The organism is Paenibacillus sp. FSL H7-0940 (assembly GCF_037979415.1).
Classification (GTDB): domain Bacteria; phylum Bacillota; class Bacilli; order Paenibacillales; family Paenibacillaceae; genus Paenibacillus; species Paenibacillus amylolyticus.
Genome location: NZ_CP150280.1, coordinates 115,343 through 576,715, shown reverse-complemented (window position 1 = coordinate 576,715; position 461,373 = coordinate 115,343). Strand labels below are relative to the sequence as shown.

General features: G+C 45.7%; 368 protein-coding genes, 9 tRNA genes, 3 rRNA genes, 2 pseudogenes, 1 riboswitch and 1 other annotated feature (2 of these 384 only partly in view). Of the genes and pseudogenes, 83 read left to right on the top strand and 299 right to left on the bottom strand.

Translation table 11 applies throughout. From position 1 onward, the window contains the following. The 5 genes from MHB71_RS02430 to MHB71_RS02410 all read left to right on the top strand — a co-directional run. On the top strand, positions 1-868 hold the end of the coding sequence (locus MHB71_RS02430; RefSeq protein ID WP_076318806.1) for a carbohydrate-binding protein. 1,073 nt of this gene lie to the left of the window's left edge; the window shows 868 of its 1,941 coding nt (coding positions 1,074-1,941); its start codon lies off the left edge, out of view; the stop codon is at positions 866-868. Between the two features lie 33 nt (positions 869-901). Continuing rightward, positions 902-2,965, top strand: a complete 2,064-nt coding sequence (locus tag MHB71_RS02425) for a family 43 glycosylhydrolase (protein WP_340028770.1) — start codon at positions 902-904, stop codon at positions 2,963-2,965. Positions 2,966-3,086: 121 nt separating this feature from the next. After that, positions 3,087-3,320, top strand: coding sequence for a helix-turn-helix domain-containing protein (locus tag MHB71_RS02420; RefSeq protein ID WP_340030119.1), 234 nt, complete (start codon positions 3,087-3,089; stop codon positions 3,318-3,320). Positions 3,321-3,574: 254 nt separating this feature from the next. After that, positions 3,575-8,545 (top strand): discoidin domain-containing protein, encoded by a 4,971-nt coding sequence (locus MHB71_RS02415; protein ID WP_340028769.1) that lies wholly within the window; start codon positions 3,575-3,577, stop codon positions 8,543-8,545. Between the two features lie 174 nt (positions 8,546-8,719). Continuing rightward, positions 8,720-9,439, top strand: a complete 720-nt coding sequence (locus MHB71_RS02410) for an SDR family NAD(P)-dependent oxidoreductase (RefSeq protein WP_036617480.1) — start codon at positions 8,720-8,722, stop codon at positions 9,437-9,439. A gap of 79 nt (positions 9,440-9,518) precedes the next feature. Here the strand turns inward: MHB71_RS02410 and MHB71_RS02405 are convergent, their stop codons facing one another. After that, complete coding sequence (locus MHB71_RS02405) at positions 9,519-10,547, bottom strand: hypothetical protein (protein ID WP_340028768.1); 1,029 nt, start codon at positions 10,545-10,547, stop codon at positions 9,519-9,521. A 257-nt stretch (positions 10,548-10,804) separates the two neighbouring features. On the opposite strand from MHB71_RS02405, the gene MHB71_RS02400 reads away from it, so the two are divergent. Together MHB71_RS02400 and MHB71_RS02395 are read left to right on the top strand one after the other, a co-directional pair. Next, positions 10,805-12,880, top strand: coding sequence for a methyl-accepting chemotaxis protein (locus MHB71_RS02400; RefSeq protein WP_180361896.1), 2,076 nt, complete (start codon positions 10,805-10,807; stop codon positions 12,878-12,880). Positions 12,881-12,974: 94 nt separating this feature from the next. Further along, entirely contained in the window at positions 12,975-14,147 is a 1,173-nt protein-coding gene (locus MHB71_RS02395) for an aminotransferase class I/II-fold pyridoxal phosphate-dependent enzyme (protein ID WP_036617475.1), read from the top strand. Positions 14,148-14,436: 289 nt separating this feature from the next. Here the strand turns inward: MHB71_RS02395 and MHB71_RS02390 are convergent, their stop codons facing one another. The 4 genes from MHB71_RS02390 to MHB71_RS02375 form a co-directional block, all read right to left on the bottom strand. Continuing rightward, on the bottom strand, positions 14,437-16,485 hold the full coding sequence (locus tag MHB71_RS02390; RefSeq protein ID WP_076252758.1) for an iron ABC transporter permease: 2,049 nt from the start codon (positions 16,483-16,485) through the stop codon (positions 14,437-14,439). Then, complete coding sequence (locus MHB71_RS02385) at positions 16,482-17,483, bottom strand: iron-siderophore ABC transporter substrate-binding protein (protein ID WP_036617469.1); 1,002 nt, start codon at positions 17,481-17,483, stop codon at positions 16,482-16,484. The genes MHB71_RS02390 and MHB71_RS02385 overlap by 4 nt, the downstream gene beginning before the upstream one ends. 175 nt (positions 17,484-17,658) lie before the next feature. After that, the gene (locus tag MHB71_RS02380) at positions 17,659-18,201 is read right to left on the bottom strand and encodes a CueP family metal-binding protein (RefSeq protein ID WP_340028767.1); all 543 of its coding nucleotides are present in this window, start codon (positions 18,199-18,201) and stop codon (positions 17,659-17,661) included. Between the two features lie 170 nt (positions 18,202-18,371). Continuing rightward, positions 18,372-20,222, bottom strand: coding sequence for an AraC family transcriptional regulator (locus MHB71_RS02375; RefSeq protein WP_179086490.1), 1,851 nt, complete (start codon positions 20,220-20,222; stop codon positions 18,372-18,374). Between the two features lie 204 nt (positions 20,223-20,426). Between MHB71_RS02375 and MHB71_RS02370 the strand changes: the two genes are divergently transcribed. Beyond that, complete coding sequence (locus tag MHB71_RS02370) at positions 20,427-21,401, top strand: ABC transporter substrate-binding protein (RefSeq protein WP_340028765.1); 975 nt, start codon at positions 20,427-20,429, stop codon at positions 21,399-21,401. A 649-nt stretch (positions 21,402-22,050) separates the two neighbouring features. On the opposite strand, the gene MHB71_RS02365 is transcribed toward MHB71_RS02370, so the two are convergent. From MHB71_RS02365 to hcp, 5 genes are all read right to left on the bottom strand, one after another. Further along, positions 22,051-23,082: an NAD(P)/FAD-dependent oxidoreductase gene (locus tag MHB71_RS02365; RefSeq protein ID WP_340028763.1), complete on the bottom strand. Its 1,032-nt coding sequence runs from the start codon at positions 23,080-23,082 to the stop codon at positions 22,051-22,053. Next, positions 23,083-24,099, bottom strand: a complete 1,017-nt coding sequence (locus MHB71_RS02360) for an ABC transporter substrate-binding protein (RefSeq protein ID WP_340028761.1) — start codon at positions 24,097-24,099, stop codon at positions 23,083-23,085. It abuts the gene before it with no gap. Positions 24,100-24,201: 102 nt separating this feature from the next. After that, complete coding sequence (locus MHB71_RS02355; RefSeq protein WP_340028759.1) at positions 24,202-25,827, bottom strand: helix-turn-helix domain-containing protein; 1,626 nt, start codon at positions 25,825-25,827, stop codon at positions 24,202-24,204. A gap of 228 nt (positions 25,828-26,055) precedes the next feature. After that, entirely contained in the window at positions 26,056-27,465 is a 1,410-nt protein-coding gene (locus MHB71_RS02350; RefSeq protein ID WP_340028757.1) for a PTS transporter subunit EIIC, read from the bottom strand. Between the two features lie 297 nt (positions 27,466-27,762). After that, positions 27,763-29,055, bottom strand: a complete 1,293-nt coding sequence (gene hcp, locus MHB71_RS02345) for a hydroxylamine reductase (protein WP_340028755.1) — start codon at positions 29,053-29,055, stop codon at positions 27,763-27,765. A 309-nt stretch (positions 29,056-29,364) separates the two neighbouring features. Between hcp and MHB71_RS02340 the strand changes: the two genes are divergently transcribed. Continuing rightward, the gene (locus MHB71_RS02340) at positions 29,365-32,016 is read left to right on the top strand and encodes a cation-translocating P-type ATPase (protein ID WP_253502319.1); all 2,652 of its coding nucleotides are present in this window, start codon (positions 29,365-29,367) and stop codon (positions 32,014-32,016) included. A 63-nt stretch (positions 32,017-32,079) separates the two neighbouring features. Here the strand turns inward: MHB71_RS02340 and MHB71_RS02335 are convergent, their stop codons facing one another. Next, positions 32,080-32,463, bottom strand: coding sequence for a VOC family protein (locus MHB71_RS02335; RefSeq protein ID WP_340028754.1), 384 nt, complete (start codon positions 32,461-32,463; stop codon positions 32,080-32,082). A 289-nt stretch (positions 32,464-32,752) separates the two neighbouring features. Here MHB71_RS02335 and MHB71_RS02330 point away from each other — a divergent pair, with 289 nt between their 5' ends. Further along, on the top strand, positions 32,753-34,093 hold the full coding sequence (locus MHB71_RS02330) for an MFS transporter (protein ID WP_340028752.1): 1,341 nt from the start codon (positions 32,753-32,755) through the stop codon (positions 34,091-34,093). A gap of 149 nt (positions 34,094-34,242) precedes the next feature. Here the strand turns inward: MHB71_RS02330 and MHB71_RS02325 are convergent, their stop codons facing one another. Beyond that, positions 34,243-34,899 carry a DUF2625 family protein gene (locus MHB71_RS02325; RefSeq protein ID WP_340028751.1) on the bottom strand — a complete coding sequence of 219 codons (657 nt, stop codon included), beginning with the start codon at positions 34,897-34,899 and terminating at the stop codon, positions 34,243-34,245. A 102-nt stretch (positions 34,900-35,001) separates the two neighbouring features. Between MHB71_RS02325 and MHB71_RS02320 the strand changes: the two genes are divergently transcribed. Beyond that, positions 35,002-36,489, top strand: a complete 1,488-nt coding sequence (locus tag MHB71_RS02320; RefSeq protein ID WP_340028750.1) for a DUF5123 domain-containing protein — start codon at positions 35,002-35,004, stop codon at positions 36,487-36,489. A gap of 138 nt (positions 36,490-36,627) precedes the next feature. Here the strand turns inward: MHB71_RS02320 and MHB71_RS02315 are convergent, their stop codons facing one another. Both MHB71_RS02315 and MHB71_RS02310 read right to left on the bottom strand, forming a co-directional pair. Then, complete coding sequence (locus MHB71_RS02315; RefSeq protein WP_315371476.1) at positions 36,628-37,611, bottom strand: sensor domain-containing diguanylate cyclase; 984 nt, start codon at positions 37,609-37,611, stop codon at positions 36,628-36,630. A gap of 25 nt (positions 37,612-37,636) precedes the next feature. After that, positions 37,637-38,443 (bottom strand): alpha/beta hydrolase, encoded by an 807-nt coding sequence (locus MHB71_RS02310; protein WP_340028746.1) that lies wholly within the window; start codon positions 38,441-38,443, stop codon positions 37,637-37,639. A gap of 219 nt (positions 38,444-38,662) precedes the next feature. Between MHB71_RS02310 and MHB71_RS02305 the strand changes: the two genes are divergently transcribed. Both MHB71_RS02305 and MHB71_RS02300 read left to right on the top strand, forming a co-directional pair. Continuing rightward, positions 38,663-39,877: an MFS transporter gene (locus MHB71_RS02305; RefSeq protein ID WP_036668642.1), complete on the top strand. Its 1,215-nt coding sequence runs from the start codon at positions 38,663-38,665 to the stop codon at positions 39,875-39,877. Beyond that, positions 39,870-40,433, top strand: a complete 564-nt coding sequence (locus tag MHB71_RS02300; RefSeq protein WP_340028744.1) for a TetR/AcrR family transcriptional regulator — start codon at positions 39,870-39,872, stop codon at positions 40,431-40,433. Before MHB71_RS02305 ends, MHB71_RS02300 begins: the two co-directional genes overlap by 8 nt. Positions 40,434-40,518: 85 nt before the next feature. Here the strand turns inward: MHB71_RS02300 and MHB71_RS02295 are convergent, their stop codons facing one another. After that, positions 40,519-42,153 carry a nucleoside hydrolase-like domain-containing protein gene (locus MHB71_RS02295; protein ID WP_340028742.1) on the bottom strand — a complete coding sequence of 545 codons (1,635 nt, stop codon included), beginning with the start codon at positions 42,151-42,153 and terminating at the stop codon, positions 40,519-40,521. 333 nt (positions 42,154-42,486) lie between these two features. Here MHB71_RS02295 and MHB71_RS02290 point away from each other — a divergent pair, with 333 nt between their 5' ends. Genes MHB71_RS02290 through MHB71_RS02280 form a run of 3 tightly spaced genes read left to right on the top strand, consistent with a single transcriptional unit; the run spans position 42,487 to position 44,430 of the window. Then, positions 42,487-43,137 carry a hypothetical protein gene (locus MHB71_RS02290; RefSeq protein WP_100529230.1) on the top strand — a complete coding sequence of 217 codons (651 nt, stop codon included), beginning with the start codon at positions 42,487-42,489 and terminating at the stop codon, positions 43,135-43,137. A gap of 34 nt (positions 43,138-43,171) precedes the next feature. Further along, on the top strand, positions 43,172-43,729 hold the full coding sequence (locus tag MHB71_RS02285) for a DUF1697 domain-containing protein (RefSeq protein ID WP_340028741.1): 558 nt from the start codon (positions 43,172-43,174) through the stop codon (positions 43,727-43,729). Positions 43,730-43,782: 53 nt separating this feature from the next. Continuing rightward, on the top strand, positions 43,783-44,430 hold the full coding sequence (locus MHB71_RS02280; protein WP_076252783.1) for an Imm50 family immunity protein: 648 nt from the start codon (positions 43,783-43,785) through the stop codon (positions 44,428-44,430). Positions 44,431-44,552: 122 nt separating this feature from the next. Here the strand turns inward: MHB71_RS02280 and MHB71_RS02275 are convergent, their stop codons facing one another. The 3 genes from MHB71_RS02275 to MHB71_RS02265 form a co-directional block, all read right to left on the bottom strand. Then, the gene (locus MHB71_RS02275) at positions 44,553-44,996 is read right to left on the bottom strand and encodes an Hsp20/alpha crystallin family protein (protein ID WP_036617413.1); all 444 of its coding nucleotides are present in this window, start codon (positions 44,994-44,996) and stop codon (positions 44,553-44,555) included. 191 nt (positions 44,997-45,187) lie between these two features. After that, a complete protein-coding gene (locus MHB71_RS02270; protein WP_340018072.1) occupies positions 45,188-46,390 on the bottom strand; it encodes an MFS transporter in 1,203 nt (400 codons plus the stop codon). A 111-nt stretch (positions 46,391-46,501) separates the two neighbouring features. Next, entirely contained in the window at positions 46,502-47,461 is a 960-nt protein-coding gene (locus MHB71_RS02265) for an AraC family transcriptional regulator (RefSeq protein WP_340028739.1), read from the bottom strand. A gap of 322 nt (positions 47,462-47,783) precedes the next feature. On the opposite strand from MHB71_RS02265, the gene MHB71_RS02260 reads away from it, so the two are divergent. Beyond that, entirely contained in the window at positions 47,784-49,370 is a 1,587-nt protein-coding gene (locus MHB71_RS02260; protein ID WP_340028737.1) for a stalk domain-containing protein, read from the top strand. A gap of 134 nt (positions 49,371-49,504) precedes the next feature. Here the strand turns inward: MHB71_RS02260 and MHB71_RS02255 are convergent, their stop codons facing one another. From MHB71_RS02255 to MHB71_RS02245, 3 genes are all read right to left on the bottom strand, one after another. Next, positions 49,505-49,711, bottom strand: coding sequence for a hypothetical protein (locus tag MHB71_RS02255; protein ID WP_036668655.1), 207 nt, complete (start codon positions 49,709-49,711; stop codon positions 49,505-49,507). A gap of 145 nt (positions 49,712-49,856) precedes the next feature. Beyond that, the gene (locus MHB71_RS02250; RefSeq protein WP_340028736.1) at positions 49,857-52,100 is read right to left on the bottom strand and encodes a carboxylesterase family protein; all 2,244 of its coding nucleotides are present in this window, start codon (positions 52,098-52,100) and stop codon (positions 49,857-49,859) included. Between the two features lie 725 nt (positions 52,101-52,825). After that, positions 52,826-54,739 carry an AraC family transcriptional regulator gene (locus MHB71_RS02245; protein WP_340028735.1) on the bottom strand — a complete coding sequence of 638 codons (1,914 nt, stop codon included), beginning with the start codon at positions 54,737-54,739 and terminating at the stop codon, positions 52,826-52,828. Positions 54,740-54,967: 228 nt separating this feature from the next. On the opposite strand from MHB71_RS02245, the gene MHB71_RS02240 reads away from it, so the two are divergent. Continuing rightward, complete coding sequence (locus MHB71_RS02240) at positions 54,968-56,620, top strand: alkaline phosphatase (protein WP_340028733.1); 1,653 nt, start codon at positions 54,968-54,970, stop codon at positions 56,618-56,620. 165 nt (positions 56,621-56,785) lie between these two features. Then, positions 56,786-57,151, top strand: coding sequence for a VOC family protein (locus MHB71_RS02235; RefSeq protein WP_036617391.1), 366 nt, complete (start codon positions 56,786-56,788; stop codon positions 57,149-57,151). Positions 57,152-57,269: 118 nt separating this feature from the next. Here MHB71_RS02235 and MHB71_RS02230 read toward each other — a convergent pair whose 3' ends face one another. From MHB71_RS02230 to MHB71_RS02215, 4 genes are all read right to left on the bottom strand, one after another. After that, a complete protein-coding gene (locus MHB71_RS02230) occupies positions 57,270-58,478 on the bottom strand; it encodes a GNAT family N-acetyltransferase (protein WP_340028732.1) in 1,209 nt (402 codons plus the stop codon). 187 nt (positions 58,479-58,665) lie between these two features. Continuing rightward, positions 58,666-60,153 carry a methyl-accepting chemotaxis protein gene (locus MHB71_RS02225; RefSeq protein ID WP_340028730.1) on the bottom strand — a complete coding sequence of 496 codons (1,488 nt, stop codon included), beginning with the start codon at positions 60,151-60,153 and terminating at the stop codon, positions 58,666-58,668. A 301-nt stretch (positions 60,154-60,454) separates the two neighbouring features. Continuing rightward, on the bottom strand, positions 60,455-61,483 hold the full coding sequence (locus MHB71_RS02220; RefSeq protein ID WP_340030118.1) for a pectate lyase: 1,029 nt from the start codon (positions 61,481-61,483) through the stop codon (positions 60,455-60,457). Between the two features lie 303 nt (positions 61,484-61,786). Continuing rightward, positions 61,787-62,629, bottom strand: a complete 843-nt coding sequence (locus MHB71_RS02215) for an AraC family transcriptional regulator (protein ID WP_340028728.1) — start codon at positions 62,627-62,629, stop codon at positions 61,787-61,789. A 114-nt stretch (positions 62,630-62,743) separates the two neighbouring features. Here MHB71_RS02215 and MHB71_RS02210 point away from each other — a divergent pair, with 114 nt between their 5' ends. Next, entirely contained in the window at positions 62,744-64,729 is a 1,986-nt protein-coding gene (locus MHB71_RS02210) for a beta-galactosidase (RefSeq protein WP_340028727.1), read from the top strand. Positions 64,730-64,852: 123 nt separating this feature from the next. Here the strand turns inward: MHB71_RS02210 and MHB71_RS02205 are convergent, their stop codons facing one another. From MHB71_RS02205 to MHB71_RS02175, 7 genes are all read right to left on the bottom strand, one after another. Continuing rightward, on the bottom strand, positions 64,853-65,995 hold the full coding sequence (locus MHB71_RS02205; RefSeq protein ID WP_340028726.1) for a DUF4179 domain-containing protein: 1,143 nt from the start codon (positions 65,993-65,995) through the stop codon (positions 64,853-64,855). Next, a complete protein-coding gene (locus MHB71_RS02200; RefSeq protein WP_235431599.1) occupies positions 65,985-66,533 on the bottom strand; it encodes a sigma-70 family RNA polymerase sigma factor in 549 nt (182 codons plus the stop codon). The genes MHB71_RS02205 and MHB71_RS02200 overlap by 11 nt, the downstream gene beginning before the upstream one ends. A gap of 172 nt (positions 66,534-66,705) precedes the next feature. Then, on the bottom strand, positions 66,706-67,107 hold the full coding sequence (locus MHB71_RS02195; protein ID WP_047843898.1) for a hypothetical protein: 402 nt from the start codon (positions 67,105-67,107) through the stop codon (positions 66,706-66,708). Between the two features lie 36 nt (positions 67,108-67,143). After that, positions 67,144-67,470, bottom strand: coding sequence for a hypothetical protein (locus MHB71_RS02190; protein WP_338706745.1), 327 nt, complete (start codon positions 67,468-67,470; stop codon positions 67,144-67,146). A gap of 14 nt (positions 67,471-67,484) precedes the next feature. Further along, complete coding sequence (locus tag MHB71_RS02185) at positions 67,485-68,201, bottom strand: SMI1/KNR4 family protein (RefSeq protein ID WP_340028725.1); 717 nt, start codon at positions 68,199-68,201, stop codon at positions 67,485-67,487. Further along, the gene (locus MHB71_RS02180; RefSeq protein ID WP_340028723.1) at positions 68,161-68,841 is read right to left on the bottom strand and encodes a hypothetical protein; all 681 of its coding nucleotides are present in this window, start codon (positions 68,839-68,841) and stop codon (positions 68,161-68,163) included. Before MHB71_RS02180 ends, MHB71_RS02185 begins: the two co-directional genes overlap by 41 nt. Before the next feature lie 28 nt (positions 68,842-68,869). Next, positions 68,870-69,337, bottom strand: coding sequence for a DUF6386 family protein (locus tag MHB71_RS02175; protein ID WP_340028721.1), 468 nt, complete (start codon positions 69,335-69,337; stop codon positions 68,870-68,872). Between the two features lie 188 nt (positions 69,338-69,525). Between MHB71_RS02175 and MHB71_RS02170 the strand changes: the two genes are divergently transcribed. Beyond that, on the top strand, positions 69,526-69,903 hold the full coding sequence (locus MHB71_RS02170; protein WP_036617371.1) for a PilZ domain-containing protein: 378 nt from the start codon (positions 69,526-69,528) through the stop codon (positions 69,901-69,903). 75 nt (positions 69,904-69,978) lie between these two features. On the opposite strand, the gene MHB71_RS02165 is transcribed toward MHB71_RS02170, so the two are convergent. Beyond that, positions 69,979-71,322 carry a uracil/xanthine transporter gene (locus tag MHB71_RS02165; protein WP_235431600.1) on the bottom strand — a complete coding sequence of 448 codons (1,344 nt, stop codon included), beginning with the start codon at positions 71,320-71,322 and terminating at the stop codon, positions 69,979-69,981. Positions 71,323-71,371: 49 nt separating this feature from the next. Beyond that, the gene (locus MHB71_RS02160; protein WP_036668679.1) at positions 71,372-71,959 is read right to left on the bottom strand and encodes an ankyrin repeat domain-containing protein; all 588 of its coding nucleotides are present in this window, start codon (positions 71,957-71,959) and stop codon (positions 71,372-71,374) included. Positions 71,960-72,143: 184 nt separating this feature from the next. Here MHB71_RS02160 and MHB71_RS02155 point away from each other — a divergent pair, with 184 nt between their 5' ends. Beyond that, positions 72,144-73,049 carry a LysR family transcriptional regulator gene (locus MHB71_RS02155; RefSeq protein ID WP_036668680.1) on the top strand — a complete coding sequence of 302 codons (906 nt, stop codon included), beginning with the start codon at positions 72,144-72,146 and terminating at the stop codon, positions 73,047-73,049. Positions 73,050-73,118: 69 nt separating this feature from the next. Here the strand turns inward: MHB71_RS02155 and MHB71_RS02150 are convergent, their stop codons facing one another. From MHB71_RS02150 to MHB71_RS02125, 6 genes are all read right to left on the bottom strand, one after another. Beyond that, positions 73,119-75,026 carry a beta-glucoside-specific PTS transporter subunit IIABC gene (locus MHB71_RS02150; RefSeq protein ID WP_340028719.1) on the bottom strand — a complete coding sequence of 636 codons (1,908 nt, stop codon included), beginning with the start codon at positions 75,024-75,026 and terminating at the stop codon, positions 73,119-73,121. Positions 75,027-75,154: 128 nt separating this feature from the next. After that, positions 75,155-76,006: a PRD domain-containing protein gene (locus tag MHB71_RS02145; protein ID WP_036668684.1), complete on the bottom strand. Its 852-nt coding sequence runs from the start codon at positions 76,004-76,006 to the stop codon at positions 75,155-75,157. Positions 76,007-76,240: 234 nt separating this feature from the next. Continuing rightward, the gene (locus MHB71_RS02140; RefSeq protein WP_200868526.1) at positions 76,241-77,671 is read right to left on the bottom strand and encodes a glycoside hydrolase family 1 protein; all 1,431 of its coding nucleotides are present in this window, start codon (positions 77,669-77,671) and stop codon (positions 76,241-76,243) included. A 42-nt stretch (positions 77,672-77,713) separates the two neighbouring features. After that, complete coding sequence (locus MHB71_RS02135) at positions 77,714-79,396, bottom strand: S-layer homology domain-containing protein (protein ID WP_340028718.1); 1,683 nt, start codon at positions 79,394-79,396, stop codon at positions 77,714-77,716. Positions 79,397-79,531: 135 nt separating this feature from the next. Continuing rightward, a complete protein-coding gene (locus tag MHB71_RS02130; RefSeq protein ID WP_340028717.1) occupies positions 79,532-80,989 on the bottom strand; it encodes a glycoside hydrolase family 1 protein in 1,458 nt (485 codons plus the stop codon). Positions 80,990-81,277: 288 nt separating this feature from the next. Next, positions 81,278-81,571, bottom strand: coding sequence for an MbcA/ParS/Xre antitoxin family protein (locus MHB71_RS02125; protein ID WP_340028716.1), 294 nt, complete (start codon positions 81,569-81,571; stop codon positions 81,278-81,280). 147 nt (positions 81,572-81,718) lie between these two features. Between MHB71_RS02125 and MHB71_RS02120 the strand changes: the two genes are divergently transcribed. The 3 genes from MHB71_RS02120 (at position 81,719) to MHB71_RS02110 (ending at position 84,477) form a co-directional block, all read left to right on the top strand. Next, a complete protein-coding gene (locus MHB71_RS02120) occupies positions 81,719-82,783 on the top strand; it encodes a suppressor of fused domain protein (protein WP_340028715.1) in 1,065 nt (354 codons plus the stop codon). A gap of 26 nt (positions 82,784-82,809) precedes the next feature. Continuing rightward, positions 82,810-83,571, top strand: a complete 762-nt coding sequence (locus tag MHB71_RS02115) for a LuxR C-terminal-related transcriptional regulator (RefSeq protein ID WP_340028714.1) — start codon at positions 82,810-82,812, stop codon at positions 83,569-83,571. Positions 83,572-83,697: 126 nt separating this feature from the next. Next, positions 83,698-84,477 carry a hypothetical protein gene (locus MHB71_RS02110; RefSeq protein WP_047843906.1) on the top strand — a complete coding sequence of 260 codons (780 nt, stop codon included), beginning with the start codon at positions 83,698-83,700 and terminating at the stop codon, positions 84,475-84,477. A gap of 114 nt (positions 84,478-84,591) precedes the next feature. Here the strand turns inward: MHB71_RS02110 and MHB71_RS02105 are convergent, their stop codons facing one another. After that, positions 84,592-86,343, bottom strand: a complete 1,752-nt coding sequence (locus MHB71_RS02105) for an ABC transporter ATP-binding protein (protein ID WP_244988058.1) — start codon at positions 86,341-86,343, stop codon at positions 84,592-84,594. Positions 86,344-86,493: 150 nt separating this feature from the next. On the opposite strand from MHB71_RS02105, the gene MHB71_RS02100 reads away from it, so the two are divergent. The 3 genes from MHB71_RS02100 to MHB71_RS02090 all read left to right on the top strand — a co-directional run bounded on the left by MHB71_RS02100 (position 86,494) and on the right by MHB71_RS02090 (position 91,381). Beyond that, positions 86,494-87,936 (top strand): ABC transporter permease subunit, encoded by a 1,443-nt coding sequence (locus MHB71_RS02100; RefSeq protein WP_338706768.1) that lies wholly within the window; start codon positions 86,494-86,496, stop codon positions 87,934-87,936. 36 nt (positions 87,937-87,972) lie between these two features. Continuing rightward, positions 87,973-89,484, top strand: a complete 1,512-nt coding sequence (locus tag MHB71_RS02095; protein WP_340028713.1) for an ABC transporter permease — start codon at positions 87,973-87,975, stop codon at positions 89,482-89,484. A gap of 76 nt (positions 89,485-89,560) precedes the next feature. Further along, on the top strand, positions 89,561-91,381 hold the full coding sequence (locus MHB71_RS02090) for an ABC transporter substrate-binding protein (protein WP_340028712.1): 1,821 nt from the start codon (positions 89,561-89,563) through the stop codon (positions 91,379-91,381). A 61-nt stretch (positions 91,382-91,442) separates the two neighbouring features. On the opposite strand, the gene MHB71_RS02085 is transcribed toward MHB71_RS02090, so the two are convergent. The 3 genes from MHB71_RS02085 to MHB71_RS02075 form a co-directional block, all read right to left on the bottom strand. Continuing rightward, positions 91,443-92,084: a sugar O-acetyltransferase gene (locus MHB71_RS02085; protein WP_340028711.1), complete on the bottom strand. Its 642-nt coding sequence runs from the start codon at positions 92,082-92,084 to the stop codon at positions 91,443-91,445. A gap of 61 nt (positions 92,085-92,145) precedes the next feature. After that, entirely contained in the window at positions 92,146-93,153 is a 1,008-nt protein-coding gene (locus MHB71_RS02080) for an ROK family protein (RefSeq protein WP_340028710.1), read from the bottom strand. Positions 93,154-93,699: 546 nt separating this feature from the next. Continuing rightward, complete coding sequence (locus MHB71_RS02075) at positions 93,700-94,074, bottom strand: hypothetical protein (RefSeq protein ID WP_340028709.1); 375 nt, start codon at positions 94,072-94,074, stop codon at positions 93,700-93,702. A 95-nt stretch (positions 94,075-94,169) separates the two neighbouring features. On the opposite strand from MHB71_RS02075, the gene MHB71_RS02070 reads away from it, so the two are divergent. Then, a complete protein-coding gene (locus MHB71_RS02070) occupies positions 94,170-94,370 on the top strand; it encodes a hypothetical protein (RefSeq protein ID WP_026080945.1) in 201 nt (66 codons plus the stop codon). A gap of 265 nt (positions 94,371-94,635) precedes the next feature. Here MHB71_RS02070 and MHB71_RS02065 read toward each other — a convergent pair whose 3' ends face one another. The 3 genes and pseudogenes from MHB71_RS02065 to MHB71_RS02055 form a co-directional block, all read right to left on the bottom strand. Further along, positions 94,636-95,094 (bottom strand): GNAT family N-acetyltransferase, encoded by a 459-nt coding sequence (locus MHB71_RS02065; RefSeq protein WP_047843914.1) that lies wholly within the window; start codon positions 95,092-95,094, stop codon positions 94,636-94,638. Positions 95,095-95,121: 27 nt separating this feature from the next. Next, positions 95,122-95,372, bottom strand: a pseudogene (locus tag MHB71_RS02060) (hypothetical protein). A 255-nt stretch (positions 95,373-95,627) separates the two neighbouring features. After that, positions 95,628-96,365 (bottom strand): cyclase family protein, encoded by a 738-nt coding sequence (locus MHB71_RS02055; RefSeq protein ID WP_127550034.1) that lies wholly within the window; start codon positions 96,363-96,365, stop codon positions 95,628-95,630. A gap of 200 nt (positions 96,366-96,565) precedes the next feature. Between MHB71_RS02055 and MHB71_RS02050 the strand changes: the two genes are divergently transcribed. Further along, positions 96,566-97,201, top strand: coding sequence for a type 1 glutamine amidotransferase family protein (locus MHB71_RS02050; RefSeq protein ID WP_340030117.1), 636 nt, complete (start codon positions 96,566-96,568; stop codon positions 97,199-97,201). On the opposite strand, the gene MHB71_RS02045 is transcribed toward MHB71_RS02050, so the two are convergent. Beyond that, on the bottom strand, positions 97,185-98,111 hold the full coding sequence (locus MHB71_RS02045; protein WP_340028708.1) for an NADP-dependent oxidoreductase: 927 nt from the start codon (positions 98,109-98,111) through the stop codon (positions 97,185-97,187). The two genes, MHB71_RS02050 and MHB71_RS02045, sit on opposite strands and share 17 nt — an antisense overlap. Before the next feature lie 196 nt (positions 98,112-98,307). Here MHB71_RS02045 and MHB71_RS02040 point away from each other — a divergent pair, with 196 nt between their 5' ends. Next, on the top strand, positions 98,308-99,186 hold the full coding sequence (locus tag MHB71_RS02040) for a PhzF family phenazine biosynthesis protein (protein ID WP_340028707.1): 879 nt from the start codon (positions 98,308-98,310) through the stop codon (positions 99,184-99,186). 69 nt (positions 99,187-99,255) lie between these two features. Here the strand turns inward: MHB71_RS02040 and MHB71_RS02035 are convergent, their stop codons facing one another. The 5 genes from MHB71_RS02035 to MHB71_RS02015 all read right to left on the bottom strand — a co-directional run bounded on the left by MHB71_RS02035 (position 99,256) and on the right by MHB71_RS02015 (position 103,726). Further along, on the bottom strand, positions 99,256-100,203 hold the full coding sequence (locus MHB71_RS02035) for an alpha/beta hydrolase (RefSeq protein WP_340028706.1): 948 nt from the start codon (positions 100,201-100,203) through the stop codon (positions 99,256-99,258). A 110-nt stretch (positions 100,204-100,313) separates the two neighbouring features. Then, positions 100,314-101,030 carry an expansin EXLX1 family cellulose-binding protein gene (locus tag MHB71_RS02030; RefSeq protein ID WP_036668609.1) on the bottom strand — a complete coding sequence of 239 codons (717 nt, stop codon included), beginning with the start codon at positions 101,028-101,030 and terminating at the stop codon, positions 100,314-100,316. Between the two features lie 517 nt (positions 101,031-101,547). Continuing rightward, positions 101,548-102,753: a cation:proton antiporter gene (locus MHB71_RS02025; RefSeq protein WP_076216431.1), complete on the bottom strand. Its 1,206-nt coding sequence runs from the start codon at positions 102,751-102,753 to the stop codon at positions 101,548-101,550. 3 nt (positions 102,754-102,756) lie between these two features. Continuing rightward, on the bottom strand, positions 102,757-103,263 hold the full coding sequence (locus MHB71_RS02020) for a cation:proton antiporter regulatory subunit (RefSeq protein WP_036617317.1): 507 nt from the start codon (positions 103,261-103,263) through the stop codon (positions 102,757-102,759). Next, positions 103,253-103,726 (bottom strand): GreA/GreB family elongation factor, encoded by a 474-nt coding sequence (locus MHB71_RS02015; protein WP_340028705.1) that lies wholly within the window; start codon positions 103,724-103,726, stop codon positions 103,253-103,255. The genes MHB71_RS02020 and MHB71_RS02015 overlap by 11 nt, the downstream gene beginning before the upstream one ends. A 388-nt stretch (positions 103,727-104,114) precedes the next feature. Between MHB71_RS02015 and gdhA the strand changes: the two genes are divergently transcribed. Further along, on the top strand, positions 104,115-105,500 hold the full coding sequence (gdhA, locus tag MHB71_RS02010) for an NADP-specific glutamate dehydrogenase (protein WP_179087907.1): 1,386 nt from the start codon (positions 104,115-104,117) through the stop codon (positions 105,498-105,500). 155 nt (positions 105,501-105,655) lie between these two features. Next, entirely contained in the window at positions 105,656-106,510 is an 855-nt protein-coding gene (locus MHB71_RS02005; protein WP_076252817.1) for a pentapeptide repeat-containing protein, read from the top strand. A 160-nt stretch (positions 106,511-106,670) separates the two neighbouring features. Here the strand turns inward: MHB71_RS02005 and MHB71_RS02000 are convergent, their stop codons facing one another. The 6 genes from MHB71_RS02000 to MHB71_RS01975 all read right to left on the bottom strand — a co-directional run bounded on the left by MHB71_RS02000 (position 106,671) and on the right by MHB71_RS01975 (position 111,304). Further along, complete coding sequence (locus MHB71_RS02000) at positions 106,671-107,654, bottom strand: diaminopimelate dehydrogenase (RefSeq protein WP_076252818.1); 984 nt, start codon at positions 107,652-107,654, stop codon at positions 106,671-106,673. Positions 107,655-107,859: 205 nt separating this feature from the next. Continuing rightward, positions 107,860-108,438, bottom strand: a complete 579-nt coding sequence (locus MHB71_RS01995) for a hypothetical protein (protein WP_340028703.1) — start codon at positions 108,436-108,438, stop codon at positions 107,860-107,862. A 32-nt stretch (positions 108,439-108,470) separates the two neighbouring features. Further along, positions 108,471-108,617, bottom strand: a complete 147-nt coding sequence (locus MHB71_RS01990; RefSeq protein ID WP_017687030.1) for a hypothetical protein — start codon at positions 108,615-108,617, stop codon at positions 108,471-108,473. A gap of 47 nt (positions 108,618-108,664) precedes the next feature. Continuing rightward, positions 108,665-109,648, bottom strand: a complete 984-nt coding sequence (locus MHB71_RS01985; RefSeq protein WP_340028702.1) for an alpha/beta hydrolase — start codon at positions 109,646-109,648, stop codon at positions 108,665-108,667. Between the two features lie 233 nt (positions 109,649-109,881). Next, positions 109,882-110,637 carry an exodeoxyribonuclease III gene (locus MHB71_RS01980; RefSeq protein ID WP_340028701.1) on the bottom strand — a complete coding sequence of 252 codons (756 nt, stop codon included), beginning with the start codon at positions 110,635-110,637 and terminating at the stop codon, positions 109,882-109,884. A 109-nt stretch (positions 110,638-110,746) separates the two neighbouring features. Continuing rightward, positions 110,747-111,304: a GNAT family protein gene (locus MHB71_RS01975; protein ID WP_340028700.1), complete on the bottom strand. Its 558-nt coding sequence runs from the start codon at positions 111,302-111,304 to the stop codon at positions 110,747-110,749. A 131-nt stretch (positions 111,305-111,435) separates the two neighbouring features. On the opposite strand from MHB71_RS01975, the gene solA reads away from it, so the two are divergent. Continuing rightward, complete coding sequence (solA, locus tag MHB71_RS01970; protein ID WP_340030116.1) at positions 111,436-112,569, top strand: N-methyl-L-tryptophan oxidase; 1,134 nt, start codon at positions 111,436-111,438, stop codon at positions 112,567-112,569. A 133-nt stretch (positions 112,570-112,702) separates the two neighbouring features. Here the strand turns inward: solA and MHB71_RS01965 are convergent, their stop codons facing one another. The 8 genes from MHB71_RS01965 to MHB71_RS01930 all read right to left on the bottom strand — a co-directional run bounded on the left by MHB71_RS01965 (position 112,703) and on the right by MHB71_RS01930 (position 125,610). Continuing rightward, positions 112,703-114,547, bottom strand: a complete 1,845-nt coding sequence (locus tag MHB71_RS01965; RefSeq protein ID WP_340028699.1) for an RICIN domain-containing protein — start codon at positions 114,545-114,547, stop codon at positions 112,703-112,705. Positions 114,548-114,588: 41 nt separating this feature from the next. After that, positions 114,589-115,929 carry a glycoside hydrolase family 43 protein gene (locus tag MHB71_RS01960; RefSeq protein ID WP_340028698.1) on the bottom strand — a complete coding sequence of 447 codons (1,341 nt, stop codon included), beginning with the start codon at positions 115,927-115,929 and terminating at the stop codon, positions 114,589-114,591. A gap of 440 nt (positions 115,930-116,369) precedes the next feature. Further along, entirely contained in the window at positions 116,370-119,408 is a 3,039-nt protein-coding gene (locus MHB71_RS01955; protein ID WP_340028696.1) for a beta-galactosidase, read from the bottom strand. A gap of 306 nt (positions 119,409-119,714) precedes the next feature. Then, entirely contained in the window at positions 119,715-121,211 is a 1,497-nt protein-coding gene (locus MHB71_RS01950; RefSeq protein WP_340028695.1) for a glycoside hydrolase, read from the bottom strand. A gap of 90 nt (positions 121,212-121,301) precedes the next feature. Then, the gene (locus MHB71_RS01945; protein WP_036617294.1) at positions 121,302-122,147 is read right to left on the bottom strand and encodes a carbohydrate ABC transporter permease; all 846 of its coding nucleotides are present in this window, start codon (positions 122,145-122,147) and stop codon (positions 121,302-121,304) included. Then, positions 122,140-123,027 carry a sugar ABC transporter permease gene (locus MHB71_RS01940; protein ID WP_340028693.1) on the bottom strand — a complete coding sequence of 296 codons (888 nt, stop codon included), beginning with the start codon at positions 123,025-123,027 and terminating at the stop codon, positions 122,140-122,142. Before MHB71_RS01940 ends, MHB71_RS01945 begins: the two co-directional genes overlap by 8 nt. A 101-nt stretch (positions 123,028-123,128) precedes the next feature. Further along, the gene (locus MHB71_RS01935; RefSeq protein WP_340028692.1) at positions 123,129-124,400 is read right to left on the bottom strand and encodes a sugar ABC transporter substrate-binding protein; all 1,272 of its coding nucleotides are present in this window, start codon (positions 124,398-124,400) and stop codon (positions 123,129-123,131) included. Between the two features lie 181 nt (positions 124,401-124,581). Continuing rightward, positions 124,582-125,610, bottom strand: coding sequence for a LacI family DNA-binding transcriptional regulator (locus MHB71_RS01930; protein WP_340028691.1), 1,029 nt, complete (start codon positions 125,608-125,610; stop codon positions 124,582-124,584). A 278-nt stretch (positions 125,611-125,888) separates the two neighbouring features. Here MHB71_RS01930 and MHB71_RS01925 point away from each other — a divergent pair, with 278 nt between their 5' ends. Both MHB71_RS01925 and MHB71_RS01920 read left to right on the top strand, forming a co-directional pair. Then, positions 125,889-126,263 carry an iron-sulfur cluster biosynthesis family protein gene (locus MHB71_RS01925; protein ID WP_237177085.1) on the top strand — a complete coding sequence of 125 codons (375 nt, stop codon included), beginning with the start codon at positions 125,889-125,891 and terminating at the stop codon, positions 126,261-126,263. A 537-nt stretch (positions 126,264-126,800) separates the two neighbouring features. Beyond that, a complete protein-coding gene (locus tag MHB71_RS01920) occupies positions 126,801-127,394 on the top strand; it encodes an IS3 family transposase (RefSeq protein WP_340028690.1) in 594 nt (197 codons plus the stop codon). Between the two features lie 65 nt (positions 127,395-127,459). Here MHB71_RS01920 and MHB71_RS01915 read toward each other — a convergent pair whose 3' ends face one another. The 3 genes from MHB71_RS01915 to MHB71_RS01905 all read right to left on the bottom strand — a co-directional run bounded on the left by MHB71_RS01915 (position 127,460) and on the right by MHB71_RS01905 (position 131,759). Next, on the bottom strand, positions 127,460-130,531 hold the full coding sequence (locus MHB71_RS01915; protein WP_340028689.1) for an S-layer homology domain-containing protein: 3,072 nt from the start codon (positions 130,529-130,531) through the stop codon (positions 127,460-127,462). Positions 130,532-130,941: 410 nt separating this feature from the next. Further along, positions 130,942-131,346 (bottom strand): Ig-like domain-containing protein, encoded by a 405-nt coding sequence (locus MHB71_RS01910; RefSeq protein WP_179088709.1) that lies wholly within the window; start codon positions 131,344-131,346, stop codon positions 130,942-130,944. A gap of 95 nt (positions 131,347-131,441) precedes the next feature. Further along, positions 131,442-131,759, bottom strand: coding sequence for a hypothetical protein (locus tag MHB71_RS01905; RefSeq protein ID WP_340028688.1), 318 nt, complete (start codon positions 131,757-131,759; stop codon positions 131,442-131,444). Positions 131,760-131,958: 199 nt separating this feature from the next. Between MHB71_RS01905 and MHB71_RS01900 the strand changes: the two genes are divergently transcribed. The 6 genes from MHB71_RS01900 (at position 131,959) to MHB71_RS01875 (ending at position 138,571) form a co-directional block, all read left to right on the top strand. Next, positions 131,959-133,638, top strand: a complete 1,680-nt coding sequence (locus MHB71_RS01900) for a PucR family transcriptional regulator ligand-binding domain-containing protein (protein ID WP_340028687.1) — start codon at positions 131,959-131,961, stop codon at positions 133,636-133,638. Positions 133,639-133,880: 242 nt separating this feature from the next. After that, positions 133,881-134,657, top strand: a complete 777-nt coding sequence (locus MHB71_RS01895; RefSeq protein ID WP_036617567.1) for an ABC transporter ATP-binding protein — start codon at positions 133,881-133,883, stop codon at positions 134,655-134,657. Further along, positions 134,657-135,529, top strand: coding sequence for an ABC transporter permease (locus MHB71_RS01890; RefSeq protein WP_340028686.1), 873 nt, complete (start codon positions 134,657-134,659; stop codon positions 135,527-135,529). Before MHB71_RS01895 ends, MHB71_RS01890 begins: the two co-directional genes overlap by 1 nt. Positions 135,530-135,563: 34 nt before the next feature. Beyond that, positions 135,564-136,595, top strand: a complete 1,032-nt coding sequence (locus tag MHB71_RS01885; RefSeq protein WP_339194994.1) for an ABC transporter substrate-binding protein — start codon at positions 135,564-135,566, stop codon at positions 136,593-136,595. Positions 136,596-136,788: 193 nt separating this feature from the next. Then, on the top strand, positions 136,789-138,165 hold the full coding sequence (locus MHB71_RS01880; RefSeq protein WP_340028685.1) for an amidase: 1,377 nt from the start codon (positions 136,789-136,791) through the stop codon (positions 138,163-138,165). Between the two features lie 19 nt (positions 138,166-138,184). Beyond that, on the top strand, positions 138,185-138,571 hold the full coding sequence (locus MHB71_RS01875) for a Rid family hydrolase (RefSeq protein ID WP_340028684.1): 387 nt from the start codon (positions 138,185-138,187) through the stop codon (positions 138,569-138,571). Between the two features lie 100 nt (positions 138,572-138,671). On the opposite strand, the gene MHB71_RS01870 is transcribed toward MHB71_RS01875, so the two are convergent. Beyond that, positions 138,672-140,729 carry a methyl-accepting chemotaxis protein gene (locus MHB71_RS01870; RefSeq protein WP_340028683.1) on the bottom strand — a complete coding sequence of 686 codons (2,058 nt, stop codon included), beginning with the start codon at positions 140,727-140,729 and terminating at the stop codon, positions 138,672-138,674. 276 nt (positions 140,730-141,005) lie between these two features. Here MHB71_RS01870 and MHB71_RS01865 point away from each other — a divergent pair, with 276 nt between their 5' ends. After that, complete coding sequence (locus tag MHB71_RS01865) at positions 141,006-141,431, top strand: hypothetical protein (protein WP_340028681.1); 426 nt, start codon at positions 141,006-141,008, stop codon at positions 141,429-141,431. 155 nt (positions 141,432-141,586) lie between these two features. Here the strand turns inward: MHB71_RS01865 and MHB71_RS01860 are convergent, their stop codons facing one another. Then, positions 141,587-142,750, bottom strand: a complete 1,164-nt coding sequence (locus tag MHB71_RS01860) for an iron-containing alcohol dehydrogenase (RefSeq protein WP_036674351.1) — start codon at positions 142,748-142,750, stop codon at positions 141,587-141,589. Between the two features lie 97 nt (positions 142,751-142,847). Between MHB71_RS01860 and MHB71_RS01855 the strand changes: the two genes are divergently transcribed. Further along, entirely contained in the window at positions 142,848-143,804 is a 957-nt protein-coding gene (locus MHB71_RS01855; protein ID WP_340028680.1) for a phosphotransferase, read from the top strand. A gap of 170 nt (positions 143,805-143,974) precedes the next feature. Here MHB71_RS01855 and MHB71_RS01850 read toward each other — a convergent pair whose 3' ends face one another. The 4 genes from MHB71_RS01850 to MHB71_RS01835 all read right to left on the bottom strand — a co-directional run bounded on the left by MHB71_RS01850 (position 143,975) and on the right by MHB71_RS01835 (position 148,941). Then, a complete protein-coding gene (locus MHB71_RS01850) occupies positions 143,975-144,853 on the bottom strand; it encodes a TatD family hydrolase (RefSeq protein ID WP_036617253.1) in 879 nt (292 codons plus the stop codon). Next, complete coding sequence (locus tag MHB71_RS01845; protein WP_340028679.1) at positions 144,840-148,007, bottom strand: GNAT family N-acetyltransferase; 3,168 nt, start codon at positions 148,005-148,007, stop codon at positions 144,840-144,842. The genes MHB71_RS01850 and MHB71_RS01845 overlap by 14 nt, the downstream gene beginning before the upstream one ends. A gap of 299 nt (positions 148,008-148,306) precedes the next feature. Beyond that, a complete protein-coding gene (locus MHB71_RS01840) occupies positions 148,307-148,642 on the bottom strand; it encodes a type II toxin-antitoxin system PemK/MazF family toxin (protein WP_076252839.1) in 336 nt (111 codons plus the stop codon). Further along, entirely contained in the window at positions 148,639-148,941 is a 303-nt protein-coding gene (locus MHB71_RS01835; RefSeq protein ID WP_017687001.1) for an AbrB/MazE/SpoVT family DNA-binding domain-containing protein, read from the bottom strand. The genes MHB71_RS01840 and MHB71_RS01835 overlap by 4 nt, the downstream gene beginning before the upstream one ends. Before the next feature lie 710 nt (positions 148,942-149,651). On the opposite strand from MHB71_RS01835, the gene MHB71_RS01830 reads away from it, so the two are divergent. Continuing rightward, positions 149,652-150,257: a DedA family protein gene (locus tag MHB71_RS01830; RefSeq protein ID WP_211082661.1), complete on the top strand. Its 606-nt coding sequence runs from the start codon at positions 149,652-149,654 to the stop codon at positions 150,255-150,257. A gap of 198 nt (positions 150,258-150,455) precedes the next feature. Here MHB71_RS01830 and MHB71_RS01825 read toward each other — a convergent pair whose 3' ends face one another. The 8 genes from MHB71_RS01825 to dcm form a co-directional block, all read right to left on the bottom strand. Beyond that, positions 150,456-151,655 (bottom strand): MFS transporter, encoded by a 1,200-nt coding sequence (locus MHB71_RS01825; RefSeq protein ID WP_340030115.1) that lies wholly within the window; start codon positions 151,653-151,655, stop codon positions 150,456-150,458. A 308-nt stretch (positions 151,656-151,963) separates the two neighbouring features. Beyond that, positions 151,964-153,001, bottom strand: coding sequence for an ROK family protein (locus tag MHB71_RS01820; RefSeq protein ID WP_340028676.1), 1,038 nt, complete (start codon positions 152,999-153,001; stop codon positions 151,964-151,966). Between the two features lie 199 nt (positions 153,002-153,200). Beyond that, entirely contained in the window at positions 153,201-153,470 is a 270-nt protein-coding gene (locus MHB71_RS01815) for a hypothetical protein (protein WP_340028675.1), read from the bottom strand. Positions 153,471-153,577: 107 nt separating this feature from the next. Then, positions 153,578-153,880, bottom strand: a complete 303-nt coding sequence (locus MHB71_RS01810) for a hypothetical protein (RefSeq protein WP_340028674.1) — start codon at positions 153,878-153,880, stop codon at positions 153,578-153,580. Further along, complete coding sequence (locus MHB71_RS01805) at positions 153,873-154,859, bottom strand: PD-(D/E)XK motif protein (RefSeq protein WP_340028673.1); 987 nt, start codon at positions 154,857-154,859, stop codon at positions 153,873-153,875. The genes MHB71_RS01810 and MHB71_RS01805 overlap by 8 nt, the downstream gene beginning before the upstream one ends. Before the next feature lie 16 nt (positions 154,860-154,875). Continuing rightward, complete coding sequence (locus MHB71_RS01800) at positions 154,876-157,038, bottom strand: Z1 domain-containing protein (protein ID WP_340028672.1); 2,163 nt, start codon at positions 157,036-157,038, stop codon at positions 154,876-154,878. A gap of 16 nt (positions 157,039-157,054) precedes the next feature. Next, positions 157,055-158,650, bottom strand: a complete 1,596-nt coding sequence (locus tag MHB71_RS01795) for an ATP-binding protein (RefSeq protein WP_340028671.1) — start codon at positions 158,648-158,650, stop codon at positions 157,055-157,057. Between the two features lie 97 nt (positions 158,651-158,747). Continuing rightward, positions 158,748-160,058, bottom strand: a complete 1,311-nt coding sequence (dcm, locus tag MHB71_RS01790) for a DNA (cytosine-5-)-methyltransferase (RefSeq protein ID WP_340028670.1) — start codon at positions 160,056-160,058, stop codon at positions 158,748-158,750. Between the two features lie 684 nt (positions 160,059-160,742). Here dcm and MHB71_RS01785 point away from each other — a divergent pair. The 3 genes from MHB71_RS01785 to MHB71_RS01775 all read left to right on the top strand — a co-directional run bounded on the left by MHB71_RS01785 (position 160,743) and on the right by MHB71_RS01775 (position 162,875). Continuing rightward, positions 160,743-161,354: a TetR/AcrR family transcriptional regulator gene (locus MHB71_RS01785; protein ID WP_340028669.1), complete on the top strand. Its 612-nt coding sequence runs from the start codon at positions 160,743-160,745 to the stop codon at positions 161,352-161,354. A gap of 197 nt (positions 161,355-161,551) precedes the next feature. Continuing rightward, on the top strand, positions 161,552-161,968 hold the full coding sequence (locus MHB71_RS01780) for a hypothetical protein (protein WP_340028668.1): 417 nt from the start codon (positions 161,552-161,554) through the stop codon (positions 161,966-161,968). Continuing rightward, entirely contained in the window at positions 161,919-162,875 is a 957-nt protein-coding gene (locus MHB71_RS01775) for an amidohydrolase family protein (protein ID WP_340028667.1), read from the top strand. Before MHB71_RS01780 ends, MHB71_RS01775 begins: the two co-directional genes overlap by 50 nt. A gap of 251 nt (positions 162,876-163,126) precedes the next feature. On the opposite strand, the gene MHB71_RS01770 is transcribed toward MHB71_RS01775, so the two are convergent. Together MHB71_RS01770 and MHB71_RS01765 are read right to left on the bottom strand one after the other, a co-directional pair. Further along, a complete protein-coding gene (locus MHB71_RS01770) occupies positions 163,127-163,924 on the bottom strand; it encodes a hypothetical protein (RefSeq protein ID WP_340028665.1) in 798 nt (265 codons plus the stop codon). Between the two features lie 25 nt (positions 163,925-163,949). Beyond that, positions 163,950-164,525 (bottom strand): papain-like cysteine protease family protein, encoded by a 576-nt coding sequence (locus MHB71_RS01765; protein WP_047843954.1) that lies wholly within the window; start codon positions 164,523-164,525, stop codon positions 163,950-163,952. 508 nt (positions 164,526-165,033) lie between these two features. Between MHB71_RS01765 and MHB71_RS01760 the strand changes: the two genes are divergently transcribed. From MHB71_RS01760 to MHB71_RS01750, 3 genes are all read left to right on the top strand, one after another. Next, positions 165,034-165,327, top strand: a complete 294-nt coding sequence (locus tag MHB71_RS01760) for a DUF554 family protein (RefSeq protein ID WP_340028664.1) — start codon at positions 165,034-165,036, stop codon at positions 165,325-165,327. After that, positions 165,317-165,598 carry a DUF554 family protein gene (locus MHB71_RS01755; protein WP_340028663.1) on the top strand — a complete coding sequence of 94 codons (282 nt, stop codon included), beginning with the start codon at positions 165,317-165,319 and terminating at the stop codon, positions 165,596-165,598. Before MHB71_RS01760 ends, MHB71_RS01755 begins: the two co-directional genes overlap by 11 nt. Positions 165,599-165,752: 154 nt before the next feature. Then, the gene (locus MHB71_RS01750; protein ID WP_340028662.1) at positions 165,753-166,790 is read left to right on the top strand and encodes an alpha/beta hydrolase; all 1,038 of its coding nucleotides are present in this window, start codon (positions 165,753-165,755) and stop codon (positions 166,788-166,790) included. Here the strand turns inward: MHB71_RS01750 and MHB71_RS01745 are convergent. Further along, entirely contained in the window at positions 166,787-167,380 is a 594-nt protein-coding gene (locus MHB71_RS01745) for a YdeI family protein (protein ID WP_340028661.1), read from the bottom strand. The two genes, MHB71_RS01750 and MHB71_RS01745, sit on opposite strands and share 4 nt — an antisense overlap. A 261-nt stretch (positions 167,381-167,641) precedes the next feature. Here MHB71_RS01745 and MHB71_RS01740 point away from each other — a divergent pair, with 261 nt between their 5' ends. After that, the gene (locus MHB71_RS01740) at positions 167,642-167,863 is read left to right on the top strand and encodes a hypothetical protein (RefSeq protein ID WP_100529170.1); all 222 of its coding nucleotides are present in this window, start codon (positions 167,642-167,644) and stop codon (positions 167,861-167,863) included. Positions 167,864-168,429: 566 nt separating this feature from the next. On the opposite strand, the gene MHB71_RS01735 is transcribed toward MHB71_RS01740, so the two are convergent. The 4 genes from MHB71_RS01735 to MHB71_RS01720 form a co-directional block, all read right to left on the bottom strand. Beyond that, complete coding sequence (locus tag MHB71_RS01735) at positions 168,430-168,906, bottom strand: EVE domain-containing protein (protein WP_340028660.1); 477 nt, start codon at positions 168,904-168,906, stop codon at positions 168,430-168,432. Positions 168,907-168,932: 26 nt separating this feature from the next. Further along, the gene (locus MHB71_RS01730) at positions 168,933-169,469 is read right to left on the bottom strand and encodes a DinB family protein (RefSeq protein WP_340028659.1); all 537 of its coding nucleotides are present in this window, start codon (positions 169,467-169,469) and stop codon (positions 168,933-168,935) included. Between the two features lie 67 nt (positions 169,470-169,536). Then, positions 169,537-170,484: a YafY family protein gene (locus tag MHB71_RS01725; RefSeq protein WP_340028658.1), complete on the bottom strand. Its 948-nt coding sequence runs from the start codon at positions 170,482-170,484 to the stop codon at positions 169,537-169,539. A 216-nt stretch (positions 170,485-170,700) separates the two neighbouring features. Then, positions 170,701-174,240 carry an S-layer homology domain-containing protein gene (locus MHB71_RS01720; RefSeq protein WP_340028656.1) on the bottom strand — a complete coding sequence of 1,180 codons (3,540 nt, stop codon included), beginning with the start codon at positions 174,238-174,240 and terminating at the stop codon, positions 170,701-170,703. Positions 174,241-174,850: 610 nt separating this feature from the next. Here MHB71_RS01720 and MHB71_RS01715 point away from each other — a divergent pair. Beyond that, positions 174,851-175,810 carry a hypothetical protein gene (locus MHB71_RS01715; protein ID WP_340028655.1) on the top strand — a complete coding sequence of 320 codons (960 nt, stop codon included), beginning with the start codon at positions 174,851-174,853 and terminating at the stop codon, positions 175,808-175,810. A 13-nt stretch (positions 175,811-175,823) separates the two neighbouring features. Beyond that, a complete protein-coding gene (locus MHB71_RS01710; protein ID WP_340028654.1) occupies positions 175,824-176,168 on the top strand; it encodes a hypothetical protein in 345 nt (114 codons plus the stop codon). 130 nt (positions 176,169-176,298) lie between these two features. Here the strand turns inward: MHB71_RS01710 and MHB71_RS01705 are convergent, their stop codons facing one another. Then, on the bottom strand, positions 176,299-176,760 hold the full coding sequence (locus MHB71_RS01705; RefSeq protein WP_036617203.1) for a MarR family transcriptional regulator: 462 nt from the start codon (positions 176,758-176,760) through the stop codon (positions 176,299-176,301). A 136-nt stretch (positions 176,761-176,896) separates the two neighbouring features. Here MHB71_RS01705 and MHB71_RS01700 point away from each other — a divergent pair, with 136 nt between their 5' ends. Next, positions 176,897-177,775 (top strand): SDR family NAD(P)-dependent oxidoreductase, encoded by an 879-nt coding sequence (locus tag MHB71_RS01700; RefSeq protein ID WP_340028652.1) that lies wholly within the window; start codon positions 176,897-176,899, stop codon positions 177,773-177,775. A 69-nt stretch (positions 177,776-177,844) separates the two neighbouring features. Here the strand turns inward: MHB71_RS01700 and MHB71_RS01695 are convergent, their stop codons facing one another. The 27 genes from MHB71_RS01695 to MHB71_RS01565 all read right to left on the bottom strand — a co-directional run bounded on the left by MHB71_RS01695 (position 177,845) and on the right by MHB71_RS01565 (position 237,956). Then, positions 177,845-178,672, bottom strand: coding sequence for a sugar phosphate isomerase/epimerase family protein (locus MHB71_RS01695; protein WP_340028651.1), 828 nt, complete (start codon positions 178,670-178,672; stop codon positions 177,845-177,847). Positions 178,673-178,818: 146 nt separating this feature from the next. Next, the gene (locus MHB71_RS01690; protein WP_340028649.1) at positions 178,819-180,141 is read right to left on the bottom strand and encodes an LLM class flavin-dependent oxidoreductase; all 1,323 of its coding nucleotides are present in this window, start codon (positions 180,139-180,141) and stop codon (positions 178,819-178,821) included. Then, a complete protein-coding gene (locus MHB71_RS01685) occupies positions 180,123-181,319 on the bottom strand; it encodes an MFS transporter (protein WP_340028648.1) in 1,197 nt (398 codons plus the stop codon). The genes MHB71_RS01690 and MHB71_RS01685 overlap by 19 nt, the downstream gene beginning before the upstream one ends. A gap of 154 nt (positions 181,320-181,473) precedes the next feature. Continuing rightward, positions 181,474-182,253: a hypothetical protein gene (locus MHB71_RS01680; RefSeq protein ID WP_340028646.1), complete on the bottom strand. Its 780-nt coding sequence runs from the start codon at positions 182,251-182,253 to the stop codon at positions 181,474-181,476. A 238-nt stretch (positions 182,254-182,491) separates the two neighbouring features. Continuing rightward, positions 182,492-186,178 carry an amino acid adenylation domain-containing protein gene (locus MHB71_RS01675; RefSeq protein ID WP_340028645.1) on the bottom strand — a complete coding sequence of 1,229 codons (3,687 nt, stop codon included), beginning with the start codon at positions 186,176-186,178 and terminating at the stop codon, positions 182,492-182,494. Between the two features lie 37 nt (positions 186,179-186,215). Further along, a complete protein-coding gene (locus tag MHB71_RS01670) occupies positions 186,216-187,088 on the bottom strand; it encodes an ABC transporter permease (RefSeq protein ID WP_047843969.1) in 873 nt (290 codons plus the stop codon). Beyond that, on the bottom strand, positions 187,085-188,065 hold the full coding sequence (locus MHB71_RS01665) for an ABC transporter ATP-binding protein (RefSeq protein WP_017686951.1): 981 nt from the start codon (positions 188,063-188,065) through the stop codon (positions 187,085-187,087). The genes MHB71_RS01670 and MHB71_RS01665 overlap by 4 nt, the downstream gene beginning before the upstream one ends. An 87-nt stretch (positions 188,066-188,152) precedes the next feature. Then, positions 188,153-189,427 carry an ACP S-malonyltransferase gene (gene fabD, locus MHB71_RS01660; protein ID WP_340028644.1) on the bottom strand — a complete coding sequence of 425 codons (1,275 nt, stop codon included), beginning with the start codon at positions 189,425-189,427 and terminating at the stop codon, positions 188,153-188,155. Positions 189,428-189,457: 30 nt separating this feature from the next. Further along, positions 189,458-190,528, bottom strand: coding sequence for an HAD-IIIC family phosphatase (locus tag MHB71_RS01655; RefSeq protein WP_047843971.1), 1,071 nt, complete (start codon positions 190,526-190,528; stop codon positions 189,458-189,460). Between the two features lie 58 nt (positions 190,529-190,586). Then, the gene (locus MHB71_RS01650) at positions 190,587-190,820 is read right to left on the bottom strand and encodes an acyl carrier protein (protein WP_340028643.1); all 234 of its coding nucleotides are present in this window, start codon (positions 190,818-190,820) and stop codon (positions 190,587-190,589) included. Positions 190,821-190,855: 35 nt separating this feature from the next. Then, complete coding sequence (locus tag MHB71_RS01645; RefSeq protein ID WP_340028641.1) at positions 190,856-191,707, bottom strand: 3-hydroxyacyl-CoA dehydrogenase family protein; 852 nt, start codon at positions 191,705-191,707, stop codon at positions 190,856-190,858. 27 nt (positions 191,708-191,734) lie between these two features. Beyond that, positions 191,735-200,701: an SDR family NAD(P)-dependent oxidoreductase gene (locus tag MHB71_RS01640; RefSeq protein WP_340028640.1), complete on the bottom strand. Its 8,967-nt coding sequence runs from the start codon at positions 200,699-200,701 to the stop codon at positions 191,735-191,737. A 4-nt stretch (positions 200,702-200,705) separates the two neighbouring features. Further along, positions 200,706-208,451, bottom strand: coding sequence for an SDR family NAD(P)-dependent oxidoreductase (locus MHB71_RS01635; RefSeq protein WP_340028639.1), 7,746 nt, complete (start codon positions 208,449-208,451; stop codon positions 200,706-200,708). A 28-nt stretch (positions 208,452-208,479) separates the two neighbouring features. Next, complete coding sequence (locus tag MHB71_RS01630) at positions 208,480-220,422, bottom strand: amino acid adenylation domain-containing protein (protein WP_340028638.1); 11,943 nt, start codon at positions 220,420-220,422, stop codon at positions 208,480-208,482. Positions 220,423-220,435: 13 nt separating this feature from the next. Continuing rightward, positions 220,436-224,287 (bottom strand): SDR family NAD(P)-dependent oxidoreductase, encoded by a 3,852-nt coding sequence (locus tag MHB71_RS01625; RefSeq protein ID WP_340028637.1) that lies wholly within the window; start codon positions 224,285-224,287, stop codon positions 220,436-220,438. Between the two features lie 20 nt (positions 224,288-224,307). Beyond that, positions 224,308-226,872 (bottom strand): non-ribosomal peptide synthetase, encoded by a 2,565-nt coding sequence (locus MHB71_RS01620; protein WP_340028636.1) that lies wholly within the window; start codon positions 226,870-226,872, stop codon positions 224,308-224,310. A gap of 23 nt (positions 226,873-226,895) precedes the next feature. Then, the gene (locus MHB71_RS01615; protein WP_047843975.1) at positions 226,896-227,603 is read right to left on the bottom strand and encodes a thioesterase domain-containing protein; all 708 of its coding nucleotides are present in this window, start codon (positions 227,601-227,603) and stop codon (positions 226,896-226,898) included. An 88-nt stretch (positions 227,604-227,691) separates the two neighbouring features. After that, positions 227,692-228,498 carry an AraC family transcriptional regulator gene (locus MHB71_RS01610; protein WP_340028635.1) on the bottom strand — a complete coding sequence of 269 codons (807 nt, stop codon included), beginning with the start codon at positions 228,496-228,498 and terminating at the stop codon, positions 227,692-227,694. Between the two features lie 74 nt (positions 228,499-228,572). Then, entirely contained in the window at positions 228,573-229,379 is an 807-nt protein-coding gene (locus MHB71_RS01605; protein ID WP_340028634.1) for an aminoglycoside phosphotransferase family protein, read from the bottom strand. Positions 229,380-229,523: 144 nt separating this feature from the next. Further along, the gene (locus tag MHB71_RS01600; RefSeq protein WP_340028633.1) at positions 229,524-230,720 is read right to left on the bottom strand and encodes an acyl-CoA dehydrogenase family protein; all 1,197 of its coding nucleotides are present in this window, start codon (positions 230,718-230,720) and stop codon (positions 229,524-229,526) included. Positions 230,721-230,812: 92 nt separating this feature from the next. Continuing rightward, positions 230,813-231,094 (bottom strand): phosphopantetheine-binding protein, encoded by a 282-nt coding sequence (locus tag MHB71_RS01595; RefSeq protein ID WP_076252870.1) that lies wholly within the window; start codon positions 231,092-231,094, stop codon positions 230,813-230,815. Positions 231,095-231,368: 274 nt separating this feature from the next. Beyond that, positions 231,369-231,806, bottom strand: a complete 438-nt coding sequence (locus tag MHB71_RS01590; RefSeq protein ID WP_340028632.1) for a GNAT family N-acetyltransferase — start codon at positions 231,804-231,806, stop codon at positions 231,369-231,371. 245 nt (positions 231,807-232,051) lie between these two features. After that, positions 232,052-232,951 carry an ROK family protein gene (locus MHB71_RS01585; RefSeq protein ID WP_340030114.1) on the bottom strand — a complete coding sequence of 300 codons (900 nt, stop codon included), beginning with the start codon at positions 232,949-232,951 and terminating at the stop codon, positions 232,052-232,054. 28 nt (positions 232,952-232,979) lie between these two features. After that, positions 232,980-234,452 carry a glycoside hydrolase family 32 protein gene (locus MHB71_RS01580; protein ID WP_340028631.1) on the bottom strand — a complete coding sequence of 491 codons (1,473 nt, stop codon included), beginning with the start codon at positions 234,450-234,452 and terminating at the stop codon, positions 232,980-232,982. A 25-nt stretch (positions 234,453-234,477) separates the two neighbouring features. Further along, positions 234,478-236,085, bottom strand: coding sequence for an ABC transporter substrate-binding protein (locus MHB71_RS01575; RefSeq protein ID WP_101314522.1), 1,608 nt, complete (start codon positions 236,083-236,085; stop codon positions 234,478-234,480). A gap of 55 nt (positions 236,086-236,140) precedes the next feature. Further along, a complete protein-coding gene (locus MHB71_RS01570) occupies positions 236,141-237,022 on the bottom strand; it encodes a carbohydrate ABC transporter permease (protein WP_036617174.1) in 882 nt (293 codons plus the stop codon). 16 nt (positions 237,023-237,038) lie between these two features. Further along, positions 237,039-237,956, bottom strand: coding sequence for an ABC transporter permease subunit (locus tag MHB71_RS01565; RefSeq protein ID WP_340030113.1), 918 nt, complete (start codon positions 237,954-237,956; stop codon positions 237,039-237,041). Between the two features lie 488 nt (positions 237,957-238,444). Between MHB71_RS01565 and MHB71_RS01560 the strand changes: the two genes are divergently transcribed. Further along, positions 238,445-239,521 carry a LacI family DNA-binding transcriptional regulator gene (locus MHB71_RS01560; RefSeq protein ID WP_101314524.1) on the top strand — a complete coding sequence of 359 codons (1,077 nt, stop codon included), beginning with the start codon at positions 238,445-238,447 and terminating at the stop codon, positions 239,519-239,521. Positions 239,522-239,635: 114 nt separating this feature from the next. On the opposite strand, the gene MHB71_RS01555 is transcribed toward MHB71_RS01560, so the two are convergent. The 14 genes from MHB71_RS01555 to MHB71_RS01490 all read right to left on the bottom strand — a co-directional run bounded on the left by MHB71_RS01555 (position 239,636) and on the right by MHB71_RS01490 (position 249,983). Beyond that, positions 239,636-240,454, bottom strand: coding sequence for a purine-nucleoside phosphorylase (locus MHB71_RS01555; RefSeq protein WP_036617166.1), 819 nt, complete (start codon positions 240,452-240,454; stop codon positions 239,636-239,638). A gap of 165 nt (positions 240,455-240,619) precedes the next feature. Next, positions 240,620-240,790, bottom strand: a complete 171-nt coding sequence (locus MHB71_RS01550; RefSeq protein ID WP_155985153.1) for a hypothetical protein — start codon at positions 240,788-240,790, stop codon at positions 240,620-240,622. A gap of 202 nt (positions 240,791-240,992) precedes the next feature. After that, entirely contained in the window at positions 240,993-241,994 is a 1,002-nt protein-coding gene (locus tag MHB71_RS01545) for an endo-1,4-beta-xylanase (protein ID WP_340028629.1), read from the bottom strand. A 238-nt stretch (positions 241,995-242,232) separates the two neighbouring features. After that, a complete protein-coding gene (locus MHB71_RS01540; protein WP_083677505.1) occupies positions 242,233-242,580 on the bottom strand; it encodes a hypothetical protein in 348 nt (115 codons plus the stop codon). Positions 242,581-242,716: 136 nt separating this feature from the next. Beyond that, the gene (locus tag MHB71_RS01535) at positions 242,717-243,589 is read right to left on the bottom strand and encodes an aminoglycoside phosphotransferase family protein (protein ID WP_340028628.1); all 873 of its coding nucleotides are present in this window, start codon (positions 243,587-243,589) and stop codon (positions 242,717-242,719) included. Positions 243,590-243,622: 33 nt separating this feature from the next. Then, positions 243,623-244,051 (bottom strand): GNAT family N-acetyltransferase, encoded by a 429-nt coding sequence (locus tag MHB71_RS01530; protein ID WP_340028627.1) that lies wholly within the window; start codon positions 244,049-244,051, stop codon positions 243,623-243,625. Between the two features lie 42 nt (positions 244,052-244,093). After that, the gene (locus tag MHB71_RS01525; RefSeq protein ID WP_340028626.1) at positions 244,094-244,573 is read right to left on the bottom strand and encodes a DinB family protein; all 480 of its coding nucleotides are present in this window, start codon (positions 244,571-244,573) and stop codon (positions 244,094-244,096) included. 30 nt (positions 244,574-244,603) lie between these two features. Next, positions 244,604-245,140, bottom strand: a complete 537-nt coding sequence (locus tag MHB71_RS01520) for a GNAT family N-acetyltransferase (protein WP_340028625.1) — start codon at positions 245,138-245,140, stop codon at positions 244,604-244,606. Positions 245,141-245,677: 537 nt separating this feature from the next. Beyond that, positions 245,678-246,160 carry a hypothetical protein gene (locus MHB71_RS01515; RefSeq protein WP_076212245.1) on the bottom strand — a complete coding sequence of 161 codons (483 nt, stop codon included), beginning with the start codon at positions 246,158-246,160 and terminating at the stop codon, positions 245,678-245,680. Further along, positions 246,160-246,681 (bottom strand): cysteine hydrolase family protein, encoded by a 522-nt coding sequence (locus MHB71_RS01510; protein WP_340028623.1) that lies wholly within the window; start codon positions 246,679-246,681, stop codon positions 246,160-246,162. The genes MHB71_RS01515 and MHB71_RS01510 overlap by 1 nt, the downstream gene beginning before the upstream one ends. Positions 246,682-246,711: 30 nt before the next feature. Further along, positions 246,712-247,134, bottom strand: coding sequence for a hypothetical protein (locus MHB71_RS01505; protein ID WP_340028622.1), 423 nt, complete (start codon positions 247,132-247,134; stop codon positions 246,712-246,714). A gap of 41 nt (positions 247,135-247,175) precedes the next feature. Next, positions 247,176-247,721 carry a GrpB family protein gene (locus MHB71_RS01500; RefSeq protein WP_340028621.1) on the bottom strand — a complete coding sequence of 182 codons (546 nt, stop codon included), beginning with the start codon at positions 247,719-247,721 and terminating at the stop codon, positions 247,176-247,178. Between the two features lie 100 nt (positions 247,722-247,821). Next, positions 247,822-248,376, bottom strand: a complete 555-nt coding sequence (locus tag MHB71_RS01495; RefSeq protein WP_340028620.1) for a hypothetical protein — start codon at positions 248,374-248,376, stop codon at positions 247,822-247,824. Between the two features lie 116 nt (positions 248,377-248,492). Beyond that, a complete protein-coding gene (locus MHB71_RS01490) occupies positions 248,493-249,983 on the bottom strand; it encodes a glycoside hydrolase family 43 protein (RefSeq protein WP_340028618.1) in 1,491 nt (496 codons plus the stop codon). A gap of 180 nt (positions 249,984-250,163) precedes the next feature. On the opposite strand from MHB71_RS01490, the gene MHB71_RS01485 reads away from it, so the two are divergent. After that, positions 250,164-251,066 carry an ArsR family transcriptional regulator gene (locus tag MHB71_RS01485; protein WP_340028617.1) on the top strand — a complete coding sequence of 301 codons (903 nt, stop codon included), beginning with the start codon at positions 250,164-250,166 and terminating at the stop codon, positions 251,064-251,066. A 108-nt stretch (positions 251,067-251,174) separates the two neighbouring features. Here the strand turns inward: MHB71_RS01485 and MHB71_RS01480 are convergent, their stop codons facing one another. The 11 genes from MHB71_RS01480 to MHB71_RS01430 all read right to left on the bottom strand — a co-directional run bounded on the left by MHB71_RS01480 (position 251,175) and on the right by MHB71_RS01430 (position 259,087). Continuing rightward, positions 251,175-251,324, bottom strand: coding sequence for a hypothetical protein (locus MHB71_RS01480; RefSeq protein ID WP_165790026.1), 150 nt, complete (start codon positions 251,322-251,324; stop codon positions 251,175-251,177). A gap of 34 nt (positions 251,325-251,358) precedes the next feature. Next, positions 251,359-252,099, bottom strand: coding sequence for a metallophosphoesterase family protein (locus MHB71_RS01475; protein WP_340028616.1), 741 nt, complete (start codon positions 252,097-252,099; stop codon positions 251,359-251,361). Continuing rightward, positions 252,096-253,040 (bottom strand): GNAT family N-acetyltransferase, encoded by a 945-nt coding sequence (locus tag MHB71_RS01470; protein ID WP_340028615.1) that lies wholly within the window; start codon positions 253,038-253,040, stop codon positions 252,096-252,098. The genes MHB71_RS01475 and MHB71_RS01470 overlap by 4 nt, the downstream gene beginning before the upstream one ends. Positions 253,041-253,460: 420 nt before the next feature. Beyond that, positions 253,461-254,090, bottom strand: coding sequence for a hypothetical protein (locus MHB71_RS01465; RefSeq protein WP_340028614.1), 630 nt, complete (start codon positions 254,088-254,090; stop codon positions 253,461-253,463). Between the two features lie 39 nt (positions 254,091-254,129). Then, the gene (locus MHB71_RS01460; RefSeq protein ID WP_076319906.1) at positions 254,130-254,831 is read right to left on the bottom strand and encodes a DUF1361 domain-containing protein; all 702 of its coding nucleotides are present in this window, start codon (positions 254,829-254,831) and stop codon (positions 254,130-254,132) included. Between the two features lie 41 nt (positions 254,832-254,872). Beyond that, entirely contained in the window at positions 254,873-255,301 is a 429-nt protein-coding gene (locus MHB71_RS01455; protein WP_047844486.1) for a GNAT family N-acetyltransferase, read from the bottom strand. A gap of 17 nt (positions 255,302-255,318) precedes the next feature. After that, a complete protein-coding gene (locus MHB71_RS01450; RefSeq protein ID WP_340028612.1) occupies positions 255,319-255,774 on the bottom strand; it encodes a GNAT family N-acetyltransferase in 456 nt (151 codons plus the stop codon). A 26-nt stretch (positions 255,775-255,800) separates the two neighbouring features. Next, a complete protein-coding gene (locus MHB71_RS01445) occupies positions 255,801-256,211 on the bottom strand; it encodes a GNAT family N-acetyltransferase (RefSeq protein WP_047843998.1) in 411 nt (136 codons plus the stop codon). Positions 256,212-256,339: 128 nt separating this feature from the next. Next, entirely contained in the window at positions 256,340-257,566 is a 1,227-nt protein-coding gene (locus tag MHB71_RS01440; RefSeq protein WP_340030112.1) for an amidohydrolase, read from the bottom strand. A 219-nt stretch (positions 257,567-257,785) separates the two neighbouring features. Further along, complete coding sequence (locus MHB71_RS01435) at positions 257,786-258,340, bottom strand: methylated-DNA--[protein]-cysteine S-methyltransferase (RefSeq protein WP_340028610.1); 555 nt, start codon at positions 258,338-258,340, stop codon at positions 257,786-257,788. A 42-nt stretch (positions 258,341-258,382) separates the two neighbouring features. Then, positions 258,383-259,087: a DNA alkylation repair protein gene (locus tag MHB71_RS01430; RefSeq protein WP_340028609.1), complete on the bottom strand. Its 705-nt coding sequence runs from the start codon at positions 259,085-259,087 to the stop codon at positions 258,383-258,385. Positions 259,088-259,277: 190 nt separating this feature from the next. Between MHB71_RS01430 and mgtE the strand changes: the two genes are divergently transcribed. Further along, positions 259,278-260,648 carry a magnesium transporter gene (gene mgtE / locus MHB71_RS01425; protein ID WP_340028608.1) on the top strand — a complete coding sequence of 457 codons (1,371 nt, stop codon included), beginning with the start codon at positions 259,278-259,280 and terminating at the stop codon, positions 260,646-260,648. A gap of 70 nt (positions 260,649-260,718) precedes the next feature. Here the strand turns inward: mgtE and mmsB are convergent, their stop codons facing one another. The 6 genes from mmsB to MHB71_RS01395 all read right to left on the bottom strand — a co-directional run bounded on the left by mmsB (position 260,719) and on the right by MHB71_RS01395 (position 269,116). Further along, positions 260,719-261,882: a multiple monosaccharide ABC transporter permease gene (gene mmsB / locus MHB71_RS01420; RefSeq protein WP_036674453.1), complete on the bottom strand. Its 1,164-nt coding sequence runs from the start codon at positions 261,880-261,882 to the stop codon at positions 260,719-260,721. Further along, positions 261,851-263,416 carry a multiple monosaccharide ABC transporter ATP-binding protein gene (gene mmsA / locus MHB71_RS01415; protein ID WP_339283958.1) on the bottom strand — a complete coding sequence of 522 codons (1,566 nt, stop codon included), beginning with the start codon at positions 263,414-263,416 and terminating at the stop codon, positions 261,851-261,853. The genes mmsB and mmsA overlap by 32 nt, the downstream gene beginning before the upstream one ends. A 21-nt stretch (positions 263,417-263,437) precedes the next feature. Further along, the gene (gene chvE / locus MHB71_RS01410) at positions 263,438-264,523 is read right to left on the bottom strand and encodes a multiple monosaccharide ABC transporter substrate-binding protein (RefSeq protein ID WP_047844004.1); all 1,086 of its coding nucleotides are present in this window, start codon (positions 264,521-264,523) and stop codon (positions 263,438-263,440) included. A 318-nt stretch (positions 264,524-264,841) separates the two neighbouring features. Next, positions 264,842-266,092, bottom strand: a complete 1,251-nt coding sequence (locus MHB71_RS01405) for a response regulator (protein ID WP_200904569.1) — start codon at positions 266,090-266,092, stop codon at positions 264,842-264,844. A gap of 56 nt (positions 266,093-266,148) precedes the next feature. After that, entirely contained in the window at positions 266,149-268,017 is a 1,869-nt protein-coding gene (locus MHB71_RS01400) for a sensor histidine kinase (protein ID WP_047844005.1), read from the bottom strand. Between the two features lie 91 nt (positions 268,018-268,108). Next, a complete protein-coding gene (locus MHB71_RS01395) occupies positions 268,109-269,116 on the bottom strand; it encodes a substrate-binding domain-containing protein (protein ID WP_340028607.1) in 1,008 nt (335 codons plus the stop codon). 206 nt (positions 269,117-269,322) lie between these two features. Here MHB71_RS01395 and MHB71_RS01390 point away from each other — a divergent pair, with 206 nt between their 5' ends. Then, the gene (locus MHB71_RS01390; protein WP_047844006.1) at positions 269,323-269,904 is read left to right on the top strand and encodes a LysE family transporter; all 582 of its coding nucleotides are present in this window, start codon (positions 269,323-269,325) and stop codon (positions 269,902-269,904) included. A gap of 19 nt (positions 269,905-269,923) precedes the next feature. Continuing rightward, positions 269,924-270,700 carry an AraC family transcriptional regulator gene (locus MHB71_RS01385; RefSeq protein WP_047844007.1) on the top strand — a complete coding sequence of 259 codons (777 nt, stop codon included), beginning with the start codon at positions 269,924-269,926 and terminating at the stop codon, positions 270,698-270,700. Positions 270,701-270,827: 127 nt separating this feature from the next. Here MHB71_RS01385 and MHB71_RS01380 read toward each other — a convergent pair whose 3' ends face one another. Beyond that, the gene (locus MHB71_RS01380; RefSeq protein WP_340028606.1) at positions 270,828-271,400 is read right to left on the bottom strand and encodes a hypothetical protein; all 573 of its coding nucleotides are present in this window, start codon (positions 271,398-271,400) and stop codon (positions 270,828-270,830) included. A gap of 169 nt (positions 271,401-271,569) precedes the next feature. Between MHB71_RS01380 and MHB71_RS01375 the strand changes: the two genes are divergently transcribed. Beyond that, complete coding sequence (locus MHB71_RS01375; RefSeq protein ID WP_340028604.1) at positions 271,570-272,238, top strand: phosphatase PAP2 family protein; 669 nt, start codon at positions 271,570-271,572, stop codon at positions 272,236-272,238. A gap of 164 nt (positions 272,239-272,402) precedes the next feature. Here the strand turns inward: MHB71_RS01375 and MHB71_RS01370 are convergent, their stop codons facing one another. Continuing rightward, entirely contained in the window at positions 272,403-273,836 is a 1,434-nt protein-coding gene (locus MHB71_RS01370; protein WP_076252895.1) for a glycoside hydrolase family 1 protein, read from the bottom strand. Positions 273,837-274,181: 345 nt separating this feature from the next. On the opposite strand from MHB71_RS01370, the gene MHB71_RS01365 reads away from it, so the two are divergent. Both MHB71_RS01365 and MHB71_RS01360 read left to right on the top strand, forming a co-directional pair. Beyond that, entirely contained in the window at positions 274,182-275,123 is a 942-nt protein-coding gene (locus tag MHB71_RS01365; RefSeq protein ID WP_076319896.1) for a YafY family protein, read from the top strand. Between the two features lie 73 nt (positions 275,124-275,196). Then, positions 275,197-276,012 (top strand): class I SAM-dependent methyltransferase, encoded by an 816-nt coding sequence (locus tag MHB71_RS01360; protein ID WP_340028603.1) that lies wholly within the window; start codon positions 275,197-275,199, stop codon positions 276,010-276,012. Between the two features lie 99 nt (positions 276,013-276,111). On the opposite strand, the gene MHB71_RS01355 is transcribed toward MHB71_RS01360, so the two are convergent. The 3 genes from MHB71_RS01355 to MHB71_RS01345 all read right to left on the bottom strand — a co-directional run bounded on the left by MHB71_RS01355 (position 276,112) and on the right by MHB71_RS01345 (position 279,161). Continuing rightward, positions 276,112-276,906 (bottom strand): hypothetical protein, encoded by a 795-nt coding sequence (locus tag MHB71_RS01355; RefSeq protein ID WP_340030111.1) that lies wholly within the window; start codon positions 276,904-276,906, stop codon positions 276,112-276,114. Positions 276,907-277,005: 99 nt separating this feature from the next. Beyond that, positions 277,006-277,422, bottom strand: a complete 417-nt coding sequence (locus MHB71_RS01350) for a hypothetical protein (protein WP_340028602.1) — start codon at positions 277,420-277,422, stop codon at positions 277,006-277,008. A gap of 458 nt (positions 277,423-277,880) precedes the next feature. Continuing rightward, positions 277,881-279,161, bottom strand: a complete 1,281-nt coding sequence (locus tag MHB71_RS01345; protein ID WP_340028601.1) for an XRE family transcriptional regulator — start codon at positions 279,159-279,161, stop codon at positions 277,881-277,883. Between the two features lie 202 nt (positions 279,162-279,363). Between MHB71_RS01345 and fabV the strand changes: the two genes are divergently transcribed. Further along, positions 279,364-280,557 (top strand): enoyl-ACP reductase FabV, encoded by a 1,194-nt coding sequence (gene fabV, locus MHB71_RS01340; RefSeq protein ID WP_036617082.1) that lies wholly within the window; start codon positions 279,364-279,366, stop codon positions 280,555-280,557. 146 nt (positions 280,558-280,703) lie between these two features. On the opposite strand, the gene MHB71_RS01335 is transcribed toward fabV, so the two are convergent. The 16 genes from MHB71_RS01335 to MHB71_RS01260 form a co-directional block, all read right to left on the bottom strand. Beyond that, a complete protein-coding gene (locus MHB71_RS01335) occupies positions 280,704-281,951 on the bottom strand; it encodes a crosslink repair DNA glycosylase YcaQ family protein (protein WP_340028600.1) in 1,248 nt (415 codons plus the stop codon). Between the two features lie 150 nt (positions 281,952-282,101). Continuing rightward, positions 282,102-282,326, bottom strand: a complete 225-nt coding sequence (locus MHB71_RS01330) for a hypothetical protein (RefSeq protein ID WP_340030110.1) — start codon at positions 282,324-282,326, stop codon at positions 282,102-282,104. A gap of 69 nt (positions 282,327-282,395) precedes the next feature. Beyond that, positions 282,396-282,992: a restriction endonuclease gene (locus MHB71_RS01325; RefSeq protein WP_340028598.1), complete on the bottom strand. Its 597-nt coding sequence runs from the start codon at positions 282,990-282,992 to the stop codon at positions 282,396-282,398. A gap of 962 nt (positions 282,993-283,954) precedes the next feature. Then, entirely contained in the window at positions 283,955-284,788 is an 834-nt protein-coding gene (locus MHB71_RS01320; protein WP_340028597.1) for a methyltransferase domain-containing protein, read from the bottom strand. A 186-nt stretch (positions 284,789-284,974) separates the two neighbouring features. Further along, positions 284,975-285,100, bottom strand: coding sequence for a class III lanthipeptide (locus MHB71_RS01315; protein WP_340028596.1), 126 nt, complete (start codon positions 285,098-285,100; stop codon positions 284,975-284,977). 36 nt (positions 285,101-285,136) lie between these two features. Next, complete coding sequence (locus MHB71_RS01310) at positions 285,137-285,265, bottom strand: class III lanthipeptide (protein WP_340028595.1); 129 nt, start codon at positions 285,263-285,265, stop codon at positions 285,137-285,139. Positions 285,266-285,301: 36 nt separating this feature from the next. Further along, positions 285,302-285,430, bottom strand: coding sequence for a class III lanthipeptide (locus MHB71_RS01305; protein WP_340028595.1), 129 nt, complete (start codon positions 285,428-285,430; stop codon positions 285,302-285,304). A gap of 36 nt (positions 285,431-285,466) precedes the next feature. Continuing rightward, positions 285,467-285,595: a class III lanthipeptide gene (locus MHB71_RS01300; protein ID WP_340028594.1), complete on the bottom strand. Its 129-nt coding sequence runs from the start codon at positions 285,593-285,595 to the stop codon at positions 285,467-285,469. A gap of 36 nt (positions 285,596-285,631) precedes the next feature. After that, the gene (locus MHB71_RS01295; protein WP_340028594.1) at positions 285,632-285,760 is read right to left on the bottom strand and encodes a class III lanthipeptide; all 129 of its coding nucleotides are present in this window, start codon (positions 285,758-285,760) and stop codon (positions 285,632-285,634) included. A gap of 36 nt (positions 285,761-285,796) precedes the next feature. Beyond that, positions 285,797-285,925 carry a class III lanthipeptide gene (locus MHB71_RS01290; protein WP_340028594.1) on the bottom strand — a complete coding sequence of 43 codons (129 nt, stop codon included), beginning with the start codon at positions 285,923-285,925 and terminating at the stop codon, positions 285,797-285,799. Between the two features lie 18 nt (positions 285,926-285,943). Then, on the bottom strand, positions 285,944-288,565 hold the full coding sequence (gene lanKC / locus MHB71_RS01285; RefSeq protein WP_340028593.1) for a class III lanthionine synthetase LanKC: 2,622 nt from the start codon (positions 288,563-288,565) through the stop codon (positions 285,944-285,946). A 493-nt stretch (positions 288,566-289,058) separates the two neighbouring features. Continuing rightward, complete coding sequence (locus MHB71_RS01280; protein ID WP_340028592.1) at positions 289,059-289,709, bottom strand: ABC-2 transporter permease; 651 nt, start codon at positions 289,707-289,709, stop codon at positions 289,059-289,061. Then, positions 289,710-290,561, bottom strand: coding sequence for an ABC transporter ATP-binding protein (locus tag MHB71_RS01275; RefSeq protein WP_340028591.1), 852 nt, complete (start codon positions 290,559-290,561; stop codon positions 289,710-289,712). Positions 290,562-290,639: 78 nt separating this feature from the next. Next, positions 290,640-291,917 (bottom strand): pitrilysin family protein, encoded by a 1,278-nt coding sequence (locus MHB71_RS01270; protein WP_340028590.1) that lies wholly within the window; start codon positions 291,915-291,917, stop codon positions 290,640-290,642. Between the two features lie 5 nt (positions 291,918-291,922). Next, positions 291,923-293,197, bottom strand: a complete 1,275-nt coding sequence (locus MHB71_RS01265; RefSeq protein ID WP_340028589.1) for a pitrilysin family protein — start codon at positions 293,195-293,197, stop codon at positions 291,923-291,925. A gap of 550 nt (positions 293,198-293,747) precedes the next feature. Beyond that, positions 293,748-294,050, bottom strand: coding sequence for a YfzA family protein (locus tag MHB71_RS01260; RefSeq protein ID WP_340028588.1), 303 nt, complete (start codon positions 294,048-294,050; stop codon positions 293,748-293,750). 714 nt (positions 294,051-294,764) lie between these two features. Here MHB71_RS01260 and MHB71_RS01255 point away from each other — a divergent pair. After that, complete coding sequence (locus tag MHB71_RS01255; RefSeq protein WP_340028587.1) at positions 294,765-296,036, top strand: hypothetical protein; 1,272 nt, start codon at positions 294,765-294,767, stop codon at positions 296,034-296,036. Between the two features lie 80 nt (positions 296,037-296,116). On the opposite strand, the gene msrA is transcribed toward MHB71_RS01255, so the two are convergent. The 6 genes from msrA to MHB71_RS01225 form a co-directional block, all read right to left on the bottom strand. Continuing rightward, entirely contained in the window at positions 296,117-296,632 is a 516-nt protein-coding gene (msrA, locus tag MHB71_RS01250) for a peptide-methionine (S)-S-oxide reductase MsrA (RefSeq protein WP_076319887.1), read from the bottom strand. A 178-nt stretch (positions 296,633-296,810) separates the two neighbouring features. Next, positions 296,811-297,068, bottom strand: a complete 258-nt coding sequence (locus MHB71_RS01245; RefSeq protein WP_017686880.1) for a GlsB/YeaQ/YmgE family stress response membrane protein — start codon at positions 297,066-297,068, stop codon at positions 296,811-296,813. Between the two features lie 307 nt (positions 297,069-297,375). After that, positions 297,376-298,680: an AAA family ATPase gene (locus MHB71_RS01240; protein WP_340028586.1), complete on the bottom strand. Its 1,305-nt coding sequence runs from the start codon at positions 298,678-298,680 to the stop codon at positions 297,376-297,378. Next, complete coding sequence (locus tag MHB71_RS01235; protein ID WP_340028585.1) at positions 298,680-300,143, bottom strand: RtcB family protein; 1,464 nt, start codon at positions 300,141-300,143, stop codon at positions 298,680-298,682. Before MHB71_RS01235 ends, MHB71_RS01240 begins: the two co-directional genes overlap by 1 nt. 502 nt (positions 300,144-300,645) lie before the next feature. Further along, positions 300,646-301,464, bottom strand: coding sequence for a TerC family protein (locus tag MHB71_RS01230; RefSeq protein ID WP_036617064.1), 819 nt, complete (start codon positions 301,462-301,464; stop codon positions 300,646-300,648). Between the two features lie 277 nt (positions 301,465-301,741). Beyond that, entirely contained in the window at positions 301,742-302,053 is a 312-nt protein-coding gene (locus MHB71_RS01225; RefSeq protein WP_036617062.1) for a DUF3817 domain-containing protein, read from the bottom strand. A 214-nt stretch (positions 302,054-302,267) separates the two neighbouring features. Between MHB71_RS01225 and MHB71_RS01220 the strand changes: the two genes are divergently transcribed. Next, positions 302,268-303,371, top strand: a complete 1,104-nt coding sequence (locus tag MHB71_RS01220) for a glycosyltransferase family 4 protein (RefSeq protein ID WP_340028584.1) — start codon at positions 302,268-302,270, stop codon at positions 303,369-303,371. A gap of 20 nt (positions 303,372-303,391) precedes the next feature. On the opposite strand, the gene MHB71_RS01215 is transcribed toward MHB71_RS01220, so the two are convergent. From MHB71_RS01215 to MHB71_RS01150, 14 genes are all read right to left on the bottom strand, one after another. Beyond that, positions 303,392-303,754, bottom strand: a complete 363-nt coding sequence (locus tag MHB71_RS01215; protein ID WP_076252914.1) for an HIRAN domain-containing protein — start codon at positions 303,752-303,754, stop codon at positions 303,392-303,394. Positions 303,755-303,796: 42 nt separating this feature from the next. Beyond that, complete coding sequence (locus MHB71_RS01210) at positions 303,797-304,768, bottom strand: transcriptional regulator (protein WP_036617058.1); 972 nt, start codon at positions 304,766-304,768, stop codon at positions 303,797-303,799. 274 nt (positions 304,769-305,042) lie between these two features. Further along, positions 305,043-305,561 carry a hypothetical protein gene (locus tag MHB71_RS01205; RefSeq protein ID WP_340028583.1) on the bottom strand — a complete coding sequence of 173 codons (519 nt, stop codon included), beginning with the start codon at positions 305,559-305,561 and terminating at the stop codon, positions 305,043-305,045. A 162-nt stretch (positions 305,562-305,723) separates the two neighbouring features. Next, a complete protein-coding gene (locus tag MHB71_RS01200) occupies positions 305,724-306,353 on the bottom strand; it encodes a 50S ribosomal protein L25 (protein ID WP_036617054.1) in 630 nt (209 codons plus the stop codon). 279 nt (positions 306,354-306,632) lie between these two features. After that, positions 306,633-309,509 (bottom strand): type I pullulanase, encoded by a 2,877-nt coding sequence (pulA, locus tag MHB71_RS01195; protein ID WP_340028582.1) that lies wholly within the window; start codon positions 309,507-309,509, stop codon positions 306,633-306,635. A 487-nt stretch (positions 309,510-309,996) separates the two neighbouring features. Further along, positions 309,997-312,045 (bottom strand): type I pullulanase, encoded by a 2,049-nt coding sequence (gene pulA, locus MHB71_RS01190; RefSeq protein ID WP_340028581.1) that lies wholly within the window; start codon positions 312,043-312,045, stop codon positions 309,997-309,999. 169 nt (positions 312,046-312,214) lie between these two features. Then, positions 312,215-315,481, bottom strand: coding sequence for a DUF5704 domain-containing protein (locus MHB71_RS01185; RefSeq protein ID WP_340028580.1), 3,267 nt, complete (start codon positions 315,479-315,481; stop codon positions 312,215-312,217). Between the two features lie 429 nt (positions 315,482-315,910). Beyond that, on the bottom strand, positions 315,911-317,182 hold the full coding sequence (locus MHB71_RS01180) for an S-layer homology domain-containing protein (protein ID WP_340028579.1): 1,272 nt from the start codon (positions 317,180-317,182) through the stop codon (positions 315,911-315,913). Between the two features lie 347 nt (positions 317,183-317,529). Beyond that, entirely contained in the window at positions 317,530-319,041 is a 1,512-nt protein-coding gene (locus MHB71_RS01175; RefSeq protein ID WP_340028578.1) for an extracellular solute-binding protein, read from the bottom strand. Positions 319,042-319,259: 218 nt separating this feature from the next. Continuing rightward, positions 319,260-320,372 (bottom strand): glycoside hydrolase family 88 protein, encoded by a 1,113-nt coding sequence (locus MHB71_RS01170; RefSeq protein ID WP_340028577.1) that lies wholly within the window; start codon positions 320,370-320,372, stop codon positions 319,260-319,262. A 24-nt stretch (positions 320,373-320,396) separates the two neighbouring features. Then, the gene (locus MHB71_RS01165) at positions 320,397-321,896 is read right to left on the bottom strand and encodes an extracellular solute-binding protein (RefSeq protein ID WP_036674498.1); all 1,500 of its coding nucleotides are present in this window, start codon (positions 321,894-321,896) and stop codon (positions 320,397-320,399) included. A 62-nt stretch (positions 321,897-321,958) separates the two neighbouring features. Next, positions 321,959-322,831: a carbohydrate ABC transporter permease gene (locus MHB71_RS01160; protein WP_036617041.1), complete on the bottom strand. Its 873-nt coding sequence runs from the start codon at positions 322,829-322,831 to the stop codon at positions 321,959-321,961. A gap of 45 nt (positions 322,832-322,876) precedes the next feature. Next, positions 322,877-323,830, bottom strand: a complete 954-nt coding sequence (locus MHB71_RS01155) for a sugar ABC transporter permease (protein WP_017686861.1) — start codon at positions 323,828-323,830, stop codon at positions 322,877-322,879. A gap of 282 nt (positions 323,831-324,112) precedes the next feature. Continuing rightward, entirely contained in the window at positions 324,113-326,449 is a 2,337-nt protein-coding gene (locus MHB71_RS01150) for a helix-turn-helix domain-containing protein (protein ID WP_340028576.1), read from the bottom strand. A 527-nt stretch (positions 326,450-326,976) separates the two neighbouring features. Between MHB71_RS01150 and MHB71_RS01145 the strand changes: the two genes are divergently transcribed. Together MHB71_RS01145 and MHB71_RS01140 are read left to right on the top strand one after the other, a co-directional pair. Then, positions 326,977-328,980, top strand: a complete 2,004-nt coding sequence (locus MHB71_RS01145; RefSeq protein ID WP_340028575.1) for a DNA mismatch repair protein MutS — start codon at positions 326,977-326,979, stop codon at positions 328,978-328,980. 139 nt (positions 328,981-329,119) lie between these two features. After that, positions 329,120-329,371 (top strand): cysteine-rich CWC family protein, encoded by a 252-nt coding sequence (locus MHB71_RS01140; RefSeq protein WP_340028574.1) that lies wholly within the window; start codon positions 329,120-329,122, stop codon positions 329,369-329,371. Positions 329,372-329,431: 60 nt separating this feature from the next. Here the strand turns inward: MHB71_RS01140 and MHB71_RS01135 are convergent, their stop codons facing one another. The 5 genes from MHB71_RS01135 to gcvH form a co-directional block, all read right to left on the bottom strand. Next, the gene (locus tag MHB71_RS01135; RefSeq protein ID WP_340028573.1) at positions 329,432-330,577 is read right to left on the bottom strand and encodes a mannitol-1-phosphate 5-dehydrogenase; all 1,146 of its coding nucleotides are present in this window, start codon (positions 330,575-330,577) and stop codon (positions 329,432-329,434) included. Continuing rightward, entirely contained in the window at positions 330,574-331,008 is a 435-nt protein-coding gene (locus tag MHB71_RS01130; protein WP_017686856.1) for a PTS sugar transporter subunit IIA, read from the bottom strand. The genes MHB71_RS01135 and MHB71_RS01130 overlap by 4 nt, the downstream gene beginning before the upstream one ends. Continuing rightward, a complete protein-coding gene (locus MHB71_RS01125; RefSeq protein ID WP_340028572.1) occupies positions 331,005-333,107 on the bottom strand; it encodes a BglG family transcription antiterminator in 2,103 nt (700 codons plus the stop codon). The genes MHB71_RS01130 and MHB71_RS01125 overlap by 4 nt, the downstream gene beginning before the upstream one ends. Positions 333,108-333,145: 38 nt before the next feature. Next, a complete protein-coding gene (locus tag MHB71_RS01120; RefSeq protein ID WP_076319876.1) occupies positions 333,146-334,600 on the bottom strand; it encodes a PTS mannitol transporter subunit IICB in 1,455 nt (484 codons plus the stop codon). Between the two features lie 419 nt (positions 334,601-335,019). Then, a complete protein-coding gene (gene gcvH, locus MHB71_RS01115) occupies positions 335,020-335,412 on the bottom strand; it encodes a glycine cleavage system protein GcvH (protein ID WP_047844042.1) in 393 nt (130 codons plus the stop codon). 343 nt (positions 335,413-335,755) lie between these two features. Continuing rightward, positions 335,756-335,878: riboswitch (glycine riboswitch) on the top strand. Positions 335,879-336,198: 320 nt separating this feature from the next. Here gcvH and gcvT point away from each other — a divergent pair. The 3 genes from gcvT to gcvPB all read left to right on the top strand — a co-directional run bounded on the left by gcvT (position 336,199) and on the right by gcvPB (position 340,258). Continuing rightward, positions 336,199-337,335 (top strand): glycine cleavage system aminomethyltransferase GcvT, encoded by a 1,137-nt coding sequence (gene gcvT, locus MHB71_RS01110; protein WP_253502784.1) that lies wholly within the window; start codon positions 336,199-336,201, stop codon positions 337,333-337,335. After that, complete coding sequence (gcvPA, locus tag MHB71_RS01105) at positions 337,332-338,687, top strand: aminomethyl-transferring glycine dehydrogenase subunit GcvPA (protein ID WP_340028571.1); 1,356 nt, start codon at positions 337,332-337,334, stop codon at positions 338,685-338,687. The genes gcvT and gcvPA overlap by 4 nt, the downstream gene beginning before the upstream one ends. Before the next feature lie 80 nt (positions 338,688-338,767). Next, complete coding sequence (gene gcvPB, locus MHB71_RS01100; protein WP_100529258.1) at positions 338,768-340,258, top strand: aminomethyl-transferring glycine dehydrogenase subunit GcvPB; 1,491 nt, start codon at positions 338,768-338,770, stop codon at positions 340,256-340,258. Between the two features lie 237 nt (positions 340,259-340,495). Here the strand turns inward: gcvPB and ptsP are convergent, their stop codons facing one another. The 8 genes from ptsP to MHB71_RS01060 form a co-directional block, all read right to left on the bottom strand. After that, a complete protein-coding gene (gene ptsP / locus MHB71_RS01095; protein ID WP_036617013.1) occupies positions 340,496-342,208 on the bottom strand; it encodes a phosphoenolpyruvate--protein phosphotransferase in 1,713 nt (570 codons plus the stop codon). Beyond that, positions 342,201-342,476 carry an HPr family phosphocarrier protein gene (locus MHB71_RS01090; protein ID WP_036617010.1) on the bottom strand — a complete coding sequence of 92 codons (276 nt, stop codon included), beginning with the start codon at positions 342,474-342,476 and terminating at the stop codon, positions 342,201-342,203. The genes ptsP and MHB71_RS01090 overlap by 8 nt, the downstream gene beginning before the upstream one ends. 77 nt (positions 342,477-342,553) lie before the next feature. Further along, positions 342,554-344,605 carry a glucose-specific PTS transporter subunit IIBC gene (gene ptsG / locus MHB71_RS01085; protein ID WP_074096186.1) on the bottom strand — a complete coding sequence of 684 codons (2,052 nt, stop codon included), beginning with the start codon at positions 344,603-344,605 and terminating at the stop codon, positions 342,554-342,556. 287 nt (positions 344,606-344,892) lie between these two features. After that, a complete protein-coding gene (locus tag MHB71_RS01080) occupies positions 344,893-345,747 on the bottom strand; it encodes a PRD domain-containing protein (RefSeq protein WP_047844046.1) in 855 nt (284 codons plus the stop codon). Between the two features lie 165 nt (positions 345,748-345,912). Continuing rightward, positions 345,913-347,469, bottom strand: coding sequence for a flotillin family protein (locus MHB71_RS01075; RefSeq protein WP_339186013.1), 1,557 nt, complete (start codon positions 347,467-347,469; stop codon positions 345,913-345,915). Positions 347,470-347,532: 63 nt separating this feature from the next. Then, positions 347,533-348,069 carry a protease gene (locus MHB71_RS01070; RefSeq protein ID WP_340028570.1) on the bottom strand — a complete coding sequence of 179 codons (537 nt, stop codon included), beginning with the start codon at positions 348,067-348,069 and terminating at the stop codon, positions 347,533-347,535. A 278-nt stretch (positions 348,070-348,347) separates the two neighbouring features. After that, positions 348,348-349,511, bottom strand: a complete 1,164-nt coding sequence (locus MHB71_RS01065; RefSeq protein ID WP_047844049.1) for an iron-containing alcohol dehydrogenase — start codon at positions 349,509-349,511, stop codon at positions 348,348-348,350. A gap of 92 nt (positions 349,512-349,603) precedes the next feature. Next, positions 349,604-350,191 (bottom strand): MSMEG_1061 family FMN-dependent PPOX-type flavoprotein, encoded by a 588-nt coding sequence (locus MHB71_RS01060; RefSeq protein WP_340028569.1) that lies wholly within the window; start codon positions 350,189-350,191, stop codon positions 349,604-349,606. Between the two features lie 239 nt (positions 350,192-350,430). On the opposite strand from MHB71_RS01060, the gene MHB71_RS01055 reads away from it, so the two are divergent. Then, a complete protein-coding gene (locus MHB71_RS01055; protein ID WP_340028568.1) occupies positions 350,431-352,464 on the top strand; it encodes a leucine-rich repeat protein in 2,034 nt (677 codons plus the stop codon). A gap of 59 nt (positions 352,465-352,523) precedes the next feature. Here the strand turns inward: MHB71_RS01055 and MHB71_RS01050 are convergent, their stop codons facing one another. The 3 genes from MHB71_RS01050 to MHB71_RS01040 are packed head-to-tail and all read right to left on the bottom strand — an operon-like array spanning position 352,524 to position 356,309. After that, entirely contained in the window at positions 352,524-354,122 is a 1,599-nt protein-coding gene (locus MHB71_RS01050; protein WP_340028567.1) for a UDP-glucose--hexose-1-phosphate uridylyltransferase, read from the bottom strand. Between the two features lie 14 nt (positions 354,123-354,136). Further along, complete coding sequence (gene galE / locus MHB71_RS01045; RefSeq protein ID WP_017686840.1) at positions 354,137-355,126, bottom strand: UDP-glucose 4-epimerase GalE; 990 nt, start codon at positions 355,124-355,126, stop codon at positions 354,137-354,139. A gap of 1 nt (position 355,127) precedes the next feature. Next, positions 355,128-356,309 (bottom strand): galactokinase, encoded by a 1,182-nt coding sequence (locus tag MHB71_RS01040; protein ID WP_340028566.1) that lies wholly within the window; start codon positions 356,307-356,309, stop codon positions 355,128-355,130. Positions 356,310-356,462: 153 nt separating this feature from the next. Here MHB71_RS01040 and MHB71_RS01035 point away from each other — a divergent pair, with 153 nt between their 5' ends. Beyond that, the gene (locus MHB71_RS01035) at positions 356,463-357,437 is read left to right on the top strand and encodes an AraC family transcriptional regulator (RefSeq protein WP_340028565.1); all 975 of its coding nucleotides are present in this window, start codon (positions 356,463-356,465) and stop codon (positions 357,435-357,437) included. Between the two features lie 80 nt (positions 357,438-357,517). On the opposite strand, the gene mgrA is transcribed toward MHB71_RS01035, so the two are convergent. From mgrA to MHB71_RS01005, 6 genes are all read right to left on the bottom strand, one after another. After that, a complete protein-coding gene (gene mgrA, locus MHB71_RS01030) occupies positions 357,518-358,525 on the bottom strand; it encodes an L-glyceraldehyde 3-phosphate reductase (protein ID WP_036616991.1) in 1,008 nt (335 codons plus the stop codon). A 78-nt stretch (positions 358,526-358,603) separates the two neighbouring features. Continuing rightward, entirely contained in the window at positions 358,604-359,344 is a 741-nt protein-coding gene (locus tag MHB71_RS01025; protein ID WP_340028564.1) for an NAD-dependent protein deacylase, read from the bottom strand. Between the two features lie 42 nt (positions 359,345-359,386). Beyond that, a complete protein-coding gene (locus tag MHB71_RS01020) occupies positions 359,387-360,154 on the bottom strand; it encodes an HAD family hydrolase (RefSeq protein WP_340028563.1) in 768 nt (255 codons plus the stop codon). Between the two features lie 63 nt (positions 360,155-360,217). After that, complete coding sequence (locus tag MHB71_RS01015; RefSeq protein WP_340028562.1) at positions 360,218-360,982, bottom strand: alpha/beta fold hydrolase; 765 nt, start codon at positions 360,980-360,982, stop codon at positions 360,218-360,220. A gap of 94 nt (positions 360,983-361,076) precedes the next feature. Continuing rightward, positions 361,077-361,742, bottom strand: a complete 666-nt coding sequence (locus MHB71_RS01010; RefSeq protein WP_017686833.1) for a bifunctional 2-keto-4-hydroxyglutarate aldolase/2-keto-3-deoxy-6-phosphogluconate aldolase — start codon at positions 361,740-361,742, stop codon at positions 361,077-361,079. Between the two features lie 88 nt (positions 361,743-361,830). Continuing rightward, positions 361,831-362,796 (bottom strand): sugar kinase, encoded by a 966-nt coding sequence (locus MHB71_RS01005; RefSeq protein WP_340028561.1) that lies wholly within the window; start codon positions 362,794-362,796, stop codon positions 361,831-361,833. A 222-nt stretch (positions 362,797-363,018) separates the two neighbouring features. Between MHB71_RS01005 and MHB71_RS01000 the strand changes: the two genes are divergently transcribed. The 3 genes and pseudogenes from MHB71_RS01000 (at position 363,019) to ilvD (ending at position 366,428) form a co-directional block, all read left to right on the top strand. After that, positions 363,019-364,059, top strand: a complete 1,041-nt coding sequence (locus MHB71_RS01000) for a fucose 4-O-acetylase (RefSeq protein WP_340018256.1) — start codon at positions 363,019-363,021, stop codon at positions 364,057-364,059. Between the two features lie 123 nt (positions 364,060-364,182). Then, positions 364,183-364,425: pseudogene (locus tag MHB71_RS00995) on the top strand (general stress protein); the annotation flags it as partial. A gap of 317 nt (positions 364,426-364,742) precedes the next feature. Further along, positions 364,743-366,428 (top strand): dihydroxy-acid dehydratase, encoded by a 1,686-nt coding sequence (gene ilvD / locus MHB71_RS00990; protein ID WP_036616973.1) that lies wholly within the window; start codon positions 364,743-364,745, stop codon positions 366,426-366,428. Positions 366,429-366,509: 81 nt separating this feature from the next. Here ilvD and MHB71_RS00985 read toward each other — a convergent pair whose 3' ends face one another. After that, entirely contained in the window at positions 366,510-367,913 is a 1,404-nt protein-coding gene (locus tag MHB71_RS00985; protein WP_340028560.1) for a polysaccharide deacetylase family protein, read from the bottom strand. Between the two features lie 174 nt (positions 367,914-368,087). On the opposite strand from MHB71_RS00985, the gene MHB71_RS00980 reads away from it, so the two are divergent. Next, positions 368,088-369,284, top strand: a complete 1,197-nt coding sequence (locus MHB71_RS00980) for an AI-2E family transporter (protein ID WP_340028559.1) — start codon at positions 368,088-368,090, stop codon at positions 369,282-369,284. On the opposite strand, the gene MHB71_RS00975 is transcribed toward MHB71_RS00980, so the two are convergent. From MHB71_RS00975 to MHB71_RS00905, 15 genes are all read right to left on the bottom strand, one after another. Then, positions 369,263-371,074 (bottom strand): penicillin-binding protein 2, encoded by a 1,812-nt coding sequence (locus tag MHB71_RS00975; protein ID WP_340028558.1) that lies wholly within the window; start codon positions 371,072-371,074, stop codon positions 369,263-369,265. The genes MHB71_RS00980 and MHB71_RS00975 overlap by 22 nt on opposite strands. Positions 371,075-371,196: 122 nt before the next feature. Continuing rightward, positions 371,197-373,485 (bottom strand): methyl-accepting chemotaxis protein, encoded by a 2,289-nt coding sequence (locus MHB71_RS00970; protein WP_340028557.1) that lies wholly within the window; start codon positions 373,483-373,485, stop codon positions 371,197-371,199. A gap of 234 nt (positions 373,486-373,719) precedes the next feature. Beyond that, entirely contained in the window at positions 373,720-375,048 is a 1,329-nt protein-coding gene (locus tag MHB71_RS00965; RefSeq protein ID WP_340028555.1) for a U32 family peptidase, read from the bottom strand. A 17-nt stretch (positions 375,049-375,065) separates the two neighbouring features. Beyond that, positions 375,066-375,995 (bottom strand): peptidase U32 family protein, encoded by a 930-nt coding sequence (locus MHB71_RS00960; RefSeq protein ID WP_340028554.1) that lies wholly within the window; start codon positions 375,993-375,995, stop codon positions 375,066-375,068. Positions 375,996-376,009: 14 nt separating this feature from the next. Further along, on the bottom strand, positions 376,010-377,050 hold the full coding sequence (mltG, locus tag MHB71_RS00955; protein WP_340028553.1) for an endolytic transglycosylase MltG: 1,041 nt from the start codon (positions 377,048-377,050) through the stop codon (positions 376,010-376,012). A 75-nt stretch (positions 377,051-377,125) separates the two neighbouring features. Next, positions 377,126-377,440, bottom strand: coding sequence for a DUF1292 domain-containing protein (locus MHB71_RS00950; protein WP_047844066.1), 315 nt, complete (start codon positions 377,438-377,440; stop codon positions 377,126-377,128). Then, complete coding sequence (locus MHB71_RS00945) at positions 377,441-377,740, bottom strand: DUF1292 domain-containing protein (protein ID WP_017686820.1); 300 nt, start codon at positions 377,738-377,740, stop codon at positions 377,441-377,443. 12 nt (positions 377,741-377,752) lie between these two features. Continuing rightward, complete coding sequence (gene ruvX, locus MHB71_RS00940; protein WP_036616953.1) at positions 377,753-378,169, bottom strand: Holliday junction resolvase RuvX; 417 nt, start codon at positions 378,167-378,169, stop codon at positions 377,753-377,755. Positions 378,170-378,297: 128 nt separating this feature from the next. Then, positions 378,298-378,558 (bottom strand): IreB family regulatory phosphoprotein, encoded by a 261-nt coding sequence (locus MHB71_RS00935; protein WP_036616950.1) that lies wholly within the window; start codon positions 378,556-378,558, stop codon positions 378,298-378,300. A gap of 242 nt (positions 378,559-378,800) precedes the next feature. After that, positions 378,801-381,431 carry an alanine--tRNA ligase gene (gene alaS, locus MHB71_RS00930; protein ID WP_340028552.1) on the bottom strand — a complete coding sequence of 877 codons (2,631 nt, stop codon included), beginning with the start codon at positions 381,429-381,431 and terminating at the stop codon, positions 378,801-378,803. Between the two features lie 435 nt (positions 381,432-381,866). Further along, the gene (locus tag MHB71_RS00925; protein ID WP_340028551.1) at positions 381,867-382,934 is read right to left on the bottom strand and encodes an AI-2E family transporter; all 1,068 of its coding nucleotides are present in this window, start codon (positions 382,932-382,934) and stop codon (positions 381,867-381,869) included. A 296-nt stretch (positions 382,935-383,230) separates the two neighbouring features. Then, positions 383,231-383,440 (bottom strand): hypothetical protein, encoded by a 210-nt coding sequence (locus MHB71_RS00920; protein ID WP_017686815.1) that lies wholly within the window; start codon positions 383,438-383,440, stop codon positions 383,231-383,233. Between the two features lie 10 nt (positions 383,441-383,450). Then, positions 383,451-383,972 (bottom strand): PRC-barrel domain-containing protein, encoded by a 522-nt coding sequence (locus MHB71_RS00915; protein ID WP_017686814.1) that lies wholly within the window; start codon positions 383,970-383,972, stop codon positions 383,451-383,453. Positions 383,973-384,136: 164 nt separating this feature from the next. Further along, positions 384,137-385,288, bottom strand: coding sequence for a cysteine desulfurase family protein (locus MHB71_RS00910; RefSeq protein WP_340028550.1), 1,152 nt, complete (start codon positions 385,286-385,288; stop codon positions 384,137-384,139). 157 nt (positions 385,289-385,445) lie between these two features. Then, the gene (locus MHB71_RS00905; RefSeq protein WP_017686811.1) at positions 385,446-385,865 is read right to left on the bottom strand and encodes an Rrf2 family transcriptional regulator; all 420 of its coding nucleotides are present in this window, start codon (positions 385,863-385,865) and stop codon (positions 385,446-385,448) included. A gap of 321 nt (positions 385,866-386,186) precedes the next feature. On the opposite strand from MHB71_RS00905, the gene mnmA reads away from it, so the two are divergent. Further along, a complete protein-coding gene (mnmA, locus tag MHB71_RS00900) occupies positions 386,187-387,311 on the top strand; it encodes a tRNA 2-thiouridine(34) synthase MnmA (RefSeq protein ID WP_340028549.1) in 1,125 nt (374 codons plus the stop codon). Positions 387,312-387,442: 131 nt separating this feature from the next. Here mnmA and crcB read toward each other — a convergent pair whose 3' ends face one another. From crcB to MHB71_RS00880, 4 genes are read right to left on the bottom strand one after another with little or no spacing between them, the layout of a single operon-like run. After that, a complete protein-coding gene (crcB, locus tag MHB71_RS00895; protein ID WP_340028548.1) occupies positions 387,443-387,802 on the bottom strand; it encodes a fluoride efflux transporter CrcB in 360 nt (119 codons plus the stop codon). Then, positions 387,799-388,200, bottom strand: a complete 402-nt coding sequence (locus MHB71_RS00890; protein WP_340028547.1) for a CrcB family protein — start codon at positions 388,198-388,200, stop codon at positions 387,799-387,801. Before MHB71_RS00890 ends, crcB begins: the two co-directional genes overlap by 4 nt. 33 nt (positions 388,201-388,233) lie before the next feature. Then, positions 388,234-389,541: a replication-associated recombination protein A gene (locus MHB71_RS00885; RefSeq protein WP_340028546.1), complete on the bottom strand. Its 1,308-nt coding sequence runs from the start codon at positions 389,539-389,541 to the stop codon at positions 388,234-388,236. Positions 389,542-389,583: 42 nt separating this feature from the next. Further along, positions 389,584-390,474, bottom strand: a complete 891-nt coding sequence (locus MHB71_RS00880; protein WP_340028545.1) for a LysR family transcriptional regulator — start codon at positions 390,472-390,474, stop codon at positions 389,584-389,586. Between the two features lie 136 nt (positions 390,475-390,610). On the opposite strand from MHB71_RS00880, the gene MHB71_RS00875 reads away from it, so the two are divergent. Beyond that, on the top strand, positions 390,611-391,354 hold the full coding sequence (locus MHB71_RS00875; protein ID WP_340028544.1) for an SDR family NAD(P)-dependent oxidoreductase: 744 nt from the start codon (positions 390,611-390,613) through the stop codon (positions 391,352-391,354). Then, complete coding sequence (locus tag MHB71_RS00870; RefSeq protein ID WP_340028543.1) at positions 391,351-392,253, top strand: EamA family transporter; 903 nt, start codon at positions 391,351-391,353, stop codon at positions 392,251-392,253. The genes MHB71_RS00875 and MHB71_RS00870 overlap by 4 nt, the downstream gene beginning before the upstream one ends. A 124-nt stretch (positions 392,254-392,377) precedes the next feature. Here the strand turns inward: MHB71_RS00870 and MHB71_RS00865 are convergent, their stop codons facing one another. The 12 genes from MHB71_RS00865 to MHB71_RS00810 form a co-directional block, all read right to left on the bottom strand. Then, a complete protein-coding gene (locus MHB71_RS00865; RefSeq protein ID WP_340028542.1) occupies positions 392,378-394,558 on the bottom strand; it encodes a UvrD-helicase domain-containing protein in 2,181 nt (726 codons plus the stop codon). A gap of 225 nt (positions 394,559-394,783) precedes the next feature. Beyond that, entirely contained in the window at positions 394,784-396,562 is a 1,779-nt protein-coding gene (locus tag MHB71_RS00860) for an ABC transporter ATP-binding protein (RefSeq protein WP_340028541.1), read from the bottom strand. Between the two features lie 73 nt (positions 396,563-396,635). Then, a complete protein-coding gene (locus MHB71_RS00855; RefSeq protein WP_340028540.1) occupies positions 396,636-397,934 on the bottom strand; it encodes an NCS2 family permease in 1,299 nt (432 codons plus the stop codon). A 244-nt stretch (positions 397,935-398,178) separates the two neighbouring features. Next, positions 398,179-398,937 carry a tRNA threonylcarbamoyladenosine dehydratase gene (locus MHB71_RS00850; RefSeq protein ID WP_076320351.1) on the bottom strand — a complete coding sequence of 253 codons (759 nt, stop codon included), beginning with the start codon at positions 398,935-398,937 and terminating at the stop codon, positions 398,179-398,181. An 18-nt stretch (positions 398,938-398,955) separates the two neighbouring features. Beyond that, positions 398,956-400,734 (bottom strand): aspartate--tRNA ligase, encoded by a 1,779-nt coding sequence (gene aspS, locus MHB71_RS00845; protein WP_036616911.1) that lies wholly within the window; start codon positions 400,732-400,734, stop codon positions 398,956-398,958. Positions 400,735-400,947: 213 nt separating this feature from the next. Continuing rightward, positions 400,948-402,201 (bottom strand): histidine--tRNA ligase, encoded by a 1,254-nt coding sequence (gene hisS, locus MHB71_RS00840; RefSeq protein ID WP_036616908.1) that lies wholly within the window; start codon positions 402,199-402,201, stop codon positions 400,948-400,950. Positions 402,202-402,801: 600 nt separating this feature from the next. Continuing rightward, positions 402,802-404,070 (bottom strand): SEC-C metal-binding domain-containing protein, encoded by a 1,269-nt coding sequence (locus MHB71_RS00835; RefSeq protein WP_340028539.1) that lies wholly within the window; start codon positions 404,068-404,070, stop codon positions 402,802-402,804. A gap of 632 nt (positions 404,071-404,702) precedes the next feature. Next, positions 404,703-405,149, bottom strand: a complete 447-nt coding sequence (locus MHB71_RS00830) for a hypothetical protein (protein WP_036616903.1) — start codon at positions 405,147-405,149, stop codon at positions 404,703-404,705. Between the two features lie 104 nt (positions 405,150-405,253). Continuing rightward, on the bottom strand, positions 405,254-405,760 hold the full coding sequence (locus MHB71_RS00825) for a type 1 glutamine amidotransferase domain-containing protein (protein ID WP_036616900.1): 507 nt from the start codon (positions 405,758-405,760) through the stop codon (positions 405,254-405,256). Positions 405,761-406,026: 266 nt separating this feature from the next. Next, entirely contained in the window at positions 406,027-406,194 is a 168-nt protein-coding gene (locus MHB71_RS00820; RefSeq protein WP_017686784.1) for a hypothetical protein, read from the bottom strand. A 76-nt stretch (positions 406,195-406,270) separates the two neighbouring features. After that, the gene (gene dtd / locus MHB71_RS00815; RefSeq protein ID WP_076320348.1) at positions 406,271-406,732 is read right to left on the bottom strand and encodes a D-aminoacyl-tRNA deacylase; all 462 of its coding nucleotides are present in this window, start codon (positions 406,730-406,732) and stop codon (positions 406,271-406,273) included. Between the two features lie 12 nt (positions 406,733-406,744). Then, complete coding sequence (locus tag MHB71_RS00810) at positions 406,745-408,922, bottom strand: bifunctional (p)ppGpp synthetase/guanosine-3',5'-bis(diphosphate) 3'-pyrophosphohydrolase (RefSeq protein ID WP_036616894.1); 2,178 nt, start codon at positions 408,920-408,922, stop codon at positions 406,745-406,747. Positions 408,923-409,295: 373 nt separating this feature from the next. Between MHB71_RS00810 and uraA the strand changes: the two genes are divergently transcribed. Next, entirely contained in the window at positions 409,296-410,612 is a 1,317-nt protein-coding gene (uraA, locus tag MHB71_RS00805) for a uracil permease (protein WP_340028538.1), read from the top strand. A gap of 153 nt (positions 410,613-410,765) precedes the next feature. On the opposite strand, the gene MHB71_RS00800 is transcribed toward uraA, so the two are convergent. The 6 genes from MHB71_RS00800 to MHB71_RS00775 all read right to left on the bottom strand — a co-directional run bounded on the left by MHB71_RS00800 (position 410,766) and on the right by MHB71_RS00775 (position 417,277). Beyond that, positions 410,766-411,278: an adenine phosphoribosyltransferase gene (locus tag MHB71_RS00800; protein WP_017686780.1), complete on the bottom strand. Its 513-nt coding sequence runs from the start codon at positions 411,276-411,278 to the stop codon at positions 410,766-410,768. 37 nt (positions 411,279-411,315) lie between these two features. Next, positions 411,316-413,724, bottom strand: a complete 2,409-nt coding sequence (recJ, locus tag MHB71_RS00795; protein WP_076252963.1) for a single-stranded-DNA-specific exonuclease RecJ — start codon at positions 413,722-413,724, stop codon at positions 411,316-411,318. 40 nt (positions 413,725-413,764) lie between these two features. Then, complete coding sequence (locus MHB71_RS00790) at positions 413,765-414,724, bottom strand: cation diffusion facilitator family transporter (protein WP_340028537.1); 960 nt, start codon at positions 414,722-414,724, stop codon at positions 413,765-413,767. Positions 414,725-414,797: 73 nt separating this feature from the next. Next, a complete protein-coding gene (secF, locus tag MHB71_RS00785) occupies positions 414,798-415,706 on the bottom strand; it encodes a protein translocase subunit SecF (RefSeq protein WP_340028536.1) in 909 nt (302 codons plus the stop codon). After that, on the bottom strand, positions 415,696-416,946 hold the full coding sequence (secD, locus tag MHB71_RS00780) for a protein translocase subunit SecD (RefSeq protein WP_051447453.1): 1,251 nt from the start codon (positions 416,944-416,946) through the stop codon (positions 415,696-415,698). The genes secF and secD overlap by 11 nt, the downstream gene beginning before the upstream one ends. A 91-nt stretch (positions 416,947-417,037) precedes the next feature. Beyond that, positions 417,038-417,277 (bottom strand): post-transcriptional regulator, encoded by a 240-nt coding sequence (locus MHB71_RS00775; RefSeq protein WP_036617497.1) that lies wholly within the window; start codon positions 417,275-417,277, stop codon positions 417,038-417,040. Positions 417,278-417,504: 227 nt separating this feature from the next. Between MHB71_RS00775 and spoVB the strand changes: the two genes are divergently transcribed. After that, positions 417,505-419,127 (top strand): stage V sporulation protein B, encoded by a 1,623-nt coding sequence (gene spoVB / locus MHB71_RS00770; RefSeq protein WP_127551042.1) that lies wholly within the window; start codon positions 417,505-417,507, stop codon positions 419,125-419,127. A 3-nt stretch (positions 419,128-419,130) separates the two neighbouring features. Here the strand turns inward: spoVB and MHB71_RS00765 are convergent, their stop codons facing one another. Beyond that, a complete protein-coding gene (locus MHB71_RS00765) occupies positions 419,131-419,889 on the bottom strand; it encodes a DUF421 domain-containing protein (RefSeq protein WP_338706897.1) in 759 nt (252 codons plus the stop codon). Between the two features lie 183 nt (positions 419,890-420,072). Between MHB71_RS00765 and MHB71_RS00760 the strand changes: the two genes are divergently transcribed. Beyond that, positions 420,073-420,465: a TIGR04086 family membrane protein gene (locus tag MHB71_RS00760; RefSeq protein ID WP_036616878.1), complete on the top strand. Its 393-nt coding sequence runs from the start codon at positions 420,073-420,075 to the stop codon at positions 420,463-420,465. Between the two features lie 125 nt (positions 420,466-420,590). Here MHB71_RS00760 and yajC read toward each other — a convergent pair whose 3' ends face one another. The 47 genes from yajC to MHB71_RS00525 form a co-directional block, all read right to left on the bottom strand. Beyond that, positions 420,591-420,902: a preprotein translocase subunit YajC gene (gene yajC / locus MHB71_RS00755; RefSeq protein WP_074096232.1), complete on the bottom strand. Its 312-nt coding sequence runs from the start codon at positions 420,900-420,902 to the stop codon at positions 420,591-420,593. A 67-nt stretch (positions 420,903-420,969) separates the two neighbouring features. Beyond that, positions 420,970-422,106, bottom strand: coding sequence for a tRNA guanosine(34) transglycosylase Tgt (tgt, locus tag MHB71_RS00750; protein WP_036616872.1), 1,137 nt, complete (start codon positions 422,104-422,106; stop codon positions 420,970-420,972). Between the two features lie 35 nt (positions 422,107-422,141). Continuing rightward, entirely contained in the window at positions 422,142-423,170 is a 1,029-nt protein-coding gene (gene queA, locus MHB71_RS00745; protein ID WP_340028535.1) for a tRNA preQ1(34) S-adenosylmethionine ribosyltransferase-isomerase QueA, read from the bottom strand. Between the two features lie 6 nt (positions 423,171-423,176). Next, positions 423,177-425,264: a SpoIID/LytB domain-containing protein gene (locus MHB71_RS00740; RefSeq protein ID WP_340028534.1), complete on the bottom strand. Its 2,088-nt coding sequence runs from the start codon at positions 425,262-425,264 to the stop codon at positions 423,177-423,179. 105 nt (positions 425,265-425,369) lie between these two features. Beyond that, positions 425,370-426,380, bottom strand: coding sequence for a Holliday junction branch migration DNA helicase RuvB (ruvB, locus tag MHB71_RS00735; RefSeq protein WP_340028533.1), 1,011 nt, complete (start codon positions 426,378-426,380; stop codon positions 425,370-425,372). Between the two features lie 55 nt (positions 426,381-426,435). Continuing rightward, positions 426,436-427,050, bottom strand: a complete 615-nt coding sequence (gene ruvA / locus MHB71_RS00730; protein WP_036616866.1) for a Holliday junction branch migration protein RuvA — start codon at positions 427,048-427,050, stop codon at positions 426,436-426,438. Further along, positions 427,047-427,550, bottom strand: coding sequence for a crossover junction endodeoxyribonuclease RuvC (gene ruvC / locus MHB71_RS00725; RefSeq protein WP_076252971.1), 504 nt, complete (start codon positions 427,548-427,550; stop codon positions 427,047-427,049). The genes ruvA and ruvC overlap by 4 nt, the downstream gene beginning before the upstream one ends. Before the next feature lie 306 nt (positions 427,551-427,856). Beyond that, positions 427,857-428,549 carry a BofC C-terminal domain-containing protein gene (locus MHB71_RS00720; protein WP_076320342.1) on the bottom strand — a complete coding sequence of 231 codons (693 nt, stop codon included), beginning with the start codon at positions 428,547-428,549 and terminating at the stop codon, positions 427,857-427,859. A 202-nt stretch (positions 428,550-428,751) separates the two neighbouring features. Then, positions 428,752-428,825 (bottom strand) — tRNA-Pro (locus MHB71_RS00715). Positions 428,826-428,832: 7 nt separating this feature from the next. Further along, positions 428,833-428,911, bottom strand: a tRNA-Leu gene (locus MHB71_RS00710). Between the two features lie 16 nt (positions 428,912-428,927). Continuing rightward, a tRNA-Arg gene (locus tag MHB71_RS00705) sits at positions 428,928-429,004 on the bottom strand. 6 nt (positions 429,005-429,010) lie between these two features. Next, positions 429,011-429,085, bottom strand: a tRNA-Gly gene (locus MHB71_RS00700). Between the two features lie 23 nt (positions 429,086-429,108). After that, a tRNA-Asp gene (locus MHB71_RS00695) sits at positions 429,109-429,186 on the bottom strand. A gap of 27 nt (positions 429,187-429,213) precedes the next feature. Continuing rightward, positions 429,214-429,287, bottom strand: a tRNA-Met gene (locus MHB71_RS00690). A 17-nt stretch (positions 429,288-429,304) separates the two neighbouring features. Next, a tRNA-Val gene (locus tag MHB71_RS00685) sits at positions 429,305-429,380 on the bottom strand. 6 nt (positions 429,381-429,386) lie between these two features. Then, positions 429,387-429,458: transfer RNA gene (locus tag MHB71_RS00680), tRNA-Glu, on the bottom strand. A gap of 4 nt (positions 429,459-429,462) precedes the next feature. Continuing rightward, a tRNA-Asn gene (locus MHB71_RS00675) sits at positions 429,463-429,538 on the bottom strand. 83 nt (positions 429,539-429,621) lie between these two features. Further along, positions 429,622-429,738: ribosomal RNA gene (rrf, locus tag MHB71_RS00670) — 5S ribosomal RNA — on the bottom strand. Between the two features lie 78 nt (positions 429,739-429,816). After that, a 23S ribosomal RNA gene (locus MHB71_RS00665) occupies positions 429,817-432,742 on the bottom strand. A gap of 311 nt (positions 432,743-433,053) precedes the next feature. Further along, positions 433,054-434,606, bottom strand: a 16S ribosomal RNA gene (locus MHB71_RS00660). The 16S, 23S and 5S rRNA genes sit together here with 9 tRNA genes alongside, the layout of an rRNA operon. Before the next feature lie 546 nt (positions 434,607-435,152). Then, positions 435,153-436,781 carry a LysM peptidoglycan-binding domain-containing protein gene (locus tag MHB71_RS00655; protein WP_340028532.1) on the bottom strand — a complete coding sequence of 543 codons (1,629 nt, stop codon included), beginning with the start codon at positions 436,779-436,781 and terminating at the stop codon, positions 435,153-435,155. A 195-nt stretch (positions 436,782-436,976) separates the two neighbouring features. Further along, the gene (gene ilvE / locus MHB71_RS00650) at positions 436,977-437,861 is read right to left on the bottom strand and encodes a branched-chain-amino-acid transaminase (RefSeq protein WP_017692630.1); all 885 of its coding nucleotides are present in this window, start codon (positions 437,859-437,861) and stop codon (positions 436,977-436,979) included. A gap of 144 nt (positions 437,862-438,005) precedes the next feature. Further along, entirely contained in the window at positions 438,006-438,881 is an 876-nt protein-coding gene (pheA, locus tag MHB71_RS00645; protein WP_340028531.1) for a prephenate dehydratase, read from the bottom strand. Then, on the bottom strand, positions 438,878-439,846 hold the full coding sequence (gene thrB, locus MHB71_RS00640; protein WP_340028530.1) for a homoserine kinase: 969 nt from the start codon (positions 439,844-439,846) through the stop codon (positions 438,878-438,880). The genes pheA and thrB overlap by 4 nt, the downstream gene beginning before the upstream one ends. Beyond that, positions 439,843-440,913, bottom strand: coding sequence for a threonine synthase (gene thrC, locus MHB71_RS00635; RefSeq protein WP_036673546.1), 1,071 nt, complete (start codon positions 440,911-440,913; stop codon positions 439,843-439,845). The genes thrB and thrC overlap by 4 nt, the downstream gene beginning before the upstream one ends. Positions 440,914-441,028: 115 nt before the next feature. Then, entirely contained in the window at positions 441,029-442,315 is a 1,287-nt protein-coding gene (locus MHB71_RS00630; RefSeq protein WP_017692626.1) for a homoserine dehydrogenase, read from the bottom strand. A 58-nt stretch (positions 442,316-442,373) separates the two neighbouring features. Continuing rightward, positions 442,374-442,811 carry an ACT domain-containing protein gene (locus MHB71_RS00625; protein ID WP_017692625.1) on the bottom strand — a complete coding sequence of 146 codons (438 nt, stop codon included), beginning with the start codon at positions 442,809-442,811 and terminating at the stop codon, positions 442,374-442,376. Positions 442,812-443,040: 229 nt separating this feature from the next. Further along, the gene (gene obgE / locus MHB71_RS00620) at positions 443,041-444,351 is read right to left on the bottom strand and encodes a GTPase ObgE (RefSeq protein WP_036673545.1); all 1,311 of its coding nucleotides are present in this window, start codon (positions 444,349-444,351) and stop codon (positions 443,041-443,043) included. Positions 444,352-444,368: 17 nt separating this feature from the next. Next, the gene (locus MHB71_RS00615) at positions 444,369-445,166 is read right to left on the bottom strand and encodes a Spo0B domain-containing protein (RefSeq protein ID WP_235193928.1); all 798 of its coding nucleotides are present in this window, start codon (positions 445,164-445,166) and stop codon (positions 444,369-444,371) included. Between the two features lie 90 nt (positions 445,167-445,256). Then, positions 445,257-445,568, bottom strand: a complete 312-nt coding sequence (gene rpmA, locus MHB71_RS00610; RefSeq protein ID WP_017692622.1) for a 50S ribosomal protein L27 — start codon at positions 445,566-445,568, stop codon at positions 445,257-445,259. Positions 445,569-445,591: 23 nt separating this feature from the next. Further along, positions 445,592-445,921, bottom strand: a complete 330-nt coding sequence (locus tag MHB71_RS00605; protein WP_036605912.1) for a ribosomal-processing cysteine protease Prp — start codon at positions 445,919-445,921, stop codon at positions 445,592-445,594. A 14-nt stretch (positions 445,922-445,935) separates the two neighbouring features. Then, entirely contained in the window at positions 445,936-446,247 is a 312-nt protein-coding gene (gene rplU, locus MHB71_RS00600; RefSeq protein ID WP_017692620.1) for a 50S ribosomal protein L21, read from the bottom strand. 14 nt (positions 446,248-446,261) lie between these two features. Further along, positions 446,262-446,346: a sequence feature (ribosomal protein L21 leader region), on the bottom strand. Positions 446,347-446,402: 56 nt separating this feature from the next. Then, entirely contained in the window at positions 446,403-447,653 is a 1,251-nt protein-coding gene (locus MHB71_RS00595; RefSeq protein WP_036605911.1) for an Rne/Rng family ribonuclease, read from the bottom strand. Positions 447,654-447,759: 106 nt separating this feature from the next. Next, positions 447,760-448,620, bottom strand: coding sequence for a M50 family metallopeptidase (locus MHB71_RS00590; protein ID WP_076329937.1), 861 nt, complete (start codon positions 448,618-448,620; stop codon positions 447,760-447,762). Beyond that, positions 448,613-449,464 carry a M23 family metallopeptidase gene (locus tag MHB71_RS00585; RefSeq protein WP_076320302.1) on the bottom strand — a complete coding sequence of 284 codons (852 nt, stop codon included), beginning with the start codon at positions 449,462-449,464 and terminating at the stop codon, positions 448,613-448,615. Before MHB71_RS00585 ends, MHB71_RS00590 begins: the two co-directional genes overlap by 8 nt. Before the next feature lie 149 nt (positions 449,465-449,613). After that, positions 449,614-450,408: a septum site-determining protein MinD gene (gene minD, locus MHB71_RS00580; RefSeq protein WP_017692616.1), complete on the bottom strand. Its 795-nt coding sequence runs from the start codon at positions 450,406-450,408 to the stop codon at positions 449,614-449,616. Between the two features lie 3 nt (positions 450,409-450,411). Beyond that, positions 450,412-451,074, bottom strand: a complete 663-nt coding sequence (gene minC, locus MHB71_RS00575; protein ID WP_017692615.1) for a septum site-determining protein MinC — start codon at positions 451,072-451,074, stop codon at positions 450,412-450,414. A 74-nt stretch (positions 451,075-451,148) separates the two neighbouring features. Next, complete coding sequence (gene mreD / locus MHB71_RS00570) at positions 451,149-451,682, bottom strand: rod shape-determining protein MreD (RefSeq protein WP_036605906.1); 534 nt, start codon at positions 451,680-451,682, stop codon at positions 451,149-451,151. Then, positions 451,682-452,554 (bottom strand): rod shape-determining protein MreC, encoded by an 873-nt coding sequence (gene mreC / locus MHB71_RS00565; protein WP_340028529.1) that lies wholly within the window; start codon positions 452,552-452,554, stop codon positions 451,682-451,684. The genes mreD and mreC overlap by 1 nt, the downstream gene beginning before the upstream one ends. Positions 452,555-452,739: 185 nt before the next feature. Then, complete coding sequence (locus tag MHB71_RS00560; protein ID WP_017692612.1) at positions 452,740-453,774, bottom strand: rod shape-determining protein; 1,035 nt, start codon at positions 453,772-453,774, stop codon at positions 452,740-452,742. A 183-nt stretch (positions 453,775-453,957) separates the two neighbouring features. Beyond that, positions 453,958-454,647, bottom strand: coding sequence for a DNA repair protein RadC (radC, locus tag MHB71_RS00555; protein WP_036673540.1), 690 nt, complete (start codon positions 454,645-454,647; stop codon positions 453,958-453,960). Positions 454,648-454,684: 37 nt separating this feature from the next. Beyond that, the gene (locus MHB71_RS00550; RefSeq protein WP_174806459.1) at positions 454,685-455,326 is read right to left on the bottom strand and encodes a Maf family protein; all 642 of its coding nucleotides are present in this window, start codon (positions 455,324-455,326) and stop codon (positions 454,685-454,687) included. 64 nt (positions 455,327-455,390) lie between these two features. After that, positions 455,391-455,633 carry a DUF4321 domain-containing protein gene (locus tag MHB71_RS00545; protein WP_036605903.1) on the bottom strand — a complete coding sequence of 81 codons (243 nt, stop codon included), beginning with the start codon at positions 455,631-455,633 and terminating at the stop codon, positions 455,391-455,393. 145 nt (positions 455,634-455,778) lie between these two features. After that, entirely contained in the window at positions 455,779-457,008 is a 1,230-nt protein-coding gene (locus MHB71_RS00540; protein WP_340028528.1) for an SPOR domain-containing protein, read from the bottom strand. A 116-nt stretch (positions 457,009-457,124) separates the two neighbouring features. After that, positions 457,125-458,444, bottom strand: coding sequence for a UDP-N-acetylmuramate--L-alanine ligase (gene murC, locus MHB71_RS00535; protein WP_047841184.1), 1,320 nt, complete (start codon positions 458,442-458,444; stop codon positions 457,125-457,127). Positions 458,445-458,500: 56 nt separating this feature from the next. Continuing rightward, positions 458,501-459,877, bottom strand: coding sequence for a folylpolyglutamate synthase/dihydrofolate synthase family protein (locus MHB71_RS00530; RefSeq protein ID WP_076253344.1), 1,377 nt, complete (start codon positions 459,875-459,877; stop codon positions 458,501-458,503). 78 nt (positions 459,878-459,955) lie between these two features. Then, positions 459,956-461,373 carry the 3' portion of a valine--tRNA ligase gene (locus MHB71_RS00525; protein WP_340028527.1) on the bottom strand. The gene runs 1,249 nt beyond the window's last position, so 1,418 of the gene's 2,667 nt are visible here — the last part of the coding sequence; its start codon lies off the right edge, out of view — the gene reads right to left on this strand; its stop codon occupies positions 459,956-459,958.

Below are 461,373 nucleotides of genomic sequence, written 5' to 3'. Positions count from 1 at the left end.
AATCCAGGAAGTTCAGGGGAATATGACAGGTGTACCTCAGACCACTAACCTCAACCCGTATGTCCGCGTGGAAGCCGAAACCATTGGCTGGCAAGCAGGAATTAACACTGAACCGAGTCAAGCGAGCGGTGGACCTGTAGCCAATCAGAATGTCACTAATATTCATAACGGGGATTGGATCGCGGTCGGCAATGTTGATTTTGGCTCAGCTGGAGCCTCCAAGTTCAAGGCCAATGTCGCTTCTACCGGAAATGGCAACATCGAGGTTCGACTGGACAGTCCGACAGGCCCACTAGTTGGAACACTTAACGTAAGTTCAACTGGCGGTTCGCAAACTTGGCGCGAGATGGAGACCAATGTTACCAATGCTACAGGGGTGCATCGTTTGTATCTGGTGTTTACAGGCTCGGGCAATGGAAATCTGTTCAAACTGGACTACTGGCAGTTCACATCCGGTTCGGGCGGCAACCCTAACCCTAACCCAAATCCTAATCCCAATCCAAACGTTACGCGTTACGAAGCCGAGAATATGACTCTTGGCGGCCAATACGCTGGCGTAATCAGTTCCCCTTTTAATGGAGTCGCTCTTTACGGGAACAATGATTATGCAGCATACAATCAATATTTTGCATTCCCAACCCATCAATTCTCTGTCCGCGGCGCTTCCAACAATAATAATACAGCCCGCGTTGATCTGGTCATCGGGGGTGTAACCGCTGGTTCTTTCTACTTCACGGGAACGGAGCCGACCGTTCAAACCCTCACCGGCATCACTCACGGTACAGGCAATCAGGAAATCAAGTTGGTCGTAACAACGGATAATGGCACTTGGGATGCTTACATTGATTATCTGGAGTACTCGCTTTAATTCATAGGACATGATCAATTGGGAGGATAGAATATGTGGAAAAAAATCAGTGCTCTTCTACTCGCTCTTCCTTTGCTTATAACATCATTCCCTTTGACAAGTCCGGCAGCTTCGGCCGCAACGTTCAGCAATCCGGTTATTTACGCGGATGTTCCTGACAGTGACGTCATTCGGGTAGGCAATGCATTTTATATGACAAGCACAACGATGCATATGAATCCGGGAGTCCCGGTCATGAAGTCTTATGATCTGGTCAACTGGAGCATCGCAAACTATGTATACGATACGCTTGGAAACGGGGATATACAGAACCTGAACAATGGACAAAACGAGTATGGGCGTGGTTCCTGGGCGAGCAGCTTGCGGTACAACAACGGTATATATTATGTGGCCTTTGGCTCGCTTTCTACGGGCAAGACGTATATTTACCAAACCAGCAATATTGAAACAGGGCCATGGACACCTTACACATTGAACAGTTATTACCATGACCCCTCCCTTTTGTTTGACGGGAATCGAACCTTTCTTGTTCATGGCAGTGATAACATCAGTATCGTTGAGCTGACACCTGATGCCAAAGCCGTTAAATCCGGCGGGCTCAATCAGGTCCTGATTCCAAACGCAAGCAGTGTTGCCGGCTCCAACATGATTGTAAAGGCAGAAGGAGCACACATTCAGAAGATCAATGGTATGTACTATGTATTCCTGATTGCCTGGCCTTCGGGTGATGGTCGCATTCAGCTTGCCTATCGTGCAAACACATTGACAGGTCCATACACAGGTAAAGTTGTACTCAGAGACTCGGGAATCGCCCAAGGAGGCATCGTGGATACCGCATCCGGCGCTTGGTACGGCTTGCTGTTTCGTGATAGCGGAGCCATTGGGCGCATCCCCTATCTTGTTCCAGTAACGTGGTCGGATAACTGGCCTGTGTTTGGGGTGAACGGCAAGGTTCCCCTTAACATGAATATGCCCGTTGAAGGTCAGCCTGCTGCCAAAATCTACGGGTCCGATGAGTTCAACGCAACCACATCAGGCACACCCTCAGTAACGCAACTGTTAGTGAACGGCGGCTTTGAGGAAAGTAGCATTCAGCCCTGGACCAGCAACAATACGGCAACCATCAACTTAACGAATGCCGAAGCATTCAGCGGTACAAAAAGCCTGCTCGTCAGCGGCAGACAGCAGACAGCAGGCGGAGCCAAACAGATGGTTACAGGCAAGCTGGTACCGGGAGGAACATACTCTTTTTCGGCAAAGATCAAATACACTACTGGTCCTGCAACCAAAACGTTCAATCTTAGCATCCAGAACGGTGCAAGTTATACCGGAATTACCATTATGGGCAGTGCGACGTTAACTCGCGGACAGTGGGGTACCATTCAAGGTACGTATACCGTTCCGTCAAATGCAGACCTGTCCCAAAGCTTTATTTTTGTGGAAACACCGTATAACTCGAATCCGGACCCGACCAATGATTTGATGGCGTTTTATGTAGATGACGTCTCCCTGACGAGCAATTCATCTTCCGGTACATCCAGTCTCGGTACTTTCTGGCAGTGGAATCATAACCCTGATGCTGCCAACTGGTCCCTGCTCCAGCGGCCCGGTTTCATGCGGTTAACCGCAGGCAAAATCAGCAAAAACCTGTTAGAAGCCCGCAACACCCTGACACAACGAACCTTTGGTCCAAAAAGCACGGGGATGACCGCTTTGGATACAGCCGGCATGAAGGATGGTGATTATGCTGGACTTGCTGCTTTTCAGGCCAAATATGGTTTTGTCGGCGTAAAAAAGACGGGCAGCACCAAATCCATCGTTATGGCTAATGCCAGTTCCGGCACCATGACTGAAGTAGCAACTGTGCCATTAAACCAGAACAGAATCTATCTACGCGTCATCTGTGATTTTACGAACCAAACCGACAAAGCCTACTTCGCTTATAGCCTGAATGGCAGCAACTGGACAACCATTGGCAATACACTTCAAATGTCTTACACCCTGCCACACTTTATGGGATATCGGTTTGCACTATTCAATTATGCAACGAAGTCTACCGGAGGATATGCAGATTTCGATTATTTCCGCGTAGAATAAATGTAGTTTTATTCGGTTATTAATGTTTCGTTTATTGATCAGGACCTGGACTTCACCATGTGTGAGCCAGGTCCTTTTCAGTACATTTCTTATGAAGAGTTTCAGCTTTTAACTTTTAAAAATCCCGGAACAAGTGTTAATTCAACAATTGTGCGAGCTGGAGCGGGACGGCCTTGTCACCAGACATGTCTACCAACAGATGCCTCCCAAAGTAGAATATGGACTTACAGAATATGGCGTTACCGCCAACACCATCGTGGATGTCATGTGTGCTTGGGGGAGGGACAATATTGCTCACAGGCAACAACGGGGCGAAGATATCGTATTGTTGGAGAACAACGATTACGAATCTTGATTTCACAGTTGCACATTCCCCATACATTATGTAGGACATATGTCTCTTTTTCCACGAAAACGATTAAAAAACCTTTATATTCCAGACAAAATGATCGATATACAAAATGGGGCACCTGAATATCCCGTGTTGAGCATTGGATTCATATCTCACAAAAGCAACATGGGAAACAAAATGATACATACGGTAGCGAGAAAGAGAAGAAGAGAAGCTCTGTCTGGTGAGATGGCAAGGGCTAACAAAGGAGTAGTCATATGAAGGTACGAACGAGTCAAAGAGGAAAAACACGCAACATCTACATGAACTTGCTGTTATCTGTTCTGTTGTTGATTAGCAGCATCCCGCTGTGGCCGGTCTCAAAAGTGAACGCCGCTGATGAGGAACATCATCTGTTATCCCTGAACCGGCCTGTGTACAGTTCCTCATCTCTGGGCGGCAATACGGCAGATCTTGTGGTTGACGGCAACAAAAACAGCCGCTGGGAAAGCATATGGCAGCAAGATCCGCAGTGGATCTATGTTGACTTAGGCACGGTGGCCTCCATCTCGGGCATCTCCATCCAGTGGGAAAATGCGTATGCTTCCGCCTTTGATCTGGAAGTATCCAACGACGAGGTCAACTGGCAGTCTGTTTACTCGACAACAAAGGGGCAAGGCGGCCTGACAGAAATTGAGGTCACAGCGGAGGCACGATATGTGCGCTTGTTCAGTCATCAAAGAGCACAGCCAGCCTATGGCGTCTCTGTATACGAATTCAATGTATATGGGACGGGCGGAGCAAATCCACCTCCCAAACCATTAGCAATGAACCTTGCACTAGGACAACCGGTTACAGCATCTTCGGAAGAAATTGATGAGCCCAGCCGTTCAGCCGAGGATAAAGCCAAAATGGAAAAAGGGAATTACGAAGCACGGAATGTAACGGATGGCCGTCCGGATACACGCTGGTCTTCCATCTACAAGGATCAGGAATGGATTGTTGTAGACCTTGGACTAGTCCGGGAAATCGGGAACGTATCCCTACAATGGGAAAACGCTTTTGGACGTGCATACGATATTCAAGTATCAAATGATGCAGACCAGTGGACTACATTATACCGGGAACTGCACAGCGACGGTGGACGGGATGAGATTCCGGTATACGCCGAAGCACGGTATGTGAAATTAGCCGGACTTGGCAGAGGAACAACCAACGGATACTCCCTGTACGCATTCGACGTCTACGAGTATATCGAAGGCGATGCCAAACCTGTGCATACAATTCCGAATATCCCTGAACCGTCCTCGGTAAAGGTGGGTTCCGGCAGTTACGCTGTAAATGACATCACCATGCTGCAGCCGAAAAACCCGAAAAATCGCACGGCTGACATCACAGCGCCCCTCCCTTCCAATGACTGGTGGCAGTCTATTCTTGTATCCGATCTGGGGGATGGCAACAGTTTGGTCACACTCCCGCTTAAAAGCAGATATACCAAACAAGGACTTCAACTTCTGAATCCCGGAGCTGGTTACGTTTCGGCTGATGGCGGTTCTATGGACGCTGACGGTGAACCGGATCTGATCATGAGCACCAGCAATATGAACCCGGCGGAGGTAAATACCAAGGTGGCGGGATATGGGGATTATTCCGCAACGATCATCATGAGCGATGATGACACAGCCAAAATGAATACCACGTTTGTGAAAGGTTCCCCTTTCCTGTACAACACCTTCGATAACCCGGATACCATTATTGTTCGTTCTCCCAACATCACACGTCTCTTCGATGATCAGAACCGTGAAATTGTTCTGAATGATGGAGAATCGCTGACGGCCGATCATATCGGTGTTGAAGTAACCAATCAAGACAGAGCGCCCACGCCTCAGACCTTTACAAGAAACTACGGGATCTTTGCACCTGAAGGAACCGTATTTATGAAACTTGGCAATACGCTCAAAATCAAGCTGGGCCAGAGCGAAAACTATCTGTCACTGGCTACCCTGCCGTCCGCGGCAGAACTGTCTTATTATTACCGGCATGCCTACGCCTTTGTAACCGATACAACAGTGGACTACAATTATAATGAGAGCACTTCACTGGTAACGACTACCTTCAACTCGGTAACCCGGACGAAGCGGGCAGGCTTTTCATCCGAGACACTGATGGCCTTGTTGCCGCACCAATGGAAACTAGCGACTACTCCGGTTACGGAGCTTGCTTACCCTTCCATTCGCGGCATGATGAAAGTAAGTGAAGGCAATACGTTTACGACACAAGATCGATTCTATGGCATTATTCCGCAATTTGTGGAGCCAGATGATCCAACCTACTCGCGTGCACAATTAATCAGCTATCTGGATCAGCTTGACGCGGATACGGCAGGCAATCTGATGAGCGAGGATCCTTACTGGCAAGGGAAAAAGCTTCATCCGCTTGCGCTGGGTGTGCTCATCAGCGACCAGATAGGAGATACGGTACGACGAGACAACTATCTGTCCCTGCTTCGAACCATTTTGACAGATTGGTATACCTATTCGCCGGACGAACCTTTGCACTCGTATTATTTTTATTATTCGGATGAATGGGGAACCATCTTCCCTTACGGTAGCGGATTCGGTGTTAATACCGGATTGACAGATCATCATTTCACCTACGGTTATTACGTTTTTGCATCGGCTGTACTGGCCACATATGACAAAACATTCTTGCAAGATTACGGCGACATGGTTGAGCTTCTGATTCGGGACTATGCCAATCCTTCACGGACAGATGATCAGTTTCCATGGCTTCGCAATTTTGATCCGTACGCTGGTCACTCCTGGGCAGGTGGTTACGCCGATAATCGCAGCGGGAATAACCAGGAGGCCGCAGGAGAAGCGCTCTTTAGTTGGGTCGGCCAATATATGTGGGGTGAGGTGACAGGCAACAAAGCCTATCGCGACACCGGGATCTGGGGCTTCATGACCGAAGAGAAAGCTGCCGAGCAATACTGGTTTAACTATGACGGGGATAACTGGCTGGAGGATTACCAACACGCTACGGTAGGTCATGTGTACGGCAGCGCCTACCTGTATGGAACGTACTTCTCTAATGAGGCGGAGCATATTTACGGTATTCACTGGCTGCCGCCAGCAGAATGGATGACCTATTATGGACGTGATCCGCAGAATACTAAGGCTCTCTACAATGGTCTCATTAAGGACCTGGGTGGTCAGCAGGAACGCACATGGCAGCATATTATCTGGCCATTCCAGTCCATTGGAGACCCGCAAGGTGCTCTAGCCAAATGGAATACGAGTGAGATGCAGCAAAATGAAGTCTTTAACGCGTACTGGTTCATGCACAGCATGGCTTCTACGGGAACACGCACGATGGATATATGGGCAGATGATCCGGCAGCAACCGTGTATGAAAAGGACGGCGTCTATACAGCGCAAATCTGGAATCCGTCCGACACTGTCAAAACCGTTCATTTCTACAATGCCCATGGCGCTTTGGGTTCGGCTACCGTGTATGCCAAAGCGCAAGTAAAGGTTAACCCGCTGGAACATTCCGTCGTTAAACAGCCGGATGCCTCTCAGGGTGTAGTCTATCTCGATCGGAGCCAATGGAGCATTACGGCATCCTCCAGTTCGGAGCCGGTAGAGCACATGGTGGACGGTGATCTGACTACACGCTGGTCATCCGGACAGATTCAGAAGCCCGGCGATTGGCTGCATATCGATCTGGGTGGCGAACAGTTTATGGATACGGTATTCATGAACTCCGGCAACAACGGCGGTGATTATGCTCACGGGTACGAAATCTACGTATCCAAAGATAACGAGAACTGGAGCGAGCCTATCGCAGAGGGAGCAGGAACATCTCCAAGTCTGTCCGTTGATTTGGGCATGCAAACCGCCCGTTATGTCAAAATTGTATTGACTTCCTCTGCAGACAGCTGGTGGTCGATCTCTGAACTCAAGCTTGCCCGATTTGGCAAACTTGAAGCAACACCAGAGCTCCCACAGCCCGTACCGCCTCCAGATCGCTCTTCATGGATCGTAACCGCCTCCTCTACTCAAGGAGCAGATGTTACAGCCAATATGCTGGACGGAAGTTCAGATACACTATGGACAAACGGTAGGAAGCAAACCAAAGGACAATGGATTACCATTGACCTCGGCCAAAAGAGTTTTTTCGATGCCATAGAATTGGACCCGGGCCATGCGAAAGAAGACTATCCGAGACAGTATCGGATTTATGTCTCGGATGACGGTGAACACTGGGGCACATCCATTGCGGGCGGCGAAGGCACGCCTGGACGCATGTCCATCACCTTCCCTGAACAGCAGGCACGTTATGTGAAAATGGTACAGATCGGGGATTCCGATCAATGGTGGTCGATCTCCGAGTTGTTTGTTCATCATAATGGAACGGGCAAACAAAAGAGGCTGCTGCCAGATGGCTGGTCCGTGACAGCTTCCTCCGGAGACGATGCAGCGGCTATACTCGACGGCTCGGACCAAACACGCTGGACCTCCGGTCAGACTCAAACAGGCGGCGAATGGATTCAGCTTGATCTGGGAGCCTCGCAGCCAGTGAATCGGATTGTGCTGGACAGCGCGCACAGCCGGGAAGACTTTGCTCGCGGTTATGAAATATATACTTCTCTGGATGGAGAGCATTGGGGAAAAGCCTTGGCTTCGGGTGAAGGATCAGATGCGCTACTTTCTATCGCTTTTACACCGCATGAGGCACGTTATATTAAGGTCGTACAGACAGGTACCGATTCTCATTGGTGGTCCGTGGCTGAATTAGAGGTCTATACCGCTGATCAGACACCTTGGATATCCGGGGAACAGGATCATCTGCTACCTGTTGAACTGGATCGAACATCATGGACAGCGACTGCCTCCACCTCTGAAGATGTTGCGGCGATGCTCGACGACGATCTGAATTCACGCTGGACCTCTTCATCTGGTCAACATGCCAATCAATGGGTCCAGATTGATCTGGGAAGCAAGCAGAGCTTCAGCCGCTTGACAATGGACTCAGGCAGCAGCAGCAACGATTATGCTCGCAGCTTCCAGTTCTTCACTTCTGAGGATGGCGAACGTTGGGAAGGGGTTACGGAAGCACTGGGAACAGGACCTGTCATCTCACATACGTTCTCCAAACAAACGGCGCGATACATCAAAATTGCCTTGACCGCGGACACTCCCGAGTGGTGGTGGTCCATCGCCGAGTTAAAACTTTACCATTAATGTTATCATGATCTCTCCAACCATCTCTCTCCCGTCCTTGCGGGGCAGAGGTGGTTTTTCTTGATAAGGATGAAGCATACCTCATGTAAACTTCATGTTCCATATATCACCTTTATAGTAAGATATAGATTAATGTAAATATTATTAATTTCTAATCGATAAGGAGGGCTTTATTTGAAAAATATAATTGTCTTTGGTGCAAGCAAGGGATTGGGCGATGCATTTGTCAGAGGTGTGCCACAATCCGGTGATAAGGTCTGGGTGGTCTCCCGCAGCAAGCCGGAAAGTCTGTCCGTGGAGGATGGCGTCGAGCGAATATGGATTCAGGCTGATCTTTCCGAGCTTCAGGCCGCAGAGCAAGTTGCCAGCCAACTTCAAGGCGAGACGTTGGATGTGCTTATTTATAACGTGGGGATCTGGGAAAAGGAAGGATTTGAAGAGCACTACACGTTTGATAAGGATGAACCCGCAGATATCAGTCAGCTGATCCATGTGAATGTGACTTCTACAATTGTATGTATACAGGCTTTACTGCCTCAGCTCCGCCAGTCTGAAGCAGGCAAGATCATCCTGATTGGTTCAACAGCCGGTTTGAGCAATGCAGGCAGCAGCCAGGTTTCTTTTGTCGCCTCCAAATTTGCCATACGGGGTATTACGGAAGCTCTAAGAGAACATACGAGGAATGACCGCATCGCGGTGACATGCATCAACCCGGGAGAACTGGCGGCAGAAATTCCGTATGAAGACGGGATGGAACGTGCACTGGCCGAGTATGATGGGACCCGCATTCCCCTGCAGGATATGGTCTCCATCGTTCGATGTATCATCAGCTTGTCCAAAGCGGCCTGCGTAAAAGAGATCAACATGCCTGCATTAACGGATACGAACACCTAGATAGCAATGACATCTACACGCCTCGATCGGTCCGTTCACCGGAGTGCGCTCTGTATACACATGCTGGACAGAAGCCCGTTTACATTAATACATGCGATAAGTGCGCAATACCTATAGAATTCAGACGTTCATGCTCAGGGATATTTTCATATAACAAATGGGATTTTCCGGCCTTGTCCAGGTGATCACGCATAGCTGCAATTCGTCCTTTGTTAACATCAATAAAACGAAAATCGATTTGGCGCAAATGCTCCAGCCCGGTCAGTCCAGCAAACGAATCCGCCTTGAGCGCCGTATTAATCTCTTTCAGTTCAATAGACTCCAAAGCACGGGCTGTCCATAGATGTGTCGTATCCCGCCACGATTTCATATAGTCCAGTTCGAGCTGTCTGAGAGAGGTCATATGGGAAAAGTCGCATAACTGCTCCAGCTTGGGCAATGACAGATGCAGATATTCCAGCCCGCGCATCTGTTCGAGTCCCTGAATACTCGTCAGTTTGCGAACAGAGCTGAGCTTCAACATCGAGATGGTCGACTGTGTCAATACATCCAGTCCGCCTTTTAACTCGCAGTGATCCAGAGACAGATACTGAAGCATGGGCAATTCCGCTAACACATCAACACTTTCGACCGTGCAGTTCAGAATGAGCGTATGCAGTTGAAGACATGCCGCAATGGAAGCAAATCCGTTGAATTTGCCACGCAGTTCAAGAAAGGTCAATCGTTTGTAGTGTTTAATAAAATCGAGCCCAGTCGCCTTTGCAGGTGAATTCAATCTTAAGAACTGCAGTTGCTCCATCGCACCCAGAATCGTCAAATCCTGTGCCTGCGAAAGATCAAGCTGCAAGGCAGACACATGTTTCAACTGTGCCAGTCGCCCCAAAAATCCGGATGAATATACCCCTTTAGGGTCCATATGTGATATGTGTAGAATCAGATCCGGCCGGGCAGAAAATACTTTGGCATCGAGCTCGGCAAGGTCCTCGTATGTATCCGCGTCAACGCGAAAATGAACCGTTGCTCTGCGACGCAACAGATGCACCGCCTGGTGCATCTTTTCGGCATTCCATGGAACCCCCTGTATTGAAGCATGCCATAACTCACTCACAGATAATCCCCCTTTTCCATCCATAGTTCCAATTCATTCCATTATAAACAAGATCGCCCGGATGAACCACTACCGATCCCGTTTTTTCATTCCTTTCCTCTTTTTTCATCCCTCCCCTTTCACCCTGCTCATACTCATGCCTTTCCTTTCCGTCGCTTTCAGGATTATTCGACAGAAATCTACATAAAACTATAGATTAAGCCGACATATAACTTAGGCGTTTTGAGCTTTTTATTAATCATCTGGGGAGATGGAATATGTCGAACATGTTGAACAAGTGGGGGAAAACGGGAGCACGGACATCCAGTATGGCAAATACGTTGTCCATTGTGCTGCTGATCATTATCGTAGTTGTCTTTGCCGTGCTGGGAACATTTATGTTTGCAAGCACACGAAACATTCTGGTGAAACAGCAGGAATCCATGCTCCAGACCAAGACACAAGCCATTGTTAGTGAATTTGATGCACTATTCAAGGAAAAAGGTGCACTGGTCAAGCAAATGTCCACCAACACATTATTTCAGCAATACATAGAAACAACAGCATCTGCTGCGGATGCGAAAAGTTCAACCTACGCTGCGGAAACACAGGCGACACTCGCCGCTATCGTTAAGGCAGAGCCTTCGTTTGCCGATGCCTGGGTCGCGGGTCTGGATGGAAAAGGCTTTTGGATTCAAAATGATGGTGTCGTATCTGCACCGGACTTTGATATCCAATCACGTCCATACTACAAGCCGGTTACCGACGCAGACGGACTTTATTTCTCCGATCCGTACATTGATATTGCAGCAGGCGATGTACTCATGGGTATCTTTTATCCGATCAAAGACGAAAACAATACCACGATCGGCTTTGCCGCAGCGGATATTGCATTCAAGGATATCCCGGCGATTATGGAGAGTTATTCCCTTGGAAGCACGGGCTATTCCATGTTGCTGTCCAAGAGCGGGGAAATTCTGTACCATCCGGATCAAGAGAAGGTATTAAAGGAGAACATCCTGAACAGTACGGGGGACATGGGAGACATCGGCAAGAAAATGCTTGCGGGTGAAAACGGCGTACAACTTATGAACGACAATGGGGAACGTCGATATATCGGCTACGCTACCAGCAAAGATACGGGATGGTCCGTTGGTCTGACTATATCCGAAGAAGAAGTTCTTGCGGAATTAAAAACATTCACGTGGATTACACTTGGCGGTTTTGCTGCAGCCACCCTTCTGCTTGTGATTATCTGTTACATTACCCTTCGCCGTCTGTTACGCTCCATACCACAGCTGCTGGCCAAGATTAAACAGATTGAACAAGGTGACCTGACTGTCAAACTGGATATCAAATCTAATAATGAAATTGGACAGATCGCCACCGGCTTGAATTCCATGGTGCAGAAAATTCAGGGCATGCTGCAAATGGTCGGCAGCTCGGCGCAAATCCTGAACCAGTCGTCGAATGATCTGCAAGCCATCTCCTCACGAACGGCTGTGACCATGAATGACACATCAACAGCCATCAACGAGATTGCCAATGCTACGAATTATCAGTCCATCGAAACGGAAAATATCTTACGCAAAACAGGCTCATTATCCAGCCAAATTGATGAAATTGCTACCGATGCGCAGGCTATGGGAACGGTCGTGCAGACATCTGCTGATCAAAGCAGCCAAGGACTTGCGGTCGTGGAACAATTATCGAAATGGTCCGAGGAAAACCACCTGTCCACCCAAGCAATGTCCTCTATTATCCAGGAGATTGACCTGAGTCGGAATGAAATATCCAGTTTTGTGGATACAGTCAAACAGATTGCCTCTCAAACGAACCTGCTCGCCCTGAATGCCTCCATCGAGGCTGCACGTGCTGGCGAACATGGAAGAGGATTTGCCGTCGTTGCCGAAGAGGTCCGCAAACTTGCAGAACAGACGGCTCAGGCAACAGAGGAAATCAACAAAAAGGTGAATGTTATTGAAGAGAAAACAACCCTGTCGGTTGAACATACCATGCGCGGTATGAAGATTGCGGAGGAGAATGCCAAATCCGTAGAAGATACCAAACATGTTTTCTTCAGTATTAACAAAGACCTGAAAGATCTACAGCAACGTATGATGCAGATTACCACTAATACCGCCAATGTACACAAACACAAAGATGAGATATTCCAGGCACTGGAGATTATCTCATCCACCACAGAGGAGAACTCGGCATCGACGGAAGAAGTAAGCGCCAGCACGCAGGATCAGCTGGATAGTATCGAACAGGTAGCGGATCTGTCGAAACAGTTGAACCAGCTATCTGGCAAACTGCAAGACGAACTAAGTCAGTTTAAAGTAAAGTCATGATCCGCAAGCTTTCCCCTGCTCTTCTCTTTTAGTCGCTGTCCATTTATTATTAATGAATATGCGTACGAAGAGGATTGGAGGCTGAATCATCATCATGAACTTTGCCAAACGAATGGATCATTTCAACGAAGGAATTTTCACCAGGTTGCTGGAGATCAAACGCCGCAGACTGGAGAACGGTCAGCCCGTTATTGATCTCAGTGTGGGTACGCCGAATATCCCACCTGCGCAGCATATTATAACTGCACTATGCGAGGCCGCTGCTGATCCGGCTAATTATATATATGCTGTGAATGATCAGAGTGAGTTGCTGCAAGCTACAAGCGATTGGTACAAGCAACGCTATCAGGTCGAGTTAGACCCAGCAACACAGATCTGTTCCTTGCTCGGTTCACAGGAAGGGCTGGCACATATATCCCTCTCCATTGTCGATGAAGGTGATCTGGTGTTAGTCCCTGACCCCTGCTATCCAGTCTTTGCGGATGGACCGTTACTGGCAGGTGCAGAACTGTATTATATGCCGCAAAAAGAAGAAAACGGGTATGTTATTCAGCTTCAGGATATACCGGAAGATATCGCTCATCGAGCAAAATTCATGCTGGTCTCCTATCCTAACAATCCGACAACTGCGATGGCACCGGATCAGTTCTATCTTGACCTGATTGCCTTTGCCAAGAAGTATGATATTATCGTGCTTCACGATAATGCGTACAGCGAGCTCGTGTTTGACGGAAAGTCATGTGGAAGCTTCCTCGCATTCCCTGGCGCCATGGACGTCGGTGTGGAATTCAATTCCCTGTCAAAAACGTACGGACTGGCAGGAGCTCGAATCGGCTTCTGTGTGGGCAATGCAACCATGGTCTCCATGCTGAAAAAGCTAAAATCCAATATGGATTACGGGATGTTCCTACCGGTCCAAAAAGCAGCAATTGCCGCCATTACCGGTGATCAATCCGAGGTTGAACGGGTCAGAGCAATCTATGAACAGCGAAGAGACATCCTCTGTGATGGATTCAGCAATCTCGGTTGGCCCATCGCTAAACCTGAAGCAACGATGTTCGTCTGGAGCCGGATTCCGGCGCACTACGACAGCTCGGAGCAATTTGCCATGGATCTGGTTACACATGCAGGAGTCATCGCAACCCCAGGCAGTGCCTTTGGTCCTTCAGGCGAAGGTTACGTTCGATTCGCGCTTGTTCAGGATAATGAAATATTGCAACAAGCGGTACAATCCGTCGATGACAGCGGGATTCTGAAATCCAGCTAACGGGAGTACGATTCGAATGTGCTCAAGCAAAAAGTCCCCTCAAGGTCCACAGAGAGTAAGAGTTTCACGTTTGATAACGTGGTCTCTACTTCTTGTAGACGTGAGGGGATTTTGTCATTTGCAGATGAACTAGCCATTCATCGGGTAAGGTTATCTGTGGGTACCACGTCAGGTCCAATGATCCAATATCTATGCAACCGGGTTAAACAGGAACATAAGATCATGGCTGGAGGGTATACCGTGACAGCAAAAAGCCTGCTCGGGGAGCAGGCTTCAGGTTTGAACTTTTTTACACAGACTTGCGCCAGTTGGAACGATACATCAGATACAGGAAGTACGGCGTTCCGATGATCGCAATGAGTATGCCTGATGGAATCTCTGTCGGCGCCATAACGGTTCTGCCGATTGTATCGGCGAGCACCAGCATGACTGCACCCGCTAATGCGGATAGGAACATGGATCGTCTTAACTTATTCCCCGTCAGTAGCCGTACCATATGTGGTGCAATCAGACCGATAAAACCAACGGTTCCTACACAAGCAACCGCACCTGCTGCAAGTAATACACCCACTGTCATGGCCAATAATCGTGTACGACGTACTCCGAGACCAAGCCCGGATGCACTATTGTCGTCGAATACCAGCAGTTCGAATCTGCGTGCCAGCCACCAAGCCACCGGTACCAGAATAACTAAAAATAATCCGATAACCCTCACCTGTTCCCAGGTACGAGCATAGGTGCTTCCTGTCAGCCAGATATATCCGCTGCTACCGTAAACCGCACCACGGACAATCAGAATCTGAATACCTGCTCCAGCAATGGCAGACATTGCAATCCCCAGCAACACAACCGCCGAAGGGTTCAGTCCTTTCTTCCAGGCGAGGGAGAACACCACCACTGCAGCAATGGCTGCACCGATGATTGCCGCAATTGGCAGCAAGTATATCGGAAGACCCGGCCATAAGATGATGACCATCATCGCTCCAAGCCCTGCACCTGAGGACACACCAACAATTGAAGCATCTGCCAGCGGGTTACGTACCGCCATCTGAATGAGTACACCACTGATTGCCAGTGCAGCTCCTGCACCTGCGGCAACAAGTGTACGCGGAATCCGAAGCTGAATCAGCGCGGAGAACAGTCCATCCGATTGGAACAGACTTGGTAACCAATCGGCCAGGGGAATTCGCATACCGCCAAACATCGTACTGAGCAAGATAAGCACGACCGTTATGACTGAGAATAATACAGCCATCGGGCCAAATGCAAAGCGACGCGCAGCTCCTCCTGTGCTCATTGAAGTTGACATGCCTGATCCGTTTGCAGCCTTCATGCGTGTAAGAACAAGCCAGATGAGCCACGGTGCACCAATGATCGCCATAACAGCACCCGTTGGCAGTTCCATGCTGGAGTTATGCACCATCTTGGCGAGGACATCTGCTCCAACCAGGAGCGCTGCGCCCCATATGAACACACCGGGTAAAAGTAATCGATTAGAACGTACACCACTCAATCGAACCAGATGTGGTGCGACCAGTCCCACGAAGCCAATCGGCCCAATTACACTTACAATCACAGCGGCCAGCAATACAGCAAGAATTAACCCTACTGCACGAGCCAATGTAACCTTTTGTCCCAAGGAAGAGGCTGTTGATTCATCCAACTCCAGCATATCCCACTGTCTGGACAGGATTAACGCGAGAAGGGTAATACCAACCACCCAAGGCAAAGCATAAAACACACCACTCCAGTCATTCTGGACAAGTGTTCCGGAGCCCCAAAGGAACAACCCTTGTGTCTCCATGGAGAAAAAAATATGTAATGCACTCGTAAATGAACCAAGCACCATCGATACAATCATACCGGACAACGCAAGTCGAACCGGGCTTGATGTTCGTCCGCCGCCCATGAAATAAGCCGCAAATGCTGCCAGCAAACCACCTAGTGCTGCGAAAAGAAAAGGCGACTGACTTAACACGCCTGGAAAAGCGATAGCTCCCAGCACCACCACAAAGTACGCTCCTGCATTAATGCCCAGCGTATCTGAAGCAGCCAATGGATTACGAGTAATCGTTTGCAGCAAAGCGCCCGCAACAGCCAGTGCGCCACCCGCAAGAATACCGATCACTGTACGCGGCATGCGCAAGTCCCAAACCATATTGTGCTCTAATGAATCCTGTCTACCTGTAAGAGCGTCCCAAACGACATGCAAAGGAATGGAAGCTTCTCCATAACACAGACTTACAAAAAAAAGCACGATGAGAGCGGTTAGACCGCCCCCATATATGCTTATTGTGCGCCAATTCATAGCTGGCTTAGATCCTTGAACCGAACTCATTTGGTAATCGCCTCGACTACCCCATCAACCAATACTTTGGAGGAGATCGGTCCACCAAATGTCCATGTTGTACTATCAAGTTGATATGTGCGTTTTTCCTTCACAAAGTTCAGTCCGTTCCATACCGAGTTATCTTTCATGGCTGTGCCAAAGACGTCATCGTCTGGTTGTGTAATATAAATGAAGTTACTGTCCTTTACATCGGTTAAGGATTCAATACCTACTGTAGAGAAGCCATAGTTCTCAACTTTATCCGGCTTCCATTCGTTAACCAGTCCGATTTTGTCCAATGTACCAATCACAACCGAGTTATCGGTAAACATACGCAGGCTGACTGCATTTTGATATGTGAACGCTTGTGTCAGTGCAAAGTTGAAGTTTTCTTTCCCCGCAGCAGCCAGTTTTTCTTTGGCTTCTACATAGTGTTGATCGAGATCACTAAGAACTTCTTTTGCTTTGTCTTCTTTACCGAGAGCTGTTGCAATGTTATTAAAGATCTCTGTCATCTTGTCATAATCATAGCCGTCACCATCATACGGATCATATTCAATCGTTGGAGCAATCGCGTTAAGCTGATCGTAGACCGCCGTGTTATTATCTGCATTAGCAATGATGAGATCTGGCTTCAATGCAGCAATAGCTTCCAGATTTGGTTCACTGCGTGTTCCGATATCCGTTACACTGTCATCCAGTGCTGCTTCGGATGTTACCCACACTTTATAGTTAGCGTTATCTGCGTTACCTACTGGTTGAACACCCAAGGCAACAACATCTTCCGTATATGTCCATTCAAGCGTAACGACACGTTCTGCTGGCTTGTCCAGCTTAAGCTCTCCACGTTTATGCTTCACGGTAACAGGACCTGCTGTCTCTTCAGCCGGAGCACTACCCGAGCCACTACCTTGACTTGTATCAGTTGTAGTCGTGGTTTTACCACAACCCGCCAAAACCAGCACAAAGGCCAGCATAATCAACAGTCCATTCAACCCTTTTTTCATATCTCTTTTCTCCCCTGTTAATATGTATTTATATGATAACAATTATCATTATCACTATTGGATTATGCCGTAGGAATGGATTTTTGTCAATGGAAAGTACCTTATTCCCATTCTTTTATGAAATAAAAAAGGAAAGGATAGCTCAAAAGGCATCCTTCCCTTCTATTGATTGCTGTTAACTCAACTGCATCGTAGTGATGCATGTATTATCATTTTCGTATGTAGACAATTGCGTTTCTGCAACCTTTCCATCTCCAACAATACGAATCAGATAGGTTCTGTCTCTAGGCACCCAAAAATCCATAAATCCGTTTGCACCAGACTTCATCACTGCATCTTTCATAAAAGTGTTGCCTTGAGAATCGTGAATGGTAACACTGAATTCCTTATTGCTCATTTCCCCCTGACAACCGGTCAAGCTATGAATTGCACAGGGATGGGTCTGGTCCACATAGGGTGCAATGGAAAGGAAAAATTCATTTTCAGGCAAATCATATGTAATGGTTTTTTCATCTTGATCGGTGACGATTAACTGTTTGGCATTAATGGAGGCAGATTCCGGTGTTTCTTTTCCTGTGCTGATATCTTCCACCAATTTTCGGATGTTGGGCGCATTGGCTGTACCCGCCTCTTCCTTGCCCGTATTGCTTGCAAACAGATAGGTTCCGATTACAATCACAACTACAACACTTGCAATGATCCACATTTGTTTTTTCATTTGGAGTCCATCTCCTCGTCCGTTTTCATCAAGTATAATGGAGAACAAACCATCATGGACTTAAACATCGAGAAATTCACCAGATATTCACATATATGGTTCGCTCATTTCGGGATATGCATATATGATATCTGGTCGATAAGTCTTACAGTTCATTGCGTGAGCGACAATTAATATGCCATAATCCGGTCTGCCATTTCCTCGGCTTGAAGTACCGCAGACAACGGGTCGGATAGAAAATATCTATTCCAGTCAAGGCTAATAATCCGGCAGTGATCTGTCTCGATGGACTTCTGCCATGGTTTGCCTGAAGCTTGATCAAGTCCGTGTCTTGGACCATTATCCAACACCAACAGGTAGTCCTCCAGGTACCCACCTACCGCACTCCGCGCAATATCCAGGTATTCCAGGCCCGGCTCCAATAGTTCCTGGCGAACCTTGCCTGCTGGCTTCAAGTTCAGTAACCCGTAGGCTGCCTTACCTCCACGAGTTCCCGTATTTCCCACAAGGGTAATATGTTCTCCCCAGTTCGGATCAATGACGGTAAATGTCTTCTCTGCGGAGACCTTGCCCGGGATCGTTTGCTGCAAAGTATGTACTCTCCGCCCGTATTCCTTAATCCATGTTTCGGCTTCTGTCTGGCGATTCAGAATACGTCCCATCTCTCGAATCTCCTCCGCGACAGAGCCGTAACCAGTCTCTCCATAGACCACCGTAGGTGCAATTCTGGCATAGGAAGCGTAGGCAGCAGGATTCCAGGTGATAATCAAATCGGGCTCCAGTTCAAGCACTTTTTCGAGCGAGATAAAATTATGATTGCCGATATCCTGTACTTGATCATAGATATAAGGCTCCAGCATTTGGTTACTTTCAATGAGTGAATGCGGCGCTCCAAGAGGCGTCACTCCCAATGCCAGCACTTCTCCCAAATTCCAGTCCACGACAACACGGCTAGGCTTGGTCGGTATCGTAATCTCGCCCATGCTTGTGGCAAGTTTTCGAGTTCTGGCTCTTGGTACCTCGGGCGCTGGGGGCTTCCTCACTTGGACTCCTTGTAGATCTATAATCTTCTGTTTTGGCTGGTTTTTGTCAGCTTCAACTATAGGTACCGTTCGTTCGCTCCATCCCGAATAATGACTTTCCAGAACGGCAAGTGGTTGGAATGTTTGCAGGGCTACATCTGGAGCACTGCACTCTCGACGCTTTCTGTAAAACTCAGGAGATACACCATAATGTTTCTTGAAATAACGACTTAGCGTGTAGCCGTTCTCATAGCCTACTCTCTCCGCGATTTCCTGTAAGGTCCCATTCGTGCTCACCAGTAGTTTTAATGCCTGTTCCATCCGAATCTGTGACAGCACACGGCTGGGACTCGTATTTAATTGAAGCTGAAACAATTGGTTCAGATACCTTGGACTACAATTCAGCATTTCAGCTACCTGTTCTATCTTAAGTGGTTCTCCGTAGTGACGTTTCATATAATGCACCGCCTGATCTACCCGATCCAGCTTAGCATCGTTAAACCTCTGCTCCTGCATTTGTTTCAGCATCTCGGCGAGCCATTGGTAGAACAACGCCTTGGTTTGAATCCGGCCTGCTGACTGTAGTTCATTCCATTGTCTGTACATCAACTGCATAATCTCAATTAATGGTATCGGATCTATTGGTTCAAAACCAAAACTTACTTGCAAAGACTCCACCCCAGTATATGTTTGGGATCTTTCAGTCTTTGGCTTCTCTGACTCTGGTGACGAATACGACAACACATGTATTTCCATCGGCTTCTTAGCCAGACAATCCAGACGCGTTCCTTTGGAGGCGTGCAGAATATATGTCCCTTTGATGTGATGCATTGCCTGACCGAGCCAAATCTTTCCCTTGCCATTCGTAATTAATAAAAAAGCATTCGAGGGAAGCGTCCACGTATTAGGATCTTCAGTGATGTTAACGGTAATGATTCGAATATCCAGTAATCGGATCGTTATATGCTCCCATAATGCCCCGTATTCTTCTATGTTCATCGTCATGGACCTTTCTTTGTGTTTCCTCGTTACTACTTCCAAAGCTTCGCCTCATCATATATGATAATCATTCTCAATTCAACCTGTCGATTGAGTTCTGAAATGGTTATGCTTTCGCTTCCGAATCGGTTATTGTGAAATCGCAAGATTCCCTCTACAGTTATATTAAATGAAAATCATTATCAATTAGAAAGAGGGTTTGTCATGTTGTTTAAGAAAGCTTGGTATCGTATGGCCCTGCCTGTTTTGCTGATCATGGCCATTTTCATTAGTGGTTGTAACCAGAAAGAGACGATGAAACCTGGGGCGACAGATACAGGAAACACCACACCGCAAACAAGAACACTCTCCACGATGATGGGAGACGTTACAGTTCCCCTCAACCCGGAGCGGGTTGTCGTTGACTGGAATATAGGACATGTTCTGGCTGTCGGCGTAACACCTGTTGGTGTGCCGAGCAGCCTGCTGGATTATGGAATGTTCCTGCGTGACAAACTTGTGGATAGCGCGGATTTGGGTAACCATAGTGAGGTTTCACTTGAGAAAATGGTAGAGCTGGAACCGGATCTGATTATCACATGGGACCAGGAGAAATTTCAGACCTATTCCAAAATCGCTCCGACTGTCGTATTCGTACCCGATCAGTATGATTCCATGGAAGCAGAAGTGACAGCCATGGGCGAGATTCTGAACCGCGAAGCAGAAGCCATAGCGTGGAACGAATCATTTAAACAAAGGATCGCAGCAGCTCAGGCCAAAATTAAAGGTGTCATTCCGGATGGTGCCACCTTCACCGTTGCCGATTTTAACTTTTTGAAGAACCCAGCCATTATCGGCAACAGCGCCAACCGTGGTGGAAGAGCAGCCTATGAATTGCTTGGACTAACTCCGGCACCCAAGGTAAAATCAGATCTTCTGGACCAAGGCAAAGAAAATCTGGAAGCTAGCGCGGAGGTCTTTGGAGAGTATGTAGGTGATTACCTGCTGATGATGGTTACAGAAGGCACGAAAGATCACTCCCTGTTGCCTACCGTCTGGGACAATCTGCCTGCGGTGCAGAACGACCATATCTACAAACTGGATATTCATAAATATTTCACTGCTGATCCCTATACCTCCATTCTACAAGCCGAAGAGATCGCAGATCGACTCGCAAGTGGACAGACTGAGCTGAATTAGCGCGAGTTTTCAATTCTAGTGAGACCCGAAACCGAACCTGAACGTGTTCAGCGTAGGCAAGCGCACTGAATCCTGAATGTATGAGAACGTGCCCTTCAAGTGCGAGCAAGCGATCAAGACGTCGTGAAAGCAGATTTTCTTCCTTACAATGAAAAGCTTCGCTTTGGGCGACATTCAGAGTCGTTCTCTCGGCTCGCCGCCGGTTAGATCAAAACATGGAGCGAGCGCTAACGAATCTGAGGCGTCTTATTCAACGATTTGAAGCGCCTACAGAAACCTAAAGAACTTGAGACACTCTATATCCGATTAACAAGCCGTTTTCAGTGTTTTTATAAGGGGATTTTGGTAGATAACGTGTCTGAGGTTCCTTACAATTTAATAAGAGGAGCCGAAGGCCAAATAAGATGTCCTGAGTTCCTTAGAAAATCATCTATCCATTCGCCAAGATCGGCAGTCTGGAGATTCAAGACCGTTTATCCATCTCAGCGTATCCTTATTGATAATAGTGACATGTTCAACCAAATAAAACAGCGCCACCTCGTTCTGGTGGGCGCTGTTTGTGTAAACTTTTTTTGAAGCCCGAACAATTTCGAGGAGATCTCGAACTTGTTCGGGCTCTTCAGATTGCCTTCCATTCACGCAAACCTATCTACGTATTGGAGAGAGCTTTGTTTTTCTCATAAAACCGGGCATTGTGAGAAGATACCCCTGCCATATCGGAAGCAGCAGGTTCCAGATACGTCTTGGCACTGTTGACTGCGAGCACCGCATCGTTAAAAGCACCTGCGATCAGCCTGACTTTGCTTCCATAAGTGATAAAGTCACCCGCTCCAAATATGCCTGGAATGTTGGTACGCATGCGCTGATCAACGGATACGCCGTAATCTTCCCGCGCCAGTCCCCATTGCACAAGGTTACCAAAATCACGATCATACCCATGGCTTACAACAACTTCATCCACTTCAACATGTGTGATCTCACCGGTTTCTACATGGGCCAACTCGACACGATCTATTTTGTCACCTGCACCGTATAAGCGTGAGATGCTAAATGGCGTCATGACGTTGGCTTGAGCTTTCATCTGAGCAACTGGCGACTCGTGTCCGGTAAACTCATGACGTCTGTGTGCTACCGTAACTTCACTTGCGATCTTGCCCATTTCATTCGCCCAGTCAACTGCGGAATCGCCACCACCCGAGATCAGAACACGCTTCCCGGCAAATCGGGACAAGTCGGTTATCGTATAGTGCAGATTTGACAGCTCATACCGATTAGCACCCTCGACATCCAGCTTTTGCACCTGAGTCATACCTCTGCCCGCACATAACAGGATGGTACGTGTGTAGTGACGTTCGCCTGTTTTGGAAATGAGTACAAATACACCGTCCTCAAGTCGTTCCAGCTCAGCAATTTCCTGACCAAATACAACCGTTGGATCGAACGTTCTCGCTTGTCTCTCCAGCGATTCAATCAGTTTCTCACAGCGAATCGGATCAACCCCTCCCACATCCCAGATCAGCTTCTCCGGGTACGTACGCATGAATCCACCCAGTTCCTGTTTGGCTTCGATGATCTTGGTACGCATGGCTCTCATGCCACTATAAAAGGAGGCGTACATTCCAGCAGGTCCCCCACCAACGATGGTAATATCATAAATATCCAGTTGAGGCTCTACAGTCATCTATGGCACCAACTTTTCAACAACATAGTCCATCAATTTTACAGATCCAATCGGACCCACACCCGATACGAATTGGCTTGTCTTCAACGGGAAGACATGATCATTCTTCACAGCCTCCAGATTCGACCACACTTGACTTGCTTTCAGATCTTCCATAGATTTCTTCGTGTCATAACCTACGAGGGTTCTGTCTTCCAGGAAAATATAATCCGGATTCATCTCAGGCAAGAATTCCAGAGAGAACTGGCTAAACCAATCTGTAGAATCTTTAATAGCATCAGGACTATTCAGACCAAGAATATCATAGAAGAAAACACTGCTACTTCCTCCTTTGGGACCCATGAAACGGTAACGATTGTGCTCCACCCGGAGAACCAATACGGTCTTTTCTCCCAAGGCTGCCGCGATTTTCTCTTTCGCTTGTGAGGCTTTCTCATCGAATTCAGCCAGTACTTTGGCAGATTCTTCGTTCTTGTCAAATATGGCAGCCAGCTTTGGCATAGCACGTTTCATTTCACTGTTGGCATCAAGTGCCACTGTAGGAGCTATTTTGGACAATTCATCATATACGCCCTGTTCCATTCCTTCGCCAGCTGCAAGGATCATATCCGGTGACAACGCAAGCAACTGCTCATAATTATATTGATATTGCTCGACTTCAATGATTTGGACCCCGTGTTCTTTCAAATAATCAGGGCGGTATTCCGCTTCAACTTCTGGAGTTAACAAAACGATTTGGGGTGTAACACCCATTTCAATCAGATACTCGGCATAAATCGAATCAAACACAACCAGATTTTGAGGATGAGTTGGAATCGTTACTTCTCCAAACTGATCCTTCACCACCTTAGTCCCACTTTCAGTCGCTGTTTCTTCTGCAGTACTCGCTGCTCCTTCAGTTGAAGCCCCTGCTGTTCCAGCTGTAGCATTCTCTTCCTTGGTTCCACCGGAACATGCCGCCAACATCATACTGATCACCAACAGCATGATGCCCAACCCTTTAAATCTTCGTGACATGATATACTTCGCCCCTTATGTATATTGATAATGATAATTATTATCAAATATTATCAAATAAGAAGTGTTGCTTCCATAGCATATCGTGCGTATTCAGTTGGATTATTGTGCTCTCTCATGAAAAGATTCCGCAAAATGGCGAATGATCTGATTAAGAATCAGAGTGTGTCCCGTTATTCCGTGACCGTCTACCCACAGGTGAGTATCTACGTAAAATACCCGATTATTTTTCACAGCCTTCAGCTCGTTCCATTGCGGACTCTCCCATAGTTTCCTCATATTCTCTTCAGCACTGAAGTGCTGCATGATCCGCTTCTCCACAAACAGATAATCGGGATTGGCTTGTGTGAGCAGTTCAAGCGAACAAGGGTTAAACCATGCTGTACCTGAATCCAGTGCTTGCGGCAGTGTTAATCCAAGCTGTTCATATAACAAATGTGATACCCCGTGTGAATGCCCACCCAGATATCGATAACCAAACGCTTCTACCCTCAGCAGCATGACAGTGGACGCGGATTGGATGAAGGGTTGCAACTGTCGCTTAGCTACGCTGACTTCGTGTTTCATCTGCTGATGCAGTCTATAAGCCTCATCTTCTTTATAAAACCAGGCTGCCAATTGATCGAGCATTGGTTCTACATCTTGATGAAGTCCGGTTAGAATCGGTGCAATTGTGCGCAGTTCCCTTTTGACCTCTTCCGTCAATACGTTTCCTATCAACATCTCCGGTTGAAGCTGTCGAACAAGTTCTATCTCCACCTCATACTGTGTTACCTCCAGCATCTCTACTCCATACGCTGTAAATTGTTCATGGTGATGTGGGGACAGCAGGATTGGGGTGACCACTACGGCATGGGGGATGACACCCAGATGAATCATAATTTCTGCACAGATTGGAGAAAGTGACACCATCTTGCGCTGCGTCATCGTCTGCCTATATATCTTAGGTGATACGCCAGTCAACTGTTTGAAGCGTCGGCTAAAATAATGAGCATCTTCAAATCCAGACTTTTTGGCAATATCCTGTGAGGTTGCAGCGGTTAATATCAGTTCTTCCTGCGCGCGATAGATCCGGTAGTGGGCCAGATAATCCAGAGGTGGCTTACCATATCGCTCACTAAATTTGCGGGAGTAATGCCATGGACTGATTCCGGCAATCTGAGCTAACTGTGTACGTGTAATGACCTGATCATAATGCTGCTGCATGTAGTCAATGGAGCGAAGTATACCGTGTTCCGGCTTCAACTCGTTATCCGGCTGTTTCCGATATAGATTACTTAACAACTCATATAACAAATGCTGATTGCCAACCCTTTCTGCACTCTGATCCGGTGTATGCACTTCACTCCAATGCTGAATGATACTTGCCAGACTTCCACCGGACAGTTGCACTTTCTGATACGCCTCTCCTGACGGTAACCGCCATTCGAACTTCTCAGCTTCCCGTCTATCATGCAGCACAGAATATGTATCGAACTGAACATGCCAGCCTGCCAGATCCAGGTTGCCACCTTCAATGACCTCCATTACAGAGTTCTCTTCAAGCGCAATTAATTCTCCATAGGAGACGTGAACTCGGTGTCCATTTATATTCCAGATCGCTTTTCCATCAATGATAAATATCAAGGTGTGACTAGGAAAGTGATGCAGCTCGCCTTTCGTTATCCATGCGTTGCTTAGTGCATTCGTTGACTTCCATTGAGCAATCCATTCCATGTTGTCAGACATAGGTTATCCTTTCAAAGGGATTAGTAATCCAGATTTATAGGTTTCACTATATCAAAATACATGACAACTCCATTACCAACAAGCTATGGCTTGAATAAAATGGTGGACAGCTATTATACATCTCATAATTAATTTAATCAGTAAAAACACAACAAAAAAGCCCGTACCATCCGGTACAGGCTCTTTCTTACAACTTTAATGCTACTTTTCAATGCTACGTTTTACGTATTAAGCAAGGCTAGCTTTCGGTGACCCCTGTCCCCGTTTCTGTCCTTTTCCTGCCATCCAATACGTTAGTCCACCTGAGACACCAAATGCAATAACCACACCAATGCAAGTGTGTAACAGATTCAGGCCACCCTCTTCGATGAAGAGCGGGAGGCTGACCAAGCTCGGATTCCCCACCATAGCAAATGCCTTGACAGATAACAATCCGAAATATAGTCCACCCGCAGCTCCACCCAGCAATGCCGCATAGAAAGAGGATCTTTTTCTCATGTTGACCGCATACAATGCAGGCTCTACCACTCCAAGGAGGGCGGTTCCAGTAGCCCAGAAAGCCAGGCTTCTTGATGTTGGCTCTTTCGAGCGGATTCCGTTTGCAAGCGCGGCCCCCGTTTGTCCAACAATCGCCACTAACATGGCAGCAATCACCATAGAACCACCATTCATAACCATTTCATTAATGATGATGGCAATCAGCCAGTAGTGTAATCCTATAATTAACATCAGTGAGAAGACAGCTCCCAGTAACATCACCGACAAAACTGGAGCATTAGCTACTAGTGAATTCAATGCCTCCGGCAGATATTCATCAATCCAGGTGCCGACTGGACCAAGTATCATCAATACTAGCGGAACAAGAATCAGTAACGTCAGGAATGGAGCAACCATCCCTTTGAAGAATTTTGGACTCCATCGTTCAATGACTCTTTCCAGGCAGGCCGCTGCACAGATCGTGAGAATGACCCAGATGGGCGTAGAGTAAAAAGCAGGCTGGGACACAAGTGGCAAACCCAGGAAATGCACCTCTTTTTCCCCTGACATCAGCATGGTCATCTCCGGATAAAACATGAGTCCGCCAATAGATGCTGCAACATAGATATTACTCTTCAACCGATACGCTGTGCTGATTGCTACCAATATAGGCAGTACATAAAATACACTGTCTCCAATGATCCTGAAGATCGTAAAGGTCTGGCTGTCCATCAATGCTGAAGAGTCGGCAGAACTGTACGTATCCATTAACGCAATAATGGCGACTATAATTTTAATAACAGCGGCTCCGAGAATCGCAGGCATCAAGGGCCTGAATACATCGGATACAAAATGTAAGATCGAGAATCCGTTTTTCTTCGTGTGTCCCGCTTCCTGCAACGTTGTCCCTGTCGAATCCCAAGCGTCCATACCCAGTAACGTATTGTAGATCAGGGAAGATTCATCTCTTATTGTCAGATGACACTGCTCACCTGTTACCCGAATATTTGCTACAACATCTGCGGAGGTAAGTGCCGACATGTTCAATTGTGTACTTTCCTTCAGTGCTAGCGTCGTTGTGCCCTTATCGTGTTCTACGAGCTTGATGTTCTCCTTGCCACCTGCGAGTTTCAACCAATCTTCAATCTGTGTGTCATGCATTATGTACGATCTCCTCATATTACGGTAAACCCGTGTTTTGTGATGTGTTATGATCTAATATGCCTCTATCTATATACACATTTCCATGAAAAAACTTCAATAGGATAAAAAAACTAATTTCCCTTACATTGCATGTTCATTCATACAAGGTATATGGACCTATGAAAGTCGAAAAAGCAAAAAAGCCTACTCTTATGTAGGCTCTTATCCATCTGTACGTATGAGTCATACTCTTCATACTCACAACCGACATTCGCAGTCATCAGATGGCGATGCACGTAAATATACATCCTCATTCTATGACAGTGCCAACATCGCGTTCATATCTTCTTCTGCCGTTGTAATTAACTTCAGACCAAACATATCCACGAGTACATCCAAGACACCTTCCGATATGAACTCAGGCGGTTTTGGTCCAATTCGAATGTCCTGAATGCCAAGGCTGAACAGGCCAAGCAGGATCGCAACTGCTTTTTGCTCAAACCAGGACAGCACAATGCTGACAGGTAACTCGTTCACGGTACAGCCAAAAGCATCCGCCAAAGCCATTGCAATTTTCACCGTAGAACCGGAATTGTTGCATTGACCCAGATCGATATAACGCGGTATACCCGTGTCTCGAACCGTACCATAATCCACATCGTTGAAGCGGAACTTACCACAGGAAGTCGTCAGAATTACAGTATCATTCGGCAAGGATGTCGCGAGTTCACGATAGTAGTTGCCACCTTTCCCCGGCGCATCACAACCTGCAATAACGAAGAATCGACGGATATGACCGTCTTTCACCGCTTGAATAATCTCGGGCGCAAGCCCAATCACGGTCTCATGATGGTATCCTGTCGTTAAGACTTGCTCCGACTGTACATTAGCCGCAGGCAGAGACAATGCACGTTCAATCAGCGGTGAGAAGTCATCATCCATGATCTTAGCCACACCGTCCAGACCCGCCACTTCGTAAGAGTAAAAGCGGTCTGCATATGTGCCTTTGATCGGCATGACACAGTTGGTTGTTGCAAGAATAGCACCCGGGAATTGTTCGAAAAGTCTTCTCTGATCGTACCAGGCTTTGCCGATATTACCCTTGAGATGGGCGTATTTCTTCAACACCGGATAACCGTGTGCAGGCAACATTTCCGAGTGGGTATAGATGTTGATTCCTTTCCCTTCGGTTTGACGAAGCAACTCCTCCAATGCATACAGATTATGCCCTGTTACCACGATGCACTGTCCTTCAATCTGGTTCTGGCTAACCGTAATCGGTTGCGGTACACCAAAGCGGTCCGTGTGCGCACGATCCAGCACATCCATAATGCGGATTGCTGCATTACCTACCTTCATCGCCATCTCAAGATGTTCCTGTACATTAAAATTCGAGTTCGTTAATGTCATATATAATGCCTCATGTGTAATCCGATCCACCTCAGGATCATGATATCCCAACTGGCGCGCATGTGTCGCATAAGCAGCGATGCCTTTTAACGCAAAAATCATCGTATCCTGCAAACTTGCGATTGTTTCGTTTTTGCCGCATACCCCTACCACGGTACACCCGCCACTCGGCGTCTGTTCGCACTGATAACAAAACATATGGTTTCCCCTCCAAACTTAGATTAAACGCGGTTCGTTATGTAATAGCGTAACAGACCCTGATATGAGCTAGTGTGATGGTGCACACAGTTTCTGATCCAACATCTATATATGTTTCTCCAGACTATCATCCAAACTGGAAATAATAACATTCAAAAAAAGGCATATCTCGGATCATTATGAAAAATACTGTGTACAGCTAAAAACGTATAAATCCATAATCTTAAAAAAATACGAAAATGAAACGATTCTAGATTTTGCCCGTAAGGGTAATACACAGAGAAATCTAATATTCAAGGAGCTGGTCAATTGCAACATTACAGACACAGTGCGGAGGAAACCCTTCAGGATGTACAAAGTTCCTCCAAGGGACTTACGACCTCCGAAGCTGCCAAGAGAATTGAAACGGAAGGATATAACGAGTTAAAAGGTAAAGATGCAACACCCGTCTGGAAATTGTTCCTCGAAAATTTCAAAGATCCCATGGTCATCGTGCTGCTGATTGCAGCCGCGGTACAGGTTGTACTTGGACACCTGATTGAATCATTGATCATATTCCTGGTTATTTTGCTCAACGCGGTGATCAGTGTAGTGCAGACCAAAAAAGCCGAGAGTTCGCTTGACGCGCTGAAACAAATGTCTGCACCTGAAGCCAAGGTCATTCGTGACGGGCAGAAAAAAACCATTCCAGCGAGGGAACTCGTTCCCGGTGATATTGTTATGCTGGATGCAGGTGATTATGTCCCGGCAGACGGGCGTATCCTGGAATCAGGAAGTCTGAAAATCAACGAAGGCATGTTGACCGGAGAGTCCGAAGCTGCGGAGAAACACGCCGATACCATCCCGGATGAGGCTCCAATCGGAGATCGTCGCAATATGGCCTTCAGTGGCTCACTCGTCGTATATGGACGGGGTATGCTTGTCATTACAGGTACGGCTCTCAAAACCGAAATCGGCAAAATTGCCGAATTGATTGAAAATGCCGAAGCCAAGAACACGCCATTACAGCGCAAGTTGGAATCATTCAGCAAAAAACTGGGCTTTTTCATCCTAGGCTTGTCGATTCTCATCTTTGGCATTGAAGCGGGTCGTGTATGGTTGACCGAAGGTACGGAGAATATCGGACCATCCATCGTGAATGCACTGATGTTTGCTGTAGCTGTTGCAGTTGCTGCCATTCCTGAGGCGTTATCCTCCATTGTGACTATCGTATTGTCACTCGGAACAAATAAGATGGCCAAACAACATGCGATCATTCGCAGACTGCCTGCTGTTGAGGCGCTCGGTTCTGCCAGTATCATCTGTACGGATAAAACCGGAACGCTAACTCAGAATAAGATGACTGTCGTGGATTATTACATTCCCCATGGCACCAAGGACGAATTCCCCGATGATCCCGATCAGTGGTCGGAAGAGGAACGACGTCTGTTACATATTGCAGTGCTCTGCAATGATTCGAATATTAACCAGGAAGGCAAGGAACTGGGTGATCCAACCGAAGTGGCCCTCATTGCCTTCAGCAACCGGGTGAACAAGGATTACAATGAAATCCGTGACCAGTTCCCGCGTGAAGCTGAGCTTCCTTTTGACTCGGATCGAAAGCTCATGAGTACGGTGCATACCTTCGAGGGACAGACGGCTTTGCTGACCAAAGGTGGACCGGATGTGCTGTTCAGCCGCTGTAGTCATGTATTTATCAACGGTGAGGTTCAGCCCCTCACACCCGAGATTCGAACACAGTTCGAAGAAAAAAATGAGGCCTTCTCGAAACGTGCCTTCCGTGTGCTAGCCTACGCGTACAAAAAATTCGATGATAAAAACCAGGTCACCATTGATGACGAGCATGATCTGACACTTGTTGGTCTGACAGCGATGATTGACCCACCGCGTGAAGCGGTATACGGTTCTATTGAAGAGTCCAAAAAAGCGGGCATTCGCACCATCATGATCACTGGAGATCACAAAACGACGGCTCAGGCCATCGGTGTGGATATCGGCCTTGCCGAACCGGATGATCTCGCCATTACCGGTGCCGAACTGGACAAAATGTCTGATGAGGAGCTGGATCAACAACTTGAACACATCTCGGTTTACGCAAGGGTATCTCCTGAAAACAAAATCCGGATTGTTCGTGCTTGGCAACGTAAAGGCAAAGTGGCAGCCATGACCGGAGATGGAGTTAATGACGCACCAGCGCTGAAACAAGCCGACATCGGCGTAGCGATGGGTAGCGGAACAGATGTCGCCAAGGATGCAGCTGCCATGATTCTGACGGATGATAATTTTGTCTCCATCGTGAATGCGGTCAGTGTTGGACGGATGGTATTTGATAATATCAAAAAAGCCATCGCATACCTGTTCGCCGGTAACCTCGGTGCCATTATCGCCATTTTGTTTGCCTTGATCGTCGGCTGGGTTAATCCGTTTACTGCCCTTCAGCTGCTATTCATCAATCTGGTGAACGACTCCCTGCCTGCCATTGCTTTGGGTACAGAGAAACCCGAGCCAGATGTCATGCGGCGTAAACCGCGCGATATCAACGAAGGCATCTTCGCAGGCGGAACCCTGCAAGCTGTGATTACACGTGGTGTCCTGATTGGTGCGGCTGTTATTGTGTCCCAATATATCGGACTTGGCATCTCGGAGGAAATCAGTGTGGCTATGGCGTTCACAACCTTGATTCTGGCACGCAGTCTGCAAACTTTTGCAGCACGTTCCAACACACAGACCATCTTCCAAGTAGGCTTTATGACCAATAAATTCGTGCTTGGCTCCATTCTGGTATGTCTGTGTCTCTATGCAATCACACTAATTCCAGGTGTTCGCGGCGTCTTCGCCATCCCGGATACATTCGGCTGGAATGAGTTCCTGATTGCAGGCGGACTTGCTCTTGTCGCCGTCATTCTGATGGATGTCATCAAGTGGATTCGTAATCGCGGCAAACAAGTTACTGCGGCGTAAGATCTGCAGTTACAACATGCACAAACAGGCGCCCGTTATCGGAGCGCCTGTTTGTGTATCTAATTACCCCTGTTTAATGCCAAAAGCGATCCATCGTCCATCAATATCCTCGATCACAAACTCCTTGTTATTATAGTCTGTATGATTGAGGGCACGTACGATATTCACATCGGCGTTGATCAATTCCTGTTGAAGCTCTTCCTGGTTCTGGGTAATAAAATATGCATCATATCCATAGCCATATAATTCTCTGTTGGGTATAACTTTCTGTTCATTGCTTTGGGTTAAAATAATCTCGGTAAGATCACGATACAGGCAGATATGAGGTTCCGCGGCATCGAGATATTCGACGACCCGAAAGCCCATCTTTTCTTCATAAAACTGCGCGGTTCGCTTCATATCCAGCGTCGGAAATACGCTGTGGGACATTAATAATGCATGAGTCATGGGTATAATCTCCTTCATTTTCAATTCAACATGCTAATTACTTACATATCTAGTTACCTAACCGCTGATCCATCTGCTTATGTATGTTCAATGATCATTTTAGTTAAATTCAGGAAATCCGTCTATTGTTTATTATTAATATCTTTCTATGCTCATCACATCCGAATGAATTAGTATGACATTATTGCCATATGATAAATTTGGGTGTAAAATTATATATTGCTTTTCATCACATTTTCATCAAAGCTCAATCCGAATTCATATTCATACCCAAGACAGGAATGGTACCGTGAAAGATAAAATTGTCATGCCACTCTGGACGTGCTGCTTGTTTATCGTTGTGATGAACACCACCATGTTCAATGTTTCTTTGCCAGTCATTATTCAAGATCTACAGATTACCTCGGACCTGGGGTCTTGGGTCATCTCAAGTTATTCGATTGGTTACGCCCTGTCGACGGTGATCTACAGCCGATTGTCAGACCGTATCCCGGTACGCAAACTGTTAACGGTCGGGCTTCTGATCCTGGGGTTATCTTCATTGCTAGGGTTGTTCGCGCATAACTTTGCAATCCTGTTACTGACACGTATTCTGCAATCTGCGGGTGCAGGAGTTATGGCCGGGCTGGGTCTCGTCATTGCAAGTCGTTACATCCCGGTGGAACGACGCGGAGCTGCCATCGCGCTGATCTCATCAGGTAGCGCCATGGCTTTTGGACTTGGCCCCATTGTCGGCGGACTCATTAGCGAATACTGGGGCTGGAACGGACTTTTTGCCATAACGGTGCTTGTCTTGCTCGCCCTGCCTGTATTGCTCTATTTCCTTCCACGGGAAACAGTCAAAACAGATCAGCCGTTCGATGTGATTGGTGCCATACTAACCGTCATTAATGCCACTACACTTCTCGTCGCGATCACCCAGCAGTCCTGGTTGTGGTTTGCCATTGGCGTTATTTCACTTGTTGCACACCTCCTGTATATTCGGAAAGCGAGTCTTCCGTTTGTGAATCCACAAGTATTCCGAACGCCAGGATATACCCGGTTAATCCTTATCGGATTCTGCGTGCTGGTGGTGAATCTGGGTAATCTGTTTTTGATGCCGCTTGTGCTCGCTGATTTATATGGACGCTCTTCGCTCGCCATTGGTTTGCTGATTGCTCCTGGGGCAATCGTTGCAGCATTCTGCACCCGTTTCGTTGGACGCTGGATCGACCGTTATGGCAATATGCGATTTATGATCATCGGACACACCCTGCTCGCAGCGGTACTTGCTTTATTCATGCTCGGACTGGATCAGTCCGCCTTGATCATTACCAGTGGTTATCTCTTTTTCTCACCGGCACTGTCTGCCTCCATGGCTTCCCTGAATAATGAAGCGTCACGAGTGCTGCCCAAAGCCCAGATAGGTTCCGGTATGGGCATGTTACAACTGATTCAATTCTTCGGCGGTTCGGTGTCTGTAGCCGTGTGTGGGCTGCTGCTACACAGCATTCCGGGAGTCTCGGTCGAGCAAGCTTATCATGTGGTGTATGCTTGTCTGTTGCTCGTCTGCGTTTTTTCACTCGGGTTGACCATCTGGCATAGCAGAGCTTCACGCTCAAGCATTAAACCTGTTACATTGGACAATTGATGTTTAAAGTTCAGAACAAAAAGGCCCGCACCAAGCGCGAGCCTTTTTTAGTTTGGAACAGAAATGCCGTTTTTTTAAGTGGGTCACACAATGAACTTGAACTTACCGGCCGGTTACTTTCCTGATTTCATCCTCCAGCAACATGCTAACTATTTTCCGTCCAGTGCGAACTTCCAGGCCTCCATGATGCTAATTGGGGCTTTACTGCTGCTCTCGCCGTCACCTTCCTGCGTCCAAAGTGGTGGGTAATACGCAAATACTTGCCCTTTCTGGAGCTGAGACATATCCTCTTGCCAGCCTTTCCAGCGAAAGGTCCGATAGAACTGCTCCAGATTACCATTCGCCAGCCAGTTGATGAAACCTGAATATGCCAGTTCTGTCGATTCCCATTCGAGTGTATCCGGTGCAAAATAATATATGTGTCCCGTGCGGCCATACTTGCCTGTATCCAGTCCGAAGAAACCGCCTGCCGCATCATATGCAACGACCATCATACCTTCCAGCACATCTACCCAAGGTTGCTCACTCACACCATTCCAACTGGTGAGACTCCCAGATGTACTGTCACCACCCGCACCAAGCAGCGTGATCCAGCCATGGTCCAGTACAATACCTTCTGTCTCATAAGCAACAGCCCCCAAATAGGATTTGGTGCTTATTTGCAGACGATAAAGGGTATCCTCTCCAGCTTCTTGTTTTGCTGGAACATACACATATGTATTTTGCCCACTATCCAGGAGTTCCTTGAGTTCTTCCCATGCGTGATTCTCCCGATCTACTAATTCAGCTATCGTTAATGTATTCATGAGCAGTCTCCTCGCTGATTTTATAAGAGCATATCATGGGTTATTAACCCGTTCAAATCTGCTATAATCTATCTTCAAAGCTAAATTCAAGGGGGAAACGATTTGATTCGCGTAGTTATACTTATGATTCCGATTCTGATGGTGCTTGTATCCGGTTGTCAGAATCATACACCTGCCATGAAGGAATCCGTTTCTGTTCAAAAGTCTGATCCCCAGGTCATCCATTACATATCACCCCAAGGAAACGACTCGAATAAAGGAACCATTCAATCTCCGTGGAAAACGTTGCAGCACGCAGCCGACCACGCTTCGCCAGGAAGCACGATCTATTTGCGTGAAGGTGTCTATCATCAGAAAGTCAAAATCACCAAGAGCGGTAATTCTTCCGCTAATCCAACCCTATTTTCAAGTTATCCTCAGGAGCAGGTTATCATTGATGGTAAAGGTTTATCTGTCCGGGGCATTGAAGGGTTAATTGAAATTGAAAATGCCAGTTATATCACGATTCAGAATCTCGAAATTCGTAATTTCACAACCACACTTGGGGGCCAAGTTCCAACCGGGATCTATGTCCACGGAGCTGGTGAGCATATTCAACTGTTAGGCAACACCATACACGCGATCGCTAGTTACGCAACTCCTGAAGGCCCCGATTTACGGGGCAGGGATGCCCACGGTATTGCCATTTATGGCACAGAGCACCCTCAAGCTTTACGCGATATCATCATCAAGGATAATGAATTGTATGATCTTACACTTGGTTCAAGCGAGTCACTCGCAGTCAACGGTAATGTTGATACCTTTGCCATACAGGACAATATCATCCATGATTCCGATAATATTGGTATTGATCTGATCGGGTACGAGGGTACGTCCGAGGACGACACGTACGATCAGGCTCGGAACGGCATTGTACGAGGTAACGAAGTATACGATATTACGTCCAATAACAACCCCTCCTACGGTAAAGACCTGCCCAATGATACCAACTCGGCGGGCGGCATCTATGTAGATGGCGGGAAAGATCATATCATCGACCAGAACCGGGTATATCGGAGCGATATCGGAATTGAGATTGCCTCAGAGCATGCCGGACGTTCAACCAGCAACATTACCGTGCGTGATAACCTGATTTATTCCAACAGATTGACGGGTATTGCCATGGGAGGTTATGACGAGGAACGAGGAGCTACCGAGGATAGCAAGATTATGTACAATACACTTGTGGGAAATGATACCCTGAATGCAGGCAATGGACAGTTATTCATGCAGTCACGGACAAAGAACAATACGTTCATGCGTAACATTCTCGTATCGGGCAGCTCGGAAGTACTGATATACAACGAATATACTAGCAATACCGGCAATGTGTTTGACCATAATGTCTATTACTCACCAGGTGAGCAGCAAGATGCCCTGTGGGTTTGGAAAAATAAAGCTTATTCCGGCATCGCTGCCTACATCAAGGGATCTGGCAATGACGCACACTCCATATATGTGAACTCGGCATTTATGGATGAATCCAACGGAGATTTTCGTCCTCAGGCGAACTCTCCGGCTGAGGCGTATGGTTACCTTGCTCCGCGATAAATTAACCCTGAGTCTGCCATCTCAACGTAGTCAATCTTTTTCATGCAAATAAAAGGAGCCTGTGCATGTGGGATCATTTCCCTCATCATACACAGGCTCCTTTTTGCTTTCTTTTAATCTTTTGATGCAATCCAATTCTTAACTTTTTACCATCTGAGCTGCATGTGTCACCCGGTTTCGTCCTCCGGTTTTGGAGGCATACAGGGCGTTGTCCGCTCTTTGGAACAAGGTCTTTTCCGTATCTTCCTCTACTACAGTGGCCGCACCGATACTCACAGTAATGTTATATTCACCCCAGTCGGCTGAAGCAACCTGTGAACGATATCGTTCTGCAATACCGATCGCCTGCTCCTCTTCACAATCTGGAAGAATGACAACAAATTCCTCTCCACCGTAACGTGCAACCACATCCGTACTTCGCGATACCGTTTGCAGCAGCCCTGCCAGATTGCCGAGCACCAGATCTCCGATCGGATGTCCGTACGTATCATTAATGCTTTTGAAATGATCAATATCTACCACCAGAAGGGAGAAATAACGTTGTTTCTCCTGGAACATCATTAAACTTTCAAGCATTTTTTCCTGGAAAAACCTGCGGTTCTTCAATCCTGTCAACAAGTCGGTGGAGGCCAGTGTCTCCAACTGATCATTCACTTTGATTAACGCCTGCTCTTTAATTTTATATTCCTCATGCAGTCGTTCAAGCTCTTTGTTCGCTTCTTGCGTCGCTTGATACAGCTCCTGTAGCTTCGTTTTGGTATGCAAAATATCCTTCTCATGTTCGATTCGCTTACGCATGACTACAACGACACAATCTACCACGCTTTCCCCGTTACGTGTCTGACGAACACCGTTAAGCAGAACAGGAACAGCCTGCTGATCACGGGTACGGAACGTGAAGTACATCTCGTCCACATGTCCATATAACTGGATGTAGGGATAGAAATACGTATGGAAAAACACCTTGTTGCTTACCGACATGGTGGATTCAATATGTTGCCCTATGAGCTCATCGCGTTCATATCCAAGCATCGTAAGCATAGTTTGATTAATCGACTGTACGACGCCCGAATCAGAGATAGAGAAGTATCCACAGGGAGCCAGATCTAATTGTATATCCATGGAATAACTGCCTTTCTTCCGCGTTTTATGCGCTCGTTAAATAATCCTTAATCATTCGGATGGTTTCTTCCGGTTGACTCAGATGCGGATAATGTCCCTTGGCCGTCATCTGTTGCAATCGGCTATTCTTCAGATGAGCGTGTAAATAATCCCCTACTTCTATCGGGGCAATACTGTCATCCGAGCACTGAAGGATTAATGTTGGCACAGTTGCCTGCTCCAGATCAATACGACAGTCAGATAAAAACGTCACTTCGGCAAATTGTCTCGCAATATGCGGATCTCTGGAGCAGAAGCTTTTCTCCAACTCTTCCGTCAGCTCTTTCCGTTCCGGATTGTTCATCACAATGGGTGCCAGATAACTCGCCCACCCAATAAAATTCATCTGCATCATCTCAAGTAATTCATCGATATCATTCCGATCGAAACCTCCATAATAATTCGGAAGATCATTCACGTAACGTGGGGAGGGCCCTAACATTATAATTTTTTTGAAATATTTGGGGTTCTGAATTGATGCCAGCATACCAATCATACTACTGACGGAATGCCCGACAAATATGGTGTCCTTTAGTTCGAGCGCTTCCATAACTTCCAGCACATCCTGGGCGTATCCTTGAAGGTTGCTATATTTGATAGCATCATAATAGTTAATTTGAGATTCGCCAGATCCAACATAATCAAACAACACCACTCGGTAGTTCTCCATAAAACCTGGAATAATGTAACGCCACATATCCTGATCACATCCAAAACCATGAGCAAATACAATCGTTTGGCTACCCGAGCCAAGTACCTTAACATTATTTCTTACAAGTATATCAACCGTCATTGCATATCACCTCTCCGAGGTAGTATTCACTTGAATCATTTTATCTGATTAGTATACCGGAAAATGTTGGGATATGAATTAAAAATTATTAATAACTTCTCTCACCCATCAAAAAATCATGAACCCCTGCTCTGAATACGCGCTTTACAATCTGACGATCGTCAGGTAAAATCGGTTCAACATGTCGCGCGACAGAGATCAACATTACGGAGGAAAACCATGAGTACTTCAACACATAGCTCTACACCTCAGCAACTCTGGGGAAGATCATTCCTATTTATCATGTTAGCCAACGCATTATTGTTTATGGCATTTGAAATGTTGCTTCCCACCTTGCCTTTGTTTGTCTCAAGTCTTGGTGGCGAAGCCTCCCAAATTGGGCTTGTTACCGGCGTATTTATGTTTTCTGCCATCTTGATTCGACCCTTCACTTCTGTTTTAGCAGCTCGAATAGATAAAAAATATCTATTGATTATCGGCATCACTATCTGTGCATTAATGACAGGCGCATACTACCTATCGTCAGGTATTTGGATGATTCTTGTATTTCGAGTGATCCACGGATTCGGATTTGGTTTGGCAACGACATATTTTGCAACGATTGCCACTGAAAACATACCAAGAGATCGCCGGGGAGAAGGTATGGGGTATTTCGGCGTAGGGGAGACGGTCGCTATATCCATCGGTCCATTGATTGGAACAAGCCTGTTGTTTAGGTACGACTACCAGAGCCTGTTTATGGGAGGTATGTGCATTTTGCTGTTAGCTCTCCTAATGACAGTGTTTGTATCCAGAAAGCCGAAAACAGAAGGTAGTAGCGAGTCTATGCAAACTCATGTCCCTTCGGTGAAACTGATTGAAAAGAAGGTACTCTTCCCTTCCCTTCTCATTATGCTCGTTGGCATTGCAGCGGGTTCAATCATGTCCTTTGTGGCTTTATTTGCCGCCGAAAGAGGGTTCGAGAATATAGCCTGGTTTTTCTTCATCGTTGCCATCGCCAGCTTCGCCGTTCGACTGTTTTCGGGGAAAATGTTTGATCGATGGGGACCAGGTTCCGTGTTGTTACCTTCTGCCGTGTTTGCAATCGCGGGGCTACTGGTTCTGATTATCGCCCAGAGTGATGTGCAATTCCTGATCGCCGGTGCGTTATACGGCTTTGGTTTTGGTGCCATATTCCCGGCGATTCAGACCTGGTGTGTGAATCTTGTAGAAGAACATGAGCACGAAAGTGCGATGGCTTCCTTCTTTAACTTCTTTGACCTCGGAATTGGCGGTGGTTCGTTGATCCTGGGCGTTGTGGCTTCTGCATTTTCCTATACGGTGGTGTATGCTATCTCTATAGGCATTTTTGTGGTATATATCTTGTTATATTTGGTATACTCCCAAAAACAGCAGAGGTATACAGCTCGCCAACTGGAGGTAGACATTGAGTAAAAAACGAATCAAGGAAATTGCCATTCAACATTTTAATCGTCTGGGTTACGAGGGGACCAAGATGGCGCAGATTGCCGAAGAGGCAGGCATTCGCAAGCAATCCCTGGCTTATCATTATTCATCCAAAAAAGCGTTATTGCTGGAGTTATATGAGGAAGTTGTGCAGGAGGAACAACAGTTTGTACGCCAATTTTTCAGCGAGTCTGTTACCCAAACTTTGGATCAGCAGCTATATGCCTTTTTGCATGAACACAAAAATCGCTTTCTGACTCACCCAAACGTTGCTTTTATGTATATCTTGTCTTTTATCACACCGCTGGAGGTGCATGATTTTGTGCTAGCCCAGTATCGAACGTACCTCGGGACACTGAAGGAAGAGCTGGCAGCCGTATTTACCAGACATTCCGATATACGCCTGAGTCCGGAAGAAGCCACCGTAGCTTTTGTCACCGTGATGGATGGATTGGATGTACAGCTCGTGTATGAGACACGGCAATCCTATGAACAAGCTTTAACGATCACCTGGAATGTCTTCTGGTCAGGCATCCAGCGTTAACGGATCAATTACGATCAGACTACACAGATAAGAGAGGCGTCCCACCAGCCATGTTGATGACTTTTGGGACAGCCCCTCTATTTCTTTATTTCACAGTTAGGATCACACGTTGATAATGCTTCAACTGATGCTCTCCATCATCCTGTACTTCGGCAACGATATGAAGGGTATCACCCGATTTGGCATCGCCAGGAACGGTAAATGTCACCGCTTCAGTGTCACTGCCCTGTAATTTTATCGTATCCACCTGCTCATCCTTGGCAAGTTCACGATGCAATCCAAGCTGCAGGTCACCCGCCATTTCAGGCTGAACTTTGTTCGGTGTTACTTTGGAATCCTCATAAGTGTCCGCTTCGAAATATCTCCACCACGTATAGGTCAGTTGATCTCCATCCGGGTCTTTACCCTCCGCGTGAAGAGTCACTTCCTCCCCAGGACTAACACTTAGATCCACCCCTTCCTTAATCGTTAAAGACGGATTATGGTTGGCACCTTCGTAAGTGTCTGCAACTGCCCAGTCCGCACGTGCTGCAAAATCATCCTGCACATCGTCAAACCATCTCATCAGAGAGTATTCGGCTTCATAGCGTTTGGTGTAGGGATCGTAATCAAGCACATTGTTTCTAAACAGCTTGTCGTTCACAACGCCAAAGCGTCCACCCCAACCGCCGTAGGAAGGGTCTTCCATACTGCGCAGTCCATTATCAATCAGATAAAAGAAGGATGGAGAATCCCCCTCGGATATAAAATCGTATTTGTCATATTGCGGATTGTTCTTGAGATATTCGGCACTTCCACGCTGTTCTTCGGCCAGTTCGCCTTCGATCATCTTGCCGTCACCCATCGACGCATACATATCCATCAGCTTGCCATGTCCGTTCAGAATATTTTTGACCATCCAGTCGCCATGAAGCTTACTGTTCACTTCTTCAGCATGCATCTTCCATGCATAGGCAAAATGCCAGAAGTTCGATTGGTCGTTGAGAATGCGGATATCCGGCCAATTCTTCGCAATGTATTCGTTGTAGCTGTCATCCTGATCGAGGATGATGTACAGGACCAGTTTGTCACTGACTTTTTTGCGAATCGTATCCCACTCGGCCGTATCCTTGTACTGTTCCTCAATCGATTTTAGCGCTCTGGCCGTGGTATTGGTGCCCCCCCATGTCTGAACAATCAGGTCTCGGGAGTCATCATCGAGGAAAAGAGTTTCGAGGAACTCGGAACCTTCGGTTTCCTTCTCCATCTCCCCTTTATCGGAAATATTACCAATCTTGGTCATCGCTCGAAGCTGTTCCGGCTCCGGGTACCCATCCGCATGTTTGGATAAGTTCGGGTAGATCTCGCCATAGGCATCGATCATATCGTACACCCACTGTGTGCCTGTCCAGCGGAACGGCTTGATCCCTGCTTCCTCGTCTCCAGCATAATGATACACCGAGCTGGTCAGTACAATTCCGGCAAGGTCCATCTCATTCGAATATAAGAGGAAACGAATGACGGAGTTCATATCATCCACTTCACCGTCGGTTGTAATCACCGTTCTGCCTTTGGCAGCTTGGTTGTTTGCAGGTTCCTGGGTTTCATTCTCTGTCTGCTCTGTCGCCTGATTTGGTGTGTCACTCGCGGTTTGTGGCGCTTTGGATGCGCATCCACTAATTCCCAGGATGATACTGAGACAACCTGCGGCAAAACCGTTTAACCATTTTCTCTTGTTCATAATGCTCCCCTTTCTTCTGTACAGCGTGATGTTAGTTGGGTTGGAAATAAGTACGTCCTCTGTTTTTCTATCCTTAATATGGACCGTAGAATGCAAAAAAACCCGAACAACATTATGAATGGAACAAAGTCCACGCATAGTGATGTTCAGGTTTTGCCTGCCCGAAGCAGTAACAATCCTTATTTGAGTGAAAGTATATCATGTCCACTAATGAATGTAAACGTATTCAAATGTTTTTTTGAATTTATCTTTGATATAGTATAATGCTTATAGCCAAGAATCAAACGAATCGGCCTGTTATTATATCAATGTTATTAGGAGGACTCAGACATCATGCAACAACTGGATGCGGCCTTGAGCCGTTTGGTGGAACAGCAGGATTTATATAATGAAGCTTATGGACTTTTCAAAAATCATGATCTGCGTCCCCGCGAACAACATCACCAGCCGGAAGTGGATACACGAATACCTCTTTCTCCAGAACTTCAGTATCTGTACAGTCATTATGAAATGATGGATGCGGATGCGGAAGGTACACTCAAAATGAAAAATGCCGCCGTCGAAATCGGTGATGCCGCACTGATTTCCTTTGTCGCACCTGAACATCTGCTTCGTCAGCAACTGGGGTTCCGCTGGATTGGCATGAATGAACCTTATGAGGAGTCCTCCACTTGGCCAAAAACTCACGTTGTCATCGCAAACTTTAACGATGATCCGTTAATTGTAGATGTGGAAGCACCAAACTCTCCCGTATATGCCGCTTTTACAGGTGGAGAACCAAACCGTGTTGCTGATTCACTATCAGACTTTTTCAGTGCACTAGCCATCCTGATTGAAGCGGCGCGTACCTATGCCGGAGAAGTAAAAGATGAAGAAACCTATGAAACCAAGCCCGAGTATCTGGAGCAAGTGGAACCTTTATTGCAAGATCTGTTGGGAGAAGAGTATACTACTCATCTGTTCGAATATCTGTCCTTTTGTTAAAACGGTGAATTGAAGGAATTGGAGGGGCGCCCATATGATCTATGTGGCTTTGCTACGAGGCATTAATGTAGGCGGGAACAATAAAATTAATATGAAGCAGCTGAAAGAAACATTTGAACAAGCAGGTATGCTGGATGTCGTTACCTATATCAACTCTGGCAATATTATTTTTGCCGATCATCAGGAACGTGCCGATGCAAATAGGGAGATATCCCATGTGTTAGAACAGGCCATCGCCGCCGATTTTGGCTTACAGATCAGGGTAATGGTGCGGAATATAGATGAAATCCAAAGTGTTATTCAGACGCTGCCAACGGAATGGGCTAATGATGACACAGCCAAAAGTGATGTGATGTTCCTCTGGGATGAGATCAATGAGCCCTCCGTGCTGGACCAGCTGCCCATCAAACCGGGAATCGGCACACTAATCTATGTTCCTGGAGCGATTTTATATTCAGTCAGCAGAGAAGATGCGTCCAAAAGTGGCATGAACAAGCTTGTGGGATCCAAAGTATATGCCTATATGACGGTTAGAAATGTGAATACCACACGTAAGATATATGCCCTGATGCAAGCAGCAGCAGAGAAATAATACAGACAGGTGGAGATGATGCCACGCAGCTTGTGGCAATTGGAGGTAGTCTAATGAACAGAGCATGGACATTAAACGTCAGCGTCCGATCCGTAGAGCGGGAACCATTCTGGTATGCACCCCAGACTCCCTGGCAGATACAGGGACAAGGTTTTCGAGTGAAATTCTATACCAATAGGGCAATCGACTTGCTTGCTCAAGATCAACTGCTTGTTACCGTTGGTGAGGAAGGTACCGCGAACTGGGCTGCTTTTATCGGAACAGTCGTGGAATGCGAACCAGACTCTCTCCTGCTCTATACAAGTCCTCAGTACGAGGCACAGTTAATGGATATTCGGAGGTTGGAACGTGAATTTTCTCCTTTGGCTTCCATTCTCGGAGCGCAACATGTAATCGAAACTCTGGGCTATTTCCCTCCCTTCCATTATGACGAAATTACGGATGTGCAGCTGGAAACAGTCCAAAATATACAATCCCTCTCTCTTGTGCTAACGCATAATGCTGATAAGGAATGGGAACAGCAGGTGCACTTCCATTTTGAACATATTCAGCAAGAGATGTTCTCCCCTGTGGAGGCATCTAACGTTTGTTTACAGCTAAGTTTCACTAATGCAGCCGATCAGATTCGTGTTAACTTGGATGCCGTATCCGGCTTCTCCGCTACATTCCTATGCAGCACAATTCATATTCAATTCCATTAACCCGGTTATGTAAAAAATCCCTTCATGGGACAACATGACAAAACATCTTTACAGATGTTCTTCCATGCCTATTACCATAAAGGGATAGCTCAACTTCTTCAGCTACACATTTTGCATCTGGTTTAGTCAATCTGAATGCGTCTGCGAGATTGATCATCACCAGGACGTTTTGGAATCTCGAGCTTCAGCACACCTTCTTCCAATTTGGCCTTAATATGCTCCTCATCAATATGATCAACATAGAATCGCCGGATAAATTCGCCGGAACGGCGCTCCTGCCGTATGATTCGATTGGAGTCATCCTTCTGCTCCACTATATCATTGCGTTTGGCACGAATAATCAATTCATTACCTTGAACCTGAATGTCTATGTCCTCTTTGGCAATGCCCGGAAGCTCGGCTTCTACCGAATATTTGTCTTCTTCCTCACGAATGTCAGTCCGGAATGGCTGGGAGCCAGTTCCAAAAGGGGAGAGGAATGAGTTCTCAACCATGTCATTGAAGGATTTCAACATGTGTCCGAACGGGTCTTCATTTCGTTTACGAAACGGAATCAGATCAAACATGAAAATCATCTCCTTTTGTTTGGTTGGTTTATTGGTGTTGCTTACATTGATTATTATAATACCCTTGCAAATAAGGCTCAAAGTCCGTAAAAGACCAAAAAAAACGATTTTCTTTCATCATGGTTCACTATTTTAAAATAGATCCTTTTTTCTTTTATTTTGACCTTATTTGATCTTCTGACTTTGTCTGACTATAACGAATGAATGGGGTCCGTTACAGTATTGGATTCATTCTTCCTCATTCCCAGCATCATGATTGCCAGCAAGACAACCAGAACAGCTACGAGCATAAATGGAACATGTTTGTCCACCTGATAAAGTGTCGTTGTAAGTAAAGGCGTAATGACGGCGGATATCCCCTGAATCGCTGCTACCAATCCCGCTGCACCTCCCTGTTGTTCTTTGCTAACTGCCAGCGAAGCACCTGCCATGAACCCCGGCATCATCAGACCCGAACCCATGCCAAACAGGAAAAACGAGAAATAATACATGGATAACACATTGAAGATCAAAAACAGGATCATGCTTGCGATCAGGAAAAGGGACCCGAACAAAATCATTGGGCGTGGCTTCCATTTCAACCATTTCATCTGAATGACCTGCATGATCAACATCGCTGCTCCAGAGAACATGAGTCCAAACGAAACCATTCGGGCCGTCCCCGCTGAGGATAGAGCCAGTTGATCCTGAAAATAAAATCCCCCGACAACCTGTAGTGTCATGATACCCATCATCGTGACTAAGCCGGCAGCAAGGTACATTCGTAAACCACGTTGGAACGGGTTGACTTTAGGCGGTTCTGCCTGAATGACCGGTTTGGCTGCCGGGATTAACAACAAGGCAATAATAAACGCAGCTATCGCTATAAAAATGCCAAAATAAAGCGGCCAAAGCAGACCGATAAGCGTAAAAGCTCCTGCAATCGCAGGTCCAAATACAAGGCCCAGTCCATTCGCAGCACTGATAATCGCCATTCCACTTCCCCGCTCTTCACCTTCTGTCACATCACCTATATAGGCTTGGGCAGAAGACAGCACCGCCGGAATGAACATGCCGATCAGACTGCGCGTCACAATCAGAAGGGTTAACAGGAGCCCCCCTCCGATCCATGCATTTAATCCCCCGTACAATGCCAGTGCAAATAATGCACAGCTCACAGACATACCTATGAATCCAATCAATATGATGGGTTTTCTTCCTCTTATATCACTCCATCTGCCCCATACCGGAGCCATGACAGCCATCATAATGGACCCAAGCGAGATAATAAGACCGGAATGGCTTTCTTTCATGCCCAACTCGCGAATAAGTGGTGGCATAATGGGTGCAATTAGCATCAGACCCAACATGGCTGCAAATACGCTAAAAAAAATACTTCCTCTGATTCTATTCATGTTTGTACACTCCTCTATATTTCAGTACAGTACCCACTGTACCTGGAGTATACAAGGCTGAATGAATCCCCACTGCCTCTATACGGAACAATTCACGGCAAGACGGATTTATTAATAAATCTTTTTCATCTCGGAAGGCTTCACGCCGAATTTGCGATAAAATTGCTGCGAAAAGGCACTGACATTGCTGTAACCGACCGCAATCGCGGCCTCGGTGACGTTGTTATCCTGATTGCGCAACAACTTCATGGCGTTGTCGAGACGAACCTGACGCAAATATTCGAACACCGTGCTTCCGAAAAGTGCCTTGAATCCTTTTTTTAATTTAAAATCGTTAAGTCCTACTTGTCTGGACAATGCTAGCAAAGATGGAGGATCTACCATACAGGCCTCCATAATCTCCCGTGCCGTATGTAACTTCCGGATGTCCTCTCTGGAGAATCCCGCGGGGATTGGCGCCAAATCAAACAATTGGATCATAAATCGATTCAAGATCTCCAAGGCTGTCGCTTCCATCATTAAGGATGATCGATAACTATTGTTTAATTCTACAATCAGACTGTCAATCATCGTTCGTATCCGGTTATCCAATTGAAATACAATCGGCTTGAACACTTTTCGTCCCAACACCTGATTAAACGCAATCGAATTGAAACCGCCCAATTGTGCTGCTGCATAATTAAACAGAGAAACCGGAATCCCCAGCGAAAAAGACGTATACAGCTCCCTTGCCGGAGGATGGAACCACGCTTCGAAATCATGCATAAAAATAAGGGCCCCTTGCCCTATCGATAATGAATAATCCTGACCGGATATATCCACATGTCGCTCTCCTGACAAGGCAAATTGCAATTCCACGATGGGTGTCTCCGACGCAAAATACGTAGGATAAGGCTGATGATATTCAACCTGGGAATATAAAATCTCAATGCCACTGTATGTTGTCACTCTTTTGACCTTACCGCTACCCGCCTTGGGAGAGAGCAGATACGTGTGTTCATCTTGCTGACTGTAAGGTTCCTGGGTCAGGTAATGCTGATATACTACGCCTAATGCATCATCCGTGCGCATGGGTATTCACCTCGCCTATATCTTGATCAGACTTGTCAGTAAAGAAAGTCTGAATTAATTGATAATGATTCTCAATTATAATTTTAGCGTATTTTCTCCCGTTCGACCAGTCTTATATAGTATGAAGGTTCACTTCTGCTTTTTTCTTCATGTGGCAACATCATTTTATACACTAACTTACATATCCAATTTGGAAAAATATCTCTTATTTAACCTTTTACACAAATCGCAGACTTCTCTTACCTTACCTTAACATTAGCTCCCTATACTAAAACAATTGTATAACTCATTACACAAGAAACGATAAAGGGGATCTGGAACATTGAAAAAGAGAAATCAATGGCTCGCCGTTCTGTCGATGACTGCCATTCTTACCGCAGGAGCAACCAGCTACACATCCATGATTCATGCCGCTGACGCAACTAAACCCGCCAACGATCATGTCGTACTGCGCACAGCCATCCAAAATATGCAGGGTACGGTCACATGGAACGGAAGCAGTCGCAGTGTTGATATCCAGATCGCAGATACTAAAGTACAACTTCCTATAGGAACGTCATCAGCCACCATCAACGGTGTGAAAACTCCTTTGGACAGTAAAAGCTACATCACCAAAGGTACAACGTATGTATCTCCCCAAACACTAAAATTAATTACGGATCAACTGATCCTGAAACAAAATAAAACCGGTTTTGAACAGACCGCATCGTTTCAGATGCCTGGAGGAAAAGCAGAAATATCAGCCTCTACGCCAGATGGACAGCGCCTGCTCGTAACCGAAGCAGACAATGGCAGCATTTCCGTACTGGACATTGCTGACCTGAAAAACATCAATGTATTGAAAACGGTCAGCTTCCATGACCTCTCCGCCAAAGCTGAAGTCACAAGCGTAACCGTGTCCAAAGATGGCAAATATGGTCTTGCAGTTATTCGCACAGGGGATACGGACAGTGAAGCAAACAAAGGGTTACTTGCCATTGTGGATCTGACAACCTACAAAACCGTCAAAACGTATGAGCTGGGCATTGGTCCTGACTCGATTGCACTGTCACCTGACGGTCTGCATGCGGTTATAGCGATAGAGGATGAAGAGCTGAATAAAGCTGCGGATGAAATTGACTATGCCAACACCAAACGTCCGGGTAGCATTATGGTTGTATCTTTTGCTGGCGGGAACGTATTGGAGGGTGAGATCACCAACTTGCCAGTATCTCTGGACAATGTAGAAGGCGCCATCTATCCGCATGATCCACAACCAGAGTATGTTGCCATTAGTCCAGATAGTAAAACAGCAGCCATCACGTTACAGGAAAACAATGTCGTTGCCATCGTAGATCTGGAGACAAAAAAAATCAGCTCAATCTTCGCTTTGGGCACTACTTCACATCAAGCGGATCTGAAAGATGATGGTATCGTTCAGTTTAAAGAGACGTTGACCGCTCGTTATGAGCCGGATGGGATTGCTTTCTCGGCAGATGGTAAATACTTGCTGACAGCTAATGAAGGGGATTTGGGCAAGAATGAATTTGAGGATGGTGTAAAAGCAGGCGGACGTAATATCTCTGTCTGGGATCTGCAAGGCCAGCGGATGTACGATAGCCAGAACCTCATTGACCAGGCAACCGCTATGGTTGGCTTGTACCCGGATGATCGCAGTCCCAACAAAGGCAGTGAAGTCGAGAATCTGACCGTTGCTACTGTAGAAGGCAAAACGTATGCGGCTGTAGCTTCCGAACGGGCAGATGCCATTTTGTTCTTTGATCTTGCTGATCCGGTCAATCCGGACTACCTGGGTCTGATTCCTACAGCTGGAGAATCACCAGAGGGAATTCATCGTGTTAACGGACGCAGCCTGTTTGTGAGTGCAGATGAAAGTACTGGAACCCTTAGTTTTTTTGCCAAGAAATAGATCAAGTGTCCTTAGTATGTAAAGGCTGAAATGAGCGGTTTCACGTTGTATTGAGTAGGTGGGGGCGTAGAGCCCCTGTCCTCTCATACTATTGTACGCGCTATTCCACGTACCCACATATAATGCTGTAAAGGTTATCGACGCTTCATATTTTCCAATTCCCGCCTGTTCCGCTCGACTTCCTCTTGCAACACTCGTACTTCCATCCTTAATGCGGATACTTCCTCTTTGACGCCAGACCTCTTCATCACAAGATAGAAAACCAGATATAATACAAGACCAATCATAATAAAGAAAATTAATAGCGTTATAATACCTGCAATACCTATAGAGCTAATCATAACTTTACGTTTCCCCTTTCGACATTCTATTAATTTATATTTACAACAATACCATATTTAAGTATAACGAACAGTACAAAAAGCCAAGAGAGCATGCTCCCTTGGCTTACATTATATCTATATATACCTTCCTATCCAGTGATCCTTATTCCCAGAAGAAACGGCCTGCGAACACTTTTTCCGTCAACAGTTTATACGTTTCTTCAGGCAATTCTTTTTTCATCTTTGCCATAACGGCGTCTTTGCCTTGATTATATTGTGTGGACATGCCAATCTCTGCCGTTGTATTGCTTGCATCCAGACGCATGATTGGGGCTTGAGCATCTTTCGTCCAAGGTGTCCATGCCGCTAGATCAGGTGATCCACCCGTACCTGGATTGCCTGTGTACAGGAACTGCTTCAGATAAGCTGCCATCGCGGCGGACAACTGATCACGTCCTGGTTTGTTTGTATCGCTAAAGTACCCATCAGGGAAATAAGCAGCAATTCCGTCTGCGTGTCCTGTATAGAAGTCCATATCCGCACCATGTGGTGCGCCCAGTAACGTGAGCAAACGCTCAGAGATGACTCCAGGTTGTGTGCCCCATGCAAAACGATACGCATATACTGGTGGTTGACCTGCTTCACTCGTCAATTGCTCCGCTACACGCTCTGCATTAAAGCCTGCATAAGCTTCGCTACCATATTTCAACGCAGCAGCATATTGTTCCGCCTTGGTTTTATCAGTAAACAGAGTCTCATCCGTAATCGACGGAGAGAAGTTTGGATCACCGAAGGCAAAACCGGAGAACTCCGTTTCCAAGCTGCCGAGCAATACAGGTACTTTTTTATAATTGCCATTATTGATGGCGTCAAATCCTTCTTTTGGAATCACTGTGCCATCACGGAACAGATGCGGGAATGGGTCCATACGGATTGCGGTTGCACCAAACGCTGTGACCAGCTTGTCCGCAGGCAGTTCACGCAAATAGCTCTCCAGCTGTGCCTGAGATTGCTTGCCAATCCATGCTTTTGCTTCTTCTGCATTAGCCGCTTTCCCCTCTTGCACGAGTAGCTTCACAAGTACATCCTCGGATTTTTGCTCGCCTTCTTCCGGTGATGCTGTCGTCAATCCTCCGCTGAAAGCAACTGCTTTTTGATACAAACCTTTGCTAAGTGGCGAGATCAGCGTTGCCAGTACATCACGTGCACCAGCAGATTGTCCGGCCAATGTAACATTGCCTGTATCTCCGCCAAAACCTTCGATATTATCCTGTACCCACTCCAATGCACGGAATGCGTCAAGCAGACCATAGTTACCTGAGTCATTCAGGGCATTCCCTGTTTTCAGCGCTGCATTCTCGAAGAATCCAAGGGCTCCCAAACGGTAATTCACTGAGATGATAATGCTGTTGGTGCTCCGTGCAAGCTGTTCACCTTGAAAATCTTTACCTGATCCGGTCATATTCCCGCCGCCGTGCAGGAACACCATAACCGGAAGTTTCGAACTGGTTGTGTCGGGACGCCAGATATTAAGATACAACGAATCTTCGCTTCCCGCTGTAGTCTTGCCGGAGATCTGCAAGCTGTTCGCTGCAAATTCCTTAGCCGATCTGGTTCCTGTCCATGATTCCGGTTCTTGCGGGGCTTTCCAGCGCAGTTCCCCTACCGGAGGTGCCGCGTAAGGAACACCGAGCCAACCGAGCGTGCCATATTGCTCATAGGTTTTGCCATCAATTGTGCCATACTTGGTCTGTTGCACCGTTTGAGGTTTGAACGCTCCAGCTTCTTTATGTTTCAACCAACTCTGCTCCAAGGTTCCACTGCCATTCTTGAGCTGTATCTGCAAAGCCTGTGCGGTTGCCTCTGCCATTAGGCGGTTGGTAAGTTGACTCGCTCCCTTCCCTTGAAGCGCCATGATTCCTTTCCCAGCCGCATAGGTGGAAGCCGATCCCTGCTCATAATCCGTACCTGCTTCATATCCAAGCACCTTCAGCAGCATTTCGGCATAACCTTCCGCTGTAAGGGGTGCATTAGGTTCAAACTTCTCCGTTCCTGTTACGATCTCAGACACATACGGATGCTGCTTCAAGTAACCAACGACCGGTTGTAATACTTTGCCTGCCTGAGCCGCATCGTCATACGTTTCCGATCCCTGATAAGCGAGTGCTTCTTTCTCCAATCCGGACAAACGCAAGTAAAGTACTGCGGCCTGAATACGTGTTGCCTTTTTGTTTAGATAAGCTGCATTAACACCTTGACCGCTACCGCGAATAAGCTCGGATTGGATCAGCTTGTCCATCGCTGCTGAAGAAGAAGGTCCTGTATTGCCTGCTGCATAAGCTGGTAGAGCGGATACACATAACCCCAGAATTGTTGCTACAGCAATCGAACGTTTAATGGTTTTCATGTCATAAATCTCCTCGCTGTCGAATAGTGTGTGATGGGATAAGTGCATTGGAATGTCCATTTGAGTTGCGTATCTAAGAATCAGTATTCCAATGTCTGGATGAGTCTATATCTCTATTTATGAAAAAATTAAATCTGCTGCGCTCCTTTCTGCTCGAAATATCTGCTACGGCGCTTGCGGTCATGCCATCAGGCATTTTTTATATAAAAAAACCTGAACCGAAGGCAAACAGACATCGCTTTAGCGTGGTCTACTGCCCTCAATTCAGGTTTTGCCTGCAATCAGTAACAACCCTGAGGAATGAGGTTCATTCCATATGAAAATGTAAACGCAATCAATCGTTTGATGAACAAACAACCAACGAATGAACTGACACAGGTATTGCCCTAAACACGGTTACAATCCTGTTGTTATGGTGATGTTAGCACATAATGTAAGCGTTCGCAATATCTTTTTTTAATCGTCAATATATCTCTCTGAATGGGTAACATTAAAAACAAGCTCTGCAAGTTCCATATCATATCGAATCGGAACCTACATTGCTTCGGGTATCTGCCCAGCCAGAAGCCCATAAATATTGAGCATGGCGGTCGCTGTGCCCAGAGGTTGTAAGCTTTAATCATACAGAACCGCCGACATAACAAAACAGGCCATAGGCGCATCCACCTATGAACCTGCTCTGATATAACGTGATTTGCGTCAAATTTGTAGAATGAAATGTTTTTTTATTCCTGTAGCTTGCTCACTTGCTCAATCAGGCTATCCAGCCCCTTGTCGACCAGATAAGGTCCATAATTCCAATAGTTGCGAGAAACATTAATGATCCGATGATTTTTGATCGCAGGAATACTCTGATACACCGGCTCATTGAATAGCTCCATCATCTGCTCCATCTCTTCATCGTCCATCTGAGTGAAGAAGTAGTCTGCAGGTTTATCCGCCAGCTTCTCCAATGAGAGCACGGTTCCACCATCTGCATAGGCTTTGTACTGTTCAGGCATATCAAATCCGAAATCCTGGTATATCAACTTGCCCAATGTGCCGCCTTCTCCCCCAAGTAATACCTCCTTATTGTAGATAACGAAGGACATGGCCGTTGTTCCCGGTTCAATATTGATGTTCAGTTCATCCCGGATCCCATTCAATTTACTTTCGAAAGTAGCAATCCATCGCTCTGCTTCCTCTTTTTTATCCATAATCTCACCCATCGTTCTCAGGGTGTTGATGACATCTGGGTCACCGCCCCAGGCTACCGTAATCGTAGGCGCAATTTTCTCATAGGTGCCGATCACTTCCGTGCTTGTATAATCAGGTACGATGATCAGATCTGGCTCTAGATCCGAGACCACTTCTACGTTCCCCGTTCCTGATCCGATATCCGGTACATTAGCCATCTCTTCCGGGTACAGATCCAGTGTTTCCTTGTTGGCACCCGCCGGCTTCATTCCGAGTGGCAGCAAATACCCCCCATATGTGATCACAACCGGTTTGGCTGATTGGGCTGGAATCTCAACCGTTCTCCCCGATGCGTCGGTATACATTTTGGTTGCAGGCAGTGAAGCATCTTCATTTGCTGTTGACTGTGGATCAGCTCCTCCCCCGCAAGCTGCTAATAGCAGGGATAAACTAAATAATAAACTGACCGCCAAAGTAGGCTTAAAACGAACATTCAAGTCATTCACGCTCCAAGTGTTGTATTGATAATGATTATCGTTATTATCAATATAGCGTTGTGTGAGTTCTCCAGCAATGAACGATTCAGACTTCTTATTAGTACGATTTGAACCTTTAAACAGATGACTGTGCATTTTATATTGAGCAGGAGTTTCTCCCATCATTCGTTTGAAGATTCGGCTAAAGTAGTACAAATCTTTATATCCAACGCTCTCAGCCACATCACGAATCTGAGCCTCTGTCTCTGTTAGCAATACTTTGGCTTGGTTCATCCGGGTTTGGATGACGTATTCCATCGGACTACAACCGAATTTTCGCTTGAATACCCGTGCCAGATAATGACTGCTGTAATGAAATTGGGCCGCCATATCCTCCATGGACACGGGATGTGCGTAGTGCTCCTGAATGTATGCTGCAATCTGCTCGGCTAATTCTGGAGGATCAGCTATCTGATCACTCGCCTGCTTCCATTGACGAAACTGTTCGTATACAAACTGATACAACAGTCCTGTAACCTGCAACCTGTCCAATTCTTCGCTGCTTGCCCAGCATTCATGCATTCTCTCCATTATGGGAATTAGCAACAGCGGATATGTTGCTGCAAAATAATACTGCTGCGGGGAAAATTCATACTCTTGTTGTACGTTTTCTACTCTCGACGGGTCGGTACCAGTGGAGCTTGGCTGGGGTTTATATAAAATAAGATAATATTCCAAGGGGAGATCCAGACAATGGATATGTATAGTTGTGCCTTTGCCAACATGCAGAACCTGCGTCTGGTTGGACCTGAGCTTTTCTTTACCCAAATGAACAATGGCTTCTCCTCTGACCATCAGCAAAAAAGCATGGGCTGGCAAAACATACGGCTTAATTGCCTGTCCCGGCTTCAAGACCAGATGACGAATGTCCATGAGCTTCACCTGATTTTTATTCCACCACTGAATGGCTTCTGACCATTCTTTCATTACAAACCACCTCAAAGCCGATCATTAGACGAGGGGCATTCCCTAGCCCGATTTTCTCCTTAACATACAAGAGTGGTCCTCATTTTGTCCAGTTCACCTGAATTCCAGCATCCTTCACTAATCGTAAATTTTACATATAGTTAACCCATTTCATACGTTAGTTTAGCAATTGTTGTATACACTTGGTTTGGGATACCAACTATACATATATTCTAGGAGGATGCATTCATGTTAAACCGGTTTAATGTCCGTGCAGCCAAAATGATGCTCGCGGTGACAACAATTGTTACGGCTACACTCGGAGGAAGCAGTGCAGCGTGGGCTGTGGAAGATACCACCTCAACGACATCTGCATCACCGATTAAAAATGTGATTATTCTGATTCCTGACGGTATGGCTAACGATGCTACCGCTCTGGCTCGTTGGTATAAGGGCTCGTCCCTGACACTGGACTCCATGGCAAGCGGCATGGTTCGGACTCACTCCGCCGATGCGCCGATTGCCGACTCAGCTCCTGCCGGAACCGCTTTTGCAACAGGTTATAAATCTCATACCGGATTTGTTGGTGTACTGCCGGACAAGGCTACGATGCCAGGGCAAAAGGCGATTGCTCCTGGAGACGAAAGAAAACCTGTTGCTTCCGTACTGGAAGCATCCAAACTGGCGGGTAAAGCAACTGGCATTGTCGCTACATCCGAGATTATGCACGCCACACCAGCGGATTTCTCCTCTCACTATCCGGACCGTAAAAACTATGATGCACTCAGCAAACAGCAAGTCTATAATGGCATGGATGTTGTGTTGGGTGGAGGTAGCAAATATCTTGAGCCAGCCGGACGTAAAGACGGTGAGAATCTGATTTCGTCCATCAAGGCACTGGGTTACGATTACGTCACTACACCAGCTGCAATGAAAGCATCCGATTCGAACAAGCTATGGGGTATGTTCGCGCCAGCGGGCATGGCTTATAATATGGACCGTGATCTTGCAAAACAGCCAAGCCTTGCCGAGATGACATCCAAAGCCATTGAAGTTCTGTCCAAAGACAAAGACGGCTTTTTCCTGATGGTCGAAGGCAGTAAAGTGGACTGGGCAGCTCACGCCAATGATCCGATTGGCATTATCAGTGACGTGCTGGCTTTTGATGATGCCGTAAAGGTAGCCATGGATTTTGCCAAAGCCGATGGAGAGACTGCCGTTGTGGCTGTTACGGACCATGGTAATGGTGGACTCACCATTGGTAACAACGCAACTTCCGGCACTTATGACAAAGAGCCGTTGTCCACATTTATCGGACCTTTGAAAAAGGCCAAGCTGACAGGCGAGGGCGTTGAAGCGAAGCTGAATGCCAAGCGTACAAACATCAAAGCAGTGATGAAACAATATTATGGCATTATCGATCTTACTTCCGAGGAGATTGCTACCATTAAAGCGGCCGAGCCGGGCAGTCTTAACTATGCAATCGGTCCAATGATTAGCAAACGTGCAGGGATCGGCTGGACAACCGGTGGTCATACAGGTGGAGATGTTGTGCTGTACACGTATGCTCCGAACAATGACCGTCCATTCGGTGTAATCGACAACACGGATGTAGCAAAGTATATGGCACGTGTACTGGATCTGGATCTCGACAGCGTGAGCAAACAATTGTTTGTACCTGCCAAACAAGCATTTACGGCCAAAGGCGCGACGTACAAACTGGACCTGACGGACGCCAAAAATCCGAAGATTCTCGTTACAAAAGGCAACACCAAACTGGAACTGCAAATCTACAAAAATATTGCACTGGTGAACGGCAAAAAGACAACTTTGGAGGGTGTCATTGTGTATAACGGTGTAGAGGCATTTGTACCCCAGACGGCCGTTGATCTGATTCAATAATTCGTTAGAACTACTGGAACCACAAGGAGATTACACCATCTGGCTGCCGAATATTTCGGCAGCTATTTTATTGTTTACTGATAAGGAGTAGGTTCCTGCTAACACCTATCGTATAATGAACGTAACAAAAATACATATCATGCAAGAAAAAGGAGAGATTCACCCATGTTGATCAAATTAAACTGGATCACGCTGAGGGTCAGTAATTTGGAAGCTTCACTCGGGTTCTACCACGACATGCTTGGACTTCCAATTCAGCGCAGATTCGAAAGCCGTGGACGGCAGATTGCAATGCTCGGCATGGAGAATGAAGCCAAGCTGGAACTGATTGAGGGCAGTGAATCCATTCTTAAACCAGAGGCTGGCGTGTCGATCGGTTATGAGGTGAACTCGCTGGATGAAGCCATGGAAAGACTGGCAGAGCTGAATATTCCGATCGTGCGTGGCCCCATCCAGCCCAATCCGCATCTGCGGTTTATTTACATTACAGATCCAGATGGCTTCGAGGTGCAACTCTCAGAGCATGTCTAATTAGGCGAGAGCACATAATTGTGCGTATCACGATGATCAGTTGTGTGTGCAAGTGTGCAGTCAAATCAGATGCAAGCTCACACCTACATCGGGCAGCGCAAGCACGTTTTTTGTCTGTTTACAGCTTCATGCGGCGCATCAGCGGCACACCTACGCAATTCAACAACCGATCAAGCAGCAGCCAGCACCAGCGTCTGCCCCATGGAAGGTGGCGCTCATACACAGCCGAATATTCAAAATCCGCCACAGCACCGCGATTGCGCTTGAACTGCGCAGCCCCGGCGCTCTCATGTAACAGATGGCCGTTCTCGCGAGCCTGTCCGATCAGACAAGCTGATAACATGCGGTATAGTCCGACGGATTGGGGCACCGCTGTATCGTAACCGAACAGCGGCGTTGTCATAACTCCATTGCGGCAGAAATAACCCATGACCGCGTCCAGGCGCCCTTCCTTCCGCAATCCATAGAGCCTGAGTGTCCCTGATGCCATCGCAGCAGCAATGAACCGCTCAGTGAATTGCGGATTGTGATAGGAGTACTTTTCAAGGTATAACAGCTTGTACAACTCCGCGATTCGCGGAATATCTGCATCCGTCATATCTGATTCGGAAACGAATTCGTATCCATGCTTGCCCAATAATTCGTAATCCCGCTTCAACAGCCAGCGTGACTTCGAGTTTCCAAAATTCGGATCATGCGCTTGGTACAGGTAGATTTGTCGGCTCGGAATTAGTCGACACCCCACTTCCGTTAGCCTCGCCGTCAGATCGGGATGAAGTCCCTGACACAAGGAGCGAAATACAATGACATGTTCAGGGTATCGCTCTTGTACCGCTGCAAGCAAACATTCTGCTTGTTCACCGGACATGGCGGGATACAGATTGGTGGACAACAACCAGTTGTTCACATGCACAACTTTGTTGATCTGCGATTGCTTCATTCCCCAACCTATTAGACTGAGCAGCACAGAAAGACCTTTTTCCAACACGGGCTTCTGCAACATGGTCAATTCCTGCTTGGCGTAACTCACATAATGCGTATATGGCGAACAAACGTAAGCATTATCATACTCTGTATCATTCACCGTCAGCGGAATAACGAGATCATCAATCCGGGTGAGCAACAATGTCGTTTCCACATTGGACATAAAGCTTTGGGTTCCGTCCAGCATCATAGGTTCCAGATAGACTCTGGCATATCCGCCATCCTCCGTATCGGGCCAGTCCATGTCTTTGAACGATTGCTGATCATAAAAACGTACGCGTGCAGCCCTATTATCATTCTTAACCTCATATGTACTGTCATCACAGTCCAATCTATCTTTCATTCCTTTATCCTTCAACCTTCTACTCCCCCATGAGGTTACATCTTCTTTTAACTACCATTTACAGTTTCAGTTCTACGCTCTTCATACTCTACACATCACTGTATAGGAAAAAAATGTCGGCATCAAGCTGTTTGGCAGATGAAAAAAGCCCGTCCAGTACGCTAAATACGCACCGACAGGCCCTCAACTATTTATTATTAAAGTTTATTCCAACGGAAGAAGCCTGATGATCCGAGACCAATTCATTCAAGTCTACAATCAGTTGCTCCAATTCTCCAAAGCTCTCTACCATCTTCTGTGTCAGGTTACGTTGTTCTTCCATGCTCGCCAGAATCTCTTCTGTCGCTGCACTGGATTGCTCCGTTACACTCGAAATCTCGGAAACCTCATTCACAACTCTGGTGGAAGATTCCTTCATGGTCGCCGAACTAGTCTCGATATCTGTCGCTTGATTCAACACATGCTGAGAGTTGCTGTTGATCGTACGGAATACTTCCTCTGCCGTATGGACGCTATCTCTTCCTTGTTGTAACGATAGACGAATACGTTCGAATCGATCTGTCAGTGCCTGCGTCTGTCCTTTTAATCGAGAAAGGATGGTTCCGATATCACTTGCGGACTGACCCGAGTTCTCTGCCAACTTGCGAACTTCCTCTGATACAACAGCAAACCCGCGTCCATGCTCACCCGCACGAGCGGCTTCAATGGCTGCATTAAGCGCGAGCAGGTTGGTCTGACTCGCAATATCCGCTATGCTGTTCAGCATAAGCGTCATGGATTCACTTTCCTCGTTGAACTTTCGCATGTCATTTGCAGTTGTATTGATCGTTTCATATAGCTCTTGCATCTGAATGTTCAGCTGGTCCATCTGTGTGCTTCCAGTTTGTGTGCTCGTTGCCATACTTACGGACAACTCTTTCATCTGCTGCGAATACGAAGCAACGTCCTTGATATGCTGATCCGATACAGATAAGGATTCCGAGATCTCGGCCACACTGGTCGCCTGGAACTCAACACCTTTTGCAACCTCACTGAACCCAAGCGTCACCTCATTGGTGATAGAACCAGTCGCATTCACTTTTTCCTTCAATTGATCCGTATAACGTGATAAACCTTCGACCGATTCCTTCACACGCTCCAGCATGGTTTCCACTCTTTGCTTAGAATGCTCCACCTCATTCTGGCGTACTTCACTTTCATGGAAGAGCCTTTGATTCAGCTGTGAGACCAGCATCAGAATGGCCCCCGTGAGAGCGAATAGTCCCACATTAACGATATTACCTATTAGCTCAACAGAGTCAACGGTATTCATAACAAATAATTGAAGAACACTGTTGACTAGTAATACCGAAAATCCAACCACAAAAAATTTCTTGTTAGGAAATAACAGTAGAACTGCGGTTATGACCAAACTTAACGCAAAATTGACCGTTCCCCAACCGACATAGACTCCACATATTGTCAGTAATACGGTAATCAGCCATGGAATGAGATGAATATGTTTCTTTTTCGCATTAGCGTATGTAATCCAAACTACAAAGACTAGAGCTACTCCATTGGACACAAGTAACTTCGGCATCGTAAAGGCCAGCCCCATACCAATGGCAATAATAATCCACAAAATGATACCGATTAATTTGTTCCTTTTCCAAATAATTTCGTCCATACGATTCATGCTTACCCCGTCCTTTTATGTAGGTTAAATGTAAGTTGTAGGGCCTTTCTGTACTACATCTAGTAGTCTTTGGTCCTGCTTATGTGCAAATCGCAAATACGCAGCGCCTTAGCATAGTACATATTAACTTCATAAGTATGAAACCAGCGCTACTTTATGTATATCGGTATTCAACATTTAAAATGAATATGAAATGTAAAATGATATGTAAGCATATCATTTTACAAATAAAAAAGGCCTGTCTCATGCGTTATGGCGCACAAGACAGGCCTTTGGGTCGTGAAAGGATGTGCAGCAACTATTACTTTCCGAATACAAGTGTCGTATTGGAGGAGCCTGCATACTTGGTGACGAACTCACGCGCGTAGCTGGCACTCTCTACCTGATAACTGTAATTGGAGCTTGGTCTCCAGTTCGTTTTAGGAGAAGTCGGACTATTAAGCGCAGGTGTACTGCCCGTATCCGTAAACTCACCTTTTCCTTTGTCATCCAGGATGCCACCCTTTTCAGCGCCAGCACCAAAGTAGTTGTTTTCAGAATAAATCCGTGCTTTTTCACCAATTGTGATGGCCTGATTAAAGTTGTTTGCATAGTTGTTTTTGAGATGGAAGTAACCATATCTTAAAAGTCCAGGACCACGTACATATAAATTTTCGAAGTAATTATTGGACATCGTCACATGAGGTACGCCATTGTAACTGCTGTTACCATCATTCGGATGACCGAGGATGACGCCATACTTATGGTTCGCAAATTTAGAATTGCTAATCGTAATATAGTCGGCGCGATCACCAATATACAGAAGTTTGTCCAGATCACTACCGCCAGAGCTGTAGCTGTGACCAGCAAACGTCACATGATCAATCCAGTAATTGGAGCCTGAAGTGATATACATCTGGATATCATCATTGGCATTAATATTGGAAGCGTGTTCAAAAGTCAGATTTTGAAAAATCACATTGCTTGAACTGCTTGTGGATCTGAAATGAATATTCGTTAATGTATGTTTGCCAAAGGAACCTACAAGGGTCTTGTTCGCTCCAAATTCAACCTTTTGCAGCGTGGAGGAAGAAATATTCTGTTCAACGACGACAATCTTGGCTGTAGAGCCCGCCATATGTGTTCTCAAGTCATTGAGATTACTAACGTAAACCACCTGACCGTTCTTGCCACCTGTCGTAGCTGACTTGGATACACCATTTTCATTCTTGGCACTGCCTGCAAAACCAGTCAACCCGTTCGTACCTGTGTTTGGATAACTGGCCGCACCATATGTAGACGGGGCTGTGGAGACAGTTAACAACAATAGAGTTAGAGCGAGTAAAAGCATCGAAAATTTCTTCAAAATTTCACCATCCTTTATAATATTATCCTCAAAGACAACTCGATTATATCGTGTAACTTTGGCTGTGACAATACAATTATTGCAAAAAGACAACAATTATCATTTTTATGCAACAGCAGATCAGATATAGTGAAAAAACGTAAAACCAGGCATTCATTCACACAAAATAGAGCCGCTAATTAGCGGCTCTATTAACGAGTACTATGTGATCCAACTTGGAACTGATCTGCCCACGGATCAGTTCCTAAAGCCTCTGACGAAAACCCATCGCTTACAGATAATAATATGTCACGACTTCTGATAGCTGCGGCGGAAGGCGCCAGGTGTGATTCGTTCCAGCTTCTTGAAGATGGCTCCATAATAGCTGGTCGATTCGAAACCGATTTGACGAGCAATATCCTCCATCCCGCGCTGCACATTGTCGAGCAGCAGTTCCTTGCTCTTGTTGACTCTTACCTGATTAACATAACTAATGGGACGAATACCTGTCGTCTTTTTAAACAAATGACAGAAATATTCTGGTGTGACACAGATCAATCCAGCCAGCGTTGGCAAAGTGATCTCTTCAGCATAATGTTGTTCAATATAGTCCAGAACCGGTTTTAATCGCTCATACTGCTGCCCGACCGTATCGCTGCCCTCAACAGATACGCGTTGAATAATCTCTGTCAATAAGGTATAGAGAATGGCGGAGCAGGCGTAATTGCTTAATGTCTGCTCTTGTGGTGTTAAGGCAGCTTGCAGCAGCTCCCGCATTCGGGATAGAAGGTATTCAGGTTGTGCAAGTGTGTATACGCATGTGTTGACAATGCCCACGGTTTTAAACAAGTTTGCTGACCCGTTGCCATCGAAAATGATCCAGTCGACTTCCCAACTGTCGGATAGCGCATAGTATTCGTGCTTCTGTCCAGGGAATAACAGCATGCCCATACCTGGCTTGACGATATGTTCCGTTTCACTTAGCTTGAGCTTACCCACTCCGCTGCGGCATTGTATCCACTGATAATCCTCAATGCCTTGGTCTCGGCGGATATGCTCCTGTTCATGATGCAGGCCGATGCCAAGTAAATAAAAAGGGAGCAGCTTGTCTCGGGCAGATAACACCGGAAAATTACGATTGGGATGAGGCATACGACTAACTCTCCTAATCTTAATATTGTTATATCATATTAATTATTTAAGATATTCACTCGAATTAATATAACATATAATCGCAATATATTGATAAATAAAGGAGATCACAGGATGACAATTAAGATCGGAATTGATTATTATCCAGAGCAATGGACCCCGGAGTTATGGGAGAAAGATGCCATACTTATGCAACAGACAGGGGTTGCAGTTGTTCGAATGGCGGAGTTCGCCTGGAGCCGAATGGAACCGACTGAGGGTAATTATCAGTTTGAATGGCTGGATGCGGCTATAGAAGTATTCGCTTCGCGTGGTATGGAAATTGTGTTATGCACCCCCACCAATACCCCGCCAAACTGGATGACTACCCGTTATCCAGATGTGCTGCCCATGGATGAACAACGCCACATCATTCGGCCAGGAGTGCGTGGACATCGTTGCAACAACAGCCCTTCCTTGAGAATGCTGGGCTCCAAATTTGTGGAAGCGATATCACAGCGCTATGGTAAGCATCCCGCCGTCATAGGCTGGCAAATCGATAACGAGATGCACTACCAGGAATGCCATTGTGATACATGTAATCGTTCATTTGTCGCTTGGCTGCAAAAGCGTTATTCCAATCTGGAGGAGTTGAACCGGGAGTGGGGAACGGTCGTCTGGAGTGGTGAGTACAGCAGCTGGGCTGAGGTAACAACACCACTCGGTGCCAGCAAACCGATGAATCCTTCTTATCTTCTGGAGTACAAGCGGTTTTGTTCTGACAGCGTAGGCTATCTGCTGGGATGGCAGCTTGAGATTTTACGCCGTAACTGTCCAGATCAATTCGTGACGCATAACATGTGGCAATATCCGAATAGCCTGGACTATTATGATATGCACAACGAATTGGACTTCGTCTCTGTTGATTATTATCCGAATGAGCTGTATCGCGATTATGGCGATCGGTTTCCGAGGAACGGAGCGCTTACGCTGGACTTGGTTCGCGGCATCAAACGCCGGAATTTCTGGGTAATGGAACAGCTCAGCGGAGCGCAGGGCGCCTGGATGCCGATTCAGCGCACCCCGTATCCTGGACTGATCCGAGCTCGCTCCTGGCAGACAATCGCCCGCGGTGCGGATATGGTCGTCCATTTCCGCTGGCGGAGTGCAACCGTCGGAGCGGAACAGTTCTGGCATGGGCTGATCGACCACAGCAATGTTCATGGACGCAGGTTCAGGGAGTTTGCAGAGCTTACTCGCGAGGTGAACCGGTTAGGAGAAATGCTCGCCGACTCAACCATTGTTACCCAGGTTGCTATTCTGCATTCGCATGATCAGCACACAGCGCTTTCCCTTCAGCCGCAGGCGGAAGGGGGAATGCACTATATAGACAACCTTTCCTCTATGCATAATGCATTTCTGAAAATGGGTGTAGGTACAGACGTTATCAACTGGACCGAGGAGCTCGATGGGTACAAGCTGGTCATTGTCCCTTCCCTCTTCCTGTTAAGTGAAGAAGTAGCACAGCGACTGGAGCGATTCGCAGCTAAGGGTGGTACGGTTGTCCTTACCAATCGGACTGGCGTGAAGAACATGAGGAATGTATGTGAGATGCTGCCTCTTCCGGGGCTACTGGGTGAAGCGGCGGGTGTTGTCGTAAGTGAATATGATGCCATCGGCAACAGTGAGCATCGGATACGGAACGCGGAGGGCAAGACTTTCGCTGCGAAGCAATGGTGTGATCTACTGGAACTGCGAGGTGCAGAGCCGATCGCCTGGTATGACAACGACTTTTACGAGGGTGTACCGGCGATTACTGTCAATAAGCTTGGTGAAGGTGAAGTGTATTATGTCGGCACTTGGCCGGAGCCATCGTATTTCTATCAGTTGTTTGAAGACATATTGAAGGAAAAAGGGTTGACGCCCGAGATCCAGCTTCCGGAAGGTGTCGAGCTTTCGATTCGAACGAAGGGGGAGCAGAACTTCCTGTTCCTGATCAATTTGACGAATGAGCAACGAGAGATTACGTTGGACGTTCCTTATCATAGCTTGTTGACTAGCGAGAGATTGAATCAGAAGTTGACCCTTCCAGCTCTGGGAGTAGATATTCTAACTGTATAAGATCAGCAGCTTGTCATATTTAAGAAGGGATGTCTCACAAGGCTTACGACCTTGCGGGACATCCCTTCACTTACTTCACTAACGTCTACCAATTCGAATAAGAGTTATTCCAGTTAGTTCATCTTATTTGATTTTGATTTTCAGTTCATCCTTCTTGGCTTCTTGTAAATCATCGTAGACCTTATCTGGTTTGCCACGAAGTATTAATATCATTGACTCCGGATTGTCCAGCAGATTGCTGCTGAAAGAATACATCATTCCGTCTTCCGTTCCGCTCCCGCCTACCATGGATAACTTGGTCTGCTTCCCATTCCTGGAGATCGAAATGATTTCGATAGGCCAAACGATCTCGTTGAGCGACAACTTCGTTTTGTAGTCCATCTCTTGATCAGGTGCATGGACAAATTTGACCCGCGTTACTAGCGGAGACATCTCCACCTCCGACAATAAGACCTCATAGCCTCCAACGGTAAAGGTCCGATTAACGTTGATGATTTCCGTTTTGGGGATAGAGAATTTGGGATCCAGTGCAAAAGAAAGATTCATTTTTTTGGAATATTTATATTTCCGTTCCTTTTCCCCTTTTTCTGAATTTCCCACCACATCTGGAACAACGGAAGAAAGCTGGAACTGAAGATTCACTTGCTCAGGGAGCGGTTTATTTCGATTACGCTCAATTGTATTCCGGCCATAAATGGTATGCTTATCCTTCGAAAAATGCATACCTCCTATATTTCCGTTATCAAGGACATAACCTGTTCTTGCATCCGTCATCTTGGTATTGACTATCGAATAAATCTCTTGCGAAGCATCCGTTCTGGCGGTATACAATACCGTTATCCTGTTCTCATCTGCCAGAACCGCATTCACGGTAAACTGATATATGCCCGATGTAACCGTCCGATCCACGAGTTGCACATAATCATGATTTAGCGTTGAAGTAATCGTGGCACTATCCATATCCGAAGTTAGCAGGCCACGAAAGGGCTCTAGTACACCCCAATGGGTGACAGGCTCAGTATATGTTGCCGGTTGTTGCCCATAGTTTCCAAGCGGGCCCGTAAGAAACCAACCTGCAGCAAGGACCGTGACCAGCACTGCCGTAATCCATTTGACACGAACGATCCTACCTGATCTTTTTGTTCTGGCCTTTGCGATACCACGTTGAATCGCAGCAGTCGTGTCCGCCGGATTCCACTGCTGTTTCTCTCTTTTCACCTGATATGCGTCTGCAAGAAGTGCTTTCTCCTCCGGGTTAGTGGTCATGCCAATCCCTCCTGTTCTTCATCAACTTGCGCAACTGCTGGAGTCCCTTGTGCTGCCAGGTCTTGATCGTCCCTTCTGGTTTGCCAAGGATCGAGGCAATATCCGTCAGTGTCATGTCGTTATAATATTTCAGCAGTAGTACATGGCGATATTTCGGTTTCACCTTTTGCAAAAGAGATTCCATAGCGATTCGATTATCGTCAACACTAATCATCCAAGATGCCGGAATGCTGTCCTCCATATCCTCCTTCGCCAGAGGTGTCGCCCGCTTGCGGCGCCTCTGTTCATCGATGCAGACATAGATGAGAATCCGAATGATCCACGACTTGAACGCCTTCTCATTATTCAGCGTACGACGTTTGATCCAAGCCCGGCACGTCATCTCCTGCACAGCTTCCAGCGCATCTTGCCGGTTACGCAGGTAGCTATAGGCAATAGAAATGAGCGTATCTTGATGTTCCATAATGGATTGCACAAATGCCGTCTCGTCTTCGGTCTGCACATAGATCCTCTGGTTTATCTCTGCTTTTGTTTCCACCCCGCATCCCTCCTTCTCTCTCTTTCTGTGGTATAAGACGGGTGAGTGAAGCAAACGGTTTTTATTCATCAAAAAAAGCTCCGCCATCATCATGAGGGAGCTTGATTACATAGCACTTCTGCCGCAGGTATACTGAATTACGTACACGCATGACAATCCAAGATCAACTAACTTACAAGTTGCCGGTAACTTCGATCCCGTCAGCCAATTGCAGATGGTTCCTCACCCAAGCTGTGAACTGATTCAAAAACATCCGGAATTCCGGCTCTGCAACCACCTGTTGATCCAACTCTGATAAAATCCCCACCCACACTTCCTTTGTAATCGGATTCTCCCAGCAGGGATCAAATGTCTTCATCTCTTCTCCAGTTCGCGGGTCAGTTAAGGGAAATGCGCGATCCAATGCAGGACGAATGTAGTCAAAGTCTTCATTATATATGAACAGCATGTCTTCCATCTCTACTTCAACCGATTCTTCTATGTATAAAGGGGATAAAACAAAACCCACATTCCGCTGTGGACCTTGATACTGATAGATGAGCGCAGGAATTGTTTTCTTTGATTTTTTAGCCATATATGCTCCTCCTGTTTCAGGCAAATCTTCTACCGATCAGAGTTCAAACCAGATTAATCCACCACCAACCTGCCTGCTTTCTTGCTCCATCTGTTGCATCCAGCTCCGCCCCTCTTCACCCCAGATATGGAACAAACAGTAGATATACAATTCCCCATCCACAATCTCTTCTAAACCAGAGGCCTCTTCTATGCACACTTCAAGAGCTATAGGCCAGGAAGGATCTTCACGTTCCAATACAAAGCCTTTGGTTTGGTGTTCCAAACTATACATGTCGGTAAACGTTAATGCACCTGCCAGACGCTTCACAACTTCAGGTAAAATCACAGGCTCTGTTGCTCTGATTCCATATTCCCAGCCCATATGTACAACCTCCTTCAGACTTCGTTCGCTCCAGATTGTTGCTTTTGTCCATGTATTTGATGGATGGAACGATCCAACCACAACTCATACCAGTCCAGAAAATGCAGTCGATTCGTATTGCCCCAATACTGATCAGGATAGATTCCATTGCGGTTAGCCCGGTCATCAACCCAGATCTCTCCGTAGGAGGCTCCCTTAACAATTAGATTCATGGAGATGCCACAACCAAAATCACTGATGCGCAGCATACCTGCCGACCATTTTGGATCAAAATATTCATGTTCCAGCGCTTCCCATTCCTCTTCTTCCTTGCTGTCTTCGAACCAGTCATAGTTCCAGTTCCATGCTTCCGTGAATTGGAAAGGGTCGGAGACCGCGTTCAGCTCATCATCATAACCCAGCACAGCGTATACGCCGTCATTCGGGTTTTCCAAACCATAATAAGGCCCTCCACCACCCGTTCCCATATGAAGAAGCCATATCTTATAGTCCTCCGGCAACTCAATTCGCCATTTCTGTTCAAATTGCGCGATATCCTTCTGCGTCCACACAGATGCCATTTCATATTTATGGTTCTCTGCGCCAAACAGGTCCAGATCGGGGTCGAGACTCCGGAGAGTGATCAACTTTTCACGCATACGTTCCAATTGCATCTTGTACATGGCTTCCCCATCTCCCTTAGCTACTCTTTTACGTTTGTCCCACGGCGTACCCGCGTTGCTGTAACTCATCCAGTACGGCTGCCACATCTCGCTCAGGACACAACTGCTTAATCAGGCTGGCAGTCACCGGTTTTTCTTCATATACTTCAGCTATTACTTCCAACGGTAGATCCTCCAAGTCGTAGTACCCTTTGGCCCAATCAACGTAATCTTCCGAGTTCTTCTCTATATATCCAAGTAAAAATTCTGCACCACCTCTGGCGTCCGCTTTGTCTTCCTCGGTCATCGCCAGCTGAATCCAGTTACCAACCTTCCATGGCAAGTCGTCCCCTTCCTGCCATAGGCAAAAGGTCACATCCTCCATATCCAACGTTTCCTCATGATCTCGCAGTACAGCTATCAACGTCTCCGGTACTTCATCGTACATGCCCGGGTAGATCTCACCATCCTCACGAGCATGCGGGCTTAAAGGTGACTCATGATCGAATCCCTTGATCAACGTGCCTGAGTTCGTAAACAAGACATGCAGATGATCACCTGCGCCGTTATTGATGTTTCCCCATGCCACACCTGGCTGAAGTTTATCTTCATAATGATGAACGCGTAGCCATTCTTCCTGCGAAAAGATGATATCCAAAGCAGCGAGTATTCTCATTCGTTTACGCAGGGCATCTGTATTCATCATCGTTATCTCGTTCCAATCCTGCATATCAATCCCTCCTGTTCGTATATGTACACTATATCCGGATTAATTCATCCAGCGTGTTATTTCCCTGAATACTTGGTGTCATGACAATGGTGATCCGACTGGCTTCTCTGGAGACGATACACGCATAATTTCCCGGCTTTAACTGAAACAGAACCCCTTCACACGTCTCATCCGGCTCCAATTCACCCCCAGTGACATCATCAGCCGCTCCCAGATAGACGTGCCCAGACGGAACTTGCAGATGATGCACCTTTTCCCGTTCCGCTCCGTGATCTGGATCTGAATCCTCCTCTACATCCTCCAGGCTCCATTCCACCTCATACACTCCATCCGTACCCAGATTCAAGAACAGACAATGACCTGCATTCACCTCAGCCAGCTCATCCACTGGAATGGACCACCAGTCCGAAGTATCCTCAAGCCGATGTTTTAACGCTGCCAGATCATACAGGCACAATGTTGCCGTATCTGTAACCATTTGAAATGTACCTCTCATATTCACCCGTCCCTTCTGTCTGATCCAAGTCTGACCTCAGAAATATATTCCATCATTATATCAAGCCTGATACACGTGTAAAAGGAACCCATGGACCATCTCTGCTTGCGCAACTCTTCATTTCTCGCTCCAAATGGTCGATATAAGCATAACTGACTTTTTTTGAACCTGATGGAGGAAGCCAAGCCATGTCAATTAACAATAGAAAAGAACCCTTTCGATACACATTGAAGGAACCGATCCACTTTGAGATCTATATTCTCAGCATCAACGGGGTTAACGCGCCAGCCAAGCCCATTCAGGCTGAACTCTGTGACATCAGTCGATCCGGCTGTCAGCTGTCATTTCCGCTATCCCTTCCTGTAGAGAATAACGATATTCGGATTGGAATGAATATGCTGCTTTTTGAAGACCCTCTATATATGGAAGGCACTCTCCGCTGGGGTCAAGAAAAAAATACCTCATGGCACTATGGTGTTCAACTCGAAATGCAGGATGGGAACCAAGACCGTCTCTCTAGAGAGATGCGAATGCTTGCAGGACAAGGCAAAATTATCGTGAAATAGTTAAATAGCCTTAAAACCTGTAACAAAAACCAAAAAACAGCCCAATCAAATTGGACTGTCGCAAGATGAAACTCTTTATGCCGCTTTACTAACTGTCGCTGGTTGTTCCATTTTGGACCAGTTCACGGTTTTTTCAAGAACCAGTGAGACCAATACCCCAATGACGAGACCATTGCTTATGATCGGAATGAGGTACATGGGCAAGGTTTGAAAGGCCTCCGCAGGAATATTCATGACCGCAACTCCCGTGAGGACCGGCAGCGCTACACGATAGATCGTTTTAGAATTAAACGTCGTACCTTCAAGCGTTCTTAGTGCCGTGCCGAACATCTGAAGATAAGCCACGAACAAAACCGCACTGCCGACGCTTGGTGGTATTTGTGCAAAAAATGCTGTCACTGAAGGTGTAAGACCTATCACACATAACATCCCCGCTCCAATTATCAAGGCAGCACGACGCAGAATGCGAGTACTCTCCAGGAACCCGATCGATGATGCAAATAAACCAAAGGGCAGCACACCTACACAGGCTGACAACATCGTGAACAGACCCGTTAGCGCATAGGAATGCCTATACTGACGACTTGTTGTTTCTGTCCGGTATAGTTTCTCAACTGTGCTTAATGTGGTGATCGAATTCGTCATGTTCACCAGTCCCACGAAAAATGCAGTAATGACAATACCCGGTTCCCATCTGGGCGCTCCCCACGGAAACAGTTCGAGACCAGCCGGGGCCTGATTCGGCTGTCCGCTATGTTGTCCAGGAAACAATAGACTATAAGCGATCCAGCCTGCCACAATCCCAATCAGGATCGCGTAGTTCCCCAGTTTCCCCCTACCCTTTAATTGAATCCATGCCACCAAAAATGCAATGACAACGGACAATGCGGCAACAGGCAAATCGAATCGACCAAACTCCGTATATCCAATCATACCTTTGAAAAAATTCATCGTTAATTGAATCGTCATTAGAAACAACATGGCACTCTTCACCATAGGTGTAAACAGCTTTTGCAGCACTTGCGCTGCTCCCAGCCAACCCAGAATCACCATCGTTAGTCCCGCTAACAGAAAACCTGCAGCCAGTCCACCGCCAATACGCTCCAGACTCATACCGGCCGATGAAGCAGATACCGTCAAACTTAGCGTCAATCCCCACCATAATCCTGAAGGACCATCCATAATCGCATATCGATGACCAAATACGGCTTGAAGAATACACACTGCTCCGGTAAGGATAAATGCGTGCTGCATCGAGGCAGCGATGGCATCCGGAGACAGATGAAAATTATGTCCAATGGATAGCGGAACAACAACGGTATTGGTAAACAGGAAGAAAAACCACTGTATACCTGCCAAAATCAGTGATGATACGTCCTTCATATTCTTTTGTAAAAAATGCTCTTGATGTCTGTTCATTCGTTTGGAATATCCTTTCACTGTCTGTTTCATAAATGTATAAGTCTCTTCAGGCTTGGGTTAGTAGTCGTTCCATCTCGGCATACCGATTCCGGCTCGCATGTGCAAGCGGTGTAATCCCGTCCCGATCCGCGATCTTTGGATCTGCACCATATTGCAAAAGCAAGGCAACAATCTGCTGGTGACGCGGCCCACCATCTCCCAAAATGACCGCTTCCAGCAAGGCTGTCCACCCCAGGTTGTTGATATGGTTCACATCCACATCACTGCGTGTCAGCAGAAGCTCCACAATGTCCACGTGGCCCCGATCCGCTGCTGGGATAAGGGCTGTGCCGCCAAAACGATTCGTTAACCTCGTATCTGCACCTGCTGTGATCGCCAATTCGACCATGTCATACATACCCTCAGCACTCGCGTATAACAGCAGGTTGTCCAATCGTGCATCCCGAAGATTAATGTCGGCTCCGGCGTCCACTAACATCCTTGCCGTGTCTATCTTGTTACCGTGCACCGCAGCCAGCAGAGGTGTTCGCCCCAATGCATCCCGTTCATTCAACCGGCTACCCTGTTGTGTGATAAATCGAATGACCTCATCGGTATGGCCCGCTTGAGCAGCATCATGTATTGTTCTAACCACGTTGTTTTATCCTCCAATTCAAGGTCTTTCTCATGCAGTAATATTCATATAGAAACCAAACCCTGTTAGTCAGGTATGCAAATCTAATGTATGGTAACATAAGATCGTAGTATATTAAAAATACATGTTTTGTTGCCTTTCCATACGAATTACATATACATTGCAGGCGAAGGAGAACAACCACTTGGATATCAAACAATGTCGCTATTTCATTGCCATTGCTGAGGAGAAACAGATTACAGCAGCAGCCCGAAGACTTCACATGGCTCAGCCACCCTTAAGTCAGCAGCTTAAGTTAATGGAGGAAGAGCTTGGCGTAATTTTGTTTGAACGCAAAGGGCGTATGATGGAGCTAACGCAGGCGGGTCGCAGCTTCTATGATTATGCAGTTACCTTGACCAAATATATGGAGGAAGCTGTAATGGAGATGCAAAGTTTCCGTCACGGCATACGGGGCAAACTCGCCATCGGCATCAATACCATATCGGATCGCCTGATCCCGCAAGCACTGCAACAGTTTCGCACCACCCATCCACAGGTTACCTATAAAATTCAACAAAATGAATCTGCGCAATTATGCCGATTGCTGGAAGATGGCAAAGTTGAACTTGCCTGTGTACGCATGCCTGTACAGACTGAACGTTATGAGGTGCTGCATCTGCCACAGGAGCCCCTTTTCTATATTTCTTCAACACCGCTTGATAGTCCGACAGAGATGGGACCAGGAGTGGAGATGGGGACTTATTTTGAGCAGCTTACAGGTATCCCCCTACTGCTTCCAAGTACAGAGGGACTCGGCATGTTCGAGTTGATTCTGGACAAGTTCCGGGAGCATCAGGTTACCCCCTCCATCATGGGTGAGTGCTCAGACATTAATATGTTGCTCGAGCTGGTCCGACTCGGCTTCGCCAGTTCCATCGTGCCTCACACGGTACTACAGCTATATCACGAGCACCCATTCCACGTATATCGTATCCAGGATCAGCATTCCACGGTTGGCTCGGCGCTGGTCTGGTTGCAGAACCGTTATCTGTCCAAGCCTGCACAACACTTTGTACAACTGGTTCAGGGAATGCTTCCCGTGGTGTAAAAGGCTATAAGCAAAAAACAGCAGCTTTACCGGATTACATTCCGGTGAAGCTGCTGTTTCATTTTATGGTTAAGCTTTAGCTGTGAACAACAAGTCTTTTTCTTTGATCGTAGTGCGACCAGCAGACTCAATGGACTCATACTGATGCATGTTTGTAATAATGACTGGTGTAATCGTTGTGTAACCGGCTTTTTCGATCTGTTCCCGGTCAAACTCCATCAGTACATCACCTACAGATACCTTTGCACCTGCTTGAACTTTAGGAGAGAAGAACTGACCTTTCAACTTCACGGTATCAATCCCGATATGAATCAACATTTCTGCGCCTGTATCACTTACCAGACCAATGGCATGTCCACTCTTCGATAACGAGAACACGGTTCCGTTGATCGGAGATACGACGCGGCCTTCAGATGGTTGAATCGCGAATCCTTTACCCATAATCTCTTCAGAGAACGCAGGGTCTGGAACTTCGCTCAGCGGTTTAACTTCACCTGTGATCGGGCTGAATACTTGCTCATCTTGCGCTTTTGCTTCTTCAGTTACAGCAGCAGAAGTTGTTGCTGCTGGTGTTGCCGGCTCAGCTGCTGGTGCAGCTACTGGCTCCGATGCATTTTCTTCTTGGAACCCAAGAATGTACGTCAGTACTGCCGCAGCTACGATGGCAATCAAACCACCAGCCAGAGCATAGAGCAGTGTGCTAATTGCTGGACTGATAAATGCTGCCACACTCGGCAGACCTGCAAGTCCTGTAATAACGTACGATTTAACATTGAAGATACCCATGAACCCACCGGCAATCGCTCCCCCGATAAGGGCTGCAATAAACGGTTTTTTGAACTTCATGTTGATACCATACATCGCTGGTTCTGTAATCCCCATGATAGCCGTAAGACCTGTGGAATACGCGAGGGATTTGGTTTTGCTATTTCTCGATCTGAGACCTACACCAAATGCTGCGCCCCCTTGTGCCAAGTTAGCTGCAAACATCAGTGGAATGATAAAGTCGTAACCCAGTGTTGTCATTGAACCAACAACGATTGGCAGCAACGCATAGTGCATACCTGTAATGATCAGCAGTGACATCGTACCACCAATCAAGATACTTGCGAAGATGGACATGTTATCGAACAACCATGAAATACCACCGGACAAACCATTACCAAGAACCGTACCCAATGGACCTACTGTCATCAACGTCAGTGGAACCATAATTAATAGTGTTACTGTTGGAACAACCAAGAGTTTAAGTGAAGCATGTGTTACACGGTCAACGGCTTTCTCTACATAAGAAGCAATCCAGATGGCGAGAATGATCGGAATTACTGTGGAGGAATACGTTGCAGCAATGACTTTAATGCCTGCGAATGTCGAATCCCCTTCTGCAAGTAACGCGGTAATCGTTGGATGCATAATACCCGCGGCGAGTGCTGCCCCAATGTACATATTGCTACCCAGTTTACGTGCAGCACTGATCGCCAGAATGATTGGCAGGAAGTAGAATGCACCGTCACCGATTGCTGACAAAATGATGTAGGTCGAGCTGGTATCGGACAACCATCCCAGAGCTACCAGGATAGCCACGATCCCTTTGATCATACCAGCACCTGTAATCGCTGGCAGAATCGGTGTAAATATACCTGAAATGAAATCGAATAACGCACTTACCGGATTTCTCTTTTTCTTCTCCCCAGTTGAAGCGCTTGAGGTTGCATTATCTGCGTTTGGTGATTTGGACATGTTGCCAACGAGTGCGTTATACACGATAGGCACATCGTTACCGATGATAACCTGGAACTGTCCACCGTTTTCCATCACGCCCATAACGCCTGGTGTATTTTTTAGCGTCGCTTTGTCCGCTTTTTGGTTGTCATTCAGGTTAAATCTGAGTCTTGTCATACAGTGAGTGACTTGATCGATATTCTCTTCGCCACCAACAAGCTTCAAAATATCCTTGGACAATTGTTGTTTATCCATTGTGTTTTGCTCCTTTTATGTGTAATGAAGGTTAAAAAAAAACCTAAACACTGAATAATGACAAAGCAGAAAAGCTTATCATTATTCAACGTTTAGGTTTTGCCTTTTTAGCAGTAACAATCCCAACTTTATTCAATTGTTTGTTCATTTCTGACAACTCGTTCAATATGAATGGTCAGATACAGTATTTCTTCCTTGGACAACACCCGATTATAAATCTTACGCGTATAGTCGCTGATCCTTACTGCACATGCATGTGCTTCCGGATACTGCTTGCTCACCAAGTCATGAAGCGGGTTATCTTCTTCTTTATCTTCAATCGCCGTTCCTTGCAACACACGTTGGGCAAAGAACTTCAGATGAGTTAAAAACCGATAATAACTCAATGAATCTTCATCAAGTTCAATCACGAAGCTACGTCTTACGATGTTAAGTATGTCCTTAACGATGTTCGTAATACTGATCGTTTCCCTCATCTCACCGTTCATCTGGGCATTAACCAGATGCATTGCAATGAATGCGCATTCGTCTTCGGGTAGCAGGACACCTAATGTTTCCTCAATAATCTGTAGCGCCTTGAGTCCAATGGCATATTCCTTCCGGTACATGCGCTTGATCTCCCAGAACAATGCGTTACGGATCTGCAATCCTTGACGATGTCGATCAATGGCAAAATGAATATGATCCGTCAGTGAAATGTAGATGCTTTCATGCAGCTTCTCACCTAACACCGTCTCGGCATAACGGATAATCTCATCCGAGCACTCGACATATTCAACCGGGATATCAGACAGAAGCGTTTTAAGTTTCTGTGATACTTCCTTACTTTCAAGCGAGAATATTTTTTCGACGAGACTCTCGTCAATCGATTCACCAGTATGCTTTTTGAAGGCAATTCCACGTCCCATAACGACCAGTTCGTTTCCTCCCGGATCAATTACGGTAACTACGTTGTTGTTCAGCACCTTCTCAATTTTCATTTCTTCACATCACCTTGCACCGTCAAAGTAGTAAAAGGCAAAACCAAAGCAGGTCACGAAATATGCCCCACTTCTGGTTTTGCCTGATTGAACAGTAACAATCCAGTACTCATTAGCCTTAGGCCCATCTTACCATATAATTATCCATATGACAATGTTTTTGTGAAAGCGGTTAATGTGCGTTAATGTGACATCAAGAAGGTGCTTGCACAACTATGCTTATAGAACTAGTATTTACTCGTTGTTGTTCTTAAGACTTGCGCCATTTGTACTAATAACTTCCTTGTACCAATGGAATGATTTTTTCTTGTAACGATCCAATGTTCCTGAACCGTCATTGTTGCGGTCTACATAGATGAAACCATAACGTTTCTTCATCTCTGCCGTTGAAGCACTTACCAGGTCAATACAGCCCCATGACGTATAACCCATCACTTCTACGCCATCCTCAAGAGCTTCGCCCACCTGTACCAGATGGTCATTCAAGTATTGAATACGGTAATCATCGTTCACCGTTTTATTGCCATTTTCGTCCGTAATCAGCTCATCGACTGCGCCCAGACCATTTTCGACAATAAACAATGGTTTTTGATAACGGTCCCAGTATTTGTTCAAGGTTACGCGCAGTCCTTGCGGATCGATCTGCCAGCCCCACTCACTCGCTTTCAGATAAGGGTTTTGCACACCTGCGAACAGGTTTCCTTTTCCTTCGATACGTTTCTCGGGATCACCAGTCTCACAGATACTTACATAATAACTGAACGAGATAAAGTCTACGGTATGCTTCAGAATTTCAGCATCGCCGTCTTCAAACTTAATATTGATATTATTTGCTTTGAAATAACGATTAATGTATTTCGGATAATAACCACGTGCATGGATATCAGCAAAGATATCATTGCGCTGTTCCGCATGCATCGCTGCAACCACATCATCTGGGTTCGGAGTCAACGGATAGGTAGGCATGCTCAGGACCATACAGCCGATTTTGGCTTCAGGCATAATTTCATGACCCAGTTTAACAGCCAAGGCACTAGCTACCAATTCATGATGGATAGCTTGGTACAGATCCTGTTTGGACAGTTCTGCTTTTGGTGTATAGATGCCGCCACTCATGAATGGCTCCTCCAGGATGGAGTTAATCTCATTGAATGTCAGCCAGTATTTAACTTTGCCTTTGAAACGGTTGAACAGCACTGTTACATAACGCTCGTAGAAATCGATCATTTTACGGTTAACCCAGCCATCATATGTTTTGGACAAATGCAGCGGTGTCTCATAGTGAGAGATCGTTACGAGTGGTTCAATCCCGTATTTGTGGCACTCATCGAACAGGTCATCGTAGAATTGCAGACCTTTCTCATTTGGCTCCAATTCATCACCTTTAGGGAAGATACGGGACCAAGCGATAGATGTACGGAACACTTTGAAGCCCATTTCAGCAAACAGTTTAACATCCTCTTTGTAGCGGTTGTAGAAATCGATACCGATCAGTTTCAGGTTATCTTCTGTAGGTGCTTCCGTTCTAGGCGTTGTAATCCCGTGTGGCATTACATCTTGAACAGACAGGCCTTTACCATCTGTATTATAAGCTCCTTCAAGTTGGTTGGCTGCTACAGCGCCGCCCCATAGGAAGTCCTTCGGAAATGGTGTAGTCATATCAATCATTCCTCTCATTATTTATCATTATAAAGTTGTTTATTGAACTTAGTTTGTTGGCAATTGTTCCAATCGTTGTAGAATCAGCTCCAGCTGAGCACCTGTAACCGACTTCGATGACTCAAATTGATCTTTGGACATACCGGACATAATACCGGCTTTGGCACTATTTTGAACGGCTTCATAAGCCCAATGCTTATCATTCAAATCCTTGAACAATACTACAGTTGACTCGTCTGCATCATTCCAGCCGCGACTCGTCAAAATATGGTCTACGATCACTGCCATCTGTGCACGTGTTACTTCCTCTCCCGAGGCAAATATCTGATTGCTGACACCTTTCATCAATCCTGCCTTAGTCACTGTTGCGATGGCCTGACGAGCCCATTCAGGAGCAGAATCTGTGTACGGGTAAGCAGATTCGGATACTTCAGGAAGATTTAACTTGTCGGCAAGCACGAGGGAGATCTGCGCTCTTGTCACAGGCTCAGTTGGTTTTGTTCCATGCTCTATGTTACCTCCATCCTGTTCCCCTGAAGTTCCTTTGCTTAGTTGGAACAGGTCGGCAAGTACTTCTTTGTTGTCAAAAGCCGGTACCCATGACCAATGCTTCATGCCACCATACAGTCTTTGGCTATCCATGTATGCATCGTCATACAGCGTCATATTGACATGCTTGGCTCCAAGCTCAGTCAAAGCCTGATAAGCCAAAGAGCTTGTCCGGCTGTCAGTGGTTGGATCATTTTTGGCATGCATAATCCATACTGGGACATCCACAATATCTTTCAGTTCTTTTTTGAATGCTTCTACCGATCCGGTGTAATCCGCTACCGTATCCTTGGCCGCTACAATAATCGCTCCAGCAAACAGATCGGGATATTGTGTCAAGAAACGGAAGGCACCACCACCGCCACTGGAAACACCAGACAAATAGATTCGATTCCGATCAACTTCACCTTCAGCAACCAGCTTCTGGATTAACTCATATTGTGCAACAAAATATGCTTGCATTTTAGCCAGTTGTTCAGGGTTATCGTAAATTTTGAAACTGTAATTCTCGGGATACTGTACAGCAAGCACGGAAGTATCATACCCCGATTCTGTCCAGACTACTGCTCCACGATTAGCCGTAAGATGACTTCTACCATCCGTACCTACTTCTCCCCCGCCATGAAGCCATACGACAAGCGGTTGTGCGTTGGTGGAAGGACTACGCTTCAGACGGTAAGACAACGCTTCACCGTTGCTGCCCGTGTACGTACCTTTTTCAAAATCATCGACGGTTCGGGTAACAACCTTATCCACATTGGTCTCATCAAAAGATAGCTCTGGATACGTTTTGTTCGTAACCTTAAATTTTGAAATCATACCTCCAGGATATTTAAACGGCTCGACCTCCATATGGATGGTATGATCCTGAATCGTCAATTTTATCCCGTCATCTTCATACTCATTCTGTATGATCTCTTCCGCTTCATTTAAAGGATAGCCATCATAATTGCCAGTAATTTCGAAGTCTGAAGCTTTCAGATTCTGATATTTCTCCGGATTTGCTACAGTAATGTCAAAGGACTCTACCATCTCTCCAGGATCACCAACATAGGTATTGGCCTGGATTCGAGTAACCTGGTTGCTTTCCGCACCAACGGTTGCTGGCCAGATCACACTCAGACTTAGTGTCAGGGCAAGCATCCATCCCATACTTTTTGTGTTCATGTTCCATCTTTTCAAAAGATATCCCTCCATATGCAATGTTTGCAGCACATAAAAAAGCGGACAAACGCTAATCAGCAGGCCCTCAGGAACATTAAATTCCATTAAACACTAACTGTTATATCAGGTTTGCCCGCTCAGAAAATGTGAGAACTACAGTTGCTCACCATTACTGGAGATTACGTTTTTGTACCAGTCGAATGAATCCTTTTTGGAACGTTTGAGTGTTCCGTTACCTTCGTCATCCAGATCCACGTAGATGAAACCATAACGTTTGGACATTTCGGAAGTGGACATGCTCACAAGGTCAATCGGGCCCCATGCTGTAAATCCAATCAGATCGACGCCATCTTTGATGGCTTCTTTCATTTGTTCGATGTGTTTTTTCAGGTAATCCACACGATAGGAGTCATGGATCGAACCGTCTTCTTCAACACGGTCATATGCACCCAGACCATTTTCTACGATGAACAATGGTTTCTGGTAACGATCCCAGAAGTTGTTCAAGGTTACGCGCAGACCGATCGGATCGATCTCCCAGCCCCAGTCGGATGCTTCCAGATAAGGGTTTTTCACGCCGCCAGTCAGGTTACCCGATGTTTCTTCCTTGTCTGCAGATGCAGATTTGGTTACGGACATGTAGTAGCTGAAGGAGATGAAATCAACGGTATTGTTCAGCAAGGTCTCGTCATCGCCTGCTTCTTTTTGGATCACGATGTCGTTTTCTTCAAAATAACGAGCCATGTAGTTCGGGTATTTACCACGAGCATGCATGTCCGTGAAGAAGAGGTTAATCTGATTCTCGTGTTGAGCCAGACGAACATCTACCGGATTACATGTTGCTGCATAAGTTTCCATACGAGCAAGCATACAACCCACTTGGGAACCAGGCATAATCTCGTGAGCAAGCTTCGTTACCAATGCACTTGCTACAAATTGGTGATGCAGCGCTTGATAAGTGGTTTGCAGTTTGTTATCCACTTTATCGATCAGAATGCCGCCGCCAGTGTATGGGCTGAACAGCATTACGTTAATTTCATTAAACGTCAGCCAGTATTTCACTTTATTTTTATAACGGTTGAACACCGTTTCTGCATACCGAACATAGTGCTGGATTACTTCACGGCCAGCCCAGCCGTTATATTTTTGCGTCAAGCCAAGCGGTGTCTCATAGTGAGACAATGTAACGAGCGGCTCGATGCCATATTTCAACAATTCGTCAAATACTTCATCATAGAATTTCAAGCCTGCTTCATTCGGCTCTTGATCATAACCGTTCGGGAAAATACGTGCCCAGTGAATGGACAAACGGAATACTTTGAAGCCCATTTCAGCGAACAATGCAATATCTTCTCTAAAGTGATGGTAGAAATCGATACCAAAACGTTTCGGGAAACGTTCTTCAAATTTGCCGGAGAGGATCTCTTCGATTCGGGAAGAGGATATTTCCATAGCATGTCCGCCTGTACGCTTCTCTTTGGGAACATGAGCGATCATGTCCGCTGTGGAGAGGCCTTTGCCGTCCTTATCGAATGCACCCTCCAATTGATTGGCAGCTGTAGCGCCGCCCCATAGGAAGTTTTCGGGGAATCCTTTTTTTGCCGTGGTCATGAACAACAACCTCTTTTCGAAATTTATTTTGGTTTTTCCAGGTAAAAAACTGTAATTTAGAGCAGAAAACAAGAAAAACCTAAACTCAAGGTAAAATAGCACCAAAAAAGGAGCTTTCATTTCACCATCAGTTTAGGTTTTGCCTGTCTTCACAGTTACAATCCATCAAAAGATGTTATTGCATATTCTGTTGTGTTTGCTCTTGTAATGTAAGCGTAACATATCTATTTTGCAAAATCAACTTCACTGGATCAACTGATCGTTCACACACTCTCACCATCGAAAAAATTAACGTGGCATACGCATAATCGCTGCCCTTAATGCCTGCGCTCCCTCCTCCGTTTCCAGGTAAACAGCGGGACTTTGGTCCCCTAAAGCCGGGATATCTTTCGCCATCCATTCAAAAGCGTACTCCCCCATTTCACACAAAAGCACCCGACTTATATCTGCCGGAATCCCTTGTAATCGCGCACGTTCTACCCACGCGGGGTCCAACTTTTGTCCAAGTTCTTCAAACAGTTCGGAAAATGAGTCCCAGCTTGTATGATTAAACTCCTTTAAATAGATACCTTTCATACTCATGTAATTTCACTCCCTGGATTGCAATTAATAACACCGAAGTCCTATCTGACACAATTCATCCTTAAGCCGCTTGAATCCGTTTCTGTAACAGGTAGACTTAATTTTAAATGTTTTTCGGGGGAAAGAACAGTCAAGGAGGATTCAATAATGACTCAGGAAGAAAACACATCCGGTTGGGATGCGATTGATCAATCCATGCGTGAATTGTATGGGGAACAAGAGCCAAAACACTACGGCACTGCCCTTCCGTATATTCTTGGAGGTCCCGATCCACTCGATGGCATTAGCGTTTATGCTGTCGATGACCCTATGCCTCACTGGCATTTTGTTACCTACGGTTTCTCAGAATTATATGAAAAAGAGATGCATGATGCATCCAAAAGCGGGTATGGATTTGAAATCACCTTTCGTCTTACACGCAGTGAAGCAGAGACTGATCCGCCAGCCTGGGCGCTGAATCTGCTACAGAATGTAGGACGTTACGTGTTCAACAGCGGAAATATCTTTCAGCCAGGAGATTACATGGACGCCAATGGCCCCATCTGTCTGGAATCCGATACTTTGCTGACTGCTCTCTCGTTTATTGAAGATCCGGACCTACCCGCGGTCTCAACGCCTAATGGTTCAGTGCAATTTATTCAGATGGTTGGCATTACAGGTCGGGAACTGGAAATGATTCAAAGTTGGAATGCTCATGGCTTCCTGTCTGCCTCCTCCATGTTCATGCCCAAATATGTGACGGATCTGATGAGAAATTCGTACGCAGATATTCCTTCGGTTATACAAGCGGTTGAGGATGGAATGGAACAGGACGGGTCCAGCACAGCATTTTTATTCATACAACAACTGGCTTGGGAATCTCCTCGCAAAAAATTGCTGCAAAAATCGGTTCCGGCCAAACTCCAGCTTGGAGCCAAACAAGCCGTATTAGTTGGCACCATCCTTCGTAGCCGAATTTCGAAAGGTGCCTCTCTATCCTTGATCGGACCTGATACTAATATTCTGTTCGAAGCAGGAGAACAGCCAGCCGTATTGGAATCGGACAGACAAGTTACCCTGACGGTGAACAAACAAATTGTTGATGAGCTGGCAGAGAACCTTCGCCCGTTTGAAGGGACATTTGAGATAACTTCATTGGATCGTATTATCGTTCAGATTGTTAGAACAGAAATCAAAGACCAGGAAGGACACGTCATTCAAACGATTGGATGAGAACTGTGCAGCAAGGAGGAAACAACATGCCTGCCATTACATTTGCCTCACGACACGAAGAGTCTCCGAATTGCTCGCATGCAGCAGGAACGGCTCCGTTCGACTATTTACCAAAACCCAGTCTGGACAGGCTTCGTAAAATCAATCATTTCCTGATTCATGCATTCCAGAACAGTATCTCGGTTATCCAAGAGAATTTAACGGGCACTTATCTGTTTCTACTCACAGATAGCAACGGTGTGCTCCTCTCGATGAATTACAGTTCAGATCTTAAAGCTGTAGTAGAAGATTCCCCCATTCGTCCGGGCATGTTCTTCACTGCACAGAGCTGTGGAGTTAACGCCATATCTGTAACGATGGACAGCAACGAGCCTGTAGTGCTGCTGCCCGAGCAGCATGAAAGTCCTTATTTTCAAAGCTGGCATTGTTACGCCGCACCTCTGTTCATGGGATCGCAACATGTAGGTTATCTGGATGTGTCCACCATTAATGCAGATATGCAAGGTGAACTGATCGCCATTGCCAAGCTAATTCCAGCGTACATGCAGAACTGTTATCAGAGTCAACAGACTGCTGAAGTGTGCGACAAACCGGCGGTGGAGTTCACCGAGCGTCAGTTAACCATTCTGGAGATGATAGCCGGAGGCCTCACGGTAAAAGCCATTGCTTTGAAATTAAAGATCAAGGAATGCACCGTGAATCATCACAAAAAAGTGATTTTTAACAAATTAGGTGTGCAATCCAGCACAGAAGCTGTTTCAATTGCCAGCCGAATGTCTTATGTATAGAAGACCCCTATAGATTCCTATAGGTAGTATATGAGAACGTTTGTGCTACAATTTAGGAAGCAGGCAACATGTAGAGAGAGAGAGAGAGAGAGAGAAACAAACACACACACATTTCAGGAGGGTAATATGACAATTCCAAAAAAAGCTTCTTTATTCGCCATGCTCATTATGATTATGCTGGTTGCAGCCGCTTGCGGTGACAAAGCAGATAACACAGCCGAAACAGAAGAGACTACCCCGACAGAAACAACGACTGGTACTGATTCTGATACAGCGAATACAGAAGAAACAGAGAACACAGAACCAGCAAGCGAAGAGCCCAAAGAAACTGATAATTCCCAAGACGTTGAGCTGGGGACTACGGAAAAAGGTTCTTACACCAATGACTATTTCGGCGTATCTCTGAAATTCCCGGAAGCATGGGAGTTCCAGGATGCTGCAGGCATGAATGAGCTGACAAGTGCTTCATCCGAAGCGATTGCTGGTGATGATGAAACGAAGAAAAAACAAATTGAACTGTCTCAGACCAAAACATTGAATCTGCTTATGGCTTCAAAGTACCCATTGGACGGAGGTCAAGTTGGCCCTTCCGCTATGGCCATTGCTGAGAAAGTAAGCTTGTTGCAAGGCATTCGTACAGGTAAAGACTACCTGGAAGCAACCAAAAAATTCATGGTGGATAGCCAGTTCCCTTACGATTATAAGGAAATGACAACGGAAACCATCGGTGGTAAAGAGATGGATCTGATGCAAATCACGATGGATCCAGGTGACGGTTCAACCGTTACTCAAGATTACTATAGTACAATTATTGAAGGATATGCTTTCAACTTCATATTCACTTACGTGGATGATAAGACCAAAGCCGAGATTGATACCATCAAGAAATCGGTTCAATTCAAATAATCGCTTTTGATTACTGCCATTATACGAAGAACATATAACTCAACCCCGATAACGATCTGTGGAGATCATCGTCGGGGTTCTTTTGTCGATGAAACAGACTATATATTGCACTATCTAACTAGATATGGCTACCCAGTGCCCTTCCGTGACTTCTACCCACTTGGAATGTTCCAGATTATAACGGTCCTCTACTTCAACATTTTCTCTTGTTGTTTCTTTGACAACATGTCTCTTTTTCTTCGCTTCCACCGCCGGATCAGGCACGGGAATAGCAGATAGCAAAGCCTTGGTGTAGGCATGTTGCGGGTTGGAATAGAGTTCTTCACTCTCGGCCAGCTCTACAATTTTCCCATTATACATCACCGCCACTCGATCACTGATATGTTTAACCATGGACAAGTCATGCGCGATGAAGAGATACGTCAATCCGAGTCGCTGCTGCAACTCTTCAAGCAATTGTACGATCTGAGCCTGTATCGACACATCCAGTGCAGACAATGGCTCATCACATACGATGAATTCAGGTTCCACAGCCAGAGCTCGTGCAATACCGATCCGCTGTCTCTGCCCACCCGAGAATTCATGTGGATAACGCTGCGCATGGGTAGGATCAAGACCTACCATCTCCAGTAATTCCTCCACCCGCTTCTCTCGCTGAGCGGCATTACCTGCAAGTTGATGAATATCAAGCGCTTCTCCAATGATATCCATAATCCTCATTTTGGGATTCAGAGATGCATAAGGGTCCTGGAAAATAATCTGCATATGTCTACGCATCGTTTTCATCTCCGAAGCCGACAAACGATTGAGTGGGACTCCTTTAAACAGTACATCTCCACCTGTTGGCTCATGCAACCGCAGAATGGCTCGCCCCGTGGTTGATTTTCCGCTACCGGATTCCCCTACAACGCCAAGCGTCTCTCCTTGACGAATATGAAAACTGATATCATTAACAGCCTTTAAGGTATTGCCTTTCCCCAGATTAAAATGTTGTCTGAGTGATTTCACCTCAAGCAACGGCTGATCATCCTCCAGATCTCTCGGGACCAACGATACCGGTTTTGGCTTTTTCTTCTGATCCAGACGTGGTAATGCATTCAGAAGTCTGATCGTATACGGGTGTTTGGGATTAGCAAAAATCTCTGTTGTAGTCCCGGTTTCCACGATCTGCCCTTCTTTCATAACAACAACCCGATCACACATGCCTGCCACTACGCCCAGATCATGCGTGATCAGGATAATCGATGTGCCCAGTTGGTCCTGCATATCTTTCATCAAATTCAGAATCTGAGCTTGAATTGTAACGTCCAGTGCGGTTGTCGGCTCATCAGCAATGAGCAATTCAGGACGACAAGCAAGTGCAATACCGATCATGACCCGCTGGCGCATGCCTCCGGAGAATTCGTGCGGATACTGGTTGTAGCGGATTTCGCTGCGAGTTATCCCCACCCGCTCCATCATCGCGATCGCCTGTTTCTTGGCTTCCCTTTTGGATACCTTCTGGTGTTTGATCAGACTCTCGGAGATCTGTTTCCCTACTTTAATAGTCGGATTAAGAGAACTCATCGGGTCTTGAAAGATCATGCCAATATCACGCCCACGGATGCTCTCCATCTCTTTCTGCGTTTTATTCGCCAGATCGACCCCTTTGAACAGAATCTCTCCATTTTTCATCTGTGAAGGCGGCGATGCAAGCAGCCTCATAATGGAACGTGCGGTTACACTTTTTCCGCTGCCCGATTCGCCTACAATGCCCAGTGTCTCGCCTTTGCGCACTTCAAAACTCACTTCTCGCACTGCCTGAAACTCACTCTCTCCAGAATGAAAAGAGACCGATAGATCATTAACTTTCAATAAAGGTTCCATATCATCACCAGCTCTCATCCGTTTTTCCCATTCACTCATCTCATATGTATACCATTTAATTCCTTGACAATTGTTTAGACCCTAAATAATATATACTATATCAATCGGAATAATGCAATTTAAACCTGAATGAAAGGAGGCACGCTTGGTTTGAATCTTGCAGAAAGCAGCAGACTCTCGCGGTTGGTGCACAATTTAAGTTTTATTTATGGCAAAATGCTGCTTCATCCTTCCTACCGATATGTTCTGTTCATTCTTGGATTACCGATCAATCTGGTCGTGTTTCTAATATGGCGTTCGAATCGAAAAAATGACGGCTGGGTAGCTGCCAGGCAGACGGCTGAGCAAGAACTGCTCGCTTCTTCCTATCGGAACAAGATGAAGTTGGAAGTCGAAGAACAGCTGCGACGCAAACATCGTTTTTTCCAGCAGCAGGTCAGTGAGGAAGAATTCAGACGTCAGACCGAGGAATGGTTGGAAGAAACGGTTCAGAAAGAGTTGAAGGAGCGGACTTCTCGCATACTTCAGGAACAGGGAAGTCAACGTCTTACGATGGCCGATACATTCCACACCCTTATCGACAAACCGTGGTTTTTCGCGATATCCATTATTCCTGGCTGTCTGATGTATGGCATCCTCTTTTTGTATGGAAATCCTTATCTAAAGTACATATTTGAAAGAATACTGATGACGGTATTTGTCATTCTGGGCGTAGCCACACTCGTATTTACGATTTTGTATATGTCTCCGTTCAACCCGGCAGCTAACATTCTCGGAGAGACAGCAACGCAGGAACAGATTGCAGCATTCAATCAGGTGTATGGCTTGGATCAGCCTTATCTCACACAGCTCTGGAACAATATTAAGGGAGTTGCTCTCTTCGATCTTGGCAAGTCTTTTGCAGGAAATGAAGACGTAACAGCAACGATTGCAAGAAAGTTTCCAATTACATTGACGCTGGCGGTCATCTCCCTGCTATTAGCACTTGTCATTGCATTACCCATCGGTATCATCTCAGCGATTAAGCCTAATTCATGGTTCGATTATACGTTTATGTTCATCGCTCTGATTGGATTATCGATCCCGAATTTCTGGCAAGGACTTATTTTTATTCTGAACTTTTCGATCAAATTGCAGTGGCTTCCCGCCACCTTCAACCCGCAAAATTGGCTGTCGATCATTATGCCAACCATTGTGCTGGGCACAGGACTTACGGCTGCGGTGGCACGGATGACCCGGTCTTCTACACTGGAAGTCATTCATGAGGATTATGTGATGACTGCCCGTGCCAAGGGGTTAAGCGAACGTCAGGTCATGCTGAAACACGCTGTACGCAATGCATTGATTCCAATCGTTACTGTGGTTGGACTTCAATTCGGAGCCATGCTCGGCGGGGCAGCAGTGACGGAGAAAGTGTTTAATATCAGCGGTCTCGGCAGCTATATTGTGGATAAACAATTCATCCCCGATATTCCGAGTATCATGGGCGGAGTAATCTACACAGCAATTACGATCTCCATTATCAATGTAGCGGTTGATCTGCTGTACGCTTTTATTGATCCAAGAGTGCGCTCCAAGATGAAACAATATTAAAGTGTGTGTTGAACTACCTCTTAAAGCAGGTGTAATATGACAAACTCGTCCTTAACACAAGAAATGCGTTTCCGGCTTAAGTCTTCTCGAGAATACAGTCAGGCCAGCTTCGCTTGGATCACGTCCCTTCTCTTGACTGCCTTGTTGCTGTTCAACAGTTATGACTGGAGCGGGCAGACGTTCAAACCATTTCTGCTAACGATACTTGGGATCTATGTATTCTTCACACTGGTCCAAAGTGTCATCACCCTTCTGATTCGAAAAGACTTGATCCGTACGGGTACGATCTCTACTTTGACCCGCAGGTTAGCCTGGGTTCAGCTACTTGCCATCATTTCTGGCAATATATTTATCGTAACGGCAGCCTTTCATCTGATTCGAAAAGCCAGGAATGTGGAGTACACCTTTGCGGTATATATGCTGTTAACCCAGCTGTTCGTCATCGGTGTATCTGCGTTAAATGTTTTCAAACCTTATGTGGCTGATAACTTTTTGCCAGCCATGGCGGTGCTCATATTTATTCTGGTCATCGACCTGGTCGTACTGATTATCTTATCCCGATATAACGCGACCTCTACCCTCCCTCGCTGGATGATCGGTGTCAGTGTAGTACTGATTCTGACCTCGATCACAGGCAATGTATTTGCTCTATTGCTCGGCATCTCCATTATTGGGCGCATTCGCAGACAGGGGAAACAAAAATCAAACTTCTGGAATGATCTGTGGGAGCGACTTGCTCCAAATATGACTGCCATGTCCGGTTTGTTTTTTATCATTTTTCTGTTCTCGATATCGATTTGCAGCTTTTTGACCTTTGACTACAGCATGGCTGTGGAAAATAACTACTCGGCGCTGCTCCAACCGCCTTCCCTTGCGTATCCCTTGGGAACGGACGACTTCGGACGATGTTTATTTTCCCGGATTGTATTCGGTGCCCGGATCTCCTTGATCGTAGGATGCATGTCGACCATCATTCCTGTGTTGATCGGTGGAGTCCTCGGAGCATTCTCCGGTTTCTACGGAAGGCGTACGGATAACATCATCATGCGGCTGCTGGATATTCTCTATGCGATTCCGGGAATTCTGCTCGCCATTGCCATTATTGCGGCGTTCGGAGCCAATACGGTCAATCTCATTCTGGCGCTGAGTCTGGGTTCGATCCCAACTTACGCCCGTACCATGAGAGCCAGTGTGCTCTATGTATCTACTTTTGAATTTGTGGAAGCTGCACGTGCACTGGGGTACAACAATCGTACGATTATTTTCAAACACATTATTCCCAACTCCCTTGCGCCCATGATTATCAAATCCACACTCACGATTGGTGGAGCTGTTATTGCTACCAGCAGTTTGAGTTATCTGGGACTCGGCGTGGAGCCGCATATTCCGGAATGGGGTAACATTCTGAAGCTCGGCAGTACATACCTGGAGACCCACTCTTATCTGGCGATTTATCCAGGCTTGGCTATTATTCTGCTGGTTCTTTCGTTTAACTTTCTCGGTGACGGTCTGCGTGATGCGCTTGATCCCAAGCTGGAAAAGGCATAACTGATTCGTCGTTGAAATGAATGATATAGAAAAAAGAAATCACACATCACACATTCAAGATATGGAGGGTAATCCCATGAAAAAACGTACACTGATCTCATTACTATTAATTCTCGTCATTGTGATTTCCGGTTGCAGTGTAAAAACGAAAACCGAATCCCAGGCGGAGACCACACCAGCGGATACAACAGAAACTGCACAAAAACCGGCAGACATTGAACTGCTCGCCATGAGTTCTTCCGAAAATGATGTAAACATTGTCCGCGACCAACTGACTAAAAACGGCTTCAATGTGAAACTGAACCTGCAGCCGGATTACGGCAGCTTCAAATCCCAGCAGGATGCAGGGAATTATGACATTGCCTTGTCCAGCTGGACAACGGTAACGGGAAATCCCGATTATGCGGTGCGTTCCCTTTTCAAAACAGGTGGAGATTACAGTATCCTTGCGGATGGGGAACTTGATAAACTCATCGATCAGGCAGCTACTCAAACTCCGGATGAGTACAAAGACACGTACAAACAATTGGAAGATCGCTTGGTAACAGATCAAGCGTATATCGCGCCTTTGTATATTTCCCTGAAAAGTCAGGCTGTGAACCAAGACATTCTGAATGTCGACACCGTTCGTCTCTCCAAATCCCGCGCCATGGCTTGGGAACCGATTGAGTTCAAGGACAGCTCCAAAAATGCCACAGACCCCTTGATTCTGACGCAAAGTGCATCCGTACTGACTTCCCTTGATCCAATCAAAGGAAACGACGGCTCCATCAACCAGTTGAACACCAATATGTATGTACGTCTCGTTAACTTGACGGATGACGATCAGCTGACAGCAGATGGATCACTGTCCCATAACTTTAGTATTGCTGAAGGTAATTCGGACTACTACTTCATTCTCAGAGACGATATCAACTTTGCGAAAATTGATAACAAAAAAGCTGTAGATACAGGAGAACGTGTCGGTGCAGATGATGTGATCTTCTCCCTGGATCGTGCTAAAAATAAAGATTCCGTTCCGGATCACCGGACGTACAGTCTGCATGAACACATCAAAGAAGCTGAGGTTGTAACGGATCTGAGTGCATTACAATCCATTAAACAATCCAGCGGTAACGGCACAATCCTCGAAGCATTGGAACAAGGATTGGGCAGCAAAATTACAGAACTCGTGACGGACAAAACCAAAGCAGATAATAGCGCAGGTAAATATCAGGTCGTTAAACTGACCACAACTGAACCTTTCCCGCAAGTACTGAACTACCTGGCTCACCAATCTGCGGGTATCGTGTCCAAAAAACAGGTGGAGAGCATCAACACATATGATGTAGCTTCCTTTGACGTCAACAAAGATATTCCTTACGGTGATCAGAACACGGTGACTGAAGGCGCAGCATACAATAACACCCTTTATACCAGCGGACCTTATATTTTGTCTTATAAAAATGACTATGAAGGTGTATTTTTAAAAAATCCGGCCTACCGTAAAGGTACGGAAGATGAGCCAAAAATTGCTCAGGTTAACGTCCGATTCATCGCGGATGCAGACAGCGCACTCTCTGCTCTTCGCAGCAGTGAAATTCACTTATACTACGGTGTACCTGAAACCAAGTATGACATCATCGAAAATGACAGCAAACTGAAACTGCAAAGTCTGCCAAGTAACGCTGTCTCCTATCTGTTGTTTAACACGGCCAATCGTGAAGTTGCCAAGAGCAGTGACCTGAGAAAAGCCGTGCTGTACTCCATTAATCAGGATGAGATTTTGAGTTTCTACAAGAACAATAAACTCAAAGCATATTCCACAGTAAGCCCGCTTGTTCAGACCGGGAATGAATTGAAAGCTGATCCTGCAAAAGTAAAAGAATTCTTGAGTAACTACAACGCCTCCAAGTAAACGTACAACAAAAAAAGGTTGTCACCAGGATCATCTATTTGATCCTGATGGCAGCCTTTTGTCATTCTTCCAGCACACGGCAATCTGCCAGAACATCGGGATAGTTTCGCATGCTGTCTTCATCAGTAATTTTACGAATAACTTTGCATGGTACGCCTGCTGCAAAAGAATGCGGTGGAATATCACGAGTCACCACGCTACCTGCTCCGATCACACAGCCGTCTCCAATCGTTACGCCCCCGCACACTGTGACGTTTGCCGAGATCCATACATCGTTTCCAATCGTGACCGGTTTGGCATAACATAGTGACTTCACATCACCGTTCTGGTCCACCATCCGTCTCCGCTCGCTGGCAATCATGGGGTGAATGGGAGTAACAATCGTGACATTGGGTCCAAAACTGGTATAGTCCCCGATCGTCACTTGCGCGTCGTCTTGTATCGTCAGATTGTAATTACCGAAGAAGTGATCGCCTATTCGGGTATGCACACCATAATGAAAAAAGATGGGGCCTTGCATGAATCCGCCTTCTCCAATCTCTCCCAGTAGCTGTTGCAATATCTGATTCCTTTCCTCAGTCTGTTCTTCAAAGGTCTGGCTGTAACGCTGACTGAGATTATGGGCTCGCCTTTTGATGATCTTTAATTCCGGATCACTTGGACTGAACAACATGCCCTTCATGATTCTCTCTTCTTCACGCATCACGAATCCTCCTCTACAAGAGTTAGCTTATAAAATAAAAGCCACAGACATGACCTGTGGGTTATAAGGCTTCTGATAGAATGCCTGACTTCAACGCCTGAAGCACCATTCCCCTTAACCCAGCATCAAAATCATGTTGGAACGAATCCTGATGTACAATCTCGGGCAATGACGGCATGGGGTGATCCTTCCCGTACTGCTTCCACGCCAAATCCAGCTCTTCTCTCTCCACCCGTTCCTGATAAATGACAATCTGGTGCGGGGCAACGACGGCATTAATCGTTTGCAAGATATGACATACCTGCACTACAAAATCATCTTTGCTCATGTCACGTTTCCAATCAGGTGAATAAGGAAGATACTTGATCTCACCAAACATCCCGTTTTTCCCACGGATTATCTGTCCATTCAACATCATGCCCATACCCGGCGGATATCGGTTTGGAAAATAAATTCCTGCTACACTCTGTTCCTTCATATCCGCATGCTGTGTACAGTATCCGCTAATCGCTGCATTAACATCATTCTCCACGAGAACGTTCAGTTGGAACTCGCTCTCGATCTCCCGTATCAGATGTGAATGGATAAGCTCTTCATGACTGCTCACCGTGATGTCCCCATCCACGGCTTGCCCCGGAATACCGATGCCGATCATATCAATGGAGGGATACTCCTTAATGAAACACGCAATAAGTTGCAGCATATGCTGTTTATCAAAAGCAGGCAAGATACTCTCTTCCTTCAGCACAACCTTATTCTCCAGATTCATGACCGTTGCCGAAATCAACTCCTGGCCTTTCATCTCTTTGATGTAAAGAACCAAAGCAAGCTTAAAGTTATAATTATATCGATATGCCTGAGCAGGACGACCACCGTTAGAGGGAACCACTTTATCCTGGAACAACTCTCCGCCATCACATAATTCCTGAATCAGCGCATTAATGGTAACAACACTAAGATTGGTGAGTGAAGCTAATTGCGGTTTGGTCGCCGTCTCGATCTGCTGCATGACTTCACGCACATTGTTCAAATTGATGTATTTCATCATTGTAGCGTTGGCTTTTTTCATAACCCTCTCGTTTCTACTCTGGTTCAATTGAGCCAAAGCAATGGTATGGATGTCATTTCACACCATATCATAACATAATGCCTTACTTGAACACATGAGTTCCATCGTGCTGGCAATGGATCGGAATCGGCAGAACTACTTTGTTCACTCAAACAAATCATCCATTGACTTCACAGGCTTCACTTCCATCGGCTGCTTGGACAAGGCCATATTGGCATAGGTACCTGCCCATATTATAACTGCCATAATAACGTATACCATCCATACTTACCTCCCTGTTTCCTGCGGATTATGATTTTGCGATACTTATCATATGTGACTATTATTCTAATTAATAAATATACTTTATAAAGTATATTACGTAAGTATGCGAGGATAATAGTTCTTTGTCAATATGATTTAGATTTATCCGAGCCCTTTTCAGTCCAAGAAAATTGGAACGCATTACTACAACAACACGTATCATCTCGATGCTCATAAAAAATAACTGCCAAAAGAATCATTCAACGATTCTTTCGGCAGCCGTTTGTTCAACATACGAGCAGTTTATTTCGAATAGATTCGCTGTACCCCAGGCAATAAGGTCACAACTTGAATACCCACTCCCCATGCAAAATAGACCAAGTGAATAACAGAGACATCCTGAATCCAGTACACCTGCGCCATAATCCAAATGATGAGAGCAAACCCCGTATACAACGAAAAAGTCCAAGCCCAATAGCGGTCAGGATAGAGATTCAGTCTCTCTCCCAGCCCCCAATGAACGTAACAGATGAGCGAAATAGCAATTATTGTAGGCATCACGCCAAGTACCAGCAATAAGATGATCCCCGGGAACAAAAAACTGGCAAGAGGATTATACTCAAACCCTCTAGTACCATTCTCACACATGCCACGTATTGTTCCTGTGCTTCTTTTCACTATATAGATCTCGAAAATCATTCGTAATGGAAAAACTTGATAAAAGAACGTACGTTCGGTATAATGGGATTATCCTGAATAAGCGAGAGGCAGATATGGACGACAAATTTATTAAGGAATTACGCGAGATTAGTCGGGATGACAGACGAAGATCGGAATTTATGATTCAAGGTTTGAAGGAAACACTGCAAGAACGCAAAGAAGAAGGCATACTTAAGCGCTGGATACGGCGTAAGAAAACAGAGAAAAAAATCTCTCAAAGATTTAATCAAGATCCTCACTCGGATCAAAAGTAACAATATAAAAAGGAGGCGGAATACGCCTCCCTTGCTATTTACATAAGTGAATTATTTAGAATTCATTAGTTGTGACTTAACCCATAAGTTTGCCAAAGCACACATTTATGCTTCTAAATAAATCAAATCCTAGCTGAACTTGGTTCCTCTTAAGCTTACTTGCCTCTTGCCAGTTAGCTAAATGAAAAAAGAGCAGCCTGCCATCCTGCAGTCTGCCCCGTGCTTTATGAACTAACGTTTACCGTTAGCTTATAAGTAAGGGTCTCTATAGCTCTTTTACCATCTTCACAACTTCAATTTCATAATTTAAATGCTTATAGAAATTTACGGCACGAAGGTTATTGTTAAAGACATTCAGTATAAGCTGTCGATAGCCTTTTTGCCTTGACCACTCTTCTGCTTTGGTCATGAGTCCCTTGCCGACCCCTTTTCCTTCTCCTTGTGGAGAAACCGCAATCGCCACAATATAGCCTTGTTCTATATCGTTCAATTTATCTTTATGCGGCTGTACTTCAAGGAAACCCAGTAGCTCTCCTGTTTCATCTTCCGCCACAAAAATCTCCGTACCAGGAGAAAGATTGTCTACTGATTCTTGGGCTAGGCTGAGCTGTGATTCTTCCATTTTGTCTGGATCACGCCAGCTCATCAGCTCAAAGTCCATAAATCGTAAAGCCAGACTTACAATGAAATCTTTATCGGACTCTTGAAAAGCTCTAATCTGCATACACTTACCCCTTATATATAATATAAATTATGGAATACCTGTTCTAATCTTAATATTAATGCCGTTATTTCTCCCAAGCTCGACCAGTCGACCTTCAGGAACTTCATTCAAAATAAACTTTCCAAATTCACTAATCTCTTTTTTCTTTGCAAGAAGTACAGTAATCTGTTCAAGATGCTTCATAGTCTCGTTTAGATTATGTACTTGGAAATTTAACATCACTTTTTGTTCTGTTGGAAAATAACTGTCATTCTCGATAAAGACTGTACCTTTTTTATAACTTCAAGATTCTTAGTTCTCCAAAATACTCCTCCGAAACCTTATATCATCGTATCTAACTCCTGTCTATCATCAAATTTTTAGCTATCCGATTACATTAAATATTCGAGGTTTAAATTAAAATACCTTTTTCAACTATCCTGCCCGTTAGTTGAACTCAAGCAGACAGCCGACTATTTAGCCGGCTGTCTACTTGAGTATCATTATGAGTTCTGTGCCTGATTTATCTAATTCAGCTTTTGATCTACCCCGTATTACGGCAGAATGGCAAAGGATCGAACTGGAAAACCAGAAGCTTTCTCCGCTTTGGGTACAATATTGAAAATAACAGCGCCCTTGGCCGGCACCTGATCCAGGTTTGTTAACAGCTCAACTTGATATGTATCCTGGGCAAGTACATAATATTCTGCGAGAAGTGCTCCATTCTTCTGATAATCCACCGCTGAATCCGTGTCAAAGGTTTCATGACCGATCGCCTGTATTTTTCTTTCCTCAAATAAAAACATGAGCGCACTAACCGACCATCCGGGTGCATGACTGTTGCCCTTATCATCCTTGTTATCAAATGTTTCATGGTTAGGCCAGCGTTTGCTCCAATCGGTACGTAAGGCTACAAAGCTTCCAGCTTCAATCACGCCATGCTGTCTTTCAAATTCAAGAATATGCTCCACATCCAGTGTGAAATCCGGATTGTTCTCTACTTCGGCGGACTGGTCAATGACCACAAGTGGCAATACAAGCTCCTTCAAACCTAGTTCATCCAGATACCGGGTATCCCGAACGAAGTGGATCGGCGCATCAAGATGTGTCCCGTATTGACCCGGGAACTTGAAGCTCTGGGCAAAGAAACCTTGATCGTGATCAAACAGTGTATCGAATTGTGCTGCCTCAAAAGCTGAAAAATGTGGAGAGCCTGGACCAAACGTATGGGTCAGATCCACCCATTTCTTTTCTTTTAACAATTGAATGGCTTGAATGAGTTCGTTGGACATCCTAATCACCTCATGCACAAAATGGAATAAATTTCTCCTATTATATCTTATTCCACTACAATTGGGGAGCAGTCCCTATATTGGTTCTTAGGGCTGTTAATTTTCAAATTTAAAAACTTCACTGACCGTAGATGTCAGTGAAGTTAATTTATAATACAAGAGTAATCCATTCAATCATGAAAACAAAAGGAGCATGTATGATGCAAACAAAGAACGTATATCTATATGTATTTGATACGATGGCAGACTGGGAGGTAGGATATCTAACTGCTGAATTGAACTCGGGAAGGTATTTCAGGAAAGAGATTAAGCCTTTACAGGTCGTAACCGTAGGCGTGGATAAACATCCGGTAACTACCATGGGCGGATTGAACATCCTTCCTCATATTTCTATTGATGAATGTACATTGAAAGGTGACGATGTCATCATTCTTCCAGGAGGAAACACCTGGATGGATACCATCCATGATCCCCTATTGAAAAAAGTTGCTGCCTCTATAGAAGAGGGTACGGTTATTGCGGCGATTTGCGGTGCGACAGTTGCACTTGCAAAAATAGGGATACTGGATTCCAGACAGCATACAAGCAATGATTTAGAATACCTGAAGATGATATGCCCAGATTATACAGGAGAAACCTATTATGTAACGGAGCCTGCAGTAACCGATGGAAATCTAGTTACTGCATCTGGAATAGCTCCGTTAGAATTTACAATGCATGTGTTAAAGCTATTGAATGTCTTTGCACCAGAAACCTTACAGGCCTGGTACAATCTATATCAGACTCATGAGTCCAAATACTTCTACGAGTTAATGAATTCTATTGCACCTGAATAACCAGTTTCCCCCGGGTATGATGGGTTTCACTCTTCTCATGTGCTTCCCTTACTCCCTGTTGAGTTAGCGGGTATGTTCCATCAATAATCGATTTGAGCTTGCCTTCCGCAGCCAGTTCAGCCAGCTGATCCAGTTGATCCCCTTTGGGCTCCATCATGAAGACGTTGGCCGTTACTCCGGCTTCCTTGGCAAGCTTCTCATCCGGTTGTTCCACCAAAGATACCAGATGCCCGCCAGACTTTAACACCTTGAAGCTATCGCGCTGAATATCACCACCCATGGTGTCCAGCACAACATCATAATCGGAGAGAATCTCCGAGAAATCTTCTTTTTTATAATTGATAAAATGATCTACACCCAACGAACGAAGCAACGCTTCGTTTGATTCACTCGCCGTGGAAGCCACTTCAGCGCCGAGGGACTTGGCAATCTGAATGGCATACGTTCCCACACCACCTGCCCCAGCATGAATAAGTACCTTCTGTCCTTTGCCTAAACGTCCGTGATCCACAAGTGCCTGCCATGCCGTCATCGCCGCTAGCGGGATCGCTGCCGCTTCCTCGAAACTCAGTTGTTCCGGTATACGGGCAATAATATCCGCATCGACAGCAACATATTCTGCATAGGTTCCGAATTGACGCGGACGCGCAAATACCCGATCACCTTCTCTGAACCTCGTGACATTTGAGCCTGCTTCAGCCACAATACCGGCAACATCGCCGCCCAGAATCAACGGAAAATTCTCCGCTGCTTCTTTCATATAACCTTGTCTGATTTTGAAGTCTACCGGATTCACCGACGTGGCATACGTTTGGATTAATACCTGATTCACTCCACATGTTGGCTTGGCTACTTCTTGTTCCTTCAATTGTTCCGCTCCACCAAATTCCTCAATCACAATTGCTTTCATTAGAAATCCCAGCCTTTCCATTGATTATCGTTATACTCTCTCTCCCTTCATTACCCTTTCCCGGCGATCACTTGACCTATTCATTCAAAATTCACAGCAATCTGGGATTCACAAGCCCGTTCAACAATCGTGATATAATGTCGATTATCGATTACGTTAAATCTTAACCCAATAACTGAACAAGCGAGGTAACACGATGGAAGTAGAAGTAAGTACATTACATTCATTTGCGGACAAGGCTCATGGCGGAAACCCCGCAGGTGTTGTTTTACAAGCAGCGCATTTGTCTGAAACCCAGATGCAGGAGATTGCCAGACAAGTCGGTTTTTCAGAGACTGCGTTTGTCATGCCGTCGGATCAGGCTGATTTCAAAGTACGTTACTTCACCCCAAGTGATGAAATCGATCTATGTGGACATGCTACAATTGCTTTATTTTATCTAATGAAGACACAACATCTCGTTAATGTTGGTACATATACACTGGAGACACTGGCCGGTATTCTTAAAGTTGATATCGAAGTCAATGGAGAAGTCTATCTGTCTCAGACGTTGCCGGAGTTTGGGGAGATCGTGGATCGACAGCAGATTGCCGATTCGTTACGTATTTCTATGGAGGATTTGCATTCCGAGCTACCTGTACAGATCGTGTCTACCGGGTTACCCGATATCCTGATAGCTGTTAGGGATGTTGATGTTCTGACCAAAATCGACCCTGACTTCCAGCGTATCTCTGAAATATGCAAGGCTCATCATGCCGTAGGTTATCATGTGTTTACACTCGAATCAGATGCTGAGGACGTTCTGGCAGAATGCCGTAATTTTGCACCGCTTTATGATATACCGGAAGAGAGCGCGACGGGCACATCCAATGGTGCAATGCTCTGTTATTTATCCCAGTACAACCAGCTTTCAGATCCTCATCTTCACACGTACACGATCAGACAAGGGTATACCATGAACCGCCCCTCTGAGATCCGAGCCAGATTAACTTTGAACAGCTCTAATGAAATCACACAGATTCAGGTTGGCGGTAGTGCAATTCATATCAAAAACATTCAAATACACCTCCCTTAGTGGGAGGTGTTTTACGTACTTAGGATATGTAAACTATCTTATGCGAAGCAGTGTAGTAGCCAGTGTTCATCATTGAATTTGTTGTAAAAATCGTAGTACCGCTACCTCCAACTGGTTCAGCCCTGGCTGCTCTATAGGAAAATGGCCTGCCCCTTCCAAGATCACACATTCCTTGTCTACCACCAGACGATCAAAAAAAGATTGGCTGAACCTGATCGGTGTCATGGGGTCCAGTTCAGGGTGAACCAACAGGACCGGACACTGATTGAACTGTTCCGGGCTTACCTCCGGTTTTTTATTAAGGAATGTTCTTAATAATTCCAACGGAATACGTGTAGCTGCCGCTTGTGGATCATTCATAATAAGCCGGGTTAAGTCCTTGTTATTAGTAATCAGTTGCATTCGGGATACCTGTTTGACCGAAATACGTACATGATCCAGCAGACCAGGGAACAGATCCATCATCCGTTTTCCCGCCCGGCTTACCAGAAGATTCGGTGCAATCTGATCTCGCATTTTCGGATTACTCGTGTCTACAAATGTAGTTGCGATCAAACCCTTAACACGCTTACTGCGTGCACTGGTGTGATAGGCAAGCATACCTCCGATGCTACTTCCCAATACAACGATTGGCTTGCCATCTTTTTTGTGTTCCCGTTCGATGAGTGACACAAGCAGCTCTATCCAAAGTTCGTAGTTAATACGTGTACCAGACATTGCGTAACTTAACCCATACGGCGGAAGATCTGGCGATACCACCTCGTATCCATGTCGCTGCAACATGCGGGCATACGGAGCGAGCAACCTGCCATTGCCTCCCGCACCATGAATGAACAGAATTTTGATTGAAGACTCCGACGCAGGCAAGCGATCGATATGCAGATGAACCCCATTTGACTCCCACCATTCTTCCTCAGGAGCTGTATGCTCCCCTAACCTCACTTCTTCCGGGAAAAAGGCCTGATACTGTTTCCAATAGGGATGTGTTGTCTGATATGAAGGCAAACTTTTTTTCATACGTTACATTCTCCTCTTTTTGTATACAAAAAAAAGCCGTACAGTGTACGACTTTTCGTTAAGAATACGTCTATGACCATACTTCTTTTTATAACAACTCCGTATATCTGTCAATCGGGAAACTGTACATTGCCCGGTACGATATATGCACCACCTGACCCATCATTAGGCAGAGCCGGGATCGTGTCATTTAATACCTGACCGCGAATATCGGTAATACGAACGTTTAATTTTTCTTTGCCCAGTCCAGTTCCGAGGAAATGATTATAGTCTTGCTTTTCAAGATTGAGCCACGTGCCATCCTTCTGTTTCACTTCGAACTTCAGCACCGGATATTTGTGATTACGAACCTGAATGGCTGCCCACCACTGACTGCTGCCTTCCTTGATCCGATAAGAGACGTTGCCTTGAATTGGAGCTTTGACCACTTTCCAGCTGATATCGATTTTGCCTGCCTTTGGGTCACCGATCAAGTTAAAGGCATTCGGTGAGAGATCCAGCGCTCCGCTGGCGCCTTCTGGATAAAGGTCTGTTACATAGACGGTTGTTTTGCCTTTAGGACCCTGCACCTCGAGATAGGCTCCCGCTAAAGCGGCTTTGACACCGTTATAATTGAGTTGAAACGGATTAAGTGCAGTAATCTTCATGTCCGCCGGGATGGGATCAAGCAACACTGCACCTCCCGAGTAACCTGAGCCTGTATACGTCGCGTAACCCTGATATGTATCGTTCCATGCAGCAGATGCAGGCAGAGCAAATAATACGAGACTGAGCAACATCCCTGTACCGGCCCATTTTAACCGTTGAAATCTACTTTTCTTGTTCATGAGCTATTCCTCCTCGTCATTCTAACTTCTGTTACATTGAAACATAAGTTGAACTAAAGAATATTTACACTTGCCACTCCGATGACAGAATAACCTTCCGATCACTGTTATCCCCAGATTTTTTGATTCAATTTTACAAAGGTGAAAATCTGTTGATAAAGGCGAACGCTCCGCTTCTTCAGGTTTCTTCTGTCCTCTACGTTCTCGTGTAAATGATCCATTCAACTGCTAGATTTGAATATAACATTATTTTACATAATAACTTCTTATTTTCAATCCCTCTCAACTAAATCACATCTTTAGTCCTGCCCGTGGACTTGAACATTCACGACCACGCACAAGATATGGATACATACCATAATTTGGTGGAATGAGCATAATTACAAGCCGACATTGGGACGATTCCCAATAATAAAAAAACGCCACACCCCGGAGTGATTTCTCTCTCCAAACAGTGTGACGCTTATTAAGCATTACGGTTAAAATTCCCTGGCTGTCCAGCGACAACCGCATCGGCTCATCCTGTTTCCCTTCGTTTCATCCGCTTCCTTAGTCGCTCATACGATGCGTAAATCCGCGGAGATTCTTTTGTCAGGATAGGCCCCAGCACAGCCAGAATTAACACATACAACACGGCAAACGATTGGATGGATGCCATCAGCCCTCCGGCCTTGCCGATGTTCGCCATGATAATGGAGAATTCGCCCCGCGAGACCAGGGTAAAGCCCACATTCAATGAGGCCTTAGGGCTCATTCCAGCCAGTCTGCCAGCGATCATACCTGCACCATAGTTACTGGCAATCGTCAGAATAACGGCAATAATCGTCATCCCAACAGCTCCGCCAAGTGAAGCCGGCTCGATGGTCAGGCCAAAACTGAAGAAGAAAATTGCACCAAAAAAATCTTTGAAAGGCATGATCTGATGTTCAATCCGACTCACATGTCTTGATTCGCCCAACACAAGCCCCATCATCAACGCTCCAATAGCTTCCGCTACGTGCAGCGTCTCCGAGAAACCGGCTACCAGGAAGAGCAGTGTCATGACGGTAAGCAGAAACAACTCTGATGACTTGATATTCAGTGCCTTATCAATATATTTGATGCTTTTCCTGCCAATAATCAGGAACAGCACAATAAACAGCAGGGCAGACAGCGATACTAACAGAACACTTAGGAATGAAGTTGCCCCGCTGAGCACAAGCCCGGTCAGGATAGAGATATGAATCGCGATGAACAAGTCATCGAACATGATCATGCCCATAATAATCTCTGTTTCAGGGTTTGCCGTGCGTTTCAGATCAACGAGCACTTTAGCTACAATGGCTGTAGAAGAGCTGGTCATGATCCCGCAGACAACAAGTGTCTCCTGAAGGGGCAGATCCATGAACCACCCCAACAGCAATCCAGAGACAAAATTCAGGCCCACATAGAACATGCCCCCGGTCAGAATGGCTTTGCCAGACTTTAATAACCGGGAGACCGAGAACTCCAAACCCAGATAAAATAACAAAAACAGAATGCCAAGCCTGCCCATAAATTCAATAAAGGTCGAACTTTCGATAAAACGTAAATCCACTATGCCAATTTGTGGTGCATGTGGTCCAACAGCCATACCAATCAGGATATAGAAAGGAATGACCGAAAATCGTAATCGTGAAGATATCAGCCCAGTAAGTGTAATCAGCGCAACGGCAATTCCCACTTCGAATATGAGCATATCCATAGGCTAAGTCCGTCCATCAGTTAACAATTGTTTGAGATGTTTGATCTGATTCCGTTCACCGGCAACTACAATTGTAGCTCCAGCGGTAAAAGCATAATCCGGGCCTGGATTAAAATGCTTCTCCTTATCCTTGGTCACAACAGCGAGAATTACGGCGCCCGTGGCCTGACGGATATCCAGTTCACCAATCGTCATGCCTACGCTTGCGGCGTGAGGCTCAATCCGTAGCCATTCGATTAACAGCCCTTCAAGCATCACTTCACGCTCATCCTGAAACTTCGGTTTATAGGTCATACCACCAACAATAGCGGCTACCGCCCGGGCTTCATCATCGTCCAGGGTGACAAGAGATACCATATCACCCACCTCTTCAGGTGTATCTCCTGACTCCATATGGAACAGGTCACGTCGCTCGTCGTTATGAATCACTATGACCAAATGCTCACCACTACGGGTATGCAGCCAGTATTTACGTCCAATCCCTGGTAAGTCCGTCTCTTTAAAGTGCATGATCTGCACCCCCTAGCGCCGGCTCGTTCAAGGTTTCGCTTTTCAGCTCGATCCCCGTAATGCGGATTCTCATGGAACCTGATGGTGTATGAACGGACTTAACTTCCCCTTTACTGCCAAGCAGTAATTGACTCCCTACTGGAGAGAGGAAGGAAATACGACCCTCATCAGGATTAGTATCCTCTGGCATGACAATCATGAAAGAATCTGACGTATGAAAATCGAGATATTCAAAATCAATATGACTGCCGATCAATACAGCTGAGTCCAGATCTTCATCAGGACCCAGGAGCAGTTTTTCCACATACTCTGTATATGCAGACAATTGTTTTTCCAATTGTATCCGCTCTGGATCACGCGCGTCGAAATAGGCGTCGAGAAATGTTCTTTTCTCTTCAGCGAATGTAAATAGCTGGCTCACCAGCTTCTCTCTGCAATTATGGCGGGAGGTCCTATGGTTCATAATAAATTTCACCCCCTATACAAGCCTTGTTCTCCATGTTGATTGGCATGTTTCTCTTCATCATCTTGTTTTCCTCCTTTATATTTTAAAAAGATCCCGGGATACGAGACCTTCTTACCATCTTACCAAAACTAATATTTTAATCCAGTATATTCGTCTAACTTGCTTTTTTATTATCATTTGTGGTCATATCTTCCATTTAATAACTTAATTCTTCACATCATATGGTAGATCCATAGAACATTTTAATTACTGCATAAAAAACATTTTATGAATTTTCATCTCGTATTTTTATTTGCTTTCCTGTATATTTAACTACAAACTTTTATTCAATTTATGCAAATAAGCCTCTACAGACTTTAACACAATAAAGGAGTGCATCGAAAAAGTGTCCACGATAACAAAAGAAACTAAAGAGTCCGTTCAAGTTACTGCCGCAGAATATGTTCATTCCGTTTATGAGTCGGTTGTTGCCAGAAATCCGCACGAAGACGAGTTCCATCAGGCTGTCAAAGAAATTCTGGATTCCCTTATTCCTGTTATTGAAGCACACCCTAAGTATAAGAACCATAGTCTGTTGGAACAGCTTGTTGAACCCGAACGTGTAATCACATTCCGTGTCCCATGGGTGGATGATCAGGGCAAAGTTCAGGTTAACCGTGGATTCCGGGTGCAATTCAACAGTGCCATTGGCCCTTACAAAGGCGGACTTCGCTTCCATCCTTCTGTATACTCGGGCATCATCAAGTTCCTTGGCTTCGAACAGATCTTCAAAAATGCTTTGACCGGTCTGCCCATTGGCGGTGGTAAAGGTGGTTCTGACTTCGATCCCAAAGGAAAATCAGATCTGGAAGTCATGCGTTTCACGCAAAGCTTCATGACAGAGCTGTACAAATATATCGGTTCCGATACGGATGTACCGGCAGGTGACATTGGTGTAGGCGCAAGGGAAATCGGTTACATGTTCGGCCAATACAAACGTATCCATGGCGGACATGTGGCAGGCGTTTTGACAGGTAAAGGACTGCTGTACGGAGGAAGCTTGGCACGTAAGGAAGCGACTGGCTTCGGCTGTGTGTATTTCGTGAAGGAGATGCTGCAATCCAAAGGGCTCAGCTTCCAAGACAGCACAGTCGTTGTCTCTGGCTCTGGTAATGTATCCATCTATGCCATTCAGAAGGCACAGGAGCTTGGAGCTACAGTTGTGGCGTGTAGTGACTCAGGTGGCTATATACACGATCCACAAGGCATCAACCTGGATACCGTGAAACGTCTGAAAGAGGTTGATCGTCTTCGCATCAGCGAATACATCAAAGAACACCCGCATGCTACATATACCGAAGGTTGTGAAGGCATCTGGTCTATCCCTTGTGATATTGCTCTTCCATGTGCAACGCAAAATGAGATCGATGAAGAAGCTGCGGCCCTTCTAATCAAAGGTGGCGTGAAGGCCATTGGCGAAGGGGCGAATATGCCTTCCACCCTGGCTGCCATTGACGTCTTCCACGGTGCAGGCGTGCTGTTCGGTCCAGCCAAAGCGGCTAATGCCGGAGGTGTAGCCGTGTCTGCTCTTGAAATGTCACAGAACAGCATGCGGTTGTCCTGGTCATTTGAAGAAGTAGACGCCAAGCTGCATGACATCATGAAGAACATCTACACCAGCTGTGTAGAAGCTGCTGAAGAGTATGGCTGTGAAGGCAACCTCGTAGCCGGAGCGAATATCGCCGGTTTCCTCAAGGTAGCGGATTCCATGATTGCTCAAGGTGTAGTTTAATTTAAATACGTGATTCTCCACGATCAAAGGGCGTTCCCATCCATTTGGGTAACTGCCCTTTTTTCCTTGTCTTCAATTGCTCTAATGGCAAGGCAATGGTAAAGTGGTACTGACGTAATTCCATCTATTTGTACTATTATAAGGAAGTGTTTACATTGTCTAACCAACCATTTGCCAGCACTGCGAGTCCTCATCTTAGCGCAGACTGTGAGCAATGTTTTGGCCTGTGCTGTGTTGCCTTGCCCTATGGCAAGTCATCTGACTTTGCTTTTGATAAAGCCAGCGGCACACCCTGTCCCAATCTGCGCACGGACAATCGCTGCGGTATCCATACCCAGCTTCGGCAGAAAGGGTTCAAAGGTTGCACGGTATACGACTGTTTCGGAGCTGGACAGAAGCTGTCCCAAGTGACCTACGCGGGCAAAGATTGGCGTGATCATCCAGAGTCTGCAAACGAGATGTTCGATTGTCTGCCTGCTTTGCGACAACTTCACGAGTTGCTCAGTTATATGAAGGAAATGATGATGAGACCGGAGACGTCATCCCTTCACTCGGCATTTGGTGAGTTATATGAGGAGATTGAGCGCTTGAGCAATCTGGAGCCTGCGGCACTCCTCCGTCTGGACATCGCCAATTATCGGTCCAGTGTGAATCAACTCTTGGTCCAGGCAAGTGAGATGGTACGCGCGAATGTGCCACCCACCGCTCATGGACAAGGGAAGTCGAAGAATAGTAAAAAACGTACCGGAAGTGACTTTTTTGGTGCCAATTTAAAAGGGGCTGACCTGCGGGGCGCAAGCTTCCGAGGGGCTTTAATGATCGCAGCCGATCTCCGAAATGCAGATACACGAAATGCGGATTGGATTGGCGCGGACTTGCGGGATACGGATCTGGGCGATGCAGACCTGAGAGGTGGCATCTTCCTGACGCAATCCCAAATTAATGCAGCCAAAGGTAATGTGAATACCAAGTTGCCGGATCATCTTAACATTCCCTCACACTGGGTGTAGGGTGCCATTTCCGCAAGAGCACGAGCAGGGATACAGGCAGCATAGTACCTGCCAATTTATATGAATATATGAATCGTATACAGCAACAGCAAAAAAAACAGCTCGTCCTATACATCCAAGGACGAGCTGTTTGTTATAAACTCACTGGAACGAATCAGAATTATAACAAGTCGCGGCGGAGATCTTCAGCCGATTTTGGAGACAAGTGACCGAGCGGAATATCAAATACCGTTTTCGCTCCCTTATGTCCTTCCACGCTCAAGCGTTGTGCGGCTCTTGCATACGCTACAAGTACGCTTGCTGTAAATTCAGGATTGCTGTCGAGTTTCAGACCAAATTCAATAATTTGCTTTTGACCAGCCCCTGTAACCCCACTGCGAATAACAAATCCACCATGCGGCATACCTTCATGCTCGGATTTCAATTCTTCTTCGCTAATAAACGTTACAGTTGTATCGTAATCTGCAAAATAGTTAGGCATCGACACAATCGTCTCACGGATCTCATCCTGATTAGCACCATCTTCTGCTACCACATAACATTGACGCAGATGTTTCTCACGTGTAGACAGCTCTGGTGTCTCCCCTGCACGAATGCGGTTGATTACCTCTTCAACAGGTACAGTATACTGTACACCCGCCTTAACGCCTGGAACACGACGAATAGCATCCGAGTGGCCTTGGCTCACACCTTTGCCCCAGAACGTGTACTCTTTTCCTTCTGGCAGGATGGACTGTGCAAGCAGACGGTTCATGGAGAACAAGCCTGGGTCCCAACCTGTGGAAATGACACTTACGTGACCGCCTTGCTCTGCCGCAGCATTAACTTCTTTGTAGAATTCAGGAATCTTCGCATGTGTATCGAAGCTATCTACCGTATTGAACAACTTGGCGATGGCTGGTGTTTGCTCTGGAAGGTCGGTTGCAGAACCACCACAGAGGATCATAACATCAACCTTGCCTATGTATTGCTCCACTGCAGAGATATGCTCAAAACGTACTTCTGTGCTTTCAGCGACCATCTGCTCCGGATTACGACGTGTAAACACAGCAATCAGTTCCAGATCCTCGTTCTGGGAAATGGCTTTCTCTACACCTTTACCCAAGTTACCGTAACCAACAATACCCACTCTAATCATGTTCAATCCTCTCCTGTCTTCTTCTATAGTTGTCTATTACTCTGTTTATAATGATATAACATAACATGTAACCTGTCAGGTTTCCAGTTCGAAATAAAAATACCTTGCAGCGGTGCAGCAATAATGCGGCTCCGTATGCAAGGTATTATGGCGTTCATTCGTTATTTTAGGAAGAAAAAAGCAGGAAAGAAAAATAGCCCTTATCTTCTGCTTATGATTCTGTCCAGGTCAACGTCAGTTCAATGACGCCTTCCTGTCCCGCCAATGTTCCTCCAATCAAGGACCAGACATCCTGCGTCTCCGGGTCGGTTCCCTGAATGATAATATTTTTGTCATCGATCGTCTGACCTGCATCCGTCAATTTTTTGGCGTTGAAGTAATCTTTATACAGCTGGGATACGGTTTTCATATCTTGTTCAGTGGAGAAAATCACCATCGCCGATTGCTTGCCTTCATTCTCACCAGAATTGGCTAAACGAATTGTTGCATCTTCCGGCAATGGGAAATCACTTGGCAAGTTCTCCGGCAACTCATTGGTTCCAGCAGACGTTTCTTCACCACTATCCGAGTCCGAGTCGGTTGGTGCAGTCGTACCCTCCGTTTCGGTCACTGCACTTGTTGTTGCTTCGCTTGCACCTTCATCAGTCGCTTGTTCACCAGTTCCGGAGGAAACTTCAGTGTCCACCTTCTCCGTATCACTCGGTTCGTCTGCCGCGCTACTGCAAGCACTCAAGGCCACCATCATCGCCAGTGCCGCACAGGCCAATACATATTTCCTTCTCTTCACCATCTGTTACCACTCCTTCTTCTTCGTTTCATGTGCTAATCACGTTCAAACGGCTGGATCACAGGCACCGCATGAACATTATTCTTAACCCATATCACAGATACAGATAATACACTAAGAGACAATAGACAACTGGCTACAAGAATGGACAAGAAGCGGGTGATTACTTTAAACTTTTTCATCCATCCCTCCTCCTCCTGTTCTTCATGTGTTTGTGGAATCATGTTACTCATAGGTCACTGGACGGTGTCACTAATTTCATGATCTCGGCGGCGACAATATCCGGTTGACTGTTATGGATACTGTGTGTCGCTTGTGGAACCGTCAGCTGTGTTCCGTGTCTTGACCATAAAGCAAAATTCGCTTGGTCGGCCTGCCAAGCATGACTGTCCTCATCCGACTCCTCCGAACCGGCTGTGAGGATCGTCAGGGGGAAGCCAAACTTCGTTTTGTTCTCAAGCACACACGCTGCATTTGTTCTGGAATTCCGAACCTCTTCCATGACATTGTCATTGTACGCATGTCTCAGCGTGGATATCGTGACGGCTTTTTTCATCGGTTCCGTTACCAGATTTGGGTCAATGACCAGAGATGCCATCATGCGATCCGATTGCAGCAATGTTCGTGCGATACCTGTTTTCACCAGAAAACGGGACCAATCCATCATCCATTCTGGTGTATTCAAGTCCGTACGACTGTAATACTCTGGGCTTCCGCCATCGATCATGACCATGCCAGCCACTTCATCAGGATACCTTTGCGCAAACCGCAGTGTCTCCAGCGCACCCAGGGAGTGACCGACCATGATGTAAGGTGGACGTTGACCGGATGTTCGCAGCAATTGGTGGATCTCTTCCGAGATGGTATCAACATCACGAGAGTCATCCGTATAGTCGCTGTATCCATACCCGAACCGATCATATACCGCAATTTTCGCCTGTGATTTCAACTTGTCATATAGCGGACTGAAATCCACATACGGATTAGGTGTACCCCAGCCTGAGGCAAACACCACGGTTACCTCTCCTTTGCCAGCGGTGTAGAGGTGCATGTTGCGACCACTCACTTCATAATACTTGCCTGGCGGGGGATAGGACTTCATATCCTGCGTGGATTGATACGCTTCATACGCTGTACCTGCCAGCAGCAAAAGTCCTGTGGCAAGCATGATGCCTCCCAGCACTTTTAACCCTCTCCGTAACCCCTTCTTCATCTTCTCTACCCCTTACCCCAAAGGTTCATCTATATATGTATGCTTCAATCGTACCCAAGAAATAGCGGGATTGAAACAATCCCGAGTCCAGTTCTTTCCCCAACCAAAGTCCAGTGTCCCTCCCCTACCTGTGACGCAAAAAAAACTGCAAATCTCCCATTCAGGAAACTTGCAGTTCATCTATACTTGTATTCTAAAACTCTTACCTCAATCTATCTCACAACGATCCTTACCTATAGTTGCAAAGTAAGACCCACCGGGCAATGATCACTGCCCATCACGTGGCAGTCGATATGCGCATCTGCCACCTTAGGTGCCAATTGATTGGATACGAGAAAATAATCAATGCGCCAGCCGACGTTCCGTTCTCTAACCTTCGGCATATAAGACCACCAGCTGTATACATCCGTACGATCCGGATACAGATGGCGGAAGCTGTCTACATACCCGGAAGCAAGCAAATCAGTCATCTTGCCACGCTCTTCAAGGGTAAATCCGGAATTGCCCAGATTGGGCTTCGGATTCTTCAGGTCAATCTCCTGATGAGCCACATTCAGGTCACCACAGACGATAACCGGCTTAGTCTGCTCCAGTTGCAGAATGTACCGCCGGAATCGATCCTCCCATTCCAGACGGTAAGGCAGCCGGGTCAGATCCCGCTTCGCATTAGGGGTATAGACGTTCACCAGATAAAACTCATCATACTCCAGTGTAATCATCCGTCCTTCCGGCTCGCTGTCCTCCTCCATCCCGTAACGAACGGATAAAGGCTTGATTCGGCTAAATACAGCCGTGCCGGAATATCCTTTTTTGATCGCATAATTCCAATATTGATAAACATCTTCCCCCAGGTCCATCTCAATCTGTCCGGCTTGTAATTTGGTCTCCTGAAGGCAGAAAATATCCGCCTGAGTCTCTTGATAATAATCCATGAATCCTTTGGTAACACATGCCCTTAAGCCATTCACATTCCAGGACACCAGCTTCATATCCTCATCTCCTCACATCTCTCCAATATAGCATGGGCTCATTCAGAGGGACAAGCCTTACGGCTCTGGAATGAGATGGAGTCATTGGAATCCTTGTGGGCTAGCTTGCCTATATTTCGCTTCGTAACTTAGAGAACACCGCAAGGTCAATATATCTGCCTTTCTCAAACTCATGCTGCCGCAGTACACCTTCCTGTTGGAAATCAAGTTTATGTAACAGGTGAATTGACGCCTCGTTCTCCGGTTCAACCTTTGCTTCGATCTTGTTGAGCTGCATGCTTGTGAATCCAAAATGTAACACAGCACGGGCCACTTCCGTCATAACACCGCGGCCCCAGAAAGAGGAACGCAAATCGTATCCAATCTCTGCACGGTTATGTACATCTTCATAGTTCAGGAACCCACAGGTTCCGATCACTTTACGAGTTTCACGGTCTTCAATCATCCAGCGTAAACCCGTGTGTTCCTTGAAAATCTTCGTATACCAATTCATCTCACCCTGTGCATCCTCCAAGGATTCAAAGGGAGTGAATGGCATATATTGAACCACAGCTTCATCGGAATATAACGCGAGCAGATCATGGCTGTCTCCAGCCTCAGCTGACCGGAGGATGAATCGTTCTGTCTGAATTAATGGAAATAGATCAAACCTAAATTGCTCACTCATGCGAGGTCTCCTTTGCAACATTCATTGTAGAAGTCCATTTTACTACACTTGCCTTCATCAAGCTTTTACTATTAATATGTTCTATTAAGGCATTACTGTAGAAAAGGATACATAGGAGAGGACGTGCTATTATCACACAATCATATGACGTTATTATCGTTGGAGCCGGCTCCATGGGTATGAGTGCAGGTTATTATCTATCGCGCAGTGGATGCAAAACTTTATTAATCGATGCCTTTGATCCTCCGCATACGGAAGGAAGTCATCACGGGGATAGCAGACTGATGCGCCATGTGTACAGTGGTGGGCCTGACTATATTGCCATGGCATTACTTGCACAGAAGTTATGGCACGAGCTGGAGGAAACGACCGGAGACCAACTGTTTGTTCCTTCCGGTGTAATAAATGTGGTTGATCCGGAGATTCATTCCTTCCACAACCGATTGAGCCATGCAGATGATGCAGGTATTCGGTATGAAACGTTGCACGCAGCCGAGGTGATGAAACGCTGGCCAGGTATTACAGTACCTGAACATTACGAGGGCATGTATGAGCCTGATGCGGGTTATTTGTATAGTGAACCCTGTATTCGTGCCTTTCGCAAGGCGGCCGAGGCTCATGGTGCCACCTTGTTAACGCACACTCGGATGGAGCATATCGAGTACGGACCACATTCCGTTGCAGTTCAGACTTCAGGTGGCGAGACATACCATGCAAATCAAATCATCCTGAGCGCTGGCGCCTGGTTTCAGACATTGAAACCTTTCGTGGATCTCCCCATTCAGGCAGTGCGTAAAACGGTTGGATGGTTTGACGCACCAGAAGCTTTGTATGGCGAGCCACACTTCCCTGGTTTTACACTGGCAGGAAAAGAAGGTACATATTATGGATTTCCAAGCATTGGCGGATCAGGTCTGAAGATGGGTCGTCATGATACGGGCCAGGTGTGGACACCAGGAAGTACAATGGCTCCTTTTGGTACGGAAGAAACGGACGAGGGGGATCTGCGCAGGCTGCTCGAACTTCATATGCCTCAGGCAGCTGGAGAATTGAAACGTGGTAGTGTGTGCAAGTATGAATTCACTTCGGATGAAGATTTTATTATCGACCGACACCCTGCCCATGAACGTGTGTGGCTCGCAGGCGGTTTCTCCGGCCATGGCTTCAAGTTTGCAAGTGCCGTTGGGCAGATTCTATCCGACTTGGTGCAAACGGGGCACACGGATCAGGATATTAGCAGGTTCACCCTATCCCGTTTTCGTTAAGTCCCAGCAGCTGGGTGGATGAATATATGTATGTCTAAAATAGCTAATTTCCTTGAGGGTGCAGTGTTGCTTAGAGCACTGCACCTCCAAGAAAGAAGGACACGCAATGACGTTTAATTCATGCGTACTCACACTAATTAACTTTGACCAGGCTCCATTGCTGATTGGCTCCGCCGTTGTCGGCCCACTGAATGGTGGAGGCACCCGCCGTTAGAGACCCTTGATTGATGTCAACCGTCAGTCCACTGTTTCGATTCGCAAGTACCACATATCCTCCCACATCAATTGGCAGCCATTGCTGATTGTTGCCCCCGTTATCCTGCCACTGAATCAGAGCGGCTCCGCCTTGTGTGGAACCCGAATTCACATCCAGCAAAAGCCCACTGCCTACATTGCGAATGTTGTAATATCCGTTACCTGCCGACTCCAGCTTCCATTGCTGGTTGGCTTCTCCATTATCATTCCACTGAATGATTGTTGCCCCACCCGTAGAAGAAGCACCGTTAACATCGAGTGCAAGTCCACTATTGCGGTTGATTAATTTGTAGATGGCCCCGGATTCATATCCTGTACCGCCATTGTAAGTTGCACCGGAAATGACGTAGGTTGTGACCGAATTGGCCTTTGCCGTAGCGGTAAAGGTTTTGTTTTGCACCGAAATATTGGTCAGTTGCTGCAACTTCTCTGTTGAAGAGGTCCGATATACTTGAGCAGACGTGCCGGTGTTTGTAAAACGACTGAGATCATAGGTTACCGTTGTATCCGTCGATTCCGAATTGGTTGTAACCAGTACTACTTTGCCGGAAGCTGCATCATAGGCTGCAAGGGTATTGGCATCACTCATGCCGATAATCTTGTACCCAGGACGAATAAATTTGCTGTAATTGCCCATGACATAATATTTTTGGTTCACGGTGTAACTGGTCGTTTGTGTATTGTTCAACACGTTCTTGAAAAATCCCCATCCTTCTGCACTATCGACGGCTTGCCAATACACCCATCCACTTGCGCCCATATTGCGAATATCCTTGAGGATGGTACGTGACATGGTAAGTCCACTTGCATCCCCGTCTCCATATTCCGAGGTCCACAGATGTTTGCCCGCAGACGTCGCTGTGTTGCGCAAAGCAGTACGATTGCTTCCGCCATACGTATGAGTGTTGATCTGAGTGATCGCTGATTTAACCGCATTGCTGTAGCTGTTGAACGACACATTGGAATCATCGATACTGTATTCTTCCGGTGCGCTCAGCTTTGTGGACAGGCCCTTTGCATTCAACGAAGCTTGTACCTGACTCAGAATTGTGTTCTGATCCGCCCGGTCAAAGTGCATGCCCTCCTGGTCATTGCCCTGCTTCCACCACGTCGAGATTGGTTCATTCAGCGGAGTTACGCTATCAAATGTGATCCCCCAGTTATCCCGAAAATGCTTCACAACCTCAGTTAAGTAATCGGCAAAATCATCGTAGTAATCGGGCTTGAGGTTGTTACCACCATTGGCCGAACCGGACACATTACCACTGATGGTCATCCAGTAAGGTGCGGAATTTGCAAAAGCTTCGATGACATTCACGCCTTGAGCTTTGGCAGCTTGCAGCATATATCGTTGGTTTGCATCTGCATTCCAGTCATACACGCCGGGAGAAGGCTGGTAACCAGGAACGGCTTTGCGATATTCGAGGATATTGGATGATGGATTATCCCCGCCTCCAATGTTGTACCGCAGAATATTCAGCCCCAGTCCGGTATTTGCATTGAACATTTTCTCCACATACTCATCCCGATTGGAATATTCTCCAACCACTTTGCCCCACCACGCGAGGGATGTTCCCCATCCTTCCATCGTCTGATATTGCTTCGATGGATCGGCAACAGCCGTGTAGGCTCCTGCAGCAGATACCTCTGTCCCCACACCTAAACTTCCTGTTAGCAGACTTCCTGCCAGCAGCAGCGAGCTCATTCGTTTCAACCACTTCATCCGCTTCACTCCTTTTGTATTTTCCGGAACACGAACACCAATCATTGCCCGATCTCTCGGAAGGTCGCGTCTGACTTATCGAGTGCGGTAACGACAGCTTCCAATTTCAGCACATTATTATAATGTCTCAGGTACAGGTTCGGATTACTAAACGAGGTATACGATGTCCAACTAGCGTTAGCAAGTCCATTTACACGTTTGAACGTGGCGTCATTTCGGAACGTAGTGCTGCCGTCATTTTTCACGAGTGTGATGTTGCCATTATTATTGCGCAGGAAATAACCCGGATAATTCATGGACTCAAACGAAATGCCTGTTGCATTCGACAGCCCAGGAACGATACGGAATTGTGCATCCTCCGCTGGACTGACACTCGCATCAATCCGTGCCTGATAGTTGTAATGACGAATGAAGCTGCCCGGCACATTGAATGACTCCAGCTTGCGGATATCACCCGGTTGTCCGGACTCTTTCAATACGGTCATATGCCGGACGAGTCCGGTAAGACCTGCAATCTCTTGTTTGGCACCCCAAGTCTGGAAGTTGTCAGCAGAGTCGCTGTAATAATATTTTTGTGTTGCATAGCCGTCAAAGTAGATTCGCCATGAACCATTATCCAGCTGAACAAGCGCCGGACCTTCCACCCAAGAACCCCAACCTGCCCAATCCCCTGTGCCTTTAAAGGTATATGGACCCGTTAGCGAAGTGGATGTCGCATATTCAATGTATTTGGTGATCTCGTTCTTGGTAAAAGCATGATAGGTTGAGCCTGTCTTCACGATAAAAGTGTCGATATAATTAGGAGCAATGCCTGCCAGTTCAGTAGGTGTAGACCATGAGGTAGATGTTAGATTGCTGCCTGAAGCTGTGAGTACATAAGGTTTGAAATTCTGATAGTTGCCTGGTGAGAGGGACACGATAATGTTCAGACTGCCGTTGCTGTCTTTGAACCATTCTGGTGCCCAGGTGTGTGCAATTGTGGTAGGTGTGGATAATGTAATGTTACGGACAAATGTCCAGTTTACCCTATCCGGGCTGGAGGCAATGCCGATGGTGTTACCCGACCAGTTCGTGGTGTAAACAACGTAGTATAGACCATCGGTGTGCTTCATGATGCTGGGATCGCGGATCAGATCGGCCGGAGGTGTATAGGCTGGCCCTTTTAGCAAACCATAGTGGGTTGCATTATACGATTCGTAGATATACATATTGGACTCACTTGTGTTCGTAAAGGCTGATATCGTATATACACTTGTTGCTGCTCTGGCTGTATTGGGGAATAACATCGTTAATAGGAGCAATGTTCCAAGCAGCATGATCATTCCGGCCTTGAAACATTTGGACTTTCCTGCTCCTATTCCCTCTTCCTTCTTCGTCAACATTGGGTCATCTCCTTATCCATGAGTGATGAACAGAGGAATACCTCACTGTATTACCAAAGACAAAGCGTAGCTGGGACTGCCACTGATGACCAATACCTCACAACTACCTGTTCAAATTCCAATTACATGAAGCATCACTCCCTTCACAGATCATGGATGAACACTCTTTATATATGTAAACGGTTACAATTAATTAAACTACAAGTGTTACCTTAGTTCGTTGTACCAACCTGATCACCACAGTTCCCCCATTCCCTTAGCCTAATTCACTCACAAAACTGAATCCAAAGATTCACAAGCTCGAGTTATTTGACTAAGAAAATGAGGTAGTGTGACTGTTGTAAAAGGTGAAATGCTGCGCCCAACTCGAACTATCTCGATCCAGTTATTGTTCTCAACTATAGTTGGATCAGTAAGACAGCTAACGATCCATGCATGAACTATTCCACCACAACCCACGGATAACGGGATAACGCATCCAACAGGAATCGTACACGTTCTGGTGTTCTGCCTTCTTCATCGAACAAAAGTAATTCATTCTCTTCCTGTAGCCAAGCTACTGGAATTTTGTAATCCTCTTGCGGACCAATCTGCCAGTAACGGCCCAGATGATGTCCGTTCAGGTGAATCGTTCCTTTGCTCATTCCGGTCAGGCGAAGCATCAGGTTCACCTTATGGTGCTCGGAAATAGTAGGTTTCGCGAAACGCCAGCGGTACCAGACCGGCTGACCATACGATCCTCTGACTAGAGTATGATTGGATACAGGGTGAGACTTCTCACTCAATGTAGCACGATTAACCGATTCATTCGTGGTGCGGGGCACCAGATTGGCAGTACAATTGCCACCTGCGGCGATATCAGGCTGTCCTGTACGCTGGATTGACCCCTGTGCTCCAGGATGGATCGATTCCTGTCCTACCTCGTAGCTCTCCCATTGTTGCGGAAGCAATGCATCCGTCCCTGCCATACGCCAATCCTTCAGTTCTCCCTGACTCGGATATGTGATTAGTTCCAGTCGATTCAGCGAAGAGCGGCTATACGGCATTTCCAGTGTATTTGTCTCTCCGGGCTTGATATACAAGGAGATGTCTAACGTCTGGAAGGCAAACCAATCCTGATATCCTTCCATCGGAACTTCGATACCATTGATACGAAGACCTTTACTCAAAGCACCCACAAGAATCGCCCGATCCATGCTATCCAGTGTAAAGCTTCTGCTCAGCAGTGGAGATTCTTGGAGAGAGTTCACCTCATCGAGATGCACAAACCCACTCTCCATAAGCCAATCCCGACGAATATCCTGAACCTTGCCATCCAGATACACAGCACCAGCCAGACCTTTGCTCTCACCCAAATACGGGGAGAAGTTCAATCTGCCCATATGCTGTACCAGAATCTGAAGTGTATTCTTCCCTTTGGCCACTTGCAACTGCACACCTGCTGCCCCTACCTGACGAACCAGTGCCTGCTGAACACCATTAACGATGATTCTGGCAGTATCCTGGATATCCGGCAAAATGAGGTTAGTGACCCCTTCGGTTGGACTCTCGAAATCACATTCGTACAATAGATAACCAAAATCTTGTCCGTATCGGGAAAAGTCTTCTGGTTGTCCACTCGCCGGACGCTGCTTCGCAGTTAACGTAACACGTGACAACTCTGGAGAATCAGACAATGTCGGCGCACTCGGTAATGTCCACGGAAGCTGCTGCTGTTTGCCTGCAATAGGCTTCTCGCTGGCACAGAACTCGTGACCTGTTAACGTCCGTTCTCCATCGGTCCAGTCACCAAGCAACGTAATTGTGCGATCTGGGTCAGTAATCATGCCCTTGACCTGACCCGATGGTAATACGTCTACGTCATCGAAGCCGATCGCATAACGAAGTCCCTTCTGATCTGTTGCTACCAATCGCCATGTTCGATTCATCGTCTCTTGATCCAGAATAACGAAACGGATCGGTATGCCGTTGGCTTCCAGTTGGATCATTCCCGGCTCTTGGAAATGGAACAGATCTAGGCGGTGTACGCTCCTTGCTGAATCATGTTCGACCAGCACTTGCACTGTACTGCCCGTGACGTTTAATACCTCGGCTTCCAGTTCAACAACAGAACGCTGCCCGGCAGCCGCCACGATGAACAGAGTCAATTCTCCATTTATCATTTCATTGCCCGTAATCATCGTACCCGCAGTCAGGTATACGTGTTCAGCAATCTGTACTCGATCCAGCAAAGGAACAATCTGTCCTGGATTCAGCGATACGGGAAGAGTACGGCCTTCCTCCAAAGTAATGTGCATCGTCTCGCGTTCATCCTTGTGACTCTCCAGGAACCAAATCTTCTGGTTGTCAGCCTGTCTGCCTCGTACAGATATGCCTTCAGGATGACGTACAACGATCTGTTCTTCTGGAATTTCCTCTGTTTCCATCAGAAGGGCCCCGAAAGCATGGACGAAATAGGACAAATTCTTGGTTACTGCATATTTCGGTGTCACCCGTCCATATTCGTTCAGGGGTGCATCATAGTCATAGGACGTAATCATGAAGATATCACTGCTACCCATCGTTCTGCCGCCATATCCACCAAAGTTCGTGCCACCATAGAACATGTAGTGACTGATTCCGGTATACCCGGCGCGCAGGATTTCCATGATGCGTCTCTCCAGCAAAGGCGCTGTCTTCTGAACGGCCGAAGGCCCTCCCCAATTCTCGAACCATCCGGTCCAGAATTCAGTGACCATCTTCGGGGTGTCCGGTTGTTTGGCTCGAAGTTTCTCATAATGCCCGTCAGCACCTGACCAGAAATTAGCCCCTTCAATCGTGCCTTCCGCCCCGCCAACGCAAGTGATCAGCGTAGCGTCAATGTCACGTTGCAACAATCCATCTCTCAGCGTATTCATATGGTCACTTGCAGCAGCGTCATCCATCAGATACCCGTATTCATTCTCCACCTGAACCAGAATGACCGTGCCTCCAGCGGACAGCTGGCGTTCCCGAATAATCGGCACAAGCCGGTCAAAATACAAATTCACATAGTGCAGATACGTCTCATTATTTTCCCGGAATTTCACGCCGTCCTTCGTACCAAGCCAGTATGGAAAACCGCCAAAATCCCATTCCGCACAGATAAACGGACCCGGACGCGCGATGACCCACATGCCCAGTTCTGCGCACAAATCCAGAAATGCTCCGCAATCGTTGTCCCCTTCAAAGGACCACTGTCCTTCTTCCGGTTCATGCACATTCCACGCAAAGTAAGTGTCGATGCAGTTCATGCCTGCCAGCTTCGCCTTCAGCAGAACCTCACGCCATTCCTCCTTCGGCATACGGAAATAATGGATCGTGGCACTGTTCAGAAATACACGCTCTCCGTTTAGGAAAAAACTGCGTGCATCGTATGTTAATTCAGATAGAACACCATTCTCAGCCCTCGCGATGTTCTTCTCCTGTTCCTGCAGCAAAAGGGATGCTTTCTCTGTCAAAGTTATCCCCTCCTTCTCTTTATTTAGGTTCATATATCCTGTAACTAATTTAAGGTGAACCATATCCGTTAAACTAAAAGCCATTTACACGGGTACTACGATTACAGAACAACTTTCCGATCGCTGTTATCCCCAGATTTTTTTGATTCCCTTTTCTCAAAGGGAAAATCCGGGGATAAAGGCGCACGCTCCGCTTCTTCAAGTTATTTCTGTCCTCTTCGTTTCTGTGTAAATGATTAGTTCAATTTATATTGTCCATATTCACACCAGCACTCAGATGTCAGAACAACCTTCCGGGTGCTGCTATCAGTTCCCCTGCAACGTCACGCCTTCCAGTACAACGGTTGTAATGGAGTTGTCGGCCGTAGGTACTTCCAGTCCGTTGGCATACACCGGAATGTCTTCAAGCTGTTCCATGTTCCGATCCGGTGAAGTCTGATACACCTGCGCGGTGGCTGATTTTCCATACGTATACCCTGCCAGTTCAAACGCTGTTGTACCCGCTGACAATTCGTTACGAATCACTAGCACCAATCTCTGGTGTTCCCCGTCGTAGGCAGCCAGCGTGCGTCCACCATCGGTTGGAATAATCGTCGCGCCGGGACGAATAAACTTCGTGAACTGGGCCATACCATAATACTGTTTGGTCATCTCGTACTGCTCTTCTCCGTTGAAATTGGCATGAATGAAGCCCCAATTGTTATTGGCACCTTCATCTTCAACGGCCTGCCAGTATACCCAGGCGGATGGCTGCATGATTTTCAGATCAAACATGATCCGCTCCGCCAATTCTTGCACCGAGGTCATATCCTCATGACTGTGCGGCTCGCTGCCGCCGGTTCCGTACTCGGACATCCACAGCTTTTTGCCATGGCGTTCTGCCAGCGTGCGCAGCTCTTCCATTTTGCTACCATTATAGGAGTGGGTATTGATCTGCTGGATTACGTCCAGCGTGTCCTGATCATAGAGATTGAAATTAAACACCGTCTCATCAATGCTGTTATCGTCCGCGGCACTAATGACGGTTCCGTCCAGTCCTTTGCTCTTCAACGATGCAGCAACTTTTTTGATAATCTCGGCCTGTTTCTCATTCGTAAAATGACTACCTTCCTGCATATTGCCCTTCTTCCACCAGTCGGAGGAAGGTTCATTGAGTGGATTCAGTGTGCGGAAGGTGATCCCCCACTCGTCCCGATAATGCTTCACAACTTCAGTCAGATAATCGGCAAACGCATCATACTGGTCGTCACGCAGATTATTGCTGCCATCCACAGCTCCGGTAACGGATCCACTGATCGTCATCCAGTAAGGTGGTGAATTGGAGAATGCTTCGGTAATGTTCACGCCACGCTCCATCGAGCCTTGTAATACAGCCCGCTGACCTGCATCAGCATCCCAGTCCCACTCTCCATGTTCAGGCTGGAAGCCAGGTACATCCCCGCCGGGACGTAGAGCTTTCATCTCCGGATTTTCCTCACCGCCAATATTGTAACGAACGATGTTCAGACCTAATCCTTTCTCCGGATCAAAGACCAAATCCATCACTTCACTAACCTTCGCCTGATCCTTCCATCCGCCAAGATCGTTGGCCCACCAGGCAAGTGACGTGCCCCAGCCTTCAAAATGATCATAGGATTGATCCAGCTTCAGACGTACCGGTTCCCCTTGGAACTCAATTGTTTTGGATGATTCATTGGCAAAATGATTGATAACAATTCCTCCTCCTGCCAGCAGAGCAATCAGAGCGACACCCATGAGGATATAACTCCGTTTGCCTCTGCTGCGTTGTTCTTTATGCGCCATGGGCTATACAATCCTTTCTCCATGTACGTTGATTACTCCGTTGACCTTGATCATCAGGTTCAGTACATACATCCACTACAGACACTTCGGTTACTTGATTCCGCTGCTTCCGCCGCTAATGTTGGCTTCATAGACATAACGTTGTCCGAACAGATATACCAGCACCATCGGAATGGTGAGGAACAGGGAAGCGATCATCACAAGGTTCCATGGTGGCATCTGCCCACCACCTACCGTAGTCAACAGCTGCACCCCGAGTGCCAGCGGCATTTTCTCCGGATCATTGATATAGATGAGCGGCCCCATGAAGTTGCCCCAGTTATAGGAGAATGAGAAGATCGCAATGGCCGCAAGTATCGGATAAGTCAGTGGCATGATGATCTTCCAGTAGATTCCCGGGTGTCCCATACCATCGATCATGGCGGCTTCATCCAGTGATTTTGGAATACTCATGACAAACTGCCGAATCAGGAATACGTTGAACGCTCCGGCGAAGAAGCTCGGTACGATCAGCGGGTAAAATGTATTAATCCAGTCCAAGTGACGGAAGATGATGAACTGTGGTACCATCGTCACCTCACCCGGAATCATCATCGTACTGAGCAACACAATAAACAGGAAACGGCTGCCTTTTGCTTTGATTCGGGCAAAGCCGTAGGATACGATCGAAGCTGATAATACCGATCCGACAATCGTAAAGATGGTTATGATGACCGAGTTTTTGAGATATGTTCCAAGATTATTATTCGTAAAAATCGTATAAAAGTTCGACCATTGGAACTCCATTGGAACGAAGGTAAAGGCTGATTTGACGGTTGTTGCGTCACTTGCCAGTGCAATGGAGATCATGTACAGGAAAGGCGAAGCAAGCAGCACCCCGACCAGAATCAGAAAAATATAGGATATCGTCTTCTCCACAGTCGATGGATTACTCATTGGCTTTTCCCTCCTCGTAGTGCACCCATAGCGCCGATGAACGGAATACAACGAGTGTCAACACCATGATGATGATGAATAGTACCCAAGCAATCGCCGATGCATATCCCATTTTGTAGAATTGGAACGCATTCTGGAACAAATAGGGAACAACCATCTGACTTGAATTGTCAGGTCCCCCGGCAGTTACGATGAATACCTGCGCGAAGGTCTGGAGCGCTCCGATCATACCAGTCACGAGATTGAAGAAAATGACGGGAGTCAGCATTGGGAATGTAATATGGAAGAACGATTGTGTACTTTTCGCCCCATCGATGGCAGCGGCCTCGTACAGCTCCTGTGGAATGCCTTTCATCCCTGCAAGCAGCAATACCACGCTACCACCCACACCCCATAAGGACATGAGAATCAATGCAGGCTTAACCCAGTTCGGATCAAGAAGCCAGGCAGGACCCTGAATACCGAAGATCGCAAGTGCCTGGTTGATCAACCCTTCCGTCGGTGCAAGCAAGTGGATGAAGAGCAATGAACTCGCAACCACCGGAACAACCGACGGCAGATAGAACAGAATACGGAAGAAGGTGATCCCTTTGATTTTTTTGTTGAGGTAATATGCAATCCAGAGCGAGATCGACATGCCCAGCGGAATGGATATCAGCGCATAGAAGAATGTATTGCCGACGGATTTCCAGAAGATCGGATCATCGGTCAGTAATGTTTTGTAATTGTCGATACCAATGAATTCAGGGGACTGGAACAGATCCCAATTCGTGAAGCTCATATAGATGGAAAACAGGATCGGACCCAGAGTCAGCCCCAGAAATCCGATCAGCCAAGGCGAGATGAAGATGTAGAACCATTTCCCGTCCTTTTTTCTCACGTTAAGCCCTCCCATGACGCAGAGAGCAGATGGAACCCGCATTCACGCCGATTCCACCTGTCCTGCTGTCGCTGCTATTTGTGCATGTTCAGAAAAATCCTCTATTTGTAGAGTCTTTCCAGTCCACTCTGAATTTCGGTTACGGTATCATCAAGCGAGGCTTTGTTGTTGAAGTAGACACCCAGCTTATCGTTAATGAGCTTCATCATTTCGTTCCATTGCGGGTTGAATGGTTCCGCATAGATCGTTGATTCACTGAACGCAGCCATGTTGATTTTTTTGCCGCCATATTCGGCATTGAGGAATTCATCACTGGAAAGACCTGCTTTGGTTGCAGGAGCATCCTGACCGGCTTTGACCATTGGCATCTGTGCTTCAGGTGTGGTCATTGCTTCGATGACTTTGAATGCTTCTTCCTTGTGTTTGGAAGCGTTGGTAATCGTTAACCCGTTAAAGAATGCGTTTGTTTCGCCCCATACCGGAGAGATATCCCAATTAATGCCTTCCACCTTGGCAAGTGAACCGATGTTCCAGAACCCTGTCGTTTCCATGGCGATCTTGCCTTGAGCGAACAGCGGATCAGCTCCGATATTCCCCATGTCGGCAATCTCGGTTGGCGTTGGTCCCGCACCGTGTGTGAAGGTCAGATCATTCATGAATTGTAATGCTTTCCGCACAGGCTCTGTATTGAAGGTTGGTTTGCCACTCTCGTCGAACAGTGAGCCACCGTTCTGGTAGATCAGCTGCATCCATTGCGGCCACCAGCTACCCGGATAGTAACCCCATTGAGTCGTCTTGCCGTTCTCCTTCACCGTCAGCTTCTGAGCTGCCGCCATCAGAGCATCCTGCGTCCAATCTTTGGTTGGATATTCCACCCCAGCCTTGTCGAACAGATCTTTGTTATAAAAGAGGACCATCGCACCTGCCCGATCCGGCAAACCAAATTGTTTGCCATCATACTTCATCAGGTTTGCGATATCATCGGAATAACGTTCGGACATGTTCACATTGTTCGCCTGAATCATGTCATCCAGCGGTATAATCTGATTCTTGGAGGCGTAAGCCTGATAGTTCTCGGCAATCATCATGATGTCCGGCGCCGTTCCTCCGGCGATCATGGTCTGTACCTTCTGGTCATAATCCCCTGCAACCACGTTCAGCTTCACGTTAATATCAGGATACGTCTGTTTCACAATGTCGAGTCGTTCCTGATAAATCTTCTTCTCATCCTCCGAGCCCCAGATTGTCATGCTCAAATCAACCTTGCCACCGGACTCGCCGGAAGAACCGTTTTTACTCCCGCTGCTACAGGCTGTCAGACCCATTACCATGACCAGCATCAATAACGAAATGACCTTTAGACTTCTTCTCATACGTTACGCCCCCTTGATATAATGAATGGATGACTACACTGAAACCCGTTTCATGAAATGGGTTTCATTAAGCTGAAACATAAAACCCGTTCCACTTTATGAAAGGGGTTTCATTCACGCACTCATTATATTTCACCCTTCAAGGAAATGTCAACGCTTTCTTTTCCAATTACAGGCCCCTTTATCTTGCAGCAGGTCCTGTACTTTGACGCACAATTAGCTCCGGTTGCAGAACGATCTGCTTCTTCGGTTTGCCTTGGTTAATCAACTCATGCAGCACATCTACAGCCTGTTTGCCAAGCTGATACGTGTTCTGGGATACGGTTGTCAGTTCCGGTATAACGGCACTGGCGAGCGGCGTATCATCATAACCCACAATGGATATATCTTTCGGAATCGAGAGCCCATGCTCAATCGTCGACTTGATCGCACCAATCGCTGTGTTGTCATTCACGCAGATGACTGCGGTGGGTGGATTGTCACGATCCAGTAGTTTGGACATCTCCCGTTTGCCGTCGTCGATGGAGAAGCTGCCGAGCAGTTGCCGTTCTTTTGGTATTTCGAGCCCATGCTCCCGAAGTTTCTTCTGCACAGCTCTGACCTTGACCATGGTGGTGGACAACTCTTTCAGACCGCCAACAAAGGCGATATCGCGATGCCCCAGTTCAAGCAAATGCTCAGCTGCAAGGGCTGCCCCTGCACCTTCATCCGTGTATACCCGGTGGAACCCACCTTTGGCAATATTGCCATTGACCAGCACGATTGGCATACGTTTGCCCATATCAATCAATTCCTGAGCCATGTCATCCGGACAGCCCTGCATGTTAATACGCCCGCCGAGAAAAATAATCCCGTCTACCCGCTTCTCTCGCAGGATGGACAAATATTCAGATTCCCTGTTGTAGTCGCCTGCGGTATTGCACAGAAAGAACGTATACCCCAATCCGCGAGCCTCATTCTCCGCGCCCCAGAACACTTCCGGGAAGAAGGGATTGGTAATGTCCGGCAGGATGATGGCAATAGTGCCCGTCTCTTTCTTGATCAGACTGCGCGCCTGCGCGTTGGGCTGAAACTGGTGTTTTTCAATGATGGACATAATCTTCTCTCGGGTGCTTGCACGCACAGGTGCCGTATCATTCAGTACCCGGGAGACCGTCGCTACAGATACATTTGCTTCTTTGGCGATGTCGTATATCGTGATCGGTGTCATAGCGGAACCTTCCTTTTTCTCTAATTTTCCCTATTTTCCCTGCTTATCATACCAGATAAGGAATGCCGATGAAATGGGTTTCATTGACGGGAGAATGATTTCACACTGAACCCATAGAAATTCCAGGTATAACATTTATACGTGAATTGTTCGTTGCATTACGCATTAGCGTCAATATTTTCAACCGGACATGTTTGCTTTTCTTTATTTCACCTTCTAATCTGCGTTTATGGTCCATATATTAAATTGTAAGCGAATTCATTGGAGATTAGAGGAGTGTGAACAACGTCATGATCATTCAAGTCAGTCCGCTGGCAGAAGCAAGACTTACTGAAAAGCTGGGAGATCGACCAGGCTATTTCAAATTGTTTTATGATACCGATGGATGCGGTTGTGACGGAATTGCGGTACTTCTGATCTTGAACGAACCGGATAGCGATGATGTTACCGTAGAAGCGGGGTCGCTTCCCTTTGTAATCAACAAACAGCAGCAGATTTACTTTGAACCGTCTCTGCGTCTGCAATCCGAGCACAGTTTCCCTTCGTTCCGACTGAGCAGCGATTCCATGATCTATGGCAGTAATGTCAAAGTCCATGATTTACGAGATACCGCAGACGTAGCCCCTCAGCCCACTGGATGGTTTGTTCGATAAACGTTGAATTAGCACTATAATCAAAACCTCCCAAGCCCAGATGATATGCGGGACGGGAGGTTTTTTAAGATTTTAAAGGCGAAGAAGCCAGACCAGAATTTTGTGACCGGCGTTAAGCAATACCGAATTGATAAGCGCTGGTTGTACCTTTCACTAGTAAAGACTTATATATCAACGTAATTGTCGTTTACCGGATCGGGGAACGAAACGTTAATGAGCTTTTATATCACAGACTTTTGCCAGAGCATTTGCCAAAAAAAGACGTGATTAAATTTGTCGTTCACAGCGACAAATTTAATCACGTTTATCAAGACATGCTATCAAAAGGATTGCGTCTAGATCCAGCTTGTCTCGTCGGGCTAACTGCCCGGCCAACGAGCACCTTCTCGCATCTTAAAACGAAAGTGCCCTCCCTAATTCAGTCATCTCTAGCATTCGCTCTTGTGGGGTTGTTATAGATCACTAGAGTTCTATAAGGATTGAATTTTCTTTCCCTATTTCCGTTTATGTTCCAGTATCCGGCAATCCGAACATCTCATGATGCGGGAACTATCGATCCAATCGGTGATTCGCAGGAAGCGAAAGAAGTCTTTCTATACGCCATCTGTCATCTATCCTAATCGCCTGAAGCGTAAATTCCATGCCACAGCACCTCAGCAAAAAATGGGGACGGATATTACGTATATTTCGGATGGAAACACGTTTGTTTACCTGTCCGTGATTCAAGACTTGTTCAACAACGAAATTGTAGCTTGGCAGTTGTCTAAACGGAACGATGTTCAGCTCGTATTGGATACGGTAGAACAATGGACACAAAGAAGAGACGTTTCGGAAGCCGTGCTCCATTTGGATCAGGGCTTCCAGTATACGTCTCAGGCGTACAACACACGATTAGAAGAATTTGGCGTCAAGGGCAGCCACTCTCGCAAAGCAACCTGCCTGGATAACGCATGCATCGAATCCTTCTTTTCACATCTCAAGACAGAGAAGCTGTACCTTAACCAGTGTAATTCAGAAGCAGAGATTCGACAAGCCGTGGAAGATTACATGTACAATTACAACTACCGACGATTTCAAGCCAAACTCAAACAGCGCGAACCGATTGAATATCGATGCGCGCTGGCAGCATAGCTTTTTTCATCTGTCTACTTGACAGGGGTATGACCATGTATGACATGGTTTTTTTGTTTATTCATTTACTCCTGATAGACAACTATACTTACATTAGAATTGTTATCTTCTGGCGTACTTGCTGTAAAAATGACATTATGATCCATCGTGGTGACATTCCACCCGGCCATCGAATTCTCAAATGCAGAACCAATTTTCTCAGCCAGTCCATTTAATGTCTCTGTTCCTGACAATCTTAAACGTTTGGAAACTTCATTCGTACCGTCTCGAAATACAACTCTAATAATCCCTGGCGCGCTGGGGCCAGAATCAATTTTTAAACTTATAGCTTGCTTTACTCCTGCAAAGGTCTCCGATCCTGGTGTAGTAATCGAGCTTGATACCAATCCAATACCTGTTGTCGCTTCCACGATTGCCACGGATAGTTTAGGATTGTTAGCCGAAGGTGCTCGGGCTGTAAATATAACATTTCTATCATTTGACGTAGCGTTCCAATCAACTAAAGACGTGTTAAATGCCCAAGCTATCTTCGTTGCTACTTCGGCAGCAGTTTCTGTACCTATTAATTCAATATCTTTAAGAATGGTTGTGCTACCGTCTGTAAATGTAGCAGTAATCGTTCCGGCAGCTGTAGCCCCTGAATCTATCACTAAGGTAGCCACTTGTGCTTCGCCAGTAGGGTATGGAGCTCCTACGGTCGTTATTGTACTATCTGGCATGCCAATTCCTGTGTTTAATCCCGAAAGTCTCGCCATAGCTTTTATGTTATTCTCTGCCGGAAACTCGGCTGTAAAAATTACATCTGAGCCCCGTGACGAAACGATCCAATTCGGAATCATGCTCCCGAATGCTGCTGCTATCTTGTTAGCAAGATCACTTCCTGTTTCAGGACTTCCCATCATAGACACATAGGCTGTCCACGAGGAGACTCCATCCGTAAATTTGACGCCTATCGGCCCATGATCACTTTCTGAATTGGGAAGACGCAGCGTAATCACTTGGGATGTGTTAGTCGTAAGATTTCCTGGAACTTCAAGTGTACTTGAAGGCGCCCCTACTCCTGATGCTTCCAAAGCGTATATTCGAACATTTTCATTATTAGTACCTGGCGTTTGCGATTTGAAATGTATTCGACTCCCATCAGCTTCTGCACCCCAACCAGCTACAGATGTTCCAAATGAGGCTGCTATTTTAGATGCTACTTCAGCCGCTGTTTCTGTTCCCAAGATGTAGATATTTTTTTGAACTGGCACTCCTCCATCTGTAAAATAAACATAATATGAACCCGGAGCCGTTGCACCGTTCTCTATCACTAGTGTTGCTATTTGTGCTGTACCCTGTAACGGTGCTGTTCCTACAGATGTAATCGAACTATCTGGCATACCAATCCCTGTGTTTAATCCCGAAAGTCTCGCCATAGCCTTTATGTTATTCTCTGCCGGAAACTTGGCTGTAAAAATCACTTCTGAGCCCCTTGACGAAACGATCCAATTCGGAATCGTGCTCCCGAATGCGGATACTATCTTGTCAGCAAGATCACTTCCTGTTTCAGGACTTCCCATCATAGACACATAGGCTGTCCACGAGGAGATTCCATCCGTGAATTTGATGCCTATCGGCCCATGATCACTCTCTGAATTGGGAAGACGCAGCGTAATCACTTGGGATGTGTTGGTCGCAGGATTTCCTGGAACTTCAAGTGTACTTGAAGGTGCCCCTACTCCTGATGCTTCCAAAGCGTATATTCGAACATTTTCGTTATTAGTACCTGGCGTTTGCGATGTGAAATGTACTCGACTCCCATCAGCTTCTGTACCCCAACCCGCTACGGATGTTCCATACGCGACTGCTATTTTAGATGCTACTTCAGCCGCTGTTTCTGTTCCCAAGATGTAGATATTTTTTTGAACTGGCACTCCTCCATCTGTAAAATAAACATAATATGAACCCGGAGCCGTTGCACCGTTCTCTATCACTAGTGTTGCTACCTGAGCCGTACCTACATTGTTATAAATACTACCTGGGACAGTTATGACACTTCCACTCGAAACCACCCCTGTCATAATGCTTTCAACGGTGGCTTTAACGTGATCGTTGTTAACAGCTGGATTTAATGCTGTAAAATAAATGTTTGCACGCTCAGCATCCACATTCCATCCTGTTAATGCATTATCAAACGCTTGTACGATTTTAGCAGCTACCTCAGTATCCAATTCAGTTCCATCAAGCTCTACGTAAACGGTCACTGGATTGACTCCATCCGTAAATGTGGCACTCAATGAACCTGCCGTATCTGCACCACTTGTTATTGTCAGAGTGGCAACTTGAGATATACCTTGAACGGCTTTGACTCCTTCAGTGGCGATTAATGTGGAGGTCTTCACTCCAGTAGTAATCGAAGGTGAACCGGATCCATTAGATGTAGTGTTTGAATCTGAATTTAAACTCGCAGTAGGTATAGATGGTGAAGGTATATTATCTTTATCTTCACTTTCTGTTTCTTGTTCTTGTTCTTGTTCTTGAATCAAGCTTATCGCTTTATCCAACATCACAACTGCCTCAGCTCGCGTAATTGGAGATGCCGGTTTGAATGAACCATTTGTATAACCAGTAATGATATATTTTGAGAATGTAGCACCTATGGCACCCTTACTCCAATATGTAAACTCTGAAGAATCCTTAAATGCTAAAGCTGCTTTTTCATTACTAGGTAATTTCAGTAAGTCTGCTACAATAACTGCAGCTTCTTGACGGCTTATCGGTTTAGAAGTACGTATAGTTTGATCTTTATAACCTTGTATGTAACCTGCTTTTACCGCTTTTTGCACTTCTAGATAGCTCCAATTTGAAGACGACAAGTCAGTGAAATGTAGTTCTTCTACCTCATTAAAATCAAACTGACGATTAACCAATGCCATAAATTCTCCACGTGTAATTACATCGTTGGGTTTAAGTGTTTGGTCGGAATATCCTTTAATCAACCCTTCTGAGAGCCATTTGCTAAGGGTATACTCGGCCCAATGTCCTTCAATATCTAAATTGGTTTTCTGACCATATGCTACCCCACTCAAGACGGATACCAAACTGGTTGCTAATATGAATGTGCTTACTTTTTGAATCACTTTTCTATAAAACATATACTTCCTCCAGTTCAAATATAAAGCTATTTATTTACTCAATAGAATAGATTAGTCTGTGCCTCCCCTCCAGTTACTCTTCCTTAAAGCGAATTTGAATTAAGGTATAAGCTTCAACCATCCGCCTTTTTCTTAATGCTATCTTATTATATCGGTTTACACTAGTTCACGAGTTATACTTATTACTTAGGTTCTTTTACTCAGCACTATTCTTTTTCTGAATTGAGCGAGCCCTGTACTCAAATTTGCGTTCTTGTAATGAGCTATCTATAGGGTGGTATCAACCGCCCCGGCATTCGTGATGATTAATTTCTTGGCTGAAGCTTGCTCATAATTAAGTTACCGGTTGGGGAGATTGTTGGGGTAGCAATAATCATGCCACCTACCAAATTGTTTATCGTTACAGTGTATTATTCTATTTTAGTAACTACGTTAATTGTAGCGTTGCCTGACTTACTGCCGTTGGCCGTTGAGATCGCGGTGATCGTATAAGGACCAGGTGGAGTATTTGCTGCTACACTCACCAACCCATTCGCATCTACAGTAACATTGTTGTTCGTGTTACTACTGGTCCACGTAACGGTTTGGACTGCTTCACCGCTGACATTCACGTTAGCTGTTAACTGTTCCGTATTGCCCTGCACCACACTCTCACTGGATGGACTGACTGTCACACTGTTCAATACAGGTGCTGAAGTCACTGTAATCGTTGCACTATCGGACTTAGTCCTGTCAAACGTTGACGTTACTGTAATTGTATAAGGACCAGGTCGGGTATTTGCTGCTAATGCTTGATGAAATTGTAACAAGATCAATTTTATTTTTGAAATCCTCAGATCCATTTAACTCCATTTTTAATCTTTATAAAACTATGATGACATCGTCTACTGATAGTGAATTAGATTCAATTCTACGTAAAAACATTATTGTAAGCTCTCTCACTGGCAATATCATTTGTTAGGTAATGTAAATCAACGTTCACCTTGGTTATCTTTATAAAGGGATTGTTACTGTTTGCAGTTCTCCAATCTCTCATCAAATTTAAAACAATACCTAATGAATAATAAATCTCTGTGAGTTTTTTTAATCTTTTCTTCTCCCACTTCTCCCTGTATATTTGGCCTACAGTATCAAATATAATGAAAGTCAAAAATGCTTCCTTGATTTTAGGTAAAAACTCTATGTACATACTGTATTGATTTAATGTGTATTCCTGTCCTATCATCATACTCACCCAGCGCATAGGGTTATAAAAAATATTTGAAAAGATTGCTGATGTAAAACCATCTTATTTGGAATTTTTTTATATTTATGAGAAATATGTTTTACATCTATCTTTTAGCCTCTTTATCCAAACACTTCTTTACGCCCACCTCACTTAATGTTAGATTTTATAACATATCATTATGAAAGCGAGTGGGTTGAAGATGGATCTGCAACAGTTATTGACTATCCCCATTCTCTCCAAAGCAAAGGTTATTGCCGGACATCGTGGCCTTGATCGCTTGGTGCAATCGATTAATATTATGGACGCACCAGATATTGTCCAATTCCTGAAGTCGGGAGATATGCTGCTGACAAACGGTTATATCCTGAAAGACCGCCCTGATGCTCATCTTGGATTCATTACAGACATGCATGCAATTGGTTGTGCAGCGCTTGCTGTCAAGACACAGCGTTTCTCTCTTGAATTATCTCCGCAACTGCTTGAAACAGCCGACAGGTTGGGCTTCCCGATCATCGAGCTGTCTGAGATAGACAATACACTCGGTGAGATATTTCAACATTCGATCAGTGCCATCCTTCAGAACAAAACCCATGAGCTACACTACGCCTTATCTATTCACAAGCAATTTTCCACGATGGTGATGCAGGGAAAAGGCATACCATCCATCGTAGATACGTTGTCTCAGTTGCTATCCTCACCTGTACTTCTGCTTGGTTCGAAGAAGCAGATTACGGCAAGCTCCCATTATGCACAACAGATGGATCACCAGTCTCTCGCCGCGCCCTTACTGACTTTTATAGATGAGCACCCTTCCTTCCATACCGCAATCTCGATCTGCCTGCTTACTGCTGATAAATATCGACACGCCGAGCTTCATCCCATCTTCACGGATCGGCACGAGGGCTATTTGATCGCACTTTACGACAGCTCCGCAAGCTCCAAGCTCTCCACTCTGGCACTGGAACAAGCCGTTAATGTGATCGGTCTGGAGTTAACCAAGAAGCAAGCCGTCAAAGAGCGTTCCCGCCGTTACAAAAATGAATATTTCTCCGATCTCATTCAGGGTTTCATTCGTTCGGAACAAGAAGCGCTGCATCGCGGCAAGAAATATGGGCTGCAAGCCAAAGGAAGTTCCGTTCTGATCATTGCCAAAAAGGATGAATCCTTAGCGGGCATACCTAAACAGAACTCTACTTCCTCCGGGGAAGAGCGATTAATCTCGGAACGAGACGCTAATTATGAGCTGATTAAACAGGAATTCGCCAGATTGGATCTCTCCTTTGTCATGTTCACTAAGAACGACCAGTTCGGCATACTCGTTTTTTTGGCTGAATCGTCTTGGGACGAACACACCGTTGTTCAGCAGCTTGAGCGGATGGCGAGCAATCTGTATACAGAGTCGCAGCTCAGCCTATCCTTCGGCATAGGTAATTCCTACACCAATGTATTGGATATTGGACTCTCCTATAAAGAAGCAGTCAAGGCGCTCCAATCCGGTTATCAGATGCGAAAGACACGCTTCGCTCATTCCTATCAAACCATGGATATAAGCCGTCTGCTGCGCATGATCCCCCACGATGAGATGTTGCAGTTCCATCAAGAAACCTTTAAGCCCTTCAACGACCGAGATCCAAACGAGCGTAACGAGCTGATGAAAACCTTGTCCTCCTTCTATGAGAATCATTGCCAGATCGTTGATACAGCCAAAGAGCTGTTCGTACATCGCAATACAGTGATCTATAGGTTGGAAAAATGCGAGAAACTAACCGGCAGGAACATTAAGGACCCGATGGAGAGCCTGCGCTTTCGACTTGCCTTCGCACTTGAGTCCCTTTTGAATGTTAATCCAGCCCCTAGTGAAACTAATCATACGTCTTAAATCGAGAACGTGTCATGTTTAATGACACGTTCTTTAATTTTTCTTTTCATATTCAATTCATGTTCAATCTTCATTTGTGCATTTTAACTGATTTAATTCTATTTTTATGTTCAGAGTAACTAATGACAATTATGCAAACAGTCTATATGATTAGGAATATATTCATTAATGTCATGTTAATTAACATCAAATTACATCAAGAAACGAAAAAACATCAGGCTGTAGGAAAGGGGCTACCTATCATGGCTATACAGATACAAGGCGTATCCAAATCATTTGTCAGTGCAACTGGAGAAGATATTCAGGTCCTGGCTGAGGTTTCAATGCAAATCAAGAAACAGGAGTTCTTCAGTATCGTGGGACCGAGCGGGTGTGGCAAAAGTACGATTTTCAATATTATCGCAGGTCTGCTTAAGCCAACAAATGGCAAGGTTATTGTCTGTGGCGAAGAGATCGATCAGACCACCGGGCATGTCGGCTATATGATGCAGAAGGATCTGCTGCTTCCTTGGAGAAGCATCCTGGATAATGTCACGTTAGGCTTGGAAGTGAAGGGCATGTCCAAAAAGGATCGCGGCGATATTGCCATGGATTATCTGGATCGTTATGGCCTGGCCTCATTCGCAGAAGCCTATCCCTCCACACTATCAGGCGGTATGCGCCAACGTGTAGCCCTCATACGTACCCTCGTTACCCAGCCCGATATTATATTACTGGACGAACCCTTCTCCGCACTTGATTATCAGACCCGACTCATTCTGGAAGATGAAATCTTGTCCATTCTCAAATCCGAGGGCAAGACAGGCGTTCTGATCACGCATGACATTGAGGAGGCCATCGCCATCTCCGACCGTATTGCCGTTATGAGTAAACGACCAACAACCGTGAAACAGGTGTATGACATTGGTCTCGCCTCGCAATATGGCTCAGCACTGAAAGCCCGCTCTGACCAGAAGTTCAAGCAGTATTTTGAATCGATCTGGTCAGAGCTTGATATCCAAATGGGGAGGATCAGCTAATGAAGAGCACATCACCTGAAGTTACCCTTGCCGGAAAGCCTGCTGGAGTTACGAAGAGCAAGAGCAAACGCAGACAGTCCACCTTCTCCAAAGAATGGCTGATGACGATGCTGTGGCGGTTCATTATTGTAGCGGTCATCCTGGTGATCTGGGAATCCGCTGTTCGCTTGAAACTGGTTAACGGATTCCTCATGGGATCGCCAAGCGCCATTCTTGATGCCGCCATCACCATGGCTAGCTCAGGGCAACTGCTTACAGACGCGTTCGCGACGGTGAATGCCACCGTTATCGGATTCGTAGCCGGAAGCTTAATCGGCTCATTGGCAGGACTGCTCATGTGGTATTCCAAGTCCGTTGCCCGTGTGCTCGATCCGTTCATTGTAGCAATGAACGGTATTCCGAAGATCGCACTTGCTCCCATGATTATCATCTGGTTTGGCTCAGGCATCTTCTCCAAAATTGCTCTGGCCTCCGTGGCGACATTTATCGTCGCGCTATTATCCGCCTACCAAGCGACGCATCAAATCGACGAATCCCAGATTAATCTGATGAAATCCTTCGGTGCAAAGAAATCACAAATTTTCCGCAAAATTATCGTTCCTTCCTCTCTGCCATGGATCATCTCGGCCTTCCGGATCAATATCGGTTTGGCATTGGTGTCTGTTGTAGGTGGAGAATTCATCTCTTCAGATAAAGGACTTGGACACATGGTATTCGTCGAAGGTAACCTGTTCAACCTTCCGGCTGTATGGGTCGGCGTGTTCATGCTTATGCTGGTCGCCATGCTCCTCTACACCTGTGTCGGTTATATCGAATCCCGTCTCCTTCCATGGAATGACAACAAGACCAGCAGCAAATCCACATCTGTATAGCTGACCTACAACGATTAAAGGGGACTGATGACTAATGCGTACATTCAAAAAGATAGCTTTTCTAGCAACGATGACGGTTATTTTGACTACACTGCTCAGTGCATGCGGAAGCAATGCCACAACACCCGCGAGTGGTGCAGGTGCATCTAATAGCGGGGGGCAAGCAAATACGCAGGTGGACAAAATTATGGTCTCCGAGGTGTATCACAACCTGCTCTACCTTCCCTTGTATGTAGCGAACAACCAAGGTTTTCTAAAGGAGAATCGCATTGAGCTCTCTTCCATACGTGCTGCCGGGAGCGGTCCAACAGCATTGTCTTCGGTGATCTCAGGCGAGTCGGCGTTCTCCTTCCACGGTCCTGAGCATGTCGCATTTGCTAATGCAAAGGGCGGAGATGCTCGCTCACTGGTCCTTCTATCCGGCAGTGCCCCAGTCTGGGCAGTTGCGCGAGAAGGAGTAACAGTGAACTCGACAGCGGATTTCAAAGGTAAAACCATCGTTGTGGGCTTGGCACCTACAAGCTCGAACAGCTTACTGCGGAAACTATTCGCTGACAATAACATCGATATCGACAAGGATGTGACGATCACTGAGGTTCAGAATGGCTCCGAGCTTGGTGCTGTATTAGCCGGCAAAGCCGACATTGCCATCGTTTACGAGCCGCAGCTGGATCAAGGCATTGCTGAGGGACTGCATATTGTCCATGATTTTACGAAGGATTATCCTGACTTTGCCTTTGCAACCATGAATACAACTGCAAGCTTCATTGAAAAGAATCCTGATCTCACCCAGCGCTTTGTCACCTCTATTGAGCAAGCCCTGGACTACATTCAATCGAATCCTGAAGGCGCAAAAGCAGTTGCCGTGAAGGAATTTCCGAATCTGGACAAAAACGTCGTGGAGCAAGCGGTACAACGCATGATCGACAGCAAGGTATATCCTGCGGAGGGGCTCATCAATGAATCAGCCTTCGAGACCGCAATCGACATGCAACGCTTCATCGGCAATCTGAAGGAAGACCTCGCTTACGAGGACATTATCGATTCAAGCTTCACCACCAAATAGAGAGAGAAAGGGTGATTACTCTGAACCAGGACGACTATCTCACACACCGCCGTACAGAAAGCGCCAAATATGCGGACGGAGTTATTACAAGCGAGGAGCTTGCCCTATTTACAGCAGACTTGGAGCTGATTCGAAACTTCAAGTTGCCAGAAGAAGTAGGGCCCAATCCCCCGCATAGGAGCGTGCCTCTGCGATGATTACGAAACCACTTAACGAGCTGACGATTGCTGAAGCCGCAACACTGATTAAAAATAAGTTGATATCTCCTGTCGAGCTTACAAAATCCTATTTGAATCGCATTGAGAAAGTAGAGCCTTCTGTGCAAGCCTTTGTTACGGTCACCGCCGAACAGGCTTTGCAGGCCGCAAGAGAGTCTGAACAAAAACTGATGAATGGCGAATATCTCGGTCCTCTGCATGGTATTCCCTATGGAGCCAAAGACATTATCCATATTGCTGGCATACGCACCTCCGCTGGATCAAGTACCTTTCCAGACTTCGTACCCGGAACGAATGCAACAGTGATTGATAAGTTGCAAGCTGCAGGAGCTATCCTGCTCGGCAAGACAACAACGACGGAATACGCCTTTCAGGGAGGAGAACCACCAACCCGCAACCCATGGAATTTAGAACATACCCCGGGCGGTTCCAGCTCCGGCTCTGCCGCTGCAGTAGCGGCTGGCATGGCTTCCTTCACACTCGGGACACAGACCTTTGGATCTCTGCTTAGACCCGCAGCTTACAACGGATTAACCTGTATGAAACCCACTTACGGCAGAGTTAGCCGTAATGGTGTCATCACAGCCAGTTGGAGCCTGGATCATATTGGCGCATTCACTCGGTCCGCACAAGATAACGCAATCGTTCTGGAAGCAATGGCCGGGCAAGATGAGCTGGACTCCTTCACGCTTCCTTATGGCAAGCCAGACTTAAAAAATGCTCTTGAGCATCCTATTTCAGAAATGGTGATCGGTCTCCCGAGCAACTTCTTCCAAACCGATGAACCAGCGATCTTGTTAGCGGTAGAGTCGGCAATCGCTGTGCTTGAGAAGCTGGGCATGCAATGGAAGAAAGTTGACCTGCCCTCTTATATGGAAGAGACCATTGCTGCTCATCGTACGGTTATGCGGGCAGAAGCTGCCGCCTTCCATCAGGAACGCTTCGCGGAAGCCTCTGATCGTTACGGCCACACGATGCGGGAGCAGCTTGAACTCGGTTACCAGACGAGTGCCGTTGATTATTTGCAGGCACAACGCATCCGAACGATATTCCGGAGCGAGATGATGATGCTTTTCGATGAAGTGGATGTGTTATTGACTCCATCAACACCCTATGTGGCCCCATACGGCTACAAGACGGGGAGCCCGATTTTTAACGGACCGTTCACCAATACGGGTCTACCGTCCATCACCGTACCCATCGGGTTCGATACCACCTCAGGGAAGCAATTACCTATCGGCATGCAGCTTGCTGGTCCACTCATGCGAGAAGACCGCCTGTTGTCCATCGCTCATCATTATCAGCAGGCTACGAACTGGCATCAGTTAACACCAATCATACACATTCATTAGGAAAGGAATGACCGCTACGATGTCTACCATCATACATGCAAGTGCAGCACCCAAGTTCCCGCTTCCTTTCTCCCATGCTGTCCGCGCAGGAGATTTCCTCTACGGCGCAGGTCAGGTAGGTGTCGATCCACAGACGCTTGAGCCCATTGGCGGCATTAAGGAGCAGACGGAGCAGTGCATTCGTAATATTGAGGTGATCCTGCAAGAAGCCGGACTTACACTCGATCATATTGTGAAGGTAACCACTCATCTGGCCCGAGTCGAGGATCAACCCGAATACAACGAAGTGTATGCGCGAATGATTAAACAACCCTATCCCGCCCGTATTACCGTATTCAGCGGTTTAGGCCCTTATTTAATTGAAATGGAAGTGCTGGCGTATGCGCCTTCCATTCGAGGAGAGTAACACATCACCAAAGAGCACCTGTAGCCATAGATGGGTACAGGTGCTCTTTTTGTTCTAGAAACCCGGTTCTCTTTTGAGAAAAGGGTTTCTTTTCGTATTCCTATTTTGTTTTGAAGCGAGATGCTTCTTCGGCAAGTTGTTTGGTCAGTCCATCAATTCTCTGCACCATATCTGTCAAATGTTCCGTCATGCCGGACTGTTCCTGCATTGTTGCTGTGACTTCCTCAACAGAAGCCGACACCTCTTCACCGGAAGCAGACAAGTTCTGTGCCGCCCCAATGACGTCATCCTTATCACGTTCAATGGATTCGATCTCTGTGGCAATAGCTTGAACCTGGCTCATCATCTCATTCATATTCTCGGTGACAAAATTGAATGTCTCCTTTGTCTGGCTAACGCTGCTCTTATGCTGTTCCGCAATTGCTTCAATAGCCTGAACACTTCGGTTATTCTGCTCCACGTGATCAATGGTCTGCATCACAATTCGGTTGATATCCTCCGATTGAGCTGTCGTCTGCTCTGCCAGCTTGCGAATCTCAGAAGCAACGACTGCGAAGCCACGTCCCTGATCACCAGCTCTCGCCGCCTCGATCGAAGCATTCAAAGCAAGTAATTTCGTCTGATTTGCGATTTCGGCAATCGTACCTGTAATCTGGTGAATGCCCGAGGAGCTTTCGGCGAGTTGCACTGTAATTTTGGAGATGTTGCCAACTTCAATCTCGTTCTGCCCGTTCACCGCAATGAGTGCATCAATAACTTCATGATTATTTTTGAATGCATCCGTAATTTCATCTGCCTTGAACTTCACTGCCTGCGACATTCCATTCACGTTGGCAATCTTGTTACCAACATTCATGAATTTGTCCACAATGGCTTCCGTATCGTTCGCCTGGGACTCCATCGCTCGTGAAATCTCAAATGCTGTTGTCGTTGTTTCGGCAATCGTGGTCGAAGTTTGCTGAGTGGACTGTTCCAGCTCGGATGTACTTGTTTTCAGGATGCCGATGGAATGGTTCATGCTGGAGATCAGCTGTTTATTGCCTGCTGCCATGGTATTGAAGCTGTCCACCAATTGTTTGAATTCTCCGCTATATTTACCTTGAGCCTGCACCGTCAGATCGCCGTCAGCAAGCTGTCTGAACAACACAGTTAGTCTGGTAATTGGTCTGGTTACCAGCAAAGAGATCAGAATACCCGCTACGACGGAAACCGCAATAGCACTAAACAGAACAATATACATCTGTTTTGCCATCGCACGCAAAGGCTTCTGCACATCACTCAGTTTATCTTCAACAACGACGGTCCAGTCCGATCTTGGGATTTTGGAGTAATACGCCACTTTCTCATCTGTGCTAATATCCCCTTGCTGTAGTTCAGCGCCAGGAGCACGATCTACCAATGATTGGTATTCGCCGGACTCCATCTTCTGGCCTGCCAACTTCTCATCCGCTGAATCATAGATGACCGTACCTACACGGTCCAGAATGATCACTTTTCCCTCATCATTTATATTGATATTTTGTAGCTGATTAACGAAGAACGAGGTGGATGCCGCAGATACGAGCACTCCCTGTACTTCTTGATTCTCATTGTAGATTGGCATGGCAAAAGCCGTACCAAGTTGTCCTGAGGACTTGGCTACAATCCCTTCACTAATCACGTTTTTACCCTGAATTGCTTCTTGAAAATATGCCCGATCTCCACGTTCCGCCTTGATAACTGCCGGATCATTCGCTGCAATAATAATGCCATTCCGATCCAACAAAATCAGACTGTTGTTACCTTCCATACCTGCCAGACTGTCCGCGAGAATACCACTCGCCTTATCCAGCAGCTCATTGTTTTCCGAGAAGAAGTTCTCACCTTCCTGTCCATCCGTATTCCGAATCTCCAGCAAATCCTGGAAGGTCCGATGTGTTGTGATCAAAAAGGTGGATTGTTCTTCCAAACTTAGTGAAGCATACAGACCTGCCCCCACCCGGTCCGAGGTTGCTTTAATCTCATCTTTGCTTTTGTCGAGTGTGATGACAGCCGCTACAGTGTAGGATACTACTGCAGTTACCGCCAGTACGATACACACCAGCAGACTGATCATAAGTGGCAGTTTGACTCTGAACGACATGTTGCGCATGCGTTCTCTTGCCTTGCTAAATACCATAATTACATTCACCATCCATTTTTATTTTCATCATTATGAAGTCCAAATTCTATGTATCTACTTTATATCGGTCGATATCAAATAATCTGTAAGCTGTTTCGCCAGTTATACTAGGTCAAAGGCCACTGCAAACGATTGGAAAATGAAGACTTTGGGTTAATACAAAATATGACATCAACATCGTATAATATATGAAATACATATCGTGCAGGAAGAGGGACAACGCATTGAATCCGAAAATGCCTACTTTATTAAATGTCGAATAGGAGAAGTGATATGGCAAAAACAGCATTACCTACGCTATTAAATGTCGTGCGCATTTTATTGAGTGTAAAACTGATCTACGTGATTGTGTCCTTTATCGTGTTCCTCATTGACTTCAACCAGAACATGGAGACCTATCTGGGTTTCTTACGCAAAGGAGATGATCTGGCTTACGCCTCTGGCGTAATCTTAGCCAGAATGTTGTTTATCATCGGTCCCAGCCTGCTCGCTGTTATATTCATCACCAAAAGAAAGTTCAAGCTCACCGTGACGTTTCTGAGTCTGGCGCTATTCGTTTCCATTCCAAATGAGAGTAACCTGTTCACCCTGATTCATCTCTTTGCCCTGCTTATCGTGCTCTTGCATCGTCCAAGCAAGTTGTATCTGAAACGAAAGGATACCCCTGTCAATGAAGCCGTAGTTAAACCGAAGGGTTAATTCCAAAAGGGGATCACATGACATTGAAGTCCAGAAAAAAAGGTAGAGCGCACAAGATATGATGTCATAATAAAAAAACAAGGACGTTCCTTAGTATTAAAGGAAGGTCCTTGTTTAATGTGACTCATTATACAAAGTGATTGTGAGATTTACAATTACAGTGCAGCTTGATAAATTTGTACTACATCTTCACGCTGCAAATTTTTGAAGAATCCGAACGGACCAAATCGCATCGCTTTATCAGCCATTACATCAATCTGACTGTCGTCGATGTCATAGTCCGCCAGACGGCTAGGGGCACCAATCGAAGTCCAGAATGTACGCAGCGCTTCAATGCCTTCTTCAGCAACTTGTTTGTCCGACTTTCCAGTAGGATTAATATCAAATACATTAATGGCCATACGTTTGAATCGATCTACATCCACATCCAGATTATGCTTCATCCAGTGTGGGAAGAGGATTGCAAGGCCACCCCCATGCGGAATGTCGTACACAGCCGAAACGGCATGTTCTATATTGTGAGAAGCCCAATCTCCGGCAAGCCCCATATTCAGGACATCGTTAAGCGCCATTGTTCCGCAGTAGAGAATGGTTTCACGCAGTTCATAGTTTTCCGGATCTTTGATCAGACGAGGGGCTGTATCGATAACGGTACGAAGAATCGTCTCACAGAATCCAAGCTGAACCGGTGTATTCGTATCCAGATGGAAATAATGTTCAAACACATGAGACATCATGTCTACCATGCCGTATACAGTCTGATCCAGTGGTACGGTGTATGTGTACTCCGGATCAAGAATGGAGAACGCTGGGAAAGAATACTCGCTGAACCATGCCCATTTTTCCTGCGTGTCCTGATTGGTTATTACTGAACCGTTGTTCATCTCGGAGCCTGTCGCTGCCATCGTTAGAATTGTACCCAGTGGAAGTCCGCCTTCCGGGGTTGCTTCGCGCACAACAACATCCCACATGTCTCCATCGTATTTGGCTCCTACTGCGATGGCTTTCCCGCAGTCTAGTACACTGCCGCCGCCAACCGCAAGAACCAGATCAATGTTATGTGTTCTGCATAGTTCTACACCCTTATGAACCGTAGACAGACGAGGGTTCGGTTCCACACCAGCCAGTTCCGTAACCTCTGCTCCGATTTCATTCAACTGGCTGATTACCTGATCGTACAGCCCGCTACGTTTGATGCTTCCACCACCATATACAAGCAAAATACGCTTTCCGTATTTTGGAACTTCGGTTTGTAGTGCTTGAAGTTGCCCTTTGCCAAAAATCAGCCGGGTCGGATTATAAAACTGAAAAGATCTCATAACGTATGTTCCTCCAAAGAAATCTGAAATTTTGTGCATCCACCATTATAGTTCTCTTTATTCGTAAAAACAAATACAGGCAAGAAGGAGATAATAGATGAGTATGGAGTCTGTCACATTACAACATTTAATAAAACAAACCATTAATCAATATGTATCCTCGGATATTCACATTCTAAATATCAAAAGTAACCCAATCGGTGCCGGATCTCAAGCCGTTGAATTGCTTCGACATCACATTGAATTCCTTATAAATGGAGTGAAAAAGGATATTTCTTACGTAACAAAGAAGGCCACGTTCATTGAACACTCTGCCTTGTCCAGATTATTTTTACAGGGAGCCAATGTACCCTATAGTCTATCAAATGAAGTTCATACTCAAGATCGCAGTCTGATCTGCATTCAGGATGTGGACTACCAAACCGATTATAGTCATCTGGATATAGACCTGCTTCAGAATAAAGAATTACAAGCACTGGCTTACATACATGGAACGAATATGGGGTCGAAAAAAGAACTGCCATGGATACCTATTGTGGATCGATCTCATATCATCGAAATGATGGAAAGACGCTGGAGGCCTTTATGGAACATCGCCATAAAAAGTCCATCATTCATTGAGGAATTCGGATCACCGCTCATTTCGGAAATTGAAGCTGTAGCAAGTCATATTGTAGATGATCTTGAAATTCTCATTAAGGATGAACACACACATACGATGATTCATAATGATCTGAATCCTGGCAATGTATTGGTACACAACAATGAGGATGTTTATTTTATCGATTGGGAGGAAGCAAGGTATGGCTCCCTGTTCTTTGATATCCCTCTGCGCTGTACACATTTGAAACAAGTTGATATCTATCGGGAGTCCCTAAGTTCTCACGGATACGATATTTCACAACATCAATTCGAGAAGTACTTCTCTCTGGCATCCCGATATCTCGGCATTCGTTATATGAGTTGGAACCTTGGGGTTTGGGAACAATACCCACATGCAGAAAACGACTTAAAAAGGTATATGAAAATGGTGACTCAACCTTTGTTCTCCTAATCCCCTCATCAGATTAGACTTAAGATGAATGCCTTGTTTTCCTGGACCAAAAAGCTCCTGCCAGCAAAGTGGCAGGAGCTTACATCACAGAGATTCAATATAACCATCGCATGCTTCCATAACAGGATGGTCTACATCCCCTCAGAAATTAAGAATTCGATATTTAGGTTCTAACCCAGATCGGCAATCCGCTGTCCAATACGAGGAAACAGCCCAAAGGCATTCTCATAGAAGACTTTATCATGATGCTGTTCCGGTACAAGTCGACGGACAAATTCGGCATACAGATCGATGGGCGCAAGCGGCCAGTCGGTGCCAAACAGCATCTTCTCGTAATGATCCGAATAGACTAAGGCCCGGCGGAAATGATCCATGAATAAAGGTTCGTTCATGAACCGTTCAAAATGAGGCCGATCTCCCACCACAAGACCAGACAAATCCGCATACACGTTAGGATTCTTCGCCACCACTTCAGCAGCATCCATCACCCAAGGATCACCCAGATGACAGATCATGAAGTTCACACCGCGCTGTTGCAAGGCTAATTCATCCACCGTCAGTGGATGCGAATACTTAAGCAACCCATTCATGGAGTACGTGTCACCCGTATGAATCACCACAGGCAAGTTATACTTGGCTGCGAGTTCATAGACCGGGGTATAGATTTTGTCATACACATAGTGATGATAGTATCCGGCATAGAGTTTGATTCCGGCTACTTCAGGGGATTGCAGTCTTGCTTCAATCCGGTCAAGCTCGTCCTGCGCATTTTTACCATCTAGCGCATTGGGATTAATCCCCACACATTCCATGAGGAATGACGGAACTTTCTCTTCCAGATCAAGTCCCATTGGGTTAGGAGAACTGGAATCCGGGAACGCTCCCTTCGTCTGCTCCGTAACCCCCATTCCGATACCCATAATGACGTCGTTTTTATCAAACTCCGCTTTAAGACCAGCGGCAGAGTAATCCACTTTAGACAGATCGATCGCTGTTCGGTGAAAGCTGTCGATGTCCGACAGATGAATGTGAATATCAATGATCGACATGTGCAGCCTCCTTTTCATCGGTAGAAGTTACAAAATTCAGTTTGAGAAGGTCATGCACATCCGCTGAACTCAGCGGGATCTGTCCCAGAACCAGATATGTCGGCTCCGTCAAGACCGTCTTCCCCTGCTGGAGTGTCAGATGATGATGTACATTCAGACCCGTCACCTGATTATTGGCAAACCCCCACGCACTCTGATTCGGGTAACGATGGACCGCATGCAGCATGTTTTCACGCGAAACCGATCCTACTCGCAAAAGGTCTTCAAGTGGCAGGCCCACATCCACCTTGCCCAGCGGGAATCGATCTTTACCCGGTTGCTCTATCCAACCTTCCGCAAATACAGATGAAGGCTGGAGGAAACGTTCCTCCGCAAGCGAGTAATCCGTCAGCGTCAGGCCGCTTTCGTTGGTCACGGCAAGCAGCGTGCATAGCACAGGAACACCCGGGAGCATCAAATAATGCTGGTGGATCGTAATTCCCCGATTCGCTTCATGCTTCTCAATCCGGGTGGTCAGTTTTATGCCTTTCCAGACATTACCGTATTGATCCTTGTGCTCAGTCCAGGAAGCGACTCTTTGTTCCAACTGACGGCTGAAACCATTCATGCCCGGAACCCCCACACCCAGTCCGCCGTACCACGGATTCCACCACGAGCGTGGAGCCGGTTCAGGGTATGAGCTATCCAGCCATTCTTCTCCTGCATATTTCAGAGAGTGTACTACGCTCCCGAAGTCAGGAGCAACGGAGATCGACAATACTCCATTGTCTACGGTGTACACAGGGCCAGACGAACCTTCTTCAATCATCTGCTTCACCTCTGTTCCGCTCTGCGGGAACCAAAGGGCCGTTCGCTCCTGGACCCGATCTTCGCCCCGGTATATCCCACGAACTTTCCAACCACTCTCGTGCTGGTCTCGGTCCGCTTCGTCTGGTGAAAATGTCAGCTTGGCGGAGTTTAGATTCTGCTCCGGATTGAATTCCTTAGCGTTTGCCATAACCTCCGGTTCGCCACCCTGCTGCACATACAGCTCCAGCTTGCCCGCAAGCGGAACCAGTTTGTGTTCAGTCAACGTTGCTTCTAGCACATCCGGGCCAAATGGATTCCCCTCATTCAGTGTCAGATCCAGATGACTGTCCAGCAACGGAATGACCGGGTTACGCTCCTTCCGTGCAAACGCACGGAAATCATACCATTTGGCAAACGTGTTCAAAGCATATACAGTTGCTTTGGTCCGTACAACGGCTCCTGCGGCAATACGGCCAAGCTCATGCTGCAACCCCAGCGTGTATTCCGGGCGAAGCAGCTTCAGAGAAGGGTCCCAATAGATACCGCTGGCACCATACTCTTCTTTGCAGAACAGCCAGTTCTCCGTAATCTGTGAGCTATTCCAATGGCTCGGATCGCCAGCGTAAGAATCCCCCATATCCACAAAACGACCTTGGTAAGGGAGGATTAGCTGGTTTCCGTAGAAACCGAAGTTATTCATCAGAAACAGGTCTTCTTCCCAGGCGGTGTCTCGTGTATTTTCAACCTCTTGGTGGAATTCGGCGACTCCATTCGCAGACAGCTTGACCACGGACTTAATCTGCAAGCCAGGGAAATCCTCCGAATCATACAGTGCTTCAAGAACCTGACGTTCACCTTCGGGATAAATATTCACTTCTTTTGCTTGTTTCTTGGATAACTCTTCGGCAAACGGCTTACCCAGCTTCGGATAAGTCCACCAGAATGAATGACGGGAACCGGGATATTCAATCCACATGTTATTATCTTGCTTGCTCATATGAAGAGAGAATGCACCATTAACAGCCACCCATTGATCCTCAATCTGCCCACCATATTTCCCTTCGATTCCCTTCATCAGTACAGAAATTTTGCTTGTAAAAGAGATCGCATGGTTCCCCACTGGGATTGCCGTCACTTCTACTTCTTGGGAATAGAGACCATACGAACGCAAGGTGAAAGGTACTGGCACAGACACTTTGCCTTTGGCAGGCACCGTAAAGCGCACCGAACGCTCTGCCCATTCAAGGAATTCATCCTCCGGCAGGTCCAAGCTGAACTCCGTTTCTGCATCCACATTATTTTCCACGTTCAGAACCAGTTCAGCCGGGATGCCTGGATAGAGTTCCTTCACAGGCAAGATGGTCTTGATCTTGGCCGGGAATTTCGGGGCAATACCTAACCTGAACTCCGCTTTCTTACCGCCGATCAACCAGGTGCTGGCAACCACGGGATGCGTCTTATTGTTATTCTGTTCCTCTGTAATTGGATCAAGGTGAAACTCACCTTCCAAGATGATGGTTTCTCCCGGAGCGACTGCTCGTGCAACATCCAGCGCAAATCGAATGTTTTTGTTATCCTCACCCTTGATCTCAACCGCCAGTTCGGACGCAGAAGTGTTCTTGATGCAATACCGAACCTTATAGCTGGAACCGAAAACCAGATCATGATCGTCGACGTCTGTTGAGATTTCGTAATCTGGTGTTTCGAGGGCAGTCAGCCCGCGACCGGACTTTTCAAATTCAGCCCGCAGGGAGACATCTCCCTTTTTCCACGTGTAGTCAAAGAAATCAAAACCACGTTCCCGTCGGCCATCCGGCTCGACCACGAGTTCACGCGTGCTGTCTGCATACCAATCCAACTCCTCAAAATAAGGAGCAAGTGCTTCGGTCTGCAAAATGGTAGGGATGAAATTCATCAGATGCACATTATCGTCTTTTTTCTCCCAGAAGAATCCACATTTTTTGTACATCGGTACAGCCTTCGTATTGCCTGCCCATGTGAACAGATCCAGGCGAGGCCATCCGGCCTCCACGGTCTTGCGCACAGCATTCAGGATCAGATTACGTCCAACTTTATAACCGTGATAGTCGGGGCGTACGTTAAGCAGTGGTACATATAGCGCTCTCTCGTCATAGCGGTAATGAGCAAAACTGCAGAAGCCAACAACCTCTTTCTCATGAACGGCTAGAAACACATAAAGATTGGACGAACTCTCCATCTCCCGGCGAACTGTTTCCTCTGTTCTAAGGTTGGTGCCCCCTCCCCAGCTTTCATTACTACGGTTCCACATATCCGCGAGTGCGGCAGCGTAAGAGGGATCGTATTCAATAATATGGATTTGATCAATAATGGAAGTTACTGTCATATTTGGATCTCCTTATCTTTATCTATAGGATGGTCTTTGTGAACTTTCGATATGGCCTTTGCCCGATAGCCGCAGAGATAATACAGGCCATGTTTGAAGAAGCTAGCGATAGTCTTATCATACTATAAATGGAAGCATTTTCAGAGAATTAAAAATCTTTCTTTCCAACTTATATGTGCCTTTCGGAAGCTCTTGTTAGAAGCATCAAGGATGGACGAATCTATTTAGGCATGAAAGAAAAAATCCACGTCTTTTAGTTAGACGTGGATTTAGGAATATGATCAGCTACTAATTTTCAATTATGCCAATATAGAACGGACATTGCGTAGAACTGATTTCATAAATTCAGAGGTTGGTTCGGCATGCCCCGCAATTTGGATACGTCGTTGCCGCACATCAAGACTCTTCAACTGATCCGTCAAAACAACACCTGAAAATGGCAGCTCTTCTGGTAGTGTAACTTCAAAAGGATAATCCTTGGCTTGGCTCGTTATGAGACATACAACGGCAAAACCCGTTATTTCATTGAATTCAAGTTCCGATAGAACAATAGCCGGTCGTCTCCCGGCTTGCTCGTGACCCGCTTGAGGATCAAAGTCAAGCCATATCAGATCGCCTCGTTTGGGAATAATCAAAGTAACTCGTTCCCTTCAGTACCAAAGTCTATTTCTTCATGTCTTGTATCCTGTTTCACTTTAGAGAGCAAAGTCTTTAGATGGTTACGTAGTTCCTCATTGGACTCTACAGGCTTGGTTTTTGGACGCAACAACAATTCATTATCTTCTGTCACCAAAATCTCGATTTCCGAGCCTTCTTCCAGATTAAGACGCTTAAGCAATTGGTTAGGAATGCGAATTGCACTGCTATTTCCCCATTTGCTAAGTGTGGCTGTAGTCATGGCAATCCCACGCCTTTCGTTTGATTGATGCTCCAATTATACCTCACCTCCCTACAGTTGTATATCTATATGATATACATGAAACAATAAAAGGATACATTGGAGCTATAGTCCCTCGGTAGCTTACCCTTGTATAATGTGCCTTGATCTCGACTGCCAGTTCGGACGCAGAAGTGTTCTTAATGCGATAGCGAACCTTATAGCTGGAACCGAAAACCAGATCATGATCATCGACCTCTGTAGAGATTTCGTAATCCGGTGTTTCGAGGGCAGTCAGCCCGCGACCCGACTTTTCAAATGCAGCCCGCAGGGAGACATCTCCCTTTTTCCACGTATAGTCAAAGAAATCAAAACCACACTCCCGTCGGCCATCCGGCCTCCACGGTCTTGCGCACAGCAGCGTAAGAGGGGGCGTATTCAATAATATGGATCTGGTCGATAATCGAAGTTACGGTCATGTTCTGATCTCCTTCTCTTTATGTACAGGATGGTGAAGAAGCCAGTGATAGTCTTATCATACTATAATTGGAATCATTTTCAGAGGATTATATCATTGCTTCGGTACCCACTTCCGTATGAAGTGTCAATGAATCCATTCAACCCTTATGTATGGGTAAACATATTGCCGCAGTGTGCCCTGAAATGGACATACATGTGAACTTTGACAAGCTCTATTCGCTATTGTTACTCTTTGTACAGGAGTGTTTCTTTTATATATAAAAAAGATAGATTCATGGAGGGAAAGCATGACAGAATGGATCACGCAATTTATACTCTTTTTTAAAGATTTGTCATACGCAGGTCTGGTCATTGCCTTGTCGTTTGAATTCGTACCTGCTGAACTCGTACTGCCCATGGCGGGATATTGGGTGTATCTTGGGGATATGAAACTTTGGCTGGCTATACTCGCTGGTACCGTAGGTGGTACGTTTGGACCTCTGACGTTGTATGCCCTGGGACGATACGGCGGCAGACCGATGGTCGAAAAATTCGGCAAGTATTTCTTGATTCGCCCCCACCATCTGGACGCTTCCGATAAGTTCTTCGAGAAATATGGCAGCGGGGTAGCATTCTATGGACGTTTTGTACCCGGCATTCGGACCGTGATCTCCATCCCATGTGGAATGGCGAAGATGAATGTGTTTAAGTTCAGTATCTTTACCTTCTTGGCCATGCTTCCGATCACCTCATTGTACATCTACTTAGGCTTCAAATTAGGCTCTCAATGGGAGCACGTGGACGAGATTGTTAAGCCTTATATCGTTCCGGCAGCGGTGGTTTTCTTAGGTGCTTTTGGATTGTACGTGCTTTTGAAACGTTGGAAAAGAAGAACGGCTTTGAACAAGTCATAGGCTTGCCTGAGGAAATGCGGGCTGTATAGTAGAGTAGCTGGTATATGATGAAAAAAATCCTTACTCTACATGACCTGTGGTTATGATTTGTTAAGTTACTAGTGATAGATGATATACCGTACTAATCTACTCTTATATTCATATGCAAAGCCCCACCGATCATGGCGATCAGTGGGGCTTTATCGTTTCAATTGATTTCTAAATCAATTCCTGCCTTCTTTTCAAATACATATACAACACTACGCCAGATGCCGCACAGATCACAGCACATAGACCAATGAATCCATATCCCGCCTGAAGTCCACGCAGCAGTCCCAACTGAGTCGTTGAACCGTACAAATTCTTCACGCCCTCAATCACCCAGCCAATCACATAGTTACCGATGACACTACCAACCCCCATCAAGGTAACCGTGAATGTAATCGCGGTGTCACTGCCGTTCGGATATCTGCGTGCGATAAACGCCATAACTGTTGGATAGATCATCGCTATGCCCGCGCCAGATATCGCAAAGAAAATCGCAAGACGCTCTCCCCCTGCAAGCGCCACGAACGTACACACTCCCGAGAAAGCCGAGAACAGAATCAGTGACAATACAAATCCGATCCGGTCCGTCAATGGTCCAAGCAGCAGTCGTCCCAGCGAGAACGTGAGGAAGAATGCAGATAATAACCCGGAGGCTTTGACCGTGTCCCACGTGTAGGCTTTTTCCAGGAAATTAACCAACCAACCCCCAACCGCCAGTTCCGACACCACGCCAAAAGAAAGAATGAGCACCATCAGCCAAAGGGCAGGATCACGTGTTAACGTCTTCAGTGAAGTCCGATCTTCATGGGGAAGATCGTCCCCCGGGAATTTGCTGCGCAGCGCCGCAATGATCGGCAGCAGACAGAGTGACAACATCACGAGATACATGCCGCGCCAGTCCAGTACGTGTCCGAACACACTCAACGACATCACCCCAGTCGCCAGCAAAGGTGCTACCGTTGAACTCAGCCCATAGAAGAAATGGGACAGGTTCATCATCGTACCTGTGTTTTTCACAAAAATCCGCGCACCCAGAATCGCCAAGGCAATCTCCAGCATGCCGTTACCGATGTACATGAAGAAGTACGATGAAGCAAAGAGTGGATAGGTATGAGACACATAAATGAACACACCCGAGAGGATCATTGATGCAAACGATATGATGCTAACCGCCTTGATGCCCCATTTGCGAACCAGAATAGCCGTGAAGGAGCACGCGATTAGGTAACCCAGTGCATTTAGGGACAATAACGTCCCGAGCTGTTTCTCATCCAGATTGAAGTCGAATTGAATGCGCGGAATGGCCGGCCCCTTAATATTTTCCGATATACCAAATACGATAAATCCTAGAAAGATCGTTGCCAGTTGCATGGCGTACAGCTTGTTGAACTTTCGTTTGTTCCCTTGCGTACCTGCTTGCTGATTCAAAATAAGTTCCTCCATTGTGTTCAGAAAGGATTGTTACACTCTATAACTACGATTGCAGTACCATCTTCCGACCGCTGTTATCCCTGTATTTTTTTGATTTGTTCCTAAAGGTGAAAATACAGTGATAAAGGCGTTCTTCAGATTGGTTCTGCCCTCTACGTTATCGTGTCAATGATTTGTACATTTGAAATAGGAAACATGGTTAAGCTTTATTCCTAAAAATAGAATACTCGTAAAAGCTCCTTTTTCCTTTACCACTGCTTCTCAATAACCTGAATGCGGTAGGTCAGGCTCTCCAGCGTCACCGCGACCAGCCCCATGACATATTCGCGACGAGTGTCTCTTTGGATGATCAACTCCGGCATATGCTCCAGTGGAATCATTCGATCCAGACAACCTTGCATCAGGTCATCCCTCATAGCAGGGTCCGTCGTATCCCCTGTGACTACAATCGTAGCGGGGTTAATGATCGCGATGATGGATACAAGCGTCTGTACGATGAGCTCCTGCAAACCCTCTGTCGTTTTCAACATGCGCAGTTGCTCTTCTCGTGACACGCTAAAAGGTAAAAAGGACACCTCGCCCCCAAATTGCGTATTCCCTGTCAGCGGACGACCATCAATGATAAAACCTGCACCCGGAAAATGGTTCTCCGGAAAAGTCACCACCGCAAAGTTCTTCTCTTCCTCAAATTGCTGCTGGTTATACAGTCCATAGACCGTAAGGTTCATGTCGTTGCCAATGACCACTTCCACGTCTTCATACTGTTCTTTTAGCCTTGGTCCGAGTGGCTGATACATCAGCTCCGGTACATCACAGATCCCAATAACGCCGTTGTGTGCCACCCCAGGTATGCCGATCCCAATCGCCTGCACATTGTGGTGTTGTTCAATCAGGTTCGCAATTAGATCCTCTACCACCGTTACATTAATTTCTTCCAAAATGAGTGTCTGTTCGTCCGCCATCTGTCCGTTCAGATTGGCATATGTATGTGTGATCGAGTGAATGCCGCCCTCTATTCGAATAATCAGGCACAGTACGTTGGCGTAGTCCGCATTGAATTGATACCGACTCGCCGGTCTCCCCCCGCTCGATTCATCCGGGCCCAGATCAATAATCTCACCCGTTTGGAGCAATTCGTTCAGGATCGTGCCGCATGTGGCTACGCTGAGTTTTGTTAGGTTCGCAATGGAAGCCTTCGTGCCTGCGCCCATTGATCGGAGTGTATTCTTCACCAATTCAACGTTAATGCGCTTCACCTGTTGGGTGTTGTGTGATGTGGGTAACATGCTTAGTTATATGCCTCCTTTCGTTCATTTCGAACCATTCAATGAATGTTTTTAAAAGTATTTTAATAATTGAAGTGTAGGGGGATTTGGGAGGAAAGTCAATGCTTATTTGGAAGGGGAAAACGTTTGGATGGGAAGACAAAAGGACAGTTCAAGATCCACTAATATGATCCTGCGCTGTCCTTTAGTTAAGGTGGTTTTATGTAGACTGGCTCATTTGATTTGCCAAGATGCTCTTCTCCAGTCGTACTTTAAATAACTTTCGGTTCAGATCCTGTTCCATGGAATGAAGGTGATATGCTGCTTGTTTTACTGTGTCCATCTCTAACACACCTGCCTGCTTCGCGATGATGTCCATGGCGTCTAGGATGAGTTTATTGCATGTGACCAGTTGATTGATGTAATCGTCTTCTTGTTCGATGAGTTGTGCGTACTTCAAAGCAAGTTCTTCGCTGTGGGTACTTGTCATGTCACCACCCCTTTCTTAAGGAGAGGATAACATAAGGAAAAAATAGATGTGGTACGTTAAAGCATACCAACATTACAAAAGTTTACAGACAACATGTTCAGTTGATTCTACATGTACTTTTTTCTCAGATACTTCGCAACAGCTATATGTGATAAATCAGTACTCTTATATAAAATATCTACCACTTCGGGTATTGTTTTCTTTTCATAAATTCCCTTATTATTCCCTTCGGTATCAATATGATAGAAATTCAATAAGGTTTTACTTAACCAGCCCTTATAATTCTCTGTTTTAAACAACTTCACTTCAATTTGAGTTAAACTCAATCCTTGAAATAAGTATAAATAAAATATTTCAGGTAGCACATCGTCAATACTTCGATGATCAAAAAGATCATAAGTTTTAAACATTTGTTTCATCCTCCACATCATTAAACCATTCAATTACTGCACTGAGAGGAATCTGCGAAGCCATACTTAAATTTGAGTTATATTCAGTATGTGTAACACCATTAGGTTGGGTTTCATTAAATTTCGGGACACTACTTCCTGGAAAAAACCGAATATTTTTCTCAATATATGTTTGATCATACTTCATTTCATGAAGCTTATCATCGGAGATATTTTTAATGAATTGTTCAATATACAGCAATGATCTATAGTCACTGGCACAGATAACTCTAACTTCGTTAATCAAATCAAACAATGACAACCCAGCATCATCTTTTCGTAATAAACATGAAACAATCACAATATCATAAAGTTCTGATAACAACTGTTCATGCTTAAAGTGATGCGTTCTATTACTTTGCAATGTGGACTTAACTTCCATTCGTTTCTTGCGATTAATGGTAAAGTCAAAATTCAATTTGTTTTGTTTCTGCCAAAAAGAACTAATATTCAATCCATTATCCCTAAAGTATTTTATAACATACAGTTCGGTAAATAAACCTTGCAATTCAAATATATTAAATTTACCTCCCTGAGCAAACAAATTAACCAAAGCAGAGAACAGTTCATTTAATATTTGAGGATTGCTGGATGTAAAATGCTTTGAAAATGACTCAGTTAGACGAACAAACGCTAATTGTTCATCTAGTTGTGTACCTAAACATGTAAGAATATGTACAGTTTTTTCAAATTTCTCTCCATTTATAATCATTTCGCATTTTGTATTGGAGCTAAAGAAGAGCTTTTTTGTATTTTGAATTTGAGAGTTCATTTGTGGAATTAGAGATTCTATAACAAAAACAGGATTATGATTGCTATCTGTACCATAAAAGATACTTTTCAGAGTATCCGCATCAGTTACATCAAACAAAACGAAATTATCCTTTACAGGAACATTTTGAAGTAATTTAATTTTATTTAAAATATATTCCGAATTCATATTATCCCTCTAATCATTATATTTGACCTACCAGACGCTCCATTTTTTCAGAATAAGCAACTGGCACATATAGAGCTATGGCAGGACTATAATAACTTATTTCAGGCAAATTATTAGGCTTAATGAAGTGAATTTGCAATTGCATAACATTACTTCTGTTTACAGTGACCATGCTGCTGTCACCAGGGTAGTAATTTTTACCTCCTTCAGTAGCATTTCGACCTTGAAATAATTGGTTGATTTTCCCCGAATTACTTATCGCACGTGTCTCATGTGCCGAATCTCTCATCCACAGAATATCAACTATAGGATTAATTTTGCTTTTAATAAGCGCTAATTCAAGTTTATCAAAAAAAGCTTTGTCGAGAAAACATGACATAGGATAAATTAAATCACTTAAAAGTTGATTCTTGACTTCAAAAAAGTTAAGATCTTTTATTAAAACATGTTTATTGATCTCATTGTAATTGAGTAGCTGGATAGAACTATTGTGAGAATCTCTAAATTGTTTTATCAAATGGGTATTTTTATTTACTTCACTGTGGTTTAAAAGCAAGATATCTTGTTTGTTCCATTCAGAAAAACTAAATCTTTTGGCTTTTGCTACATTCGCGCGAGTCATGCTGAGCATTTTATTAGCAAGAACAAAAACCCTAGGAATTTCTTTGAAAAGAGTACCCCTTAATTCAGCACGCTCAATAGTAGCCCAGAGATCGTCATCATGCTCTAAAATAGATGAAAAATCTTCCTTAATTGGTTCTGTGGTAAATACTCTACATACATCTAAAAAACTCCGTTTATATCCAAACCACCGCGCTCTTTGCTCAGTATTATCTACATTTGATACCCCAACTGCTCTCCTACTTATATAAGTCACTGCTAAACCTTTAATAGTCAATCCTCTCTCAACTAGATTCCCTCCCACAAAAATGTTAACTCGATAAAATTTTGAGTTCTCACTTGCATCTTCATCTCCATTGCAAAGATGTGCATCAGGACAAGCAGTAATACACTCCAAAATATGACGCTCCAATTCACCAAAATTCGGTAAATTTACCCCATCACTATTGAAATCAATGTATGCTCTTTCCAAATGATTGAATAGACTATTATAAGATATATCTTCAATTCCTCTAAGTCTAGTATCAGCGTGCTCTCTCCACTCTGTAACTACACTATTAATTTTTCTTAATACAATTCGATGATCATATTTTCTCTGACTGGGATGAACCAACATTGCGTGATTTCTAAAGTCTCCTCGATAGACTCTTAGAGCTCCACCCACAAAAAAAGAAGCAAGCGCTTTATAAAAGGATAAGGGAAGGCCTATATCTTCTAAAATACTTGGTTCATTATCTTGAATCAATTTAATATATTTGTCTTGATTTTCTCCATGAAAATCACTTAAGCCACAATAGTCATCACCTGGATATACTAACGAACCAAAATCAGGGGATAACTGATCACAAGTTTTAATTAAAATGTTAGCTTGGGGCGTAGCAGTAATTGACAAAAAACAATGTCTTTTTAATTTTTCTCTAAGTTTAATTGCCGATTCATAAGTAGCACTCATTGAATCGCGAGAAGCTTTCGTATTTAAGGTAGCTTGATCACCTTCATCGTCTATGACTAGAGTTGGTATATTAGATAATATAGGATCAGAAAAAACTCCTGTGATGGCATTTATTCTCACCTTTCCTTTTAGGCCGACAATGACTACTTTACGTTTTTCCTGAATAAATTGTTTTATAGAAGTAGGGTTTAAAATTGATTGATTTTGATTAGTTGATAAAATAACCATTTTATTTACATCTACATTGTCAAAATATGAACTAATACGCTCTACATTCTGGCTTAAAAGTATTTTTTTAGTGCCTCCTAATACAATAACAATATCATAGTTGTTATCAAAAGCTAGCGCCGTGAGAGAAATAAAATTTGATGTTTTTCCACTTTGTACCTTTCCAATTATGATTCCTGTTTTGGAACTTGGAGTTTCATCCTGAGGATCAGGGCAATTTGAAAGAATATTAACAGAATTTTGAAAAATTTTATCAATAGCATCTCTTGGTATGTCATCTTTCAATAATTGTTCAGTCATCTTCATCCGAAAAAAACCATCAGAAATAATAGGCCATTTAATATTACTTTTCAACTTCATTTCAATATTATTATTCAAAACTTTATCTCCTTTTCTAAGTCTGCAAAGATAAATCTGCAAGAATTCTATTCATCTTGTTCCTTATAGAACTTGCCTCTATCCGACCGTCAAATGATATTTTGAGAGCCTCTACTTCAGATAAAACCATTGCTATGACCAATTTAGTCATAATTACACTAAATTCTTTGTTATCAATGAAAGGCTTGAAGAAAGAATGTTTCATATTTAATTTAATTTTAAATATATTATCCCCTTCTAAATTAACTAGGGATATCCAAGGAGAACGAGGATCTAAAGTTTCAAATTCCACAAAAAAAGTATACTCCATATCCATGTATTTAAAATTAGTTTTGTAGTCAGAAGGTCCACTCATTAACAACCCTGTTTCAGTACTATTATCAACAAGTTTACTATCTTGTTTTAGTTCTTCATGTCCTGCTTCAACCATATCTGTTTCATTAAAAGGATTCTCATCTCTAATTGCTTGCCCGTTAGGTTCTTTAACAACCGGAATTATGGTTGCTCCTTGTATGACATCTGCTTGTTGAAATTGATTGACAACTTTGCCGATAACATCAGAAGTCTCAACACGTTGACGCACACGTATCTGCTCTGCTTTTGAACGGTAGGGCTTTGATAATTCAATCAATTTTTCAATAAATTGCTCCTCTAAACCACTATCATGCCAATCAAAACCATCTTTAGCCTGTGTTACAGGCCAATTATCCAAATGAAGTTCTCCAAATAGTCTTTGATATGTATTAGAGTTTGAGTCCCCGAAAAGTTCATTTGGTCGGTAGTTTTTTTCTGGACCACCAACTATTACTCTACCTCTTCTCATAAGAGTAAAGCCAGCATCTTTAACACTACCAGGTATTCTTATTGCAATGAATCCCTTAACCTTTAATTCCTTTTCTTCATAGTAAACGGAAAATTCCACATTTTTTTCCCAACGTTCAATACTACCATCAGTATTTTTTTCCTCATAAATTATAGGGTCGGTATAAGTTAATTCAGTACCATTATATCTAATAGTAACCTCTTCACTTCTTATATCTTGCCTATAAATATTGCTTAATAATTCTTTTATTTTCCAAATAGTACGAGAGGCTGTTAGTTTTTTGTTTAAACACTCAATTTTGATTATTGTGTAATGTTCTAAAAGTTCAGCTTCATGTATATCAGCATCAATTTCATCATCTTTATTATTCTTTAAACTCTCTACATCCACAGTAGCACTATACATAAACTCTGACCCCAATTGTGTAGACGAAACACTCCACTTTCTACCGAACCAGCATGCTGCTGTTTTTAATCCCATACCAAACTCATTGCGCCCATCTGTATTTTGTGGAACCTTATCTAACATAATCGCTCTTTGGAAATCCTCCCACTCCATTCCATATGCGTTATCAGTAATAGTAAGAATATCGTTACCATCTGAATTACTTTCATAAGAAATATCAATATTCAATTTCGAAAAATCGGATAAATTAAACAATTCACTCTTATTATCAAAATAACTTTGTGTGGAATTGTCGACAAATTCCGCAATCGCTGTCCAAGGCTGGTAACTTAGACGTTTATATGTAGCATACACAGCACTTGTCGGACGAATATTAATTCTCACTATAAGATCTCCCTTTTTCCTAACTTGATTATTTTTAGTAATGACTATTTATTATTCTACTAGTATAACAAGTAATCATTACTAAACAATATTAGATTTAATTAGCTACTATTTGAAAATTCATTTTTTCATTTCTAATGTCTTTTTCATCAATTAGCGATTGAGTAATCCTAAGCACTACTTCAACATTAAGAGCGTTTCCCAATGCTTTATATGCAGCTGTGGGACTTCCTGGTAAGTGATTTAAGTTGCCCATACTTTGAAGCCTCGCACACTCTCTTGGAGTCATATATCTGTTTTCCCAGGTTATAATCGGTACCTGAGTAGAAGTCATCGCTACGAGAGAGGGAGATGTTGTTGGTTTCTTTGCCCTAAGTCCCGAAGCTCTACATTGAAGAATTAAATTTGATAAATTTCTCTCTGAACCTTTACAATTCCATTCAAACTTTTGAAAGCTTGATGGGAATTCCATGATTGAAGGAAGCCATCTATCAATCCAATGTTTATTTACTTGATAAAGTTGACGGTTTTGTTTTATGAAACGAATTTTCCACTTTGGGAACTTCTCTTCTTTTGTTCTAGCGTATGAAGGAAGAGCTAAATAAAGTTCTTCGTCGCTTAAATTTATAAGGCTTCTACCGTGAGACCCTAGATAATTTCTAAGGCTCTTAGCGCCCATTTTCCACGGAGTTTCTTCTTCAAATGGGTAAGTTGCACCGAATTCCATCGACCAAATAGGAAAAGAAGGAAGGCTTTCTTCAATAGGGAAATCATTTATAAATTGTTGCCAAGCTAATATACAATTTACAACTTGTTCTGACAGATTTCTTGCATCATCAGGAAATACATCTAGCACTGATTTTATTGAAATATCCTGTTCTAACGTTTGTTTCTCTGGCCATATAAAATTCTCCAGTCCTTTTCTACTTCCAACAATAAAAACTCTTTCGCGAATTTGTGGAACGCCAAACCAATGAGGAGATAGTTTTTTTATTTGTACATCATAACCAAGTTCTGTCAGTATTTTCTTTGCAATTCTCCAAGTTCTTCCTTCATCATGTCTTTCAAAATTAGCAACATTCTCAAGTATTATATAACTTGGACGACGTAATCTTAAGATTTTTACAATATGATAAAAAAGATCACCTGATTTTTCATCATTAAATCCATTTTGCTCACCAGCTTTAGAAAAAGGTTGACACGGGAATCCACCACATAATATATCATGTTCCGGAACATCTTTTGCCTTTATTGATTTGATATCTCCTTCAGGTAGTATTCCATGGTTTTGAAGATAGAGTTTTCTTAATGACTCATCAATTTCTGATGCAAACACACATTCATGTCCCGCTTGAGTAAGAGCGAGATTAAACCCTCCCAAACCAGCAAACAAATCTATAAATCTCATGCAAATCCCCCGTTGTTTAAAAGTTTCAATTAAGAATTCAAGTCTCCTCTTCGTAGTTATTAAATAACTTAAAGATAACCTTAATCGGAGTATCCGAATAGATATTAATCCTAGAATCTCATTAAAATATCATTTATATTATTTGATTTTTTACAAAACCAGAGTTGAACTATAAGGAAGCAGCATTCTTTAAGAATCTTAATTGGTATGGCACAATAAGATGGTTATATTTAATATAGAACCTAAGTTCGTATAATTTATTCTATAAAAAAAAAGGAGTACATTCAAATAATTTTTTTCTTAAAAAACTGAATATGTCCGATCTACTGGTAGAAATGAATTATAAGATTACAAATTAGCTGAAATAAAACATCAAGTTCCGACACCTTACTGAAAATATATAAATATGAGTTCGTAGGCGAATTCATTCATGGATATGCGAATCACCACACCCCATCTTAAAAACGGAGATTCCACCATGAACTACACACATCTTAGCATAAGAGAGACTAGAAATCTTCCAGAAGCAAGGTACTGATTCTAGAAACAATAAGAATTATAGGTAGTATTCTTCAACGGTTTGTCATAAACTACCTTGTACTTGATCCCATTCCATTTGACAACCCCTCAAAAAAGTCTAACCTAATAACGAACCAACGATTCACTATTAAGGAGTCGTTCCCGATGGTGCAAGCCAAGAAAGACGAAGTCAGGAAAGAGATTGAATACGCGGCACTCAAGGTCTTTTTCGAAAAAGGCTATGTGGATGCCAAGATGAGCGATATCGCGGATGAGATCAATATTTCCGTGGGCAATATCTATACTTATTTTAAGAATAAGAAAGAATTATTCTACGCCGTTGTGCCGCCGGATCTGGTGGATTATCTGAAAAATGTGCTGGTGGAGACGATTCACTTTGATAACCAGACCTTGTTCGAGGAAACGGATAGTAAGCGAAAGTCGGCGCTGTTGCAGGAACAGGTGGATGTATTACGTAAATACCGGAATCAGATTGTCATCATCTTCGAAAAGAACAAAGGCACCATCTACACCAACGCCAAGAATGAGCTTGTCGAGCTGATGATCGAAACCAAGAAGGCCTATCTGAAGAACCAATATAAACGGTATGAGATTGGTACCGAGGAGAACTTGATCTTGCTGAACATCCTCGCGCACAACGTGATCGACATGAACCTGGATCTATTGAAGCGTGATATGAGTGAGGACAGCCGGAAGCAAATATTCAAAGCGTTGTATGTATACAGGCTGTACGGTATGAAGAGTCTCAACGAATAACGCTCCATCTCATCACTTATGCCGGTTAGACAAAGCGTGCAGATCAGATCAACTTCACTTGGTTTGCGCGCAAAAAAACTTCATCATAGATCAGCCTATTTTTTTGGCCTAAAAATGAATAAATCATTCATTATTAAAACAGGTACCTCCGTTACCCTAACTACTCGCTTCACCTACATTCTAAGGAGGAACACAACATGAACACCGCTTACGCATTAAAAAACGTCAATCTGATCCACAGTGATCTGAACCGTAATCTGCAAAAAAACATGACGATTCTCGTCAATGAACAAGGACTTATTCAGGATATCGGACGAGATCATGATCTGAATATCCCAAGTCACTACACAACCATCGACCTCTCAGGAAAATACGTAATGCCAGGACTGATCAATGCACACGTGCACCTCTTTGCAGATGGAAAACCGTTCAGTCTCTCGGTCAGTGAAGGCTTGTTGCAGTTTGCCTATGATCGAATATTGAACACGAAGTTTGGCAGAAACGTTTTGAAAAAACGAATGAAACGCAATGCACTGAACCGCACTCCATGCGGGTGTAACAACGATGCGCAGTGTGGGGGAATTCTTTTACACGGATGTCCAGCTGCGGGATGAGATTAACAACGGTGACTTTGTCGGCCCTAATCTGCTCGTCTCCGGGTTTTTCCTAAGTGCCACGGGTGGGCACGGTGCTCCATTTCTGGCTCTGGTTGGTGACTCTCCGTGGGAAGCACGAAAAAATGTACGCATTAATGTGAAACACGGCGTGGATCTGATCAAAATCTGTGTGACGGGTGGCGTGACGGATGCAAAAATGGTGGGCGAAGCTGGCCGTTTGCAGATGACGGTGGAGGAAGTTGCGGCGATCTGCGATGAAGCGCATAAGATTGGTTTGCGGGTGGCAGCTCATGTGGAGAGCACGGAAGGAGTACGGGTTGCGTTACAAGGTGGCGTCGATACTATCGAGCACGGTTCGGAGATGGATGATGAAATCATTCGTTTGTACAAAAATAATCCCAATGCCCTGAATGGCTACACCGCACTCATCCCCACCCTGCAAGCCGCTTATCCATCCGCTTCACTGGATACCAACGTAACGAAGGTAAGTTCAACGGTAAAAGAGAATTCCAAACTGGTCTACGATTCCATGCTCAAAGGCGTAAAACAAGCGATCGAGAACGACATCACCATAGGAATAGGCACCGATGCCGCCATGCCTTACGTGACTCACTATGATATGTGGAGAGAGATGGACCACTACATGAGACAGACCAACCTGAACAACAAACAGGTTATCGACAAGGTGACTCGAACCAATGCAAAGATCCTCGGTGTTGACGATGTTACAGGAACGGTGGATATCGGAAAACATGCTGATCTGATTATCATGGAGCAAAATCCGCTGGAACATATTGAGGCCTTGTCAGACATCTCTATGGTCATGGTCAAAGGAAATCTAATTCAAACACCATCTGTCACAAGAATCACAAAAGTCGACGATGTTCTAAACTCAGTTTGGTGAATTCAGGAGTGAAATCATGCGCGGAAGTACCCTTGGAACATTTTTTATAATTCCTTTTTTTTGAATTTAAGACAATCCCAATAGCTACAGGTTTGTAACCCATTATAGAAAGCACCTACGAAGACAGGATAATATACCCTGAAACCGTAGGTGCTTTTGGTTAAACAAAACTTCAATTTAACCCTCAGCATGCTTACTTTTGTAAATTGAAGGTGAGTTCTTCGTTGAATGGAGTGCCTGTGAAGTATAAATCATTTCAAGCTCTGTCTTTTTCTTACCCACATGTACACTACTATTGAGCCTACTAAAGCAATGACCAAACTTATTATTGTTATACTCATATAATTATTCGTAGACATACCGGAGTTGATGACTGGATAGCCACCCGCACCATCTACTTCTGGATCAACCCCTTGGGATTGCACATCTTTTAGGAAATCAATCGTCTTGGAGGAATCCCATAGCTGATTATTATCCATACCTCCCATGAGTGATTTTTTCTCAGTAGGTACATCTGGTATATTTACTTCTTTACCATTGATCTTCACGGCCAAATAACGGATATTTCCGTCCTTGATTAATACCGGATTAAGCGTATCCACGTCAGTAGATAGGGATTTTGTCATCGTATTTAAGGACGCATCCAACCTGGAGGCATCTCCTCCTGCAAGAACCACTCTGAACTCACCTTCGAATTGTTCTATACTAAGAAATGACTTTCCAACACCGCCCGATTGCACAATAAAGTCATACTGTCCTGTCGGCTTAGACACATCGATCAGACTGTCAGATACTTTTTCAAACTTCTCAGAGTCGAATAAGTATACTTCGAAACCAGGGCCTAAGGTGACAGACTTAACTTCTTCTTCATTTTTATAACCATATCCACTAGGATCGTCTAATACCATTTTTTTAAATTCATCCAATCCTTGTCCTTTGGCAAAGGTCTGTACATCTTCAGGCACATTGCTGGCATAACTACTTTGAGCCATAGTGTAACTGACCAATAGACCCATACATATCACCATTAAAATTCTCATATATTTCATGATTATAGACCTCCTCAGCTAATCCTTATTGATAATGCCAAAAGTCTTTAAGTCCCCATCTCCACGTTCTTTCTGCTCCCGTACCTCCATTAAATTTCGAGAATTCCATTGAAGTTTTCACACCATCCCAAGGATCCAGATAATGCATATAATAAGTATATGTTGGAGTATTACTGTAGCCATAAATAGCAACTGCATGACCAACAAGGGCCGTAGGACTATTCCATTTCCAACTCACATATACGGGGCGCCCTCCATCAATCTGACTTTTCACTTGGGCAACATTTAAATTACCTGAGTAATAATTAGAAGATACTCCATAGTCATGCATTCCACTTTGGGCTTCTACTGTTGATGCCGATACATTTGTACAAGAACTGGTTGACTTCACTGTCTTAACGAAATCGCATTGATATACATTTTTGCTAGCCATGAATTTAAGAACACTTGAACTAACTGCTGCCCAACACCATTCACTCTTCTCTTGCTTTGCAATAGGATATGATGGCAAATCAGTAGAAGCAGCATATGCTTGTGACACAAAAGAGAGTGTGAATATTAGTGCAAATACGGAGAATAAAAAAGTTCTTCGAGATTTCATTTTAAACCTTCCCCCTCATTTCATTAGAATTGAATAAATTTGTTAAAGTGTGCTTATCTACCTCAATCTTTTTTGTTCCCCTCCAATCCAAACCCTCCATATTCATGTTACCTACACTGTATATAACGAGTTATTAATCATAAATGTTTCCTTTTTTTAAAATATTTTCAATTAAAGTTCAAAAAAAGTAGCGCAAAGCTTATCCATCATTTGAGGCTTGTTGCAGTGTGCCTATGATCGGATATAGGATACCAAGTTCAGCAAAAATATTTTAAAAAAAGAATGAAACATAACGCACTGACTGTACTCCATGTGGGTGTGACAACGATGCTCCGTGTGAGAGAATTCTTTTACCTGACGTGCAGCTGTGGGATGAGATTAACAACGATGATTTGTCAGATCCAATCTGATCATCTCCGGTATTTTCCTAATTGTCACGGATGAACATGGTGTTCCTTATCTAGAACTGTTGAGCGACTCCCCATGGAAAGCATGGAAGACGTAAGGGTTGCGTTACAAGTTGGTGTCGATACCATTGGGCACGGTTCCGAAATGGACGACGAAATCATTCGTTGGTACCAAAATAAATTCAACGTCGTTCTTCTTCCTGACCTTAGGCGGGATCATTGGGCAACTGATTAATTTCGAGAACCTTTTGTCCAACATCATGACCAAATCCTCGTCCAATGGCTTAAATGAAGGGTTAACGGTTGCCATCTCATTGTTGTGCGTGGGATCGATCCCGATTCTGGGGCCACTACAAAGTGCATTACAGGGGGATAACACCTTTTTTGCAAATTAATACGATTTTCTCGGGCATTACGTCATTGATTCTGGCATCCACCTTCGGGATCGGCATCATCTTCTCAGCGTTCATTCTATTGGTCATTGAAGTTCTGGTCTTCTTCTCGGCTGATTTCTTATCCGTCTTCATGACGACAAACATCATGAACGAAATTACTCTGATTGGTGGCATCCTGGCGCTTTGTACCGGATTAAACATCTTGAAGATTACGAAGATCAAAGTGTTAAACCTGTTGCCTGCCTTATTTATTCCGATCTTTCTGCTGTAACTTCAGCATACTGAGGTCTTTTATGTCCAACCTGAGATGGAGAACAAATTCAATCTGGCGTACGATTTAAATCAATGACGAGTCACGTAAAATAGAATTATGAGTTTATGAACAATAATTACATCAAGACATTAAACCAGAGGAGACATATCCTATGAACAAAATGAAGAAAACAGGTTTGTGGCTAAGTGTCACGACCCTAACACTATCACTCGCAGTTCTTTACTTTCCAACATGGACGCCAAAAATAAAAGGCACAAACCCTATTCATGTATTGGAACAAGTTGAAATCAACGGTACAGGACATGAAATCATGATCAGAGGACAGGATCTGGACAACCCAGTTATCCTTTATTTACACGGGGGACCTGGTGCATCTGAACTTCCGTACGCGAAAAAGTACCAAGATTTATTAGAATCTAAGTTTACGATTGTGAACTATGATCAGAGAGCAAGCGGCAAATCTTATCATTTTTTCGAGGACTATTCCAATCTCTCAGCTGACTTGCTGGTCGAGGATCTACTAGCCGTCACGGATTATATTACTCAACGTCTAGGGAAGAAAAAGGTGATCCTGATGGGTCATTCGTACGAAACATACATAGGAACTCTTGCTGCGCATCGAGCACCCGATAAATATGAAGCGTACATTGGAATCGGGCAGATGGCAGATACACAACAGAGCGAGATGGACGGATGGAATTACGTTATGGAGCAAGCCCAGCTGGATGAGAATGATGAAGACGTAAACCAGTTGAAGCAGATCTATGAACCGATCAAACAAGGACAGGCATTCACGCCGCGAGATATCGTTAAACGTTATGGGGGCGCTTCGAGGTTGATGGACAGCCCGGACACCAGCTTTCTCGGAATAACGTTCAGCCATGAATACAATATGCTTGATGCCATTCGTTATAATAAAGGAATCATTTATTCACAAGAAATACTGATAAGTGAAGCCATGAGCCGTCCTTTGCCATCCTTGATTACGAAGCTGGACCTACCCTTTTATTTTGTCATGGGAGATTACGACTTTATGACTTCATCCCATACCGCCAAGGTGTTTTTTGACCAGATTGAAGGCAATCAGAAGGAATTCATTGCCTATAAGAACTCGGCTCACTATCCACATTATGAAGAGAAGCAAAGGTTTTTTGATTGGATGGTAGATACCTTTAAGCAAACACCTTAATCATTCAATCCTTTGCCCTCCAGGATCGGCTGCATGTACTTCTCGATTCGTGACACTTTTGTTTTGGATTGCTTCGGTTGTGAGAAATAATAGAGATATACCCGCTGACGTCCAGGTGTCAGTGCCTCAAATGCATCTCGGAAAGCAGGATTCTCTTCGAACTGCTGCTGGAGTTCCTCGGGAACGCTATATTCGGCAGTTTTTTTCATCTCCACTTGTAGTCCGGCTTGTTCCACTTCAATCGCTTGCTGGATATAGGCTTTGATCATAGCCTCCTGCTCCACAATCTGCTCCAGACTGGTGAAGCGAAGCTGGCGTTCTGCCTGTACATTCTCCGTTTGCTGGACCAAAATGCCGTGTGTATCCTTCAGCAGAGCACCTTTGAAAAACAGAATGGCCACGTATTCTTTGAATCCATGGATTAAAACGATGTTTTTTCCATCCAGCATGTAACAAGGATGCATCCATTTCATATCCTCTGTCAGTTCAAAATCCCGAATAATCTCTCTCAGCTTAGCGGACTCTTCCTTCCACGTTTTGAGTTTCTTCAAATAACCGTCAACTTTGCGATTCCCACTTGTATCCGTCATGGAGAAATACCTCTCTTTATCTCATGGTTTTATAGGTTCAATTGTACTGGTTTTCAGTGGATTGTACAGCGTTGCTTACAGAGCTTTTATTGACTTTTCCAAGTAAATTTAAACCTTCATAGAAACAAAGACCTTCCTGTTAGATGGCCTATATTTTAATCCAATCTCATCTAATAAGTTTCAATCGACAGTTCTCTATACCCATAGTAAAATAATGGAATGTCTATTGCCATAATTCCAACATACGAAAGGATGATTTAAATGAGAGAGTACACAGTTGTTCCAGGTCCGAAAAATGTTCAAGTAAACCGAGGTGATACTCAGGCTGCTGTTAATTTATTTGCGGATATCATCAATCACAAAGCACAATCCGGATGGATCTATCAATCGATGGAGTCGCTAGCTGTCACCGAGAAGCCCGGTTGTCTCCAGCAACCTGTTACAACGCATCATTATATGCTGATTTTCTACAGAGAGATTTAATAATAGTACAACAATCATGAGAAACTCAGAATCTGAGGAACTGATATTTAATAACATGCCATCCGAAGAAGAACTTATTAGACTCTTACATACACATCATGAAGAAAACGATCCTCGAAGCAGCTTCTATATAAGAACTCATGTTATTCCAGAAATCGATTGGTTGAAGTCTTTGCTTAACGTTTCACTTGCATTATTCACAGATCTAATCATCTCTATGATCTGTTTCTATCTCTTGAATCTATTCACCCCAGTATATGCTTTGCTAAGTGCCCAGATTGTTTTCATAGCAAGTATGTTATTCATAGTTCTACGACGTGTTAGAGTGATCCTGATATGGAGTATTAGAATTTATCAACGTTTTGCCCCCATTGAAGTGAGGAACAAATGTCGTTTTGAACCAAGCTGTTCTGTGTATATGATTCAAGCTATTGAGAAATACGGGGCGATTAGAGGTCTTTCCTTGGGCATCCAGCGTCTTCGCAAATGTAATATCAACGGTGGAGGATATGATTATCCATAAAGCAAAAAAGGTCCATAGGCAATCTATGGGCCTTTTGCTTTGGTTAACATTTCTGGCTTAAGCTAATATCCAACAGTGACTGTGTCTCATCTTCCAACATGGAGGAAGCTATCATCCTGAAGTCTTCAGCCCCAATTTCAAAGTGACCTTTACGAAATGGAAACCCCCAATTGCGATTCCCGCGTGTAAAACTGAGTTGGTCTAACAACGTTGCGATCTTTACTTCTCGACACGGAAGATAACGAAGATCTCGGCGAAAGGGTATAAAGGATTCCGACATCTGATATTGGTATATCCTGTCGTCGGTAATTTGACCAATAGCGGTAAACGCCTGAAGTGGCTGCCCTGTTGATATGTCTGTGCGTGGAGAATAGTATATCAGCCAATCACCCGCGGACATTTGTCGCAACAGCGCTGACTTGCCATGGCACAACTGCGCAAACCCTCCCTCTACGGCTACATTTACATGAGAAGCAGATACAACACCAATCCAATATCTGCTGTCCTGATTTGGTTTCATGGATATATCTCATTCCCTTCTCTCGTTTACATTTCCAGATTCGATTTCAATCGATCCAATTGCAAAAAATGATGTCTGTAGTGCATCTCTATCAACAAAAACCACTCCTGAGCATTTAGAGCGCCAAGCCTTGGATGACGTATTTTGTTGTTTACGGACGCTTGGTGTAAAACAGATGCCGTGCTTCTCATCCGATCCACTACCTCGTGAAGCCCATCGATCAAGGATCCCATACTCTCGGGTGGTTGCGGGGTGTACTGCGGGGAAGCAGGGACTTTAACAGGCACGGGAGGGAATTGTCCTAATTCAAACACTTGCCTACCCAGTTCTGTTTTTTCCTCACCCGAGTTTAACGTCGAATCCCCGCTGCTCAAACACTGCTCAATATTATGCAGATGCATGAAAAGCGCTGATTGAATCAAATGTACATACATCTGTCCAATGGACCATTCCTCTTCACTTTGTTTTTTAAGTAAGCTACCCATATCCAATTTGTTCAGTTCTGCCAAATATCGTTCTACTGCCGTTTCAAATGATTTCAATACTTCCGTTGTACTTCTCATCCTTCAACCCACTCCTCTTGATCTGTGATATATCAAAGTATAAAAAAACACTACTGACAGGTGTATGTCAGTAGTGTTTTAAGATGTTTTTGGCTACTTCCTGCATTCGGAAGCGCAAAGACTCCGGCTCCAAGACCTCGATATCTCCACCCCATCCAAGTAAATAATGCAATATTTCTTCCGGGTAGCGGACACGAAAATGAAAAACAACACCTTCCTCTTGCTCCTCAAATGCATCCATATAAAAATGAAGGGCCTCCATAATTTTGTCAGCAATTTCAGGATTAGCCCGAATTAATACTTGTTCGTTACGGTCCTCAGGAGGTCGATAACTGTTTAGATCAAAATCCGGTGGCAAAAGGAATTGATCCTCCAGCACGGAAAGTTCAGTCATCCGTGACAAACGAAAATGACGGATGTCTTGTCGCATATCACAACGTGCAATTAACATCCAATTCTCCTGAACCAGTGAGAGTCCGTAGGGTGAAACCTCACGCATATTATACCGATTGCCATCCGTTCCTGGCATTTTTTTCAGGTACATAAAACTGATTTTACGTTGCTCCAAAATAGCATTACGTATCTGGTTAAGGTATGTTTTCACCCGTGCTCGGGTTAAAGGTTCAACTGTATGAAGCAGTCTCATCGTTTCCCGAACACGCGTGGATTCATTACGAACGGATTCTGGTAAGATTGCTTCAATTTTTCGTTGAGCCGACTTAGCTTCCATTGCGTATTCTGTATCCATTCTCTGTTCGATAAAATCAGCTCCCATGAGCAGGGATACGGCTTCTTCTGCGGTGAAGCTTACCGGGGGCAGAAAATATCCTTCCATGAGGGAATACCCCTGGCCCGGAGCACCCATAATCGGAACGCCAGCTTCGCTTAATGCCTGAATATCTCGATATATCGTACGTACACTTGTCTCAAATTGAGCAGCTAAATCTTCTGCTCGTAACATCTTTCTTCGCTGCAATTCAAGCGTAATCGCAAGCTGCCGCTCCGTTTTGTTCATTTTCTAGCCCCCACCGTTTCATCATCCAAATCTAACTCATTCTATCACAGTAACTTGTCCTTTCGTTTCGTGAATTACAGCAATGGACCTTCTTACATGCCACCCCCGAAGAGATGAGCAACTCTTAATCTCAAAAAAACTGATACCCCAAAAGGATATCAGTTTTTTATCTACATTATATCTGCTGTAAATACGGTTAATTCTCTTTGTTACTTCTTACACGTACATGGCCAGCAACAAGTTATAGATCATCGTCGCAGCTTCCGCTCGAGTCGTTTCACTTCCTGCACGAACCGTATGGTCCGTATACCCACTCACAATCTTGGCCTGCACCGCTGTATCCAGTGCTTCTTGTGCCCAAGATGGCGTCTGCGATGCATCGGTGAAACTTGGTTTAACGGATGTATTACCAGACATTCCGGCTTGTGCATCTGAACTTACTTTCAGCGCATTCGCCATCATAACAGCCATCTCGGCACGGGTAATGGTCCGATCAGGCTTAAATGTGTTATCACCATAGCCTTTCACGATTCCGGCTTGCACGGCTGCGGCAATATCACCTTTTGCCCAGTCTGGCAGACTACCTTGATCTGCAAATGTCAGATCCGAATTCACGGACTTCAATGCCAGTGCCTTACTGAGCAACGTAACAAACTCTGCCCGTGTGATCTTCTTCGATGGTTGGAACGTACCATCTGTGTAACCTTGAATCACGTTCATGCCCAACAAACGATCTGCGTAGTCGGAAGCCCAGTGTCCATTCAGGTCAGACAGATTCACCGGTGTGTAACTGGACACAACGAATGTACCCAGATGATTAACATTGGCCGTTATGCTTCCTGCTGTATTCATCTTGCCACCAATAAATACCCAGCTCTGACGAGCTTCATTATAATAGTAGATTGCAGGTTGGGTCCCGTTAGGCAGATCTGCCGAATCCATATTCAGGCTCAATGTAGCCTGATCATTCAATGTTCTTCCGCCACTGCGGCTGATCTGTACAGCTTGTCCAAGTACATTCAGGGAAGCTGTATTCTGCAACTTGTCCTTGGCAACCACAGACACTTGCAGCGTATCCTTGGAACCAATGGCTCCCGATGGAACATTGAATTGCACGATGTCTTTCAAACCCGTTTGGACCGGCTGATTCGCTTCCACCTCTACCTTCACTTCAGTGGATGAATCTGACCCCGTTTCCGGGTTCGTTGGTGTGGTTGGAATGGTAGGCGTTGTTGGCACACTTGGTGTGTTTCCTCCAGAATTCCCACCAGAGTTGCCTCCATTACCTCCACCTGAACCTCCACCACCATTGCCTGAGCGGGCTTGTACAGTCACGGTACGGATAACTTCCTGTGCCGCATTGCCAGCGATATCCTTCACGTTATACCGAAGGGTGTAGATTCCTGCTGCTTGTGTGTTCACCGTGCCATCCACCTGCACGGAACCACGGATGCCGACATTATCAGAAGCCTGTGCTCCAGGCTCGTTGTACGTATCTCCTACGTTCAGCGTCATCTGGCTGCTACCTTGCAGGGTGATGACGGGAATCTCACGGTCTATTTTAATGACCAGAGGTAAAGTATACGTTTGTTCCAGATCGTCTGTTGCTCGGAATAAAAGGTTGTGCTCTCCCGGCTCCGTTACCTCCAAAGGTGTATTCTCTGTATAAAGTTCATACGTCTGCCCTCCATCACGGGACAACTCGATAATTGCGGAAGTAGCAGGCGCGTATACTGCGCTGGTTACACTAACCGTTACGGACTGGTTCGTCCATGTATCCGTGTGATACGGCTGGCCGTCAGCGGTAGTTATGTTGCTTTTTAACACCAGCACCTGATTATTCGTGCCTTCCACAATAACAGTGAACGTTTTGGGTTGAGACTCTGTGCCACGTTGCACGGTTGCCGTCAGTTCCAGTCGCTCATTATTGTCCGGTTGCGTTAGCAGCTTGCCCTCGTTATTCATTAGTTCCGGCTTGGAGCTGGACCAACTAATGGTTGCCCCGTGTTTCCCTTCAACAGGAAGGGTAAGATCGGAATGGACCGCGTTCAGATCGCCCAGATCGATTGCTTGAAGCGTATCGGTTACCGCCTGTGCATCACTGTAAGGTGTGGCACTCATGAAGATTGGGTTGGAGTAGAACCACAGATCGCGATAGTTGCTATCGTTAATTTGATTAAAACGAGTCGTTGCATCAGCTGTCGTATTTTTCGGATCAAGCTGCGGTTCACCATTTACAGTCTCACCTGTCACGTTCATGCCCAGATTCGTACCGCGCAAGCGGAAATACTTGTCCTGGTCTGTAGCTTTGATCTTGGTTGTGATGACATTATAGCCTTCGGCATCTGTCGTCCAATCGTTGGATGTGAAGGTAGCCAGTACTTTGGTAGAGTCGTTGGTGTCTTTGGTATATGCGGCTGTACCCTTCTGGGCTTTGGCTGTCACATCCCCAGCGATGAGATCAACGTGATCCACCACGGGTACTTGTCCAGCGGACGTGCCGCTGTTGATTGGATTTTCATAGTTGTTGCTCGTCGTTGGACTCTTGAAGCGAATCTTCAGCTCTACTTCATCGCCTTGAGTCACATTAAGGTCTCCGCCCATCTCAACCTGAGCACCCGCTCCGGAAGCTGTAAAGTCCAGTGCGTTGATCAGGTCGCCGAATACGGAAAATGATTTTCCCGAACGCAGTCCATCCAGTACTGCCTGCATGCCTGTACCCTCAACCCACGAATAGGTCTTAGCATATTCGCCAGGAAAATAACCACTGGAATTCGTACCAATTGTCTTGAAGTGGTAGTCCGAATTGCCATAGTTCCAGAAGTGCCGTCCTTCTCCCAGCAATGCATCCCATAGTCCGCCAACCTTGGCGACCATATAGTCTACACCGCCGTATGTACGGTATTTGTATCCATCATCTGCGGTCGGATTAGCTACATTGTAGCTTGTGTTGTACCCTCCACGATCCGGTTCCATCTGGTTACCCAACATGCCTTCGATACCAAATACCACTTGTGGAGCCAGATCGTTGAACTCACGGAAGTCCGCGACGGTATATTTGTTTTTGCCGCGTGAAGGGTGGTTGATCATCGCATAACTTGTCGTTGGATAGTTAGTTGCGAGCCAATTGATGGCGGTTAGGGCATCCTGATGAGTCGTGTACGCACGCCCTCCGTTCTGATCCCATTTGGTTACGTCCGCCGCATTAAACAGGTTCGCTGCGCGATTCGTGAAACGGTATTCGAATTCCTTGGCAGCGTTCAGCGCTTCGGTTGAGTTAGGCTCATCCGTAAGAATCCCCACCCCAACATGTTCATGTGTCGGCATGTCCCATTCGAAACCGGAAAAGATCGTTTTACCTGCGTATTTGCCTGCATCCTGAAGTGCCTTGATCTGTGGTACCTGATATTCATTCATTCCTTGGGACATGGGTATCGGTCCACCCGAAATGTCGTTCCCGTTGTGATCTCGTTTGGATAACCGCAAATGATCCGTAAGCGCGATCCAGTCCAGCCCATATTTGGTTAAACCCGCGTCGAGCACGTTCTCCAGTGAAACCTGTGCATCATCAGACTCAAACGTATGTACATGCAAATCTCCCGTTTGCCAAGAACCTGTTGCCGAGCTGTTGATCGATGTGTTGTCCCCCGCATCTGCATACGTTATCGCAGCAGGGAAAGCTCCCATCACCATCACTGTAGCCAAGGGTATAAGTGTAAGCATAGCGAGCATTTTCTTGCCTTTATTAATAAACAAAATCATCCCACCACCCGTTCTGAGTTGTTGTGTCGGGAGTAAATATAAGAGACTTTTGGGGGCAGGGTCAACGGCCTGGAAGCATGTATTTAAAATTTTACATATACCTGCATTCTTTCATATTCCGTTAAAGGTTACTCAAGCTTTTTCTAACAGAGTCATGCTCTGTACTGCTCCAAATTAGGATATTGAATCTAGGGATAATGCTGCAAATAGGAGGCGATACAAAATTCAGAGATTGTTCACGATTCAGGAAGGTTCCCCCACTGCTGTGGATCATTAGGAGGAGAACTAGCGTAGGAGGAATGATGAAGTGGAGAAGATAGTGGGTTTTGTAAAAAAAATCAGGATTTCGTATACGCTGAGCATAGGAAAAAAGCACCCACGAACTACAGGCATAATATGCCCTTAAGCCGCAGGTACTTTGGATTGAGCAGGATTTTGATTCAGCCTTTACATCTTTACTTTTGTGAACTGGGAACGAGTTATTTGTGAAATCCGACCTATCTCCACTTTATAATTAAACTGGAAAAATACGATATATACACCGATAATGTTGAAGATGGCTAACAACGCAAAGATCATTATTCATTGAAGGAGTTGCACACTTTTGAAAAGATTCTATCTAGGTTTTGGATTAACGATCATCGTTATCATTGTACTATTATCAAGCTCTACTCCAACAGAAGCAGCATCGAAGAAAGTAAACTTAAAATTGTCAGATGGAGGGACGTACTATGGTGAAGTATTAAACGGGAAACCTCATGGTAAAGGAACCGCGAGATGGGGAGAAACCGAAGTTTACTCTGGAGATTGGGTGAGTGGTAAGCGGCAAGGAAAAGGCAAGTATACATATACATTAGTTGAAGGTGGAGGTGTCCCCTTTGAGGATTACAATGAATCTAATATGGGCCATGGAACAGGTGAATTCACTACAAAAACCTACACCGGATCATGGATTAATGATACATATCATGGTAAAGGAAAAGAAATTACGCAATGGTTAGAAGTACAGTATCTTACTTCTGATGGCAAGGTTTACCCTGTAAATGACCGTTACAACAACACCATTAACGATGGAACATTCAATCAGGGCAAGATGTCTCAGGGATATTACGCAATCCACTCTTCAGATACTGTCTCACTAGGGCATACCGATCATACGACTACGATTGCTCTCAAAAATGATTATTTCAACGAAAAGTTAACCGGGGATAAGGACTTTTTTGACACGATTATCAATTATAACAAGAAACACGGTTCTTCAGAAAAATATATCGGGATTAAACCATCCGAATTCTCCAAAGGCACATTAACTAGTGGCAAATTCACGGGGGTTACGCATCTAATCGATTATAGTAATTCAGTAAGTTATTCTAAACAAGTCATAATGAACGATAACGTATTAAAGGAGCATCACATAACATCTGCCGTCTTTGATAAAGATCGCAAGAAAATCATTAGTGAATTCCTGCAAGCTATTAGGCCCTATTCAGTCAAAATCAATACCATCTCTGACGAGATTATGTCATTAAAAGACATTAACTATGAGGGAATGATCCCTAGGTAGTGGAGGTCACAAAATGAGAAAAAAGCGATGGATTGTTAGTATAGTCATTTTGATTATCATACTTTTCATGAGCGAATTGATGATTTTGTCCTCAGGAAAGGTTGGCGTTCTCAACATAACGCAGAGAGTCATTTCAGGTGCACCTCATGTTATCGTTGAAGGGCAGACACTGTCTTACCAAGGTAAGGTTCATTGGGAGGATATCCAAAGTAGTATCGAAGAATATTCCGTAAGCGATGAAGGAACGGTCTTGTATAAAGCACTAGGCACCCCTGTCCCACCACCTTGGATATATGTGAGAAAAGGAAACTATCAGGGTTTCCGATATAAAATCCCGCAGCTTCCCTGGAAACTATAAAATGATCTGAGAACTTCACGAGCGGGCATCATCAGATGTCCGCTTGTGCTATGAATTTGTAGTCTACCTCGCTCAATGGTGACATCTCCTATGGTTCAGGTATCAAATACAATCCACACTATTGTTCCTCTCACTTTTCTTCCAATCCATTAAACTGCCTGAGCATGGCGGTGAAACGCTCCAGTTCCTTATCATCCCATCTGGATATACGGTTATAAAAAGCTGACTCCTTCTCCTTGAGCGCACCAACCGTCGATTGTTGACCAAGTTCCGTAAGAGATAGTAACACCCCGCGCCGATCCTTGGGGTCTTGCTCTTTGCTAACATATCCCGACTTTTCAAGTTGTTTGATTAATCGGCTGACCGAGCTGCGGTCCATTGCATTTGCTTCTGCCAAAGCCGCGGCGCTTGTTGGGCCATAGGAGTAGAGCCACCGTACCAGTTGAAAAGCGGCAGGTTGCAGGTTCGCATCAAAACGCTCGGCAGATCGAACGTTAAGCGCATGCGAAGCACTGATCAGTGCATGAATCTGCTCACCCAGCGCTAGCTCGAGGGTTGCTCTATCTTTGGTTTTGACTGGATTTTCACTCATTATTGTTAACTCCCTCTCCTCGATACATGAAAGTAGACTTCCGGAAATATAGTTGACAAATATCAATTAATATTTATAGTTGATTTATGTCCATTATATAATTCCGAATCTATTCGTGTCAAAAGGAGATCTTCTCATGAAAACTAAACATCCCATTATTGTAATTACCGGAGCAACAAGCGGTTTAGGGCAGCTTGCAGCCATGGAACTCGCCAAACGCGGGGCACATCTTATACTCACAGCCCGAAGCAAGGAACGTGCAGAGGCTACCAGGTACAAAATTAAGGAGATCATGCCTTCTGCCAAAATCGAATTTTTCTATGGAGACTTGTCCTTACTGAGTGATGTAAAACGTGTTGGGCTTGAGATTGCAGCCGCTTATCCGCGTATAGACGTACTTTTGAATAATGCCGGACTTCATGCTTTTGAACAGAGAGTCACGTCCGAAGGATATGCCGAGATGATAGCCGTCAACTATTTGGCACCTTGGCTGTTAACGCACACCTTGCAGTCTTCCCTGATTCAATCCGGCCATGCCCGAGTCGTCAATGTTGCATCTGAAGCTTCGCGGAATCACGGCACCCTGGTGTTGCCAGATGACTTAACGAATATCACTCCTTTTACTGCACGTGGTTCCTCTCCAATCTATGGCAAAACCAAACTGCTCAATATTATGTTTACTGGTGAACTAGCCAGACAATGGCGTGGAACCGGAATTCGCGTAAATGCCTTGAATCCTGGCTTTAATGTTACGGGTCTTGGACGAGAGCTATGGTTTGCAAGTGTGCTTGAACGCATGTTAACCTTTTTGCACATCGGCGACCCGCGCCGGGGTGCGGATATCATTACTAGGTTGGCTGTGGATTCGAAGTATGGCGAGGTATCAGGAGGATATTTTAATGTGGGAACTGGAGCATCTATTGTTCCTATACATCCTGGCGGAGATGAGGGCATGCAAAACAGACTGTGGATCGTTACGAAACAACTGATGAAAGATCACGGCGTGCTGGATTAATTGAACAAGAACAGGGGTGTTCCATAAGCCATAAACACAGCTAGGAACACCCCCTCCTTTTTTCAGTAATTAGATTGCTGCAAATACCTTGTCAAAACCTGCTTTCGTCTTAGCGAACAGTTCACTTGAACTTAGATTCGATGCCGGTGCCAGTACTTCCTGAGCCACCACACCATTGTAGCCAATCGCCTGCAGGTTTCTCAGAAACCCACTCAGATCAATGACCCCTTCGCCGGGATACAAACGCTCATAATCCAGTAATTCCTCGATCGGCAAATCATAAGCATCGTTGATATGGACATGAACAATCTGCTCTTTCTTCAGCTTCAGCAGATCTTCCATCGGTAAACCATTCGTATGCCAGTGATAGGAATCTACCAGTAAACCTACGTTAGGCGCATGGATCGTCTCGATCCAGTCCAGCGTATCTTCCACACGCCAGATAAACGGATTCTTCCATTGCGTCCGCAAATGGTGGCAGCCAACAAACTCCAGCCCTAATCGAATGCCGTAAGCGTCCAAGATATCTGCGCAAAGTCTCAAGCGTTTCGTAGCCGCGGCCATAAATTGCGCTGCCGGTTGATCCGTTGAGGGTAAAATATACGTGCAACAGCTGTAACAATCCAGCGAAGCAGAGGCTTCTGCCATAGAGACCAACGATTGCAATCCCTCACGAAACTGCTCATCTGTCGTCCGCCACTCTACCGCCAGGCCCGATGAACCGATGATCACCTGATTGCTTTCCAGCAGATGTTGCGCCTGTTCCTTGCCATACGTTTCAATCAATGAGAGCGGATTCAAATCTACAGATCCGAATCCGTGCTTGGCCGCTTCTGTGATATATTGTTCATCAGACTCGATATTGCCCAGTCCCGCATTCGTTAACCCTCTAATCATCCCAATCTCCTCCTGTGACTCGTCTGGAATTGCAGCTTGTGTATCATTTTCTTTATCATTTTATAATAGCAGTACTCTCCGAAAAAGAAACCATCAAAAAAGAGCCGCAACAACGTTACATTAACGTCATTACCGCTCTAACATCTCTATCTCACACGCTCTAACGTATATCGATTACGCGGAATCTCAAGACCCAGATTCTCCCTTAGCGTCTCATGTTCATACTCCGTGCGGAACAGCCCTCGTTCTTGCAGAACCGGAACAACTAGCTCTACAAAATCTTCCAAGCCATTGGGCACCACGGTACGAACATTGAATCCGTCTGCCGCTTCGCCTTCAAACCATTCCTGAATCCGATCTGCGATCTGATCCGGTGTACCAATGAACGATGTACGTGGAGTGGATGCCAGCAATGCCACTTGACGCAAGCTCAGCCTTTGTTCTCGTGCCTGCTGCTTGATTTTGTCTGTTGTACTGCGGAAGCTGTTGCTGCCAATCTCCCCAATCTCGGGGAAAGGTTCGTCCAGCGCGTGCTGGGAGAAGTCATAATGATCGAAGTACCGGCCCAGATAGTTCAACGCTTGATCAACACTCACCAGTTCGGCAATTTCCTGATACTTCTGCTCCGCCTCTTCCGCTGTTCTACCCACAATGGGGCCGATGCCCGGGAAGATCAGGATATCCTCTGCCTTGCGTCCATAAGCCACCGCTCTTGCTTTCACATCCCGGTAGAACTCCCTTGCTTCCTCCAGCGTCTCATGTCCTGTGTAGACGGCATCCGCCGATCGGGCGGCCAGATCTTTACCAGATTCAGATGAGCCCGCCTGAAAAATCACCGGATGCCCCTGCTTCGAACGCCCTACATTAAGCGGACCCTGTACCGAGAAGTGCGCTCCCTTGTGATTTAGCGTATGTAGCTTGGCAGGATCGAAAAATACGCCCTGTTCCTTGTCTCCGATAAAGGCATCGTCCTCCCAGGAATCCCAAAGGCCTTTGACCACATTCAGATGTTCTTCCGCAATCTCGTAACGCAGCGCATGGTTGGGATGTTCGCCTTTGCCAAAGTTAAGGGCCGATCCTTCCAGAGGTGAAGTAACAACATTCCATCCGGCTCTCCCACCGCTTAATTGATCCAACGAGGCAAATTGCCGCGCAACCGTGAAGGGTTCACTATAGGAAGTAGATAATGTAGCAACCAGTCCGATGTGGGAAGTTGCCCCGGCGAGTGCGGACAGAAGCGTGAGAGGTTCGAAGCGATTGAGAAAATGAGGATTGGACTTCTCGTTGATAAAGAGACCATCTGCAATAAAGAGCAGATCGAATTTCCCTTTTTCCGCGATACGGACCTGCTTCTTGTAGAACTCCAGACTAACGCTCGCGTTAATGGGAATATCCGGGTGACGCCAAAAGGAAATGCTGTTACCCACTCCATTCAGATTGGCTCCCAACTTCAATTGTCGTTGCGACATATATATTCCTCCCTATGTTGTGATGATGATACTGCCCAAGCCGCTCCAAGCAATACAATGCCTGTGAAGAGAAAAATAAACGGAATACCGATCCATCCACCTAGAAAACCACCGATTAACGGTCCAAGCACAATACCGAACTGACTCGCCGTCTGACTCAGACTGACAGCCCTCCCACGAAAATCATGATCAGCATACTTGATGATCAGCGCATTAAGCGCCGGATAGACCGCGGCAAAGAACAAACCATAAACAAATCGCAGGCTGCCAAAATAAATCAGATTCGTTGCCGTCATTTGCAGCAGACTGCCAATTCCGCCGCCAATCAGACCGATAAACAGGGTTTTCTCGTACCCGATCCTTCCACCAATCTTGCCCCAGCGCGGCCCCATTATGACGGTTGCCACACCAATCGCCGAGAAGACAATACCTGCACTCAGTGTTGCACTGCCAACATCTCCGCCAATCTCTACGACATAGAGCGTCAGCACCGGTTCGATGATGAGCACGGAGGTCGAGACTAGGAGAATCAAACCGTAGATTCGCATCAAACCCGGCGTGGAAGCCGCTCTTTTCAAATCCCCTATGATCCTTGTTGGAACTATCGTACGAGCTTGTCGTGACTCCTTAACACCGAGGACCATCAGTGCCGCGAGTAATGTAATGGCAGCAGATGCAATGAAACATCCCCGCAGTCCGATCCAGTGACTTAGCACACCTCCAGCAAGAGGACCAAGAATCCCGCCCGCAGCGCTGGCCGTGGAGATCACGCCAAGTGCATAACCCACCTGTTTCTCCGGAGTATTGGTGCCAATCAGTGTAATCGAGGCGGGATGAAAACCAGCCATGAGTCCCTGAAAGACCCTTACCGCGATAAACGTATACGGATCGTAAACAAAGAAGTTAGCCAGATGTGCAATGCCTAGCCCCACTCCGGAACGGACCAGCATCAGTTTGCTGCCATATTTATCAGCCAGTGATCCCCAGAAGGGTGCGCATAATCCACTGATCAGAAAGCTGATGGAGATCGAAATACCGGACCAAGCTTCTAGGCCGCTCTGGATACCAAGATCATTTTGCAGAAATATAGGAAAGAACGGAACGGACAGCGAGTACGCCATATGATTAAAAAACAGGCCGAACCACAGAATATACAGATTTCTCTTCCATTGTGGCATCTTGGCATTCTCCATACTATATAATTCCTATATAAAAAGTAGGTTATTATCCATATTAGGGTAACGTCATCGGAAAGTATAATAGAAAAGTTCAATAGACCCATTCAAGAATTAAATGAATGAGTCTATCTTATCGTCGATACATCGTATTTAATTATTGTCCTAACTGTGATTGATACTCGTATTCGAATACATGTTTCATAATAGCCAATTCCATATTTTTCAATTCAATGATTTTATCAAGCATGACATCATACTTTTTGTATACACCCTGCTCCATGATGAATTGATTCATATACATGACCAGATTACGGAGTTTCAAAGCTTCGCTAACCAGCTCTTCCAACCTTATTTTTATCGAAGGATCGGGGAGAAAGTCAAGTATGGCTTGAGCAAGCAGTTGTTTATGTTCGTAAAGCAGGTGAAAAGGATGTATAGCAAACGGCTGATTTTGCATCCCTTTCTTCTGCATCCCCAGCATCTTAATCATCTTATCGTATATTTCACTTCCAAGATAACGGTGATCCTTTCTCAGAATACTGCGAACTTGATTAGTCTCTCCTACGTATTCTTTCAAAATATTCATTAGATCCTCTTTGGAGAACTGGAGAACCGTTTCATAATAATATTCACTGGGTTCCTTATACTCATCTGTCTTTTCAATGGCCCATATTCCGTTTAGGTAATCCGTAGACCATTCAGCATCGAAATTCGAATCTTGAATAACAGTGATCTCATCATAGGGAAGCCATTTCTCACCGTAGAATCCATCCCAAAAATCATGGCACAGAAACTCTTTACGATCCGAATCGAATCCAGAGATGAATACCTCATGCTTACCACCGCCAGGAATATTTCTCAGGAAATAAATATAATTATTCTTTTGAATTAGTTCCACTAAAAAATCTTGCAGTTCCCACTGTTTTAAAATCATATCTCTATCGTACACCCTTGTAATCAACATAGGGCATGTCGACATTTTGAATTTATGCCAAGGATAATATTGTGAACAGACGTCCAATCCATAGCCCCCTTCATCATTGTGACTTAGGATGACCAATAGAAAATTATGATAAATCCAGCTACGTGAACGCTTGTCCAAATCTAGCATGGAAAAGAGACTCGCATGATGTGGGTAGGTAGTCATTAGAGGCTCGTTCATTTGCAATTTTTTAATCATGACTGATCTCCAATCCTGAGCAATTTATTAAGTTATGCTTCTCCAGTTCATGAATGGCTTCCAGCTTGCTTGTGAATTTTCTCCACTGATTATGTGTCATATTCTCCCGATATACCGCCTTCGCCAGCACGTTACGTAACTCCCTCCAATGATCCTGTATTGCCTGAGCAGCAGAAACAAGATCGGTATGATGTTCATATAACCGTTGCATACGATAGGTTTCGACCTTTTTGGCATTCACAATGTCTACAATGGATTGTAGAACAAGTTCAGCATAGGCCATATCAGGTGAATCTTCTTCTTCATTGAACTGATACGTCTTCTGTATGAAGGACAGAAGATGACTCATTTCCTGATTAATCTCCCCTGGTGTAACGCGTACATGATCAATAAACATGTCACGCAGTTCTCCCAACATTATATTGTTTCTTTCATGTGCGACAGTTTCACAAGCTGAAAATGCATAGAACGTGGGTACTTCTTCTTCCTCCATGAAAAGCCGTACGAATCCTTCATAAGCTTGTACAATATCATTCATAGGCATCTCCATCGGTTGATACGTGAGATTGTCCCGGTGATCATGTTCTATTACATGGAACACTTGCCGCTGGAGATCATACCCATAGATTAATAAGGAATGAGGCCAGTGGGTACGTAAATACATGTCTTTGCGCAAGGACTCGTAATAACAGTCCACTCGGATAATTACTGGGCGGTTCAAATTAACCGCCTCCATAATATCTTTTCGTACATCCTCGCTGTAGGTCTTCGTTTCATAAGTTAGCCCCATACGTTCAATTAGCTGGGCATCTGATAATACAGCTTGATACTCTAATCGGAGTATGCCCTGATGTTCATCGAATCTATAGTGCATTCGGTCGTTGATCATCACAGGCAGTACACCAATTGAATAGAGGTTTAATACGGGAAAAAGTGAATTATAGAAGCAGTTTTTGTAGAAAACATCATTAAACGGCTCTATTCCTGCGATGATAACTATTGGCCTATGGGAATGATGTAATATAAGGTGATCCGCTTCCGCTGTTGCCCCGACTTCTTCGGTAAATTGCTCCATTGCACCATCTGTCTCTCGCATATCCTGCTCTTCAAGAAGTATCTCTTTTTCAGAGTTATACTCATCCGCTTCATACCCCTTGTTTCGAAGCACTTCAGCCAGTGATTCAATGGTCTCATACCGCATCACTTCATCAGCAGTAAGCGGAATACTCTGCCTCTCCATATCCGCCTCAAGTTTGATGACATTCAGTGAATGCCCCCCAATTTCGAAGAAGCGGGCATGAACGTCAATCTCTTTCAATTGCAACAGATCCGACCACAGTTCAGCGAGCAACTGCTCTAATGCATTGCGTGGCAGTGTAGTATCTGTCCCTTCTCCCTGTAAGAGCAAAGGATCTGGAAGAGCTTTTCGATCCAATTTCCCATTGGCCGTATATGGCATATGATCCAACTTGGTGTATCTGGAGGGCAGCATATATTCAGGCAACTCTGCCAGCAAAAAAGATCGCAATTGCTCCTGATTGATACTTTGGCTCTCCGTTACTGTGTAATAGGCACATAACAGGGACTGCCCATCCTGATCTGACCGAACTGTGACCGCAGCAGCCGAGATAGCCGGGTACTGGAGCAATCTGTTCTCGATCTCCCCGAGTTCGATCCGATAACCACGTATTTTCACTTGAAAATCGGAACGACCCAGATACTCCAGATCTCCATTAGCATTGAGACGTGCGAGATCTCCCGTTTTATACATATAAGCGCCTTCATGAAAAGGGTCTTTTACAAACCTCTCGGCCGTAAGCTCAGGTCTGTTCCAATAACCTCTGGCTACTCCATCTCCTGCGATGCATAACTCTCCCGTTGCTCCGATTGGCATATGCCGATGCCGCTTATCCAGAATATAAATACGGGTATTGGCAATCGGATGACCAATCGAAATTGTCGAGGTAGGTGAAAGTTCCTTAATGCTCGACCATATTGTTGTTTCTGTGGGACCATACATATTGTAGATGCGGGCAGAGGTCATCCCCGCGACCTCCTTATACAAGGCATACGGTAGAGCTTCCCCTCCAATCATCAATATTTGAATTACGCTCCATACCGGTGAATCGACTGTAAGCCCAATCTGAAGCATTCGCAGTCGAGAAGGAGTTATTTGTATTAATTCAATGTTGTGAGTAACAATTAGATGCGCAATACGGCTTGGACTTAACTGATCCTCCTCGACCGCCATTATCAGTGTTAACCCGTTAGCGAGTGCCCCAAGCGTTTCCAGTACAAAGATATCAAAGGAGAATGTTGTGAGGGCGAGAATTCGTTTGCCAGCTTCAAAAGAAATGCTGCGGGATACACCTTCCACAAAGTTTCTTAGTGCCAGATGTTCAATCATGACCCCTTTTGGCCTGCCTGTAGATCCGGAAGTATATATCAAATAAGCCAACTGCTCCGACGAAATAACAGGCAGTGAGATATGTTGGTCATCCCAGTCTTCCATGCGAGAAATATCGATTATTTGGCCTGTATATATGAGTGAGCCGATTAGATCGGGCCTAGTTAGCAAAATCGCAGCCTGGCTATCCTCCAGCATGAACTGCAAACGATTATTTGCATATGCAGGGTCCATCGGCATGTAAGCAGCCCCCGCCTTAAGTACACCCAGCATAGCCAAGAGCATGTCTTCCGATCGCGTTAACAGAATTCCTACAACGGAACCTGACCTTACTCCCTGAGCTAACAGGTATTTCGCAAGTTGATCTGATTTGCAATCCAAGCTTCGATAGGTAAGAATATTATCTCCGCAGATCACTGCGGGATTATCCGGCTGTTGTGCAGACCAAGACTGGATCATCTGGATGATTGAACGAGCTTCAGGAAAACGTATCTCCGTATCATTCAGATGTTGAATAACCTGGTCTTCCTTGCGCGAGAGCATCTTTATATGATGTAATCCCTCATCTGGATGGGTTGTACAAATAGAGAGCACACGCATCACATGGTCTACAATCTGTTCAATAATTGCTGGAGAATATAATGCAGCATTGTAATTCATTCGTAACGCCAGCCCCACTTTAGACATTTGAAGTGAAAACACCATATCGGCCAGGGGCCCTGTTTCCTGCAGATTCTCCTGCATATTGTCCATTCGAACCACAGTGGCCACTCTTGGCAAGTCTGTGCCCTCATGACCAAGCAATTCAAGAATTTTTTCCAATGAAAGATGGTTATACTTTTTGGCTGTACCTACAAGGGTCCTGAGTTGAAGAACGAGTTCCTTAAAAGAATACTCATCACCAAAATTGATGCGAACAGCACGTAGTTGACTTGAATTTGCTGCACCAGACGAAGCGGGAATACCTACAGTTATATCGTCATTGTCCAGATAACGGTGTAACACATATGTGACACCTGCCAGAAGAAGAATAAATGCCCCTGCTTCGGTGTTCCCGGAAATGCGAAATATTTGTTCTGAAACAGGTTGAGGAAATGCAAGTTGCATCTCCTCAAACATTTGCTCACCCCATGTTCCCCTCGTTTTATCACCAGGGAACATACTGAATTGAAGGTCCCCTGAGAGATGGTTTAGCCAATATTGCTTCTCCTCTTCGAACTTTCGGCTCGACAATAGCAAATTTTGCATGAATGCACCTGGCTCTGCTGACAATTAGCACGCCTCCCATTCTCTTTGGGATCAAGAATAATCAGATTAGGTTGAGACCTTTTTTCTTTGCCATCTTTTCTACCTTGCGCAGCATAACGATTGAGATGATTGTATACGAAATGGCAAAAAAGATGAGGATGCACCATTCCATCCAGATCGGTGCAAGGGGCACCCAATCTGTTTTGAAACTGTAATAACGCACCATATCATACCCCCAGGTATAAGGCAGGAGATATGCGATCCAACGAACGACTGCAGGAAACTGGTCCACTGGGAAATAAGCACCTGCTACAAATTCAAACATGATAAACAAAATACCCACAATGGATGAGACCTGGCGGTACAGAATCCCCAGTAGTGCAATCATGACGCCAAGCGCCATTAATGCAACGATGACCACAAGACAGGTGACTAGAATCATCATGGATTCAGCAAAGTTGAGACCTGCGTACAGGACAAGCAGGATATACATCGGTATGAACACAATGACATTCATTAATGCACTGGCTACAACCGTCCCTACATAATACGCATAACGAGAGATTGGATTGCAGTACAGATACTCCAATGTGCCGTTATGGAGATCATTCGTCACGGCACCGAGCGGAGCGTTTAACGCTACTCCATAGAACAGCCATACAAGGATTGCACCCAGATAAAAGATAAACAGGTTATCTCCTTGAAGTACATTCTCTCCCTCGTATACAACAAACGTGGACATCAGCAGGAAAAAGAGTACTCGTAGACCCAACTGTAGGAAGTTACCGAAGAAGTTGGGCAGATACCTTACAGCAATCTGCAATTCCTTCACGGTTGTTGCCCACACGACGGTGAAAAATCCGGTAGGTTTACCTATGGCTTGCAGCTTTAGGGTTTCCTGACCTGTCCCGGTTTTAGCGTATTCGATACTCACTGTTCTCTGCCTCCTGCCAATGTGTACTCTAAATTCTCGTCAGACTTCACATAGAGCTGAACAAACAAATCTTCAAGTGTTAGTTGTCTATGCTGAATGGTCGTATGGATATTGCCTTCTTTTAATTCACTAATAACCGCACCCATCCCGTCGTACAGGTTCGTGATTCCGAAGGAAACCGTGTCTTCCTCCTCACGAATAATAGTGGAAGTTACCTCCGGCAGAGCAGTGATTCGCTCCTGAATGGAAGGGGGCAAGTCTGCTCTGGGAATGTCGATGAATTCGACTGCGCCCAGATTGGATTTTAGTTCGGCAATTGTACCTGTTTTAAGGAGTGTTCCTTTGCGCATCAGGGACACACGGTCCGTCATGTCCTCTACCTCAGTCAGAATGTGAGAGGTCAGAATAATGGATTTCCCCTCATCCCGCACATAACTTTTAATGAACTCACGTACACGTCTGGAGATTACGGGGTCCAGGCCCTTGGTCGGTTCATCCAGATATATCACTTCAGGATCATGCAGCAAGGCTCGCATAATGACAACGGTTTGCTTTTGGCCTCCCGATAATTGCATAAATTGCTTGTTCAGATGTTCCGAGAAATCCAGATACGTACTTAATTTGTCAATCTGGTTAGAAATCTCTTGTTTGCTAAGTCCGGTAAGTCTTCCAAAGAATATCAAGTTCTCTCGAACAGTTAATCTCGCATAAGCAGAGCGTTCAGTATCTTGACCCACGTATCCAATTAGTCTCCTGATGATGTTCGCATCGGTATCCAAATCGTAGCCGCCGATATTGACAATTCCGGAGTCCTTGGTCAACAGAGTCGCCAGGACTTTAATAAAAGTTGTTTTACCTGAACCGTTAGTCCCCAGAATTGTGTGGATCTCACCCTTGCGAAGCTCAAAGGACATGTTATCTAACGCTAGGTGTTTACCATAGGACTTCGTGACGTTCTCAGCGGATAGCACTCTCACTTGTTCTCCCCCTTTATGTATTGCCTGTATTGCTGAATTCATGGGAGGGCGAATACGCTATTACAGCGTATTTCGCCCCTAATGTAATTACTTTACGCCGACAGCTTCGTGTACCAGATACTCCGCCAGTTCGTAGTGATGTCCAGTATCATCAATGATATGATTCATCCACTGATTTCTTTCTTTAACAGGTAACTTTTTGGTTTCAAAGATGCCCTTGAGCAGTTCCAACGCTTCTATCATTTGCTCTTTTGAGGGTTTGTCCCCTGAATTTTCAGCCTGCTCCTGAATTGCCTGGATTCGTTTGTAACGCTGAACAACACCTTGTTGATACTCTGCTTCATCCCAATTCTGGTTCGGCGTTGCCACTGCAATTGCTAAACATTTAGTTATGACTGTGGGTACTCCTTTTTTCTTCTTGCCATCCGATTGAAACATGCTGATCAATTTTTGACGTTCCGCTTTTTCGCCAAAACAGAGCGAATTGATATCAGGACAGTTCGTTTTGGTCAATTTATTCAATACATTTTTGGGTCCCATTTCGATGGCAAGTGTGACACCAAAACGCTCAAGGTATTGAAGAATCCGTGTCCATTGCACAGGTTTGACCATCTGATCTGTCAGCAATCCCGGAATTCGCTCCACATCACCATAAGGTTGACCTGTAACATTGGATAGTACCGGCCATTTGAACATATTGTACGAATACTTTGCCAGTTCTTGGCCGAGCCGCTCTGCATCTTCCGCCATCAGCGAACTATGAATGGGTGCACTGGACATTAGGGGAGTAACCTGACCATCGGCATCCAATACGGCTGCTTCGATCTCCTCCAGTACGTATTGATGACCGGATACGGCAGCTTGTGTTGGCGAATTATAACAGGAGACTACAGCTACACCCTGCTCGCCGCTGTATTGTTCACAGAGTTGCTCCACGATGGATGCGTCAATACCGTCCATAATGGTCATGGATCCTGTGCCCCGATCAATATGAATCTGCATCATTGCACCACGCAATTTGGTGATTCGAACAGCATCGGAAAATGTCATGGCGCCTGAACATACCAACGCCGAATATTCACCCATACTGTGACCTGCACAGAATTGTGGTCGAATCCCCACTTCTTCCATATACACTCTGAAGGCCGCTACATTCGTTGCCAGAAGAGCAGGTTGCATGTTCTCATTCTGATTCAGTTCAGATAGACTTCCTTCAAAACATAGTTTTGCCAGATCCACACCTGCAACGTCACTCGCTTCCTCGTACGTTTGCTTGGCAATGCTATATTGATCATAGAAACTCTTTCCCATACCTACATACTGAGAACCTTGTCCCGGAAACAGCAGTGCTATTTTTTCCATGTCGTAACCTCCATTAATAGGGTTGGTGTATTAATTATTAATAATGTTCAGTTCCACATATGAAGGAATTTTCTGAATATAGCTCATGTCGTGTTCAAAAATGACAAGGTCCTCTTCCTGATGGATTTCTTTGAATCCGCCAAATTTATAGGTCAGATACATCATCCGATTACGATCGGTCATTTTGAATTCAGCCCGTATCTTGACCCCGGCTTCTTTCGCCTGTTCCAGGATATAATTCATGAGAATCGTGCCTACCCCTCGCGACATTACACGGCAAGACATCAGCAGCAGCTTCACGGTCCAGTACTCCTCTTCCATCTCAAGCAAAGCGAGTCCAATTTTTCCATATGCTCCATACTTGTCTTCCAGTCCTGTAATGAGAAGTTTGTGATTAGGAGATTGACTGAGTTGTTCCAGATCTTCATAGGAATAGGTATACCCTGTGGTGTTCAGCTGATGAGTCCGCACCGTCAACTCTTCAGCACGCTGCAGATCATCTCCCTTGAGAGGAGATATCGTGAATGTCATGCCAAGTGAAGCCAGAAAGTCATCTTTGGGACCTGTGAATTCATCTTCCGCCTTATTACGGATCTCATCGCTTTTGTACATTAAACGGCGAAGTTTGGAGTCCTCCGTAATAAAACGGGGATTCATCATCTCCATGTCGGGAATGTCCAGGTACTGGGCAGCATCTATGCATCGAACTTCAGCATGCTCAAACTGTACCTCTTCCAGCTCAAACATCTGATCATCCACAAAAGCAACCGTATTCGCTCCGATATTAATGGAAGTTATGATGGATTGAATCGAGCTCGACTTGGAATTCCAGTGAATCTGGGGATATAGGAAGTATTCATGAATTCCGAATTCCTCAAGCTTCTCCATGGCTGTCTGATGGTCATTTTTACTGGCGATGGATTGCAGAACCCCACGCTCGTCCAGTGTCCGAATCACATCAATAATTCCCTCTCTCAAGACAACATTCTCATCTTCCAGAAGGACACCTTCCCAGATTGTATTATCCAGATCCCAGACGACCAGCTTCACCTTCTCTTGCTTTTGTTTGTCCATTACCGAACTTACCGATGGATCACCCATACCTGAACCCCTCCTTGGCATATTGTTCCAAACTATTGCTTTAAGCCCGTCAGGCAGTCTATGCTGTCTTTCGTTCAATCAGTTCATTAATCTTGTTCAACGTACGGAAGTTGCTCAGATCCATATCATGGGTCTCAATCCGAATGTTGAATTCTTTCTCCAGAAACATCACCATCTGCATTGCAAACAGGGAATTGGCAAAACCCAATTCAAAAATATCCTCATCATCCTGAATTTCACGTTTGCGATAGAAACGACTCAGAAATGTTTTTACTTTGACCTTGGACTCCATGCACAGTCACCTCGTATAATTTATAGTCGATACACTTACAGAATCACGTGCTCAAAGAAGCCTTGACCGCTTTTTGCGCCTAACAATCCGGCATCCACCATCTTGCGAAGCAAGGGACATACTCTGTATTTCGGGTCCTGATAACTCTCATAGAGTACATCCAATGAATGAACCACAGTATCCAAACCAATCAAATCCGCTGTGTGAAGTGGGCCCATCTTATGTCCGAAACATTTGACGAATATGTCATCCACCTCTTCCGGTGAAGCTACCTGATCCTGAACAACAAAGGCAGCTTCATTCATGAGAAGATGGGATATTCGATTAGATACAAAACCGGGAAGATCTTGTACCAGTATGGCTTCTTTGCCCATAGTATGGAGCAGGGATCTGGTCGCTTCAATCGTTCTATCCGAAGTGTGATAACCCTGAATAGCTTCGACTACGGGCTTTAACGGGACCGGATTCATAAAATGTACACCGATGACCTTGTCAGGCCGTTTGGTGATGGAACCAACTTTTGTGATCGAAATGCATGATGTATTGACCAAATAAATACAAGAATCGGGGCAATAGTTTTCAAGCTGTGCATAGACTTCTTTTTTCACATCCCATTGTTCAGGCACGTTCTCAATAATAAAATCAGCATCCCTGAGTGAATCGTATTGTGTCGTAAACTCCACACGTGAGAGCACCGTTTCCGGGTCTTCGACCTCGGTATCCTTATTGTAGAATCCAGAAAATCGGATATTGGTAAACAAGGCTGTCCTCGTCTGATCCAAAACTTCATCACTCACGTCGATCAAAACCACGTTGTGCCGGGACTGGGCAAGGCTCTGCGCAACCCCTTTTCCCATGACGCCTGCTCCGATTACACCAACCTTCATTCCTATCAACGCCCCTCTGTGATCTGACTAGAAATTGAAATTCACTTCTTCATCCACAGCTTCATCCGTGATATCCGTGACACGATCAACTTCAATATCATAGATCAATGTATCCGGCTGCTCTGAAATTATCTCAAGAATTTTCACATAATCTTTGGCGATATATTCAGCTGTGCCAGGCAAGAACAAGCTTGTATTATATTCCAGAATAAACTCGATCGTACCGTCCCGCTCAATCGCATCCAGTGCCAGATCAAACCTTGAAACTCCACTGTCATAATCGATTAATGTGCCTTTGAAAGCCTCAATCTCTCCGGTGTACATCCCAACATTTTGTAGTGCGAAATACACATCAAACAGCGGATTTCTGCTCGGATCACGTGTACTATTCACAAGCTGTACAATTCGGTCGAATTGACAGTCCTGATGCGCAAAAGCCGATAACGTACGTTGCTTCACGTCCAGAAGTAACTCCCTAAATGATTCATCAGGCACAGGTTCGTTTCTCAGGACAATTGTATTTACAAACATGCCAATGGTGGCATCAAAGTTACCCTGTTGGCGACCCGTAACAGGCGAACCGATGAGTATATCACTCTGGTTCGTGTATTTATGCAATAGGACATTTAAGGCGGATAAGAGTAACATGTATAGCGTGGTTCCTGTACGTGCTCCGAGCTTGCCTATACGTGCAGTGAGTGCTTCGTCAGCATAAAAAGTCATTTTGGCTCCATCATAGGTTTTTCGATCAGGTCGTGAAAAGTCTGTTGGAAGTTGCAGTGTCGGCAATGGTCCTTTCAGCGTTTCCAGCCAGAAGGCTTCCTGTGATTTAATCGAATCCGATTGCTGATACTGGTTGCTCCACTCCGAGTAATCTCTATACTGATAAGGAATATTCGGTAGAGGTGAACCACTGTACATTGACGTGATTTCGTGCATCATATTGTCCATCGACATGCCATCTGTAACCAAGTGATGCACATCGAACATCAACAGATGGCGACCGTCATCCAACGAACCAACAATCATGCGGATCAACGGTGCCGCTTCCAGATCAAACGGTCGGACAAACTGCTTCACTACATCTTCCACTGCTTCCGTTCCACGAATGACATCTGGCAACGTTTCGATTGAAAAATCCACGTTCTCGTGAATTCTCTGAATCGGCTCTCCTTGTTCCCAGTGAAATGATGTACGGAACGATTCATGGCGCTGAATCAGAGTGTTCATATAACCGTTCAACGTCAATGGGTCAAAATTCCCCTCCATAATCAACGCTTTGTTCAGGTTATAACTGATGTTGTCCGGGTCCTGAGTGCAAAGGTAGAATATCCTTTTTTGAGCTGATGAAAGTGGATATTTTTCTTTGGCTTCTGCATGAGGGATGGACTGTTGTCCGACTGTTGCACTTTCCACATCGACCAAAGATTGCAGGTGAACTCCCAGTCCCCAGATCGTCGGATATTGCAGCACATCCGAAGGATTAACCTGTATCCCCGTTTCCCTGTATATATCCGATGCCATCTTGAGCCCAATAATGGAATCTCCACCATATTCGTAAAAATCATCATACAGATCCATTTCTGTCAGTCCCAAATGAAGTGACCAGATCCGGGATAACATCTGTTCCATGGCTGTATATTGACCATCATTGCGGCCGTGTAATGAGACTTCTTTGTTCAGCGTTGCCTTTCTCATCTCCACTTCAGCAATCACGCTGGCACTTTGATCCTGAATCGTGTTGTATACTTCCTCCGACATCATCATTGGCATATCACCTACGTAGGCCATATATTCCGAGTCATAATTCAGTTCGCCGATGATAGATCGATGCACTTTACGCTGAAAAGCCTGGTCAAAGGCCTTTAATGCAGACTTTGTTAAAACAGACTTGAATACCATGTCATCATTTACGCCAAAATCTTTGGCCATCCCGGTCTCTTTCCAGGCCACCCAATTGATCGTTAACGTTCGTCCGCCCCTGCGATTGCGATACGCTGCATAAGCATCCAGATAACTATTCGCTGCTGAATAATCTCCTTGACCCGGAGAGCTGAATAATGTTGAAGTGGTTGAGAACAGAACAAGAAAATCAAGAGAGTCTTGGGCTGTTGCCTGATCAATATTCCAGGTTCCCTGGACTTTCGGAAGCAACACACGGTTAAAGGTCTCCGCATCCTTGGATGCAAGGAACCCCTCACCGGCTACCCCTGCACCATGAACAATGCCATCCACTTTGCCGTACTGCTCTCTGATGTTCTCCATGAGTCTTGATACTTGTTGAAGATCACCTGTATCCACGCTGTAGAGACCTACTGTGGAACCTTTGGTCTCAATCGAATGTATCCATTTAATTTTGTTGCATTGCTCCAGATCCTTGTTATCCTCCAAAATGGCTGGCCATGTTTCCCGATCAGGGAAATCCGATCTGCCTGCAAGAATCAAGGTAACGTTGTGTCTGTTGGCAAAATGTTCTGCAAATGCTCGGCCAATGCCGCCCATTCCACCGGTGATGAGATAGACCCCTTGCTGCTTAATGGTTACATCAGAGAGCTCAGCTCCCAACAGATCTGTCTTCCTAAACTCTTCCACATATCGTTGACCCTTCCGATAAGCAGTGGAGTAGAAAACATCATCTGCATTCATTGCATTGAGCAAAATAGGAATAGCGGTGTCATCATCTATATCTATGACCTTGCATTCCAGCTGAGGATGCTCTTGTCCAATCGCTTTGCCCAAGCCAAACATCGTTGCATATTCAGGAGCAAGATGTGATTCGTGGCCGCTAACTTCGTGAACGTACTGGGATAACAGAACAATGCGCATTCGATTTCGCAATCCTGCACCTGCAATGGCTTTTGTAAGGTAAAACAAGCTATGCACACCTCGGCATAAGGCATCCTCCAGTTCCTTCGGACTCTCGGGTGCTGTATGACCCTTTATGGTAAAGGTGTGAATAATCTGATCTATTCTGTGGTTCTTCGTAGCCTTCAATAATTGCAGATACTGGTCCTCCGAACCATCGATCTGATAATGAACCGGAGAGATCTTCGCATATGTTGCACCAAGAGTAACTTCAATTACATGTGCTCCACGTTCAGTAAGTTCCCGGGAGAGACTGTCACATAACGGAATTGTCCCCTTCAAAAGCAAGACGGTTTGCGGATTCGGAATGAGTCTCTCAGGATTCGTTGCTTCCACCCAGCCAATGGTGTAATGCATCGTTGGTTCTTCCTTCTGCACAACGGATGGTTGAACCGCAACTCGTTCGGGAATATCAATCCAGCAACGATTGCGCTCGTAAGGATACGTTGGAAGATGGAGCCGGAAGGTTTCCTCTTCTGCGTACAATCTGGACCAGTCAATATCGGCTCCCTGTGTATAAAGAATCGATATTTCCTCCAAGTGCTGATCTTCCCATCCGTGCTCGTTAATGAGCTTCAGTACCCTGTCTGCTTGCTCGTTTAATTCACGAAGTTTTTGTTCCGTCAATTCGCCAACACCCGGCTCCTTCGTCTCAGGAACCATTCGATGTTCAGATGCATAAGCAAGGGACGGTTTAATGTCGCTAAACGGGCATCCACGCAGCTTGTCCAATCGGGCTACCAGCTCTTCTTTGTCTTTAAAAGGAATGGCGATACGCAACTTGTAGTGTCCTCTTCCCTGAGCAGCTGTTCCGCACAGGCTTAACAAATCCAGTTCATCGTAACTATCGAGATAATCATGATAAGCTGCGATCAATCTGGATAGAGAGTCTTTACTTTTGGCGGAAAGAGGCAGAATATAAGGTCTGCGTTCCTCAGCTTGGACAAATGTCTGTACTGGGGCCTCTTCCAGGATAACGTGACAATTGGTTCCACTAATCCCAAACGCGCTGATCCCACAGCGTCGCGGTCCTTCCTCGGAATGCCAAGTACGCAGACGGGTATTCACAAAGACCGGTGAGTTGGAAAATTCAATTATTCGATTAGGCCGATTAAAGTACAGCGTCGGAGGAAGCTTTTTCTCACGCAGCGCCATGACCGCCTTCACCAAACTAATCACTCCAGCAGCCTCCGAAGAATGCCCCAAGTTGGTCTTGATGGAACTCACCGCACAGAACTGCTTGCGATCTGTGTAGCTCGACAGTGCATCGGATATGCCCTTAATTTCAATCGGATCTCCCAATGTCGTGCCCGTGCCATGTGTTTCAATGTAGGTGATTGTCTCCGGTTCGACTCCTGCATCCTCCAGAGCAGATATAATTACCTCTGTTTGAGATGCCGGATTAGGTGCCGTGATGCCTATTGAACTGCCATCCTGATTCACAGCCCCGCCTTTAATTACAGCATGGATCGAATCTTGGTCATCCAATGCCTGCTGAAGTGATTTCAGCAGTACCACTGCAACCCCTTCTCCAATACCTGCTCCATCTGCTTCATCATCAAAAGCTTTGGAGCGATGATCTGTAGACTCAATGCCAAGTTTCATATTTTCATCATCCACCGGGCACAGATTAATCTTGATTCCGCCAGCCAGTGCATAATCACATTGTCCGCTACGAATAGCTTTGCAAGCCATGTCTACAGACACCAATGAAGATGAACAGGCCGTATCAATAACCATGCTTGGACCCTTTAGATCCAATAAATATGAGATCCGGGCAGACATCATTGCTGTCAGATTACCCACCATGGAGCTTGATCCGCTCCCAGGATCAACTTCATATAAGAGACGTGCATACAGATCTCGCAAGGTTGCCGCATAGCCCAGATATACGCCTGTTTTACTACCACTCAATCTGGTGCCGCCATACCCTGCATCCTCAATTGCAGTCCACGCAGCTTCAAGAAATAATCGCTGATTGGGATCCATTAGACTTGCTTCCTTGGGCGATAACCGAAAGAAACCTGCATCAAACTTGTCTATGTGTTCCAGATACGCGTTCTCGTTGTATTTCATCTGTGCCTGGTCATGACCTGTGAACGCAAAATGCTTGTCAATATCCACTTTTCTCGATTCCGGAAACGACCGAACCAGATCCGTGCCGTTGACGAGATGTTCCCATAGCTCCTCAGGTGTGGAAGCAAACGGCACATTCACAGCCATGCCGATAATCGCAATATCTCCATCTCGTTCCGCCGCAGTACGCTTCTTGAGATGCATCGCAGGAGAAGGACGCTGTTCCTCCTTCTTGTTTTTTCCACCGATAAATTTTGCGAGATGATGTACATTCGAGTATTCGAACAGGTCCGTAACATTAATGGCTCCTGGAAAAATTCGCTCAATCTCACTCTGAATTTTCATTAGCAGAATAGAGTCCGCACCTAGTTCAAAGAAGTTGTCGTGAATATCAATTTGATCAAAACCTAATATTTTTCTGCAACATTCGGCCACACGTTTTTCCGTATCACTAAACTCTTCGTTGAGACTTCCTGTCAGACTTACTTCTCCTGCTGGATTTGTTGTTACACTCTTTGCTTTGTTCACTTTTTCCTGCTTCTTTTTTTCCTTAAATAGTTCAATTTGCGCAGTCAGCACAGGAGAGAGCATCACCCCTGATTTTTCGAGCAGGAAGACTCCACCGTTCTCATAATTGAGATAACCTACAAGTGCTCTCGGTACATTATGGGATAACACCTGCTCAAACCCTTCAAGAGCCTTACAGGTTGGCAACGTCTTAAAAATGGTATCGATTGTGAAACCACCTTCAAGGGCCATACCGGTTTCTTTCCAGGTCGTCCAGTTCACCACATGTGTCCTTCTGCCAAGCTTGTTCCGATATTCCCCGTAGGCATCCAGATAAGCATTGGCTGCGGTATAATCTCCTTGAACGGCTCCGCTAAACATCGTTGCTACCGAAGAAAACAGAATAAAGAAGTCCAGATCATCCGAATGGGTAACTTCATCCAAAATACGTGTACCCATTACCTTCGGATTGAAAATGCTTTTAAACTGGTCATCCGTACGATTCATCAACAGGTCGGATCTTCCGATTCCCGCGCCATGGATAACCCCCCGGATCTTCCCATGACGTTGACGCAGCTCTTCTACAATTGGAACTACCTCTTCTTTTTTGGAAATGTCAGCGCTGTATATTTCAACGGTAGCTCCCATATTTTCAATATCAAGAACTCCCTGAATCTTTCGGCATAACGACTGATCCTGCTTTGCTTCCAAAATTGCTTCCCATGTTCTCCGGGGTGGAAAGGCAGTACGATTAATCCAGGCCAGATGTACCTTGTCCCTGCCAGCCAAATATTTGGATACTTCAATCCCGATACCTCCGGCTCCACCAGAGACAAGATATATCCCTTCTGAATGAAGAGCCGGAAATTGTCCATTGTTACTGTCCGACTCTGCAACAGGCTGGAGTGTACCGAATGACTGAATATACCGTTTTCCGTCTCGAATGGCGGTAAGGAATTGATCTGTTTTTCTGAAAACAGACTCTGCACTCCCCTTGCTCCATAGCGTATCTTCCAGATCGATAACTCGACATTGGATGTTCAGATGCTCCTTACGTATGACCTTGGCAAGACCTTCTAGCGGTGCGAGTTCGGGTCTAAGAATCTGTTCTTTGCCTGTGACATGATGGACGCATTGGGTCAAAATCACCATATCCATATCATAATCAATACCATGTCTGGTCAATGAACGAAGCAGATACAGCAGGCTGTAAACGCCGCGTTCCTGTGATTCATTCAACTCCACCAGATTCTGAACAGAAGTGTCCGAAGCAAAGGTAGGTGCGTAGATGACCTGTGACCATGATTTTGAATCCAAAGCATTGACTAAAGAATCAAAATCGACCTCTTTGGAACCAATTCGAAAATCAGTATCGTTCCTCTGTTCATAGTAATCTCCCGGGCAAACCTTAATGACGTCCTTACCCGATTGTTGCAAAAGCAATGCAAGGTCAGCCCCACCTTTGTCATCAGCCGTAAAGAGTACAACTCTCTCGCTTGAATGAACTTCGTTATCCTCGTAATCTCCCTCAAGCTCATGCCACGTGAGAGAAAACAATCCGTTGTCATGGTGGACACTCTCTTCTGCTGGTCTGCTTCCCATGTCAATCCAGCATTTCTGCGAATCAAAAGGATAACCCGCCAGAGGTACGGTCTTCGTAGACTTGCCCTCATACAGACGCCACCAGTCCACGGATGCTCCTTGCACGTAAAGAGTACACAGGCGCCCCCAGTCAAATGTAGCCTCATTCATCTGGTTCAATTCTTGCCGGACCTCTTCGCTTAACGCACGAACGTTTTTCTGAGTAATATCATGTACCCCTGAAACTTCCCTATTGTCGCTGATCAGTCGGTGTTCCCCATAATGAAACCAAGGTGCTGTGAACGTATGAATGTCTCCAGATATAACCTGGGTCAGCTTAATGCGAAAATCCTCCAAATGTTCAGCCAAAATGATCACTCGGTGAGCATAATGTCCGCGACATGCATTGGCTGTTCGACACACATCCAGTAATGAATACCTGTCGGAGAAGGTAGATACTCCGTCCAGATACTGTTTCATCAGAACTTGAATTCCATGATCTGATCCCGCAGACAACGTGAATGGATGAACACCCGTATGCCCATCATGCGTAACGTTCAAAGTGGCCTGTACAGGAGCTTCTTCCAGCACTATATGACAATTCGTTCCGCTCAAACCAAATGTACTTATCCCGCATCTACGCGGATCAGCACCTCGCTCCCACTCTCTTAACCTTGTATTGACATAGACGGGTGAATTCCCGAAATCAATATTCAGGTTTGGATAATTAAAATGAAGGGAAGGCGGGAGTTTCCGATGATACAACGATAAAAGTCCTTTAATCAGACTGGCCATACCTGCTGTTTCATACAGATGACCAACATTGGTTTTGACCGAACCAATTGCACAAAATTGCTTTTTATTCGTATATTTTCGGAAAGCACGTTCCAGCCCCTGAATCTCGATAGGGTCACCCAGATTCGTTCCTGTTCCATGAGTTTCAATATAGGCCAAGGATTCCGGGTGGATGCCTGCTCGCTTCCACGCCTCCTCGATTACTTCGGATTGAGCAACCGGATTGGGGGCCGTGATGCCCATGGACGTTCCATCCTGATTCAAAGCGATGCCTTTGATTACACCATAGATGTGGTCCCCATCTTTCTGAGCCTGACGAAGCGGCTTCAAAATTACTGCAGCCACACCTTCACCCATACCGGAGCCATCTGCTTCTTTATCAAAAGCTCTAGTCCGGTAGTCGGTGGATTCAATCCCAATCTTCAGAAAATCATTGTCCACTGGCAAAATATCCAGCTTAACGCCTCCGGCAATGGCCATGTTGCAATCCCCGTTCATCAGCGATTTACAAGCCAGATAAACGGATACCAACGAGGACGAACAAGCCGTATCCACTACCATAGTCGGTCCTTTTAGATTAAGCAGATACGAGATGCGGGTAGGAAGCATTGACGCGATATTTCCAGTCATCGCAATAGACAACTCTTCCGGATGGGTATCCTTGATCATTTCCTTATAGTTGTTACTATTGGCAAATCCGGTAAAGACACCGGTATTGCTTCCTGCAAGCTTTTGCCCGCCGTAACCGGCATCTTCGATGGCATGCCATGCTGTTTGCAAAAATAAACGATGACAAGGGTCCATCAGACTGGCCTCTTTTGGCGAGAGACGGAAGAACTTATAATCGAATTGATCCACTTCATCCAGAAAAGCACCATCAAGATATTGAAGGAATTCGTCTGAATATCCGCTTAGTCTAAGGTACTCATCCGTTACAGATTTTCGATCAGATGGATAATCACCTATGCAATCAATCCCCTGCTCAACAATGTGCCAGTATTCCTCCGGACGATTCGCATGGGGAAATTTAAGGCTCATGCCTATGACTGCTATATCCTCTTGATGATTTGCTTCTTCCTGCTTCAGCAGATTGATGACCTGAATCCCCGTCACTTTGTCAATTTTGCCGGAGGCTATGTTTTCAACAACATGTTTGTAGACTTTCTCCACAAGCTCACTCCCCTGGCCGTATTTCATCCAAACGATGAAGAATGTCTTCGACAGATACTTCCCCGTCCTGCAACTTGTCCAGCATATGGCTTAATGAGTCATTCCAATCTCCGTCCTGCTCTTCTGATGCGGATGTTATCGGTGCAGCTTGTAGGATATGTTGCTCATTGCCTGCAATGTAATTGCTGAGTTTGTCTACGGTAGTATATTCAAACAGATCTACCAGTTTGATCTTATTGGGGAAATGCCGATCCAATAACTCATGCATCTGGCCCAACATGATCGAATCTCCCCCTAATTCGAAGAAACTGTCATAAATATTGATTTCACTGAACCCTAGTACCGAACCGAAGATTTTGGCAATCAGATCCTCAGCATCGCTATATGCTCCTTCTCCTGTCCTGCCATCCAGAGTAACTTCTGCATAACCGGTCTGGTTCTGAGTTTCAGGAAACACAGTTTTCTCATCAGTAGCCAGGGATCTCAGGTCGTCAGATAGTCTCACAGCAACACTTGACATCATGCCAAGCAATTTGCTTTCACGATTGATCTCGCCGACGATTACCCGATTCAAGTTCATTCCCATCGCACGATCCAGCCATGCAATGCCCTGCTCCGTAGGAATGGCAGAGAATACGCCATCCACATTGATGCCGTAACGAACGCCCATCCCCGTATCTCGCCATGTGTTCCAATTCATAGTTAGGGTTCGTTTCCCGAGCTTGCTTCGATATGCAGCAAACGCATCCAGGTATGCATTGGCAGCAGCATAGTCCCCCTGGCCCGGAGCAGCAAACACCGAAGAGATCGTGGAGAAGAGCAGGAAGAAGTCCAGATTATCCTCAAGCGTGACCTGATCAAGCGCCCATGTTCCATGGACTTTGGGACCTATCACCGCTGAGAACTGTTCCTCCGTCTTGCGCATCAGCATGCCTTCACCAGGTACACCGGCACTGTGGACTACGCCACGAATGGGACCGCAGGTATGTCGAAGTTCATCAAATACCTCACGTAGCCTATCCAGATGCCCGATATCCACTTGATAAAAGGAACATGATGTTCCCTTCTTCTCCAAATCCGTGACGCGGTTTATCGTCTCGCACACTTCCCTGTCTCTGTTCTGATCAAGCCATTCAGTCCACTGGTCACGCGGCGGAAAAGGTGAACGGGCAAGCAAAGCAACATGTCCTGCTCCCTTGTCAGCCAAGTACTGGGCAACTTCCAGTCCAATGCCTTTCGTGCCGCCAGTAATCACGTATACACCGTCATTTTGAATTGCTGGCGCATGGCCGATCACCGTCGTATCGTTCAAAGTCTCGAACTGCTCCTCATAACGGGTACCTTCCCGGTAAGCAACAAGATACAAATCAGACTTCCGGCCGATCTCTTGTAACACATCTTCAGCAGAGACAACATCATCAACGTCCAGAAATTTGCAGGATATGCCCATCAATTCCTGACCTACAACTCGTCCCATTCCCATAAAAGGAGCTTGTTGTGGCTGAAGGACACGTTCATTACCTGTCACTTCGTTCACATAATCAGATACCAGCGTAAGGCTCAGCCCGCGTTCATAACCCACATGTGCCAGCGCCTGTGTAAGATACATCAGGCTGCGAGCCCCACGTTGCTGGGTCACCTCTAATTGTTCGATACTCTCGGGAAATACTGCTTGCTCAGTCGTTGACATATGGATAATATGTGTGAATTGATACTCGGATTGAAGATCTGTTAACAAATCCTCATACGCCTCTTTATTTGAATCAACGCCATACCATCCATTACCTGGAGTAGAATCCTTTTGAAGTCCAATTTCTACTCTTACAACCTTCCGACCCGCAGCTAGTAATCTCTCATAGATCGATGCCGAAAGAGCGGTTTTTCCTGTGAACAATAACACATCTCCAGATTCGGAGGACATCCATGATGTCCCATCGTTGGATGGCGTGTTAACCCAACGAATAACATGAAATGGTTGTTCCATACGTTCCACTTTTACAGGGGCGACGTCGGGTATGTCCAGCCAGTGTGTCTTACGCTCGAAAGCATACACCGGGAGCCGCACTTTACGAGTTGCCTGTCCGTCATTCCATAATAATGGTGGCAAATCTGCGCCCGCCGAATACAACTCACTAATTTTGACCTGCATGGATTCGTCCCTGTACAAGCCGTCCCTCCACGCTAATGCCACTTCTTGAATTTCGGTGTTCAAACTTTCCTTCTGAACCAGAGTTAGATCATCCGGACGTCTAATCCCATCCGTACCTGATACCAATCGGTGTTCTCCATAACGATAGAAAACCTTGCCGGTGTCGCCAAGATCAGACTCCCAGAAGTAGAGCCGGTTCAATTCATTCAAACGGGAAATAAGCTCCATTGTCGTATTCACTGCAAAAATTAATCGATGCGGATAATGACTGCGCCCAGCCTGGACCGTGTAACAAATATCCTGCAAATCCATTTGTAATAATTGCGGGCCATATGCTACGTACCTCGTAACAAGTTGCTGCAAGCTCTCACGTGATTTGGCTGAAAGCATGAACAACTGTGGCCCAACGTGAGGAACATGGTCAGACAGTTCTTTATGGATATAGTCTGCCGGTGGCTCTTCCAACACAATATGGGCATTGGTTCCGCTCATGCCAAACGCACTGACGCCAGCTCGCCGCGGATGGCCTTCAACCTCCCACTTACGAGTAACGGTGTTGACGTATATGGCAGAATCGTAAAACGGGATATTTTCATTGGGTCGATTAAAGTGAATCGTTGCAGGCAATTCCTTGTTTTTAAGTGCCAACGCAGTTTTGATCAACCCGACAATTCCCGCTGCTTCAAGCAGATGACCCATATTGGCTTTGACAGATCCAATCGCACAGAAATTTCGTTTGTCGGTGAACATACGAAATGCATTCGTCAAACTGTTTACTTCAATCGGATCCCCTAAAGGTGTACCCGTCCCGTGAGCTTCCACATAACCAATGGTCGCAGGATCAATGCCAGCATCATCCCATGCCTTGCGAATCACGTCTTCCTGAGCCGCCGGATTTGGTGCTGTCATCCCGGCAGAACTGCCATCCTGATTGGATGCTGATCCCTTAATGACCGCATAGATTTGGTCGCCATCCTGTTTAGCTTTTTCGAGTGGTTTGAGCATGATTACACCGATGCCTTCGCCAAATCCCGTTCCTTCGGATTCCTCATCAAATGCACGCGTGATTCCATCCATGGATTCCATGCCTATTCCCATGCGTGTATTCGTGTGATGAATTGGCATGGTATGGATTTTAATCCCACCAGCTATGGCCATTTCACATTTGCCGCTACGAATCGATTGACATGCAGCATCTACAGCAACGAGGGATGATGAACAGGCTGTATCTACGACCATCGATGGCCCCTTCAAGTCCAGCATATAAGATACTCTTCCAGAGGTAACTGCTGCTGTGTTGCCCACCATAGCGCTGGATAGCAGAGTCGGATTGGTTTCATAAATGAGTCGTGAATACATATCGCGAATATTCGGCGAGTATCCAACAAACACCCCGGTATAACTTCCACTAATGTTTTCTACACAACCGGCATCTTCAACTGCTTCCCAGCATGCCTGCAGGAAAAGACGCTGATGTGGGTCCATCAGGCTTGCTTCCTTAGGAGACAAACGGAAAAAGGTACTATCGAACTTATCAATCTCATCAATATAGGACCCTTCCACAAGAGCAACGCTGCCCTCAGGAAACTGTTTATATCGAATATAGCGATCAATGGCATCCTTTCGTTCTGCAGACAATGCGGTCCTGCAATCCAACCCGTTACGAATATTGTCCCAGAATTCATCAGTATTGTTGGCGTTAGGCAGTTTGACGGAAATACCAATAATGGCTATGTCCTGTTCCGTTCCTTTCATCGGTGTATGATGTGTCATGTTGTTGCTTCCCTGGCGTTTATCTACCAGAAAACGGGCCAGTTTATACACTGTTGCGTGCTCAAACAAATCCGTAATCATAAGCGAACCTGGATCAAGCAGTTCCAATCTGGCATGCATCGTTTTTAACAAGAGTGAATCGGCTCCCAGTTCAAAGAAATTTTCATGGATGTTAATTTCCTCGAAACCCAATACCTGTCTGCAGACATCAGCGACACGTCGTTCCGCTTCGGTGTAATCCTCTTTTTCTTTTCCCGTTAGGATCACCTGACCCGTGCCATGTTGTGAAAGTGATCGGGTAGAAGCCCTTTCTGCTATAGACCTGGTCGTAGACTTCATTCTCTTCAATCGTTCGAGCAAATGTGGAGCAACCCGAATCCCTGAACGTTCGAGTAAACGAATGCCCCCACCATCTATGTTTAATTCCCCGATAATAACGCGGTCTACTTTTCGAGTAACAACGTCTGCGAGAGTATGGATCGCCTGTTGAGGTAAAATGGCCTTAAATATAGTATCCGCCGTAAAACCCGAACGTGCTGCCATTCCCCGCTCCCTCCAGGTCACCCAGTTAATCGCGAGTGTGTGAAGTCCCTGCTTGGTTCGTTGTGCAGCGAACGTATCCAGGTAGGCATTGGCTGCAACATAATCTCCCATAGTCAACGTGCTAAATGTTGTAGCGACAGAAGAACATAACAGCATAAAATCAGGCTGATCTTGTCGGGTAAGTTGATCAAGCAGCCATGTCCCCCTGATCTTGGGAGCCAACGTGCGCTTGACGTCATCTTCACTCTTCTGATCGGTAGACAGATCACTTCCCGTTCCTGCACAATGCACAATTCCACGTATAGAACCAGCCGTTTGTCTGATAACATCCAACGTATGGGTAAGACGCATTTCATCGGATACATCTACGCTAAAATAAGTTACCATTGCTCCGAGACTTTCCATGGCATCTATTTCACGAATAATCTGCTGAACAGCCGCCTGGTCTTTCCCATCCTTACGAAGCAGCGGCCATTGCTCTCTGTTGGGTAATTCAGTCCGTCCCAGTAGGACAATTCTTACCTTTGTCTGACCAGCCATCCATCTCCCAATCTCTGAACCTATCCCCCCTGCTCCACCCGTTATGATGTATACTCCATCTTCAACCAGTTGCCAGTCGCTATTTTCCTGAGTCTCTGTGTTCCATTCATCCAGCTGTTCAACATAACGAATACCATTCCGATAGGCAAAATTCTCGTTGGAGATGCCTATGCCACCAACTAACTCCGGAATAGATTCAAGTGAACTATGTCCATCTCTGTCAATGCACTGACACCGGATATGCGGATATTCCTTTCCTATAACCTTAGCCCAGCCGATCAAGGCAGCGTGCTCAGGATACAGTTCCACTTCTTCCCCCGTCACTTGATAAGCAGTTGTCGTAGCAATTGATATGTCTACAGGGCCAGACACTGCTCTCTGCACCAGAGATTTGACCAGTCTGAACAGACTCAGAGGACCCTCTATTTCCGCCTGAGAAAGATCCGCCAGATTATGCACCTGCATTCTGGGCGTTGAACTCAGTAGATGAATAACACGGGTTATATCATTGAAAGGCAATGCACCAAGCAGATGAACATAAACATCTTCTGAAGAAAGTTGCACTAGACCTGAGAGTCCTTCCATAACGGCAACATCTCCGTCAAATGTCACGGATACCAGCTTTCGTCCCAGATTACGCAAGGTGGTTTCAAGCCTTTCGCCTTCAAGGTCTTTATCTTTTCGCAATATCAGGGTTATCCCATCATCAATTGGCTGCTGCTCCTCATCGGGTATGGATGGTTCCAAAGAATCCGCGATCCAGCGCGTTCTATACATGCTCCGATACATGTCATCTGTCTGGCGTTGATCCATGTCCGATTTCCAGTCCAGCCAGCATATGTTCGGTTCAAACTGGTATGACGGAAGTGGAATCCTGCGCACAGACTTTTCTCTGTACAGATCTTCCCAACTCACATCGGCTCCCTGAACATACAAATCACAAATGGCCTCCAACAGCACTTCCCTCGTATGAAGATGCGCTTCTGAAATCCACCCCTGTGCCTTCTGGCCAAGTAACTTAACCTCCTGCTCCGTGATTTCCCCTGTACTTCGCGTGGACTCCCCTGCACCGGCTGTTATTATCCGATGTATGCCTGTGTGTACTCCATTTATCTCAAGATCAGGACCACCTTTTACGTCTGATACAAGCTTCAATTTTCTTTCCAAATCCTTGCGATCACTGTAAGTGATCGCAAGCCTTTGAGTGTAGTGCCCTCTTCCGGTATTAGCCGAAAATGATAGATCTGCCAGCGAAAGTTCAGGATCTGAAACGAGCAAGGCCTGATACGCTTGCACCAGTTTTGTTAAGCTGGCAGCACTTTTGGCAGAGATCGTTAAAATTTGCATATCCGGGGTCACTGCGGTATCTGGCCTGTGATAACGTGGCGGCTCTTCAACTACAATGTGACTATTGGTTCCACTTAGACCAAACGCGCTGACACCACATCTGCGTGGAGCTCCTTCGGCATGCCATATTCTAGGGCGTGTGTTGAGATAGACTGGAGAATCTTCAAAGTTGATTTTTGAGTTTTGACGCTGAAAATGAAGTGTGGGTGGCATCATGCCTTCACGCATCCCCATAATGACCTTGAAAAGCGAAGCCATTCCAGCTACACAATCCAAGTGGCCCACATTTGTTTTCACTGAACCGATAGCACAGAATTGTTTCTTGTTTGTAAACTTTTGGAACGCTCTGCGAATGGCCTCAAACTCAATGGGATCTCCCATATCTGTTCCTGTACCATGTGTTTCAATATAATTTAGCGTCTCCGGGTTAATCCCCGCATTTTTCCATGCTTTCACCAGCAAATCTGTCTGTGAAGCGGTATTGGGCGCTGTGATGCCTACGGAAGTTCCATCCTGATTCACAGCACTTCCTTTGATGACTGCGTAAATATGGTCTCGATCCCTGAGTGCTTTGTTCAAAGGTTTGAGGATAATAGCGGCAGCGCCTTCACCCCACACCGTCCCATCCGAATCTGCATCAAACGCCTTCACTTTGCCATCTGGCGCTTCCACACCAAGCTTGTTCCCTTCATCCAGGGGAAACAGACGTATCTTGACGCCACCAGCGACAGCCAGATCACAATCCCCGTTTCGAATGGCCTGGGACGCGAGATGGATGGCTACGAGAGAAGATGAACATGCTGTATCAAGACAAAGGCTCGGCCCCTTCAGATCCAGCAAGTAAGAAATCCGGCTAGCCAGAATGGAGGCCAGATTACCTGGAACTGCACTGGGATCTGCCTGAGGTTCCAAGTCAGTGATTAATCTTTTGTAGTCATATACTTCATCGTTTCGAAACCCAACGTACACACCTGTGTTGCTTCCTTTAAGTTTCCCGCCTCCATATCCCGAATTCTCAATGGCGTGCCAAGCCGTTTCAAGAAACAACCGCTGATTGGGGTCCATGAGAGAAGCTTCACGGGGAGACAGGTTGAAGAAACGATAATCGAATCGGTCAATATGATTCAAAAACCCTGCTTTGGTATACGCGACCGACTCTCCCCGTGTCTTCATATAATAATCTGTGAAAGATTGTCGTTCTGCGGGAAAATCGCTGATACTGTCCACACCGTTAACCAGATTGCTCCAATATGCCTCGAGTTCCTCTGCACCAGGGAATCTGCCGGACATTCCAATAATGGCAATGTCCTTAGTCGAAACACTTTCGATATCGACCGATTCTGCTCCGGATTCCAGGAGATCATCCAGTTTAATACTTCCCATTAATCCTTTTCTCATTTTGCTCTCCTTTACAGTCGGCTTGAGATCATTCGAGTATCGGGTTCAGTAGTTTAAAGTAGAGTTGCAAGAGTGACTCTACCTTGCTCTTCCGCCATTTCATTGAACGGAATCCACATACAAAGTGCAGGCTGTCCTCCTGATGAACCACTTGTAACGTTAAGTCGTACAGTTCTGACACTGGCACTCCCGAAGCAACTGCACCAGCGTTATAGAACAAAGGTAATGTTCCTGTACCGGGCTCCTGCAAGAGTGTACTAACATGTTTGGTGTGGAAGGTCTCTCTGCCATCTTGACCCTTGGATTGATGGATAAGCTGGAATAATTCATTAAATTGTTCCAACGAGCCGAAGTCCAGATCAAATACTTGAATATAGTCGGACTGCCCAATGGCTGCATGCACACTTATCCGATCACGGTTGGAGGCCTGTGCGAGAAGGTACGCAAAGCCGGCAAATAAAATATCATCCACCTCCACGTCCCACCTGCTGGCAGCATTCACCACACGATCATAGAGTTCTGCCGATAAGGCAAACTGCAACTCTTCTGTTTCGTTTGATGTTGAATCTCCTTCCACGAAATAATCCATGGACAAGGGAATGCGGGAGCGTGATACATGGATTACATCCATCTCGTCCAACTGATTCTCGATAAATGCGGTAATATCCGAAATAGTTGGCAAATTAAACATGTCGGTTATCTTCACAATTCCCGGATATTGGTCATCAAGTCTGGCATGTGCTTTGATCATCAGAACAGAATCGCCGCCGATCTCAAAGAAATGCTGATTCACACCAATGTGAGCATTGCCAAGTACTTCGCTCCATATCTGTACCAATAGTTTCTCAATATCATTGGCGGGAGCCTTGTATTGGACCTGAGCTGTGTGTAGAGCTGTTGGTTCAGGTAATGCGTTACGATTGATTTTTCCATTTGCTGTTAGAGGGATGGCTTCCAACCGGATAAAGAATGAAGGCACCATGTACTCCGGCAATCTGGATATCAGAAACTCTCGCAATTCAGCAATGGAAACTTCTTGATCAGAGACATAATAGGCACACAAATATTTTTTCTTTTGCTCGTTCTGCCTGTCCATTACATACACACGCTTCAAGGCGTGGTGCTGAATGAATATGGCTTCAATTTCACCAAGTTCCACGCGATGCCCCCTGATTTTGATCTGGTTGTCCTTTCTGCCCAAAAATTCAATGTATCCCTCTTTACGCATGACGCCATGGTCTCCCGTTCTATACAATCGACCAAGGAGCGGGTGCTGAATGAATGCTTTCTCCGTTTTATCCAAGTCATTCACATATAGATTTGCAAGGCCTACTCCGCCGATAAACATCTCACCTGGAACATCAACCGGACATGGACGCAGTTTGTAATCGAGCACATGGAATGTTTGATTCGCCAACGGATACCCGTAAGGGATACTGTTCCACGCATCAGATATTGAATTAATAGGGTAATAAATGGACCAAATACTAGCCTCTGTTGCACCACCGAGACTCACAATGCTTGCATCAGGACACAGATTTCTGACTTTGCCCGGTAACGATAGAGGTATCCAGTCACCGCTGAGCAGTATAAGACGAAGACTGCTTTGATGGTTACCCTCGTTGGTGATGTTTACTGCTCTTTCTATATCAGAACTTTGGATATTTAACTTAGCCAGCGGAGCGGTCTGTGCACCCAGGACTGCTACGGAACGTTCCGATAATAGGGATGGGTCAGCAGCCATTGGGTTTTCGCCATAGGATACCGATACGCTTGGACTTTGTCTGATATAATTTCTGCTGCTCCATTCTTCCGTAGAAGCTATATCATCGTCTGGCTTCAATCCTGCTTCCACCGTGTGAAGCCAGATCTGATTTTCATTTAAATTGAATAACGGTTTCACTTTCTCAAAAGGCATATCTCCGATCGAACACATTCCAATGCCCAACATCTCTCCAACACTGTTTAGTGTGGATACCATAATTCCGGTATCAATAAGGGAGTATAAATAACCTTGCGCGCCATATTTCGGCATGGTTGCTTCCGCGTTGTAAATGAAGAAAACAGTAAACGCTGAAGACTGATAAATGGACCTGTTCGTGTAATAGTGCATTTCATCAGTGAATGACTGATTCCCATGAACGAGGCGTACCGTGTAATCCACTGGACTAAAGTAGTACAAGCCCGCCTCCATTCCCGCAACTCTTCCTTCCTTCACATACACAAACACATCTATCGGATATAGCCCTCCCGCAGAAGGATAGTTATACCGAATTTCCTGTCCTTGATCATACTGACCCAGTACTCCCATCAGATCGGAGAACTGTTTCATGGTGACAGGCTGATCCTCCTTAAAGGAACGATGAGAACGTCGCTTGGAGATGAAATCAGGATATTCAACACCACGCTCCAGTGAGACCTCAAGTGTGGTGTTCTCACCGAAATTACGATGCAACTGTATTTTTTTAAATTCCTCGTATGCCTGTGCATCGTATGCCACCTTTTCGTCATACGGATTGCGGAATAACTGCGTCTGCTTCTTGAAAATTTCCGCTGGCTCCATAAGTCCGCTGACCAAAGCACGTTTACGAATGAGCAGTTCCATGAGCGAATTCACTTCACTAACAGGTACATTCGGGAAGAAAGAAGCAATCTCGGATTGACGGATCCCCTTTTGTGCCAGGAAATACAGTTCAGGGAACATACCTGTTGCATATGCAGGGCATTTGAACTCATCCACGTAGATATGCTTTCCATCCATTCGCCACAGCGTGGAGAATGACCAATGGTACACCGATTCTACTGACTCTTTCTCCACAGCCAGTTGGGTTGACGCCTGAATCTCTTCATCACTTGCCCAACGGTAGCTTCGTCCAGCATCGGATTCCAGTCGATCCATGAACATATCCATAATCGCTGGAACCGAATTCCAGATTGTAACCTGATGGCGATCAACGGCCTCTTTCATCATTCGGATATCTCTTTGGTCGGATACAATTACGAGAGCTGCACCCGAGGAAAGTGCACCGAACACGTCATATACGGATAAATCGAAACACATGGAAGATACGCCAAGCATGCGATCCTTCTCATGAACACCGAACTTTCTGTTCATATCCTGAATCGTATTCGTTACAGCCCCATGAGTAATGGCAACACCCTTTGGTCTCCCCGTACTTCCCGATGTATAGATTACATATGCAATATCATCAGGTGTTCCAGATGGCTCACCTTCGAGTAGAGGATAACCTGAAGCCGAGACCTGATCATAGGCATCCACGTCCAATACAATTTGGCAATCACTATTCTTAAGCATGTAAGCTTGCCGATCTTCAGGATAATCCGGATCAAGTGGTACATATGCCGCACCAGTGCGAAGTATAGCCATTACATTTACAATGGTCTCCATACGGCGCCTTGCTACAACGCCAACTCGATCCCCTCGCCCGATCTCCTGTTCAAGTAAATATCCTGCCAGTTGACCAGATCTTCGGTCCAGCTCCGAATACGTCATCCGCTCATCCTCAAACAACAATGCATCCTGATCTGGATAATGTTTGGCCATACGATCAAACAAATGTTGCAATGTTGTTGGCATGATATTTTCTTCTGATTGGTTATACCTTTCCAAAATGCTGCGATCGACTGAAGGAATGTCAGGCCCCGTAATCGTTTCTCCTACAATTAGGCCATCCAGCAGTGCAATATATTGCGCAAACATCGTTTCGACCACCTGTTGGTCAAACAAGTCATCCACGTAATCCCAGGTTAGCGTTAGCTGCCCTCCCGCATCCGAAGCCTGATGATCCAGATATACCTGCGATGTTTGGCTGACCCCCGTTCGAACCTTTCCAATCAGTCCCTGAGTTGCTTCAGATGTCTCACGTTCATTAAAGATCATACTTGTGAAGACAATTGGCATTACGGTCTTGTTCCCCATTTGATGATGCTTGGAGAGATCACGTATGAATTCGATGCCTTCATAATGCCTGTGCTCCAGCGCCTCCAGTATACTGTCCTGAACATGACGCACATGACCCATAAAATCATTCCCCGAAGCCATATCCACATCAATTAAAATCATGGAAGTAAAGTCCCCAATGATATCCTGTATGCTTGGGTGGAATGGATAACGATTGAAGACTGTCAGATTCAGTGCAATCTTCTGTTGATTGCTCCAGTACGATAAGATCTGGGCATAGGCTGCACAGAGAAGCGCTGAAGGTGTTAGCCCATGTCCATTAGCAATCTTTTTCAATATCTCCCAACGCTGTGGTTCAAACACTTCATTAAGTCGCTTGAATTTTGGTTCGCTGATCTGTGCAGGATCTGTCTTCAATGGGAGTGCAGGTGCTGCTGGGAACTCCTCTACTCGGGCAAGCCAGTATTGTTTGTCAGCCAGGTACGTATTCGATTTACGGAATTCATTGTAAGCAAGAATATAATCGCGGAATGTAAATGGATTAGGCTCCGGATCAATCTCGGGATGATGATAGAATTTCAGTAGATCATTATTGAAGATCTGTATGCTTGCCCCATCAGCAATGAGCAGATCATATCCAAACAACAGCAGATGTGTATTTTCAGATATTTTTTTCGCACGTATCTCAAATAATGGCCATTGCTCCAATTCAAAAATATGATGAGACATGCGTTCTCTTTCGGCTATGATCACCCGTTCCATCTCGTCAGGACTCAAACCACTGATATCTTCAATATCCATCCGGTATACCGGTACATGTGGCAGGATTCGTTGCTCTCCGGTAGGCAGGATAATTGCCCGCAACATAGGATGATGTTCAATCAGCTTGATTAGTGCTTCATTGAAGCGCGTCATCTCCAGTTGAGTTTCGAATTCGAGGTACCCGTGTGTCGAAGTGCCTCCCATTTCAAAAGCCTGACTTCTTCCTGCGACATAAGCCATCTGTACCTCGGTCAGCGGGAATGGTCGGCCTTCAGGATCAGGGCATGGATCATACTGCGGATAATGAATTGTTCCCACTGACTCTTCATTTTCCACAGAGCTCTTAAGCAAAGCCGCCAGTTCATAAATATCTCTCAGGGCCATAAATTCCTTGAAGCTGAGACGTTGATTGAATTCCTGCCCAATCCGATTCACCAGCTGCACCATTAGAATTGAATTGATCCCCATCTGGAAAAAGCTGTCGTGAGTTCCTATTCCATTCATACCAAATACGGATTCACAGAGTCCAATCAGCTTCTGCTCCGTTGGGCTTTCTGTTCCTGCAAGTGCACTGGACTGTTGTCCAAAAGTTGGTTCCGGTAACGCTTTCCGATCAATCTTTCCATTGGGTGTAAGTGGAAATTCAGGCAACTGGATTAAATGCTGAGGAACCATGTAATCCGGAAGTGCTTTTGCCAAAAGACGCTTCATCTCCAATTCGTCATAGCTGCGCTCCGCTGAGTAATAGGCTACCAGTACCTTGGTCCCTTGCATGTCCACTTTATCTATAACGACAGCCTGCTTCACGCTAGGAACTGTAGATAATCGGCTTTCAATTTCTCCAAGTTCAACCCGATACCCCCTGATTTTCACTTGGGAATCCCGTCTGCCAAGGAATTCAATGTACCCTTCTCTTCGCAAGACTCCAAAATCACCTGTGCGGTATAAACGTCCCAATTCCGGATGATTAAAAAATGCATTGTCGGTCCTCACCGGATCATTAAAGTATCCTTGAGCCAATCCTGCTCCACCGATACAGAGCTCACCAATGACATCGACTGGACTCAGGCAACCCGTGTAGTCAAGCGTATAGAATGTCTGATTCGCAAGTGGTCTTCCATACGGGATGCTCTTCCAATCAGACTTGACAGTATCAATGGGATAATAGATAGACCAAATGGATGCCTCTGTCGCACCTCCCAAGCTGATAACCTGTGCCGAAGGAAAACGCCCATGTACTTGCTCTGGCAATTTCTTTGGTATCCAGTCCCCACTGAGCAGGATGAGTCTTAATTGTTCATTGGTTTGATCGGTTACGTAATCTGCCATCAGTTGCATAATAGCTGGAACTGAATTCCAGATGGTTACTTTATGCTGTTGTATCGCGTCGTACATGTCATGAATATCACGCTGGTCAGCAATGATCACAAGTGCTGCACCCGTCGCAAGTGCACCGAAAATATCATAGACTGACAGATCAAAGCACATTGAAGAGATACCAAGCATCCGATCTTGATCCGTCACTTCAAACTTCATATTGATATCCCGAATGGTATTCATTGCCGGGCCATGGGCAGTAGCTGCCCCTTTTGGAGTTCCCGTGCTGCCAGACGTGTAAATAATGTAGGCAAGATCGTCAGGTGCTGCGTTATTTTCCAGTGGCTCCACCGGCAATTCAGCCAGTCCCTCAAACGTATAAAGTTCGGGTAATAACAGCATTTTGCAGTTACTATTTTGTAAAATGTATTGCTGACGATCTTCAGGATAATCGGGATCAACAGGCACGTATACCGCTCCTGCTTTGAGAATGCCGATGGTATTCACAATTGTCTCCATACCACGTTTGGCTAACAACCCCACCCGGTCTCCCCGTGTTATTCCTTGTTGCGTCAAGTAATGAGCGAGCTGATTGGAGAGTTCATCCAGCTGTTGGTAAGTCATTTGCTGATTACCGTAAATCAATGCTGTCTGATAAGGAGTCTTGGTCGCCTGCTCCATAAAAGACCCATGCAGTGTAGATATAGGAAATGATTGTGCTGTTGCATTAAATGCATTCCAGATGGCCTTATCCTGTTCAGGCAAACCTGGTAAAAACTCGATATTCTCTTGCTCACACAGATGAGTAATTATCGCTGTATAATCATCGAACATGGCGGAAAGTGTATCGTAATGAAAAAGATCCTGAATATAGTCCCAGTTAATGGTCAGTCTCCCGTCAGTCTCCATTACCTGATTATCAAGGTAGACTTGGGAGGTCTGACTGATACCCATTTTCAAATCTCCGATATGCTGCCAGCTTCCAATGGCATCCACAAATAATGTGCTGGTATATACAATCGGCATAATGGCGGAAGTACCTGCTTCTCGATGACGGGCCAGTTCTCGAATGAACTCCACGCCGTCATAATGTCGATGTTCCAACATATTGAGCATGCCACTCTGCACGTCTCTTGCTTGTTCCCAAAAAGGTTTGTTTTTTTGTTCGTTAATTTCGAGCAACATGATGGATGTAAAATCACCGATAATTTGATCGGTTTCTTCATGAAATGGAAAGCGGTTGAACGCCGCCAGATTGATGGCAAGTCGATCCTGATTGCTCCAACGGGCCAAAACTCGAGCAAAGGCAGTACACAGAAGCGCGGAAGGTGTTACATTTTTTTGCTGCGCCTTATGCTTTAATTGCTCCCACGGATCTTGTTCCAATACCCAGCTTAGCCGTGAAAATTGCGGTTTCTTGATATGTCTGGGCTCCTGCTTCAGCGGAAGTGCTGGAGCGGAAGGGAATGTGTCCAACTGATCCATCCAGTACTTCTTGTCACGTGCGTACATCTCACTCTTTTTCAGTTCTCTGTATGCCATCATATAATCCTTGAACGAAAACTTGAGTACAGGAAGTTCCTTTTCCGGCTCACGGCAATAATGCACCAGGTCCTCTCCAAGGATCTGGATACTCGCACTATCACAGATCAGCAGATCATAACCGAATAACAGGTAATGCCGTGTATCATCTATTTTAAAAGCTTTGAATTCAAACAGCGGCCATTGGCTCGGCTCAAACACATGATGGGACATTCGATCCCGTTCCACCTCAATGTGTTTCCACTTTTCCTGCTCATTCAGATGGCACACGTCAACGATTTCCAGTTTATAGTCTGGTACCTGTGGCAATATTCGTTGCATGCCCTCAGGCAATATGACTGCTCGCAGCATTGGATGGCGCTGAATCACTTTTTGCAATGCAGTTTGGAAATGCGTCATGTTCAATTTGGTTTCCAATTCCAGATAATAGTGAGTGGATGTTCCCCCCATTTCAAACCGCTCGTCTCGACCTAACAGATAAGCCATCTGTACTTCTGTCAAAGGGAAGTCCTCATACAGGGTCGCCGGTTCCGGCTCTTGCTGGGGATACTCGGATATCGCTCCAGTTTCCTTGAGTGCACCAATCAGATGAATTGCAAGCTTTGCCAGATTCATACCTTCAAAGAACGTGTGGTAGTTTAGGTGAACATGGTAGCGTACCCGTATCTCAGTAATAATGCGCATCATTGATATTGAATCAACGCCGAGTTCAAACAAGTTGTCGTATACATCTAACCCGGTAAACCCGAGAACATGTCCCACCAGTTGGGCAAGTTCCTTCTCCGTAGTTGTATATATACCGTTATCTCGTCCGTGCAGTTCAACCTTCTGCTCATATTCAGTTCTCGTCAGCTGGTTGTTATGATAATTCAAATGATTACGTTCCTGTTGAATTCGAGCTGTCATGGCTTCCGAAAATTGGATAACTCTTGACGACTCTAATAACGGTAGGAGTTCACTCGCATAATTGGGCTCACCGATCAACACTCGGCGTATACGACGGCTCAATACCATGTCAAAAGCACTGATCGCTTGATGAGTCGCTAACGTCTTGAATGCTGTATCCACATTCAGACCAAATCTGGCAGCCATTCCGGTTTCCTTCCAGGCAGGCCAGTTAATGGTTAGCGTTCGGCCCGACCCATTTGCACGGTAAGACGCAAAGCTATCCAGAAAACAGTTTGCAGCAACATAATCGCTCTGCCCCGGTTCGCCTAACATGGATATGCCAGAAGAAAACATAACGAAGAAATCGAGCGGTTCCTGCGCTGTTACTTGATTCAGAACCCAGGTTCCCTGAACCTTCGGTCTCAGAACCTCTTGGAATGCAGTCTCTTCCTTACGGATAATCAAGCCGTCATTGGCAACACCAGCGCTATTAATTACCCCATAGATTTGCCCATATTTTGTCCTTAACCCCTGCACAACCTGAGTCATCTGCTCCAGATCGGAGATGTCTGCACTGATTAATTCAACACTTGATCCTCCGGCTTCAAGCTCCATAATGGTTTTCATTCGTTCAATCATTTCCATGGATATTATCTTTGGATCTTCTTCTTGAATAAGCTTGTCCCACACAGTGCGATCAGGCATCGCCGTACGACTGATTAGTGCCAGACGAATGCTGCGTTCATCAGCCAGATGCTTCGCGAACTGCAAGCCAATTCCGCCTGTTCCACCAGCAATAAGATATAAACCGTTCTCACGAATAGTCACTTCCTCATGACTGGCTTCCAGAATGTTAGCAATATCCAATTCTTCAACGTATGACTGATTATGGCGATACGCCACTTGGAAACGGTCATGGGAGCTATTCAATTCTGCATAGATCGTATCCGCATCGGTATCTGAATCCACATCAATGAATCGGCAGGATATTTCCGGATACTCCTGTTCAATGACTTTTGCGAATCCGTTAAGCGTTGCATTTTCCGGTCGTACCTGACTTTCATACCCCGTAACTGCATTCGCTAGGGAGGATATGAATTGAAGCTGAAGTCCCTCTGTCATATGATGATGTAGAATCGCACGGGTCAAGTAGAATGCACTCTGAATTCCACGGTCCTGGCTTAACTTCAATTGTTCCTCGCTTTGTAAATAATCATCTGAATCATTCTCTGCCAGAGTAAACCCGTGAATAATGCGGGTTAGCCCCTGACCCTTCATATCATCCAATAACTGAATGTAATCACTTTCATCACCACGAATCACATAGTGCGAATCATCATACTTCTCATAACGATCCCCCCAGGCTACCTGAATGACTCGTGCTTCGAGCTCACGCTCCAATCGGACCGTCAAGGCAGCACTGACTTGATCGTTTCCGCGGAAGAGAAGTACGGCGCCTTTCATTTTTGAGACGACAGAATCTCGAGATACGGGCGTGTATCGTTGCCATACAGCTTGATAAAACATGCCCTCTGCCTGTACCTTTTCCGATCTTCTGTTACGTTTTGGAATGTCGATCCAACATCTGTGCGTCTGAAATGCGTAAGATGGCAAACTGACCTTAAATACATTCTGATTCGCATAAAGCGCTTCCCAGTCAGCATCGCCCCCAGAGACATAGTATGAAGCAGCCTGATGTAACGCATTGATGTCTTGCTGCCCACTGTTCATGAATTCTCCAAGAGCTTGTCCCAGCGATACGCTCATCTCATGCCTAGATGAGAGCGACATTCTGAATTCCTGATCCGCTGCCTCCTCATCTTGAACCAGCTTGTGAAAACCGGTATAGATGTGCGAACCATGTGAAGTACCAAATAGCTGTTTTGAACGCTCCAACTGAGTAAGTTTCTGATGCAAATCGATGTTGCTGTTCATTATGATTGCTACCCGATATGGAAACTTTCCTCTTCCCGTGTTGGCGGTATAACACATATCTTGTAATGTTGGCAGTTCATTTTTTTCAAGAAAATAGATATACTTACTGATCATCTGACGTAGCGATTCCTCAGACTTGGCGGACAACGTCAGAATGGATGGACCTGTTACAGAAGTGTTCGCTTGATGCGCTGCAGTTGCCCGATCAGGTGCTTCCTCAAGTACGAGATGACAGTTGGTTCCCCCAATGCCAAAAGAGCTGATACCACACCGTCTTGGAGTTGTGCCATCCGTGTTCCACTCTCGTAGTGTAGTATTTACGTAAACGGGTGATCCACTGAAGTCAATCGCTCTATTTGGCTTTTCAAAGTTCAAGGTTGGAGGGAGTTTTTTATTTTTCAACGCCAGAATTGCCTTAATTAAGCCAGCAGTTCCAGCTGCTTCGTACAGATGACCGATATTGGTTTTAACCGAACCGATCGCACAAAATTGTTTCTTGGAAGTATATTTCTTAAACGCGTTCTGAATTCCCTTAATCTCAATGGGATCTCCCAATTCTGTCCCCGTACCATGCGGTTCGAAGTACGAGATCGTTTCGGGATCAATGTTACCGTCCTCCCACGCTTTTACAATCAACTCAGCCTGAGTGGATGGGTTTGGTACAGTCAATCCGCCAGAACTTCCATCCTGATTGACGGCCAAACCTTTAATTACCGCATAGATCTGATCACCATCACGCATTGCAGCGTCTAGTGGTTTCAGCAATAAAGCAGTGACTCCTTCGCCCATTCCCGCCCCATTTGCAGAATCATCAAATGTTTTGGTCCGGTAGTCTGGAGATTCCATCCCGATTTTCTCATTCTGATTCTCGCGTGTCATAAGATGAAGTTTCACACCGCCCGCAATTGCCATATCACATTCCTTGTTCCGGATGGCCTGACATGCCATGGCAACAGCTACGAGTGAAGAGGAACACGCTGTATCAACAACAATACTGGGTCCCTTCAGATTCAGAAGATACGAGATTCGATTGGATAATATGGAAGCCAAATTTCCCACGATGGACAGTGCACTTGTCTGCATCGTTTCGGTAATATATCGCATATACATATCTTTGATATTGTTGGAAAAGCCTACATAGACACCTGTATTGGTGCCCGATAATTTGTCGTTACCGTATCCTGCATCCTCCATGGCATCCCATGCTGTCTCCATAAACAAACGCTGATTAACATCCGTTAAACTGGCTTCTTTGGGAGGCAAACGAAAGAATTCATGGTCGAATTGGTCAATATTGTCCAGGTACGCCGCTTCGTAATATTGAATATCTCCCTTAGGAATATCCATATAAGAGAGAATAGCGTCCATATCCGATTTTCGTGTCTTGGGAATGGGACGTATGCAATCTACACCACTCTGGATATTATCCCAGTAGTCATCCAGTGTTTCCATATTGGGCAACTTGGCTGAAATACCGATGATGGCGATATCCTTGACGGGTTTCTTTTCCCCTTCTTTTAGCATTTTCACGATCTGAGCCGCCGTTGTTTTGTTCATCTTCTGGTCCTTGACACTCTCTACCAGGAGCTTCAGAATTTTCTCCACGCTTCACGTCCCCCTACATCTTTTGAAGGTTGATGATTGCTTCATCCAGATCCATTGCTCCACGTTCGATCTCATCGAACAGATTCTCAAGATCTGTATCCCGTTCCTCTTCGAAAGTTTCCTTTTGAGGAGACTGGTGAGGCTTCTGCTTTTCTGTGGTGCTCATATAAGTAGTTAGTCTGGAGATACTTGGATATTCAAACAGATCGGTCAGTATGAGTTTTCCAGGGTAAGTTTTGTCCAATTTCAAGAAAATCTGCTTAATCATAATAGAGTCTGCACCGAGTTCGAAAAAGCTGTCATGTACATTCATCTCTTTAATGCCTAAATATGGTCCAACTATATTCGCAATAGTCCGGTCCATCTCCACGGAAGATTCTAATTCAAGTTCATACTCTTCCGTTGGGATCTGAACAGTAGAAGCGGATTCCTTCTTCATTGATATTTGCTTTGCTCTCTCCGGTATTTTCATCAATTTTTGTAACCTTTGTCCGATATTGGCATCAAGATGAAAGTGGTAGTTATTCAAAATGTTTAAATAGGGTGAATCCCAGTTCATTTCCCCCACCAGCAAACGGTCGGTCTGTTTTCCCATTATTTCGAACAATCGATCCAATGCCCAATCTTTAGGCATCGCTTTGAATAAGGTGTCAAAATCAAACCCGGCTCTGGAAGCCATGCCTACCTCTTTCCAGGTAGTCCAATTCAGCGATATCGTACGCATCCCTTTGCGGTTCCGCATCGGGGCATAGGCATCCTGATATGCATTCGCGGCGGCATAAGCAGCCTGTCCAGTAGAACCAAATAACGTAGCGACGGACGAGAACATGACTAGAAAATCCGGCTGATCTTCGGCTGTTAGCTGATCCAGCAGATGAGTCCCCTTCACTTTCGGAGCCAGCATTGCTGTAAACTCTTCCTCGGTCATCTGGTCAGCATGTTGTGTACTCCCAACGCCTGCTGCATGGATGATGCCACGTATACATCCAAAACGACTTCTTAATTGTTCAATGGCTTGACTTAACTGATCTGCATCGGCAACATCAGCTCCGAGATACATCAACTGTCCGGCCCGTTTCTCCATATCAAGTAACCGAAAAAGCTTACTTTTTAGATCTGGTGAAGTATTTTTCGCATTTAGAATGATGTCCCAATTGTGACGTTTGGGCAGTGCCGTTCTTGCAATCAAAGCCAGATTCATACGTCCAAATGATAGCAAGCGTTCAGCAATCTCCATCCCCAGACCACCAAGTCCACCTGTAATAATGTATACGCCGTCTTCTTTCCAGTTCATATCAACATCAGGCAAGGAACCCACATCAGCAGGTGCGAATTCAGCTTGATATGCTTGTCCATTTCTAATCGCCAAAGACTTCTTCTCCAACGGCCCCAAAATGTAACGCAAATACTGAGAGATATCCCAATCTTGGTCAACATCTATACAGAAGCATTCGAGATTCTGAATCTCACGCTGTACCGTATGTCCGAAAGCCAGCATCGCCGAATTCTCCGGATACAGAACCTTCTCGTCACCCGTCACTTCATTAGCAAAGCTTGTCACCAAAATCATCTCAACCTGCTCTGCAAAGACGTGTGAGCATGCCTTGGTAAGTCTCCATACAGACATAAGACCTTTGTCCAGCCTGTTTTCCTTATTTTCTAAATGGTCAAGTGATGCTAAATGCACGATCCGATAGGGACCTCCAAAGGACACTTCCAGCAAAAGTTTGATATAATCACTCTCGTTATTTCGAATTACATATGTCTGTGCATCCTGTTGAAGGTAAGATGTTCCCAATATCACTTCGATAACTGCTACTCCAGCTTCACGAATTTGGTTCACCAACTGGGTTGCATGTAGCTGTGTATCATTTCGTATTAATAAAACACGTTCAACATTATGGATGCTGGATGAGTTAATCTTGCCGATCTCGCTCCAAGGCTTCCATGACAATGAATAATACATCGCTTCTTCCTCAGTCTGTACTGAATTATCGGGGTTAGTATCAATCCAGCACTTACTCTCCTCAAATGAATATGTGGGCAAGCTCAACTTGTTATAGGTCACATCTGGATAGATTCTTGACCAATTGATCTGAGCACCGCCTTGATAATGTGTGCACAACTCCTCTAGCACGGTTGCTCTATCACATCCTTCGATATGCCAGTTCGAGATAAGTTCTTCTATAATGAATAACTGATTTCTTTTCCTAAATGTATCTTGTTCATATTTACCGGTCTTGGGTTCTGCAAGAAAGTCGTTTAAATGCTGCAGCAATTGATTCAACGAACTGACCACCCACACCGCTCGGTGTGCATGATGCTGTCTTCCAGTAGCTGCTGTGCAGCATACATCCCTCACATCGGCCTTCGGGTTCTCATTGATCCACTTCACATATGATTGCACCTGACGGGAGAGATTTCCGGATGATACGCTTGAGATCAAAAAAGGATAATGGTCATCGCGCCCCAATTCCACTGATATGTTCGGAGCTTCTTCCAGTACAACATGACAATTGGTGCCACTTAACCCAAATGAACTGACTCCACATCTTCGAGGAGTGGCCGCTTCCCACTCCCTTGAAATGACATTGACATAGACTGGTGATGTATCAAATTCAAATTTTGGGTTTGGCTTATTAAAATGAAGTGTAGAGGGAATACGTTTGGATCTGAGTGCCATAATCGCCTTCAGCAGACCCGCTAATCCTGCACTGTCGTACAAATGGCCCACATTGGACTTAACCGATCCTATGGCACAGAATTGTTTTCTGTCCGTAAATCTGCGAAAAGCCGATTGGATTCCTTCCAGTTCAATCGGGTCCCCAATGAGCGTACCTGTCCCATGTGCTTCCAGATAGGAAAGACTCTCTGGATGAATTCCAGCATCACGCCAAGCATGAGTCAGTACTTTTTCATGAGCTACCGCATTGGGCGTTGTGATCCCTGCCGAATACCCATTCTGATTCACAGCTGTGCCTTTTATGACTGCATACACATGATCATGATCCCGCAATGCCTGTTCCACAGGTTTAAGTACAACACTTACTACACCCTCACCCATTCCTGATCCATCCGCATCTTCATCAAAGGTTCTTGTTGTTCCATCACTGGATTCAATACCGATTTTGTAATACTCTTTATCCAGTGGAATCATATTCAGCCTGATCCCTCCAGCGATAGCCATATCACAACTTCCTTCACGTAATGCACGTACTGCCATATCCAGAGCAACCAGCGAAGAGGAGCATGCTGTGTCTACAACCATAGCCGGCCCCGTCAGATTAAGTAGATACGCAATTCTTGCAGGAATGATGGACGAAAGATTACCTACGGTGGCGATTGGTAACATGTCCGGGCTTAATTCCTCGACCATCTGTTTGTACTTGTAACCTTCTTGATCTCCGATTACCCCCACGTACACCCCTGTTGAACTTCCAGCCAAACGGTCACCACCATAACCTGCATCCTCAACCGCACGCCATACCGTTTGCAAAAACAATCGTTGGACCGGACTCATCAGCTTGGCTTCCTGTGCACTCATACGGAAGAAGGAATAATCAAATTCATCGATTTCGTCCAGATAAGCTCCGTTCAAATAACGTACATGCTCCAATGAACCTTGCTTGTGAAGCAAGTATTGATCCAACTGGCCCTTTCGATGATTGGGCAATTCCCGTATGCAATCAATTCCATAATCAAGCATCTTCCAAAATTCATCCAGCGACTCTCCGGTCGGCAACTTCGCACCGATACCTATAACAGCTATATCATGTCTATTATCCGTTGTTATATCCGTTTCAGTAGTAGTGTCCTGGTCATCTTCTTCTTCCCATTGCTCTCTGTCGAACAATTGATCAAGCATGGCCGTCCCCCTATGAAATTTCATTTCAATTCCGGTTGTACCAATAGTTGAAGTCCTCTCACATAATTGGCAATAAGACGTTTCACACGGCTCTGTTTTAATTTACGTCCATTAAAACGACAATTGCACTGCAGAATATCACCTTCGTCAGACACTAGGATAATCAGATCGTAATAGTTCAGTACATCGTCCGATGCCTTGAACAGATGCTGTTCACCATATAAAGGAATAATTGCCCACTCCGTGCTGCTTGTTCTGATCTGGCTCATCTGCTCGACGGGAAACGCTCGATCCGAAGGCATGGTTATGATCTGTTGATGAACATTTTGAAAGAGCTCTTTCATTGTCTTGTATTGATCGAAATTCAATCGTACAGGTGTGATCATTCTCGCTGTACCATAGGATACGTGCATATCAATAGAGGGTTGTTCTGACAACGTGTGTAACAAGTAAGCATACATAGCTGATGCCAACACATGAATACTGATCGCTTCGGATTGTGCAATCAGTCGCATATCCTGTACCAATGAAGCTGGGAGAGTGAATTGATACGACAAGGCTTCGTAACCTCGATCCGTATGGAAAAAGCTCCGATCCATCCGTACAGGCTCCATTTCCACTCTGTCTTGTCTGATCAGATTCGCCCATGAGACAATAGAGGTATGTGAATACAAGCTGGAAATTGCCATTTTGTCTGGAAATGCATCATCGATTGCCTCATGAATCTGCGTTACTTTTAGCGAATCGAATCCAGCTTCAGCCAGGTTATCCGTTACTCCGACATTCCTAAGTCCCGCTACGGACTCAACAATCTCAATCAGCTTTTGTTCGATATGATCACGAGCTGGTTGTACTTCTTTGTTCTCCTGGATATGGCTTAACATGCTCTGAATAGATTGTTCGATTTCACTAAATTCTCCTGTTTCGTACCGCTCCTGAAGCCTGTAACGTTGAAATTTTCCACTCGTCGTTTTAGGAATTTGCTTAATGGGCAGCACGGACTTGAGTTCAATCCCCATCCGCTGCTGAATATGTGCTTTGGCTTCTCCAACTCTTGGAATAAAAGATGGCAAGTCCTTTTTATACAGTACAAACATTACAACGCTTTCCGATCCTGTAAGTGGATTGGAGACACCACATACAGCGACTTTCCCCAGATCAAACTGCTCCAGTTCCTCCGTTACACGTTCAATATCATGCGGATACACGTTTTGACCATTGATAAAGATAATGTCCTTGATTCTGCCCGTAATGACTATTGCGCCATCATTCATAAATCCAATATCTCCAGTACGAATCCATCCATCGGCTGTACTAGCTTTTTCCGTAGCTGCTGCATTGTTGTAATAACCGCTTGTTACACTCAATCCTTTAATTTGAATACTGCCCAGCACCAATTCCTCGACCGGCTTATCATAATCATCACATATTCGTACATCACAGTATTGAACCGGCTTGCCTACTTCCACAAAAGAAACAGCATGTTCTGAGCCCGGTTCAACTTCTATGAATGGTTTCCCGGTCTCCAAATATCTTCTGTCCAGTACATAACAAGTCAAATCACCGACGTTACCAAAGGAAACACCAACGGTTGCTTCGGCCAAGCCGTACGCCGTCAGCATTGTATTGGAAGCCAGCCCATAAGGACTCATCGCCTCCAGAAAATTGAAACAAAGTGCCGGAGATATCGGCTCAGCACCGTTCATAATAAAACGTACCGAAGACAAATCGGTTGATGCAAAGGTTAGTGGATTATATGAATCCAGAAAATATTTATAAGCAAAATTTGGAGCATATAGTTGGGTGACACGGTGTTCAGAAGTTTTGGTTAACCATAATGTAGGGTGACGGATGAATAAGGAAGTCGGCATAATAAACTGTTGCAGACCTTGGAAGGTACTTGTAAGATGAAACGCAATCAGACCCATATCATGGGTCAGGGGTAACCAACTCAAAGAACGGTCATTAGAGGATATTCGGGTTGCTATATTCATAGCTTGTATATTTATCATGACATTGCGGTGTGTAATTACTACACCCTTGGTTTGTCCTGTAGAACCTGAAGAAAATTGGATAAAGGCTATGTCATCCGGCTGGATGCTAGCTTCAATTCCCTCAACAATAGGTTCTTCTCGTACGTTCGAGATGCCCTGTACTATAAAGATTCGGGCATGCATTTCGCGGACAACCTCTTCCAATCCATTCTTCCGGGCAAACTTGTCCAAGCTTTCCGTGAGATCCTGATCAGCAGCAATAAACGGATGATTCAACGTTTTCCACACATTGTAAAGCTTCATTCTTTGCTCCTGATTTCCGCCTACGGTTATCGGAACCGGTATGATTTTTCCAAGCGTGCAAGCCCAAAAGGTGACAATAAACTCTTCTTCCGAGTTCAGTTGGAAGATCAATTCATTGCCCGGCTGCATCCCAAAAGCTTGAAGTTCTCCTAATCGGATTTTGGCTGATTGCAGAAGGGATTGGTACGATACAACCTTTTCTTCTTTGCTGCCATTCAGAAAAGTAATACCTCTGTCTGTGACTGAACCAAGGGAGTTAAATAATTGAGCCAAGTTATCCATGCTCATAACTGGAACACACTCCTTGTCAACTAGATTACGTAAGGTTGCAGCTTTTCATTTATAATTCTCGTTGTTTCCTGAATATTATCCTGGATATAGAAGTGTCCTCCATCCAATTTGACAATGTCACATTGTGAACCAGCGTACTTTTTCCATCCGATCAGATCGCTAGATTTCACTCGGGTATCGCTTCTGCCAGTTAACACGGTAATATCACTCTGAACCTTGAAAGGCTTGGGCTGAAAACGATAGAGTTCGACAATCCTGAAATCCGCTCTAAGTACAGGTGCAAATAACGAAAAGAGCTCTTTATTGGTAAAGACCTCATCCGATGTTCCACCCATGTTCTGAATCGTCTCTCTGAACTCTTCGTCTGGCAATGCGTGAATATTCTCATCCTTGAAAATATGTGGTGCACGATTGCCTGAAAGCATCATATGTTCAGGCAATTGTTTCGTTGACTGTGCAAGTCGGTAATATAGTTCGAGCGCCATCCAGCTTCCCATGCTATGTCCGAAAATAGCATAAGGCCCATGAATTAGTGAGGAAACCGTGGGGTAGATATCTTCAATCGCTTCTTCAAAGCTTTCATAGAATGGTTCCCCCACCCGAGCGCCTCTTCCTTTTAATTCGATCGGTATTACGTCAATAAAAGGGCTTAAAGATGATTTCCAGCGATGAAAAATCATGGCTGATCCACCTGCATGAGGCAAACAAAAAAGTTGAATTTTCTTCATTAGCCCTATCATTCCTTGTATTCTTATTTTTATCGTAATTTATCATTTTACGTAAAAAAATACAATATTTTCTGTGTTATTGAATACATTATGTAGATTGAATAGATAGGGGCAAATCTCCCTTGTTGCTTCTGAATTGATTGCGATGTTCGGTTGGACTTTTGCCTACTTTTTTCTTGTACATTGCACTAAATTGTGTACTAGAACTGTACCCTAGCTTCGTCGTAATTTCAGAGATTGGAAGATCCGTCTTGGTTACGTACTCCTGTGCCTTATCCACCCGAATCTGCTGAAGATACTTCAGTGGCGAAACATTGAAAACCTTAGAAAACAGATTACACAGATACACTGGATTATAACCAACCATATCCGCCAGAAATTGCAGAGTAATTGGCTGCTCATAATTGTTTTGGATATACTTGCATATCATGACCAAGTTCCGTTTGACCGAGTCCTCCCGATCCGTTTCCGGTCGCATCATATTAGCGAGATTCGTCTGATAGTAACTGGAGTATACTTCAAGAAAATCTCTTTCAGCTATTTCGATGTCCTCTCTACTCTCTACCGTTCGGTTCAACAGACTTACAGCAAGATCATAGTGTTTACTACCATTCTCACTTAATATGTGACAGCTTGGCAGTCGCTCAAGCAGATCCGATCCAAAAATAATACCTCTCATTTTCAGAACAGGTTTATCGTAATTTTGCAGTCTTATTTTATTTGCCAGCAGCACAGCCCCTGCCTTAACTTGCACCGTTTTGCTAAACACACTGATTTCCAATGCATCCATGACCTCAAATATGGCAATCTGTCTTCTGAGAGACAAGTCAAATAGATGTTTTTTTTCACGGACGACCATATCATAAGAAACAACAGAACGTAGTTGGAAATCCATTATCGTTAACCTCCTGATTGTTTTTCGGACGGTTTTGACAAGTACGGTGCTATACATTCATTCCTAATCTTGATCTAAGTTGTGTTGAATTTTTTAAGCTGATTACGAATGTAATCCAATAAATCTTTTTTTTCCTCAGGTGGTATCCACTCCGTTAGTCTGGCTGCAGCAATGGGAAGAACCCATCGATGTATCTCGCGAATGTCCATGCCCGAGAGAGACAAGTAATACTCGATATACGCTTTACTCATCCTGCTTTTGATTATCTTCAGCAGAACTTTCATCATCAATGGAGCGCCTTTGGGCAAATTTCCGTATTTTAATAACACTAGCGTCCTTGCCACATCTGCTGCTGGACAGCCCGATGCGCCTGTCATCCAGTCTATGATCCAGGTTTCTTTGCCTGTAATCACATTATTGGGATGAAAATCCCCATGACATAGAGATCTGCCTTCCGGCAAACTATGTACATAGTCCATAATCTGTTGCTTCTCCATGTCCGATAGATCACTTGCGTTTGATATATTCTTCTCTAATACAGTTTTATGCTTTTGTTGAATCTGTTCACCTGATCGCTGGTGTATTTGATGATGAAGTGCTGCCATCTGCCTTGCTCTACGCTCAATGGACCATGGTTTAATAATCATCTCTTCCAAAAGTGTCCTTCCACTGGCCAACTCAAATATGATACCTTTACGATTATTGATCGTCACCATATCAATTGTTTGTGGGCATTTAACTCCAAGTTCCAAAACGATTCGAGTATTATCAAACTCATGCTGAATCGCTTCCGCAGAGAAATCTTCTCTGAAAAGTTTCAAAATTGAAGTTTCACCATGTCTGAATATTTCTGCTGTCTGTCCCTGCCCAATCCGTTTCAATCCTAATCAACTCCGTATCTTTCCTAAATCAATTATGGTAAAACATCAAAGAACCTAATGATCAAGCCCTTTTTTCATAGCATAATGAATGATCCTGCCTAATGCAAAAAAAAGGGCTCTTCCTTAGGTCCTGCAATGCAAAATCTAAACGTTTCGATTCGCGCTATCCTTAACTTTTTCCGCTTTATTTGAACGTCTCATTTCACGGCGGTGTGTTACAACCTCCTGTGTTGCGATTAAAATCTCATGCATTTGAGTCGTGCCTTCGATAATTTCATTGATCCGGGCATCCCGATAATATCTCTCTACGGGATAGTCTCGATGGCAACCATTGGCACCATGAATCTGCACCGCATCACTCGCAACTTTATTCACCATGGTTGAAGCAAAGTACTTGGCAGTCCAAGTTTCCATAATGCTCTCTGGATCACCCACATCTCTTAAATATCCTGCTCTGTAACACAGCATCCGTGCCGCTTTCATATTTACTGACATTTCAGTGATCATTTTTTGTATCATTTGATTCTCGCGTATAGCTCTTCCGAATTGGATTCTGGAATTGGCATAATGTACCGATGCATCCAAACATGCCTTGGCTAAACCTACACAGCCACAAGCGATCGTGTATCTTCCATAATCAAGACAAGGTAAAGCAACATGTGATAACCCTGTACCAACTTGACCCAGGAGGTTTTCCTTCGGAATACGACATGAATCCATTTTCAGTTCAGCAATCATCGATGCTCTCGCTCCAAGTAACCCGCTCATAGGTTCAACGCTGAACCCAATGGAATCTCTCTCCACAATAAACGCTGTCGGCTTGTTCTCACATTGGGCAAGAATCAAAAATACGTCTGCAAGCTGCCCCATGGTAATCCATTTTTTATGACCGTTAAGTATGTATTCGTCTCCGTCTAATACGGCCGTTGTTTCAATGCTTTTGGCATCGCTTCCAACACTCGGTTCTGTCAATCCGAATGAACCCAAAGTTGTTCCCGTAGCTAATGTAGGCAACCAGTACTGTCTTTGTTGCTCTGTTCCCCAACGCAAGATCGCCAAACCCACCATCCCCTGAACGGTTAACAAACTTCTGACAGAGGAGCACCCACGTCCAACCTCTTCGTTAAGAATCCCGATAGTGATATTGTCCAGTTCCATCCCACCATATTCTTTTGGCAACATGGAGCCCAGATAACCAGCCTCTGTTATTTTCGCAAGGAGTTCCGGGTGAATTCGTTCTTCGCTGTCGTTTAAACTAGCATATGGAATAATCTCGCTGTCTACAAAATCCTTGAATTGTTCCTGCCACATCAATTGCTCCGCATTCAGTTCAACTTTCATCACATATCACTCCTGATTTTAAGGTTATAAGTCCAATAAACGGAACTCGATGCTGTGATTGTCTGATATGAGCTTGTTTCGTCATTTTCTCTTTATGACTCATTGGGAATCTCATAATTGATGCACTTACGCAAACTGTCTTTCAGATGTTGCAATGTTGTGAAGTTCTCCAATTCAAGATACTCATCGTCCATCTCAATATTGAATTCGTTCTCCAAGGCAATGATCAGTTTGATAAATGAAATGGAGTTTAATCCAAGAACTCTTAAATCCTCATCCAACGCACTTACATCCAGCTTTTGTTCAGAAAACATTTCCACGACCTGATAGAAGTGAATATCAAACTGATCATAAGCCACAGGATATTCTTGCAAAAAGATTCCTCCTCGATGTGAGACATGTAATCTTTGAAAATCCATTTTTGTAGCACCATTTCTGTGATCAGAATCTTTTCGAACGTTTGCCTAAGAGTATAGGAATCGGAACAAAAAAAGTCCTACATTTTGTAAATATTCCATATATTCTCTGACTTCGATACTATCATAATCTTCCTGAGTCAAGCAATCACTATTGCCATGTATTCACAAATATTTAATAGGTTTCCACCTTCACGATGATATCCCTATCTTGCGGTAAGGATTCATTCTCTCAAAGGTGCTTTGACATAAATACATCGACCTCATCTTCACTGTCCGATATAAATCCAAATCGTTCATACAATCGCCGAGCAGGGCTTCCTTGCAAAACATTTAAAATAATCCGTTTCCCCTGAACTTCATCCTGTTCCAGCAGCATGTTCAGTACCTGAGTTCCTATTCTCTGGCCTTGATAATCGGGATGTATGTAGAAATGTTCCAATAGATATGCCTCAAATTTGGGCTTCAACGCTACACAACCTACCATTGAACCCCCCACTTCAATAATCCGCGTATGGGCAGGGTCGAATGTATTCCGGAAACGTTCACGCACCTTCACATCATCGTACCTTCTCAGCCTGGTTAGATCATCGTACAGTACCAAGGCTCGCAAATCAGCGAGTTGCTCTTGGTCTGCCTGTACAGCTTGACGCATTGTTATTGGGTTCATTTGTTGAATTCCTTTCCAGTGGAGACACGTTAATTTTTGAATGTCATATCGCACTATAGAACACTAAAAATCATACCTTTGGCAGCTCACTTGAGCAATATCGGATTTTAGAATGCACTATATTTTTCAAACCTATTGAACTCCTCAAAAAAAATAAAAAAGCCCAAAAAGGATGGTGCAGTCTTGCTTATACAAATAAGCGAACCCGCAGCCATCCCTTCTGGGATGTAGATTATTATTGAAAACTATGAAACATGTGAAGCTTGTGCTGCATGTTGCAATGCTTCCAGACCCAGTGCTAACGCACCACACAGGCCTGCATGCTGGCCCAATCCGGGCTGCACAATATATTGGTCGATATGTTGCGTGATTGGGGCTGCATTTACATAACCATTGAGATTCCGCACTACCTGCTCCCGAATCATAGGAAACAGATGATCTTGCTGCATCACACCACCGCCCAAGATGATCTTCTGCGGCGAATGAAGCAGGATGGCCGTTGTAATCGACTCCGCAATGTAAAAGGATTCGATCTCCCACGCCGGATGATCTGCCGGCAGTTCACTGCCAGGGATCTGCCAACGGGCTTCAATGGCTGGTCCTGCAGCCATACCCTCCAGACAATCGCCATGATACGGGCATAATCCGGCAAAGTGATCGTCTGGATGGCGTCTTGTGCGAATATGTCCACCCTCGGGATGTAACAATCCGTGGACTCGTTGGCCCCCTGCCACAAGTCCGACACCAACTCCTGTGCCAATCGTGTAATATACACAGTTATCCAGCCCTTGAGCCGCTCCCCAAGTCACTTCACCGAGCGCGGCAGCATTCACATCCGTATCCCATCCAAAAGGAACCGAAAATTCATGCTTCAAGGTTCCAACCACATTACAGTTTCCCCACCCAGCCTTAGGTGTGGTCGTAATATAACCATAGGTGGGACTATCCAGTTGCAGATCAATCGGACCAAAGGAGCCGACCCCTATGGCTTCCACATCTTTATCCCTGAAATAGTCGATCACCTTGGCAAGAGTGGTCTCCGGATGTTCTGTTGGAAAGCTGATCCGATCTTCAATCTGTCCATGTTCATTACCTACACCACATACAAACTTTGTTCCGCCCGCTTCTATGGCTCCAATGCGCATCATTCTGGGCTCCTTTCCTTCATTACAATTAACCTTTAGCCTTGGTTGATGATATCTCATAGATATGAAGTGAAGAGAAGACCAGATCTGTATTTTCGGCATGAGCAGAGATGCCTTGGCAATCCGCATCCGGATAGATCAGATCCGTAATAACCGCCTGACCATCATTTGCAAATACCTCCACAGATGAATGATCTACAAAGATACGCAAACTTTGATTTCCGTTCACTTCTTTTAACTCAGCTGTATGACGGCTCAGGAAAAGTTCATGAAAATTGCCGATGCCCGATCGACTACGATCAACGTACACTTCACTTCGGATCGAGTCTACACCAACGACCGTCTCGTGATCTGCGCCGCTTCTTAGTGCAAAATGGAACGACTGATCCTGAGCCCACTCTGCATGGATCTCATAGTTCACGAGTTGCAATGCGTTCAACTGCTCACTCACTTGCTGAATCGAAGCATCCTGTAGGGACAATACTGGCGTACGGGCTTGCTCAAGTTCACGTGCAGGACGTTGAATCAATATAACTTCTCCCGCTCTTGTCTCCAGTGTCAACTCCCGGGCAATGGTCATTGCTCCACGGTAATCATTGGTTGGCGTCTGGTTGGCATACATCCAGTTGCTCATCCAGCCGATAATGAGGCGTCTTCCATCTTCCTCAGGAACGTCAGACCAACTAACTCCTGCGTAGTTATCCCGACCATAATCAATCCAGCGAATCGTCTGGGATGCCTCGTCTGGGACAAATGTAGTTCCATCAAAATCTCCGGTAAAATATTGTGTTCTGGAGCCTTCAATAAAAGCAGGATCTGCACCGATGCTAACAAGCATCACCCATTTCTCCTGCCCTGAATCTCCATCCACTGCAAGCGGGAACAGGTCGGGGCATTCCCATACGCCATCGTGTGAACCAATCCCGGCTCCAAATTCACTTCCTAGCGTCCAATCCTTCAGATTGGGAGAACGATACAGACATACCGTTTGACCACAAGCGATAATCATAACCCACTCCTTGCTCTGCTCATGCCAGAACACTTTGGGATCACGGAAATCAACAAAGGACTCATGCTTTAATACCGGATTACCCTCGTACTTAGTCCAGGTTCTGCCGCTGTCTTTGCTATAAGCCAGACTCTGAGTTTGTATGGCATCACGGTTTTCAACTTCAAGATGATGGGTGAAAATAGCAACCAATCCTGGCTCACCCTCAAAGAATCCGCTCGTATTATTCCAATCCACTACGGCGCTTCCCGAGAATATAGTGCCATTCTCATCGGGGAGTAACGCTATCGGAAGTTCCTCCCAGGAGATCAGGTCCCTGCTCACTGCATGGCCCCAATGCATGGGGCCCCATGTGGTTCCATGTGGATGATGCTGATAGAACAAGTGATACTCCCCATTGAAAAACACCATGCCGTTTGGGTCGTTCATCCACTTCTCTTTCGGTGAAAAATGGTATTCATTTCTGTAATCTTGTTTAAGAATTGTCGACATTATGGTTTCTCCTCCGTACTTTTCTTTATTTGTTATTACGGTCATATCCCGCTTGTTTAATCTGTAGCCATTCTTGCAATCCAAGACGATCCAGCTCTTTCAAGTAAGCATCCCATTCCTGATCTATTTTCCCGTTCTGATACCATTCTGTACGCAGACGTAACACGTAGGCGAAGAGATCGGTCTCAATCGTGGACAATCGATCCAGTTCATCAATGGAGAAGAACACACTTGGATATACGTTCTCCGCTTTCATATGCGGAACCATAACCTTGTCGAGAAGTTCCATGCGCCAAGCCGCATCTTCCGGTTTGGTTGTGTATTTGTCATAATAACTGTCGAGAATGGCCAAGGGTCCTGCGATACTGGTTTTTTGTCTGAGTTCCACAGGTGCAGATCCTTCCAGTGGAAGATGTTTCAGCATCCCTTTGGCTTCATCGAATTCAAAAATATTTTGCTGACTCTCGTCTCCATAGGTACCCCAGTTGTTCTGCACAGATTGGAGCGGATCGTACAGTTGGTCTACCCACTTCGCTGTAGATTCCAGGTTTTTATTGCTGCTGGTAATGACCATGCGACCACGATCAAGTCCTATTCCGTTTGTTCTTGTGACATTGACCTCTCCGTTAGGCCCGGCAACCGGAGGCAGAACATCATACGTATCATTCATGCCTGTAATGTTAGCCTTATCCCATGTGAAGTACATGCCATACTTATTATCCTTGCCTTTCGCCAGGTACGTGTTCCAATCCTGCTGGTACGATTCGACATCGATCAGCCCTTCCTTAACCAGCTCATGAATGTATTTAACCGCTTCCTTGTAGCCTTCATCAGCTGCCGTGAAGACCACTTTCCCATCATTGGTTACCACGGTATGATCCCAGTTCTCTCCGAGTCCAAATGCCGCAAAGAGAAATGTCAGATCTTCTCCGCCCGGTTTGTTAATGAAAGATAACGGAATTTCGTCGGCCTTACCATTGCCATTTGGATCTTGAGTTTTGAACGCGATCAATACTTCTTTTAGTTCTTCGGTTGTCGTTGGCATCTTCAGTCCAAGCTTGTTCAACCATTCCACATTAATCCAGGGCAAGTTATCCACTGCCTGAATCCGTTGTTTGCCACTTCCGAGTTCTTCAATCCATGGGAATGAATAGATATGTCCGTCTGGAGCCGTGATCATGCTCTTGTATTCGGGAGCTTCCTCCAGCACCTTTTTCAGATTGGGCATGTGTTGTTCAATCATGTCCTCAAGTGGAATGATCGCCCCGTCCTTCGCCAGTTTCAGGAGATCATAATCCCCGTAACCTGCATCAAAAATGGCATCCGGCAAATCACCGCTGGCGACCGCCAGGTTTCTTTTTTCTGCAAATACATCACTCGTATAGTTCTTCCAGTTGATATGCACATTGGTTTTCTCTTCGAGTCGCTTGTTAATCAGCTTGTCGTTTGGATCAGCGGGAGCCAGCGGAGAGCTCTGTGTTATAAAATTCAATGTCACCTTGCCATCAGGGGATTGCGCCTCACTTGCCGCGCCGCCTCCACCTCCGCCACAGGCGGTTAAAAAGAGCATTGCAGATAACATGGAAATGGACGCCGTTGTAACGGCTTTTCTGGACTTGTTCACTTTTTTCATAATAATGACCTCCATGAGTTGGATTGGATCAACTTACTGTATCGCAGGCTGTTCACTATTTGAGGGAACCGACCATGACACCTTTTTCGAAATACTTCTGGAAGAACGGGTACATGATGATGAGTGGCAGACTCGAAATGACAATCGCTGAGTATTTAATCATCTCGGAGAGCCGTTTCAGTTCTGCCATCGCGAGCTGATCACTGATCATGCCCGGTGCAGCCTGATTCTGAATCAAAATGGAACGCAGAACGAGCTGTAACGGATGCAGGTTCGGATTATCGAGATAGATCATTGCATCAAAATAGGAATTCCATTGCCCAACGAACGCATAAAGTGCGAGTACAAAAATGATCGGTTTCGACAACGGAATGACGATCTGGAAGAAAATCTTCATCTCAGAAGCGCCATCCACGTTTGCAGCTTCTTTCAGTTCTCGAGGGACTCCTTTGAAAAAGGTTCTGGAGAGAATGATGTTCCAGACGTTAACGGCTCCAGGGATAATGATCGCCCACACCGTATCAAGCATGCCGAGATTACGTATGAGTAGATAAGTAGGAATTAATCCCCCGCCGAAGAACATCGTAATGATAAAGATAATCATGAAAAATCCACGTCCCGCGAGCCTATCATCCGACAATGCATAACCTGCAAATATGGATACGGTCACGGTGATCAGTGCAAAGGAAACCGAATACAATACCGCATTTGCAAACCCCCGGATCATGGCTGGATTGGACAAAATCATCTGATATCCGTCCAGACTCCAGTCCGATACATTAAAGGACAGTCCACGATTCAGTAACACCGTTGGGTCCATGAATGAGGCGATAACAATATAAATCAGGGGAACAACCACAACCAGTACAGCACAGGTGAGAAAGATGGCATTGAGTGTGAGGATCAATCGATCCATTCCCGTGTGTTTAACAACCATGGATAATACTCCTTTCCTAATAGAGGCCTTCGCCTTCATTCAATTTCTTCACGATCAGATTCACCGTTACCAGCAAAATCACATTGATAACCGAGTTGAACAATCCAACTGCCGCAGAATAAGCGTAATCTCCAGACTGTAACCCCACCTTGTAGACATACGTGGCAATAATCTCGGAGGAAGGCAGGTTCATGGACGTCTGCATCAGATAGGCCTTCTCAAATCCAATGGACATAATCCCGCCAGCTGCAAGGATAAAGACGATGGCCATAATCGGACGAATCGTTGGAAGGTCAATGTGGCGAATACGCTGAAGGAGATTCGCTCCATCCAGATTAGCCGCATTGTGAAGCTCCGGATCCACATTGGCCAAAGCCGCGACGTATATGATGGAAGCCCAGCCCGCTCCGGTCCAGATATCGGACAAAATGTAGATCCAGCGGAAATATTCCGGTTCAGACATGAACATGATCGGCTGACCTGTAATCCATGTGGCTAATTGATTAATTGGCCCTGTCGGTGAGAGGAAGATGAACAGCATACCCACAACCACAACAACCGAGATGAAATTGGGTGCGTACAGAAACAATTGAATATTTTTCTTGATGCCAGCTTTGCGTACCTGATTCAGCATGAGTGCCAGTAAAATGGGCACCGGGAAACTGAATATCAATCCCAAAAAGCTGAGTTTAAGCGTATTCATTAAAATGATATCGAAATTGGGTGAAGCTATAAATTTCTCAAAATGCTTCAGTCCTACCCAATCACTACCCATGATGCCTTTGATCGGACTGAAATCCTTAAACGCAATGATGGCTCCGTACATCGGAATGTACTTGAAGATAAGAGTCAAAATTAAGGCTGGTGCAAGCAACATATATAAAAAGTAATTTTTTTTGAGCTGCTGTAACCTATGACCGCTTGTCGTCCTCATTTTCAGTACCCTTCCTTCGCCCTTTTTGCTGTCGGCTATGTTATCCAACACGATACCCCCGTTCATTCTAGAAGTTGACAATTGTTTTCAGTAAGGGCTTTCAATATTTACAATTGCCTATTTGATAATTTACAATTTATCAGGTTTCAACGGATTTAGTCAATACGTTTTGTAAAAAAATATTTGTGCATTTGATCATTTTATCTTTGCATTAATGTAACTAAAGAGGGTTAAATTTGCATATATACAGCACTGAACCGTTAATACCAGCCTAGATATTTCTATATCATGACTGTAATAGATCATCATTGTTACACTAGTTAACAAAACTTCTGGAACAATTATGAAAATGGAATTCGCCTATCTAAATGTAAATACAATTGTGCATTTGTAAAACAGAGATTGCTATTTGTCCCGTTCTATTATACATTTGACTTAGAGAAGAAAAGAATATGGATGACTATTGAGGATTAGAGGTGAAGCATTAGATGGCAAAAGAAAAAGTCACGATACAAGACATCGCTGATGCTTTGGGGATCTCCAGGAATACGGCTTCCAAAGCATTAAATGATAGCGGAAACATCCCGGATGAGACCCGAAATCGTGTAATTAAAAAAGCAATTGAACTTAAATATAAACAGTTTGCCTATATGGACAATGAGCATGTTCTAACCAAGGCTCCGGGCAATATCGCCCTGTTAACTGAAAACCTGCCTAATACATCTCACTTTGGTTCGTTGTTAATCAGCGGTCTGGAGAAAAGAATCAGTGCGGAGGGATACAATCTCTCGATTCATATCGTGCGTGAAGACGATCAAGATACACTTACACTTCCCAACAATTTTGATATAGCCAAAGTAGACGGCATCATTTGCATTGAATTATTTGATCTGGAATATACACAGCTGATTACCGATCTGGGCATTCCCACCATCTTTATCGATTGCGCTTCCAACATATGTTATCCCGAATTCAAAGCAGATCTGTTACTCATGGAGAATGAACATAGCATCTATCAGTTAACCACAAAATTAATTGAGAGCGGCTACACAAGTATTGGATTCGTCGGAGATTACAATCACTGCAAGAGCTTTAATGAACGATGGGTTGGATATCAGCGTGCTATGCTGGAGGCGGGGTTGCAGGTGGACCTGTCCCATTGCATCGTAGATAATGATCGCCTGTGTTTCTCCAAGCCAGGATGGTTGAACCAGCGAGTGGCAGAGCTGGCATCCCTACCTTCCGCTTACGTATGCGCTAATGACTTCATTGCAGTTGATCTGATCAGGGCGTTAAAAGACAGAAATGTCGCTGTGCCACAGGATATTGCAATATGCGGATTCGATAATGCACCCCAATCTCGAATTATTGAGCCAGCATTAACAACGGTTCATATTTATAGCAATGAGATGGGCATTAAGACTGCGGAGATGCTGTTATCCCGGATTAATAGCCCGACACAGCCGTATCAGGTCTCCCACATTGTGACCAAACCCATCATCAGGGAGTCCACACCAGCAATCATGGCCGATCATTCTCAGATGGTTCATAGTTCTGCAAAATAAAAAAACGTATGTCTCACGAGTAATAACTCGTGAAACATACGTTTTTTGGTGGTTTCGATTGGGTTGGATGAAGACTCTATCCTATCGTGGCCTAGATAAAAAATCATCTCGCGATTAGATCTCTTTCAAGATGCCTTTTACAAGTCCGATAAAGGTTGTTTTCACTTGCGCAGCCACTTCAATAACTTCATCATGACTTAACGGCTGATCCAAAATACCACAGGCCATGTTGGTCAGACAGGAAATGCCTAGCACCTTCATACCGCCATGAATGGCAACAATGGCTTCAGGTACCGTGGACATACCCACTGCATCCGCACCCATCGTACGAATCATGCGAATCTCCGCTGGTGTCTCGTATGCCGGGCCACTCCACCATGCATAGACTCCTTGCTGCAGGCCAACATTCTGCTCTTCTGCAACCTTAAGGGCAATGCTGCGCAGTTCGCGATTGTATACCTGTGATACGTCTGGGAAACGAACACCCAGTTCAGCATTATTCGGTCCCATCAAAGGGTTATTGCCTACCAGGTTAATATGATCTGTAATGAGCATCAGTTGACCCGGCTCAAAGCTGGTGTTGATGGCTCCGCATGCATTGGTGATAAGCAATTGCTCGACACCCAGCGCCTTCATGATCCGAACGGGGAAAGTCACTTCGTCCAATGTAAAACCTTCATAATAATGAAGGCGGCCTTTCATCGCTACAACCGTTTTGCCCATCAGTTCACCAATAACCAATTCATTGGCATGACCGATAGCCTCCGATTGGGCGAAATACGGAATATCTGTATACGGAATAACGGTCGCATTTTCAATCTCATCCGCGAGCGCTCCCAGTCCAGAACCCAGAATCATGCCTACGGCAGGTTTGGTATGGATTCGGTTTAATATGTAATCTCTTGCTTCCTGAATATGTGCGGATTGATGCATAATGATATCCTCCTGATGATCTGAATTGAGTTAACAAAAACTGAGTTAATGAGGTGTTACTCATCAAGTGTAATGAACAATGGTCATGATGTAAATGGAAGCTGTTCTATATACAATAAAAAAACGACCCTATGCTCCAGAATCGTTTAAAAACATGGACATACTCTAATCCAATGTATATTTGTTTCTACTTTTCATGTAATCAATTGTCATAATCAGTAACAGCATCAATGTTGCAAACATCAGTGGTTTGGCAAAAGCACCTTCTTCAAAGATATAATACGCAGCGACCAAGTTTCCTGCAAATATTAACAGGTAATTGCGGGTGCGATCCATCTTCTCAACTCATTTCTGAAAAGAATATTGTTCGAGATTGCCTTTCTTTTACCCTATCATAAAATTCCATAAAAATCCATATACTTACACACATACAAGCGTGGTGTTCAATCACGAACGAGATAACCGTACTGTATAATCTATATTGACTACAGCAAAAAATCGGCCACATCGTGACCGATTCTCTCCACTTCCCTGATGTTCAGGACATAGGGTTAATGATACGCCAAAATGATTCCTTAGGCTGCAACTGCTGATCAAAAACAAAGGGCCAATTTTTGCGTCCGCGTACCGGGAAATGGTCGAGCCAGGTATAATTGTCCGCTACTCCCCAGAACGTCACAGAGGTAATGGATGATTTATACTCACGGAACAAATTAAAGATTTCTTCATATCGACGCTCCTGTAGCTCAGCCATCTCTGAAGTTGGCGCGGTGAGGTCCGTTCGACGATCCTCATGACGAAACACGGACATATCCAGCTCCGTAACATGCAACTGCACATCCAGTGAAGCATAACGCTCAATAGCCATTCGGATCTCCTCAATTGAAGGACCATGAATATTCCAATGCCCCTGCAACCCAATCCCGTGTACAGGCGCTCCCTTGTCCAGCAAAGACCGAACCAGATTGTAGATCTTCTCCCGTTTGACCGGATCCGTCTCATTGTAGTCATTATAGAAAAGAAGAGCATTTGGATCAGCTTCATGAGCCATACTGAACGCTTGCAGCAAATAATCTTCCCCCACCAGCTCTAACCACTTCGTGTCCCGCATGAACAGGTCGGTCTTATCTTCAACAGCTTCATTAACGACATCCCACGCATATATTTGCCCCTTATACCGACCTACTACCGTATCAATATGTTGCTTCAAGCGAGATAATAACAGCTCTCTGGAAGCGGGAGCACCTGAGGTATCCTCAAAGACCCATTTCGATGTTTGATTATGCCAGACCAAAGTATGTCCGCGCACCCCAATCCCTTGGGCAACAGCAAAATCAACAATTTTATCCGCCGCCTCAAATGAATAACGATCCTCTTCCGGGTGAATTTCTTCGAATTTCATCTGATTTTCAGCCGTGATGCTATTGAAGTGTTTGGCGATGAAATCCGCTTCGGACTGCAACATTCTGGTATGTACAGCAGCACCTATTTTAAACGTATTAGCGTACGCAGCATGTAGTGATGGAATTTCAGTTGGCATTTACAATTCCTCCCTGCCATTTTTTATCCATCATATCGTTTGTTGAATACGCTTACAATGAACAAATTATACTTCTTCCCCCTCATATTTAACTATTTATGATCCCGGGCCCTGTTTACACAACAAAAACACCTCCACGTATGTTCCACTGCTCATCGCAACAGATCATTTCTTAGAAGGTGTTTGTGATCGGGCTGTTCAATTAAATTCAACTCATATACAAAGAGGATATGAAGCCTTACAGCTTGTCCACCTGTAACAAGGTCACCTGTTTCACGGTGCATGCCGGGTTAATTTGTTCCTCGGACAGAATGTTCAGCTTGATCAGGCTTTTCAGCTTATGGCTGTCTACCTTGGACAACAATCGCCAGATGTCCGGGTCTGGAAGAGAAGCATACAGCTTCTGATCATCGTATTCCTTCCGGTTCTGAAGCACTGTTTTCACGGTGTAACCACCAACCTGCGTCTCATAGACCCCTTGTTCTGTACAATACGCGACAATCTCATCTCGTAGTACACACAACTGCTGCTCAATATCTTTTTGCTGCTGTTTCAGTTCAAAGTAAGTTTGCACTTTCTGCTCCATATCAATCACGCTCCTCTACTATCATAGGTATGCGAGGATCGCTAGTTTAGGACTGACTGTTTATTTTATTTGCAAAAATGTGGTCTTTCTATTACTTAATCGTATACTGTCGTCATTGTGTATCCCCGTATTACGATTACAGCAGATGTTCATTCAAATACGGATTATCGACAGCCATGCTGTGAACCCTTTCCATTACATTTGGCCCCATGGGTACATCCCCAACGCGCTTTAACAGAATCCAGCGAAGACAAGCTACAGCTTCAAAAACCTGCTCCTCTTCCAGCGTGTACGTATAACTTGCAGAACGTGCAAATTGAGCGCGATACATCTCGCCATAACTTTCCCCATTATAGACGGTGATCAGAAACACAGACCATGCCATATCGTACCTTGGATCACCATATTGCCCATTAGTCCAATCGATGATGGTGTAATGGTCGTCCATTTCAAGAATGTTTCCCAGATTATAATCGCCATGAATCAAGCGATCCTGTCTGATCTGGACCTGCTGGATCAATTTTGCCAGAAGATCATTTATATCGTCATGTAACTCAATTTGAGGAAAAAAGTATTGAACAAAATCGTACCTGAATATGTATTCTTCATCTGCTCCAGTACCCACTTCATTCACCGGATAACGATGGACCTCCATTAATCGCTCAGCCAAATGTGTCAGTTTGGTTTGTGTTAATTGGTTAACCGGCTTTCCATCATAGCTCGTTAACAGCACTTGATTCTCTTGCCCGTCTAATCCCCAACCGTAGGGTTTGGAAACACGAATTCCACTTTGATAAAGCTTGGACAATAGTCGATATTGTTTGGCGATATCCGGTTTGGAATCCTTGTCCCAGACTTTCAATACGTACCACTGATCTTCCATTTCGATTCTCATCACAGTTGCTTCCAGTCCAGGTGGCAAGGGAATGATCTGATACTCCTGTTTAATCACCTGCTGAATACGTTCATCCAGTTCTACCCAATTCACTTGGCTAAGTTGAATCGTCATCGTTCTCCTCCTTCCATGATACACAAGATTAGATTATAATCGTTTATCAAATACCTTCTGCCATTTCGTCTCTTCATATCCGATAGCTATATAAAACCGATGTGCAGATTCCCTTTTTCCGTTACAACGTACCCGAATGTTATCAAAGCCGTTAACCCGAGCCCATTCCTCGCATTCGCTCATGATTATCTTACCAATCCCCATTCCTTGATGAATCCCATCCACAACTAGTCCACCAATCTCGGCAAAAGATGGACTCTCAATGGAATGTCTTCCCTGTACATGGCCCCAGCCTACGACCCTCGAATCAATCTCAGCCACACATACATAATGGTCTGGTAAGGAAGAGAGACGAGTTAATCTCTCCTTAATTTCTTCAGTTGTGCTGACATAACCCAGTTGATGGGATAATTGGCTCATCACTTCGCCATCCTGAATCGTAGCTCTCCTGCAATGAATCATCACTTCTCCTCCGTTCATTCATGTCATGCCGCTCTCCCCCTGTTAGTCAGGTATAATCAGGCCTTTGCCAATGACATTGGCGGATACTGGCTGTTTGCCCAATTCTCTGGCCCATACCGACAGCTGTCCCATATGGTGAATCTCATGGGCGATCACATGTCGCATAACTTCTCCCCATGAATATGTACTGGCCTTGCCAGCTGAGCGATGATCAATATAAGCTCTTTTTTCCATACTCGAGTCCCATGCTATAACAAATGCCTCCACATCAGGACGTAACTTGCGATCGAGTCGCCTTACTGCCTCAAGTTTCTGGTAGTTTGCAAAATCTTCTGCATCATCCGGTTTGCCCTGAAGCAGCTGAAGCCAGCTCCACTCTACATCAATGATATGAAATAATGTTTGTAATATGTTGCCTACTCCGCCCGTGCGAGGCCGAAGCAATTCTTCAAGCGGTACATCTTCACACCACACATACCATTGCTCACGCACCATCCAGTTATAACGAAAGAATGTTTCCATTGGTATATTCCCCTTTATCGGCTATATTTTTCAGAGAGATTTGATCAATTCTGTATGGGCAAAGGTATCTTCCGAATGTTCAAGATCACCATAAATTCTACTAATCTGATTGAATCCGGATTTGATCCAGAAGCGTAATGCAGTCCAATTTTTGAGCGCTACGTTGATTCGAATTTCCTTGTAACCAAGTTCGGAAAAGTGACGCGTCAACGCCTGAATTAATTCTTGTCCATATCCCTGCTTCTGGATCTCGCTCTGGATATATAAAAATTCGAGATAGATTGAATCCTCGGAGGGATACCCATGGTACACACTTAACAAACCAATATAGCGGTCATCCTCATTCGTGCGAATGGATTGAATTCGATAATTCTCCAGTCTGCCTCCCGGCGGAAGGTGGCCTTCTTCAAAACATTCTTTCACATAGTTCCGATCATGCTCTTGTCCATCCCATTGATGCAAGTACCGACTGGTCTCATATATGGACTCGAGTTCAGGAATATCGGATTCTTCCACATTCGAGACAATAAGTCGGTCTGACTTCCATTCTACTGGAAGTTGCTTCATCGTAATCACTCCATCTTTATATCGATATAAATTAAACTATTGAATATTTACACTTACCACTCCGATGACAGAACAACCTTCCGATCGCTGTTATCCCCAGATTTTTTTGATTCATTTTATAATGGGAAACTCCGGGGATAAGCCTATGCTTCCGATGCAGCTTTCTTTCAGAAAGCTTTTAGGCGAACACTTCGCTTCTTCAGGTTTTTTCTGTCCTCTCCGTTTCGTGTAAATATTCAGTTCAATTTATTTAGTTATTTTCTTTTTTATATACAAGATTACATGAATTCCTGCATAAATAAACAGAACATTGAACAAATATAGAAGTACATTTAAATAGATGCCCGATATAAACCAGATAGTTCCCTCAGAATTAGCATAATGATAATCCGTAAAAAATCGGAGCGGGAAACCATACTCTGTTCGGAGCGGTCCATCTTCAGTATGTAAAGTTCCAGGAATACATAGGATGGCTAATACAGCAAGCCAGGCTGATAGATTCATTATTCTTTTGTTAATCGTCAATACATCTCCCCCTTATTCAACACTAACGGTATCTTCACCAAAATACGTCCCTTCCAACTTTTGATCCAAAAAGTCTCTTAAATCCTTTTGATCAAGTATATATTTCGAATCTCTATTAAATCTGCTTTTTGTGGATACAATAATCTGTTTCCGATTGTATTGAATCGTAACTTTAGCGTTATGCTTTAATTTCAAAGCAATTCCTGCACTAATACTTCCTGTGACATCATCTACTGGTATTTTGGCTGATTCCGGGGCTGCATTCAGCCAGCCGACTATACGGCTAATGTCTTCTTTACTTAACGTAACATTGTCAATGCTAACGTGTGCTCCACCGTCACCTGTCCTGGTGTACACGACTATACTCATCTCTGTGCTTATCACTTGATTTCTTGAAATCGGCTTATTTGGATCAGGGTTACTCGTAATTAGAAAATACAAAAACATGATTGCCGCACCTATGAAAAACCAGAATCGCCTACGTTTTCCTAGCATTACAGCGCATTCTCCATATCCACCACGTTGGCAAACAGTCTCAGTACAGTATTGTGATGTGCAATGATCTGCTCTGCTTGAAGCGTCTTTGAATTCCATGTGCTGTGCGCATCTTGAACCAGATTGACCGTGTATCCCAGACTGTACGCTCTGCGGCATGTCGTGTCTACACATACCTCGGTCTGCATTCCCGTAAGGACTAACTCCTTCACGCCATTATCTTGCAATTTCAGATGCAGATCGGTTTTGTGAAACGAATCCGGTGTCTCTTTTTCGATAACAAGGTCACCAGCTATAGGTGCAATGGACGGATGGATGTCCCACCCCTGTGTTCCTCGTTCCAGTGGACTGTCTGGCCCTTCGCAGTGTTGGATATATATGATGGAATGCCCTGCTTCACGGGCCCTGGCAATTAACACCTGGATCTTCTGAAGCAATCGTTCCCCCTGATATACGGGATCTGCTTCATCAAACATCACTAGCTGTACGTCAATGATTAGAAGTGCACAATGCGTTGTCATTTTGCTTTCCTCCTAACAAATCAATTTAATTCAACTCTTTCTTCTTCGTACCTTTAACAAAACCTCCAATCCCATATCAATCAGTACAAATAGAATAGCAGCAAGAACACCGAATAAGGTCAGAACTAACGTCTCTTTGAAATCCAAGATTGCTTCTCCTGCGCCCATGACCACATAATAAATATACATACCTAGAACTCCAGCACATGCATAGCCTAATATCCTCGTACTTAGATACAACACATGATTAGGGAATTGTATTCGGCTGAGCAGATAGTCTAGCAATATCGATAAAGGTAGCCCGATCAACAGGATCAAGGGAGTCGCGTATATCAGATAAATAAGAATGTAAAAATCAAAACTGTAGGATTCATTCATCGATATGAGACTCGCAGCCAAAGTAAAACAAATGATGGTTAGAACGGTTGTTATCAGCTTTCTTCCCATGTTCATCTCATCACTCCAATACAGTTATCTCTATTCATTGGATGTGCTCATGCGTCAGATTTTGCCGGCTGCCATCCGATTTCTTGAGACCAACGATGTGCTCTCTGTAATATGCTCCACACCATTGGTCCTTTTCCTTCAACATATTTGGGACGCTGATCTTTATACAATGACATGAGTCTGTGCTTTTCTTCTGCATATTTCAAACAATCTTCTGGATGCTCCCTTAAATAGTCTCTGAACAGCAAGGTCATCTGCTCGGAGAAACTGCCTACCTGTCTAACGTGTATATGTATCCTTCTGCTTCCGGGTTCTTCACGAAAGTAACGTTTAGTCTTATCCGGATTTTCTGCTCTGAATACAAATCCGACTGTTTCGATCTCATGTTTGTAGTCCAACAAATTTTCATACTGGGAAACAGATATTTGTATATCTATGATGGGTTTGGCATCTATTCCCACAATTGAAGTGGACCCAACATGGTCAATCCGCACGGCCTTTTCTCCTAACGCTTCTCTTAATTTCGAACCCGTTTCGAGAAACAAATCACGCCATGCCGGGTCATACTTCGCAATTCTCCATTGATCCTCCATACAACTCCTCCTTGGTTATCCAATCAAGCTATATAATTAAATAACACGTTCTTTTGACCTTTTGTTACATTCAGACTATTTTAAAGATTCAATAGAGAGATCATCCGAAGTCATCATTATTTATTCCGAGTTCTATTTGTTTTCTGGATTCAATAATGTATTCGTATACATCATCAATTTCTGCTATTCCTTTTATATTCTCCTTTAGCAGTTCAATAATTAAATGATTATCACTCTCTCGCATCTTTATATCTTCCATATAATTATCGTTATAGTCATTCATAAAATCTAATTTGTTCTTATAAAATCGAAATCTCTCCAAAACATATACTTCCTTAAGATTAATAAATAATGCTACAAAATCCTTAAAGTTTCTGGCCACTAACGTTACTTGATTCCCAAATGCCGTAGGTTGAATAAAGATAATAGGCGCTTCTTCCAAATCACTAATGGATCTGTTGAACGTGAAAAAAGCAAAATGGTCACCATCTGCCCCTGTTCTTCCAAATATGATGGCATCATCTGGCGTACAATAGTATCTATCCTCATCATTGTTAAAACTAATATAAAAACCCATATAATCTTGGAGGGTTCCATCATGTTGTTTACGTAATTCCTTATCTATTCGAACGATGCCTTCTAAGGATGCGGGCATTTTATAATGTACTCCCAAGTTTAAATACCTCTCTTCTGTTAGCGTTTATTAATATATTTATATTTTGACACAAATTCAAAAAAAGAGAAGGACCCTTAGGCCCTCCCCTTAACTTCTTAATGATAGTCACACTTGAAGTTTGTAAACTCAGCTACAGCATCTTCACCCGTTGTGTATAGACCAATGAGTACACCTGTAAAACCTCCTGCCACCTCCGAGGATAGGTATCTCGTCTGTGCCGTGCCTAGCAGAATCTCTTCACCATCTGTTTGAAACAGGAAACTGTAGCGTTCTTGGTTTGAGCGGATCACCAGCGTTGCATGCTGTTTATTTCCCAGATCCACTTCATGTTCTCTCGATTTGATATCACCGATATTTAGACGCTCGATCACCTTATAACCGTCCTGCTCCTGACGAATAGCCACTTCATAATGATGATTCTCATCCATGTAGATCGTGATCCCGGCTTCTCCACTCGTCAGACTAACATCGACAGAAATCGTAGCATTAAAGTCTTTTTGACGTAACCCAATGAACGTTGGGGATGCCGGAACGTCCAGCGTTACATCGGTTCCTGTTAGCGTAAGCTTATCTGATTCGAGCTGATAATGCTCTGTATTTGGATGACGAAGATAACACCAGTCGAGGTTCCAGTCTGTATTTTCAAACGTATAATTCTTCTTATCCTGCTGGATCACCGTATCCGGGATACGATTGGTCTCAAAACTCGTCAGTGTTGTGCCTTCATGCCCGGCTGTAAACCATCCGTCTTCATCAAACGTAATCGGAGTCAAGAACACCTCACGACCCAGATGATGGTACGTAGCCCATCTGCCGATCTGTCGGAATCCCAAGTGAAAGAGCCACCAGTTCCCCCGATCATCCTGAACCAGATCACCATGCCCCACACCCTGGAGCTCATACCCGCCCAGATTGCGATTCGTTAGAACCGGATTGTGCACGTAGGCTTCGAACGGTCCCGAAGAAGAAGTCCCCCGAGCATACGTAACCATATGACCATATTCGGTGCCGCCTTCAGCTGCAAGCAGGTAATAATAACCGTTCATTTTATAGAGATGCGGACTTTCCAGATATCGTCCACCTGTTCCGTTCCATATCGAACGACTTGGGCTAAGTTTGCGACCAGTTTCAATCTCAAGCTCGCACTGAACAATTCCGCCAACGCCTTCATCATCCACCCCGTTACTCATAAACAAGGTTTTTCCATTTTCAAAATACAAATCGGGATCAATCCCGCCTTGATCCACATAGATAGGCTCAGACCATTCTCCGTAGATATTATCCGTCCAGACATAGAAATTCTGATGCGTCGTATCGTTGGTTGTGACCATATAAAAACGCCCGTTATTGTGCCTGATGGTTGGGGCAAATACACCCCCGGAGCTGTTCACCGTCTCTAGCTGAATCTGGCTTTTACGAGTCAGGCAGTGACCAATCTGTTTCCAATTCAGCAGATCCTTGCTTTCAAAGAGCGGTACGCACGGAAAATATTGAAAAGAACTGCACACCATATAGTATGTATCGTGCACCTTAATCACACTAGGGTCTGGATAAAAACCTTTCACAACAGGGTTATTGTATTTCATTACTCCACTCCATCTCTTATCATAAAATTCACAAATATAAGAATTCAACTTCGTAACAACTACAAAAATTAAACACCATCGGGTGTAAACTTGCAATGAATCTGAATTGCATCTTGGAGTTAATTTTATTAAATTAATATATATGTGATTTTAGAAGATTGAGGATAGGGAGTTGTACAGATGATCAAAGCAAATGGAGAGCCCCAGTTCCTTCCTTTATATGAGGCGCTGGCAAGTGAGGTCAGATGGAGAATCATGGATATGATTGCAGATCGCGAAATGAATGTGAAGGATATTGCGGCAGTATTAGAGCTTAGCCCCTCCATTGTCACGATGCATATTCGCAAACTAGAGGATGCGGGTCTAATTGGTAGCAGGCGAGTTCGGATCAACGGAGGGACGCACAAATTATGTTACCTCAAACAAAATCAGATTGAAATCGAGCTGCCATCCGCAAGCCAAACTTCACGAACCAGAGAACAGACGATAGCCGTGGGGCACTACACTGCTTTTGATATTCATCCTACTTGTGGGCTAGGGACACTTGAGAAAGAAATCGGCGTATGGGATGATCCCCGTTACTTCCTTGATCCCGAGCGGGTACACGCCGCTATCCTGTGGTTTGGGAAGGGCTATGTTGAATATAAAACACCGAACTTTGTCCTTCCTGACCAGACAACCGATGCTATTGAAATTTCGATGGAACTGGCGTCTGAAGCTCCGGGATTGCGAGATCATTGGCCTTCCGATATTCGTTTCACCTTCAACGGCGTTTCTCTCGGAACGTGGACAAGCCCTGCCGACTTTGGCAGAGCAGCACGCGGCAAATATACACCAGAATGGTGGCATCGCAATGTGAATCAGTATGGATTGTTGAAGACTATTCGTATCGATGCCTACGGTACCTATATGGATGGTGAGCGGATGTCAGACATTACTCTCAAAGATGTCAAACTAGGCGAACCGTTCTGGACGCTACGTTTCACGGTTGACGAAGAAAGCCCCAACGTAGGGGGATTAACGATCTATGGTGCCGGTTTTGGTAACCATGATCAGGATATTGTTATTCGTGTATTGGGTTAAAGTGGCTAGCTGCGCTGCCCAAGAATCCTCCCTTTCCTGACCTACAGGAGAGGGAGTCATCCAAATGCTGCTCCTCAGCTAATTTTGAAACACAAGCCTAATCAATCTTTACCCTCGTTCTTTCAACAGGTCCTTAATTTCCCTTAACTCTGATAATATTTCTTTGGTGTGCTGGCTATTTTTGGAGTTATCTATTCCAACTTTCACAACATAAATACCGAGGAACAGATACACTACCAACATAATGATCATTCCCATGTATATCTCTCCTTTCCAAAGTAGCGGCACATTGCTACGAACGTTCACTATCCTCTCTCTCCAACTGATTCCCATGGAATGCCTTCAAAATAAAAGCCCGATCCGGAACGTTCAACCGTTCATACGATTGAAGATACTCCATGTTGTCATATGGAACGCCAATGAATTTCACGTCCACTTTGCCCTCTTGGAGATCCACAATGCCATATCTAGCTATGGCAAGATCGTTACAGCCTAGAGCGCCCGGATTCATATATACTCTTTGATCTGTCTTATAATAATGAAGAATATGATAATGACCAAAACAAACCAAATCATGGGCCGTTCCATAATACTTCGCGTCCAATTTGACCCCGGATGGTTCTTTATCGATGACATCCAACTTGTCGTTGTTCATATGATAGTGAGTCAAAAGGAACCGATGTCCTTCTACCTCTTTTTCAACGAATTTCGGTAGAGCTTGAATTTTCTTGATCGATTCTGCACTCAAATGCCGACCAATCCATTCGTGATGCTCGGCCATGCCTTTGTGCCCTTCTAATGGACCCTTATTTTGAAGCAAACTCAATACGGCCTCTTCGTGATTCCCCGAAATCGCTATCATATTTTCGCGGCTGTACAACATCTCGATCACTTCATTGGAGTACGGGCCAATACCGATCATATCCCCCAAACAAAATGTATGCTCAATGTCTCCTCTGGAATCGATATCAACCAATACCGCTTGAAGCGCAGGAAAATTCCCATGAATATCGGTTAAGATGGCAACCTTCATTGTGATTCATCCTCAGGAATATACATCGTCTGAATCTCATGCACACCCGGAATAAAGCCCAGATTCAGATACACGGACTCCGCATCATTTCCTTGCATCACATACAATCGTAGAACGGGATACTTACCCTTAAGTTCATTTAATGCTCTCTGTAACATCAGTGTAGCAAGCCCTCTTCCTCTATATGCCGGACGAACACCTATGCTATACACAGCAGCCTGATTGTCTTGCAAGCATAAGCGACAATTTGCAATAAGCTGTCCCGTTTCCTTGTCGTATACTAGCGTGGAAGCTTGAGTTAGAATCTCATTGGTATAATTAGGATCATCGCTTGGTATAAAATCTGCAAGGGAGGTTTTATTTCTTCGTGTAGCTTCAAGACTTCCTGCAAAACTCTCCAGGTCAAATTGAGCAATTTCATCTTCATTCACATATTTTCTATTGCCGGTTTCACTTTCAATAATCTCTGGACTCTTCACGGTTACCCTGCTGTCCCATTCGATTTCAAAATGATCTGTAGGCCGCTGCATCCAGCGACATCTGAACTCCACTGGCCAGAATCCAGCTCGTGCGTATAGATCAACTTGGTCTGGAAGAATCTCAAAGGTCAGAATGCGTTTCGTGCGATCCGACCACTGTAATAATTTATGCTTCAGAAGTTTCAATACCTCAAAGCACTGCTGGAATGGCGGGACAAAAAACAAATGATACATCCGGTTAGGCTCCATTCTCACGCCACCTATTTTGCTTTCCCCTTTGTAAATCCAGTACGCACTGATCTTGGAAGAACTGAACTCTTCTTCCCTGAAAAATCCGACATAACGCATATCATAATAAACCGTGCAATATAATCCCCATTCAGCAAAATCAGCTTTGCGAATCGAATATTCATCCGACAGATCATATTGAAGAATATCTGTAGACCACTCAGTTAACCCCATATGTAATTCCTCCTCAGTTTTAATTAAATGCCAAGCAATCAAATCATTTTTCTATACGCCACCCCGTGAACATGAATTAACACATGTTGTGCCTCCATACGTTCGAAGAAATCCAACATGTCCTTAAACGGATTCTCGAAATACGAAGACTATCAAGGAAAACCTCTAATGTCTGCCCTGTTTCTGTATTCTTGAACATACAGTGCTCGCCGTGAACATCAAAATACCAATTTCCCGTTAATTCTTCTTCTCCGTGGATTACATCCGCATTGGTCAGCAAATGGTACGCACCTGCGAGAATTTCCGCCCGATCAGGCTGATCGGTTTCCAATATCGGTTGGTCGATCAATTGCCGCGCGATTCTTTGGTACATATCCATCACAGCCAACAATTCTTCCGTGATTTCCTAGGCTATCGCCTTCATACCTTCATATCCTTATCCGGGTATCCAATTTCTTCAATTTCACCTTCGATATCACTTAATGTCAGTTCATCATTTAATTGCTGTAGTAAGACCTCATCGATCGGCTTCATATCAAATACCTGTTCAACCAGATTGATATCCAACGCTATCTCGTAGTAATCCTGTGCCCAAGCATGATAATATTTCGCGCCGCCTACCAAAATCTCTAACAGTTCGTATTCATGATCCCCAAGCTCCGTGCCTGCAGACCACCCTTCCTGATCCGCCACACTCCAGATACAGAACGTCGTCTGATCCATTACAAATGCCGGCTCTACCACAAAAGTATTAAATGCTTCTGGAACGCTTTTTACCACCTCACTCCTATCAACCTTATGCTGAAGTGTATACTCTTTATCAAAGCCTTTAATAATCAGCCCATTCGGACTGAATATTGCAAAATAATGATCTCCTTGCCCATTTCTCATGGATGCCATTTGCTCATTCGTGTCCCACTGGGAATTATACGAGTAATACCTGTACTCCCATTCCGGCATCAAAATGGCATCCAGCATAGCTGCTGCCTTTAGAATCTGTTTGCATTCACTAATGTGAGGAAGTTTATCAATAAAATTAAGATTACCCATCGTGTGATATTGCCTCCTTCACCCTTTCAAATGGAATAATTAGTTGCCCGACCTTGCGGTTAGCAAGGATATAATAACGTATCCAAAAAGTTGAACCGCAAATACAATGACAACAAACTCAACCATTATGCTGTTCGCTGCATTAAAATCATTCACAAGATCCACGAAGATCTTCCCAGGTCGGGATAATATATCCCACGAATTCCACCGATTAAATCTACCAATGTAAACCCCTATACTGCTCAATAGCAAAATAACACCGACAACCATCATGCTAATGTACTTATTTATTAATTTGTTTAACATGCCATGGATTTGAATGATTGAACAAGTTGAGAGCAGCAATCCGATGATCGCTACGGCAAACGTCAGGGTGAGTCCATACCAAAAATCAATATTAACCCAAAATCTAACCTCCCCTTGAGCATCAAAATATCTGAATGAATGCAGAATCTCCGTAAAAAGGTAGGCCGCATTGGGCAGAAAAAAGAGCCATACTCCACACATCAGCCCCATACATATCATGCTCGTTGTGGTTAATTTCTTATTGAATATGTATCTAATGCAGGATGAGATGATAAATGGTACCCATGCCAGGAACATATCCCAACTTAAAAATCGATACATATTTGTATCTGATTGGGCACGTAAATACATCACAACACCTAGACAACATAAAGTAGCCACGAGCAAGGTAACGATGAGTCGGAGATCTTGAACTGGATGTTTGTTATCTTTCATTTCTTTGCTTCTACTTCCTTTTCCTTGATGAATGTTATAAGTTATAAATACTTTTTAAATGCCTTGCTGGATTCTCCGTTGTACCCCAATTTCGTATAAAAGTGATGTGCTTCGTTTCTGGATGATCCGCTCGTAAGAAACACCTTCACACAATTTTTCTGCACACACACTTGCTCTACATATTTCATCAATTCAGTACCATATCCCTCGCTCTGCACATGTTCCGTAATGATAACCCGCTCAACTACGCCGAATGGTCTATTTTCCACCAAAGCATCCAGACAAATATGTAAATGAGCCGTGCCAATTACCTGATTACCCATTTCATACACAAACAAGAAACTGTTTGGGTTATTCCGAACCTCTTCAATCCGTTCTGCCAGTACCTTCGTGTTTAAGTTGTTCGGCAATAATTCTTTATACAGCCTTTCAATAACCGCTGCATCTCTAGCTTCTGCCTCTCTTATCATCAAGCTTCCCCTCCCTGTTACCTCACTTGATAACTTAAAATGATATCACCGTTGTCCTCGAATTCACCCGTGTCCTGAAATCCGCAACTTTTATACAGCGCATTTGCCGCAATGTTATGTGGAACATGGGATACCCTGATTTGCTGGCAGTCTTTTCTCTCTTGCAACATACGAACCACTTCTTGAATGGCAAGTTTGCCATAACCCTTCCCCTGGTACTTCTCATCAATCATGAAGCGCAGAATCCAGTAATACCCGTCATTGTAGATCTCATTATCAAATAAAATAAAACCGACCATCTGATCCTCTGCCAAAATACCGTATGGTTTGGACGTAATCTCCTTCGTTGTATGAATCAATGAATCCGCATTGCTTGCAACCAAATCCAGCTGATCTTGCCGTGGTTTAAGGTGGATGCACTCGAGTTCATTTTCTTTGGTTATAGGTTCTAGGCTTACTTTCTTCACATCCACAATCCTCTCTCCTTGCAGCTTATTTACTAGATTTTCTTGATCAATATAATCTCCAAAGGTTGTGTATCCAACAACAGAGCCCCTGCATCAACATACCCCAGCTTTCGATAGAAATGTTGGGCATGTTCGTCTGATTGTGTTGAAGTCATCACCGTATCAAAGCCTTGTTGCTTCATTAAATTTTCCCAGTGATGCACCACTTTTTTGCCATATCCGCCGTTTCGATAGGGTTCATCAATCCAGATCATATTCATGAAGGGAAGGTTATCCCAAAAGTAACCGTACCTCATCCATCCAACTCTTGATCCCTCGTCCTCGTCCCATAGGATGAATATTTCTTTCTCACTAATCTTCGTTTTCACAAGTGGCTGATGGATATGCCGATCTCTTTCAATGATGTAGTCGTAGTCAGCTTCCGTTGCATACTCAATCTTCATTTGTAATACTCCCTTCATTAACTACGTCCATCATAACCCAAAATGTGGTATATGCGAACAGTTCTTTCCTCTTTTTCTCCCATGCCAAAAAACCACGGTTTCCCGTGGCTGCACTCGCTCTATTTTCCTCAATCCGCTGTTGATCCGCTGACCAATTGCCCCTTGTACCATACGGCCTGCCGCGCAGATCGCCGCGCAACGGCTTCCGCCGAACAACTCGCATGCACCAATACAAAACTCGCGGTGTCGCCTACCTTCGGCCAGACTTGTTCGCCTTGTGAATCCAGCGGTGTAATCCCGCCTGTTACCCATGCCAAAGATTGAGACAAGGACAGTTCGTCGCTATATCCGTACAGTTCTGCGAATCGTCCCGCTTTTTCAAGCATATCCCCATTGCCAAAAGGAGACCAATGATCCGTCAGGCTGTCTGTGGCCAGCTTCACGTTCACACCCATACGGTGGAGCATGGGAAGAGGCATCATCGTTCTGCCAATGGGCACCGTGGAAGCAATGCTCATCCCAAGCGAGGCCATTCGCTGCGCCATATCTTCTGCTTCCTGCTGCTCTGCGCGGGCGAACCAGAACGCATGACTTACCGTAACTTTACCCTGAAGCCCTGCTGCTTCGGTCAGATTTGCGAGTTCCAGCAGCGTTTGTTTGCCAGCCTGCCCGCCATCATGCAGATGAATATCGATGCCCGCCTGATGCTGAACAGCCAGTTCAACCATGGCGTTCAGTGATTTCTCGATCTGTTCGTCCACCGTATGAGGATCAAGTCCGCCCACATGCGTTGCACCTTCCTTCATCGCTTGGCCCATAAGCTCCACTGAATGGGAGCGAAGCAGTCCATGCTGCGGGAAAGCCACGATCTCCGAAGAGATTTTGCCCGAAAATGATTCCAGAGCCTGTCGCGTCGCTTCCAGTCTTTTCAAGCCACTGACGGGTTCAATATTGCAATGACTACGTACATGAGTGGAGCCGTACCCCTGGATCAAGGTCAGAATACTCTCCGCTTGACGCTTGGCATCTGGTAGCAACTTGGGCAACAGAACCTTCTCTTCTTCAATACGTTCGAAAATACTGGAGATACGCTTAACGGCTGTCCACGGCCCATCGTAGTAGGTTTTATCCAGATGAATATGTGCCTCCTCGAACGAAGGCAACAGCAGAAGTCCCTTGCCATCTACTTGTGGTAGATCGCTAGACAGCGGGTTGTTTCCTTCCACAATCTCCGCGATCACTCCATCTTTAATCCGCAGATGAGCGGGGCTTGTCCGTGTCCCCGTCACCTGTTGGCCTTCCCGAATATAACTCCGCTCCACAATCACGTTTGTTAACCAATAAGCCTGCTTCATCATGTCATCCCTCTTTTCTTACCCGGCATTACGTCCCCCGGATACCGATTGATCTATGATCCATGGTACCATACGGTTTTACCGGGCAAAAATATATAAAACGTTGGTGTCCCATATGCGGAACGTTTGTATTACTCTACCTTAATACATGCAAAAAAACAGGCACAATACGTGCCTGCCCCGTCCACTCATCTTAATCTTCTTGATTACGCGCGTCTATTAAAAATGAAACCGCGCATGCCCTCCATCGGTCACGCCTTCAATCTGTTCGATATTCAGCAGTCTGCGCTTCATCTCCAGGCCTCCACGGAACCCGGTCAGCTTGCGATTAGCCCCAATAATGCGGTGGCATGGAAGCAGAACCGGAATTGGATTAGCCCCATTTGCAGCCCCAACTGCTCGCACAGCCGAAGGTCTTCCAATCGCAGCAGCTATATCACCATAGGTCCGAATTTCACCATAAGGCACACGCCCTAGCTCTCTCCATACCTCCTGTTGGAAGTTCGTTCCGATCAAGTCCAGTGGGATCGCATCTGTATAAGCCATCGATTCTCCTGCAAAATAGGACTGCAACCAGTCCATCATACCTGTTTGTTTCAGAGCATCCTCGTTCTCTTCCAGTTCCACGCCAGGTGCAACCTTCTGTATCCAGCCGTTCCAATCTTCCAGTGTTTCGTTGGGCATAACCACTCGGCATAATCCCTGTTCCGTAGCGAGCAGCACCCATGGACGACCGTCCAACTGCATCGTGGTGTACATCAACTTATTTCTCATTCGTTTATCGCCCTCTCCCCGGTGGAATGCTTAATGCTAGGACTAGGTGGTAACCTGCTTCTTCACCTTACGTTTCATACTGCGGATCATCTGCTTGCTCTCCGGATCCACACGATAAGATTCCGTGATTTTCTGAAGTGCCTTATTATACGTAAAATCGTCCAGGGTATTATGGTTCAGATAACGCATGGTCACCTCAGGTTGTTTCACATAAGCCATTGAGATGGCCCAAGCGACTGCCATTTTCACATAATACGCCTCGTGCCTAATCTGATCCAATGCAGATAGAACCTGATCGATATATCGCTCATTCAGATAAAAATTCAACAGCATTACCACACCAAACCGGATTTCATATTCCTGATCAGATCTCAGATACGGCTGCAAGAACGCCCACATGGGCTCCGAATGAACCTTCGTATATTTCAGTCCAGCACAGAAGCTGTCACACACCGACCAGTTGTCAATCTTCGGTACAAATGTTTCAATAGCCTTTAACAGTTCGTCCAGATCAGCCTGTACATGCCCAATGACCATCGCTTGCAACATCACTTCTTCAAAATATTCATCCTCTGCCTTTTCCAGATACGTGCGCCAGTCCCCTGCGGCAAGCTGCTTGGCAATTTTTCGTAAGGCTGGCAACCTTACACCAAGTACATTCGTGATGTTGGGAATAAGTGCGGCCGAGAATTTTTGATACTCCGGCTCAACCATGCTGAGCAATTGTGTTCTGATATCTACTTCCACTAGCGCATGTCCTCCTCGTCTGTTGCTGTACAACAAGTATATCCTTGAAGTGGCTGTTTGTAAGCCCATATCGAATGTTTGAGCAAGATTACAATATCATTTTGGGACTCTCATTTTTTCTCCATTTGTTTAATTCCCAACCCATTTCGTTTAAAAATATGAAGCTGACCGAATAGAAAGGAGTGTCGATATGAACGGACCTCATACTAAGAAAGATTTCTCCGTGGAGGAGATCACCGGACAACTCGTGCAATATGTACAATCCCGGAACCTTCCCGATTTCTATAAATTGGTGAAAGAACTGCATCCCTACGACCTCTCACTTGTATATAAAAAGTTCCCTGAAGAAGAAACCAATCGGTTTCTGCTCCTATTCAAACCCGATGCTCTGGCGGATCTCGCCGAGACCTTGAAGTTGCACGAACAGATTCAACTGTTTGAACGACTTGGGCCGGAACGAACACTTGAAGTCATGCAGCAGATGGACAAAAGTGATCTGATCCGGTTTATGCACGATTTACCCGCCAAACGCCGAGAAGAATTGCTGTCCAATATGAACCTGGATCACTCTGCCATTATCCGATCCGTGCTTAATTACCCGCCGGAAACGGCAGGACGCATCATGACAGATCAATATCGGACCCTACTCGCTCATGAGACAGCCAAGGAAGCCTTACGACAATCGCAAGGTACCATGCATATCTCAGCCTCCAGTTATCTCTATGTAACCGATAATGAAGGCAAACTGGTCGGTGTCGTGAGTTATCGATCCCTTGCCTTGGCTGACGATAAGACCCAGGTTGAAGAACTGATGACCCGGCGGGTGATCCATGCAACGGTAGATATGGACCAGGAAGAAGCAGCACAGCTTCTACAGCGTTATGAGTTTATTGCACTTCCGGTGGTGGATGAAAATCACAGGTTATGCGGTATCATTCAGATGGATGATGTCATCGATATTATTATGGATGAAGCAAGTGAAGATTTGGCCAAGATGGGGGGCGGCAGCAAGGATATCGACTTTGATACCAAACCACTCGTGGCCGTCAGACGCAGGCTTCCCTGGCTCATCTTGCTTCTATTGATTGGTCTAATCTCGGGAAGTATTGTGGATTTCTTTGAGGATACACTCAATCAGGTTGTGGCATTGGCATTTTTCATGCCGATGATCGCAGGTATGACCGGTAACACAGGAACGCAGTCTCTGGCTGTTGTGGTACGCGGACTGATCGGACGCAAACTCGACAAAGCCACCGTACTCGCACTGATTGGTCGGGAGATCAAGGTAGGCATAATGATCGGCTTGGTATGTGGATTACTGATCACCGTCATCGCTTATTTCTGGCAAGGGGACTGGTTGCTGGGCGCCATTATTGGGGTATCTCTGTTCCTCACTCTGGTCATTGGTACACTGACCGGTACATGCATCCCGCTTCTACTTAGTCGTTTCAAAGTCGACCCGGCTGTTGCCTCAGGCCCGTTAATCACCACATTGAATGATATCTTGTCCCTGTTTATCTATTTTGGCATCGCCACACGTTTCCTTGATGCCTTGATGTAAATAAGTTGGGCATACAGCAAAACAGACCTGATCTTGAGATCAAGGTCTGTTTTTTTCATTTTACCAAGTGTTACGCTGATCTTTTATTTTTATTATAGATATCAAACGCTACAGCGAGCAGCAGTACCAATCCCTTAATCCCCTGTTGCCAGTCAATACCGAGACCAATCAGGGACATCCCGTTATTCAGCACACCCATAACCAAACCACCGATGATGGCACCAAATACCGTACCTATGCCCCCTGAAGCGGAAGCACCACCGATGAAGCAGGCCGCAATGGCATCCAGCTCGAAGTTGGTACCCGCTCTTGGCGTAGCTGCATTCAGACGTGCGGCGAAGATCAACCCGGATACCGCGGCAAGTGTACCCATGTTCACGAAAACCCAGAAGGTTACCTTTTTTGTTTTGACTCCGGACAGACCTGCGGCCTTCTCATTACCTCCAAGCGCATACACATGCCGTCCCATGACAGTACGATTCATAACGAAGGAGTACACAACGATCAGGACAAACAGCAGGACCAGGATATTCGGAATACCTGCATAACTTGCGAGTACAAACGTAAACAGATTTGTCACAACAGCCACCACAATCAACTTGAGCAAAAACAGTCCCTGTGACACGACTTCAAATCCATATTTTCGCTGGGAACGGCGTTCCCGCAATTCATTGACAATGTACCAGACAGTGAGCACAAGACCCACAATGATAGATACCAGACCAAAACCTGAGAATTGAATATCCGCCAGGAAGCCAGAGCTTATTTTCTGGAATCCACCCGGGAAAGGAGAGATCGATTGTCCCTCCAGCACGATCATCGTCAAGCCTCGGAACAGCAACATACCTGCCAGCGTCACGATAAATGCCGGAATTCGCACATAGGCGATCCAGAAGCCTTGCCATGCACCGATCAAAGCGCCAACCAGCAAGGAAGCGATGACTGCAAGCCAAGCCGGAAGCTGCCAATCAACCATCATAATCGCGGCAACGGCACCAACAAAAGCTGCAATGGAACCAACAGACAGGTCAATATGCCCGGTAATGATGACCAGCACCATTCCGATCGCCAGCACCAAAATGTAACTGTTCTGCAAAATCAAATTTGTAATATTAATCGGCTTGAGCAACAGCCCGCCTGTAAGTACCTCGAACAAAAGCATAATCACTACCAAGGCAATAATCATACCGTATTGACGGATATTATTTTTGAACAGTTTTGTTATCATTTCCATGCTTGCCGCCTCCAGACTTGGTCATATATCTCATCAACGTTTCCTGTGATGCTTGCTCCCGGCTGACTTCACCGGTGATTCGCCCGGCATTCATCACATAGATCCGGTCACACAGGCCAAGAACCTCCGGAAGCTCGGATGAGATTACCAGTACACCCTTGCCTTCAGCAGCAAGCCGATGAATGATCGTATAGATTTCGAATTTCGCTCCCACATCGATACCGCGGGTAGGTTCATCCAGGATAAGAATATCTGGTCCGGCAAAAATCCATTTGCTGAGCACCACTTTTTGCTGGTTGCCTCCACTCAGATTACCGGTCTTCTGCAAAATACTTGGTGCTTTGATGTTCATGCTTTTCTTCATCTTTTCCGCCACCAGTACTTCTTCACGCTCGTTCACTACCGCGTTTCGCGTCAGCTTGCTCAGACCCGTTAAGGAAATATTGCGCTTGATGTCATCCATCAGAATGAGTCCGTATTCCTTGCGGTCTTCTGTCACATAAGCAAACCCGTTCTGAATGGCCTCCGTGACGGTATTGTTGTGGATCGGTTTACCATTCTTAATGAGTTGACCCGAAATATTCCGGCCATAGGATTTGCCAAAGATACTCATGGCAAGCTCGGTACGCCCAGCGCCCATCAGCCCGGCAATCCCTACAATCTCACCACGTCTGATATTCATATCGATCTGATCCAGTACTTTCCGCTCGGCATGATGTTCGTGATATACCGTCCAGTCCTTTACCTCCAGGATAACTTCACCAATGGTCGCATGACGTTCCGGATAACGGCTGGTGAGATCACGTCCTACCATTCCGCTAATAATCCGGTCCTCCGACACTTTTTCCTTCTTCATATCCAATGTCTCAATTGTCTTGCCATCCCGTAAAATGGTCACGGAATCGGATACCTTGGATACCTCATTCAGCTTGTGTGAGATCAGAATACAGGCGATGCCCTGTTTCTTGAATTCCAGCATCAATTGCAGCAGATTTTCACTGTCGTCCTCGTTCAGTGCAGCGGTTGGCTCATCCAAAATAAGCAGTCGTACCTTTTTGGAGAGCGCTTTCGCAATTTCGACCAGTTGCTGCTTGCCTACCCCAATGCTGGATACCAGCGTGTTTGGATTTTCGCTCAGTCCCACCTTCGAGAGCAGTTCTCGTGTACCTACAAAAGTTTCCTTCCAGTTGACAATTCCTCTGCTGGCACGCTCATTGCCCAGATATATATTTTCCGCGATTGAAAGGTAGGGAATCAGGGCCAACTCCTGATGGATAATGACGATTCCCAGATCCTCGCTCTGCTTAATATCCTTGAACTCACAATTTTTGCCCTGAAATAAAATGTCGCCTTCATACGTGCCATGTGGATATACACCACTCAGTACCTTCATCAACGTAGATTTACCTGCGCCATTTTCACCACATATGGAATGAATTTCGCCTTCACGGACTTTCAGATTGACATTTTCCAGCGCTTTGACGCCAGGAAAGGTTTTGGTGATGTTTTTCATTTCCAGAATGATTCCGGCCATGGGATGTGCTCCTTTCATTTATTATTTCAGTCCGATTTCTTCCTTCGTGTAATACTGTGTACCAACGATATCCTGCTCCACATTTGTACGGTCCACCGAGATGGGATCCAAGAGATACGCCGGAACAACCTCAATTCCGTTGTTATATGATGTTTTGTCATTAACTTCCGCCTGTTTTCCTTGCAAAATACTATTGGCCATCTCTACCGTCTTCTCCGCTAGCTTCCGTGTATCCTTGAACACCGTCTGCGTCTGTTCCCCGGCCACAATTGACTTGATCGAGGCAAGTTCGGCATCCTGTCCTGTAATAACGGGCAGCGGTTTGTTCGAAGTACCATAACCAATCCCTTTCAAGGATGAGATGATACCAATACTGATTCCATCATAAGGAGATAATACTGCATCCAGATTATCACCCGAGTAATACGCACTCAGCAGGTTATCCATTCGTGACTGGGCCAGTGCCCCGTCCCAGCGTAAGGTCGCAATCTGGGCCATCGTCATCTGCTTGCTGCGTACCACCAGTTTGCCGGAATCGATGTACGGCTTCAGCACAGACATCGCACCGTCGAAGAAGAAATAGGCGTTATTATCATCAGGAGAGCCACCAAACAGCTCAATGTTATACGGTCCTTTTCCATCCTTGAGCCCAAGCTTTTGTTCGATGTAGGAGGCTTGAAGCACACCCACCTTAAAATTGTCGAACGTGGCGTAATAGGTTAAGTATGGCGTATTGCGAATGAGCCGATCATACGAGATCACTTGTATCCCTTCGTCATGCGCTTTCTTGATTACATCCGTTAATGTGTTGCCATCCACGGACGCAATCACCATCACATCCACACCTTTGGTGATCATGTTTTCAATCTGTGAAATCTGATTCTCGACCACATCTTCAGCGTACTGAAGATCGGTTTTGTACCCCTGGTCCTGAAACAGACGGACCATGTTCTCCCCGTCTCCCACCCATCGTTCTGATGATTTGGTTGGCATCGATATACCGACATATCCCTTTTCTTTGCTGCCTGGGCCACTCTCTGCCAGATTGCAGGCCGAGAGCATCAAGGTCATCACCAGAAGCCAGATGAGCATTGCTCCTTTTTTCATATGAAGTTCCCCTTTCCTCACGTCATACGGTTCTGAATGAGTTATAAGATAACGCTTACAATACATATAGTGCATCCTGTTGCTTGCTGTTCCTGTCTGAGACTAATGGTAGCATTGGAGATGCCGCAAGGTCTTTGCACGTTTTGAACCTTTTTTATAAAAATTTAACTTTTGATGGAAACGCTTAAAGTACAAGTTTGATCCACGAGATACCATTCCAGAGTCAAAAAAAAGGATATGCTCCACTTCGCTTCACACGAAGTAGAACACATCCATCTCATTTATCACATGTCTAAGTGAACAACTGTAATACGATATTTAATTCGCAGAAGGATGATAGGCTGTCCCCCCGTTTTTTCGATACTGCACAGGCGAAATGCCCATTGTTTTCTTAAATGCAGTGCTGAAATAATGTTGGGTATCATAACCTACACGCTCAGCTATGGTGTGGATCGGCAGTGTTGTTGAATCTAATAACTGTATAGCCTTGCGAATGCGAGCATGCGTGACAAGCGTGACAAAGGAATCATTCAGCTCTTTCTTCAGCACACGACTAAGATATACGGCAGATACTTGTAGACGGGAAGCAAGCGATTCCAGGGTCAGTTCCCGCTCGGCATATTCTTCGTGAATAAGTTGTCTTGCCCGGCGAACCAGAGGCGACAACTGTACTTCCCCGAATACCCTTTCACGGCAATGACGGTACGTATCCGGCGTTTCTTCCAGTGTCCCTGCATGTGTCTCCACATGAGCATGAATGGCAATATTCAGGCAAGAACTAATCTGCTGTTCCAGAAGGGACTCTATTTCTTCAGGGGCTTCCTGCCACAGACACATGCCGATCAACCCGCTTACGTCCCGAAACAGGACATGTGGCACGTCCCCCAGCAGTTCACTGATTATATTTTCCACTGCAAACAGAAATAACTGACGATCATTCTCTCTCAGTATCGTCTGACGAGCTTCAGCGGCAGGCCAGCGTACGACCCCGATCTGCACAGGTGGGACGGCGGGCAGCCGTAAAAACACAAGCTGCTCCGTCAGATCCCTCCCTTCAGCCTGCCCCTCCAGCCACTCCAGCATAAATCGCTGGCGAAGCAACGGGATATTACGTTCAATCTGATGAGCTGCCTGTTGTACATATGCCGTCCTCTGGTGCTCTTCAGTAAGTCGCTGATGCAATCGCTCAAGTGCAGCATATAATTGTTCTGCTTGCACAGGTTTCAAAATGTAATCCTCTACGCCAAGACGAACCGCCTCCTGCGCATATGCAAATTCATCATGTCCCGAGATGATCAGGTAACGACAGCAAGGGCACTTCTGCTGAAGAGCACGGATTAGTTCGATTCCGTTCAGGAATGGCATATTCATATCAACGAGAACAATATCCACACCCAAGTCAGCCGCCCGTTCCAGCGCTTCCTCGCCATCTTCCGCTTCACCAACAACCTCCATCCCGAGAGTTATCCAGTCAATGGCATCCCGAATCCCCTCACGAATGATCGGTTCATCATCAGCGATGAGCACGCGGTATTTCTTCGCCACATCGCTATCCGGCGTAATCTCCATTACTGTAGTCAATGCGGATGTCTCATCTGTTTCAGTGGAAGTTGTCACGGCCGATTTCATGAATTTTCCCATTCACTCTCCTGCCTCTCTTCGTTATTGAATTGCTTGGTTGGTGGGAGCTCTCGCATCAACGGATGAATGATGGTCACACTCGTTCCTTCACCTTCCTGGCTCTCCAGCACAATTCCGTACTCATCACCAAAGGACAGCCGAAGACGGGCCTGCACATTCAACATTCCATAACTTTTGCCTGTCATCCCAGGCGAAGACGCTTCCAAACTTGCCAACGGAGCTTCGAGCAACTGCTGCATCTCGGCAAGCCGTTCGATGGACATGCCTGCTCCATTATCATGAATGGTCAGCAGCAGTCTGTTATGTTCCAATCTGGCCTCCACCCTAATGTGTCCCGGCCCACGCCTGCCCTTGATTCCATGATAGATTGCATTCTCTATTAGCGGCTGAAGCAGCAGCTTTAACACAAAAAGGTCCCGCATTTCCTCTGGAATATTCAATGTATACTGAAGACGATCGCGGTATCGTGTCTGCTGAATTTGCAGATAGCTGGTCATATGCTCAATCTCCGAATGCAGCGGAATGTAATCCTGTCCTTTACTAAGCCCTATGCGAAATAATCGAGATAACGCGCCAACCATGCCGGATACATCTTCTGCACCCTCTTTGCGTGCCATCCAATGAATCGTATCCAAGGTATTGTACAAAAAGTGTGGTTTGATATGCTCCTGCAAACTTCGCATTTCAGCGTCGCGCTTCTGCCGCTCCCGCAATTCATTAAGTGATATCAGTTGTCGAATCTGTACCAGCATTCGGTTATAACTGTTGCCAAGCATGCCAATCTCGTCAGCCCGGTCGCTCCAGCGGCCTGGTCTGAGATTGCCGGTCTCCGCCCTGCGCATATAGGACATGAGCCGGAAAATGGGCTGAGCAATGGAACGGGAGAACCATAAAGAGGCGCTCAGGCCAAACAAACACACCACAAATACAAAGCTAACCACGTAAAACTGGATTTGGCGCACTTCGGATATCGAGTCTCTTGTGGGAAATACCCCTACCGTTCTCCAACCCGTAAAGGTAGACGACTGATACATGAATAATAACGTTCCACCTTCTGTATCGGCGGTAAACGTTCCACTCTCACCGGAGGGGAACCAGTCTGTGGGAATGTGTTCTATTAGCGGATGCTCCGGCTTGTATACACTTTGACCTTCTGCATCCGTCACCATCACATAACCGGATTTCCCCAAGGTTACATTACGGGCAGCCTGAGAGACCGACCTTAGTTTAAGATCAATCATAATAACCCCCCGCACACGTCCTGACGCTTCATCCGTTATGGAACGTGCAACCGATACAATCTCATCATCCTTGTACCGTACATGTGTCGTGAGATTACGCTCTTTCGACTGACCCAATACCATGAAGATGCCCGGATTGGCCGAAGCTTTTTGATACCAATTTTCCTGGATCAGGCTCTGCTCCGTTCGGGGATACATCTCGTTGCTAATATAGTCACCACTTCCATTGACAAGAACAATCCCGGCGATTTCAGGATACAACGTTGTGAATCCCTGCAAGGTTTGTTTGATGCCATATAACCGATTTTGCTCCGTTTCGGCATTGGTGTCCATGTTCATCGGTTCGATACCTGCTTCATCATTCAGTGGCATTTTGTCGTTCATAAAAGCATCAATATCCGGGTCAAATGCAATCAGATAGGTCATATTCTGCAAATTCTCCATTTTGCTGTTCAGAGCTTCATTCACTTTGCCAATCAGTTGCATGGTATGCCCTTCAACCTGTCGTTCAACAACCCGCTCCACCGTCCAGTTCACAAGCAACCCAAGCCCTACGGAAGGTACAATGGCGAATAACAGAAAAAGCAGCATCAGCTGGTACCGAAGGGGCATATTACGCAAGCGCAAACGCCGAATCCCGTTCCTGAAAGTGGAGAGAATTGTTCTCCTGCTCCAAGGCCTTGGACTCTTGAAATCCCCCTTGTTATTTGGCATAGTAATCATCCACATCCGAGCGTGTCACCACAGAGATCCCTGTGTCCACCATCACGGGAAGCGGTGCATTTTCACCGGATGAGGATGGGGCAGGAACCGTTAACTGGTGATGCAGATGGAACAGATACTGGAGTGACCAATATCCCATATTCCAGGTTCCCTGTGCAATTGTAGCTGAGATCGTACCGTTCTTGATCATATCCAATGTAGTCTTATTTGTATCAAACGAAATAATCTGCAATGGATGTCTGTCCCCGGCAGTTTGAGCGGCTTCCCCCGCTCCTGCCCCTCCGGTAGCTTCAGTCACAAAAATTCCCGCCAGCTCGGGATGTTCCTTCATCATTCTGTTTGTTTCGTCTCTGGATACCATCGCATCACCGTGTCCGTCTGCAACTTCAACAATCTGCATGGAAGGGTATCTCTCCTTGATCGTATCGCGGAAACCCTTCGTGCGCTCTTCATGATTTTGTTGTCCGGGCAAGGTTAATACCGCGACCTCTCCCTCACGACCCAGCAGTTCAGCCATTTTATCGGCAGCCATTACACCCGACTTGTAATTATCTGTCCCAAGAAAAGAATAGGCCTGGCTATCGGGTGCATCCGCGTCAAATAATACAACAGGGATATCTGCGTCGATTGCCTTGTTAATCGCTGGAACTAACGATTGAGGATCGATTGCAGATATAGCAATGCCCGCGGGTTTACGAGCGATAGCCTGCTCGATCACCATGGTCTGCTCCTTCGCATCATACCGGGTAGCCCCGCGATATTCTACGGTCACGCCAAGTGCATCCGCGGCATCCTCGAAACCTTTGAGCGGGCTCTTCCAATACTCCAGCCCGGACTGGAATGTAATCATGATATACGTCTCTCCGATATCACCGCGCAGCCCACGGTCCTCCCACGAACTGTTTACTTGACTGGTGTATTCGAATCTCAATACATACAACGCAAATGCTGAGATTAGCAAAATGTAAACAAGCAGCATTTTTTTCATTCCGTTCACTTCCTCAAGTCGTCTGATCACCTTGTACATCGTCTAAATTGTAAACGCAATCATTCAAAAAGAAAACTCCCCCTTAGTTTTTATAAGCACGCTCCTGTTGCCAACCGTGTACCTGCTGCAATAATGTACTATATGGTTTCTCCCTCTGGACGTATGATCATGGGACTAAACTACAACCAGAGGAGAGCATCATCCTTATGAATCTTGCATCTTTTTTAATCTACTGCATCGTCGTAACATTTACCCCCGGCCCCAGCAATATCGTAATTCTTTCTTCTACACAGATAGTTGGCGCACGAAAAACAATGCACTATGTATGGGGAGCTACGCTGGCATTTGGTCTGCTGCTTACCGCCTCAGCTTTTCTTAATCAGCTTCTTGCGGGAGTGTTACCCGGAATTCTGAAGGTGATGCAGATTGTCGGCGGCCTGTACATGGTGTATCTGGCGTACCAGATCTACAAGATGGGTACCACCGAGGATGCACCGAAACAAGTTACCGGATTCTGGAACGGTTTCATCATGCAATTTGTGAATCCAAAGGTCGTCTTGTTTACTTTCACTGTCATTCCAAGTTATGTATTGCCCTTTTATCAAAGTTTATTTTCTTCGTTCCTGTTCGTGCTGCTCATTACCTTCATTGGTTTTCTGGCCTATTCCAGTTGGGTTGTTTTTGGCACGGTTTTCAGAACGTTGCTAAATCGCCACCAAAAATTACTGAGTATTCTCATGGCACTTTTTTTGTTATACTCAGCCATTATAGTATCCGGATTAATCTAAAGCTTGGGAGGTGTGCTGCATGGAACGGTTTAACTATAAAAAGTCGCAAGACGTGCTGGCACTATCCGCCAGCTTTACTGATTTTGCATACAAAAAACATTGCCATGAAGAGTATGCAGTTGGCGTAACCCTGCGTGGCATTCAACAATATAACCTGGACGGACAATATCAGGCGTCTCACCAAAATGGTGTCATGTTGTTTAACCGTGAACAGTCCCATGATGGAAGCTCCTATGATAAGGCTGGCATTGACTATGTGATGCTGTATTTGAAGCCGGAATTGGTAGAGGAGATTATCGGCAAAAAGGAATTGCGTTTTGGAAGTCCCATCGTCTATGATCCCGAGCTTGCACGTAAGATCCTGATGCTGAACGATGCCGTTCAACTCAGACAGGACGAAGCCGAGTGCAGCGAACGGGTCTTCGATCTCGTTCACCTGCTGGCTCAGAAGGAAATGGACACCAAGCTCTGGTTGCCTCAGGACAACCTGGTCCGCAAAGCCAAGGAGATCATGTTTTGCAGCACCGAAGATGTGCTCAAGTTGGACAACCTGAGCTCCGAATTTGGCATGTCCAAGTTTCAATTTATCCGTGAATTCAAAGCACAAGCAGGCATATCCCCTTACCAGTTTTTCTTAAACTGCAAAGTAGAGCGTGCCCGTCAATCCATCGAAATGCAGAAGGACGTATATACTGCTGTTGCCGATTGCGGATTTGTCGATCTGACCCATCTAAACCGACATTTCAAACGGGTATTTGGTGTCACAGCTTATGAATACATGTTGCAGCTAAACTAGCTGCATCGGATCGATAATCTCGACTCCAATTGGATACAATTTTGACGCCACTCCTGAAAATCCCCGTATAGAACGTAAATGTTTCTTAACGTTCTGTACGGGGATTAGCTTTTTTTCCGTTGGGCAATCAGATTCTTTTCTTTCGTTTCCATATCCACACGATTGCCAACGCTGCCAATAAAATGACTCCACCATATAATATGAGTTGGATATATTCACTTCTCCCATCGGTGGTTTCTCCAAAATCTTCTTTACTTACAAGCTTGCCCGCACCCAGCAATTTCAGATCGTCTCCGGCTTGTTCAATTGGAACATTGCGACTGCACAGATTCGTATGAAGCTTATGATCCACTTCATATTGATAAGCATAGATCAGGTAGGATTGATTCTTTTCAGATTGAATGCCATAGGAGTCAGACCCTCCGTCACTCGCGAGGATTTTCATCTTTTTGGCATTAACCCCCTTCCATGCAGTACCTACATCAAAGGTATACTCTCTTAATAAACCATCATGCTTCGACTGTTGAGAATTGCCTTTATTCACCACTTCTCCCGTAAATACTGCTGCGTAGGTCTTCAATCTCTCTTGAACATCATTCTCGACACAACTGCAAGCATACACTCTCTCTCCGGGAAATAGAGCTAACCCAGACGTAACCAACAGTAAGATCAACATGCACATCTCCAAACGTCGTTTCATTCCGACCGCTCCCCTCCTACATTCTCTGCTTGAATAAGCGTGGTTAAGGTTACATATTTTTATTGCTGCTATATTTATTGTAAAATTATAGCACAATACAAATATCGTTATGTCCGACACACGCAAGGACACAACATACGAAATCAACCATCACGGAGGAACTCAACATTTGATACACAACTGGAAAAAGAATATCTCATTCCCGCTGCTCGTTGCGGCGTTGTGCATGATCGCCTTTATAAGCATCGCCTTGTCCATCAGCGACAACCAGATTCATCGATTTGATGATACCTTAATCGGCTGGATTCAGGGGTTGGAATCCCCTGGTATGACACAATTCATGCACCTTTTCACCTGGATCGGCAGCGAAATGCCAGTGGTCTTCATTACCATCATCGCCATGATTGTGTTATACATTTTCCTGCGACACAAACGCGAACTGCTCTTCCTGGCTTGTGTGCTCGCAGGTTCAACCCTGTTAAATGCATTGCTCAAGCTGGTATTCCAGCGTGCCAGACCTACCATTAACCGGATCATTGAAGTGAGCGGCTATAGCTTCCCCAGTGGGCATTCTATGGCAGCATTTAGCCTGTATGGTGGACTGGCCTTTCTAATCTGGAAACATGTACCCACCGTCACAGGACGTGTGCTGATGATTGTTGCCAGCGCCGTATTTATACTGACCATTGGTATAAGTCGTATCTACTTGGGGGTGCATTATCCAAGTGATATCGTAGGCGGATACTTCTTGAGTGGTTGCTGGCTCTCCACATGCATATGGTTTTATCGGCGGCATTTGGAGCGCATGTCCCATCTGCAAAGCAGAAGGTTGGCCTAGGCGGCCCGCTATGGAACTACACAAAGAAATACCCGGCCTTCCTTAACTGAAGGATAGCCGGGTATTTTTTATATTCATATATAGTAGTCCTGAATTCGTTCAGGACCACATGGACCGCTTGTCCCATTTAAGGGAACAGACGGATCTGTTTTTTTTACACCAAATTATAACTCTTCACCATTGGATTCGATGACTTTTTTGTACCAGTGGAAACTCTTCTTCGGTGTTCTGCTCAAGTCTCCGTTACCGTCGTTGTCCTTGTTGACATGAATGAAGCCATAACGCTTCTTCATCTCTCCAGTGGATGCGCTAACCAGGTCGATACATCCCCACATGGTGTAGGCAATCAGATCTACGCCGTCAGCTACCGCTTCTTTCATCTGTTCAATGTGACCTTTCAAATAATCAATGCGATAGTCATCTTGAATGGAGCCGTCTTCCTCTACCACATCAACAGCACCCAGACCGTTTTCAACCACCATCAGTGGAATCTGATAACGATCATACAGATGATTCAGCGTGTAACGCAGTCCTTTTGGATCGATCTGCCAACCCCAGTCGGAAGCTTCGAGATATGGATTTTTGATACCGCCCAGCAGATTACCTTCTGCTCTCTCAAGGGACTCATCCGCACTTTCAACCAAAGACATATAATAACTGAAGGAGTAGAAGTCTACGCAGCCTTCACGCAAGGTCTGCTCGTCTCCCGGTTGCATCTCGATCTGGATACCTTCTTCGGCAAAGAAACGTTTGGCGAATCCAGGATACGCTCCACGAACCTGTACATCACCGCAGATCATATTAGAGATTTGGTCTTTCTTCTGTGCAAGCAACATGTCGTCCGGGTTACATGTGTTTGGATAGGTTGTCATGAAAGCGACCATACAGCCGATCTGGAAATCAGGGTTAATCTCATGCCCCAGCTTCACTGCTTTTGCACTGGCAATGAATTGATGATGTAATGCCTGGAAACGAGTCTGTGGATCATCCACTCCGTCGACCAGTGTCTCTTTGCCTTCAAACAGAATACCTGCAGCCATATAAGCACCCATCGGCATCGTCAGACAGTTGATCTCGTTGAACGTCAGCCAGTATTTGACCTGATCCTTGTAACGGTTGAAGAGGGTTGTACAATAACGGATATAACAGTCGATGACTTCACGGGAAGCCCAGCCGTTATACTTCTGTGTCAGACCGAATGGCGTTTCATAATGGGAGATTGTTACGAGCGGCTCAATATTGTACTTTTTCAACTCGGCAAAAACATTGTCGTAGAACTGCAATCCCTCTTCGTTTGGCTCCAGATCATAACCGTTTGGATAGATCCGGGACCAGTTGATGGACATGCGGAACATTTTGAAGCCCATCTCTGCCATCATGGCAATATCTTCTTTGTAATGTCCGTAAAAATCAACCGCTTCATGGCTCGGATAATACGTGCCCTCTTCCAGTACTGGCGTAATCCGGCGTGGAATCGTGTGTGTTCCTCCTGTCATCATGTCAGACGTGCTTGGCCCCTTGCCTCCCTGGTTCCATCCACCCTCGAATTGATTGGCAGCCGTAGCGCCACCCCAGTAAAATCCTTCTTTCATTGTCATGATCAGTTCCTCCTTAATAATTAACTCATTTCGGTATAAAGTGCTTGATATTATGCGAGTAGCCGTTCCGGTCACGAATCGTTCTTCTGATCGCTGTTATCCTCGGATTTCTTTTATTCCTATTTCTAAATGGAAAAATCCCATGATAGCGTTTGCTTCCGAAGTAGCTTTCTTACAGAAAGCTTTTAGCGAACACTTCGTTTCTTCAGAATCGATATCGTCCCCTTCACTACTCCCCAATAAATGAAGAACAAATTATAAATCTGAGTCAAAATGTCTTGGTAAGACTTTTACACCAGTGTACCACCCATACCCTGACACCTATTGTCATGGTATAATTATGGCATGGAAAATAACCGACTATTTCGAATGTTGCTTTTGTTATTGGAGAAAAAGAAAGCCACTGCACCCGAACTCGCCCGTATGTTCGAGATTTCTGTACGCACGGTGTACCGCGATATCGATCGGTTGAGCGCTGCGGGTATTCCCGTCTATACAACGACCGGCAAGCACGGCGGTATCCATCTGATGGACAACTATGTCATGGACAAGTCCCTGTTGTCTGAAGAAGACCAGAATGAAATTTTGATGGGACTATACAGCATCAGTGCGATCCCCCATCTTAACAGTGCCCATATGCTGCAACGGCTAACCGCCCTTTTTGATCACAAACTGGATTGGATCGAATTCAATTTCTCACCATGGGGCAGCATCCCTCTGCAGGAGAGAGAACTGTTCAATCAGGTGAAACAGGCTATATTAACGAATCAACTGATTACGTTTCATTATGTTAATTCGGATGGTGAGAAGAGCATTCCGACCGTGGAGCCACAGAAACTTATATTCAAAAACAGTACGTGGTACTTCAAAGGATATATCCATGATGACCCTGATCGGGAAGAATTCGAGACATTTAAGATGAAACGGATCACCCAGTTGACTTTTCTGGCGAGAAAACACGATCACTCTGTTACTGCCGGATCAAACGACCCTGAATCAGAAGCGGCTCCTGTCCTGACTCCTCTTACACTCTCGTTCTCCAGCAATATTGCATACCGAGTGTATGATTTTTTCGAACCTTCCCTCATTAAAAAAGAGCCTGATGGCAGGCTCCGTGTGTCTCTCGAACTGAATGTAGGGGAATGGCTCTACTCCTTCCTGCTGTCGTTTGGTTCCGAGCTGACCGTAATCGAGCCTGTTCATGTTGGACAGGAATTGCTCAGACGTCATATCAAAGCCGTTGAACATTTGCAGAACGTCATGAACAAACTTCCCAACAATGAATGATATAATATAGACCTATACAACTTTTGATCACAGCTGACTCTCCGTCATCCATCTGACCGAAGGAGGTTTATCCATGCAAGACATTAGACGCAACAATGTGGAACGTTTCAAAGGTTTTGGTACGTTATACGATCAGAACCGACCAGCTGCTCCCACTGAAGTGGTGGATATTCTAACGACATATCTTGGCAGCACACCGCGTATGGTCGCAGATATTGGCTGTGGCACCGGCTTATCCTCGTGGATCTGGCTTAATGAAGCTGAACGTATCATCGGCTTTGAACCCAGCGATGACATGAGGTCTGTAGCAGAATCCAAGTGGGAATCTGCCGGGAAGCCGGATAACCTGCGGTTTGTGTCCGGCTTGTCTCACGACCTCAGACTACCAGATGGCAGTGTGGATGTGCTGACCTGCTCGCAATCGTTTCACTGGATGGAGCCGCAACCCACACTACGCGAGTTTGCACGTGTACTTCGTACAGGGGGCATATTTGCAGCCTACGATTGCGACTGGCCGCCAATGTTAGACTGGCAGTTAGAACAAGCCTATCTGCAGCTGAATAAAGAAGCAGATCAACGAGCAGCCAGTCTGGCTCCCCAGGATACTCAGGCACACAAATGGAGCAAGGATGGGCATTTGCAGCAGATTCAGCAGTCCGGGCTTTTCCGATATGTCCGGGAAATCGTATTTCATCACCACGAGACATTCACAGCCGATCGATATGTCAATCTCGCCCTGAGCCAAGGCGGCCTGCAAACGGCGTTGAAGCTCGGAGCGGATGATCTATTAACAGCTGCTGACGAGTTCAGAGCGCTGGCTAATCGTGTATTTGACGGAGAATCCAGAAAAGTACTCTTTTCTTATCGCATGCGCCTTGGTATTGTTTGAAAACCGTTCGTTGCTTGCATCTCTCATACATACCAAAATAAAAAAGGAGGTCCTACACGTCATAAACATGATCTGCAGGACCTCCTTTTGTCTACATCCTCAGGAAGAGAATAGGTCACTTAATTGTTGCTCCTGTACATTCAATGCCAACACCAATTTTGTTGGGTCTTGTCTTGAATAAATGACGTTAATGATATGACCTTGCTGAACCTGCGGCAGCACAGATGACAAAATTTCTTTTTGCGTTGTCACATTGAAGGTTTCACCGTCCGTCTTTGTTATGCTGAGTTTGAGCTGAAGTTTGATCTTATTACTGCCTCCACTCCCAAGTGGAGAGACATCAAGGATCTTGGCCATCGCTTTTTCCCCTGTTCTTGTAATATCCATCATTTCAGGTGATACACCTTGCTGTACCATCTTTTCATGCAGCAATTGCTGCATATCTTCCTGTGACAGTTGCCCTTTCAGATCAAGCCCTACCTTGCGCTCATCCTTTACGGAGACTACTAATGGAATGAAACTGCCCGGCTGAAACTGTGCCATGGAAGTCAGCGGAATGACGGTTTTCATCTCGGTATCATATTTCTCTCGCCCTTTAAGCGAAACTGTCAGACCCAATCGAACCTCCGGTTGTTCATTAATATACGTACCCGTCTGTTGTATAGTCTTAATGACCCCAACTGCTGGTAAACCTGTCTTCACTCGACCTACGCCAAAAATATTGCTCAAAATCGCAGGAACAAAGATCAGTGCAAACCCGGCAAAGATCGCCGGAGTGTACCACCATGCCTGCATAATCATAAACGGATCATTCCACAGCTGCTGTGCCAGAAATGGGGAGAACCCCACCCCGAATACAGTTAATACGCCAATGAATCTCAGGAAACCTACCATATGATCCACCCTCTCTTAATCCTTCTCTTGATATGTCTATTTACCGTTGTTATAAGCATTATATAAATGGATTATGACTGTCTTATAACCAAATACCTCCTAGATGGACATTAGCCCCATGTAGATCAGTTCGGAGGGATTCGCTGGATTCTGACCTAATCCCACCCGATCGCCTACTCGTGGAATCTGCATTTTGGACACCAGTGTCTCCAATGTTCGCTGATACTGGTTGCCATTCGTTTCTGTCACATCCAATACAAGCACAACAATCGGATCAAAGTTGATCAGTTTGCCTGTATCGGTGATTGTCACCACCGTTGCTGTTGCCGTTAATGGAAGCGACCCACTCGCTGCCAACTGTGCCTGCTTTGCCGAAGCCAGACTTTGGTTGATGGCCTCCCGATGTTCCTTTGATACAAAGCCTTTCATCATCATGCCAGTGAGTCCTTTATTCATCATTTTATCCGCTTTAGCAATTGCATCTTCCTGTTTGTTCTTTTTACCGAACCATCTCATATCAAACACCTCATTTGTTTTATTTGTTTTTAGAAGTTGTTCAAAAAGTCCACTTTTGATTACGAATCATGCCTAGTGGCATCATCAGCATCGAATATGAAATTCAGCCGAAATGTCCGTTGCTCACGTAGGTCTCCTACGCTCCGCTACTCCATTTCTAGCTTCATTCCATCTTCTCGGTACTGAAAACCAGACTTTTTGAACACGTATTTATAATTAAATTATAAACACCGTGACTTGTCCTTGAATACCCTTCTGGTGACATACAAAAAAAACGAAAAATCCAGCAATTGAATTACGGGATAATCGTTTCTTGGGTAAGGAATGATGCTAATTTCGCAAAAAAAGATCTGCTAATCCAATCTTCATTTCACGATTGGCGGCCATATTTTGTGCCAAGTGCTCCTGCAATGCACAAAATCATGACATAATCAGGCTCTTCCAAGCCGATTCTCACTCTATTTTTTGCGTAACAGATAGACCAGTTTCCGATAATACATCGCCGCTTCTTTGTATTTCCGCTGATCCTCCGATACTACGGCCATCCCCTCATATAACGGTTCAAGCCGCATGACATGCTGCGCGGATTCAAAATAAGGCAGACACGCAAGTGCCCGCTCCATGAAAACTTCGCGATCTCCATGCGCAAGAGCCAGATGGCTCTGGTAGAAGGTTGCGCTCATCTGCTGGTCCTGTGTTGTTGCACATTTCAAAAGTTGATCTACACTCTGCGCGAGCACGCCCCAGTTCTTCCGTGCCAGAGCCACTTCGCATCGATACACACTGACGAGCGGCTGCATGGCCTGCTGTGTTTCTTCCGTTTCCTGCTGCAATAGCGATTCAAATCGTTCAATCTCCGTCTGTGCCTGATCCAGTTCACCTGTCATTGTTAACATGACAATGCGATTGTTGGCAATCGCCGTTACCAGATCTCCCTGGTTGCCCGCATACACGAGGTTTGCCTCCGCCATGGTTAATGCCGAGAGTGCCTCCTGAACCAGCCCCATTGCGAAGCAATACCCACTATATGCTACATATAACCCGGACAACCGATGGAACATCCGCTGATCATAGACATGACGCATTGTAAGCTCAAATACCTGTTTTGCCTCTTCGTACTGTTTGACCTGGATGTAGGCTTCCATCTTGATATTTTGCACAGACAACCAGAATTCACTGCCAGGAAGCGCCAGCTCACTGAGCCTAGTTGCATGAGTTAATACATCCACAAAAGCCATTTTGGAACGATAATATTGTATTTTATAGAATAAAAGTGCCTTGACTAACGGACGTGGCAGATCAATATCGTCTGGACGACCGTATTTCTCCAGGTAAAAATTGAGGTAGGACGTAAGTATATACTCATGAGCCGTTGCATCGTTTAATTGCTGATAATAGACCGCCTTCATCAAGGCCGTTGTCAACTCTACGGTCAGCGTGTCATCCCGATCTGCCAGTGCATGCACCGTATCTTCGGATATCGCCGACGCTGGAACAGACATTTGTTCGAAAATAACCTCCGCCCGTTCAAGTGTTTCCTCGTCCTGAGCCGCAGCCTTTAGAATATAGGAAGGGGATACCCCAAGACGCCCGGCGATGGCTTCTGCCAAGTCCTCAGGGAGAGGATAACGATCCGCCAGGATATTGGCAAAGTGGGCCTGCGTGACCAGACCTTCCACAAGGTCTTTACGGGAAATTTGTTTTCTTTTGCTTAGCAGTTCAATGCGTTCCTTCAGCATGGTATCCCTGTCCTTTCTATCCTAACAAGCGAGTACATTCTATTCACATCATCGCAAAATTAGAGATATAACGCCACCCTTCCGGCGAAATCAACGAAACGGTTTCCGTTTCCAAGGTAATTGTTTTACAATAAGGAGGTATGTGTACGAGCATTTTATTGAAATGCTGAAACATGAGCTGAATATGAAAGGATGCAAATAAATGATTATTAAACCAAGAACACGTGGTTTTATTTGTACCACTTCCCATCCTGTAGGTTGCGCTGCGCAAGTGCAGGAACAGATTGATTATGTGAAATCCCAGCCTGAGCTGAAAGGACCGCGTAATGTACTCGTGATCGGTGCTTCCACCGGATACGGTCTGGCGTCACGCGTTGTTTCTGCTTTTGGAGCTGGAGCGAATACAGTCGGCATTTATCGTCCAAGCAGTTCCACAGAGAAACGTACGGCTTCTGCAGGCTGGTACAACTCCGCTGCATTCGAAAAAGCCGCTGAGGAAGCAGGCCTGAAATCGTACAGCGTTACAGGTGATGCATTTGCAAACGAAACACGAGACAAAGCCGTTGAACTGATTCGCAGTGAACTCGGTCAAGTCGATCTGGTCGTATACAGCGTAGCCTCGGCACGCCGTACCGATCCGAACACGGGTGAAGTATTTAACTCTGTGCTGAAGCCTATCGGACAATCCTACACGAACAAAACGGTGAACTTCCACACAGGCGAAATTAGCTCCGTTACCCTTGAACCGGCAAACGAAGAGGAAATTCGTCAGACGGTAACTGTTATGGGCGGAGATGATTGGGAACTATGGATGGATGCCCTGCAACAAGGCGGCGTGCTTGCCGACGATGCAACAACGATCGCTTTCTCCTACATCGGTCCTGAACTTACCCATGCCATTTATCGTGATGGTTCCATAGGTCAGGCCAAGAATCATCTGGAAGCAACTGCACACAAGCTGAATGATCGTTTGAGTGCCAAAGGTGGACGTGCGTACTTAACTGTAGCCAAGGCGCTGGTGACTCAATCCAGTTCTGCGATTCCAGTCGTGCCGCTGTACATCTCAGCATTGTACAAAGTCATGAAAGAAAAAGGCTTGCATGAAGGATGCATCGAGCAATTGCAACGTCTGTTCGCTGATCGCTTGTATGCGGGAGGAGAAGTTCCAACCGATGCCGAAGGCCGTATTCGCATTGACGATTGGGAGATGAGAGCTGACGTTCAGGAAGAAGTGGCGAAGCTCTGGAATGAGTTGACCACAGAGAACATCTACGATCTGTCTGATCTGGAAGGTTATCGTCGCGAGTTCTTCCAACTGTTTGGTTTTGAAACCGATGGTGTGGATTATGAAGCAGATGTTGATCCCAACGTTGAAATGCCTCATCTGGTGAACTAAAGAAGTTTTGGATATTAAAATCAAATGAAGAAGGAGGGGCCCTCTGGCTACCCTCTGGCTCCTCCTTTTTTTGTCCTTTTTAGATCCTACCCCTCCTTAACAATTCCAATTTCCCGTATCCATACATTCTTTCGTATATCCCCTAATCAAATTGATTTAAGCAGCTTTTTCAACTCTTTTGGTACCGTCTTCTCGATAGTAATGGAACGTGCTCCATGCATGGACGCAAAGAATTGAAGCCCCTCCCGAAAATCCGTAATCCATTCCTCCACAGGTGGAGCAGTCTCTTCCATCGATAACAAACGAACGGTAAGTACTCCCGTTTTGCGATCAAGGCGTGGGTCCATACGTCCAATCAACCGATCTCCGTGAAGAATAGGCATGGCATAATAACCGTAGGTTCTTTTCACCTCTGGCGTATAAATCTCCCATTTATAATGAAAATCAAATAAATCAACAATACGTTCTCTTCTCCATAACAGGTTGTCCAGCGGCGGCAGGAAACGTACCGGGCCAGACGGATCATAGTGTGGCTCTTCCCTTTCCATGCGCAGCAGCAAATCCTCATCTTCAGCACGAATATAATAAGGCGTGGCCACGTCCTCCACCTTAAGTGGGATCATTCGCCCATCTGACACACGGGCAGCAATATCGGCGCGTCGTTCAGCCGCTGTAGATTTCAACCAACCCAGACGGGGATCACGGGCATCTACGACACGATACGCATGAATGTATTTATCCAGCAGAGCCTGTCTCTGGGCCAACACATCGATGTCTTCTTTTATCGGAAGTCCCTGTTGTTGCAACTCAGATTCGGTAATATGAAAATAACGTTCATTCCCCTGCCTCGCCACCACACGAATCACAGCGGAGTCTAACAGTAAATTCAGAGCAAGTGTTGTATCCTTTGTCTTTGGCACATCTGCACTGTCCCAATAACCACTTACCCTTTCTACAGCACGAAAAGCTCGTGAAGGTAAAGGTCCTTCTTCCTTCAAACGCTGTAACACATGTTGCACTGTTTTCTCCAGACCTTGCAAGGACGGAGCCAGACGCTCCCTTAATCGAGCACGTACAGGTTCAAAGAGAGCATAGTCTTCCATTGGAATGACACAGGCAGCATTAGCAAAATATTCAAACACCTTGTGATCACTCAGCAGTGTATTTAAGCTGTCAGCAGTATAACCAGGGTCACGAGCCCCCAGCACCAAATGCTGGTTTCCAGTTACAGCAGCCACAGGATCGATCTGTACGCAACCAAGGGAACGAATCAAACTCAAAACTTGGTCAGGTCCCGAAGGTAAGGAAACTGCGGGCCAACGTCCCAGTAAGGCTTGCGTTTGCAGCAAAAAACGCCGAACGATTTTTTTATTCAAGTGCAGCGCTGTTGTCATATGTATAGGTTCTTCCCTTCATTCAGGATACGAGAATATGGAAAATATATAGTAATACAAGGATTCGTAGTCATTCATTCACAAGCTACATTAATTGTAACAGTCCCAATGAGCTCATTCCAACCGGAGGAAGAGTTTTTTTGCGTATTTCTATCCAGCAATCCGCACATCATAGGCAAAATAAAAAGAAGCATTACCATCCAGGCTCCGCTTCTTGTGTTTGACCTTTTGTAATTTTTCCTGCTTCGTGGGCATGATTCGAACATGCTGGGATAACGCTCCGTAATCTCCGTTTACTCTTCGACTCTGTTCCGGGCACCATTGTCCCGATCTCTCTGCTTTGCGCATTGTTTTCTGTGTTTGTGTACGTGCCATAATCATGAACACTCTCCCTTGGTTGGTATGCACTCAATATATCATGTGCAGCCAGACAAGTGAAGGTGATTAACGAGGAACTTTTTTCCGACGCGACTGCCATGTTTCTATAGGTTCATGATCATCCTCTTCGATCAACTCCAGCGCCTCTTCCGATCTTCTGGACTTAAATAGAATCATTAATTCGATCAGATCTTCCCGATCCAGCAGCTTCACCCCGTTGACAGCAGCCAGCGTGCGACATGCTTCCGTATATCTGGCCGAGGTTAGCACGATGGAGCGGTCTGCCTCATAATAACGCATGGACGTGTAGATCTCCTGTACTGCACTTAATCCTACCGGATGATTCGCTCCGTAACGCTTCGCCTGAATGACACTCCGTCTGCCGGACCTATCTACAAACACAAGATCGGCACCAAAATCACGGCTGCTTGTGGTTTTATGTACTTCGCTATAACCAAGCTGCTGAAATAAATGATACAAATACAATTCGAATTCCGATCCATCCTGCATTTTATCAATATCCTTGATCGTAATCTTGCGCGGGTTTGCTTCACTTCGTATACGCTGCCCTCGCCGAATGAATCGTCGAATAACCCAGGCCACGAGCAACAATAAGACGATAGCGCCAATAACCACCGTGCTCATATTTTCATTCCAGTTCATATCTGTTCTCCTTGTCCGCTTTTCTATTCTTTCTGGCTGCTGTCTGTATTATATCAGTTTAACTAATGAATCTTTACACTGGCACTTCGGTGACAGAACAACCTTCCGATCGCTGTTATCCCCAGATTTTTTGATCCCTTCATGAAAAGGGGAAATCCGGGGATAAAGGCGAACGCTTTGCTTCTTCAGGTTATTTCTGCCTCTCCGTTATCGTGAAATGTTTAGTTGAACTGATATAGCCAGCATCACCGCAATAAATATAGCAGACTTCTCTCTTAAGCGGAAGAAAATGAATGCCCTATAACCGTTACAGTTCGTCAAACAATTATTATACTAAAGGCTCGAATCAGGTAGCCGATCTCGTCCCGTCCTTCCTGAATATCAATCAGGTCAAAGCACTCATTGTTCAACCTTCTCCATATGTCTCGACAATTTTCGAATCCGGTAATAATAGAATCTGAGAATGATATAGATCAACGGCGAAGACGCTACGACAATGCCCTATTGAATGTCCAAAATTTTAATATGTACATGATTTCCCAGTTCGTTTGGTAAAAACAAAAGAGCCACGTAGTCGCAGCTCTCTACTCTTTTGGTATCGTCCTTCACTTCTTCACATTGAGTAGAGCATGAACTCCAGCGTATATGAATGAAACATTCAGCAGATGAAAAATGTCATTCACATATACAATTGGAAAGGAAGCAGATCGTATCCTCAGGTATCTCATAGTGATAATCAGTAAAGAATCGCAATGAAAAACCATACTCTGTTCGAAAAAAGCCACCCGTATAGGAATTTTCCAAGAAATAACTTCACAGCCAATACAGCAAGCCAGGCTGCAAAATTTATTCAGAATCAGTCAAGGTACTAGGGCATAGAAATTTTGGAATTCGAGTCTCTCTGGATTGTCCGATGGCTTAATATAATTGGTAAACATTGATTTTTAATTATTCTACTATTTTTATTTCTTCTTTAGAATCGCCGCAAAAGACTCACTATCCACTTGGTAATCTCCGCCATTAACATCTGCGTACACCTTTTCTAGAGTAAATCCAGCATCATTCACTTCTTTCTCTAAACTTTCAACAGTAAAATGTTGATTCCAGTAATTATAATTGACTATCTCGCCATCACCAAAAACTAGAACATTTTTTGATAAGGTAACATTATCTGGGTATTTCATTGAAGCATATAAGGATAAATGTTTCCTGTCAGAAAATGGATTATCTTTTCTAGTTAAGCCCCATATAAAATTTTGTTCGAATTTTTCATAACTTGTCTCTGATAACACATCTAATAAAACTAATCCTCCAGATTTTAAACCACGATGGACATTGCTAAGTATTTTTTTTCTATTCTCTGGACTAAAGACACTATATATTTGATAAATGAGTAGAGCTACATCAAACTCATTTTCAATCTCAATGTTAGTAATATCTTCAATCCTGTAATCTATCGATAAATCCTTTTTTTTTGCTTCATTAGCTGCGTATTCAATTGACTTTTTATTAAAATCCACACCAACAACCTCATATCCCTTACTAGCTAATTTTTGGGAATAGAGGCCTGGGCCACAACCTAAATCAATTACTTTTTTAAGTTTTGCTAATGGTACAATTTCACTAATAAAATCAACAGTTTCATCAATAAAGCTGCTCTCCCTACTACCGCCAGGGATATTCTCATCGAAATGAGCTTTCAAAACAAAGTCAGCCCGATCCGAGTCAAGCCAGATTTGTGCCGTTCCTTCCTCAAATGGCTCAGGCATTTTTGCTATTTCTAATAATTTTTCCATTCTTTTATCACCCTCTAATGAATTTTTGATAGTTAGTGTGTAATCTAAAATGGTATGTTGCTTAGCTGAAGATCAGCTAAGCAACAAGTAAGTATCACTTTGTATACCGAATAGTAAAGTCGTATAATTTCATAAATTTTCAAAAGTCTAACTCTATGTTTAATTTCATATTCAGGGTGATCTCTTTTAACAATGGTTACTTATTGTCGAGGTAAAAAATGTTACTGTCACTGTTGTTATCGTTGCATCCACGGCTTGGCCTTTACCCTCTTTGTCATGCGCCAATTTTTGCAATTCCAATACGGCGTTCATTGTCTTCACCTCCTTTACTTGATGGAGTTCATCCTTTTAGCAACTGTTACTTATTGTTGAGAGAAAACCTGTTACTGTCCATGTTGTTGTTATCGTTGCATCCACGGCTTGGCCTTTACCCTCTTTGTCATGCACCAATTTTTGCAATTCCAATACGGCGTTCATTGTCTTCACCTCCTTTACTTGATGGAGTTCATCCTTTTAGCAACTGTTACTTATTGTTGAGAGAAAACCTGTTACTGTCCATGTTGTTGTTATCGTTGCATCCACGGCTTGGCCTTTACCCTCTTTGTCATGCACCAATTTTTGCAATTCCAATACGGCGTTCATTGTCTTCACCTCCTTTACTTGATGGAGTTCATCCTTTTAGCAACTGTTACTTATTGTTGAGAGAAAACCTGTTACTGTCCATGTTGTTGTTATCGTTGCATCCACGGCTTGGCCTTTACCCTCTTTGTCATGCGCCAATTTTTGCAATTCCAATACGGCGTTCATTGTCTTCACCTCCTTTACTTGATGGAGTTCATCCTTTTAGCAACTGTTACTTATTGTTGAGAGAAAACCTGTTACTGTCCATGTTGTTGTTATCGTTGCATCCACGGCTTGGCCTTTACCCTCTTTGTCATGCGCCAATTTTTGCAATTCCAATACGGCGTTCATTGTCTTCACCTCCTTTACTTGATGGAGTTCATCCTTTTAGCAACTGTTACTTATTGTTGAGAGAAAACCTGTTACTGTCCATGTTGTTGTTATCGTTGCATCCACGGCTTGGCCTTTACCCTCTTTGTCATGCGCTAATTTTTGCAATTCCAATACGGCGTTCATTGTCTTCACCTCCTTTACTTAATATGGAATGCTATTAGAAATTGATAGATCTTTAGCTTTTGTTCTCGCTAGAAATTCATCTGAATTGACCAGCGGTAACCAATAGAGCGGATTATCCTTGACTATCCCCATTAAGGCTAGTATTATTCCTGAACTACCTGAATAAACATCATCGGCTAATCTATAAGAAAATTGACCTGGGTACACATAATATCCCTTTTTATCAATTAAAAAGATATTAAGTAAATTCAATACCTCTCTAAGGATTTCTTCACGTTTCTCACCATTGTTGACCAGAGAAGGAAGCAAAAGAAAACTGCCTGCGCCATCGAATAAGCCTCCACTAATTGTGGAACAGATCCGTGATAATTTTGTGATCGCATTCATTTCTTCTTTATAAAAATCTTGTCCACTTACATGGTTTAGGAACCATATTGAAATTCCAATTCCAATAGATCCTCCTGAGAGGTATGGCAATTGACGATTTCGATTATCCAATGTTTGTAATGAGCCGGTCACTTCATCAAATATTGTCTGTTCTAAATCTTCCTTTATCAACTGTTTTGCTTTTTCTAAATACGGTTTATCATTGGTGGCTGCAAACAATGCCGAATAAAAGAGAGATACACCTGATAACCCATCAATCGCACCTATATCTACTGCCATCCAGTCATTCGTGCTTAACCGCCCATCATTATCTCGATTCATTTCAACTAACTCTTCAACTTCCTTTGCAAACTGCAAATATTCATAGTTTCCTGTCTCTAAATACAAATTAATGACGAATAAACCGATTCCTGAAAGACCTGAGCGTAAAGAAATATTGGTTTCGTTCATATTCCCTCTCAGATTTTTCAATTCATTGAAGACAACTTCCTCATAACCTGTATCATATAGCAAAGCCAATATCCCTGTTTTTCCAGTAAATAACCCATTGTCTTTAATTTGAGATAAGTGATCCAATAAAAAGTCTTCAATCCACTTATTCACTTCTACAATACCGGTATTATTTTTAGTTAGCGTAAACGCAGCACCACTTCCCCCAGTTAAAAAGTTAAATTTCCCCCCGCTCATCTCAAACTGACGAATATCTCCGTTAATGAACCTTTCATCATTTGTTAAATTACTTTCAACTCCTTTTATTAACTTGTTTGTAATATAAGATATGTTGAAGTCGCTTGTTTTATCAGCAAGGTTAATTCCTTTAGGGAAATACTCCTGGTAGTCTCTTATTCTTTTGTCGCAGCGATCTTGTAAATCAACAATAAATCTATAAAATGAATTTTCATAAATCTCTTTTATCCATCTAAGGTGATTAGAGTGTAGATACTCGTCTAAAACTTCTGAAGATAGGACTGGAAGTGCCAAATACCTTATCAATTTCTTCATCCCAAACCAGTCCCTCGCACCGCTAACCTTCATTTCCTGCGAAGCAAATCCAATTGTCATCATACTAGGTTTGTCTTCAGAGTTAACAGGCATAGCTGTTTCAAAATCGATTAACCTTACGGTTAAGTCTTCGGACACCATTATATTCGCTGGTTGGAAATCACCCATAGCTATTTCGTTGGTATGCATCTGCTCAATCAGAGTAAAAAGCTGTAACAGTATTTTTTTAACCTTTACAGCGTGATTTCTCATACTTTCACCATCTCTAAAGAATGGGAAATTTTGAGCAAGCCACTGCCTTAAGTCTCCCCCTTCGATGAATTCCTCCACCAAAAAGTAATGTTCCCATTCTTGAAAATACTCAATTAAACTAACAACGCCGGGTACATCTTTAAGTTTTGTTAAGGCATCATGTTCCTTTATTTGTCTCGATAAAGAATCATGAGCTGCCCCATCCAAGCCTGCATTGGGTCTGGCTTCCTTGATGATCACTCTCAATTTATCTTTCTTTCGAGTGGCACGGTATACCCCACCCGCGTTACTATAGCTAAGTGCGGTTTCAATCTCATACCGATCTAAATTGCTCTCCCCCTTAATTTCTACATCATCAATATTATTTAACGTATTCAGATACTCGTCAAAATCCTTCACAAAGTCAGGAACCTGGTAAAAGGGAGTTCTTTCATCTTTAATTAAATTACCTTTTCCATCCTTAATACAGTGTTCACCGTATTCATTAAATATACTTTTAAATCCTCCATATCTGTAAAATATATTACTGTTTTTCCATCTCTTATCACTAAGTATATATGCCCCTTTTTTAAACTCCTGGGTGGCTAGAGATATCATTTCTAACAATTTAACAAAAACCTCGTTATTCACGGGGTAGATTGTTATAAATTTCCCGGAAGAAGCACGATTAGCATTCTTCGAATTCGCTTTGATAAAACTTTGTCTATCCTTGAGGTGTTTGAACTCAATTCTCTCATCTATGCATAACCTAGAAACCTTTTCTAGTATGCTTTGTGATTCTTCATATAAAGCTGTAACATGAATTTTCCATCCCTGATCTGGGAGTCGTGAACCCTTAACATGATAGTGCTTCCAAACCGATTCACTTTCTGAAACAACAGCATATATATCAGGAATATCATTCAGTTCATACGTATTAGTGTCTCCACTTGATTTTAGTTTTCCGTAATATTCAGACTTCGGTTTCAAGTACTGATGATACAGCATATTACCTTCCATAAAAATTCCTCCTTCAGAAGCTTCATTTAAACATCTATTTCTCATTCATTGATAATAAAACACTTTCCAACCGATTTACTTTCTGAAATAACAGCATATATATCAGGAATGTCATTCAGTCCATACACATCCGTCTTTTTTCACCGTTTTACATTTTTCAATAAGAACTCCTCCTATTTAGCGTTAACTTATGACTCCATTAGCATATTTTACGGACTTAAGAACTTACATCGAATCCGTTAATAGCATATTATAGTTGTTATAAGAATCAAAAAGTTGAATCAGCCTTCTTTAAAAAGATGAAACTTCTGATTCCCACATCCTGATGCAAGGCTACGATGATTATGTGCCGCGAGCGTGGTACTACTGGAAAGCCTGTTCGCGGTCACATAGACCATCGAGATGAATTTTTCAAACCTCAACATCCTCTTGCTCTTCATTTGGTTACATAACAATATGATCATCAAAATATTTAACTACTTTATAATTAGAACTAAAATTCTTTCTTTTGGTATATAAAAACAGAGGAACATAAAGATACAATATAGACGATAACACCAAATATTAAGTAAATGATCGGAACATATAGATCTAGATCATTCGAATTCGACAGTGTTAATAGTTTTGCCAGATAACCAACTATGTCTTGTGAAACAATAGTAACTAGAATCGCCCCTCCTACACTTCCCATTGTGATAGAATCAGATTTTTCCGGACCAAAAATATAGTAGAGCGGGAAATTTATCGCTGCGGTAAGAAGAACTACGAAAACTCCAAAAAAGATAGAGTTGAACGTGCCATCAATTCGTGTGTCTGAAATCAGATCATATATATAAAAGATGCCATACGATAATAGAACTCCATAAATTACGGCCAAAAAATAGAAAAGGTAGTGACTTTGTACAATATTACTTCTACTAACGGGTAAAGTAAGTACATATTTATCATAACCAGACTTGCCCTCAAACTTTATTACGTCAAGTGCAGACATCACCATAAGCAAGATATTTAACATGGCAACTAAACGGTGCATTGAAGCATCTGCAAAAGTCAGAATGATTCCTGACAATAAAATGGCTAGTCCCGTGTACAAAAAAGAACTTCGATAAACTAAGTAGTAACTTGTCAATAATAAACCTTTCATTTATTCATTACTCCTTGTCAGTAATAAACTGATTTCTTCCATGGAAATGGGTTTAGTCACAATTTCATTGGGTAACTTTTGTTTATCTGATACAAGTACATTATAATATGAATCACGGTTTCTTTTAGCCACCACTATATCTTGGTTAAGTGAGTTTAGTGTCTTCTCATCAATATCTACAATCGCATAATTTTCAAAAACCTGATCTTTCTCTTCATTTAGCAAAATTTCGCCCTCCTTTATAATGATAAGATGGCTAGCTATTTTCTCAATATCACTCATGATATGAGAGGAAAGTAATATCCCTCCATTTCCTTTACTCGCGAATTTTTTTAATTCATATAACATTTCCTCCCTTGATGAGGAGTCAAGTCCTCCCGTCGCTTCATCTAGTATTAATAGTTTCGCATTATGCGACAACGCAACAGCTACTGACAGTTTCATCGACATCCCACGTGAGAATTTATCCACTTTTTTATCGATAGGTAGAGAGAAAGAATGAATTAATCGATTAAAATTGTCCTGATCCCAAGATTCAAATAGTTTATCAAAAACTTTACTAAGTTGTTTTATTGTAAGATGAGCTGGTAGATTTGCAGCATCAAATACGACTCCAATCTTTTCCTTGATCTTGGGATGTTTATTTATATTTTCTTCACCGAATATTTTGACTGTACCGGCATCTTTAGAAACTAATCCCAGAACTATTTTAAATGTTGTTGATTTGCCTGCACCGTTATCACCAATGAAACCAACAATTGATCCCGACGGGACATTAAATGAAACATTCTTTAAGACAACCTTGTCGTCATATGATTTCCCAAGATTTTTAATTTCTAAAAGACTTGACATCCTCTCACTCCTTATTTGGTTGAATGGATTACGGGATTATGGCAAAATCGCCACCCTAGGTTTAAACTTGTTGAATTTTTATTTACTTTCTACTATAAGTGTTGTTCTTGCCTCATCAGAAAAGTGTAAATGCAGCACATCCTCAAGATCATAACTGGTTAAGTTTTCAAGCGTTGGCAATACGTCAAATAAATCCATCTCATTAAAACGATAACGCGTAAATTGATTAGCGATAAATTGAAGCGAGTTAATGGCACTTAAGAAGCTACCAATCTCTTTCTTAATTGCACGTTCTACATCTTTTTTATTTATCGATTCCTTTTTAAACCTATTAATGGTTTCGCATATAATTTTTATTACTTCCTCCGGAACTTGGCTATTCCCACCAATGATTGAAAACCCAAACCCCTTTTCATTTGTATAATCAAACGTAAACGACTTATCCAAATAACCATTATCGTACATTCTCCCGTAGGCTTCAGAGCTGATTCCGAACATCAACTCAAGCAAAACATTTAAACACAACTCATATTTAAGCAGTTCTTGACCTTGTCTCATCGGGCTAGATTCTTTGTATCCAATAAAAACTTTAGGTATTTGGACTGGCATTTTTATTACACTTGAGCTTCTATTTACTTTGACATCTTTTTCAGGGAAAATACGTTGAATCTCTTCAGGTTCCGGAAATTTTTTTTGCTCTTGATTGTTTCGAATAAGCCTTATTACTTCTTCAGGAGCCACAGGTCCAATAACAAAAAATAACATATTACTAGGGTGATAGAAGGTATTATGGCAAGAGTATAAATCTTCTTTCGTAATTTGATTAATAGAAGATATTGTTCCTGTCAAATCCATTTTCACTGGATGACTTTTATATAAATTTTCTAAAATACCAAATCGCGCACACCAGTCAGGATTATCGTTATACATTTTTATTTCCTGTTCAATGATCCCTTTTTCCTTTTCTACCGTTTCATCTGTAAAATATGGCTCTTGAACAAAGTCCAGCAGAGTTATAAGATTCTCATTGATATTAGATGTGGCTGATAATGTATAGGCCGTGCGAGTAAAACTTGTAAATGCATTAACAAAGGCTCCTTGCTTTGCAAATGTATGAAAAACATCGAACTTCTCACAATCAAACATCTTATGTTCTAAGAAATGAGCTAGCCCATCTGGAAATGGAGTGGAACCATCTTTTCCTAAAGGTTTGTTATCTACTGAACCGTATTTTGTTGTGAATGTCGCAACTGTTTTATGAAATCCTTTCTTAGGAAGTATGTAAACTTCAAGACCATTGACGAGCTTTTCATGATATATGGTTTCTTCTAATTTCTCGTAAATTATGGGCCTCAAATGATTTACTCCTCTCTATTTAAAAAGTAGACAGTATCTAGTTCCCACTTATTCGCAGCATAAATCACATCGCTTTTTGATACCATACTAATTCGTGTAATCTGATCATTTATTTCATTAGACAATCCACTCTCCACAGATTGAATAACTATGTCCATAATTCCTAGAGGAGAATCATGTGCTTCTAGTAACTGGTTAATCAACATCGCTTTGCCTTGTTCAACTTCGGCCTCAGTAAAGTCGCCTTTTTTCATTGCATACTCTTGTTCTCTTATAATTTCAAGCGCACGGTAATAATGATCAAAATCAATTCCTGCCATTACTAGTAATAACCCTTTATTGCTTTCTATTTGTGAATGGGCATAATAAGCTAGACTTTCCTTTTCGCGTATATTTATAAATAACTTGGAAGATGGAAATCTACCAAAGATTGCATTCGCTACTCTTGTGGCTTCATATTCCTCATCTTGTATTGTCGAAAAAATCCTATAACCTAAAAGAAGCGTTCCTTGCTTTACATCCATTTTGTCTTGAATAAAATTCACACTATTTACATTTATTTTATCTGTTGAATTCCACTTTATAGGTTTGATGTTATGTTTTTCAGAAAAAACGTCCTGGACCATTAATTTGGTCTCATTCTCGTTAAAGGAACCAACAATGAATAAATCAAAGCGGTCATTTTGAAGTAGATCCTCATATACTTGGTAAAGGGATACAGCATTGAGAGAATCGATATCTTCTTCTCTCCCGAATGCTGGAAATTGGTAAGGTTCACCTTTAAACATCTCTTCTATCAAACGAACATGGGCGTATAACATTTTCTCATTATACATTGAAGCAATTCTTTGCTTTAATGAGCGTTTTTCTTGTTCTACAATTAAAGAATGAAATACTCCATCTTCAAGTAATGGGCTATAAACAATTTCATGCAACAAATCCAGGGATGATTTCAGTAAAGAAGCAGAATCATCAAGAAATTTATCCGCAGGAATCTCCATTCTAAAAAAAACAATATGATCTTCTCCTTTTTTTTGTACATCCAAAAAAAGAGTTGCTCCATACATCCCATCAAGTTTTTGTTGTATTAGCTTACGATTCGGGTATTTTATTGACCCCCCATTCAAAATATGGGGAATTAATGCTCTTGCAGTAGTTAATCCCTCTTGAAGAGATGCTTTCATCGTCAACATTATACTCATCGTCTTAAATTTATCTGTGTTATATAGGTGAAGCTGTAGTCCATTTATTTCATTGGAACTTATATGTATATCTTTCAACTCAAATCTCCTCCCTTTTATATCCTTTCTTTATAAGATAATTCAGTATAATTCTTCTACTATAAACCTCCAAAAATAACTATATTCCCTTATATGTATATTTAAATGTAAGTGATGCGAAGCTATATTATTCATATATTTTCCATTATTGTATCACAAATTCAATTTTTTTTCTACCATAATTGCCAATATAATCAAAATAAGGCCACAAAGAGCAGACATCCCTTTATCCATTTGAATTGACTTTGGAATATATTTCCTAATTTATCCGAAGTAATTAGGGTTTATGATCGCAGAGGGAGCGACACCCCATCTAGAAACCAATACAATTGGTATGTGAAGCGAATTGAATTGGAGAATGAGGTGTGAAAAAGCGAAGGGAGATCTTTGATTAGGAGGTCTTAGTAGAAATGGAAATGCGTAATCAGACTTTTAACCATATTATAATCACGAGCGTATCCAAATAAAATAAAACAAGCTGACTCCAATCGTACCGGAACCAGCTTAGCATCTTTTTCAATGAGCACATCAGTACTGCCAATCCTCTGCCTTATTTTTTTACAAACATTGTTGATATCATGTCTCCTACTGCTTGAATCAGCATTGCAACAACAAAAATGATCAGAAATAAATTAAACAACGGAAAGGAATAAGGGGCAACCCATTCTGTAAGTAACCTTGATTCCAAAACCTCTCTTTTTATCTCGGCAAATAAGCCACTATCGTTTAAGCGGGGCTCCAAGAAAGTACCATCAATAGCAATAAAGATCAATTGAACAAGGATAAATATTCCAATCGTGATTATCCAGCGTTTTGTCCGATTAGTATGAAGTTTTTTGGGGGCATATGACATTTTACATCTTCTCCTTTTCGCGATCAATTTTGAATCATCATTAAAGCATACATATTGCTGATAATTACCTACTTTATTAATGGTCATCGAAAAGTGATTTAAATGTAATCCCTGATACTTATATTTAATATATATAGCAAAGATACATTATATACCATATTATATACAAAAATATAGTGAATTCATATATTTCACTCCAAATAATCCAAATTATATAATTAAGCAAACCAATTTCTCCTTCTGGTTCTTAACTGTATACTCAGGAAATAGAGACAAGAAGCCAGAGATTATACACCAATTCATATGCGCTTGATTTACCAATAAGGTCCCGATAATCTGATCTCCGACTTCATAAACGAACACGGAACTTTTGGGATTACTCCTCAATTACGAAGCGAAGTATTCAGTAATATCTAACATTGTATATCTCATTATCAAATAATATAAAATCTAGCATGCGACCTTAGGCAAAATTTCGTATGACTTTGACTGCATCTCATTCTATGCCTTATTCTCTATTCATATAAGTAATCGTTTTTCATTGGAGGCGCTGAATAACATTTGTTACGGCCCATTCTTCTCAAAGGACTTCTTCGTTCTATTCATTTCTTCCATAGATAAAAGGTTACAAACACTCGGGTTGAATTCCCCTTGGTTTAAATGGTAGAATTCAACAATCGGTTCTATTTGAATCGAAGAAAGGTGGTTTATTACTTGCATACATCCAACAAACGAAAGTCCAAAACATGGGCTGCCCTCATTCTCAGCGGCATGCTCCTCTTCACCATGAATACAACAGGTTACGCCGCTGCTTCAACTGAATCCATGCCCAAACCAGCGTGGACGTCATCTTCCCTGATGTTATCTGAGGCTAATACAGAGAAAGATGTCCTGATCAAGGGAATCCATGCCGTGCCATCCAAAAATCTTGTATATGTACATGCCTCCCAGCCCGTGACCAAAACAAGCAGCAAAACAACACTCGACTGGCAATTGGACTCTCTCCAAGCATTCGATGTTACGACTGGACAATTGAAGTGGAATACGATATTCCATGAGAAAAGTGGTCCTTATACCACCTACTCTGATTCGGTATATGCCAGCAACGGTACAGCTTATGTATATATGGAATATTCAGACAAAACCAAAAAATTGTACTCATTCAATACATCCGGTAAAACCAACTGGGTCAAAACGGTGAATTCACCTGCAAGCATATCTCTATTGGATAACGATACGCTGATGGTTGCTTCAAGTCAGGGCGTGCAATCGAATGGTTCGGTTCGCTCCGCCATCTCTTTATATGACAAAAAGGGCAAGCTGATTTCCGAAAAGACCATCAACGGTAACGTGCTTAAGGCTGATCATGGTCGAATTGTAGTGGATGCCAGTAAACAAACCAAGGTAGGAAACTTCTGGCAGCAAGCTGCGAATCCCAAAGTAGAGATCTATGATCGTACGTTGAATCGTCTGTCCTTCTATCAATTCCCTGCCAATGCAAATACATTAGGAGATGGCGGCGGTGAATCGCTGGCCATTCTCGACGATGGTTCCATCATTATGCGCGCCAATTTTGAGAACACCGGTAACAGACTGATGGGCTTTGGCATCGATGGCAAGCTTGCTTGGGGACGTGCCATTGCTGGTGATGCCTACATTCAGACGGCTGGCAACGGTTATACAGTCTTTACAGGGCAGAAGCTGGAACTGTACACGATGAAAGGCAAAGTGACTGAGCGTACATTCAAGGACGCACAGCCTGCACTTATGCGTGTTGACCAGACACAGGATGGTCAGTATCAGCTTGATTTTGCCAAAACAGGATACATTCTTGATCCACAGACGCTGGAAGACGTGCATATCTACACGACCAGTGCCTCGGTTCCTTCATTAGAAGGTGTTTCAACTTATGTGGATGATGTCATCTATTCCATGAACGATGAGACATTGTCCAAATATGTACTGAAGTCCAATTCTGCAAAATAAATACTCGATCTAATAATAAGCCGGGAGAGTTCCATAAGGAGCTTTCCCGGCTTATTACATTGGCAAAATAGAATATCATCCTATTTCCAATTCTCGTCTATAAATTCGTCCCGTCCGGATAACGCACGGTCTTCCTTATAATGTTTCTCGTTTTTCTTGTGGTAATCCTGATGATAGTCTTCAGCCGGATAGAATACAGCTGCATCCCGAATTTCCGTAACAATGGGTTGATTGAATCGTCCGCTGGCAGCAAGTTCCTGTTTGGACTGTTCAGCAAGCTCACGTTGACGTTCATTATGCACAAAGATCGCCGTACGATACTGTGCCCCCCGATCCTGGAACTGACCTCCGTCATCCGTCGGATCAATCTGCGGCCAGTATAGCTCCAGCAGTCGTTCATAAGGGAATACATCTGGATCAAATGTAATTTCAACCACTTCGACATGACCGGTCTCCCCGGTTTTGACCTGCTCATATGTTGGATTCTCGACGTGACCGCCGGCATAACCCGATATAATGCCATGAATGCCCGGTTGTTCTTCAAACGGTGTAACCATACACCAGAAACATCCGCCGGCGAATGTAGCTTTTTCCATTCCCTTCATCCCCTCTTATCGAAACTATCTATAGAATACTGATGCTAAGTTACGCATACATTCTTATATTTTAAAACAACAAGAGGTTGATTGAAAGCCATGGTTATGGCTCTCAATCAACCTCTTCATTGGTAATGCATTTAGCTGACAACTAATTCAAGAAATTATCTTGATTAAGTTACCCGCGACTACGTCCCATCGAACGGAAGATCAAGCTCACGATGGCTACAAGAACGATCGCACCAATCAATGCAGGTACAATGTAGAATCCGCCCATCTCAGGACCCATATCGCCCAAGATTACTCCACCTAACCATCCACCGATGAAACCAGCAATGATGTTACCGATAACACCACCTGGAATGTCACGACCAACGATCAAACCTGCCAACCATCCAATGATACCACCGATAATTAATGACCATAACCAACCCATATCATTCACCTCTAATTAAAGTTTTTGTTGTTGTCTGTCTACTATTAACCGCTACAGAAGCATTTAAACAATTGGCATAAAAATTTTTGCATATTACCTTTTGTCCCCATGCATCTTCCTCTGCAAAACAAGCCTTAGTCAGGTATGGAACAGATCGCGTTACTTTCCGGCATCTCACCAGCTCAGGGCTGCGTTATGTACCTCCCGAAAGTCATTGTATGTTAGAGCAGACAAGGTTAGTATCACCAATTGAGGTAGGATTATTTATAAAATTGCGTCATATTATAGGTTGATGGGTTAGGTCTGATCAATAAAAGCCTGCACGGCCCTTACCTGGCTGCGCCAGCCAAGTATGTTTATGGCTCTTGTCCAGCTCGCCACGCATCGACTGAATGACTTTCACAATGTCTGTCTGTCCATTCTGATGCCATTCCAGCGCAGCGCTCACATACAACTCACCTAGCTGTGCAAGAGAAAACGTGTCGGTCAGACGAGCTGCTTCTACTGTGCCTTCTTCACCCGCAAATACGGTGAAGCCTCGTTGGCGCAAGTATTGCAGGCGCAGCGCTTCATCTGGCAGCGGAATTTCGTAAGCTCGGTCAAACCGCCCAGCACGGTTCATGAGGCCAGGATCTATTTTCTCCGGATAATTCGTTGTCCCGATCAGGAAAATGCCTTCTTTTGACGTAGCTCCATCCAGTGTATTCAGGAAAAAGGAACGGACTTCATTCGGCATCGAATCGATGTCCTCAATGATCAATACCATCGGTGCCAACCGCTTGGCAGCCTCGAACACTTCACGCACCGATTCACTGTTGGTATACTCCGTAATCTGCCAATACGCAGCCGGGCCCGGGATACTTCCCGCAATGGATTTTACCAACGTGGTCTTACCATTCCCCGGATGCCCATACAATAAAATGCCTCTTTTGTACGGGATATCATAATCTCTGTAAAAGGAACGATCTGCTTCGAAGAACTGATCCAGCGAGCGGAAAATATCCTGCTTGATGTGCGCCGAGAGAACAACATCCTCTCGTCCCACGGAGCGAGTGATGGATTCGACATGACGATCGCTGCCATTCCGGGCATCGGTGTAGACCGTCACTTTTTTCATATTTTGCTGACGTTCTCGTTCCCGGACACTTCCCAGAAATTGCTTCATCTCCTCATCACCGATGGCAAAAACAAAGTCTTCACTGTAGATCCCGTTCTCTCGGAAAAACGGAACCCGCACAAGTGCTACGCCCCATTTCGGATAAGCAAATACGTTATTGCGAATGGAGTAATGCACACCATAAGTGGGTACATCTCCATCATCGTCGTAATGCAACGTCTGAAGTTCCAAATCCTCGAATATGCGGGCTACCAACTCCACTTCGTCACTGCCATTTTGCAGATCTTCCCGGAGTAACTCCCAGTATTCATTGTTCGGGTCAGAACTGGCATACAGCTTGTACTCAACTCCATAGCGCTGAAGGAGCGCCTCACTGATTCCACGAATCAGCCTTGAATAGATGGCGTACCCCTCCACTCGAATTCGGGTATCATGTTGTTCGTCATAGGTATAGATCGCCTGGGTTGGATCTGTTTGTTTTTCGTTTATTGTCATTATTTCGCTCCCTTTACCGCTACAAGCGGTTTACATTTGGCTACAACTTGAGCCAGGCCTGCGCCGGTAACACTGTCTATAATTTCATCTACATTTTTATAAGCCTGAGGTGATTCATCAATAATGGATTCAAGTGAGCGTTGATTTACCACGATCTCATCTTCTGTACCCACACCCAGTGCCGTAGCAAAATCCTCCACGCTAATCAATCGTTTTGTTGCCGTCCGTGAACGGATTCGACCCGCACCGTGACATATTGAATAATAATTATCAGCACCCTGCGGCTGACCTACCATGATATATGAAGCAGTTCCCATGGAACCGGGAATAAGCGCCGGATGCCCTGTTGCCAGATAGGGCTTGGGATTGTCCGGGTGACCTGCCGGTAACGCACGTGTCGCCCCTTTGCGATGTACAAAAACGGAACCTTGATCAGCGTGAGATTCTTCCCAGGCATAGTTGTGCATCAGATCGTATAACGTACGAAATTCACATTTGGAGCCAAACACATCCCGGAATGCTTCGCGAATAGCATACGCAATCAGGTGACGATTGACAACAGCGTAATTCAATGCAGAATACATCATGTTCACATAATGACGACCTTCCGCATGCTCAAGTGGAGCAAATACCAGTCTGGGATCGGATGTACCAAGGTTAAGCCTCTGCATGACTTTGGCAATTGCTGACGAACTCGTCTGACTTACATACCCACCCCATGCACGAGAGCCGGAATGAATCATGACCACGACCTGTCCATCATACAATCCCCAAGCTTCAGCGATTTCACGATTCTCTTCAGCGATCTCAATCGCCTGGATCTCGGCAAAATGATTCCCCCCACCCAGTGTTCCGAGCTGACGATGCGAACGATGCCATGTCATATCAGGAACGTGGTTTAACACATCCTCATCGTAACTGAACTTGCTGCTTTCCACATGTGTCATCGCGGTTGATTTTTTCGGTGTATAGCTGTCCGGAATATACTTTTTGGGTAAACCATGCAGGCCTTTACGAACAATATGCTCCAGTCTGATATCCGAGTAATGACCTCGCTGGTTCGCCTCCATCGGCAATACTTTCTCAATGGCCTTGACGAGTTTGCGGCGAAGCTTGATGTCTTTCAATTCGTCCTTGTGCAAGTTTGTCATATGCACTCGCATGCCACAGCCGATGTCACTGCCCACGATGGAGGGAGAAACGTATCCGCTCTGCGCATCCCACACGGCTGTCGTTCCAATGCACGTACCTACACCGACGTGTACGTCTGGCGTGTAACTCATATAAGAGATTCCCGGAATCTGCAGATTATTGTTCGCCATCTCGAATACCTTGTAATCAAGCGAGGAGAAGAGTTGTTGCGCCGCATATACGGTTAGATCACCTGCAGGCAATTTTACTTCATGCCGGTAGCCACCTGTTAATTCGTTTGGATTGGTAAATAAATTAAATTCTGTATTCATAAAAGTGTATTATTCCTTCCTGTACGTTCAGCAAATTCGGTTTGCTGATTCATCTGTAAAATAAATATTAAAAAAAGCCATAGGCTAGTCGCCCATGACTTCTACTGAATGACAATAACGGAGAACAGAACAGCATAAACATGCTGTGTATCTGTCATCCATCGCTATAATATAAGCGAAGAACGCATATCGATTATAAAACCTGCTAAACGATATGCCTATCCCCTATGTCGACCGTATGAGGCCAATGAAACGATGAGCCGGATATGCTATTGTGTCTACGTTACGCCCTGTTTGAATCAAATCATAACCAAGCATCATGTCTCTCGGCCTCCCTTCGTTAATGTTAGTCTTATATTAAGGGGACTAGAATTCATGTGTCAACCCTTTTCTTGGAAATTGTCCATGGTGTAGATTGCATATGTAAACAAAAACAGGAGATTGTCCTAGGACAATCTCCTGTTTTCCAAATAATAATGATGTTGTTAGCATAACATGATTATTACAGTCCTGCTTGTTTTTCCAACTCTTCAACCGGATTTTCGTCTTCTTTTTCAGGAACTTTGGAAGACAGGAACCAACCACATACCGCAATGGTGATCAGTACAATATAGAATCCGAATTTCCAAATTTTATTTTCCGGGAAATGCTCATCCAGAACACCCAATGAAGGATGTGCGAGTGTAATAACGGCCAGCTTAACCCCTACCCAACCTACGATTACAAAGGCCGCAACTTCAAGTCCTGGACGGGAATGAAGCAATTTCACAAAGTATGAGGCTGCAAAACGCATGATCACAAGCCCGATGAATCCACCGAGGAAGATAACGATAAATTGTCCACCGTCGAGTCCGCCAATTGGAGGCAATCCACTTGGTGGCAACGCCACAGCCAAAGCAACAGCTGCCAGAATGGAATCAACTGCAAATGCGATATCCGCTACTTCGACCTTGAAAACGGTCATCCAGAAACCGGATTGTTTTTTCGGTTTCTTCGGCGTTGAATCAGCTGCTTCATCTGTCTTATTGCGACTACCCAGTATCTTTTTAACGATATGGTTAATCGAAATATACAGGAGATACAGGGCACCGATCGCTTGTACTTGCCATACATCGACGAGGAAAGAAATCAGGAACAACGAACCTAAACGGAAAACAAATGCACCCATCAGACCATAGAACAACGCTTTTTTGCGCTTATCTTCAGGCAAGTGTTTAACCATGATTGCGAGTACCAATGCATTATCTGCTGCGAGTAATCCTTCAAGGACCACTAAGACAGCAAGCACCCACCCATATTCTAATAATAATGAAACATCCAAAATTGACTCCTCCTTAATATTCTTATGATGTACAAAAAAAAGGACCTTTACCATCACTGGTAAGGTCCTTTTATATCCACAAAAAGAGACCTTTACCGAGCATGAAAACTTGGTAAAGGTCTCGCTAACAACAAAATTGCTGCCAATAAAGCCGGGGATATAATCCCGAACTGACGACTTTACTGTAAAAGCTACTCCCCTTTAACAGGAATATGTAGTTTTAGTTGGAACGGGTTGTTTAACCTGTACTCATCATATTTCATAACGTTAAATAAAGTCAAGCTTTATTTAGCTGACGATACAACTTACGGAATACGACAACATCGTAGATCATATTCCCCAGTGGAATGAAAGATACAAAGAACAGAGCAATTGGACGGCGCAGACGCCATTTCTGTGAGGTGTACATCGTCACCATAAATAACAAATACATTAAAAACAAAAAACCGTACAGATTTCCAAACCATGTGACAGCCTGCGGCATAACCCCGGCATCTCTCAACGGAAAAGCAACAAACAGTAACAACACATACGAAATGCCCTGCAACCACAACATCAGCCGGAAGCGCCCCAGCGTAGAATGTAACATTATTTTCCTCCTGCTTTTATACATGTAACGAATTCAATTGTTCCCGTAAAGTATATCACAAAAGCTGAATATCTCGCTTCATTCCATGCAGCAGAATATTCCTGACGCTTATATGGGTGGTTCACCTACCATTTCGCAGGAGCCAAATGCTTTAACTTCTCATAAGATATATGACGAAGATTGTTACAGATGTCGGACAAGGAGGAGCCGGATCATGAAAATAGCTATGGTTGCACCCGAGAAATTGCCTTTACCCGGTAATGGTTCCGTGGAAATCTGTATCCTGGGCATCGCTCGTGAACTAGCCCATCGCCATCAGGTAACCATTATAAGTCGTCAAATGCAAGGTCTCGCCGCCACAGAACAGATCGATGGGATCACCATTCAACGTGTCCCTGCGTCGAGTCCTGTCATGTACACCAAAGCAGTCATACGTTTGTTATCCCAACAACCCTATGATGTAATTCAAGTGGATAACAGACCACGAAGTATGGCTACCATCAAACGAGCTTTTCCACGCACTCCCGTTGTACTCTATCTTCACTCGTTAACATTTGCTCAGCCCGGACCTTCCAAACTCACATTAATGAAAAAAGCTGATTGGATTGCCGTCAACAGTCATTCCCTGCGACAAAGGTTAGGCCGCAGATTTCCGTTGGTAAAACACCGAATGAGTGTTGTTCCATTGGGTGCAGATCTAAGCCGCTTCAGACCTGTTGAATCCAGCGAAGAACAGATTCATCTGCGTACACAATTTGGAGTAACTAAACCATTCTCTATTCTGTATGTCGGCAGGCTGATCCCTGGAAAAGGTGTAGACGTATTAATTCGCGCGACTGCCCTCCTTCAGCAACAGGTACCTGTTCAACTGGTTGTTGCAGGCAAAGGACCTCCGTATTACATGCGTAAACTTCGCGAACTTGCCCAAAAACAAAAAGTCCATGTTTCCTTCCGTGGTCAGATAAACCATGAGCATATTGATCAGTTGTATCGGGCAGTGGATTGTCTGGTCTGTCCGTCTCAAGAACATGAAGCTTTTGGCCTGGTTAATGTTGAGGCGATGGCTTCAGGATTACCCGTTATTGCTTCGGATAATGGAGGTATTCGCGAGATTATTGAATCAGGTATCAATGGATACCTTGTCACCGCTTATAAGCGTCCCCAACGTTTCGCCTCTTACCTGTACAAACTTGCAAGCAATCACACTTTTGCCGAGAAGTTAGGAAAGGCTGGCCGAGACAGTGCAAGGGCATATTTCAGTTGGGCAAGAACAGCCATGCATCTGGAAGCGACCTATACCAGGCTCATCCGTAAATGAGCCTTCTTTTGTTAGGATGATCAAGCTTTTTCACGAAATTGCCATCCCTTAATCAAAGAATCCATCTGTGGAACAGGAATGTGACTCATCTCGATTAACTCCATAATCACCATATCTCTCATCATGAATCGTACTTTGGCACACGTTAGTTGATGAAATACATCGTAGAATGCCGTCCCGGCCCAACATCCATGAGGTACGACCAGCGGATCATTAACGATATAACCTACGGCTCCAATCGGGGGAATAACAACCTTAATTGCTTGATAATCCAAACGATTATCTGGATCTTTGACGAGATACACGGTATCCCCCACATGTAAAGCCTGTACTCCATGGTAGTGATCCATTCCATACATAGCTGCGAATAATTTGGTGCTCATATTACCTGCTCCTTTTCCTGTATTTCTCCATGATTAAAATTTTTACAATGATACATCGGTTTCATAATGTTCCAACCACTCGACAAGTTGCCTGCGTATCTCTCTACGAAACTCACGAGGTTCAAGTACCTCTGCCTCGGGCCCAAATTGATACAACCATTTCAAAAATTCTCTGCTGCTATTCAGTGTCACTTCAAATAACAATCCCCCATCCGACATATTCGTCATTCGCGGGCGAACAAACATTTCTTCTTCTTTTATGTAGGGGGCCACTTTCTCAGAGAATCTTACCTTGAAATGGATATTTTCGTCGCCACGGTCAATAGACCATGTGTTTTTCATGTACTGCGTTATGTTGAAATCACCCTTGTCGAAACCGGCATTTGTTCGTGTCACATCCAAAAAACGGCTGATCCGAAACAATCGAACTTTTTGCAGCAAATGGCAGTATCCAATCAAATAAAAACGTTGATCACGTGGAATGAGATAATAGGGATCGATATCCCGGACTGTGATCTCATTTCTTGTCAGCGTATGATATTGAGTACGAATGGTTTGCTGGCTTAGAATAGCTTCGATGATGGGAATCAGCAAATTAGGGTCTTTTCCTTCCTCACGATAAGCTGGCGTGCCCATCCGAATAATTCCCGCAATATTCTCTACAATGTCACTGTTTCTTGATTTTAATTTGGTATGAGCCGACATAACCTTGTCAAACGCTGAATCAAACTCAGCAGGTAACTTGGAGGTATCAACTACGGACGGGAGCAAGGAGAAAACCATTGCTTCCTGTTCAGTAAAATCTAATGGATACATCGCAAACTCACCAATAAATCGGTAACCTTTGCCGTATCCTTCATTCATAATCGGGGCGACCCTATCCAAAATCCGGAGATCACGATAAATCGTGCGTACAGTCGTACCGCATTTCAGCGCCAATTCCTTGGCCGAAATTCCAGGATTTGCTTGTATAGCCTGAAGTATACGCAGCAGACGAATTAATTTCTCTGTCATGTAGTTTCTCCCCTTCGATATTTTATCGGCAAGGAAAACTAGTTCCTTTAGTACAGAACTAAATCTTTAGTCCCAATATTATTTTCGCAATTTCACCATTTTTGTATAGTCCAATTGCACTCTTACCCCCTTTTAATATACATTCTCTTACTCGCTTGCGTAAAACATTAACCTAAAAGACCTTAAACCTAAGCCTGAAAGCCTATACAATTTTCTAAAAATAATACAAAAAAGCCCTGATCTCCACAAAGAGACAAGGCTTTTCTTGGAAATACTAATTATTCAACTGTAATAATTGATTCATCACATTTGCCATATGCTCACAGAGTTCAGCAATGTCCCCCATCTGGTCTTCATTCACACTGCGGTCAAAACAAACGTGAGCCATGACGTTATAAATGATTGGCTGTTCATCAAAGATATACTGGATAGTCTGGCATATCCTCTGCTCAGGCCAGCTCTCCTGTAATATTGAACGAATGGCTGGGCACTGACTCTCAGGCTCTTTCATAACCATGCCAAACCGGATTTCCAAACGACAACCTGGATGAGCGCCAGGCGTCTCCAGGATCTCCGCTGCGAGCTCATTTAGGGAACTACTTAACACAACCTCGCCTGTTACTTCCGGGCGATCCCTGAGACAAAATTGTAATGTGAACTCTCTGGACATCACTGCCATCTCCAGCCGATCTTTACGCCCCGTAATCTGAATACGTTCGTCCAGGTTATCCATATCATAGAGATAATTCTCAAACCCGACTTTCAGATTGTCATACACCGTTGGATCAAACATTGAATTAAACCTACTTTCTTACCTTTAACATGTATTGTAGTACATTCTCATTTTTCATGCGAACGATGCGCCTATTGAACTCTCTTGCTCAGCAAAAAAAGCCCAGTCACTAGGACTGGGCTCTGGTTAAGCATGAGATCTGGCAAGATCCCGTAGCTTGGTTTATTCTTCTGTAGCTTTTTCTTCAGTTGCCGGTTCAGCTTCCTCAGCAGATGCTGTTGGCTCTTCCTCAGCGGCTTGTGGCGGCATGACGGACGCAATGATGGATTCAGGTGATGTTACGAGTGTCAAACCTTTATCGAGTTTGATATCCGCAGCAGTCAAACGATCACCAATGTCCAATCCGCTCACATCCACTTCAATGGACGTTGGCAGATCCGCAGGCAATCCTTCTACTTCCAGCTGTGTCTCCTGTGTCTGGAATACACCGCCAGCTTTCGAGCCGGCCGCTGTACCTTGGAAGTCGATCGATACACTTACGCTGATCGGCTTGTTCTTGGAAATTTGCAAAAAGTCTACGTGCAGCAAACGTCCGTTACGCTCTTGCTGATCCTTGATCAGCACCGGAAGCGTTTTACCGCCCTCCACATTCAGGTTGAACATTTCGGAGCGGCCTGTGCGTGCCACTTTCAGCATTTCTTTTTCATCTACATGTATTGAAGCACCTTCAAGTCCCGGGCCGTAAACGACTGCGGGAACTCGTCCGCCTTGTCTTAACAGGCGCAGTGCTGCACCTTTCTTTTCCGTTCTTGGCGTTGCTGTAAGTTGAGCCATTTTTCCGTTGGATTTCATGATTGAACATCCTCCTTCAAGGGATCACTACATTATATTTGTTGGAAAGCACTGAGGCTTATCTCATAGACCATGATGGTCTTTTTTCCTTTGGCCGAATCGTGGGCCATATCTATATTTACCCCAATGATAGAGGATCTCAAACACGAAACAGGACAATTAATTATTTTTTGGCGAGTTAAGTGGTTTCTAATCAGAGCAAAAAAGCAGTCGGAATCTCTTCCAACTGCTGATTTAACAAGGTTTTGACGAACTACATTCAAAGTTATAAAAAAGAAACTATGCGCTATTACGATCCTCTGTTTTTTCGCTTTCACGAATGATCTGCATCTCGTCTGATCCGCTACGGACAATAATGTGTACATCCCCGTCTTCAGGTACAATGTCCACGTAACGGTCTCCGCACGTATCTTTAGCTTCCCATTCGTTCAATCGAATGATCAATCCCAGGTGATGCAGACCCGGAGCAACGCGGAAGCGGGCTTCGGCGGCATTACCGACTTGTTCCAGCCGTACTGCTCCGTCCTCCATACCTGTGCCCCATACCCAGACATCCCAACCTTCATAATGCTGGTCTTCCCGTTCGTATCGAAGCGTGACGGTTCGCGAAATCTGTTTATGAATCGTTACGCCAAGCGTTGCCCGGATTCCTCCAGCCTCAGCAATAATATGGGTTAATCCAGGTGTCATCGCACGTACGATCCCTGCTGCACTCACCGCTGCAAGTTCTGGATGAGAAGAGCTCCAGCGTATATTCGAATCCTGAAGCGGCTGACCAAATTGATCCAGAACCAAGGCACGGAAGCGACTGATTCGAGTCATGTACATGACAGGTTCACCCACAATTTCAATTCGTTCAGCATGACGATAATCCACTTGTAACATACAACTTGCCGTTATGTCCCCACAGTGCACTGTAATCGAAGCTTCTCCTCGTTCCAGTGCATGGATTGTTCCATCAGGCTGGATCTGAATAATATCCGGATCAGAAGAAGTCCAGGTAACTGGCGCTTTTTCCACCACATTGCCAATACTGTCCCGTACGATCGCTCGCAGTTGAGTAGTCTCCTTCGGACTATATACGTGGCGAGGAAAACTAATCTCCACTGTTGATGGTTCAGCGCCTCCAGCATGCTCTGTGTCATACAGTACCATTAAGGACCATCGTTCTACCTGAACAGTACCACAAACAGTCTTGATCACGTCTGTGCCTGCCTGATGATCATTGACTACAACATGCCAGTCCCCTTCCCCCAGGTCAACATGCTGCTCATGTTCTGTTCCGTTATAGATGACCATAATCTGATTCCAGGTGTCCTGATTCGCACCATTCTGAAGTATAAAGGCAACTACATTGCCATCCGCACGAATCACACGTAGGTGATTTCGTACCTGTTCAGCATCAACCATACGAAAAGCGGGATGTGTTCGCCGCAAATGAATAAGACCACGATAGTAGTCGAACACTGGTCTAAACCGTGATTTGTTGGCCCATGTGATGGCGTTCACCGCATCCCCGCTCCGATAACTGTTATGATCACCGGCTTTGGATCTGAGCATCTCATCCCCTGAATGCAGAAACGGAATTCCCTGAGATGTAAGCAGAATACCGGAAGACAGTAAAGAGCGACGAACCATCTCATGATTCAAAACATCATCTGCATCCACATACCGATAAGGATCTGCTGCTTTTACCGCGGACTCAGCACTCCCTCCACCCACGGGCTGTCCGTCCTTCCATACGGGAAATCCTAATTCCTGTCTAAGGTTCATCGTTGTCGCAATTTTATCCCACAGATTGAGATTGTCATGGGCAGTTACATAATTGACAACCTCCACAGGTGAAGATGTGAAATCATCCAATGCTCCTGCTAATCCCCTAATAAGCTCATATTCCTGCCCTCCGGCACCCGTAACAAACCCTCTGCCACTGCCATCACTATCGCCCTTGATTGCACTGCGAAAATGATCATTAAATACTGCAAACCCCTGACCTCGCTGGGTTCCTTTTAATGTTTTACGGTCCAAAGGTGAATCTCCACCCATCCAGGGTTCCCCATAGATCAGAAACGCCGGATCGATCTGTTCCTTCAATTCACGTGTCAATTCATTCATCGTTTCCGTATCAATCAGGGCCATGAGGTCAAATCGAAATCCGTCCACATGATATTCTTCTGCCCAATATCGGAGAGAATCCAAAATATATTTTCGCACCATTGGACGTTCTGTCGCCAATTCATTGCCTACACCAGAACCATTACTGAGGGTGCCATCCTCCCGATAACGGTAATAATAGCCTGGTACAATCCGTTCAAAAGGTCCCTCTTCCACGCTATACGTGTGATTATAGACAACATCAAGTACAACGCGAATGCCTTGTCTGTGCAGCGATTGAACGAGTGATTTGAGCTCCCGAATTCGAACTGCAGGATCACGAGGATCTGTCGCATACGAACCTTCGGGAACGTTATAATGCTGGGGATCATACCCCCAGTTGTATGGTGCTCTGACATTTGAACCCACATCTGCCGTAGCAAGTTCATTCACCGTCTGATAATCCGCCACAGGCAGAAGATGTACATGAGTAACTCCCAGTTCGGCAAGATGGTCTACGCCAATACTATTGCCTGCTCTATCCGTCAGACCGGATGCCGTGAATGCCAGATATTTTCCCTTATACGGAATGTCTGCATGTGGGTCTGAGGAGAAATCACGGACATGCAACTCATATAACACGGCATCGACAGGACGTAGAAAAGCAGGTTTGACATCCAGGTCCCAATCGACTGGATTCGTGGTCTCCGGGTCTATAATAGCCGTTCGTTGCCCATTAGCCGTTACCGCTCTGGCGTAAGGATCAACAACCACTTCAACCCGCTGATTATCATGGATAATTCGGTACATATAATAATGTCCTGCCCAATCGCCGCTGAGCTTCAGACTCCATATTCCGTCCGCATCGCGCGTCAGAGTATGTTCCTGCCCATTTTCATGATCTTGTACTTTACCACTATCGTTGTAATGCCCTTCATCGTCAAAAATCAATATATAAACCTGCTGTGCCGTAGGTGCCCACAATTTAAAAGTACTTGCTGCACGAGTATATGTTAAGCCAAGATCGTTGCCTTCGTAACAAAAAGAAGTCCATTCCGGCATCGTTCCCACCGCCTTTATATCCATTGATTTCGTGTTGTCCCGATGTTACGGAGCGGGACGTGTTTTGTCAACCCGGGGTTGTCTGTACTCATCATATCGGTCCAATTTGCGTATTCAATTAGCAATCGCTTTCAAAATATAGGATATGAAAACAAGCGCCATAGATTGACAGCATTTGTACCTGTCCTGACAAAAAAAGTTTGGAATATACAAGAATAAATTGCAGGGTGTCATTGGGTTGAGATTAAAATGCACCAACAGGTGCATAGCATAAAAAAGTTCCAGACATGACAATGTATAGCCCTGCGACCAAGGCAGTGGTTTCTGACGCATCAACAAATCCCCCTTTCTTACGGGAAAGGGGGATTTGTTTTACCTCAATTTATTTGATTAAATTTGATTGATTGGATATCTTGAACGTGTCCTTGTTAACGATTTTACTAATGGTCTGTTGGCAGCCTTCAATTCTTGGCAAGCTTTGCGTCCATCAGGAATTGGAATACATCACCGTTAGGGATATCGCATTCACATGTACCTGTCCGTCTTGTATGGTACGTATCGTATCAATGCCTGCCTGTCCTTTTTCTACAATCACATTCCATGTCCCTGTGGGGACAGAGATGTCACGGTTTTCTTTTGCAGCATTATAGATGACAACAATACGTTCCCATGAATCGCTAGCTGCTGTACCGTTCAGTTCATAGGCTAACAGCCCATTGCCTTTTTCTATTAGACGAATATGTTTCTCGATCTCTTCCCGTGTACGAAGCCGAAAGGCTGGATGTTCTCTCCGAAGACGGATCAGCCCACGATAATAATCAAATACCGCCTTGAACAGCTTCTTCTGCTCCCAATGGATGGCATTGACCACGTCTCCACTCTGGTGGCTGTTGGCGTCCCCATATTTGCTGCGAAGCAGCTCATCTCCAGCCGCGATCAGGGGAATACCCTGGGAGGTTAGAACGATACCATTGGCAAGCAGACAACGCCTAACGGTCTCATTCTCCAGAATGTGTTCCGGATGGATCTGCAGGTACGGCTTAGCCTTCTCTACTGCCTCTTCCACACTCTGGCATCCACGAATACTTCCATCCTCGTCATAGGTGAGGAAATTCAAGGTATCGTGAAGTCCTTGTGTACGTGCGACTTTGTCCCACAGGTTGAGATTATCATGCACGGTTACATAGTTAATCGTCTCGGATGGACCATCCGTAAAATCCTGAATGGCTCCCCGGACGCCAGTCCACAATTCGTCTTCTTTCCCGTCCGCGCCCGTCGCAAATCCCGTACCCATGCCATCGCTGTCTCCCTTGATTACTCCGCGGAAATTATCGTTAAACACAGCAAAACCAGCTCCGCGCTGCGTTCCTTTTAGGGTCATATCATCTCCAAGCGGCGAATCCAGTGCGCCCCATGGTTCACCATATAACAATATGGATGGTGACACTTCGGTGTGCAGCTCCGCTGCAAGCTGTTTCATCGTAGTTGTGTCGATCAGACCCATCAGGTCAAATCGAAAACCATCCACATGGTACTCCTCTGCCCAGTAACGGACCGAGTCGATGATAAACTTACGAACCATGGTGCGTTCAGTAGCTACCTCATTGCCCGTACCTGAGCCATTGCTATAGGTTCCATCGGCGTTTTGACGATAGTAGTACCCTGGTACAAGTTTTTCAAAAGAGCTGCCTGCTGTATTAAAGGTATGATTATATACCACATCCATAATGACACCTATTCCCTTGTTATGAAGGGCAAGCACCATTGATTTGAACTCATGAATTCGTGTCTCCGGATCATCTGCAAGTGATGCATAAGAACCTTCCGGGACATTGTAATGGAGCGGATCATATCCCCAGTTATAGTTGGAGGCATCAGACGTATCACCATTCACCCTGGATTCATCCACCGTCGCAAAATCAAATACTGGGAGAAGATGCACATGGGTAATCCCGAGTTCAACCAAATGATCGATCCCCAGTGTGTTGCCCTCCGAATCACGCAGACCCGTCTCGGTAAAAGCCATGTATTTGCCTTTATTCGTAATACCAGATGATGGGTGAATGGAAAAATCACGTACATGCAGTTCGTACAGGACTGCATCTACAGGGCTGGTCGACTCCGGGCGAATATCCTCACTCCATCCATTCGGATGTGTCTGCTCCAGTCTCACAATTACACCCATTTCTCCATTCATGGTCACTGCTCGGGCGTAGGGATCTACAGCAGTAGTTGAATGTCCATCTTCGAAAGTAGGCTTGTACATGTAACGGTAGCCACTTAAATTACCTTCCAGTTCCATAACCCAGATGCCTTGTTCTTTCTTTTGCATAGGTAACGCCTGCTGCTTCCGTTGATTGGGCTCTTCCTCCGGGCTCCCCCCTGTCAAAGGTGGGTACAGAAGTAGTTCCATCTGAACAGCTAACGGTGACCAGACTTTGAAGTGACAGGTTTGTGCTTCTAATGTGACACCTAAATCTCTTCCTTTGTATGTATCTTCTGAAATCAATAGTTCCTGCTTATCCTCTTCAATCATATGTGTTGTTCCCCTCTCGTTGAAAAAATTAATGAATTGATGGTACGAGTGCTCCTTACCCTTTATACCCGTTCTGCTGCCCAACCATAATCCGAATTACACAAAAGAAGACAAACTTCATGTAGATTCACATGACGCCTGCCTTCTTTATGGGTAAAACGATATCTCCCTAATGCGGTACCTGGGATTGGAAATCATTCCGGCTGGACTGATCGGCGTGGTACACAACCACGTCCCCATCTTGCATCGGCCAGCTTTTTCCCTGACCATCTACCGGGCTGTTATCAAAACCTTCCATCTGCCATTGATTCATCAACGGTGCATGAATATATTGCAGATGCGGTGCACTCGTATTGCCACTGCGCAATGTTTCGATATTGAAGTTAACCACAATGTAACCGTCCCTCAGAAATACCATTGCCTTCTCATCCAACTGGTTTTGTCTGGAAAGCGACTCGAGATCGGTTCCTTTGGGTACAGCATATACATCTGCTGGCAAGCTATATTCCCCATACCAGCGCTGAATCGCTGCATTCGCCCGATCCACATTAACACTGGAGGGAATATCTGCTTTTGGGCCAATGAGTGTACGGATCTGTGAAGGAAGAATCATCCAGTCATAACGACCTACCCACGTTTTATGATGAGAGGTCTGATCCACAAATCGAACCATATGTTCGGTCATTGTACTCTGATTGCGTTCCTCCTCCGACAGTTCATAAGTATACTGGTAGCGCGCTGTATCACCTAACTCCGTACCGGGAACATTCCGCAATCGTGAGTTCAGGACAACAAAACGTTTTTCTAAATCTTGTGCCGATCCAATACGAATGAGTCGTTCCTGTCCTCGATGGTAGTATAAATCCACTTCTTGCCTGGTGGTGCCATCTTTACTCACAAAAGAGAACGTCGGCGTGATTCGGATACCATCCTGTTTGCCAAACATATTACCCTTGGTTTTCAGATCAAACTTGAAATGGTAACCCGTCTTCACTGCAGCATTTCGGAACCCCTGTACCGGATGACTGCCGGGACGAATTGGCAGGACATAGGGAGCCAAATTACCTCGGGGATCTCCGTCGATACTGTTTCCTCCGGTCCAGTAACTCACACCCGTTGATTCGGGGCTGCCCATCCGCTTACGGAACACGTTCTCCCAGTTATAGTCTGAAATATCAGTGATGTGAAAATCATATAATCGTCCGATAACCTCTACAGCAACGGTATCTGCTGCGACATGATGGGTCAGATTCGTGTTCGCATCCTGTTGTTCTGTAAAGTTTGCAGGTGCATTTTCGGCAATATTACGAAACTCTATCTGATAGTTCCCTTCATCTACCCATACAGGAAGATAAAAAGGGGTGTCCAACTGATTTACAGGAATATCCACCCAAGTCATGGCCGGGATGAACTGGCTTCTGGCTGCACTATAAACATCGAATGGGAAACGAACCTGTTTGATCCGGAAATATTTCGCATAATCCCGATTTCCATAACCAGGGTAACTCCCTATATCCAAATGTTGACCTGAAGTTGGGATTCGTACAACAAATGGACGCTCTAGAATAAGTGCAGCTCTGGTCGGATCAGGCGTAGTCTTCTGGTTATGCGGCTGATCATCGGATACCCAGGCATAGTTCACAACTGGAGTATGTACTGTCACCGAGTTGATGCCCAGAATGGGAAACTTCTGATCCTGCCCACCGTTAACATTGCCAGGGAGCAGTCCATACGTAATCTCACCTGTGGTGGGCTGGTTAGCTTTGTTCATCAATGTGTTTTTGATCGTCAGACGGTTCTGGTACAGAACATCATCTCCAATCATGCCAGGCTGGGGGATAGTTCCCGGTTGCGGAGCTGATTTTGCTACTGGAGCGGGGTCCATAATCGTCGCCCCATTAAAGGTTACCTTATCGTTATTTACAGTGTTCTCTCTAACCTTCGCTTCAGCTTCAGATTGAAACAATGACGTTTCATCTGGCGTAGGCGGTTCATCGGAACCACCTGGAACCCCTTGGATGCCAAGATCAATTTCTTGACATGGCGCAGGTTTCACATGAGTGTTAACCGCAGTATCCATAGCCGATTGCAAAGTCGGTGGAGTATATGCATTGGGCGTCAGGGTCACGGTGTCACCATAACCACCTAGCGCATAGTTAGATACCTTTGCCTCATTTAACTTGTATACCTCCAGATTATCGATGTGCCAATAGCTATATGTCCTTGTTACTTGCATCGTTTTATCCCCAGGGACGTCAAGTTCTCTGGGCTCAGGAGGTGTTCCTGGATCCCCCTCACCACTAGACGCTCTTCCCGGAATCGTCCAAGTTTTATGATAAACCCTTTTCACAGGAACCGTGTAAGTCACCGTTCCGGTCATGTTAACCCAACGGTGCTGAAACAGATATTCCTTGGCCAAGACATTGGCATAGAGATCTTCCGAAGTAGGGATACCACGGGTAACATCGAACTTCTCAGATCCCCGATCATCCGCCTTCAACACACCTCGAACAGATGGGTCTATAACCGATGCTTCAATAACCGTGCCTCTACTCGGTGGGCTGATGGTCACGGGGCAAGTGTTCGCAGGGTCACCCCCCGGATCGCCATCATTACCACCTCCTCCATTATTCGTGCAGTCCTTCACCTCAAGCACCTGAGTCCCTTGTTCATCCAGTTGCTGAGCAGAATCAAGAAAATGAGCTTTGATGGTAGTGCTACCCACGATCCCTTTTGTCGTGATTTTGCCATCAGCACCGATCGTTGCCACAGCCGGATTCGAGCTCTGCCACGTCAATTTAGGATGAGCTGTCAGTTTATGAACAGAGCGATCCGGTTTGGTTAGAACTGCTTCCGCCTGTAGTGGTGTTGTATTGGCTTTACAAGCATTCGGCAAATTCACCACGAGTCCTGGCTCAGACGTAACGGTTATGGTGGCTGTATCCGAGATAAGGTATGTACCATTGTTCCAGATTGCACGCACAGTGACCGTGCCCGGACTTTCGGCCGTTAACATCCCTGTTTTCAACTCTATACTCGCAATCGTCTCGTCAGAAGAAAACCATTTGATCTCCGTTTCCCTGCGGGATACATCGATGCCCTCATTAAAATCTGTTTCACCATAATGTCTTGTGCTAACTTCGGCTTTCATCTGCTTTGTTTGTCCAATAGTCAAAACCGAATCTGGTGTTACATCGATTTCTTTTTCTTCCTCCAAATCACCTTCCCAAATGATGTCCATGGGCGTAAAATAAGAAACATTATGCTTAGGACATCCTGCCGTTGTTCTTCCCCCATTTTCAAATGGATCATTCTGAGTCCATTCGTGATTTCCACCAGTTAAGGTCTTAATAGCAACAACTGTACTTGGAGGTGTGATCACTGTCCTTCCCACACCTGTATATGTTGCCTGTTCAAATTGAGTTTTATATTCCACACTTTTGATGTTTACTTCCTTAAAACTAGAGGATGTTAGCGTATTTCCGTTATATTGAGGCCAAGAAACCGCAGGCCATCGGGAAAAATCAATGCTATCCGGCACCTCTTTTAAAGCAGGATACGGGGTCGTACAACTCCCTGCATTATTTGAATAAGTGGGTCCACCACTATGATCTGCTCTAAATCTCCCATCATCAAGCTGGTACCAATAAACTCCAGGAGTAGCAGTTGTCTTGTCAGCTGGAATACTTTTTAGAACAGGGCTTTTCATAGACTTTGGACCGTATTGATCAACTGCAGCATAAACCAAATGATCACTTACTATCCCCGCGAGACCGGAACATAAAGCGAATAATATAAATAGTAACTTTGAGCATTTGAATACGGGCAACCGCATTCCATTCCTCATATATACAATATCACCTCACTAATAATACATATTTTGTATTTTCATTTCTCCTACATTTTCAGCTTTAACATGATACGATCCATTTTTGTAATCTAAAGTTGACCTTGTCCAAAATCTAACCTTTTTCCCTTTTATGATGAGTTCTTTTGGGCTATTAGGAATAGTTTTGAATCCGTTCTTATCAGCAAATTCTAAATCTAGACGTCTAAAATTTAGTAATCCGTTATTTAAACCACCACTGTAGGTAATCAAATCTGACTTATCTGTATTTGATATAAAAGATAAATCAGCAAATGTTAGATAATAATCGCCACTCGAAATATTGGGTTCTACAAAAAGTTTACTATATACTCCTTGAGGTTTTCCATTCTGAACCTTCACCACAATAAACCTATGAAGTGTAAGCACTCCTGATTTGTTAGAAAGTTTTATATCTCCTTTTGATATATCACTTACTTTTACAGAATTCTTAGTATAAAAATAATTACTAATTGTCGTTAAATTCGTCCCCGTCGTACCGACCTCTCTCATCTCATTCAGGTCACTGTACTTCCCGGCATCCGTGCCCTCCACATCCATATAACGCAGTAAAATGGCCGATACTTCTGCACGAGTGGTGGAATCCGCGGGTTTTAATGTGCCATCCTGGAATCCACCGACAATGCCTGTCCCACGAACAAGGGCAAGATACGGAATCTGTTCGGCACGAATGGTGCCACGGTTCACTTCCGGTGTGGGAAGCAGCGTATTTTTTGTATCGTTAAAAGCATCCTGGAAGCTGGCTCCGGACTTGATCAGTCCATTGGCAATCCATTTCATCATCTCGTAACGTGTTAGCTCCGCATTTGGATTGAACCCTTTGGCATAATCGCCAGCGTTAATGAATCCTTGTCCGACAAGTTGGCTAACCGCGGCTTCAGACCAATGGCCCTTGAGATCAGCAAAGGGATTCTGTCCCTCTGCCTTCTCCAGTCCAGTCGCACGGGCAAGTATGGTCGCATATTCCCCACGCGTGATTTTGCCATTAGGACGAAACGTTCCATCCTGGTAACCAGAGATCAGGTTTTTTTCATACGCTTTGGCAATCGTTGCTTGAGCCCAGTGGCCCTTGATATCCTTGAACTTGCTAAGGGCAGTGTCACTTGTTCCCGATTCAGCATTCGCTGTTGACGTCAAATGTGCGGGGCCAACGGGCAATAGTGTTCCTGCCAATACAGCTGTCGTTAACAACCCGACGATCCAAACATGCCGTTTTTTCTTCTTCTCGTGTCCTTCAATCTGCTTCTTCAATCTACTCACGCTCCTATGTACCTTAGTATGGGGATGCTTTACTTAGTCAACCTAGTCACTTCTCTTCATAAACAAAACCTAAATTTGCCATAATAATCAATATTCTACCATGTTGTACTAGGCTATTGGTATTATTTTTCGTCCATCCCCATCACTTCAAGGCGTGCGCCCCTCCTTCCATAGACCCACTTCATTCGCTTAAAACACAAAAAAAGGCCATGAATCCGCAGATTCATAGCCTTATGCTTTAAGGGTGTGGTCTTTCTTATGATATTGAAAAATGAACTCACTCATAGAATAAACCATATCATTCCATTTGATCAACCTTTTTTTTATTTCAGACAGCTTTATTTCCCGTTCAATTCCTTGTAGGATGCTTCCAATTCCGTGATCAATTGATCACCACCAGCTTTTCTCCAGCTTGCGATTTCCTGCTCCCAACCTGCATCATCGATTTTACCCATAATGTACTTGGTCTGCGCATCCCAGATCATCTGATCCAGCTCCTGACCACGCTCGGTATAGATCGCCGAAGACAAGGTGAGTGCCGGATTGGCAATGGCATACTGCTCATTCTCACGCGCCATCTTTGTACCTTTCATACCAATCGGAACATCGACCAGTTCAGGTACATTATAACCTTCAATACTTAACAGATTATCCCGGTATGGCTTCACTTCACGCTGATAAGCGTCAAAATCTTTGAGTTCGGTTTTCCCATCCGCAGTCTTGGTGTAGTGCACATCGAGCAATCCACGGAGCTGCAACGCACTTAATTCCTCATCCATCAACTGATCCAGGAACGTGAGAACCTGCTTCAATTGCTCCTCATCCGTAACGGATGCCTTCGGGATGACCAGCATTCCGTAGTTCCCTGGTTCTCCGGCGATGCGAATACCATCGGTTCCCTGGAACGGAGCCACATCAATTTCTCCATCCGGAGCGTTAGGTGTAAGCCGCTGCTGAGAGGACTTTCCGTTCTGGGCCACACCGTTAAGCTTCATGCCAACTAGGCCTGAATCCATTTTTTTGTCCGCATCAGAAGGGTCCAGAGCAGGAAAGTCACTATTAATCAGTCCCTCGCTGAACAGTCGCTTGAAGAGTTTCATTGTATTCACATATTCGGTAGTCAAGAACTCCGGGGTCAGTTCCCCAGCATCATCCACTCCCCATTTGTTAACACCGCCAATACTTACAGCAATCCGCGTCAGTGGGGAAGAGACACCCTCATTATACTTTTTGAAGAGCAATGCACCATACGTATCTTCCTTACCATTTCCGTCAGGGTCATCCTTACGAATAGAGCGCATCACTTCATACCAGTCATCCAGCGTTTTTGGTATATCCAGCTTCAACGTATCGAACCAGTCCTTGCGATATACGATCGCAGTCCGGCCAATATCCCGGAAGTTCGGAATACCGTAGACCTTGCCTTCAATTTTGATATTGTTAAAATAAGCTTCGGATTGGGCAGACAGGTTCTTATAATCTTTCAAGTAAGGCCCCAGTTCCCAGAACAGTCCCGTTTTGGCGGCATTAAATGTGGTCGGTACATAATTCACACGCATAATGGTCGGCATCTCGCCTGAAGCAACCATAACATTCACCTTATCATCAAAAGCAGACTGCGGAATCCACTGTACATTAACATCCGTATTTGTATATTCCTCAATCTTCTTTTCAATCCCGTTCTCCTTGGCCGGTATATCTCCTACCTGCATTAAAGAGATGGAAATGGGAAGTTTACCTTCCCCTGCAGCAGGTGCTTTTTCTCCCCCGCAACCTGCAAGCAATCCAGCGGACATTGCACCAATTACAACGATTCCGCCTAAACGGGACATTGGACCTTTTGGACTCATGAACCATCTCTCCTTTTTGATAAGGTTATGTACACAGACCACTCCGATGACAGAACAACCTTCAGATCGCTGTTATCCCCAGATTTTTTGATTCCCTTTTAAAAAGGGGAAAATCCGGGGATAGCCTATGCTTCCGATGTAGCTTTCTTTCAGAAAGCTTTTAGGCGAACGCTTAGCTTCCTCAGATTATTTCTGCCCTCTCCGTTCTCATGTACATGTTAGTTGGACTTGTAAAGTTCAATCTCCACTCCCGCCAAAATGAACGGAGCGACCGACTTCGGATCATTGATCCGAATGGACTCGGTCACATAATACTCATAGGAACCGTCACGATACGGGCTTCCTCCAAGACCGGCTCCGCCGTTACACTGCGTCAAGGACAGTACGCCTTCACGGTCCGTTTGCAGCAGATGCTGTAGCAGACCCTGATACCCTTTTTCCGCAACCGCTTTGAACTTGCCACTCAGATATCCTTTACGCACACCTTTGGCCAATGCATAGACAAACATCGAGGTCCCGGAAGCCTCCAGATAGTTCCGCTCACGTCCCGGTTGATCCAACAAATGTGGCCATAGTCCGGTCTGCTGATCCTGCACATGCACTAGTGCGTTTGCTACCCGTTCGAAGATACCCACAATCTGCCCGCGTTGCGGATGATCTACCGGCAGATAATCCAAGGTATCCACAACCGCCATCACATACCAGCCCATCGCCCGACTCCAGACATGTGGTGAACATCCCGTCTCACCCGAACTCCAGCGTTGCTCTTTGCTCTCGTCCCAGGCATGGTACAAGAGACCACTACGCGGATCACGTGTACGTTGCTCCACCAGCAAGAGCTGCAGAGCCGCCTTGTCAAACCACTTCTCTTCCCCCGTCACTGCCCCATACTGGGTCAGATACGGAGTAGCCATATACAATCCATCCAGCCACATCTGGAAAGGGTAAATCTTTTTATGCCAGAATCCCCCTTCACTCGTATGTGGCTGTCCCTTAAGCTGAGTCATAAGCAACTCCGCAGCTTTGCGATACTTCTCTTCTCCCGTTTTCTCATGCAGCAGGAACAGTGATTTTCCCTGATTGATCTGATCCAGGTTATATTCCTCGATCGTATAGGAGCGAATAGAGCCATCTTCCTGAACAAAATGATCCATCAGCTCACGGATATAGTCAAAATACTTTTGCTCCCCCGTGTACGTATACAGCTCCTCCAGCGCTTTCAGTAAGCAGCCGTTCTCATAATGCCAAGTGGCGTACAGCTCATGGTTGCGATAACTTTCCATGAACTGCTGTGCCATGCGCACCGATGTGAGTTGCAGTGTTTCCTTCATGATCAAGCCTCCGCTTCCGGCTCTTTATTGAGCCTGTTTTTTGTAATCTTCGGCATATTCCTCACGAATCTTATTTCCACCAGCATTGCCCCAATTCTCGATTTCCTTTTCCCAGCCACTTTGATCGATCTTGCCCATAATGTATTTGGTCTGCGCATCGGCAATCACCTGATCCAGGTCTGCCCCACGGTCACCATACGTTGGAGAATATAACGTCAGCGCAGGGTTTGGCACAGCGTGCTCCGCAAGTTCCTTGGCAAGTGCCGTACCTTTTTCACCCAGTTCGGTATCCTTCAATTTCGGTACGTTATATCCTTCCACATAAGGAAGGTTGTCACGGTAAGGTTTCACTTCACGCTGGAATGCATCGAAGTCACTCATCTCCACCTGATCTTCGCCCACTTTGGTGTAATGTTTGTCTTCCATACCACGCATCAACAGGGTCGCCATCTCAGGGTCCATCAGTTTATCCAGGAAGGAGAGCAGGTTCTTGAGTTCTTCTTCCGATTTCACCGTTGATTTAGGGAATGCCAGAATCCCGGAGTTACCCGTCTGTCCTGCAACACGATCTCCGTTCGCGCCAAGCAACCCAGCGATGTCGACTACACCATCCGGATTGTTTTTGGACAGACGCTCTTGCTGACTTTTTCCGTTCTGAGCAACACCAACACGGATACCGACAACACCGGAATCATATTTTTTCTCCGCTTCCGTAGAGTCGAATACGGCAAAATCTTGATTTAGCAGTTTCTCATCGTACAAACGTTTCAGCAGATCCAGCACCTGCATATACTCCGGTGTCATGAATTCCGGCGTGAAGCTGCCATCATCCTCGACTTTCCACTTGTTAGGTGCACCAAAACTTACACCAAGGCGCGTCGTGAAGGAATATTGATCCTCATTATATTTTTTGAAAAGCATCAGTCCAAACGTATTATCCTGACCATCTCCATCCGGATCGGAGGTTGCCAGTGTCTTGATCGTTTCATACCATTCATCCGGTGTGGCTGGCACCTTGAGATTCAGCTTCTCGAACCAATCCTTGCGATAGATTACCGTAGCCCGCGCAATATCAGAGAATACAGGAACCCCGTAGATTTTGCCCTCTACCTTGATGTTGTCAAAAAAACGCTCGTTCTGTGCCGACAGATTTTTGTAGTCTTTCAGCAAAGGCCCCACTTCCCAGAACACGTCATTACGCATCGCGCTGGTCACCGTTGGGTTATATTGTACTTTCACAATTTTTGGCATATCGCTTGAAGCGATCATTACGTTAATTTTGTCATTATAGGCTGAAGCCGGAATCCACTGGATATCCAGTTTGGTATTGGTATACGCTTCAATCTTTTGCTGAACTTCATTACCTTTGCTTGGCACATCACCCACCTGTGCAATGGCTATGGACACATTTTGTACGCCGCCCTCGGCAGCCTGACCCTCGTCTGATCCGCATCCTGCCAGCAAACCTGTCACCAGTGCCAGTGTGCTCAAGACAGCTACGGCTTTCTTTTTTGTTGCTTTCATAACATGAAAACCTCCCTTTTTTTATGCAGTCATACTGAACTGACTTCGAACCATGTGCCGATTCAACCTTTCACCGAACCCAGCATCACTCCTTTTGCAAAGTGCTTTTGCAGGAATGGGTATACCAGCATAATCGGGATCGTGGAGAACACGATAACGGCCATGCGAATGGTAAGCGGCTGGATTTCTGTCTCTTCGATACTCGTGTCTCCGATTCGGCTCTGTGCCAGAATGACAATCTCACGTAGCCAGACTTGGACAGGCCACTTCTCACTATCGTTGATATAGATAACAGCGCTGAAGAAACTGTTCCAGTGGGCCACCGCGTAAAAGAGTGAAAATGTCGCCATGGCTGGCATGGACAACGGCAGTACAATCCGGAACAATACGCTGACATCGTTACATCCATCAATTTTGGCTGCATCCTCCAGCTCGTCGGGAATGGCCTGGAAGAAGTTTTTCAGTACGATCAAGTTAAATGCACTAATAGCGGTTGGCAGCATCAGTGACCATAACGTATCCGTCAGGTGCAAGGATTTCACGACAAAGTATGTTGGAATCATCCCGCCACTGAAGAGCATCGTGAACAATACACCGAGCAATATGGGTTGGCGTCCACGCAAATATCTTCTGGAGAGCGGATACGCCATAAGTGATGTAAACAGCAGGTTAATGAAGGTACCGATCACGGTAATATAGACCGATACACCCAGACTGCGAATCAAAGTATCTGTAGAGAAAATGTAACGGTACGCGGCCAGAGAGAACTCTTTTGGAAAAAGAATGAATCCTCCCTTAGCCACTTCATGCGGACTGGTAAACGAGACGGCCAAAATATAAATGAACGGGATGACCGTCACAATTCCAATCAACAGCAGCAAGCCGTGATTGAGAAAATCAAAGATCCGGTTGCCCCACGTTTTATCCTGTTGCATTTTAATGTTCACTCCTGTCTGGTGAAGAACGTCTACTCCCGAGGGTTAGTAGACGCCTTCCTCCCCGAATTTTTTGGCCAGCGTATTGGCACCAAGAACAAGCGCCAGCCCGACAACCGATTTGAACAACCCGACAGCAGCGCTGTAACTGTACTGTGCCTGGGTAAGACCCTTCGTGTACACGTAGGTATCAAATACCTCGCCCACATCCCGGTTTGTCGGAGTTAGCATCAGGAAGATCTGTTCAAAGCCTGTATCCAGGAAATTTCCCAGACGCAGAATGAGCAAAATGACGATGGTACTGCGAATGGCCGGCAACGTAATGTGCCAGGTTTGGCGCCACCGATTGGCACCATCAATCCGTGCAGCTTCATAGAGCTGTGTATCAACACCGGAAAGCGCCGCCAGGAAGATAATTGTGCCCCAACCAACTTCTTTCCAGATGGATTGTCCAACAATCATCGTTCGGAACCAACCGGGTTCAAGCAGGAACGCCACTTTTTGTCCAGTCAGGTTATAGAGCAATTCATTAATCGCACCACCCTCAGTTGTGAACAGCATGTAGAACACACCGACAACAACAACCCAGGAAACAAAGTGTGGAACATAAACAAGTGTTTGTACAAATCGTTTGAACCGTTCACGGCGAACTTCATTCATCATGAGTGCCAGTACAATCGGCAGTGGGAAAAAGAACACGATGTTATAAATGGCAAGTAAAAACGTATTTCGAAATAATGTCCAGAACTGCGGTTCTCCGAAGAAACGCTGGAAATGTTTGAACCCTACCCAGTCACTTCCCAAGATGCCCTTGTAAGGCGTGTAATCCTGAAAAGCCATCGTGATGCCATACATGGGTATGTATTTGAAAATAACAAAGTAAAGCACACCCGGTATTAACATGATATACAGCCACCGGTTTTTGATAATGTCCCTCCACAGCAGGTTTTTGTCACTGCGGGTAGCGGGCCGTGTTCGAGCCGCCGTTTCGGCTTTCATATTGTCTTCCTCCCCACATTGGAAACGATTACAAAATATCACTTCCTGAATTCATGTCTTCATTGTGGAGGATAAACGAATGACTGGCTATCGTCTCGTTTTAGCCTTTTGTTTTCCCTTATGTAGCAAGGCTTTAGCCAATTTCCCCCACAAAATCTAAAGGTGAAATGAACTGCTTTCAACCTCCATATTCCTGTCTTAACTTCATGGAGAAAAGCGGTCTTCTTCCTTCATCCAAACATAAAAAAGCCTGCCTGCCATGGCGGGCAGAGCAGGTTTGTTTTATCGCTGCTGTTCCCGGTACTTGCCGGGGGTTGTTCCTGTAATTTTGCGAAACGTACGGATAAATGCGGTTGGGTTGGTATAGTTTAATTTCTCGGCAATCTCCGATATTTTAAGATTTGTTGTTTGCAGCCAGGTCTTTGCTTTTTCCATACGATACTCTGCGAGATATTCCGTAAAATTGACTCCTGCTTCCTTCTTGAATACCCGACTTAGGTAAACAGGGTGAAAATTAAGCTCAGCGGCACAGGCTTCCAGCGATAATTCACGATCATAACGTTCCTCAATCAAACGAATCATACGTCTCGCAATATTCATGTATTGGGACTCTTCCTGCTCTCGCCAGAAACGGATGACGGGCAAGAACAGCCGCTTGCGGAACCAATTGGTCATTTCGTCCAATGTGGACAACTTCAGCAAATGTGACATCGATGCTTTTTCACCCAGTACTTCAGCTACATCCCCGCCCTGCTCCTGCACAAGCTGATATACACGAGACAATAACTGAACCATAATGACGGGGTATTCACTGAAATGAAGCTTTTTGTCTGCAAGCAGTCCCAAATATTGCTTAAAGTAGGCGTCCGTCTTCTCCTCATCTCCTTGCTTGAGCGCAGACGCAAGCTGATCCTCGATCATACGTAACTGGGTATACAACGCGGCTTCCATCTGACCACGTGGCTGTATATCCTCGTAATGCAAAATAATACGGCTGCCCAGACTGACCCGGCCTTGCAGAGCCTCTCGGCTCTCCTGAACCGCTCTTGGCGTATCGCCAATACAAGAGTAGTAACGACTGATGCCGATACTTACGGGCAGATTAAGATAAGTTACGACACGTTCACGAATCCAGTCTGCCTGGGTATGCATCCATTCCTTCAGCTGCACCTCATCCGTCAGTTCGGAGGCAAGTACGGTGACCTGAGCATCATCCAGCATGACCGGGGTGAACCGAACTGCCGAAGGAAGGAGCTCACCTACCATATTGTTGACAGCAAACAGCAGCAGATCGCGATCCTGTTCCTCATATCGGGTCCCTTCCAAGGTATCGATCTGGAGCATGAGTACACCAAGACTCGCCCAGCCTGTCGGGAAATCGTACAATTCTCCCTGATATCTGAAATCTTCTTCCGAGATTTTACCTGTCAGCAGTTTGGTCATAAAAAACTCCTGGAGGTGCACATGCTGCCCCTTCATCTGCTCACGCATCGTTTTCTCCGAACTGAACAAGGTTGACAATTGCTCCTCAATATAGATAAATTCATCTTGACGGCGTCCTGACGGGGCAACTGGGGAATCCAAACCCTTCGTAAATTGCAGCAGTCTGGAGATTGGTGAGTACATCCGCCGACTGCCGTATATGGCGAACAATCCCGTTACACACAACATGACCAGTGTAGCGATACCGGTAACCAATGCAATTTTCTGTGACTGGGCCGTGATCTGTCCAAGAGATACAACGGACACGTATAACCAGCCATTGAGCGGAGATTGCCTATAGCTAACCGCCACTTGATTACCTTCAACCTCCGCACTGAAGAAACCCTCTGGCTGGCCCGTCGTTTGCACCATTTCCTGAATTTCCTTATTCAGCGCGTCATATTTCCCGCCTTGCTGCATATCGTTCAGAAAATACTTCTGCTCCCGATCCAGAACGTACATATCTCCAGAATTCGTATTTCGGCTCAAGTATGTACTCAGTTCCGTATCGGCGATATCAATTACAAGAAATCCCTTTGGTTTCACATTGGTTGGTATCATCGGGATTTTGAATACCATACTGACCACATTATCCGATGATATAAGAGCAGGTGCCTGTTCGGGTGTTAGTTCACCCATACCTGCTGACACAGGTACACTTTCTTTGGCTGAACTGGCATTCTGAGTGACCCAGAACAGGCTGTTGGTATAACTTAGGTAGGAGCCAATTCGGTCTCGAATGCTGAAATCATCCAATTTGCCAAAAGAACGCATCGAAACGACCCAATCTTCATCCAGATTAACCAGATAGGCTTGGTCAATGTTCGTAACCGCTTGCAAGTTGTTAAAACCGGAGGTCAGATCACGAATCTCCTGAAACTCGCTGCTGTCTAGTGGTTTCTTCATCGCTTGTAGTACCAAGGGCGAATTAACATACTGGATGGAGGATAATTGCAGGCTGCGCAGAACTTGTTCCACCCTCATTTGGGTCTGATGCAATATCTGAAGATTGCTCTCACGCACTTTCTGTTCAATGTCACGTGATGCAATCGTATACGAGACCGAACCAATAACAATGACCGGAAGGGCTCCGAGGATCAGGGTAAAACAGAGCAAACGCAGTAAATACTTCGGCAAGAAGAGCATCCTCCTTTATACGTATGTTTATTAAAATAAATCGCTTTCATTGGATTATTTTACTATTGTTATTTTAAAACCCATTCTTATTCAAGTCCACTCATTTATTCTAAAGGTTGACTTCAAACCAATTTCCAGTTTATATTGGTTGCATATTCCTCAATCAAAGGAGAGATTTTTAATGTCGGTGAATGTTCTTAACTAACCAAGTTTCATATTCAGGAGTTTGGCCTTTCATTGCGCTTGTGCCCATATGGCATACGTGTGTTTCATGATGCGCCAGATCCCTGTACTTAGTTAAGAACAGCGGATATCATAAATCGCCTCCGGGATTGTAATTGTCCGGGTCTATTTCCGCGCTGAGTTCAGCGCGGATTTTTTAATATAGACCTGTAGTGGACTTTGCTTTCCCATACGTTTAGGGCGGAGAATGACGTTTGTTCATTCTCCGCCCTTTTTGCGTTTTCCAGGAATATGTTTCAGCGCGTCAACTGAAATCCCAATTCAAATTCAAGGAGAGATTACGCATGAATGAGAACACATTAAACAGTTTGGGCTATCCACAAATTCAAAAAAATGTTGCAGACTGCGCCCTGTCTTATCTGGGCAAACGTTATGCGAGAGAACTAAAACCGATGGTAGATGCTCACCTGATCGAGATTCGCCTGGAAGAAACAGCAGAAGCTGCTGCGTTGATTCGCTTCGGGGCCAGCATCCCCCTCCCTTCACTCGACGGAATGGAAACCATTATGGATCTGCTTGGCACCGGTTATCTATTCAGTGAACGCGACTTCAGTCATCTCGCTCAGTTCCTGCGAAGCTGTGCACAACTTATGAAATACATGGAGGGCAAATCCGGGGCCGCTCCCACTGTCAGTCGTTATGCAGCATCCATGATTCTGATCGAACCTTTGCTGAGTGAGATCGAGCGCTGCATCCATAGTGGACGCATTCAGGATCAGGCAAGCAAAGAATTGATTCGAATTCGTAAAAAAATAACGGTGAATGCGGAACGCATGAAACGAAAACTTGATTCTCTGGTGAGTAAACATCGCTCCATTATGCAGGAATATGTCATCAGCCAACGGGGAGGAAGAACGGTGCTGCCCATTAAGAAAGAGTTCCGTAAACAGGTGAAAGGCAGTGTGCTGGATGAATCGGGGAGCGGGCAAACCGTGTATATTGAACCCGTTGAATTAGTAAGTCTGCAGATGGAATTGGCTGCTCTACAAGCCGAGGAGTCCCGAGAGGAGATGAGAATTCTCGGTGATTTAACCTCTCTGGCCGAATCGTATAACCGTGAAATCGCCCTCAACACCGAAACGGTAGGTGTATTGGACTTCCTGTTTGCCAAAGCCAAATATGCGGCCACCATGGATGGGCGTACCGTTCGAGTCAATACTCAGGGCCACATTAACCTTCAACGTGCACGTCATCCGTTCATGGGTTCTTCCATGGTTCCCCTTGATTTTGCAATCGGAAGAACATACTCGTCGCTCATTATTACTGGCCCGAATACCGGGGGGAAAACGGTCGCACTCAAAACACTTGGCTTGTTAACCCTGATGATGCAATCGGGTTTGCTTATTCCGGTGGAGGAAGGTGGCGAGATGGCTGTTTATAACGAGGTAGCGGTTGATATTGGTGACGGGCAGAGTTTGGAACAAGCGCTCAGTACATTCTCTGCACATATTCGCAATATGATTGGCATACTGGAACAGGCGAATACATCAACTCTGGTGCTCATTGATGAGATGGCCTCCGGCACAGATCCCGGTGAAGGTGTTGGACTTTCTATCGCCATGCTGGAGGAACTTCACAGCCGCGGAGCAACCGTTGTGGCGACAACACATTTTGGTGAGATCAAACACTTTGCTGCTGCCACGCCAGGATTCGAAAATGCCCGGATGGAATTTGACACCGTTTCTCTCCAGCCGCTGTATCGATTGCGTATCGGAGAAGCTGGTGAGAGCTATGCTTACTCCATCGCATTAAAGCTGGGCATGCCACAGCGAATTATCGAGCGATCCAAGTCCCTGTCCGATCAAAATATTTCGAGAGATCGTACATTAGGGTTCACGTCACCTCCTTTGGAAACACCGGCCCTGACGCCTGCAAAATCGATTGCAGAATCAGTCAGCCCAGCAGAGTTATCCAGGAAGAACCAGTCGAAACAGTCAAAGGATTCAATCGGTCTCCACAAAAAAACAACACCCAGAGAGTCAGATACCCCTGCTCCTGCCAAAAATTTTCGCAAAGGGGATCGGGTGTATGCGGCCTATCTCAATCAGTCGGGCATCGTCTGTGATGTCGAGGATAGCCGTGGAAATATCGGGGTCATGCTGCGAGGACGCAAAGTCAAAATCCATAAGAAACGCCTGACCCTGCATATATCTGCCAATGAGCTTTATCCGGGTGACGATTATGATTTGGACATTGTGCTAGAAACAAAGGAAAATCGTAAGAAGCGTAAGTTGATGGGACGCAAACATGTGGAAGGCCTACAGATCGAATTACCGTCTGAAGAGTAGCCGATGGGAGAAACAGATGTGGTGAACTGGAAGTCATATATACAGAGTGAAATCCATAATCACCGGCGTATTTCTGTTATACTGGGACCAGTATGTTCAACTTCAGCTCGTAGCTATTCCACAGGGAGGGAAGAACTGAATGTCTGTAGAACAAGACGATCAAGAGCACATCCATATCGATGTTCTTGTCTGCCCGTTATGCGGGGAAGCTAATCGCTGTTCCTATGCCGAAGGACATCCTCATTCGGAATGCTGGTGTAACCGGGCTACTTTCCCCGAAGGTGTATTTGACCGCATTCCGGCAGAGCAGCGCCGAAAATCGTGCATATGTCAACGCTGTTTGGATGACTATGCCAATAAAAGCCAACCAAAAGAAGAGCCACACAGTTAACAACTGTATGGCTCTTCTTCATTATGTCTCATCTATACTATTAGCTTACAGCCATTGCTCTTACATTTGGTTATACTGGGCAACAGCCTGTTCAAGCACCGGATGATGCTCATCCATGGACGTATAATGGTGGAGCGCAGCTGTAATCCCCTTCTGGCGGATCATGTTCTGTAGTTCAACTGCTTCCGGATCATCGGAGACATCGAACTTGCAGGCTGCTGCCATGCCCATAGCCAGATAGGTCGTTTCGCTTCCATCCGCATATGCCTGAAGGGCCGGGCGAACCAGACGATCATTCGGAGACAACTTACGCAGCGGGGAACGACCAACACGAGTAACCTCATCGGTAAGATACGGGTTGACAAACCGTCCCAATATTTTGACAATATACTGCTCATGTTCTTCCGGGTTGAATGCAAAACGCTTCACTAGAACTTTTCCAGTTTCCTGCAAAGCACCGTATACAATCGATTTCACCTTTTCATCAGCAATAGCCTTCTGAATCGTGTCATACCCGTGCACATTACCGATATATGCTGCAACGCAGTGTCCTGTATTAACAGTGAACAGCTTCCGTTCGATATACGGCTCCAGATCATCGACATATACAATGCCCTCAACCGGTTTGAATGCAGGAGCCATCTGGGAACGGTCCACCACCCACTCGTAAAAAGGCTCCACCTGTACATGCAACGGATCTTCATGATGCTGAATAGGCACAATTCGGTCTACGGCCGAGTCTGGAAAATAGACATACTGATCTGCAAGGGAACGTACCTCTTCATTGAGCAGAGCATATACATGCTCTTTCAATTGTGTACTGGCTCCAATGGCGTTCTCGCAAGCGATAATGTGAAGCGGGTTTTGTGCCGGACCGGAATTCAGTCTTTTTTCCAGTCCCTTTGCAATACCTGGTGCAATATGTTTCAGCACGCCCACACCCACTGCGGTTGTAATTAGATCAGCTTCCACCACGGTTTGGGCAACCGTCTCCAGCTGGGTTCCATCGATTGCATTTACACCTGTGACGGTCTCCTGATCCTTGCTCTCGTTAGCCAGTTCCACCGTATATTGCCCCCGTTGCTGGAGAGCTGTTACCAAGGTTTGATTCACGTCAGAGAAAATCACCTCATACCCTGCACGGGAGAGAATCAATCCGATAAACCCGCGTCCAATGTTACCTGCGCCAAAGTGTAAGGCCTTCATAGCTCCATTTCACTTTCCAGAATAGCAATAACTTCTTCGGCTGTTTTCGCCAGACGCAGGGCCTCCATATTCTCATCCTCAGCACAGATCACCGCGATGCTAGTCAAGATCTCCATATGTTCCCCGCCTTGAGCCGCGATACCAATGACCATATAAGCTTTTTCTTCGCCAAAATCAACACCCTGTGGATACTGAATGACAGAGATACCTGTGGATAAAATGAAAGCTTTGGACTCCTTTGTACCATGCGGAATAGCCAGACCGTTCCCTACATAGGTCGAGACAATCTCTTCACGTTCAATCATCTTCTCAATGTAATCAGCGGTAATATGTCCCGCATCCTTCAAAATCTGCCCTGCCATGCGAATCGCTTCGTATTTGTCCTGAGCCGTCGCATTCATGATGACTTTATCTGTTGTTAACATACTCATAATGGTTGACCTCCAATTTCGGTTTTACTGCGATAAAATCCTACCAGTTCCTGGGACAGGTAATGAATGAGTTCATCCCTGATTCCCTTTTCCAGCAATGTAATCATTTCTTCCTGTAATAACAGGGCGCTGATCTCACTGAGAACCTCCAGGCTTTCCTTGGATAATTCTCGGGGACCAAGCATCAAGAGGACATGGGTAACTTCTGCGGGATCATCCGGCGTACAGAGGAGTGGCTCAGTGAGCTGAAACAAGCTAATGGACGGCCTGTAGATTCCCTCACTGCGTGTATGAAACAGCGCAAGTCTTGTACCGGGAATCTTCTGACTCCCCACTGCTTCACGTGCCTCCAACCGTTTTGCGATCTCCCCCGGTTCCTTCAGCACACCAGATCCATGGAGTACGTTGCACATCGCATATACGGTTTTATAGAAACCGATATCTTGGTTATCCAGCGGATACACCTGAAACTTGCCAATAATTCGGACGATTTCAACTAAAATAGCTTCCAGTCCATCCGGGTCGGAGTAACGACTTGTCGTCTGAACCTCTGCTTCACGGGGTTTATTATGCTGTCGTTGTAATGTTGTTGTTCGGATAAAATGACGCAGACTTTCGCTCTCTTCTGCTGTGAGCAATGGACTCACTTTGTAATACTGATGCTCATCCATCGGCAGATCAACAGTGGATAACACCAGATCATATTGATCTGTAGGGATCCGGGCAGCTTCATACCAGGACACGCTATCCATGATCCGAATCTCGGGAATCTCCTTGGACAGTCGGCTGGAAAGCATACGTGATGACCCAATTCCGCTTGTACATACGATGATCGCCCTGATCTCCCGTTTCAATGCACGTAACCTCTCGATGGAAGCCCCAAAATGCATGACCAGGAAACCAATTTCCTCATCCGGAACGTCTGTGCCTGGCCAAGCTTGCCCTACAGATTTTTTGACATCTTCAAAAAGTGAATCATAATCCTTGCGAATCTGCTGCAGTAGCGGATTACGAATTATCTGTTGCCCTTCAATCCGCTCCATGACAGGTTGCATATGACCAAGCAGACCTTCACGAAGCAAACGATCCTCATGAAAGGCGTAATGCGTTCTCGCCTGCATCTGATCAATCAGTGAATGTACCCTGTCCAGTAAAATTAAATCGTCTATTGGCAACAGCCGCGAAGAATGAATCCGCTGCTCTGTCTCAACTAATAGTCTGTGAAAATAAGCTTGCTCATCTTGGGAGAATGTCAGCCCCAGCTGGGTCGATAACACACCACACAAGCGGGAAGCCATATAAGGTGGAACCTTCATCTCATCCTGCTCTGCGACTTCATCTCCCTTGTTCTCCAGGGGAGGTATACGGCCAATGCCAAAGCCTTTACGAATACGTACAACCGCTACGGATAATTGAATCAGCAACTTCATGTATTGGCGTTCCGGGATGTTCTCCAGCCATTCGATATCTGGTTGCCATAACGCATTTTCGACCGTAAGTACATCACCATGTCCAATCATATCCAACAATTTTTGGTTTACGATGGAGCCCCCTTGTTCAGGTTGTCTTCCGAACAGGTCGGATTCATCCAAAAATTCGAGAGCAAGTGCAGCTATGGCTGTGCGATGAATCGTCTCACTTCCGTTAATCTTGACGCCATATCCACGTCTGCGAACCAGCTTTAGTCCCGCCTGACGAATCCGTGACTCCAGATCGTCCAGATCAGTGGTTACGGTTGATACGGTCACTTTCAGATCCGAAGCCAAGGCGAGTAACTTTACAGGCTCCGGTTCATCCAGCAGGATGCAAAGCATGAAGAGCTTACGCTCTTCTGGCGTAAACTCTACATATTCTTTACCCTCTAGTTGCTGGCGCAATACAGCCAGATCATCGGAACTGGCATCGATTCGGATACCGGTTCCTGATTTTTTTTCCAGCTTCATGCCCAAAGGTTCAAGCCATTGTTCAATCATTTGCAGCTCCCGGTGAACCGTTCGGGTACTGACCTTTACTTCAACGGCGATTTCGCCGGCAGTTACTTCATGTGGATGCTCCAGCAGGAACTCCACGATTTCACGTTGTCTTTTGGTAATACTCATATCTCAGCCTCCGGCTCAGGGAAAACAAATGCGTGCAATTACTTCAGACGTTCAACGAGCGCATCGTATTCCGGGCTTTTTAGGAAGTTGTCGATGGATATATGTTCTGCGTTCGGCGCAACGGAGCGGGCACGATCGGTCAATACTTGTTGTGTGATCACCACGTCTGCATCCGGCGGGATATCACTGATAGCCGTATTGGTCACCGTAACGTCAATCCCCTCTGCCTTCATCTTCTTGCGTAGAATGGAAGCACCCATGGCACTTGACCCCATGCCTGCATCACAGGAGAAGACAATTTTCTTCACGTCTGTTTTGACGGTAGAAGAAGCCATATCTGCGGCTCTGTCTGCTTCACGTTGATTAGCCGTAATACCAGCGTTTGGCAGGGTTCCTTGACTCTTCATGTCTTTCATCCGACTGGATGCGGACTCCAGATCTTCGTCCTTTTGTTTACCCGTTTTCAGCAACACTGCTGCAACCAGGAAAGAAACGACGGCTGCTACAAGCACCCCTGCGAACATCGGTAGGTATCCACCTTTTGGTGTTAAGAAGAAATACGCGATAATACTACCCGGTGATGGTGCTGAAACAAGTCCTGCTCCGGTGAGCATGAATGTTAATGTACCTGCGACGCCACCCGCAATTGCAGCAAGAATCAGAATCGGTCTCATCAGAATGTAAGGGAAGTAGATCTCATGAATTCCCCCGAAGAAATGAATGATTACGGCACCCGGTGCAGAAGATTTGGCCATTCCGCGTCCGAAGAAACAGTAAGCAAGTAAGATACCAAGTCCCGGACCCGGGTTTGATTCAAGCATGTATAATACGGATTTCCCTAATTCTCTCGCTTGATCTGTTGCAATTGGTGTAAGAATCCCGTGGTTGATTGCATTGTTCAGGAACAATACTTTACCTGGTTCAATGATTAGGTTGACCAGCGGCAGCAAACCAAGATTCATTAAGCCCTGTACACCGGCAGATAATACTTTGCTAATCGCTTCTACAGCAGGCCCGATGCCCAGTAGCGCAAAAATTCCCAAGATCCCGCCAATAATACCGGCTGAGAAGTTGTTAACAAGCATTTCAAATCCGGCTTTAACTTTACCTTCAATGGATTTATCAAACTTTTTAATGATCCATGCTGCCAGTGGTCCGGCAATCATGGCACCGAGGAACATCGGAATATCACTACCCACGATGACCCCGATGGTCATAATGGCACCCACGACACCACCACGCTGACCATGCACCATCGTACCCCCGGTGTAACCAATTAACAGTGGCAGCAAATATTTGATCATCGGATCGACTAGCTGCGCAAGCGTCTCGTTAGGGAACCAGCCTGTTGGAATGAACAGAGCCGTAATTAATCCCCAGGCGATGAACGCTCCCATATTCGGCATGACCATACCACTCAGGAATCGGCCAAAACGCTGAACACCTACCCGTAGCCCACCTTTGGAATTGGACGATTGGTCCAAATTACTCATTGTATTATCCTCCTTGGATCAAGTGATTATGATTTATGAAAGGGGTATCATTTCTCCCCTGCTGTAATCCTAAGCGAGAATGCTCTCCTGTTCAATGAAATGAAAGCGTACTTTCGTCATGAACAATGATGACAACATTAGGTTATGTAATCGTTTTACTTGATGCATAATGGCTGAACCCATTGGTACACAAGGATTTTCTTGCCTATGACTTTTGTCATTTCCAGAATCATTTTCTAAACTATAGCTTGGTCCAATCAGGTGATTTACATCCACAATCTGCTTCATTCCACATTCAAAACCATTCTTGGAAAGCACAAAAAACCTGTGCAAGCATCCGGCTCACACAGGTCGAAACAATATGAAGCTCATATCATTTAATTATAAAATATATGTTAATAAGTACAAGTTCGTTGATACTATTCTTCCGTATGTTTCCGATACGCGTCTGCATTCATCAATGTAGACAATGCTGCTGTCAGATCTCCCTCAACACGGATCTCAATCATCCAGCCTTCCTCGTAAGGAGAGCTGTTCACAAGTTCAGGGGAGTCCTGCAACGAATCATTCACCGCAATGATTGAACCAGTGACGGGAGAGAACAAGTCCGACACCGTTTTAACCGATTCGATCGTTCCAATGCTGTCCTCTGCTTTTACATTGGTTTCAAGGTCAGGCAATTCCACAAACACAATGTCACCCAGCTGATGCTGCGCGAACTCGGTAATGCCAATACGTACAGTATCCTCCCCTACGGTTTGCACCCATTCGTGCTCTTCACTGTACAGGAAATCACTTTTCAATTCGCTCATCGATATCCGCCTCGCTTTTCATTAATGAGTACATGCGTTCTTTGACCTTAACCTTTTTCCCAGAACATAGCGTATGATATTTTTGAATCAAATGTCAAGATACCTCACAATTTATTTGCTGAACACCTCTAAATCCTGTAACCGGATTACACTCTTTCTTCATATACTGGTGAATATTAGAATAGTAAGCGTAGTCTTTTTAAATACACGAACAATAAAATAAAAACTAAATTAAATATTCGGTTTTAAATCATTATCTATGATATCGTTCTTGACATCGGTAGTGGATTCACGTTTTAATGAAAGGAGTAAATATGTTTATTGGACTATGTTATACCCGCGGATGAATGTAAAGGGAGAGATTACCCGTGACACCCGATTCGGGATGTACATGAGGTAACGCCGAAGGAGTAAACCACCGATAAGCGGAGGTGAATCTCTCAGGCAAAAGGACTTTTACGGGACGCAACTCTGGAGAGCATCTATTCGCCCTGTGCGGGCGTTATGATCACCCAAGGGGAAACCTGCTGCACAACGCAGCGGGGTAACTCTCAGGTACAAGGGACAGAGCCTTAGAATACAGCGTGCTACTTGGCATGCCGATTCTTTGGCCTGTCCTTTTCCTTTTTCCCAAAAAACGAAAAACAGGATGTAGAATGGCGCTGCCATAGCTGCCTTACCATACTTATGTGATGAAAATATCTAGCTGAAAATTTAAAAATACCCTGGTTCATTGATCCACGATTGTATATCCGGCCGGCTGACGGCCCATGACGAGGTGATTTGATGTCTGATTTGCTTAGAACACCACTCTTCCCACTATATCAGCAATATGAAGGCGTACGGTGCATTGATTTTGGAGGCTGGGAGCTTCCCGTACAATTTAGCGGAATCCAGAAAGAACATGAAGCGGTACGCGAGCGTGCTGGACTGTTTGATGTATCCCATATGGGCGAATTCACTGTACAGGGTGAGCAGGCTGAAGTTTTTTTGCAACAAATGATGACTAATGATGTGACCACGCTGGTTCCCGGTCAAGCCCAGTACACCCTGATGTGTTATCCAGATGGCGGTGTGGTGGATGATCTGCTCGTGTATAAGCTGGAAGATCAGCATTATATGCTTGTGGTTAACGCCTCCAACATCGACAAGGATTGGGCGTGGCTGCAAGAGCACTTGATCCCCGGCGTAAGTATGACCAACGATTCGGAGCAGACGGCGCTACTCGCCTTGCAAGGTCCACTGGCTGTAGACATTATCGGGAAAGTTACAGATACGGATGTAAGCTCGATTGAACCGTTTCGTTTTGTGCAGGATGCTGAAGTATGTGGAGTAAAATTACTGTTGTCCCGTACCGGTTATACCGGTGAAGATGGCTTTGAGCTATATGTTCCTGCAGATCAGGCCGCTGTGGTCTGGAATGGGTTAATGCAAGCCGGTGAAGGTCACGGACTTGTACCGACAGGCCTCGGTGCTCGGGATACACTGCGCTTTGAAGCAAAGCTCCCTCTGTATGGACAGGAATTGTCGGCAACCATCTCTCCGCTTGAAGCTGGTGTTGGCATGTTTGTGAAGCTGAATGCCGGACCTTTTATAGGACACGAAGCCTTGTTACAGCAAAAAACTAACGGGCCCGCCCGCAAACTGGTCGGCATCGAAGTGTTGGAGCGCGGTATTCCCCGCCCCCACTATCCGATTTACGCCGAAGGCGTACAGATTGGTGAAGTGACAACAGGCACGCAATCACCTACATTGAAGCGTAATCTGGGGCTTGCCCTCATCGACAGCAAATACGCTGCGCTGGGAACCCCGCTTGAGATTGAGATCCGCGGCAAGAAACTAAAAGCCGAGGTCGTGAAGACCCCTTTTCATAAACGGACACGTACGTCGAAGACACCTACTCAAGGAGCTGATCAAGCATGAGCAAGCACCGTTACATTCCCATGACTGAACAAGATCAGAGCGCCATGCTCGCAACCATCGGTGTGGATACGCTGGAGGATCTGTTTCAGGACATTCCAAAAGAGATCCGTTATCAGGGCGAGCTGCCCGTATCCTCCAAACTTGATGAATATGCGCTGACACGTCACATGTCCAAACAAGCCGGCGCCAACGCCAATTTCGAAACACACGCCAGCTTCCTCGGCGCTGGCATATATGATCATCATGTTCCTTCCGTCATCAATCATGTCATTTCCCGTTCCGAGTTTTACACTGCCTACACACCTTATCAGCCTGAGATCAGCCAAGGTGAACTACAGGCCATTTTCGAATTTCAATCCTACATCTGTGAATTAACCGGTATGGCTGTAGCCAATGCCAGCATGTATGACGGCGCAACAGCTTTTGCGGAAGCCGGTAATCTCGCCGCAGCAGCAACACGTCGCAAACAGCTTATCGTATCCCGTACCGTTCATCCGGAAGCCCGTCAGGTATTGCAGGCATATGCGCACGGACTCCGTCTGGAGATTGTCGAGATTGGTTATAAGGATGGCGTCACTGATTGGGATGCCCTGCAAGCAGCCATATCCGACGATACCGCTGCTGTCATGATCCAGAGTCCGAACTTCTTTGGTGCCGTGGAAAATGTGAAGCAGGCTGCCGACCTCGTGCATGCGCACAAGGGCCTGCTCGTTGTAAGTGCCAACCCGCTATCGCTGGGTCTGCTGGAAGCCCCAGGCAAGCTGGGTGCCGACATCGTTGTAGGTGATGCGCAGCCCCTCGGCATCGCCGCTTCACTCGGCGGTCCAACATGCGGATATTTCGCTGTATCCCAGCCTCATATGCGCCGAATTCCTGGCCGAATCGTAGGCCAGACCACGGATCGCAACGGCAAGCGTGGTTTTGTACTCACACTGCAAGCACGTGAACAGCATATCCGCCGCGAAAAGGCGACATCCAACATCTGTTCCAACCAAGCTTTGCTTGCACTCAGCGCATCTGTGTATATGTCCATCATGGGTAAACTGGGTATGATCGATGTCGCGGATCTGAATTTGCAAAAGAGTCATTACACCCTGAATACATTAACTGCAATTCCTGGAGTTAGCCTTACTTTTAATGCACCAACATTTAATGAATTCGTGATTAAACTTCCTGAAGGAACAGACGTGAATGCTCTTCAGTTGAAACTGCTGGATGCGGGCTTTATTGGTGGCTACGAACTTGGACGTGATTATCCGGAGCTTGCCGGACATATGCTGATTGCTGTTACAGAACGGCGCACTAAGGAAGAGATTGACGAATTCGCACGAGCATTGGAGGGATCGCTGTGACTCAGGAAACGACGACAACGACAACATCGGTACAAGGACAATCGGAAGCGAGTACAGCTGTCTCCACTTCGGCTCAATCTGTGTTAGAAAAATTCAACGCACAGACCTTATCTCCTGCTTCGGAACAATCATTGATTTTTGAACTCAGCAGCCCTGGACGTGTCGCTTATTCCTTGCCAGAATGTGACGTTCCTCGCCAGTCTGCCGATACGTTGATTCCCCGGGAAATGCTCCGTTCGGAAGCAGCGGCACTGCCGGAAGTGTTTGAGGTAGATGTTATTCGACACTATACCGCTCTGTCCCGCCGCAACTTCGGCGTAGATAACGGATTCTATCCACTGGGCTCTTGTACGATGAAATACAATCCAAAGATTAATGAGGATGTTGCCCGTTATAACGGTTTTGCCAAAATCCATCCGTACCAGCACGAATCCAGCATTCAAGGTGCACTAGAACTGTTATATACGTTGCAAAACGACCTTGCAGGTCTGACAGGTATGGACGCTGTGACCTTGCAACCAGCCGCTGGTGCCCATGGAGAATGGACTGGACTTATGATGATTCGTGCCTACCACGAAGGTCGTGGCGAACAACGTACCAAAGTCATCGTGCCTGATTCCTCTCATGGTACCAACCCGGCAAGTGCAACCGTTGCAGGATTTGAGACTGTGACAATTCCGTCCCGTGCAGACGGACTGGTCGATCTGGACGCGCTCCGTGCGGCCGTTGGTTCCGATACGGCAGCATTGATGCTGACCAACCCGAATACACTTGGTTTGTTCGAGAAAGACATTCAGGAGATTGCATCCATCGTACACCAGGCTGGTGGCTTGTTGTATTACGACGGAGCCAACTCCAATGCCATTATGGGCATTACACGTCCGGGTGATATGGGCTTTGACGTGGTGCATCTGAACTTGCACAAAACGATGAGTACACCTCATGGCGGTGGTGGACCAGGTGCCGGACCAGTTGGTGTGAAGAATCGCCTGATTCCATTCCTGCCTAAACCAATGGTGATCAAGAATGATGATGGTATGTATGCATTCGATCGTGAAGGCGATCAATCCATTGGCCGGGTGAAAGCCTACTACGGTAACTTCGGTATATTGGTACGTGCCTATGCCTACATTCGTACCTATGGACCGGAAGGATTGCGCCGTGTATCTGAATGTGCGGTACTCAATGCTAACTATATGATGGCCCGTCTCGCACCTTACTACGAGATTCCGTATCCGGGTGTATGCAAACATGAATTTGTCATGTCTGGTCGGGGGTTGAAGCAATACGGTGTACGCACACTTGACGTTGCCAAACGATTGCTTGATTTTGGATATCACCCACCTACGGTGTACTTCCCGCTCAACGTGGAGGAATGCATCATGATCGAGCCGACAGAAACCGAAAGTAAAGAAACGTTGGATGGATTCATTGATACGATGATACGGATTGCCAAAGAAGCGGAAGAGACACCTGAATTAGTCCTGAACGCACCTTATGGCACACCGGTTACTCGACTCGATGAGACTACCGCAGCCCGCAAACCTGTACTGAACTGCGCTTGCAGTTAAAACTAAGTGAGTTTCTTATCCATGCTCTTGCTGATGTTAACTACACCAGTAAGAGCATTTTTTTGGCTAGACATTACAGGACTTTTCCCTCGTACTCTCCTTTATTTCCTATACATCTACGCAACAAAAAAAGCCGATATCCACAATGAATCGCGGATATCGGCAAAATCGCTACATCAATGCAGCTTATTATCGGAAAAAGAAAAAACCTCAAATCCGGAGGAAACCCCGGCAAAATTACGCTTTAATGCTTTGAACCAATTCAACAACTTGTTCAGCTGTTTGCATATCCAGAGCTTTAGCAGCCAGTTCCTGCATATCCGCACGGGACAGCTTGGTGATCTGACTACGAGCTGGCAGAATGGAGGTTGCGCTCATGCTGAACTCATCCAATCCAAGACCAAGCAGCAATGGAATTGCTGTTTCGTCTCCTGCCATCTCACCACACATACCAACCCATTTGCCTTCACGATGCGCTGCATCGATAACCATTTTAACCAAACGCAAAATGGCCGGGTTGTAAGGTTGATACAGATACGCCACTCGTTCGTTCATACGGTCAGCAGCCATCGTGTATTGAATCAGATCGTTCGTTCCGATACTGAAGAAATCCACTTCTTTGGCAAATTGATCCGCCAGAACTGCAGTCGAAGGAATTTCGACCATGATTCCGAGTTGAATGCTGTCAGAAACAGCAATACCTTCAGCAACCAGCTTCTCTTTCTCTTCGAGCAAGACAGCTTTTGCTTCACGGAATTCACCGAGTGTTGCGATCATTGGGAACATGACACGCAGGTTTCCATGTACGCTTGCACGCAGCAATGCACGCAATTGTGTACGGAAGATATCCAGACGGTCCAGACACAGACGAACTGCGCGGAAGCCGAGGAATGGATTCATTTCTTTTGGCAGATCCAGGTATGGAAGCTCTTTGTCTCCACCGATGTCGAGTGTACGAACAACGACAGGTTTACCTTCCATTTTTTCCAGTACCGCTTTGTAAGCATTATACTGAATGTCTTCGGAAGGAAGCTTGTCTCTGCCCATGTACAAGAACTCGGTACGGTACAGGCCTACAGCCTCGCCGCCGTTTTCCAGAACACCCGTTACGTCATTTGGTGTACCGATGTTGGCTGCAAGTTCAACATGAACGTTGTCCACTGTTACCGTTGGCTCATCACGAAGTTTTCTCCACTCTGCACGTTGTGCATCATACTGTTCCTGTTTGGCACGGTATTCAGCAATAACTTCATCAGTAGGGTTAACCAGTACGTGACCATCCAGACCGTCAACAATAATCATATCGCCTTGTTTCGCTTGAGCCAAGATGTCCTTGGTTCCAACAACAGCCGGAATCTCAAGAGAGCGAGCCATAATTGCCGAGTGAGAAGTACGTCCACCAATGTTAGTTGCAAAACCTTTAACAAATTGGCGATTCAATTGAGCCGTGTCGGAAGGTGTTAGATCCTCCGCAAGCACGATCACTTCTTCATTGATCTCAGCCGGACTCATGAAGTCAATACCAAGCAAGTGATTTAGCACACGTTTGGTAACGTCACGCATATCTGCTGCACGTTCCTGCAGGTATGCACTCTTCATGTTCTCAAACATGGAGATAAATTGCGATGCCGTTTCGTTCAAAGCAAATTCTGCATTGATCATGTCATCTGCAATTCTAGCTTTAACCGGATCAATCAATTCCGGGTCATTCAGAATGAGCAAATGCGAAGCAAAAATCTCAGCTTTTTTCTCGCCAAGCTCTTGTAAAGTACGCTCTTTGATCGCCTCAAGCTCAGCCTGGGATTTACCCAGAGCTGAGTCGAGTTTCGCGATCTCTGCGTCAACGTCGTTGATTTGGCGTTTTTCTACAGAGTAGTCAGGATGCTCCAAGATAAACGCCTTGGCGATAGCAATACCCGCCGAAGCCGCGATCCCGGAGACATTAAGCATTAATTTCGCCCAACCCTTCGTTAACCATAACGTCAGTCAAAGCTTGAAGAGCTTCAGCTTCGCCTTCGCCTTCAACGATGATGCTGATAGTGTCGCCTTGTTCCAATCCGAGGGAAAGAACACCCAGGATGGATTTCAAAGTTACTTTTTTACCGTTAGCTTCTGCAAAGGATTCTGCACCTTTGAATTTGTTTGCTGTATTAACCAGGGCTGTCGCCGGACGTGCGTGGATACCATCTTCGTCTGTAATTCTGAATGTTTGTTGCATTACAATCATCTCACTTTCGGTAGTTTGGTTTAGGCATTGCATATATTTACACTTGCTTGCCATCGTCGTAACACTTCTTATTTTATCTCAATGATTGGCTGTTCGCCAACTTTCAGCACTCCACTCTTCTTCAGAGTTACTGTGGAGCCCTCTGGCAGGTTAGTGAAAATAACTGGTGAAATGATCGAAGGAGCATTTGCTTTGACATACTCCAGATCCACTTCCATAATCGGCTGACCTGCCGATACCAGATCACCTTCCTGTACCAGTACGTTAAAGCCTTGACCTTTCAGCTTCACCGTATTAACACCTATATGAACAAGCACTTCCTTACCACCATCGGACATGATGCCCACGGCATGTTTGCTTGGAAATACATTAAACACTTTACCATACACAGGAGAAGTTATCGTACCATCATGTGGCAAAATTGCGAATCCATCACCTGTCATTTTCTCAGCAAAGACCGGATCAGGTACGTTTGTAATGTCCAGCAATTCACCATTGACTGGCATGACGATATCCTCAGCAACGATGCGCTCGCCCTGCTCACCTTGTGCCTTCTCCTCTTCAGGAGTTGGTTTGGCAGCTGCTGGCGTTGGTGCTGGTGTTCGACCTGCAATAATATCCTGCATTTGAGATTTGATCGTGTCGGAACGTGTTCCGAAGATGGCTTGAACATTATTACCCACTTCAAGTACACCAGATGCACCCAATTGTTTCAAACGATCTTTTTTCACATTGGATTTCTCATTAACTTCAATCCGCAAACGAGTAATACAAGCGTCCAGATGTTTGATATTCTCTTTGCCACCAAAAGCTTCGAGAATGTTATGTGGCAGGTCATCCGTTGAACCAGAGCCTCCGCCAGATTCTGTTTCAGGCGTTGCATCTTCACGTCCTGGTGTTTTGAGATTGAATTTGCGAATGATAAACCGGAAACCGAAGTAATAGATCACCGCAAGAATCAATCCGACAATAATAACGTCCCACCATGGTGTACGGTTCGGAATAATCCCGAAGATCAGGAAGTCAATGAACCCACCGGAGAAGGTCATACCGATCTTGACACCCAGAATTTGCATGGTCATGAAAGACAAACCTGCAAAGATACAGTGTACTGCAAACAGGATTGGTGCTACAAACAGGAACGAGAATTCAAGTGGTTCTGTGATACCTGTCAGGAACGAGGTCAGCGCAGCTGAACCCATGATCCCTGCAACATACTTTTTGTGTTCCGGTCTTGCTTCATGGTACATCGCAAGTGCCGCTGCTGGCAAACCGAACATCATGAACGGGAATTTACCAACTTGGAATGTTCCCGCTGTGAGGTTCACACCATCACGCAATTGATTGAAGAAGATTTGCTGGTCACCACGGATGACATCTCCAGCTTTGTTCACATACTCACCAAACTCAAACCAGAATGGGGAGTAGAAAATGTGGTGAAGACCAAACGGAATTAATGACCGTTCTACAACTCCGAAGATGAATGCCGACAATGTCGGGCTTGTATCTACCATGAAGTGAGATACAGTATTCAATCCATTTTGAATCGGCGGCCAGATAATCACCAGAAGCAACCCGATTAAGAGGGAAACAACCGAAGTGATAATCGGTACAAATCGTTTACCTGCAAAGAAACCGAGGTAAGACGGCAGTTCGATTTTGAAAAATCGGTTGTAACACAGCGCGGCGGCAATACCTATGATTATACCTCCGAACACGCCTGTACTTAATGTTGGGATGCCCAAGATGCTGGCATAACCCGGTACTTCACCGATCATGGCCGGAGTAACCCCTACTGCGGTACCCAGTGTGACGTTCATGACCAGATAACCGATGATCGCTGCCAGACCTGCAACCCCTTCGCCACCAGCCAATCCGACGGCTACACCGACGGCGAACAGCAATGCCAGATTATCGAATACGATCTGACCTGCGTTCATCATAATTGTTGCGATCGAGTTCACCCAAGGGGTGTCGAGCGCCGTTACATATTGCAAGAAATCTGGATTAACCAACATGTTACCGATTCCGAGCAGCAAACCTGCCGCAGGTAGAATGGCTACAGGCAACATGAGAGCTTTACCTACTCTTTGCAATACACCAAAAAGCTTTTTGAACATCGCGTCGTTTCTCCCTTTCGTCTAATTTATATGTTGTGATGCAAGCAAGGGAACACAAAAAAAGGCATGAATTAATAAAGTAAACTGTGCCAACCTTGGGGTATAGCATACCCTGTACAAGGAAAGAACAATCACACTTTAATTAACTCATGCCTGATCGAGTCAGTAACACGTCGCTTATGTTTATTCAGTTGCTTGATTACGGAAACCATTGTAGCACCAGTTCTAATCTATTGCAAGCCTTTACACCAAAAAAATAAATTCCGCATTCCATCACTGGAATGATCTCACTTATTCTCTTCTTCCTTCCGCTGATTCAGCCTTTGCAGATGAATGGTCAGATAACCTACCTCCGCAGGATAAACCGGCAGTTTCAGTCTTTTCTCCATTACTTTGGTCAGTTTCCATGCAAGCGAGTACATTTCGGGATACTCCAACTTAAGCAGGGAATCCAACTTATGAAGCTCTTCCACTTTGTCTCCACGGCGAACACGCTCAAGGGCGAACCGAAGATGAGTCAGCAAACGAGAGTAATCCAGCGATTCCGTTTCAAACGAATAATCGAGTTGATCAGACACCAGGTTCACCAAATCAGTGATCAATTGTGAATGCTCACGTACCTGGGATATATTTTGATTGGTCATTGCGCTATAGATATGGAGGGCAACAAAACCAATCTCGTCCATCCCCAGATCTACACCCATTTTCTCTTTGATCAGACGAACAGCGTATTCTCCCATTCGATATTCTTCAGGATAAATCTCGCGGGTTTCATATAAAAATGGATTTTGTATGATAATGCCCTGCTCCTTGCGTTTTAACGCGAAAGAAATGTGATCGGTTAATGCAATATGGATATGTTCATTCAGAGGAACGTCCGTACGCTCTGCAATATACGTAATAACTTCGTTAATAATCTCGATCAGTGCTTCATCCACCTGTGGAAGAAGCTGTTTGTACTGCTCTTGCTCCTGCTGGTTTTTCAAAATGAACATTTTCTCCACAGCCATCAATGGAATGTGATCACTCGGTTTTCGGTTAAAGCCAATGCCTTTACCAATAACAACGACTTCCCCGTGTTCTGGATGCTGTGCAATGATTACATTATTATTTAGCGCTTTATCTACATGCAAGCTGCTCATTGTTTGCACCTCTTTTTCACACCATCTTAGGTGTGATTAAGTCACACCCTGTTACGAACGAAAAGACACCCGGAGCGGGCAAACCGCGCCGGACGTCTCGCTTAAAAAGTAACAAAAATTCGCCTTAAGGTCAATAGAGCAACCATGCAAGATTCGAAGTGCTTCTTACTCGTCAACTCCAGCTCTTTCCACAATCTTGTCGATTATAGAAGGAGTTGTAACAGCCTCGCTCTGTTGAATGGCAACTGGCGCAGATGTTTTAGACTTCGTAAGGCCTTTAATCAGCTGCTCTACATCGATGCCGGATACACTTTTGAGCATCTCTGGAGCGGTCGCCATAAGTTCAGTAACATAGTTACTCACTCGTGCCGCACCTTCACCTTTACCTGTATCTACCACCGTCAGTTTATCAATGGATGCAATTGGCTCTGCAATTTTGCCAGCCAGTTCAGGCAGCATTTTGACAATGATATCGAGTACAGCTGCTTCGCCAAACTTCTGGAACGCTTCGGCCAGTTTTTCTTTTGCTTCTGCTTCTGCAAGACCACGCAAACGAATAACTTCTGCATCTGCTGTACCTTTGGCAAGTTCCGCATCCGCCATGGCCTGACCTTCAAGTCGCTTCTGCTCAGCTGTTGCTTTGGCATGTGTTTCAATGGAATACTGTACTGCATCAGCTTCACGCATTCTTTTGGCTTTATCCGCTTCGGCAGCCTGCTCTACCGCATAACGATCCGCTTCTGCCTTTTTCTTCACTTCGGCATCGTATTGTTTCTCACGTACGACGATTTCTTTTTCCTGGAGGTCAATCTCACGTTCTTTACGAACGAGTTCAACCTTCATTTCTTCCTCCACCACGGTCTGTCTCGCGCGCGCTTCATGGATATGGTAAGCCTGGTCGGCTTCCGCTTTGGCTGTATCCTGATCCCGCTTAAACGTGGCTACTTTCAGTTCCTTCTCTTTGGCTGCCTCAGCGATATTGGTATCACGCAGCAACTCTGCTTTTTGACCCTGCTCTTCTGCATTGGCCTTCTGAATACGTGCATCACGCATCGCTTCCGCTTCAGCTATCTCCGCATCACGCTTCACAGCAGCAATTCTCGGTTTACCAAGAGCATCCAAGTAGCCCTGTTTATCACGAACATCCTTGATGGTAAATGAAACAATTTGAAGGCCCATTTTCTTCAGATCTCTAGCTGCTACACCTTGAACCTCTTGCGCAAACCTATCCCGGTTCCGATATACTTCTTCCACCGTCATTGTACCGAGGATGGCCCGCAAATGCCCCTCCAGTACCTCCTGTGCTTCGCTTCTCAGCGCTTCTACAGGTTTACCGATGAATTGCTCAGCTGCCGTAGCAACGTCTTCTACAGCGCCTCCAACCTTGATAATAGCTACACCGTCAGCAATAACCGGAACCCCTTGCTCCGTGTACACTTCAGGTGTGGAGACATCCAGCTTGTGGGACAATAAGGAGATAAATTCGGATTGCTGGAATATCGGCAGGATAAATGCACCGCCACCACGAACAATCTTAATTTTTCGGCCAGAATCATCATCGGAGATATTTTTGCTACCCAGGAATGATCCCGTAACGATCATCGCCTCATCCGGTCCAACCGTTTTGTATCTCGCCCAGAAAGCCAAACCTAAAATTAGAATGACACCGACTACAACTATAGGAATCAGCAATACATCCCAATTCAAATTCAAATTATCCATTCCACATCTCTCCCCTTATTCATTCATGATGAGTGCTTAAACTACTTAGGTGATAAGAATACTTTATAAATCTTTAAGTACATTTTCATCCCATTCCGACACACGCAGTACACCATCTACAACATCCACTACGACAACACGTGCTCCCGCCGCAATGGGGAGGTGTTCAAAACTGGATGCCGTTTGAATCGTACTACCGGATGCAAAGCGAATCATGACTTCGCCAAAACCTTTTTCCGGCACCGGAATGGTAATTTCGCCAATTTTCCCAGATAACTCTTTCATCGAAAATGCAATCGAGACATCGCTGTTACGCATCGGTTTGATATATGCGAAGAATACCAACATGGCTGCAGCAACACCTATAAGCAGGGATAGTATTAGACCCGACATCGCACTTAATGAACTATAACGTGTCAGCATAATGCCTGCCCCACCGAAGGTTGTAATGGAACCAGCTAACACAACGGGTTTGAAAAAATCAAGACCTGGCATTTCGAAGGCTCCGTCAATCAAGCCGTCAATCAAGTCACCCAGCACAAGGCTGACAACAGCAAATATGGCTCCTCCGATCAGACACCCCCAATAAATTGTCTCCATCCCCTGTTCCTCCTCTCTCTGCCGCAAATTCATCCTAACTAGGCATTCCACATGTAAATAAATACGTAGCAAGGGGGGAAATGTTTCAAAATCTTTCCTCAAATGTATTCTGAACCCGATAATGGGTATTATCACGACATTCTGTTCTTCTTGCTTCATGTTCCTCCATCATTCACGTGTACAGCCCGAATACATGAAAAAACCGCAAGCCCCCATGAAGGAGACTTGCGGTTATTGGACAACTTGATGTGTCCTTTCACTTTGCAGTGATTATAGAATTACAGAGAAGCCTTGTAGATGGATACAACATCTTCCCGTTGCAGTTTCTTGAAATTACCGAATGGGCCAAACAGCATCGCTTTGTCTGCCATTACGTCGATCTGGCTATCATCGATATCGTAATCAGCCAAACGGTTAGGGGCACCAATGGATGTCCAGAATTTGCTGAGCGCATCGATACCTTCTTCAGCAATCTGTCTGTCCGACTTGCCTTCAGGGTTCACCTCGAATACATTAATTGCCAGACGTTTGAATCGATCCACATTCACGTCCAGGTTATGTTTCATCCAGTGTGGGAACAAGATTGCAAGTCCACCGCCGTGTGGGATATCATACACTGCGGAAACCGCATGTTCAATATTATGTGTTGCCCAATCTCCTGCGAGACCCATATTCAGCACGCCATTCAGTGCCATTGTTCCGCAATACAGAATTGTTTCGCGCAGTTCATAGTTCTCCAGGTCTTCAACCAGACGTGGCGCTGCTTCCATGACAGTACGCAGAATCGTCTCACAGAAACCGAGTTGAACCGGTGTATTGGCATCCAGATGGAAGTAATGCTCCAATACGTGGGACATCATATCCACCATGCCGTATACCGTTTGGTCCAGTGGAACAGTGTATGTATTCACTGGATCCAGGATAGAGAATGCAGGGAATGAGTATGCGCTACCCCAGCCCAATTTTTCTTGTGTATCCTGATTCGTAATAACCGAACCGGAGTTCATCTCCGAACCAGTTGCCGCCATGGTCAATACGGTACCGAGTGGAAGAGCGTCCTGTGCAACGGCTTTTCGCTGAGCAAAATCCCACATATCGCCATCATATTTGGCACCTACAGCAATAGCTTTGGAGCAGTCCAGTACACTGCCGCCACCTACAGCGAGGATCAGGTCGATGTTATTTGTTTTACAGAGGTCTACCCCTTTATGCACCGTAGAAAGACGTGGGTTAGGTTCCACACCTGCCAGTTCAGTCACTTCTGCTCCAGCTTCCTTAAGCAAACCGATCACTTGATCGTACAGACCACTGCGTTTGATACTGCCGCCACCATATACAAGCAGAACCCGTTTACCGTATTTCGGCACTTCTGTCTTTAATGCTTCCAGTTGTCCTTTGCCGAAAATCAGCCGGGTTGGATTATAGAATTGGAAAGATCTCATATCTATTGTCGCCTCCAATGGAGTTTAGTATTTTTGTGCAACTCCAATTATAGTACCCTGTTTATAGAAAAACAAATCGATAGTCACTCACTTTATAACAACCCGTTAATCTCCAAATGAGCTCGAAACATCTCGCTAGATGAAGGCAAATTTTCAGCATCCACCCATGTTTCTGTGGCCCATAATCCAGCCTGTTTGAATGCCCGCGGACAATGGATAAAACACTCTTCCACATCTACAATGACAGCCGCACCTATGGTCTTACCACTCCAGCCCATACTGGCGATGAATTCCTCATCCTTGGTAATGGATGCTGTGCCATTAATACGCAGCACTTCATTCATACCCGGAATCAAAAATAGCATACCAATACCAGGGTTCGACAACATGTTCAACAACGAGTCTATCCGCCGATTGCCTGGGCGTTCGGGATAGACGAGCCGGTATGTATCGTACACTTTCACAAATCCCGCTCCATCACCCCGAGGTGACACATCACTTTTTCCATCACGATCGGAGGTGGAGAGGAAAAATAATGGTGACATGGATATAAAGTTCTGAACATGTGAATCCACAAATGGAATTGCCTTGTTACGCACATGTTCATGCGGTTCACCCACCATGCTTTGCAGTTCCTCAGCATCTTTAATCAACGGAATATTCAATGCCTGCTTTTCCAATTATTCGTCCCCGTTTCTTCATTGAGTTATGTTTTCAATGGCTTTCCACCATTATACATGCGGGAACTGACATCTTCCATTTCTGAGAACGAATATGAAATGCGTAATTCATAATACCGCGTCCCCATGTGCCCTGGGGTCACCAATTGGAGATTCAGTATTGTTAATCTCATCTAACAGTTGTACTGTAACCAAAAGAACTTCAAAATTCTTAAAATAAATATAAGGAGGTTATTGGATTGAAAAAAGCAAGCATCTTCGTCTTTGCTCTGTTAATGTTCCTCGTACCCTGGGGACAGATGGTTATGTATGCTGAGCCGAATAAAGAAAAAGACTTCATAACGAGCGCTAATGCTCATGGAATCACAATAAACGACTATGTAGGCACTTCGAAAGATGTCATTATTCCCGAAAACATTGGAGGTCAACCAGTTACTTCTATTGGTGAAAAAGCATTTTACAGCGATCATTTGACTTCTGTAGTTATTCCGCATACCGTCTCCTCTATTGGAGAAAGGGCATTTGAAATCAATCAATTGACCTCTGTCATTATTCCAGAGACTGTCACGACTATTGGAGACTTGGCATTTGCATACAACCGGCTGACCTCTGTCGTCATTCCAGACAGTGTATCCACAATTGGGAACTCCACATTCACTAACAACCAACTGGCCTCTGTCGTTATTCCCGAGACTGTTATGTCGATCGGAAATAGTGCATTTACAAACAATAAACTGACTACTGTCGTTATCCCAGAGAATGTCTCAACTATTGGATACTGGGCATTTGCATCTAACCAGCTGACTTCCATTGTTATTCCAAATCGTGTCTCTTCCATTGGACATGCTACATTTATGGACAATCAACTGACTTCTGTCGTCATTCCGGATAGTGTCTCCTCTATCGGGGCGATGGCATTTGCGGACAATCGGCTGGCGACTGTCTTCATTCCAGCTAGCGTGTCGTCTATTGGTTTCTTAGCGTTTGATGGTAACTCATCCCTTATTATTACGGGTTTTGATCCTTCAGAGGCTCAAAACTTCGCTAACTTTTATAGCATTCCCTTTCAAAAATTGAATATGGTCGTCTCCTTCGACTCCAATGGAGGGACCCCGGTTGCGGTCACTCAAGCCACTTATGGGCAAACCATTGTACCTCCCACTCAGCCTACCAAGGACCAGTTTTTGTTTGAAGGCTGGTACATGGATTCGGTATACTCCCTTCCCTGGGATTTTGCCAGAGATACCGTGACTGGGGACATCACGCTGTACGCCAAGTGGACGAGTTCAGTGACAACTGCGTCCAAATATACGAATAAGGAAGATCCCATTTCCGCTTTGACCGTCTCTTTTGATTCTCAAGGCGGAAGCCCCGTTTCCTCTACTATTACTAGGAATAATCAAGCAATAGCGCCTCCCACTCAGCCCAGCAAGAGCGGGTTTTCATTTGATGGATGGTACATAGATTCGGCATTATCTCTTCCCTGGAATTTTGACCGAGATACCGTAAGTCGGGACATAACACTATATGCCAAATGGGTAAAGACTGATAGCTCTGAAAACCATGGTGGCAGTCCTTCTTTCTGGACCAGTAGCTCTATCACTGCCGCATCATCCCAGGAACCTGATACAGGTACGGAACTTAAAACCGAACCTAAACTTAAAGTTGAACCTGAACCTAAACCTAAAGAACCAACAACACCTTTGACTCCAGTTGTGTTCAGTGATATTTCAACCCATTGGGCACGCTTGATGATTGAAAGTATCGCTACACGTGGTCTGATAACGGGATATCCCGATGCCACATTCAGGCCTAATCAGCCAATCTTGCGTAAACACATGGCTGGTATAATCAACGGAGCGTTTGAGCTACCCATAATCCGAAAGGCTGCTCCCTTTGAAGATGTAGAGCCCACACATCCCTACTTTGATGCTATATCTCGACTACAGGAGGTCGGCCTTATTGATGGATTCCATATTTCAAACGGCTTAAATGATTTCTTCCATCCGGATGCGGTACTTACACGGGCCGAGGCAGCAAAAATTCTGGTGCTCGCGCTGGACCTGCCGCTGATCCAAACGAGTTCTTTTGAGGATGTGCCCTCCTCCCACTGGGCTCACGATTACATAGCCACACTGGCCGAGACTCGAATGGTTGTGGGATATCACGGACAGTTCAGGCCGGATGACTCCCTAACCCGAGCCGAGCTGGCTGCCCTGATCTATCGTTCAATTCCAACAGAACAAACCACTGGCTCACAACTCCGTTACTAATCATATTCAAAAAAACACCAGCCCTTGTATTATGGGCTGGTGTTCATCGTTATACATGTCTATTCAGTGTATCCCATGCTGCTTACAAAACGACGGAAAGCCTGGCGTCCTGCTTCATCATATTTGTAGACCCCTGCATGTTCCAGAATCTCGGCAAATTTCAAGCCAACTTCCTGCTGTACAATGGCAACGGCTTGTTCTTTGTCCAGGTTAGGACCAAACCGTTCAATCAATTCTTCCGCCCAGCCCAGATGTTTGTTCAACACATGATCAGAAGCTTTGGCAGATTCAGCAAGTTTGACATCTCCAGCGAGGATATCCGCGATACTGTCCAGTTCTTCTTTCAAACGACCTGGCAGGATGGCAAGCCCCATCACTTCGATCAAACCAATGTTTTCTTTCTTCAGATGGTGCATCTCACGGTGCGGATGGAAAATCCCTTCAGGATGCACATCATTCGTACGGTTGTTACGCAATACAAGATCCATCTCATAACCACCATCTGCACTACGACGAACGATTGGTGTTACCGTATTGTGTGGTACTTGTTCCCCGTCTACTTCACTGCATGCTTCGATATCCACAGCAGAATCACTGTAGACCTTCCACGCTTCATATACGGCGTTGCCCGCTTCAAGCAGCTCTGCAGGATCGTGTGAAGCCAGACGCATCACAGACATTGGCCATTTCACAAGACTCAATGTAAGTCCAGGTGCATCCGCATGGCGGAAGACCGCCTCTGGCTGTGCATTTTGAATAGCGAATGTATGACGACCACCTTGGAAATGGTCATGTGTCAGAATGGATCCACCTACGATCGGCAAATCCGCATTAGATCCGATAAAGTAATGCGGGTACTCCCCAACAAAGGCAAGCAGTCTGCGGAGTGTATCTTTGGTCAGCTTCATCGGCACATGATCATGATGGAAAATGATGCAGTGCTCGTTGTAGTACACATACGGCGAGTATTGGAACAACCACGGCTCGCTGTTAAGTTCCAGCGGAATAACTCTCAGATTCTGGCGGGCCGGGTGATTCACCCGACCAGCGTAACCTACATTTTCACGACACAGCTGGCATTTAGGATATACCGGCGGCGGAAGCAATTTCGCCATGGCAATCTCTTTTGGACTTTTCTCCGGTTTTGACAGGTTGATAGTAATCTCCATGTCTCCATAGGCCGTGTCCTGTGTCCAGTAGACGTTCTTCGAGATCCGATCCATACGGATGTAGTTGGAGTTAATCGACAAGTCATAGAATTGAGATGTGGCCGCCTCAATGCCTTCCGTCTGCTCCGTGTGGCGGAATGCGCGTACCACCTCGGATGGACGAGCCATCAAATGACCCATGATTTTGGCATCCAGCAAATCACGGAATGTATCACTATTTTCAGGAATGAGTCCAATGGAAAATCCATAATCAATCAACGTATCCAGCATAGCCTGTGGGCCATCGGGCACAGTCGTGTCCAACTCGCCGGCATAAGGCTCTGAGAATCCGAATTGTTCCAGCAAGAGGTTGCGGCTGTAATCCCAATCCGCCTCCTCGATTAATTGTTTCTGCAAGGCAAATGCAACCAGACGTTCAATGGCATGCAGTGCTTCCTGCTGCTCCGGTGTCCGCTCTGTGGCACCTGCTGCAATATGAGTCTGTGACATAAGGTGTTCGCCTCCTAGTTTTTTCCGTAGCCGTCAGGACGTGATTGGTGCCAGCTCCAAGCGCTTTGAATGACATCTTCCAGATTGGTCCATTTTGGATTCCAACCCAGGACTGATCTTGCTTTTGCAGATGAAGCTACCAGCACAGCCGGATCACCTGCACGACGTGGCTCCTGTACAACCGGGATATCCAGGCCAGTCACTTTTTTAGCTGTTTCGATCACTTGTTTTACCGAGAATCCTGTACCGTTACCAAGATTGAACACATTACTGTTCTCACCTTTACGAAGATAATCTACTGCACGCAGATGTGCATCAGCCAAGTCGCTCACGTGGATATAGTCACGGATACATGTGCCATCTTCTGTTGCATAGTCGTCACCAAACACGGCGATGTGCGGGCGTTGTTTCAATGCTGTTTGCAGTACAAGTGGAATCAAGTGACTCTCTGGTTGGTGATCTTCACCAATTTTGCCGCTGTCATGAGCACCAGCTGCATTGAAGTAACGTAAGGAAACGTATTTGATATCCTGAACTTTATCGAACCATGACATCATGCGTTCCATCATCAGCTTTGTTTCGCCGTATACGTTGGTTGGTTCTGTACGATCACTCTCTTCGATTGGCACTTTCTCAGGCTCACCGTAGGTAGCTGCTGTAGAGGAGAAGACGATGCGGCGTACGTTCGCTGCATTCATCGCTTCCAACAGACAGAGTGTACCAAACACGTTGTTGTCATAATATTTAACCGGGTCTTTCATACTCTCGCCTACGAGTGAGTTGGCTGCAAAGTGAATGACTGCATCGATTGAATTCTCAGCGAACAGCTTCGCCAGAATTTCTTTGTCACGAAGATCCCCTTCATACAACTTACCGCCGAGCAACGCTTCACGATGCCCTGTCTGCAAGTTATCCAGTACAACAACCTCTTCTCCACGTTCCAACAATGCTGCTACCGTATGAGAACCAATATACCCTGCTCCACCTGTCACCAAAATTGCCATTTTACTTCGCCTCCTTCAATTCTTTAACACCGTCACCTACACCGCATACATAGAAATCACCTTTGAGACGGGTACGCGCTTCATATGCAGCGCCCACTTCACTTACAAAACGCTCGACATCATCTTCATGCACAAGTGATACGGTACAACCGCCAAATCCTGCACCAGTCATCCGGGCACCAAGCGTGCCTGGAATCCGCTGAGCTTCTTCAACCATAACATCCAGCTCATCACAGCTTACTTCGTACAAGTCACGAAGCGATTCATGAGAAGCGTTCATCAGCTTGCCGAAGGTTTCCAGATCGTTACCCTGCAATGCTTCAACCGATGCGAGCACACGAGCATTCTCTTCCACAACATGTTGTGCGCGCTGTCTTACTTTCTCATCCTTGATCTGATCTTGTAGCGTTACGAACTGCTCTGGCGTCAATTGAGCCAGATAATTCAGTGCAGGCAGCTGTTCCTTCAAGATGGCAAGTGCCTGCTCGCATTGGGAGCGACGTTCATTGTAAGCCGAATCCACCAGACCGCGGCGTTTGTTTGTGTTACCGATGACCAATTTGTAGGAGCCTGTACGGAAAGGAACCTTTTTGTACTCCAGTATGTCACACATCAGCAGGATCGCGTGATCCTGAGCACCGTTTGCGACAGCGAACTGATCCATGATTCCACAGTTGACGCCTACGAACTCATTTTCCGCTTTCTGGGACAGAAGCGCCAGTTGAACCGTATCAATATCCGTTACACCCTCCAGAGACTGAATCGCAAATCCGGTGAGTACCTCCAATGATGCAGATGATGAAAGCCCTGCCCCGTTGGGAATCTCCCCGTGGTACAGGAAATCGTACCCTTTCGTTACATTCACACCTTTGCCTTGCAATTCAACCATGACACCAACAGGATAGTCGGTCCATTCTCCGGTCTTCTCCTTACCGATGGAGGAAGTGTCTAGCACCCCTTCATATGACATGTTCGTGGAAGCCAATTGCAACTTGTTGTCCTCACGCTCACGAATGATCAATGTTGTGCCGAATTCAAGTGCTGCCGGAAGCACGTATCCACCATTATAGTCAATGTGCTCACCGATCAGATTCACACGCCCAGGAGCATGAAATACACGGATGTCCGCTCCACTCTCTCCGTACTTTCCAATAAACTTTTGTTTCAATTCAGTTACGTTCACTGCTGGTGCACCTCGCCTCGTTGTTGTGGTTTTCTTAATGTTATTATATAAGAAAGCGGTGCCTCTTGTAATGCAACCATGTGTGTTTCATATGGATAAATGTGACCTTAAGGCGTATAATGATCGGAGCATCCCGGAAAGAAGGAAACGAGTATGACAGACCCATTCAACGCCAAGAAAGAATCCCCTGCATCTTCTACAGAAAAAATACAGGAATCACCTTCCGGTAAAAGTGGAGCACTCAGTTATTCGGTTGCCTCCAATCCCGTCTATTATGAGCAAGGCGCACTGCATGTCCTGTTTGCCGGAGCAAGCCAGACCCTTCCGGGTCACGCCGTCGGACCGAAACTGTTTGATTATTATCTGCTGCACTATGTAGAAAAAGGGGCGGGTACGTTCCGTACCGAACTGCACACCTACGAGTTATCCGCAGGTGATTGTTTCCTCATTCACCCCGGGCAACTGGTAAGCTACCAGTCTCACGCCCGCAACCCATGGCAATATCGCTGGATTGCCTTCACAGGCAGCCAGGCTGCCCAGCATGCCGAGGAGGCGGGATTCCGCCCGGAAAAGTCCGTTTTTCATGCGGGACCCTCATGTGGAATTTCCGATTGGTTATCCGTGATGCAGGATGCTTTTGCCGAGCGCAAAGAAAGCTCCCATTTCACATCACTGGGTACGTTATATATGATTCTAGCCGAAGCACAGAATCACCTTTCGCAGGGTCAAACCTTAATTCCCGGTGAATCCTCCATCCGACGTACGGTGAAACAGATGATTCAATATATGTCTACCCAGTATGCCTATCCTGTCTCCATTGAACAAATGTCTGCGAGTCTTGGTTACAACCGTGCGTATCTATCCCGTATTTTCAAACAGGAAACCGGTCTTTCACCAGTCACCTATTTGCTAAAACTACGGATCGACAAGTCGCGCCAACTCCTGAGAGAACGCCCGGATCTGTCCATCGAACAGGTATCTGCATCGGTTGGACTGCCAGACGCACTATATTTCTCCAAACAGTTCAAACGATTTCACGGTGAAGCGCCTAGCTTGTATCGAGAGAAAATACTGTCCCGTCCACTACATCAGGGGTTACAGCAGAATGCTCAACAAATCAAACGGTGAGCAACACAACGGACGGAACACGTACGACAAAAAAAGGTGCATTCCGCCATTATGGCTAAGATGCACCTTTTACACTTTATTTATTTGTCATCAGGCTCTGGAGACAGGATGGATTCAATCCGTTCCAATTCCTCTGTAGAGAAATCCAATTGGCTGAGTGCAGCCACATTCTCTTCAATCTGGGAAGGACGACTTGCGCCAATAAGCGCGGAAGTTACCCTGCCATTACGCAGCACCCATGAGAGTGAAAATTGGGCCAAACTCTGACCACGGGCTGCTGCAATCTGGTTCAGCGCACGCACTTTGCGGAGCGTCTCTGGAGAGATGTTGTTTTCATTCAGGAATACCGACGGTCCTTTGGCACGTGAGTCTTCCGGGATACCATTCAAGTATTTGTTCGTGAGCACACCTTGTGCCAATGGACAGAATGCAATACTGCCTGTTCCATACTCATCCAGCACGTCCTGCAAACCATCTTCAATCCAGCGGTCCAGCAGCGAGTATTTCGGTTGATGGATTAACAGAGGCGTACCCAGACCTTTCAGAATTTCGGCAGCCTGTCTTGTCTGCTCTGCGGGATAGTTGGATATCCCCACATAAAGGGCTTTGCCCGAGCGAACAATATGATCCAGTGCCATCATCGTTTCTTCCAAAGGTGTTTCGGGATCATAACGATGTGAATAGAAAATATCTACATAATCCAGGCCCATACGCTTCAAGCTCTGATTCAGACTGGATACCAGATTTTTGCGTGAACCCCACTCGCCATACGGTCCGGGCCACATATAATACCCCGCTTTGGTGGAGATCACCAGTTCATCACGATAAGGTTTCAGATCCTGGGCCAGTACCTGTCCAAATAACTGCTCTGCCGAACCTGCCGGTGGGCCATAGTTGTTGGCAAGATCAAAATGTGTAATACCCAGATCAAATGATCGGGTAATCATATTACGACCATTCTCAGCGTTATTGATACCGCCAAAATTATGCCACAGCCCCAGTGAAATCGCTGGCAGTTTCAAACCTGAACGTCCAACGCGGTTATATTTCATCGTTTCATAGCGAGTATCGCTTGCTACGTAGACCATTATGAATCCCTTCTTTCCCCAGGTTCCGCCTCTTGTATCCGGTCTATACCGGAGAATGCGGTTATTCAGTACATACGTTCAACCAAGAAGCTGGTCCACAATATTCATTACCTCGCCAATCGGCTCTGTAATCAGCAAATCAGCCCTGCGGTCGTAAGCGGTAGGTGTAGCGTTGAGCAGAACGGTATGTTTTCCCTGAAAATACGTAATTAACTGGGCCGCCGGATATACCGTCAGTGACGTGCCTCCCACGAGTAACAGATCTGCAGAAGACAGTGCATCAATGGAACGATACAATGTCGTCTGATCCAGCTCCTCTTCGTACAGCACCACATCCGGTTTGATCACACCACCACATGTGGTACAGCCAGGCACGGTATCTTGGGACTGTATAATATCATTCAGCGTATAAAACTGCTTGCAATCCATGCAGGCATTACGATGAATTGAACCGTGAAGCTCAAAAACATTGCTGCTACCTGCCTTCTGATGTAGTCCGTCGATATTTTGCGTGATCACTGCCTGAAGTTTTCCCGCCTGCTCCAGACGGGCCAATAGTCGATGACACCCATTCGGTTCCGCATCTGGATGAAGCATTTTGCCACGATAAAAATCATAAAAAATATCGGCATGTTGATCAAAAAAATGTCGGCTTAATAACTCTTCCGGTGGATAAGGCGAATGTTGCTCCGTCTGATACAGACCCGCAGCCGAGCGGAAGTCGGGAATCCCGCTTTCCGTTGAAGTCCCTGCCCCTCCGAAAAAAACAATCCGGGAGCTTTCCTGAATCCAGGAAGCCAGTTGTTCTGTTGCGTTCATCCTCTCTCCTCCTTTTATATCGTTCAATCTGACCAGGGTGACTTATATAATCACGCTTATCTCATTATAATGACGAATAATGGCATGGACATCAACCAGGTGGGATCCTTGATCTAACTGCGGACAGTAACCGAGCGTATAGCCTACTCCTGCGTTCCGTCCCATCTGCATGTCTCCATTGCTGTCTCCAATGACAACGGCCTCCGCAGGTTCGATATGTAATTCACGGCAAGCCAAGAGTGCTGCTTCTCTATCCGGTTTACCTTGGATCACCCGATCACAGCCCACTATGGATGTAAAAAAGGAACGGATCCTCATCCAATCCAGATGTGTTTCTGCTGCCTTTGTACTGTCTGAAGTGACGACCGCCAGTGGTATGTCTGCTGCCCTGCATTTCTGCAAGAAATCCAGCAATCCTGACATGGGTTCAGCGGATTTTCGCTCTCTTACCGATCTCATGGCTACACTTGAAAATTTGCGTATCGTTGTGATCGCTTCATTCCATGGCATGCCTGCTGCATATAACTGCCCGGCGAGTAATCCCGTGCACTCATCCACAGTCGCAATGGCCAGCGGACCTTGCGGATCATATCCAACAATATGTCCTTGTGGATTATGAATGGTGCCCAGAACATGCTCCCGTTCAACTGTAAATGAAGCCCCAAGTTCATTCATACGTGATTGCAACTGATCCATTAATGTCTCTGCCCACGGCCCCCATAGCTGGAGAAATTCCAGCAGTGTTCCATCTTTATCAAACAGGATACCTTTACATGGGATCTGCGCTCCATTCACTTGAAGCATAGCCATCCGTACCACCTCCATCAAGTATGCTATAAATGCATACAGCCCTTAATGCAGAATGATCAAAACCTACTTGATGGTACTTAACCAAGCCAGCACCGTCTTGACCGTCTGATTCAGCTGTTCTTCTCCACTCACTTCCGGCTCGCCATCTCCTTTTTGATGACCATAATCACCGAACTGGGCGTGGTTTCCACCTTCAATGGTGTAATATACCGTGTCCTCTGGTAGATACATCCGTCCAATCTGATACTTCGTAGCATTCACGACTTCATCTTTAGTACCTAGAATAGATAAAGCAGGTATTCCAAGTGACTTTACGCTCCCTTTTTCATCTGGGTAAGATGCCAAGAAGAAGATCCCGTGAAGTGCATCTGGATGTGCGGCTACATAACGTGCAGCCATCGACCCGCCGAGAGAGTGTCCACCCATAACAAATTGTTCCTCTGGATATGCGGCCAGAATCTCATCTGCCAAGTTTGGCTTAAGCACTGCCAGGTTAACTGGCATCTTGGCAATAATCGTGTGATGACCCGCAGCAGCCAGCTCATGCGCAAGTGGTGCATAACTTTCCGGTTTTACCAGTCCACCAGGGTAGAAAAGCACACTGTTCCCCGTCGGTTTATCGGGCACAAAATCAATCCAGTTCTCTTGTTCACTCACCGTCACCGGATTGGCTGTTTCCATAGCTGTTTGAGCTGTTTCCTGTGGACTGTATGGTGTGAATAATTTCCACGCAACAAATCCACATCCAATGACAATGAGCGCCAGAAGTACGAGCAGGAATTTCCCGATGCCCCTCTTCTTGCGCCCTATATTATACCGATTTCTCAACGTTAATCACCTTTCTTCACTTCCGCAGGTGCCGCGGCTCACAGAATTGGGAGCCTTTGTTTATCAGGCTCCCCTTCTACGAATTGAAAAAATATTATTCAGCCTTGGCCTTGCGGTAAGCATCCATATATTGTTCCGCTTTGCGACGGACATGACTCAGGTCACCCGTCTTCACAGCTTCCGATGTCAAGTCGGAGCCGATCCCTACAGCGACTGCTCCACCCTTGATCCAATCCCCCAGATTAGACAAGGATACCCCGCCAGTTGGCATAAAATTCGCCTGCGGCATAGGGCCCTTCATCGTTTTGATAATCGAAGGATCATACAGGTTACCCGGGAACAACTTCACAATGTCCACGCCGAGTTCCAATGCGCGTTGAACGTCAGCAATCGTCATCACACCAGGCAGAATCGGAATTCGATACAGGTTGCAGATCTGAACGGTATCCGGATTCAGGGAAGGTCCAACTACAAACTCGGCACCCGACATGATGGCCGCTCTTGCCGTTTGCGGTTCAAGCACCGTTCCCGCACCAATAATCGCGAATTTCTCTGGATCTTGTGTGTTCCAATGGTATACACGGCTTAATTTTTCAATGGCTTTGAGTGCACTGGGTACTGTCATCGTAATCTCGATAACTTTAATGCCACCCGCAATCGCTTGCTCGGCCATGGCAATGACTTGATCCGCAGAATCTGCACGCAGAACTGCTACAACCCCATTGTCCGTAATCTTTTGCAACAGCTGAAGCTTCTTCATTTCATTCTCTCCCTTGTCAATGTGGTGGTTGTGTATACAAGCCTTACATTTAAGAACGAAGATGAGCCATATATGATTTCAGCAGCGACTAACGCTCAACATGGGCAACGTTGTTCAGCTTGGCCTCGACCTGCCCCCACGTCGGGAGCGCCTCCCAATCGCCAACAGCCTGTATAACCATGGAGCCGGTCAAATTGCCGAGACGGGTTGCTTCCTGCGGGGAGTATCCTTTTAATAAACCCGATAAAAATCCCGCACAGAAACCATCTCCTGCTCCTACCGTATCCAGAACATAATCCGCCTTAAAGTACGGAACTTCCGTTAGGGTACCATTCGCCAATACATAGGTCAAATCAGGGCCACCCTTCACGATGCACACAGCATTCATGGCAGATAAACGCTCAAGTACTTTTTGATCATTTTCTTCGTTATATAGAAGTTTCATCTCGTCCAGACCCGGTAAAAAGTAGTCTGCCAGTTCAGCTAAACGCAGTAAAACTGGACGGGCCTCATCCGCAGACCATAGTTTGAGACGCAGATTTGGATCAAAGCTTACTTTCACCCCTGCCTGTTTGGCAATATGTATGGCAGCTTCTACCGTAGCAAGTCCGGACGGGCTTATCGCTGCCGTTATCCCCGTAACGTGCAATATCTTCGCCCCGGCAATATAGTCGAGATCCAGATCATCAGGTGTGATCGCACTTGCAGCAGATAGCTTCCTATAATAATGCACCGAAGCTTTCCCGGAAGCGTTCTCACGAATCATCAAACCAGTGGGCTCGTGATCACTTAAACGTACTCGGGATACATCTACGCCTTCACCGCGAATGGCTTTCAGAATCATACTGCCCATCGGATCATTGCCCAAGCGTCCAAACCAACCACTGGTATGCCCCAGGCGGGATACACCAATAGCCAGATTGCTCTCAGCACCCCCGAAAGACTTGTCCAGTGTGGCTGCATATTCCAGCCCTCTTGTATCCTTGGCAGTCAGCAAACCCATACTCTCCCCAAACGTAATAATTTCCGGGCTTGGATAGGGACTCGTTGACATGATTTCTTCCCTCCTTATAGTTACATTCCCTCATCTTCTTTTTCTATTGTCATCCTCTATGCAACCGTTGTCAATCCCGTTGCGTTCATTTTGTTGTCACAGCTTTGATAAAAGATAACGCTTACTAATGTGAATTAAATCACAATAGATAATGAACATCCATATTACCCTTATTACAGATGCAAATGACCTTGCAAACAGGGTCTATAAGGGGGCTACACCATGAAAAATCAGACACTGATCCGGGATGATCAGGAATCTTTCTTTTACAATCTGCGCTTTATGCTTATCGTCTGTGTCCTAGCTGGTAATGCACTTGAACCACTCATTACACGTTTTGCAGGAGCGGAAGCTCTGTTCCTGTGGATATATACGTTTCACATGCCACTCTTTGTATGGGTAACCGGGTATTTTGCGACACACTCACTCCAAGGTGCATCTGGACGAAACGTTCTGAAGCAGATTGCACTACAGTATGTACTGTTTCAGTCCTTATACGCATTGATGGACTTTACCGTATTCCACACACCCCATATGCGGCTATCCTTCTTTGCACCTTACTTGCTGTTATGGTTTCTCGCGAGTCATTTCTGTTGGCGACTGTTGCTTCGTCTGACGATTTCCTGGAAACCGATATATCGGCTGATTGGATCAATTGCGCTCGGTGTAATTGCCGGGTATTTGCCCATCGACGGGTTCTGGCTCAGCTTCAGCCGTACGTTTGTATTTCTGCCGTTTTTTGTCATCGGTTATGACTATGGAGCAACCATCCGTTCACGTTTATTATCCGGTTGGGGGCGAAAAACCGCAGCCATCCTCTCTGCTGCACTGTTGGTATGGATCGGGTATGGTGGTTTGAACATTTCATCCGGATGGTTACTTGGCAGCATGACGTACGCCGAACTGGGTCACCACGAATGGTATGCCGGTATCTTCCGGGTGGGTGTCTACTTGCTGGAAATCGCATCGGCAGCACTGTTCTTGGCTTGGGTACCTTCCTTGACTTCCAGACTGACGGACCTTGGACGACGCACACTCTATGTGTTCCTGCTGCATGGGTTTCTCGTTCGTCTCGCGATCTGGTCCGGAGTCTACAGTTATATGGGAAGCTCGGCGTATATTCCAGTCATACTGGTCATTGCCGTACTCTTTGCAGTCACACTGGCTCTGCCGGCTGTACGTCACACGTTCAAACCCGTAATTGAACCGAATATATCCCGATTTTCTTTCAATCGACATGAAGTGTTTAAACGGTCGGCCTAATGCTCTGACGGATCTCTTCACCATCGATTCTATCCTAGTGAATTGTTTCAGGCTGGAAATAAGGTGGTAAATTAGGGATACGCGCTACAAAAAACAACTTATCGTTGTAAGGAGTGATTTGTAATGGCACGTCAACCGACGTCAGAACACAAGATGAGCCGTGAGGAAGCTGGCAGATTAGGTGGCAAAGCGACTTCCAAGAACCATGATCGAAGCTTCTACCAGATGATTGGAAAAAAGGGTGGCGAAGCGACTTCAGATGCCCATGATACTGACTTTTACAAGCAGATTGGTCGCAAGGGCGGAGAAGCAACCTCCGAAACTCATAATAAGGAATTCTATCGTGAGATTGGACGCAAAGGCGGAAGCAACTAATGAATTCCGCTCGCCACATCGAAACATGATCATAGCTTTCCCGCAAATCAAGAAGTCTAATTCCATGAAAATGGTTTGAGGCTTCTTTCTATTGTTTGTAGAAATATGACGACGGTTGTGATAGACTCAATAGAAAAACCGGGTGTTCACGGGTTTAAAGCAGCAAAGAATTTCACAAACTACGGGGAGCTCGACACCGGCATGCCGGTCCTTTTTTTTAGAGTACGGATGAAATTAAACGACAGATGCACTGCCATTTACTTTTCCATTCATGTTGCTCAATATTATATATTTGGGGGGAATACACCATGTCAGCCAAGAAGATGCGTTCCGATATGATCAAAAAAGGTTTTGACCGTGCACCACACCGGAGTTTGCTCCGCGCAGCGGGCGTTAAAGAAGAGGATTTCGGCAAGCCGTTTATTGCCGTATGTAACTCATACATCGATATCGTGCCCGGCCACGTCCACCTTCAGGAATTCGGTAAAATTGTAAAGGATGCTATTCGTGAAGCCGGTGGCGTTCCATTCGAATTCAACACCATCGGAGTAGATGATGGTATTGCCATGGGACACATTGGTATGCGTTACTCGCTGCCAAGCCGTGACATTATCGCGGATTCCGTGGAAACCGTTGTATCTGCACACTGGTTCGACGGCATGGTATGTATCCCGAACTGTGACAAAATCACACCAGGCATGATGATGGGTGCACTTCGTGTAAACATCCCTACCCTGTTCGTAAGTGGTGGACCAATGAAAGCTGGTCGTGACAGCAATGGTAAAGCTCTTTCCCTGACATCCGTATTTGAAGGTGTAGGGGCTTACCAAGCAGGTAAAATCGATGATAAGAGCTTGCTTGAACTTGAACAGTTCGGCTGTCCAACATGTGGATCATGTTCCGGTATGTTTACGGCAAACTCCATGAACTGTCTGGCTGAAGCGATGGGACTGGCTATGCCAGGTAACGGAACCATCCTTGCCGTTGCTCCTGAGCGTCGTGAGTTTGTTAAACAATCCGCTACCCAATTGATGGAACTCATCAAAATGGACTTGAAACCACGTGATATCGTAACTGTAGAAGCGATCGATAATGCGTTTGCACTGGATATGGCGATGGGCGGATCTACGAATACAGTACTGCACACGCTGGCACTGGCTCATGAAGCAGGTATCGAGTATCCAATCGAACGTATTAATGAAGTAGCTAACCGCGTTCCACATCTGGCGAAACTTGCACCTGCTTCCGATCTCCACATCGAAGACGTTCACAATGCAGGCGGCGTAAGCGCAGTGCTGAATGAATTGCTCAAGAAACCAGGCGCAATTCATGGAGACTGCATTACGGTAACAGGTAAAACTATCCGTGAGAACGTTGAAGGAAAAGAAATTCAGGATACAAATGTCATTCACCACCTGGATAACCCGCATTCCGAAAAAGGCGGCCTGGCTGTATTGTTTGGTAACCTTGCACCACAAGGCGCTATCATCAAAGTTGGTGCAGTTGATGCTTCGGTTGGCGGATACCACAAAGGTCCTGCCATCTGCTTTGACTCCCAGGAGCAAGCGCTCGAAGGTATTGCTAACGGCAAAGTAAAAGAAGGACATGTTGTTGTTATCCGTTATGAAGGACCAAAAGGCGGACCAGGTATGCCTGAGATGTTGGCTCCTACTTCCCAGATCGTAGGTATGGGATTGGGTGCCAAAGTTGGTCTGATCACCGATGGACGCTTCTCTGGCGCATCCCGCGGAATCAGTATCGGACATATCTCTCCGGAAGCAGCTGAGGGTGGTCCAATCGCCTTTGTTGAAGAAGGAGACATCATCGAGCTGGATCTGAACAACCGTATCATCGAATTGCACATCAGTGACGAAGAGTTTGAACGTCGTCGCGCAGGTTGGAAAGGCTTTGAACCAAAAGTAAAAACTGGTTACCTGGCTCGTTATTCCAAACTGGTTACGAACGCAAGCAACGGTGGCGTACTGAGTATCTAATTCACTAATAAAGGGTTGCTCTTCTGCCAAATCTGGCGAAGGGCAACCCTTTTCTTTTGCTGGTAGGTGTGATCAGTCCGTTTAGTTCCGCTCTGGCAGTATCTCTTGTTCAATTAACAACGATTCATCTCTGGATTCTTCTACCGTTGCTGCTACCTGCATCGTATGTTGACCGTAACGTTCCAATAATAGATCCAGCGGCATGGCAATCATCTTGGGTACCAGTTGTTCAGTACGCTGTTTCAAACGTTTGGTTCCTGCCGGGTGGATTACACTTAACAGCAGCTTCAAGTATACTTTGGATGCAGCACTGAACGGTCCAGGAGGCAAGTCTTGTATGGTAAATCCGAATTTTTCTGGGCCTCTGTTAATCATGCTCACACCGTATATCGCCTTGGCAGAGCGTAACTCAGGTTCGAGTGCCACCATGCGTGCCAAATCAGGCAATTGCTGTTCCATCGTCCTAATCATGCGAATAGCCAAATGCATACTGGAACGTGACGTCACTCCAAGTTCAAACAACTTCTGATTGTCAAAATGTAGTTCTATTACCGGATCTCCATTTTGAATGACATGGCCATCATTCATCTCCACCCGTGCTCCGTGATATACACGTGATCTGAAGTGTAGCATTGGGTCCTCTGGCGAAGCCGTCCGTAGATGATATACCCAGTGGAACAACTTCTCCCAGCCCAGCCATAGGGCAACAACGATTCGTTTCCATAGTTTCAATGGTGTCTGTAATTGCATTTTGTTCTGAGATTCGCTCACTGTGATACCTCCCATCAACGTATCAACGCGTACGCTTTGCAGGCCAAGCCGTTCAGCTTCCTGTAATACGACTTCCAGCGCCTGAAGCATCTGCTCCGGCGCGTGTGCATCAGCACCCAGGGTCGTTCCTCGATCATGCAGCAGCATGACCTCTCCGCCTCTCAGTTCCTTCAGCATCCGTTCAGTCAATCTCTGGGCACCTACTCGGCTTCTCCAGTCTTCAAACATGGAGGACCACAGTACAATCTTTCGTTCTTTCTTGCTGAAAAAATCAAACAGATTCATAATCCCCCACGGTGGACGATAATAACAAGTCTTCACGCCGGTTACTTCATGAATAATCTGACCTGTTCGCTGAATCTGATCTCGAACGGTACGTGGCCGCATGAGCCAGTTCGTCTTGTGAATATAATTATGAATGCCAATAAGATGACCTTCCTCATGTATGCGCTGTATGAGTTCAGGATGACTCGCTGCATGTTCTCCAACGACAAAAAATGTGGCTTTTGCTTGATGCTGACGAAGCAGATCGAGCAGTCTTGGCGTATAATGTGGATCTGGCCCATCGTCAAACGTTAATGCAAATTGTGTATCACTTCTTCCCCGTCGAAATACACGAAAACCAAAAAGCCTGCTGATCAAACTTGGAATAAAGGCGTAAAAAGATGAAAGATACAATAACCACAGTAGAATACTCTGAAGTATCGTTGTCATGTTGCAAGCTCCCCACTTCTCCTGCTGAATTACGGTGCACTATGGCACTATCTAAAATAAACCGCCTTTAATTTTATCATAGTTCAGACTTTTCTTGAATCCTGTTTTCCCAAAAAGATAGCTATCGTGTACAATAAATACAATCTAATTATTGCCATCAAAGGAGCCATGTCCATGCTACCGCTTTACAAAAAATACGGGCGAACTGTCTTTGACATCGCATTGCTCGTATTAACCGTGTATGTGATCATGTACAGTTTCAGTCAATTATACCATGTGGCTGCACCGGTCTTTCTATCATTCATTGTGTATTGGATGATTGAACCGCTGGCCAAATTTTTACATCGCAAAGGATTGCCCAAGACACTTGGAGCCGCCATCTCCGTCTTGTTGTTTCTTGCATTAATTGTCGCTGCCTTTTTTGGGGTAGGCTTGATTATCATTTCACAAATTTCCAATCTTCAAGATAATTTCCCCGTATACATTGAAATGATACAACGTGAATTCACCAATCTGGTGTTATTCATTCAGGACAAGTCAGACGCTCTCCCTGATGGAGTTATGGAAAAAGCGAATGATTATTTTGCAACACTGACCGGGTTCCTGTCCAAATGGGTAACTAGCGGAGCGCAATTCGTCGTAGGTTTCCTCAGTTCATTCTCTTCGTTTATTACGAACTTCGGAATTGCGATTATTCTGGCATTTTTCCTCAGTATCGAGATTGAATCCTGGCGCAAGTTCGCCCGTGCGAAAACGCCCAAAACATTAAAGTTAGCTATTGAATTCATGCGTAATCACGTGTTCAAGACAATCCGCTCGTATCTGAAGGCACAGATGATCATGATGCTCATTACGTTTGTATTGATTTATGCAGGTTTGTTGATTTTGGGAACCTCTAACGCCTTTACCATCGCAGCAGTCTGTGCGGTTTTTGATCTGGTACCCTTGCTTGGCGTTCCTGTTGTGTTTATTCCATGGATCGTCTACTTATTCATTATTGGCAATAGTAGCCTGGCGATTGGCCTGATTGTGATTTTGGCAGTGACCATGCTGACACGGCAGTTGCTGGAACCGAAAATATCAGGTAACTCGATTGGTGTATCTTCGGCGTACTTGATGCTTTCGTTTATGCTGATCTCCCTTTCGATCTTTGGCCTGGCTGGTGTAGTGTTATCTCCAGTGCTTCTGATCCTTCTGAAAGAACTGTTACAACAAGGATACCTGCAAAAGTGGATTCACCTGCCAAAAGATGAATTTGAGTCCTCTCCATTAGTCATGGACCCACCCGTTAATAAGGCCTCATCGAATTCTGCCGAATCTGATGTGCAACGTCCCGTTCCTGCGAAGGATCACGAAGACTCCGCCAAATAGTCCATCACCTTCCTGAAGAGAGCCGTCGCCTGATGTTGGCTGTCAGGAGAGACATTTTGGACAAGAACAGCTACAGCATATTTGGGTTGTTCTACTGGTCCATAACCAATGAACCATTGATTGTTGCGCTTCTCTCCATGTTTCTGTACCTGAGCTGTACCTGACTTCCCTGCAACATGCCACCGCGCACGCTGCAGGGATTTTCCTGTTCCCTCACGAACTACCTTATTCATCCAGGATAACAGTTTATGCGCTGTTGCGGGAGCAATCTGTCCTGATGCTGAAGGTGAATCATGCAAGGGCATCTCCAACATGGTGCCACCATCCGCATATTGGATGCGCTTAACGAGACGTGGGGCACTAACTTTTCCATCATGTAACAGTGTAACGATCAGATTGGCAGCTTGTAGCGGTGTGACCAAGACATCGCGCTGACCGATTGCTGTCTGTATTTTCGCACCTTCATCAGCAGAAGAAACAGCCTCTGTTCTCACACGCCCGTGATCCTCATGATCAAAGTGTCGTAACACAGGCATTCCTGCCATCTGCTTCCCCTCCCAGCCAATCGGACGCGCGAGTCCCAGACGATCAGCCGTGTTCTCCAGTTGTTCCATACTCAGCCTGCGCGCCGTTTCCGCGAATACGATGTTGCAAGACTCAGCGAATCCTTGCTCCAGATTCAGGTCTCCATGCCCATGCTCCTTCCAGCAAGACAACCCATATCTTCCATACTCACCACCGCAATGGAATTCTTCTCCGTTAGAAACCGCATGATACTCCAAAGCAGCAGCCGCAGTGACAATTTTGAAAATGGAACCCGGTACGGCTCCCTGTATTGCACGATTCCCCCAGGCCGATTGCTTGGGGTCCACATGTTGTGGCTGATAGAAAGGGCGGGAGATCATGGCGCGAACATCTGCGTTAGCGGCATCTAACACAACAATGGCCCCTTCTTGTAATCCAGATTCTTGCGTCAACTCTTCCAACCCACGCTGTAACTCAGCATCCACTGTGGTTTCTACACGTAAAGGATAATGGCTATTGGTCGGTGCAATGACGTGCGGCTGAATATCAGGGATAATCTCTCCACCACCCGAGACCATGCGTGATACAAGCGTAGGGCCAATTCCCCTTAACAGGGGTTCAAGTGTCCTCTCCAGTCCGGCTACTCCTGATTTCATGGCAAATGGCTGTTTTACTTCATCCTGATGCCCAGTTAGAACTTTGGAGGACTCAGGCTGTTCAGCCAGATAACCCATCCACTGCATTCCTGTATACCCCTGAAGATACCTTGTCATCATTGGATAGATGCCAGCTCCTTGCAGGTGCAAACTACGTAGGCGCTCCACCTGAGCAGCGTTCAAATGAACAGGCTGATGTGTACCTGCTGTCCAGAAATGAGGTATACTTTCCTGATTCCATTCCTTCTTCAATTGATCCGGATCGGTATGTAATATAGCTGCCAACTGTATCATCTCGGAGCCCTCTAATGCCCCATGCTTGCGTAATGTCTCTAATGGTCCTGCCTGTGGAAAAAGAACCAATCCCCAATGCAGTTTACCGGTCAACGCCTCACCCTTGTAATCCGTAAATTGTCCCCGCCCCGGGTCAAGCATCACCCCGCGTTCACGCTGCAATACAGACATTTCACGTACCGTTCGGTGAAATCCAGGCATCGTCTGATTCACCTGAACGATCTGAACCCATCCCAATCGTAATATAAGCAATCCAAAGACAAGAGTTAGAAGAATACAAGTTATATAGATTCGCCGTTTCGCAAGGAGATGCATCCCAATCTCACCTTTTGTCGTTTTGACATATTATTGCTGATATGGCTTGGAATTATCCGGTAAACAAAAAGAAAACCTGTCCCATGTGCGGGACAGGTTATCCTCATTTCAACCTTGACTTGTTACACCGTAAAGCGTGACAAAGTTTCTTTCAGTTCAGTAGACACATTCTCCAGTTTGCCAGACAGATTGACCAGCTGGTTACTGATATTTTGCTGTTCACTACTCAAGGAAGCTACTTCTTGGGACGTTGCAGAAGATTCTTCAGCTACAGCGCTGACATTGCTCATGGCTTCAGACAACGTACCTTGAGATTTGTTCAAATCTCCAATAGAACCTGTCACCATGCCCAGACGTTCCACAAATGCACCCATCTGTTCCTGTACGGAAGCAAAGATGACGTTGGTGTCTTTAACCGCATCCATCTGTTCCTTGAATAAGGGATAGGCTGCCGACAAAGCATCCACGGTCTCATTCATTTCAGTCATGATTTTGTCTGTAATCTCTCCAACCATCTCAATGGATTGTCTGGATTGAGCCGCGAGCTGACGAACTTCATCAGCCACCACCATGAATCCGCGTCCGGCTGCACCAGCACGTGCTGCTTCAATGGTTGCATTCAAGGAAAGGATATTTGTCTGTTTCGTTATGTTTTGCAACACTTCAAGCACTTTCAGAACAGAAGACGTACTCTCTTTCAGCGAATCAACCTTATTCACCAGTGCACCAATCATTTCTTCTGTCTTCTGGGTTTTGGTCATCAACTGATTCAGATGTTGTGTTCCTGTCTGACTGGACTTCTCTACATGACGAGCAGAATCACCCATCTGTTCATTAGCAGCGATTACACTCTGCATCTGACGAGAGATATTGTCAGTTAATTCATTGCCACGTTCCGCTTCGGTTGCCAAACTGCCTGCACCGCCTGCAATCTCTTCTGTAGCTACGGCAATCTCCGAAGCAGATACAGCCGTTTTCTTGGATGCACTGCTCAGCTCAGAGGCCGTATCCAATACTTCCTGTGCAGAACGATTGGTTTGTTCAACCAGCTTAGTAATCTGCTCCATCATCAGATTGAAGGCAGTCGAGAGCTGACCAATTTCATCTTGGGAGCTATATGGTGTACGAACTTTAAGATTACCTTTCGCACCTTCCTGCATCAGGTCTTTCAATTTGCCGAGTGGACGAGCGATCATACGCACCATCCAGATCCCGATCAATACTGCAATCCCCGCATCAATCAGCGCCATCCACAGGGTCAGAGTCAGAATGCCTTTTGCGTCCTGAACCAAAACAGAGGTAGGTATCATACCAACCAGTTTCCAACTGGATGTATCCATCGTACTGTATACAGCCAGCATTTCCGTAGATTTGCCATCTACCGTATACTCCGTATTTGTACTACCTGCTGGTTCGGTCAACTCTTTGACAAATGCAAGCTCTGTTTCTTGTCCTGTACGATCCGAGATGGAGGATGCAACCACTTTATTATCCGGAGCAATTAGTTGAAGAATAGCTCCTGGCCCAAGATCAAGCGATTTCAATTGTTCCTCCAAAACTTCCAGTTTCAGTTCAATAACCAGAACATACGACTGAGTAGTCCCCTGCAAGTTTTTCATGGAACGTGCAATTTTAAACGTTGGCGTTGAGCCATCTTCTTTGACCTCTGTTGGAAGCCAGCGATAACCGCCTGCCTCAATTAACTCACTGTACCATGCTTCCTGGCGAATGCTGCCCATGGATGAACTGTTGCTGCCGGTACCCATAATGGACTTTGTATCGTCCGTAGGTACCAAATAAATCGCTTCCATAGATTTATTTGTAAATGCAACATTGGACAGTTGCTTGTTGATGGAACTTGAGTTCACGAATGTATCATACGCAGTCAAATTCGTATCTGACATTTTTTGTAGCAAGGACTGCATTTCCGGATCAAAGAAAATCTGTGTGGATGTATCCACAAATCTCTCCAAAATAATGTCCATTTTTTGTTTGGTCTGATCAATGGTCTCCTGATTGGCACGCGAGGCATTTTTCTCTATCGTACCTTTGGCCTTCGAATAGGATAATAGACCTAAACTTACTACAAAAATCATAATACCGGCAAAAAAGATCAAGAACAGTTTAACCCCTACGGATTTAACCGGATTTGCCTTCTTAATCTGTTGGAAAGAAGACCCTCCAAGGTTTTTCCAATCCCGGTTTTTAAATTGTTTCTTCACCCAATCAGTCTTGATCCAGCCCAGCTTGAGCTTGCTGCGGTCAATCTTAAACAATCTTTTGCCATTACCTGTCGTTTTGCTTTTAACTACTTTTTCTTTCTTCACTTTCTGAACCTTCTCAGGATTAACCTGCTCGGCTTTTGTCACTTGCTCCCCACTGTCTTCCTGCTTCTTTTGAACCAATCCCATTCACCTGCCAGTAATTTACTTGTTAGATTTTTCTTTCTCTCCCCTATAAATATGTAGTATTCGACAGCTTTCTTCGTTCCCCTTTCACTTCCCAGAAATATTTTACAACTTTATTCCTATTTTTCTATAAAAAAAAGACCCCCATCTGCCGATAAACGGAGGTCCCCATGTAAATTTCATAACACTATGTTGTTAAATCATAATACAATATTGACACATTGTAGGTATTTGAGCCTACTTCTTTTTTCTCATCATATCGAAGTACGAAACCGGTTGATCTACCTTCATTTTAATCAGTTGCAACGGGTGACGAGCAGCATCTAGAACATTGCCTTCTTCATCCTGTATTTCACCGACGACCTGTTTGAAAAAGTGACCTCCCGGGCCGAAAAATTCAATTTCCTGTCCTGGTTTGAAATGATTGCGCTGTTGAATGGTTGCCATTCCTGTTTCAGCATCATACCCCACGACCAATCCAGCGAAATCAAAAGGTACAGCCTTTTCTTCCGGTTCATAGATATGATCTTCATGGTCTGGTGTATCATAGAAAAATCCGGTATTCAGCGGGCGATTCGCCGCTTTGTTCATTTCTTCAACCCATTCAGGTTTCAGAACATAATTTTCCGGGTCTGCCATATAGGCGTCAATGGCTTGACGGTATACGTTAACCACGGTTGCCACGTAGTGGATCGATTTCATACGTCCTTCGATCTTGAAACTGTCCACACCCACATCAATCAACTCGGGAATATGGCCAATCATGCACAGATCCTTAGATCCCATGGAGAATGAATTATCTTGTTCCTGGAAAAGGGGAAGCTGGTTCTCACCTAGTTTGAATGGCGCAGGGGCCTTCATCTGCATGTCCTCTTCGCTGACCCACACCGTATCTTCTCTCGCATCTTCAAACAGATCATACTTCCAGCGACAAGATTGGCAACAGCCGCCCCGGTTGGAGTCCCGATCCGTAAAGTGATTGGAGAGCACACAACGTCCGGAATACGAGGAACACATCGCCCCGTGAATAAAGGCTTCAATTTCGATATCCACATTGGCCTTGATCTCTTCAATCTCTTCAAAGCTGGTCTCACGTCCGAGAACAACACGTGGAAGTCCTTCATCTTTCCAGAACTTCACGGCTTGCCAGTTGAGTGTGGATTGTTGAGTACTTAGATGTACCTCAAGGCCTGGCACAGCACGAAGGGCTACTTCAATAATAGCTGGATCAGCTACGATGATCGCAGAGATTCCCGCATTATAGAGGTTTTGCAGGTACGTTTCGATACCCTCAACATCCTCATTATGTGCATAGATGTTTGTCGCTACGAACACCTTGGCTCCATACTTTTTGGCAAACTCCACACCTTCACGCATCTCTTCAAAGCTGAAGTTATCCGCGTTGGAACGCAGTCCATAGGCTTGTCCACCGATATATACGGCATCTGCACCGTAATGGATCGCAAATTTCAGTTTTTCCAGATTACCCGCCGGAGCTAGCAGCTCCGGTTTGTCCAGACGGTTACGTTTACCCGAGAACTTCCGCTGTACCGCCACTGTTTCCATTCTGTTCACCTCGTCTATTAATACACTTGTTCTTTATAGAAAAATCCAAACGACAATTCACGTTCAGGGTCCTGTAACTTCCGCACCTCAGCGAGCCACTCTTCAGAGAACGCATATGCATCAGCATCGGCTATATAACTGTCAATCGCTGTCCGATATGCACGTACAACAGCTTCATTGTAGGTGAGTGATTTTAACATACCTTCAATTTTGAAACTGTGCACACCCGCCTCCATCAATAGATGAAGGTCTTCGAGGATACATATGTCCTCAGAGCTCATAATGTGTGTACCGTTAATATCCTCGTAGATCGGGAATTTCTCATCCCGACGTTCAGCCTCGATCAGGAACAATCCCCGCTCTTTCCCCAGATGTCCCTCAACCGGCCGCCCTTGATGAGCCATGTAACTTTGTACCAGACTGCGCTTGGAATGATAAATATTCGTCATGCCATGCACCTGAACCTGAGCTTCCACCTTCAGAAAAGGAACCATTTCCGTCAACTCGTCCATATTCAGCTCTCGGGCAAGTACAACGCGACTAGCTCCCTTGGTTCCCCAATAGTTGGCCGTCGCATAGTTCGTTGAAGTCATCTCCGCATTCCAGTGCAGCTTCACATGTGGAGCGTATTCCTTCATGGTAGCCAGCACGGATGGATCATTAAACTCCACACCATCAATACCGATTCTGCCAAGTGCTTGAACATATTCAGGCAATTCTTTCAGCAGTTCGTTGGACATCAGATTAGTCATGGATACATACACACGCGCCTGATATTTGGCTGCAATGGCAACCACCTCTGCTGTCTCTTCCACGCTAAAGTTGCCTGGAAGACGCATGCCAAATCGATCATCTCCAATGACCAGAGCATCTGCTCCCGCCTGGAGCAGCACTTCTGCCTCTTTCACATTCGCTGCTGTAACGAGCAGTTCATGTTTCTTACTCATATAATCCCCTCCGCTTATTGCGCAGCCTTACTTTTGGCTATATTTTGCTGGTGTTCCTTATACGTTTTGGCAAATAGATGTCCAGACGAGCCATCTTTTTTTGTCACATAGAACAGATACTCCGAAGCTTCCGGATTTAGCGCTGCCTCAATGGACGGAAGACTTGGACTGGCAATTGGACCTGGTGGCAAGCCTTTGTTCAGGTACGTATTATAGGGACTTTTCACCTTTAGATCCTTGAAAAACAATCGTTCCTTCGGTCTGTCGAGCAGATATTGCACGGTAGCATCAATCTCCAGCTTCATATCCTGATTGATCCGATTGTAGATTACACCTGCAACCAGAGCACGCTCCTCATCCACCACAACTTCTTTCTCCACGAGTGACGCAATCGTCAGCAGTTGATGCAGGGAAAGGTTCTTTTCCTGGAGCTTGGCTTCCAAATCAGGAATGGAATTAATCTTGGTCTGGAATTCTTCCAGCATCCGTTGCATCACATCATGCGTGGAACTTCCCTTTTTCAGCTCATACGTCTCCGGGAACAGATACCCTTCCAATACGTAGCGAAGTTCTTCATCCACTGGAATATCTTTGATGATATCTACATCAAAGGCCGAAGGATCATTGGCCAGCTTGATGAATTCATCCCGATCTACAACATGCTCATAAGAAAGCTTACCCGCCATTTGCAGAACGTTATAACCCTCCGGAATCGTAAATTTCACCATTTCTTCCGGTACAACTTCGCCACTACTCAGCTTGCTAACAATCTCATCATATGTCACGCCAGGATTCATTGAATATGTACCCGCCATGAAATTAGAACCTAGTTTCTTCCACTTTAAATACCCTTTGAAGGTTAACCCACTTCGAATGAGGCCTTCTTCTTGAAGCTGATCCGCGATTTTCGAAGTTCCCGATCCGCTCTTAATCTCGAATATGATCGGTTCTGTAGAAGCTTCCACAGGACGCATCATACTCCATACGTAACCGCCTGCGCCTCCGGCAAGAACTACAATGATAAGCAGTATGACTACTATTGCTTTCCCTTTCAAAAAAGAAACAACTCCTTTACACAACCAAAAAGAGCGGACTTCTCCGCCCTCCCGGTTTTTTCAATTTGAAGCTGATTAATCTTCGTCAATGGGGAGTGTACACTCATCATACAGCTCCGAAATGTTCTCCCACTCATCATCATCGTCGATCGTAACTAACTCTGGCATGATCTGGTCTTCACTTCCAGGTGATACCCGCAGAAGTTCAACCTCGTCATAAGGTCGCAACGAACTGCGGAGCACCGCGTACTGCTGACCGTTCACTTCGAACTCAGCCAACAAGTCATACGGTTGTGATTTACCGTTCTCTTCCTCGAGCTCAACATGAGCACCGAATGCCAGACGCAGTGAATCTGTCCATTTCAGGTCTTTGCGGCTATATTCCGTCATTTAGTTCGCTTCCTCTTCATCTTCAGCAAGAAATGTATTAAACGTCTCCTCGACGATATCCCATTCGGCATCATCTTGGATGACGAAAAGTTTAATATCGTCGCCCTCTTCTTCATAACGGAATGCATATACATCCGTTTCGCCATCTTCAGGTTCAACCGGAGCAACCATCATGTACTTGGCCTCCGAACCATCTACTTCAAACTTCATGATGACTTCGAATTCCTCTTCATTACCCTCGTCATCCGCAATGTAAATAATTTCCGCTTCTTCTTCCATACCCAGTTGATCTTCAGCCATTGTTGATCCCCCTCACCTTCTACTATTGGCATCCAAATAATTTTGCAAAATCAAGCTTGCGGCCATTTTGTCCACAACCTGCTTGCGTTTTTTCCGACTGACATCCGCTTCAATCAGCGTACGTTCTGCTGCCATGGTTGTCAGCCGTTCATCCCAAAGGTGAACAGGTAAATTCAGTTCATCCCGCAGGCGATCGGCAAAAGCAATGCATATCTCACCGCGCGGTCCTACGGTGCCGTTCATGTTTTTGGGAAGTCCGACTACGATCTCACTAATCTCATGCTCACGCACAAGTTCGGCAATCCGAGCGAACTCGCCTTCATCACGGCGGCGTTCTAGCACTTCCAATCCCTGGGCAGTCCAACCGAAGGCGTCACTCGCGGCAACTCCGATTCTTCGGTCCCCATAGTCCAAACCTAATATTTTCATCCATGCTCTCCCATCCTGGGGCCTGCTCAGGTCGATTACAAATAATCGCCTTCTCAAGCTTCAGGCTGTCTTCTGTCGGTTCATTTCCCGCTGCCTGCAAGGCTGCAACACAGCGGAAGCGGCGTACATTACCGGTGATTGGCCAGATAGGAACGTACAAGCTCTTCAATCAGCTCATCGCGCTCCTTTTTACGGACCAGACTACGTGCGTTGTTGTGACGAGGAATGTATGCCGGGTCTCCAGAAATCAGATACCCAACAATCTGGTTGATCGGATTATACTCCTTATCGACCAATGCATCATATACCGTGAGAAGAATCTCTTTGGATGATGCTTCCTGTTCGTCACCTTTCACATTAAATTTAACCGTCTTATCCATGGAGTCCATTGATGACACCTCGCTCCTGCATGAACATGGGGACCATGTCCTGCCGAATTGATTTCTGTTTATATAATAACATATTCTGACTGCCACAAGTAAACAAAGGATAAGGCAATTGTGTTTTTTGCTTGTCCTTTACTGGCTTCAGCATATTGCATCATTCGATTCCACACGCTCTCGGGTACAAAAAATAAACGAACAGAACCATTTCGATTTATTTTTTGACGATTGAAAGCCGTTCAATGGATTTATGCATTATGCCCGCTAACCAGCGAAACCGCCAGTTTCAGCGCTTCATCCAGCTTGGTCGCATCCTTACCTCCGGCTTGCGCCATATCTGGACGTCCACCGCCACCGCCGCCGCATACTGCTGCGACTTCTTTGACGATTTTGCCTGCGTGTAATCCTTGTTTCACTTGTTCAGCAGGTACTGCTACAACAAAATTCACTTTACCGTCCGCTGGAGCACCCAATACGAGTACCGCGTTAGGCAATTTTACTTTCAACTCATCTGCCACTGTACGCAGCGCATCCATGTTCGGAGCATCTACGCGTGCTGCCAGCAATTGTGTATTTCCTGCTTGTACCACTTGATCGGTCAATTGACCAGCTTCCATGGCACTCAGCTTGCTTTGCAGGGATTCAGTCTCTCTGGCTGCTTCTTTCAGTTGTTGGTTCAGACCTTCAATCCGTTTAGGTACATCAGCCACATTTGCTTTGAGCAGTGCTGCTGATTGTTTAAGCAGTTCCAACTGGCTTTCCACATACAGATATGCGCCGCGGCCAGTTACAGCTTCGATCCGGCGTACGCCGGAGCCAATTCCGCTCTCGCTCACCAGTTTGAAGATTCCAATCTCTGAAGTATTATTTACGTGACAGCCGCCACAAAGTTCCAAACTGTAGTCTCCGACTTGAACAACACGTACAATATCTCCATATTTTTCGCCAAACAGGGCCATTGCCCCCATTTCTTTGGCTTCATCAATAGCTTTCAGCTCGATGTTCACGTTCAGACGATTCCAGATCTGTTCATTCACCTGACGTTCAATCTCTGTCAACTCTTCCGGCGTAATACTACCGAAGTGAGAGAAGTCAAACCGCAGACGTTGTGGCTCTACGAGCGATCCTGCCTGGTTTACGTGTGTTCCGAGCACATCTTTGAGTGCCTTGTGCAACAAGTGGGTAGCCGTATGGTTTTTGATAATGTCGCCACGTTTTGCTGAATCCACTTCGGCGTTGATCACATCACCTACACGCAGTTCACCAGACTCCACAGTCACCAGATGTACATGTTGTCCAAGTGGAGCTTTGAACAAACCTTGTACTTTCGCTGTTACACCAGCCCCTCGCAGCAAGCCCTGATCACTCACTTGACCGCCACTTTCCGCGTAGAACGGAGTCTTGTCCAGAACAACCTGACACGTCTGTCCTTCGCCTACAGATTCAACAAGGGCGTCACCAGCTACGATGGCTACCACTTTTGCTTCCGTCAACAGGTCAGTATAACCAACAAACTCGCTTTTAACCTCCAGATCAGCAAGTGGTCCGCCTTGAACTTTCATGCTCTCGTTCTCTTGACGTCCAGCACGTCCAAGCTCACGTTGTTTCTGCATGGAAGCATCAAAACCTTCACGATCCACAGTCAGTCTATGCTCTGCAGCATAATCTTCTGTCAGGTCAAACGGGAAACCGTACGTATCATACAGCTTGAAAGCTTCAGGGCCGCTAATAACCGTGCGTCCTTCGGATTTGGCTGTGCCGCTGATATCAGCCAGAATAGCCAGACCATCTGTTAGAGTTTCGTGGAAACGCTCTTCCTCGGTTTTGATTACTTTGGCGATGAACTCCTGTTTGTCTACTACCTCAGGGTAGTACATGCCCATCACTTCACCAACGGTTGTTGTCAGTTCATACAGGAATGGACGGTCAAGCCCAAGCACTTTTCCATAACGAACTGCACGGCGAAGCAAGCGACGGATGACATATCCACGTCCTTCATTACTTGGCAGAACGCCATCACCTACTGCAAAGGCAACCGTACGGATATGATCGGCAATGACTTTCAGTGCAACATCAATCTCTACGCTGTCGTTATATTTCACACCTGCAAGAGCAGCTGTTCTTTGAATCATCGGTTGGAACAGGTCTGTGTCAAAGTTGGAATCCACATTTTGCAGAATGGAAGCAAAACGCTCCAAACCTGCACCTGTATCAATGTTTTTGTTAGGAAGCGGTGTGTAGCTACCATCTTTGTTATGGTTGAACTGGGAGAATACCAGGTTCCATACTTCCAGATAACGTTCGTTTTCCCCACCTGGATACATTTCAGGATCACTCATGTCGTTTCCGTAAGCTTCGCCGCGGTCATAGAAGATCTCGGTACAAGGACCACATGGGCCTTCGCCGATATCCCAGAAGTTTTCATCCAATTTAATGATACGTTCAGCAGGCAGTCCTACTTTTTCGTTCCACAGTTTGAAAGCTTCTTCATCTTCCGGATATACCGTTACGGACAGGCGTTCCGGATCGAATCCGATCCACTCTTTGCTGGTCAAGAATTCCCAAGCCCATGTTACGGTCTCTTCCTTGAAGTAATCTCCAATAGAGAAGTTGCCAAGCATTTCGAAGAACGTATGGTGACGACGCGTTTTACCAACATTCTCAATATCATTGGTACGGATACATTTTTGGGAGTTCGCTAGACGCGGGTTCTCCGGCTTCTCACGTCCGTCAAAATATGGTTTGAGCGGTGCCATACCTGCATTGATCCACAAAAGAGAAGGATCGTTGTGAGGCACGAGCGATGCGCTCGGCTCAATTTTGTGACCTTTACTTGCAAAAAACTCTATCCATTTGGACCGGATTTCACTGGCTTTCATACTGGATGCCCCCATTAAATTATAATAGTCCGTTGCGTATTCGCTCCGGTTGGTCAACATTGTTTTTGTAAAAATAAACACAAAAAACGCCCCTGAATAATCAGGGACGATGTTATCGCGGTACCACCCTGGTTATTGCTGTTCATCCCTTGCTGCCCGGACAAACAAACAATCTCCTCGTTCATGCGAAATAACGGTCGCTCCCGGCAGGGTTGTCCTGCACTCCGAAATTAGCTTTCCGCCGCTTCATCTTTCAAGACTCTTCCAGCCATCAGTTCAGGCTCACCCTGATCCGAAGAAGTCTATTCTCTGAGGAAAGGAACCCTCGGCGTACTTTATTTCATCATCGATTTCATGTTCTCAACATACACACTCATTATATCGATAGCACAAGCGGGTGTCAACGCGACCTCGTTGATGTTTTACCCCTGATAATTAGTCGGTCCTTCGTTTGATGTAATAGGCGAAAAAGTGTTGCACAATTACCTTCAGCACGGCAAAAACGGGTACTGCCAGAATTAAACCTACAATGCCTGCCAATTCACCTCCGACGAGCAGTGCAAATATAATCGACAGTGGATGGAGATGCAACGTACGTCCCACCACCTGAGGAGAAATAACGTTACTCTCCAACACCTGGCACAGTGTGTTCACAATGACAACAAGTAGTACCATTTTAAACGATACGGTTGATGCCATGACCACAGCAGGAGCAGCTCCGAGGAACGGCCCCAAGTAGGGCACAATGTTAAACACAGCTACAATGCTTGCAAGTAGCAGGGCATAAGGCATATCAATGATGATATAACCAATGTAGGCAAAGATACCAACAATGACACAGACAATAAACTGTCCCCGAATATAGTTCCCCAGTGCAGTATCGATCTCTTTCATTACCGAGACAATCGCTTTCCGACGTGAACGCGGAAGATACGCCACAATGGTGCGTTCAAACACCTCAAAGTCTTTTAACATATAAAAGATCAGAAATGGCACGATAAACACATTGAATAACACATTAATGGTCGCCCCGATATTGTCCATGAGCACAGCAATTCCCTGAGTTAGTCGATCCTCCATCTGAAAAAACCAGCTGTTCATGCCTGTTCGCACACTTGGTGGCATTAATTTGTGATCCATATTATTCATCAGGCTCTGGGCACGCATGGACAGTTCCGGCATATGCTCGTTGAGTTCTCCCAGCTGTTCAATCAATACCGGAATGACATTCATCAGAATGACACCGAGGCAGGTCAGGAAAAAGGCATATATGAGTAGTACCGCAATCGTACGCGGCACCTTGCGCCCTCCCAGCATGCTGACAATCGGATTAAGTACATAGGATATGATAAGGGCTACGATAAAGGGTGCCAGCACTGTTTTCAGGAACGTATATATGTGAAGCAGTAAAGGCCGCAGCAGCCAGATAAAATATAAAATGATCAATCCGAGCAGCAGCCAGATCGCGTAACGGAACAGCTTGTTTTTGGTTAATTGCTCCACTTGCATCTCTCCTTTTGGACTGGCTCTGAGAGTCAGTATATGTAGGAAAGGTAATATTTATTAACACAGCGCAGAAGTGGAAAGGAGTAATCCGAACATTTTTTCTTAAACCAAAAAAAAACGCCTCCTTCATCAGAGAAGGAAGCGCATTTTGCAGTACGGGTTAGCATATAATCAACCATACACCAGCCGAACCACTATGTAACCGCATCTATATACATCTGCCAACAATTAGCGACAGCCTCCCATGACAGACATTGTCATGAAACCGCATATAGAGGAAGTTATTCTGCTTATTAAGAAGAAGCGTGAAGATGAGGGAAGTCTTGTGGCAGCTCGTCCCCGAAAAACAGATCATCCAGGGAACTCAGCGTACCGTCTTCTTCCACCTGATATACAGACATTTTCTCACCGTTCACCGTTAATTCAATAAAGCATCCCCAGCAATAAAACTGGTGGGAACCAATTTTCCCGATATCTTTGGAACTACAGTTTGGACATTTCATATTCATTCACCTATCCATTAACAGAATGAATGGCATTTTCCAAGCGTTGTTCACTCAGAGACGGCACCATAATGGCACTTTCCCCGATGGACATATCGCTTGTACATGGCAGCCATTTGCGGCCCTCGATCAGATCGGACACAAAACCGTCCGTAATTTCAATCCCTATTATTGTATTTCCCAACTCTTGGTCAAAATAAACATCGGAGACACGCCCGAGCAGCAAACCTTCTTCGGTGAGCACGGACATCTCCTTCAATTTAGACCGACCGAGGAGGTACGTGTATTTTATGTCGTCGGCTCCCGTCTTGCGGACAGCCTGTTGATTACGGATCATGACGGCATCTTCGCCGTAGGCAACGATATCTTGCCACTGCACGATTTTGACATGATTGGTAAACAGACCTTTGTTCTCAAGCTCAATGCCTTCGATCTCCCAATCATCATTCACAATGAAATCCTGGATTTTACCGACCTGCTTCCCGTCCTCAACATCAAAAACGGCAAGTCCGATCATTTCCTGAAGCTTCATCGCTGGGTCCCCCTCATCTTCTTATCATTAAATAGGCGCGGCGCTATTGCTAGGTATGCCCAAAGTTGATGAGTGGCAATCAGACGCCGATCATCAAAACCGCTTCTATCCAACCGATGAAATGGAACTTCTTCCCTCCTTCTGTTCCATGTGTAAAGTTCCCCTTAGGGTCTATTACGCAGTCGTCCAAGAATGGTTCCAATTTTTTCGGCGGTTATCATGATTTCTTCCGTAGTATTACCCAATCCCCAGCTAAATCGAATCGCAGAGTGTAAAAATGTTTCAGGCAATTTCATCGCTTTGAGCACATGAGAGACTTCAAGTGAACCGGAAGTGCAGGCAGAACCGCTTGCAACAGCAATCCCTTCCATATCCAGATTCATTAACATCGTCTCTGTGGACACTTCCGGAAAGCTGATATTCAGGATGTTTGGCAGCGTATGCTCCAGGTGTCCATTCACGTGAAAGTGCTCCGTCCCCACATGAATTTCAAGCTGTTCCAACAAAAGTTTGCGCAATTCCAAATCATGCTGACGATGCGCCTCCGTCTGTGCTGATGCAATCTTGAGAGCCTCTGCAAATCCGGTAATACCTGCGATATTTTCCGTACCAGCGCGACGCTGACGCTCTTGCAACCCACCGTGAGCTCTTGCTTCCAGCACAATTCCTCGCCGTACATAGAGTGCACCCACGCCCTGAGGTCCGTTGATTTTATGCGCAGAGAAGCTGATCAGATCCACAGGCAGTTCCTTACAGGAAATATTCTGGCTACCCAGAGCCTGAACTGCATCGGTATGGAAAAGGATATTATGCTGACGGGCAAGCTCACCCACCTCACGGATCGGCTGAATCGTGCCTACCTCATTGTTGGCATACATCATGGTAATCAGCACCGTATCCGGCCGAATGGCCTCTTGCAACTCATCCAGATTTATTCGTCCATGACGATCCACAGATAGATAGGTTACTTCATAACCTTGCCGCTCCAATTCCTGACACGTATGCAAGACAGCATGGTGCTCTATTGCGGTTGTAATGACGCGTTTCCCCTTATCCTGCCTGGATGAGACTGCTCCAAAGATTGCCAGATTGTCACTCTCCGTGCCACCTCCGGTGAATACCAATTCGTCCGGGAAACAGCCCAAAGACGCCGCAATGACATCCCTTGCTCCGCTGACAGTCCGTTTGGCCTCACGCCCAAAGGCATGGATACTTGATGCATTGCCAAATTGTCCTGTCATGACGTTCATCATCGCTTCTGCGACTTGTGGATGCATAGGTGTCGATGCGGCGTGATCCAAATAAATTCGTTTCATTTATCTTCACCCCGTTATATGTTAAATTATGGAATATGTTTCGTAGCCTTATATGCTCACCAACCCCAAGCCATTGTAAAACATATGTTATGGCATGGATAAAGCCCCCAAATGGGGGCTCAGGTATGTTACCATGTCATGCTCATCGCAGTCATTGTTAAATATAAAACATGTAGCTGTCTTTTTTGTCCTGATCCTGGAAGGTAATCAGGTCTTTCAGTGTTGTGGAATCCAATACTTCCGCAATCCCGTCACGAATACGCAACCATAGATCACGCTTCGCTGGATCATCTTCCTCCGTGAAGTCTACTGGAGAGATTGGCCCTTCCAGTACACGGATTACATCGCCTGCAGTCACGGTTGCAGGATCACCGGCAAGGATATAACCGCCGTAAGCACCTCTAATGCTTTTCACCAGTCCTGCATTACGCAGTGGAGCAATCAGTTGCTCCAAGTAATGCTCCGAAAGCTGGTTGCGCTCAGCAATGCTTTTAAGTGATGTAGGGCCTTCGCCTATTCTGGCAGCAAGCTCCATCATGATTGTGAGGCCGTAACGGCCTTTTGTCGATATTTTCAAAGGAGTCACCTCTTTCAATTTTCAGAAACGATTGGAAACTTTATATTTAATCCTATGGTCCATGACCGTCTGTTTCACGATCTGTCCACAGCGGAGATGCATTGAGATTAGCATAAACCTTCTAATCCTCCGTATTCCGATCATAACCCTCAGCTAATGTTAACATATCTGCATGCTTTATGGAAAAGAAAGATTGACGATATTCCAAAATGTGCGTCTGTGGTGGACACTATCCAAAATTGGCCGGGTGTATCGTATCTTGAGTCCGGTTATGCTAGAATAAGAAACGAAACACATTTATATATAGAAATGGTGATAACGATGTCCAAAACAATTGAAAATACACGGGTCGTCGTTGGCATGTCCGGAGGTGTCGATTCTTCCGTTACCGCACTGCTGCTGAAAGAGCAAGGGTACGATGTCATCGGCATTTTCATGAAAAACTGGGATGACACCGACGAGTTCGGCCACTGTACCGCTGAAGAAGATTCAGAGGATGTACGCCGCGTATGTGAACAGATCGGCATTCCTTACTACACTGTCAACTTCGAGAAAGAATATTTTGATAAAGTATTTACCTATTTCCTTGATGAATATAAGTCGGGCCGCACGCCGAATCCGGATGTCATGTGTAATCGTGAGATCAAATTTGGTGAATTCCTGAACAAAGCTCTGGATCTCGGCGCAGATTATGTAGCTACAGGACACTATGCTCGCCTGATTGAAGAAGATGGCACACTCAAGTTGCTTCGTGGTGTGGACAACAATAAGGATCAGACCTATTTCCTTAACGCGCTCAATCAGAACCAGCTGTCCAAAGCCATGTTCCCGATTGGTCATCTGCCCAAACCGGAAGTACGCAAAATCGCAGAAGCGGCCGGTTTGTATACCGCCAAGAAAAAAGACAGCACAGGTGTCTGCTTCATCGGTGAGCGTAATTTCAAAGAGTTCCTGAGTAACTATCTGCCTGCCAAAGGCGGAGACATGGTTGATATCGCAACCGGTGAAGTCAAAGGTCGCCACGACGGTCTGATGTACTACACACTTGGACAGCGCCAAGGTCTTGGCATTGGTGGTTCCGGCAATGGTGAACCCTGGTTTGTTGCAGACAAGAACCTGGAGAAGAATCAACTGCTTGTTGTTCAGGGCGATGCCCATGCAAGCCTGTACTCCACTGGTCTTACCGCAACGGGTGTGAACTGGATTGCCGGTACAGAGCACATGCCTAATGTGCCATACCGTTGTACTGCCAAATTCCGCTATCGTCAGCCGGATCAAGGTGTTACATTGACCTGGCAGGAAGATGGAAGTGTGGATGTACAATTTGACCAGCAGCAAAAAGCCATTACGCCAGGACAAGCCGTTGTTTTCTACGACGGAGAGGTCTGCCTGGGTGGGGGTACGATCGATCAGGTGCAAAAAGTACCTGTACCCGCAATGCAATAATAGAGCTTGTCCATTAAAATGCGGATTATACACAATACCGTGTATCCCTATTAAAAAAGCCGTCTTTCATGTATACAATGAAGGATGGCTTTTTTCCTGCTTATTTTTGCAAAAAAATAAAAAATAGTTCGTTATGCAGTCAACCAGACTCCTGCCAAGCAAGCCAACACCCCAACTACAACCGAACTGATGACGTAGAGCGCCGCGCTTGCGTATCGTTGTCGACCCATAAGTCCTAACGTCTCATAACCAAAGGTAGAGAACGTCGTGTACGCACCGCAAAATCCGGTTCCCCACATCAACCAGATTCCATCTGAGATCATTGCAGATTCATGCCACCCATATAACAACCCAAGCAACAGTGAACCACTGATGTTGATGATCCATGTTCCCCATGGAAAGGCCATTCCCAGCAAGCCAGAGACCCATTTTCCTAGACTGTAACGCAGTACCGCACCCAGCACACCTGCAAAACCAATCCACAGGATCATGAGGCATCACCCACTTGTCTTTGTGCTCCCAACATACGATGTCCAAGGCTTATTCCCAGCGCACAGAGCAACAATCCTGCCAACAGACTCACGATCATATAAATAGCGGCACTGATCCATTCGCCCCCTTCGGATAAACGAACAATATCAAGCGTAAACGTGGAGAATGTCGTAAATGCGCCAGTAAAACCTGTACCAATCGCCAGTCGAAGTTGTGGTGTTATTTTGCCTGGAACAGCTATGGTAAAGAACCAACCCAAAAAAAGGCTGCCAATCGCATTGATTAACAGCACTGCCCATGGGAACCCCCCATGGACAGTTGGTATCCCTAACTGTATGGCATATCGGGTCAATGTACCGAGAAATCCACCCGCCCCTATATACAAAAGCTCTTTCATGTTTTGTGCATCTCCCGAATGATCTGTCTGTCCTTAAAATTCCCTGCGCCGCTGTTGGTTCAGCCTGATCTTCGATTCGTTACCCTGCTCCGTTGCCTCATAGAATACTCTCCGTGAGAGCTGCTTTGGCAAATATTCTTGTTTCACGTAATGCCCCGGATAGTTGTGTGGATATTGATAACCCTCATGTCCAAGCTTCACGGCACCCGAGTAATGTGTATCTCGCAAGTGAAGCGGAACTTCTGCCGATTTCACCTCATCAATCGCGTTCATGGCTTTGGAAATGGCGGTGTACACCGCATTTGATTTTGGACTTTCGACCGCGAACAGAATAGCTTGTGCAATGTTCAGCTTGGCTTCGGGCCAGCCGTTATTTCGGTACGCATCAAGTGCTCCAATCGCCTGAGTCATGGCTTGCGGGTTCGCAAGTCCAATATCTTCACTGCTCGCTGCAATCAGGCGCCGAATGAAGGTCATCGGGTCCATGCCGAGCTTCTCCACCGCGTATAAAAACCAGAACAGCGCCGCATCACTGGAACCCCGAATACTCTTGTGAAATGCAGACAACACATCATACTGTGTGGATTCATCTGCCTTCACAATCGGTCGCCGAATAGACTCTTCTGCCACACCAAGCGTAATATGAATGGACCCATCCTTCTCCGGTGGCGTGGTCAACGCAGCCAGTTCAAGCGCGTTAAGCGCACGCCGAATATCCCCGTTGGCCATCGTAGCAATATGTTCAAGCGCCTCATCGTCCGCCTGCAGCTCCATGAACCCCAGACCTTTATCCGGATCACTCAGTGCTCTGCGCATCGCAATAAGCGAATGCTCCTTGTTCAGTGATTCCAGCTGGAACAGGGTGGAGCGACTCATCAAGGCTCCATTGACATAATGAAAGGGATTCTCTGTTGTCGCTCCGATAAAAATAATCGTACCCTTCTCTACCGCTGGCAATAGCGCATCCTGACGTGAACTGTTAAACCGATGTACCTCGTCGAGGAACAAAATGGTTTTCGTTCCATACAGCTGTTTGTTCGTTTGGGCCTGTTCGATAACTTCACGCACATCCTTGACGGAAGCTTCCACTGCATTCAGACGTACGAACTGTCCTTGCGTTTGCTGGGAAATAATATGTGCCAAGGTTGTCTTGCCACATCCCGGAGGGCCGTATAACAAGATTGACGAAATCTGATCAGCCTCGATGGCGCGCCGGAGTAATTTCCCCGGTCCAATAATATGTTCCTGTCCAATATATTCATCCAGATGCTCTGGCCGCAAGCGGTCCGCGAGCAGTCTAGCTTGTGGTTTTGAGTCTTGTTGAAACGAAAATAAATCCATTGCTCATCACTTCCTTAACGGATTGCCTTGCCTTGAATACAATTACACTTCTGATGGTTCTCCACTCTCTATCATATCATACTCTCGCGGTAACATAGCCATAAATGCATGAAGTGCACTGCTGACAAAGGCATCCTTGCGAGTAATAAAATGAGTCATCATGCGATTCATACCTACGGGGAGTGTATGCGTGCGCAGTAATCCATTTTCGATCTGATGTCTAATCACAATCTCTGGTAATAAGGAAATTCCCATGCCGGACGTAACTCCACTAATAATCGCTTCAAGGGTTCCGAATTCCATAATAGCTGGGCGGGTAACACCACCCACCTCTAACCATTCCTCCAAAACCTGACGATAGGAACACCCCATGCTGTAGACAAGAATGGGTTTACTCTTAAGATCTTCATCCGTAGGACCCATACCAGAATAGACAACAAATAGTTCCTCATCAAATACGGGAATAGAAACGATATCAGGATGATCACAGGGACAGCCTATAAATGCTCCCTCCAATTCATACCCAATAACCTGATCCATAAGCATCTGCGAATTGCCAGTAACCAGTGACAAGGAGACATCTGGATACTGTTTATAATATCTGACGAAAAGTTCAGGTAGTCGCACGGCCGCTGCGGTTTGTGTAGACCCTATTCGCATTGGACCCGATGGTGTGCTCGTCGCCCGAAGCGCCTTGGAAGCATCATTCAGCAAACCAATTATTTTATCTGCATAGGTCAGCAGCATCTCTCCGGCTGGAGATAATGTCATACCTCGGTTATGACGAATGAACAACGTTGTACCCACTTCTGCTTCCAGATGCCGGATTCGTGCCGTTACGTTGGATTGAACATACCCCAGTTTAGAAGCAGCTTTGGTCAGATTCCCTTCCTGTGCAACACACTGAAATATTCTAAGATCCCCGCTCTCCATGGTCCCCCCACTCTGACATCATTCAAAATGATATCCGCTTCATTACCAATCATTATACTTCATGTTTAAACCGGACTACAATTCATGTAGATCCCAAACCAGTCAGCTGACTGGATGATGATAAGGAGTGTTCAGCATGACATACTGGAAAAATAGAGTTGCTCTGATCACAGGTGGTGGAACAGGTATAGGACGTGCTGTAAGTGAGTTGCTCGCTGAACGCGGAGCCTTGGTCGCTGTCAACTATTCCCGCTCACAAGATGCAGCAAGAGAGACTGTTCAACACATTCTGGATAAGGGAGGCCATGCATTCGCCGTTCAAGCTAATGTTGCCAATGATCTTGATGTCCGGCGGATGGTCACTACAGTAACTGAAACCTATGGCCCGATCACTGCACTTGTAAATAACGCTGGAATCACGCACCATATCCCCATGCACGATCTGGAGTCTGTTACAGATGACGTCTGGAATGAGCTGCTTGATGTGAATGTGAAAGGCATGTTTCATTGCGCTCGTGCAGTGACGGAAGGCATGAGACAGGCTGGCGGTGGTTCTATCGTAAATCTGGGCAGCATCGCAGGCAGTACGGGCTCGGGCTCCTCCCTCCCATACGCCGTCTCCAAAGCGGCCGTTCACGGTCTAACTTTATCACTTGCGCACGCACTCTCACCACACATTCGGGTGAATGCTATCGTCCCTGGCGCAGTTGCTACAAGGTGGTGGGCTGGAAACGAGGAGCGAATGTATCGTCTTGGTGGAGAAGTGTTATTACAACATATTGCCACACCTGAAGATATCGCACACATGATCTGTGCTGCGCTGGAACAGCAATCCATGACCGGGCAGTTAATTACTGTAGATAGCGGACAGACGTTATGAGCTCCAGTCATGATAAAGATACCCGGATCATCAAACCACTGAAATATACACTGTTGATCATTTTGACAACGCTAATCATGGGTACTTCTTTTCCAGTTGGCAAGATCGGCATGTTATATGCCCCACCTTTCCTGCTCATGGGCATACGTTATATACTGGCAGGTGGCTTGATGGCCTTGTTCCTTCGTAAACGTACTTTGCCTAATGGATGGCAGTCTTGGTTGAAAATAATCCTTATTGGCCTGTTCCAATCCGCAGGAGTGATGGGCTGCGCCTACTACAGCATGAACTGGATTACATCCGGTGAATCCGCCATTATTACGTTTACCAATCCGCTACTGGTCATTATCCTCAGTGCTCTTTTATATAGAGTGACCTACCGTTTCAGTCAGTGGATCGGTGTTATACTCGGTTTCATCGGGATTATGTTAACTTTTGGATGGCAGATGAGCTTTAGTCCTGGAACCTGGATTGGATTTGGTGGTGCGATCTCCTTTGCCGTGTCCACATTGCTCATCAAACGCTGGGGTGATGGCTACGATACTTTTGTCTTAACTGCCTATCAGATGCTCGCGGGAGGTGCTGCCCTTCTTCTGCTGAGCGTATGGACTGAACAGCCTCAGTTTATGGTCAATACCACCTCGGTTATGGCGCTGCTCTGGTTAACGCTTGTTTGCTCCATCATTCAGTTCTCACTCTGGTTTTATCTGCTTCAGAATAGTGACCCAGCCCAAACCAGTTCGTATCTGTTTCTGGCGCCGTTCTTTGGTGTACTATCGAGTTGGATTTTGCTAGGAGAACACGTTCAGTGGTTTGCATTGGCAGGCGGTTTATTTATTGGTGTTGGTATATTCCTGGTGAACCGTCGCTCATCCAGAATGAGAAATAGCGTAACATAAACTTGAACTCCCCCATCGTTCTTCCTTGGAAGATTAATCATTTCTCGCACAAAAGCAAAAAAGGCATGCGCTTATGGGACTTTCCCATGAACGTCATGCCTTTTGTTGTATAAGTAAACTCTATCTAACCAAGCTCTGGCCAACCCTGAATGGTTACGGACTCGCCATCGGGATTATGTGTTGCAGCCGCATAGATCGGCAGTACACCATCATGGAACAACCACAATTCGTGCAAGGCCCGTGTACAACCAACATACAACAGCTTTGCATCACCCGCATTTGGCAAATAATGCTTCTGGTCTACGTCTGCCACAATAACGGCATCAAACTCCAACCCTTTGGACAGATAGACCGGCAAAACGGAGTGTCCACCCGTGTACTGCTTTTTGCCACCATCGATCAGGTTTAGATCCCAGCCTGCATCCTGAAGTTCACGATGAAGTTCCTCTGCTTCATGCAGTGTACGGGTCAGGATGGAGACCGTTCGGTAGTCTTTGACTGTTAATACCTTCAAAGCCTGCTCCAGACTCGCCGTCCGCCCTTCCCCTCCATAAGCCAACGTGCGAACCGGATCACCACTACGGAAAACAGGAATCGCCGTAATCCCGCTCTTGACGCCACGTTCCAGAATCGTATTGGCATAATCGATAATTTCCATCGTTGAACGATAACTTCGGGTCAATGCAAAGTATGCATTCTGTTCCTCAGGAAACAGAGAACTCATCTCTTCCCACGCATGAACACCACGGTACTCATGAATGCCTTGAGACAAGTCACCCAGTATGGTGAAGGAATGCCCTTTGACGAACTGATCCAATAACGCCACATGAAAAGGGGAAAAGTCCTGCGCTTCATCAATCACGACATGATCAAACCGCTCCGAACCCTCGATATCATGGACCAATGTATGAATGTATACCAATGCAGGCAGATCCTCTTCACGGACGATATCCAGCTTCAAATCTGCTGCCGTTTGTTTCATGACCAGTTTTGGAATAAGCCCGCTGAGCGAGGCTGGCACAGACCCACCCTTTGTAGCTTTGAACAACTGTTTGTATAGCGTAAGCGGCTCGTATTGAGGCCATTTTTTAGCATAAGCTTTCTCACGAGTAGACGCTTTTTTCTTGCGTTCTTTGCGCACAGCTTCTGGCATCGGTTTCTTAAGTTCCATCTCAATCCAGCGGTGAACTCTCGCCATGACCCGTTCTTTGCGTTTGGCCAGTGGATAATGTTTGTATTCCTCACTGAACCAGTTCTCGATCTCCGTCTTGCTGAGCACCTTACCATCCCATGGACTGAAGTCCATATCCGGTACGGAATCCGCTTCCATGCCCGAGAGCCACTCTCGAATAAGCTCCATGAAACGGATGGATCCTTTGTACCGTCCAGGTACATCATCATTTAATTCAGGCCGCGCATCTGGAGTTTCGAACCAGGTGTTCAATGTATCCGACGTATTCGCCAAAGGCATTTCCAACCCCAGCAGGTTCATCGCCCAATCCGGGAATGTCCGCTGTTGAATGTCCCCTACTCCAAGTTCCGGAAGCACATCCGAGATATAATCCAAGAACATGTGGTTGGGTGCAAAAATAACCATTTTCTCCGCAGATACCTGCTCCTTGTACTGATATAGCAAAAAGGCAAGCCGATGCAGGGCAACCGTTGTTTTCCCGGATCCCGCTACACCCTGAATGATCAGTGCGGTGTTTCTCGCCGCACGAATGATTAGATCCTGCTCCGCCTGAATCGTCGATACGATATCACGCAGTTTGTTATCCTTGTTCTCTCCCAGACGATAAACGAGGAATTCATCAGATACCGCTGGCTGGTCGCTGTCACGGTTATATGTATCCGCCACACGTTCCAATATCCGCTGCCGAATGACAACGTTTCGTTTCAGGTATACGAGTCCTTCAATAAGCCCTTCCGGGGCTTCATACGTAGCGGAGGCTTCCCCTCCGGTAAATGAGTAAAACAGGCTCGCGACAGGAGCACGCCAGTCGATGACAAGCGGATGCTCTCCCACCTCTTCGCGGTCTACGCCAATTTTGCCAATATACAGCGGTTTCCGTGCACCACTGCCCTGTTCTTCGAAATCCAAGCGTCCGAAATAGGGTTGCTGCGCGCTCTTGGACAAGGCGGTGCGGCGCTCTTCGCGTCCAGCTTCCAGCACTTGTTCTGTGAAGTCGTGGCCGGTGTATACCGGAATGTTCTGCAGTCGTTCCAGCTGACTATCCACTTCCTCCATCGTTCGCTCTAACCTGTACTCTTCTTCTTGATAGGCACTTTGAAAGCTGTCTGACATGTTTCAGTTACCTCCTAAGAATATGTTTTGCTCTGCATCGCCAATCACTGACGACGCAAAAGGATACCCACTATATCATATTGATGTGTAAAAAGCTACAGCAGCCTGGTGATCTCATAAAAGAAAACCGTTGCTCACGCTCGTACTGAACGAATGAACAACGCTCTTAAGTTGAACTATATTTGAATCTTATCTTTTGAAATAGTAGTCAATTTGTTTCTGATTTCAACCTTGTCCTTCCTGTGCCACAAACTGTTTTTGAGCTAACTCACGGTATACCGGATGATTGCTAATTAATTCCGTATGAGTTCCTGTTCCGGTAACATGCCCATGCTCCAATACAACAATCTGATCGGAATCCACCACTGTGGACAATCGGTGCGCGATCACGATCGTAGTTCTTCCTTCCATCAGATTGGACAATGCTTGCTGTACTTCATACTCCGAGGTGCTGTCCAGACTGGATGTCGCTTCATCCAACATAAGAATATCCGGACTGCGCAGTAAGGCACGAGCAATAGCAATCCGCTGACGTTGGCCCCCGGATAACTTGATTCCCCTCTCGCCCACTTCCGTGTCATAGCCCTGTGGCAGCTTGTCGATAAAGTCGGCAGAATAGGCCATCTCAGCAGCTCGCCGGATCTCATCCATCGTGGCCTCACGACCTAATCCGTACGTGATGTTGTCTTTGATCGTACCCGCCATAAGTGGACTTTCCTGAGATACATACCCAATCTTGCTGCGCCAGGAGGCTAAAGAATAATCCGTTATGGCTTGTCCCCCATATGAAATATGGCCTGAATCGGGCATATAAAACTGCTCCATCAAAGAGAACAGTGTTGATTTGCCGCTACCGCTTGGACCGACAATGGCTGTCACTTTTTGTGTAGGTACCGTCAAATTGATTCCGTGCAACACTTCCTCACCTGTAACATAGGAAAAATGTACATCATGGAATGCAATCGTCTCATTTCCTTTTGGCGCTACCTTAGTGCTGTCATGTGGCTCTTCCTCATCGGCAAGGATCGCTTGTATGCGCTCCGTTGCACCGACGACTTTTTGCAAACGGGAGTATAAGGTCGTGAATTGTCCCATTGGCATAATGACCTGGAACAACAGTAAAATGAACGCAACCAGTTCACCAGGCGACAAAAGTCCAGACGCTACGCGCATTCCCCCCACACCCAGAATAACGACCAGTACGGCAGTCATGACAAATGTAAACAAAGGACCGATCAGTGCAAGGATGCGTGCTTCCTGCAAGCCAAAAGCAAACATTTTACGAATCCGGGAATCCCCTGCTTCCACTTCCTGTTTCTCCGTGCCGTAGGCTTTGACCAAGCGAATCTCGCCAATAACCTGACTAAGCACGGACGTAAGACCTGCCATCTCGTCCTGCTGCTTCTTGGAGATCTTGTACATCTTCTTACCCACCGGCAACAGAATCAACAGCGTAAGCGGCACCAGACTCAGAATAATGAGCGACATCACCCAGTCCAAATAGAACAGTAACGCCACGCCACCCACAACAGCGACGATGTTGGACACAAAGGAAACCAGATAATCTGCGATCAACGTCATGATCTGGCTTGTATCATTCGTAATCCGGCTCATGGTATCGCCTGTCCGATTGCGATCAAAATACGGCATTCCTAGCGACAATACCTTATTCCACAGCTTGGTACGAAGCGTTGCGACCACGCGTTGTCCGGCGTAATTTAACATATAAATGCTAATACCCGAGGCAATCGCCTGAATCACAAATGCCCCCAGCAATAACAAAATAACAGATTTGTTCAATGCCGAAGTGGTTAATCCATCAATCAGACCTTTGGTCATCAATGGCACGATCAGTCCGGCTGTAGTTTGAATCAGGGTTAAGATGAGGGCCAGAATCAAGATCAGTTTTGGCGGGTTCGTGGAGGCGATAAGCTTGACGAAATCCTTAAATCCCTTTTTTCCTACCTTCGGTTCATTCTGCCCTGCTTGTTGCTGCTCTTCCATTCCCGTTCCTCCCGTTCTCCATCTGCTCACCAGAGATCATACGTATGAACTTACATGACGTTGCCTTTTGTTATTACAAAACTCCATGCAACACAAAGTTGGCTAAAAATAGGATGGAAATGCCATACATGACCACAGGCACCTGTTTACCTTGACCTGCTGCCAGCTTCGCTAATGGATAGGCAATAAATCCAAACGCCATACCGTCCACGATGCTATATGTAAATGGAATCATGACCATGATCAGAAATGCCGGGAATGCCTCTGTGAAGTCACCAAAATCCATATCTTTCACACCTTGTACCATCAGGCCACCAATAATGATCAAAATGGGTGCAATTGCACTGTCCGGAATGTAACCGAGCAGTGGGATGAAGAAAAAAGTAGCCCCGAATAACACGGCTGTAACGAGCGGAGTCAAACCTGTGCGACCGCCTGCCGCAATTCCGGCTGTAGTCTCGGCTGCGGCAACCGGAGGACTACTTCCGAATACACCTGCCAGCACGGTGCTAATGGATAGAGCACGCAGACTTCCTTTGAACCGCTCTGGACGACCAATCATCTGTGTCTGAGCCGTAATTAATCCGATATTTTCGAACACCACAATTAGCAGTAGCAAAAATACCGCGATCCAGAACGCAACATCAGCCAGCTTCATCAAAGACAATTCGCCAAACAACCCACCGTATTGACGCAGCGCATCCATAGCTGATACGGATTCACCTGGGCTCACTGCTCCAAGTACATAGGCTAGACCTGTCCCGACCAGAATACTGATCAGAAGTCCACCCTGTACGTTCCGTATAAATAAAATCAAGGCAAGCACCAGCGTAACGCAGGCTGTAATGACATTTGGATCATTAAAATGCCCAATCGCGACAAACGTGGTCTGATGTGCGATGACAATTCCACTTTTTTGTAAACCGATAAATGTCAGAAACAAACCAATCCCGACCGTAATGCCATGCTGCAGATTTTTCGGGATTGCTTCGCTGATCATTTTGTATAGTGACGTAAACGCAACAATGGCAAACAGTACACCTGTAACGGTTACAACGGCCAGCGCTTCTTGCCAGCTTAATTTCATGGAATGTACAAGTGTATACGTGAAAAATGCATTAATCCCCATTCCGGGTACTACGATAATCGGTGATTTTCCGCCAAATGCCATGAGCAAACAGCCTGCAATGGACGTCAGCAGGGTTCCAACCATGGCCGCCTGCAAGGGCATCCCGGCATCGGAAAGAATTGTAGCATTGACCATAACGATATAGACCACGGCAAAATAGGAAATGGCTCCCGCCACAACTTCCTTTTTCCACTGGTCTCCTGGCTCCATGCCAAGACGTCTGGTCATCCATCCGTGTTTCATTTCGTTCTATTCCCCTCTCTGTAGCCGCAAATTCATTATGTATGTATCATCATTTCGCGCAGCAGTGAATATCATACACGGTTTTGACTTTGAAGTACATGACGTAACTCTGACATTTATCTAAGGATACAGTTCGGCTATCATAGACAATTGACGTCCCATTCGCTCCTCTCTTGCGAAGTATGATCACACAAAAAAGCGCAGATGCCTTATCAGCATCCACGCTTCTTCAGTTGGCAGCAAGTTACTGCTGCTTGTTCTCTGCAATTTCTAACAAATCCTTAATCGCAACACTGACCATAATCAGTCCAGCTACCGGAGGCACAAATGAATTACTCGCAGGTGGCTGTTTAGCCTTACGAATTTCCGGAGCATTCTCGGGAACGATTTTTTGTGTTACGTCCTCGCGCGGTTTCATCGGCTTTTCAGTCGAGAAGACCACTTTCACACCTTTTTTGATGCCGTCTTTACGAAGTGTCGTACGTACAACACGGGCAATCGGGTCCATAGTCGTTTTCGAAATATCCGCAACCTGGAATTTCGTAGGGTCCATTTTATTCGCCGCACCCATACTCGAAATCATCGGAATTTTACGTTTCAGGCACTCTTTAATGAGATGGATTTTGTAGATAATCGTGTCGGATGCATCCAGCACATAATCCAGTTCATATTTGAACAATTCCTCATACGTTTCTTCCGTGTAAAACATATTCAGGGCAATCGCATCACATTCCGGATTGATCAGTTTCACACGTTCCACCATCAGATCCGCTTTCTTCTGCCCTACTGTCGTGGTCAGCGCATGAATCTGGCGGTTAATGTTGGTGATGTCCACCACGTCTTTATCAATCAGGATGATACGCCCAACGCCGCTACGTGCAAGAGCTTCTACAGCAATTCCACCTACGCCGCCAATACCAAGCACAGCGACTGTACTATTCTTCAACGTATCCAGACCTTCAGGTCCGATCGCAAGTTCTGTTCTTGAAAATTGATGGAGCATTGAGAATCGATGCCTCCTTTATTTCTTTTCCGCTACCGGTTTACGGGCTACGCGGATATGCAGTTGTTCCAATTGTGAGTCATCCACTTCGGATGGTGCATTCATGAGCAGATCCGTTGCACTTGCCGTTTTCGGGAAGGCAATCGTTTCACGCAGATTCGTGCGGCCCGCCAGCAACATCACGAGGCGGTCCAGACCAAAGGCAATACCACCATGCGGTGGAGTTCCATATTCGAAAGCTTCCAACAGATAGCCGAATTTCTCATTCGCTACTTCTGTAGAGAGTCCAAGGGCAGCAAACATTTTCTCCTGAACATCACGTTTGTAGATACGCATTGAACCGCCACCTACTTCATAACCATTGAGAACAAGGTCATAGGCTTGAGCGCGGATTGCACCCGGATCAGTGTCGAACAGATGTACATCTTCGTCTTTTGGACGAGTGAACGGATGGTGTTCTGCCACATAACGTTTCGCATCTTCATCATATCCGAGGAGTGGGAAGTCCACAACCCAAGCAAATTTGAATTTGCTGTCATCAATCAGACCCAGTTGACGGCCGATTTTCAGACGCAAAGCGCCCAGAACATCAGCAACCACTTTTTTCGTGTCCGCGGAGAAGAGCAGCAAGTCGCCATCTTCAGCACCTGTACGTTCTTTGACAGCTTCGATTTCTTCAGGCGTGAAGAACTTCACGATTGGCCCTTTGAACTCGCCGTCTTTTACTTGAATCCAAGCCAGACCTTTCGCACCGTAACGTGCAGCAAATGGTCCGAGATCATCGATCTCTTTACGACTCCATGTGCCACAGCCTTTAGCGTTCAGCACTTTCACTTCTCCACCTTTTTCGATGACAGAAGCAAATACTTTTACACCGCTGTTCGCTACGATATCGTTCATTTCAACCAGTTCCATACCAAAGCGCAGATCTGGTTTGTCTGAACCGTATTTACCCATTGCATCTGCATACGTAATACGTTGGAAAGGTAGTTCCAGCTCAATACCTTTCGTTTCACGCAGCAATTTGGCCATCAGTTCTTCCATCATTGGCAGCAGGTCATCCTGTTGCAAGAAAGAAGTCTCGATGTCGACTTGAGTGAATTCTGGTTGACGGTCTGCACGCAGATCCTCATCCCGGAAACAGCGAGCGATCTGATAATAACGCTCAACGCCACCCACCATCAGCAATTGTTTGTAGATTTGTGGGGATTGTGGCAAGGCGAAGAATTCACCTTCATGCACACGGCTCGGTACGAGATAATCACGCGCACCTTCCGGGGAGCTCTTGGTCAGGATTGGTGTTTCCACCTCAACGAACTCTTCTCCATCCAGGTAGTCACGGAACACTTTGGACGCTTTGGAACGCAGTTTCAGTGTTTCGAACATTTCCGGACGACGCAGGTCCAGGTAACGATATTTCAAACGAAGGGATTCATCAACTTCGACACCATCTTCAATGAAGAATGGAGGTGTTTTGGCTGCGTTCAGCACTTCGATTTCTGTGATTTGAACTTCAATTTCGCCAGTAGGCAGGTTTTTGTTAACTGTTTCTGCATCACGTTTAACAACTTTACCCGTTACAGCGATAACATACTCGCTACGTACGCGATCTGCGATTTGCAGAGCTTCACCGGAGTAAGCCGGGTTAAAGACAACTTGTACAATCCCGCTGCGATCACGCAGGTCGATGAAGAGTACGCCCCCCAAGTCACGGCGGGTCTGAACCCAACCGTTCAATGTTACTGTTTCACCGATGTGTGCGGGTGTTAATGCGCCGCAATGATGACTTCTTTTCATAACCAAACTCCTCATTATGTGAATTTCCGTTCTGTATGGGCAGTTAGTGCCTGCTCTTCAACAGTCCGGTTACGTGTAGATCATGTATTCGAAAAGGCATGTTACCTCTGGCTCGCCAACTTCCGCTTAATTGGAAACGTCGGTGAACCTCAGTACTTTTGCCGGATCAATTGTTTTACTTGAATGTTTAAGATTTAATGTAACACCTCATGCTTATTTACCTTCGCGAATTGCCTCTACCAGATCATCAAGCTTCACGGTTTGTTGCTCACCCGTATCCATCGACTTGAGGGCGATCTCACCACGCTCCAGCTCGTCATCACCAAGGATGGCAGTGTAGCGGGATTTGAAACGGTCAGCTGATTTCATCTGTGCTTTCATCTTGCGGCCCAGATAATCACGTTCCCCAGACAGTCCAGACTGACGAAGTTTGAACAACAGACGGTTCACTTCACGATCAGCAGCCTCTCCCAGAGCAACAAAGTATACATCCAGTGGAGCCAGCGTAGTGACCTCAATATTTTGGTGCTCCAGAATCAGTTGAATACGCTCCAGACCAATACCGAAGCCGATACCCGGCTGATCAGGTCCACCGATATCTCCAACGAGACCATTGTATCGACCACCGCCGCCAACGGTATCAATTGCTCCAATACCTTGGGCTTTTAATTCAAAAGCAGTCAGTGTGTAATAATCCAAGCCCCGTACCAGACGATTGTTCACAGCATAATCCACACCGAAATCATCCAGGTATGCCTGCAGCTTGGCAAAGTGATTCAAAGACTCTTCATCCAGGCTATCCAGTATGGACGGTGCCCCAACGAATTTGTCCTGATCGACCTTACAGTCGAGTACACGCAGCGGATTACGCTCCATGCGGGACTGACAGTCCTTACACAGGCTGTCTTTCATCGGTCTGAGGAACCCAAGTAACGTCTCGCGGTATTCTGCACGGCTGGTTGAGTTACCAACGGAGTTGATCTCCACTTTGACATCCTTCAAGCCGAGCTCGACGCACAACTGGTAACCTAGTGCGATTACTTCGGCATCAATCGCAGGGTCCAGCGCACCGATGGCTTCTACACCAAACTGGTGGAACTGACGCTGACGGCCTGCCTGGGGACGCTCGTACCGGAACATCGGACCGATGTAATAGAGCTTGCTCACATCCGGTTCGCCGTAGATTTTATTCTCCACATACGCACGGACAACACCTGCTGTTCCCTCTGGACGAAGAGTCATGCTGCGATTGCCTTTGTCATCAAAGGTATACATTTCTTTCTCAACGATATCGGTAGTCTCTCCTACACCGCGTACAAATAAAGAAGTCTGTTCGAAGATCGGTGTACGAATCTCACGGTAATTAAACCGTCGACACAGATCTCGTGCTTTTTCTTCTACGTACTGCCATTTCTCGACAACTCCAGGCAGTAAGTCCTGCGTTCCAGTCGGTTTTTGAAAAGCCATCTTGATCCCTCCAGCATTGATTTTTTTATATAACAAAAAAATCCCTCGCCCTGTCGCTGTGTATACAGCAAACAAAGGGACGAGAGATTGTGTAATATACATTCACCCGTGGTACCACCCACATTCCGGAAACCTGACACTTTAGCCGTTCAGGTGATCTCTGATGATTCAGGATTGCACAGAGCAACCTGATCAAGCAGATATTCCGCTCTACGTGTAACGCACGTCCTGCGCAGGCCAGCTACTGGTCACCAGATCATCTCTGCTGTGTTCGCCGTCTGTTCTCGGGGAAGTCATTCGTCCGCTCATCAAGAGAATCCTTACAGCCTTGGGATTCCTCTCTGGTCATGTGGGTACGGAGTACTTGGTCCCGTCATCAAATCAATAATATAGTTCAAAAATCGACTTGTATTGACTATAGTCAACGTATTATTTTCTGATTGTAATGAACCGCAGTGCTAAAGTCAAGGGTTAACACGAAAAGATAGCTCTAAAAAATTTTACTCACACACTGCACCGGATGGGGGAGTGACAGAAATCACGGATAATAGAAGCTGGATTCATCATATGAATTCCAACTTCTATTCGCTTCTTATTCCTCTATTGTTGCAGCATCCACTTCAACAGATCCGGCGCGCTCGCCCATAAACGGGAATGCATAATGACATATTCAATCGCTTCGTCGGAGTCGCCCATGCCGACAAAGTCAGGGAGGTTATGCGGCAAACGTTTCAAACCCAACAGGTAATCAGGCACATGTTTGTTCACACCCCGGGCCACACGGTACAGCATTTTGAGCTGGGAGGTGATTCCGTTTTTCTTATACTCCAGAATAATCTTGTCATAGGCAAAGGCCGCTGCGGCGTCATCTCTTCCATACTCCTCCAGCAATTGCTCTGCCTGTTCCAATTGGTTGCTGTACAGATACACAGCAGCGAGCAGGTAACGTGCTCCGGTATTGTCTTCCGTATTAAGCTCTAGCATATGCTCCAGAATCTGTGCTGCTTCTTTCGTATCTCCACCAAACCAGCAGGATTCGGCATAGCTTTTGCATATCCGGATATAGGGACGAGTCTCATGAAGCCCCCAGAAGTCCCCTTTATTCTCCACAAAGAACAGTTCGCCCAGTTCACGTTTGCCAGCAGCGATTCCTTCCTTGAGGTAAGATCGTGCATCATTCTCATTGTCCGATTCCTCAGCTAGAATAAGATACGCATCAGAGCTGTCAGGATACATCTCAATCGCTGTTTCCGCCAGATGTACTCTCCGTTTGGAAGAGCTCGCTTCCCTCGCCTTAGACAGCAGAGCCTGTGCTTTGTCTCTCGATGTGCCTGGACCGTTCAGCATCAATAGCTCGTCCGTTTCACCGCCCATGCCGTATTCTTCGATGTAACTATTCATCTCCTTAACCTTCCGGGAGATCGTGCCTGTCGTTACCTCATATTTATCAGCCAGCTCAGCCTTTGTGACATTGAAGCCGTATTCCTCGGACAGCAAAAACTCAATTGCAGCAGAGAACGAGCCTGTCTTCTTCACAGTAGGGCGGGTCTGACGGGAGTAGCCGTTCCATAACACTAGAGCTTCCAAAATTACCTCTGGCTCATATTGGTTGCTCATGTTCTCAATAGTCTGCAGGGCTAGCTGTTCGTGAGCCGGGTGCTCCCATCTCAAATCGCTTGCCACCATCTTTTTCAGCTTGGTCAAGGTCAGTTTGCTCTCAGGCTGAATGGAGGCTTCCCGGACCGGTTTCTCCGTTGATATTATCCCCAGTATGGATTCTACTGCAGAGGACTCCTTGTTCAGACAACATTTCTTATATTTTTTCCCACTACCGCATGGGCATAAATCATTTCTTCCAATCTTACTCAAAACTAATTCCCCCTTAAATCTGTCTCTAGCCATTCGCATGAGAACTCTGTTGCTTTAGCATTGTAGGTGTCATTTCTCAAACGAGGCATTCTATATAACTTTCAAATTCCATCGATCAAGCAGAAACCGCTGCCCCGTACTTATATAAAAAAGGCGGGGCCGTTTCAGCGAGTATATGTTCATCTGGAATATGACGGATCACTCTGGCGATGAATTCCTCATACTCTCTGTCATAGGATTGGATTCGCCTGAACCCAATCGCTGGAGCTAGATTTACCGTCCAATGTAGCCCAACTATGAAAACAATTCGCTGTAGAATATATAAACCCATCTCTCTATTCTAGCAAAAATTGAATAAAGGGGTAAGCTCTACCCAAAACATACACATTCTCAGCTCAAAAAAAATAGCCTGCACACGGTGTGCAGGCTCAAAGGATATATAAAAAAAAGGGGGTCATGTGTGTTATTATAAGCCCACTATGTTAAAGGCTTATGTATCTAATATTACAGTAATATTACAAAAATGATAGCGCTTTATAAATTAGTTTTTTAATATCCTCCTGATTAAAAAGCCCTCGCACATCACTCGACTGTGTGGTCGAGCAGTGCAAGGGCCAAGAAGTATCTACACGTTAATTCAAATCTTCCACATAGGCATGGTTGGAACGAAGCTTATGAACAATCTCGTCATAATCCTCATCTCTTACTTTGGCAGACAGAACATAATGGAGATCATCATAATCGGCCGAAGACACATCTGCAGCATTCAGCAGGTCTCCATCCTCATTCACTCTGTCACGAGTATCCCGTTCTGCATCACGGTCCACATTGGCTACTACAGGGATCACATTTTCGCTGGCTGGAACACCAGGGGCTGCACCTACACCCATTGCTCCGTTGGTGCCTACGCCACCTGCTGTATTATAAGGTACCAGTGGCACCATAACACGCGTGTCTCTACCTACCGCACTGTCCAGTTGACCTACTTCCAAATGCTCTGTACGGAACGTCTGAAGTGAAGTTCTTGCTCCCTCTGCCTCGTCCTCGGTTCGAAAATACGCCTGAATATGTTTTGTCATGTCAAACCCTCCTTTTTCGGAATGAAATGCAACGTGAAGTTTCGTAACCTCACGATGTAACGTAGTTAAGATACATCAATGTATGTCAGTTGTACTGGATGAAGTTATATAACTTTTAGCAGTTCACGTACAAACGCTGGCTCATCTTCAGGTGTTCGGGATGTAATATAGTTTCCATCCACAACGGCCTCATGGTCCTTGAACTCTGCTCCTGCGTTTACCATATCATCCTTAAGTGGTGGATAGGATGTAATGGTACGGCCTTTCAACAGACCCGCACTAGCCAAAATTTGCGGACCATGACAGATCGCAGCAATTGGTTTCTTCGCACTGTTGATCTCAGTGACAAACTTCAAAATGTGCGCATCACTTCGCAAATTCTCAGGGGATGATCCACCAGGAATCACGACTGCATCATAATCTGAAGCGGATGCATCACCAATCGCCTTATCTGTGGTATAGGAGGCCTTTCCTCCTTTACCTTTAAGGGTCTCACCGGCTTTTAATCCGATAATCTCCACTTCATGTCCAGCTTTTTTTACTTCGTCATACGGGACCTGCATCTCCGAATCTTCAAAGTCATTCGCCAATAAAAAAGCAACTTTACTCATAACGTATGTTCTCCTTTCCGTGTTCGAACTTTCTTTATAAAATCGGGTCTTGCAGTACGTTGGCACTTCGTTGTGCCTCGTTTTGTTATTACCCTCACCAGAGCAATTTATAACAATTCAATGTAATTTCATTTTGTAACGAAGTCGTCAAACGAATAGTTAAAAAGTTCTACTCACGACAAAAAGTCCTGATTCGGGAAGAAATCAGGACTTTTTCACAATCTGTATAATCCAAATATCGGATGTTTATATCCCTGTGTAGACATTCAAGATCGCGGAAGATGACTCTGCTTCCCTTTGTCCGAATCCTGAAGTGCCCAGATCGTTGCAACATACTCAGCAGCCGAACGGGCAAGGTGCAATGATTCATACAGGTTGCCAGGGAGTAACAAAGGTTCTGAACGGGTACGTGTTTCTTTCGCAGATTGGCGCATAATTGGATGGATACTCCTTTGATCATGAAATGGTCATCAACGAATTATCCCTTATTATGGCCTGAACCCCATGGAATTATGCACGTGGTTCCTGACGAACCGGACTTTCAAGCATCAAAGTCACGGGTCCCCAGTTGGTAAATGTTACATCCATCATCGCTCCGAAACGCCCGGTTTCAACCTGGATACCTTTATCCCGTAGCAGTTGATTAAACGTTTCATATAACAGTTCTGCCGCTTCAGGTCGGGCCGCAGCCGCAAAGCTCGGACGCTTTCCTTTGCGACAATCTCCGTATAGGGTGAACTGGGAAACAGACAATACAGCACTGCCTACATCAAGCAGACTGAGATTCATCTTCTCCTGATCATCCTCAAATATCCGCAACCCACTAACTTTGTCAGCCAGATACTGGGCATCCTTCGCGGTATCCTCATGGGTAATGCCCACGAGTAGCATTAATCCGGATTCGATCTTACCTGTCAGCTCGTCTCCCACAGTCACCTGAGCCTCTTTACAACGTTGTACAAGCACCCTCATCTTACAGGCTCCTTACTGCATAATCCGATGCACCGAATAGACATCTTTCACACGTTTGATCCGTTCTACAACGGATTGCAGATGATCCGTATTACGAATCAGAATTGTGACGTGCACCAATGCTAATTTATTTTTATCTGTCCGTCCTGTAACGGCAGATATATTGGTTTTACTTTCAGATACAGCCTGAAGTACCTCGTTGAGCAAGCCATTACGATCATGGCCTGTAATCTCAATATCCACACTGTAACTTGCTTCGATATTCTCTTCCCACTCGACCTCAATAACACGTGCTGCTTCTTCACCGTCTGCACTTGTAGGGATATTCGGACAGTCACTACGGTGTACGGAAACGCCGCGTCCGCGTGTAACATATCCGATAATGTCATCCCCAGGTACAGGATTACAGCATCGTGCGAATCGAACAAGCAGATTATCGATGCCTTTAACACGAATACCGTTGGTTGGACGATTTCTGCGCTCAGGCGCAGGTTTCAGCTCGCGCATCTCGGAATTTAATTCCAGCAAACTGGACTCTTCCTGCTCTTTACGCAGTTTTTCGGTTGCTTTGGTTACAATCTGTGCAGCAGTAATCCCACCGAATCCAACAGCCGCAAGCATGTCATCAATATCGTTAAACGCATATTTTTTGGCAGCTTCCATCAACTTGTCATCCGTCATCCACGCAGAAGGGTCAAGCCCCATACGCTTCAGTTCACGCTCACAGCTCTCCCGACCTTTTTCAACGTTTTCTTCACGGCGTTCCTTCTTGAACCATTGCTTGATCTTCGCTCGTGCATGAGAAGATTTCGCAATTTTCATCCAGTCCTGGCTCGGTCCGTAAGAATGTTTGGACGTCAAAATTTCGATGATATCACCTGTCTTCAGATGATAATCGAGCGGAACAATCCGACCGTTTACTTTGGCACCAATGGTCCGATTACCCACCTCCGTATGGATTCGATAAGCAAAATCCAAAGGAACAGAGCCGATCGGCAATTCGATGACCTCTCCTTTTGGTGTAAATACAAATACCAAATCCGAGAAGAAATCCATTTTGAGTGACTCTACGAATTCTGATGCATCCTGTGCTTCGTTTTGAAGTTCAAGAATTTCACGGAAGAAGGTAATCTTGTCTTCAAAATGATTTCCGTTCGCAGCGCCTTCTTTGTAGGCCCAGTGGGCAGCAATACCAAATTCAGCAGTCCGGTGCATATCCCATGTCCGGATCTGTACTTCCGTTGGTTCGCCATTGGGACCAACTACCGTTGTATGCAGCGATTGATACATGTTCGCCTTTGGCATCGCAATGTAGTCTTTGAAGCGTCCAGGCATCGGTTTCCATAGCGTGTGTATAATTCCCAGGGTAGCATAACAATCCTTGATATTATCCACAATAATACGAATGGCAAGCAGATCATAAATTTCGTTAAACTGCTTGTTTTTGGTGGTCATTTTCTTGAACACGCTGTAGATATGTTTCGGGCGGCCCGAAAGGTCTGCCTGAATTCCCATCTCATCGAGCTTGTTCGTAATTCCATCCATAACCGTATCAATATATTGCTCCCGTTCCGCACGTTTTTTGTGCATGAGGTTAGCAATTCGGTAATACTGCTGCGGATTCAAATAACGGAGGGCGATGTCCTCCATTTCCCATTTGATTGCAGAGATACCCAAACGGTTTGCAATCGGACAGAAAATTTCCAGCGTCTCATATGAAATCCGGCGCTGGCTTTCTTCCGACTGAAACTTGAGTGTCCGCATATTATGCAGACGGTCAGCCAATTTAATCACGATGACACGGATGTCCTGCGCCATGGCGATGAACATTTTGCGGTAGTTCTCGTTCTGCTGTTCTTCCTTGGAGCGAAACTGAATACGTTCCAGCTTCGTCAAGCCGTCAACAAGCATGGCACACGTATTGCCGAAATGATTGCGGATCTCTTCAAGTGAGACCGTAGTATCCTCTACTACATCATGAAGAAGCGCTGCTATTATGGAGATGGTGTCCATCTGCATGTTCACAACAATGTCGGCAACCGCAAGCGGATGCAGAATATACGGTTCTCCCGATTTTCGCGTCTGTCCATGGTGGGCCTGATCAGCAAATTCGTAAGCTTCTCGTATGCGCACCAGATCGGGTTCTTTGATATATGCCCCGGCCTTCTCGAGTAATTGCTCTATGCCCATTCTGATCTGTTCCGTGTCCTTTCTATACCAAATGGAACCCGTGACAGTGCTGCAACACAGGTTCCCCGTAAAAGTAATTTCCTATAATTATGACGCTTCGCCCGTTTCCCGTCAACTGCTGACGAATAAGAGCGCTTATCCAATTTTTATATTGGTGATCTGAATTACTTCTATCCCGTTTCCCTATGACTCACAGGGGATTGGATGTATTTCTTATTTCTTATGTATTATTGCCGTTATTTGCTGAAATAGAAGGAAAATTCATGAAAATATTAATTCTATCGCTCTGTTACGTCAAAAATGTTATTGATTAATTAAGAGAAACTCTGTAATCTATTGAAAGTTTGTGTTTCGGAAAAGGAGATGAAATTCATTGCAACGCGAAATTCAGGTTAATCAAAAGATGCCACTTGGCTCAGGTTCACTGCTTAGCCTTCAGCATTTGTTCGCCATGTTTGGCAGCACGGTGCTTGTACCAAACCTGTTCGGTGTTGATCCAAGTATGATCCTGCTGATGAACGGAATTGGAACACTGTTGTACATACTGATGTGTAAAGGAAAGATTCCTGCATATCTCGGGTCCAGTTTTGCCTTTATTGCTCCTGTCACAATGGTATTAAAACAACATCCTGAGAATGGCTACTCCATGGCACTTGGAGCTTTTATCATAACAGGACTTGTTTTCTGTTTCGTGGCCCTCATTATTAAATTTGCGGGTACCGGATGGATTAACGTAGTCTTCCCACCAGCGGTTATGGGCGCCATCGTTGCTCTGATCGGACTGGAGCTTGTACCCGTGGCTGCCGGAATGGCAGGTCTGATTAATCCCGATATCCTTAAATATCCCAACTGGGCACCTCAAGCCAAACCAATCATTTTATCCATGGCCACGCTTGGTATCACTGTCATTGGTGCCGTAACGTTCCGTGGATTCCCCAAAATCATTCATATTCTAATCGGTATTGTAGTCGGTTATATCCTTGGCTATTCTATGGGTCTGGTTGATAAACAGGCTATTGGAAACGCTGATTTCATCTCACTTCCAACCGTAACAACGCCTACATTTGACTGGTCCGTTATTTTCACCATTTTACCTGTAGCGCTTGTGGTTATCGTTGAACATATTGGACATTTGCTTGTAACGAGCAGCATTGTAGGCAAAGATCTTTCGAAAGACCCTGGGCTTCATCGTTCCCTGCTTGGTAATGGGGTCTCCACCATTCTGTCCGGGTTTGTAGGATCTACTCCCAATACAACCTATGGTGAGAACATCGGTGTAATGGCCCTGACTCGCGTATACTCCACATATGTCATTGGTGGCGCAGCAGTCATTGCAATCGTACTCTCCTTCTCAGGAACATTCTCGGCGCTTGTAGCCAATATTCCTGTGCCAGTTATGGGTGGCGTATCCCTGCTTCTGTTCGGGGTTATTGCAGCATCTGGTCTGCGTATTCTGGTTGAACAGAAAGTCGATTTTGCCAAACCGACCAATCTGCTGCTTACTACACTTGTATTGGTCATCGGACTGAGTGGTACAGAAGTTACCTTCTACGGCGTTCATCTGAAAGGGATGGCATTGGCAACCATCGTCGGAATCCTGATGAGCTTGTTGTTCAAACTGTTTGAAGTGCTGGGTTGGTTGAATGACGATTCACGTAAACAGCCTATCACTGAAAAAATGCCCGATTAACTTCCATCGTATACACATCAAAAATCCTGTTCTCCCTAACCTTACGGTTGGAAGAACAGGATTTTTGATAATCATTAATGCTGTATATTATTTCCCGGGAAACGGAAAAAACAATTCATGTTTCATCACAGCGGTACATGTGGAGATTTCAGCTTAATAATTCATCAATGTGAATACATCGATTTCTGGCAATTTGGCACGACCATTCAGATCAGACAGCTCAATCAGGAAGGCAGCTCCGACAACTTTCCCACCCAATTGTTCAATCAAGTTGATGGAAGTTGCAATCGTTCCACCCGTTGCGAGCAGATCATCTGCGATCAGGACATTTTGACCTTTTTCAATCGCATCTGTGTGCATCGCGAGTGTATCCTTGCCATACTCGAGATCATAACCAACTTCAATCGTCTCTCCAGGCAGTTTTCCACTTTTGCGAATCGGAGCAAAACCGACACCAAGAGCGTATGCCAGAGGGGCGCCCACAACGAAACCACGTGCTTCAGGTCCAGCAATAACGTCAATTTTGAGATCAGAAACCATCACTTTCAGTTCATTGATCGCATTGCGGTACATTTCTCCATCCTTCAACAATGTTGTAATGTCCTTAAAGCTGATTCCCGGTTGTGGAAAGTCAGGGATGACACGAATATAATCTTTAAAATCCAAAATAATCTCCTCCTAAAATAAATACACAAACTTCCATCTAAGATACGCCCTTCATCCGGGATATCATCCATTGTGTCAGTTGCGGTGTGGCTGCATCCAGCATCACCTGTTCTATCTCGGCCATATTTTCGAGCGCCTGATAGTGACGTGAAGCGGTTAGCTCACGCTTAGGCGGGTTATCCACAAACGCAATTTTGCCGTTATCACGGGTAATGAAGGATAACTCTTCGAATACATCCAACATCATCGTAATCATGCGCGGCGAACAACCACACTGACGACTGAGCACAGGAGTAATCTCTTGTTCCTCCACGGGTTCAGCTTTCCATTTCAACACCTGCATATAAATACGCTTAAAGAGTTCTCTGGAAGGCATCTGAAGGCGATCTCGGCGGTTGCCTGATCCGTGCAGAAGGATGATATTCTCAGCTCCACTGAACAAAGCCAGCATGGCATTAAGTTGTTCCGGGGTTTCCGGCGTATCAAACACAAATAACGTCCGGACTTGTTCCTGTCCATAATGCTGTGCAGCAGCATTACACGGAAATAACCCGACCTTTCTATCATATACCCAAAGGCAAGGTTCATACAATGAATTTCCCTCGGAAACATCTGTTTCTTTCCGAACAATAGCACCAACAGAACCAGATTTATATCGCAGATGCACCTCAAGTGAGCTCAAGAAATGTTTCATCGCATTTAATGGCTCGGCATTACCGCGCAAATCAAACACTTGGACCTGAGGAACATGAATGTCCTGAAGCATCAATTGAGGTTTTCTCATCCCATTCCATTCATTGATGGACAGTTCTCCCATCACATCAATAACGGAACCAGGGAGAAGGAACTCTGCTAACGCTCCCTTGCCAAAAGCGACGGTTTCCAGTTGCTGACCATCCTGTTCCAGAACCAGTTTCAGATGGCGTTTCTCTCGTCCCATTGTTCTGGTTTCCTTCACAGTTACACTTCTCAATACAAACCGTGGCGAAGGATTGCTCATCCCAAAAGGCTGCAATCTGTCGATCTCCTGAATCACTTTCAGTGGAACATCACTGATTCTGCATTCATCATCCGCAAGACGTTGAGGTACAAAATCCTCTTCAGTTAATACAGATGCAGCAAACTCATTCAAACCAGCCTCAAGTTCTTCCAGCTGATCCCGATGCAAGGTCATACCTGCTGCTGCAGGGTGTCCCCCGTAATGGTCCATAGTGTGTTTATTGACTGTGAGTGCCTGATAGATATCCAAGCCCTCAATCGAGCGCGCAGAGCCCTTGCAGACACCACTCTCTGGATCGATCCCAAGGATAAGTGTAGGTCGGTAATAACGCTCCAGCAATTTGGAAGCCACGATACCAACCACTCCGACGTTCCAGCCCTCCCCAGCCAATACGATTACATCTGGAACGGATCCTGAACGAAGCTGTATCTTTTGTTCCAACTGTGCCGTTGCTTCTTGTAATATGCCCTCTACGACTTGCTGCCGCTCCCGATTCAATAGATCAAGCTGGCCCGCAAGCGTATGAGCTTCATCCAGATTCTCGGTGGTGAGAAGTGATACCGCTCTCCCGGCATGATCCAAACGTCCACTGGCATTAATACGAGGTGCCATGGCAAAGGCAATATTAATTGAAGTCACCTGACTCTGATCCACACCACTGATTTCCAGCAATGCACTTACACCGGGAAGACGTGAACCACGCATCGATTCTATTCCATAACTGACAATAACCCGGTTCTCCCCTTCCAAAGGCATGAGATCGGCAACGGTGCCGATGGCGGCAATCTCCATCCATTCACCGGGCACTTCCCCGATTAATGCCTGAGCGAGCTTCAAGGCTACTCCCGCTCCTGCCAAACCTTTAAAAGGATACGGGCATCCTGGAAGTTTCGGATTAATAAGTGTAAAGGCTTCGGGCAAAATTTCAGGCGGTTCGTGGTGATCTGTCACAATGACTTCAATTCCCAGCGTTGCCGCATAGGCAATCTGTTCAACAGCACTGATTCCGGTGTCCACGGTAATAATCAATGAAACGCCTTGTTGATGGGCCCAATCCAACGCATGGTTGTGCAATCCATACCCTTCATTCGAGCGATGAGGAATATATATATCGTACGAAGCCCCAAGATGACGCATCAAATGGATCATGAGCGATGTGCTGGATACGCCATCAGCGTCATAATCCCCGTAGATCAAAATATGTTCTTCCCGCTCCAATGCCAGCTTGATACGTGGCACAGCTTCATTCATGCCGAGGAGCAGATAGGGATCATGCATCTGATTAAGGTCAGGATGCAAAAAACGTTCGGCCTCCTTCTCATTGTGCACTCCTCGACTCACAAGCAAACGTCCAACAAGGGGTGAAACGGAAAGCGCCTGCGAGAGTCCCGCAGCCGCCTCCAAATCGATATTCGGTGTATTCCACCGGTATTGCGAATAAAGCAATGATAACGCTCCTTTCCTGATCTACTGGACCCGCGCTTCACTACTGAATTAATGTCGCTTCGTGATCGGGCAGTTCATGATTGGATTTATAGGGATAACCTGGATCATAAGGTATCGCTTGAATCTGTACTTCTTTCACATGACTGAAACGGGTTAACAGTAGAGTCTTGGCACGATTTGCAATCTCCTGTGCTTCCAGTATCGAGATCCTCGGATTCACACTAATGACCAGCTCAATCGTAACGTCATGTTCCTGTTCACGTGCAACCAAATGCTCAATGGTAATGATGCCATATACCCGCTGTACGGTCTCTTTGAAATCGGACGCTTCTTCCTGCTCCAGTTCCTGAACGAGTGAACCATAGACTGTGTCCACAATCATTCGGTAACCCTTGTGAAGCACAAAACAGGAAGCAATCAACGCAGCCGTGGGGTCCAGGTAGAGCAACATACTCAAACCCGTCTCTTCACCAGCCATCGATCCTATAATGCCGATTAACACGGTGAGCGAACAATAGAGTGCACGGCGATGTTGCTGTGCATAGGTCAGCGCCTGAGACTGGTTTCGTTTACGGAAATATCTGTACTGAAATTGAAAAATCGCTTCTTTCACAGCCAAAGCTGCAACAGCCACCAAAAGTACCGACTTGCCGGGTGCTTCCGGTTCACTTCCGGAGAGACTACCCAATGCGGAGATGGCAAGCTGTAATCCACCCATGAGAATCAGCACAGATAACAATACTGAGATTCCGGGTCTAGCAACACTTGAATGTTCTTTAAACCGTCCCCTGCGAGCCTTGCTCTTATCGCGTACAGACTTGGAGGGAAAGAGACCAGCCAGGGCAGAACCAGCTTCAGAAGCAGAATACAAGCCGTCAGCGAGCAATGATTTGCTGTTTGCCATATAACCGACTCCCGCTTTGATCACCGCAAGTCCCATATTACCGGCAATACCGCTCCATGTGGCAGCCTGAGCAGATGGGATATGTTCTCTGGTCATGAATATTCCCCCTTAATTCTGTACATAAAGTTGCAAAACCGCGCCTGGCAGACGCGGCTTCACAATAAGATGTTTAGTTAGATTCTTTAGCTACTGTTTTTGGCTTATCCACTTGTTTACCTTTGAGCATCAGCCATAGTGGAGCGGCGATATAGATTGAAGAATATGCGCCGAACAGTGTTCCGATAACCATCGCAAGCGAGAACATGCGAATGGATTCTCCACCAAATATGAACAAACAGATTGAAGCTGCAAACACGGTGAATGTTGTATTCAGGGAACGTGTCATCGTTTGAGCCAAACTGCGATTGACTACCTCGCGTAGGTCGGCTTTGGTTGTCTTTTTGGCAAAACGCAGATTCTCACGAATCCGGTCAAAGATAACGATCGTATCGTTAATCGAGAACCCAACAATGGTCAATACTGCGGTAATAAAGGTCAGATCGACTTCCAAACGGAAGATAGAGAACACACTTATTACAACAAATGCATCATGGAAGAGTGCGATAACCGCAGCCAAACCAAAGCGCCACTCAAACCGGATCGCAACATAGATCATGATCCCGATACTTGCAATGAGTACTGCGTAGATCGCGTTGCGCTCCAATTCTTTGGCCATCTCCGGATCAACGGTATTTACTTCATACGAAGCTGATGCATCCAGTTTGGCAAATTCTTCTTTGAACTTACTTTCTTGATTTTCATCCAATACGTTCGAGAAACGAACATTTACACGGTCAGCCCCCGATGTAATGGTAACATCACCCTCATCAACACCGATGCCCTTAACGATAGGTTTAATCTGCTCCGCTGTGATTGCTTTGGATACCGAGATATCCACATTCGATCCAGCACGGAAATCAACTGCATAATTCAAACCCAAAGCCAGAATGCTGATGATCCCCGTAATCGTCAGAATAATCGAGAAGATATAGGCAATCTTACTACCTTTAACATAATCAAAATTCCAATTAAAGCGCACGAATTTCACTCTCCTTCACTCCGAAGTACTTAGGCTTCTTCAACACGTTACCCCGTACAAGCAGGGTCAACAGGAAGCGGGAGAAGAAAATATTCGTGATAATACTGGTGACAATATCAAAAATCAGCACGAGTGCAAAACCTTTTACCGCACCTGTTCCCAAGAAGAACATAACAGCCGCAGCAATAATGGTTGTGATGTTGGAGTCAATGATTGTTCGGAAGGAATGCTTACCACCCGCTTTAACCGAAGACAAGATCGACTTACCACTGCGCATCTCTTCTTTAATCCGTTCGTACGTGATGATATTGGCATCCACCGCCATCCCTATACCCAGGATAAACGCCGCAATACCTGGAAGGGTAAGCACGAATTCTCCTAAATAGAAGATTGCAAGTACCAGCCACGTATGTGTGATCAAGGCAAAACTCGCGATTATACCAGGAATGCGATAAAGCCCAATCATGAACACTAGAATAATAACGGAACCAATCAATCCTGCTTTAATGGTCTGATCCAGAGAAAGCTTACCAAGTGTTGCACCAACACTTTGTGAATACTTCTCTGTAAGTTTCAGTGGCAATGCACCCAAGTTAATGGTGTCACGAAGCTGGTTTGCTTCGTCACGTGTGTAAGCACCCGAAATCTGAGCGGAACCATCTGTCAACTGTTGTCTAACGGTTGGAGCAGATAGAAGCTCATCGTCCAAATAAATCGCGAGAGGTTGTCCGATCAAACGTTTGGTAATCTCGGAAAATTTGGCTTTATCTTTCACTTGAATGTCAATCATCGGCTCATTCAATTGAGTGAACACAACTTTGGCTGCATTCTCAACAAATTCATTTCCGCGAAGCTCAATTTTGGTGTATTCGCCTTCCTTGTCGTTCTCAGCTTTACTACGGAAGGTCAAAACAGCCGGCTCTTTCATTTTGGCTCTAACTTCAGCCTCATCCGTAACCCCTGCCAACTTCAATCGAATCCGATTGCTTCCTTCAGTGGTTACCTCCGGTTCGCTTGTTCCGAGCGCATTGGCGCGGCTTTCAAGACTTTTGGCCGTTTGCACCAAAGATGCTTTGGTGACTTGTTGACCTGCTTCGAGCGGCTCTGCTTCATATAAGATCTCGTAGCCTCCCTTTAAATCAAGGCCCAAGCGTATATTTTTGAGCAGTTCCGGGCTTGTTCCCACCATTACCCCTGTGGTGACAAGCACGACCAGAATGAAACTGATAATTCTTTTCATGCCGTTCCTAGATCCCCTTTCGTTCTCAATATTCCTATTATAGCGATGCCGTAAAAAGCAGTCAATTTTCAACAAAAAAGATCCCTTTCGTCTAGAAAGAGGACCCCCGGTATGCAGACACGGTCATAAAGTTCATAAAGCTTGTTGCTTTCAGTGACAAAATGTCGTTCACCAGCTGGTGAAGCGGTGGAATGCCCTGTTTTTCATATTTATGACTGACGCAATTCCAGACATCTTTGCTGGTGACATATTCGTAACCGACAAGCCTTAATTCCTCCGCTTTGCTACGGCAGAGCATCTCTATTGACTGTTCCAACTCCACATCATTCATTTCTTCCAACGGGGAGCCTCCCTTCGTACATCCAAGCCTTTATGCGGCATCAATATTACATGATTCGACTTCGCCTGATCATATTCCTTCTTGCTGAATATGGTTCTTTTTGTTAATCGTGTCCAAGTTGTCATGAGAAGATAAAGGACTGGCATAGGATGAAGAACAACGGCTTTGTCCCGTTTATGTTGATAGCCTGTACTTTCAACCGGGAAAGAGGGGTAATCTTGAAGAAACAGACATTTATTCAGGGGGCCATGATCCTGCTCGCGGCAGGCATAATTAATCGAATACTTGGTTTCATCCCGCGCATTGCGCTGCCACGAGTCATTGGTGCAGAAGGTGTTGGCATCTACCAATTGAGCTATCCCTTTTTTATCGTACTGGTGACATTAATTACGGGTGGTATTCCGCTCGCCGTAGCCAAGCTCGTAGCCGAAGCTGATACCGGTGCCAATCGTTATTCCCCCCAGCGAATCCTGCAAGTAAGCTTAAGCTTTACATTGACCCTGGGTGTTGTATTCATGTTTTTGTGCATCCTGTTTGCACCCTGGGTTACCAAGTACGTGCTCACAGATGAGCGGGTATACCATACGTTCGTTAGTATGAGCCCCATGATTGCCATTATCGCCGTATCTGCTGTCTACAGAGGGTATTTCCAAGGTAAGCAAAACATGATGCCTACTGCCATTTCATCCATTGTTGAAACCATCATTCGTATCGTCTGTGTCATTTGGTTTGCCTGGCTTCTCCTCCCCCACGGTATTGCCCAAGCTGCTGCTGGTGCCATGCTGGGAGCGCTCGTTGGAGAATTCGGCGGTATGCTTGTACTCTTGTGGAAGTATAACAGGCAGAAGAAAGAGTTACCGCTCGCTAACCAACAGAACATGTCCAATCTCACAGCCAAACCTTTAAACCCAATACCTTCAGTTCTGAAAGAAACGGGTACTCCACAGCCGGGATTAATCCGGCGTTTGCTTGCAATCTCTATTCCTGTTACAGCAGGCCGATTGGTTGGCTCCTTATCCTATTTGGCCGAAACCATCGTTACTGCCCAGAGTCTGGCTCTGGCAGGCATATCCAAAGGGCTCGCTACAGCACAATATGGTGCATTACAAGGTATGATTATTCCTTTGCTGCTGCTGCCGGGGGCACTAACCTCATCGCTCGCGACATCACTTGTGCCTTCACTGTCCGAAGCTTCTGCTCAGGGAGATCGCGCACTGATTCACAAAAGAATGCATCAGGCATTACGCTTGGCACTTGTGACAGGTGCTCCGTTTTCCGTGTTTATGTATGTGCTTGCCGAACCGATGTGTCTTGTTCTGTATAATGATGCATCGATCGGAAGCATGCTGAAGCTAATGGCTCCTTTTGCTTTGTTCATTTATATTCAAGCTCCTCTTCAAGCTGCACTACAAGCTCTTGACCGTCCGGGTAAAGCATTGCTGAATACGTTTATCGGTGCTGTTATCAAAATCACGTTGATTTTAACACTTGCTTCCCGGCCTGAATATGGCATCTTCGGTGCAGTCATCGCCATCTGTGTGAATTCTACTGTAGTTACCCTGTTACATGCCCAAAGCGTACGTAGCCTGCTACAGTTCCGCTTCAAAATGATGGATTGGGTCAAGACGGGTGCAGGAATGTTTATCATGGGAGCAGCGACCCTACTCGTATACGAAGAGACCGCCATGATATTGCCTTTTTGGGTGAGGATGCTTCTCGCTCCTTTTGTCGGGCTTATCGTGTATTTCATCGTCATGGGCTGGACCAAAATGATTGACTTTCATGATCTGTCTCGTGCTCCTTTGATTGGTTCATGGTTCAAGCGCCGCTCAGGCAAATGATTTTCATTTTTTATCATCTTTTGGACTGACATATATCTTCCCATTGTGGTCAATGGAGCATATAAATACATCTTTGAAATCCATAATTCCGTTCTGTTGAATTTGATTTTTCAGCCAAAATCTCGTTTTCTGGATGATCTCCAGATTCTGATCCTGGACTTTTCCATCCATGATTAAGGGGAGTGGCAGACCTTCATATTTGATATTTGGAAATCCGTCAATCTGGTTTTTTCCCGTTTTGGATTTACTGGAAGAAGAATCTTCTGAGTCAGAACCGGAAGAATTGCTTTCGTTAGAAGTATTCTCATCCTTGGGAAAAACGGTCAGCTTGCCTGTGGTCTCCAAAATAGCGAAATCAACCTCTCCGATACTGTCTACATTCTGTTCACGGAGTTGTTGTAATAGATCATCCAGATTATATCGTTGCTTCCGCATCTCATCCCGGTGAAGAACGCCTTTGGAGATCAAAACAGTAGGTTTCCCATCAATCATCAGACGAAGACGCCGACTTTTAAGGCCTATAAAGGCCATTCCGATCTGTACAATGATCAAGGTAAGCATGGGGGCAATCCCGTGAGAGAGCGGTTTATCAATATCTTCAATGACAAAAGCAGCCATTTCAGCAAGCATAATGGAGACAACAAGATCAAACATGGATAGCTTACCAATCTCACGTTTACCCATAACCCTCATTGCACAGTACACCAGAAAGTACATGAGAATGGTTCGAAAGATATGTGATCCGACATCTGGGAAGTTCACAACAGGGGTCCTCCTTCGAAACTGAGTTTTTAACAGTTAGCTGGGTAGTGCAATCCCTATTTTGACCTGAACCTTACATGCTCATGCAGAAATAATCCGTTCATTTAATGGAAAACAGTTCATAAGTCCGAAGGCTTGACCATACACTGTATTAACTTATAACTTGTACAAGGGGGTTGCTTCATGCAATTGATCCGCCGCTTGGTTTCGTTTCGAGTGTCCAATCCGATTCTGTCAGGCCTCTGTCAGGCTTTTGTATGGATGTTTATCGGGGCATTTATTCTCTCCTTGTTTCTCTGGATGAGTGGAATGCGGGAACAGGACCTCTCATTGTATACCTATGTTGTTCATGGCTTGTCATTATTGGTTGGTGGTTTTGTCGCAGGCAAACGTTCTGGTGAAAAAGGATGGTACTACGGAGGGATTACCGGAATCGTATATGGACTCCTTGTGCTGTTGATCGGATTTCTCGCGCTGGATGCTTCGTTTAATTGGAAGGATAGTTTACAACTGCTTAGCGCGTTCTTCATTTCAGCTCTCGGTGGTATGTTCGGTGTTAATACGCATCGCTCCTAGCTGACTCGTAAAGAACATCTACCTTCCCTCATAAATCAAAAAAGAGAACCGGGTCTCCAGGGAGATCCGGTTCTCTACTAGGGAATACGCCACAAACGCACCCTCGTTATTCTATGTTACAGTAACTATTCAACAGCCGTATCACGAGCTACAGCCGTGCTGATTGCATTACGGTCAAATGTAAGCTTAGTTACATCGTTTACACGCAATACAACCACATCGTCCGTAATCTCAGCGATCGTACCGTGAAGGCCACCAATCGTTACAATTTTATCGCCCTTTTTCAATTGGCTCAGCATCGAATTCCGTTGCTTTTGCTTTTTGTTCTGTGGACGAATCATCAAGAAGTAGAAAATCGCAACCATGAGTACCAAAGGTACAATCAAAGATACGATTCCACCGCCTTGCGCTCCTGCTAGAGTCATTCCCTGAAACATTCAAACTCCCCCTTATCGACTATACATACAGATATTGCTTGTTACGCCAGTTCCCTCAAAACCTCAATCAGAAACCTTTGTCATTGTCATGAAGACCATATTGATCGAAAAATTCATCCCGGAAATCAAGCAAACGATCTTCCATAATGGCTTTACGTACATTACGCATCAAATTCTGCAAGAAATGAAGATTATGGATCGTTGTCAAACGCAGGCCAAATGTTTCATCTGCTTTGATCAAATGACGCAGATAAGCTCTGGAATAGTTGCGACAAGTGTAGCAATCACATTCAGGGTCAAGTGGCCCAAAATCAGTTGCGAACTTGGCATTGCGAACTACCAGACGTCCTTGGCTGGTCATCGTTGTTCCGTTACGGGCAATCCGAGTAGGCAGAACACAATCGAACATGTCCACTCCACGAATAGATCCCTCAATCAACGCATCGGGCGAACCTACCCCCATCAAATAACGTGGTTTATTGGACGGCAACAAAGGTAACGTATAATCCAGTACACCATACATCAAATGTTTCGGTTCTCCAACACTCAGTCCACCAATAGCATACCCCGGGAAATCCATGGAAGTCAAATCTGCGGCGCTCTGACGGCGAAGATCTTCATGCATGCCTCCCTGTACGATGGCAAACAAACCTTGGTCATGCGGACGAGCGTGACTTTCGAGACAACGTTCTGCCCAGCGGCTTGTTCTTTCGAGTGATTTTTTTACATATTCATATTCAGCCGGATACGGTGGGCATTCGTCAAACGCCATCATAATATCGGAGCCAAGTGCATTCTGGATTTCCATCGCCACTTCAGGAGAAAGGAACTTCTTGTCTCCATTCAGATGAGAACGGAAGTTAACGCCTTCTTCCGTAATCTTGCGCATCTCGCTGAGAGAAAACACTTGGAATCCGCCGCTGTCCGTCAGAATTGGACGATCCCAGTTCATGAATTTGTGCAACCCGCCAGCTTCACGGATGATTTCATGTCCTGGTCTCAGAAACAGGTGATAGGTATTACTCAAAATAATCTGAGCATCCATTTCTTTCAACTCTTCAGGGCTCATTGTTTTGACAGTCGCCTGTGTACCTACAGGCATAAAGGTTGGTGTCTCAATAATACCGTGAGGTGTATGTACACGTCCCAGACGTGCACCGGATTGTTTGCAAGTTTTGATATGTTCATACGTAATTGCTGCCATTGGTTTTAATCATCCTCTAAAAGTTAATCGTTATACTAATATATCAACATGGCATCGCCGAAGCTGAAGAACCGGTATTTCTCTTGGATGGCTTCCTCATATGCCTGCATAATATGTTCCCTGCCTGCTAGTGCACTAACCAACATAACCAACGTGGATTTCGGGAGATGAAAATTCGTAAGCATCCCATCGATCACTTTGAAGGAATAGCCCGGATAGATGAAAATGCTGGTCCATCCGCTGCTCGCTTGCAGTATTCCATTTTCAAATTTGCTGCCTACCGTTTCCAAAGTCCGACAGCTCGTTGTCCCAACCGCAAAAACACGGTGTCCATTCGTTTTAGTCTGGTTAATCAGATCTGCCGTTTCTTGTGACAAGGAGTAATACTCCTCATGCATAACATGATCTTCAACAACGTCAACCGACATTGGTCTGAATGTTCCCAGTCCTACATGAAGCGTGATGAAGGCCACATTAACACCTTTGGCACGAATCTGATCCAACAATTCATCCGTAAAGTGCAGTCCCGCTGTAGGTGCAGCCGCCGATCCTTCATGCTTGGCGTACACGGTCTGATACCGTTCGCGGTCATCCAATGTCTCCTTGATATAAGGTGGCAACGGCATCTCACCCAGACGGTCCAAAATCTCTTGGAAGATTCCATCATACGTAAACGTAAGTGTACGTGCCCCCATCTCGCCCTCTTCTTCAATGATTGCCTTGAGTTCATCACTAAATACGATGACTGAACCGGCTTTCAGCTTTTTACCCGGCTTAACCAGTGCTTCCCACTTGTCGCCTTCCACATTTTTGAGCAATAATACTTCCGCTTTTGCTCCGGTATCTTCTTTTGTACCGAATAGACGGGCTGGTAGAACACGTGTATCATTCAGGATCAATGTATCTCCGGGATTCAGAAAATCGATAATATCAGGAAACGTTTGATGATTAATCTCACCACTATCTTTGTTCAAGGTAAGCAAACGGGATGCCGTGCGATCAAGCAACGGCGTCTGTGCTATCAATTGCTCTGGTAATTCAAAATCATATAAGTTCACATTCATTTAGTTTCATTCCTTAACAATAGTCGCATTTTGATAATAGTGTTTCAATATTGTCTGGTAATCATACCCTTCATCTGCCATGCCTTTGGCTCCCCATTGGGACAAGCCCAATCCGTGGCCATTGCCCTGACCGATGAACATGAAGGTCTGACCCTGCGTTACCGCTCTCGCTTGACCATCACCACTCATAACTACAAGTGCATTACCGGATGATGTTCCTGTGCCAGAAGAAGACAATACAGAGGCACCATTTGAGCCGGTTTTACTGGCTGTTTTGCCGTCAGCGCCTAATACAGTATAACTTCCGGTCCCTGCAATATCAAATAGAGTGCTCGGTAATCCACCGAGCGCAGAGCGGTATGTATCGGCATATTTCACCGTAATAGCCTGTCCGTTGGCAGTGACTTCAAGTGTTCTTCCGGAAGGTCCACGCTTGGTCACTTCCAAGGTTGAGATTGAAGCAGGAACAGAAGATGTTGTTTTACCCTGAAGGGATTTAACCAACTGGGCAGACGTGAAAGGTCCTCTCACCCAAGCATAATCGTTGGATTGAGCCACTTTTGCCAACACAACAGCTTCGTTGCCTGGATTCATTTTAGCTACAGGTTCAACGGTGGATTGAACTAACGGAACGGCACGCACATTGGTATTCTGAGCCGTTACCGTCACTTTTGCCAGTCCCGCATTGGTCTTGGTCGTTAATTCTTTGATGTTATCCTCACGAATGTACCCGCTAACGCCTGTACCCAGCAGCACATGGTACCACGTATGTAATCCTGCCTGGGCTGATGTATCTCCTGAGCTAACCACATTGGTGAACACACCTGCTCCGCCGTTCCATACCTCAGAAGGATGAGCGGTCTGGCCACCAGCATTGGAGGAGAATACAGCTTCGATGATTTTCCCACCGCTCTTGACCACTTCTCCAGCAGTTGCATCCACTGCACTGGTTACTTTATCGTTCTCCGAACCAATCCCGTTGTAGGCTTGGCTGAGCGTTGTATCCACGACATTCGCAATTTTGAAACGTTCACCCTGTTGAAGCGCGTAGGATCGAGCAGCTACGGCTTGAACTTTCAGAGCTTCAGCAGGCCAGGAGGAATACACCTCTGCCCCTACGACAGAGTACAGGTATTGCTCCAGTGGAACGACGTTGACCAACGCCAGATCACCACTTACGATGCTGATTTCCATATCTCCACGATACGTTCGCTGGGAACGTTCCACTACTTTGATACCATTGCCATTCCCTTGTACCAATGCTTTGGATTCAGTACCTGCAATGGTGTAATGCGGAGCTGTTTTGAGTGCATCCGTACTTAATCCTGCATCCTGGCGGATGATGAGCCCTGCACTATTGTTGACAGGTGAAAGGCTTACCCCTGGAGCTTTGGCTTCCACACTGTTCTTCAATGCGGTTAATTCCGCATCCGTTGAAGCTTCACCCACCCATACCGCGTATGCTTGGCTTCCCCCACTCAGTTGAAGGACTGGATTGACAATACTAACTCCTGCTGATAAAAGGTTGGCTTGTGCTGCCTCTGCTTCCTGAATCGAACCATAGGTTCCAGCAGACAGGCGTTTACTTCCCGTTACAGCTGGCTTTTGACCAGCCAATTGAGCTGCTGCTACCTTTTGTACCCGTGTAACAGCTTGTCCAGCAAGTGCCTCCGTTGCATAGTTGCCTGTGTAGAGCTGATAAATGGCATTTCCATTCACAGACGTTGTAAACAGCAAAGGTTTATCCGCTGTTGCTTGCAACAATTTTGCTGCTGCAGATGCTGCCTTGAAATCCGCTGTTTCCAACACTTTCACTCGGAATCCATCTGCACTGAAACGGACTTGCCCTGCCGGAAGGCTTACATTTGCGCCACTCTCCGATTGGATGCTCCATTGTCCCGTCGATTCAAGCGTAATGAGTGGTGTAGTTGATTTATACGTACTACCCAGATTTGCAAACATGGCTACCCGGATCGTCTGTCCATCATTTCCTGCTGCATACGCAGGCACTTGCAGACAACCCACTGTCAAAAGAGCTGCCGCCAGTACCTTCAATCGACGACTCCACTTCTTCGTTCGTATTGCTTTTCCCACAATCAGACTCCTCTCCGTGCATTTCTTTCATTTTATATCGGATTAACACGTGATTATTTCAATGTTTATTGTGAACGTTCAAATGAGCATGTTCAACAGATTCGATTATTTCCCATCTCTTGGTGGAACAGGAAGATCCAAATGATGATAGGCGAGATCTGTTACGATCCTGCCCCTTGGTGTACGCTGAATCATACCAATCTGAAGCAGATACGGCTCATAGACATCCTCGATCGTCTGACTTTCTTCACCGATTGTAGCAGCAATTGTATCCAATCCTACGGGACCTCCCCGGAAGCTGTTGATCATCGATTTGAGCATCTTATGGTCAATGTCATCCAGGCCACGTGGATCAATCTGGAGACGTTGCAGCGCTTCTTCCGCCAGTGTCTGCGTTATAATCCCATCACCACGTACCTGTGCAAAGTCGCGTACTCGTTTTAACAAACGGTTGGCGATCCTTGGTGTCCCACGTGAGCGCAATGCAATCTCTTGCGCAGCATCTCCCACAATCTCTACACCCAAAATTTCGGTAGAGCGTGAGACGATATAAGCCAACTCATCAACCGTATAGAATTCCAAGCGACTTATAACACCAAATCGATCTCGAAGTGGAGCAGACAGCAATCCAGCACGCGTTGTAGCCCCAATCAGAGTGAATGGTGGCAGATCCAGCCGAACGGAACGTGCACTTGGACCTTTACCAATCATAATATCCAATGCCGAATCTTCCATAGCAGGGTACATGACTTCTTCAACCGTACGATGCAAACGATGAATCTCATCAATAAACAGGACATCGCCTTCCTGCAGATTGGTTAACAATGCTGCAAGATCACCCGGGCGTTCAATGGCCGGGCCTGACGTAGTTCGTAAATTAACGCCCAATTCGTTGGCAATAATGTTGGCAAGTGTTGTTTTACCCAGTCCGGGTGGTCCATATAACAAAACGTGATCCAATGCCTCATTACGGAATTTAGCAGCTTCAATATATATCTTTAAATTTTCCTTCACCTGATTCTGCCCGATATACTCATTCAGATACCGGGGACGAAGACTCAACTCAACATTTTGGTCCTCCATCATCAGGTTCGCTGAAATAATCCGGTCATCCATGTTCATCCCTACCTTTTTTTGCAGGCTACAGCTATATTATAATATGCAATTTGTATTATCCCGTAAACAGCATTTGCAGCGCCTTTTTCATCAACACATCAACGGAATCTGCTGTAGTAACATCCTTTTTCAATTTGAGCCATACTTTATCAAGCTCACTGTCAGTATACCCAAGTGCCTTGAGACCTTCACGTGCCTCATCCCAGGCTGAACCACTTCCCGACTCTTCCGATGGAGGAGCGAACAACCCTGTTGCATACGCTGCCGCGCCAAAACTATCCAGCTTATCCTTGAGATCCAGAATCATGCGTTGTGCAGTCTTCTTGCCGATGCCTGGCAATTTGGTCAAGAACGTAAGATTCTCCTGATAAATCGCCGTAACCACATGTTCTGGTGTACCTCCAGCGAGTATGCCCAGAGCAACTTTTGGACCAATACCGGATACTTCAATCAGTTTACGGAACAAACGCTGCTCATCCCGTGTAACAAATCCAAACAGCAACATCGCATCCTCACGCACATGATGGTGAGTGTACACGGTAATTTCGCCTTCTTGCTTCGCAAACGCAAATGGATTTGGACAGAATACGCGATACCCTACACCATGAACATCCAGCACAATATAATCATTCTCTACATGAATGAACTGTCCTCTTAGAAAATCAATCATTTTCGCAATACCTCATTCAACTTGGAATTTAATGTATAAGAGTGTGCATGGCACACGGCTACAGCCAATGCATCCGCTACGTCATCTGGTTTAGGAATGACCTGAAGACGCAAAAACATTTTGACCATCTCCTGTACTTGCTTCTTCTCTGCTTTACCGTACCCCACAACAGCCTGCTTGATCTGCATTGGCGTATACTCTGCAATAGGCAAACCCTTCTGTGCGGCAGCGAGTACCATAACGCCTCTCGCCTGACTGACAGACATTGCTGTTGTAACGTTCCGATTGAAAAAAAGTTTCTCCAGCGCTACTGCGTCCGGTTTGTATTTATCAATCAATTGCACCATACCTTCATATACATGAAGCAACCGTTCCTCTTCAGGGGTATGAGCTTCCGTCTGAATACATCCATATTGTACGGGTACCACCTTACTGCCGATTTTATCCACAAAACCAAAACCAACAATCGCAATCCCCGGGTCAATTCCCAAAAAACGCAAAACCATCTCTCCCTCACAAAAGCGAACATATGTATCGTTCATTTCATTATAACAAAAGATAGACCCTGCGGCAGGAAAAACTTTGTCTAACTGATTACTCGTCTTTATTCGCGAATTTTTTACATGTTTATTCGTATTTTCAACTATTTTAGTTTAAACGACAAAAAGGACATCTCTTCGATGTCCTTCATCACATTCCACGTATTTTAGATTCAATCGCTTGGTTACGTAAACCACCAATGTTATTGCTTGCCACCATCGTTTTAGTACTTCACAATTTTAATACCATAGGTGAGGACGTTTGGATTACCCGCCATTACGGATTAAATGATGGTCTTCATCCACGGCATAGTCACTGAACGTAGAGATCACGCTATCATACTCATCTTTGTCCTGAATCCGAATACCCTGCTGCAATTGCTCGAGCACCCCTTCAGGCAAAGAACTTTCCAACGTTCCAACATCCAATTGAAAGAACGTACGAATAACCTTCTCTTCTGCTGGCTTACCCTCGTACAAATTAAGGTTCCCTACAGCATCTATGCTGATATAAGCCTGCTGTTTACAAAGCGGTGAAAGGTCATCTACACGTTGCTTCAGATGCAACTCATCTGATGTTCCAACGGTAGCATCCCATTCCGGATGTTGAGCTAGTAACATCTTCAACTGCGGTCTAGCCATCTTGCCTAACTGCTCTGTCTCCACTCCGCAGATGTACTGTGTTTCCAAAACCACACTTGTTAAATGATCCGGATCAGAATCAAGTTGCTCTACTAACGCCTGAATCTCCTGTTCAGATCTTGTTTCCTGCGTAACAGGCCCCATCACACTGGTTGCCTCACTAAAATTAGTTGTCAGCAAACGCTCTATCGCCGATGAGATAGACAACCCGCTGTAAGCCAATATCGTAACTGCAAGCAGAGCCGCCGTCATCCATACTGTTCGTTTCCACCGTCTCCAGCGTCTCTTGAATTGTTTTCTGAAGTTAAACGTGTTCACATGAACCCCTTCTATCACTTTTTAAACCTATTGTGACCTAAAGATTGAGGCTTTATGCACAATTAACTTGTTGTCTGAAGAAGGAACACGCATGTGTTAGCTTAGAGAATTTGTCATAGTTAATATCGAACCTGCATTTATAGAATCTTATATAGATAAATATAAAAAAACACTATCTAATTATAGATAGTGTTTTTAGAGATCGGGATGACACGATTTGAACATGCGACCCCCTGGTCCCAAACCAGGTGCTCTACCAAGCTGAGCTACATCCCGTTATATATACCGGCGAGAGGACTCGAACCTCCACGGTTTCCCACTCGATTTTGAGTCGAGCGCGTCTGCCATTCCGCCACGCCGGCAAATTTGAAGTTATAATGGCGCGCCCTGAGAGATTCGAACTCCCGGCCTTTTGATTCGTAGTCAAACGCTCTATCCAGCTGAGCTAAGGGCGCAAATATTGGAGCGGAAGACGGGAATCGAACCCGCGACCCTCGCCTTGGCAAGGCGATGCTCTACCGCTGAGCCACTTCCGCACACGGTATTATTAATATAAAAATGGCGGAACCGACGGGATTCGAACCCGCGATCTCCTGCGTGACAGGCAGGCATGTTAGGCCAACTACACCACGGTTCCAGATCACTTTCTCAAAGGAAAGTATAATTGCGGGGGCAGGATTTGAACCTGCGGCCTTCGGGTTATGAGCCCGACGAGCTACCGGGCTGCTCCACCCCGCGTCGTTATAAAGTTTATATGGTGGAGGCTGAGGGGATCGAACCCCCGACCCTCTGCTTGTAAGGCAGATGCTCTCCCAGCTGAGCTAAGCCTCCATAATATGACCCGTAGGGGATTCGAACCCCTGTTACCTCCGTGAAAGGGAGGTGTCTTAACCCCTTGACCAACGGGCCCTAATGGCTCCCCGAACAGGGCTCGAACCTGTGACAACTCGATTAACAGTCGAGTGCTCTACCAACTGAGCTATCAGGGAATATATGCATTTGCACTGCAAATGCAATTCATCGTACAACATCAACATGCAGAGCCTGTTTTCTATGTATGATGAAAGAGTTCGCTTGGCGGCGTCCTACTCTCCCAGGACCCTGCGGTCCAAGTACCATCGGCGCTAGAGGGCTTAACGGTCGTGTTCGGGATGGGTACGTGTGGAACCCCTCCGCCATCGCCACCAAACGCATAGCATAGCTTACATTCAGAGATCGTTCTCTGAAAACTAGATTCGAAACGAAACACGCGAATTACAACTTGCTATTGGATAAGCCCTCGACCGATTAGTACTGGTCAGCTCCATGCATTGCTGCACTTCCACCCCCAGCCTATCTACCTCGTCGTCTTCAAGGGGTCTTACATACTGGGAAATCTCATCTTGAGGGGGGCTTCACGCTTAGATGCTTTCAGCGTTTATCCCGTCCGTACATAGCTACCCAGCGGTGCTCCTGGCGGAACAACTGGTACACCAGCGGTACGTCCATCCCGGTCCTCTCGTACTAAGGACAGCTCCTCTCAAATTTCCTACGCCCACGACAGATAGGGACCGAACTGTCTCACGACGTTCTGAACCCAGCTCGCGTACCGCTTTAATGGGCGAACAGCCCAACCCTTGGGACCTACTTCAGCCCCAGGATGCGATGAGCCGACATCGAGGTGCCAAACCTCCCCGTCGATGTGGACTCTTGGGGGAGATAAGCCTGTTATCCCCAGGGTAGCTTTTATCCGTTGAGCGATGGCCCTTCCATGCGGTACCACCGGATCACTAAGCCCGACTTTCGTCCCTGCTCGACTTGTAGGTCTCGCAGTCAAGCTCCCTTATGCCTTTGCACTCTTCGAATGATTTCCAACCATTCTGAGGGAACCTTTGGGCGCCTCCGTTACTCTTTAGGAGGCGACCGCCCCAGTCAAACTGCCCACCTGACACTGTCCCCGCACCGGATTACGGTACCAGGTTAGAACCTAGATACGATCAGGGTGGTATCCCAACGTTGCCTCCACGCAAGCTGGCGCTCACGTTTCAAAGGCTCCCACCTATCCTGTACAGATCGTACCCAAATTCAATATCAAGCTGCAGTAAAGCTCCATGGGGTCTTTCCGTCTTGTCGCGGGTAACCTGCATCTTCACAGGTATTAAAATTTCACCGGATCTCTCGTTGAGACAGCGCCCAAGTCGTTACGCCATTCGTGCGGGTCAGAATTTACCTGACAAGGAATTTCGCTACCTTAGGACCGTTATAGTTACGGCCGCCGTTTACTGGGGCTTCGGTTCACAGCTTCGGATTGCTCCTAACCACTCCCCTTAACCTTCCAGCACCGGGCAGGCGTCAGCCCGTATACTTCGCCTTACGGCTTCGCACAGACCTGTGTTTTTGCTAAACAGTCGCTTGGGCCTTTTCACTGCGGCCCCCTCGTGCTATTCACACTACCGGGGCACCCCTTCTCCCGAAGTTACGGGGTCATTTTGCCGAGTTCCTTAACGAGAGTTCTTCCGCGCGCCTTAGAATACTCTTCTCGCCTACCTGTGTCGGTTTGCGGTACGGGCACCATCACCTGGCTAGAGGCTTTTCTTGGCAGTGTGAGATCATGACCTTCGCTACTATAATTTTCGCTCCCCATCACAGCTCAGCCTTACAATGTGCGGATTTGCCTACACATCAGCCTTACTGCTTAGACGGACATCCATCAGTCCGCGTCACTACCCTACTGCGTCCCCCCATTGCTCATAACGGCTTACGGTGGTACAGGAATTTCGACCTGTTGTCCTTCGACTACGCCTTTCGGCCTCGCCTTAGGTCCCGACTTACCCTGAGCGGACGAGCCTTCCTCAGGAACCCTTAGGCTTTCGGCGGATCAGATTCTCACTGATCTTTTCGTTACTCATACCGGCATTCTCACTTGTATAATGTCCAGCGCTCCTTACGGTACACCTTCAACCCTTATACAACGCTCCCCTACCCCTGATGCAAAGCATCAAGCCATAGCTTCGGTGGTGTGTTTAGCCCCGTTACATTTTCGGCGCAGAGTCACTCGACCAGTGAGCTATTACGCACTCTTTCAATGATGGCTGCTTCTAAGCCAACATCCTGGTTGTCTGTGCAACTCCACATCCTTTCCCACTTAACACACACTTGGGGACCTTAGCTGATGGTCTGGGCTGTTTCCCTTTTGACAATGGATCTTAGCACTCACTGTCTGACTCCCGGAAGTAAGTCTATGGCATTCGGAGTTTGACTGAGCTTGGTAACCCTTGCGGGCCCCGCACCCAATCAGTGCTCTACCTCCACGACTCTGTTTTCCGAGGCTAGCCCTAAAGCTATTTCGGGGAGAACCAGCTATCTCCGAGTTCGATTGGAATTTCTCCGCTACCCCCACCTCATCCCCGCATTTTTCAACATGCGTGGGTTCGGGCCTCCAGTGCGTGTTACCGCACCTTCACCCTGGACAGGGGTAGATCACCCGGTTTCGGGTCTACGTCCACGTACTAAGTCGCCCTATTCAGACTCGCTTTCGCTGCGGCTCCGGCTCTTCACCTTAACCTTGCACGGGAACGTAACTCGCCGGTTCATTCTACAAAAGGCACGCCATCACCCCTAAAACGGGCTCTGACTTTTTGTAAGCACACGGTTTCAGGTTCTATTTCACTCCCCTTCCGGGGTGCTTTTCACCTTTCCCTCACGGTACTGCTTCACTATCGGTCGCTAGGAAGTATTTAGCCTTGGCAGATGGTCCTGCCGGATTCATACGGGGTTTCACGTGCCCCGCACTACTCGGGATCCGTCTCGGAGGGAACAGACTTTCAACTACAGGGCTTTTACCTTCTTTGGCGGGCCTTTCCAGACCTCTTCGCTTAACCGGTTCCTTTGTAACTCCATGTGAGACGTCCCACAACCCCAAAGAGCAAGCTCTTTGGTTTGGGCTTCTCCGCGTTCGCTCGCCGCTACTGACGGAATCACTATTGTTTTCTCTTCCTCAGGGTACTTAGATGTTTCAGTTCCCCTGGTATGCCTCTGCATAACCTATGTATTCAGTTATGAGTAACTGGAAATTACCCCAGCTGGGTTTCCCCATTCGGACACCCCCGGATCAAAGCTTGCTTACAGCTCCCCGAGGCAGTTTCGTTGTTCGCCACGTCCTTCATCGGCTCCTAGCGCCTAGGCATCCTCCGTGTGCTCTTAGTAGCTTAACCATTTTGTTCCGGTTTCGGTCGCTCGCTTCCCTTGTTTTGCTTGCGCAAAGCCAAAAGTCGCTCTCACCCGATACCCTCACAAAAGCAATTTGACTACCGTTTTTATTGAAACTTGTTTAACACAAGTTCAGCTAAAAAGGAATGTTCTAATTCGCGTTTGTTTCGTTTCGATATCTAGTTTTCAAAGAACAAGCTCCATGCAAAAGCAAGCTGTTTTGAGAGTTTGAGCTCTCAAAACCGAACAACGAGTGAGTGTTTTGCAGCTAAGCTGCGTATTTGAATGTTTCCACTCGGGAAACGATTCTCCATAGAAAGGAGGTGATCCAGCCGCACCTTCCGATACGGCTACCTTGTTACGACTTCACCCCAATCATCTATCCCACCTTCGGCGGCTGGCTCCTTGCGGTTACCCCACCGACTTCGGGTGTTATAAACTCTCGTGGTGTGACGGGCGGTGTGTACAAGACCCGGGAACGTATTCACCGCGGCATGCTGATCCGCGATTACTAGCAATTCCGACTTCATGCAGGCGAGTTGCAGCCTGCAATCCGAACTGAGACCGGCTTTGTTGGGATTGGCTCCATCTCGCGATTTCGCAGCCCGTTGTACCGGCCATTGTAGTACGTGTGTAGCCCAGGTCATAAGGGGCATGATGATTTGACGTCATCCCCACCTTCCTCCGGTTTGTCACCGGCAGTCTATCTAGAGTGCCCATCCGAAATGCTGGCAACTAAATATAAGGGTTGCGCTCGTTGCGGGACTTAACCCAACATCTCACGACACGAGCTGACGACAACCATGCACCACCTGTCTCCTCTGTCCCGAAGGAAAGATACATCTCTGCATCGATCAGAGGGATGTCAAGACCTGGTAAGGTTCTTCGCGTTGCTTCGAATTAAACCACATACTCCACTGCTTGTGCGGGTCCCCGTCAATTCCTTTGAGTTTCAGTCTTGCGACCGTACTCCCCAGGCGGAGTGCTTAATGTGTTAACTTCGGCACCAAGGGTATCGAAACCCCTAACACCTAGCACTCATCGTTTACGGCGTGGACTACCAGGGTATCTAATCCTGTTTGCTCCCCACGCTTTCGCGCCTCAGCGTCAGTTACAGCCCAGAGAGTCGCCTTCGCCACTGGTGTTCCTCCACATATCTACGCATTTCACCGCTACACGTGGAATTCCACTCTCCTCTTCTGCACTCAAGTCACCCAGTTTCCAGTGCGATCCGGGGTTGAGCCCCGGGATTAAACACCAGACTTAAATGACCGCCTGCGCGCGCTTTACGCCCAATAATTCCGGACAACGCTTGCCCCCTACGTATTACCGCGGCTGCTGGCACGTAGTTAGCCGGGGCTTTCTTCTCAGGTACCGTCACCTTGAGAGCAGTTACTCTCCCAAGCGTTCTTCCCTGGCAACAGAGCTTTACGATCCGAAAACCTTCATCACTCACGCGGCATTGCTCCGTCAGGCTTTCGCCCATTGCGGAAGATTCCCTACTGCTGCCTCCCGTAGGAGTCTGGGCCGTGTCTCAGTCCCAGTGTGGCCGATCACCCTCTCAGGTCGGCTACGCATCGTCGCCTTGGTGAGCCGTTACCTCACCAACTAGCTAATGCGCCGCAGGCCCATCCCCAAGTGACAGATTGCTCCGTCTTTCCAGTTCTCTTCAGGCGAAGAAAACAATTATTCGGTATTAGCTACCGTTTCCGGTAGTTGTCCCAAACTTGAGGGCAGGTTGCCTACGTGTTACTCACCCGTCCGCCGCTAAGTATCAAGGAAGCAAGCTTCCTATCAACTCCGCTCGACTTGCATGTATTAGGCATGCCGCCAGCGTTCGTCCTGAGCCAGGATCAAACTCTCCAATAAAGTATTGAAAAGAGCGATAAGCTCATTTTGAATCTGACGAGATTAAAAATCTCATTTGTGCTCCAGCCGATTCAAGCCAAGGCTTGTCTCAAACTTTCGCGTTCATTCTGCAAGCAGAATGTTTACTCACTCGTTGTTCAGTTTTCAAAGATCAAACTTGTTTCGTTATCTCTTGTGTTTCCCGTGTCAGCACTGTGTTTCAGCGGCGACTTAAATAATATATCATACGGCTGAATGTAATGCAACAGTTTTTTTCATTTCTTTTCTTTAGTAGTTTTACATTAGCTAAGGCCATCATATCCGTACCCTATCTTGTCCTATCATATTAGGTCATGCTCATAGGGTACAAATATTTTAACACATTTATGAAAGGGTGTACAATAACTTCTTAATAAAATGCTTTCTATTATTTCCTGAGCAACTATATCTCCGTTATGTGCAACTCAATGTTCACTCAAGTAAGCGGGAAGCCAGCTCTCTATTACAGAGCTGGCTTCCCGCTTATATAACAGGTCCCTCACTTATTCATCAATCACAATCCCCAGGTTAGTTCTGTATCCATGGATTACGACGCTTTTTATCGGATTTCCGTTGGTTGGAAGTAGCTGCACCCTCTCTGGATGTTTTCCCGGACACGGATACCTTGGATTTATTCTTCAGAGGAGCCTTGCTTGTTCTGCGTTTTGCAGCGGCCGGCTTACTCCCTGCTTGCTTGGACTTCCCTTCCGAATCTGATCCAACCTCTTCAATTGCTACCTGACTTAAGTTAGCGTCTTCACGCCCCCCTTTTTTGCCACCCTTACCTTGCCCCTGAGGAGGATACATTTCACCAAATGCTCCAAGCGGGGACGGCGGGACCATGTTCTGAGTAGGGTACGGATTCTGATAAGCATACTCAATAGGCTGGTTTGGCATCGTTGATGTGGACATTTCAGGCGGCATACCGTACGAAGGACCGTACATATTCCAAGCCGGATCCTGATAACCATGAGAAGGATAAGTATACTGAGGCATAGGTGTATGTGAGCCACATCCGCATGGAGGGTACGGAAGCATTGAGTATGGAGATATGAAAGGCGGCTGATGATTCATATGACTAGGTGCTGCATACGTTGGGAATGGACTATTCACTTCGCCAGCTGGCGCAATCGGAAATGAGTTGTTTTGCATTTCTGCGGACAGATTCGGCATAACGTTATTGTGGTTATAACCCTGCTCCGCGCCAGTCCACGGACTGTTAGGCAGATCACTGCCACCATAGGGACTAACTTCCGGAATCCCTGGAAACGACGCATTGTTACTCGCTCCTGCCGTGTACATGTCTTGCTGAGCACCATACACCTCTTGTACAGGAACCGGGATTTGAACATAAGGGTGCTCGGCTGGCGCATGATGCAACTTATTACCACAACCACAAGGCTTTTTCGTTGCTGGTGCAACCTCAGTTGGAGACTTTGTGTTAGGCATTACAGGCAAAGGCATAATTTCAGGCGAAAGATTAGGCATTGTGTATTTCTTGGATTCTGCTACCGGTTTTACATAAACTTCGGGTTTAACCTCTTCTTTTTTATGCGTTTCCTTTTCGGGTTTCACTTCAGGAAGCTCCGGTAACTGCGGCAGTACCTCCAGTTCAGGCTTCACATTCGGCTTCTCCGTATTGGCTGGTGGTGGAGCAGGCACCGGGACAGGAACAGGAACCTCTGCTACCGGAGCAGGGGGAGTTGGCGCTACTGGAGCCGGTGGTTCCGGTTCTTTGACTCCCGTGTATTCCTTACCCTCAGGTGACATCTTTTCATGAGCAGCAATGTTACCGGCACCCGAATTAGATGTGCTGTTTCCTTGTGCGTGCATAGATGGAATATAAACTGTCTCCCCCACCAGCAGAGCGTTCGGATTTTTCAACTGTGGATTGGCATTGACCATATCTTTTAAAGGAACTCCCCAGGCTTGTGCCAACTTCCATAACGAATCTCCTTGCTGCACCTTGTGACTGTGGAGCACACCCTCCGGTTTCGGTGTTACTGGCTCTGCAGGGATTTTGACCTTCATGCCAATATCCAGCTTGTCGGGATTTGTGATTTGCGGATTAGCCGCGATCAATTTGTCCAGCGCTACATTGTATTTTTGGGACAGCAGATATAATGTGTCGCCTTTTTTCACCATGTGTATTTTCACAGGGAACTAACCTCCTAGACGTCATACTTGGGCAGTACATTCGCCCATACCGTTACTACATCCTATGCAGAAACCGGGCTAATGACATCAACTAAACAAAAAAAATCCTCCTGTCTCTAAAATCCCCATACACCAGGTATGCAAAATTTTATCGGACAAGGAGGATTCCTGTTCCCTATGTTATGCAATTCTAACTTAAGATTCCCACACTTTATATCCATCTTTGTCAACAATCTGACGGAATGCTTCCAGCAGTCTCAGCGTTACCGGACCTGCTACTCCCGTGCCAATTGTTCTTCCATCGACTTCATATGCAGCGATAACTTCTGCAGCTGTCCCGGTGAAAAAGACTTCGTCTGCGATATACACATCATGCAGGGTGAATGGCACTTCTTTTAATTCAAGCTCCAGTTCGCCACATAGATCGATAATCGCTTGACGTGTAATCCCTTCAAGCGCTCCGAGATAACAAGGCGGCGTGTACACTACACCATTTTTGATGATGAAGATGTTATCACTTGAACCCTCAGTAACGTAACCTTGGGAATTCAGCATAATTGCTTCACCAGCACCTGAATAGTTAGACTGGATTTTAACCAGAATGTTATTCAGATAGTTCAATGATTTAATTTTTGGATTCAATGCGTCCGGAATGTTCCGGCGTTGGGATACCGACACGGCTTTCAATCCAGTAAGATACGCTTCCTCCGGATAGATCGCTAATTGCTCCACTATGATGATTACGGATGCCTTAGGGCAACGTAACGGGTCCAACCCCAGATTACCAGGGCCACGCGATACAATAAGACGAATATAACCATTACGCATATCATTGCGGCGCACCGTTTCAGCCATGACTTCCAGCATCTCATCAATGGACAGCGGAATGTTCAAACTAATGGATTTTGCCGAATCATACAAACGATCCAAGTGGGCCTTACATCTGAAAATATTTCCGTTATAGATCCGAATACCTTCGAAAATCCCGTCTCCATACAAAAATCCATGATCATACACCGAAACAGTTGCGTTCTCCTTGGTCACATACTGACCATCCAAATAGATCCATTGTTCTGCCACTGATGACTGCACCTCCATAAAATATCCATTCCCTTTACTCCGTAACGTTATTAACCCGTCCATTGTACACCAAATGACAAGCTATTACTCGCTCATTCTACCCCGACTTATGACAACCTTCTAACATTCCCAAACACCATCAGGTCAATATCTCGAAGGATATGTATAACAAGGATAGCTACCCAGAACACGCACCTGACAATTCAACGCTTCAATCTCTGCCATGGCTGCGGTAAGCAATACCGAATCGACCGTTTCCACAACATCAATGTAAAAATAGTAACTGCCCAATCGTTTCTTCGTTGGACGAGATTCGAGACGGGTCAAGTTCAGCTTCCGCCAAGCAAAAGCTGACAGTACCTGATGCAACGCACCCGGTGCATCTTCTGGCAACGTCACCAGCAAGCTGGTTTTTACATGATCCGATTCACGTGGAATGTTCACAGGTTCATGGCCAATGAGCACAAAACGAGTGTAGTTGTTGTCATGATCTGTAACCCGTTCAGCCATAATGTCCAGACCATGCTTCTGAGCAGCAAGTTTGGTACCAATCGCTACCCAGCCCTTACCTGGATTTTTTTTCACAATTTCTACAGCTTCGGCTGTACTGTTCACACCTTCAAGATCCGCCCCGGGTGAATGCAACCGAATAAAATTCTGACACTGCGGAATAGCCACAGGGTGAGACATAATCTTGGTGATTCTACCAAAGTCATAATCGCCACTCTCTGTCTTAAATTCCGAACCATGTCCAATCACATTCTGGATGGATGGGTATACCCACTCCGCTTGCATTGGAATATCCACTTCATTTACAAGCCAGTCCATATGAAGACTAACGGAACCCTCAATGGTATTTTCAATCGGAATGACACTGTATTGTGCATTCCCGCTATCCGTTGCTCTAAACACATCCGAAATCAGCTTGGAATGAAGCAAATCTAATGGTTCCCCGTTGAAAAGGAAATCAATTGCCTCATGAGAGACTGAGCCTTCAGGTAATACTGCAATTCGTTTCATGCATTAACTTCCCCTTTGATTCTGTCCAGAAAAGGACGTTCGTCTTGATCAGGCAGCACGGTTACACCGTCCAAATCCGGATCGAGCCACAGTGCAGAAGCAGATATGCCCTCCCGCTCCATAGTGTCCAGCAAATATTGTTCCAATCCCGCTTTCCGGGTGTCATGACGATCTACCAAAGTCAATACGGTCGGGCCAGCTCCGCTCAAGGCAGCTCCCAACGCTCCATGATCAACAGCATGTTCCAATATCTCAGCCATGCCTGGCACCAATGATGCCCGATATGGTTGGTGAATTCGATCTGACATCGCCTTCTGAATCATATCCAGTCGTCCACTCGCCAAAGCGGCAACAAGCAGTGAAGATCTGCTAATGTTATACACCACATCAGACATGCCAAATTGCTCTGGAATTACATTCCTTGCTTTTGAAGTAGACAGCTGGAATTCAGGTACAATAACCAAAGCCTGCAGATCCTGGTGTGGTTCAATACGTATATGATCTACCTGTTGACCATTCCATACAGCCGTAATAATACCGCCATACAGAGATGCTCCCACATTATCAGGATGCTTCTCGAGGGATGTGGCCATATCCAGAAGCTTCGCATCGGATAAAGGAGAACCAATTAATGCATTCGCTGCTGCCAATGCACCAACGATGGCTGATGCACTGCTCCCGAGTCCCCGCGTAAGCGGAATATCGGAATACATGGAAATCTCCAATTCAGGGATGGATACCCCAGCTTCATTGAATACCATCTGTGCCACTTCGTAAATCAAATTCGATTTATCTGTTGGCAGGCCTGTCAAATGATTGCCGTGAAGATGAAATGACGTCTGCTCGGCAGGTTTCATTTCCAACCAGGCATACAAAGACAATGCCATGCCCAGAGTATCAAACCCCGGACCGAGATTGGCTGTGCTTGCAGGTATTTTTACGGTTACCTTTTCACGCAAACTCATACAGATTGCTGCTCCAGTTGTGCAATAGCCGCCATTACTGCTTCTTCCGTATCTTCAACAACAAGTGGCTCAGTCGCTACTGTTTTGATCGCAATATTAGGATCTTTCAGGCCATTACCTGTCAGTACACAAACGACAGTCTCTCCGCCTTTAAAGTACCCTTCACTCTTCAGTTTGTATACACCGGCAAGGGAAGCCGCAGAAGCAGGTTCAGCAAAGATTCCTTCCCGAGAAGCAAGTGTACGATACGCTGTCAGAATTTGTTCATCCGTTACATAGTTGATCTGTCCACCAGATTCCTCAGCTGCAGCTACCGCCGTTTTCCAGCTCGCCGGATTACCGATTCGAATTGCTGTTGCTACCGTTTCAGGTTCAAGGATCGGCTCACCTTTGACAATGGCCATCGCACCTTCTGCTTCGAAACCAACCATACGTGGAAGCGTGCTGGACTTGCCTGCCTCTTTATATTCTTTGAAACCTTTCCAATAAGCCGAGATATTACCCGCATTACCGACTGGAATAGCCAGAACGTCAGGCGCTTCGCCAAGTTGTTCAATTACTTCAAACGCTGCTGTCTTCTGTCCTTCAATCCGGAACGGATTCACAGAGTTTACAAGCGTGATCGGATGTTTGGCTGTGATCTCACGCACAATCTCCAGTGCACGGTCAAAGTTACCATTAATCGCGATCACCTTAGCTCCATAGATCATGGCTTGGGCCAGTTTACCCAGTGCAATGTTGTTATTCGGGATCAGTACGATACAATTGAGGCCACCACGTGCGGCGTAGGCCGCTGCAGCTGCTGACGTATTACCTGTGGATGCACACATGATCGTACGGCTGCCCTCTTCCATAGCTTTGGCAACAGCCATAACCATACCGCGGTCTTTGAAAGATCCAGTAGGGTTCAAACCTTCGTATTTGAAGTAAACATTCAAACCGAGTTCCTCAGACAGATTCTCTGCATGAATCAACGGTGTATTTCCTTCCTGAAGCGTAAGCAGGGGTGTATTTTCATTAACTGGAAGGTGCTCTCTGTACGTTTGCAAAAGTCCTTGATATCTCATTGTGGGTAAACTCCTTTATGTTTTAATAATCTGAAATGATGACCTGTTGAACCGGATATGATTAACTTGTACGTTATAACTGAAATAATTGAGATGCCGTATGGGATAAGGACAATTATCCTTCGACCCGGTAGACACTCTTAATGCGGCGAATGACGCTGAGTGATTCAAAATGTTTTAACACTTTATCCATGCTTGCCTTACTTGCATTATGTGTAACGATAATGATCTCGGCATCCGGGTTGTGCTCATTCGGCTGTTGAACAACCGACGCCAGACTGACATCATATTCTGCGAAAATTTGTGTGATTTGTGCCAATACACCGGCTTTGTCGTCTACGTGTAGTAAAATAAAGTTTTTCGACACGATTTGCTCGTCGCTTTGTAGTCGCTTAATCTTATAAGGCACAATGGCTTTGAGACCGTTCACGCCAAGTTTAAGGTTTTTGGTAACCGCTACAATGTCAGCTACAACCGAAGTTGCCGTTGGGAGTTCTCCCGCACCCGCACCGTAGAACATCGTCTCACCTACAGCTTCACCGTGTACATATACTGCGTTGAACACACCGTTGACTGAAGCAATCGGGTGATTCTGTCTAACCATTGTCGGCTGAACGCTAATCGTGATCTCATCACCAATACGGTCCGCAATACCAAGTAACTTCATCTCATAGCCCAGTCTTTTGGCATACATAATGTCTTCACGAGTTACGGAGGATATCCCTTTAACGGTTACATCCTTCAACTCCACATTGGTACGGAAACCGAGTGTACTCAAGATCGCCATTTTGCGAGCTGCGTCAAGTCCCTCCACATCGGAAGTTGGATCCGATTCGGCATATCCCAGAGCCTGTGCTTCAGCCAGTACTTCTTCATAGGATGCACCTTCCTGACTCATTTTGGTCAGAATAAAGTTCGTTGTTCCGTTCACAATCCCCATAATGCGGGTAATCCGATCAGAAGAGAAACCTTCAATCAGCGTACGAATGATCGGAATCCCTCCAGCAACACTCGCCTCATAGAACACGTCACATTGTTTTTCCTGTGCCTTCGCCAAAATCTCTGTACCATGCAGTGCCATAAGATCTTTGTTTGCTGTTACGATATGTTTCCCACGTTCCAACGCTTCAAGAATATACTCCTTCGTCTGATCAATGCCGCCCATGACTTCAACGATGACATCAATATCCGGATGACGAATGACTTCCCAAGGATCTTCCGTAAGCTTGGCACGGTCTACAGCAATAACACGTTCTTTCTCTGTATTTTTCACTGCGATCTTCTCGATGACAATCGGCGATCCAACCTGACTGCTCAGATCCTCCTGATTCCCTTCCACAATGCGAACGACTCCCGTTCCGACAGTTCCCAGACCCAACAATCCGACTTTTACTGGTTTCACTAACGATCTACCCCCTAATGTCTATTCTTGTCCGTCAGTCCTGTATGTTAAAGCCTAATTACCCTTGGCCTACAATACGTGTACGTCTTACTCCAGGCATATCTTGCATTCGATCCAGCATTTCACCAATTTCGCCATGAAGATGTGTCGTTTCCACCGAAATGACAACATTGGCTCTTCCTTGAAGCGGGATACTCTGATTAATCGTGAGTACATTAGCTCCATAACCAGCTACATGTCCAAGCACACGAGACAAGATCCCCGACTGATGCTCCAGATCAATGGAGATCGTTACAATTCTCTCGCGCTCAAGCTGGTTGATCAGATGAATTCCATCTTTGTACTTGTAAAAGGCACTCCGGCTTAATCCGACCTGTTCAACCGCCTCATGCACTGTTTTAACATCACCAGAAGCCAGTAGTTCTTTTACCTGCATGGTCTTCACCACTGCCTCTGGTAAAATATCTTCCCGTACTAAGTAATAGCGTTCGTTCACAGAACGTCCTCTCCTCAAAGACTCATGTATTCATATAGTGGACATTATATAGGATCTATGACAAAAGGGCAATACATGACACGCCTATTTTTTGAAATACGTTCCTCACAGTATACAAGTTTATCCCTCTCCCATGTCAGGAAAAAACAAAAAAAACGCAGAGTTGCGGGTCAACTTCCCACTTCTCTGCGTTCCTATATCAATCTGTCTCTCCACGGAAGACGGCTACTTAGTAGTAACTGCTACCTTCCACGAATTCGAATTCAAAGTCTCCAATACGAACGATGGTGCCTTCTACAGCTCCGCGCTTACGCAACTCAGCATCCACACCCATATAACGCAGTGTACGTGCGAGTTTCAGTATAGCCTCGTGCGAGTTCAGTTGCATCCGTTTCATCATGCGGTCAATCTTGGCACTTTCGACAACGAACATTTCATTCTCACGCACAATTTTGAAACCATCGTCTTCTTTTTTGTCCAGACTGTATACTTTACGTTCAGATACATCTGCTACCTCTTCAACCACTCGCTCGTCTGGAGCCTGATCCAGCAGATCAGCTGCACGATACAGAAGTTCTTGAATCCCTTTACGAGTCAAGGATGAAATTGGCATCACTTCAATATCAGGTTGCACTTCACGAACTTGCTGTAAAAATTGCTCCAGGTTCGCTTCAGAGTCTGGCATATCCATCTTGTTAGCTGCTACAACTTGCGTTCTCTCGGCGAGAAGCGGATTGTACAACTTCAATTCGTCATTGATTTTCTGCCAGTCTTCAAAAGGATCGCGTCCTTCAGAACCCGACATATCTACGACATGAACAATAATCCGAGTACGCTCGACATGACGTAGGAACTCATGTCCCAGTCCGACACCTTCATGCGCACCTTCAATCAGTCCAGGCAAATCGGCCATAACGAAGCTTCGGCCTTCTCCTACACCGACTACACCCAGATTCGGTGTAATGGTTGTGAAATGGTATGCCCCGATCTTTGGCTTGGCTGACGAAACGACAGAAAGCAATGTAGATTTCCCGACACTCGGGAAACCAACCAGACCAACATCTGCCATAACTTTCAGTTCGAGTACGATGTAACGCTCTTGTCCTTCTTCACCGTTCTCGGCAAGTTCAGGTGCAGGATTGTTCGGTGTAGCAAATCGGATGTTACCCCGTCCGCCCCGACCACCACGAGCAATAACAACCTGTTGACCGTGACGTGTCATATCCGCCAGTACTTCTCCACTGTCTTCATCCAAGATGATAGTTCCTGGTGGAATGCGCACAATCATGTTCTCCGCGTTTGCACCATGCTGACTTTTGTTACGTCCCTTCTCACCACGTGGGGCCTTGAAGTGACGCTGGTAACGAAAATCCATCAACGTACGCAAACCTTCATCCACGCGGAAAATGATGTCAGCTCCTCTGCCTCCATCGCCCCCGGCAGGTCCGCCGTTTGGTACATACTTCTCACGACGGAACGAAATAATTCCGTCCCCTCCGTCTCCGGCTTTTACATAAATCTTCGCTTTATCTACAAACATTGGTTAACCCCTTCTTCCTATATTCCACACGGCATTCTGAATTGTATAAACGTATCCTCAGACGGAAACTGCTCCGTTCTGACTTTTTTTCCTTTGAGTACGGCAGTAAGCTGCCGCAGTGTTTCCGGATCGGGTGTTTGATCCCCATCCAGTCGGACAACCACATCTCCATGATCCTGTCCGAAGTTTAAGGTCAGTTTGCGAACCTCTCCCCAAGAAGACCGGCCGCCGCCATATTGATAGGCCCTGATTGCATCAGCAATCGCCCCGGTAAGTGACTCGCCATCCTCGGGAGAGACCAGAGCACTAAGCTGCAACTCATCTTCTATTTCCACATGCAAGTCCAGCGCAATTCCACTGGCGCGAAAAGATTGAAGATAAAATACGAGGGAAGGAATACCTAATCTGGAGATTCGGCTTTCTTCTGTAACCCGCTCTTTTATTCTTTCCACACATTGCAAGGATTTATCAAGTTTGCCCAGCCGAAGATATCCATATAACACCTGAAGGTCGTTCATCCAGTCGTGTCGATGATGATTTAATGAAGCAATTGCTGTCTTTTCCATGGATTGTATGATGGCTCTGCGTTCCGCCTCCGCCTGTTTCTTCATCGCATTCACAGAAATGAGCAATACTGCGACGGACCACAATGCGCACACGACGCTTGAGATCATCGCCGGATACAACATAACGAAAACCAAAGGAATCAGAAGTGAACATGCCGCAATCCACGGCACTCTTTTCCAAGATTTCATGGCTTCTCCCCGTTCTACAAAACTCGGTTGGTCTACACCCACCGTAACCAAGTATAACATGTCTCTTCTGCCAGTTCATTATCGAATAACCGTTGAATACAAAAAACCTTCGGCAAAAATGCCGAAGGCTCCTTAGGCGGAATGCCGATATTACGCTTCTACTGCTGCTGCTACAGGAGCAACATTAACAGGGTAGATGCTTACTTTTTTGCGATCGCGTCCCCAACGTTCGAATTTTACAACGCCGTCGATTTTCGCGAACAAAGTGTCATCTTTACCGATGCCAACGTTAGTTCCTGGGTGAATTTTCGTTCCGCGTTGGCGAACGAGAATGCTACCACCAGTTACAGTTTGACCATCAGCACGTTTAACACCCAGACGTTGAGCATTACTGTCACGTCCGTTCTTCGTGGAACCTACACCTTTTTTCGATGCGAATAACTGAAGATTTAATTTCAACATGATTGGTTGTCCTCCTTCTTTGCTTATTTGAATTGCTGTATTTTAATATACTTCCCGTATGACTCTGCAATATTAGAGAGCATAACCACCATGGATTCGAGTAACAATTGTACCTGGGACCAAGTTTCCCCTCTCTCTAACAAAGGTAAAGAACCACTTAAAAAGCCATTCTTCATCTTGGCATCCATTTCGACACCAGTCAATGTTTCAATCGAGTTCACCGTACCCACTGTAACAGCGGATACCCCGGCACATACGATGTCTTCTCCCCGCTTGGCAAAATTAGCATGCCCTTCAATGGAAAAACGTTCGATGTTCCCGTCCTCATCACGAAAGATTTGAACGATAATCACTTATCGCACCTTCTTTACGCTTTGATTGTTTCGATAGTTACTTTAGTGTACGGTTGACGGTGACCTTGCTTCACATGGTAGTTCTTTTTAGGTTTGTATTTGTATACGATAACCTTTTGTCCTTTGCCATGTTTCTCCACTTTAGCCGTTACAGTAGCTCCGGAAATCAATGGTGTACCTGCTGTCAAACCTTGATCGTTAGATACAGCCAGGACACGGTCGAACGTTACGCTTTCGCCATCGTTCGCAGTCAATTTCTCGATGAACAGAACATCGCCCTCTTGGACTTTGTACTGTTTGCCGCCTGTTTCAATAATTGCGTACATTTGCCTTGCACCTCCTCATGTCTCAGACTCGCCCGTTCTCAGGTGACAGTGTCCTTGCGGAACTGTTCTTATACCCGGCCAGTGCGGTTACAGCATGTGCAAGACCATTAGGCTAAACACATACTTGAAGATTATATCACGCAATATATCAAAAATCAATGCAAAGGTGAAATATATCTTTTTCCCGTACCATGACAGGAAGAACACGGCTCCACATAGGGCAACGTACTCTCTTCCCGCACTTTCTTACGGGTAAGTTCGAGCAAACCCAGCTTGGTCCAACCCATTACAAATGCTTTGGTCCGATCCTTCTTGAGCTCCCCCTCCAAGGTTGCTGCGACTTCATGCCGATTCGAGGCTTCCTCCATATCAATGAAGTCGACAATAATCATGCCACCGATATCCCGCAGGCGCATCAGACGGGCAATCTCCACTGCTGCCTGTATGTTGGTCTCTGTCACGGTCTCTTCCAGACTGTCACCGCCAGCTCCCGTATATTTACCCGTGTTCACATCCACTACAGTCAGAGCTTCGGTATGATCAATGACAATGTATCCGCCTCCGGGCAACCACACTTTCCGGGCAAAATCCTTATTCAACTGTTCCTGCACACCATAGGCAGCAAAGATGGATTCTGTTCCCCGATACACCTGTACTTTGGGTTGATGACCAGGACTAATCTCTTCGAGCAATGCTTTTACCTCACGGGCTTGTCCTTCACTATCAGTGATGACTTCGTCACTCCCTGGCGTATACACATCTCTGATGATTCGCTGTACCATGCTATGATCCCTATGCAAGAGGCTTGGTGAAGGCAAACTGTCCGCTTTTTCACGAATCAGATACCACTGCGCGCGTAATGTTTCCAAGTCCGACTTAATGGCTTCATGCTGCTCTTCTCCAGATACGGTCCGAATAATAAGTCCTTCTTCATCCCGCCTCAGTTGCTCCCCAAGTGCCTTAAGACGGGAACGATCCCCTTCACGGGCAATTTTCTTGGATACCGCTACATAGTCAGCAACAGGCATGTAGACAAGCCAACGGCCCGGGAGTGAATAATGAGTCGTCACCCGGGCTCCCTTGCCTCCTACCGGTTCTTTCAGAACCTGAACAATGACTTCCTGACCCGGACGAAGCAACTCCGAGATGGAAGGCTTCACCTTGGGCTGTTTCTCCAGATGGGGATGCAACACATCGTCCACATAGAGAAACGCATTCTTTTTCTGACCAATATCCACAAAAGCAGCTTGCATACCTGGTAACACATTCACGACCCGTCCCTTGAAAAAGGAACCCAGCAGTCCACGATCACGTGTACGCTCTGCCGTAAATTCCACAGCTTTGCCTTCTTCCAGAAGCGCCATTTGCATGAGGTTATGTTCATTATGTACTATCATTTGTTTCATGGCTTCACCTCTAGAAGACAATTCAAATCATCCACATCCATTTCAGTATCTTTTCAATTCTCATTGTACATATATTAACCCATTTCAGAACAGGTCCACCAGAACACTACAATTTATTACCATTTTGTTGAAAATAGGAACCGATAATCCGTTGCTCAGGCAATACGGCCATAATTCGACCCTGTCTGTTCATCACGTATACCATATGGTATCTTTCTCTCTTTAATAGACGCAAAATAGTGTCCAAAGGTTTCGCCGGGAATGAGATTATTGGCTGCGCCAAACTGCCAGTAGCCGCGTGACGAGCAAACGCACCCTCTCGATTCATCAGAAAACGAATAAAGCGATAGGGCACATTTCGGTAATCCGTTACGTTGGAATAGAACAAAAAAAGGCCGATTAACAGAATGTTGAGCGGTAGGCCGTAGTCTCCAGTAAACCATCGGCTGATAGCATATAAAATAACCCCTACGCTACACAGAATGCTAATTCTGTAAGTCCACATTAATGTTGTATAGTAGGGTGCCCACAGACTGACAAGTGCCTGAACAATTTTACCTCCGTCCAGAGGAAGTACAGGCAGCAGATTAAAGAGAGCAATGAGCAGGTTCCCCTGAATGATATAGTTGAGAAATACCGGATCGCCCAGATTGCCATACTGTAACAGCATAACCACGCCAACCATCAGGATGTTTTGTAATGGACCAGCGAGAGCAATCATGATTTCCCGGTAGGCCGTGATCGTACCTCCATCTTCAATAACCGCTACTCCTCCAAAAGGAAGCATCTGGATCGACAAGACACGATAGCCCAGAAGTGCCGCTGCCGCAGCATGTCCACATTCATGAATGAATACGATAGCAAACAACGTAATAAGTTCAATAAAATGTCCAGTCAGAAGGGAGGCCATCATGATAATTACAAAAAACGGATGAAACGTAATACGGACTCCCCACACCCTAATCAAGGGCAACAACTTCCGCCGGGTCTACGTACTCCTCCCCCTCTTTGACTGCAAAATAGAGCGTGGCCGGTTGTTCACCACCCGTAGCCTTAAGACTCCCCACTGGATTCCCCGCTTCCACCCAATCATTCACGCTCACTTCACTTTCGTTCAGCCGACCGTATATTGCCGTGACATTGCCTGTATGTTGGATGACAACTGTGAATCCACTTGCTGCATCTCCGATAACCTCCATTACACGCCCAGCATCAGAACTTGCGACCTGTATAAGTTCTGCACCTGCGGCATCCGGAACGATCTCAATTCCCTTCATGCTCAGCGCAAATGGCTGAACCACCGTGCCTGAGATCGGTTTGCCCAGCAACTGCCTTACTTTCAATCCGTTCACAGCATCCGTCGTATGTCCGAGGACCGGAAGAAACGAAGGCGTTCCTCCAAAATGCCGTTCATACCAAGCCGCTGCTGAGGCAAAATCCATATCCCGATGGAGTGCATCCGCAATTACTGTTTTGGGTGATGTCGTCCACGATGTATCCAACTGAAATAGACCCCATACTCCGCCAAATATCAAAGCGCTAATAACCGTCCGTTTGAGAAGTGACTTGAACAGGTTAAATCTCGAATGCCCCCCTGGAACGAAATGACCATTCTCTTTTTTCCACAACCATTCCGGATCTCTTTCCTGTGTCCCCTCACTAGGCGGCGTAAATGGTTTTGGGTGTATGATCTCATTCTTGTCCAACAGTGAACCTAATTTCTGCTCCTGTAAGACCTCCACAGTGGCACCATCCATCAGTCGCCGGATACGTTCTTCTCGTCTCTGCTTGATTCTGAGTTTCGTGTTCATGGAATGTCCTCCCGCCGAGGCTTGTTTACTACATCCTATGAAGAGGTGGTTGATAATATGAACAAGCCTGCCCGCAGGTAACAAAAAAAGCCGGGCTATAAGCCACGGCTGTCATGTAATCAGATAATGAATAAGTCCATTTAAATGAGTTAACCCATTCCCAAGAACTTTTTGAAACGAGTAAAAGCGCCCTTTTTCTGCTCCAGCTGCATCAATGGGACCGTATCTCCCAGAATGCGTCGTGCAATGTTGCGATACGCAATTGCCGCAAGTGAATCCGGATTCATGACCGTAGGTTCTCCTGAATTGGCCGCTTTGATGACCAGTTCATCATCAGGCACGATGCCAATCAGGTCAATATTAAGTACTTGTAAAATACCATCGATATCTAACATATCACCCGATTTAACCATATTATTACGAATTCGATTCACCACCAGCTTTGGTGATTGAATGTGCGAACTCTCCAGCAGGCCGATGACACGATCCGCATCACGTACTGCAGCATTTTCCGGTGTAGTGACCACGATGGCCTGATCTGCTCCTGCTACCGCATTTTTGAAACCCTGCTCTATGCCGGCTGGGCAATCAATAATGACGTATTCAAAATCTTTTTTCAATTCAAGGATAATATCCTTGACCTGTTCTGGAGACACTGAGTTTTTGTCTCTCGTCTGCGCCGCAGGCAACATATATAATTCTTCGAAACGCTTGTCTTTGACCAAAGCCTGATTCAGACGGCAGCGGCCGTCCGCAACGTCGCACAGATCGTAAATAATACGGTTTTCGAGTCCCATCACGACATCCAAATTACGAAGGCCGATATCGGTATCTACCAGACAAACCTTTTTGCCGAGCAACGCCAGCGCTGTCCCGATGTTTGCCGAGGTGGTTGTTTTACCCACGCCGCCTTTACCCGAAGTGATCACGATCGCCTCTCCCATGAGCTACACTCCTTTAAACACATTAAAATCTCGGCGTAACCGAACGATATTGCTCATTTTGTCTATCTGCATCTGATTGTCCTGTAAGTAAGCAAATTCCATTCCGGTCTCTCGGCTCTCCCATTCATCGGGAGGACGACTGATGATATCCGCAATCCGTAGCTGCGTCGGTGCAAATACCGAAGCGGCAATGATCGCTTCCTCGTCCCCGCCAATTCCGGCATGAGCCATACCTCTGAGTGAACCCAACACATATATATCTCCGGTACACGTCACTGTGCCCCCCGGATTGATATCCCCAAGAAACAGGAGATTTCCTTCATGATGAAGCACCTGACCTGAACGCACCATACCACACATGGTTACAATCGGCGGTGGTCCTTTAACCTCCGGTTGGAGTGCAGGTGAGTCGATGGATCGAATAAGCAGATTCCCTTTTTGCTTCAATATATCGAGGATTGCTTCTTTCTGGTCCTCTGTCACTTCGCGGGCACCCAACTTGATATCCACATGAACAATCGGTCCGGTCAAAATATTTTGATGGCTGTGTTCCAGCTTATAGCGGAGCTCATAGAGCAATTCCTCGAATTCACATTGATCGTCCAACAGGAAAACCAGGCCGTCTCGGATGCCTTTAATCGTTACGTGATTCGATTTTACCGTCATAAGCCTGTCCCTCCCATCTCATTACATTTCGTGCCCGGGGCCCCAAGTTCCTGCTTTGCGCTCCATAAATGTATTTAGGAAGCTTCTTCTGTCTTGCTCCGTCTCTTGCCGATCCGCTCCAGTTGTTTCCGAAGGGGGACATAAATGATCAAGGCAAACACAAAATGAATGAACAAATTAGGAATCATGTATTCAATCAACGCCCAGTCAAAGGTCACGTGGTTAAGTTGGAAGAGCTTGTACAGGAAAAATAGCATGGTGTCATTAAGCAGACTTCCCAAAATGACAACCGATACCATAACCGGCAGTGGTGCACGTGGTGCTTGAAAAATGAGTCCCATCATATATGCCGATAATCCCATCGAGAATCCATAAGGTCCAATCATCTCGCCGTAGAATACAACGTCATGCAATAGTCCAAAAAATATACCGAGTACTAGTGCCGTGTGTCGATGATGATATACAGCGATAAACAAAATTACGATATAGACCAGATTGGCAGAAATACGCATCTGCCAACCAGAAGGGATGAGCAGCGGCAAAATTGTGCCTTCCGCAATGAACAAAACGAATAGTAACAGGAACAAAACTTGCTTGCGTGTCACCATTACTCTTTTACCTCAGGCGGGATAATGACAATCAGCTCTTTCCAGTCAAGGAAACTTGCATATGGCTCAATTGTAGCTGTTTTGGTTAAACCATACTCACTTTTCTCGACACTCTTCACTTCACCAATCCGCATATACTTGGGAAAGTTATTGATGATCCCCGAAGAGATGATCTCATCACCCTTTTGGATATTAGAATCTTCCGAGATTTTGGTCATCTTGAGCATGCCCGTCTTCGGATCGTAGCTCTCAATCATACCAAACACTTTCTCTTTACCTACCGCCGTTGCTGCAATGGCATTGGATGTCGGATCATTGGCGTCCATGGACGTTAACAGATTAACCGTTGATGTATATGAGCTGACATGACTGATCACGCCGACCAGCCCTTCCTGGGAGGTAACGGCCATCCCCGGCTTGATTCCCGCATTTTCACCGATATCAATGTTAATGGTTCTGCTATTTGGATCTGAATTGGCACTGATAACCTGAGCAATTCGTGAACCGTAATTATAGCGATTCTTCTGTTCTTCTGTGAAATTGAGCGCTTTCTGAAGTTGCTCATTCACTTGCTCCATATCATTGTACTTCAGCCGATCCCGGGTATAGTGACCCATTGCGATGCGAAGCTCTTCATTCTCATCATATACCGTACGCATGTTCGCTACATCTTTGAAAAAGCCCGCTACATAGGAAGCGGGCTTGTAAAATACGTATTGTACAAATCCAACTGAATCCTTCAGGAATTTCTCCGGCCAGGATAGAGTGGTTCGCGGACTGAGCGTAAAGCCCATTAACGCGATAAATGTAACAAGGCCCACCAGCAAAACAAAAAGTCTTTTGTTGCCTAGCAGTTTAAACAGTTCGAACACCCTCTAACATCCATATTCTCTTCCGAGCCATGCCCGGCGGGGAGACTGTCAGACCTGTAGTCCCTGCGAGAATATCAGCCGATCCTCCCCTGTTAAGCGGGTAATAGCTCATCCCCGGGGTTAACCGGGTCCTCTATAAAGATATCTTGCCACTTGGTCGCTATGCCAAGTTAGGCAAATACCAATTAACGTTTGGAACGAACTGCCGAACTGCTTCTGCTTTTGAACAAATGAATATTCTCTAGCGCTTTACCTGTTCCGATGGCTACACAATCCAGCGGGTTCTCAGCCACAATGACAGGCATTCCTGTCTCACCAGCGAGAAGCTTGTCCAGGTTGCGAAGCAACGCCCCACCACCTGTAAGAACGATACCCCGATCCATGATATCGGCTGCAAGTTCAGGCGGGCATTTTTCCAGTGTTACTTTTACCGCTTCAACAATTGCATTCACCGTATCAGCCAGCGCTTCACTGATCTCGTCCGAAGTAATCGTAATGGTCTTCGGCAGACCTGTTACAAGGTCACGTCCACGAATTTCCATCGTTTCTACTTGTTCCAATGGCATAGCTGATCCGATATCCATCTTCAATTGCTCCGATGTACGCTCACCGATCATGAGATTGTATTGGCGTTTGATGTACTGGATAACGGATTCATCCATCTCGTCACCTGCTACACGAACCGAACGGCTCGTTACAATACCACCAAGAGAGATAACAGCCACTTCCGTTGTACCGCCACCGATATCGACAACCATACTACCCGTTGGTTCCCATACAGGCAGATCTGCACCGATTGCAGCAGCAAAAGGCTCTTCAATCGTATAGGCTTCACGTGCTCCAGCCTGTTTGGTTGCATCTTCAACCGCACGTTGTTCTACTGCCGTGATCCCGGATGGTACACATACCATCACGTTTGGATGACGCTGGAACATGGAGCGTTGTTTTTGCGCCTCACGGATGAAATATTTGATCATCGTTGCCGTTGTATCGAAATCGGCAATCACGCCATCTTTCATTGGACGAATGGCACGAATGTTACCTGGTGTACGTCCAATCATTTTTTTGGCGGCTTCACCTACTGCCTCGATGCTATTTGTATCTGTCCGTATAGCGACAACCGAAGGTTCTCGCACCACAATTCCTTTTCCTCGTACATAAACCAACGTATTTGCTGTCCCCAAGTCAATACCCAAATCTTTCGTAAAACCACCAAACATAACATAATCTCCTTTTCTGCCTCATATAGCCGCTCCATTCTGATCCAGAGCGTAATAATTTTATTCCCACGCAATACGTGGAGCTAATATTCGCATTTGTTTTTTTGCATTTGTAAAGTGAACCTATCTTTTACGGACAACGCCGTTAACATTCATAGGAAAACATCAACGCCAACCATTATATTATACTAAGCCCTTCTCCTTCAAACTTACGTACGTTCCATCTCCGATAATAATATGATCAAGCACGTCAATGCCAACAATAGCGCCTGCTTCAATCAGTCTCTTGGTTATTTGGATATCCTCCGGACTGGGCGTAGGATCACCACTCGGATGGTTGTGTGCGCACACAATCGATGCGCTGCTGCATTTGATGGCAGCCCGGAACACTTCACGTGGATGTACAATCGAAGCGTTAAGGCTGCCCATGGAGAGTGTTTCCTGGGCAATAATATGATTTTTGCTATTCAGAAAGAGACACACAAAATGTTCTTTTTGCAAATAACGCAATTGTTCCATCAGGATATCAGCTGCATCACGCGGTGTACGAATTGAAGTCGACTGTGTGAGTCTGCTCTTGGCAATCCGATGACCCAGCTCAATGCCAGCTTTCAATTGCACAGCCTTGGCATTGCCGATCCCTTTCATCGCGGTCAGTTCTTCAAGACTCAAATCCATCAACGAGCGAATGCCACCCGCTTCGGCCAGAATCCGCTGTGCCATATGCACCGCGGATTCCTGTCTAGTGCCTGTTCGAAGTAAAATTGCCAGCAATTCAGCATGGCTTAAGGCGCCCGCCCCGTATTCCATCATGCGTTCTCTCGGGCGTTCTTCCTGGGGGATGTCGCGCATCATGTATTGAGGCGACTCCATATGTTCCCTCTTTTCATTTCACAACATTTGGCTTCATTCATGTTCGTGGCAACACATGTACGCCGAACCCGTCCAACATATCACTTAGTAAAGATAGCGGCAAGCCAACCACATTAAAATAACATCCTTCAATGCGGTCGATCAGTGAAGCACCAATGCCCTGAATGGCATATGATCCTGCCTTATCTGAAGGCTCACCTGTCTGCACATAAGCACGGATGGTCGCATCCGACAGCTCTTTCATCGTCACATCGGTCTGGCGGTAATGAACTAACGACTGTCCATTGCCGGCATCAATACAAGCGACGCCCGTAAACACCCGATGTACGCGGCCCTGCAGCCGGGATAACATACGTTCAGCATCCGCTTCGTCCAAAGGTTTGCCTAGAATCTCACCATCCAGAACAACAACGGTGTCACTACCAACAATAATGGCTTCCTGCTCGCGGCCTTCAAGCCCGCGATACACGGCAAGCGCCTTGCGCAAAGCAAGTTCCTGTACCGTCTGTTCAGGTGTCCACTCTGGTGGTGTATCTTCATTGGCATGACTTGGTATTACATCAAACGCTAGGTGGAGTGATGCGATCAGTTCTTTGCGCCGAGGCGATGTGGAGGCCAGAATAATAGGGCGCTGTTGTGTGTTATCCAAAATGAACGGCTCCTTATGCCACGGCAACATCCTGTCCGGATCACGATAATAGATGTCACTGGTTTAATTTTTTTCGTCATAACTCGTCATTCTCCTACAGTCTGCGATACAGCCACACAGCGGCAATCATACCGATCAGACTCAGAAGGCTCATTTGAAATTGAAGTGAAATATTATAACTGATAATATCCAGATCAGCCTGTGGCGACCAACGTATGGTCGTGGCTTTCGTAAGAAAGGCTACTGCCTTTACAGGCTGCAGTGCCTTGGCGATCCACGCTCCGGCCATCCAGCCGAGCAGCAGAAACAGCAATAACATGCCGAAGTTTTTTTTCATCGGTAATCTTCCCTCGCCATTTTTTGACACCCACATTATTATACGGGGTTTTGTACGTCAATACAAACACAAATCCGGCAAGGGGAACTATTTCCAGTTCCTTGCCGGATGGGTATTTCCAAGCGTTGTTATGGGAAAGAGCATGTTACTGCTTTATCGCTTCGAGCCATTTTTTCTGCTGCAGTACATATTCCATCAGATCGGACTGCACGGACCACATGTGTACATCATCCGGGTTTTTGTTGTACTCCGCGATAGCCGTAATTGCACTGTTCATTGATTTCTCCATTCCACCAATAATAGGTTGTACATCTGCGGTCAGGCCAGGTGTAAGACTATTCAATCCCGTCAGCCATGACTCGTGCTTATTTTGAATCGCGGTCATCGTTTCTGTAGAAACTGCTGCCGGAGCAGACTGTCCCAGCTGCTGAATGGACAAAGTAGATAATTGTTCCACCAGTGCAGAACTGTTTGTGAAGAAAAGCTGCACATCCTCTTGTTTGCCACCGAATATAGCCGGATTGATCTCAGGGTTCACAATCTCCTTGACATACAGTTCAACTCCCTGGGCTTTTAGCCTGGAGCTAAGTAGCTTGGCCTCTTCACGATCAGCCGAAATGCCTGCATATACTCGATTGCCATCTTCAGGATCAGAACCTGCGGCTATCCCTGCCTGAGCGAGCTCAAGCTTGGCCTGCTCAGCACGTTCAGGAGAACTGAATACACCGTATTGAAGTGCATAATACGTGCTGCCAGTCGTAGCTGTCTGAAGTTGCTGTTCTGTACCTGCAGCCCCCTCCTGACCTGTCACAGTAGAAACTGCCTGATTGACGGGCAGAAGATCGCCTGGCTTCGCGGCTCCTTCTTTATTAAAAAATGAAAGAATAACCATGCCAAAAAGCGCTCCGGTAACAAGTGCTCCAGTGACAGAACCAATCATTTTCCATCCCCTTGGAGGGCGATTGCGTTTATAGGAATAGTTCTCCGAATCTGCAAGCCAGTCGTGGCCTTGATCATCATGGGTATTGGACAGATCACGACGCTCTTCCTCCGGATTATCGGTATGATTAACATAACCGTAACCGGAACGGTTCCCAAAATAATGGGCCTCATCCAAGTTCAAGTTCGAATCATGACTCACCCGCTCGTCAGGTTCAGGTACAGTAGAGCTTGTCAGCACTGTCTCTCCCCAGTCTCCGGGGATATCCTCAGGCGTCCATGATGGGGTTGTATCCATCTGCTTAGGCGTTAGCGGTTGATTATGCGGTAATTCTTCACTTAACGTCACCAATGGACTGGACGCAGATATCCTCTTGTTTTCAGGCTTGTCCGACTCATGATCCCCGAAGCGAAACGTCATTCTAGCATTGCTCACCCGTACCCTCTCCTTTGTCCCATTTATATAAGCTATATGCAGAGACTGGAGAATAAATTCCATATAACGCAAAAAACGCCTGCTTCGTATCGAAGACAGGCGATTTCTCAATTGATCTATTTCAAACCTTTGGCAAGTGTATCGCCGACTTTCCAAATATCACCTGCGCCCATCGTAATCACAAGATCTCCTGGCTGCAGACGATGCTGCAAATCAGCCACAACTTCCTCTTTCGTTGGGAGGTAACGTGCAGAAGCATTACTGTTTTGAACGATCAGTTCAACCAGTCGGGCTGAGGTTACCCCTTCGATCTGTTTTTCGCCCGCAGGAGAATAGATATCCGTAATAAGCACTTCATCCGCTTCCGCAAAAGCACGACTGAACGCATCCAGCAGGAAGAACGTCCGCGTATAACGCTGTGGTTGGAATACCGCAATAATGCGTTTGCCCGTTGCTTTGGCGGCACTAATTGTAGCTTCAATCTCAGTCGGGTGATGAGCATAATCATCGATGATCAGCATATCACGCGCCTCGCCCAATACCTGGAATCTGCGTTTGGCTCCGTGGAATTGGATGATGGCTGCTACAATCTTCTCAAATGGAATGCCCGCTTCCAAACAGGTAATCACAGTAGCCATTGCATTATAAACGTTATGCTTACCCGGCACTGATAATTCCACCGTGCCCATAGCAGCACCCTGATGATTCATCGTAAAGGAGATACGGCGATCGCCCAATACAATATCCGTTGCCGTATAATCTGCAGCACGATCAATACCATAGGTTGTAATCCGTGACTTGAGTTCTGGCAAAATCGCTTGAACATTCTCGTCGTCAGAACACACAATCGCTGTTCCTTCCGGACGAATCTGGCTCAGGAACTGCACATAAGCCCTTTTGAGCTCCTCAAAATCACTGTTGTAATTCTCCAGATGATCTGCCTCAATATTGGTTACAATACCGAGCCATGGATGGTACTGCAAAAACGAACCATCGCTCTCGTCCGCTTCAGCGACTACCCAGTCGCCTTGACCGGCCTTCGCGTTGGTACCCACATTCATGATTTCTCCGCCAATAATGTATGTCGGATCTGTATCACATTTATCCATAACAAGTGCAATCATGGATGAAGTGGTTGTTTTACCATGAGCCCCAGCTACAGCCACACCTTTACGTTCGTTCAACAAACGTGCAAGCATCTGGGAACGATGCAGAATCGGAATGTTCAGCTCTGCAGCTGCTACCCGTTCCACATTATCAGCAGGCGCTGCCGTAGAGTAGACAACAAGATCTGCTCCAGTGACGTGCTCTGCCGTATGTCCGATATATATTTTCGCTCCCTTGGCTGCCAACTTCTCGGTCAACTCCTGTGAAGCGACATCCGATCCGGTAACGGTGTATCCCATTTCCAACATAACTCTTGCGATGGCACTCATGCCATATCCGCCAATCCCTATAAAATGAACGTGTTCCGATGTATTTAACAAAACTTTCACCAACCTTTTTCAGAATCGGTTTGATGCAAAAGGGCTGCCCGCACATCCGCAATCAGGTACAGTGTGCCGGAGACCACCCCCAGATCTTCCGCTTCCGTCCGTGACTTCAATAGATCAAGTGCCTTTGCCCATTCGGGCTCGACGATGATTTCCAGTTCCTGCTTCGCAATGGCGGGACGTACCCGTTCGACAATCTGCAGCAATTCGGCTGCATCCATTTTGCGTCGGAAATCTGGCTCGGTCAGGATCAGCGTATCCACTAGTGGCAGTATATGCTGCAAATACGCTTCGTGATGCTTATTTGCCAACATACCCATCATCAAAATTAACTTGTTGTGCGGATAGACATCCATAATGCTCTTGGCCAGTGACTCTGCCCCTTCCGGATTATGTGCTCCATCTAGCACAATTCGGGGTTCATCGACGACTTTTTCGAATCTTCCTGCCCAGAAAGCATTCTCCAGTCCAAGTACAATATCGTTGTCATCCAGCATAAATGCCATGTATTGTCTAAGCAATTCAAGCACCATAAGTGCGGCCGCTGCATTGTCACATTGATGTGAGCCCTGCATGCGTATGCGAACGTCCAGATCACGGAACGGGCCTGTAAAATGAAAAGATTGTCCGTTCTCATTGCTGTCCAGTCTATGATAAGAGAATTGATCTCCAGCCAAATACACGCTTGATTGAAGCTGCTGTGCTTTCTCCTGAATCACCTTCACAGCTTCGGGTTGAGTCGCGCAAGTCACAACGGGTACTCCCGGCTTGATAATACCTGCCTTTTCTCCAGCAATCTGCTCAATCGTATCTCCAAGCACATCCGTATGATCCATACCAATGTTCGTGATGACGGACACAACAGGTGCGACAATATTCGTTACGTCCATCCTTCCCCCTAGCCCCGTCTCCCATACCACAACGTCAGGGTAACACTCCTCTGCATAGTACAGAAGCGCCAGAGCCGTGGACACCTCAAACATCGTGGGTGATCCAAGCGGAGTGGAGGCCATTTCCATGACCAGTGGATGTAATCGGTTCGAGAGCTTAAGCAGGATTTCTTCAGGAATATCCTCACCGTTGTATTGAAAACGGTTTGTAAACTTGGTGATATAAGGCGACGTAAAGGTACCCACATCATATCCAGCCTGAAGAAGCACTGACGTCAAAAAAGCGCAAGTCGAACCTTTGCCGTTCGTTCCCGCGACATGAATAAATTTGAGACGTTGGTGTGGATTGCCTAACATGGACATCAGACTCTCGATTCGTTCCAATCCAGGTCGGATGCCAAAAGGAATAAGGCCATTGATCCAGTCCACGGCCTCGTTGTACGTAAGTAAAGGAGCTGCTGCATCTGTCCCGTCTAATTCCGTCATCTGATTCACCTTCGGTCCCGAGTTTGAGTGAAAAAAGCGGCCGGATGGCATAATGGCTCTCCATCCGACCCACATATATTAACCTTTAAGTTCCTTGATTCGTGCAATCACTTTATCCCGTTTATCGGAATAATCTGCTTGTTTGGCGCGCTCTTCCTCAATAACTTTGGCAGGAGCTTTGGCTACAAAGCCTTCGTTCGCCAGCTTTTTCTCTACACGGAGAACTTCGCCCTCAAGGTTCTCCAACTCTTTCTCCAAACGAGCCACTTCCTGCTCGATATCAATAAGACCTGCGAGCGGCAAGTATAGTTCTGCCCCCGTAATGATCGCAGTCATTGCCTTATCCGGTGAGTTTAAATCCAGCCCACTATCGAACTCGGACGTATTACAGAAACGTTTGATGTAGTGACTGTTACGCGCAATGATGCTGGACGTCTCCGCACTATTTGCTTTGACCATCAACTCGATCTTTTTGCTCATCGGCACATTCACTTCTGCACGAATGTTTCGCACTGCACGAATGGTATCCATAAGCAGGTTCATCTCGGCAACAGCCTCTGGGTTCTCAAGAGCAGGATCATATACCGGCCATGATGCCAGCGTAATGGTCTCACCTTCATGCGGCAGATGCTGCCAGATCTCTTCGGAGATGTATGGCATAAACGGATGAATCAGGCGCATGGTCTGATCCAGCACATAAGCAAGCACGGATTGTGTTTTCTTCTTGGCAACCGGATCTTCCCCATAGAAGGACAGCTTAGCAAACTCAATGTACCAGTCACACAGGTCATCCCAGATAAAGTTATACAACACACGACCCGTTTCCCCAAATTCATACGCTTCGATTAGACGCGTAATATCGCGGGAAGTTTCGTTCAGACGGTGCAAAATCCAATAATCGGCTGTACCAAGCTCTCCGCTAATGTCACGTTCCTCATAGGTGAATCCTTCCAGATTCATCAATGCAAAGCGCGAAGCATTCCAGATCTTGTTGGCAAAGTTACGAGCCTGCTCCACTCGTTCCCAACGGAAACGCAGATCCTGACCTGGGGTGCTGCTGGTTGAGATCATGTAACGCATTGCATCTGCGCCGTATTTCTCAATCACATCCAGCGGATCTACACCGTTGCCCAGTGATTTGGACATTTTGCGTCCATCTGCATCACGAACAAGACCATGCATCAGCACATCCTTGAACGGAATCTCATCGGTGAATTCCAATGCAGTGAAAATCATACGTGCAACCCAGAAATATATGATGTCATACCCTGTCACAAGTACACTTGTCGGATAATAACGTTTCAGGTCTTCCGTATCTTCCGGCCAACCTAGTGTGGAGAATGGCCATAAGCCGGAGCTAAACCAAGTATCGAGTACGTCTTCGTCCTGTCTGAGCTTGCGTCCAGCATACTCTGGCAGCGTTGTTGGATCTTCAGCAGATACGATGATTTCACCTGTTTCTTCATCATACCAGGCAGGTATACGATGTCCCCACC

Bases quoted from the DNA above. Each gene is read 5' to 3' on its own strand.
- minC (WP_017692615.1), bottom strand. From the start codon at position 451,074: ATGACGGTAAAATCGAATCACGTAACGATTAAAGGCATCCGAGACGGC.
- radC (WP_036673540.1), bottom strand. From the start codon at position 454,647: ATGGAGTCGCCTCAATACATGATGCGCGACATCCCCCAGGAAGAACGC.
- MHB71_RS01995 (WP_340028703.1), bottom strand. From the start codon at position 108,438: ATGGTGAAGAGAAGGAAATATGTATTGGCCTGTGCGGCACTGGCGATG.
- MHB71_RS01395 (WP_340028607.1), bottom strand. From the start codon at position 269,116: ATGAAAAAAATGCTGCTTGTTTACATTTTGCTAATCTCAGCATTTGCG.
- MHB71_RS02400 (WP_180361896.1), top strand. From the start codon at position 10,805: ATGTCGAACATGTTGAACAAGTGGGGGAAAACGGGAGCACGGACATCC.
- MHB71_RS02205 (WP_340028726.1), bottom strand. From the start codon at position 65,995: ATGACCACTAACCCGGAGGAGAAAGCACTTCTTGCAGACGCATATCAG.
- MHB71_RS02020 (WP_036617317.1), bottom strand. From the start codon at position 103,263: ATGCACTTTAAAGAGACGGACTTACCAGGGATTGGACGTAAATACTGG.
- MHB71_RS00950 (WP_047844066.1), bottom strand. From the start codon at position 377,440: ATGACGGAATATAGCCGCAAAGACCTGAAATGGACAGATTCACTGCGT.
- MHB71_RS00820 (WP_017686784.1), bottom strand. From the start codon at position 406,194: ATGCGCCAATCTGCGAAAGAAACACGTACCCGTTCAGAACCTTTGTTA.
- MHB71_RS00855 (WP_340028540.1), bottom strand. From the start codon at position 397,934: ATGAAACACGGATGGATGACCAGACGTCTTGGCATGGAGCCAGGAGAC.
- MHB71_RS02290 (WP_100529230.1), top strand. From the start codon at position 42,487: ATGCAACAACTGGATGCGGCCTTGAGCCGTTTGGTGGAACAGCAGGAT.
- pheA (WP_340028531.1), bottom strand. From the start codon at position 438,881: ATGAAACGAATTGCAGTATTACCTGAAGGCTCAGTCTCTCATGAGGCA.
- hcp (WP_340028755.1), bottom strand. From the start codon at position 29,055: ATGTTTTGTTATCAGTGCGAACAGACGCCGAGTGGCGGGTGTACCGTG.
- MHB71_RS01135 (WP_340028573.1), bottom strand. From the start codon at position 330,577: ATGAAGGCCTTACACTTTGGCGCAGGTAACATTGGACGCGGGTTTATC.
- MHB71_RS00775 (WP_036617497.1), bottom strand. From the start codon at position 417,277: ATGAATGATGTGGAGTTGGAACAGTCAATAGAGATGCTCTGCCGTAGC.
- MHB71_RS01385 (WP_047844007.1), top strand. From the start codon at position 269,924: ATGGAACGGTTTAACTATAAAAAGTCGCAAGACGTGCTGGCACTATCC.
- MHB71_RS01540 (WP_083677505.1), bottom strand. From the start codon at position 242,580: ATGGAGCAGAAAGTGCAAACTTACTTTGAACTGAAACAGCAGCAAAAA.
- thrB (WP_340028530.1), bottom strand. From the start codon at position 439,846: ATGAGTTTGCGTGAAAAGGTAACCGTAAAAATACCTGCAAGCACAGCC.
- MHB71_RS01165 (WP_036674498.1), bottom strand. From the start codon at position 321,896: ATGAAAGCAACAAAAAAGAAAGCCGTAGCTGTCTTGAGCACACTGGCA.
- MHB71_RS01850 (WP_036617253.1), bottom strand. From the start codon at position 144,853: ATGTCGATCATTGATATTCACATTCATCTGTCGGACATCGACAGCTTT.
- MHB71_RS01460 (WP_076319906.1), bottom strand. From the start codon at position 254,831: ATGAAAGATAACAAACATCCAGTTCAAGATCTCCGACTCATCGTTACC.
- MHB71_RS00980 (WP_340028559.1), top strand. From the start codon at position 368,088: ATGCTACCGCTTTACAAAAAATACGGGCGAACTGTCTTTGACATCGCA.
- MHB71_RS01560 (WP_101314524.1), top strand. From the start codon at position 238,445: ATGGCAAAAGAAAAAGTCACGATACAAGACATCGCTGATGCTTTGGGG.
- MHB71_RS01490 (WP_340028618.1), bottom strand. From the start codon at position 249,983: ATGAAATACAATAACCCTGTTGTGAAAGGTTTTTATCCAGACCCTAGT.
- MHB71_RS02145 (WP_036668684.1), bottom strand. From the start codon at position 76,006: ATGAAAATTGAGAAGGTGCTGAACAACAACGTAGTTACCGTAATTGAT.
- MHB71_RS01465 (WP_340028614.1), bottom strand. From the start codon at position 254,090: ATGGGTAATCTTAATTTTATTGATAAACTTCCTCACATTAGTGAATGC.
- MHB71_RS01900 (WP_340028687.1), top strand. From the start codon at position 131,959: ATGGATCTGCAACAGTTATTGACTATCCCCATTCTCTCCAAAGCAAAG.
- mmsB (WP_036674453.1), bottom strand. From the start codon at position 261,882: ATGGAAATGATAACAAAACTGTTCAAAAATAATATCCGTCAATACGGT.
- MHB71_RS01965 (WP_340028699.1), bottom strand. From the start codon at position 114,547: ATGAAGTGGTTGAAACGAATGAGCTCGCTGCTGCTGGCAGGAAGTCTG.
- MHB71_RS01215 (WP_076252914.1), bottom strand. From the start codon at position 303,754: ATGAGCACCAAATTATTCGCAGCTATGTATGGAATGGATCACTACCAT.
- MHB71_RS02215 (WP_340028728.1), bottom strand. From the start codon at position 62,629: ATGCCTCATCCCAATCGTAATTTTCCGGTGTTATCTGCCCGAGACAAG.
- MHB71_RS01140 (WP_340028574.1), top strand. From the start codon at position 329,120: ATGTCTGTAGAACAAGACGATCAAGAGCACATCCATATCGATGTTCTT.
- MHB71_RS01020 (WP_340028563.1), bottom strand. From the start codon at position 360,154: ATGGCTATGCTTCAAGTGAATGGAGCGCAGATCCCATGTAAAGGTATC.
- MHB71_RS01325 (WP_340028598.1), bottom strand. From the start codon at position 282,992: ATGAACTGGAATGAAAATATGAGCACGGTGGTTATTGGCGCTATCGTC.
- MHB71_RS01690 (WP_340028649.1), bottom strand. From the start codon at position 180,141: ATGTCGCAACGACAATTGAAGTTGGGAGCCAATCTGAATGGAGTGGGT.
- MHB71_RS01680 (WP_340028646.1), bottom strand. From the start codon at position 182,253: ATGATTTTAAAACAGTGGGAACTGCAAGATTTTTTAGTGGAACTAATT.
- gcvH (WP_047844042.1), bottom strand. From the start codon at position 335,412: ATGAGCGAATTGAAAAGTGATTTCCTGTACAGTGAAGAGCACGAATGG.
- MHB71_RS02285 (WP_340028741.1), top strand. From the start codon at position 43,172: ATGATCTATGTGGCTTTGCTACGAGGCATTAATGTAGGCGGGAACAAT.
- MHB71_RS01200 (WP_036617054.1), bottom strand. From the start codon at position 306,353: ATGAAATCCAACGGAAAAATGGCTCAACTTACAGCAACGCCAAGAACG.
- MHB71_RS02365 (WP_340028763.1), bottom strand. From the start codon at position 23,082: ATGACTGTAGAGCCTCAACTGGATATTTATGATATTACCATCGTTGGT.
- MHB71_RS01530 (WP_340028627.1), bottom strand. From the start codon at position 244,051: ATGATTCATTGCAGGAGAGCTACGATTCAGGATGGCGAAGTGATGAGC.
- MHB71_RS01175 (WP_340028578.1), bottom strand. From the start codon at position 319,041: ATGAGTCCAAAAGGTCCAATGTCCCGTTTAGGCGGAATCGTTGTAATT.
- MHB71_RS02305 (WP_036668642.1), top strand. From the start codon at position 38,663: ATGAGTACTTCAACACATAGCTCTACACCTCAGCAACTCTGGGGAAGA.
- MHB71_RS01370 (WP_076252895.1), bottom strand. From the start codon at position 273,836: ATGACAATGAAAGAAGGATTTTACTGGGGTGGCGCTACGGCTGCCAAT.
- MHB71_RS00595 (WP_036605911.1), bottom strand. From the start codon at position 447,653: ATGAAACAAATGATAGTACATAATGAACATAACCTCATGCAAATGGCG.
- mmsA (WP_339283958.1), bottom strand. From the start codon at position 263,416: ATGGCCGGAATCATTCTGGAAATGAAAAACATCACCAAAACCTTTCCT.
- MHB71_RS01500 (WP_340028621.1), bottom strand. From the start codon at position 247,721: ATGGAGGATCAATGGAGAATTGCGAAGTATGACCCGGCATGGCGTGAT.
- MHB71_RS01870 (WP_340028683.1), bottom strand. From the start codon at position 140,729: ATGGTATTTAGCAAGGCAAGAGAACGCATGCGCAACATGTCGTTCAGA.
- MHB71_RS01245 (WP_017686880.1), bottom strand. From the start codon at position 297,068: ATGGGTTGGTTATGGTCATTAATTATCGGTGGTATCATTGGATGGTTG.
- MHB71_RS02085 (WP_340028711.1), bottom strand. From the start codon at position 92,084: ATGCGTGAAGAAGAGAGAATCATGAAGGGCATGTTGTTCAGTCCAAGT.
- MHB71_RS00875 (WP_340028544.1), top strand. From the start codon at position 390,611: ATGACATACTGGAAAAATAGAGTTGCTCTGATCACAGGTGGTGGAACA.
- MHB71_RS01915 (WP_340028689.1), bottom strand. From the start codon at position 130,531: ATGTTTTATAGAAAAGTGATTCAAAAAGTAAGCACATTCATATTAGCA.
- obgE (WP_036673545.1), bottom strand. From the start codon at position 444,351: ATGTTTGTAGATAAAGCGAAGATTTATGTAAAAGCCGGAGACGGAGGG.
- MHB71_RS01570 (WP_036617174.1), bottom strand. From the start codon at position 237,022: ATGGTTGTTAAACACACGGGAATGGATCGATTGATCCTCACACTCAAT.
- fabD (WP_340028644.1), bottom strand. From the start codon at position 189,427: ATGGAAAAAATAGCACTGCTGTTTCCGGGACAAGGTTCTCAGTATGTA.
- MHB71_RS02370 (WP_340028765.1), top strand. From the start codon at position 20,427: ATGTTGTTTAAGAAAGCTTGGTATCGTATGGCCCTGCCTGTTTTGCTG.
- MHB71_RS01860 (WP_036674351.1), bottom strand. From the start codon at position 142,750: ATGAGATCTTTTCAGTTTTATAATCCGACCCGGCTGATTTTTGGCAAA.
- MHB71_RS01350 (WP_340028602.1), bottom strand. From the start codon at position 277,422: ATGAGATGGTTCGGTAAAAAGAACAAACAGGAAGATGCAATTGCTAAA.
- MHB71_RS01785 (WP_340028669.1), top strand. From the start codon at position 160,743: ATGGTGCAAGCCAAGAAAGACGAAGTCAGGAAAGAGATTGAATACGCG.
- MHB71_RS01805 (WP_340028673.1), bottom strand. From the start codon at position 154,859: ATGAATTCGGAATATATTTTAAATAAAATTAAATTACTTCAAAATGTT.
- MHB71_RS00880 (WP_340028545.1), bottom strand. From the start codon at position 390,474: ATGGAGAGCGGGGATCTTAGAATATTTCAGTGTGTTGCACAGGAAGGG.
- pulA (WP_340028581.1), bottom strand. From the start codon at position 312,045: ATGATTGAAGAGGATAAGCAGGAACTATTGATTTCAGAAGATACATAC.
- MHB71_RS02360 (WP_340028761.1), bottom strand. From the start codon at position 24,099: ATGTCACGAAGATTTAAAGGGTTGGGCATCATGCTGTTGGTGATCAGT.
- gcvPA (WP_340028571.1), top strand. From the start codon at position 337,332: ATGAGCAAGCACCGTTACATTCCCATGACTGAACAAGATCAGAGCGCC.
- MHB71_RS01070 (WP_340028570.1), bottom strand. From the start codon at position 348,069: ATGGAGACAATTTATTGGGGGTGTCTGATCGGAGGAGCCATATTTGCT.
- MHB71_RS02210 (WP_340028727.1), top strand. From the start codon at position 62,744: ATGACAATTAAGATCGGAATTGATTATTATCCAGAGCAATGGACCCCG.
- MHB71_RS01320 (WP_340028597.1), bottom strand. From the start codon at position 284,788: ATGGAAAAATTATTAGAAATAGCAAAAATGCCTGAGCCATTTGAGGAA.
- MHB71_RS00870 (WP_340028543.1), top strand. From the start codon at position 391,351: ATGAGCTCCAGTCATGATAAAGATACCCGGATCATCAAACCACTGAAA.
- MHB71_RS02165 (WP_235431600.1), bottom strand. From the start codon at position 71,322: ATGAACAGACATCAAGAGCATTTTTTACAAAAGAATATGAAGGACGTA.
- MHB71_RS02045 (WP_340028708.1), bottom strand. From the start codon at position 98,111: ATGAAAGCAATTGTGATTGAGGAATTTGGTGGAGCGGAACAATTGAAG.
- MHB71_RS01305 (WP_340028595.1), bottom strand. From the start codon at position 285,430: ATGAACGCCGTATTGGAATTGCAAAAATTGGTGCATGACAAAGAGGGT.
- MHB71_RS00920 (WP_017686815.1), bottom strand. From the start codon at position 383,440: ATGAAATGTCCAAACTGTAGTTCCAAAGATATCGGGAAAATTGGTTCC.
- MHB71_RS01920 (WP_340028690.1), top strand. From the start codon at position 126,801: ATGATGCGGGAACTATCGATCCAATCGGTGATTCGCAGGAAGCGAAAG.
- MHB71_RS01780 (WP_340028668.1), top strand. From the start codon at position 161,552: ATGAACACCGCTTACGCATTAAAAAACGTCAATCTGATCCACAGTGAT.
- MHB71_RS01950 (WP_340028695.1), bottom strand. From the start codon at position 121,211: ATGGCGCATAAAGAACAACGCAGCAGAGGCAAACGGAGTTATATCCTC.
- MHB71_RS01875 (WP_340028684.1), top strand. From the start codon at position 138,185: ATGTCTACCATCATACATGCAAGTGCAGCACCCAAGTTCCCGCTTCCT.
- MHB71_RS01005 (WP_340028561.1), bottom strand. From the start codon at position 362,796: ATGTCAACGAGTCCCTATCCAAGCCCGGAAATTATTACGTTTGGGGAG.
- MHB71_RS00790 (WP_340028537.1), bottom strand. From the start codon at position 414,724: ATGACCAGAGAACATATCCCATCTGCTCAGGCTGCCACATGGAGCGGT.
- MHB71_RS02240 (WP_340028733.1), top strand. From the start codon at position 54,968: ATGTTAAACCGGTTTAATGTCCGTGCAGCCAAAATGATGCTCGCGGTG.
- MHB71_RS02245 (WP_340028735.1), bottom strand. From the start codon at position 54,739: ATGAAAGAATGGTCAGAAGCCATTCAGTGGTGGAATAAAAATCAGGTG.
- MHB71_RS01695 (WP_340028651.1), bottom strand. From the start codon at position 178,672: ATGATTAGAGGGTTAACGAATGCGGGACTGGGCAATATCGAGTCTGAT.
- MHB71_RS01400 (WP_047844005.1), bottom strand. From the start codon at position 268,017: ATGCCCCTTCGGTACCAGCTGATGCTGCTTTTTCTGTTATTCGCCATT.
- MHB71_RS00810 (WP_036616894.1), bottom strand. From the start codon at position 408,922: ATGGGCATAGAGCAATTACTCGAGAAGGCCGGGGCATATATCAAAGAA.
- MHB71_RS00960 (WP_340028554.1), bottom strand. From the start codon at position 375,995: ATGAGTAAGAAACATGAACTGCTCGTTACAGCAGCGAATGTGAAAGAG.
- MHB71_RS02130 (WP_340028717.1), bottom strand. From the start codon at position 80,989: ATGACCACGGCAAAAAAAGGATTCCCCGAAAACTTCCTATGGGGCGGC.
- MHB71_RS01730 (WP_340028659.1), bottom strand. From the start codon at position 169,469: ATGAGAAGTACAACGGAAGTATTGAAATCATTTGAAACGGCAGTAGAA.
- MHB71_RS01620 (WP_340028636.1), bottom strand. From the start codon at position 226,872: ATGAGCATGGATAACTTGGCTCAATTATTTAACTCCCTTGGTTCAGTC.
- MHB71_RS01260 (WP_340028588.1), bottom strand. From the start codon at position 294,050: ATGTCATATGCCCCCAAAAAACTTCATACTAATCGGACAAAACGCTGG.
- MHB71_RS02375 (WP_179086490.1), bottom strand. From the start codon at position 20,222: ATGAACATAGAAGAATACGGGGCATTATGGGAGCATATAACGATCCGA.
- MHB71_RS00585 (WP_076320302.1), bottom strand. From the start codon at position 449,464: ATGAACACGAAACTCAGAATCAAGCAGAGACGAGAAGAACGTATCCGG.
- lanKC (WP_340028593.1), bottom strand. From the start codon at position 288,565: ATGGAAGGTAATATGCTGTATCATCAGTACTTGAAACCGAAGTCTGAA.
- ptsG (WP_074096186.1), bottom strand. From the start codon at position 344,605: ATGTTCAAAAAGCTTTTTGGTGTATTGCAAAGAGTAGGTAAAGCTCTC.
- ptsP (WP_036617013.1), bottom strand. From the start codon at position 342,208: ATGCTTAATGTCTCCGGGATCGCGGCTTCGGCGGGTATTGCTATCGCC.
- MHB71_RS00615 (WP_235193928.1), bottom strand. From the start codon at position 445,166: ATGTTATACTTGGTTACGGTGGGTGTAGACCAACCGAGTTTTGTAGAA.
- MHB71_RS02150 (WP_340028719.1), bottom strand. From the start codon at position 75,026: ATGGATAAACAACAATTGTCCAAGGATATTTTGAAGCTTGTTGGTGGC.
- mreD (WP_036605906.1), bottom strand. From the start codon at position 451,682: ATGGTGACACGCAAGCAAGTTTTGTTCCTGTTACTATTCGTTTTGTTC.
- MHB71_RS00830 (WP_036616903.1), bottom strand. From the start codon at position 405,149: ATGACAAAACATATTCAGGCGTATTTTCGAACCGAGGACGAGGCAGAG.
- MHB71_RS00915 (WP_017686814.1), bottom strand. From the start codon at position 383,972: ATGAAGCTTCAGGAAATGATCGGACTTGCCGTTTTTGATGTTGAGGAC.
- MHB71_RS02230 (WP_340028732.1), bottom strand. From the start codon at position 58,478: ATGAAAGATAGATTGGACTGTGATGACAGTACATATGAGGTTAAGAAT.
- MHB71_RS01210 (WP_036617058.1), bottom strand. From the start codon at position 304,768: ATGACAGAGAAATTAATTCGTCTGCTGCGTATACTTCAGGCTATACAA.
- MHB71_RS01770 (WP_340028665.1), bottom strand. From the start codon at position 163,924: ATGAAATATATGAGAATTTTAATGGTGATATGTATGGGTCTATTGGTC.
- MHB71_RS02380 (WP_340028767.1), bottom strand. From the start codon at position 18,201: ATGAAAAAACAAATGTGGATCATTGCAAGTGTTGTAGTTGTGATTGTA.
- aspS (WP_036616911.1), bottom strand. From the start codon at position 400,734: ATGAAAAGAAGTCATCATTGCGGCGCATTAACACCCGCACACATCGGT.
- MHB71_RS02355 (WP_340028759.1), bottom strand. From the start codon at position 25,827: ATGTCTGACAACATGGAATGGATTGCTCAATGGAAGTCAACGAATGCA.
- MHB71_RS02175 (WP_340028721.1), bottom strand. From the start codon at position 69,337: ATGAGAGGTACATTTCAAATGGTTACAGATACGGCAACATTGTGCCTG.
- MHB71_RS01810 (WP_340028674.1), bottom strand. From the start codon at position 153,880: ATGTTTAAAACTTATGATCTTTTTGATCATCGAAGTATTGACGATGTG.
- MHB71_RS02270 (WP_340018072.1), bottom strand. From the start codon at position 46,390: ATGAATAGAATCAGAGGAAGTATTTTTTTTAGCGTATTTGCAGCCATG.
- MHB71_RS01935 (WP_340028692.1), bottom strand. From the start codon at position 124,400: ATGAGAAGAAGTCTAAAGGTCATTTCGTTATTGATGCTGGTCATGGTA.
- MHB71_RS00975 (WP_340028558.1), bottom strand. From the start codon at position 371,074: ATGCATCTCCTTGCGAAACGGCGAATCTATATAACTTGTATTCTTCTA.
- MHB71_RS01565 (WP_340030113.1), bottom strand. From the start codon at position 237,956: ATGAGGACGACAAGCGGTCATAGGTTACAGCAGCTCAAAAAAAATTAC.
- tgt (WP_036616872.1), bottom strand. From the start codon at position 422,106: ATGGCAGCAATTACGTATGAACATATCAAAACTTGCAAACAATCCGGT.
- pulA (WP_340028582.1), bottom strand. From the start codon at position 309,509: ATGCCGGAATGGACTTCTTTTTGTTACGAAGGCAACGATCTTGGCTTA.
- MHB71_RS02015 (WP_340028705.1), bottom strand. From the start codon at position 103,726: ATGAACCATAGGACCTCCCGCCATAATTGCAGAGAGAAGCTGGTGAGC.
- MHB71_RS02055 (WP_127550034.1), bottom strand. From the start codon at position 96,365: ATGTCCAACGAACTCATTCAAGCCATTCAATTGTTAAAAGAAAAGAAA.
- MHB71_RS01895 (WP_036617567.1), top strand. From the start codon at position 133,881: ATGGCTATACAGATACAAGGCGTATCCAAATCATTTGTCAGTGCAACT.
- yajC (WP_074096232.1), bottom strand. From the start codon at position 420,902: ATGTTTCAGGGAATGACTCTAGCAGGAGCGCAAGGCGGTGGAATCGTA.
- MHB71_RS01825 (WP_340030115.1), bottom strand. From the start codon at position 151,655: ATGCAACTGGCAACGATCTTTCTAGGATTTATCGTATTTGGTATATCG.
- MHB71_RS00860 (WP_340028541.1), bottom strand. From the start codon at position 396,562: ATGGAAGAGCAGCAACAAGCAGGGCAGAATGAACCGAAGGTAGGAAAA.
- MHB71_RS01355 (WP_340030111.1), bottom strand. From the start codon at position 276,906: ATGGTAGGTTTCCTGAGATTCATTGGCGTATTAACTGTATTCGGGGTG.
- MHB71_RS01580 (WP_340028631.1), bottom strand. From the start codon at position 234,452: ATGTCGACAATTCTTAAACAAGATTACAGAAATGAATACCATTTTTCA.
- MHB71_RS01485 (WP_340028617.1), top strand. From the start codon at position 250,164: ATGATCAAAGCAAATGGAGAGCCCCAGTTCCTTCCTTTATATGAGGCG.
- MHB71_RS01315 (WP_340028596.1), bottom strand. From the start codon at position 285,100: ATGAACGCCGTATTGGAATTGCAAAAATTGGCGCATGACAAAGAGGGT.
- MHB71_RS00550 (WP_174806459.1), bottom strand. From the start codon at position 455,326: ATGTTGCCGTGGCATAAGGAGCCGTTCATTTTGGATAACACACAACAG.
- mgrA (WP_036616991.1), bottom strand. From the start codon at position 358,525: ATGGTCTACGTAGCAAGCGATACTCGCTATGAAACGATGAAATATAAC.
- fabV (WP_036617082.1), top strand. From the start codon at position 279,364: ATGATTATTAAACCAAGAACACGTGGTTTTATTTGTACCACTTCCCAT.
- MHB71_RS01545 (WP_340028629.1), bottom strand. From the start codon at position 241,994: ATGCCAACTGAAATTCCATCACTACATGCTGCGTACGCTAATACGTTT.
- MHB71_RS01635 (WP_340028639.1), bottom strand. From the start codon at position 208,451: ATGAGAAAAGGATTAATGGGAAGTATTAAACTGGATGATCTCCTGGAA.
- MHB71_RS01360 (WP_340028603.1), top strand. From the start codon at position 275,197: ATGCAAGACATTAGACGCAACAATGTGGAACGTTTCAAAGGTTTTGGT.
- MHB71_RS01160 (WP_036617041.1), bottom strand. From the start codon at position 322,831: ATGCAACAGGATAAAACGTGGGGCAACCGGATCTTTGATTTTCTCAAT.
- MHB71_RS01290 (WP_340028594.1), bottom strand. From the start codon at position 285,925: ATGAACGCCGTATTGGAATTGCAAAAATTAGCGCATGACAAAGAGGGT.
- MHB71_RS01335 (WP_340028600.1), bottom strand. From the start codon at position 281,951: ATGACAACAGCGCTGCACTTGAATAAAAAAATCGTTCGGCGTTTTTTG.
- MHB71_RS02315 (WP_315371476.1), bottom strand. From the start codon at position 37,611: ATGGATATACAATTAGATCTGGCTCCCTGTGGATACTTCTCTATCTCT.
- MHB71_RS01300 (WP_340028594.1), bottom strand. From the start codon at position 285,595: ATGAACGCCGTATTGGAATTGCAAAAATTGGCGCATGACAAAGAGGGT.
- thrC (WP_036673546.1), bottom strand. From the start codon at position 440,913: ATGAGATATCAAGGACTTTTGCAAACGTACAGAGAGCACCTTCCAGTT.
- MHB71_RS01550 (WP_155985153.1), bottom strand. From the start codon at position 240,790: ATGGATCGCACCCGCAATTACCTGTTAATATTTGCAGGAAACTTGGTC.
- dcm (WP_340028670.1), bottom strand. From the start codon at position 160,058: ATGAGATTTATAGATTTGTTTGCTGGTTTGGGAGGGTTTAATCTCGCT.
- MHB71_RS01930 (WP_340028691.1), bottom strand. From the start codon at position 125,610: ATGACACCGATCACGATATACGACATCGCCAAAGAAGCAAATGTATCT.
- ruvB (WP_340028533.1), bottom strand. From the start codon at position 426,380: ATGGATGACCGGATTATTTCAGCGAACCTGATGATGGAGGACCAAAAT.
- MHB71_RS01830 (WP_211082661.1), top strand. From the start codon at position 149,652: ATGACAGAATGGATCACGCAATTTATACTCTTTTTTAAAGATTTGTCA.
- MHB71_RS01535 (WP_340028628.1), bottom strand. From the start codon at position 243,589: ATGACGATTCAACTTAGCCAAGTGAATTGGGTAGAACTGGATGAACGT.
- MHB71_RS02040 (WP_340028707.1), top strand. From the start codon at position 98,308: ATGGAAGTAGAAGTAAGTACATTACATTCATTTGCGGACAAGGCTCAT.
- MHB71_RS02325 (WP_340028751.1), bottom strand. From the start codon at position 34,899: ATGAATACATTAACGATAGCTGAATTAGTAGATCGGGAGAATCACGCA.
- MHB71_RS02235 (WP_036617391.1), top strand. From the start codon at position 56,786: ATGTTGATCAAATTAAACTGGATCACGCTGAGGGTCAGTAATTTGGAA.
- MHB71_RS01655 (WP_047843971.1), bottom strand. From the start codon at position 190,528: ATGGGTGATCCATCGGTAAGTTCGGTAATGGACAAACAAAAGCAAGAG.
- MHB71_RS01745 (WP_340028661.1), bottom strand. From the start codon at position 167,380: ATGACGGATACAAGTGGGAATCGCAAAGTTGACGGTTATTTGAAGAAA.
- MHB71_RS02275 (WP_036617413.1), bottom strand. From the start codon at position 44,996: ATGTTTGATCTGATTCCGTTTCGTAAACGAAATGAAGACCCGTTCGGA.
- MHB71_RS01735 (WP_340028660.1), bottom strand. From the start codon at position 168,906: ATGAAACCAAATCAGGACAGCAGATATTGGATTGGTGTTGTATCTGCT.
- MHB71_RS02250 (WP_340028736.1), bottom strand. From the start codon at position 52,100: ATGAAAACCATTAAACGTTCGATTGCTGTAGCAACAATTCTGGGGTTA.
- MHB71_RS01380 (WP_340028606.1), bottom strand. From the start codon at position 271,400: ATGAAACGACGTTTGGAGATGTGCATGTTGATCTTACTGTTGGTTACG.
- MHB71_RS01455 (WP_047844486.1), bottom strand. From the start codon at position 255,301: ATGATAAGAGAGGCAGAAGCTAGAGATGCAGCGGTTATTGAAAGGCTG.
- MHB71_RS00825 (WP_036616900.1), bottom strand. From the start codon at position 405,760: ATGAGTAAAGTTGCTTTTTTATTGGCGAATGACTTTGAAGATTCGGAG.
- alaS (WP_340028552.1), bottom strand. From the start codon at position 381,431: ATGAAAGCCAGTGAAATCCGGTCCAAATGGATAGAGTTTTTTGCAAGT.
- MHB71_RS01065 (WP_047844049.1), bottom strand. From the start codon at position 349,511: ATGAGATCTTTCCAATTCTATAATCCAACCCGGCTGATTTTCGGCAAA.
- MHB71_RS02065 (WP_047843914.1), bottom strand. From the start codon at position 95,094: ATGCAGATTAGAGCTTTTCAAGAGTCCGATAAAGATTTCATTGTAAGT.
- gcvT (WP_253502784.1), top strand. From the start codon at position 336,199: ATGTCTGATTTGCTTAGAACACCACTCTTCCCACTATATCAGCAATAT.
- MHB71_RS01515 (WP_076212245.1), bottom strand. From the start codon at position 246,160: ATGCTAGGAAAACGTAGGCGATTCTGGTTTTTCATAGGTGCGGCAATC.
- galE (WP_017686840.1), bottom strand. From the start codon at position 355,126: ATGGCAATTTTGGTGACAGGTGGAGCAGGGTATATTGGTTCTCATACG.
- MHB71_RS01645 (WP_340028641.1), bottom strand. From the start codon at position 191,707: ATGAAGGTTGGTGTAATCGGAGCAGGCGTCATGGGAAAAGGGGTTGCG.
- MHB71_RS02070 (WP_026080945.1), top strand. From the start codon at position 94,170: ATGGACGACAAATTTATTAAGGAATTACGCGAGATTAGTCGGGATGAC.
- MHB71_RS01025 (WP_340028564.1), bottom strand. From the start codon at position 359,344: ATGAACGCAACAGAACAACTGGCTTCCTGGATTCAGGAAAGCTCCCGG.
- secD (WP_051447453.1), bottom strand. From the start codon at position 416,946: ATGAAAAGAATTATCAGTTTCATTCTGGTCGTGCTTGTCACCACAGGG.
- MHB71_RS01275 (WP_340028591.1), bottom strand. From the start codon at position 290,561: ATGTCAAGTCTTTTAGAAATTAAAAATCTTGGGAAATCATATGACGAC.
- queA (WP_340028535.1), bottom strand. From the start codon at position 423,170: ATGAATGTGAACTTATATGATTTTGAATTACCAGAGCAATTGATAGCA.
- MHB71_RS01170 (WP_340028577.1), bottom strand. From the start codon at position 320,372: ATGAAGGAAACACTGCAACTCACATCGGTGCGCATGGCACAGCAGTTC.
- MHB71_RS01205 (WP_340028583.1), bottom strand. From the start codon at position 305,561: ATGTTTGATCCAACGGTGTATGACAATCTGAAAGTCGGGTTTGAGAAT.
- MHB71_RS00935 (WP_036616950.1), bottom strand. From the start codon at position 378,558: ATGGACTCCATGGATAAGACGGTTAAATTTAATGTGAAAGGTGACGAA.
- MHB71_RS01075 (WP_339186013.1), bottom strand. From the start codon at position 347,469: ATGGATAATTTGAATTTGAATTGGGATGTATTGCTGATTCCTATAGTT.
- MHB71_RS02390 (WP_076252758.1), bottom strand. From the start codon at position 16,485: ATGAGTTCGGTTCAAGGATCTAAGCCAGCTATGAATTGGCGCACAATA.
- MHB71_RS00970 (WP_340028557.1), bottom strand. From the start codon at position 373,485: ATGGGATTGGTTCAAAAGAAGCAGGAAGACAGTGGGGAGCAAGTGACA.
- MHB71_RS01125 (WP_340028572.1), bottom strand. From the start codon at position 333,107: ATGAGTATTACCAAAAGACAACGTGAAATCGTGGAGTTCCTGCTGGAG.
- MHB71_RS02125 (WP_340028716.1), bottom strand. From the start codon at position 81,571: ATGAGTATGAAAGGTATCTATTTAAAGGAGTTTAATCATACAAGCTGG.
- MHB71_RS01155 (WP_017686861.1), bottom strand. From the start codon at position 323,830: ATGAAAGCCGAAACGGCGGCTCGAACACGGCCCGCTACCCGCAGTGAC.
- msrA (WP_076319887.1), bottom strand. From the start codon at position 296,632: ATGGAAAAAGCTACATTCGCCGGCGGATGTTTCTGGTGTATGGTTACA.
- MHB71_RS01235 (WP_340028585.1), bottom strand. From the start codon at position 300,143: ATGAATACAGAATTTAATTTATTTACCAATCCAAACGAATTAACAGGT.
- MHB71_RS02090 (WP_340028712.1), top strand. From the start codon at position 89,561: ATGAAAAAACGTACACTGATCTCATTACTATTAATTCTCGTCATTGTG.
- MHB71_RS00890 (WP_340028547.1), bottom strand. From the start codon at position 388,200: ATGAAAGAGCTTTTGTATATAGGGGCGGGTGGATTTCTCGGTACATTG.
- MHB71_RS01610 (WP_340028635.1), bottom strand. From the start codon at position 228,498: ATGGATTTCCAACTACGTTCTGTTGTTTCTTATGATATGGTCGTCCGT.
- MHB71_RS01010 (WP_017686833.1), bottom strand. From the start codon at position 361,742: ATGAAGAAGCTTCAGCTGTTGCAAAAGATTACGGACAATGGGGTTGTA.
- MHB71_RS02335 (WP_340028754.1), bottom strand. From the start codon at position 32,463: ATGACTCATGCATTATTAATGTCCCACAGCGTATTTCCGACGCTGGAT.
- MHB71_RS01470 (WP_340028615.1), bottom strand. From the start codon at position 253,040: ATGGGGTTAACTGAGTGGTCTACAGATATTCTTCAATATGATCTGTCG.
- MHB71_RS01960 (WP_340028698.1), bottom strand. From the start codon at position 115,929: ATGTTGACGAAGAAGGAAGAGGGAATAGGAGCAGGAAAGTCCAAATGT.
- MHB71_RS01865 (WP_340028681.1), top strand. From the start codon at position 141,006: ATGGCAAAAACAGCATTACCTACGCTATTAAATGTCGTGCGCATTTTA.
- MHB71_RS02350 (WP_340028757.1), bottom strand. From the start codon at position 27,465: ATGCATGACACACAGATTGAAGATTGGTTGAAACTCGCAGGTGGCAAG.
- MHB71_RS01700 (WP_340028652.1), top strand. From the start codon at position 176,897: ATGAAAACTAAACATCCCATTATTGTAATTACCGGAGCAACAAGCGGT.
- MHB71_RS00885 (WP_340028546.1), bottom strand. From the start codon at position 389,541: ATGGATTTATTTTCGTTTCAACAAGACTCAAAACCACAAGCTAGACTG.
- hisS (WP_036616908.1), bottom strand. From the start codon at position 402,201: ATGGCTTTTCAAAAACCGACTGGAACGCAGGACTTACTGCCTGGAGTT.
- MHB71_RS02425 (WP_340028770.1), top strand. From the start codon at position 902: ATGTGGAAAAAAATCAGTGCTCTTCTACTCGCTCTTCCTTTGCTTATA.
- MHB71_RS01525 (WP_340028626.1), bottom strand. From the start codon at position 244,573: ATGGAAACATTCTTTCGTTATAACTGGATGGTGCGTGAGCAATGGTAT.
- MHB71_RS01985 (WP_340028702.1), bottom strand. From the start codon at position 109,648: ATGAAGAAGGGGTTACGGAGAGGGTTAAAAGTGCTGGGAGGCATCATG.
- MHB71_RS01295 (WP_340028594.1), bottom strand. From the start codon at position 285,760: ATGAACGCCGTATTGGAATTGCAAAAATTGGCGCATGACAAAGAGGGT.
- MHB71_RS01590 (WP_340028632.1), bottom strand. From the start codon at position 231,806: ATGAACCCAATAACAATGCGTCAAGCTGTACAGGCAGACCAAGAGCAA.
- MHB71_RS01725 (WP_340028658.1), bottom strand. From the start codon at position 170,484: ATGAACAAAACGGAGCGGCAGCTTGCGATTACGCTTGAATTGCAGCGA.
- MHB71_RS01035 (WP_340028565.1), top strand. From the start codon at position 356,463: ATGACAGACCCATTCAACGCCAAGAAAGAATCCCCTGCATCTTCTACA.
- MHB71_RS02080 (WP_340028710.1), bottom strand. From the start codon at position 93,153: ATGAAAAAAGCCAACGCTACAATGATGAAATACATCAATTTGAACAAT.
- MHB71_RS01495 (WP_340028620.1), bottom strand. From the start codon at position 248,376: ATGCCCGCATCCTTAGAAGGCATCGTTCGAATAGATAAGGAATTACGT.
- MHB71_RS01945 (WP_036617294.1), bottom strand. From the start codon at position 122,147: ATGAGTAATCCATCGACTGTGGAGAAGACGATATCCTATATTTTTCTG.
- MHB71_RS00985 (WP_340028560.1), bottom strand. From the start codon at position 367,913: ATGACAACGATACTTCAGAGTATTCTACTGTGGTTATTGTATCTTTCA.
- MHB71_RS01775 (WP_340028667.1), top strand. From the start codon at position 161,919: ATGCGCAGTGTGGGGGAATTCTTTTACACGGATGTCCAGCTGCGGGAT.
- MHB71_RS01765 (WP_047843954.1), bottom strand. From the start codon at position 164,525: ATGAAATCTCGAAGAACTTTTTTATTCTCCGTATTTGCACTAATATTC.
- MHB71_RS01750 (WP_340028662.1), top strand. From the start codon at position 165,753: ATGAACAAAATGAAGAAAACAGGTTTGTGGCTAAGTGTCACGACCCTA.
- ilvD (WP_036616973.1), top strand. From the start codon at position 364,743: ATGTCAGCCAAGAAGATGCGTTCCGATATGATCAAAAAAGGTTTTGAC.
- MHB71_RS01705 (WP_036617203.1), bottom strand. From the start codon at position 176,760: ATGAGTGAAAATCCAGTCAAAACCAAAGATAGAGCAACCCTCGAGCTA.
- MHB71_RS02310 (WP_340028746.1), bottom strand. From the start codon at position 38,443: ATGACGGTTGATATACTTGTAAGAAATAATGTTAAGGTACTTGGCTCG.
- MHB71_RS01000 (WP_340018256.1), top strand. From the start codon at position 363,019: ATGAAAAATCAGACACTGATCCGGGATGATCAGGAATCTTTCTTTTAC.
- MHB71_RS02265 (WP_340028739.1), bottom strand. From the start codon at position 47,461: ATGCGCACGGATGATGCATTAGGCGTAGTATATCAGCATTACCTGACC.
- MHB71_RS01440 (WP_340030112.1), bottom strand. From the start codon at position 257,566: ATGAAGCAGGCTTATTGGTTAACAAACGTGATTGTGGAGCGGAGTTAT.
- MHB71_RS02115 (WP_340028714.1), top strand. From the start codon at position 82,810: ATGCCTGCCATTACATTTGCCTCACGACACGAAGAGTCTCCGAATTGC.
- MHB71_RS01990 (WP_017687030.1), bottom strand. From the start codon at position 108,617: ATGAAAAAGTTTAAAGTAATCACCCGCTTCTTGTCCATTCTTGTAGCC.
- ruvA (WP_036616866.1), bottom strand. From the start codon at position 427,050: ATGATTGATTTTCTAAGAGGACAGTTCATTCATGTAGAGAATGATTAT.
- MHB71_RS01815 (WP_340028675.1), bottom strand. From the start codon at position 153,470: ATGACAAGTACCCACAGCGAAGAACTTGCTTTGAAGTACGCACAACTC.
- MHB71_RS02385 (WP_036617469.1), bottom strand. From the start codon at position 17,483: ATGAAAAAAGGGTTGAATGGACTGTTGATTATGCTGGCCTTTGTGCTG.
- minD (WP_017692616.1), bottom strand. From the start codon at position 450,408: ATGGGAGAGGCGATCGTGATCACTTCGGGTAAAGGCGGCGTGGGTAAA.
- MHB71_RS01405 (WP_200904569.1), bottom strand. From the start codon at position 266,092: ATGGAGATTACGCCGGATAGCGATGTGGCGAAGAAATACCGCGTGCTC.
- MHB71_RS02110 (WP_047843906.1), top strand. From the start codon at position 83,698: ATGACAATTCCAAAAAAAGCTTCTTTATTCGCCATGCTCATTATGATT.
- MHB71_RS02120 (WP_340028715.1), top strand. From the start codon at position 81,719: ATGACTCAGGAAGAAAACACATCCGGTTGGGATGCGATTGATCAATCC.
- MHB71_RS01520 (WP_340028625.1), bottom strand. From the start codon at position 245,140: ATGAAGCAACTTCCAGTAGAATGGAAGTCAGACCGACTTATTGTCTCG.
- chvE (WP_047844004.1), bottom strand. From the start codon at position 264,523: ATGAAAAAAGGAGCAATGCTCATCTGGCTTCTGGTGATGACCTTGATG.
- MHB71_RS01240 (WP_340028586.1), bottom strand. From the start codon at position 298,680: ATGACAATAAACGAAAAACAAACAGATCCAACCCAGGCGATCTATACC.
- MHB71_RS01685 (WP_340028648.1), bottom strand. From the start codon at position 181,319: ATGCCACAATGGAAGAGAAATCTGTATATTCTGTGGTTCGGCCTGTTT.
- MHB71_RS02095 (WP_340028713.1), top strand. From the start codon at position 87,973: ATGACAAACTCGTCCTTAACACAAGAAATGCGTTTCCGGCTTAAGTCT.
- MHB71_RS02295 (WP_340028742.1), bottom strand. From the start codon at position 42,153: ATGAACAAGAGAAAATGGTTAAACGGTTTTGCCGCAGGTTGTCTCAGT.
- MHB71_RS02190 (WP_338706745.1), bottom strand. From the start codon at position 67,470: ATGGGCTGGGAATATGGAATCAGAGCAACAGAGCCTGTGATTTTACCT.
- MHB71_RS01390 (WP_047844006.1), top strand. From the start codon at position 269,323: ATGAATCTTGCATCTTTTTTAATCTACTGCATCGTCGTAACATTTACC.
- MHB71_RS00560 (WP_017692612.1), bottom strand. From the start codon at position 453,774: ATGTTTGGTGGTTTTACGAAAGATTTGGGTATTGACTTGGGGACAGCA.
- MHB71_RS01975 (WP_340028700.1), bottom strand. From the start codon at position 111,304: ATGAGTGAGCAATTTAGGTTTGATCTATTTCCATTAATTCAGACAGAA.
- MHB71_RS01820 (WP_340028676.1), bottom strand. From the start codon at position 153,001: ATGTTACCCACATCACACAACACCCAACAGGTGAAGCGCATTAACGTT.
- MHB71_RS01130 (WP_017686856.1), bottom strand. From the start codon at position 331,008: ATGAGTATGTTAACAACAGATAAAGTCATCATGAATGCGACGGCTCAG.
- MHB71_RS00865 (WP_340028542.1), bottom strand. From the start codon at position 394,558: ATGTCAGACAGCTTTCAAAGTGCCTATCAAGAAGAAGAGTACAGGTTA.
- MHB71_RS01280 (WP_340028592.1), bottom strand. From the start codon at position 289,709: ATGAAAGGTTTATTATTGACAAGTTACTACTTAGTTTATCGAAGTTCT.
- murC (WP_047841184.1), bottom strand. From the start codon at position 458,444: ATGAGTGCCATCGCAAGAGTTATGTTGGAAATGGGATACACCGTTACC.
- MHB71_RS01050 (WP_340028567.1), bottom strand. From the start codon at position 354,122: ATGTCACAGACTCATATTGCAGCAGGTGCCACAGAGCGGACACCGGAG.
- MHB71_RS01080 (WP_047844046.1), bottom strand. From the start codon at position 345,747: ATGAGCAGCTTGCATGTAGATAAAGCGCTAAATAATAATGTAATCATT.
- MHB71_RS01445 (WP_047843998.1), bottom strand. From the start codon at position 256,211: ATGAAGATTGAGTATGCAACGGAAGCTGACTACGACTACATCATTGAA.
- dtd (WP_076320348.1), bottom strand. From the start codon at position 406,732: ATGAGGGTGCTTGTACAACGTTGTAAAGAGGCTCAGGTGACTGTGGGA.
- MHB71_RS02025 (WP_076216431.1), bottom strand. From the start codon at position 102,753: ATGGATATGCTCATATTCGAAGTGGGAATTGCCGTTGCGCTGATTACA.
- MHB71_RS00545 (WP_036605903.1), bottom strand. From the start codon at position 455,633: ATGAAAAAAAACTTCGGCATGTTATTGCTGTTTCTGCTGCTCGGCTGG.
- MHB71_RS00530 (WP_076253344.1), bottom strand. From the start codon at position 459,877: ATGACGGAATTAGACGGGACAGATGCAGCAGCTCCTTTACTTACGTAC.
- MHB71_RS01120 (WP_076319876.1), bottom strand. From the start codon at position 334,600: ATGAGTAATTTGGACCAATCGTCCAATTCCAAAGGTGGGCTACGGGTA.
- MHB71_RS00945 (WP_017686820.1), bottom strand. From the start codon at position 377,740: ATGGCTGAAGATCAACTGGGTATGGAAGAAGAAGCGGAAATTATTTAC.
- MHB71_RS02395 (WP_036617475.1), top strand. From the start codon at position 12,975: ATGAACTTTGCCAAACGAATGGATCATTTCAACGAAGGAATTTTCACC.
- MHB71_RS01890 (WP_340028686.1), top strand. From the start codon at position 134,657: ATGAAGAGCACATCACCTGAAGTTACCCTTGCCGGAAAGCCTGCTGGA.
- MHB71_RS01365 (WP_076319896.1), top strand. From the start codon at position 274,182: ATGGAAAATAACCGACTATTTCGAATGTTGCTTTTGTTATTGGAGAAA.
- mnmA (WP_340028549.1), top strand. From the start codon at position 386,187: ATGTCCAAAACAATTGAAAATACACGGGTCGTCGTTGGCATGTCCGGA.
- MHB71_RS01980 (WP_340028701.1), bottom strand. From the start codon at position 110,637: ATGAAGCTGGTGTCCTGGAATGTGAATGGCTTAAGGGCATGTGTTACC.
- MHB71_RS01510 (WP_340028623.1), bottom strand. From the start codon at position 246,681: ATGACAACGCATTGTGCACTTCTAATCATTGACGTACAGCTAGTGATG.
- MHB71_RS01585 (WP_340030114.1), bottom strand. From the start codon at position 232,951: ATGCGCATTGGAGCCATAGAAGCGGGCGGAACAAAGTTTGTATGTGGT.
- MHB71_RS02225 (WP_340028730.1), bottom strand. From the start codon at position 60,153: ATGAATCGTATGGACGAAATTATTTGGAAAAGGAACAAATTAATCGGT.
- MHB71_RS02035 (WP_340028706.1), bottom strand. From the start codon at position 100,203: ATGAAAAAAAGTTTGCCTTCATATCAGACAACACATCCCTATTGGAAA.
- MHB71_RS01435 (WP_340028610.1), bottom strand. From the start codon at position 258,340: ATGAGAAATAAGTTGATGTACACCACGATGCAGTTGGACGGTCGTCCA.
- MHB71_RS01090 (WP_036617010.1), bottom strand. From the start codon at position 342,476: ATGCAACAAACATTCAGAATTACAGACGAAGATGGTATCCACGCACGT.
- MHB71_RS01905 (WP_340028688.1), bottom strand. From the start codon at position 131,759: ATGATGATAGGACAGGAATACACATTAAATCAATACAGTATGTACATA.
- MHB71_RS01855 (WP_340028680.1), top strand. From the start codon at position 142,848: ATGAGTATGGAGTCTGTCACATTACAACATTTAATAAAACAAACCATT.
- MHB71_RS02220 (WP_340030118.1), bottom strand. From the start codon at position 61,483: ATGCTTTTACTCGCTCTAACTCTATTGTTGTTAACTGTCTCCACAGCC.
- MHB71_RS01575 (WP_101314522.1), bottom strand. From the start codon at position 236,085: ATGAAAAAAGTGAACAAGTCCAGAAAAGCCGTTACAACGGCGTCCATT.
- MHB71_RS01225 (WP_036617062.1), bottom strand. From the start codon at position 302,053: ATGTTACATTCTACGCTGGGGCGCTTCCGGCTGATGTTGTGGTTGCAG.
- MHB71_RS00850 (WP_076320351.1), bottom strand. From the start codon at position 398,937: ATGCTCCATCAATTTTCAAGAACAGAACTTGCGATCGGACCTGAAGGT.
- mgtE (WP_340028608.1), top strand. From the start codon at position 259,278: ATGAACGGACCTCATACTAAGAAAGATTTCTCCGTGGAGGAGATCACC.
- MHB71_RS01475 (WP_340028616.1), bottom strand. From the start codon at position 252,099: ATGAAGGTTGCCATCTTAACCGATATTCATGGGAATTTTCCTGCGCTT.
- MHB71_RS02030 (WP_036668609.1), bottom strand. From the start codon at position 101,030: ATGAACAAGAAAAGTAGATTTCAACGGTTAAAATGGGCCGGTACAGGG.
- MHB71_RS02180 (WP_340028723.1), bottom strand. From the start codon at position 68,841: ATGCAGGATTGGAACGAGATAACGATGATGAATACAGATGCCCTGCGT.
- MHB71_RS01345 (WP_340028601.1), bottom strand. From the start codon at position 279,161: ATGCTGAAGGAACGCATTGAACTGCTAAGCAAAAGAAAACAAATTTCC.
- MHB71_RS01615 (WP_047843975.1), bottom strand. From the start codon at position 227,603: ATGAAGAAAATTCAACTTTTTTGTTTGCCTCATGCAGGTGGATCAGCC.
- MHB71_RS02415 (WP_340028769.1), top strand. From the start codon at position 3,575: ATGAAGGTACGAACGAGTCAAAGAGGAAAAACACGCAACATCTACATG.
- MHB71_RS02105 (WP_244988058.1), bottom strand. From the start codon at position 86,343: ATGGAACCTTTATTGAAAGTTAATGATCTATCGGTCTCTTTTCATTCT.
- crcB (WP_340028548.1), bottom strand. From the start codon at position 387,802: ATGATCCTGTGGATTGGTTTTGCAGGTGTGCTGGGTGCGGTACTGCGT.
- MHB71_RS00760 (WP_036616878.1), top strand. From the start codon at position 420,073: ATGCAATTGATCCGCCGCTTGGTTTCGTTTCGAGTGTCCAATCCGATT.
- MHB71_RS01710 (WP_340028654.1), top strand. From the start codon at position 175,824: ATGAGAAAAAAGCGATGGATTGTTAGTATAGTCATTTTGATTATCATA.
- MHB71_RS02185 (WP_340028725.1), bottom strand. From the start codon at position 68,201: ATGAGTTACAGCAACGCGGGTACGCCGTGGGACAAACGTAAAAGAGTA.
- ruvX (WP_036616953.1), bottom strand. From the start codon at position 378,169: ATGAAAATATTAGGTTTGGACTATGGGGACCGAAGAATCGGAGTTGCC.
- MHB71_RS01480 (WP_165790026.1), bottom strand. From the start codon at position 251,324: ATGGGAATGATCATTATGTTGGTAGTGTATCTGTTCCTCGGTATTTAT.
- MHB71_RS01650 (WP_340028643.1), bottom strand. From the start codon at position 190,820: ATGGAGTCCAAGGTCAAAGTAAAAACATTTCTGAGTCGTTTCTATCGC.
- MHB71_RS01885 (WP_339194994.1), top strand. From the start codon at position 135,564: ATGCGTACATTCAAAAAGATAGCTTTTCTAGCAACGATGACGGTTATT.
- MHB71_RS01330 (WP_340030110.1), bottom strand. From the start codon at position 282,326: ATGGCACGTACACAAACACAGAAAACAATGCGCAAAGCAGAGAGATCG.
- MHB71_RS01505 (WP_340028622.1), bottom strand. From the start codon at position 247,134: ATGAACATGGGAAGAAAGCTGATAACAACCGTTCTAACCATCATTTGT.
- rplU (WP_017692620.1), bottom strand. From the start codon at position 446,247: ATGTACGCAATTATTGAAACAGGCGGCAAACAGTACAAAGTCCAAGAG.
- MHB71_RS01220 (WP_340028584.1), top strand. From the start codon at position 302,268: ATGAAAATAGCTATGGTTGCACCCGAGAAATTGCCTTTACCCGGTAAT.
- MHB71_RS01600 (WP_340028633.1), bottom strand. From the start codon at position 230,720: ATGAAAGTTGAACTGAATGCGGAGCAATTGATGTGGCAGGAACAATTC.
- rpmA (WP_017692622.1), bottom strand. From the start codon at position 445,568: ATGTTGAAATTAAATCTTCAGTTATTCGCATCGAAAAAAGGTGTAGGT.
- MHB71_RS02280 (WP_076252783.1), top strand. From the start codon at position 43,783: ATGAACAGAGCATGGACATTAAACGTCAGCGTCCGATCCGTAGAGCGG.
- MHB71_RS01740 (WP_100529170.1), top strand. From the start codon at position 167,642: ATGAGAGAGTACACAGTTGTTCCAGGTCCGAAAAATGTTCAAGTAAAC.
- MHB71_RS02255 (WP_036668655.1), bottom strand. From the start codon at position 49,711: ATGATTAGCTCTATAGGTATTGCAGGTATTATAACGCTATTAATTTTC.
- MHB71_RS01310 (WP_340028595.1), bottom strand. From the start codon at position 285,265: ATGAACGCCGTATTGGAATTGCAAAAATTGGTGCATGACAAAGAGGGT.
- MHB71_RS01145 (WP_340028575.1), top strand. From the start codon at position 326,977: ATGAATGAGAACACATTAAACAGTTTGGGCTATCCACAAATTCAAAAA.
- MHB71_RS02050 (WP_340030117.1), top strand. From the start codon at position 96,566: ATGCAAACAAAGAACGTATATCTATATGTATTTGATACGATGGCAGAC.
- MHB71_RS01555 (WP_036617166.1), bottom strand. From the start codon at position 240,454: ATGCATCAATCCGCACATATTCAGGAAGCAAGAGATTACATATTAAAC.
- MHB71_RS02195 (WP_047843898.1), bottom strand. From the start codon at position 67,107: ATGGCTAAAAAATCAAAGAAAACAATTCCTGCGCTCATCTATCAGTAT.
- MHB71_RS01880 (WP_340028685.1), top strand. From the start codon at position 136,789: ATGATTACGAAACCACTTAACGAGCTGACGATTGCTGAAGCCGCAACA.
- MHB71_RS02170 (WP_036617371.1), top strand. From the start codon at position 69,526: ATGTCAATTAACAATAGAAAAGAACCCTTTCGATACACATTGAAGGAA.
- MHB71_RS01625 (WP_340028637.1), bottom strand. From the start codon at position 224,287: ATGCTTGATCAATTGTTCGACAGAGAGCAATGGGAAGAAGAAGATGAC.
- MHB71_RS01845 (WP_340028679.1), bottom strand. From the start codon at position 148,007: ATGACAGTAACTTCCATTATTGATCAAATCCATATTATTGAATACGAT.
- MHB71_RS00965 (WP_340028555.1), bottom strand. From the start codon at position 375,048: ATGGAAACAGTGGCGGTACAGCGGAAGTTCTCGGGTAAACGTAACCGT.
- MHB71_RS00910 (WP_340028550.1), bottom strand. From the start codon at position 385,288: ATGAAACGAATTTATTTGGATCACGCCGCATCGACACCTATGCATCCA.